Source organism: Pseudoalteromonas sp. R3, assembly GCF_004014715.1.
Taxonomy (GTDB): Bacteria; Pseudomonadota; Gammaproteobacteria; order Enterobacterales; family Alteromonadaceae; genus Pseudoalteromonas.
Genome location: NZ_CP034835.1, coordinates 288,357 through 749,729, shown reverse-complemented (window position 1 = coordinate 749,729; position 461,373 = coordinate 288,357). Strand labels below are relative to the sequence as shown.

The following is a 461,373-nucleotide window of genomic DNA, read 5'->3' as shown; positions in this document are numbered from 1 at the left end:
GCTAAAAAGTGGCCCGGTGCCGCTGAACGTACTAGAGCAGTTCGTGAACGAATGGGTTGCCAGCAAAAAAGCCTAATCACATGGCTCTGGCGATACCATCTTGAACGCGGTATTCGCCAGAATAATGTGTAAGCAAGCCCCGCCATGTGCGGGGCTTTGTATTTTAATCTCCCCGCCAAGCTTTTGAGTCACCAGGTTGTAGATAATACTCAGCCCCAGCCCTGTGCCACCCGAATGACGTTTTGAAGTAACAAAAGGCTCAAAAATCACTGGCAGCAGTTCCTTATCAATCCCCTGCCCGTCGTCTTTAAAATAGAAGTGCACATAGTCATTCACGATATGCGCCGAGACAATGATGGTAAGCTGTCTGTCTGGATGTTTACCATGCAAAATACTGTTGTTCAGACTATATCCGATGATCTGATTAAACACATTGGGGTAACTGCTGAGGATCAGATTATCCGGTATTTCGACTTCAATTTTGTATTCCTCCTCAGGCAGTTCGCTGCGATAGCAATCAAACACCCCTTCCACAAGGGTTTTCAGGTCAAACTCCATTTCCGTATCGTAATGCTGCTGTGCCGATACCTTTTTAAAGTCGTCGATGAGCGAGGCAGTGCGGTGCAAGTTGTTTTCGAGCAAGAATAGCGCCGATTCAGCCTCCCCGATAAGATTAGTCAGCGTGGTTTTCTTCAGCTGGCCACTGTCTAAATCGCGGCGCATATTCTCGACCTGTGCTTTAAGATGAGACTGACTGGTAATAGCGATCCCCAATGGAGTGTTTAGTTCATGAGCAAAGCCACTGACCATATTGCTCAGGCTGGCCATTTTGGCCTCTTCAATTAGCCGCTGCTGGGCCGCGCTGAGCCGGGCCATCAGGGTCTCAATAAAATCGAGTAGTTCATCAAGATGGTGCCCTATCTGCGCAATTTCATCTTCACTTTTGAGGTTTACCCGTAAAGAAAAGTCTTCATGTTTAGCAACCCTGACAAGCACTCTGCCAATGGCCATGACCTGCTCGGATACCCGACTGTTCAGATAGTACAACAGCAGCAGACTAAAACCGCTACTGAGTACGATTGATAGCAAGCTGATCAGGATCAGCTGTTGCTGCTCCTCCTGATACGCACTGAAAAGCTGTTTAGCCACAATTGTAAAATGGCCGCGTATTGCCAGTTTCAGCTCACCCAACTCACCACGTACGCCCTGGTTATGATCCAGCCCCTGTTTTTGCAGCACATTGGTGTATACGACAAAGCCATTCTGATAATGCTCCAGCGTCAACAGAAATGCCTCTGCACGATCGGGAAACTGTGTCCGGATGCGATTTTTGGCTTGCAGGATAAGATCGCCATGCAGATTGAGATAGTTTCTGTCGAGCCGGAGCAAAAAGTCTTTTTCCCGTCGTCTCAACTCCAAAAGCAAGATCTCCAGTTGCGGGTCTTGTGCCTCTTTGGCAAGCGCCTGCAAGGCATGCGCTTTACTACGGAACTCACCATACACACCATCGTCTTTATCATAGCCCAGCAGCGCCTGCATAGAGGCCAGCTGCTCGTACAACTCGGCGAACTGGTTAACCTGCTCATCGAGCTTAAACAGCAACTCAAGATGTTGATGATCAGTCATCAGTAAAGCGACCAGCTCATTGAAGCTATCCCGATACGCATAACGATAATCATCAATAGAGAGCAACGAAGCTTTCTGCCTTTCAATCACAAACCGCTCTTCTTGATCTAACAACCGCTGGATCTGGGTTTGTAATTTAAATAAATGATCGTTGAGTTGCTTGCTATGATCCAGCTCCCGGTAAAGAAACCAGCTCACCGTCGCAATGATCAACGCCGCACCAATGGCGGCCACTTTGAATAACAAAAGTGACTGTTTTAACTGCACAAATAAGTTCCTGACTTGCCCCTATCCCTCCTAAGCTTAGACAACATAATCGGGTTCGGCGAGCATTACCAGACTTTGCATCATTCGCTCACGGTAAAAAATACTCTCCTTTATAAAGCACCGCTCGCTATGGTTATCCCTAGCCTGATTTTCATTTAATCCAATGCGGTCTAGACTTAATAGCATAAGTTCATTCAGACCTGATGCAGTTGGGTTGCAGTTACTTAGAGTGAAGGCATGAGCAGCTTAGGTAAACCCAATAGTCCGTTATCCCCTGGCAGGCGCACTTTTTTGCGCCAAAGTACCGCCTTACTGCCTCTGCTGGGAACACAGTTGCAAGCAAAGCAACCAGACTGCACCGGAGCACGTTACCGTCTAGTCTTTGCCTCCCCCTACAATACCGAGTTATGGCTGTCTTCTCCTCATATGCACCAGCAGCTGAAACACAATATTGAAGACTTTTCTAATGGTAAGATCTGTGTGGAGATCCGCGATAAAGGCCAGCTAGGTGTTGGCCATGAGCTGGCTGTACAGGTTTCCAGAGGTGCCATTCAGGGTGCGCTGCTGAGTGTCTCTAACCTGTCACCTATTGTGCCTAAGCTCGATATTCTCAATATTCCCTTTTGGGCTGCACAGTCTCAGTCTTACCTGAATCTCATCACCTCAAAATTATGGCAGCAACAGGTCACTGATCAGATCCGTGCTCGGGGCGAGGTCGCGATCTTGCTCTATCATCTGCCAGGTGCCAGAACCCTGACCTCCACACGTCATTACGGCAAATTGCTGAAAACGCCCAGCGACATCATTGATGTGATTTTTCGTGTGCCCGCCAGTCAGGTACTCAGACAGTTTTACCAACTCTGTGGCACCACTCCTGTTCAGGTGGCCTGGAAAAAAGCAGCTATGCTTGCTGCTCGTAAACGCTTCGATGCTCTGGACCCGTCGGTAACCGGGTTATATAACGGCCCAAACGGATTAAACCGCCACATTGGGGCTGTATCTTTGATCAACTCAGTGCAGGACGGTTGGGTATCCGTGATTAACCAGCAGTGGCTTAAAGCACTGCCAAGAAAACTACGCATCGCCGTTTGGGAGGGGGCAGAGAAAACCTTTACTCAGCATCTGCCGATGGCCCGCCAAACAGCGCTTTACTGCCAAAGAGGCTTGCTCAGAAATGGCGCGACCATTTATTACCCCAGTGCCGATGAGATGGCCGCCTGGCAGGAGATTGGTGGTTATCAGCGCCGCGAATGGCACGCCACTAAGGTAGCACTGCTTGGGAAAGTCAGTGCCTTTGATGCCTTTGTGGCCGCCACACAGGTCAATAATGGCCTGACTTTCCCAACCTAATCTCGTTAGCGAGCCTGCTGTATTTGCGCGTTAAAGCGTTGCAGCGCAGGCTTTTTCATCAGGCTGTAGCACACTGGTAATACCAATAGCGCTAATACCAGTGCACTGACCATGCCGCCTACCATAGGAGCTGCAATCCTGCTCATAATCTCGGAACCAGTACCCGCACCATACAGAATAGGCAGCAGGCCAATGATGATAGTCGCGACTGTCATCATCACCGGGCGAACTCGCAGTGCGGCACCATGCAGTAAGGCGTCAATGTATTGCGACTCACTCACAGGCAATTGGCGGGTGTTAGCCTCATCTTGCAAGTCTTTAAATGCCTGCTCCAGATATACCAGCATGATCACCCCAATCTCAACTGCGACTCCGGCCAATGCAATAAAGCCGACTCCAACCGCAACGGAGAAGTTAAAGCCTTGCAGATACATCAACCACAGGCCTCCCACGGTGGCCATAGGCAAAGTCAGCAGGATCAGCGCTACTTCGCCAAAGCGACGGAAGTTGAGATACAGCAGTAACATGATGATCGCCAAAGTCAACGGCAGCACGTAGCTGAGCTTTTCTTGTGCCCGGATCATATACTCGTACTGTCCGGCCCAGTTTAAAGAGTATCCGGCAGGTAAATCCAGTTCCTCGGCCACCACATTACGCGCCTGCTCAACATAACTGCCCAGGTCAACACCATCTATATCAACAAAGGTCCAGCCATTGATGCGGGCATTCTCACTTTTGATCCCCGGCGCACCACTTTCCACGTACACCTCGGCCACATCCCCAAGTGCAATTCGCTGTCCCCCGGGCGTCACTATTGGCAAGCGCGCCAATTGTTCAGGCGAGCTACGATAATCCTGCGGATAACGTAAATTGACTGGATAACGCTCCTGTCCTTCCACGGTTTGGGTGACGTTCATACCGCCAATCGCGGTGGCCACCACCTGCTGTACGTCAGCAATGTTCAGCCCGAAACGACTGGCCTGCTCGCGGCGAATATCCACCTTAATATAGCGCCCACCAGCGACCCGTTCAGAATATACTGACGCAGTACCAGGCACCTTGTTGAGAATGGTTTCGAGGCGCTGGCCAAGCGATTCAATGACCGTCAGATCCGGGCCCGCAATCTTAACCCCTACCGGCGTTTTGATACCCGTGGCGAGCATGTCAATACGGGTTTTGATAGGCATCACCCAGGCATTGCTAACACCTGGTAACTTCACCAGACGGTCCAGCTCGGCTTTGAGCTTATCCGTGGTCATACCTTCACGCCATTCACTGCGGGGCTTAAGCTGAATAAAGGTTTCAATCATGGTCAGCGGCGCGGGATCGGTGGCCGACTCGGCACGCCCGACTTTACCAAACACATTTTCTACTTCTGGGACGGTCTTAATCAGCTTGTCTGTTTGCTGTAATAACTCACGCGCTTTACCGATGGATATCCCCGGATAGGTGGTGGGCATATACATAAGGTCGCCTTCATCCAGTGGTGGAATAAATTCGCTGCCGATTTTATTCAGCGGATAAAAGCCCACGACAGTCAGAGCGACCGCTGCCACCAGTGTAGTTTTAGGAAACCGCATCACCTGGCGTAGCACTGGCAAATAGGCGGCGATCAACAAGCGATTAAGCGGGTTCTTGCGCTCAGGCGTGACTTTGCCACGGATAAAATAACCCATCAGCACAGGAACCAGGGTAATTGCCAGTCCGGCAGCCGCCGCCATGGCATAGGTTTTAGTGTATGCCAATGGCGCAAACATACGCCCCTCTTGCGCTTCGAGGATAAACACCGGTAGAAAGGACACTGTGATGATCAGCAGACTGAAGAACAAGGCAGGCCCGACTTCCGTGGCCGCTTTTGCCACCACCTGCCAGCGATTGTCGTCGGTCAGCGGCGTCTTCTCCATGTGTTTGTGGAGATTTTCTATCATCACAATCGCCCCGTCGGTCATCGCACCAATGGCAATGGCAATCCCACCAAGCGACATGATGTTAGCGTTTATTCCCTGAAAATACATGACAATAAAGGCCACCAGGATCCCCAGTGGCAAGGTTATCACCGCCACCAGCGAAGAGCGCAGATGGAATAAGAAGGCGGCACAGATCACGGCCACCACCAGCAGCTCTTCAAGTAGTTTTTGCCAGAGGTTATCAACCGCCCGTTCGATCAACTGGCTGCGATCATACACAGTGACTACCTCAACACCTTCGGGTAGGGATGCCTTTAGTTCATCCAGTCGGGTCTTCACTCCGGCAATAGTCTGCTGTGCATTTTCACCAAAACGCATTACCACCACGCCACCGACTACTTCACCTTCGCCATTAAGCTCGGCGATGCCGCGTCGCATTTGCGGACCTATCGTGATCTGGGCGACATCACCTATGGTCAGTGCGGTGCCCTGTTCATTGAGACCCAGCGGGATTTGGGCAATGTCGGTTACCGAACGAATATACCCAGTGGCAGTTACCATATACTCGGCTTCTGCCATCTCGATGACTGACGCGCCAGTTTCCTGGTTACCTCGTTGCAGCGCCTGCTGAATATGACTTAAAGGCAGACCATAGGCACGCAGTTTATCCGGGTCAATCTGCACCTGATATTGCTTCACCATGCCACCTACTGACGCCACTTCAGATACTCCTGGCACCGTCTGTAACTCGTATTTTAAGAACCAGTCCTGAAGGCTGCGTAACTGGCTGATATCATGCTTGCCCGAGCGATCAGTAAGGGCATAAATATACACCCAGCCCACCCCCGTAGCGTCTGGTCCAAGTTGCGGCTTGGCAGTCGCAGGCAGTAAGTTTGCCGCCTGGCTGAGGTACTCTAGTACCCGGCTGCGCGCCAGTAGAGGTCTGTGTCGTCATCAAAGATCACATATACATAAGAATCGCCATAAAAGGAGTACCCACGCACTGTGGTTGCACCCGGAACCGACAACATCGCGGTCGTAAGTGGAAAGGTGACCTGATCCTGTACCACCTGCGGTGACTGCCCCGGATAGCTGGTTTTGACTATGACTTGTACATCCGACAAGTCAGGAATGGCATCGACCGGCGTTTGTTTTAAGGCAAACATGCCGCCTGCCACCAGCATCAGTGTGCTCAGCAGGACCAACACGCGATTGTGCAAAGACCAGGTTATGATTGCTGCTATCATGATGATACTCCTGGCTTAATGATGCGCATGTTCAGACATAGCTGAGGCTGGCTCGCCGTGCTGCATCTGGGTCACAACAAAGTCATCCCTCACCTCAAAGGTAAAGGTTACCTGGTCACCCACATTAAACGCACTCAGGTCAATATCCTCGGCTATCACAAAATCCATGGTGGCCGCCGCACGGCCCCACTTTTCAATCGCGCCGCGATGGATAGTGGCAATGCGAGACGCTGCATCTATTGCCTTGATGTGGCCGTCAACAGTCGCTGTTGGTATGGTCGGTTCAGCCATAATATGGATAGTCGTGATTTCATACCCGGCATCCGTTTTCGTCACCTCAAAATGCAGCGACTGACCGGTTTTAAGCCCACTGCGGTCCAGTTTATCGGCAAGTTGAAAGTCCATGGTCATGTCGGGCCACTCCCATTCGGGCACGGCATCATGGGTAATGTTAATCACATCCGATTGCGCCTCATAGTGGCTCACGGTACCGGCCACCCAGACCTTAGCCGGCTTTGCATCCGCACTCATACGCTTAAAGTCAGAGCTTTTACTGGACTCTGAGTCAATCAGAAAATGGGCCGAAGTAACGACCCGGTCGTCTTTGTTCAGTCCATCGAGGATCTCGGTGCTTTGCAGCCCTACCCGACCCAAAGTGACTGCCACAGATTTAAAGCGCCCGTCGCCCAGCGCCACAACAACCCTGTCCTGCTTACCGGTGCGGATCACCGCCTCGCTCGGCACCTGCATGGCTTGCTCTTTGCTGCCCGCCTGAATTTGTACCTGAGCAAACATATTGGGCTTAAGTTGCCCTGCTGAATTGTCAAACTTGAGCCTGACTCGCAAGGTCCGGGTGGTTTCGTTGAGGGTTGGATAGACGTAGTCTACGCTCCCCTGCCAGCGCGCATCAGGCAGATAATCCAACGTCATAGTGACAGGCTGACCGGCTTTGACCAAAGCGGTATCGCGTTCGAATACTTCAGCCTCCACCCAGACCTGATCCAGCTGGGCGATGCTCATCAGAGTGTTACCCGGATTAACATAAAACCCTTCACGGATCTTCAGCTCAGCTATCACGCCGCTTTGGCGAGCATAGAAGGTGATGGTCTGACGCACCTGACGCTGCGCCTCTAAACTGGCGATAAAATCGGCCGACAATTGCAGCGCCATTAACCGCTCGCGTGCCGCTTTGATCAGGGTGGCATTGTTACGATTTAACGCGATTAAGAATTCTTCCTGCGCATTCACCAGCTGCGGCGAATAGAGCGAATACAAAGGCTGCCCCTGCTCCACCGGCTCACCGGCCGCTTTAATGTACAAGGTTTCAACCCAGCCATCGACGCGCGGGTGAATGTGCACCAGCTTGTCTTCATCATATTGCACGTAACCCACCGTCGAAATCGTGCTGTGCATGGTCCACTTCAACTTCTGCAGTTCTAACGCCCAGGTTATTCACCACTTCAGGAGAAATGGTGACAGCCCCTGCCACCTGTTCTTCACTCTCAGCATAGACAGGTACCAGATCCATCCCCATGGGCGATTTACCGGGCTTATCGCGGCGATAATTACTGTCCATTGGTGCAACCCAGTAGAGCGGTTTGTCGCTTTCAGCCTCAGTTTCCGCCGTATGGGATGAAGTAGCGGTGAGCGTCATCAGGGCATAGCTCAGCGCACCACCTGACAAAGCAGCTAGCAATAGTTTTAGCGTATTATTCATGAGTCACTCCTGGCTGATAAGTGGTGAGGTAGTAGTTCAGTCTGGCGACGGTTTTAAGGGCATCTACGTCAATTTGTTTGGCAGCCACCCTAGCATTGAGTTCAGCAATGCGAGCTCGTACGACCTCTGCAAAATCGCCGTTATCATTGGTGTAGGCGGTAAGCGCAGCTTCTGCCTGTTCGTGTGTTTGTTGCAGCAACTGCTCCCGATACAGGGTCTGTCGCTCAAAAAGACGCCTCAGCTGGCTCGCCTCTTTTTCAACCTGTCCGGACAACTCACGCAGCAGTAACAGCTTATCGGTTTTGATGGCTTCGCGATTTGACTGAGCCGAACTTAGCCACTGGTCCTGACGATTATCCGTAAACAGAGGCACATCCACAGTCACCCCCAGCGAAAAGAAGTCGGCGCGGCTGGTACCATCAGGCATATCACTGCGATATCCATAGCTGGCATTGACCCCCCACTGCGGCTTATATTGCTGACGCGCAATCGCAACTCCCTTGCCGGCGGCTTCTATACGCACATCCTGCGCCAACACCACAGGATGGCTGGTGAGCTGCGCAAGTAGTCGCTCTGCATCTGGCTTGCCTTGTACAAAAATTGCGGGACAGCTACCTGAAGCTGAGGCAACGCCTCTGGCAGTTTAATATCAGACCAGGCAGTATTTATCTGAGCGCCCCGTAACCAGGCCAGCAGCTGTGCACGCGCAGATTCCCGTTTTGGTATTCGACACTGAGACGGTCATCGAGCTGTACCAGCTCCAGTTGCGCACGGATCACATCCTGCTGGCGAGTGCGTCCGACCACATTGGCATAACTGGCTTTACTGACATCAACCAGTTGTTCAAACAGGGCTTTGTCCTGCTCTATCAGAGCAATAGTACGCTCGGCCAGATAGGTATCGAGCCATAGCTGACTGACTTGTGCACGGACTTGCGCAACCCGGTCAGCACGTAGCAATGGATACTCTTCACTGGCAATATGCAGCTGCTCACGTTTAAGCGCCAACTCATCGCCACGACCAAACTGCTGACTTACGCCCACCTTAAGCTGTGTCATTGCCTCACGGTCGAGCTGCCAGCCATCCACCGGCAAATTCATCATAGACAAGGACACTTTTGGGTCGGGTAACGTACCGGCAGCAAGACCTTGCGCATAGGCAGCTTGCTGCTGATGATGGCGTTTTTGCAATAAAGGGTCCTGAGCCGTTGCTTGCTCTATGGCCTTTTGTAAAGGCAACTCAGCAGATGCCTGCACAGGACTGACTGCCATAAGCATTGCCCCTAACAGCGCACATCGCGCTGTTGACGTAATTAAAAAGTGCATCAAAACTGCTCCTTATAGGTATTGATTTGAGCATAAACCTGGTGGCTGCCATCTTTCATCAGTAGTAAAATCTGATATGGCGTAAAGCGCTCATCGACTTCCATACCTGGCGAGCCAAGCGGCATAGCTGGCACACTCAGCCCAATGGCATTTGTGTCAGGATTGGCCAGAAATTGCTGAATAAACTTAGCCGGGACATGCCCTTCAAATACCCAGCCGTCATGACTGAGCGCGGTATGACAAGAGCGATAACGCGGTGCAATACCGTGACGTGATTTAAGCGCACTTAACGACGCCAGCTCCCGGCCCTGCGCAGCAACGCCTTGCGCCAAAAGGTGCGATAGCCACTTTTTGCAGCAGCCGCAGGTTGGCGTTTTATAGACAGTTAAAGTTTGTAGCGGGCCCGGCTGAGCCTGGCTGCTCAGGCTCAGTAGCGAGAACAAACAGGCGCTCAGAAATAGACCATATTTATTGGTAGTAAAAGACACAATTTGCCTCCGTCTTCTTCTGCCTGTCCATTCAAATAAAGAAAGCAGGTCAGAATCATGTAAACATCACACTGCAACGTGCAGTGAAATCATCATAAGAAGTTGGATTGACAGGTCAGGCGCCAAATTTCAGACGCACTTCACCTGGGTCAGGCAAATATGGGTGGGCGGTACAGAGAGTTTGCCACAGAGATAGGTAGCTGGTCGCCCAGCCCTAAAGCAGCAGAGTACCCAAGCTGAGTAAATAAGCTGAATTCAGCAACTGTCAGCAGCTGTGCACTACCGCAAGCGTGAGTTGGACACACACAGTCACTGTCATCATCACAGCAGTCCATTTGCTGCTGCGTGTGGCTCATCATAGTGTGGTCATGCTTGGATTGGACAGAGGAATCCGTTGCTTCAACCGTCGCCGTATCATGCTGATACTGCATCGTGGTGTGCATGTCGTGACCCTGCATATGTGCTTCACACGCCATTACAGCATTCGCCATGCCTTGTACAATAAAGGCAAGCAAAGCGGCTATCATCAGTAATGTGGCGGTGATTTTGCTCATAGGGTCCTCAGATTATCGCTATGAATTCTCACATAAACGACAAAAAAGAAAAGCATTGGCATAACATCCGCTTTAAATTGCCTATACTCTCAGTGTTGTGACTTCAATGGTAGTGGGCTTGTGTGGGTAGTAAAACACTTTTTTTATCTGGTATTACTCGTGCAGTTCAGCCCTTATGTCGTTGCACAAACCACCCAGCAGGCAAAGCCAGAATTGCAAATAACCTTGCCGGTACGGCAGGTCAAATTACAGAAGTACCTGAGCGAACTACTCCATGTGTCACTTTATGAACTGGGCTACAACCTGACTCTCACCATGACACCTAATCCCTTATACAAGCGTGAATCACGATTGCTACATAGTGGCAAGATCACGATGATCATGCGCCTGGCGACACCACAACGTGATGCCACTTTTCATAAAATAGCAGTGCCGCTTACTCAGGGTCTGATAGGCAAACGGCTGTTACTTATTCATCAGCGCAATCAGCCACGTTTTGACACTGTGGCATCGCTGGACGCCTTACGAGATAGCAAACTGGTCGGTGTCTTTGCGCCAGGCTGGTACGACGTCCAAATCTGGCAAGCAAACCACCTGCCCTATGTTGAAATTGCCAGTGACCATACCACCATTTTACGAATGCTCACAGACGGTAACCGAGGCTTTGATTACTTTTCTCGGGGCTCAACGAAATAGATGACTATACCCTGGGCAATGGTCTGATCATAGAGCCTCACTTAGTATTGAGTTACCCACTGGACTTTCATTTTTACCTGCATCCCGATAACAAAGCCCATATCTCTATTCTCACACGCGCATTGGAACAGGCACGCGATAGCGGCTTGCAAGCACAGTTACTGCGCAAACACTTTGGCTACCTGCAACAGCGCCACAGACTATCGCAACGACGTGTAATCTCCCTCACGTTACCACCGGCGCCCGCTCAATCAGTACCTCTGCCGTTACCATCACATTGAGCCTGTGCAACGCTGCGGACAGTATCATGGTTAGTCGTGTAAACTACACCTAACTCATTGAATAAATTATTTGCGTTATCTCAGGGTAATTCTTGAAGAGCTAAGCTAAAATAGCGATAAATTTTATCTGGAGTATCTTTTCAATGAGCATTCATGTAATCAAACACCCCCTTGTACAGCATAAACTTGGCCTGATGCGTGAGCATGGGATCAGCACTAAGAGCTTTCGCGAGTTATGTCAGGAAGTGGGTACCCTGCTGACCTATGAAGCAACAAAGGACATTCCATTAGAAGATATCACCATCAAGGGCTGGCAAGGTGATGACCTGACAGTTCAACACATCAAAGGTAAGAAAATCACCGTTGTACCAATCCTGCGCGCCGGTCTGGGCATGATGGAAGGCGTTATGCAGTTAATCCCAAGCGCTAAGGTGAGTGTGGTCGGCCTGCAACGTAACGAAGAAACGCTCGAACCTGTGCCTTATTTTGAGAAGCTGGTTGGTAATATTGAAGAGCGCATGAGCCTGGTGATCGACCCAATGCTGGCCACTGGCGGCTCTATGATCGCGACCATCGACATGCTAAAGAAAGCCGGCTGTAAAGAAATCAAAATCATTGTGCTGGTTGCAGCACCTGAAGGAGTAGACAAAACTCTGGAGGCCCACCCGGATGTAGAAATTTTCACCGCTTCACTGGACAGTCACCTGAATGAAAAAGGCTACATAGTGCCTGGCCTGGGTGATGCTGGTGATAAAATCTTTGGCACGGTGTAGGACACGCTGAATGTCCAACACATCAATGACTTCTTTCACATCGCTTAAAACCATTGTCAGCGGTGCCCAGATGCTGTTTGTCGCCTTTGGTGCGCTGGTACTGGTGCCACTACTGACCGGTCTGGACCCCAATGTGGCGCTGTTTACCGCAGGCCTGGGCACTTTGGTTTTTCAGTTTGTGACGCGCGGCCAGGTGCCGGTTTTTCTGGCCTCTTCCTTTGCTTTTATCGCGCCCATCATCGCCAGCGTGCAGGTATGGGGGATCCCCGCGACTATGGGTGGGCTCATGGCTGCCGGGTTTGCCTATATTTTACTGAGCTTGCTGGTACGCTTTAAAGGGGCTGATATTCTTCATAAGATTTTACCCCCTGTCGTCGTAGGTCCCGTAATCATGGTGATCGGCCTCGCGCTGGCACCCGTCGCCGTTAATATGGCCATGGGTAAAAGTGGTGATGGCAGCATTCAGCTGGTTGCCTATGAACAGGCTTTAGTCATTTCTTTATTGTCACTCATTGTTACCTTAGTGGTTGCCGTCACAGCCAAAGGGATTTTTCGTCTCATCCCGATTCTGGCAGGGATTATCACCGGCTATGCCTTGTCGCTGTTTTACGGCATAGTGCAGTTTGATGCTGTGACCAATGCCAGCTGGCTAGCCGTCCCTGCGTTTGTCTGGCCGGAGTTTTACTGGTCTGCCATTTTGTTTATGGTACCCGTAGCAATTGCGCCGGCCATTGAACACATTGGCGATATGATGGCTATCAGTAACGTAACCGGTAAAGACTACCTGGAAAAACCCGGCCTGCACCGCACTTTGCTCGGAGATGGTCTGGCAACTTCAACAGCCTCTTTGTTTGGCGGTCCACCCAATACCACCTATTCAGAAGTCACCGGGGCTGTGATGCTTACGCGCAACTTCAACCCTCAGGTGATGACCTGGACCGCTGTCATTGCGATTGTACTGGCATTTGTTGGCAAAATGGGGGCAGGGTTACAGACCATTCCCACTCCTGTTATGGGCGGTATCATGACCCTGTTGTTTGGCTCCATTGCTGTGGTTGGCTTAAATACTCTGGTTAAGTCAGAGACTGACCTCAGTGCACCACGTAACCTGAGTATCATCGCGCTGATCCTGGTGTTCGGTATTGGCGGTATGCAGCTTGGCAGCACCGAGTTTAGCCTACAAGGAGTGAGCCTGTGTGCCATTTTAGGCATAGTGCTTAACTTACTGCTACCCAATCCCAAGCAAGAGTCTTAACTAAGTGAATAATAATGCTCAGTATATTGCAATAAAATACAGTGCTGAGCATTTTAAAATCCAGAAATAAAATAAATGGCCCCAAAGGCCCACAAGCTGCCAACGTCACTGCAGCTTAGTGTAATGATAAAGAGATATGTTGTGCAAAACACATATCTCTTAAATTCTCGCTACACAACATAAAAACAGAAAACCACTTCACTTATTTGTGAACTCCCCATATAGAAAACTGGCCTAAAAAGTTAATAGTTATCACAGCATTATCAATTTTACAGGCACACCTTTCTCACAAACACTTTATATAGATTTGAGATTTAGTATGCGAAAACAGGCCAAAAAGACTGCCAATAAAGGGCGAAAAGTAAGTTTTGAAGAAAAGCTCGAAAAAATGGTAAACGAATATCGCCAGGAAAAAGAGAGCCTTGCATCATTAAATGAAGGTACATCCGAGTATCAAAGTCAGCTTGATAAATGTAACAAACTTTTTGCTAACGTAGAGCGTTTTCTTAACCGCAATCGCTAACCTGATTTTTTAAAGAGGCTTAACCTTGCATAGTCAATTAAGCCCCACTTAAAAAAGACCTGCCCCATACCAACCAAATACTAACCAAATGACTTGCGAACTCGCTCATCGAACTCCATTTCATGATCCCGAAACGATTTAAGTAGCTTATAACTCAAAGGCAGGCGCCTGTGTGGACGCAAGTTTTTCACCTTGCGATAGCTCGCATGCTTTGACAGATCAATGACCCCCATGGACCAACGCGCAAAATTACGCTTGGTAATATCATTCACAATCAGCGCAGCGACACCTGTATGCCTCGAATCCTGCTGGATTTTTTTATACAAGCGCTCAACATGATCTCTCTCGCCTTCAATCACTTGCATAAAATGATGACCGTCGTACAGCAGCATACCGGAAATACCCATGAGTTGATTGGTACTTTTACAGTAACGGTTTAACTCTATCAGCTGCTCGTCCGACAAAGGCGCAGTAACAGTACTGACATAAATAAGCTCAACTAAAGCCATCACAACCCCCTTGTTCTGTCTGATGATAAGCATAGTTGAACGCGGTTATTGCGCAAAACAAATCAATCAAATTCAAGAGGGCGTGGAATTACTTATTTTGCACCCAGAGCGTAAACACAATTATCACTGGCAGGATCCCCAGGTTATGCCATCTTCACTACATTGTTTTGTGTAAGTGCCATCGCTTTGATACGTGGTTTTAAGCCAGTCTGTGTCCGCAAATCGCTCTGTCACTACCCGGTACTCGCCGCTATCATCCGTCATCCGCTTGTACCAGCCAAAAGCTGGCAGGGTCAGTGTCTTTTCTAATTCATAGCCACTGGCAACAAAGTAGTCAGCCAACTCTTGCGGTACCAGCACTGAGTGCTTATTTGCCAGAGAATGCCAATCACTCAGTCCCTCAAGCATCCCGTCTCGCTGTTCAATCTGAGTGTATTTTTTTACCAGCTCTGTGCCGTATGTGATCGACAGCAAACGTTCAGCCCGCGCACTAAAGTCCTGTTGCCAGTCGCAGCTTTGCACTTCATTGTCGCGTTTGCGTTCCATAGAATTTGATAACTCATAATTAGTGCCATCCAGTGAAACTGAAACCGCCTCTTTGTAGACACATTTACCAAAATCACTGCCATTTTCTTTGATTAGATCCACTTCCTCGCTATATCGGCCAAGCGTTCCCCAAGGCTGATGAGAGGTATTGCGCAGATATTCCACAAATACCACACTCTGCAGCGAATCATCCATCTGAGCCCTTTCATTGAAAAACGTGTTGTTATCTTTGCCAAATATAACAATGTCGCGATACCAGAGCTGGTTGCTACCTGGCTCTGCCAGAGGCGTTTTTTGATAGTGAACGACTCGGATCTCATGCGCATCCGGGTATTGCTCAGCTAATTCAAGGCGCTTTTTCAGACTTGCCTGGAGCCCGAATACAATTCGCTCTGCTAGCTGCTTTGCCTGTTCGTCCTGATTCGCAATGTAATCACTGAACAGCTGTTGTTCAGAAATGTTGTAATGTGCAATTACTTCGCCTGTGGTTTGACGTAAGATACTCAGCAGCTCGCTTAACAATCTGGGCTCCTGTTGCAACTGTGCGCAACTTTTTCCTTTGAAAGTCTCAGACTCACTCAGTGACTGCCACAATAGCGTTGTCAGTGGCGTGACATGCGCCGCTATGCGATCATCTTCAATGGCCTCCAGAGAGGGAGGTAATATCAGTTGATAGGCCTTGGTTACTTCGCCCAAATCCTCATCAACTGCACCTACAGGCACATCAACGTAAGTGGGCACATACACACTACATTGTCTTTGCGCCGCTGAGAGTTCGAGCAAATAGCTTCCCTGATCTGTCGAGCGCGCGCTGGGCTCATCAACATCATGCAAGCCGTTGTTATTCAGATCCAGCCAAACCTTGGCTCCTGACACATAGCCATCAATCACCCGTCCACGCTGGCTATACTTATTCTCATCACCCGCAACCTGATTGGCATCATCCGAACCGGTATCAGAGTTATTCTGTGTATTATTATTGCTTTGCGATGACGTACTCTTATCCGCCACATCGCTAGAAACAGACTGGTTAAGGTGGTTATCTGAGCCACCTCCACACCCAAAGAGGGTGCCGATACATAAGGCCAGTAAACTGAGTGAGCTAAGTTGTTTTTTATTCATAATTGTTGCTTCCTTCGTACTGCTTAGCCTGATACGCGGAACACTCGATTAAACATCGCATCAGGATTGATGATGGCGCAAATTGTACCTTGCCAGCGGCCTTACTCTGTATCTGAAATCAGACATATTTAGGTAATTTCCAGCCATTTACTTGAAAACTGGCAGTTTGTTTTTGTCTGCTCGCGGGCTATGATAGCCCACTTAAGCTCGGATAAAACGTCCCTCACAGAAAATATAACAAACAATAACAAAGACTTGAAAAATGAGATTCGCCTTACAATCCACTTTACTTCGACTCATTACTCTTCTATTAATGTTGCAACTTAGTTTTTGCGTACTAGCAACCACCTACACGACATTAACCGTGGCAGATGGTTTACCAAGCAACCGTATATTTGATATTGAGCGGGATCATAAAGGCTTTGTCTGGTTTGCTACCGACAAGGGACTGGCGCGTTACGATGGCGCTTCCATTGAGGTTTTTTCGCATGACCACACTCCGACGCTCAGCAACTCATTGTGGATCAGAGATATCCTGATTGATGCACAAGATAACCTCTGGATTGCTGGCAAACAGGGGCTCGAAGTGCGTGGGCCAAACTCAGAATACTTTCGCGCCCTTAGCATCACAGGACGCACTGAACCACTGAACATCTATGCCCTGTTCCAGGCTAAAGACAATCGACTCTGGGCAGGCGCTGCCGATGGCCTGTACATGGTGAGCAAAGACGCACTACTCCCAGTCAAGACTCATATAAACAACGTGGTGCAGCGCTTTAAGATCCTCTCGATTGCAAAGGCATCAGAGCAAGCACTGATGCTCGCAACCACACGCGGCTTGTATTTATTTGATCCGACCAGTGGCGAGGCTACCCCCGTCACTTTGCCACCCCCAGAGTCCGTTATAGCCGATAAACTCTGGACTGTCGAAGACGGTCAGGTCTGGGTGGCCATGCATGGGCTTGGCCTGGGTGTGTATAATCAGATCCAGAATAAGGTTGAGCTCACCTATCGGGATCCCAATGAGTTCGATACGGTTGGTTATGTTTTTGACTTATATAAAGAGAAAGGAAAAATACACGCCGCGTCTTTGAATACTGGACTACTCTCTCTTATTGATGGAGTAACGACTCACTTACAGTCATATCCTCCCCTTTTATCTTTATACAAAGACAACAGCCTGCGCATTTATGGCACCTTTAACGAAGGCGTGATTATTGAATCTGTTAATCACAGTGCTGTCAGCAACTTTGGGTTTTCTCACCCCAGCGAAACAGGCAAATATGAAATTAATCAACTGACACAGTTCAAGGGTTACCTCTGGCTTGCAGATCAACTTGCAGGCCTGTGTCAGTACACATTAAGCGGTCAGTTTATACGTTGTATGTCCTCGGAAAGTCACTCTGCCCAGGCAATGACACCGGCACAAGACGGGCGCCTGTGGGCCGCTATGTATCACGAACTACTGGTGGTGACCCCTGAAAATGCCCAGGTCAATGCCCGCTATAATCTGGCAGACCACAATATTCCAGAAGCAATCAACACTCTGGTGCAATCCGACGATGGGGCACTGTGGCTGGCACACAGCTTTGATGGCCTGAGTCGATTTGATCCGGATACCCAGGCTATCACCCACTTCACCAGCAAAAATAGCCCGCTACTGAGCAACCAGCTTCACCACTTGGCAAAACAACAAGACAGGCTCTGGCTGGCAACCGATTTGGGGTTGCAGATGTATTCACTCAGCTCTGAACAGTTTAAAGCCATTCCGGGCTCTGCCAGTCAGCCTTTTACAGCAACATATTCAGTCACGCCGGCACCCGATGGTAGGATTTGGGTGCAAACCGACCGCGGCTTGCGTCTTTATCATTCTGAGCAGCAACGCTGGCAGGACTTACCCGAACCACTAAATCGACTGAAAGCAACCAGTGTCGCTTTTGACGATAAACACACAGTGTGGATTTCAACGGGACAGGGAGTGTGGCATTGGCAAAATAACTCTGCTGCAGTGGCATTTTATAACCATGGCGACGGGTTGTTCAGGAAGGGCTACCTGGAAGGCACTGCAACCCACTCTGACGGATACATTTGGTTCGCATCCACAGAAGGAATAACGCGCCTGAATCCGGATAAACTAAAGCGGGTAGACCCACGCCCTCAGATCAGCGTCCTGACAATCACGGCGCCTCATGGAGAACAGCAACACTATTACAATACCCGCTCTGTGCCAGCCATTGACCCTCAGCATGCAAGCCTGCGTCTGCGTCTGGCCAATGGCGATCTGATCAATAACATCAAACAAAAGTTTCGCTATCAGCTGTCTGGCGTGGCTGATACCTGGGTCGAACTGGGTAATGAGCATACCTTGATGATCCCACGCTTGCCCTGGGGAGATTATACCCTGCGACTAAAAGCCACCGACAATCAGGGTAATTGGTCTGAACAAGTCTCTGAATTACATTTTACAGTACGCACACCTTGGTATGCTTCAACACTGGCAAAGACCAGCTATGTTCTGCTAACAACTTTGCTGATTTATTGCGCCTATCGCATCAGAGTCTCTGCACTGAAGCGTCGGCAACAACAACTGCAAGATACAATTCGTGCCCACACGCATACAATGCAAATGCAAAACAGCCAACTTGAGGCCGCACAAACTCAACGCACAGCCCTGCTCAAAACCTTATCTCATGAACTGATGACACCCGTTACTTTAATTCAGGGCCCGGCAGAGCAATTGCGCAATAGTACCGATGAACACCAGAGAACCCAGATGGCCAATCTGGTGATCAGTAACACCAAACGACTCAAAGTGCTCATCGAACACCTCATGTTCATTTCATCGAACAACTCACAGGCAGAGCCTGTCACACAAGATAAATGGCAAGCTGAGGATATCTCTGCGTTGCTGCAAGAGCAGCTCAGCGCTTTCACGCCTTTATTAACCGACAGGTCTCTTAGCTGCAATACACAAATAGAACCTGGGTTAATGGTGAGCGCACCGCCAGATCAACTGCAGCAGCTTATCAGTAACCTGCTCAGTAATGCTATTAAATACAGTTATGAGGGCGGCGAAATCCGCCTTTCTCTGGAAACGGATCATTTAACGCAGCATATGATGCTCAGTGTATCGGATCAGGGGATTGGCATCGCACCAGAGCATCATGAGCGTATTTTTCAACCCGAGTACCGAACCAAGGCGGGTCATGAATTTAGCTCTGGGCTGGGGTTGGGTCTGAGCCGGGTCAAAGACATAGTCGATCAGCTCAGTGGTCAGATCCAGCTTGAGTCTGCACCTGGTAAAGGCACTTGTTTTACCGTGAGCTTGCCCCTTACCAAAGCACATACTCAGACTCACGCAAGCGTTGAAGCCGCCCCCCTGCAGGTGCCGCCAGATAAGGCTCAATGTATTTTGTTAATCGATGACACGCCCGATATGCTTGAGTTTTTACGTACTGTACTGGCTCCTGACTACCAGGTGCTCACAGCCAGTGATGGTGAAGCGGGATTAGCATTGGCTCGTACCCACTTACCGGATATGGTCATCTCAGATGTCATGATGCCAGTCATGGACGGCTTTGCGCTCACACAAGCGCTAAAATCCGACCCTTTAACCGCTCATATTCCGTTGATGTTAGTCACTGCGAACCTGAATGAAGAGAAACACCTTAAAGGACTTACACTACAAGCGGATGATTACCTCACTAAACCCTTTAATCTGGACGCATTTAAATTAAAAATACGCAATACCTTCAAACTGATAGAAGCAACGCAAGCTCAGTTGCAAGCGCAACTTATGCCTGCCACTAAGCGCCTGATACAAGCACCTGAAACCCCGAAGCAACAGTTTGCCAATAACCCCGCCACGCTCGCATTTTTAGATAAACTGGAATCTGTGCTGGCGACTCTGTTCAGTGATCCAACACTAACCGTCTCTATGGTCGCCAGCGAAATGGCCCTGAGCGAGCGTCAGCTGCATCGTAAATTAACGTCCGTGACGTCTATCGGTGCTAACGAATATCTGCGTCAATACCGCTTGTATCAGGCTCTGCCACAGTTACTTGCCGGGCACAACATAGCTCAAACCGCTGAACACTGTGGCTTTAATTCACCTTCATATTTCAGTGCCTGCTTTAAAAAGCAATTTGGTATGACGGCGAAGCAATATGCAAAGTCGCAGTCCGGTAAAGCGGATAACCAGTCGGGTAATTTGACCGAGTTTTAGCCCAATGGAAACGCCAGCATCTTGCCATTTATACAAAACAACCAAGGTTCAGGTTAGCGGACCTTAGAAACTCAGGGAGGGTGAGTGCGAGCCATTTGCAACGGCTCGCACCCAAGAGATAATTCAATGAGAGGTGTTAAATTAAAAACTCTTGATGAATTTATCTGCCAGCACAAAGTACTGGTTTAAGTGCTTTTGTGTTTCTTCTTTACGGTTTCTTTCTGAATTAATGTGGATATCTTCAACCACAACGGCAATGTCTTCAGCCAGCTTTTTCTTGTCACCAATCAGGTTAAGCGTGAAAAACTCAACACTTTTCTCAAGTGTGTAAGTGATAACATGGATATCCTGAAGCTCGGCCGCATCCAGGTCTCTTTTGCTTCTAATCTCTGAGGTTTTTTCAATAAAAATCTTTCTCGCATCCTCAACCGACGTTACATCCGCGACCTTAAGGTGCTGAATGGACTTTTCATCTGCATGGGCTGAAAAAGCAACCACAGCGGTCATAAGCAATACAATTAACGTTTTCATTTAATCTCTCTAGCGTTGAAATATAAGGGTCTACAAAGCGGCTTTGATTGACTTGGGCTAAAACACTCCCCAACCGACAAAAACGAGAATGGCTCACTCCCCCGCCTTATTGTCATGTTGATATTGTACCTCGGCACCTAAATTAATGTCTAAGACCATCAACAATCCCGGCACGAAACACGCCGCATTTAGGGAGATATGATGTAAATAGTGCACCAGGCAATTCAAAGATTACTTTGCTCTATCAGAATTAGACGTTTGTCACGAGCAAAAATTTTGCTGTGTACTGTATTTTCGTCGTTTCCCTTCGGGCAACACACTCGTTTCAATGCGTAAGCGCTCATTAAATCGCTATCTACAACATACAAAAAGTATTCGAATTAACTGCTAACCGTACAAAGACAAACAAACTATTTAATACATTAAAAATAAAAACTTAGTAATTACTTCACACTGAAAAACTAGGCTATGGCTCGTCACACACGCATGGACTCACAGCAAAATATGCAGAGTAGTTCAGAGCAATGTTGATGACTCCATTTTGTCAAATATAGCCAGGAGGGCCAAAGCTATTACTGAATAGAAAGCAAACAAAGCCCCTTTTTCGTAAGCCACGTAAGGGTATAAATAAGCTCCAATTAACCGACTCAATAAAAACGATTTCACTACAAACATACTTAATTATAAGGTTAACTATAAAAATGTTTTCAACAATAAAATACCTTTTCTTTGGTGCTGCGGCTATCCCCACTATCGCGGGGGCAACAACAGCATCATTAACTGAAACCTCATCAGCTCCGCTCAACTCTGCTGCCAATATTGCCATGTTTCAACCTGAGTATCAGGTAGAAGGAGACATGGTTTTTGACAGTGTAATGCAACAGCAAACATTCTCATCGACCCGCTATACAAATACGCCTGGCTTAGATAATGCTGTTGGCTGGCCAAAGGAAATCGTCCCATTTCAGCTAATAGGTGTTACCCGGGGCAGCCAGCACGAAAAAGACATTTTAAAAGCAATAGAAACCCTAGAGCGAGCTTCTCGTGTCAACTTCATTCAGAAAACATCAAGCCATACTGACTACCTAAATATTTATGGCTATGCATTAAACGAAGAAAGTGAGAAAGCCAAAATCTGCTCTGCAAACATAGGGTTTGGCAATGGAGGCAGACGCCAAGCATGGATCCCAAGCTACTGTGGTATTGATGTGGCCATCCATGAACTACTACATATACTAGGGTATCGGCATGAGCATCAGCGTACAGATCGTGATTATCATCAGCGAGGGACAGAGCGCTTCTCTTTGACCGTGAACGAAGAATTCGTTCCCTGTGCGCTGCGAAGCGCATTTGAGACTTCATCGCTGGTTTCACGTACGCAACCATACGACTATCAATCCATTATGCACTATCACAATAGCGATAGAACAGGCTGCACCTCTGACGCTTCAGGTAAGGTATTTCGTTATAAAAACCTGGATACAGGTGAAACGATTGAGCAACTGGGCGGAACTCGTTTATCGCAAGGGGACTTAAAGTCATTACGCCATGGCTATGGCCGCCATCGCTCACAAACACCAACCTTGAATGGCCCAAAACACAAAGAACTCTCACACCTCAGTTTTCCACTTATCTGGAAACAGGTACATAATTATCCTGATTTCTTTCGGATTAATGAAACATCAGAAGAGTTTACCGATATCAATGGAAACGGTCGTTTAGATTTAGGAGAACGAAAATACTACCACGTAGATGCATCCGAGTACTGGCAAGATTGGTTTGCTCTGGATTTTGGTAGCGATGCACCGGCAAGAAAGAATGGCTACCGCTATCATTTCACCGTAGAAGCCTGCTGGAATGGGAGCATGTGCTCTAACGAATCCGCAGAGCAAACATTCTCAGTATTGCAATACACCCGTATACCAGAGCCTTACATTGATGATGGCATCCCTGGAGACTCAAAATTCACCGTTCGCTGGAAAAAAGAAGCACAAGTGCAATATGTCGAAGTGTATCGTGATAATAGCTATCTGGGAAAATTTACAGGTGAGTCATTCACAGAAAGTCTGTCTTCCGGTGTCTACACCTACGATATAAAGGCATGTAACGCACGCGGATGTAGCGATGAGGAAACCATTGTACACAGACACACAGTGTCCGGAGAAAGTAAACCATCTGAGGCGCCTGTGATCCTCAGCCCTGCCTGGGCAGAGTTTAATGATGAAACTGAGTTTGAGTTTAGGCTAGTAAATCGGGCAACTGCATACAAATACCAGGTATCTGGGCATGGGGTATCTTATTCAGGCACTGTTAGTTACTCATATGGCAATTATGCGGGCAGAGTAGCGCAGTTTTACACTAGGTGGGTCGAAAGTGGGGATTATCAGGTTTCAATTACCCGTGTAACAGCAACGGATGCGGACCGACGGCAACCAAAACAGTACATGTAAATCTGGACTTTTAATACCCTTTTGCTCTTTACTCACAGCGGCTTTGTTCAGACGCTGTGAGTTCTGATCAAGTCAGACTTCACACCATAAAATATCAAAACTGAGGCATAAAAAAACCCAGCTAATAAGCTGGGTTATAAAAAGTGGGTCCAGTGGGCGGACTCTTAACTGACATCAGCGCCACGCCCGGCGTGCGGCTCAAGTCCGACTCCACTTTACTTCAAGATGATTACTTGAATTTCAGACATAAAAAAACCCAGCTAAAAAGCTGGGTTATAAAAAGTGGTACCAGTGGGCGGACTTGAACCGCCACGCCCGAAGGCAACGGATTTTGAATCCGTCATGTCTACCAATTCCATCACACTGGCATAATTTTTCTTTTATCTTCTAACTGAGAGAAAATAAAGAAAAACCACTTTGAGCTTAGGCTTTTTTTTATATGCCCTCGTCTCTATGCCCAGCATTATACAAATTGGAGGGAGGGTAGCAAGCGTTTTTTACAAAACGTCGTTCAAGTGCTTGGTAAATGAACAACTGCTGAAAACTAGTCGGGTTTTTTAGTGTTAGATTAAAAATCAGGTAGAATAAGCCATATTTCGACTTTAATGAGTGAACTACATGGCTTCGTTTCCCCGTGCGGGCTTAACCCGTCGTCTTGCATCTCTGATCTACGATGGTCTGGTCGTGATTGCATTTGCAATGCTATCAATGGTGGTTTTTTTATTGGTGATTGAAGGCTTTATCTCGGCAGGCTGGCTCTCACAAGGCAGCCATGAAGACGTTTCAGCACTGATCCAGGCTTCTCCTCTGTTGTCATTTTTCCGTGGTTTTGTGTTGATTGCCGTCTCAGTACTGTTTTTTGCTTACTTTTGGACTAAGAGCGGCCAGACCATAGGCATGCGCGCCTGGCGACTGAAAGTGCAAACCCCAGATGGCGAGTTGCTCAGCTGGCCAAGAGCCAGTGCAAGGGCATTGTGTGCACTGCTGGGACTGGGAAATCTGCTGGTTCTGGTCGATTTTAAACATAAACGTGCACTACAAGACATGATCTGTGGCACCGAAGTCGTGGTGTTAAGTAAAGAAGAAAATAAACGTATTTACGATAGCCTGGACTAGCCTGCTTCGCTCAAAATAGCGACAAAAAAGCCTGACTCAGTCAGGCTTTTTTGTGTTCATACCAATTTGCTAACCGCGCTGTCGGTTTAACAAGTAAAATGCCGTTGCGGTAAACAACACGCTGGGCATCACCGCCCCCACCACAGGAGGGATCTCGTAAACCATCACGATTGGACCAAAAATCTCATTGCTCAAATGGAAGATGAGTCCGGTGATCACCCCCATGATAATACGTGCGCCCATGCTCACCGAGCGTAGTGGTCCAAAAATAAAGGACAGTGCAACCAGCAGCATCACAGCAATAGTCAGCGGCTGCATAACTTTGCGCCACAGCGCCAGTTCATAGTTACTGGTATCCTGCTCATTTTGCTCCAGATACTGTAAATACGACCACAGACCAGAAAACGATAATGCATCTGGCTCGACCGAAGCCACATCCAGTCGGTCCAGTGTCAGCTGAGATGCATAAACGAGCGTTTGTGCGTACTCTGTACGGATCTGCTCTTGCTCGATGAGCACTTCTTCAACGGCTCGTAACTGCCAGCCCTCGTCCGTTGCTGTACCCGACTTAGCCCGAGTGATTTTCAGCAGGTTCAGGTCATCATCGAAATGATAAATATTGATATTTTGCAGGTTGCCGGACTTCTCGATATTAGCAATATTGATAAAATTACTGCCATCTTTGGCCCATACGCCCTGCTGCGCTTCAAATACCTCACCGCCATTAATCGCCTGATTACGCAATTGCTTAGCGGTTTGCTCAGCCTGTGGTGCGCCCCACTCGCCCAGCGCCATCATACACAGCGCCAGCACTATGGCCGACTTCATCACTGAGCCGATGATCTGCAACCGCGACATACCCGCCGCCTGCATTACCACCAGTTCACTACTTGAGGCCAACGCGCCCAACCCGGTCAGGCCACCAATCAAGGCTGCCATCGGGAAAAACACCACAATATCACTGGGCATGCTGTACAAAGTGAACAACAAGGCGTCCATCACTTCGTAGGTACCACGACCAACTGAACGCAATTGCTCAATAAATTTGATTAAGGTATTGATGCCCACAAACACCAGCAGCGCAAAGCCTGTGGTTTGCAAAATGCTGCGTCCAAGATACCAGTCCAGCGTTTTCATCATTGTTGTGGCTCCCGTTTTAACAGCATGGAGCGCACCCAAACGCCAAAAGGCCGGCCTTTAGCAATCAAGTAAGCACCTATAAACAACACACATAAGTGGATCCACCACAGTCCTACCGAGGTCGGTACTTTGCCTTCAGCCACCAGGTATTTACCCGCATTGAGCATAATAAAATAGCCAAGATAAATACAAATAGCTGGCACCAGTTTGGCAAACTTGCCCTGTCTGGGGTTCACCACACTGAGCGGTACCGCCAATAAGGTCAGCAAAATAATCGAGATGGGTACAGATAATCTCAGCTGAAACTGAGCGATGGCCTCTGGCGTCCCCATTTGCAACAAACTGGACGAGGGTAAGTCTTCGAGTTTACGGCGCCGCTGTTCTATTTCCTGTTCGCGGATCTGCACCTGATAGCTGCTAAATTCGGTTTTGTTCAGGGCCTGACTAAAGCCGTCGGTTTCGAACCGCTTACCATCACTAAGCACCAATTGCTGTTCACCGGTGCCTTCTTCCACTACCCGGCCACTTTGAGCAAATACAATCCGCGCCGCCTGATTTGATTCACGATCCGGCAGCTGGGCTACAAACACACGATTCAGCTCTTTGCCCTGATCACTGGTGTTGTGTACAAACACCACGGCTTTCTCGTTACCCGTTTGCTGAAACCGTCCGGCCCGGATCTGGCTGAGCCCTGATTCAGCATTGGCTTGCTCACGTAACTGATTTTCTTTTTCACCTGCCCAGGGTGCGACATATAAACTCAACGCGGCCGCCATCAGCGCAATGACAACGCTCGATATCAGAGTCACCCGCACGACATACCACTCACTAACGCCGCAGGCTTTAAGCACTGTCATTTCACTGTCGGCATACACCCGGCTGTAGGCGAGGATAATACCCAAAAATAAGCTCAATGGCAGGATATACACCGCCAGCTTAGGTAAGTTTAAAGCGAGGAAAGACATCACAAGTTTTCCCGGTATGCTGCCACCTGAGGCCTCAGCCAGGATCCGGACAAACTTCTGCGAGATGAAGATGGTCATAAGGGTCATAAAAACGGCGACCTGAGATTTTAATATCTCAGCAGTCAGATATCGAAAAATAAGCAATGTCCGCCCCTATAAAACGTCTCATTTCACTGGAATAGTAGGAAATTTTGAGTAAACTGGTTATTTTAATCACTTTATTATATGCCATCGGATCCAAATATCCTACTAAAGCAACAGGCTAAAGCGCCAAATGCACGCGTCAATTAGCCGTTTTTTAGTTCAGCCTTCAGAAATGGAGTCGCTGAGGCATAAAAAGTTCAAAAAAGACAGCACATTGACTCAGGAGTCGCAATGGAATTCAGCGTAAAAAGTGGTAGCCCAGAAAAACAACGCAGTGCGTGTATTGTTGTCGGCGTATACGAACCACGCCGCCTTTCACCCGTCGGGGAGCAGCTGGATAAAATCAGCGAAGGGTATATTTCTAACCTGCTGCGCCGTGGAGACCTAGAAGGTAAACCCGGCCAGGTGCTTTTACTTCACCATGTACCAAACGTATTGAGTGAACGTGTGCTACTTGTTGGCTGTGGTAAAGAGCGTGAGCTGGACGACAAACAATACAAACAGATCATCGCCAAGACCATCAGCACCTTAAACGACACAGGTTCAATGGAAGCCGTCTGCTTCCTGACTGAACAACACGTTAAAGGGCGTGATACATACTGGAAAGTTCGCCAGGCAGTCGAAACCACTCAGGATAGCCTTTACACCTTTAACCAGCTGAAAAGTAAAAAGAGCGAAGCGCGCCGCCCGCTACGTAAAATCGTCTTTAACGTACCAACACGTCGCGAACTGCCTATTGGCGAAAGCGCCATAGAGCATGGCCTTGCCATCGCAGCCGGTGCTACTTTATGTAAAGACGTGGCAAACATGCCACCAAACATCTGCAACCCTCGCTATTTAGGTGAGCAGGCACAGGCATTAGCCGATGAGTTCGACAACGTCACGGTTAACCTGGTTGGCGAGAAAGAAATGGAAGAGCTGGGTATGCACTCATATCTGGCTGTTGGTCGCGGTAGTGACAATGAATCTGTCATGTCGGTGATCCACTACAATGGCGCTCCGCAAAAGCAAGCGCCTATCGTCTTTGTTGGCAAAGGTCTGACATTTGATTCCGGTGGTATTTCCCTCAAGCCAGGCGAAGGCATGGATGAAATGAAATACGATATGGGTGGTGCCGCGGGCGTACTGGGTCTGATGCGTGCCGTGGTGCAAATGCAACTGCCACTCAACGTCATCGGCGTACTGGCTGGCTGTGAAAACATGCCAAGCAGCAACGCTTATCGTCCGGGTGACATCCTGACCACTATGTCTGGTCAGACGGTTGAAGTACTCAATACCGATGCCGAGGGCCGACTGGTACTGTGTGATGCACTGACCTATGTAGAAGCGTTTGAACCAGAAGTCGTGGTTGATGTGGCGACCCTGACCGGTGCCTGCATTATTGCATTGGGCCACCATGCAACGGGTTTGTTGTCGAACCACAACCCATTGGCGCATGACTTGTTAAAAGCCTCAGAGCAAAGTGGCGACCGCGCATGGCAGCTGCCTTTGTGGGATGATTATCAGGATCAACTGAAAAGTCCGTTTGCCGACTTCACGAACCTGGGTGGACGCCCGGCGGGTACTATCACCGCAGCCTGCTTCCTGTCTAAGTTCACTAAGAAGTACAACTGGGCACACCTGGATATCGCAGGTACAGCCTGGCGTAGTGGTGCTAACAAAGGCGCAACCGGCCGTCCGGTGCCTATGCTAATGCAATACCTGCTTAACCGCGTGGACGTCACTGAGCAACCTCAGGACTAATTGATGGTGTGACATCCCATGTCACCCCTCCACGTTGATTGATGATAGCCGCATTCTGTGTCAGAATGCGGCTTTATTTTGAACGCCGTGTCATATGCAGACTTACCCACTATGACAGGGCGTTTCGCTAGCTAGAAAACCACATGTCATGACCATCAACGCACGCTTTTTTGTATTAAAGCAAGACAATGAGCCGGGCAAACCAGTACCGGCTCATTTTGATCTCGCCGCACGCAGCGCCGCTAAGCTGTATCGCGCCGGACAACGTGTCTTTATTTACGTAGACAGCGTTGAAGATGCCCATGCGGTTGACGAGCACTTGTGGTGTTTTGAGGCCGACAGTTTTGTGCCTCATAATCTGCAAGGCGAAGGCCCCAAAGGGGGCGCACCGGTCGAGATCGGCCAAATGCCACCCGTTGGCAGACGCACTATTTTAATTAATCTGGCACAGCAGCTGCCGGATTTTGTGCGCCGATTCGACAAGATCTATGATTTTGTGCCGGTTGAAAGCAATGCCAAACACGCGGCACGCCAGCGGTTCATGCAACTGCGTCAGCTCGGCGCTGAAATTTCAACCAAAGAAATTGACAACTAAAGTATTTTTAAGGTTCTGTGTAATGGATAAAACCTATAATCCGCAAGATATCGAACAGTCTTTGTACCAAGGCTGGGAAGAGAATGGCTACTTTAAGCCATCAGGTCAGGGCGATGCCTATTCGATCATGATCCCGCCACCGAATGTCACGGGTAGCCTGCACATGGGCCACGCTTTCCAGGACACCATCATGGACACCCTGATCCGCTACCAGCGCATGCAGGGCAAAAATACTTTATGGCAGGTGGGAACGGACCATGCTGGTATCGCAACTCAAATGGTGGTTGAGCGTAAACTGGCAGCCGAAGAAGGCAAAACCCGTCATGATTTGGGCCGCGATGAATTCATCGACCGCATCTGGCAGTGGAAAAACGAGTCAGGTGGCACCATCACAAAACAGCTACGTCGCCTTGGCGCGTCAGTAGACTGGGATCGTGAGCGCTTTACCATGGACGACGGCCTGTCAGAAGCGGTGAAAGAAGTGTTTGTTCGTCTGTATAAAGATGACCTGATCTACCGCGGTAAGCGCCTGGTGAACTGGGATCCGAAACTGCACACTGCGATTTCTGATCTGGAAGTAGAAAACAAAGACAAGCAGGGCCACATGTGGAACCTGCGTTATCCGCTGGCCGATGGTGTTAAAACCAAAGACGGCAAAGACTATATAGTTGTTGCAACAACGCGTCCGGAAACCATGCTCGGTGACACGGGTGTGGCAGTCAACCCGGATGATGAGCGTTATCAGGACCTGATCGGCAAAGAGATCTTACTGCCAATCGTCAACCGTCGTATCCCAATCGTTGCCGACGAACACGCAGACATGGAAAAAGGCACTGGTTGTGTGAAGATCACACCAGCGCACGACTTCAACGATAACGAAGTTGGTAAGCGTCATCAGCTGCCTATGATCAACGTCTTTAACAAAGATGCGGCAATCTTAAGCGAAGGCGAAACCTTCACTTTTGATGGCAAGCCACTGGAGCTGGATGCACCATTGCCTGAGCGCTTCCATGGCCTGGACCGTTTCGAAGCCCGTAAACTGATCGTTGACGAGTTTGAGCAAGCCGGCCTGCTGGAAAAAATCGATGACCACAGCCTGACCGTGCCTTACGGCGACCGCTCTGGTGTAGTCATCGAACCGCTGCTGACTGACCAATGGTATGTGCGCGTTGCACCACTGGCTGAGCCGGCAATCAAAGCAGTAGAAGACGGTGACATTCAGTTTGTGCCTAAACAGTACGAAAACATGTACTTCTCCTGGATGCGTGATATTCAGGACTGGTGTATTTCTCGTCAGCTGTGGTGGGGACACCGTATTCCGGCCTGGTACGACAACGAAGGTAATGTGTACGTTGGCCGCGACGAAGCCGAAGTGCGCCGCGACAACAACCTGGCGGATGACGTGGCTCTGAGCCAGGACGATGACGTACTGGACACTTGGTTCTCTTCTGCCCTGTGGACTTTCTCCACGCAAGGCTGGCCAGAGAACACCGACGACCTGAAAATGTTCCACCCGTCAGACACGCTGGTAACCGGTTTCGACATCATTTTCTTCTGGGTTGCCCGTATGATCATGATGACACTGCATTTTGTGAAAGATGACCAAGGCAAACCTCAGGTACCATTCAAAACCGTTTACGTGACCGGTCTGATCCGCGACGAAAATGGCGACAAGATGTCAAAATCCAAAGGTAACGTGCTGGATCCACTGGACATGATCGATGGTATCGATCTGGAAAGCCTGGTTCAGAAGCGTACCGGCAACATGATGCAGCCACAGCTGGCCGCAAAGATTGAAAAGAACACCCGCAAGACCTTTGCTGACGGTATTGAAGCACACGGCACAGACGCGCTGCGCTTTACTCTGGCAGCGATGGCCTCAACCGGTCGTGATATCAACTGGGACATGAACCGCCTGGAAGGTTACCGTAACTTCTGTAACAAGCTGTGGAACGCCAGCCGTTACGTGCTGATGAACACCGAAGAGCAGGATTGTGGCTTCAACGGTGGCGAGATGCAGGTGTCTCTTGCTGATCGCTGGATTTTGGGCCAGTTCCAGAACACAGTAAAAACCTTCAGTGAGCACCTGGACAACTACCGCTTTGACCTGGCGGCAAACACCATTTATGAGTTCACCTGGAACCAATTCTGTGACTGGTATCTGGAGCTGACAAAGCCAATTCTGTTCAAGGGTAACGAAGCACAACAACGCGGTACACGTCATACCCTGATCACTGTGCTCGAAGGCCTGCTGCGAGTAATGCACCCACTGATGCCTTACATCACAGAAACCATCTGGCAGCGTGTTGCACCACTGGCCGGTATCGAAGCCAATACCATTATGTTACAGAGCTTCCCACAGTTTGATGCATCGCAGGTAGACACGCAGGCGATGGAAGATCTGGAGTGGGTTAAGCAATTCATTCTGGCTATTCGTAACATCCGTGGTGAAATGGACATTAGCCCAAGCAAACCTCTGGGTGTGTTACTGGCCAATGTATCTGAGCAGGACCAGCGTCGTCTTGACGACAACCAGGCATTTTTGAGCTCACTGGCTAAACTGGAAGACATCAAGGTACTAGCAAGCAAAGACGATGCGCCGGCATCGGCAACAGCCTTTATCGGCGACCTGGAGATCATGATCCCAATGGCGGGTCTGATTGACGTCGAAGCTGAAATGGCCCGTATCGCCAAGCAGCTGGAAAAAGCAGAGAAAGGTCTGGCACAGGTCGAGAAAAAGCTGGCGAACGAAAAGTTCGTCAACAACGCACCTGCTGCGGTACTCGACAAAGAAAAAGCCAAACTGGCCGAGTACAGCGATGCAAAAGCTAAGCTGCTTGAGCAAAAAGCGAAAATCGAGAGCCTGTAATGGTTTAGCCTGAGTCGGTTACCTGGCTCTGGGTTAAATATGAAAAAAGAAGCCGCTTAGCGGCTTCTTTTTTAACTCTTTGTAATGACCATAATATTATCACTCTTTCTCAGGCACTCAGAACCGTGCCAGAACTTGATATAAGCTGTTCATATCTATAGGCTTGCCAACGTGTGCCACAAAGCCTTGTGCCAGGTAGCCTTTCACATCCTCCGTCATCACATTCGCCGTCAGTGCAATGACCGGAATACCTGGGTTACGAGCGTGTATCTGTCGCTGAGCTTCATTGCCATCCATTTCAGGCATATGAATATCCATTAGTATTAAATCAAACTCGGTGCATATTGCCGCCTCAACCGCCAGCTTGCCATTTTCAACAATCGTGAGTGTTGCCTGTGTACCTTTTAAAAATGCCTTAATGAGCATTTGATTAATCTTGTTGTCCTCTGCAACTAGAATGTGGCGACCTTTCATATCTGGTGGCGACAGTGACTCGCTTTGTTGCGCGTTTGATTTGAGAGCAGTTTGTGCCAATGGCAATACAACTTTGATTTGGGTCCCCTTTCCCGCCTGGCTGGTTAGCTCCAACGCACCATTCATTAACTTCACGAGGCTCAAAGTAATGGACATACCTAAACCTGTACCACCATATTTTCGTGTCGTTGAACTGTCAGCCTGAGAGAAACGTTCAAAAATTCGCTGCTGAGCTTCCGGGCTCATCCCGATACCTGAATCAATTACATCTATACACAACGCCTGCTGCCGATTGTGCTCTATACAGCTGACAATGACTTTAACACAGCCCTGATCCGTAAATTTCACAGCATTCGAAACAAGATTCAGCAATACTTGCTTGACCCTGACCAGATCGCCCAGCCAGCCGTCTGCAAAAGACTCATCAATGGTCACTAGAAGATCAATACCTTTTCGGCTCACCAAACTATCCAGGTCATATTTCACTGAATCCAGCACATCAAGCAAAGAAAAAGGCACCTGCTCCAGTGTTAACTGGTTCGATTCGATCTTAGAGTAATCCAAAATATCATTAATAATGGTCAACAAGCTCTGAGCCGAAAAAGCGGCGTTATCCAAAATAACTTTTAAATCAGGTTCCAGTTTGGCTTGGTGCAGAAGCTGCAGCCCACCCAGTATGGCGTTCATCGGCGTGCGGATCTCATGGCTCATATTGGCAAGAAAATCACTTTTAGCCTTAACAGCATTCTCCGCTGCTTGTTTGGCTTTTGCCATAGTTTTCATGGCGTTCACTTTTTCAGTGATATCGTAATTAACGCCTATAACTTTGACAGCCTGATTTTGCTCATTTCGGATCACCTCAGCTGTCGCTTTCATTGTTCTAATCTGCCCATCTGGGTGGACCACTCTAAACTCAGTATCATAGTAACCAGTGCCTGCGATGGCCGACTCAAGCAAAGTTTTAGCTGACGTAATATCATCAGGGTGAACACTATTCTCCCAGGCTTCATAAGCGCCTGAGAATGCCTCTTCTGATATACCGTACAACTTATACATCCAGTCATCCCATACCAAAGCATTGCTCAGCAAGTCCCACTCCCAAACACCTATCCCGGCCGAGTCATTCGCCAACTGCATTCTGAATGCACTGACGTCCGCTTTCTCTTTGGCTGCACGTAACTGCTCTTCAACTTCTTTTTGCTTTGAGATGTCCTGAACAATAGACCAGATAAAGTCATGACCGCTCGCATCAGTGATCAGAACACCCGATAACAACACAGGATAGGTATGTCCGAGTTTATGGATATATTCCTTTTGATATGGCCCATAACTCCCCGAGTCAGCCATATCAGCGAGTTGTTTCGCCTCCTGTTCGGCATATTTTTTGGGAGTCAGTTGCCAGTAATCCATCTGATTCAATTCATCAACACTGTAGCCCGTAAAGCGACTGAATTCTGCATTGATATAATCGAACCGCCCATCTTCGAGATAGTTGATGGCAATACCAACCGGCGCGAGGTTTACAAACTCTGCAAACTTCTGCCTTTCTTGTTCCAGCAGCACCTTCACCTTGTCGCTGCTATCTTGAAGCGCATGCTCTCGCGCTTTTATGTCAGAAATATCAGAGACAAATGCCAGCAAAAAAGCGTTACCGCCTTGTTCAATCAAGTGACCGCGCACTCTGACAGGAAAATATGTCCCTGTTTTATGCTGATGCTGGGTTTCAAAATCAATATGCTTGTTTTTCTGAAGCTGTTGCCAAAACGCAGGCCATCGCTGCTGGGAAAAACAAGGGTCCCAGTGCCACAACCTCATCCCTATCAGCTCTTCTCTGCTATAGCCCAACTTTTTACATGCCGCCTTATTCACATAGAGAATTCTAGAGTCAGACGTCACCCAAAACACTTCATCAGCGGCATATTCCATAGACACTTTAAGAAAGCTGAGCAGCTCGGCCTCATTCATCGACGCAGGAAACGCTGTTAAGTCTGCTTCACTATATGTCGCTCCATCAACGCCATTTATATCCGATAAGTTGGTCATACTGAAATCAAGAAAGAATTTATGTTAAAAATGTAGGCGAAATTGAGCGAATTAGAAAGTTTGCATTTTTGAGCATGAGTTAGAACACACACCTAGCCGTTCAGGTAAAAGTCTTTCATAAATCAGCCAAATAGCCGCATTTTTAGAACTTACTTCCTTGTAACGCCCAAAACCATTAACTGCACATTAAACATGGCAACCTTGCATTTTCAAATGTGACAATATAGGGTACATGAAAACAGGGACAAATCATCAACAAGAAGAATCCAAACTCATGATCAAAACGAAACTCACTATACTGGCTGCATGTATCGCGGCCTCGCACAGTGTGGCCGTCTCGGCTGCCGACTATCCACTGATGCCGGGCGATCCGCTGGTATCTCACCAGTGGCATTTACAAAATACCGGACAGGCTGCGTTTTCAGAGCGCGGCGGTAAGGCAGGCGAAGATATGAACCTGTCTCTGACCCATGCGCTGGGTATTCTGGGCACCGGCGTTACTACTGCCGTTATTGACGGAGCCGTGGAGCTGACTCATCCGGACTTGCGCGATAATGTGCGCCCGGGGTCATGGAACTTTACCACTGATACACCCGATCTGGTGCCCAGCGGCCCCACAGATCGCCATGGTACAGCCGTTGCCGGTATTATCGCGGCAAGTGCATTTAATGGCGTTGGCGGCAGAGGTATTGCCCCGCGTGCTGGACTTGTGGGCTTTAACCTGATCTCATCAGGTAATTACAACACCGCCAACTGGCTACAGTCTCACGGCATGTACTCAGATGGGTATAGCAAACACTCTTTTGATTTTCCGAGAGTTTTTAACCAAAGTTATGGCCGTACACTGTCCTCTCCCGTCAGCTTTGACTATGACAAAGAACCCTGGCTTAAAACCTATGAAGATGCACAGGAAGAAATTACGCGTACGACACATGGCGGCCGCGGTGCACTCTTCGTCAAATCGGCAGGAAACGGCTATGCCAGACAAACCTTTAAGGACCCCAATTTAGGTTCCGGCTACTTACGTTTCGACAATGACAACCATGGTTTACCGCTGCAAAATGTCAACCTGGAGCGAATGGATACCTCGTTCTGGAACCTGGTTGTATCGGCTTATAATGCCGATGGTCAGCTCTCTTCCTATTCAACCGTAGGCTCTGCCGTGTTCGTGTCTGCCACAGGCGGACAGTATGGTGTTTATTCTCCGGCGATGATCACCACCGATCTGAGTGGGTGTGACGCGGGCTATAACCCGGCATATGGCCGCAACAATCTGCATGGCGGTCATCCACTGGATCCGACCTGTGATTATGGCGCACGTTTTAACGGTACTTCTTCTGCCGCACCCAGTGCAGCCGGTGCCATCGCCCTGATCATGTCGGCCAATCCGGCGCTAACATGGCAAGATGTACGCCATATCCTGGCCACGACGGCACGCAAAATTGATGCTGATAACCCGGGTGTCTCGCTGGCTTTTGATAATGCACAAGGTACTACCGTCAGTTATCAGGCTATTGATGCCTGGCAGACCAATGCTGCTGGCTATACCTTCCATAATTATTACGGCTTTGGTGCCGTGGATGTAGACGCGGCGGTCAATATGGCGCGATTCTACAACCAGACTCTGGGGCACTTTACTCAGACCGAGCGCTTTGTGATTAGCGCTAACGCTGAGATCCCAGACGGTGATGTGAACGGTGTACAAAGCACTTACCAGTCCACAGAAGCGATGACAGTTGACGCTGTTCAGGTGCGCGTCAATATCGACCACACCAGCACCCGAGATCTCGCGATTGAGTTGATCTCTCCTGCTGGTACTCGCAGCGTCATCATGACACCACGCACCGGTACAATTCTGGGTAAAAGTGGTATGGACAACACGCAAATGCTGACCCACCACTTCTATGGGGAACAGGCACAAGGTGACTGGACCTTACGCGTTATTGATACAGCAGCTGAGGATGAATACTATATTTTTGATCCCCGTGCTGCAGGCGCACCTAATGTTAATATGGTGCACAGAAACAACCTTGAAAATGGCCTGCTGAAATCGTGGGACATTCGTTTCATCGGTCGTAAATAAGGAGTACTGACATGAAAAAACAACTAATCGCGACCGTGCTACTCGCCTGCGGTATATCCACTGCCAGCGCGTCCACCACAGATGTTTATGAGGCACAGCCACTGAGTTCTGCACTGAGTCACAGCGTTACACTGAACGGTAAACATTACCTCACCACCAGCGAGACATTACTGAGCGGTGCCACCATCACAGATGCCAAGTCTGGTTCGATCTATATTCTAACAGGTGAGGTAGTAGCGCAGCTGGAGCCACTGATTGATGCCCGGGAGTTTGCCGCAGCACACAAGCTGAAGCTGGTTTATGTCAGAGCCAACCGTGCTATCTTCGCTGCCGACGCCAACACTGAGCTGCGTGAATTTAAAGCCTATATTGCAAGCCTGGCGGGGGTCACCAGCACACAATTCGGCATTGAAATCGAAGGGTTAGAATCAGAATAACCCAGTCGCGATATCCAGCACAGGCGCTGGATATCGCCCTTCAAAGACGCCTAATAAATCAGGCCCCCTTAATCAACTCACAGAGATTCGATACGCCAGAGGCTACGACCATATCAGTACAGCGCATAGCCCGTTTATTTAATTTTTTGTTCACCCAGCCAGTTGATACGATAAAGGTCTCGTCGTCTGTCCAGATAGTTTCTGACAGACCCCTCATGACGCAGTTCATGCAACTTCTCCAGATCTAAGTCGACAATCAAGGTCATTTCTGTGTTCGGGGTGGTTTCAGCCATGGTCGCATCGTGAGGAAACGCAAAATCAGATGGAGAAAATACCGCTGACTGAGCATACTGAATATCGGCCCCATCCACCTTGGGCAGGTTCCCCACACTGCCCGCCGTCACCACATAGCATTCGTTTTCAATGGCACGGGCTTGCGCGCAACAACGTACCCGTAAATAGGCATTTTTAGTATCTGTCCAGAAAGGCACAAACAGGATCTGCATCCCCTGCTCTGACAGCAGGCGCGCCAGCTCAGGAAACTCCACATCGTAGCAGATCAGAATACCAATCTTGCCAAAGTCGGTATCAAACACACTCAGGCTATCGCCACCTTGCATGATCCAGGCACTTTTTTCATACGGGGTCGGGTGAATTTTAGTTTGCGACTCTATGGTACCGTCGCGCCGGCAAAAATAAGACACATTGTAGAGTGCTTTGTCTTCTATCACCGGAATTGACCCTGCGATAATATTAATGTTGTAGCTGACCGCCAGATGGGAGATGGCTTCCACTACTTCATTGGAAAATGCCGCCAGTGCTTTGATGGAGTCCAGCGAGTTCTCGTGCGCCTCTATGCCCATCAATGGCGCATTAAACAACTCAGGCAGCAATGCCAGATCGCACTGATAATCGGCCAGTGCATCAATAAAGAACTCCACATGCTGGGTCAACTCAGCAACGGAATTAAGCGGACGCATCTGCCATTGTACACAGCCTACCCGGGCGGATTTTTTGACCGCGCCAAACAAAGGGGATTCATGGCGCTCGTAGTACAGGTTGGTCCATTCCAGCAAGGTTGCATACCCTTTGGACTCTTTGTCTTCCGGCAGGTATTTATTGAGTACGCGCTTTACTTCAAAGTCGTTAGACAGCTGAAAGCTGAGTATGGGGTCATAGATTTCTTTTTTCTTTACCAGCTCAATATACTTTTGTGGCGACATCTCGCTGGCATGGTGTTGATAGTTAGGAATGCGTCCGCCGGCCACAATCGATTTAAGATTTAGGTTTTGGCATAGTTCTTTTCTGGCCTCGTACAAACGACGTCCCAGACGCATGCCCTGATAGTCAGGGTGCACAAAGACTTCGGCACCATAAAGCACATCTCCCTGCGGGTCATGTGTTGTGAGATAGGCGTCACCGGTTATTTCATCATAGGTATGGTGGTCGCCAAACTTGTCATAATCCACAATCAAGGAGAATGCTGCGGCGACCACTTTACCATGGTCTTCAATACAGATCTGACCTTCGGGAAAGCTGCTGAGCTGAGCCTTGAACTGCTTCTCTGACGGGGCGCCTCCCAGATCAGGGTAAACAATACCCATCACCTCTTTAAGATCTGCATAATCCTCCACCTCCAGGCTGCGCAGATTGAGTTTATGTTCAAAGTTATCAGTTAAGTTACTGTCGCTCATTATTACTCCTGCTTGCTTTCAACTTTTTTTGTAAGACACTCACCCTGATAAAGATAGTCGCTGCTAAACCGGCTCACAAACTGACACACACCAAGTCACCCAGTGTATGCCCTGACGATCACTCGGCGTTTGCCAGCCAACGCATCACATTGAGCAGAAAACCTTCGTTGTGCTCAGCCCCTTCTGAAGCCAGCCCATATTTTTGCCCTGATTGTGTATCCACTTGCGAGGAAAACATCATGCCTTCAGCAAATACAGCGACCCGCCCTTTACCAAACTCAAGCACCGCGCCCTGGCTCCAGCCATCCACAGACATACGTGGCGTGTCCGCCGTGATCTGAAAAGGTACCTGAGGGTTAACCGACATAGCTTGCGGGCCAAGCGTAAGCAGTGAAATCGCGCCTTCTGGCGCTTTGAATGCCGAGCCACCAAACGAGCGAACCTGTTCGATTTGACCTGTCGATTGGTCTGTTGCTGCCGCTGAAGCTGCACCACCTACAGCGCCCGTCAGACCAAACCCTGTCATGGATGACGCACCTGGCAGCTTTCTCAGCGCAGGCACGACCGCTAAGGTAATTGCATGCTGTGCTAAGGTATTATCATGAGTTGTGAACTGTGCATTACCTACGTGACCATGGCTGAATTCAAATCCCAGTGCATGGGTCAGGTTTTCTATCACTTTAGGAAACGGCGTATGATCGGCCACTAAAAACAACGCGCCACCTTGCTTCACCCACTCTGTCACCACTGTGACTTCTTGCATGGTAAGGGCATTGCCAAAGGGGGGATTCCAGTCAGTCCGGTCTTTGTCCAGCGCATTGGCTATCACTAAAATATCAGCCTGATTCAGGTGCTCTGTATTGAACGTAACCTTGCTTGCTTTAACCGTATAGCCATCGCTTTGCAGTACCTGCGTAAAAGGCCGGAAACGGCCATTCATGGTTAAAAAGTTATGGTGGGCTTCATCGATAAAAACGACCGGACTATTGTCGGATAAAAAGCTGCGCTCGGTGTTTTGTGGGGTAAAGTCAGGGTCGGCTTGTTGTGCACTGTCGGAGCAGGCGCTCAGAGCCAGAGCAAATAAACTTGCCGTTAGCGTGTTAACTAACCAATTCATCTTGCTGTCCTTAATAGCAGATAACGCATGGCCAAGTTGTAGCAAAGATACCGGCAAGTTACCAGAAATAGACGAAAAGGTGAGCAGCTGCTCGCCGACATCAATACATCATGTCAGCGAGCAAAGAACAGATGTGTGAGTTATTGAATACCAATACTTTCACGAATTTTGATCATCTGCTCCTGCAAACTGTGTTGAATATCCCGTACCTGCTGATTTGAGCCGTTCACCTGTTGTTTCATCAGGGCCATCGCACTGCTGAAGTTATCTACCAGCGAACTTTGCTGCTGAGCCAGCTCCATGGCATGCTCGGCCACCTGGCTGGCTCCCTGAGCGCGCTCAGCAACCCCTTCAGAATTACTCTTCAGTTCCTGCGCATGTTCAGTTTGTTGCTGTGCTTCGTCTGCCAGTGCGCTGATCTGCGACGACACCTTACTTGAATTGTCACTGAGGATGTTCAGCTGTTCATTGATGTCTGACAACGAGTCCTGCGTTTGCTGAGCCAGCTTGCGCACTTCATCGGCCACCACTGCAAACCCTCGCCCGTGCTCCCCGGCACGCGCCGACTCAATGGCCGCATTCAGTGCCAGCAAGTTGGTTTGCTCTGCAATGGTGCGGATCATTTCAATCACTTTGCCCACATCAGCCACCCCGTTTAACAGCTCATTGAGACTGGACAAGCCCTGCTCCACTCGTTGCTGAGTACTGGAACTTGCGCTGAGCATTGACTCGGCATAGCTCACGCTCTGCTTCATCGCAGAGAAAGTTTCACTGGCGTTATCCGACACCTGCTGATTGATTTCACTGGCCTCTGAACCCAACGCTTTGATCTCGTCAAGCTGATGCTGATTCTGCTCCACCTGAGAGGAGGTGGTTTCTGCCAGCTCACTAATACTGGCCAGGTTGGTATTCATATCCTGCATAAAGTCATTGATCACCGCCAGCATTTGCTCCCGCTCCTGCGCTTCATCACGCTGACGTTCAATAAGCTGATTAAAGTAACTGGCTATTTCGCCAATTTCGGTATTAGCATTCTGACTGTCGATGTTTTTCAGCTCATTGCTTTCTATCAGGAAAGCAAAGCCATTACGGAGCTGGCGAAGTGGCGTCAGTACCTGACTAAACTGCACGATATATACAGCAATGGCCAATAACACCAGTAAACCAATGGCCACACCAAAAATCGTAAAGACGTTTTGCTTAAGCGTATTTTGCTCTGCCTGCAGGGCTTCTTCAGCACTCAGTACCAAGGCCGAAATCGCCTTAATATCCCCTCGCAGCTGAGCCATGCCCTGCTGGCGTTGTTCAGCCTGAGCCAAGGTATTTTCCAGGTCGCGACTGAAACGCTTGGGCCAGCTGTTCAACTCTGCTTTGATCTCCAGTGCTAAATCTTCTGCCTCAGCCCCCAGAAATAACTCGTCTTCGTCAATTTCACTCATTACCCCTAAGTTGGCCAGGCGGTCTATCTGCTGTGCCAAATCCTGAAGGCGACGCACGCTGTTTAACAGGTTTTGACGTGTTTGCTGCTCAAAGTGGATCACCAGCTGATAGGTGTAAATACTGAGGTTGGTGACTTCCCCATAATAATCTGATGCCAGCGCGTAATAGCGTGGCGCCAGCGGATGCTCCGAGGCTTTGGCCGTATAGCTCATTAAAGAGGATGCCGAACCCGACATTTGTCTGATGGCGTTGTCCAGCAGCGCCATTTCATTACCCGACAGCTTACCGAGGGCACGGTATTTACCATTAATGTCGCTATCAAGTGCATCAAGTTGATTCGTCATGTCAGAGGCAAGCACTGAAGGCAACGCTGTCAATTGACGCTGTTTGAGGTCTGCTATTTGTTCGCTGGCCTTGCTGAGCTCCTGGCTGTCACCTGTGCTCAGATAATCTTCGATCGTACCGGCAAGATCGATCAGTATGGTGTTTTTCAGCGTAACATAAGCGTTGTTTTGTTTGTCTAATTCACTAAAGACCTGACTAGCCCAGAACAAAGTGGCGGCCAGCACGATACTGGCCAGAGCCAGTAACACGGCAAGCAGCCGAGTAAAAGTAGAAACACGCATTAGATACTACAGCCATATTGATTCAAATTCGGGCGTAGACTATTAATGTTTTATGACAGTTTGATGTAGATTGCTCAGAAATCAATCAGCCAATTTTAAAAACATACTTTTGGCGTAGAAGAAGTAAATACCTTTTACAGGAACTTTACTTCATACAGATGACAAGCAGAGTTTTGGAGATTGGTATTACTTCATTGCCGCTTTAACATACACATCAAAGCGGTTCTTTTTGGTCTCGATCTGCATACTGGGTTTTTGCTCATTCAGAAATGGCGCATAGTCGGGTCGCTTGACCACCACACGTTTCGATGCCAGTGCATGAGCAAACGGTAGTAAGGCATCGGCATCGGCATCTCCGCCTACCAAAGACTGGAACACCCGCATTTCTTTTTTAACCTGCGCCGATTTCTCACGATGCGGAAACATAGGATCCAGATACACCACATCTGGCTGTAGCTCGCTCTGTGCCAGCAGATCGTGGCTGGAGCCAAACACCATACGCATATTTTGCTGCATCCAGCTGCCTATCTCAGCGTCCTGATAAGCGCGCTCCAGACCATCAAACAGCAATGCCGCCACAACCGGGTGGCGCTCGTGTAAAATCACTTCACAGCCCAGCGCTGCCAGCACAAAGGCATCTCGCCCTAGCCCCGCAGTGGCATCCAGTACCACAGGAGTTGCCCCTTTATTTAGCCCCACTGCCTTGGCGATGGCCTGCCCTTTACCGCCACCAAACTTACGACGATGTGCGCTCGCTCCCGTAACAAAGTCAACCCGGATACCACCCAGCTTAGGCTCATCAAGCTTTAATAGCTGCAATCCGGCCTCATCAAAGGTTAAACGAAAATTAGGATTGTCCTGCTGCCAGGTTTGCAAGGCAAACTGTTGTTCAATTCGCGCTAAATAAGGACGGTTTTCGGCAAAAGGGGTATGGATGATCAACAGCAGGCTCCGCAAATAGTAACGCAGGGATTATATCTGGATCATCACGGTTATGAAATCTCTGTCTTGCGCATGCTGAGCTGCGATTAAAACAGCTCGATATCTGTCTGTGCTGGCACGTCTTCTTCACCCCAGGGTTTAGCCATCTGGTTTAAACTCTGGATAAGTTCATGCCGAACTTCGGTGATTTCACCCAGTTTATAGCGAATAATCGAGAATTCATCATTAACCAGTGAAAAGTGCTCGTATAATTGTTTTATTTCAGCCTGCTTGCCATTTTCATGCTCATCGGCCACATACTCAGAAAACTCGGTCAGCTTGCTGTTAAATGCTGTAGCAACATCACCCAGTTGATCGCTCAGCGATTCAAACGCCAGGCCAATTTGCTCTACTTTGTTCAATGCCACCTCACTGACTTCCATATCCTTAATTTTGGCATTGGTAGCTTCGAGAATATGCGGCAATAGATCTTTGTAACGGCCATATAACCCTACGTCATCCATAGGCATATTCTTAATCAGCAGAGATACTTTGGGGTAGTTAATTATGGTGCGACGGCCAAAATCCACAAAGCGGTCGCCATCACGGTGTTTCTCCAGCAGCTCCTGCTCCAGTGGCTGAATGGCGCCTTCCTGAGAATAAAAAACTTCGCCCTCGTGATACCAGAACGCCACCGCAACCTGCAATTGCAGGGGTACAAAAAATTCAAAAAAGTACTCAGACAGAGTATTGAGGTCATGAGCATGATAGGACTGACCCACATAACGCATGATCCGACCCATATCGCCAGAATCCGACATTGCGATTTCGGCTGTGATCTGTGCTTTTTGCACATCCTGCTTAAGCTTGAGCGATTGGCGACGATACTCATCCAGCACCTTAATGCGCGCCAGCATTTCATCGCTGTCGAAAGGCTTAACAATGTAGTCGGCCCCGCCAGCATTGTAGCCGCGCATTCGCTCAGAAATGGCACTCTTAGACGACAAAAACATCACCGGAATATCACACAACTGAGGATTCGCTTTCAGCCGCTCACACACCTCAAAGCCCGAAGGGCCAGGCATTTCTATGTCGAGCAAAATAATATCCGGCTGCTGCTCCTGGGCCATTTTCAGCCCTTCTTCGCCACTGTATGCGTGGATAACTTTGCAGCTGTGCAATAAGGATTGTTCGACAATGTGATGTACCAGTTTATCGTCATCAATGGCCAGTACTAAATTGCTCATGCAGCGGTCCCTACAAGGTTGGTTCTCTAAAACAGCATAGCGCGAACTGTCTAATTTGCGAATGGAAAACACCACACAAGCGACTTATGTGGTGTTTTTAAGTCAGGTCTGGCGGCATGCGGGGAACAGATGTTCAAAAAGCCGCCAGAAAGACGGCTTATGCCGCTTTTTCGATGCCACTGTGACGCAGCAGTGCGTCGACACTGGGTTCACGGCCACGGAAACGCGTGAACAGCGTCATAGGATCTTCAGCTCCCCCTTTCTCAAGGATATGCTGCATAAAATCGGTACCTGTCTGACCGTTAAAGATCCCTTCTTCCTCAAAACGCGAGAACGCATCAGCCGATAGCACTTCAGCCCATTTATACGAGTAGTAACCTGCGCTGTAACCACCAGCAAAAATATGGCTAAAGCTGTGCGCGAAGCGATTGAATTCCGGCGCCTTGACGACCGCAGTCTTCTCTCTGACCGCATTCAAAGTGTGCTGGATCTGACATGGCTTAGCCGGGTCAAAGTCCGCATGGATATGGAAGTCAAACAAAGAGAACTCTATCTGACGCAACATCTGCATGGCTGACTGGAAGTTTTTCGCCGCCAGCAGCTTGTCCAGTAGTGCTTTTGGTAATGGCTCACCTGTCTCATAATGACCGGAAATAAACGCCAGTGCCTCTTCTTCGTAGCACCAGTTTTCCAGGAACTGACTTGGCAGCTCTACCGCATCCCAGGCTACCCCGTTGATACCCGCAACCGCTGATGCATCAACCTGAGTCAGCATATGGTGAATGCCATGGCCAAATTCATGGAATAAAGTGGTTACTTCGTTGTGAGTGAACAGTGCAGGTTTATCACCTACCGCTTTATTGAAGTTACACACAAGGTAGGCAACTGGCGTTTGTAACTCGCCACTGGCACGTACTTTACGGCCCATGCAGTCGTCCATCCAGGCGCCGCCACGTTTGTGCTCACGGGCATACAGGTCGAGATAGAAGTGACCACGCAGAGTGCCTTGTGCGTCGTGAATTGCAAAGAAGCGCACATCAGGGTGATAAGTATCAAAGTCCTGAATTTCAGTCACTTTAATACCGAACAAACGGTTCACGGTTTCGAACAAGCCGTTTAACACAGTATCTGCCGGGAAGTAAGGGCGCAGTATTTCGTCAGAAATAGCATATTTGGCCTGTTTCAGTTTCTCGCCATAATAGCCATAGTCCCAGGCAGCCAGCTCTGTGGCTCCGTACTCTTTTTCTGCAAATGCTTTTAACTCTGCCAGCTCATTTTCGGCCTGAGGCTTGGCATGTAACGCCAAATCGTTCAGGAAGGTAAATACCTGCTCAGGAGATTGTGCCATTTTAGTGGCCAGTGATTTATGCGCATAGCTGTCAAAACCCAGCAACTGAGCCAGTTCATGGCGCAGTGCCAGCTCTTCGCTCATCAACTCTGAGTTATCAAATTCTCTAGCATTCGGACCTTGATCAGACGCTCGGGTCACATAAGCACGGTACATCTCTTCACGCAGCTCACGATTATCGGCATACGTCATGACAGGCAGGTATGAAGGAATGTCCAGCGTGAACACCCAGCCTTCAAGTTCTTTGCTTTGCGCTGTATGTGCCGCCAGTGCCAATGCAGACTCAGGCAGACCTGATAACGCAGCTTCGTCGGTCACATGCTTAGTCCAGGCTTGTGTCGCATCCATCACATTATTGCCAAACTTAGACGACAACTCAGACAAACGCGCACTGATCTCGCCGTAACGCTTTTGTTGTTCTGGTGCCAATGCAATACCCGACAGCTTGAAGTCACGCAATGCGTTTTCTAAGGTTTTTTGCTGGGCTGTGCTCAGTGTGGCAAAGGAGTCTGATTCTTTGAGTGACTTGTATGCCTGATATAAGCCCTGATGTTGACCTACATAAGTACTGTATTCTGAGATCAAAGGCAGACAAGCATCGAATGCCTGACGTAATGCATCGTTATTGACCACTGAGTGCATATGCGAAACCGGTGACCACATGCGCGACAGCTTATCGTCGGCTTCTTCGAGTGGCAGCACCAGGTTTTCCCAGCTGTATGAATCGTTTTTCAGCACCTCGTCTATGGTGTCTCGGCAATGTGCGATGGCTTGTTTCAGTGCCTCCACAACGTGTTCTGGTTTAATTTTTGAAAACGGTGGCAAGCCTTCCATGCCAATTAACGGGTTAGTCATAACGCCTCTCTGTTGATCTTTGATTATCTTTTATATTTGGGTGTTTCTTTAAAAAAAACAAGGTACACCAGCCAATCCAGACAAATTAAATCGGGGTTTGTTCAGTCGGTGTTAGTTTGACCTGATGGACCTTACCTGTGTGCCATCGAAAAAAGCGATGACCCCTATCGGAAAAATTTATCCCACCGGACTTTGCCCCGGCTAATATAGTGTTAAGCTAGTGCCATTTATCAGCATTTATAGAGAATTAATCATGGCACAACATTTTGATTATATCGCCATTGGTGGCGGTAGCGGTGGTATTGCCTCAGCCAACCGCGCTGCAATGCGTGGCGCCAAAGTGGCACTCATCGAAGCTAAGCATATGGGCGGCACCTGTGTAAACGTAGGTTGCGTACCTAAGAAGGTGATGTGGCACGGTGCGCAGGTGGCCGAAGCCATTAAGCTGTACGCACCGGATTATGGCTTTGATGTAGAAGTCAAAGACTTCGACTGGAGCAAACTGGTTGAAAGCCGCGAAGCCTATATTGGCCGTATTCACCAGGGCTATAATAAGTACCTGGCCAGCAATGGCGTGACCGTGATCAACGGCTTTGCCAAATTCGTTGATAACAACACGGTAGAAGTTAACGGCGAGCACTACACCGCCGAGCATATCTGTATCGCCGTGGGTGGCCGCCCGTCGATTCCAAATATCCCGGGTGCGGAGCTGGGCATAGATTCTAATGATTTCTTTGAGCTCAAGGCACAGCCAAAGAGCGTGGCTGTGATTGGTGCAGGCTACATTGCCGTTGAACTGGCAGGCGTACTACACAGCCTGGGCACAGAAACACATCTGTTTGTACGTAAGCATGCCCCGCTGCGTAACTTTGACCCTATCCTGGTCGACACCCTGACCGAAGTCATGGACAAAGAAGGGCCAACACTACACACCCACAGCGTACCTAAATCACTGAGCAAAAACGACGACGGCAGCGTAACCCTGCACTTAGAAAACGGCGAGTCACACACGGTGGAGCATGTGATCTGGGCCATAGGTCGAGAGCCAGTGACGGATAAAATCAACCTGGCTGCCACCGATGTGGCCATCACAGAAGGCGGCTACGTTAAAGTTGACGAATATCAGAACACCTCGGTATCTGGCATTTATGCTTTGGGCGACATTATGGACGGCGGCATTGAGCTGACGCCTGTCGCGGTAAAAGCTGGCCGTATGCTGGCAGAGCGCCTGTTTAACCCGGATATGCCCAACGCCAAAATGGACTACAACCTGGTCCCGACCGTGGTCTTCAGCCACCCGCCCATCGGCACCATCGGCCTGACCGAACCAGAAGCCATTGAACAGTATGGTGAAGACAACATCAAGGTTTACACCTCGACCTTTGCAGCCATGTATACCGCAGTAACCCAGCACCGCCAGCCCTGCAAAATGAAACTGGTGTGTGCCGGTGAGGACGAAAAAATCGTTGGCCTGCACGGCATCGGCTTTGCCGTAGATGAAATGATCCAGGGCTTTGGCGTGGCCATGAAGATGGGCGCCACCAAAGCGGATTTTGATTCGGTAGTGGCGATTCACCCAACGGGGTCAGAAGAGTTTGTTACTATGAGATAAAGTTCATCGTAACCAAACGGCTTACATGGTCGTTAACCTAAGCACCGTTCGGCTCCCGAGTCGCCCTTGAATACCCTAAACATAGCTTAGGGTATTCGGTGCGTTTTTTAGAATGTAAAACGGACCGTCACTGAATGATGGCCACTTTCCTTCACTTTAACCAGCACTTTGGCACCATCAGGAATCACAACGTCAGCGGTCATTTTGTTATCACCCGCAGCCGTTAACGCCGCATCTGCTTTTTTACCATTGGCAAGTACAGTAATATCGCCTGTTACTTTAGCCGTTGGATAAGGTTTACCGTGATCACGAAGATACAAGCTTGCACCGGTTTCTCCGCGTACCAGCTCAAATACCATTTCATGTTCAACCTTTACCACACCGCCATGTAACGGTTTGGTGTCACCGTGCGCCTGTGAAAACGGTGCAAAAAACAGTGCGCTCAATGCAATGAAAGCAAGTGTTATCAATGTGTTTTTCATATTTTATTTCTCTCTTTGTGTTGATAGTAAAATGGTGCCCCGATGCGCCTTCACAAAGGGGCATTGGTTTATTAAATTAGCTCTTTTGAATTACTGTTGAGCCATTGCTCCGTTGGTCCTTTACCAAATTTCCAGTACAGCAAGGGGGTCAATAAGGTATCCAGCAGAGTCGAGCTCATCAGGCCGGAAAAAATAACAATGGCCACCGGATGCAGTATTTCCTTACCAGGCTGATCTGCTGCCCACAGTAACGGAATGAGTGCAAACGCCGTTACCATTGACGTCATCAGTACCGGAGACAATCGTTCTTTTGCGCCGCGTATTATCAGGGTTTTATCAAATGACTCCCCCTCAAAGCGGATTAGATTTAAGTAATGGCTGATTTTTAAAATACCATTGCGTGCTGCAATTCCAGTAAGCGTGATAAAACCAACAACGGAGGCCACCGATAGTGAGGTTTTGGTTAACCACATGGCGAACACCGCACCAATCAAGGCCATCGGCAAACTACACATGATGATGACTGCAAATACCATTGACTGATAACGTAAGTAGAGCACCAGAAAGATTAATGCGAATGACAAAACGCTAAGCACGATCAGTAAACGCATGGCTTGTTCCTGTGCTAAGAATTGCCCCTCCAGACTGATAAAACTATCATCGGGTAATTGATGTTCCGCCACTATCTCTCGAACAGAACTTAGCAACTGTTTTACATCAACATTTTCACTATTGGCGTAAAGCACTAAGCGACGGCGACCATTTTCCCTGAGCACCTGGTTAGGCCCGTCTTGTAATTGAATATCTGCAATATACGAGACCGGAATGGCTCCCGCCGGTGAATCAATCAAGGTATTGGCGATGGCACTGGGTGTGCGATCCGCATCCTCCAGCCTGAGCACCAGTTCGAAGCGCTTCACCCCATCAATGACATCCGTAACACTGGTGCCTTCGGTAAGCATATTCAACTGACGCAGTGCAGAGCCCGGTGTGAGGCCATATTTGGCCAGTTCGTCATATTTTAAACGCACACTCAGCTGCGGAATAAGTACTTGTTTTTCAATATTGACATCAACCAGGCCAGGCACACTTTCGAGCTTTTTACGCAGCCGCTCAGCACTGATCCGCAACCCTTCTAAATCATCACCAAAGAGTTTTATCGCGAGTTGAGCCCGAACACCTGACAACAGGTGATCAAGTCGATGCGAAATTGGCTGGCCAATGGCAACTTGTCCAGGCAATACAGATAGCTTGTCACGAATTTCAGCGAGGACTTCTTCGCGGCTGCGCGCTGATGGCACTAAATCAACATCCACTTCAGACGAGTGAACCCCTTCAGCATGTTCATCTAACTCAGCGCGACCCGTTCGCCTGCCAACCTGTGTGACTTCCGGCACAGACAACAGCAGAGACTCGGCTAAATGGCCCATTTTATTTGACTCGCTCAGCGATGTACCCGGCTCAAAAATAATGCCGAGCACCAGAGAGCCTTCGTTAAAGGCAGGTAAAAACGCGCGGGGAAATTGTGTGATACTGGCCGCTGAAATAACCGCGACAAGGCCTGTTACTGCTATCAATTGCTTTGACTTAGGCAACGCCCAGTCAATCCAAAGACTTTGTAAATGCTTAAGTTTAATAACCAGCCAGCTGTCACCCTGATGGATCACTTTGGCATTGGGCAGCAAGTAGTAGCACAGCACCGGCGTGACAGTCATAGACACTAATAACGAGCCGAGGATCGCCACGATATAGGCCAGGCCAAGCGGTGAAAACAACCGTCCCTCAATACCGGGTAACGCAAACAAAGGTAAAAACACCAGGATAACAATGGCGGTTGCGTAGACAATGCCCGAACGTACCTCAACACTGGCTTGCCAGACCACCTCAAATACTGACTTTGGCGAGTGCAATTGTGCATTTTGTTTTAAACGGCGCAGAATGTTCTCAACATCCACCACGGAGTCATCCACTAATTCGCCAATCGCAATCGCAAGCCCCCCCAGCGTCATCACGTTAATACTTTGACCTAGCCACTGGAAAATCAACACCGTGACAGCCAAGGAAAGCGGAATGGCAATCAGTGAAATAATGGTTGTTTTAACTGAGAGCAGGAACAAAAACAGCACAATTGTGACCATGATTGCGCCATCCCGCAGGGCTTCTGTGACGTTATCAATTGACGATTTGATAAAGTCGGCCTGACGAAACAAGACCTGCGGCTGCGCGATACCTTTTGGTAAACCCGTTTCTAATTCAGCCAGCGCCGCTTCAATTTGCGTTGTTAACTGAACCGTATCGGCATTAGGTTGTTTTTGCACATTGATCACCACCGCGGGCTTGCCATTAAAGCCACCATCACCGCGCTTTTCAGCTGCGGCATAACTCACCGATGCGACTTCGGATAGCAACACCGGACGCCCCTCGTGCCAGCCAACCGCAAGGCTTTTAAGATGGTTAACATCTAAGGTACGCCCCTGATGGCGAATTAGGTACTCTTGATTGTTCAAATCCACAAAGCCACCACCAAAATTAGCGGCAAAATCACTGACAGAGGCCTGAAGCGATTCTAAATTCACTTTGTGTTGACGCATACGCACCGTATCCGGCGAAACACGCAGCTGACGGACTTCACCACCAATCGGGATCACCTGCGAAACACCAGGAATAGCCAGTAAACGTGGTCGTAAAACAAAATCGGCATATTCTCTGGCAGCCATTGCATCGGTATCGCCCTGCTCATCAACAGGCAAGGCAATTAACATGACTTCACCCATAATGGATGATACCGGTCCCATCACCGAGGTTATGCCCGCAGGCAATTGCTCTGAGGCCAAATCCAGCCGCTCCGAGACCAGCTGGCGATTGCGGTAAATATCCGTATCCCACTCAAATTCAATGTAAACAATGGATAAACCAATGCCTGATGTTGAACGGATCCGCGTGACACCAGTCACACCATTGAGCAAATTCTCAAGTGGAAACGTCACCAGTTGCTCGACTTCTTCAGGTGCCATACCGCCTGCTTCAGTCAGTACGGTGACCACGGGCTTGTTCAGATTTGGAAAGACATCAACCGGCAGTTTTTGCCCTTGCAAAACGCCGTAAGCCATCATGACAAAGGCCAGCAAGAGCACAACCAAACGGTTTTTAAGGCTGCTTTTGACTAATAAATTAAACATCTTACCGCCTATCTCACCTGGTTGAGTAGTGATGCACCGTCAACCACAACGCGGTTATCTGCGCCTAAGCCTTCAGTGACTAACACAAGTCCAGGCTCAAGGTGTTGATAACGAATGAGCTGTGGCAAAAAGCGCTCTGCCGAGAGCTTAATCCACACTTGTGGCAAATTATTTTGACTCAGTACGACCGCATCAGCAGGGATCACAATGCCTTTGAGCTTTTCATCAATCGGCGCCTGTATGCTAATACTCTGATTAATAAACAAGTTAGTATTATCCTGGCCCTGTGACAGCTCAAAGTTGAGGTGCACTAAGCCGTTGACCAGCTCAGGTGAAAAACCAAGGTAATTGAGTGAAATATCAGGCTGCTCGACAACTTTCGCAGATGTTAGCTGCTGAGTTAACGCAAAATCACGGGTGCTGGCTTCAACTAAAAACTGCTCAGGGGCAATGATCTCAAATAACGCTTCGCCTGCTTCAACCCACTGCCCTCTGGAGACTGTGTGGTTAATGAGTACACCTGAGATAGGTGCAATCAGTACCTCTGGTTTTTCTAGGCCTTTTTGCAGTGCTTGCGCTTGCTGTTGTAAGCTTAACAGCTCCGTTTCCAGCTGCTCTAACGCTTGTTTCGAGGCTAAATCTCCCAGCTTTTTTAAGCGCTCCACATCGCGATTGGTTTGATCAATGCGGTTGCGAATAGCGATTAACTCGCTGGTTTGGCTTGCCAATTCGTATGCGGTGTCCTGGTAACGGATAAGCCCCAGCACATCCCCAGCTTGTACCTTTGCACCAGTTGGGTGGATACCCGTTTGCGGCGCGTCCAATCGGCCGTCACTGCTGGATTGAATTTTTGCGTACCCGTCAGGGTGAGGTTTAACAATGGCATCCAGGCGAACCTGTTTTTTCACTTCAGACTCACGCACAAACTGAGTGCGTACATTCAGTAATGCCTGGTGCTTCATCGGCATAATGACGGAGCCGTCAGCTTGTTTACCTAATGCGCCTTCAACCTTATTTGGTTTTTGATCGAGGTGCTCGCCATTGGGTCCATGGGCCCCGGGAGAAGCCAATACGCTGAGCGAACATAAGCTTAATGAGAACAATACAGCATGCTTAAACGTCATTATTTGCGCTCCTTTGAGATACGACCCAGACACAATCCGGCTACGAACACACCAATACACAATGCAATCATCAGCCATGGGAGGTCATGATGATGCTCATCGTGCTCAGAATCTGCGTGAGCGCCGGCACCTTCAACTGCCTGATGGTTTTCTAAATTCGCAACTAATAAATCACCACTGTGTTCAGTCAAAATGGTTAAAACAATTTCATGTAACCCAGGTTGTTTTAACTGAGAAAGCATTGCAGGCTGTGTAACTACATAAGCTTGTAATTGCTCAGAAAATTCGGCACTTGCACTTAAATTGCCAAGCTCCAGATCCACTGATGCATGCGCAACTGGGGTATTGGTTTTAAAGTCATGAAGGTAAATAACGAGTTCATTTTCAAACAGCTCACCTGCTAGTTCGAAAGTTTCTGTAAAGCTCTCAAACTTAGGATTTGTGGAACTCGCAACTTTCGCTCGCGTATCCAGGTGTTCACCATTCGGACCATGCGCCCCGGGTGATGCCATCGTGTTGGAAACCACAAATAACGATGCGATCAGCGCAGCGTAAATAACGTTCGCATTCAGCTGCACCATACGCAGCATATTCAATGTAAAAGACATAGTTAATCCAAAAAAAACAAAACACTTGCCAGCTGACACAAGTCACTGACAACGAAAAGTTAAGTTGGACTAAGCTCTGGGGGGAGGTGTGGTATGTTTTATAAAAGGAGGCGACCAATCAGCACTAATTGATGCAATCGGGCCTGTCGGTTTTACTTCAGATTTTGAGTAGGGTGAAACTTCAACGATACCCGTGGTACAACAATCAAGATCTTGGTTGATGTGCTTTACGGCTTCTTTTGAAAACGAGAGGCTGAACTCACCCTCATCATCATGGTCGTGGCTGTGTGGCTGACCAATTTCGTGCAACAAAGCATGCGCATCGCCCTGAGACTTATGCTCACCTTCATACGCTACGCTTCCGAATACCTGGGTACTCAGAATGCAAAGCATGATCAGAATGAGAGTCAATTTATGCATCAGGCGACTAAAGATTAACAGTTTGCCAAAATCCTACCACTGAAATAAATCGAGCTCAATTTTTAATTTTCTAAAATTCAACCGCCAACTATCCAGGGTTTTCTTTTACGTTGCAGTTGGCGCGGCTTCTTTTTGAGTGAACGAACTCGTTTTGCCAATTTTCACTTTTGAGCAGCTAGTAGTAGTACCGTACAGGCTTGGAAAACAATTTTCCAGACTAGATGGCATGTGGGATTCCAGATTTGGATGTACAGAGTAGATTATTACTGGGGAAAATACCCATCGTTATCAGTAAAGTAAAAGCGCTTTTAAACGAAGGGATAGCATTAACATCACATGACAGCCATGCATGAATGGAACGCAATGGTGCATTATGCACTTTTTCCTCTTAGCGTGATTCTGCCTCACTTGTTTTAACCAGATCACGGTACTGACTTGGCGTTTTACCAGTATACTTTTTAAACACCTGATTAAAGCTAGATTTTGAATTAAACCCACAATCGTAGGCAATACTAATTAACCTGTCACTTGTAGGCCTTTTTATCAGTTCCTCAATCACCGCATCCACCCTTAATTTGTTTATCAACTCATAGAAGCCACCTGAGGAATGCAGGGCCAACACGTCAGACAGCTGGTGTCTGCTTATATTCAGTTTTTCTGCAAGTTGAATTTGGCTGAAATCAGGTTGTAAATGGTGCTTGTTCGTCCTGAGCTCTTGCTCAACCAACACTAAAAGCCTTTTCTGTTGTGCTGATACTTCAGGTTTAATTTGCTCTGCGGAGTCTTTATCAGTATCAGTCATCTCCCTCTTTACGAGAGCACGAATAAAGCCAGCAGGCCTCCCATAGCAAATCAACAGATAACTTAAAGAAAAGATGCCTGCCACCGTAGACAAATAACTCAAAGCAATCAGCCAATCTGATTTTTCAAGTTCCATAATTACGGCTGTCACAGAAACGATAAACACACTCAACATCATCAGATAACAAATCATAGTGACACAAAGCAGCCAACACAGTTGGCGAAAAATACTGCTGTCGCGTTGTTTCAGCCAAAACATAAAAATTTGCCAACTACCATAGGCCAGATAAAGACAAAAGTGCCCTGCGGTTACCAGGGATATTATGGAAAACCGCTCAGTAAAGGGTCTGCTTGATACCGTTTGTAAGTTTACAGCTTGCTCAGTCAGGAAATCACTTTGCTCATACAGTGATACTGAAATGAAATACCCTACCCACACAAGAAAGGGTAATAGGTGGATCGCATCTTTTTTATCAAAGCGATACGCTGAATTTGTCATTGTCATTACAAACGCCATAAAAATGGGGCCCAACAACAAATAACTGTTTAATCGCTCCCACATAGTTATAAGCAGCATATCCGATTCAAAAAGACCACTGTCTACATAGAAGCCAACACACATGTTGATTGAAACAAGCAGTATAAAAGCAGCAAGCCATCTGCCCGGACCAGAAAACCTCAAGAGATACAAGGATTGAATGCAGGCTTGAATACAGCCTAAAGCAACGATATTACTAAAACTGAACATCAAGACTCCCTTGTATTCAAAAACACGTCCAACCTGGCCTCTTTGCACCTTTCAACAAGAAATTAAAAACAGATAAATCAAAAAGATAAAAATAAACAGTCCATACTGGCCAGTATCACCGAAAAGCGCTCGACTCGAGCTTAACATACAAAACCACACCAACAAATCAGAGGTTAAGTATGAAGTCAAAGGTAGAGTTATTATTAAATTACATTGTTATCGTAATCGCAGTGGCATATGGCGCTATAGTATTTATAAGCCTTAATTTTAAACTAACGCCAGAACAGATGAGCAACCCAGGTATGGTCATCGCATTTTTGATCTCCTGCACATTCAACATTGCAAGGGTAAAAGAACAAGCAACAAGCTTCAGAATTCACCTTACTTCTCTGTTCGCGAACATACTCACGTTTAGTTACGCAGCAGCGTTCGCGGTGCAAGATCCATGGGTAGCGAAAGTCGTCACGACTATTTTAATGGGAATAATATTGGCGTTTTCTTTATCTGGCACAATTCAGTGGAAAAAAGGCGCTGGCAGTCAAAAGGCATATAGTACTCAGCATTGAAGGACACAAGCACGGACAAGCAGAGGCTGATGTTAACCTCTGCTTGTTAAAGTTCACATCGCTTTTAAATAGCTGACTTATCAAAACCACCCGTAATAAAAACCCACTTATTCATTAAAAGGAAAGCCATGAATAAAACTTCAACAAGCGTTTCTATTGCAACAATACAAAACGGCGTCGCCCGCTCTGAAGGTAAACTCTCAGCAACAAAAGAAGCCTTGATTTTCGAGCCGTTGAATAAAAAGTTCGGATTAGGGCCGTACCATATTGAGCGAAGCGCCATATCAAAAATAGAGATGTGTTATGGTAAGGGCGCAGGTGTATTGCCTGTAACGACAGAGGCAATCAGAGTTACGCTGATAAACGGTCTTAGCTACGAGTTTATCATTGCTAATGCGAAAGAATGGCTGGCCTATTTAACCCCATAGTTCACTCTCTGCAAGCGCATGGGCACCATAAATCAATCACACAGCCAAAAACACCATTGTTAGTTTTAACTTTAGACCCATTGCTTTATTAAGGCATCGTTGTTGATCCCGGCAATTAGTCAGACGTCAGATTTCGGCTTCTGCTCAGAGCATAACCCACTCTAACGTCTGTTTGCTTTGAGTTTAATTACTGCGAAGACTTCACTTTCCCTTTCTCCGCAACAGAAATACGGTTTTCAATATGAAATGCGCTGTACTGGTTCAGGTCCTGTACGTAGACCGCACCGGACTCTTTGCCATTGGCGTCATGATGTGGGGTGGCTATCACAGCTTTACCGTCGGAGAGACCGACATTCCAGCCGAGTTGATCGCCTGGCTGCGCATTTTTTGCGACCACTTTGGATGAATAGTACCAGCCATCAGCGTGCTTTTTATAAACATATAACGCGCCGGTGTCTTTGCCTTGTGCGTCATGGTTCATCGCGCTGATAATCGCCGTATCACCACTGAGTGCCACACCGCGGCCAAAACGGTCATCGGCTGAGCCATCAGGCGAAGTGAGTTTTTGAGCCTCGGTCCAGCGTGTGCCTTTTCGCTCAAAAATATAAGCAGAGCCGGCATCTACCCCCAGATGTTCCACATCATCTCTGCGTGCGGAGATAAGCGCCGTATCACCGGAAATCGCAACCCTGACGCCGAAGATATCGGTTTTACCTGCATCAGCGGCCATCAGCTTGGCTTGTTGTTGCCACTGATTATCTTTGAGCACATACACGTATACGGCGCCGGCGTTTTCTGCGGTTTTATCATGTAAGTCAGCGCCAACTACAATGGTGTTACCGTCTATCGCGACGTCGATGCCAAATAAGTCGCCCGCAGCGCCATCGCTGGCGGTGATTTTGCTGTGATAGCGCCAGCTATCCACTGTGCGCTGAAAAATATAGGCCGCGCCCGCGTCATTCGCTTTTGTATCGTTGCGTGGTGCGCCGATGACCAGTGTCGTGTCTGTTAATGCCAGGCTCTGGCCAAAGGCATCTCCGGGTTTGGCATCGGGCGCGGTAAAAATCTGCGTCTGTGTCCATTTATCGGCATAGCGCTCAAAAGCAACCACAGCGCCGGCATCTTCGCCTTTATCATCGCGCCTCATGCCACCGAGCATGGCGGTGTGATTATTCAGAACCACCTTGCCACCCAGCGTGTCGTCAGCGAACAGGGGTGAGGCGATCAGCTTAGCCTGTTGCTGCCAGCCTTTATCACCGAGCACATACACATACCCGACACCACCATCTTTAATGCCATTCACATCAGCCTGGTGTGCGCCCACCAGCACCGTATTGCCGTCAATTGCCGCACCGTAGCCAAAATAATCTTGCGCCCTGCCATCATTGGCCAGCAACCTGTCTTGTGCAACGCTGTGACCAGCCAGTGCCGTCAGTATGGTACAAAGGCTCAGCTTTACCGTAGTTCTTACTGTCACGTTCCTTCCTTTTTCTTTTTATTGAGTCCTGCATAACTTGTCTGATTTTTTACTATTTTTCAATAGCCTGGACAGTGCTCCTTGAGACTTTTCCAAGCGCCGGCATGCGGATTCATCCTGTTATCCTAAGTTGTCAGCTCCATATTACATGCAAATTTGTCCGCTACCCTAAGGCAGGAACAACACAAAACTATAAAAACTAAGGATTTCACAATGAATACCAAGTTAAATGCGCTCTGTCTGGCGGTTTCGCTGAGCGTCTCGGGCCAGGCGATGGCGGCCTGTAGCGGGCTTGCCGGTGGTGCCTCGGCTTATCTGGACGGCGATACGCTGAAAGTTGCGGGGTCACGCCACAGCGAACAGTTCACCCTCAGTAAATCGGGCGATACCCTGACTGTGACCCGTAAAGTGGGTAGCAGTAGCAGCTGTGAAGTCTTCTTTATGAGCCAGATCAGTGCCCTTGAAGCGCGCCTGGGTTACGGTTCCGACTCGTTCAATGCCAGCAGTATTTCGGTGCCGCAAACCTTATACGGACAATATGGTAACGACACCCTGATCTCGGGCAATCAGAACGATCGCCTTTATGGTGGCCAGGGCAACGATACGCTCAAGGGCAACAGTGGTAACGACCAGCTGTTTGGTGAAGATGGCAGCGACACGCTTCACGGTGGCTGGGGTAACGACCAGCTCAAGGGCGGCAACCATCATGACAAACTGTTTGGTGACTACAACGACGACACCCTGTGGGGCGATGATGGCGGCGACTTGCTGATGGGTGGTCAGGGTACAGATGTACTTTATGGTGGCAACGACAACGATTATCTGGGCGGTGGCTGTCGTCTGGCCAATGCCAACAATGGTTATATTTATGAGCAGAGCAGTTGCAACAGCAATAAGGATGGCAACGATAAACTCTACGGCGGTGCGGGGCACGATGTGCTCAGCGGCGACAAAGGCAACGACACTTTGTATGGTGAAGATGGCAATGATTATCTGACCGGTAATGGTGGCCGTGAAGACCGCCTTCACGGGGCAATGGTAACGATGCCTTGTTCGAAAATGGTGAAAGCAACCCCAACGGGCTGCGCTGGCACAAAGCCTGGGGTAATAACGGCGATGATATCCTCTTTACCAATAGCGAAAACTCCAATCAGGAAGGCGGTAAAGACAATGATGTGATCATCACTTCTTCCAGTGGCTTTGAGGCCAAAATCCATGGTGGAAAAAGTGCCGACTACATCTGGAGTGCCGACGCTGCCCCTCAGGGCACCTGTGGTAAAGGCGATGATAAGGGCATGGTGTTTCTGAACAGCTGTGAAGGCACCACCTGGGTAAAAGACTATCAGGGTTTGCTGTCTAAGGTAGATAACAGAAGTAACTTTAATAACCCCTATTACGAGGCTGCCAACGCGGTAGTTGAAATGTCTGGTGAGTACTCTGGCTATAACAATGGCTGGCGCAGCCTGGGTGTGCGTCCTACGCCGCTATACGACATTGTATCCAGTGCCGTCTTTGGGCGCTGGCTGAACGACCAGTCTACTTTGCCATATTCTTACTATGAATGGCGGGTTGATTATAATGTCGGGAACTCCGGCATTTATGGCACTTATTTTAACTGTATGGAAAACAATGTGGCCTATATGTGCCGTCACATCATTCAGCAAACTGAGACCTGTTATAACAGCAGCGGTGACTCAATTAGCTGTAGTTAATTGCGCTTTGTTCTCACTGGCAGGGACGCCAGTCAGGAGCTTTTGCTCAGACATTCGTGTCAGGCATAGCCATATCTGTGTAAATAAGGTACAAAGGAAGTCTGTTGAGCCAAGGATTGTGATCCAATGAACACCCACCCCGGTTATTACCTGCTTCCTGCTTTGCTCAGCGGGTGCATGACCTCACCAACACAGGTTAATCAGCCAGACACCGAACGCTACACCGAGTCTTTTATTCGTACCCAGGTGGTGATGCCCAGTTACCAATTGATCTGGCATACTTGCAGAAATCACTTATCGACAGGAAACTGGCCAAACAGGACAGGCCAGACAGACAGCTCTGTTTTCAGCGAGTTAACGATCATTCGAACAACAGACAGAAAATTCCAGCAGTCCTTTCAGTTATCCGGTGTGAATACGCCAATTCAGTTCAGCCTTACCCGTGAAGGCCCGACACCTGAATCATACCAAATACTAATCCAGGCCAACTTTGACCAGGGAGACTATACGCACAGCGTAAATTTTGGTTGCAGCCATGATGGCCTGACGGAAGAAGCGTTAACGCGACTGACACAACATACAACCTCAGTCTTCAACTTATATCAAACGGCAAAAAGCGGATATGTTTTCCCGTCACAGAAGACTCAGCCGGTAACAGATGACATGATCAGAGCAGCACTGTGCACCTTGCTGACGCTGACACCTGAACAATGCCGAGCTTAGCCTCGAAAGAAAATGAATGTAATAACTTATAAACCCGGAGGTTGTTTATGACTGTTCTGCTTTACCTCGCAGCTGCGCTGTTAATTTTGGTTTCACTGGCTCACTCCTACCTTGGTGAGCGCTTTATCCTCATTCGGCTGTTTAAGCGCGATAACCTGCCACAGCTGTTTGGCAGTAGTGACTTTACCATTCGCACGCTACGCTTTGCCTGGCACCTGACCTCCATCGCCTGGCTGGGGTTTGCCGCACTGTTGATTGCACTGGCATCACCCGGATTTACCGCAGCTACGCTTGCGCAAATCACTGCGGTGACATTCGCACTTCACAGCTTGCTGGCGCTGGTTTTATCAAGAGGTAAGCACTGGTCATGGCTATTGTTTGCAGTGGTAAGTCTGCTCACCTTAAGTGTGAAATAAACGGCCCAAATTTACAGTGCTGCTTGCTGTCATTTATCAGATATAAAAAAGCGCGTTAAGCTACCTTAACGCGCTTTGGCTTGCTTTTGCTCTCAATGATTTAGTTCAATTCGCCAGCTTTACACTCTCTCCATTCGCTCAGAATGCCGTCGCTGGCTGCACGCCAGGTTTCATATACGTACGTAATTTCGGGTATTTCTTTAATATTGAAAGAGAAGTGGAACCCTTCCGCTCTGTCTTCAGTACGAACACAAGGAACCGCAGGTATGATGGTACGAAAGTCCAGTTCACCCCCTTTTGGAATTACTGTGCCTTCTCTCAGTCCCTCAAAGTAAGGAGTCAAACTGGCAAGACCACCATTGATGTGACTGACCTTGACGTTTTCAATCGTGTAATCGCTGTCAACTGCAGTCAAAGACCACTGTACAGCGCCTTCTGTCAAGTGAGGTTTGGAGCTGGCGTAAAAGTCACTCGCGTAAGGCGGTTTATACTCATACGGTAGCGGGTACCATAAGCTTTCATTGTCTTCGTTCAGACTGCGCAAACGAACACCTTTGGCATCTTCCATCGCATCGACATTCACGACAAAGTCATAGTCTTCAGCATCATCTATCAGGTCAGTAGCAGAATATCGAAATACATAAGTACCTGGTTTAGTGAAGACTTGACCACGACTGTCAGGACAATCAGCTTCGTCCGGATAGCTGGTAAACTTACCACCAGAAGCAGGCGTGCTGATCAGTTCTTCATGGGTATACACTTCGTCACCGTCGGCATCAACCACAACCGGACGATGCAGCAAAGACATACATGGTAAGATCTGATAATAATCTTCACCAGCACTTAACCGGCTCCAGCTGCGCGCCCATACCACAGTTCTGATCTCTGGCACTGAATTCGATACTTTCGCAAAACCACTGTCCTGTGCATACGATTTAGCTCGCAGACCTCGGTCATCTTCAACAATTAAGCGGGCAGTATAGGACCCTGGCACATCGGTCTTCACCTTAGCACGTCGATACTCCTGCGATTCAGGTTCAATCACAGGTTCAATGACCGCATTGCTGCCATCTGGTTTATCAATCAACTCCCAGTGAAAAGTCATCGGATCGTCATTTGGGTCTTTGCTGGAAGCATCGAAGACCAAATCGTTACCAACAATCACAGACTTTGCCTGAGCGTCAACACTACGTGTAGAAGGTTGGCCATTCACATTGCCAATCCTGGCCACCATTTTGGCTTCCTGTGTCACCTCATTAACACCATCAGATACTGTCATACGGACGATGTAATCGCCCACCACATCGAGCTTTTGGATCTTTTTACCCAGCGGCTTCCAAGACCCGATATCGACCAGTTCTGCAGTGCTTCCCTGAGGTTTTGTGATCAGCTGAGCATCCACAATTTGCATGTCATCATTTTCAGGGTCGTAACCGACAAAGTTAAACTCAGCTCTCAGACCCAGCTCTTGTTCACCTATGCTGTACGATGGGAAGTAACCCGTCGCCTGTACCTCACCCACAGGAGCGGCATTGGTTTGTGCATTAGGGTTCGCTTCAACCGTTACTTTCACTTCAGTGAGCTCACTCTTGCGGTCACCATCAAACACAAACAAGGTCATGGTGTATTCCCCCGCAGCAAGCGGTGTAAAGCTCACAACACTGGTTTTATCACCTGTCAGTTCAGGTACAGGGGCGTTGCTCGGTTCAACCGCCCTTGATGGCCATTGCCAACGATATTGTAACGCCTTACCTTCCGGGTCGTAGCTTTCATGTGCGTCCAGCACCACGGTCTGACCCAGCGTGACAGTCACATCTTCTACCTTAGCCACAGGTGCCACATTTGCGGCTTCAACGCTTACAACTATGTCAACCGGCTCACTTTTGTTGTCACCCAGGCTAACCACCAGCTGCATTTTATAGTCACCGATAACATCCAGCTCAATTGACGCCACATCGTTATTTGCTTTGTTTAGCTGACCCGCGCTATCTGCCGGCTTTTCGAGTAGTTTCCAGGTATAGGTTAGCTCACCTGCTGAACCTGTTGGCAAGATACTGTTACTGGCATCCAGGTCCAACGAATAAGTGCCCAGAGGAACCCGGTAGTGCGTTTTTGGCACGACCGCAACCGGCTTTTTACTGGTTGCCTTAAACTGTATTCGGGTCACTTCACTGCTAACCTCACCATCGCTGACTACCAGCGTAATCACATAATCACCCGGCAGATCCGCTTCAAACTCAGTATTCACGCCGTCTTTGCTGCTTAAAGTCGCCTTACTAAAGGCCGGTAACGTGGTAATTTTCCAGTCATAGGTTAAGGTACTATTTTCAGCACCAGAGCTCTGTGCGCCGCTTAATTGTACTTTGACGCTGCCGTCCTCAACAGAGAAGGTGTTATCAAGCGTCGATGCTGTCGTGATCGCTGCAACCGGCTTAACCAGGTTTGCACCTGAACCAGCATTGCCGGAAGTCTGCGTTGACGGCGTTGTTGTTTGCGTGTCATCAGAGCTGCCACCACAGGCAGTCAAGGTAACAGATACCCCTAATGCAGCCAGTATACTGAGTGCGCGATTCATATGTGTCTCCATTGTCAGGATAAAAGAGGTTAAAACTCGAGGGTTAAGCTGAGTTTTGCAGTTCTGCCAGGAGCTGGTACTAAGCCGAGACTCAAAGCATCGAGGTAATAACGATCCGTGATGTTGTCTATGGTCAGGTCCACTGCGACCATGTCGTTAAACTTGTAGCGAGAATAAAAATCAATCAGGCGATAGCTGTGCCACAGCACGGGCTGATTAAAGCCAGTTGGTGCGTTATATCTAGGAATTGAGTTTCGTTTACCCATTAAAGTACCACGCACTCCCACCTCCAGTTTTTTCTCCATCAGTCTCAGACCTAGGTGCATGCTGGCGTGCCAATTTGGCGGGATCATGTTGTTGATATAGCTTTGTGGCAGACCCCAATCGTTACAGTAGTAGCGCACGTAACTACCGACATTACACACTTCAATTTTGCTGTAGCGGGTTCCGTTCAATTCAACCAGCCAGGCGCTGGCATCGTAACTGAGGTTCATCTCCATGCCGTTGAGCGTCAGGCTGTCAATATTGCGCAAGCGGAAAAAGTCTAACCCTCCCTGAGTTTGCTCCCAGGCGTTTGGCTGGGTTCTCGTCAGGTAGTCGTCGACATGGTTATTAAACACAGCCAGCTTAGCGCCAATCTGATGCCCCCATTTGAATGCTTGCTCATTGAAATAGTTAATCCCGAGCTCGCGGTTCAGTGCACGTTCTGGCTTAACAGGAATATCCAGAGTCGGACTCACAGACCACCCGGAGGTATTCTCAAATAAGCTTGGCATGCGCAGCGCTTTGGCATGACGCACATAAAGCTGGGTATGTTCAGCAACCCCCCAGGTAACGGTGAACATGGGCGCACCGCCTGAATGCTCGTTACGATAAAACACAGCCATACACCCATCGCTGCCATCACTCTCACAGGCAGGATCGTTGGTGCTCAATGGTAAAGGATTGTTATCTTTTGACTTAAAACGGGTATAACGCAGGCCAGCTTCAAAAGTCCAAGCCTGCCAGGGCTGCCAGATCACGTTGGTGAATGCGCTGTATTCATCCCGCCAGCCACTTCTTGAGCCTGCATAAAATCCGCTGTCTGCTGGTGTGTCTGTATCCATATCTTCCCATTGCCCGGCAAGGCCGTAGGACCACTTCAACTCACCTTTTGGATAAAAACGCATGGTATTAGAGACGTCCGCTCCCCAACGTTGATAGGCATCAGTGCGCGCCGTGTTTGATTCGAGCTCAATCGACCCCACGCCCGGCGTATTCAGATCCGTTACCGTATCTGTGTGCCACAGGTTTGCCTCCAGATCGATGCCATCCAGCTCCACTGGCTGCCAGCCATACGAGATGGTATAGGTCTGATTCAGAACTTCACTATCCAGCCACTGACGAGCCTGGCCGAATGAGCGTATCTGAGAAGGCATCATTTCACCGTACTGACTGTCGTAGCGAATGTAACTCAGTTCAAGGCTTTGGTCGTGTGGCAAGGCCAGAGTCGTACTAAGCAACCATGAAGTACTGGCAAAATTAGTATTGGGAATGCGCTCACCCGCTCGAAAACGTGATGCACCTTCCATTGCTACTTCGGTTTCGGTGTACCAGGCCAGCTTTTGAGGCTCGCTGTAGTGCAGTCTGGGTGACGGCCCGTTTGTACCTGCGTAGTAATTACCCTGTTTGCGATGTGCATAAGCCATCAGCACATCGCCCCAATCAAAACGCTGTGCGCCAGCCAGGCTCATGGCATAACTCGAAAAGTCAAACAGAGATGGACGATCCATACCTGCTTGCGGCGCAAAGTGCTCGGGCATCAGGTAGCGCTCTTCACAATACTCAGGAAAGCGGCAATCAGACCGATAAGCATTGCGTGGCAGATAGTAACCGGCATAAGTGCCTGGCTCCGGGGCTTCGGTGCTGTTACCTACACCACTCAGGCGCACCCGATAACCACTTAACTTTCCCTCAGCTACAATGTCCTCTGCTCTGAGAGTTTTAACGTTTACAACACCACCTGTAGCCCCGGTGCCTGACGCACTCATAGTCGGGCCTTTGTTGATCTGCATGTTACCAATCAGATCTGGGTCAATATAGCTGCGACTTGAAACGCCTGAATATCCTCGATATACAGTTGTTTCCTGACGGCTACCATCGATCACAACCGGCACCCGACCTTGCCCTTGCATACCGCGAATATTGATATCCAGGCCACCCGAGTTACGGTTTTCACTAACTAAAACACCGGATACCCCCTGAAAAATATCCCCGACACTGGTGCCGCGAAAACGCTCAATGTTTTCTTTGGTCACCACATTGACAGATGCTGAGCTTTGAAAAGTTTTGGCTTTAGCACTGTCACTGTGTGTTTCGACCTGGATGGTATCAAGAGTCACAACGCCCTCGGTGGATTTGGGCTGGATTATCCAGGCCCCCATACCAACAGGGATGGCCTGTAAATTAGTATTGCTCAGCAAAGTCAGTAACATGGTCTGGCTATCAAACTGACCTGAAATCGCTGGTACAGTAATCCCTGCAACCAGCTGCTCTTCAAATGATAAGGTCACCCTGGCCTGGCGCGAATATATGTTCAGCACATCACCCAGCTTACCGGCGGGCAGACGAAACTCGACCGTTTGTGGCAATAGATTGGTTTCGTTTGCAAAAGCGGGCAGGCAAGCGCAGCTCAGGGCCGCGACCAACATAGTTGGAATAAAAGGTAAGGACGTGCGGTTGTGCATTAAACTAGGTTCCGTAATTTGTTTTTCATATACTGAGCCGAGCAGCGGCCGCAAACCCGTAAAAGAAAATGAAATTTATTCTCATTTTCTTAATTGAGTCTGAAATCAACTGAGGAAAGGGGCTCTAAACACTTGCTGTTAAAGAAAGCTGAACCCAGAAACGGGTACGGTATTGAAGCTCTGCGCCTAAGGTGCGAGCGAGTGTTTTCAGGATAAGATCATGGTCATTCAACTGAAAAACCCCGGATACCGGGTGATTTGCCAGTCTTGGATCACTACGCAATATCCCTGTACGGTAACGACCCAGCTCGCTAAGTAATTGCTGTAAAGGGATGTCTCGGACTGATAAAAAGCCGTTGACCCAGGCGCTGTAATCAAACATCTCTGCGACAAGCTGTTCAGAGTCATACTGGCTAAACAGCACAACTTCACCGGCTTTAACGCGCCGTGCATACCCACTGTGGGCTGCAATCCATACCTCTCCCTCATCGACCTGAATGACAGCAGCATCAGAGCCCTCACGCAGATTGAATTGCGCCCTCACTGTGCTCAACACACCATGACTTGAATGTACCTCGAACGGTCGCTTATCTTTTGCTGCGCTAACATGGACTTCTCCGCGCGGTACTTCGACACGACGACTATCGTGGCGGTATTCAATGCTGACACTACTGTGCTGATTGAGCCATAGCTGGCTGTTGTCGGTCAGCGCCACATGTGCTTTTTCTCCACGGGTAGAGTGATCTGTGTAAATTGGATCGAGTAAGCCTTGCTCATAGCTTAACCAGCTGGCACTAGCCAGCGCCAAGGCAGAGCCGCCCAGCGTTTTTATGGCTTGCCTGCGCCCTCTTAGCTTTACTTCACTATCGGTATTAAGAATGGTTTGTTTAACCAGCTCGGTAGACGAACCAGCCACTTTGCTAAACGTGGCATCAAGCATACAGAGCCTTTGCCATGCCTGCTCGTGTTCTGGTTCAGCTTGTCGCCACTGCTCACATGCGTGCAGTACATCATCGTCCTGAGCACGTGATTCCAAGCGCACTCGCCAGGCAATTGCCTCACGGACCACTTGTTCAGAAATGGTTAAAGATGTTTGTGATGATTCAAGCATAACGCCTACTCAGTCCAGGCCATACATGTTGACATAGCAAGCCATCATTGCCTTAGCCACATACTTTTCAGCTGAAGACAAGCTCACTTCCAGTTGAGCTGCCACTTCTTTATACGCCATGCCTTCCAGACGGACCATCAAAAAAGCCAGCTTTTCTTTTGGCTTGAGACCATTCAATAATCGGTCTACCTGCTCTAGTAACTCCAGTGTTTCCCACTTCTGTTCGGCTGAGGGCGTTTGCGCCTCAGGCATGCTTGCCAGCATGGTCAGATAGTTTTTTTCCAGGATCTCACGGCGCACTTTGTCGATCACCAGATTATCGGCAATTTTTGCAAGCCAGGCCTTAGTACTTTTTATGTTTTCCAGTTTCTCTGGACGACCCAGTAATTTTACAAAGGTATCCTGCGCGACATCCTGGGCATCCCCCAGTTTTGGGTACGGCGCGAAACCCACTTTACCAGCCACGCATAATGCGCCTGGTATAAGCTATCAAGACTGTTTGAGGTGTTACTGGACAAAGCGTTTTCTCTCGGTCTATGTTCTGGAAAGCGCAAAAGTGTAAATGATATTCAATCTCATTTAAAGGGTAAATTTTGATAAATTATTCTGATATTTTTTTTCGTTTTTATTTTACGGGTTTGCCGTTTTTAACCGTCTACCATAAGTAGAAACGATAAATTTATCGCCAGCTATGGAACAGCACTTTTCATATAAAAGATTTAATATTTTGATTTTATTAACCAATATTCTAGTTATTCAGCAATAATCAGGAGCTGTCCATGTCTCTTCGCCCGCTACAAGGTTTTATGTTCATCCTTTTTACCTGTGCGTTTTTACCAGGTTTTGCGCTGGCAAATAGTACAAACAGCGCCTTTTCCGGCCATGATTTATCCCCCTGGGGCATGTATATGGCGGCCGACATTATTGTTAAAAGTGTAATGATATTACTGATACTAGCGTCAATAGCGACTTGGGGGATTTGGCTGCTCAAAACGCTGCAACTTAACAAAGCCAAAAGCCATGCGAGTAAGTTATTGACCAAACTAGTCGACAGTCAGAGCTTCAAATCAGCAGATAAAGCCACAGGGCACATAGAACACGAAGTCATGTTACTGATGGCGGCTACCAAACACGAGCTGGAGCTGTCTGGTGAAGGAGTGGTGTCAGACCATGGCCTCAAAGAACGGATCATGGCACGACTCGAACGCGTACAGACAACGCTTTCTAGTAATATGAATCAGGGGACGGGTGTACTGGCAACGGTGGGTTCTGTTGCACCTTTCGTCGGGTTATTTGGCACGGTTTGGGGGATCATGAACAGCTTTATCGGTATCGCAGAAACTCAAACAACCAGCCTGGCAGTTGTCGCTCCTGGCATTGCTGAGGCTCTGCTGGCCACGGCAATTGGACTGGTTGCTGCTATCCCGGCAGTGGTGATTTACAATCACTTTTCGCGCGCCATTGCCCATTATGGTGCTCAAACCGCCGATATTGTTACCGCAGTGATGGTGCTCATCAGCCGGGATCTGGACAGAACACACCCAGAAGCCAGAATGATGTCTGACACGCTTAATATAAACACGCAGGATCAGCAGACTACCCTCAAGGCAGCAAGCTGATGGCTTTTTCGAGCACAAATAAAAACCCGGCAGTGCCCGGTGAACAGCACGAAATCAATGTAACACCGTTTATTGACGTGATGCTGGTACTGCTGATCATCTTTATGGTCGCGGCACCATTAGCAACGGTCAATGTGCCTGTTAACCTACCCGCTGTTAATGGCGAGCCAACACCACAGGAAGACAAACCGATATATCTTACGCTCCAAAAAGACTTGTCCCTGACGCTGGGTGAAGAGACCCCAGTTCCCCGCCAATCTTTGGCCGAAACGCTGCAGAACCAGGGCGTTGATATCAGTAAGGGAATTTTATTGCGTGCTGATACCGCTGTTCCTTATGGCGACTTTATCGCACTGATGAATCAACTGGCAGAGGCTGGTTACAGCAAAATCGCCCTGGTGGGTGAAGAGCAGGTAGAGCAAAACCTATGAGTCTGCTCGCAGGTCCCTGTCATATCCAGCATGTTCAACAACGCAGAAAGTGGGTGTATGCCATTGTAGCTGCATTGATATTGCATCTGTTTATTGCATTGGCGCTATTGTGGCACCCGCCCAGTAAACTTACCCCGCCTCCTGCTGCAAGCCCAACCACCTTTGAGATCAGCATAGTGTCGGCATCAACTCAAGTGCAAAACCAAGACGTGCAGGGCCCTCAACAGGAAAAGTCCAAAGCTGCCCAGCCGAAACACACAGAGCCCCAACCGAGAGTTCAACCCCAGCAGGAGACACAGGTCAAACCCATAGAGTCAGTTGAGTCTCCAGTCAAAGTGGCAAAGCAGCAGGAAAAACCAAAAGAGCAGAAGCAGCCAGATATCAAACAAGCACCAAAGCCGCCAAAAAAAGAACGGTTGCAAGCTAAAAAGGAACCAGAACCAATAAAACCGGAGACTCAGCGCGATACTCAATTCAGCCAGAACAGCACTAAAAGCAGTCCGGTCAGCGCACAAGCCCAGGCCAGCCAGAACACGTCGACTAAACAGCAAGGTGCGCAAAACAATAGCCATATACAGGCCGAAATGCAGTGGCGGGGCCAAGTACAGGCCCACCTGGAGCGCAAGAAACGTTACCCTCGCAGTGCCAAAATTCGCGCTCAGCAGGGTGCGCCCTGGGTCAAATTCAGTATCGACAGACAAGGGAATGTACTCAGTGTCAGCCTATATCGTGCCAGTGGCATCGCCGCCCTGGATGATGAAGCTGTCGCGTTGGTCAACAGAGCTGCACCTTTGCCAGTACCGCCGGGCAGTGTTGAGGGCAATCCTATCACAATGGCCGTTCCCATCGCCTTTTTCATTAAGAGGTAACAAACCGTTTTACCCGAGCATCGTAATGCCTCAGATAGCCCTTGATACTCTTTTTACACTGCGTATTGAGGGTTTTGCGAACTCATTCGTTCTCTATAGTAAGACCCCTTTTTGTTGAGTGATGAAATGAGTAACTTAAGAGCAGAAAATTACCCCGAATGAGCAAGCTGAGAGCATCCACGTCTGCTGTGCATGATCAGCTTGATAAAAAGATCATGGACCGGTCTCCGTTTGCCAGCAAAGAACATTATGGCCTGTTCTTACGCTATCAATATCATCTGATGAACTATGTAGCGTCTTTATATCAGGGTGACCAGCTCGCTTCGATGATTAACAATTTGAAATCACGAGACCGTACCGAGCACTTGCTTGCCGACTTTAAGGATTTGGATATGATCCAGCCTAATCAAGCAATGAGTAATGCTCAGTTCAGCGCTTCCTTGCATGAAAGCCTGGGCTGGCTCTATGTTGTTGAAGGTTCAAAGTTGGGTGCCGCAGTATTGGCTAAAGAGGCTGAAAAGCTGGGCTTGAATAGTGAATTTGGCGCGCGCTTTCTGGCCGGTTCCGGTGCAGGCAGAGGGTCACACTGGCGTCAATTTATGCAAGATATTGAGGCGCTGACCCTGGATGAGCAGCAAGAACAAGAGATGCTGAACGGCGCTCAGGCAGCCTTTAAATTTGCTAACCAGCTCGTAGAGTTGAGCTATAACCAAGCACCAAACCTGACAGCCGATGTTGCTTAAACTAAAACAAACTGCCGCTAAGTACAGCTATATGCTCGGTGGCTATGTGGCACTGTTACTGGCGTTTATCGGCGCCATTTTACCTGTCATGCCAACCACAGTGTTCCTGATAATCGCACTGTGGTGCTTCACCCGCTCATCAGATTCTTTAGAAGCCTGGCTACTTAATCACCCTAAATTTGGTTGTATTTTGCGTGACTGGCGCACATGTCAGGTAATACCCAAAAAGGCTAAATATTTCGCCACGTTCAGCATGATTGGCAGCTTGGTTTTGACGGGATACCTGTATAACTTCAGCTGGCTACAGGCGGGCTTATTTATGGTGTTTGCTTTTATATGCAATTACTTGTTTTCCAAACCCAGTTCCGTGACAGAGATGGTGCATACCAGGAGACACAAATACATTAACCTTGCACTGACCATCATCTCGGTTTGTCTCCTTACTCTGTGGCAAGGATATTTCGTGCAGCCGTAAATCCAGAACTGCACCACAATATCTCTTTTACAGCTAAAAATAGTGCCAAACCCAAGTGCCGTGGTGCACCTAATACGGTGTGCCCCCTGTTACATTTGCCCGACCCCACTCACAACCAAATATAATACTATTTCACTACCAAACAAAAGAAATAAACAATTACTACAAGTACGTTTGTAAGCAAATCTTCATTCACTATGAGCAAATTCTGTATCATTTTGACTTAAAATAATATTCACTATAATTTGTTGCTTACACGCAATGCCAATTTAAGTACAATTAGCGGGCATTTAATTGTAAAGAAAAACAAAATAAAAGGACGCTTAACTGTGCATTCACCGGTAAAGGAATCCACCCCTTTGTCTGAGCAATCGCGCTTGCTGTCAAGCAATCAGGCTTTTCTTACAGACCGATTGCCCGAAGCATTATGTCTGCAAGTAAACTCATTCGCTCCGGCTGATATTCAGCAGCTTACCCACGACTTTTACGGCGCAGATGCACAGACAGGCTGTCGCGCTCAGGTTGGCGTATTTTTACAACATCCTCAGCATCTGAGTGTACATTTCCAGAGCGACCCAAAGTCGGCCAATGCACACCAGCAAGCCATAAACCAGCTCAATGAACATGCGACTAAACTAAGATGGCGACCAAACTCCAAACCACAGCGCGGCACATTAATTATATTAGGAAGTGGCGCGGGCTATCACATTAGTGAGCTGCTTCAGCGTATCAATTACAGCGATGTAATAGTGATTGAGCCACATGCTGAGCAATGGGCGATGACCTGTATGCACAGTGACCTGCAAACATTAGAGCGCCTTTGTAAGCTACGTCACGGCACCTTGTCAGTGCTAAGTTGCAACGAATTTACGCACTTCGAACAAGCCTTCAAACAACTTATAAAACAACATGGTACACAACTGGTTGCTGATATCAGCGTATTCAGGCATTACACACATCCCTTGTTTGACCAAATTCTGGCTGAGTTTAAAGCCTGGCGTAACAGTGCGCTAAGCATGTGGGGCTTTGTTGAAGACGAACTGATGGGGCTCAGGCACACCCAGAATAATAGCCAAAAGCACCGTATCGCAAGCCACAGTGAGGCGCTGTCAGATGTCGCAAAAGTGCCCGTGGTTGTGATTGGTAATGGCCCTTCATTGGACCGAGACATTGCTTACTTAAAGTCGATGCGTAATCGGGTACTGGTTGCATCGTGCGGTACGGCCTTAAACGCGCTGCTGCACAACGATATCGTGCCCGATCTACAAATCGAGATGGAACGCACCGCGGCGACCTATTACCTAAAAAAGGAGCAATTGACAGACCCCAGGCTAAAAGACGTTGTGTTGATAGGGCTCAATACACTCTACCCACCCTTTGTTGAACAGTTTAAATACCGTATCTTGTTTGCAAAAGGCCATGACCTCGGTGCCCACGCACTGACCAGTCAGGAGCCCGGGTTAACCCCGCTCTTTCACTGTAATCCCACAGTGACTAATATGGCTACGGCTGCGTTATGTCGGCTTGGATTTCAGCACCTTATTTTACTTGGCTGTGATTATGGTTACGAAACAGCTCAGCAGCATCATAGTCAGCACTCGGGGTATTTTAACCCGGATAGCGCACTTTCTCAGGCCAGCTTTGCAGCAGAATTCAGTGTACGGGGCAACTTCTGTGACAGCGTTTACACAACACGGATTTATAATGAATCCAGGCTGGCGCAGGAAGCACTTATTCGCTCTCAGCCTCACCTGCGCGTCGACAATGCCAGCCATGGTGCGCTCATTGAGGGGGCCCGAACTATTCGGCTTGCCGATATCCGCCTCGCGGATCAGGCACTTGACGCTGTGCGCACAAACATCAAGACTTACGCCGCAGATCACACCCCCAGCGGCATTGATATCGCTTCATTATTACACCCTGGCATTGAAATCACACAGCAATTGCGCAAAGCGCTGCTCCGTGCCAGTTCAGTTCGGGAGGTGCAAAATACCCTGGTGAACACATTGAGATACCTGACCCACAAGCCCGAGCTAATGCTGAGCCACATTATCCTCAGCGGGTCCATCAAATACCTCAATAGTCAGATAGCAAGCCATATCAACCATCTGCCACCAACAACACATCAGGATTACTTCACTGAGCTGAAACCCTGTTTAGATACATTCTGTGCGTCTGTTTTAAAAAAATTGTCCCTTTGGCAATAACCTCCAAAAATCATAAGGATAGAAAATGAAATTTAATATTATGACTGTGCTGCCAGTTGCACTTGCAGCAACCACTGCAGGTAAATCCATCGCCAATACCGTAGATGCCATCATTGATGGTCAGCAAGCCCCTTATCACGAAACGGGTTTTGAACAGCAAGCGTTTGATGACACTCTGATGGCCAGCGATTCATTTGCAGCGAATGACTCTTTTGGTGCAAACGATTCATTTGGTGCGAATGATTCTTTCGGTGCAAACGACTCATTCGGCGGAAGCGACTCATTTGGTGCGGGTGATTCTTCTGGTTCAGGCACTCGCCCTGATGACTTTACGCCATTCCCTACTAACGACACAAACCCGATGAGTGGTGATTTTATCCACCTGGGTGTGCTTTACATGGAAATCAAACGTGACCCATTGGGCGACTTCGAGGAGTACCTGCGAGTTTGTGTGAAATCAAGCAGACACATGATAATCGGTGCTAACTCCGCGTTCGACGCTAACCAGTATTCGCGCAGATACATTATGAAAGGCCACTATGGCAAAGACGCACAGGGTGAAAAGTTCCAGGCGTTAAAACTGAACCTGAATGATTACCAGAGCAATAAACAAGAACGTATCAGACTGTTGAAAACAGATGCCAGTGCAGGCGAGTATGAGTTCTACGGTACTACTTCACTCAGAAAACAATATCAGGGTGAGATCCGTGCCTACTATAAAGGAGATAGCGCATACTTTAGTGAGTACTGTGCAGACTCCTTAGGTTACGACTACTAAACAACCCTGAGGCATTTTTCTGAGCCCGGGCGTTTCTGCCCGGGCTTGTTGTTAAGCTCTTTTGCCACACTCTCTTACAGCGCTTTCATCACCGTCAATCTATTCAACACCCAAAATATGATATAATATAACAACTCATTTTATACACTAAGCTGCTCGTTCGCTGGCTCTGTGTAAACAAACGCGTCAATCATCAAGGTGAGGAAACCATGAGAAATCTGTCTGAAAGGCTGGACAAATATGCCATAGGCTTGTCTGCAATGTGCGTCATTCATTGCTTATTCGTCCCCCTGCTGGTTGCCCTGCTTCCGGCGTTTGGCGCGACCTTTTTTTCAGATGAAGCATTTCATCGCTGGTTACTTGTCGGTGTGCTGGTGACCAGTAGTAGCGCGTTATTTTTAGGGTGTAAAAAACACAATCAATGGCGTATTTTAGGTTACGGCAGCGCAGGCGTAGGCGTGTTATTCTTCGCCGCGTTTTTTGCTCATGACTTAATGGCGGAAGAAGGGGAAAAATTGCTGACTATTATGGGCAGCGTGTTGCTGGTGATCAGCCATTATAAAAACTTCAACTTGTGTCAGACCGGGCGTTGTCATTAACCGATAACCGCGCCCAAGTAGCGCGGTAAAACGATAAAAGCTCAGTCAGATTATCGTCGAAACGTCCCCGTTTCAGCGTAAGAAATTTAACCTGCCAGACTGGTATCGATCCGTAACGGTAAAATACAGTAGCCTTGCTTGATGATCTGTGCCTGCACTTCGGGGGTTGCTATTTCACTGTGGCAAAACTGGCATCTCCCCTGTTTAATTGCCTCTTTCTCGATACCCAAAGAGGACAAATAGGCATTGGCATATCGCTCAACATGGGGCACATTTTGGTCATTGACCAGTACATCAAAGTGCAAGTATTCGCCGCTTTGGGTATGGACATGAGTATCATAAACATGAATATTCATCGCGCACTCCTACTGGCTTCTGCCAGGCAAACTTAAATCGCCTGAAGCTACATCAAATACTTTACTCACACACAATAATGGCGCGTGAACCTGTTGGTTGACCCGCAGCCCGGCTGTTACACCATCGAATGAAAAGTTGCTGGCAAAGCCAATCGACGCAAGCGGCACCCGAACCAGTACTTCGCTTTGCTGGATAGAAAAATCAAATCCGGGACTATCAATAAAGATAGGTAAATTAGGCCAGGTTGCTGGTAACTTAGGCGTGCTACCGGGTGCTATGTCCTTTACTTTCAATGCCCCAGTACCACATGCTTTATCTTCTACCAGCACCACCCAGTGGCTATGCCAGTTGTCACCATCATTGGTTTTATTGCCATCACCGTCTTCATCGTACAAAGGTGTATCGTCGAAATCAGGATGGATCGTTAGCGCCAGTGCCAAAATGCCCTGATCGGCTTCAAAGCCCACCGCGGCACTATTCAGTGATGTTGGCCAGACATAACTATACACTTGAGCACCTGCCAGAGCCCCTTGCTTTTGCGGTTTCACCTTACCAGCTTCACCGTTCACCACTTGCTGAAAAACCAGGTGTGCTCCGTCGGTCACCACCTTGGCATGCACAATATCGAAGCTGGCTAAGGTTGTATCCGTAACAGATGCAACAATGTGTCCCTGGTGCTGCTGATGAGCCGCAGCGCTTTGCATTAACCCACATGCCAGTAAAGCACTCACTAGGTGTGATGATGTCTTCATAACGTTTCTCCTTTGAAACATAGTTTTGACTCGAAACTATATTCATTAAATCACCACCACTTTCACCTTGTCAAATAAGTTTTGACTCGATACTATTAGATTATGAACGAAGAACTCTATAACTTAATCGAGCGGCTGGCTAATTTGCTGCGCCATGAGACCCGTCAAACAGGCTTGGCGATGGGGTTGCAGCCAGTACAACAGGAAGCCCTGTACTACCTGTCTATTTGTAATCGTTACTCAGATACTTTGCTGGCGGTCACTGACTACCTGGGCTTGACCAAAGGTACTGTGTCACAGACACTAAAAGTACTTGAAACCAAAGGGTTGATAGAGAAAGTCAAAGATTCTGAGGACAAGCGTATAACCCATCTGAAAGTCACTGAGGCTGGGCGAACATTTTTAACCCAAACCTGTCCGCCGCAACAGTTTTCAGAGGTGGCCTGCAAACTGTCTGCGCAAGCACAAGGCACCTTGCAAGAAGCACTCACAGAAATGCTTCACCAGTACCAACAGCGCAGTGGGCGCAATGGTTTCGGAGTGTGTCGTCAGTGTAAATACAATCAGTCTTCACAAGGCAGGTTTGTCTGTGGGCTCACGAAGGAGTCACTGTCTGTGCAGGATACCAAGCAGATATGCAGAGAATTTACTCAGTGATCCCGTGCTAAGCCGAGCTGATCCGGCGTACTCAGGTTCAGCACACCGAAAAATACACAGCCCGCTTAATCAGTCAATAAAGTCCAGCGTGAGCAACAGGCGCGTTTCACCCGCAGCGGGCGACGGAGAACGATGTACCAGAGCTCCCTCTTCATTACCGAGCCAGCCTGATCCTTTCAACAGGGCAACATCGCCGGTGTTGAGTTGTTGAATATCCGACTGACAAGTGTAAATTCCGGACTCATGGTCCTGTTTGCCTTTACTGCCCAAACCCAGTTTGCTGCGATCCACCTTATTGTGTGGTAACCACTGAGAGGCAACACCACCCAATGTACTCACCAGCCGACAAGGAATATGATCAACATGGAACTTAGGACACATGGCTTTATTGAGTACCGTGAGCCTGAGTCCGGCACGTTTGAGTTCAAACAAGGTGCAAAACATATCCACCAGCATTGCCAGATGTTCACTCAGCGCTGGCTTATCAACAAGCAGAGCAGACGCCGCGTGTAACCCGTCTATTGTCTGCTCAGGTGTCGCCGCAATCGACAGCTGCAACTCGCTAGTAGCATTCAGTAAATCCGTCACTTCTGAATTAAGCGCCTGAGTCAGTGCACATTGCCAGACGCTCAGGTTAATTTCTTCGCGATAAATATCCGTCAGAATACTTGGCTCAGAGGATATCGCGGCATACCGATTGGCTGGGATTTCTGGATTTTCACTGGTGGCTAAAGCACGGGTCATCATGTTCTCCTACATCTGTATCTGGTTGTACGGCTTTCAGGATAAAAGTTACAGTATAACATATCAAATATTTACAAACAGAGTAAGGACTGCCTGATGGCAGCCCTTTTGTCACAGGCTTTATGGAGCGACGTTTAGTCCACGGCGTTTCAGAAGCGCTTCGGTGGTCGGCTCTGCGCCACGGAAAGCTTTGTAAGATTCCATCAGGTCGCGAGAATTCCCCACTTCGAGAATGTGCTTGCGGTAGTGGCTGCCAATCTTGCGATTGAGCCCGCCCTGAGACTGCACATAAGCATAGGCATCGGCCGCCAGGATCTCACTCCACATGTAGGCGTAGTAACCTGCGGAGTAGCCACCTCCCATTGAGTGAGCAAAGTAAGCGGATTTATATCTGGGTGGCGCATAGTCGATGTTCACGCCATGCTTAGTCAATGCGGCTCGCTCGAACTCAACCAGATCTTGCAAAGGCGCATCCGCCGCCAGCGCATGCCATTCCATATCCAACAAAGCTGCGGCAACATATTCCAGTGTATCAAAGCCCATATTGAAGCTACGGCTGGCAATCACTTTGTTCAGTAATGCCTGCGGAATCGCTTCTTTGGTTTGGTAATGCTTCGCATAGTTTTGGATAACTTCCGGATGAATAGCCCAGTCTTCTTCAAACGTTGACGGGAACTCCACAAAGTCACGAGATACAGACGTCCCCGCTAAGCTCGGATAAGTCACCTGAGACAGCATGCCGTGCAATCCATGGCCCAATTCATGGAACATAGTAGTTGCTTCAGAGTAACTCAGTAATGTTGGCTGGCCATCAGGCGCTTTTTCGATGTTCATCACATTGATCACAACCGGGCGCTGATTATCCAGGCCTGATTGTTGTACAAACGAACTCATCCAGGCGCCACCACGCTTACCATCACGGGCAAAGTAGTCAGCCATAAAAAGTGCCAGGCTGGTACCATCGGCATCAAAGACTTCATAGGCTCTCACATCCGGGTGGTAAACCGGAATATCGTTACGTGGCTTGAAGGTTACGCCATACAGGCGCTCCATTGTATAGAACAGGCCATCTTTCAGTACCTGATTGAATTCAAAATAGGCTTTCACCTCTGACTCATCCAGATCGAACTTATCCTGACGAACCTTATCGGCATAGTACAACCAGTCCCAGGCCTGTAGTTCAAAGTCGCCGCCCGTGGCGCGGATTTTGTCTTTAATAGCCTGAGCCTCTGCATCGACATTCTTCAACAACGCAGGCACCATACTGGCAAACATGTCATACACTGCGGTGGGTGTTTTGGCCATTTGCTCATCCAGGCCATAATGTGCCCAGCTCTCATAACCTAGTAGCGCCGCCTTTTTTGCTCTGAGCTGTGCCAGCTGTGCGACAATTTCGCGGTTGTTGTTGTCACCTTTTAAGCCACGATAAGCGGATGCGCGCCATACCTGCTCACGCAACTGACGGTCTTCGAGCTTGGCCAGAATAGGCTGACGCGTGGTATTGGTAATTTTGATCAGATACTGTCCCGGATGCCCGGCTTGTTCAGCCGCTTGTGCCAGCTGCGCGATATGGGCATCTGTCAGGCCAGCCAGTTTCGCTTTGTCCTGAACCAACACAACATTGCTTTTCGACAGTGCCAGCAGGTGCTGCGAGAACTGCGTGGTTAATGACGACAAAGCCGCATTAATCTCACGGATCTCTTTTTGTTGCGCGTCCGTCAGCTTGGCACCCGCTCTGACAAATTGCTTGTAATAGACTTCTGTCAGGCGCTTTTCTTCCGCGCTGAGGTCAAGCACATTCAGCTGTCCGTAAACCTGGGCTACGCGCTCATACAAGGCTTTATTCAGGTAAATGTTGTCGTAGTGACCGGCCAGTTTGGGAGCCAGTTCAGACTGTAGCGCCCGGCGCTCTGCATTAGAATCGGTGCCAGACAGGTTAAAGAATACAGCCTGGGTCCGCTTTAGTAATTCACCACTTCGCTCCAGCGCAACAATGGTATTACTAAAGCTGGCAGGGTCTGTTTGGCTGATAATTGCATTCACTTCAGCTATTTGCTCAGCCATGCCCTGCTCAAATGCCGGCGCGAAATGCGCGTCGCTGACGGTATTAAAATCCGGTGATTGATATTGCAATGTGCTCGATACCAGTAGTGGGTTGCCTTCAGTTACCGTCGCAGAGGCTGCGCCTTTTTGCAAGCCTGAAGTACGATCCCCGCCCGTGCAGGCCGTTACAAGTAAGGCGGAACTTACCGCCAATGCTAGCAACTTTTTCATCATTGTTTCTCTCATCTGTAAAATAGGATGGATATGTTATAATATAACAAAACAATCAACAATCTTTGTTGCGCTGAATACCCGCAGATGTGAGTCGGGTTATCGGAGGCAGTACAGGCGATTTAACCCCAGCCTGTTTCGAGGTGGAAAAGGAACAGCCTTAAGTTTTTGTTTATCTGTATAATTAATCAGGATACCAATGGCACGCTTAATAAAACACGCCACCTTAGTGAATGAAGGTAAGCTTTACGTTTCTGATCTCAGAATTGAAAACCAGTATATTGCAGAAATTGGCCCGGACTTATCGGCTAGGTCTGGTGAAGACGTCATCGATGCCCAAGGCATGTGGTTGATGCCCGGCATGATAGATGACCAGGTCCATTTCAGAGAGCCGGGCCTTACCCATAAAGGCTCCATTGCCAGCGAGTCGGCAGCCGCCGTCGCCGGTGGGATCACCAGTTTCATGGAAATGCCCAATGTCTCCCCTTCCACGACTACCCGCCAGGCTCTCGCTGACAAACAAGTAATCGCACGTCAGAACTCTGTCGCAAACTATGCATTTTACCTGGGCGCTACGCCCGATAACTTAGATGAAATCAAGGCCATTGACCCACACCAGGTGTGCGGGGTTAAAGTCTTTATGGGTGCCTCGACCGGCGATTTACTGGTCGAGCACCCTACTGCTTTGGATGCGATTTTCAGAGAGTGCCCTACGCTTATCGCTACGCATTGTGAACAGGGCTCTGTGGTCCAACAAAATGCCGCACAGGCATTACGTTTTAACCGTTAAGTGAGACTCATAAACCATGATGCAACTTCCCGATATTGCGAGCCATTTTGCGCCAGACAGCCAGAGCCCGCTAAAGTGGGTTGGGATGGAAAAAATTGCCCTACCCATGCAGGTGCGCTGCGATCAGACCAGCGTCAACATCAACACGCTTATGGACGTTTTTGTCAGCCTGGATACAGGCGCAAAAGGCATACATATGTCACGCCTTTACCTGCTTGCCAACGAAGCACTGGCGGGAATTGAACTCACTTTCGCACAGCTCGATAAGGTACTCAAAGAGATAGTCGCGTCTCAACAAGGTCTCAGTCAGTCTGCCAAGTTAGTCATTAAGTTTGAGCTGCCATTGAACAGACCGGCTCTGAAAAGTAGTTACAGCGGATACAATGCCTACCCGATAGAGCTGCACTGTGAGCACCATGAGGGCAAAACACACTGCAAGCTTATCAGTACGATTACCTACAGCAGTACCTGCCCATGTTCAGCGGCTTTGTCTCGTCAGTTACTGAGTGAGACAGTGGCACAGCAGTTTGCCACACAGGACAACATAGACAAGGCCCAGCTGCTGGAATGGCTTAAAGGACCGCACGGCTCTGTTGCAACACCGCACAGCCAGCGCTCTTATGCCTATATTGAAGCCGCACTGGCAGGCGACCACTTACCGGATCTGGCGCACTGGCTTGCGCTGTTTGAAGAAACCCTGGCTACGCCAGTACAAACTGCGGTTAAACGCGAAGATGAGCAGGCATTTGCAGCTTTAAATGCAAAAAACCTGATGTTTTGTGAGGACGCGGCAAGGCGTATTAAAGCAACGCTGGAGTCTATTTCAGAAGTTGCTGATTATCAGTTTAAAGTAGAGCATCAGGAAAGTTTGCATGCTCATAACGCCGTCGTATACGACCGCAAATCATAAGGAAAACAGCACATCCACATAGCATAGTGCGCGGATGTACTGTAAGGGTTAGAGACGGGTAAAGCTCATTTCCCAATTAGTTTCCCAGCTCTGGCCACCATCTTTAGAAAAAGCCTGTGCCCAGGTTGGTTGCTCAGGGTTAGTCGCATCCCAGATAAAGCGCACTTTAATGGCTTCACCGTTATATTCCTCGTCCGCATAAAAACGCCCGATGCCATCGTTAAACTCGCCAACCACCGGGGTATCCATCCTGCCCGGGTTACGTCCATCCAGCCACCAGATTGACCACTGCCTGGTACTTTTGTTATATGAACGGATCGCCTTTGCCCGCACAGACCCCTCAGGAAAATGCAGGTGGTTGTCTTCCACATTACCAAACCCGCCCAGCGTATTGAGTGTTGATGACTCCCCATTGAACTCTATCCACTCATCACCTTCATTAAGTATGTCCTTCAGGCGGCGATGCTGTACCGACCACTGGCCAACCATAAAATCGAAGTCGCCGGGTGCGCCTGACGCGTTGGATTGAAGCATAGTAATCCCTTGTTTTATTGTCTAAATTGGCTGCTACTCTAGCATGACAACTGTATAAGTAAACAGTGCATTTATGACAAAATCTCGACAGTTTCAGACATGGTAATGACTGATTTTGGCTTGGCGCAAAATGCCCGTAAACGACCCATAAACCAGCTGAATACTTCGCTCTGACCGCTCAATTCGCATTCCCCCTCACAAATACTCTGCAACACCTGTTGTACATCCGTACTGGTCAGGGCAGCAATAGCTTGTGAGGTCACAAGATGTATGTGGCACACGGGTAACTGCGCCATGATTTTACTGTCCTCGCTGACCGTGCCCTGTAACAAGGTCAGCGTATGTTTACTGGCTGTTGTGCTGACCTTCAACTGTAAGTCAGGCACTTTGCCATGCTGCGTCTTTTGCCACCTTTGCAGATAGACTAAAAATTCAGCCCACCAATTATCCAGCGTCGTTGTCTCAACCGACCTTTTGGGCTCGGCCACCGATGCTCTGGTAAACGATGCTTCCACTTCTTGCACCGCGTCTTGTAACGCCGCCAAGGTCGCATCTACATCGTCTTTGGTGTGCGCTGCCGAGCAGATAAAACGCAACCGCCCGCGACCAGTTTCGACTATCGGATAAGTCACGGCTGAAGCCTGAATACCTTTTTCAAACAAACGCTGTACAATCGCATACAGTTTATCTTTATCACCAAAATGTGGGGTCACAATCGGTCCGTCTCCACTGCCCAAATCAAACCCGGCGGCACTAAATTGGGCCCGCATGTAACGGGCGGTGTCCCACAACCGTTCACGTAGTGAGTCATCCTGACTGATCCGCTGCAGTGCCGTAAGCGCCGCGGCGATATCTGCTGGGCTCACCGAAGCCTGAAAAATATAGGCTCTGGACGAGGCTTTTAACAGCTCAACATACTCAACACTGGTCGCAACGACGCCGCCCAGGCTGCCCAACGATTTGCTCAACGTGGTCATGATAAAATCAACCTCGTCGCTTACTCCCTGCTCAGCACAGATCCCGGCTCCCTGCTGGCCATAAAACCCAAAGGAGTGTGCCTCATCGACCAGTACCAAAGCCTGATAACGCTTTGCCATGCGGACGATCTCAGCCACAGGCGCGGCGCCCTCCCCCATACTATAAACGCCCTCAATAATGACCAACACGGTGCGATAGGGAGAGGTCTCAGACTCAAGTACAGAGGCCAGATCGTTAACATCATTGTGTTTAAAAGTACGTACTTTGGCACCACACAATCGTGCGCCATCAACGATGGAGGCGTGGCAGAGCTGATCGATCACCACCACATCGTTTTCACCCAGTAAGCCCGCGACGGCACCGACATTAGCGGTATAACCCGTTGGAAATAAACAAGCGGCGGGTTTGCCCACCAGGCTGGCAAACTGTTGTTCAAATGCCAGATGCAGATCCGTTAAACCAGACGCCGCCGCAGAGGTCCCCATGCCAGTGCCAAACTCTGTCACGGCCTGATGTGCAGCTTCAATGACCGCGGCATCGCGATTCAGTCCAAGATATAAGTTGGTGGTCCAGATAATCGCCTCTCGCGCCTCACTGTGCTGGGCATCAGCTACCGTACCACGCGTACCACTGCCGGTGCGCAGCACCTTACTATAGGGATTAGCGCGGTGCTTACTCACCATCTGAGTGGCAGCCTGAACTAGCTTGCTTTTATCCGCGGCCGACCACGACGCAGCCTTGGCCAAAGCAAAAGGAGGATGACTGGCACGCATTTGAAATTGTAACTCTTTAAGCGTATCGCGCAGTGGGCTCTGACGGGCAGTTAATGATTCTCCAGAGCCTAAACTCAGCAAATGCTGAGCCAGGCGCTGAGGCGTATTAAACTCATAAATTGCCTGCACGGAACAAGCGACATCAAATACATTGCTCAGCCGATTGCTTAGTTCCAGCGTCGTTAGTGAGTCCAGCCCGGCCTGCTCAAAGGTTTGCGACAGCACCGTATCAGCAGGGAGGCCGAGCAAAGTGCTCAGCTCATCACAGATCATCGCAACCACAGACTGTTCAGAATCGACTGTTTTGCTTGCTCCGCGTGGCTCTCGATCCGCTGATACATCAGGCAAACGACTACGATCCAGCTTGCCGTTGGGCAGATAAGGCAATGCATCAACAAAGCAAACATTGTTTGGAACCATATGGTTTGGCAGATGACGGGCCACAAAGGACAAAATCACATCCGGGCTGAGTGCCCCACCCTGCTGACAGACAACACAGGCTTGCAATCTGGCCTGTCTGCTTTCTCCCTCCAACACCTTAACAGCGGCTGCAGAGATACCCGGCATGGTACTCAGCACCGTTTCGATTTCTTCCAGCTCAATGCGAAAACCACGGATTTTGACCTGCTGATCCACCCGGGAAATAAAGCGTAACTCACCATGTTTGGTCCACTGACACACGTCACCGGTTTTATATAAACGCGACTCTTCAATGCTACTGTCTGGTGCAGGGATAACGAAACGCGCATCTGTGCGTGGTTTGTCAAACAGGTAACCCGCCGCCAGCTTGCCTCCCGCTAGGTAAAGCTCACCCGCTTCGCCTTCTGGTACCGGCTTTAGGTCTTTATCCAGCACATAAGCGCGGGTATTTGCCACAGGCTTGCCAATGGTGATTTTAGCCATATCCGGGTGTAGCTGTACAGCCGTCGAAAATACCGTGTCTTCGGTTGGACCATAGACATTGATCACTCGCAGGCCCGGCTGCTGACTATAGACCTGCTTAACCAATGCAGATTTGAGTACTTCACCACCAAAAATTAAGCAGCGAAGTGTATCAGGTAATGTATAGCCACTGAGTAAGGCCCGGATGGCTGAGGGCACAGCAATACAGGTTCTGACCTTATCTATGCTCTGTAAATCAGGTAATGCCAGAATGTTTTTTGCCAGCACCACCGTACCACCAAGCAAAAGCGTGCCGATGATCTCCATCACTGATGGGTCAAAACACACCGAAGTAGCGGCCAGCACACCGCTCAGCTCTTCCTCACAAAGCAACTCGCCCATGGCCGTGCACATCGCAAGCACATTGCTTTGTGTGACCGCGACCCCTTTTGGCTCGCCGGTCGACCCCGAGGTATAAATCACATAAGCCAGTGCTTGAGCGTCACACTCAGGGTCTGGCAGAGACAGCAACGCACCGTCTATGTCAGCCAGCAAAATGTGTGTGCTCACTCTTTGACACAACGCAGCCGACGCACTGCCATCCACAATCACCGCCGCAGCTTTACTGTGGGCCAGCATATAGTCAATGCGGGAACGCGGATAGGTTGGATCCAGCGGCACATAAGCGCAACCGGCTCTGAGCACGCCAAGCAAAGTGGCCACCAGCTCCCAGCTGCGCTCCATACACACGCCTACTAATGCACCGGGCACAATGCCACTGTTTGTCAGTTTAGCGGCAATCGCCTCTGCTCGGTGCAATAATGTCTGATAGCTTATTTCCTGTGTGCCATCAATCAGGGCGGTTTTGTCAGGATGGATTTGTACACGGGTGATAAATCGAGCCGCAATAGGTGACAGCTCGCTTTCCTTATTCTGAAGCTTGCTTTGCGAGTTTATCGCAGCAGCAGGTATTCGCTTGTTCATATCAATTTCCTTTGTTGTTATTGTTTAACTATGCAGATGGTCCAACAGGCATGAGCAAGTCTGTCTGGTCTGAAACGGATTTCTCGTATGGCAACAGGCACATACTCATCCGCTGTTATTCAATTAATTTCAACACAGAGATTACATTGATGAATAAAAAGAAACTAGCAGTCTGAACTGTCAGTTATAGCGGAAGATACAAAAGCAGAGTTGGAACAAAGTGAAAAAGTAAGCCGGCATGATGCCGGCTTACCGTTAAAGACTAAACAAGGCTGTCTTATAGATTACTGACTACGGACTATTCACCGCCACGGACAACAAGCGAAAGTCCACTATACTCGTCATAATCACGTGGCGCGGATACCCCTTGCTCAAGATAAACCCCCATAAACTCATGATAACGGGTTTGTGGTGTAAAACTATGAAGAAAGGCCTTATAAAACCTCTCTGGTACTCTAAAAATATTGGTATTCAACGCAGGTAAAAAACAAGCGTATTCTACGATGGATCTGAGTTCATGAAAGTTAGGGAATCGCCAATCACTATAACCCGCAACAGACAGTCCCTGAACTGCTTCGATATGACGAACAATCGAGGCGTTGAACACCTCTCCCTCACACTCACTGGTTTGCGCATTCCATGTTTGTCCAGTCAAGCAGCGATGCCACATTAGCCCCGTTGCAGTGTGTGTTACGGTGCCATCATCATGCACGATAAAGTCCCGATTTGGTGTGGTTTTTGGTATATCGTCGCGGCAATACGCTTGCACCCCAACGCTGCATAGGGTTAACAAACCAACGAAAAACATTGTTAACTTCATTTTATCTCCTTCCGTAAAGGGCACTGAGTGCCCTTATCCTGATGTTATTCTGCAAAGCGTACCAGTAACACTCTGGCATTTTCCGTTTTGCGCATTCTGTAGAATTTCTTCACCCGATAAGTAGTAGAGTGTCCGCCCTCTGTGGTGTACAAGGCAAACTGTGGATCTTGCGCCGATGTTTGCTCCGTCCAAATGTATAGCGGCAATCTATCATCAGGTTTCTGAGTGAGCAGATTCACGAAGCTCCACTCATTTCTTTCCGATTCAACTGAGATTTGGAAAATTGTGAGTAACTCTTTCGTGCTTGGCATACGCCAGTCTTTGGCTCCACACAGTCCAGCTGTATTCACGGCTTTCACGAACGATGGATAGTCACAGGCACTCCCTTTACACTCACCGCCATTTTCCACTCCCGGATATCCTCCATTGCTATTGAAGTCTGGGTTGTACCAGGAATAAGTGTGGTCCGTATAATGTAATGATTCAGTATCACTTTGTTTCACTTCCCACATCAGGCCGGTGTAGTTATCACGCAGACAAGCATACTCCTGCGCCCCGTTAGGTAACGGGTTACCTTCACTATCGATCTTGGTCAAGTCAAAGCCGGCCATACCGAAGCCAACTTTAGGGAGCTCTCCCGCTAACGCTTTAGCATCTCGACCAAAATGACCATCCTGATTGGCAATTTCATAGTTACCATAGCCCTTACACTTAAGCTGAGAGAGCGTTGAGTTACTGTATGTTGCGGCACAATACTGCTGACCGGTATCGTTCAGCTTACCTTTTCGGGCAATACTGCGTGCAGTCACTTCGTTACTCATCGCATTTTCACTACCCAAATGATTTGCGGTGACCATGACGTAATAATCCACGTAATTGGAGATAGCCACTTCCACACCGCTGCTCACATTTGCAACGCGTGTACCCGCACGCAAAGTGTCATAGTTTTGCGGCGTCAACCCAGGCTGTTTCGCATAGAACAAGGTATAGCTGTCAGCCCCTGCAACAGGCTGCCAGGTAATACGCGCTGTGCTATCGGATGTGTCGACTGCGATACTTGGTGATTCAAGGTTAAGCATAAACTCCACTGACAAGCTGCAAGCATGCTTTAGTGGCTCTGTCGTAAAGACATTGCCTGTCAACGTACCAGTGCATCCAGATACATTCTTAATAATGTAGCCCTGCTCAGGAGTTAACTGGAAAGTCGCACGCGCGTTGTAGTCCACAAAGAGGCTAGTCGGCGTAACCGAGCCGCCCGAGGTCGCACTTGCCGTGACTTCAAACTTAATCCCGTTGAACTTGGCCGTAATCTGACAACTACTGGTTATAGTACCGGTAGTGTACGTCTGACCATTCAGCTGACCATTACAACCCAGCACGGAATCAATTTCATAGCCTTCATTCGGCGTTACTTGCAAGGTTACCGTATCTCCATAGGCCGCAGTAAAGGACGCTGGAGAAATACTCCCGCCGGTTTCAGCAATCGCTGTTACCAGGAAGGTGTCTTTACTAAAGCTAGCAGACACATTACAGCTGGCAGTGATCTGAGCGGTTGTATAAGTATTGCCTGTGAGTTTACCGCCACAACCATTGACACCACTGATGCTGTAGCCTTCAACGGGTGTTAACGTGAAGCTTGCCGTATTGCCATGTTCAACACTTTGTTGAGCAGGAGAAATGCTGCCCCCGTCTGTTGCGCTCGCATTTACCGTGTAGCTGTATTTTTCAAACTCAGCAGTCACCGTACAATTCTCGATGAGTGCACCGGTTCTGTAGGTATTACCAGACAATGAACCGCGGCAACCTGAAATCGACTTGAGGAAGTACCCTTCGTCAATACTCACGGTTAACTCGGTGCTGGTATATTTATTAATCTCCTGGCTGGCTGGGCTCAGGCTGCCACCTTCGTTAGATACCCCGGTAACAATCAGTTTATTGGAAGCAAAACTGGCAACCACATTACATGATGCTGTAACCCGGTCAATGGTATAGAGGTTGTTCGTATAGCTACCACCACAACCTGTTACGGATGTAACTTTACGTCCTTCATCCGGATACACCCATACGCGCGCACCTTCGCCATATTTCACAGTCTGGGTTGCTGGTGTCACCCGACCTCCACTACCAGCTGAAGCTGAAACAACCAGTGTTTTAAGACTAAAGCTTGCAGATACCGTGCAGTTTGCAGTCACCGCGCCTGTGGTGTAAGTATTACCAGTTAGACGACCAGCACACCCAGTCACGGAGTCAATCTGATAACCCGCATCTGGCGTCACCGTCAATGTTACTGTGCCTCCAGCGGATACACTGCTGCTTGCTGGTGTAATCACACCACCGGTGCCTGCAATTGCCGAGACACTATATGTCGCTTGCTCAAAGGTTGCATGTACATTACAGCTAGAAAAGATAGGCGCAGTCGTGTAGGTATGACCATTGAGTACGCCATCACATCCGGTGACACTTGCGATCCGGTAGTTAGGCCCTGATGGTGTGACATCAAATTCAACTTGCTCACCATCAAACACAATTCTGTGAGTAGGGGAAATCACACCACCCGTGTTCGATGATGCCGTTACCGAGTGTTCCAATATAAGAGGGTAAAAATGCACCTCTATCTTACAGTTTTGTGTAACCGCTGCGGTAGTGACCATATTGCCACTGGTACTGACACCACAACCCTTTGACCAAAAAGCAATGTTAGGTTTAGGTGAAACAGTCACACTGGCACGCTCACCATGCATTACAAACTGTGACATTGGCGTTACAGTGCCCAATTCGGAGCCAAACACAGATACATCAATAATATATTGATTTGGGTGGAAGCTGGCCTTAACCGAACAGTCTGAATGCATTGGTCCCGTAGTATACTCATTACCACTCAAAGTACCGTTACAACCGGTTACACCTTCCGTCCAAAACCCTGCATCAGGTGTCACTGTAAAGATAGCACTTTGGCCCGACTCAACTTCCTGATGAGGAGGTGTAATGGTACCGCCCGATGATGCCTGGGCAGTTGCTACATACTTAGCTTTAGTGAAAGATGCAACGACTTCACAGTTACCATAAATAGGGGATGTCGTATAAGTTTGCCCACTTAAAGAGCCTTCGCAACCTACCACTTCGTTGATGAAGAAATCATTGTCAGGAGTCACTGTAAAGCTCGCCTGAGCACCATGATTTATACTTCTCGAAGCAGGAGAAATTGATCCGCCATTTAATGCCCTTGCTGACACAAGGTAAGCGATTGGCTGGAGTGTAACATCAATTTGGCATGACTCAGTGACTGGACCTGTTGTGTAAGTCAAATTATTCAGAGTACCGCCACACCCTATCACCGAAGCAATCTCATACCCAACATCTGGCGAGATTGTAAAACTAGGCCTCTCTCCGTAATTGACTTGCTGAGAACGAGGTGAAACCTGTCCATATGAAAAATCGGCGACAGACACTTCAAATTGTTCTTTAACAAAGCTGGCGTTGATCTGGCAGTTGTCAACAATGGGGGCCGTTGTATAGGTCGAGCCACTCAATGCACCACCGCATCCTGTCACGCTTTCAACTAAAAAGCCCGATTCAACAGATACTTCTACGCTAGCCACTGCGCCATAACTCAATAATTGGCTCGCCGGAGTGAGGCTACCACCTTCAGTGGCTTGAGTTGTTACTGAGTACTTATTTGCATCAAAATTAGCAACCACTTCACAGGCAGCCGTAATTGGCCCGGTCACATAAGTTGTTCCTACCTGAGCTCCTTCACAACCTGTGACTGATACAATGCTGTGACCTGCTGCTGGCTGTAGTTCAAAGGTCGCACTTTGACCGTGCTCAACGTCTTGCTGAGCAGGTGTTACAACGCCACCGTCACTGGCAATTGCAGTAACGGGATAGACAGTTCGCACAAACTTGGCACTGACCTGACACGCAGCCGTGATCGGTTTGGTGGTATACAGGTTACCAGTCAGTGAACCTTCACACCCTTCAACAGCATCAATCGAGAAGCCCTCATAAGGTGTTAAAGTAAAGGTCACGCTATCCGCGTAAGACACAGTTTGCTGTGCTGGGGTAATTTCCCCGCCTTCGGACGCCTGCGCTTCGACGGTAAACTGCTGAGCACTGAAGGCCACGGCCACTTCACAATTGGCCATCACAGGGGCGGTGGTGTAAACATTGCCATCGAGTATCCCCTCACATCCAGACACTGAAGCAATCTTCTGGCCAACATCCGGTGTCAGCGTCAAGCTTGCAGACTCGCCATGCAAGACAAATTGAGAAGCTGGAGACACCGAGCCACTGCCACTTACCTTGGTCGTTACAGCATAACTATTCTGATCAAAGTTGGCACTTACCTGACATGATTGTGTGATAGGCGCAGTCACAAACTGACCATCAATAAGCTGACCGCCACACCCCTGGATATCGACAGTGTTGTAACCTGGCTCAGTTGCAACCGCAAAGGTCGCTTGCTGGCCATGTGCAATACGCTGGCTGGCCGGAGATAATGCGCCACCCGTTGATGATACCGCGGTCACCTCATAATGATTTAAGCTAAAGCTTGCATGTACATTACAGGCACCGGTGACATTACTGACCGTATAGACGTCGTCAGACAATACGCCATTACACCCAGTCACCTCTACCAGGCTGTAACCCGTATCTGCGCTGACCTGGAAACTTACCGCTTTTCCATGTACAACTTGCTGTTGTGCAGGAGAAATACTGCCCCCCTTACTGGCTGTCGCGGATATTTCGTACTGTTTAGCAACAAACGAAGCACTCACGTGGCAGCTTTGTGTGATTTCAGCAGTAATGAATCTACTATCCGTCAACACACCGCCACAACCGGACACTGACTCCAGTGCAAAGCCTTCGTTTGCAGTTACACTAAACGAGACTTGCTGACCATGCGTTGCGGCCTGCTCGCTGGGTGAAATACTGCCACCTTCAGTAGCGCTGGCAGTTACCTGATATTGTGAAGCTTTAAAGCTTGCCTGAACATCACATGCTGCGGTTATCGCCCCGGTCGTATAGGTATTACCAGATAATGTACCGCCACAGCCTGTGACATTATCAACCAGGTAGCCGGCTTGTGGTAACAAATTGAACGAAGCCACATTGCCGTGCACAACTTGCTGAGTACCAGGGTCTATTTGACCACCAGCTCCTGCTACTGCATTCACCGTATACTCACGTTGTGCGAAATGCGCATTAACAGTACAGTTGGCTGTCACGGGGCCGGTGGTGTATTGATTGCCAGACAACTGACCACTACAGCCTTCGATGTTAGCAAGGTAGTAACCCGACTGCGGCGTTACAGCCAGTGTCGTTGTGCCATCATAGGCCACCTTCACAGTGTCTGGGGTGATAGAGCCACCACCCGTTACTTGAGTAGACACACTGAAATATTGCTGCGAAAACGAGGCGGCAACTTCACAATTTGCAGTCGCACCCGCAGTAGTAAAAATTTGTCCCTGCAGGGTTCCATCACACCCGCTAATGTTTTCCAGGTTATAACCATTTTGCACCTGCACTGTAAACTGAGCAGACTCACCATGTTGCACAGTCTGCTCGGCAGGCGTTATGCTTCCCCCTTCACCACCGCGAGACGTCATCAGGTACTGATTTAGTGCAAACTGCACATCCACCTGACAATCCGCAGTAATAATACCGGTGTTGTAAGTGTTCCCCGTTAATGTTCCGTCACATCCCACGGCTGATTCAATGTGATAACCAGTGCCTGGGTTCAGTAAAATGGCAGCTACATCACCGTTGTTAACTTGCGATGTCGTGAAACTACTTGTGCCACCTTCAGATGTATTAACCGTCACGGTATGCTGCTTTGGCATCGCTGGACCACCTGGATCCTGGATAAAACCATTATTCTCCAGTCAGCATCACCTAGTTGCCCATCGGTTAAGGTCAAGGTGACGACTTTTCTGTCTTCTGAGATCTGATACAAATCTCGAGGTAGCTCATACCAAGTATCGCCAGCCCCAGGCTGTGCCGGACCAAACTTATAGTACTTGATCCCTTCGGGCAGTGGCTTTTCGTAGACTATATCCAACTCTACGGTTGCGCCCAGCTCTGTGGTTAAGTCGATATCGTTTACAAGAAAGGGTAAGTCAATGTCTGCAGGAACTGGCGGTGCCCCTTCTTCACCCGGCTGAATGATCCCTTTACTGGTAGGGGAAATACCGGCATTGCCCTTAACATTCAGCTCAACTTGCTGATCTAATTTATCACTCTTAAGGGCAAGACTGAGCGGGTGAAACTCCACTTGGATTTCACACTCTGCTGTCGCAGCCGGAATACTATACTTATCATCTGATAGAGCCCCACCACAGCCATATGCTTTACCGACTTTGTAGCCTGTTGCAGCAGACAGTGTAAATGTCTGCTCAGTGCCCCAGTCCAGTACCGGTGATTCAGGGTAAATATTTCCCTCACCTGACTTGGAGGTGGTTATTTGAAAAGATTTCAAGGCAAAGACAGCGTCAATTTGGCAATCTTTTGAGACCTTGTCTGTTGTGTAAGTATTGTTTTTTAATGTACCACCACACCCGGTCATAGATTCAATCAAGTGACCTTGATTAGCTTTGACTGTAAATGTCGTACTGTTGCCTGATGCAAGACTTTTGCTCATCGGCGTAACCTGACCTGAACCAGTTACGTTGACTGAGAGAGATACATTTGTTTGAGTCGTTTTTCCACCTGATGTAGTGGGAGAAGTTCCGCCGCTGTTACCACCTTCACCGCCTCCACCTCCACATGCACTAAGTAGCAATGTAGAGGACAAAACGGCAGGAAGGAGTAACACGGAGGCTGAGCACTTTTTATTAAGCATTTAGCTTCCTTATTATTTCTTTCCGTAGAATTTCCAATCGGCGCTAATTTACCTGAATTGAGTTCAAATGTTAATGGAGCAATTGAAATTTAAAGGGTTAAACTATTGATTGGAAAAAAGTTACCCACAAAAAGAACAGCGAAAAACACAATAAAGTGAACTTTTGCTCTAGGCCGTAAAACGCATTAATTACAGCTTATATCACTCAGTGAACACCGCTTGTAGGCACTAAGCGGACTATTGTCTGCTTGTTTTTCGTAGCCAGCGGGGTATGGTGGAATGTCAGCTTTAACAGTGAATGGAATGAGGATATGAGTATTGTTTTAACCACCCAATGTCGTGATGATGTGGGATTAATTGCCAAAGTTACGGGGCTCTGTTTTGAGCATAACCTGAATATAGTCCGTAACAACGAATTTGTAGATAAAGCAGGTGAGCGCTTTTTTATGCGCACAGAACTGACAGGTGATGTCGGTGAACAGTTTTTGCCGCAACTACGCAGTGTGCTGCCAGAGGGTGCACAAGTACACTTACATGGTAATGAAAAAACCAAAGTGGTCCTGCTTGCCACCAAAGAAGCCCACTGTCTGGGTGGTATGCTGCTAAAGCAATACGAGAATGCCTTTAACGTTGAGATCCAGGCGGTGGTAGCCAACTATGATACCCTGAAGCCCTTGGTAGAGGGCTTTGGCGTGCCTTTCCATCTGGTTTCTCATCAGGGACTAACACGAGAGCAACATGACGATGCCATGGCTCAGGTCATTGAGCAATACCAGCCCGACTTTATCGGTCTGGCCAAATATATGCGGGTGCTCAGCCCACAGTTTGTTGCGCGTTTTAGCAATCAGATCATTAATATTCACCACTCTTTCCTGCCAGCGTTTATCGGAGCAAAGCCTTACCATCAGGCGTTTGAGCGCGGGGTAAAAATCATTGGTGCCACGGCACACTTCGTCAACGACGAATTAGATGAAGGTCCGATCATCATGCAGGATGTCACTCAGGTGAGTCATGCCGATAGCGCAGAGGCCATGGCTAAAATGGGTCGGGACATAGAAAAAGTGGTGTTCTGCAAAGCCATTCAATTAGCAGCGGAGCATAAGCTGTTTATCAATGGTAATAAAACCGTGGTGTTTGCCTAGCGCAATAACAAAAACGCCAGCATCTTTGCGCTGGCGTCTCACTTTAACAATGGCTGGCTAACTCTGGCTATCGAGGGGTTCCAGTTGCAGCTTAGCGGCAATCAATACCGCCTGAGTGCGGTTGTAGACCCCCAGCTTTCGGAATATCGCCGTAATGTGTGCCTTGACCGTCGCCTCTGAGATATTCAGTTCATAGGCGATTTGCTTGTTGAGCAGCCCTTCATGAAGATATTGCAACACCTTGTATTGTTGTGGTGTCAGTGATGCGATTTGCTGTGCCAGCTGTTTGTCTTCTCCGTCGAGCTCAGCAATCTGATCTTTAAGGCTGGCTGGTAACCAGACATCGCCCTCGAGCACCTGGTTAAGTGCCTCAACAATTTCCTTTGATGAAGAAGCCTTGGGAATAAAACCCATAGCACCATAGCCCATCACTTTAGAGATCACATTGAGGTCTTCACTGCCCGACACCACCACAATGGGCAAACTAGGATAATCCTCACGGATGCGGATCAGGCCGTATAAATCGCCATTGCCCGGCATATGTAAATCCAACAACAGCAGATCCAGCTCGTCCTGTTCGGATAATTGTTGCAATGTTTGCTCGAAGTTTTCAGATTCGAAAATCTCCAACCCATCAAACTGGTTTTGCAGCGCCCCTTTTAATGCTTCGCGAAACAAAGGGTGATCGTCCGCAATTAAAAACTGGTTCATGCTTGGCTCCTAAAAAATCGGCTGTCATGTCGACAGCCGATATAGTAGGTCAATATTTTGTCATAATTCAAGCGATTAACGCTCAATTAACGGTTTAGTCTGTTTTCGATCAATTCATCGACCACACTTGGGTCAGCCAATGTCGAGGTATCACCCAATTGCTGATATTCATTGGCAGCAATTTTACGCAAAATACGGCGCATGATTTTACCTGAACGCGTCTTCGGCAGACCGGGGGACCATTGGATCATATCTGGTGAGGCAATTGGGCTGAGCTCTTTGCGTACCCAGTTACGCACTTCTTTGGTCAGTTCTTCTGTGACTGCGACCCCCTCGTTTGGAGTAACATACACATAGATCCCCTGACCCTTAATATCGTGCGGATAACCCACCACGGCAGCTTCCGCTACAGCTTCATGGGCAACCAGTGCACTTTCAATTTCGGCGGTGCCCAAACGGTGTCCAGAGACATTCAGTACATCATCTACACGGCCCGTGATCCAGTAATAGCCATCTTCATCGCGACGACATCCATCACCGGTAAAGTACACCCCCGGATAGGCTGAGAAATAAGTTTGCTCAAAGCGCTCGTGGTCGCCATAAACAGTCCTCGCCTGAGAAGGCCAGCTATCCAGGATCACCAGATTGCCCTCTGTTGCGCCCTCAAGCGTATTGCCCTCAGCGTCAAACAGGGCCGGTGCAATACCAAAGAAAGGACGGGTCGCCGAGCCCGGTTTCATATCCGTCGCCCCCGGCAATGGTGTGATCATAATGCCACCGGTTTCGGTCTGCCACCAGGTGTCCACAATCGGGCACTGGCTGTTACCAATTTTCTCGTAATACCAGCTCCAGGCTTCCGGGTTAATTGGCTCACCCACCGATCCCATGATCCGCAAGCTAGTGCGTTTCGAGCTGGCAATTGGCTCATCGCCTTTGGCCATCAGTGCACGGATAGCGGTCGGCGCAGTATATAAAATGGTGACATTGTGTTTATCGACCACTTCACCGATGCGCCCGGAGCTTGGGTAAGTCGGCACCCCTTCAAAAATCACCTGAGTACAGCCATTCACCAGCGGCCCATAAGCCATGTAGCTGTGTCCAGTGATCCAACCCACATCGGCGGTACACCAGTAAACATCGTCGGCTTTGACATCAAAGACATACTCGTGCGTCATAGATGAATACACCAGATAACCCCCTGTGGTGTGTACGACCCCTTTTGGCTGGCCTGTTGAACCAGACGTGTAAAGGATGAACAAAGGATCTTCGGCATTCATCGGCTCTGGCTCACACTCACTGGTGACATCTGCCACCAGCTCATGCCACCAGACATCGTGCGCTTGCCATTCTACTTCGCCACCGGTGAGCTGATGCACAATCACATGTTCAATGCTGACGCCATCCTGACTGACTGCCTCATCGACATTGGCTTTCAGTGGCACACAGTTTCCGCCGCGACGCCCTTCATCGGACGTGATAACCACTTTCGCGCCTGAGTCTTTGATCCGGTCCGCAATGGCTGACGGCGAGAAGCCACCAAACACAACTGAGTGTACCGCTCCGATACGGGCACAGGCCTGCATGGCATAAATCGCCTGAGGTGTCATTGGCATGTAAATGGCTACGCGGTCACCTTTTTCTACCCCCAGCTTTTTCAGGCCATTGGCAAGCTGCGCTACCTCATCGTGCAACTGCTGAAAAGTAATGTGCTCACTTTGTGTTGGGTCATCACCTTCCCAGATCAGCGCAACTTTGTCTGCGTTGTCTTTGAGGTGGCGGTCAATACAGTTATAAGAGGCGTTGAGTACACCGTCTTCATACCATTTGATGCTGATATGACCTTTATCAAAGGAGGTGTTCTTTACTTTGTTGTAGGGGGTAAACCAGTCAAGGCGTTTTCCGTGCTCGGCCCAGAATGCCTGAGGATCGTCAATGGATTGTTGGTATAGTTTTGTATATTGATCGTTATCTACCAGCGCTGCGCTCCTGATGGCTTCAGGAACCGGATAAATGCTCTGTGACATAGTCATCTCCATGTTGATTTTGGCCAGACGGCGATGCACCAAGGATCGCCCACTCTTTTTATATTAAGTATTAGACCTTAGTTGTACTTGCACCCATATTGCAAACATAGTAGATAAGTTAGTCCGTCCTCAAGGTCTGCTTCCAGCAACAAGTGCCGCAATGCGCATGACTTCGCCATCTACATCCCACCTTAGTCGTATAGACCAAAGGTTAATTGAGTAAAAAGCCGCCATCAACAACATTGAAAGGTAAGAGGCACATTCGCTGATCTCCGCCGGGGTATGTCTGCGCAACCCGGAGCAATGCAAACAGGAATTCAACTATGACAACAGCAAAAAAAAATCATTTAACGCTCAGCGCTCTGGCTGTGCAAAGTGCACTGCTAAGCGGCCTGTTCGTTTCCAGTGTCAACGCAGCAGAACTGGGTAGCACAGAAGTAAAATATGGTGGGTACATAAAACTGGATGCCATCTGGAGCGACTTTTCTGATGGCAGCTTGCCTTCTCAGCACATTGGCAGAGATTTCTATATCCCCGGTACAACACCGGTCAGTGGTGGCGAGCCCAAAGATGCGGTTTTTGACATGCATGCTCGCCAGTCTCGATTTAACTTTGCAACGGATACTAAGCTGGATGACGGCAGCAGTATTCAAACCAAAATCGAGCTGGACTTTATCGCTTCTACGGGCGGTAACGAACGGGTGACGAACTCCTACTCCCCTCGGATCCGCCAAGCCTATGTGACCTATAAAGGCTGGCTGTTTGGTCAGGCCTGGTCCAACTTCCAGAACGTCGGTGCACTACCTGAAACGCTGGACTTTGTCGGACCGGCAGACGGCACAGTGTTCGTACGCCAGGCCATGGCTAAGTACACAATTGGTAACTGGTCTTTCTCGGCAGAAAACCCGGAAAGCACCATCACCTCGGAAGGCGGAGCCCGTGTTGTTACCGATGATGCCAGTATGCCCGACTTTACCGCCCGTTATACCTATAAAGCGGACTGGGGTCATCTGGTGGTCGCCGCGTTAGGCCGTGAGCTGACCTATAAAGTTGCGACGGCTGATGAAAGCGAAACCTCTTTCGGTATCAGTGCGTCCGGTCGGGTCAACTTTGGTAAGAATAACCTTAAATTTATGCTGACTCAGGGTCAGGGGTTAGGTCGTTATGTGGGTCTCAATGCGGCACATGGTGCAGTCTATGATGGCAAAGACCTACATGCGATTGATTCGACGTCAGGCTTTGTTGCCTACCAGCATTACTGGAATCCACAATGGCGCTCTACCTTCCTTTATTCGTTCTTCTCAGCAGACAATGACAAAGATCTCTTAGGCGTCACCGTAGATCCTACAGAGTCTACCACCAGCTATAGCGCAAACATTCTTTACTCACCCGTGAAGAAACTCACTTTTGGCGCAGAATATAAGGTCGCAACCCGAGAAACCGAAAGCGGTGCTAAAGGGGATCTGGACCGACTGCAATTCTCCGTGAAATATGTTTTTTAAACTCCCGTAGCAAAAAGCCCGCAGCAGCGGGCTTTTTATTTTGTTTGTGCCTTGTCGAGCGAGCTTATAAGGTCGCTTTACGCTCGTTGTAATACTCAATCAGCTTATCGACGGCTTCCTGACAATATTCACGCACGCCTGCAACCACCATATGCTTCTCACCCTGGCCAACTTGCTCATCACCATGGAACAGGTTGAATCGCAGTACAATTTTTCCGCGCTTGCCTTCAAAGGTAAACTCAGGCTCTGCTGGCTGAAGTGAAACTTCTTCAATATCCAGTCTGTCCAGGTGGATGGACATAGATTCATAGATCACCATGGGACGAGCCGGGTTAATCATCACATCCTGCTTTGCCATCAGTGGAATAATCACATGAGGAAAGGTGGTGCCAGAGAACTCGACGTAGTTTCTGATCAGGCTAGAGGTCAAACTTTCGCATTGCTTGCGCTCACCATCTCGCTTTACAGACAGCATGACCTTATCCTCTGAGGTGATATCAAAGGCATCGCTCAGTGGTGGAAATTGCAGGCGACTGGTTTCATCCACCATGCCGACAAAGTCAAAGTGCATATTCTCACTTACACCGTAGCGTTCAAGCACTAACGAGAACAGCAAGTCACCCGGTACACAGAATTTCTTAGCATCGACATCGTGCAAAGGGTTAAAGTCATCCGCCACCTGTTTAGCAAACTGGCTGGCCTGCTCGCGGCTAATCGCCACGCTATCCATTTCTTGCTGGTAATAAGGAGTTAGCATAATTCACTTCTGTATTGCTTTAAAACCGCGCTATGTTAGCAGAATTATGACTCTGAGAGGTCATATCTGTTTAACTTTCCTGAAAAGGACGCTTTAAGTTATTAAAAGTTTAGCCTTTGCAGTAACTTAACTAAATTAAAATAAAGCCATCAGTGGCTCATAGCCCCATGTGAACAACAACCCTGCGCTCAGCACGACAAAAATCACATAGGCGATCAGACCACTGCGCATAGCAGGAGCAGATGATACAGGCTCTGCTGTTTTGCCCGTCAGTAATGGCTTAACCAGGTTTTTACCTTTTAGTCGATAAACCACAATCGCACTAATGTGGATCGCAATGGCAATCAATAAAATATCGATATTGGAATGATGAATATCTCCGGCAAGTTCGGCCCAGCTATACGGGACATATGCCACCAACGGTCCTTCGACCAGAATATCATCCGTAGTAAACAAACCAGAAATGAGCTGCACACTGATTAAGACAAAGAAAGCAAGTACCATCAGGCTGCCAGCCGGGTTATGGCCAACGTAAGACGCCGACGATTTTAACGAAGCCAAAATTGCTTTAGGAGAATGGAATAAACTACTGAGTTTTGCAGTCTGACTGCCGATGATGCCCCAGATAAGACGCGTCGCCATCAGCGCCAGTAACAGATAGCCAGTTACAAAGTGCACTTCCAGCCAGCCTTCCTCGCCGCTGAAATACAGCACAGCGATACCAATGACCAGTAACCAGTGAAAGCCACGTATGAATCCATCCCAAACTTTAGTTGCCATTTTATTACCCCGAGTGATTTTGATTTTAACCTTCGCAGGGTATCACAGGCAGGTAAAATACGTGAAGACAGGGCGGTGATTTGCGCTCACCGCCCCAAACAGTGAGACTAGCCTTACAGACACGCCGCCAGAATAGCGCGTGATTTAGCCAAATCAACCTGTTGATGCTCACCCAGGGCAGTCATACCATGGCGTTCAAGCTGCGCCACGATTTTATCTGCCGCATCAGCGCCTACACCGTAATCACTGAGACGGGTTTTCATGCCCAAAGACTGGAAGAAGGCTTCGGTTTTCTCAATGGCCAGGTCAATGGCCTGTGCTTCATCGCTGATATCCAGCCCCATAACGCGCTCGGCGTATTGCAGCAGCTTGCCGCGCTTGGCATCGCGCTGCTCGTGCATCATACGTGGTAGCACAACCGCCAGCGTCTGCGCGTGATCTAAGCCGTAAACCGCAGTCAGCTCATGGCCAATCATATGCGTACCCCAGTCCTGTGGTACACCAGAACCAATCAGGCCATTCAGTGCCATGGTTGCTGACCACATCACATTGGCACGGACTTTATAATCCACTTGCTCAGAGAACAACTTAGGTCCCTCTTCCATTAAAGTCAGCAACAGGCCTTCGGCAAACCGGTCTTGTACTTTTGCATCAATGGGGTAAGTCAGGTATTGCTCCATGACGTGAACAAACGGATCGACCACACCATTGATAAGCTGGCGCTCAGGCAATGAAGCCATGACCTGAGGATCCAATACCGCAAACTTGGGCTGCACCTTAGGCGAAGCAAACGGCAATTTATCGTTGGTTTCCTTATTGGATACCACACTGAAGCTGTTCGATTCAGATCCTGTTGCCGGCAGGGTTAACACCACACCCAAGTCCAGTGCAGACTTTATTTCAGCACCTTTGGCAAGAATATCCCATGGCTCACCGTCAAATTCAGCGGCCGCAGCAATGAACTTGCTGCCATCAATGACCGAGCCACCACCCACAGCCAGCAAATAGGTGTAGCCTTCCTGACGGATCAACTCTACCGCCTGCATACAGGTTTGATAACTGGGGTTAGGTTCAATACCGCTAAACTCTCCCCAGCTATGATTAGCCAATGCATCGCTCACCTGCTGGTAAATCCCATTGCTTTTAATACTGCCGCCACCGTAGATAACCAATACTTTCGCATCGGCTGGAATACTGTCTGACATCGCCCCTATCTGGCCTTCCCCAAATAGAATTTGCGTCGGATTATGAAAACTGAAATTCAACATGCTCTGTTCCTGTTAATATGTGACTCGATATGAAACGACCCTCAGTCTAGCTTGCCCGCCTGTGATGATCATTAGTTAACAGGCAAATTAATTTTGCCATACAGCAACAATACAAATATTATATTGCCATTAATTGCACTGGAGAGATAAAAATGTGGCAGGGTCTGGATATCTTTCTCGCCGTTGTAGAACATGGTAGCTTCAGCAAAGCCGCGCTGGCGCTGGATGTATCAACCTCTCATGTCAGCCGTCAGATCCAGCAGCTGGAACAACGGCTGGGCACCTTACTACTGCAACGTACAACTCGCAGTATTAATCTCACCGATGCAGGCAAGCACTATGCTGCCAAGCTGAAACTGATCCAACAGGAGCTCAGTGAAGCCAACGACCAGCTGCTCGGTGGTCAGCAGATCCCTAAAGGACACATACGTATTACCGGTGCCGGGGATTTTGTGGCCAACAGCGTCGCCCCTGTGATCGCTGAGTTTTGCCTGCAATACCCGGAAGTCACCGTTGATATTGATTTTAATAACCGTAATGTCGACCTGGTTGAGGATGGCTTCGACCTGGCCATTCGTTTTGGCCGAATGCGCGACTCCAGTCTCATTGCCCGTAAACTAACGCCCAGGCCCATGACTTTGGTTGCCAGCCCTGACTATCTCAATCGACATCCAGCACCCACACATCCCCAGCAGCTGAGTCAACACAACTGCCTGCTGGCTGCCAATAACCGCTGGCGCTTTGCCATCGGCGATAACATTGAAGAAGTCAAAGTCAGCGGGAACTGGCGGACCAATCACCCGCACGCACTGTTACAAGCCTGCCTGCAAGGTCTTGGCATTTCACACCTGGCGCGCGATATTGTTGAACCGCATCTTGCTTCGGGCGCGCTGTTCACCCTGCTGGACGAGTTTCAGGTCACAGATAACGCCTCCTGGCTGGTTTACCCTCGTAAAGATTTGATGCCGTATCGGGTGCGCTTACTCATTGATTTTCTGTTAGATCGCTTTAATACATCGATTGACTAAGGAAAACCCGACAGGATAAAACTTGATCTCTTCACGGTGTTATACTAAATTAAATCGCACACGATATAATCACAAGAGATTTAAAATGACCAAACTATACGAGTTCAGTGCTAATACATTGCAAGGACAGCCCTTTGAATTTAGCAGCCTGCAGGGCAAGGTCGTGCTGGTTGTGAATACCGCCAGTCAGTGCGGGCTTACACCTCAGTACGAAGGACTTCAGGCACTGCATGAGCAATATGCAGACCAAGGCCTGACCATTATAGGCTTTCCCTGTAACCAGTTTGGTCAACAGGAGCCTGGCAGTGCTACTGAGATACAACAGGGCTGTCTGATAAACTACGGGGTTGATTTTCAGATGATGGAGAAAATTGAGGTCAATGGAGACAATGCCCATCCATTGTATGACTACCTGAAAGACGCCCTGCCCGGTTTGTTCGGTAACAAAATCAAGTGGAACTTCACCAAGTTTTTGCTGGGTAAAGACGGTCAGCCATTGGCACGCTATGCGCCGACCACAAAACCTGAGAAAATAAGCAAAGATATTGAAAAAGCATTAAGTGCATAAGATGAAAGAACAGCCGACGCAATTGCGTCTGGACAACCAACTATGTTTTAGCTTATATGCCGCATCACGTCAGGTCACACGGCTCTATCAACCCTTGTTGAAAGCCCATGGCCTCACCTATCCGCAATACATAGTCCTGATGATCCTGTGGCAACAGGACGGGTTATTAGTAGGAGAGATAGGCAAGCGAGCACAGCTGAACAGTAACACGCTCACCCCATTGCTCAAACGACTGGCACAACAGGAGTTGGTGACACGGGTGCGCTCTGAACGTGATGAACGCCAGTGTCATATTTATCTGACCGATGCAGGTAAAGCACTAGAGGCCGCCTGTAGCTGTATTCCCCAGCAGATGCTGGCACAGACCAATATGCCAGTGGCAGATTTGCAACAGCTTAAGGCACTGCTGGATACCTTTTTAAGTAGCCAGCTCAGCGATAATTAGGCAATAAAAAAGGCTGAAACTGAGTTCAGCCTTTTCTACCATGTACATCATTAAACCCCGACATTATGGGGTTAATATGAGGCAGGACCTCATTACCCGATGCTAGGGTATTCGCGGTATGCTTTCTCAAGCTTCTTAGCTTGTTTCTTAGACACACCCAGGTGGTTCAGTGCCACACGTAAACGCGCACGCGACAAGTCTGAACCAAGAATTTCCATAGCATCAACAACAGAAGTTGACGAAGTTTTGCCAGTAATGGCAACGAAGATTGGTTCCAGGAAGTCTTTGATCTTCAGCTCGTGGAAAGTCGCCACCGATTTAGCTACCGCGAAGACTTCACTCTTGTTCCACTGACGTAGCTTATCCAGCTCCCAGATGAAAAATTGCAGTGCCTGACGTACCGTTTCTTCCTCCGCCTTACCAGCTGTCAGTAGTGCAGGATCATACTCAGGGATTCCACCCACAAAGTGACCGGCAAGGCCTACCAGATCTGACAAAGTGTTAATACGTGTCTTGGCTTCAGGCAACACGCGCGCCAGCATCTGACCATTCAGTTTCCAGTCAACGAAGCGCTCAATGAGTTGCTCGTCACTTAGATCTTCACGGATCCACAGACCATTCAACCAGCTTAGCTTATCGATATCAAACACAGGTCCACCCAGAGATACACGCTTCATGTCGAAGTGTTCAATCATTTCGGCCAGAGTAAACTTCTCACGCTCATCCGGCATAGACCAGCCCATACGGCCCAGGTAATTCAGTACCGCTTCCGGCAGGTAACCCATTTCTTTGTAGTAGTTAATAGAAGTTGGGTTCTTGCGCTTTGATAGTTTTGACTTATCTGGGTTACGTAATAACGGCAAGTGACCCAGTACCGGCGCCTGCCAGCCAAAATCTTCGTACAGCTTCAACAGTTTAGGCGCTGAGTTAATCCACTCTTCACCACGGAAGATATGGCTGATCTGCATGTGGTGATCGTCAACGACGTTGGCCAGGAAATAGGTCGGGAACCCGTCTGCCTTGAGCAGCACCTGCATATCGACATTTTCCCACGGGATCTCAATCTCACCGCGCAGGTAGTCATTAAACTTAAAGCTGCCTTCTTCGGGGATCATCATACGGATCACATACGGCTTACCCGCATCCAAATTCGCCTGAATTTCTTCCTGACTCAGCTTAAGTCCGCGACCGTCGTACTTAGGACGTAACCCTTCTGCCATTTGCTGCTCACGCATTTCGTCCAACTCTTGTGCCGTTGCGAAGCAGTAGAATGCCTTGCCTTCTTCAACCAGTTGATGAGCATATTTTTTATATAAATCGCTGCGCTCAGACTGGCGATAAGGGCCAAACTCACCGCCAACATCCGGTCCGTGATCCCACTCAAGACCCAACCAGTGCAGGCTGTCCATAATAGCCTGCTCAGATTCAGGCGTGCTTCGTTGCTGATCGGTATCTTCGATACGCAGCACAAATTCACCGCCTTGCTGCTTAGCAAAACAGTAGTTGAATAACGCAATATAGGCTGTGCCTAGATGGGGATCACCCGTCGGTGACGGGGCAACACGCGTGCGGATAGTCATGTTTTTTCTCTTAATTTGTGTCTAATGAGGTCATGGGGCTAATGCTAGCATAGCCCCTTGAGCGGGCAAACTATTGCAACACAGTTTGCCAGGTGTGGTGATTAAGCTGCTTGTTCAAGCTTTTGTAAATACGCCACAATATCGTTCGATTCATACAGCCAGGTCACCTGGTTTTGCTCTTCAATTCGAAGGCAAGGCACCTTAATTTTACCGCCCTGCTCTTGCAGCTCCTGACGGTATACCTGATTGTTCATGGCATCACGGGTTTCCAGCTTCAGCCCTTCTCGCTTAGCAGCACGGCGTACCTTGACGCAAAATGGGCAACCCTTAAACTGATACAACTTTAATTTGGCGGTTTGCGCATCCAACTTAGCCTGAGCATCTGCCGGGCGTTTTTTACTGCGCGGGGTAAAGATAAAATCAAACAGTAAGATCAGACTGCCAAGCGCCATACGGATTAATTTCATAGTTAGACTCCAGGATTCTCGTGGCGCGTAGAATACCACAAACTTCCCAGATAATTGGTACATATTGGCTTAAAAAAGTTCGATATCCGAGCTTGCAATCTGCTCCGATTCAAGCCCCAGAGCACCGGAAAAGACAACTTTATTCCGGCCATTCTGCTTTGCATGATAAAGCGCCTTGTCTGCCTGATTGACTAATTCAGATACTTGCATCACGTCGGTTATTTCAGTGAAGCCTCCACTTAGCGTGACAGTCTTTACCTGAGGAAACGTAGCCTGACCTACTACATCACGCACCCTGTCCAACAATAACAGCGCTTCTGTATCTGTATGCGCCTGAAACAAAATAGCAAACTCCTCACCACCGTAGCGAAATACATAGTCTTCCGCGCGGAAATTGTCTTTGAGATACTGCGCAGTCAGCAAGATCACCTCATCTCCAATGACATGACCGAAGGAATCATTCACACGCTTAAAATGATCGATATCAAACAGCGCCAGATACCAATTGCGCGCATTATGTTCTGCTCGTGGTTGCAAAAATCCCTGACCGGATGCTATCTGGAGCACTCTTTCGTCAAAAGTTTGCCTGTTAAGTAACTGAGATAAAGGGTCAATTCTGGCCAGTGCTAACGTATGCCACTGATGAAAAAACACATTCATCAGGTGTGCTGTCAGGTTACAGTTGGCCGGGGTGAGCGACTCATAGACCCAAAGTAAGCCAATGATCTGATCGTCAAGTCGCAAAGGCATGCAGGTGTAAGATTTGCTGATCAACACCGGCTTACCTCTGCACAACTGGGTTTTTTCCAACATATCTTCTAATGCCAGTGCCTGCTCCACATGTTGCTGATAAACCAGCTTCAGGGACTCTTTGCGTGACAGGCTCGGGCGAATAAAAAAACTCAGTGCTGAATCTGGCAGTAAAGATGCCAGAATGTCACAAAACTGCTGATACAACGCCCGCTCTTCTTTAAGCTGTAATAAGCTGATGGTGTATTCGTGTCCGCAAATGGATGTAGTCACATGGTTGCCCAATGATCAGATTCACCCTAAAGATTAGCGTTTATTTACCAGCTTTCAATAATCCCTTGCAAACATGCCTGCGCAATGAATCCCATGCAATTGACGCAGGCGGAGGGTGAAGTCTTAAACTGAACCGGCGTACACATCCAATAACACCAAGTCATCACGATGAACAACGACGTTGGACGCTGGGTATCCCAGTGTTAACGGGATTTCACTGCTGTGTAAGCGTTTAATTTGATCCATTTCCTTGTGATCAAATGCCACTAACCCTTTTGCAACCAGCTGACTATCCAGGTCTCGTATTTCTATCACATCGCCACGAGAAAACTCACCTCCGATAGCAACTATCCCTTTAGCCAATAAGCTCGCCCCCTGGTGACTAATGGCCGCGACAGCGCCGGGGTCGCATTGTACATACCCGGTTGATTTTGGACCTGAAAGCAGCCATTTTTTACGCCCCTCCAGGGGCGCATCAAAGCGCACAAAGGTGGTACTTTCCGCAGAGCCTGCCATGACTTGCTCAATCACCTGCGGCTCGGCACCTTTAGCAATTATGGTCTCGATACCGGCACGTTGCGCAGTGCGCGCAGCTTCGAGCTTTGTATACATGCCACCAGTGCCCAGTTTACTACCCGCGCCTCCTGCTAATGCCATTAAAGACTCGTCGATAAACTCGACTTCCGAGATCAGTGTGGCTGTAGGATTGCTGCGAGGATCGGCGGTGAACAAACCTGGTTGATCCGTCAATAGCATGAGCTTGTCAGCGTTGGCCAGAATAGCGACTAGTGCTGACAAATTGTCATTGTCACCGACCTTGATTTCGGACGTAGCGACGGCATCATTTTCATTCACAATGGGGATCACCTGATGTTTTAGCAACTGGGTGATAGTATCCCGGGCATTGAGGTAGCGCTCGCGATCTTCAACATCTGCACGGGTTAGCAACAGCTGGGCCACCGGCTGATCATACAAAGCAAACAACGACTGCCACAGATGGATAAGCTGGCCCTGCCCAATGGCGGCCAACATCTGTTTCTCGGCAATCGAAACACCCACGCTGTGCGCGACAACATCTCTGCCGGCAGCCACTGCACCACTGGACACCAACACGGGTGAATACCCTTGCTTTTTAAGTGCCATACACTGAGTGACGATATCGACCATGCGCGGCTTATTCAGCTTATCTGTACCAGCTGTTAATACACTGGTACCCAGCTTGATCACTATTACCTTACTTCTTTTCATTCCTCATTCCTTCACTGTACAAATGACAGGCATTGAGCACTGTTATAACACGAAGGTGAACGCAAAAAAATCGGTGACCATAAAAAGCGCTGGATCAAAGAAAGGCCCACTATCGCTTGCGTTGTAGGACCAACTCGTTTAAAAAGCCAGTGATATTAAGTAATGAATGGGGCTGATACCATGAGCAAACCAAATAAAGAACTGAAAATGCTACCTTTACTCTTTGTAAGTATCGCACTGTGTATTGGTGGGCACTTTATTTTGCAGCCCAACTACCAGGATAGCCACATCGCAGAATATGCCTTAGCGGCCCTGCCTTTTCTGATGTTTGCCATCGTCATTATCGCCATAAAAATCGCCATAAAAGCAGATAAAGAGGACTGAGTAACGGCGCTTTGACGATCACAGTTTATGATAGCCAAACCACTGTGGGGCAAGTGATTGCGACTGACCACTGGGCGTCAGACGAACATAGTGATGGCCATCAATGAGATCTAACATCATGCAGTCATCTACCTCATACAAATCATCTTTATGACGCAGCTCCACCTGAGGCAGCAAAGTGTCTAAAGCGCGTGCCTTGGCTGCCTGTGCTGTAGGTGCAACAAACAACCCAAATGCATGCTGCTCAGCCAAAGAGTCGCGCTGATATCCACCCAGATTAACGAAGTAAAGATTAGGCTGTTGTTCGGGCGGTTCGCTGACCAAATCCACCTGATACCCATCGATATGCTGCAGGGTCACATAGCTGTCCATATGCACTTTATCTTTATCCCCCACCCATTGCTGTTTCAGGGCGCTAAAGGTGTCTTCGATACGCTCACCAACGACAAATCGTATGTCGTGCATTTCAATGTGGCAGCCACTCAACCGCCCGCCCAGGTACACCATAAATAACTGCATTTCTGACCCTAATAAGTGTATTTGATACCATTTTATAGTAACACAGCCACTTTTTGGTCTCAGTTCGATGTCTTTTTAAAGGAAAATGCGGTATTGGTGGATAAACGAATAAAATAACACAAGGAAAACCCTGTCATGATCCGGTTAATTTACCTGACACTGATCTTGTTCAGTGGGATCAGCATGGCTCAGTTCACACTGATACACAATGTCAACGGCTACACACCGACCCGAGAGGGAGAGGTTAATACTTTTTCCACCCTGGTTATCAAAGATGGTAAAGTCGTCAGAACAGGCGACAAACAGCTAGCCGACCAATACCCAAAAGCCCGTAAATTTAATGGTCAGGGCATGACTTTACTGCCCGGTCTGATTGACGCACATGGTCATGTTATTGGACTGGGGAATAATCTGTCCCGTCTTGATATTCGTGACGCTGATTCAGTCGAAGAAGTCGGCAAGTTGCTAGCTGCTTTCAGTAAAGAAAATCCTAAGGGGTGGATCCTGGGACGAGGCTGGGATCAAACTCGCTGGACACCCAGTACATTTCCGACAGCTGAGGATCTGGATAGATTTGTAAAAGACAGGCCTGTCGTACTCACTCGTGTTGATGGACATGCAATCTGGGTAAATAGTCAAGCCATGGCGCTGGCTGGGATTAACGCCCAGAGTCAGTCTCCCGCTGGCGGAGAGATTATTCGCCACGCATCAGGGAACCCAACAGGCATATTTATCGACAAAGCTGAAAGCCTGGTCAGAAAATACATTCCACCAACCTCATCTGCGCACCTAAGCCAGTCTCTGAACAAAGCCGGTGCGCATTTACTCAGCCTGGGAATTACCAGCGCACATGATGCAGGCATAGATAAACAAACCTGGAAGCTGTACCAAAGCCGTGCAGAAACCCAAACGTTGCCGCTGCGCATCTATGCTATGCTCAGCGCAGCTGATCCACAGCTGGATAGCATGCTGCAAGCTGGTATCTATAAAGATAAGCGCGATATGCTGTCTATTCGCAGTGTCAAAATCTATGCAGACGGAGCCTTAGGTAGCCGCGGCGCTGCGCTGCTTAAAGAATACAAAGATCGCCAGGGATACCGGGGACTGATGCTCGAGCAACCTCAACACCTCGAGCAACTTATTTCACAGGCTGTCAGGCATGGCTTCAGTGCACATACTCATGCAATAGGTGACCGCGCCAACCGTCTGGTGTTGGATAGTTACGAGAAAGTCTTTAAAACAACCGGAGGGAAACTGCTAAGGAATCGGATCGAGCATGCCCAGCTCATTGAACCGGGCGATATTCCCCGCTTTAAAACACTGAATATCATTCCGTCAATGCAGCCTATTCATGCAACATCGGATATGCACATGGCTGAGCAGAGGCTCACCGACGAACAATTACAAGGTGCCTATGCGTGGCAAACTTTCTTACAGCAAGGCAGCAAAGTGGCGGCAGGATCCGACTTTCCCGTCGAACTGGCTAACCCATTCCATGGCCTGCATGCAGCCGTTACCCGTATGAATGCCCAGCAGTCCCCTCAACAAGGTTGGCGCAATCATGAACGGCTAACACGCAAACAGGCTTTGCAAGCATTCACCCTCGATGCAGCTTACGCAGCGTTTCAGGAATTCAAATTAGGCAGTCTGGAGCAAGGAAAATGGGCTGATTTTATCTTACTGGATAAAGATTACTTCAAAGTACCAGAGAAGGAAATAAGGGATATTCAGGTTATGCAAACCTGGATTGCAGGCCAGTTAAGGTATTCGAAAGACTAATCGATGAGTGTAAAACTACACAGAGCGGCGCGTGTATCGCGCTCGCTCTTTATGACTGGGGATTGCTATCAGCCTTGTGTAGCTTAGCCAGGTGATAAATATTCACCAGTGCCAACAAGCCATTAGTCAAGGCAACGGGCCAGGCCGTTATCATGACCCCATATATGGTAAAACATATACACCCTGCGAGGTTGAACCAACGTAATTTAACCACATTGGACATCATTAGAGAAATGACTAAAAAAGCAGACGCAACATAACCTAAAAGTTCCCAAGTCATTTGTTCTCTCCTCGCAAGTGAGTTAGCATTATTCAGTGTAGACGCCAAGGCTCAGAATGCTGGATAATGATATCAGCTTGGCTGGCATCGACCTGCGTTAATAGCAAATGCGATTGCCATCAACACAGGCTACACGAATAAAAAGGCTAACTCACGAAACCCCACAGAAATTAGGACCTGAAATAAGCTCTAACACGGGAACGGGGGTGAAAAGCATTTAGCCTCTCAATCGGGTGAGTTAGCGTGAAACCGATAAGTGTCATGCTATCTTCATAACAAATTAATAAATAGGACAATTGTCCGAAGAGCCATCCAGATGTTTCAATATCATTTTTCAACCACTTTGGTGGAGCAACTGCTCAGTTTTGCAGGCAACAGTTTTCAGCACACAAAAAAAGAAGTGTTAATCCACCAGGATGAGCCCCTCACAAAGCTGATCCTGGTGAGAAGTGGTACTGTGTCTTTCAGTTATGATGTTGGGAATGGTCGGCGCTTGTTGCTTGGCCAGCTGGACTGCAACAATACTTTGATAGGTGAAATTGAAGCTTTAAATAACCAGCCGTGTATATACACAGTCACTTGTCTTAATGATGTCCAATATAATTTGATTGAACTTAAGCATTGGCGACAACTATTACTTTCTCAGCCAGAATTAAGCCTGTATACAGCACAAACCATTGCAGCAAAGTTCACTGAGAACCAAAAAATAAACCTGGATAAATTGTTGCTGCCATTGAGCTACAATATTGCGAAAGATTGTTTGCTCAGAGCCGAAAACAATCATCCAGCACTGTTACGTGCCTATTCAACCGTTAGTGCTGAAGCTGAACGTTTTGCCACAACCGAACGCGCATATCGCCGAGTGGTCACTGAGCTTGTTGAAAAAGGGTTAATAGTAAGAACATCAGACGGCTTGAAGCCCGTTGATTTGACTAAATTGCAAGCGTTTATAGATGCATTTGCACAAATTTAATCGTTCATTATTCTTCGGAAAAATGGATTATTAACACATATGACGTGATAACCTAAAAGTACATCAGTAGGTTATTATTTTATGTGAAATTTTGGATAAAGTTCGAGCAGTTCACTTGACGAAAAATTAATGTCGGCTTATCCTCTAAACACTAATTTGCGCGCGGGGCAAGGCTATCTTACATCTGCACAGCATTAGTGACTACTCTCAGTTTACTTGGATTTAAAGGAAAAGGTAAAAATCATGGGAAACAAACAATTCAAACTAACTAAACTTGCCCTGGCATTGGGTGTTACAGTTAGTTTAGCAGGCTGCTTTAGCGACAACGACAACAACGTTGATATTAAGCCGCCACCGGAAGACAAAACAGTTGCAGTTCTACCTGGCGACCTAGTTGTTGACAAGAAAGCAGGTTCATTCTCAATCGTAGTAACAGACTCTGCAGGCCAGCCGCTAAGTGATGATGTTAGCGCGACAATTAAGTTCACTAGCAGCAATGCAGCGAGCATTCTGAACACAGCGGGCGGCGCACTGACAGAAGAAGATAAAGCAGCAACAGGCGGTTCATTTGCGTTTACCGTAGATGCAATTCCTGCCGACGGTCTGTCTTTTGATTTCGTGATCACAGCTGATGGTTTCCTTTCTAATTCTGGTACAGTTGAGCTGTCAAGCGATGACGTCGATGTTGCTGATCAGGTTCGTCTGACAGCTCGCTCTCTTGAGCAAGCAGAAAATGCAGCACCTATCATTGCGACTACAAGCACGCTTGCTGAAGTTGCAGGTGAAGGCGTAACAACGTCATACACAGCTGCAGGCGGTCTGGCACTTGAAGGTGCAGACAGCATTACCCTGACCAAAGATCTTGACGCAGCTAAGAACACTAACAAAGCAGCCGGTGGTGTATCGGTTACTTTGAATAACGGTACTAAGTTCCGTGACAAAGACAACAAAGAGCTTGAATCAGTTCCAACTCTGACCGTTGCTTACTTCGGTAACGAAGCGACTCGTTCAACGTCTGAAGCTGACACTGCTGCTACACAAGAATCTTCTCTTGATGCTTTCCCTGGTGGCCTTGGTCTGACAGTAGCTGAAAACGAAACAACTAATCGTGAAGGTTCATTCGCAACGGGTGGTTTTGTTGCAATCGAGCTGGTTGACGAAAACGGCACTAAAGTTGACAACTTCGCTGGTGGTGACATCAAAGTTGCAATGAAGATTGACAAAAACACGTCAAACACCTGTCCTATGACTTTTGACGGCGATGCATCTGATGCAGCGGCGGTTAAAGCAGCAGCAGAAGCTGACGGCACCGGCATGTTTAAAAACGGTGTATGTACTCAAGCGGTAGCACCACGTCAAATTGCAGTGAATGATATCTTCCCTGTATGGAGCTACGACGAAGACGCGGGTAAGTGGTCTTTCGAAAGCTATGGTGTCGTTAAAGCAGATGCAAATGCAGAAGCAACAACACATAACGTTGCTGTTTCAGTTAACCACCTGTCTTACTGGAACCTGGATTTCTTCACTTACATCATCGGTGCTGATAAGTGTAATAATCGTCGTTTAAGCTTTGACATCAAAGATTCAAACGGCGATAACAGCGAAGTATATGCTGATGTACTGGTTGAAGCTAACAGCTACCGTCTATTGATTGGCGCATACAACCGTACCGACCTTGCAAAAGGTACTTTCAGAAACCCACCTTCATTCCCAGTTAAACTGAAAATGATGAAAGACGGTGAGAACATTCTGGATGGTGCTACTCTGAAAGATGGTACAACTATTGACCTAGATGATAATGGTGCAGCATCAGGCGTACAATTCACTGACTTGTGTGACCTAGATGGTGGTACTCTGCAGCTGACTACAGCGCCTGCAGCTAACATTGTTAAGCCACTAACACCTCAGTTTGTGTGTGCAAGCAATACTGCAGACGAGCAGCCTACTCCAATCACTACACCAACAATTGCTCAGCTGTTCCGTGGTGGTCGCTTTGTTAAGACCTTCTACCCTTCAGGTCAGTTTGAAGTAAGCCTTGAAAATGGCGATTCGGCAGCTTACACAGTTCGTTATAAGAACCCGAACAACAACACTTGGTTCACTCAGGCCATTGAAGCTAACACAACTGCTGCAACGCTTGATATCCCGGTTGCTTGTACTGTTCAGAACCTAACTGGTACTGGCGGTAGCTAATTACTAGAGTAAACTGAATTAAAGCCGCGTTTACGCGGCTTTTTTATTGTCTCGGCTTTCATACCTTATCTGCTCAAGCTTATTCGGTTTAAACCAATTGGCATGACACGAACGGTTTTAAAAATTTCCTGTTTAAAGCCCCTGTTTTTAATAATTTCGCAAGCCTTACCCTCAATGGCCTTACCTAAAGTGAGTACAGCCTCATGCATGCCATATGTTTTTCAGCGGCGACTGGTGCTGTACAATGTGCTTTGACATGTCAGCGCACCAAGACGATAGGCACTAAATGTGAATATTAAAACAACCTTGAGAAGAAGCACTCTATGATAAAAGTTGCTTAGATGATCATTTAAGGCGAATGGGCATGTATATCAAAAAGACTTACAAATAACTGCTCAGAAGTGACGGTTTAACTGTCTTACCAATAACGCTGTACAGCGTTCAGACAGACAAAGAGCATAGCCGAAAGGAAAGTCAAACAACCAGCATAGTTGATACTGGCAAAAGGAGCACCCATATGAACTGCTGAGTGCTCCGCTACGCTAGTAGTCTTTATAGCTCCAGATCTTGCGCGTCAGCCAGACCTTGATCTTCACCTTCTTCTGGCTTAATGGTTGCCTGAAGTAGTAGCATTTCACGTAACTTGCCTTCGATTTCATCAGCAATTGCCGTGTTTTCTTTAAGGAACTTAATCGAGTTCGCTTTACCCTGGCCGATCTTATTACCATTATAACTAAACCAGGCGCCAGCTTTATCAACCAACTTGTGCTTCACGCCCAAGTCAATCAGTTCACCCTGCTTAGAAGTACCTTCACCATACATGATGATAAATTCTGCTTGTTTAAATGGTGGAGCAACTTTGTTCTTAACAACCTTAACTCGGGTTTCATTACCGATGACTTCGTCGCCTTCTTTCACAGAACCAATACGACGAATGTCCAAACGTACTGAAGCGTAGAATTTTAGTGCGTTACCACCAGTTGTAGTCTCAGGGTTACCGAACATCACACCGATCTTCATACGAATTTGGTTGATGAAGATACACAGAGTATTTGAACGCTTGATATTAGCAGTCAGTTTACGTAAAGCCTGAGACATCAGACGCGCCTGCAAACCTACGTGGGTATCACCCATTTCACCTTCAATTTCAGCTTTAGGGGTCAATGCTGCAACAGAGTCAACCACAACTACGTCTACCGCACCTGAGCGTACCAGCATGTCACAGATCTCAAGAGCTTGTTCACCCGTGTCAGGCTGAGACACAAGCAGATCGTTTACATTAACGCCCAGCTTTTCTGCATAAACCGGATCCAATGCATGCTCGGCATCCACGAAGGCACATGTTTTACCTTGCTTTTGCGCTTCTGCAATAGCTTGCAGCGTCAGGGTAGTTTTACCTGATGACTCAGGACCATAAATTTCTACAATACGACCAGTTGGCAAGCCGCCGATACCCAAAGCAATATCCAGTCCCAATGAGCCTGTTGAAACAGCTTCAATGTCCAGCGCCTGACTGTCGCCTAGTTTCATAATAGAGCCTTTACCAAACTGTCTCTCGATCTGAGACAATGCAGCGTCGAGCGCTTTTTGTTTGTTATCGTTCATTTGCTTCTCCAATCTAGCGTATTGTCGACAAGTATACTGTATAGAATTACAGTATCAAGCACATTTTAAGCATTTAGCAGAGAAATAATTTTTCTTATTGAAAAATCAATAGCTTGCACTCTAACATCAGCCCTACTACCGCTAAAATCGCCCCGCTCACACAGTACTTTTCCCTGTAAATAGAAGCCAAACCATACAGTACCCACAGGTTTTTCTGGTGACCCACCGCCAGGTCCCGCAATACCGGATACTGCAATCGCTATATCTGCTTGTGCTGCATCGGCCGCCCCCTGAGCCATCTCATAAACCGTTTGCTCGCTGACTGCGCCAAACTCTTCCAGAGTTTTCCTTGCAACCCCCAACAATTCGGTTTTAGCATCGTTGCTGTAAGTAACAAAGCAACGCTCTATATAAGCTGATGACCCGGGTGTATCCGTCAACGCATAGCTAATGCCACCACCGGTACATGATTCTGCGGTAGTGATTGTCATCTCGTTATTCGTTAGAATAGCGCCCAATTGTGCCGCCAACCCGGCTATCTCAGTATGAAGCTCCATACTAAATTCCTTTAGGTATAAGTAATGTCGTTAGATCTTTATTCCGAACATACTATAAAACAACAAACCCCTATGATGCAGCAGTATCTTAGGATCAAAGCACAACACCCAGATATTCTGCTGTTTTATCGTATGGGTGATTTCTACGAGCTATTCTTTGACGATGCCATCCGTGCAGCTCAGCTGCTCGACATTTCTCAGACTCATCGAGGAAAAGCAGGCGGTGCCCCCATTCCAATGGCCGGTGTGCCTTATCATGCGGTCGAAAATTACCTGGCCCGATTAGTTCAGATGGGCGAGTCTGTCGCGATCTGCGAACAGGTAGGCGATCCCGCAACCAGTAAAGGCCCTGTCGAACGTAAAGTTGTGCGCATTGTCACCCCGGGTACTGTGACCGATGAGGCGCTACTGCAAGAGCGCCAGGACAACCTGTTAGCAGCCTTATGGCAAGACAAACAACAGTATGGCGTCGCTTACTTAGACATCAACTCCGGGCGTTTCAACATTGTTGAGCTGGCCACCGACGAAGCCCTGACTTCTACGCTGCAAAGATTGCAGCCGGCGGAGCTGCTCTACCCTGAATCGTTCAGTAACTTGCTGGTCCTTGAGCAGGTCAAGGGTGCCAGACGCCGTCCGGATTGGGAGTTTGATCTGGATACGGCCACCCATTTGCTATGTCAGCAATTTGGCACACAGGACCTGATAGGGTTTGGTGTCGCAGACGCCAAGGCCGGATTAGTCGCTGCGGGTTGTGTCATGCAATATGTTAAGGACACTCAGCGCACAGCACTACCGCATATTCGGGCCATCACGCTGGAGAAAAACGAACATGCGGTGATTCTCGATGCCGCCACGCGTAAAAACCTTGAGCTGACCGTTAACCTGTCTGGCAGCATTGAAAACACGCTGGCACAGGTGCTGGATAAAACCGCAACCCCGATGGGCTCGCGATTGCTAAAACGCCGTATTCATACGCCAGTGCGTAATCGTGACGAGCTTAATGCCAGGCTCAATGCCATAGCCAGCTTGATTGAATCCCAGCTCAATATTGAGGTCTACGACGCGCTGCGCCAAATTGGCGATATTGAACGAGTAGTTGCCCGCCTGGCACTGTGTAATGCCCGGCCAAGAGACTTAACGCGACTGCGTAATGCATTGCAGGCACTGCCCCCATTGCATCACTTGCTGGGAGAAAGCAGCGATCCCAGATTGCAGCAGATCCGCGCACATTCTCCGACTTTGCCAAAACTTCAGGATTTGTTAGAGCGTGCGATTATAGATAATCCACCCGTACTGATCCGCGATGGCGGCGTGATTGCCCCCGGTTACAATAGTGAGCTGGATGAGTGGCGCGCACTTAGTGAAGGAGCCACGGATGTACTGGATCAGCTCGAAGAACGTGAACGAGAGCGCACCGGGATCAGCACACTGAAAATTGGCTACAACAAAGTACATGGGTTTTATATTGAGATCAGCAAAGCCAACTCACACCTGGCGCCGCCCGAGTATATTCGCCGCCAGACACTGAAAAACAACGAGCGCTATATCATTCCTGAACTCAAGGAGCATGAAGACAAAGTACTGGGCAGTCAGAGCAAAGCGCTGGCACTTGAAAAACAACTGTATGAAGAGCTGTTTACTTTGATTGCGCCTTATATCGAGCAGCTACAAACCATGGCGGCAGCGCTGGCCGATTTAGACGTGCTCAATACCTTGGCGGAGCGGGCGCAAACGCTGGATTACTGTAAGCCTGAGCTTAGCAATGGCGATGAGATCCACATAGAAGCAGGCCGTCATCCGGTCGTGGAGCAGGTCAGTAAAGAACCCTTTATTGCTAACCCGGTTCACCTTAATGCGGATCGTAAGATGTTGATCATCACAGGTCCAAATATGGGCGGTAAATCGACATACATGCGTCAAACAGCTCTAATTGTCCTGATGGCACATATCGGCAGTTATGTCCCAGCCAGTGCAGCCCAAATAGGTAAAGTTGACCGCATTTTTACCCGTATTGGCGCCAGTGACGATCTGGCTTCAGGGCGCTCAACCTTTATGGTAGAAATGACAGAAACGGCCACTATACTGAACAATGCAACGGCTGAGTCTCTGGTCTTAATGGATGAAATTGGCCGGGGTACCAGTACCTACGATGGTCTCTCATTGGCCTATGCAACGGCTGACTATCTGGCGGGTAAGATAGCCGCCAAAACACTGTTCGCCACCCATTATTTCGAACTGACGGAACTGGCCGAACAGCAATCAGGTTTGGTCAATGTGCACTTAGATGCCGTTGAGCACAACGACACCATAGCGTTTAAACATACAGTTATGGAAGGCGCAGCCAGCAAAAGCTTTGGGCTACAAGTGGCTGGACTGGCAGGGGTGCCTAAAGCCGTGCTGGCTATGGCAAAGCGCAAACTGACCTTGCTGGAACAACACCAGAGTGTAGTAGAAAACCCGCAAGCGGCGACATCCGCTCAGGTACAGCAAAGCCTGCCTTTGGTCAATGAACCATCTGAAGTAGAAAAAATGCTTGAGAAAATTGACCCGGACGAGCTGTCTCCCCGTGCCGCCCATGAGCTGCTTTATCAGCTCAAAGCACTGCTTTAGTCATGAAAAGCGGCTCACGAGCCGCTTTTCATTGTGCCTATACTCAGAAGCTATGATTATACTGAACACCCACAACCGTCGCATGGCCTTTTGATTTAAAGCCCCACTCGCTGCCCAGCGAATCTTTCTCTACAAAGGTCTGCGTTTTACCGCGCAGAATACTCAAACCCAAATCTATACTGGCTGCGTCACTCAGTTGATATTCGGCACCGAAAGAGTACCAGGTTCGATCCGTATCCGGGATTGAGATAGACATATGTAACTCATTGGCAGGTGAGCTGTCATAAGCCAAACCAGCTCTTAACTTCAGAGACTCATTCCACTGATAGTCACCCCCAACAGAGAAGCGCAATGAATTATCAAACAACTCTTGTTTGTTGAACACGGGTTTACCTGCTACTTGAGCCTCTAGTTCCTGGAAGCTGTTCCAGCCTGTCCACAACACGCTGTAGTGCAACGTCATTGGCTCAGTCAGTTTATGCGTACCCGAGATTTCTGCCATTGCCGGCAATGTCAGCTCAAGTGTTCCAGCCAGCGCAACGCCATTGGTGCCACCAAGTGCTGCCGGGATTTGGTTGCTGAAATGACCATCAAAGATAATATCTGTTTCACTGCGATAATGAAAACCTAAACGGTTGTCAGCATCAATTTGATAGCTCAGACCCAGGTTCCAGCCATAGCCACTGTCATCGCCTTCAAGATTAACGACCTCTGTACTGGCTGGGGCTTGCAATGTGTTTGCACCGAGGTGGCGGATCACTTTAGCATCAGCATAAACGTGATTCAGGCCTACAGCCAGCGTCCAATGTGAGTCAATCTCGTAGGCCACAGACACACCGGTATTGATGGTGACAATCTCGGTATCACCGGCCAGCTGACCAGCCACATAGTCTTCATCGAACTCGGTTGCCAGACCAAACTGCGAATAAACCCCCGCACCAACAGACCATTGCTCATTCAGACGAGCCGTCATAAATACAGCAGGCACCACTGCGCTGGGGGCTATACTGTCGTTATCCAGCTGGCTGGCTGGTAACCCATTGTTTGTTGATGTGCCTTGCAAGCTTACATCTGGCTTAACATACATCGCTGCAGCACTCACCTGTACCCCATCAAACTGACTCATCAATGCCGGGTTACGTGCAACGACAGACGCATCATCTGCCGCACTGGCTTCGCCGGCATAAGCACGGCCTAGTCCGGAAACGTTTTGCTCTGCAAGCTGAAATGCCGCCGCCAACGACTGTGAAGACGCCGCCATCAAACCTGTCGCAATCAATGCGCGCAATACTGTATTCATTCTCAACCTCAATGTTATTCAACACGAATAAAAAATTGCCCACACAGTACATAAAAGAAGAGAAAAAATCCGCAACTTAAATACTTTTAGCTACTCAATTGAGTAAAATTGGAACATTTGAAGCATTTTATTAATACATCCGATCAGAGTTAGGCTAATCACTCTAACCCCTTGGTTACAGATTCAAATGATATTAATTCTCATTACTATTGAAATAAAAGGCAGGTTTAGCATATACTCTTAGCCATATTTACAGCTCTGAGGGTTCAGGGCATTGGTAGGGAGATTAGGTCGATGCTGGCAGTTTTGATGATCGGTGCACTGACATTCTGTGGCCTTAGCGTCTACAGTCTGTGTAAAGCAAACTATTGTGCTTGCCAACGGGCAGGACAATGTGACAACCCGCTCAACCATTACTGGTTGGCAGCAATACTCAGCGCCTTGCTTGCCTTAATGTTTAGTTGCCTGGCCCTGCACACTGAAAAAGGGACTCTGGTGTGGATCCTGATGATGGCCAGCTGCCTTGCCGGAGCTTTGTTATCTGCGCAATGGCAAAAGCGAAAACTTAAACAAGCAGATGATCTTTTAACAGACGGGATAAATTGATTTGATAATCTAAAGGCCGAACGGTAGAGGCGATCTTGATTTTATCTTGCTCGTTTAAATCAATGTCTTTGGCCGTAATATGGTGCATATGCTTGGTATTGTAAAAGACCCTGACTTTGGGCGCGGTCGGTGCACCTCGATTACCTTCCAACACAAGCGCCAGACGCTCATTACTGAGCTTAACAATCGTGCCGACCGGATGTACACCTATACACTTGATAAAGTGTTGCACCAGTACAGGATCAAACTGTGCCTTGTTAGCCAGCAAATAGCGCAATGCCACCAGGGGCTCGTCGCCATCACGATGAGGGCGTTCAGCGGTCATCCCCTCATACACATCCACGATAGCCATTATGCGCGCAGCTTTGCTGATCTGCATACCTTGCAAGCGGCGAGGGTAACCACTCCCATCCAGTCTCTCATGGTGACTGACAATCATATCGAGCATCAATGGGGTTATTCCTGGCGCGTCACGAGTAAGCCCGAGAGATTGCGCAACATGGCGCTGCATGGTTTTCATTTCCAGCTTGTTTAGCGGACCATTCTTATCGATGATCCCCTGGGGAATCTTAGTGTGTCCTACGTCGTGTAGCATGGCACCAATGGCCATTTGTTCAATCACCTTCTTGCCAAGGCCCAGATACTTTGCAAAGACGGTGACCAAAATGGCACAGTTGATCATATGACGCCAGTTAAATCCCTCTTTGTCTTTGATCCGGGTGAGAATTGCCATGGCATTGGTATTTCTCAGCACAGATCCGACAATTTCCTGACTGATATCGTTGATCAGTGTCATATCAACCTGCATACCGGCAGTTAAATTACCATACAGCATTTGCAATTGCTTATTGTGCTGCTCAAACTGCCTGGCTGCATTGGCAAACTCGTCTTCCAGGCTAATTTCTTTATCTTTAGTGGGTTGTGCTTTTGCTGCCTTGGCAGGTTTGTCTTGTGCCTGCTTCTCGTTTGGCTTAGCCTCAGACGTATCAGGTTTTACTTCAGGGGCCTGATATTTTTCAGGTACTGGAATATCACTTTGAGCAAAATCGATATTCAACTCAACAACCCCGTTGGCGGCAAGACGAGCAATGATAGCTTCATCCCGAACCATACCCCGAGATTTGATTTTAACTTCAGCGCCTGACTTTTGCTTGTGAACGCTGTCCACAAACATGCCGGGTTTTAACTCTTCAATAGGGAGGGTAACTCGCATATCGCTCGCATGATGCCTGACGGCAGTGTAAATTGCACTAATATGCATAGGCCAGACTAAATTGTCTAGTAAATGGTGTGAGTTTAAGAAAAAAGAATGAGTGTTTATTAATTATTGTGCAGTCAGAGGCTAAACAGCGCTCTGACCTATTGTTGTGTTGCTGAGTTACTCCTGGAAATAGGTGCCCCAGCCATCGTATTCAACGCCACAGTGCGTAGCAATTTCAACCAGCTTAGTTACATCTTCCATAATCACTTCAGCGTCCAGTTCAGCTTCAACAACTACATCAAAGCCCCAGATCTTGCTACCATCTTCCAGCTCAAGCTCCGCCGGATCTTCAACATCGTAGCCAAGCTTAAACGCAGCCAGTGCCGCCTGTTCCAGCTTCTCGAACTCTTCGCTGACAAAATGATGTTCTACCTCGTACAAGGTATCCGGGTTAGACCCGTCCTCTAACAACGAATCAACGATGTCTTCACTGATCTCTTGCCAATTTTCCACTTGCTGCTCTCACTTTTTCGTCTAAATGTGCAATATGTTCCGCCATTTTAGCATGGATCTGTTTGGCATGCTCACGTGCAGGAATGTCTTTATCCAAAGCGATGGGTGCCAAAATACTGATGTATACCGTACCATTATCCCAGCGATTGAGTTTGATCTGCCCTGCCGTATTGTTCATACAAACCGGTACAACTGGCACATCCGCACTCAAAGCTGTATGAAACGCCCCTGTTTTAAATGGTAATAACCCTCTGCCATAACTGCGTGTCCCTTCCGGGAACATCCACAATGACATGCCGCGTTGTTTAATTTTAGCAATCGACTTATCCAGAGTATCAACCGCCTTTTTACGATTCGCCCTGTCGATCAGGATATTACCGGACAACCAGTACAACTGGCCAAAAAATGGTACCCATTTCAGGCTTTTCTTACCCATACTGACTGTGTTATGCGGCACCACAGCAGGCAAAGTGAACAGGTCATAATTATTTTGGTGGTTGGCAATGTACATCGCAGGACCCAGATCTTTCGCGCCCGGGTCTATCGAGATCTCAAGCTTAACCCCTATCACACGCGACATCTTACCAAACCAGGAGGCAATCACATGCACGTTATTGGCATGAAAAGGACGGATCAGACTCAACGTCAGGCCAGCCAGACAACTGAGGATGATAAACAGCGCCATTGCCAGAATTCGAACTACAGCTAACAAAATAGAGACTCCTATTATCAAGTCGGCGCATTATAATCAAATAGGCGTACACTTGTAAGCTCAATTTTATTACAGTCATAAAAAATGCCGCTCTGTTGAGCGGCACTCTAAAACTTTCTTATATAACTTAAATAATTAGCTCATTGCTGCCTGCAGTTTTTTCATTGCAGATTTTTCAAGCTGACGTACTCGCTCCGCTGACACCTGGTATTTATCCGCCAAGTCTTGTAGCGTTGCCTTATCTTCCGACAACCAGCGTGCGGCAACGATGTCCTGAGAGCGCTCATCCAGCGTCTTCATGGCAGCAATAAGACGGTTCTGAGACTGCTCCTGCCACTGCTCTTCTTCAATCACCTCTGCCACATCACTGCTGGCATCCGTCAAGTACTGGACCGGTGAGAAGCTGCTGCTCGGTGCGTTGTCGTCATCGTCTGACGTCAGGTCAAAGCCCATGTCCTGACCACTCATGCGCGACTCCATTTCACGCACTTCTTTCTCGCTCACACCCAGCTCATTAGCAACTGTGGTGATCTCTTCCTGGTTAAACCAACCCAGGCGCTTTTTATTTTTGCGCAGGTTGAAGAATAATTTACGTTGCGCCTTTGTCGTCGCAACCTTAACAATGCGCCAGTTCTTTAATACATATTCGTGGATTTCAGCCTTTATCCAGTGTACTGCAAACGACACCAGACGCACACCCACTGTCGGATTGAAGCGCTTTACCGCCTTCATCAGACCGATGTTACCTTCCTGAATTAAGTCTGCCTGCGGCAAGCCATAACCGGAATAGCTTTTGGCAATATGCGCAACAAATCGTAAGTGAGAGATAATGAGCTGCTTGGCTGCGTGCAAGTCCCCATCCTCATGTAGGCGGGTTGCCAGCGCTTTCTCCTGCTCAGCATCCAGCATTGGGATAGAACTTACCGATTGTAGGTAGCCTTCTATACTCGCGCTTTGTTGCCCAGCGGTCAGTGCCATCGCATAAATGTCTTTACTCATTTTTCACCTCAGTGATAATTCGTTTTGCCAATTTTAGCACTCTTTACCTTAGAGTGCTAAATGCAATCTACTACTTTTCACCCACAAAGATCAAGCCTTTTATTATTACACTTTAATTAACAATTAAGACTTTGATTTATAATGATTATTTTTACAGGTAAAAAGTAACTTTTGCTAAGCCTGTGTTCAGATAAGCCAGAAAGCGGTATTCAGGAGTGCTAATTAAGAAGGCAAAGGTGCTAAAAGTGTCAGGAAGAGTGCTAAGTCTAAGCTCAAATTAGCACTCGCTTATCTAATCAGGTGCCCTGCCTAAGTGCTAAACCTTATCTGGTTCAATGTCCTTTATATACTTCTGTACCGATAAAAAGGATCCGACAAAGCCAAGGGCAACAGCCAGCAGCAACAAACACAACAATTCGCTTCCCGATAAGCCCTGTAATACGAAGTTACTCTGGTAAACTCCTACAACCATAGCAACTGCAGACTCAAGCCACCACAACATCAGCATGACACAGATAAACGCAATCAGGCCGCCAATAATGCCATACCAGATCCCAGTCCACAAAAATGGCGTGTGAATGAAAGTGTTCGTTGCACCGACGAGTTTTAGTACCTGGATCTCTTCTTTTTTATCCATAATAGACAGGCGAATTGTGTTACCTATGATAAGCACAACGGCCGTAAGCAACAGTAGTCCAATCGTGATCACGCTTTCTTTGAGCAGGCTGAGCAAAGCATTGAGGCGTTCGAGCCATTCAATATCCAGTTTACCAAACTCAATTTCTCTTTCCTGCTCAAGTTTGTTTAGCAAAGCATTGGCAGCCTGCGCACTGCGATGGCGTACCGTCGGTGTCACGAGTACCACACTCGGCAATGGGTTTTCTTCAAGATAATCCAGAGCCTGGCCGAATCCGGATATGGATTTAAACTCTTCCAGCGCCTTATCTTTACCGATGAAACTCACCGTTTCAATTTCAGGATACAGCGCTAATCGTTTAACCAGAGTTTGCGTCGCCTGCTCACTCACTGTTTCTTTGACGAACAAAGAAATCTCTGCGGCTTCTTGAAAACCGCTACTGACTTTCTGAACATTCTTAACCACCACGTAAAGTGTGGTTGGCAGCGTCAGACTCAGCCCTAACACCAAAATAGTCATCATCGATGCCATGGGTGTTCGCCACATCTCACCTAAACTGTGCACGCCCTGGCGCAGTATAGTAATAATGAAGAAGTAGCACTTCAGGATCACTGATTTGCTTTGCTTGTCGTTTTGCGAACCGCGGCCTTTGAACAATAAACTCATAGCGTGTCTCCCGGCAACGAAGACCCTAATAAAGGATCCTGAATCAAGCGGCCGTGATCCAGGGTCAGGCTGCGATATTTCATCCGTGCGATCAACCCCAGATCATGGGTAGCGATCATCACTGAGGTGCCATGGCGATTGAAGTCCTCAAACAATTTGAGAATTTCCATCGACAATTCAGGGTCAAGGTTACCGGTCGGCTCATCTGCCAGTAATAGAGGTGGCGAATTCACAATCGCCCGGGCAATGCCCACTCGTTGCTGCTCACCGCCGGATAAAGTGCTCGGCTGACACTTTACCTTATCCAGCAGACCAACCTTATCCAGCGCCGCATGGACGCGTTTAGTCATATGTTTGTGATGTGTGCCTTCTATCACCAAAGGCAGTGCGACATTGTCGAATACGTTATAGCGTTCCAGCAGGCGATGGTTCTGGAATATGATGCCTATATCGCGACGAATATAGGGCACCTGACTATTTTTGATTTGATTCAAATCGACGCCATTGATAGCCACCCGCCCTGCTGACGGGCGCTCCATCAGGCTGATCAACTTAAGCAGGGTACTCTTACCTGCACCACTGTGACCGGTCAGAAATGCCAGCTCACCTTTAGTGAGTTCAAAACTGACCTTTTCCAGCGCCCGGTGACCTCCGGGGTAAGTTTTACTGACTTGCTCAAACTTGATCATTGCCTGCCCTGCTTTCGTTATACTGCTTCCGGTTTACCTGACCCCGACAAGCAGGATCAGAACAGCACCTGTGTATTAACCTTAATTATCCTGACTAAAAAGTGCTTCGATAAAGTCATCGCTCTTGAAGGTTCGCAGATCATCAATGCTTTCGCCCACACCAATGTAGCGAATAGGCACCTTAAACTGATCAGCAACCGCAAAGATCACCCCGCCCTTTGCAGTACCATCCAGCTTAGTCAGCGTGATACCGGTCAGACCCACGGCCTGATCAAATAGTTTCACCTGACTAATCGCATTCTGGCCGGTACCCGCATCTATGGTTAGCATCACTTCATGAGGCGCATCCGGATCTAGCTTCTTCATGACGCGTGCTATTTTTTCCAGTTCCTGCATCAGGTTATCTTTATTTTGCAGCCGACCTGCTGTATCCGCAATCAAGACGTCCACATCACGAGCTTGTGCCGCCTGGAAGGCATCAAATACCACCGAAGCACTATCCGCACCAGTATGCTGAGCAATCACGGGAATATCGTTGCGCTCACCCCATACTTGCAGCTGCTCAACCGCCGCAGCCCTGAACGTATCACCCGCAGCCAGCATGACTGATTTACCCTGGGCCTGGAACTGTTTAGCCATTTTACCGATTGTGGTGGTCTTACCTACACCGTTAACACCTACCATCAAGATTACAAACGGCTTTTTATTGGCCGGGATCTCAAGTGGCTTTTCAGCATCTTTCAGAATGTCTGCCATTTCCTGTTTCATCAGGTCGTAAAGGGCATCACCGTCTTTCAGCTGTTTGCGATCTGCCGCATCGGTCAGGTTGTCGATCAGCTTCATGGTGGTATCAACACCTATGTCCGCCGTCAGTAACTGTGTTTCAAGGTCTTCGAATAACTCATCGTCGATCTTCTTACCACGGAAAATATTGGCAAAACCGGAGCCGATGTTGGTCTTGGTTTTTAACAAGCCTTGCTTCAGGCGTGCAAAGAACCCTTTCTTTTTAGGCTTCTCTTGTTCCTGAGCCTGACGCTCAGCTTCCTCACGTTCTGCCTGCTCTTTCGCCAGACGTTCGGCTTCTTCACGTTCCGCCTGCTCTTTGGCTAAGCGCTCAGCTTCTTCACGCTCTGCCTGCTCTTTCGCCAGACGCTCGGCTTCTTCACGTTCCGCCTGCTCTTTCGCCAGACGCTCAGCTTCCTCACGTTCCGCCTGCTCTTTGGCTAAGCGCTCGGCTTCTTCACGCTCTGCCTGCTCTTTGGCTAAACGTTCGGCTTCTTCACGCTCCGCCTGCTCTTTGGCTAAACGCGCAGCTTCTTCACGCTCCGCCTGCTCTTTCGCTAAGCGCTCGGCTTCTTCACGCTCTGCCTGCTCTTTGGCTAAACGTTCGGCTTCTTCACGCTCCGCCTGCTCTTTGGCTAAACGCGCAGCTTCTTCACGCTCCGCCTGCTCTTTCGCTAAACGCTCGGCTTCTTCACGCTCTGCCTGCTCTTTCGCCAGACGCGCAGCTTCTTCACGCTCTGCCTGCTCTTTGGCTAAGCGCTCGGCTTCTTCACGCTCTGCCTGCTCTTTGGCTAAACGCGCAGCCTCTTCACGCTCTGCCTGCTCTTTCGCCAGACGCTCGGCTGCTTCACGTTCCGCCTGCTCTTTGGCTAAGCGCTCGGCTTCTTCACGTTCCGCCTGCTCTTTGGCTAAGCGCTCTGCTTCTTCACGTTCTGCCTGCTCTTTCGCCAGACGCTCGGCTTCTTCACGCTCTGCCTGCTCTTTCGCCAGACGCGCAGCTTCTTCACGTTCCGCCTGCTCTTTCGCCAGACGCTCGGCTTCTTCACGTTCCGCCTGCTCTTTCGCCAGACGCGCAGCTGCTTCACGTTCCGCCTGCTCTTTCGCCAGACGCGCAGCTGCTTCACGCTCCGCCTGCTCTTTCGCCAGACGCTCGGCTGCTTCACGTTCCGCCTGCTCTTTCGCTAAACGTTCGGCTTCTTCACGCTCCGCGTGCTCTTTCGCTAAACGCTCGGCTTCTTCACGCTCCGCCTGCTCTTTGGCTAAGCGCTCAGCTTCTTCACGTTCTGCCTGCTCTTTCGCTAAACGCTCGGCTTCTTCACGCTCCGCCTGTTCCTCGGCTAAGCGAGCGGCTTCTCGTTCAGCTTCTTGCTGTTTTTTGTCTGACTTTCCGAACCCTAACCAGGATAGAATTTTGCTCTTTTTACCCATAACTCGCTAAATACCGTTTTCGTGTGCAATCAAATTAGTGAGAACTTATTGGCGCAGATAATCCATGCGCATGAGCGCTCTGGAGGAAGACCTGACAGGCCATGAACATGGCTGATAACAAGCTCTTTCATTACTGGGGCGACAGTGTACCATGTTCCAATAGGATGAAAAATCACAGCTTAATGATATCTGCCTGATTACGGTATAACACAGCAATAAACCTTGCTATAGACCTGCCCCGATGCGGTATACTGAGCGTTATCTTTTGCACGCAGTTGGTAAAAAATGAGAAAGCAACAACCTAAAAAGCCAGTGTCAGGGCATATCCGTGTGATCAGTGGTCGATTTCGGGGTCGTAAATTGCCGGTCAAAGACGTAGAGGGACTCAGACCAACCACCGACAGAGTCAAAGAAACTCTGTTCAACTGGCTGATGCAGGATGTCAGAGATGCCAAAGTATTAGATTGCTTTGCGGGTTCCGGTAGCCTGGGGTTTGAGGCTTTGTCACGATTTGCTCACAGTGCCACCTTTTTAGAATTCGACAAACAGGTTGCCCAACAGTTACAACAAAATATTGTCACTCTCAAGCTGGACAATGCCCAAGTTGAGCACGGCGACGCCTTAGCTAAACTGGCCTCTCAGGCCCCACATGCTTATGATCTGGTTTTTGTTGACCCGCCTTTTCGGCGCGATATGGTGCAAACTAGTTGTAATTTACTTGAAGCCAATCACTGGTTAAGTGAAGATGCTCTGATTTATGTTGAGTTTGAACGCGAAAGTACACCCTCATTCCCTGAAAACTGGACCGTTTTAAAGGAAAAGTTGGCGGGTCAGGTTTGCTGTCGACTCTTCCAGCGCACTTAATCGCTCAGCAATAACAAGGCTAAATAGTTGAAATAATAGGCAGTTTAGTGTAAATGCTCGTACCCAATCTCGCGTCGGGCTTTGAGCATGACAGCTGCAGCAATTTTAACTATAATTTGATCTTTACATGCGGTGATGCTTCGGCTTACAATACCGCACCATTTTTGAACCAATTGACCGTTTTTTGGTCGGTTAGAGCAAAGCTCACTAATTAGGTAGGTGAATTTTTAATGCCAGTAATTAAAGTAAGAGAGAACGAACCGTTTGACGTAGCACTTCGTCGTTTCAAGCGTTCATGTGAAAAAGCAGGTATCCTTTCAGAAGTTCGTCGTCGCGAGCACTATGAAAAGCCAACAGCTGAGCGTAAGCGCAAAAAAGCTGCTGCAGTTAAGCGTCACATGAAAAAGCTTTCTCGCGAAAACGCACGTCGCGTTAAATTATACTAATCACTGCGAGTCTTGCATATGAGCCTGTTAGCTACGTTAAAAGACGCGCAAAAAGCAGCAATGAAAGCCAAGGACAAACTTCGTCTTACCGCTATTCGTGCTGTTCTCGCTGAAGTTAAGCAACGAGAAATCGACAACCAAACGACACTGGACGACGCAGGTATTACCTCCGTTTTAGTGAAGCTGGTAAAGCAACGCCGCGATTCTTATACTCAGTATAAAGACGCTGGCCGCGAAGACTTAGCCGACGTAGAAGCTGGTGAGATCACTGTGCTGGAATCCTTCTTACCTCAACCTTTGAGCGAAGAAGAGATAGCAACACTGATCGACTCTGCAATCGCCGATACCGGCGCCGCTGGCATGCAGGACATGGGCAAAGTGATGGGCGTGATTAAAGCAAAAGCTGAAGGTCGCGCTGATATGGGCAAAGTTTCAGGTTTAATTAAGCAGAAGCTTAGCGCATAAGCCCCGCATCAAGTATGATTATGAGTAAACCGAGCCTAGCGCTCGGTTTCTTCGTCTAAGCGATAGGGTAAAAATGGCAGGAAAAATTCCAAGACAATTTATCGACGACTTGTTGGCCAGAACCGACATCGTTGAGTTAATCGATAACCGTATCGGTCTGAAAAAAGCCGGCAAAGATTATCAGGCCTGTTGCCCTTTTCATAACGAGAAGTCTCCCTCTTTCACTGTCTCTCGTGACAAACAGTTCTATCACTGTTTTGGCTGCGGTGCCAACGGCAACGCTATTTCATTTTTAATGGAATACGACAAGCTGGAGTTTGTCGATGCTATTGAAGAACTGGCCGGGCAATTCAGCCTGGAGATCCCCAGAGAGCAAGGTCTGAGTGGGCCACAGCGTAGCTTCGAAGAAAAAAAGTCCGACTACGATCTGATGCAACAAACTGCACGCTTTTATCAGCAGCAACTTAATCAGCATCAGAAATCCACAGAGGTTAAAGCCTATATTTCTGGGCGTGGCTTATCTCAGCAAACCGTCGATAAGTTTCAAATGGGTTTTGCACCGCCCGAGTGGGATCAGCTTATCCGCACGCTGGCACGTAACCCAGCCCAACGTCAGCAGCTGGTTGAATTGAAACTTGCGACAGAAAAGTCACCGGGCCGTCAGTTTGATTTTTTCCGCGACCGGCTGATGTTCCCATCCGTGATAAACGCGGCCGAGTGATTGCCTTTGGCGGTCGTGTTATGGGGCAAGATCAGGGACCAAAGTATCTCAACTCACCGGAAACACGAATTTTCCATAAAAGCTTTGAGTTATATGGCTTTTACGAAGCAAAGCAGGCTCATCGCCAGCTGGCACAAGTGTTGATTGTCGAAGGTTATATGGATGTCGTCGCCCTGTCAGAATATGGCATCGACTATGCCGTGGCGGCATTGGGCACAGCAACAACTGCTGAACACATGCAAACCTTATTTCGCAATACCGATCAGGTGATCTGCTGTTACGATGGTGATCGTGCTGGTAAAGATGCTGCCTGGCGGGCACTAGAGCATGCCCTGCCAAACCTGAAAGATGGCAAGTCACTGCGCTTTGTGTTTCTCCCGGATGGCGAAGACCCGGATTCCTTAGTACAAAAAGAAGGCAAAGACGCCTTTGAGCAGCGCCTGGCAGACGCTGAAGATTACAGCAAAGTACTATTCGCACGTTTGTCAGAGCAATGTGATTTGACCACGGATGCCGGCAAAGCCAAACTACTCAGTGAAGCCCTGCCATTGGTTGAAAAAGTGCCTAGTGAGTATTATCAGGAATCTTTATTGACCACCCTGGCACGCTTGATCGGTCGTACTCGCGAGCAGCTTAGTGCCAAACTGGCAACGCCGCGTAAACAACATGCCATAGAGCGCAAATTTAAGGTTACGCCAATGCGTCGAGCCATTGGTCTGTTATTGCAGCATCCGAACCTGGCATCTGTCGTTGAGCACTTACCTGAACTGGCGGAGCTACCCTTACCCGGTATGCGTTTGTTCCTGACTTTACAAGCAACCTGTTTATCGCGACCCGATTACACCACCGCGCATATTCTTGAAGCATTCAGGGATACACCTGAATATTCAGCACTCAATAAACTGGCAACCTGGCAGCACAATATAGATGAAGAAAAGCTGGTTGATGAATTTAAAAATACTTTTCAGTTTATTGAAGATCAGTGTTTAAATTTGCGCCTTGAGACCTTATTAATAAAAGACAAAACCGAAGGCTTAAACAGCGATGAACGACTGGAATGCGCGCTTTTGACCCAAGCGTTAGGTGCGCGAAGAACTGGTCAAAAATAATTTTTGCTGTTATAATGTTCTATTCACTGCGTCAACCAAAATAGTGTGGTTTTTAGCTGGCGCCCGTTGTAACAACTTTATCAGAGTGGAAGCAATAATCTCTATGGATCAATCTCCTCAGTCACAACTCAAACTTCTGATTCAGAAAGGTAAAGAGCAAGGTTACTTAACTTTTGCAGAAGTTAACGATCATCTTCCACAAGACATCATCGACTCGGATCAAGTAGAAGATATCATTAGCATGATCAATGATATGGGTATTCAGGTAGCAGAATCTGCCCCTGATGCCGATGAACTGATGATGCAGGAAACCACGACCGACGAGGATGCAGCCGAAGCAGCGGCTGCCGCATTGGCAACGGTAGAAAAAGAAATCGGCAGAACCACAGACCCAGTGCGCATGTACATGCGCGAAATGGGCACGGTTGAGCTGCTGACGCGCGAGGGCGAAATCCAAATCGCTAAGCGAATTGAAGAGGGGATTAACCAGGTACAGATCTCTGTTGCCGAATATCCCGAAGCAATTACCTACCTGCTTGAGCAATGGGACAAATACGAAGCCGAAGAGATGCGCTTAAGCGATATCGTTTCAGGTTTCTTTGACTCGTTAGAAGACGATGAAGCTCCGATTTCAGCAACTCACATCGGTTCAGAGCTAAGCGAAGAAGACTTAGATGATGAAGATGATGATGGTGATGAAGACGACGAGGATTCAGAAGACGCAGACACAGGACCAGATCCTGAAATTGCACGCGAGCACTTCGAAGAATTAAGAACCCTATACAACAACGCACGTAAGTGTTTTGAAGTAAAAGGTCGTGCACACCCGGATTCTCAAGCAGCTATCGCCGAGATTGGCGAGCTTTTCCGTAAGTTTAAACTGGTACCAAAACAGTTTGACCGCATGGTAAATAACATGCGCGACATGATGGATCGCGTTCGTGTACAAGAACGCATTATCATGAAGCAAGCTGTTCAGATTGCAAAACTGCCGAAGAAAACCTTCATCAAGCACTTTGCCAATAATGAAACAGACATGGCCTGGGTTGATGCGGAAATTGCCGCAGGCGACAAACACTCAGCTAAGCTGGCAGAAGTCAAGCCAGAGATCGAGCGCTGTGTGAACAAGTTAACTGCGATTGAAGAAAGCACTGGCCTGAGCATTGAACGTATTAAAGACATCAACCGACGCATGAGCATTGGTGAGGCCAAAGCCCGCCGTGCGAAGAAAGAAATGGTTGAAGCTAACTTACGTCTGGTTATCTCGATTGCCAAGAAATATACCAACCGTGGCCTACAATTTTTGGATCTGATCCAAGAAGGTAATATAGGTCTGATGAAAGCGGTTGATAAGTTCGAATACCGCCGTGGTTACAAGTTCTCGACTTATGCAACCTGGTGGATCCGTCAGGCAATTACCCGCTCGATTGCGGATCAGGCACGTACTATCCGTATTCCGGTACACATGATTGAGACGATCAACAAGTTGAATCGTATCTCTCGTCAGATGCTACAGGAGATGGGTCGTGAGCCAAGTCCGGAAGAGCTGGCAGAGCGTATGATGATGCCAGAAGACAAAATCCGTAAAGTGCTGAAAATTGCCAAAGAGCCTATCTCTATGGAAACACCGATCGGTGATGATGAAGATTCGCATCTGGGTGATTTCATTGAAGACACAACGATTGAGTCGCCGGTGGATTCAGCCACAATGGAGAGCTTACGTGGAGCAACCAATGAAGTACTTGCTGGCCTGACGGCACGTGAGGCTAAGGTACTGCGTATGCGTTTTGGTATCGACATGAATACCGACCATACTCTGGAAGAAGTAGGTAAGCAGTTTGACGTGACACGTGAACGTATCCGTCAGATTGAAGCTAAGGCTTTGCGTAAGCTTCGCCACCCTTCACGCTCTGACTTACTTAAGAGCTTCCTGGATGTAAAAGGCTAATCGCTCATTCAGAATCATTAAAGGCCGCATTTGCGGCCTTTTTAGTTTACTCTGGGGTCGATAGACCCAATTTATAAATAGGTAAGAACTATGGCTTGGATCCAGATCCGCATTGATGCCGATAAAACCAGTGCCGACCATTACAGCGATCTGTTGATGGAAATCGGCTGCCCATCTGTCACCTATATTGACGGACAAGATAACCCCATATATGAACCTAAGCCAGGTGAAGTCCTGTTATGGCCACAGACCATAGTCATTGGTTTGTTCGAAGCGAATCATGATATGCAAGCTGTGGTCGATTATTTAAAAACAGCCAGTGATCAGCCGCTCAAATATAAGCTGGAGCAGCTTGAAGACAAAGACTGGGAACGAGAGTGGATGGATAACTTCCATCCTATTAAATTTGGTGAGCGTTTGTGGATCTGCCCGAGCTGGCGCGATGTGCCAGATCCGGATGCTGTCAATGTGCTACTCGACCCAGGGCTCGCCTTCGGCACAGGTACCCATGCCACCACGGCATTATGTCTAAAGTGGCTGGAGCAACAGGACCTCAGTGGCAAAACCGTGGTCGACTTTGGCTGTGGCTCTGGGATCCTGGGGATCGCAGCGATCAAACTGGGCGCAGAGCGAGTGATAGGTATCGACATCGATCCACAGGCTTTGGTTGCCAGCCGGGACAATGCTGCACGTAATGGCGTAGCCGATCAGCTGGAAGTGTATTTACCTGAGAACCAACCTGAATTTTCTGCCGATATCGTAGTGGCAAATATTCTGGCACAACCACTCAGAGAGCTTCATGAAGTGATCCTTGGATTCCTCAAACCAGACGGTGAAATTGCCATGTCAGGTATTTTGGAAGAGCAGGCGCAATCGGTTGCTGATGTCTATGCCCCGTTTCTTACACTCGATACCATTGCTCAGGAAGGCGAGTGGACCCGAGTGAGCGGAAAAAAAGGTTAGTGCCCTATCACGCGTAAAGCCCTTAGTTAACAGGCTTTACGCATTTTTTACAGCGTTCTCTTCACCTCGCCAAAATGAAAGCGGTTAATTTTAAAGCAATTCTGACCTTCAGTCAGTTTGTTATAAAAAGTCAACCCGTCAAGCTCAAAAAAAAAGCACTTATGTTCAATTTATAGCCTTTGATTTTTGCAAAAAAAACCGTAAACTTAGCGCCCCTTGAAAAGAGGCGGATTGAACTGCAGTGCGTATTGGTCCTTACCAACTTGAAAACAACTTAATGGTCGCGCCAATGGCGGGGATCACCGACAGGCCTTTCAGACAATTATGTCGGCGCTTAGGTGCTGGACTGGCGGTGTCAGAAATGTTGTCTTCAAACCCTAAGGTTTGGAAAACCGATAAGTCGATGAACCGCATGGATCATAGTGGTGAGTCGGGTATCCGTTCTGTGCAAATTGCCGGGGCAGATCCCGAGTTGATGGCACAGGCCGCACAGTTCAATGTCAGTAATGGCGCGCAGATCATAGATATCAATATGGGCTGCCCCGCTAAGAAAGTGAATAAAAAGCTGGCAGGCTCAGCACTATTGCAATATCCGGAACTGGTGGAAGAGATAGTTCAGGCTGTGGTCAACGCAGTGGATGTCCCGGTCACCCTGAAAATTCGCACAGGATGGGATCCGGAAAATCGCAATGGTATCGAGATTGCCCGCATTGCCGAGCGTAATGGCATCGCTTCTTTAGCCGTACATGGACGCACACGTGCATGTATGTATAAAGGCGAAGCCGAGTATGCCACGATCAAAGCGATCAAGGCGGCGGTTGGCATTCCTGTTGTGGCCAATGGAGATATAGATTCTCCACAAAAAGCCAAACAGGTGCTGGAATTTACGGGCGCAGATGCCATCATGATTGGTCGAGCAGCCCAAGGTCGTCCCTGGATTTTCCGGGAGATAGACCATTACTTGCGTACTGGAGAAACGCTTGCAGCCCCGGAATTATCCGAGGTTCGCAGTATTTTGATGGAGCACTTAGTGAACCTTCATCAATTCTACGGTATGCCGATGGGTGTACGCATCGCACGCAAACATGTGTCCTGGTATTTGCAGGCCCATGACCAAGAAGGTCAATTTAGGCGAGTATTCAATGCTCTTGACGACGCCAATGCACAGGTCGAGACATTAGAACACTATTTTGAAACACTAGCAGCTAACTAAGAAAGAGACATAAAGATGTTCGAACAAAATGTGACTTCTCCATTTATCACTAACGCTCATGTTCAGTCACAAGAGAAACCGCAACCACTTCGCGATGCAGTGAAAAAAGCTGTACACCACTACCTGAAACAGCTTAACGGTCAGGACGTACAAGACGTTTATGAGTTGGTTCTTTCTGAGCTTGAAGCACCACTACTTGAAGAAGTAATGACTTACACACGTGGTAACCAAACTCGTGCTGCCATCTTACTGGGTATCAACCGTGGTACACTACGTAAGAAACTGAAAAAGTACGGCATGAACTAATCCGTTCCTGTCGGAATTGAAAAAGCACCTCCGGGTGCTTTTTTTATTTACCCTACTCTCTGACAGATTATTGCCACAAACAAAACACTTACCTGCAATTAAAGACTGACAGCGAAAAGCAACTCTGTTTTTCTCAATCTCACTCACGCATTTTCAATCGTTTTCTGAGCCAAGTTAGGCTAAAATACAGCACTTCTAAGCTAGCCCTTAACTTATCATTGAGGAAACCTGAACCATCATGGATATACATCGTCCAATTCGTCGCGCGCTGCTGAGCGTGTCAGACAAAACCGGTATCGTTGAATTTGCCCGCGCGCTGAGCGAGCAAGGCGTTGAACTCTTATCAACAGGCGGCACCTGTAAACTCATCGCCGAAAACGGCATTCCTGTTACTGAAGTATCTGACCACACCGGTCACCCGGAGATCATGGACGGCCGGGTCAAAACCCTACACCCGAAAATCCACGGTGGTATTTTGGCACGTCGCGGCCAGGACGAAGGCGTGATGGCAGAAAACAACATCTCAGCCATTGATATGGTGGTAGTCAACTTATACCCCTTTGCACAAACCGTTGCAAAAGCTGACTGCTCACTGGAAGATGCGATTGAGAACATCGACATCGGCGGCCCGACTATGGTTCGTGCCGCAGCGAAAAACCATAAAGACGTCACCATTGTTGTGAATGCTTCTGATTATGATCGCGTTATCAACGAGATGAAAGCGAACAATGGCTCAACTGAGTACAAGACGCGCTTTGACCTTGCGATTGCAGCTTATGAACACACAGCTCAGTATGACGGCATGATCGCCAATTACTTCGGTAAAATGGTCCCAGACTATACCGAAGAGGCAGCCGAAGACACTAAGTTTCCACGCACTATCAATATGCAGTTCACCAAGAAGCAGGATATGCGCTACGGTGAAAACTCGCATCAGGACGCAGCCTTCTACGTTGAAAACGACATTGAAGAAGCATCTGTGGCAACCGCAAAACAGATTCAGGGTAAAGCACTGTCTTACAACAACATCGCTGATACCGATGCTGCCCTTGAGTGTGTGAAGAGTTTCTCAGAGCCAGCCTGTGTGATCGTTAAGCACGCTAACCCCTGTGGCGTGGCAGAAGATAAAGACATTATCAGTGCCTATGATCGTGCCTTCAAAACCGATCCAACGTCTGCATTTGGTGGCATTATTGCCTTCAACCGTGAACTGGATGCTGATACGGCAGAAGCCATTATCTCACGTCAGTTCGTTGAGGTGATCATTGCGCCTAAAATCTCTGATGCGGCGGCACAAATTGTGGCAGCGAAAAAGAACGTGCGTTTGCTGGAGTGTGGTGAGTGGCAAACTGCAACAACGGGTGTCGATATAAAACGCGTTAATGGTGGTGTACTGATTCAAGACCGCGACCAGGGTATGGTTCAGGCGAGCGATTTAAAAGTCGTGTCTAAGCGCCAGCCAACCGAGCAAGAGCTGAAAGATCTGATGTTCTGCTGGAAAGTCGCCAAGTTCGTTAAGTCCAATGCAATCGTTTATGCACGCGATGGCATGACCATAGGTGTGGGTGCAGGCCAGATGAGCCGTGTGTACTCAGCGAAAATCGCGGGTATTAAAGCCGCAGATGAAAATCTGGAAGTCAAAGGCTCTGTCATGGCCTCTGATGCCTTTTTCCCATTCCGCGATGGCATCGATGCTGCCGCCGAAGCCGGGATCACTGCGGTGATCCAGCCTGGCGGCTCAATGCGCGATGAAGAAGTCATTGCCGCAGCCGACGAAGCGGGCATGGCGATGGTCTTCACCGGTATGCGTCACTTCCGTCACTAATCGATGAGCGCGAAACCTTCACCGTTTCGCGCTTTTTGTTTGCGCTAATTTCCAGTATTGTGAATCACAGACAATCACAATAATGACAGTGAAGGAACTGACAATGAAATTTGCCATTAAATCTATCATCGCAGCAGGTATTCTGACCGCCCTGAGCGGCTGTAACAGCACAACTGACAGCGGCGCATCCAGCGAGATCACCTCTGCCGTTGCAAGCGCAGAACGCAAAGCGGATAACCGCACTCGTGACCAGTATCGTAATCCGGAGCAAACACTGGCGTTTTTTGGCCTTCAGCCAAACATGACCGTGGTTGAAATCGCTCCTGGCGGTGGCTGGTATAGCGAAATTCTGGCACCCGTTGTTAAAGGTCAGGGGACGCTCTATGCGGCACATTTCCCGGCGAACAGTGAAGGCTACTTCAAGCGCTCACTGGATGGCTTTAAACAAAAAGTGGCAGAAGATACACGCTTCAGTGAAGTCAAAATTACCGAGTTTGCACCAGGTACGCACACCAATATTGCGCCTGCGGGCAGCGCCGATATGGTTCTGACTTTCCGTAACGTGCACAACTGGTATATGCGTCAGGGCGACGAAGGTGTGCTGTCGGCATTTCAGTCATTTAACAAAGCACTGAAGCCAGGTGGCATTCTGGGTGTGGTAGAACACCGCTTACCTGAACACCGTGATGATAAAGATCAGAAACGTTCTGGTTATATGAAGCAAAGCTATGTCATCGACCTCGCTAAACAAGCTGGATTCGAATTAGTTGCAAGCAGTGAAATCAACGCCAACCCGTTGGACAGTGCCAACCACCCGAAAGGCGTGTGGACTTTACCGCCACGTTTAGCTTTGGGTGACGAAAAGGCCGAGCAGTACAAGGCCATCGGGGAAAGCGACCGAATGACCCTGAAATTCAAAAAGCTTTAATAGGAATCAATTGCCATGAATATACTCGTCATTGGCAGCGGTGGCCGTGAACACGCTCTGGCGTTCAAGGCTGCACAAAACCCATCTGTAAAAACTGTCTTTGTTGCCCCTGGCAACGCAGGCACGGCGCTTGAGCCAAAACTGCAAAATGTCGCCATTGGTGTGGAAGACATCGATGCACTATTGGCTTTTGCCAAAGAGAATAAGGTCGAGCTGACCATTGTTGGCCCTGAAGCCCCACTGGTGATCGGCGTAGTAGACCGCTTCCGTGAAGCTGGCCTGGCTATTTTCGGTCCGACGCAGGGCGCAGCTCAGCTGGAAGGCTCGAAGTCATTTACTAAGGACTTTTTAGCACGTCATCAGATCCCGACAGCGGCCTATCAGACCTTTGAAGAGATCGAACCTGCTCTGGCCTATGTCAAAGCACAGGGCGCCCCCATTGTAGTCAAAGCAGATGGCCTGGCTGCCGGTAAAGGCGTGATTGTGGCAATGACCGAAGCTGAAGCTGAAGATGCTATTCGCGATATGCTGGCGGGTAATGCATTTGGTGAAGCTGGTAGCCGCGTGGTGATTGAGGAATTCCTCGAAGGTGAGGAAGCCTCGTTCATCGTGATGGTCGATGGTAAAAACGTTTTGCCATTCGCCACCAGTCAGGACCACAAGCGCGCTTATAATGGCGACGAAGGTCCTAACACAGGTGGGATGGGAGCTTACTCACCAGCGCCGGTTGTGACAGCCCAAATCCACCAGCGCATTATGGATGAGGTGATCACACCAACCGTTGAAGGCATGGCGGCAGAAGGCCACCCTTATACTGGCTTCCTGTATGCAGGCCTGATGATTGCAGCAGACGGTACACCTAAAGTCATTGAGTACAACTGTCGTTTTGGTGATCCTGAAACGCAACCTATCATGCTGCGTTTGCAATCGGATTTGGTCACACTGATTGAAGCGGCTAACCGTCAGGAGCTGGATCAGACTGAGATTCAGTTTGATCCTCGCGCTGCTGTCGGCGTTGTACTGGCAGCAAAGGGCTACCCAGGTAGCTATCCGAAAGGCGATGCTATCTCTGGTCTGCGTGTTACTTATTCGGAAGGTGAAAAAGTCTTCCATGCAGGTACGAAACAAGATGGTGACGCTGTGGTTACCGCGGGCGGACGTGTCTTGTGTGCCACTGCTTTAGGACACACAGTGACAGAAGCGCAAAAACGCGCGTATGCACTGGTACAGGAGATTAACTGGGACGGTGTTGAGTACCGAACCGATATCGCCTACCGCGCCATTGCCCGCGAGCAATAAGTTAAAAAACGCCAAACCGGGTCACTGACCCGGTTTTTTATTTTCCCGCCTTTGTTCACCTCTAGGTCGCGCTTTGTTAGGATAGCCGATTTCAACCATCTTTAGGGGCGTAAAGATGCAAGGTACTCTACGTAAGATGCAGGCGCAATTGAATTGTGCATCAGCACCAACCATAAACTATCAGTTACCTGTGGGCGACGACCTGTTGCCATTGAACGACCTGATTGGCAAGCGTCTGACGCTCACCTTCAGCGGCAATATTTTCTGCTGTAACTGTGGCAAGAAAACCAAGAAAAGCTACTCACAGGGACACTGTTTTGTGTGCATGAAAAAGCTGGCCAGCTGCGACATGTGCATCATGAAGCCTGAAACCTGCCACTACGATCAGGGCACTTGCCGCGAACCTGAGTGGGGTGAAACCCACTGTATGATCCCCCACTACGTTTATCTGGCAAATACGTCCGGCCTTAAAGTCGGTATCACTCGTCATACCCAGATCCCAACCCGCTGGATCGATCAGGGTGCCACACAGGCTGTACCTATCTTCAAAGTACAGACCCGCCTGCAATCTGGCTTAGTGGAAGTGGCATTGGCGGAATTTATTGCCGATAAAACCAACTGGCGCAACATGCTTAAGGGCATAAATCCTGAGCTGGATCTCAAAGCCTCAGCAGCAGAGCTGATCCCTCAGATCCAGACTAAGCTGGACGAACTGGCCGAACTGTTTGGCGCCACGGCCATTGAGCGGCTGGATGAAGAAGTGGTAGATCTGAACTTCCCGGTTACCAGTTACCCTAGTAAAATCAGCTCCTTTAACTTTGATAAAGAGCCGGTTGTCAGCGGTACCTTACAAGGTATTAAAGGTCAGTACCTAATCTTTGACACAGGTGTGATCAATATCCGTAAGTTCACTTCATACGAAGTCTCGGTAAGCCTGGACTAAATTATACGCGGCTATTTAACGGCCGCTTACCAGACGTTGCGGTGGCGCAAGCTCGCTTATGCCCCGCTCTGAGCGATAAAAGTTAAGCCATTCTGACTGTGGCAACGGGCGACAGTAGTGATATCCCTGCATGGTATGGCACCCCAGCTTTTGCAAAAACTTCTGCTGCACCGATTTTTCAACCCCTTCCGCCACTACATGTAAGTTCAGTGCTTTAGCCATCGCGACAATCGCCGTAACAATCTCGCTATTCCCATATTCATCGGGAATTTTGGCAATAAAACTGGCATCAATTTTCAGTATATCGATCGGTAGTTTGGTCAAATAGCTCAGCGCCGAATAGCCGGTGCCAAAATCATCCAATGCAATCGAGACTCCCAGAGTTTTGAGCTTCTTCAGCATGACCTTGGCATCATGTAGATTACTGACAAAGCTGGTTTCGGTCAGTTCTAACTCCACATAACGACCATCCAGGTTATGTTGCTCCAGTGCTTTGGCCATGGTCATCACCAAGTCGCCCTGGCTGAGATGACTGGCGGAGATATTAATTGCAATGCGGCGTATATCTAGTCCTTCATTCAACCATAGCGCCATTTGCCGGCAAGCTTGGTTAATCACCCATTGATCCAGCTTGACAATTAAACCCAGCTCTTCGGCCAGCGGAATAAACTGAGCAGGCGAAATAGTGCCCAGGTTTGGATCCTGCCAACGCAGCAGGCATTCCACACTCATGATCCGACCACTGGTCAGGCAGCGCAGTGGCTGATAATGTAGCTCAAACTCCCCACCTTCCAGTGCACTTTGAAAACGGCTTAACATCGACAATCGTTCCAGCGAACGCGCATTCATTGACGCTTTGTATAATTGAAACGAATTGCGCCCCAGCTCTTTGGAGCGATACATTGCTACGTCCGCATGTTTGAGCAGACTCTCACTGTCAAGGCCGTCTTCGGGGTAGATTGCCGCACCCAAAGAGGCCGTGGCAGTGACGTTAAGCTCTCCAAGTGCAAAGGGCACACTGAGCTCACTTAGGATCTGATCAGCAAAATTAACAACATCTTCCATGTGCTCTACTTCGGTAAGCAACACCACGAATTCATCACCACCGAGGCGAGCGAGTGTATCTCCTTGTTTCAGGATGGCTTTGATCCGCTCACTCACCTGGCTGAGCAGCTTATCTCCGGCGCTGTGGCCTAGCGTGTCATTGACTTCTTTAAAGCGATCCAGATCGATGAACATCACGCTGAGTTTATGTTTATCACGCTGTGCTGAGGCCAGTGCCATCGACAGTCTGTCGTAAAACAAACGCCGATTAGGTAGTCCGGTCAGTTCATCAAAATAGGCCAGCCGGGCAATTTTTTCTTCGGCATTTTTACGCTCAGTAATGTCACTGAAAATGGCCGCATAAAGGACATCATCGCTGTAGGGTTCATTGATCTCAATAATAGTCAGCCATTCTACATAGACTTCACCACTTTTACGTTTATTGCAGATCTCCCCCTGCCAGACGCCCTTATTTCGCAACTCCTTCCACATACGCTCATAGTACTCCTGACCATGTACTCCGGAGCTGAGAATACTGGGGTTTTTACCCAGTACTTCATAGTCCTGATACCCAGTTAGCGCGCTAAACGCCGGGTTGATCTGGATGATCTCACCGTTGGCGCGGGTGATCATAATACCATCGAGCGATGCATCGATAATGCGATTCGCCAGATAGAGGTTTTTCTCCGACTTTTGCAATGCCAAGTCACGCTGAGCCAGCACTTTTCCAATTCACTGCAGTAGGCCGTTTCTATTTCTGTCAGCACATTTTTCAGTGCCAGTAAGCCCATCACCTTGTTGGACCCTGGCTCACGGATCACCAGGTGACGAATCGAACGTGCGGTCATCAGACGATAAGCATCAAACAAGCTGTCTTTGGGTGTCATGGATTCCATGGGATAACTGGCCAGTTCCCAGCAAGGCATACGCCAGTCCTGATTGAGGATCACATAGGCCACATCCCGTTGCGTAATAATGCCGTATTCAGCCAGGGACTGATGATAAACCAAAACGGCGGTGGTCTTGTCCCGGCGCATCGCATGAATGGCTTCAGAAATACACGCTTGTGCATCCAAGGTGCTGATCTGTGACTCAAAATGATCTTCTATGGGACGAAAGTGCAAATAGTGGTCCAGCCCCTGATTGCGTACAATGTCAGACAGAGAAACCACACCCAACGGCCGGTTATGGGCATCCTTTACCAGTAAATGGCGGATCCCCAGTTGATGAAACTTGATGGTCGCTTCACTCAGCGTTTGACTGATCAGGATATCATGAACCGGAGAGTTCATGATATTGCCGATGGCGGTCTGTGCCAGCCCACTGTGTTCGAAATCCAGGCTGACACAGTCTGACTCCGTCCAAATTCCGACGATTTTATCGTCCTGCGTAATAAATATTGAACTGACCCGCCGCTCTCTCATCAGACTCAGCGCATCATACAGACGCGTGGTGTAGTCACAACACAGCAGGTTATTTGAGTAAACATCTTTAATTTGCAGTTGACGTGTATCGCCCATCATAAGCACAGCCTCGCTTTCAGCCAATCTAATCGAGTATAATGGAGAGAATTTAAACAACCTTGACCAAGAACAAATAATGACAATAAAGTCTTACCCGTTCCTATTATGGTTAGACCAAAGTCTAGCCTATGTCAGCAATGAAAATGAATTGACGGAAATGTGCCATTATTCGGGCCCTGACGAGGGGATCTGTATCTATCGTAATGGCCAGTATATGACGCGTTCCGGGAGACAATAGCGCCCTTGTCGGCCGATGCACTCACCCGATTAGTGCAACAAACTTTAGTACAGGAAGGCCAGTGTTGCGTCTCTAAACTCAGTGAATGCAGCGTTGAAGATGCCTTTAAACTGTTAGAGAATATTCGTTAACAGGACAGACCTCAGGCTTCTGCCAGTGCCCGAACATGACACTCAACACTGCGCCCCAGCGATGACAGATCATAGCCGCCTTCAAGGTAGGAAATGATCCCCAGACATGACTGGGCTTTGGCAAAGGCAATCACTTGTTCGGTAAACCAGATATAGTCCTGCTCGACAAAACTCAGGCCCCCATATCATCCTCAAGGTGGCCATCAAACCCGGCACTGATGAAAATCAGTTGGGGTGAAAACGTCTTGAGTCTGGGCAGCCATTGCTGCTCAACCAGCGCCCGAAAGTCACGCCCGTCGCTGCCAGCTGGCAGCGGTGAATTTAACACTGAGTCAGTATTTTCAATCGCAGTATTCGGATAGAACGGATATTGAAACAAAGAGCAGAACAATACCTGAGGATCGTCCCGAACTATATCCTGCGTACCGTTGCCATGGTGCACATCGATGTCCAGCACCGCAATGCGCTCTACTCCTTGTTGCTTTGCATATGCCACCGCAATGGCCAGATTATTGAATACACAGAACCCCGACGAACTATGTTGGTTGGCATGATGACCAGGTGGTCGAACGGCGCAAAATGCCGCATCCAGTTTACCCGCTAACACCTCATCGACGGCCAGGATGCCCGCTCCCACAGCCCGCTCGATGGCTTTCATTGAATCCGGACATAACCAGGTATCGCCATCGAGCTCTGCCAAACCTGACTCTGGTAATGCCTCATATACCCGAGAGATATGTGCCTGATCATGTACTCGAGCAATATCTTCTAATGTCGCCTTGGGGGCTGTTTTATATTCAATAGCCACATCCAATCCGGAGGCCAGAATACGATCTGAAATGGCATCCAGACGCTCAGGACATTCCGGATGGTCCGCAATCATTTTATGTTTGCGGCAAAGTGGGTGAGTGATCAACGCCGTACGCATAGCAAAGCCAGTCCTTCGTGGAGTAATAACCTAAGTGTATCAGAGCCGACTTGAGCAGGCCCTGATACTTTGGTGTAAACTGCCTGCTTACTGTTCTGGCAGCGACTTAACTGTAAGCTGCAAATTATGGAAATCAAAACTGAAATCTGTGATATCCGGGTTTACCCAGGACATGCTTGCCGCTTCAATCTGCTGCGATGGAGACAAGGTGAAGTGAATATAGGCATCCGCCTCCAGCATAGGTTGTTGCCACTGCACAACGAAGGTATTACCCGTATGATGTACCAACTTTCCTTTGAGCATCGCGGTGTGAGTAAAGTCGATATGCAACTGACCTTCCAGCTCTTCAATAATGACATCGCCATACCAGGGACTGCTCAGGGTACCTGTATACACCTGATTGGCCAATGCCGGTTGAGGATTGTCAACTTTCACGACGCCCGCCTCACGATAGGTTTCCTCACGTTTTGCGTAATAACGCTCTGCGGTTTCTTTCACCCAGTCTCGTTCTGGCAAGCCGAGTGCGTCTTCAAATACCTCATTAATGATGGCGGTCAGAGCTGGGTAAACCTGCTGATTTGATAACACCACCACGCCCAGCTCTTTGCCCGGTATCATTGCCACCTGGGAGACCATTCCCAGGATCCCACCGCCATGGCCCACTTTTTTATGACCAAAATAATCTTCAATGGCCCAACCCAATCCATAGCCTCTGAATTGTTGCTGGTAATATTTTTTACCCTCTTTACTGGGCGCACGCATAATATGAGGCAACCACATCTGGGTTTGCTGTTCACTACTAAACAAGCGTTTACCCTCTGGTATTTGTCCTTGTGATAACTGGGTCAGTAGCCAGCGGCTCATGTCATTTGCGCTGGAGGCAATGGCACCAGCGCCACGGAAGTCTTCCAGATAATCGATAAAGAATGGCGTAAGTTGGTTCTCCCAGTAAATACTACCCGTGGCCCAGTTGGTGTTTTGCGCCGGTATCCTAGAAAACCCGGCTTTGGAGGTATTCATGCCCAGAGGCTTAAACATACGTTGTTCAACAAATGTACGCCAATCCTGACCAGTCACCCGATGTACCACCTCGCCCGCTACGACAAACATCAGGTTATTGTAGGCATATTCACTGCGAAAACTGCTGTTTACCGGTAAATGTGCAATCCCTTCAAGGAGGTCTGACATAGTTTTGTCGGTGTCCGGCCAAATCATCAAATCGCCAGCCCCTTTTCCCAACCCACTGCGATGGCTCAGTAAATCACGGATCGTCATTTCACGCGTTGCATAGGGATCGGCCAAACGAAACTCGGGGATATGTTTAATAACTCTGTCATCCCAGCTCAGCTTGCCTTCATCCACCAGCATAGCCAACGCCGCAGCAGTAAAAGCTTTACTATTAGAGGCAATGCCGAACAAGGTATTCGCGTCTACTTTATCTGGGTATGCAACATGGCGCACCCCAAATCCCTTAGCCAGTACCACTTCTGAGCGCTCAACCACAGCCAGTGCGATACCCGGAATATGAAATGTCTCCATCGCTTCGACGACCGCTCGTTCCACCTCTGCGACATTGACTTTAGGTGTGACCTGCCCGGCCAATACTGGCGTATGCATAACAGTCAGCAGCGCTGCGGCGATAAGACCTCTGCCAAATTGGTACTTCATTTTTATTTTTCTTCCTTATTGATAAATAGACAACTCCCGCTGGGCCCTGTGATAGTCCAAATCCAGGATACAAGGCTGTCTGGATAACAGCTGCTGATATGATGCGGGAAACTGATGATATTGGACGCCCCGAAGCACATGTTCCAGATACCAGGAAAACGGCAACAGGTCGTTGTGAAATTGTTGAGTAAGGTAGCAATGCGCGGTGGTCTGAGTGCCACATTGACGGACCACATCAACGCACTGACGCGCATAGCCCTCTCCTTCTATGCTATCAAGCAGCGCAACTTCTTGTTCAGTCAACGCATACAGCACACCATGGACACAAGCGTTACCGCTGTTATCCGGTTCAATAGAGCACTTTGCAGAGCCGTCCTGCCCCCGATGACGAAAACCCAGTGTATAACCAGGTAACCAGGCTGTGCCAACTAACCTGGCTTGGGGCAAACGCGCTTGCAGGCGCGCAGGTGTTAAGTTTGAACCAAAAGCAAAATTCAGTATTTCTCTTGCTGACATATGAACTCCCGGCGTTAAATAACCAATCTCAGTGCCAGCAAAAGTAAAACCACCCCGATTGCACGATCAAACCAGTGTCCGGCACGCTGAAAAAAGCGACGGACCGCGGCTTTACTCAACACTAGCGACAGTGATGAAAACCATAACCAGGTTGCAACAGCCATATATAATCCGTAGAAAAGTTGTACGGATTGTGGCGTGTCGGGATCTATCACTAGGGTAAACAAGGAGAGAAAAAACAAGGTAGCTTTTGGGTTCAAGGCGTTAACCAAAAATCCGCGGCGAAGTGCCGAAAAAGCACTTTCCTGCACCAGCTGCGCGGCATCATTTTGCTGAGAAGCCGGCGCAGCAGTTGCCCGCAATGCCTGAACTCCCATATATGCCAAGTATGCGCCAGCAAGATATTTGAAGACATTAAATAATTCGGGTGACTGAGATAGCAACAATGCAACACCCAGCAAGCAATAGGTGACATGCACCAAGATCCCAAGACCAACACCCGCACTGGTCATCAGTGCATTGCGCCGACCAAAGCTGATGCTCTGTTTCAATACTACCGCAAAATCCGGTCCGGGACTGGCCACCGCAAAAAAATGGGCCAGCGCAATCAGAATAAACTCATCCAGGTAAGGCGACACGGCTGCGCTCCTCAAGTGCCAGTAAAACCGGATCGGGTGACGATTTTATGATCCCCTTTAACTGTTTCTGGGCTTTCTTATAAAGACTTCTTAAATGTGGCTTCAGGTGTTTAGCCCCATTATATTCTGGTTTAAAATAACACACGAGCGCGTGCACAAATATGGTTTCGGCTTCACTGAGCGCAGCCTGACGATTCGCATAAGCGTTGTAACAAGAACCACACCCGCCTCTGAAATGATAAGCGCTGTTACTCAGCATGACTCCAAATCCCATATAAATAGCCAGTACATCCGCAGCGACAGGTAAATGTGCCTCACCACCTGGCGGTAACTTGCCAACCCTGTGGATTAAGATCATAGCTAAAGTACCTGCCAGGCTTGCAACCATATCCTGAGGCTGATTAATCTGGTTAGGGTTATATGACATTGCAATAGGCATTGCCGGTGGCTCAGACACGCAAACCTGCTCACCACGAAGCCCGCCCGTTAAGCTAAACTGAGGAAAAGCTTGCTGCATCGGCATTTGCTGAGGGGCTAGCAAAGTAACAGGCCAATTTTGCATTCCGGCATAGTCCCGCACCCGATTAAACACGGTCTGCGCCATCTGCTCAACACTGCTAACCTGATCAGGGAAATCCTTCACGGTAGGCTCTACAATCCGCGTATGAGCAAGAAAAAAGTCTACATCAAAGTGTTCAACCGCCCAACCGAACAAAGTAATCAACTGTAGAGCCTGAGCCTCTTCCAGCAACGGTTTAGATTTAAATATCGCCCGCATAATATCCTGTTATCCATATACATGCCTGTCAGTTCAGAAACGCTATGCGCACCATGAATCACTTGGCATCGTAAGAAAAGATTCTTATTATATTGCCATATTAGCGATAAATACCTTGTGATACCATGCCCCACCTGATCATTGAACACTCTGCCAACTTAGATATTCCTGCCACCCAACTTGTTGAAGCTGTCCATCGAGGCGCTGAAGCCACTCGGTTGTTTGACCCTGCATCAATAAAAACACGGGCAATTGCCTACAGTGATTACCAACTTGGCGGTGAACGTCAGGGCTTTATTCATGTTCAGGCCCATATTATTTCAGGAAGAACTCTGGCACAAAAACAGCTGCTGAGTGATGCGTTACTCAGTGCCCTGCGCTCACTCACACAAGATCCGCAGATAAACCTGAGTGTACACCCCTATGATCTAAATCCAGAGATCTACCGCAAGAACTAACCTATAATGTAGCGTTCCTGAGCTGGTCTCAGCTCACCCGCAGCAACAGGCGGGCCGCATTTAAATTAACAGAGCAACTACTATGAAATTCCCCTGTCGTTTAGATAAGTTTGTCAGTCACACCAGTGAGCTGCCGCGCAGTAAAGTCAAAATTGGGATCAAAAAAGGCCTGGCCGTTGTCAACGGTGAAAAGATCAGCAAAGCCGATCATACGATCCAACAAAGTGACAAGGTCGAATGGGAGGGAGCGCAGCTGGTTTTTCTGGGTAAGCGTTACTATATGCTGAACAAACCGACCGGTTACGTGTGTGCCAATCAGGACGAGCTACATCCAACCGTTTTCGAGCTTTTGCATGAGCCTAACTTAAAAGATTTTCATGTTGCAGGCAGACTGGACCTGGATACTACAGGGCTCGTTTTGCTCACCAATGACGGCGACTGGTCGCATCAAATCACCTCACCAAAAAAGCAAAAATACAAAACTTACCTGGTGGAGACACAAGAGCCACTCACAGAAGATGCACTAGAACAATTGCGCCAGGGCGTCGCACTGCACAACGAAAAAAATCTCACCCAGCCAGCTATAGCGGAGCAGCTGGATAAGTATGCGCTACGCTTATCTATCTGTGAGGGGAAATATCATCAGGTAAAACGCATGCTGGCGGCGGTGGGTAACAAGGTTATTGAGCTACACCGTGAAAACGTTGCTGGTATCGAACTGGACACACAACTTGCGCCCGGAGAGTACCGCTTACTCAACGATGACGAGATTAACATAATTAATGCAAAGTAAAACGCTGTCATGCCCCACAATGAGGAAAAATCATCTAAAAACTAGCGAAGACTGACGCTTTTCAGCTTTCCACAACTCGGAATTCGTGTTAAATCATAAAGTCAGGTTCTGCTACAGGGGCATCACGTGTTTTCATCACTTACGTTAAGAACAAAAATCATTTTATTTGCAGCCTCAATCTTTGTCGCGCTCATTTTAGTGGCGATCGTAGGGCTGCAATCCCTCAGGCATGCAAGCGAAACGGATAATATTGCCCGCATCAACCAGCTGATGAAAAGCACTGCAAACATAGTGCAGCAGTTCGAAGGGTTTGTACGCAGCGGCGCACTAACAGAAGAGCAAGCCAAAACGCTGGCATCGCAAATCCTGAGGGAAAATAAATACCACGATTCTGAATATGTCTATGTGGTAGACAATGAGCTTAATTTTATCGCTGCCCCCACGACCCTCATTTACACGACACCAGTTTTAACGATTTCAAGGACGCCAGTGGTAACAGTATTGGTCGTATGGTGGAGCGGCTGGTTGGCTCACAAACCAATCGTATTATTACCTATAACTGGACCTCTGAGCGTAACGGTACCATCGCCGCTATGACCTCCGTAGTGCAAAAGACACCTTTATTTGGGTGGTATGTTGGCACCGGGATCAGCTATCAGGAAGTCGACGAGCGCTATTGGGATACCGCCAGCTGGCTTGCCTCTCTGTCGCTGTTGATAGCCATTGCACTCACTTTTGCTTTAACGCGGTTTGGTCTGTCACTGTCCAATAAGCTGGGCGCCGAACTGGACGATGTACTCGACATTGTTCAGGAAGTGTCTCGTGGTAACCTGACTTCGAAGATCCGCAGCGATGACGCCAAACCTGACAGTATTCTGGCTGGTATGGAATATATGCAAGAGGGACTAAAAGGCGTGGTTGGCGGACTTAAGTCGGTCAGTGATTCACTCAATGAACAAAGCCACAATGGCGAAAAGCGCTCAACCGAATTGGAATCCCTGACCCGCAGTCTGAGTGAAGAGACCCAAATGGTCGCGTCGGCCATCACCGAACTCACCGCTTCTGCACAAACCGTTGTAGAACATGCCGAGCAGGCAGCTTATTCTGTACAGCAGGCAGAAGGTCAGGGGCAAAGTGCTGACAAACTGACCACCAAAGCATCAGAGGCCATTGCATTGCTGGAGCAGCAAATTGACAGTGCAGGTAATAATATCCAGGTGCTTGATGAAGAAGTGAAGAACATTGCGAATGTACTGAGCGTGATCCAAAGCATTGCAGAGCAAACCAACTTACTGGCACTCAATGCAGCTATTGAAGCTGCACGTGCGGGTGAGCAAGGTCGCGGCTTCGCGGTTGTTGCTGACGAAGTGAGGCAACTGGCTCAAAGGACACAAAGCAGCACAGAAGAAATTCATACCATGATCGGCAACCTTCAGTCAGCGACACAAGAAGCAAAGGCGTCCGTCACGCTCAGTATTGCCACCAGTGAAAAAACAGTCACAATGTCTAGCGAAGCAAGTGAGGCGCTCAAACGTGTTGCCGAATCGCTCAGCGCAATATCCCAAATGAGCTTTCAAATAGCACAGGCTGCCAAAGAACAACTTGCAGCTGGGGAAGACACTGCCCACAGAGTCGTCACCATATCTGACACTGCCAGTCAGACAGCCAAAGTATCGCACCACGCGCATCAGGCAACCGACAGTATCACGGCATTGACGCACCAGCTGGAAAAAGAAATGGCAAAATTCAAAGTTTAACTGAACTAGTTAATATTCAGATTTTCAAGAAGAAAAAGTGAAAAAAACAACGTGATTAACAAAAAATTAAACTTACATGAAAAATTTCATTTCACTTTTCCGGACTAGGTGGTAAATTTATTAACCAGAGCTTAATAGACCTTATGTTGTGCTATATGAAATAAATCATATATGATAGGTCTTAAAGCATACCCTATTCATCTGAATTACGTTTGCAAAGCCAATACGTGATCTCCCGATGAATGAGCAAAGGCGGAAGCTGTGCCTATACTCAATAAGCTGACTAGCCAGTTATTGTAGTCGTTTTGGTTAGGCAAACAACAATGACATAAGGAACATCAATATGAAAACTCTTTCATTCACTGATTGCCAAAAAGTCGCTGCCGGTTCCAGTGTGTTACACCCTGTTAGACCCGATGCCCAACAATATACCTTCAAATCTGAAACAACACGTACTTCGACATGACAAAGGATCTATCGATTAAAGACCTGCTACTACCATACGTTGTTATGGTAGTAGTCATTTTTATCATGCAGGATGCCACTTATGTATTCATCCTCTCTTGTATTGCAATCATCTCTCTGGTTTTTTTGATTGGACTGCGGATAAAAGATATAAATATTTGCGTACTCGCAATGATGAACTTGTCATCCATTCTGATTGAAAATCTGCTGTTTTCGACCGGTCTGATTAGTTCATATTCCGACGAAGAAAATCGCCTATTGCAGAACAGTATTATATTCGGCCTCTCCATGGTTAGAGAGTTATTGATTTTAGTACTCCTTACTTACCGTGTAGAAATCACCAAATGGCTTTTTCCGAAGCACCAGATACGTGCCACATTTGCTGACAGTATGATGCCCTGGCTCTACTTAATAGGCGCAGCCATCAGTTTCTTCGCGCTAATAGAAAACTATTTCCGAAACGCTAAAGGGTATGACATCACTTTCTTCTTCTATGCCTTTGAAATTACTGGCTACCTAATATTTTCGACCATTTGTGCGATGTTGGTTGCGCTAACAGTGCTCTCGTACAAAGAAGCCTATGAATTGAAAGTACCAACGATTAAAAGACGGGGTTAGTATTCTTAAGGCAAGCCAGTATGGTTCGACGTCCGGTTTGTCTTAAGAAAACATTCTGAGGTTTGATAGCAAGCCTCCTCAATACACATTTTCTAACAGCTATGATCGCATTCAGTCGCTGTGAAAAAATGGATTATCAAGGTAAATAGGGCGTGCCGTGCTCAAAAAGGACAGATCGAAATAGCGTGCTAATAGTTCTTTATATTGGCCACTTTCTTTAAGACGCGATAAACCCAGCGCCAGTTTATTTGCCAGCTCAGGCTTTTGCTTGTTCACAAAAAAGTAGAAATGTGCCGGGTAAGATAAGTAAAACTGCGGCAGCTTTATCAGGTCTTCAGAGGCTTGTGCCGCCAACTCGGAGTCGACCTCTATCACTGAACGAGGAAAATAGTCGGCCCTCTGAGTGGCAATTAAATCGAACATAGCCTGATAGTTTACAATTGGCCTGACTTTTAATCCATTGGCCGCCAGTATCTTAGTATCTGGCCAGTCATGACCTTGCACCGCCACCAATTTCGCCAGCTCAGTTTTGTCTTTCATCGTCTGAAATCGCGCTAACTGTGCCCGATTAACCAGCAGCGCCCGTTTCCCAATCAAGCCGTCAAAGAGCGGAAACTTGACCGCGATGGCCAGTTTTTCCCGTGCCGGACTGGACATACTCCAGTGTAAATCAACTTCCCCTTTGCTCAATGCCAAGAGCGTTCTTTGCTGGTGAGGATGGACCTTGACGTGGTGAATATCCACAGGGTATTCAGCCGCTTTTAAAGATAGGTCGAGCAATTCGTAGAGGAACAAATCGCGGTCATAGAGCGGTCGCATTTCTTTCGCAACATATATCGTTGACTTAGCTTCTGCAACCGCCCCAAGCAGGAATAGCATCAGATAAACATACCATTTTACCATACACCACCTAGCTCACATTGAATTGTCCGCCCTGAAAACGAGTATCTCAGGCGCTAATGTTGTTGACTCTCAAATTACACCTTAGCGTACTTAACTGCAACAATACTCAAGTGAAGTTGGTATTATACGCTGCTGACCGCGTCTAAACGTACCACGGGAGCACTGGGTTTACGGCGATTGCAGACGAACAAATAACTATTACGATATCGCTTGGCCTCTTTCTTAGCATCTGTTGCCAGTGCTGCAACCTGATGGCTGTTGCTACAAGATTCTACGTCCGGCGAAACCAGTCCGATCGATAAAGTCAGCAAAGGAACAAATTGCTTCTGCCCTTCCCGATTACTGGCCCAGTAACCACCAGCTGCCACATGTTCTGGGGTAAAAAAAAGCCTTCGACTGAGCTTCAAAACGCTGAATTATCTCATGGCACAAAGTTTCTGCATCGTCCTTATCGAATACCACCATAAAGTCATCGCCACCTATGTGGCCCACAAAGCAATGACTGTGCTTGCATACGGCAACCGTCACCTCGGCCAGCAACTTGATCACACTGTCGCCACTGGCATAGCCATACAGGTCATTAAACTGCTTAAAGTGGTTAAGGTCTATATAGGCCAGCGAAAATCCGTGCATAGCACGCAGACGCTGTTCAATGGCCTCATTAATAGCCACATTGCCTGGCAACATGGTGAGCGGGTTAGCATGTTGTGCATGGCGAATTTTCTCGTCGGTGATGTGCTTGAGAATATCACGCAGTGGTGCCAGCCCCAGATAGCGACCTTCCCGGGTAATGATTATATGTCGCCGAATATCGAATTCATGTTCAGTAATAAGCTGACTAACGCTATCGAGTTGTTCCTGCTCATCGACGATCAGGGGCTGTTTATCCATTAGCTCTGTCACCGGTTTTTTATCGAACAAGGCATGGCCATAGGGCGCAGCAAAAACTTCGGTGAGTTGATCGCGGTGCAGTAAGCCAACCGGCTCTCTGGCGTCATTGACCACAGTCAGGCTCATCAGTCGTTTATCGCGTTCAAAGTGTCTGTGGGCATCCAGGCATTGTGTACAGGTGTGAATGGCTGCCACATCTTTGGCCAGCCAGCCTATAGCAATAGACTGCTCAAATGGATTGTCCTGATTGCTAGTATGACGATGCTGAGTCAAATTGATCATCTCGCGGTGCGGACGTTCACTGGGCTTAGCCAGCAGATATCCCTGAGCATTCACTATCCCCAGTTGCTCCAGCAAAGCGAGCTCTTCCATGCGCTCTATCCCTTCAGCAATGACCGCTGTATTGGTTGCTTTGGCCAGTTCAATGATAGATTTCAGAAATTCACGTTTGACAATGCTCTGGTCGCAATAATCAATAAAGTAGCGATCCACTTTAACAAAATCAGGACACAATTCAGACCATTGCTTCAGCCCGGAATAGCCCGCGCCCAAATCATCGATGGCAATGGTGAACCCCAGTTGGCGGTAATGAGCGATGGTTTTTAACAGTAAGAAACCGTCATCCACCTTGTCCTGCTCAGTGACCTCGATCACAATGCGGTTGGCTGCCAGCCCAGCCTGCTCAACCAGATGCAAGGTTTCACCTTTGGGGTGACGTGGATCCAGCAGTGCTTTTGGACTGACGTTGAGAAACAGCTTACCGGGTAATTGCAGCGCCATAAATTGCGTAATCGCTCTTTGACGACATAGCAGCTCCAGCTCTGATAGTCGGTCATAGCGACTGGCTGCCGCAAACAAGCTGTCGGGTTGCTCCAGCGCAGACCCCCGCTTGCCACGACTGAGCGCTTCAAAGCCCAGCACCTGCTCCTTCGCCAAGTCATAGATTGGCTGGAATGCCGTATAAACGGCTTTATTTGCGATGATTTCATCCAAAAGGATCTGCGTTGAGTCCACTGCTCGATGACCAAGATGAGGTTTGATTGATAATCGAGCAAATTATCAATTTTACATGACAGTTATATGTCAAAAGGATAATTGTACCTAATTTGATGTTGAATCATTTGCAATTGCCTGTTCGTCCACTGCTGCTTCAAAACGCTTGATTGCCTGTTTAACCTGCTCAGCATGTGCCATGGCTTCAACCATTTCCAACTCAGCTTCCAGATATACTTCGTCATCACCTAAGCCATCTTTAACTATGATTAATACCCTGGCAGGATGCAGCATCAGTTCTTTGCCATGATAACAAACCGGGTCAGGCAACTCAGGTAGTTTATTACCATCATGATAACCTTGTTCCAGCTCATCTAGTGACAAGCCGCTCAGTGACTCCCTGATTGTCTGCACAGCGTTAAAGTAGGACTGACACTGCGGATATGCGAGATTAAATGCGTCAAGTACCAGGCTGCCCTGTTGTATCAGATTGTCAGCTTGGGTACGAACCAAACTGGCATCACTTTGAATACGAATGTCCTTAAGCAGTTCGCTGGCGAGTAACTGGTAGGTTTCGATCTCATTATCAGACTCTGCTGATGGAGCAGTCTGGGCATTAACCATCTGCTCTGACGGTTCTGAGCAGCCGAACAAAGCCAGGCCCAGTAATACGGTAGATAATTCCTTACGCATTATATTCCCTCCGGTGATGACAAAAAAGCCGCGATACAATCGCGGCTTTCTATTACATTGCTGGTTGATTATGGCATGGCATCCAGATCGGCGCCTTCTTTTTCCACCTCAACCGGGATCAGGTCTTCTTTGCTGACACCCATAGTAACGGCTACCGAGCTGGCCACGTAGACCGACGAGTAAGTACCAATGAATACACCAAATAGCAGTGCAGTCGCAAAACCATGGATAGTCTGGCCGCCCCAAACAAAGAGTGCAATTAGTACCAAAATAGTAGTGATTGATGTCACTAAGGTACGGTTCAGTGTCTGAGTCAGTGAGATATCAATGATCTCAAGCGTATCGTCGATACGAACCTTACGGAAGTTTTCACGGATCCGGTCAGATACAACTATGGTATCGTTGAGTGAGTAACCAATTACGGCCAGGATAGCGGCCAGAATAGTCAGGTCAAACTCTAAACCCAGTAGTGAGAACAAACCCATAGTCAGGATCACGTCGTGGAACAAAGCCGCGACGGCACCAACGGCAAAACGCCACTCAAAGCGAAACGCAACATAGATAAGGATACACAGCAGGGCAGTCAGCATTGCCAGACCCCCCTGCTCTTTGAGGTCTTCACCCACACTTGGACCGACAAACTCAATACGGCGCATTTCAACATTGCTGTCGACCTGCTTCAATGCATCGACCAGCTGATTACCCAGGATCTCTGCTTTTACGTCATCACGAGGGGCAAGGCGCACCAACACGTCCTGGCTTGAACCAAACAAGGTGACAGACGCATCAGGGAAACCACTTTCTGCCAATGTGCTTCGTACTTTAGGCAAGTCAGCAGGCTGAGAAAAACCCACTTCAACCGCGGTACCACCGGTGAAATCCAGACCCATATTCATACCCTTGTAAGCCAGGCTGAAAATAGATGCCAGGATCAGTAGCGCAGAAAACGCCATAGACACTTTGCGCGCCGCCATAAAGCGGATAGTGTCTTTGATTTTTAATAACTGCATCTTCGTCTCCTAGATTGAAAGCGAGTTAATACGCTTGCCACCGATGACCGCATTAATCACCGCACGAGTACCGACGATAGCTGTAAACATCGACGTTAAAATACCAATAGCTAACGTCACAGCGAAGCCTGCGATCGGACCTGTACCTACAGAGAATAGGATCACAGCGGCGATCAGTGTGGTAATGTTGGCGTCGAAAATGGTGCTGAAGGCACTGTCATAACCATGGTGAACCGCTTGCTGAGGACTGCGCCCTTCCGCTAACTCTTCACGAATACGCTCGAAGATCAGTACATTGGCATCGACCGCCATACCTACTGTTAATACAATACCGGCAATACCTGGTAAGGTCAGTGTCGCACCTGGGATCATCGACATAACACCCACAATCATCACCAGGTTGGCCGCCAGTGCCAAATTGGCAACCAGGCCAAAGCCTTTGTAGTACATCAACATAAATGCCAGTACAAACGCAAAGCCAAGCACAACTGCGGTCATACCTGCCTGAATGTTTTCCTGACCCAAGCTAGGACCAACCGTACGTTCTTCCACAATTTGAATAGGTGCAACCAGTGCACCGGCACGTAGCAGCAGGCTCAGATTGTGTGCTTCAGCTGGCGTATTAATCCCGGTGATCTGGAATGAACTGTTCAGACGTGCCTGAATGGTAGCCACGTTGATCACTTCTTCCACTTTAATTGGCGGCAGGGCCTTACCATTTTTGTCGACTTTACCCGACGGCTTGTACTCTATGAATACCGTTGCCATCGGCTTACCAATCGCACGCTTGGTAAAGGCACTCATTTTCGCCCCCCCTTTAGAGTCAAGGTTGATGCTTACTTTAGGGCGCTGATATTCGTCCAGACCTGACTGAGCTCCTGTGATGTGCGAGCCTTCCAGTACCACACGCTTTTTCACAACAACCGGATAGCCAGCCTGGTGCATGATCACTTCTGAACCCGGAGGTACTCGACCTTGCGCCGCAGCACGCGCATCGGCGTTTTGATCCACTTCGCGGAATTCAAGCGTGGCCGTAGCTCCTAAGATCTCTTTCGCACGCGCAGTATCCTGTACACCAGGTAGCTGAACAATAATTCGCTCTGCACCTTGCCGTTGTACATTCGGCTCTGCCACGCCCAGCTGGTTGATACGATTACGAATGATGGTCTCATTTTGTTTGATGGCGTAGTCGCGTAGCTCTTTAATCTTTGGCTCACTCAGCGTTGAGAAGAACGCCAGACCATTACTGCTGTCGTTGATAAACAGGTTACCCGGGTAACGATTTTTCAGGAACCGCTCAGCCGCATCTCTGTCTTCTTCAGAGCGCATAACTACCTGAATACGGTCACTATTGGCAACACGACGAATTGAACGATAACGTAGTTTTTCTTCTCTTAGATCGCTCTTGTAGTCCTGCTCCATCTGTTCGAATGCTTTGTCCATGGCCGTGGCCATGTCAACTTCCATCGTAAAGTGAACGCCCCCGCTCAAATCCAGACCCAACTTCATTGGGTTGGCACCCAAGTTCTTCAGCCAGTCAGGTTGGGCAGGTGACATGTTGATGGCAGAGATATAATCATCACTGAGGGTATTACGCAGCAAATCCTGCGCCTTAAGCTGATCTTCCACATTAGTGAAACGGATCAGCACCTGGCCATCTTCCAGAGCACTCGATTTTACGGTGAGGTTGTTGTCTTTAAGTGTTTCATTTACTTGGTCAAGCACACTGAGATCGGCATTGGTACCTTTAGTACCAGAAACCTGTATGGCCGGATCACGACCATACAGGTTTGGTGTAGCGTATAAGATACCTACGGCCAATACAGCGAGTACAAGTAAATATTTCCACATTGGATACTTGTTTAACACTGGATCATCCTTATTGCTGGTTTATAGCGATTTCATTGTGCCTTTTGGTAGCACAGCTGAAACCGCTGATTTTTGTACCGTTACCTCAGCCTGATCATTCAGAGCAATAACGATAAAATCTTTGTCTTCTGCAACCTTAGTGATTTTACCGACCAGACCACCCTGAGTCAGTACTTCATCACCTTTAGTCAGCGCACCCATTAAGTCTTTGTGCTCTTTCACACGCTTAGCTTGTGGACGGTAGATCAGGAAATAAAATACCAGACCGAAAATACCTAGCATGATCAACATGCTCCACTCACCACCGGCTGGTGCTGCGGCTGCCGTGCTGGCATGCGCGCTAGACATAAATAAGCTCATAGCTCTTCCTCATTTAATTTTTATTGCAAACTGTTATTCGGTATCAGCCAACGGCGGAACCGGTCTGTCACGTCGGGCATAAAAATCAGCCACGAACTGATCAAATGTGCCGGCTGCAATCGCCTCACGCATGCCTTCCATCAGGCGCTGATAGTAGCGCAGGTTGTGGATAGTATTAAGGCGTGCGCCCAGGATCTCGTTGCACTTGTCGAGATGATGCAAGTAAGCACGAGAGTAGTTTTGCAAGTGTGGCAATCACACTCTGGGTCCAGTGGACCAGTATCGGTTTTATGAACCGCGTTGCGGATCTTGATCACGCCGCCGGTAATAAACAGGTGACCATTTCGCGCGTTACGGGTTGGCATCACACAGTCAAACATGTCGATACCACGACGTACGGCTTCTACTAAGTCTTCCGGCTTGCCCACGCCCATCAGATAACGCGGTTTTTGCTCCGGCATTTTATAGGCACAGTGATCAAGAATGTTGATCATGTCTTCTTTGGGCTCACCCACTGACAGGCCACCCAGCGCATAGCCATCAAAACCTATGTCTTCCAGTCCTGCCTGAGATTCGGCACGCAGCTCGGGGTACATACCGCCCTGAATAATACCAAACAGTGCAGACGGGTTATCGCCATGAGCTTCTTTAGAACGCTTTGCCCAGCGCAATGACAGCTCCATTGAATCACGCGCTTCTTTTTCCGTTGCCGGATAAGGCGTACATTCGTCAAAAATCATCACAATGTCAGAACCCAGATCACGCTGGACTTCCATTGCTTTTTCAGGAGAAAGCATGATCCGCTCACCATTGACTGGGGACTGGAACAACACACCCTCTTCACTGATCTTACGCATCGCACCCAGGCTAAATACCTGGAAACCACCTGAATCAGTGAGAATAGGCTTGTCCCAGTTCATAAAGTCATGCAGATCACCGTGCTGCTTGATGATCTCTGTACCAGGGCGCAACATCAAGTGGAAAGTGTTACCAAGACAGATATGCGCACCAGTGTCTTTTAATTCATCCGGCGTCATACCTTTTACTGTGCCATAAGTGCCTACCGGCATAAATGCGGGTGTTTCAACAACGCCCCGGTCAAAGATAAGACGGCCGCGGCGCGCTTTACCCTGTGTACAATCTAATTCAAATTTCATACTTACCTCTGGTCGGAAAAACAGTCCAACTTATTCCAGGCCGGGCACCACACCCGACAACTTTGAAAACCGCCAGATTCTACCATAACGGCATTAATATTGGGGCTAAAATAGCACTTTAAAGCGCAAGGCCACAGAATTCACGGTTTAAAACAGAAAAACCCAGCCGTTCGGCTGGGTTTACAAGGCTTATGCATTGTCCTGTTTAGTCAGGAACATGGCATCACCATAGCTGAAGAAGCGATATTGCTCAGCAATCGCCGTCTCATAAGCATGCATAATATGTGACTGACCCGCAAACGCACTGACCAGCATGATCAGCGTCGACTCGGGCAAGTGAAAATTGGTGACCATGGCGTCCACCACCTGGAACTGATAGCCCGGGTAAATAAAGATGTCTGTATCGCCATAAAAAGGTTTCAGCTCCTGCGGGTGCGCTTTGGCAGCCGACTCCAGCGAGCGTACCGACGTTGTGCCAATCGCAATAACCCGACCACCGCGATGACGTGCTGCCGCAATGGCATCAACGACATCCTGAGGCACTTCGATATACTCTGAGTGCATATGGTGGTCGTTGACGTTCTCAACTCTTACCGGCTGAAAAGTACCCGCACCGACATGTAAAGTGACAAACGCCATCTCAACGCCCTTATCTTTCAATTGTGCCATAAGCTCGTCATCAAAATGCAGGCCAGCGGTGGGCGCAGCGACGGCACCTGGCTTTTCACCATACACGGTCTGATAGCGCTCTTTGTCTTCCTCGTCATCAGGGCGATCAATATAAGGAGGTAAAGGCATATGACCGATTTCGTCCAGGATAGACAATACCGATGAATCACCATGGAACTTAAGCTCAAACAGTTCACCGTGGCGGGCCACCATAGTGGCTGTCGCTTTGCCTTCAAGCAGGATCTCGGTGCCTTCTTTCGGTGATTTACTGGCACGCACATGAGCCAGCACACTGTGCTCATCCAATACCCGTTCAACCAATACTTCCAGCTTACCACCGGTGGCCTTTTGACCAAACATACGCGCCGGGATCACTTTGGTATTATTGAAAATTATGAGATCTTCCGGATTGATCAGATCGACAATATCCTTAAACACTTTATGCTGTAATTCACCCGTGTTGCCATCGAGCGTTAACAAACGACTGCTGGAGCGTTCTTTTTTAGGGTGGCGAGCGATCAGCTCATCAGGGAGTTCAAAACTAAAGTCAGCAACGCGCATAGAAGACCTCAAATTAATGCAAATAGGCGCCAAGTCTAGTGATCCGCCTACGCTAAATCAAGTGTTGAGGTAAAACTATGTAACGCTTGTCAGTGCCCCAAAATAGCTTTAATCTAGTCGCTATTGTACGAAATTTCGCAGCTAAAACGTGCCATACAGCAAACGACCCAGCCCCGGGTCTTCTAAGGTACATACCGCGAGACACTTCATCGACAGAAAGGGCATAAACTTGTTTACTTATTTCATGGGTTTAAGGCAGTAACACCATGGCGAAGCAACTTACATTATTGCTGGTCAATGCGGATCAACAAGAGCGACAGCTGATCGTCAAAACGCTGTCCTCACTGAATGTCTTTGACATTGTTGAGCACAATGACACACAGGCAGCGCTGGGCGTATTAAAACGCCAGGCTGTTGATTTGATCATTACCGGGCTTAATGTTGGCAAGATTGATGGCTGGCGATTCTCGCGTATGGTACGCTCCGGGCTGTTAAAAACGCCTAAAAATACGCCAATTGTACTGACGCCGCCCACCTACTGTGAACGTATTGCCGAAACCACCGCCCGTAGTTACAGCATAGATGCTGTACTGCCTCTGGAACGCCAGGATGTACTGCCTCAGGTATTGGCGAATGTATTATCGACGCACTTAGAAAAAAGCAGTCGCTTAAACTTATTGTTGCTCGAACCAGACCAAACCCGTGCCGATGAGATCTGCCAGCATTTATCGCTGAATTTCACCACCACACATGTTACCACCACTAATGGGGCACTGTCGCAGTTCCTGCAAAGTGAATTTGCCATTGTGCTGTTGGATGCGACGGCAACACACAGTGATGCCGGCAAAGAGCTGGTGGCAAATATTCTGCAGCATAAACCCAGTCAGGCTATTGTGACTATCATAGACAACCGCGATGCTGACTATGCCGAACAGCTTTTGCTGCTGGGCGTCACCGACTTTGTGCGTGCTCCCTATGATTTGTCCTTACTGAGTAAAGTATGCGACCACGCCGCGCGCCGCGAAGACTTTATGGTGAGCTATGCTGAGTTTGCAGAAAAAGTAGAGCAACTGAGCCGTAGCGAGCGACGCTATAAAGATCTGTTCTCGGCGCATCAGCGCATTTTGCTACACCTCAATACGGTAGTAATGGAGCTGGATACAGCGGGTGTTATCCGCTTTTTAAACCCTGCGTGGGAACAGCTGGTAGGCCACAAATTAAAAGCCAGTCTGCACACCAGCATGTTCGACTATGTGCTGGCAGAGCACCGTGACAAACTGGCATCGGTGCTGACAAAAGTACAGCAAGGCGAACAGCAGTCAGCGCTACTTGAACTGCAGGTAATGCAAAGTAATCAATGCCCTATATGGGTTGAGTGTCGCTTTCAGCTAATCAAGAACGTCACCAGTACTGCGACTATTACTGCAACCATAGACAATATTCATGAGCGTAAACAAGCCGAGTTGCAGCTGCGCCACCTTGCACTGCATGACACCCTGACAGGGCTGCATAACCGCTACTATTTTGATCAGCAATTGAATGTCCTCTGCGAGCAGGCCAAACATGATGTGCACCTAGAACATGCGCTGATCTATATAGATCTGGATCACTTTAAAATCATCAATGACAGTAAAGGTCACCAGCAAGGTGACATTGTCCTCAAAGAGGTGGCACAGCTATTTGGTGAGCACATCGCCGATGAGCATTTGATTTTCCGCATAGGTGGCGATGAGTTCGCGATTTTGCTGAAGCATACACCGCTGCTGGATGCACATATGCTGGCTGAAAGTGTCTGTAGTGCCATTGAGCATCATCAGTTCCATTCAGAGGAAGCGAGCTATACCATCAGCTGCTCTATTGGTTTAACGCAGGTTACACAGCAGAACAGTGATCCGAGTGAGTGCCTAAAGCAGGCCGATATTGCGCTGTATATTGCCAAGAATCTGGGCCGTAATCTGGTCCACTGTTACAGTAAAGAAGATGCCCAGAACAGTACTCTGCAAACTGGGTTAGAATGGGGACACAATGTCCGACAGGCACTGCAAAACAACCATATTGAGCTGCACTATCAGCCTATCTGGGACTTTAAACGCAATCAGGTAGCTTATTTCGAAGCTCTGTTACGGTTACGTGTTGACGATAACCTGGTTTATCCGAATCAATTCATCCCGGCACTGGAATTACTCAATGATACCTATCTGATGGATCAATGTGTGATCAGAGAGTGTATTCGCGCCATTGCCTGTCACCGTGAGTTACACCAGGTCTCGGTCAACCTGTCGGCTCAATCCTTCCTTGATGAGCGTTTACTCCCTCATATTCAGTCCTGCCTGGCGGAGTTTCAGGTGGCCGCCAGTGCCATCATTTTTGAGATCACCGAGTCAGCAAGCATCAATAACCTTAGCGCGACTCAGGCTATGATTGCCAAGCTCAACGAGCTCGGCTGTCACTTTTCTATCGATGACTTTGGTACCGGATTCAGTACTTTCAGTTACTTAAAACAGTTGCCAGCCCAACACGTTAAAATTGATGGCTCATTTGTACGTGACATGCTCAATGACCCAATCGATCTGGCGCTGGTAAAAGCGGTGAATGACATCAGTCACTCGCTGGATAAGCGTTCTGTGGCTGAGTATGTGGAGAGCAAAGAGATTTTTGATGCACTCAAAGAGATAGGGATTGATTACGGTCAGGGCTACTATATTTCACGCCCACTACCGGTTGAACAACTCAGTGCCGTACTGAAAACTATTTTGTCTGAGAAAACAGCCTGCTAGTATTTTTGTACAAAATTCGACTAAAAATTAGCTGCCTGTTGGGTAATTCTCATCTATAATTAAGCGTACATTTTGACGTGTCACTTTAAATACATGAAACACAGGTATTTACAAGACATTCAACGGATTTGGACACGTCTGGCTATGGAAATGGAGGAATTGCAATGGTACAGCTGTCTATTATATTGTTGCTCATATACGTTGTTATCGCCGTACAATGTTACCGAAGCGCAAGCCACAAAGGCTACCCAAAACTGTTTTTTACCTTACTCGGCTTAGTCCCTTACTTTAACCTGGTGGTATGGGTATATCTGCTATTTTTACCAGACCTGAAATCTAACCGCCAGTTGGGATCACTGGAGTCTTAAGCTTAAAGTGCTCTAATACACTGACATAAAGGGCTTTCGCCCTTTATGGTTTTATTGTGTAACACCTTTGTTGTCATTACAGTGTTGCGCAACAAATTCACCGGCTTTATCACTGAATAAGCGGAAATCTCTGATCCGTCCGGTGGTTTTGCGCCACAGCAGACCTATTTCACGATACGCATCAGGCTGCGGCGCAGTGGCGACCATAGGTTTCCCCTCCAGAATGCCGGCATTTAGCGCCATCTGTGGTAAAAAGGTCACGCCATTTTGGTATTCCACCATACTCAGCAAGGTATGCAAATTGGCGGCTTCAAAAGGATTGATACACGCACTGCGGTTAAGGTGACAGGCACTGAGCGCATGATCTGTCATACAGTGTTCCCGCTCCAGCAAAAACACGCTTTGTTCAGGCAACACGTTAAAATCATCCAGCTGTTCGGGTACCTGATACTCCTGATGACGTACCAATGAAAAATGATCACGGGCAATCACCTGGGTATGAAACTTTTCGGTTCTGTAGGGCAGAGCCAGCATACCCATATCAATGTGACCCTGCTCCAGTTTATCGAGCAAACGGTCACTGGTGTCTTCCACCAGTACCAGCTGTAACTCAGGAAAAGCGTCTTTGCAAAAGCGGTATAAGGGTGCCGCAATAAAACTGGCGATAGTTGGAATGATCCCCAACACCAGCTTACCGGATAAGGGATGTTTAAAGCTCTTAGTCAGCTCTACCACGCTAATGGTATCACCTATGATGCGCTTAGCACGCTCAACGACCTCTTCGCCCACGTCAGTAAACATCAGACTGCGGTTTTCACGCTCAATCAGCTGGCACCCCAGGGTTTCTTCCAGGTTCTGAATGGCGCTGCTCAGCGTTGACTGGCCAATATAACAAGCTTCCGCAGCGCGGCCAAAATGCTGGTGCTGATGCACCGCAATTAAATACTGTAACTGTTTAATGCTTGGTAAGTTATTCACTTTTTATACCCACAAATAAAAAGACCCCAACACCAAAGGCATTGAGATCTTTTCAAGCTAAAAGTCTGTCCTTTCTGTTAAACGCCGAACGCGCTTCTCAGAATGTAGAATATAACAATAGCAAGGGCAGCGCCAACTGGCAACGTGATTACCCACGAAACCACAATGTTTCTGATCACACCCATGTTCAGCGCAGCAATACCGCGAGCCATACCTACACCCAATACCGCACCAACCAAGGTTTGTGTGGTTGAGATTGGCAAACCCGTACCTGAAGCAATAACAACCGTTGAAGCGGCTGCCAGCTCAGCGGCAAAACCACGGCTTGGTGTCAGGTGAGTGATGCCTTCACCGATAGTCTTGATTACTTTTTTACCCAAGACAGCCAGACCTACGACGATCCCTAAACCACCCAGAGGCAGGATCCACCATGCCAGCGCCGCTTTCTTAGCAATTTCACCATTGTGCTCAACGATGTTTACAACCGCAGCCAGAGGGCCAATCGCGTTAGCAACATCATTTGAACCATGCGCGAACGCCATACAACAAGCTGTCAGTACCATCAGAATAGCAAACACTTTTTCAACGTTATTAAAGTGCATTTGCTTGTCCGCATTCGGGTCTATCTTCAGGCGATTGATGGCCATTTTACCAATCAAACCAACCAGTACAGCAATACCGATGGCCAGCGCATACCCTTCAAAAGTCCCCAAATTAACACCGATGTGCTTGAGGCCTTTTTTGATAGTAACCAAAGACATCACAAAACCAGCCAGACCCATATAGACAGGCACGAAACGCTTGGCATTTTCTAATGGCTTATCAGTGTCAAAGATCAGCTTTTGCGCACTCATAAAGATAAGGTAAGCAATAAAGCCTGAAATCGCAGGGGTCACAATCCAGCTACCGACGATACCAGCCACTTTACCCCACTGGATAGCTTCGCTGCCCACAGCGACCAAAGCAAAGCCTATGATGGCACCAATGATTGAGTGCGTAGTAGACACAGGCCAGCCAAGCATAGATGCTAATAATAACCAGGTACCTGCGGCGAATAGCGCCGAGATCATCCCCAGTACCATGAGTTCTGGAATATCCATAAATGGCGTGGCATCAATGATCCCTTTACGGATCGTTGACGTTACCTCACCACCGGCCAGGTAAGCACCGGCAAATTCAAAAATCATCGCGATGATGATCGCCTGTTTGATGGTCAGCGCTTTAGAGCCAACCGATGTGCCCATCGCATTGGCTACGTCGTTCGCGCCAATGCCATAGGCCATAAAGAAACCAACTGCGGCCGCAATTATAATCAATAGCGTGCCATAGGATGCAATGATATCCATTGAAAAACCTTTAATTCTTAACTAATTGTGTGAAGGCAGATGGTGTACGCTTAGCGCGCCAGCATCAGCTCCAGTCGTGAACCTACGCGCTCAGCAATGTCAGCCAACTCGCCGACCCACTCAATGATCTTGTATAAGAACATCACATCAATCGGGTTAAGTTCACTTTCAATATTGCGTAAACCTTTACGAATACGGATTTGCATCTCATCGGTATCTTCCTCGATGGCATCCAGTTCAACGAGCATTTTTTCGACCAGTGCAACTTCGCGACCACGGAAACCAGTTTCCAGTAGTTCATCGAATTCGTTAATGGCTTCTGAGGCTTGTTTGGTCGCATCAACACAGCGTGTCAAATACGCCAAAAAGTCGGTTTGAATTGATTCAGGGATCTCCAGTTCACGACCAATCACGCGTCCCGCGATGTCTTTGGCTTTATTGGCGATCTTGTCTTGGTGGGTAATGAGTTCCAGTAAGTCGGTACGTTCTACCGGCATAAACAGACCACGTGGCAAGTGCAGGCGCACTTCACGCTTTAATGTATCTGCTTCTCTTTCCAGGTTACGGATCTGCACTCGAAGCGCATCGGCCTCGGTCCACTCCCCTTTGAAGGCATGGTTAAAGAACGGGATCAAGGTTTCACTGGCTTGATGGACGATCTTAATGTGCTCTTCAATTGGCTTAATAGGAGACTTTGCGAATACTCCTAAAAATGCATTACTAGGCATAACTGACCCTTAAATCATATTAATATGCATGTGCAGGGCGCAATTTTACAGCATTAAGCCAGATTGTGAACGCTTTTTCGTGTGAAGTTCTGATTAACGGCACAAGCATGTTTAACAAGCATAATGGCTATCAAGATAATATCACTGCCGTTTGTTCGCTTAACCCCTAGATAAACATAGAAAAAATAATCAGATAAAAGCAATAATGATTGAGTAGTTTTGCACCGTGCCGGGAAGTTTGGTCAGAACCGATTCGAACGAAGCGAGCATATAGCTCGCTCAATTCTGTACCAAAAGCTCGTTTAAGCCTTATTTACAACTCGATAAAACAATCACCATAACACGTTTTTTCTGATGGCGGTGGAAGCGAATTATAAAGTTTACCTCCCGCTACTTGAGGCGTCATTTTGTTGTTTAGTGCGTTGCTGTCTTTCGTCAGTTGTTTAATATTTTTTTGTTCAGAGCTAGTTTCATAGTTCATTCCTTCTATTGATTACTTTTCGCTCAAAAACAGTTATAAATAAAAAAACCTGCCGTGTCTACTATTGGTACTTTTTTCTTTGAGTACTACAGTGATTTTTCGATATCTTCCTGAGAAGTATGGCGAATATCTTTGCCATTAACGAAATAAATCACATATTCTGCAATATTCTGACAGCGGTCACCGATGCGCTCCAGTGAACGAACCGACCAGATCAGGTCCATAATCTTAGGAATAGAACGCGGGTCTTCCATCATATAGGTCATGATCTGACGCGTTAATGCTTCATATTCACGGTCAACTTTGGCATCTTCTTTGTGGACTTCAAATGCACGCTGGGCGTCCATTCTGGCAAATGCATCCAGTACATCGTGTAGCATCTGAGAAACCAGACGACCCATATTTTCAACATTGACCAGTAAGTCTTGTTGGTCTTTGGTGAAAGAATCCAGCGCCACTTTTGCAATGCGTTCTGCTTCATCACCGATACGTTCCAGATCGGCAATGGTTTTTGCAATGGCAACAACCAATCGCAAGTCACTGGCTGCCGGCTGACGCTTAGCAATAATACGAGTACATTCTTCGTCAATGCTCACTTCCATGGCATTAACCTGATAGTCGTTCTCACTGACTTTGCGAGCCTTGCTTTCATCACAATGGCTCACCGCATCCAGCGCCAGATTTAACTGTTGTTCAACCAGTCCGCCCATACTCAACACATGGTTGCGAACGTTTTCCAGCTCTTCATTAAAGCGGCCAGAGATATGCTTATTAATATTATGTTCCATAGTCAGTTCCTAATTTGTTTCAACACGGCATGGGCGCCTCCTTGTGGAGACGCTGGCTCAGCGCTTTGCTGAGCCCGACAAATTAACCGTAACGACCCGTAATGTAGTCTTCGGTTTTCTTCTTGGTTGGTGTTGTAAACAGAGTATTAGTATCTGAATATTCGATCAGCTCACCCATATACATAAAGGCTGTTTGATCGGATACCCGCGCCGCCTGCTGCATGTTGTGAGTTACGATCACCACGGTGTACTTTTCTTTCAGGTCATTGATCAACTCTTCAATAACCAAAGTCGAGATGGGGTCAAGTGCCGAGGTTGGCTCATCCAGCAATAATACCTCTGGCTCAATCGCAATTGAACGTGCAATAACCAGACGCTGCTGCTGACCACCCGACAAACCAAACGCACTGTCGTGTAAGCGGTCTTTCACTTCATCCCATAAAGCAGCACCACGCAGTGAACGCTCAACCACTTCATCCAGCTTACGTTTGTCTTTTACACCCTGTAAGCGTAGACCGTAAACTACATTCTCGTAAATAGATTTAGGGAATGGGTTTGGACGCTGGAATACCATGCCGACATTACGACGCAACGCCGCGACATCAACGCTTTTATCATAAATGTTGGTGCCGTTTAGATTGATCTCACCTTCAATACGACAGGTATCTACCAAATCGTTCATGCGATTGATACAACGTAATAGCGTTGATTTACCACAACCAGACGGACCGATGAATGCCGTTACCTGACCACGCGGGATCAACATGTTAATGTCGCTCAGAGCCTGCTTGTCACCATAGTAAAGGTCAAGGTTTTTGATCTCTAACGCGGTTAGTTCCGGGCTCAAGTTTTCCAGATCCAACTTCTTGCTGGTATCTGCATTATTTACCTGTGGCGCTACTGTAATCATAAATGTTTACCTATTTAAATACTTTACTATTAGTGCTCTAAAGCTCTGAATTTTTCACGTAGGTGGTTACGGATCCCAATTGCAGTGATGTTCAGTGCAATGATCACCGTCACCAGTAAGAAGGCAGTCGCATAAACCAAAGGACGTGCCGCTTCTACGTTCGGGCTCTGGAAGCCCACATCATAGATATGGAAACCCAGGTGCATAAACTTCCGGTCAAGGTGAATATACGGGAAGTTTCCATCCAGCGGCAAGGTCGGTGCCATTTTCACCACCCCCACCAGCATCAGTGGTGCAACTTCACCCGCAGCTCGGGCAACTGCCAGGATCAGACCTGTCATAATTGCCGGACTGGCCATTGGAATGATAATTCGCCATAAGGTCTCAGCTTTGGTCGCGCCCAGTGCCAGTGAGCCATGGCGCACTGTACTTGGAATACGTGATAAGCCTTCTTCAGTCGAAACAATCACAACTGGTAGTGTCAGGATTGCCAGCGTCAATGCTGACCAGATCACACCTGGCGTACCAAATACCGGGCTTGGTGACGCTTCCGGGTAAAACAACGCATCGATAGAGCCACCCAGCATGTATACGAAGAAACCTAAGCCAAATACGCCGTATACGATAGAAGGAACACCTGCCAGGTTTATCACCGCGATACGGATCATCTTAGTCACCGCATTTTTAGCCGCATACTCATGCAGGTAAATCGCGGCAACCACGCCAAATGGCGTCACAATCACAGCCATCAGCATCACCATAAACACAGTACCAAAGATGGCCGGGAATACCCCGCCCTCGGTATTCGCTTCACGCGGGTCATCACTGATAAACTTGCCAATCTGCGACATATAATGGCCCACTTTTGCAAAGAAGCCCATGTCGTTCGGGAACCAAAAGTCTAAAACCTGATATAAAGGTAGCGTAACTTCTTCACCACGCATGTCGCGCACAACCACTTCGTCGCGTTTGGCACCATTGCGCAGTTCAAACAGCGTTTTCTCTAATACCTTGTATTCTTCGCGCAGGGCAGCGCGCTGCGCTTCCAGATCAGCGATGATTTCAGGGGTCAGTTCATCATCCAGCTGATAAGCACGCTCTTTAAGACGCAAACGCTCCAGCTCATAGTTAATGTGACCAATCTCACCGTTTTGCAGATCAAGCGCTTCTTCGTTCAGATCAACAGCACGCTCAACCATCTCTTCCAACGCTTCTACCGGATTGTCTGTCACTACCTGACCGTCGCGAATAACGCGCTCAACATAGCCATAAAAGTTACCATTTTTAGTCCGCTCAAAGACCGCTATCTGCGCAGGTGTTGACTGGCTCTGGATATCGGTAGACAAAATCCAGCGGAAATCCAGTTCAACATACTCACGGTTACCGGTTTTTACCAGCAAGCGTTCTATGTACTCGCCAGGATGGTTAGAAAAATCCAGGCCAGTTGCTTCCAGTCGCGACTTAGGCACCAGCTCACGGTCGTAGATTTCACCAATCACGGTTTGCTTTTGAACAGAACCCTGCAAGTGCATCTCAACCACTTCGGAAGGCCAGAAAAAGCTCAGGCCCTTCCACGCTATCATTGCAAGCAGACCCAGTACTGAGATCAAACTGATGCTGACCGCACCGCCTGTCATCCAGATCCACGGAGATCCTGACTTAAACCACTGTCTTACCATGTCATCTCACTCCAGTTACATTGAGCTGTATTTTTCACGTAGCTGCTGACGTACAAACTCAGCCATCGTGTTAAATACGAAAGTAAAAATAAACAATACAAAAGCCGCAAGGAACAGGATCCGGTAATGCGAGCTGCCTACTTCAGATTCAGGCATTTCTACCGCGATGTTCGCCGCCAAGGTACGCATCCCCTGGAAGATACTCCAGTCCATAATCGGTGTATTACCCGTTGCCATCAGTACAATCATGGTTTCACCCACAGCACGGCCCAGACCCATCATTACCGCCGAAAAGATACCCGGGCTGGCTGTCAGTAGCACAACACGCACCAGTGTTTGCCATTGCGTTGCCCCCAATGCCAGTGACCCGTTTGACAGGTGTCTGGGTACACTGAATACTGCGTCTTCGGCAATTGAGAAAATCGTTGGAATAACCGCAAAGCCCATCGCAATGCCCACGACCAAAGAGTTACGCTGGTCGAAAGTCAGGCCCAGTTCATTAGTCAGATACTGACGTACGTTACCACCGAACATCCATCCTTCAATCACATCGCTCATAGCAAAAGACACCCAGCCAACCAGCAATACCACAGGGATCAGCAAGATTGAATGCCAGCCATCCGGAACAAGGTGACGAATGGCTTTAGGCAGCTTGGTCCAGCCCAGTGCTGTGCCCAAAATAGCCAGTGGCAATAGCAGCAACAGTGCGACAATCGCAGGTAAGTGGCTTTCGATCAGCGGCGCTAACCACAGACCTGCCAGGAAACCCAAAATAACAGTAGGCAGTGCTTCCATGATTTCAACCGTTGGCTTCACCACACGACGTAACTCGCTCGACATAAAGTAAGCGGTGTAAATGGCCGCTGAAAGCGCAATCGGTACCGCAAACAGCATGGCATAGAAAGCGGCTTTAATCGTACCAAATGAAATTGGCACCAATGAGAATTTAGATTCGAAGTCATCACTGGCTGACGTTGACTGCCAGGTGTATGCCGGCTCTGGATAGCCTTCATACCACACTTCCTGCCATAGCGCAGACCAGGTTACTTCCGGGTGCTCGTTATGCAATTCAAACACACTGACCTGATTGCCAGTCAGCAATAAAGCAGCATTCGCACGAGGCGAGATTGCGAAAGCATCAATGGCCTGTTCAGCCACTTTTCCACGCCATAACTCAGCTTCACTGGTGGTGTAGTACACGCCCAGCTCACCCTTTTCAGTGGTAGTAAAGAAAGTACGACGATAGAACTCACTGTGCACTTTCATGTGCTTGCTCTTATCACTATCGAAAGCACGAATTTTGGCAAATTCACGGCCAGCATCAGTGTTTACTTCAAACCACTGTGACACTTCACCATTGTCATTGGCCAGCATCAGAGAGTTAGCTCCGGCCAGCAAGGCCATGCTGACCAGATTGGCATTTTCTTCGTTGGCCGCTAACAGCTGAAACTGAGTAACATCATCCGCAAAGCGGGTATCAAAAATATAAATCTGATTCGCAGAGCGCACAAAAGTACGGGTGGTATCCGGTGATATCAATAAGTCGTCAATGCGACCATCAATGGGCAGTTCAGTACGTGTTACCTGCCATTCCAGTTCGCCCGTAAACATGTTTTCTTCGGCCACGTATGACGCGAAAATCACCCGTTTATCGGCAGTCAATGCAACCACAGCCGTTTTGTCTTCATAATGACTAAAGGCAAACTTTTTCAGTGCCTGTTGCTGCTCATCGACCAACAACTGCTGACCTGCAAGTGGGTAACCCAGGCGAGGTTTCATCACACGCTGGTTACCCGGAAAAGTGACCACAAAGTTGGGCTTGAGGATCTGTACCTGACCATTGTCAAGACCGTACGCATACTGACCTAAAAATGGCGCGCTTTTCGCGAAGCTGGTGATTTGACCATCCAGCTTAGTTTGTAGGGTGCTAACAAGTTTACCTGCACCCTCGCCTTTCACCTGATAAAAATCTACCTGACCGGTGTTATCCAGCAGATACGCAATCTCTGTTTGCTCTTCTACACCGAGCGCGAAGTAGCGTTTCTCGGCAGACAACGCAATATCAACCCGTTTTTCGACCTTAGCAGATTCAAAAATAGGCTGTACAACGTAAAGCAAATAGAAGAATATCAATAGCAAAGCGACCAATACCATTACCCCACCTGAGGTAATGCCAAATTGGGCAAAGCGGTCCTTAAATAGACGGCTTCTATCCGTTTTAAAGGATGGTTTTTGCGGATTGGAAGTCATCAAAATACCCTTTCATAATCAAACTGCGGCGCATTATATTTCATCAAGATGACAGTTGTGTTACATCCAGCCCCAAGTCTGCTCGCTTTGTGGAATTGCTCTTCATTAGTTACGCTCATTGCTTATTCATTCCTGCTGAATTCTGAATCAAAAGAGGGCATGTTAGTTCCCAACTTTACACCACAGTGCTCAGATTGCTGACAAAAAATGCGGTCAATGCCCGTAAATACAACGCCCTAATGACAAACAGGCTGTGCAGGCAGGTGCAAAAATTTCGTTTTGTCCAGGGAACTTAACACCGGGAGTAAGGCTCGAATTACAGTAAGCGATATCATTTTTGCATTTTTTTACATTGTATCCATTATCGGAAGTAGACAAATAAGTATCATTTACTAGGCTTATAGAGCGATTATTCGCTTTCATTCAGGGCTTAGATACCAAGCCACCAATAATAAGAGACATGTGATATGAAGCAGTTAGTACTAACACTTATAGGCAAGGACCAACCAGGTCTCGTTGAAAGAGTTTCCTCAACAATTCTTAACCATCACGGCAACTGGCTAACCAGTAATTTAAGTCACCTTGCCGGACAATTTGCAGGGATAGTACAGGTTGAGGTAGCAGAGGAGCACTTACAAGAGCTGCAAAACGCCGTACTTGATATATCTGGGCTAGAGGTACGTATCGCCAATGGCGAACAAGACCAGAGCACAGAACCAGAAACCTTGAACTTAGTAATAACGGGTAATGATCGCCCTGGTATTGTCCAGGAGCTGGCAACAGTGATCCGCCACAAAGGCGCTAACATTACCCACCTAAACTCCAAACAGCAGAGTGCGCCCAATTGGGGAGTCCCGATTTTTAGTGCATTTGCTACCGTTAGTTTGCCCGCTGGTATGATCAAAGACAACGTTATCGAAGCCCTTGAAGCCATCACCAGCGATCTGATCGTGGATGTCGAACAGTCCTGATCACACTGACCGGTAAGGTTGCAAGTCACCTTACCGGGTATTTCACCAACCAGTTACCTTTGAACACATACTTTGATATCAAACAAGCCAGATCAGGGAGATTGGTCTACACTTTGTTGATAATTCGGTGACATGACAGCGCATGTCATATAAGTGTCACACTACAGACATATTCTACCCGCAGCTTTAATTACCATGGAAAGAAAGATGCAAGCATTATCTAACGATCCCATTACCATCAGCTATTTTGCCAAAGAGCTGAGCTGGCTGTCCTTTAACGAGCGTGTCCTTCAGGAAGCCAAAGATAAAAGTAACCCAATCATTGAGCGGATCCGATTTTTAGGCATATTTTCCAATAATTTAGATGAATTCTTCCGGGTTCGTGTTGCCGATGTAAAACGTCGCATCTTATTAAGTAACCTGCCCGACACCGACTTTGACGAAGACGAAGCCCTGCTTAACCAGATGAACAAGAAAGTGCTGGAGCTGGGCAAGAAGTTCTCGCACATTTACGATCAGATCCTGGTGGACTTGAATGAGCACAACATTCATATAAAAAAGCCGGCTGAGCTGTCGGACTTTCACCAACAGTGGCTGGCCAAATACTTTCAGGATCAGGTGCTACAGCACATGTGCCCTATTTTACTGAGCGAAAGTAAAGACTACTCAGATCACATCAACGATGCCCTGACCTACCTGTTTGTTGAAATGCGTGGCGACAAGCAACATCATGCGCTACTGGAACTACCAACCGATCGCCTGGAGCGTTTTATTCTGCTGCCACCGGAAAAAACCCGGCGCCACAAAACCATTGTGATGCTCGACGAAGTGGTACGTTTTTACCTCCACGAAGTGTTCAGAAACTTCCTCAGCTTTGACAGCATCGAAGGGTATGAAATCAAACTTACCCGGGATGCCGAGTACAACCTCGATGACGAAATTGAAGAAGGTCTGCTGGATAAAATGTCAAAGGGCCTTAAACAGCGCTTATATGCCGAGCCAGTGCGACTGACTTACGACGAGGCGATGCCAGAAGAAATTCTTAAAGTCATGAAAAAGCGCCTTGGAGTAACCAGTCAGGATGCCTTGATCCCCGGTGGTCCTTACCGTAATTTCCGCGATTTTATTGGCTTTCCGAATGTAGGCCGTGGCTATCTGGAAAACAAACCCCTGCCACCGCTACAGAGTGAGGCGTTTAACGCCTATTCCAGCATTTTCAGGGCTATTTCTAAGCGGGACATTCTGCTTTACTACCCTTACCACACCTTTAACCACATGCTGGAATATGTACGCCAGGCAGCGTTTGACCCCAGAGTCACCCAGATCAAGGTCAATATTTATCGCGTCGCGTCACGCTCCCGACTGATGGCTTCGCTGATCAATGCCGCCAAAAATGGCAAGAAAGTCACCGTAATGGTCGAACTCAAAGCCCGTTTTGATGAACAAAACAACATTGAGTGGGCAAAAATGCTCAGCGATTACGGTATCAAGGTTATGGTTGGGATCCCGGCACTGAAAGTGCACAGCAAACTGTGTGTAGTCCATCGCCGGGAAAAAGGCCAAATCGTGAAATATGCTCACATTGGTACCGGTAACTTCCATGAAAAAACCGCCCGTATTTATACCGACTTCAGCTTGTTCACTAAACATCCGGAGATCTGTGATGAATGTGATGATGTGTTTAAATTCATTGAAAGCAGCTACAGGCCGTTTAACTTTAAGCACCTGATGATTTCGCCAATCAATGCACGAGAAAAAATTCTCGCTTTGATTGATCAGGAAAGTCAAAATGCCCAGGCTGGCAAAACGGCTAAAATCACTGTCAAGGTTAACAATCTGGTAGACAAAGAGCTGATTGATGCCTTGTATAATGCTTCTATGGCAGGCGTAAAGATCCGTATGATCATCCGAGGCATGTGTGCTCTGGTACCAGGCCTGCAACGCTTTAGTGAAAACATCAAAGTGATCAGTGTCGTCGACCGCTTTTTGGAACACCCCAGAGTCATGGTATTCGAAAACGACGGCAACCCTCAGGTCTATATCTCCTCTGCGGACTGGATGACCCGCAATCTGGATCACAGGGTTGAAGTTGGCACCCCGATATACGACGAGTCGCTCAAACAGTTGATCATCGATATTCTTGAACTGCAATTTAAAGACAGAGCAAAAGCACGGATCATTGACAGTGAACAGAAGAATCTCTATGTTCGTCGCGGTAATAAGAAGAAGATCCGCTCCCAGATAGCCATCTATGACCATCTGAAAAAGTGGGAAAGCAACCAATCCAATACATAAGGGCAGCTCTATGACCACATACCCTTCCATCGCGGCCGTTGATTTAGGCTCGAATAGTTTTCATTTAGTCGTCGCGAGGGAGGTCGATGGTCGCCTGCAATTGCTGCACAAAGAAAAGCAGCGTGTGTTTCTGGCTGCTGGTTTAGACGAGCAGTTTAACCTGAGCGAAGAAGCCATTGAGCGCGCGCTGCATGTGCTGCAACAGTTTGCAGCCACGTTACAGGATTTCGATAAGCACAGTGTACAGGTTGTTGCTACTTATACACTGCGTAACTGTCGCAATATTCGCTACTTTCTGGCCAAAGCGAAACAAGTTTTTCCTTTTAAGATCAATGTAATTTCCGGACAAGAAGAGGCTCGTCTCATCTATCAGGGTGTGGCAAACCATATCCATAGCGATGATAACCGCCTGGTGATCGATATCGGTGGTGGCAGTACCGAACTGATCATTGGCAAACATCTGGATCACAAATTACTCACCAGCCGCAATATTGGCTGCGTGACGCTCAGTAACAGTCATTTTAAGGATCTTAAACTAACGGCCAAACGCTTTGCCAAAGCCGAAATAAAAGCAGAGCAGAACATCGAAGCCATTTCCGCCAGCTACCGTAAGGCCGGCTGGCAAACCTGCATCGGCACGTCGGGCACCATTAAAACCTTATGTGCCATCGCTCAGGAACTATTTAACCAGGATACCCTGACCCTCACCGTGCTGGAGCAGATCAGACAACGTCTGATTGAAGCCGACTCCCTGAGTGCGCTAAATCTTAAAGCGCTGCCCGAAGAACGGTATGCCAGTATTGCAGGCGGACTGGCTATTCTGATCGCAGTATTCAGGCAACTCAACATCGATGAGCTGAGTTATTGCGATAATTCATTGCGCGAAGGCTTGTTGCAGGAAATGGCGCAAAATGATGAGTTTGATATTCGGGCCCGCACCATCAGCGCGGTCAGTGATCATTATGCCGTTGATAAGCAACATGCGGAGCATATCTGCGACACCCTTAACCAGATGTATACCATGGTGAAAGAGCACTGGGCGCTCAATGAAATCGACCTGCAGATGCTACGCTGGGCCGCGCGACTACACGAAGTGGGGCTGGCAATAAACTCATCGGGGATCCACAAGCACAGTGCCTACATAGTATTAAATGCACAGCTACCGGGGTTTACCCAGGATCAGCAACAGCTGCTGGGCACGCTGATCCGCTTTCATCGCAAAAAAATCAAACGCGCAGAGCTGTCAGCTTTGGTGGAAGCCGACCTGACACACTTTGCTCGCCTGTTAACTTTACTGCGTCTGGCCATTCTGGTGCATCAGAAACGACAAATCGATCAGGTTGCTAAGTTCACAATAGAAGCGCTGGATAACAGCCTGCTGCTGACGTTCGAGCCTGACTGGCTGGCTCAGCACTCTCTGTTTGTAGCCGATCTACAACAAGAACAGGCATACTGGAAAACGCTGAATATGACGCTTATGTTCCCTGCAATGAGTTAAACTCAATTTCACTTTATACTGTTGCTACTCGGCAGGAACAAACATAACGATAACAGTGTTAAAACTTTTTCCGCTGAAACAATAAGCACTCAGGCCCGAAAACGGGCCTAGGCGACTTCTTCTTTTACAACGGCGTAAATTTCATCGGCATAGACACGACTGTCCAGTGCCAGTGAGAAGAGCAGTTCTATACTGGATGCCGGACGAATGGCATTGAGGATAAGTTCGGCTTCCTGAATGTTATTACGTTCAACTTCAATCGCCAGACGCAGCGCCCCGCCGATCAACCCTTTGTAGCTTAACAGCGCGCTGCTCAGGTCAGGATCCAATGAAAATTCATCGACAATAACGGAAAGCTCTACATCCAGCACGGCATCAAGGACTGACATCAGGCCAATCAGATAACCCTGCTGCGCCATTTCATCACCACCTGGGAGCAGGAATTGCTCGAGAAATTTCGCGCGTGCCAGACCTAGCTTTGTCAGCTCGCTGGGTTTGTCTGCGCCCAGTTCACTTAACGCCAGCACTTTTACAAACTGACGAATAGCATCTTCACCAAGGTAAACAACAGCCTGAGCGATGGAGCGGATCTCAATTTTATCTTCACCCGCTTTAGCATTGGCAAGCTTAAGCACCCGCGCCGTCAGACTGAGATCTTTGGCGATCCTTTGCTGAATTTCTTTAAAACACAAAGACTGTTTGGCAGTACAACGTAATAAGTCCAGAACCACCAGTTTCGACGGCTCGACATTGCCATGATTAAGCATTTCCGGTACCGCGAAGAAAAAGCCCTGAAAGTAATCTGCCCCGGCACTTTTGATAAAGCTGTAGTGCTCCATGGTTTCAATCCGCTCGACAATCACTTTTGCATCAGGAAAGCGTCGTTTGAGCTTTTTCAGCATCATGGTGGTTTTAATCACCGGGTCAAGCACTTCTATTTTAATGTAATCCATCAGCGGCAGTAACACTTCCCAGCGCTCATCACCATCGTAGTCATCAAGCGCAAAGCGATATCCCAATTTTTTTAGCTTAGTCACAGTGGCGACCAGCTCTGACAAATTCGTTGAGCGTTCGACAATTTCGATTACCAACCCTTGTGGGCGGAGTAATTTGGGAAGTTCTTGCAGTAAAGTTTCATCTGACAGATTGATAAAGGCAGGCGCACCGGCAGCCAGCCGTTCAACACCAATAAAGAGCAGAGAATTAAAAAACAACCTGCCTGTCGCCTGGCCGTCACTGACCCCGATAGGAAAGGCGTTATTGTGTGAGTCCCGATACAACAATTCATAGGCAGCCACGCTCTGTTCACGATTGAATATGGCCTGGCGTGCTATATATTGCACCGCGTCTTTTTTTGACTTGGCAATATGACCGCTCATTAACATCCTTAACTCTTGTACTTTAAAGGCTTCCGTTGTCCCAGCATATGAAAACTCAGGCCCTTGAGCAATCTATTTTCTCACCACTATGGTAACGACAAAGTCACCCTGGGTGGTTGCCGAGACTGTCACTCTTTTACTATTATAGGTCTTATGAGTGTTACACTTATTTCGTCTTTTTGCATCCTGCTTTTTCTTATCCCGTTGCTTTTTAGCAGTCAGGGGATTGCAGCTTCGCCTGAGCAGCAAAGCGTGGCTCAAGTGCGACATACCCTAAAATACAGTATTAGTGGCTCTGGCGCTTTTTATCCCTATTTTACTAACGACCCGCATCACCCTGGCATCTTGCCCGACTTAGTGGAGCGCATACTGACTCAGGCATCTTTGCAAGGCGAGAATATTGTCCTGCCTGCAAAGCGTACCAACCGCTATCTCGCTGCCGGAAAGATCGACTTCGACCTTATCAGCCCCGCCTGGCTAAACTCAACCCAGCGCACCGATCCACGATTTGTTTTTTCACAACCAATTCTGCCGATCCGCGAGTTCATCGTAACACAAACACCCACGGAGCCTCTCACCAATTTGTCGGGTCAAATGGTCGGTACAGTTCGAGGTTACTATTATCATGACGATGATGTTTTTACCCGAGTAGATTTTGAATCCGAGCGTGCGCTGTTAAAAGCGCTGAGTAAAGGACGGGTAGAGCTGGCCATCATTGGCGATTTGCCCGCAAGATACTGGTCAGAACAGGACAAGATAGATTTGCACTTCAACCAGTTGCATTCACAAGGCTTACTTCATATCCGCCTTCGAGCCGAGCATGGCCACCTGCTGCCCCAGCTCAACCAGGCGATTCTGACACTTCAGAAAACGGGTCAAATCGCCCGGATAGAAACCTACTATCTGGAACATACTTTCGCAGGTGAGAATGCGAGCGAATAGGCTGACTCAAAATCAGTTTACTCGGCCACCAACTGTTCACTGCGGAAAAACCCGGAGTCTGAGGATAAACACTTAACCAGTTCAGGTAAGACTTCATCCATGGTCGCTTTGAGTGTCCAGGGCGGATTGATAACTATCATGCCGGATGCCGTCATGCCGCGCTCTTCGGTATCTGCCTCAGTAGCCAATTCGAACAACTGGATGTTTCTCACACCGGACTCAATCAGGGTCTGTTCCATCTGATCGATCCGTGCGCGGTCCACAACCGGATACCAAATCATATAGGTGCCCGATGCAAAACGTTTGTGTGCCTTAATAATAGAGCGGGCCGCAACCTCGTAATCAGACTTAATTTCATACGGCGGATCCATAAGTACACAAGCGCGACGTGATTGTGGCGGCACCAGTCCCATCAGTCCCTTAAATCCGTCTTCCCCTTTCACCCGCAAAGAGCGCTTATGCCCTGTGTTTTTTTCCAGTAGCTTGAGATCCTGTGGGTGCAATTCAAAAAACCAGCCTTTATCCTGCTTACGCAGAAACTGCTCAGCCACTTTGGGTGAACCGGGATAATAGGCGAGCGTGTCGCGGTTCAGTGATTTAACCAGTTCAACATAGTCTTGAATGGCGCCCACCTGGCCACAGTAGTGCCATAATTTCGCAATACCCAGCAGATACTCTTGTGTCTTTTGCGCATCTTTGGCTGCCAATTCGAACAATCCGGCACCAGAGTGCGTATCGATATAATCAAAAGGCTTATCTTTACGTGTCATATATTCCAGCACTTGAGCCAGTACCAAATGTTTTATGACATCGGCAGGGTTACCTGCATGAAATGAATGTCGATAACTGAGCATTATCCGCTCCTAATTGAGGTGGGCATTGTCCATTCCTTTGGCACTCAAAGCCGCGCTTTTTAAGCGCTCCGGCTGAACCATAAATGAACAAAATTGTTAGTATTGGGTATTATCGCTTAAAACGAGACAAAAATCAGCATAACCTGCCCTAATCACTAGCTTTGCAGCGCACTTTGCTTTACATTTGCATGACATAATCACAGTGATAATGAGCGCATTTAAAATGAAAGAAATTCTCCCTCAACTCGAGCAACTGATTGATCAACTTATTGCACAAAACAATACTCTGACTGAGCAGGTCAACACACTCAAAGAGCAAAACAGCAAATTAATTGATGAAAATGAGACGCTTCAGCTTGAAGTACTGGAAAGCGAAGAAAAGCAAAAAGAAACCAGCTCAACACTGAGTGGGTTGTTAGAAAAACTGCAGAGTGCTAGTCAGGCAGGCTAATGTCAGAATCGCCCGAACAGGTCACCGTCACCCTGCTGGGAAAAAGTCACCAGTTTTCCTGCACGCCAGGACAACAACAAGCACTGATTGATGCCGTCGACCTGCTTAATGGACGGGTCGACGAAATGCGTCAGCGCAATACGGTGCGCAGCGATCACAACGCCTTGTTGCTCGCTGCACTACATCTGTGTCATGAATTGCTGGCATTGCAAAATGATACCCAGCAAGCAGAGCAAACGCTACAGCAGCTGACTCAACGTATCAGTACTCAGATGGAACGTGCTTAAGTGCTTCGCCTGCTCTGTGTATTCTTCACCACACTGATGCTGGCGCCAACAACGTTTGCTGCCAACTGGCATACGGTTTCTTCTCAGATAACCCTGATAGAGCCACAAGCAAAAGCCCGCTTTATCTTACCGAATATGGCGCTTATACAGGGAAAAGCCTGTAGCGCCTTGATAGACAGCCACGGAGACTTTGTGGCGCTGGAACAGGTGATTAATCAACTCAAAGAACGCCTGAACACTCCGCTGTGTCATTTAATCGCCACTACCAGCGAAACCCACCAGCTCACCGGGCTGGCGCTATTAAAACAAGCCTTTCCGAATGCCAGCGTACACCTGCCAAAAGCGCCACAGCTCACAGATCATACGCTACGAGAAGCACTGGATACACAGCTCGATAACTTTGCCAAAAGCATTGAACTCAGTGAGCAAAGGCTGAGGAAGTTATCTGCTGAGCAACAAGCTGCATGGCCACAACGACTGGCGCTGGCCAAACAACGGCTGGCCCGCTGGCAGACGTTGCAAAGTATAGCTGTCACGAACGAGACTACAGCGCCATCTGATTTGGAGCTGGGCGGAGTCACGTTAAAAATCAGCCAGTTTCACGGTCAAAGCGGCTACGATCTGAGCGTATTCAGTGTGCAACATGGCGCTTTATTCGCAGGACAGAGCGTAAACCTGCTGCCCTATGTCCGCAACACAAGTTGGCATTCTGCTCTGTATGCCTTGCAGCACGACCCTCAGCTCGACTGGATCTTGCCTGCGTTTGGTAAGCCCTACAAAGCTGAGCAACTAAGTGTACCAATCACGTTTTTAACGCTGGCGCAGCAACAGGCAGCGCAAGAAGATGCCCGCCTCCCCACAACACTGACTAGCCTTTATCAAGGTTTGCCCTACAACCAGATACAATTGACCCGGCACTTCTCTCAAGCTGTCAAAGTGCTTGCCCGCAAGAAGACTTTGAATAAATAATCGCCAGCAAGTATAGTGGACCTTATGAGAGATTCAGGCCGTTTTTTCTATGTCTTGGTGGCGCGTACTTAATTCGTTACGCTGCAGTGTCATCGTCTTGTGTTCTATGGTGCTGGCAGCATGTCTCAGCTCCCCGGAACGTCATGCTACCCCTGCGGATATCAGCCTCGCGCTGAACTTTCCCAGCGAGGAATTGCCAGCCCCCGAAGCTGAGCAACCAGACACCACCGCGCCTTTGCCTGTGATCACTGAACAGCCGCAACAGTATCAGGAGCTCTGGCAATATATCGCTGCCAACCTCCGCTTTGATATTACACCTAACGCCCGCCTGCAAAAGCGAGTCCAGTGGTATCTGTCACAGCCCAACTACTTGTTGAGCGTGAACGAACGGGCCGCCCCTTACCTCTATCACATAGTGAAAAAAGTGGAACAACGAAAGCTGCCGATGGAATTGGCACTGCTGCCTTTCGTGGAAAGTGATTTTCGGCCCACTGCGCGCTCCTCTCAAGGTGCCGTCGGAGTGTGGCAACTAGTTGATGCAACCGCCTACCATTTTGGCCTGCAGAGTAATGACTGGTATGACGGCCGTCAGGATGTACTGGCCGCAACCGACGCCGCGCTCGATTATTTGCACTATCTGCGACAGAGATTTAATGGCAACTGGTTACATGCACTGGCAGCCTATAACTCTGGTGAAGGGCGAGTCAAAGCTGCAATCAAGTACAACCTGAAGAACAAGCGCAGCAGTCATTTCTGGCATCTGAAACTACCCAAAGAAACCGCCGACTATGTGCCGAAACTACTGGCACTGAGCTACCTGCTGCAACATCCAGAAACAGGCCTGCAACGCCCCAGTTTGCCAAATGAAGCTCAAACGACCGTGTTAGATGTGGGACAAGCGTTTAACTTTGGTATCTTGGCTGCGTTACTCGACATTGATAAGCAGCAATTACATCAGCTCAACCCTGGGTATTTACGCCATCAGAGTCCGGCTGACGGACCATTTAAAGTACTGTTACCTATGGTTCAACAGCAATTGTTCGCCACCGACTTCTACCGCCGTCAATTCAGCACACACTATCAGGTAAAGCTCAATGATACCCTGTACGGTATTGCCAGACGACATAACACCAGCGTTGCGCAGTTAAAACAGCTCAACAATAAAACCCGAGACCTGATTCGGGTTGGCGAAACACTGCTGATCCACCGCGCTCATGCCAAAGATGACCTCACTGTAGATTATGAGATCAGCCCCTATTTACAGCAACAACGGCCAGCTAAAGTCGCAACCTATGAAAAGCACCATGTGATCCAGGATGGTGATTCTCTTTGGGCCCTCAGCCGCCAATATCAGGTACCGATGAAAGATTTACTCGACTGGAATCAACTCACAACACAAAGCCTGCTGTCTCCGGGCGATACGCTGATCCTTCACTTGCCAGTAGAAGCGCCTATAACACCTCAGCCTAACGTAGGTACAGGGAGCGGCAAAGATTATCTCGATGAACTAAAAACACTGGTCAAGCCGAAAAGCGATCCGTAGAATGCCTGACACTACAACACTACGAAAATGAAGAGATTACTATGCAGATCGCAAAAAATACTGTGGTTGAGTTCCACTACACCCTGAGCGAAGCCGGTGAGCAGCTGGAAACCAGCACCAATCAGGACGCACTGGTATACTTGCACGGTGCAGAAGGCATGTTGCCTGGCCTGGAAGCGGGGTTAGAGGGCAAAGCGGCTGGCGATAAAGTGACCCTGACGCTGGAGCCAAAAGACGCCTATGGCGAATATCAGGAAGGTCTGACTCAGCGTATCCCGATTAAGCACCTGCAAGGTCTGGGTAACAATAAAGTCTGGAAACCCGGCATGACGGCTATCGTTGAGTCTAACCAGGGTCGCCACCAGGTACAGCTCATTAAAGTGGGCCGTTTCAACGCAGATTGCGATCTTAACCATCCTTTTGCAGGTAAAACGTTGACCTTTGACATCGAGATCCTGTCTGTGCGCGAAGCCACAGCGGATGAGGTGGCTCATGGCCATGTGCACGCTGAAGGCGGCTGCGGTCACAATCATTAAGGAAAACACATGCAAAAAGTTGCCATTGTAACCGGTGGCAGCGTCGGCATTGGTAAAGCCATTGCCGAACGTCTGCTAAATCAGGGCTATCAGGTGTTCAATTTGGACATTCAAACTGCATCACATGGAGAATATCGCCACTGTGACGTCAGTAATGTAAGCGCAGTGCACGATACCATCGCAGACATCATTGCCACCACAGGGCGTGTGGATGCACTGGTGTCCAACGCAGGTAAACACCTCAGCGCCACCATAGAAGATACCGATGAACACACTCTGGATCAGCTTTTTGCCCTCAATGTGAAAGGGGCCTACAGTGCCATTCAGGCTGTATTGCCGACCATGAAAGCACAAAATGACGGCAGTATTGTTCTGATCTCCTCTGATCAGGCTTTAGTAGGCAAGCCTAACTCGTTTGCTTATAACCTGACCAAGGCTGCACTGGCCTCAATGGCCAAGACCACAGCACTGGATTATGCGGGCTATAATATTCGCGCAAATGCGGTGTGCCCGGGCACCATAGAGACACCTCTGTTTCATCAGGCTATCGATCGCTACTGTGAAAAAAGCGGTGCCGATAAGCAGACCATTGTCGCTGAAGAAGCGGCGCTCCAGCCTCTGGGCCGCCTTGGCCAGGCAGATGAGGTGGCAGCACTGGTCGCATTTTTACTGAGTCCCGATGCCAGCTTTATTACCGGCAGTTTGCAAACCATAGACGGCGGATATACAGCACGATGAATAAAATTATTGACCCGCACCTTCACTTTTTCTCACTCCAGCAGGGTCAATATCATTGGCTGAAACATAACCCGCCCGGCTGGCCTAATCTCGACCTGATCAGGCAGGACCACCTGCCCGATGCGCTTTTCAGTCTGAGCGATTTTTCTCTAGAAGGGTGTGTCCATATTGAAGCTGGGTTTGACAATGAGCAACCACGGCGCGAGCTGGACTGGCTGGCACAGCTACTACCAGCCACGCGCTATAAAGCAGTTAGTTATGCACAAATCGACGCCTCTGCGGCACAGTTTCGTCGTCAACTGGATGCACTAAAACATCCCAGCCTGGTTGCCATACGCGACATCACTGAAGGTCAGGATGCAGCACGCCTGCTCACTCCCCAGGTTGCCGATAATCTTGCCTTGCTGAGTGAAAAAGGATTGCACTTTGAGGCCCAGTTTGAGCTCACTCAGCATAATGTGGTAACACACCTGTGCAACATTGCGCGCCAGGTGCCCAATTTACGTATTATGCTTAATCATAGCGGACTGGTGGGTGAAGCAGACAACTGGCTGGAAAATGCGGCCTTGCTGGCTGCACTCCCTCATTGCGCCATCAAGTTTTCAGGGCATGAGTTACTAGCAAGCCCCTTACCGTTACAGACCCAACTAACCAGCTTGCTGAACCTATTTGGCACTGAGCGAGTCATGTTTGCCTCTAACCACCCGGTGTGCCTGATCCGACATGATTACCATAGTGTCTGGCAACAATATTTGGCTTTGTGTCAGCAAGACAATGCACTCTGGCACCGGCTCAGCTACGCCAATGCCAAAAATTGGTATGGGTTTAACGGATCTTAACCAGATCGTATTCGGCCAGACTCGGAACTATGCTCTGCAACCGGGTCTCTGTTTTATCTAAGGCGTTAAGACATTCACAGTATTCATCTGCCTTTTCTTCCAATTGATAGGCCTTCTTCTTAAGTGACTTGTCGATTTCACTGGAAATAATTTCCATGCGCTGGCCCATGTCACTAAAGCGATCTTCAATATTGCCTTCTCTGGCTTTAAACGCGTCCCCGACAGACACCAGTATCGCTCCCAAAGATCCATGTACAGCGGAATGGATCCGCTCGCTGATTTCCTTGGTAAAAAAGTCATCAATTTTAGAGAGTGACTGCGGCGCAATAAAATAGAAGTCTTCACCACGCTTAAACTTGTCCATCAATGCTCGCTCAACATATTGAAGCTGGGTTTTCAGCACTTCCGGGTCGTTGTCAGACATGCCCTCTACAACCTGCTCTATGGCGCTCAGGCCGAGATTAACCCCATCAGTTGCCAGGTTAACGAGCTCAGGAACAGTGTCACGGATCCCAAGCGCATATTCATTCAGCAACAGCGTGTCCTGATCGCTAAGCTGGATCCACTTTCCTTTGATCAGCAGCTGATTATCATTGTTGATCTGCACCCGGGTCTGATTTTTATCGACGATACGAATGACCGAATCTGTGATGATTAAACCATGGCCCAGTTCAACATCACATTTACCCGCTGCCTCAGACAGCGTCGGCATTAGCCATAAAGCGGATATGATTAAGAGTTGTAAAATACGTACACAGAACACGTGCTACCTCCACCTTAAGATAGTGTGAGCGTAGCAAATTTAGTGAGGCCAACCCACCCGTTTGCGGCGGGACTGGCCAATTTTTGCGCCTAATGGCACCAAATGTGCCTCAATGGTGTCTGGGGCTACTCACAAAATGCGTAACGAACCAGTCTGACATAAGCTGTAGAGTTCTTACTAAACACATTACTCACTTTGCCATCACCAAAAGAGAACAGCCAGGCGTTGGCTGGCGTGCCCTCAACCGTTGTACTGGACCAATAGTTTTTCTCCAGGGTTGCGAGAAAGACTTCCTCGTTAATGGCGGGTTTGACACAGCGATGTTCAACAATACTGGCCAACTCCTTCACATTAGGTAAGTGCCAGTCGCTGTAACCGGCAAACTCTTGTGCATCGGCTGTTTGTAGTGCCTGTTGCCAGCTCAGCTCTTGTGCAACATTGTCGCAGCTGCCATTTTCACTATTGTAAATCTGACCGAATGAACAGCGCTGCCACATCAGGTTAGTTTGCTTATCGCAGACAGTACCATCATCTTTTATTTCAAACTGTTCCTTTGGCGTGGTATCTGGCACCAAAGATGCAGACGCACAAATTTGTGACGCATACGTACTGTAGCTAAAGCTGGCAGCAACAAATGCGGTTAAGATTAATGCTCTCATTAGTCTTCCTCCCCGTAGCGACGTACCAGTCTGACATAAGCCGTTTGCGATTTATTGCGTGTCACATCGTTACCTGTTTTCATGTCAATGACCAAGGCCCGAACCAGGTTTGCATCTTTGCCGTCGGTCCCGTCCACACTCGTTTGAGTGGTCCAGTAGTACTGGTGTCCCAACAATGCCTGATCCGGTACATGGGGGAAATAAGTGGGATCAAGCAAATAATCGCCACTGCTGTTGTGATCAAGTAGATTCGCCAGTTCCATATAGGTCGGCAGTCGCCAGTTATTACCACCACAGAAGCTGGCTTCGTTGACCGCATCGATTAGGGCTTGTACGCCGCAATAATCATCCTGTGGACAAGTCGAATTAGGTGCGCCTGGTGTGACATTCGCTTTGCCCGCAAGAAACCAGGTGTAGTGATTTTGTGCGTTGCGCACGCTGGTATTGGGTAAGATTCCCGCAGTCGCTTCTTTGACCTCCCAGATTAACCCAGTGACATTGTCCAGTACACAAGCGAAGTTCTCATCACTGCTGGGCAGTGGTTCAAACTCTTCGCTAAACTTTGTAAAGTCAAAAGCCTGGTTGCCCTGACCACTTTTAGGAATAAACTGCACCACCGCATCCCGTCCAAGCTCAGCGTCTTGTCCCGGAAAATCGCTACTACCACAGCTTATCTGGGTTGTGTTGTTGTAGCATAAAGTAGTGCCGGTATCATTGAGTTTGCCAAGCGGCTTAGGCAAGATCTCTACGTTTACTGTGTCTGTACCGGTACGCTGCGCGCTGTCGGTCAGCGTTACTTTAAAGTCTATCGAGGTGGCCTGATTACCACTTTTTAGCGGCGCCATAAAGGTAGTTTTGCATGCTCGCTCATCTGCCAGCGTGACGGCACTGCCATTACTTACCTGCTCCCACATACAGGAAAACTGACCATCAACCGTAACACTGCTGCTGGCATCCAGGGTTACCGTGTCCAGCTCCTGAACTTGTTGATCGCTACCGGCGTTGGCCAGTACCAATTGATCATTGGCCAACAATGAGAGTCGCTTCTTGGTTGTGCCAGTTCCCCCTTCGTCGTCAGTCACTGTGAGCTGCCACTCGACCGCACTCGCAGAGGCCAGCAAAGGGTGTACAAAACTCAAAGTAGCCTGATCGGTGCGCTCAGTTGTAATGGTGCTGGGCCCGCTCAGCATCTTCCACTGATAAGCCACAATACTGCCATTTTCATCTCGGTCACTGGAGTCCACGCCCGACAGGGTGATAGTATCGGCGTATTTGGAAGTCCCGCTTTCTGGCGCGGTTTGCGTTATTTTAGCCTGCGGAAATAAATTCACAGACACGACATTGACTATCAAAGTATCACGGGCCGAGGTGCCATCGGGAGCCGTATAACTGACTTCAAGTTCAACGGGGCTGTTTCCCTTAACATCCGGTGCGGTCACTGTCAGCTCCTCACCTTCTTGCGGAAAGCCCTCAATTTCGGGGCCTGAAATCACCTGCCAGCTAAACACCCCACCGGAAGGAGAGCCCAGCGCTTTGAGTGTAAATTCGATTTTTTCATTGACGGTGATATCTGAACCCGCGTTCACACTGACGCTGATTTTCGGACTTTCATCACCACCGGAGCCGCCACCGCATGCGCTTAACACACTCGCAAACCCCAGAGCCAATACTGACTTCTTCAGCATGGTAACTCCCTAAAACGTGACTGATTCATTGCACAGCATGCCAATGCTGCCAACGGACGATTGTACCTAAACCAGGGGATGGTGCACTGCAGGCAAGACCATGCCCTGCTCTGCATGCAAGTGTGGTGTACGTTGAAAAGCTTAGAGGTAACTATCCTGGTGGATCCGAACAAACAACTTAGTGCCTATTTTGCTGTAATCTACCTTATACTCGCGCCCGTCGAGCGCCTGAATAAACAACAGTCTCTTTACTTCACCAAACACATCCACGCTGGCCACGTGAACTACCTCTAAGTAACGCTCTTTGGCTTCGCGACGGTTTCTTGGCAGTTCTTCTTTAAACGGCACTAAACCAGTCGGAGTCACCTTGATCTTTGGGTGATTTTCTCCATTCACGACAACTAAATCGAGCTTTTTCTCTTTATGGATAATGGTGTTGCGACCACTTTTAATAAAAGCTTTCTCAAAGCTCATGTATTTATCCTGTTACTTCATTGCTGAGGTAGCCAACTCACTATGCAAGTTTTTGACCACCTCTTCGGGTGATAACTTCCAACGATTCATGACAGTGGCAAATTGCCAGATATCCCTGTCGAGTACGTTAGCAGGCAACATCAAGTCGTAGCCTGTCAGCGTTTTAAAGTTCTGCATCCGATTTGCGAACATCGCCATTAATCCAGAATATGCTTGTCCACTTGGGGAGGTGTAATTCGCCTCTTCGATCAGCCATTCTGATGGGCAATTGCCATTACTGCAATGTATTTTAACAGCTTGTAAAAAAATATTCCGCTGTTCTATCAGTAATTTTCCAGCCAACCTGGGTGTCAGGTCGGATAAAAATACATCAATATCCTTTAGTTTAATACCTACAACATTTAACTCAAGCGTTTCAACTCCTTGAGTGACACTTGGCACACCGCTTGAGTGGAAATTATGATGCTCAAGCAAGAATTCACCAAACTTATGATAATAGACAAGCCGCTGCGGACTCATTTCGATACTATAATAAGGCTGCTGACTTTTTAAAAAGCCAAGCATAATCGCAACTATCGCGGCGCTTGCCAGTGCAATTTCAAGCAAACTGATTGGCGTTGCCCTTAAGGTGACGAAGAGCATGATAATAACCAGCGCTATTGCACCAACCAGCATAAACTCAATGCTTTGGCGGTTCGCCAGCGCACGTAATCTGACGGGTTCAACCATAATTATAAAACCACAAATAAAAACCGTACATAATGATCCCCCAGAACACCATTTTACGTATTTTCAAACACCTTGGGCATGGCTTAGATTTTTTCATAACGCCTTAATTTTGGGTACAAAATTCCACATAGTGTGAGCCAGTTTGCTCGCTTTTCGTTTAACGCACAAATATACAGGACGTTCGACAATATGCTCTATTTGGAATTTTTGTACACTAAAGCCCCGCAGTCAACGAGAATCAATTATGCGCGCCAGTCAATCGGGTAAAGCCCTCTTTCCTTTTATAATTTTAGTGCTTATTGCACTTTGCGGCTATCTCTATTTGCCTGCCAGCAATGGTAAAAGCAAATCATTTTCCGGTGCACCGACTCAGGTTGCCGCGGTGGCGGTCGATCAACAAAGCCGGGACATTACCCTCAACGCGATCGGTTCAGCGCGCGCAAACCAAGCTCTGAACATCACCAGCGCACAAAGCGATTATATCAGTGCGTTATACTTCGATGATGGTGACAGAGTGAAACAAGGTGATAAGCTCGCACAGCTGCAAGATTTGAAAGAGCAGTTGGCAGTGCAAGAGCTGGAGGTCAATCTTAAAGAGGAACACCGTCAGCTGAAGCGTTTAACTGAATTGTCAAAAACTCAGTCCGCTGCTCGTTCACAGCTGGACAGTCAGCATGCGGTTGTCGATGCACTGGAAATTCAGTTACAAACGGCTCGGACAAAGCTTGCTGAGATGGCCATATACGCACCCTTTGACGGTGTATTGGGTCAACGTCTGGTATCTGTAGGCAGCTTCGTCAGCAACAACAGTGTACTAACCACACTGGACGATATCAGCATCATCAAAGTCGACTTCCAGGTGCCTGAGAAATACCTTGCTCAGCTGCAACTTAACATGCGCGCAGAAGTGTCCAGCGATGCCTACCCTGATAGCACCTTTGAAGGCATCATTACACACATCGACCCACGCATTGATGATGCAACCCGCAGTATCCGAGTGACCGCCAGCTTCGATAACCCAAAAGACCTACTCAGACCCGGTATGCTGTTGCACGTCTCACTTTTTTTGGGTGAGTTAAACGCCCTGATGGTACCGGAAAAAAGCCTGATCCCGAGACAAGATAAACATTTCGTCTTCACCATCAATGAAGGCAAGGCAAAACAACAGCAGGTTAATGTCCTGTCTCGCTTCCGGGGCTGGGTAGCTGTTGATGGATTGTCTGCTGGTCAGCAGGTTATCACCGAAGGCACCACCAAGATTCGTAATGGCAGTACCGTTGTGGTTAAGGGTAAAGCGTGCGGATCACAGATACAGCCGTAAAACGGCCGGTTTTTGCCATCGTTATTAACTTGTTGCTGCTGACCTTCGGTTTAGTTGCTTTCACTATGTTGCCACTGCGCGAGTACCCAGACATCGAAACACCAATTGTCAGTGTCAGTACCGATTATACCGGTGCTTCAGCAGAGGTCGTAGAAACTAAGATCACTCAGGTGCTGGAAAACCGCATCTCGGGTATTGAAGGGATCAAAAGCATCACCTCTTCCAGTCGTAATGGCCGTTCAAACATCACCATTGAATTCAACATAGATCGCAATATCGATGCTGCAGCCAATGATGTAAGGGAGCGTGTATCCCGTGCGCTGGACCGTTTGCCCGAGCAGGTTCGTCCACCCGAGGTTTCCAAGTCTAACAGTGATGAAAGCCCCATAGCCTGGTTCGTGCTTAACAGCGAAACCATGGATACGCTGCAACTGTCCGACTATGCCCAGCGCTTTATTGTCGACAGACTAGCTGTTGTGGATGGAGTTTCTAATGTCCGCATTGGCGGAGAGCGCAAATATGCCATGAAGATCTGGCTGGATCGCCGTGCAATGGCTGCTCGAGATATTACCGCCAGCGACATAGAGCGAGTGTTGCGAAACGAGAATGTTGAACTGCCAGCCGGTGAAATCGAATCTATTGACAGAGACTTTGCGGTACGTATTGCCCGAAGCTACAAAACCCAGGAAGACTTTAATAACCTGGTGATTAAACGCGGCGCTCAGGGTTACCTGGTGCGCCTTGGCGAAGTCGCCGATGTCCGCCTGGAAGCTGCAGATGTTGAAAGTACTTTCCGCGGTAATGGCAAAAACATGATTGGTCTGGGCATTGTCAAACAAGCCAAGGCCAACACCCTGGATGTAGTCGACAACGCCCGTAAAGAGCTGGAAAAAATCAAGCGTAACCTGCCTGAAGGCACCACCATTCAGGACAGCTATGACTCGTCGGTGTTTATTCGCGAGTCAATCGTAGAAGTATATCGCACCCTGGGCATTGCCATGGGCCTAGTAGTACTGGTGATTTTCATCTTCCTTGGCAACATTCGCGCTACGCTGATCCCGGCAATCACGGTACCGATTGCACTGATAGCCACCTTTACCTTTTTATTCGCCATGGGGTACTCCATTAACCTGCTGACCCTGCTGGCTCTGGTGCTTGCCATCGGACTGGTTGTAGATGACGCGATTGTGATGCTGGAAAACATCCACCGTCGTATCGAGCTGGGTGAGCCCAGGCTGCTTGCTGCTTATCGCGGTGCACGAGAAGTAGGTTTTGCTATTATCGCCACCACCTTAGTGCTGGTTGCGGTTTTCGTCCCTCTGGTGTTTATGGAGGGGCGCATCGGTGCCTTATTTACCGAGTTTGCCCTGGCAGTCAGTGCGGCAGTGATTTTCTCCAGCGTTACGGCACTTACCCTCTCGCCCGCATTGTGCTCTAAAGTACTCAAAGCCAGCAATAAAGAGAGTAAGTTTTCTCAGTGGATGGACAGCCAATTTGGTCGTCTGGAGTCTGCCTACCGTAATGTGATCAGCGATAACATCACGCGACGTTACAGCTTGATGTTGACGCTCGCATTAGCTGGCTTTGCAAGCTACGCCTTGTTCCAGCAAATCCCGTCAGAACTGACCCCCAAAGAAGACCGGGGAACTTTTTTCATCATGATGAATGGCCCGGAAGGTGCCAGTTATGAAAATAATGCCGCCAATATGGCCGAGATTGAACAACGTCTGCTGCCATATGTCGAAAAAGAAGAACTAAGCCGAGTGTTGGTACGCGTGCCTGGCTGGGGAGGCCGAGGTGGTGTCGCTATTGTCGGTATGCCTGACTGGGACGAGCGTAAACGCTCAACCTGGGAGGTGATGGGTGAGATCAGTGGCCAGATGCGTGAAGTCACCGATGTTCGAGCCTTTGCCATTATGCGTCGGGGCATAGGTGGAGGGGGTCAGTCCCGCCCTATAGAGTTCGTTCTGCAAGGTAATGACTACGACGAGCTGGTAGACTGGCGTGATCGTATTCTCAACCGTGCCCGCACCAATCAAGGCCTAGTCAGACTCGACCACGACTATAAAGAAACCTTTCCACAGTTTTTGATCAGCATCGACAAACTCAAGGCCGCCGATCTGGGAGTCTCCGTCAGTGACATTGGCCGCACACTTGAAACTATGCTGGGCCAGCGTCGTGTAACGACCTTTATTGACCGCGGCGAAGAGTACGACGTGATCCTCAAAGGCACCAAAGCAGACTTTAGTGCACCACACGACATCGCCGACATTTATGTCACTTCTCGCAGCGATCAACTGGTGCCGCTGGACAGCCTGATCACCATTCGCGAAGAAGCCACGGCGTCACGGTTAAATCGCTATAATCGAATGCGCTCCATTACCATTACTGCAAACCTGGCACCAGGTTATACACTGGAACAGGCGCTGGATTTCCTGAACCAGGTTGCAGCGGAAGAAAATGACATTGACGGGGCCGTCGACTACAAAGGCGAATCTCAGCTGTTTTATGAAGGCGCGTCGGCCATGACCTACGTCTTTATTTTGGCTCTGACCGTGACTTTCCTGGTACTGGCAGCGCAATTTGAAAGCTTTGTTCACCCGCTGGTGATCATGCTGACAGTCCCCCTTGGCCTGGTCGGTGCGATGTTTGGCCTGTACGCCACCGACAGCTCACTGAACATCTACAGCCAAATCGGAATAGTGATGCTGATTGGACTCAGTGCTAAAAATGGTATTCTGATCGTTGAGTTTGCCAACCAACTCAGAGACAAAGGTGTGGCATTCGAACAAGCCATTATCGATGCTGCGGTACAACGACTCAGACCCATAATTATGACCTCATTGACTACTGTGATGAGTGCCATTCCGCTGGTACTGGCTTCGGGCCCGGGCTCTGAAAGCCGTATGGTGATCGGGGTGGTGGTGTTTGCGGGGGTGAGCGTTGCGACCATCTTGACGCTGTTTGTGATCCCCTGTGCGTACAGTATGCTGGCGCGTCGCACTCAGTCACCTCAGGCAACCAGCGACAAGCTGCTAGAGCAGCATGACGCCCACCCGCAAACACAACAGGAACGGGAGATTTAATGATGAGCCAGCAAATTGCCACCTTTGGTGGCGGCTGTTTTTGGTGTATTGATGCCGCCTTTCGCAGAGTCCGGGGTGTCACGCAAGTGGCCTCTGGTTATGCCGGCGGTCATACCGACAACCCGACTTATGAACAGATCTGTACCGGTCAAAGCGGCCATGCCGAAGTGGTTCAGCTGACCTTTGATCCCCAGCAGGTAGACTTTTCAGTGCTGCTGGAGATGTTCTTTGCACTGCATGATCCTACCCAGCTGAATCGTCAGGGCAATGACATAGGTACTCAATACCGCAGCGTGGTGTTTTATCATAGTGAAGAGCAGCGAACGTTAACTCGGCGCTATATTGATGCGTTAGCGCCCTCACTGAGCGCGCCCATAGTGACCGAAGTGTCAGCCCAAACGCACTTCTACCCTGCTGAGCAGTATCATCAGGATTATTATACCAATAACCCTAATCAGGGTTACTGTAGCGTGATGATAGCGCCTAAATTAGCTGCATTCACAGAGAAGTTTGCCAAATATCTGGACGAATGAAATCCGCCCTTAAGATCAAAAAAGGAGGCTGATGCCTCCTTTTTACTGACGTTTAGAAAGTCACGCGCGCACCTACATAAACCTGACGGCCTGGCGGCTGATAAGGCAACAAGGTTCCCTCTGGCGTTTTACTGACAACCGAGTTGAAATAGGCTTTATCGGTCAGATTTTCCAGTCTCAGAGTCAGAGCAATCGGCTCCAGCAACTGATAATTCGCACTCAGGTTAAAGACAGTGTAAGACGGTAACTCCGTATCGAAGAAACTGATAGACGGGCGTTTATCACGATATTGCATCGCCAGTCTCACATCCAGCTTGTCCCATTGCTTAGACACCACATAATTGAACGCTTTGCTTGGGCGACGTGGCAAATCCGCACGCTTTTCTTTGTCTTTGGCATCCAGCAATGTCAGGTTTGCAGCATGCTCCAGGCCTAAAGCCGAGAACTGAGCACTCAGCTCAACCCCTTTCATCTGCGCACGCCCCACATTGGCAGGAACATACTTACTGGTCTGTGGATCAAACTCATTGCTGATCAGGTTGTCGATACGATTATCGAAAATAGCGACATCATAGCGCACAGTAGCCGTATCTACCGTTACGCCGAGCTCGTTATAGGTCCCTTCTTCGGGTTTAATTTCGGTATTTGGCAAGTACCAGGGGCTGTCTTTAACAAAGGCATTGGTCAGGCTTGGTGCACGAAATGCCGTACCATGATTAACCCGAAACGTGACGATGTCCGATGCTCTGAAACCCAGGTCTGCGGTATACGTATTTGCGCGACCATGATGCTCATAATCATCGCTGCGTACTACAGCGTTTAGCAACCAGCGACTTTGATCGTAAAACGCAGCTGCAAACACTGCCGTGTTATCACGCTCAGCAATCGAGAACTGAGCGCTCGATGAAGACAAGTCTTCATTGAGGCGGCTCACGCCCCCCATCACCTGAAGAGACTGCGTCATTTTATAACGGGCGCGGTACTCAATTTCATCTCGTTTGGTGCTGTAAATGTCATTTGGCGGTGGTGGTGTACCGTCTTTAGGCAATACAGACAGGAACTGCGTATTCTCTTCCTGTGCCAGACTAACAGACGCTTCCTGGCTCAACACATCCGATTGTTTCTGCCACACAAGTTTAGTGGTGTAATTATCAAACTCGTAAGCATCGTTGCCATAGGAGGAATCATAGTCTGCCTCCCCTTCGCTGCGCTGTGCATGCAAAGCAAGCTGCCCATACTGAGCCAGATCATAATTCAGTTTTACACCCATATTGGTGTTGTCATAGCCGTCACGATCATGCTCTTTGGTCCGAGGAAGTGCCGGATCTTTGGCCGTCACGTCATAACCATCTGTGGTTTCATAACCAAAATGATAGTTTACCGTCAGTTTATCTGCCTCAAACTGACCAGCCAGCTGAGCCCGCCATAGTTACGACTGCCAGAGGTCAGCGCCAGCTGATGTCCTTTCTGTTCCCGGGTAATAATGTTGATCACCCCTGCAACTGCATCTGAGCCATGAATAGCAGCACGCGCCCCTTTAAGGACTTCCACACGTTCAATACTGTTAACCGGAATATTGGTAAAAGACACATCACCCGAGTTTGCGTCACTAATACGTACACCATCAACCAACACTAAAGTGTATTTAGTCGCCGCACCGCGCACAAACACACTGGCTTTTTGGCCGTAACCACCACTGCGTACAACATCGATACCTGCGAGGTTGTTCAGCAATGTCGGCAGGTCACGTACGTTAGCTCGTTCGATTTCAGCACGCTCAACCACTGTCACAGATGTCAGCGTATCTACACTGGCTTGCTCGAACTTGTTCGCCGTAATCGTAATATGTTCAATGTCTTGTGCGCAAAGCGCAGAAAAAGGTAACACAGCCAGCAGAGCTGTGGTTAAAGCAGATTTTTTAAACATGAGTTCCCCTGATCCACGCCCACCGCGTGAACTACAACTATTGAGTGTGTTTCAGGGCCGGTTTCCGGACTTACCTGTAACAGCAGGAAGGACTGTCATAGGTTCACCGTTGCGGGGGCAGTGCTGGACTATTACCGACTCCATAGGCAGTCACCAGCTTCCCGATTATTCAGATCTTTGAGAGACTCCAGGCTCCTGATCTGACACCCTGAAAAGTTGGCGCTATTGTCGGAGATTTGAGAACAAAAATCAATGGACGTCTAGCATGCTAAAACACAGGTAATATTTAGCATGCCAGATGTAAGAAGGTAAGCTGAGAGGTTAATCTCGGAAGTTTTTAAACTGGAAAGGCTGACCCAGCTCAGCGCCGCGGATCAGCTGCATGGTTTCCTGCAGATCGTCACGCTTCTTGCCAGTAACACGCACGGTTTCACCCTGAATAGACGCCTGTACCTTAATCTTAGAATCTTTGATGGCCTTAACCACTTTCTTCGCCATGTCTTTGTCGATCCCCTGTTTAAGCATCACTTTACGTGACACATACTTACCCGACTTTTCAACGTCTTTCAGCTCAAAGCTGGCCACGTCCAGACCACGCTTTGCGGCTTTGCCTACCAGCATGTCAAATAATTGCATTACTTGCTGCTCAGATTCACTTTTTAACGTGATCACTTCGTCTTTCAGCTCAAACGACGCTTCTACACCACGAAAGTCAAAACGCGTGCTCAGTTCACGATCCGCGTTATCAACTGTGTTTCTCGCTTCAGTCATATCAATTTCAGACACAATGTCAAAAGAAGGCATATCTAGCTCCTGGATAATGTTTTTCCGGATTATAGCAACCCAAAGGCTGCGACGCGACTACACTCTCATCGCTCGTTTTCATATTTGGAACTGACAGTCTCTGCTTCATCCTATTTTCAGATTTCGGTGATATACTGGCCTTTTAATCCCTGATGATTTGGAAGTATTTGTGGCACGCCGACTTTATCAATGCCTGTTGTTACTCTCTCTGGCTGTATGCACTTTTCTATTCGCTAAAGAAATTCAGGCCAATCAAATTGTGAAATTCGCTCACGCGGATAAGGTTGCACATTTTGGCGTGTTTTTTGTCTTGGCTTTTTTCTCTCATCATGCATTCAGGTTTCGGATCTGGTTTCACCTTATGCTCCTGACATTCTACGGGGCGGGAATTGAATTGATGCAGGATTCTTTGCCATACCGACAAGCTTCATGGGGGGATTTTATCGCTGACATTGCAGGTGCCTTAAGCTACTTCTTTATTTACTGGGTTTACTGCCGTAAAACCGGAAAACGCTATGCCTGAATTATTCATTGTTGGCAAAGGGGCGGTCGGTTTACTACTGGCTGAGCGACTGGCACAAACCTACTCTGTCACACTGATCACAAGGTCGCCAACACAGACCGTTTTTGCTCAACATGCCGAATGCACTCGTCCTCTTGAGGTCAAGTGCCTGAGCTGGCAGGAACTGGCAAAGCAGGGTATCCGCATAGATTTATGCATCGTTCCCGTTAAATCGTATCAACTAAGCGCGGCATTTGCTGCGCTCAGGCCGCACCTGAGCCCGGGGGCCAATGTTATTTTCAGCCATAACGGGATACAGGCACTTGAGCCAGTTACCGCTGAGCTATCTGTTCAACAGGGGCTCTTTTTTCTGTCCACCAGTATGGGAGGCTGGAAACCCGACGCCAACACCGTCGCGTTCACCGGCCCGGGTTTAAGTGTCTTTGGCCCCTGTAACACGGCGGCTCAACAGCGAGCTTCATCGCTGTTTGACACTTTGATAAGCCCTCACCTTGTTCCTGCACAATTGTCCGACGATATTGCGCGACTACGCTGGCAGAAGCTGTGCGTTAACCTGGCTATTAATCCTCTCAGTGCTCTTAGCGGACTGAAAAATGGTCGCCTGCGCGCCCCCTGTTATGCGTCGAAAGTTTTGGGAGTACTGAGTGAGGCATGTACCGTTGCCAACCATGTTGGTGTACCTCTTAAACTACATGAAGAGCTACATCGGGCATATCAGGTTATGACGCTTACCGCCGACAACTTTTCGTCTATGGCTCAGGACGTAAAACATCAAAGACGTACGGAGATAGATGCGATGTGTGGTTACATTGTTGAACTGGCAAATCAATATGGATTATCCGTGCCACACAATATGAATTTATTAGCCAGCGTGCGAGCGTTACACCCGGTGGAAAATACAGCAGGAATTGGCTGAGCATCAGTGCTTTGCTCAGCCAGGGTAGAGATCAGGGCTGTACTATGGACGATAAACTCTGACGTTAGCAAAGCCGTTTTCATGTAGGATCAAGGCTTGTAACTGACTCATCACACCTTTACTGCAGTACAGGTAGTAGTCTTTGTCTTGTGGTAAATCACCAAACTTGGTGGCAAGACGGAAAAATGGCAAATGGATCACTTCAATACCATCCAATTCTAATGGATCGGCATCTTCTTCTTCCGGTGAGCGAATATCAACCACAACAGCGCCTTCCGGTAACTCGCTGACATTCTCCGCTTCTTTAACTTCTTCTTTCGCTTCTGCTTCAATCTCACGAATGTCTTTCACAACGGCATTTTCTACCACAGTGTCCAGCACATCAAAGTCAAACTTACTTTCTTCGGCCTCGATTTTTTCCAACTTGGCCTTAACCGTCGGCTTTTTCGAAATCACGCCACAGTACTCAGGCATGGACTCCGCCATTTCACAAGTGCCAATCTGGCGCGCAATACGAATAATCTCTTCTTTATCATATTGGATCAGAGGACGTAAGATCAGTGTCTCGGTGACGCGGTCAATGACGTTGAGGTTTGCCAGTGTCTGGCTGGACACCTGACCAATACACTCACCGGTTACCAAAGCCTGAATACCAAATCGCTCTGCCACAGCAGAACCTGCGCGCATCATCATACGCTTCAGCACCACACCCATCTGGCTACTTTCAATGTTTTCCAGGATCTCGGCGACCACAGGTTCAAAGTCAACGGTAATAAAGCGTACTTTATGGGTTGAGCTGTATTGTTTCCACAAATAGTGGCTGACCTGCTTTACACCTATCTCGTGCGCAGCGCCACCTAAGTTAAAGAACAGAAAGTGGGTTCTCGCACCTTTGCGGATCATCTGGTAGCTGGCCACACCAGAGTCAAAGCCACCCGACATCAAAGACAATACATCTTCCTGAGTTGGCAGTGGGAAACCACCCATGCCCAGGTGTTTAGTCGTTACGATATAGGCTCGGTCGCCTTTTACCTCAATCTTAACCGTCACATCGGGTTTGCGTAGCTGTACGCGAGCTCCCGGTACATGCTGGTTCAGACCACCGCCGACATATCTTTCTACATCACCGGAGGTAAAGTCATGATTGCCCTGGCGCTTAACGCGCACACAAAAAGTCTTGTTTTCGATCTGCGGGCCAACCAGAGGTAAGGCTTTTTGATAAATGTCGTCCAGGGTTTCAAAAGTGGTTTCCTGTACTTCCAGAAACTGAACAATACCTGGGATGCGGCCAAGGCCACTGATGAAGGCTTTGCGAATTGCAGGATCTTCACTGTGCGTCACTACCGTAATATTGTCCCAGTTATTTTTACCGTCACTTTTTCATCAAAGCGGCATAGCACCAGTTTGATGTTACGCTCGAGTACCATAGTAAAACGTTTGCGAACCGATTTACTTTTGATCACGATTTCGGGGTGCAGTTTGACGATAAATTTAAACATAGAAGTCACTCTTGGTTTGGACATGAATGCGCAATTGGCGCGCCGACAACGGGCGCGCGATTATAGCAGACTTATTAAAGACTAGGAAATATACAGAGGATAACCAGCTTTTTCTGGTGTGTGGGCTCAGGCAATACTGGGCAATGCGGCGTCTGCCATTGCCTGGTAGTGCTGTTGTAGTTGTTCGATTTTGTCCCGGCTGAGCGCAGTGGCATAAGGTTTAAACAACATTAATACCTTCACAATGCCATTATAGATATCCTGTTGTTCTAACACGCCAGTCATTCTGCGCGCTTTAACATAGGGCGTCCAAAAGCTCACCACCATTTTTAGCATATGTGCTAACTCATTGGCATCGTCGTCACTGATGGCAATCACATCCACCTCGCGCAAACCAAGAACGACCGCTTTCACTTGCTCGAATAGCCGTGCCTGAAAGGCGATATAGTCTTTTTTCAGCACATCATCGCGCGCCAAGATATCATTCAGGTTGTCATAGAAAAAATGATAACGCCACATCAGTTCAAACAGCGAATCCAGATACTGAGTCAGTTGCTCAACCGGTTCATCGTGGGCTGCTAACGGCTTAAAATGGGTACTCAGGTGCTCACTGTATAGGGCAAAAATATTGCGAATAATGTCTTCTTTGTTTTTAAAGTGGTAATACAGATTACCGGGACTGATCCCCATGTTAGAAGCGATGTGATTAGTAGTGATTGTTCGCTCGCCATGTAAGTTAAATAAGGCGATGCTGGTACGAATAATTTTTTCCTTGGTGTTCATATTCGGTTCTCTGATAACACGTAATTAATGAGGCAATAATGACCGTTCGGTTATAACGCACAGTGAAAATAGCACTAAATGGGAATAACATTAAATTTTCATTTTGAAATCAGACCAGTGATATTGTGCTGCAAGCTTGATAATATAGGCCAAATTTGAATTGTTATGACCTAAACATGCAAGTAACCGCTTTATACCCGGGCACCTTTGATCCACTCACCAATGGACATGCCGATTTAATCAAACGCGCGGCCAAAATGTTCGATACTGTCATTTTAGCCATCGCACACAACCCCAACAAAAAACCCTGCTTTAGTTTGGAAGAACGCGTTGCTTTGGCCAAAGAGGTCCTGGCGGCACATAACAACGTTAAAGTGATTGGCTTCACCGGATTGCTGGTAGATCTGGCTAAACAACAACAAGCCAATGTGTTGATCCGTGGGATCCGGGCTGTTTCAGATTTTGATTATGAGTTTCAGCTGGCTAATATGAATCGCCGTTTGTTCCCTGAACTGGAAAGCGTATTTCTGACCCCATCGGAGAAAAACTCGTTTATCTCCTCCACTTTAGTCAAAGAAGTAGCCTTACATCATGGTGATGTCAGTGAATTTGTCAGCCCACTGGTGGCTAAAGCCCTTGAGGAAAAATTACACGGATGAAATTCAACTATTTAATACTCAGTGGCCTTGCACTGGCTTCAGCACAAGCGGTATCTTCCCCCTGGATTGATGCGCAGCAGAGCCACCTCAAACACTCCATCGACCTGCTGGTAAGCGCTGGCATTATTCAACGACCAGTCAATCAATATCCACTGATGTGGAATGGTCTGGTAGATGACCTCTCCGGTGTAGACAGCGAACAATTGCCTGCGGACGCACAGTTTGCGCTACAACACCTAAATCATGCAATGCGCATGGCTAAACAAAGCCAAAGCTCAGGTTTTTTGACCCACTATGGCGATGAGCAGTCAATGCCAGCCGGGTTTGGACAACAAACACGTGCGCGTAGTGGTGTAAGCAGTTATGGCCAAATCAAGGGGAACAATGTAAGCGCGCGAGTTCAGGTGAACTATGCGGACAATGCGCTCGATGGCAAGCAATTTAACCATCATGGCAGCCATCTGGCTGTGTTACTGGGAGACTGGGCATTTAGTGCCGAACGGCTCGATTACTGGTGGGGCCCGGGCAATGAAAACGCGCTACTACTGTCTAACAATGCCACGCCCATGAAAGCACTGCGTATCAGCAGAGCAAATACCAATTACAGTGGACCAAGCTTTTTTTCCTTTGTCGGACCCTGGCAGATCACAGCCATTGCTGCCAAACAACGACCTAGCTTGGCCGTGGATGAAGAAAGAGATTTCTGGGGGATGCGCGTGTCAGCTTACCCATTGCCGGGGCTTGAAATTGCGTATGCAACCACCGCAAGTGATTTTGTCTACCAGACAACCCCTGGTGATGAATCTGAAAACCAGCAGCGTCTGAGCAGTGTGGATTTCAAATACTCTTCGCGCGTGGCTGGCCTGCCTGCGGCCGTATATGGCGAGGTAAGCGGAGACAATGACAGAGGTGCTTTGCCTGAACATCGCTTGTTTACCTTAGGTGCAGAAGCGTTCTGGGGTACACAAGAATACCGCATTAAATCTTACCTTGAGTACAGCGATACTGAGATCGATTGCCAGCCACAGCAAGCCAGCTTTCAGTGTCATTTTGCTACTGCGGGTAAAGGGAGTGATTATTTTGAGCGAGGCCGCTGGCTTGGCGCTCACATAGGTCCTCAGGCCAAATCTGTCAGTCTGGGCGCTGATTATTATGGCTTAGGTGGCTATGGTGGCTATGCCAAACTGAAGCGGCTTGAATTTAACGCGCTTGATGTAGACAGAGATTTACTGCAAGTGGGTTATCAACAGGGACTGTTTAATGGTTTATTGAAAGTCGACTTAGCATACTGGCGGGATAAAGGTGCAACTGATTCAAACAACGAAACATCCGCCTCAGTGAGTTGGGAATACCGATTCTGATTAAAATAAAGCGCCCAACCAGGCGCTTTAGCTAAACAGTGGGTTCAGGCCACAAACTGGCAGGGAATACGCGCAGGTTCCGCTACCTGCAACATAAATTCCATCGCTACTTCATCACAGTTGTTTTTACGTAAGCACAGCTCACAGTCTTTCATCACTTTTTCAGGAAGACTTTCCTTATTACATCCACTAAAGCCCTGCTTATCGAAAAAGCCGGGAACTCGAGTCAATACGATAACCCGCTTCAGTGCCAGGCGTTTGGCTTTATCCAGTAAATGCGATACCAGCAACTGCCCCTGGCCTTTCACCTGCACCGAGGGGTCGACCCCGAGTGAACGGATCTCGGCCAGACCCGTGTCATAAATGTACAGTGATGCACAGCCAGTCACCTTGCCATTCACCTCAGTTACAGCAAACTCATTGATACTGTGGATCATATCGCTTTTGGCTCGGGGCAGGTTTTCACCTACCTTAGCCCAGTATTGGATCAGTCCGGCAATGGCTTCTACATCGTTTAACGTGGCATCACGAACCGTGATTTGCTGTTTTTTTTTCACTGCACTGATGGCCGCTGACACTTGCTGTAAAGAGGTTCCCCCTTTGGCGCTGCGTGCCGCAATACAAGCATCCAGTTGCAATACCGGGTAGACATCCTGGTCGATCTGCGCACACACAGACTGAAATTGAGCCAGACTCAGATCTTCGAGGTTTTTACCCTCGCTCAACGCCAGTTGTACCAACTGACCAACAATATGGTGCCCTTCACGGAACGGGATCCCTTTTGCCACAAGGTAATCTGCCAGCTCAGTAGCATTTGCATGTCCGCCCTGCGCTGCCTGTTTGGTTTTTTCGCCATTGACCTTAACGCTTTCGATACAGGACTGTGCCATATGCAACGCTGCCAGCCAGGTTGGCATGGCATCGAATACGCCTTCTTTGTCTTCCTGCATATCTTTGTTGTAGGCCAGCGGCAGTGCTTTTAATGTCATCATCATGGCGCTGAAAGCCCCAAACACACGGCCGGTTTTACCCCGGATCAACTCCAGGGCATCGGGGTTTTTCTTTTGCGGCATTAAAGAGGAGCCGGATGTCACATTATCTCCCAGCTCAATAAAGCCGGCCTCGCCAGAGTTATAAAAAATCATATCCTCGGCAAGACGTGACAAATGCAACATGGAAATAGACGCACAGCTGAGTAACTCCAGCACAAAATCTCTGTCAGATACCGCATCCAGGCTATTGCGCGTGGCACAGCTAAACTTCAGCTCAGCAGCCAGCTGCTCCCTGTCGATATCATAGGCGGTACCTGCCAGTGCACCGCTGCCAAGCGGGCATTCATTTAAGCGTGTTACCGCATCCTGCAAACGTGATGTATCGCGCTCCAGCATTTCTACATAGGCCATACACCAGTGACTAAATAGCACTGGCTGTGCCCGTTGCAAGTGGGTGTAACCGGGTAAAATCGTGCCAAGTTCTCGCTGGGCTAAAGCAACAAAAGCCGCTTTTAACATATCCAGCGCTTCAAGGATTTTGTAAGCACTGTCACGACACCATAAACGAAAGTCGGTGGCTACCTGATCATTACGGCTACGACCTGTGTGCAGCTTTTTGCCCAGATCGCCGACTTTATCAATCAGACGCGCCTCAACATAAGAATGAATGTCTTCATACCCTGCCGTGGCAATGGCATCCGGATCCGCACTGGCCTCGTCTAGTAACGCTTGCAAAGCGGCAACCAGTTGAGCGTGTTCATCTTCATTGAGGACTTGCACCTGTTTGAGCGCGCCCGCCCAGGCAATCGAACCGACAATATCCTGCTCAGCCAGTTGGTAGTCAAACGGCAAGGAATCATTAAATTGTTTGAAGGCCGCATCCGGCCCAGACGAAAAGCGTCCACCCCACAGTGCCATGTTACTTTACTCCTCTGATCACCGTTATTTAACTGACTTTTGTTTGTTCAGTGCTGCAATGCGACTCGACAACGAGAACAAACGGATAAAGCCTTCGGCATGAGACTGATCATACACATCGTCCTCTCCGAAAGTCGCAAAATCTTCGCTGTACAAGCTGTTTACCGAGCGTTTTTGCACCGCGCTGACCTGACCTTTATACAGCTTCAGGACCACCTCCCCCGTAGCCACCTGAGCCAGTGACTGGGCCGCGGCCAGTAACGAATCTTTCAACGGCGTGAACCAACGTCCGTCATATACTAAGTGGGCAAACTCACTGGCCACAGTTTCTTTCCATTTACGACTGGCTTTGTCCAGAACCAACTCATCAATGGCCTGAAGCGCCGCCACCATAACAGTGCCTCCCGGGGTTTCGTAACAGCCCCGCGACTTCATCCCCACCAAACGGTTTTCAACAATATCAATGCGACCTACACCATGTTTGGCAGCAATTTCGTTGAGCGTCAGCAGGCAATGATAAGGGCTGAGGTTTTGGCCATTCACCGCCACTACCTGACCGGACTCAATCTGTACACTGACCAGTTCCGCTTCATTGGGCGCCTGCTCAGGTGATACCGTCCAGGTCCAAACCTGATCGCTGGGCTGATTCCAGGGATCTTCCAGTTCGCCACCTTCGTGAGAGATATGCCAGGCGTTAGCATCACGGCTATAGATTTTGGTTGCGGATGCTGCACACGGGATATTGCGCTCGGCAAGATAGTCCAGCAAGGATTCCCGACTCGACAACGACCACTCACGCCATGGCGCGATCACCTCAAGATCAGGCGCAAGTGCGGCAAAGCAAGATTCAAAACGCACCTGATCATTGCCTTTTCCGGTACAACCGTGAGACAGCGCATCCGCACCTACTTTGCGAGCGACCTCAACCTGTGCTTTGGCGATAATTGGCCGCGCCATGGAAGTGCCCAACAAATAAGTCCCTTCGTATACCGCACCGCTTTGCAAAGTCGGGTATATGTACTCACTGACCAGCTCGGCTTTCAGATCGACGATGTGGCATTCACTGGCGCCGGATGCAAGCGCTTTTTCTTCTACCCCCTGAAGCTCTTCATCCCCTTGCCCGACATCGGCCACAAACGCAACAACTTCACAGCCGTAATTTTCTTTTAACCAGGGCACAATAGCCGACGTATCCAGACCACCAGAGTATGCCAGAACGACTTTTTTGATATTTTTCATGATATTTTTACCTTAATACTTAAATCTTGTTAGCTCAGACGAGCTGCTTGTTCATAAGCGCCAGTAACAGGGCATTTTGTGCGTGCATACGGTTTTCTGCCTGTTGCAGGATCCGCGCTTTAGGGCCGTCCATCACCTCTGAGGTGATCTCATAGCCCCGGTGCGCAGGCTGGCAATGCAGCACTGTGCTGGCCCCGGTTTGCTCGAGTAGTGTTTGATTAAGCTGATACGGCATAAAGGTGGTTTTTGCCTGCTCCAGTGAAGTATCGCTGCCCATAGACACCCAAGTGTCTGTGTACAAAGCATTCGCACCGGCTGCGGCTTCAATACGGTCACTGATCAGCACAGATGCACCATTCACTGCGGCGATTTGCTCTGCCTGTTTTACTATTTGCGCATCAGGCGAATGCCCTTTAGGACACACAGCGACAAAATCTGCTCCCAGCGTTGCTGCCAGCAGCAATAAAGATTGGCACACATTGTTTCCCTCACCCAGATAAGCCAGTTTGATCTGACTAACATCGCCAAATACTTCCTGCAAAGTCAGAAAGTCTGCAAGCGCCTGACATGGGTGATAGAGGTCACACAGGCTGTTCACCACCGGAATATCAGAATGCTCCGCCAGCACCTCCAGGGTATGATGGGAAGAAACACGCGCTACCAATGCATCGGCCCAGGTGGCAATGTTCAGCGCAAAATCCTGCACGGATTCACGACTGCCCATTGCGCCGTTTTGCTGATCCAGATAGACCGCATGGCCACCGAGCTTGTTGATACCAATGTCGAACGACAAGCGGGTTCTGAGGCTGGGTTTTTCGAATAAAGTGACCACAGATTTGCCCGCCAAAGCATGTGCAAATTCCTGTGGCTGCTGTTTGATATCACTTGCCAGGGCAAGGAGTTTCAGAGCCTGGCTTTTATCAAATTCCAGACCGGTAATAAAGTGAGTCGACATAAGGCTTCCTAAGGTAAAATGTGAGTACCGACGTGCTGCCCGGCTATCAGGGCAACCAAGTTGTCTGGCTTTTGCCAGCTGGAGATGTACACCCCACGTCGTAAATGTCGGGCAGCGTGAAGACTGGTCTTAACTTTGACCTCCATCCCGCCCACAATCACCTTCTGTGCTATCAGTTGTTCTATCTGCTCACTATTTAGCTGCGCCAGTGGTTGGCCAGCACCGTCCAGGACCGCTTCAACATCGGTCATAAAGATCAGTTCGCCGCCCAGCTGATGTGCCAGCGCAGCCGCCGCTTCATCCGCGTTGACATTAAACAGCGCACCATCTGCGCCTATGCCAATTGAACTCACCAGCGGCAATCTGCCGGTTGCCAGCAGATCGGGGACCAAGCTTTCATGATGCGGCTCACAACTACCAACTTGTCCCAGCGCCTTAAGCTTTTGCGAAGCCATCAGGCCCGCTTCATATAAGCTGATCCCAACGGGGTTTAAACCCGCCGTGATTGCCTGAGCCATTAACTGCTTGTTTGCACACCCCGCAAGCGCACCAACAATATACGGCATTTGCTCTTTAGGGCTGATCCGTAACCCCTGATGCTTGGCAGTGGCAAACCCGGCATCACTCAACCAGCTGTCTACCAAAGCACCACCACCGTGGACCACCACAAAGTCGTGCGTGCTGTCTTGTTGCGCTAATAAATAAAGTGCTTTGAATAAGTCATGGGCGGCGTGCTCTGAGTTAAGCACTGCACCACCCAGTTTAATCACCCAAATTTTTTTATCTGTCATAAGTTACCCCATCAACCCTTGTTCATGCGGATACTGACTGGCCAGATTCATACACTGCAGTGCCTGTCCTGCCGCGCCTTTCAATAGATTATCTATGGCCACTGTGACAATCAGTTGCTGCCCCTGTTGCTGCCAGCCGATATCAACATACGCACGGTTGGCAACTCCTTTGATTGAAGGCATGTTTGCACCTTTGAGGCGGATCAACGGCTCGTCTGCCAGCACCTGATAGGCTTGTGCAACCTGATGCTCTGAAACGCCCGGCTTGAGTGAGACATAGATGGTTTCCAGAATACCCCGAGGGAAATTCCCCAAATGCGGCGTAAACAACACAGGGTGCTCGAGATAACGCTCAATTTCCGGAGTATGACGATGGTTAAACAGACCATAGGGTGCCAAAGATACCTCACAAAAATGGGTAGTGAGGCTGGCTTTACGGCCCGCACCGGTCACACCTGATACAGCATTGATGATAATGGTGCTGTCACTGAGCAAGTCAGCCTGTTTAAGCGGTTTAAGTGCGTTCAGAGCGGCAGTTGGATAACAACCTGGTACCGCCACCAGCTGAGCTTCGCTCAGTGATCCGCCATACCACTCCACCAGACCGTAACGCGCTTTGTCCAGCCATTGTGAGTAAGGGTGGCTGAAGCCATAGTATTGTTCATAATCCGTGCTGCTTTTGAGGCGGTAAGCACCTGACAAATCGAATACTTTCTTGCCCATTTTAAGGAAGGTCTGAGCCAGCTCTACGCTGACTTTATGGTCAGTACAAAGGCAGACATAGTCGACATCGCTGTCGGCTATGTCTGCAAACGTCTCATCCGTCAAAGGGAGCAGGGAGACATCTAGTAAACCTGTGTGTTCAGGATATAGCTCACTCAGATATTTCCCTTTATCCAGACTATGTGCTGACACATAACAGCCACTCAGTTTCAAACCCGGGTGGCGGGCCACCAAACTGGCCAGCTCTGCGCCGCTATATCCGCTGGCGCCAACAATTGCTACGTTAAACATCGATAACTCTTATAAATTAGTAAACAAAAAAACCATATATCTGCTATTGATGATGTTATCGTCGCATTGTTGCATCCTCTATATTTATGCTAAAAAAATGAATTGATATTCACCTTACATACATATAGATTTTTATGCAACAGGTTTGAATAAATATTTTTAGGATACTGCAATGTCATTACCCGACTTTAAAACTATGTACCGCGAGCTGATTGCCCGGCCCTCTATCAGTGCCCTCGATCAGACGCTCAACCAAAGCAATAGAGCGGTCATTGAACTGCTCGCTCAATGGTGTGAACAACTGGGTTTCAGTATTGAAATCGCAGAGCTACACAGTGCACCTGGCAAGTTCAACTTACTCGCCAGAAAGTGTCCGCCGGGCCTGACAGACCAAGCAGGAGGCCTGATGCTAGCCGGACACACAGACACCGTGCCCTTTGATGACAGTCGCTGGAACTTTGATCCCTTTACCCTCAGCGAACAGGATAATCGTCTGTATGGCTTAGGAAGCATTGATATGAAAGGATTTTTTGCCTTTGTATTGAAAGCACTGGAAGATCTTCAAGCTATACCACAAAGCGCCCCGATCATGATCCTGGCCACCGCAGATGAGGAGATCACCATGGCCGGTGCACAAGAGGTCGCACGCCACAGCAACCTTAAGCCAACCCGTTGTATCATTGGAGAGCCGACCGATATGGTCCCTGTGTACACCCACAAGGGACATATGTCTTCGGCGATTCGCGTCACGGGTCGCTCGGGGCACAGTTCCGATCCAGATCGTGGCTTAAATGCCATCGAGATAATGCAGCAGGTGATGACCAATCTGTTACAGTTAAAAGAAGATTTAAAGAATAAATATTCACTTGAGGATTTTGCAATTCCTTACCCGACCTTGAATTTAGGTCATATTCACGGAGGCGACAACGCCAACCGAATTTGTGGCTGCTGTGAGCTGCATATTGACCTGCGCCCCCTGCCCGGACTCAGCATCGCAGAGCTCCAGGCCTTGTTACTTCAAGCCGTAGCCCCGATCAATGCGCGTTACCCCGACAGCGTATCTGTGATTGACTTGCACGATCCCATTCCTGCCTTCCATGGCACACGGGATTGCTCCTTGGTAAAACTGGCTGAAAAAATTTCAGGTCAGCAGGCCGTAGCCGTGAATTATTGTACAGAAGCACCGTTTTTACAGCAGCTAGGTTGCGAGACAATTGTAATGGGACCCGGCTCGATTGCGCAGGCACATCAACCAGATGAATACTTGGCAATGGAGAAAATCAAACCCAGTCAGCAGATCCTGACGGAGCTGATCAGGCAGCAATGTTTTGCCTGATCAGCTTAGCGCAGTGTAATAACATGTAATTGAAAGACCCCTTCTCAACGACTATACCTGAACAGATGTAACACATAGTCGGTATCAGCTTGCCTGCATGCGACCCGTCAATCGTATCTCTGAGCAGGCTTTTACCTGTTAAAGATGTGCCGTTGCTTTATGGCTGCGGTGCATTCTGGCCGTTCGGGGCCATCGACTGTCAGCATAGGACGCCGCAATATCTGTCTACTGGCAAGGAAGGGGCAAAAGATGTGCAAACCACTCTGTCATAGTAATTACCATGGCATCTGTCGTGATCTAAGCCGCTATTCACACAGCAAGCTGAACACTGTTTGCTGCGCTGTTTTCCTTCCTCTGATGTGTGCCGCTCGTACATTTCTCTTATCACTTAATCAGGGGCAAACTTATGTACAGACTGACCGATTTTTATCGCCTCAGTGCCACTCTGACTGGCTACGATCTGGTCGAGTTACAAGGCACGGGCGTGGGTCCCACTTATTGTAAGACACTCAGTCAATGGGTTCGTCAGGACGTTATACAGGAACTCTATCACCGAGCAGAGGAGATTGGCTCGCTTGAGTGTGAATCTAATCAGGCGCAATTTTACGACCGTATCTGGAACTGCGCCAAACTGGGCCCGGTTGCCAAAAACATCATCAAGATGTGGTACCTCTCCATCTGGTATCAGCTGCCTGCCGACTGGAATGCCCTGTATGGGGTTGATGATTTCAGCGCCGACAAAAAGCCCGTTGAAGACTATGTGATCTCCAGCAATGCCTATATCCAAGGCCTGGTCTGGAATGCCCTGGGCAGCCACCCCATGGGCGCAAAGCAACCTGGGTACGGCACCTGGGCCTTTCCCGGCCAATCAGCGAAACCATTTAACCTGGATTAGGAAATCAGCATGACACATCATCATAAAGAATACGACGTAGTCATCGTCGGGGCCGGTATTGCAGGCGCCATTATGGCTAAACAGCTGGGTGAGCAAGGCAAAAAAGTCCTGATCCTGGAAGCTGGCACGGGGACTGACGGACGTTTCTTCGATCAGGGCAAAGAGAAAGGCTATGAGTCATACATGGAGCGTTTTTTCACGGCCATGGCCAAGATCCCTAACGCGCCCTATCCCAACAACCCCAATGCCCCGCAACCTTTGGTCACTGATATTCAAAAGCCACCGCTTGATAAGCCCGTCAGTGATCATGGCTATTTTGTCCAGTATGGTCCGGATCCGTTTGCCAGTACCTACACCCGCAGTGAAGGCGGCACCACCTTGCACTGGTTGGGCACCTGCCTGCGTATGCTGCCCGAAGACTTTGAGCTGAAAACACGCTTTGGTCGCGGCCGGGACTGGCCGATCAGCTATCAGGATTTACAACCCTGGTACGAAATCGCTGAACAACATATTGGGGTCTCGGCCAATGCCGATGTGCAGACCTATCAGCAGATTGATAACCCCAGCGTACAACTGCCGTTTGAAGAAAACTACGATTATCCGATGGAGCAAATTCCGCAGAGCTTTTTGGATCAGTATCTCGCCAAAGGACTTCAGGGTATGCAAGTTGAAATTGACAGCCAGCCCTACCCCATTGATGTGGTTGCCACACCTCAGGGGCGCAACGGCATGCCTCGGGGTGATTATCGCCCTGTAGGCGCAGTGGGCAACCCGGATCTTGGTCAGCGCTGCGCGGGTAATTCTAACTGTGTGCCTATCTGCCCTATTCAGGCCAAATACTCAGCCCTGAAAACGCTGGAGCAAGCGAAAAACACGGGTAACGTGACCATAGAGACTCAGGCGGTGGCCTACAACCTGGAGGTGGACCATAAAACACAGAACATCTCTAAGGTCCACTACAAACGCTACCACTCTACCAAATCCGCAGCGTATGACGATAAAAAGGTCAAAGGCAAAGTTGTGGTACTGGCCGCCCATGCCGTTGAAAACGCCAAGCTATTGCTGGCCTCTAATGTGGCGAACTCCAGTGATCAGGTTGGTCGTAACCTGATGGACCACCCAACTATGCTGACCTGGGGCCTGATGCCCTGCAAAATCGGCGCATTTCGGGGCCCTGGTTCAACCTCCGGGATCCCCTCTCTTCGAGGCGGGGCATTTCGCGCAGAGCAAGCCGCGTTTCGTATTGAGATAGGCAACTGGGGCTGGAGCTGGCCAGAAGGTGCGCCGATTGCGACCGTGCCAGAGCTTATCGATGAGCAAAACTTATTTGGCCCGGCCCTGCGTCACAAAATCGCCGAAGAGTACCCGCGCATGTTCCGCTTTGGCTTTTTGGTGGAGCAGCTTCCCGACCCCAATAATCGCGTCACCATAGACGATCAATACCGGGACCAGCTGGGCAACTATCGACCGGTGATCCATTACAAAGTCACCGACTATACCCGTGCTGGTATGGCACAGGCTAAGGAAGTATCAGATGCTATTTTCCAACGCCTGGGTGTGGAGCCTTTTACCAAATACAAAGCCAACGATCCGGGCTATGTGCAGTATCAAGGCAAAGGCTATGTCTACAATGGCGCCGGGCACCTGGTCGGCACGCACCTGATGGGCGATGATCCTAAAACCTCAGTGGTAAACCGTGAACAACGCAGTTGGGATCACCCCAACCTCTACCTGGTTGGCTGCGGTAATATGCCCACCATTGCGACCAGTAATCCGACTTTGACCATGGCAGCACTGACCTTCTGGGCTGCTGACAACGTGTTAAACGCACTCGACCAGTATTAATGAGGGACCTGCCATGTATCACAAACTGCAAAAACGTCCGATAGAAACGCTCGAACAGCTGCACTACGACCTGCAACTGGCCATTGAACTGGAGTTCTCAACATTACCAGTCTACCTCACCGCCTTGTATTCCATTGAGGAAGGCACCAACCAATGTGCCTATACAGTGATCCGCTCGGTCGTTATGGAGGAGATGTTTCATCTGACCAATGCTGCGAATCTGCTGATTGCCACCGGAGGTAGCCCGGCGATTAACAGTCCGGAATTCCTACCCACATTTCCGACTAAGCTACCTGACGGCGAAACCTGGTTTGAGGCAGATCTGCAAAAGTTCAGCCCTGAGGCACTGCAAAACTTCCTCAAAATTGAAATGCCCGCCGCACTGGCAAAAGAAGGGGATATCACCATAGGCGAGTTCTATGTCGGTATTGAAAACGGCTTGCAAACTCTGCATAACCGCTATGGCCCCGCGCTGTTTCCCGCAGACTGCCACGACAAGCAAATTGCGCATAAGTATTATTATGGCGGTGGCGGAGAGATCACCCCAGTGACAGACTTGGCCTCCGCCAACTTTGCCCTCAATGCCATCATAGCGCAGGGAGAAGGGGTACCAGATGACTGCTGGGACCCGGATCAGCCCTTCCCCCTGGGTGATACCACTGGCATAAACAGCGGCGACCACCAGTTATTTATGCAACCCAGAGAGCTGTCGCACTACTACCGATTTAATGAACTGCTGCTGGGTTATCGCTATGTCCAGGGCGACACGCCTAACTCAGGGCCGACCGGTCCGGCTATTCCGATTGATTATCATCAGGTTTATAACGTGGTGAAAAACCCACAACCTGAACACTACCAGCCGTATCCCACCATTGCCCGGCTGGACACTGAGTTTAACCTGACCCTGAGCCTGCTGCTGGATCAGCTTCATCTGGCCTTTAATGGTCAGCCTGACTTACTGGTTGCCGCCGTTGGCACTATGTTCGGGCTCAAGGAAAAGGCCCAAAGCATGATGCGGGTACCACTACCGGATCATAGCGGACGTCACGCTACGCCCACCTGGCGCTATATAGCCAGCAAAGACCGTCCGGGAGGATGCTGATATGGCCACAAGACGCTTCGATCATATTATTGTGATCATGTTTGAAAACCAGTATCGCGGCTATGTGATGAATAATCCCTACATGCGCAACCTCGCTGCTCAGGGGATTGAGCTGACCAACAGTTTTGGCGTAATGCACCCGTCGCAGACCAACTATATTGCGTCTCTGGCAGGCGAGCTGTGCAATGTAACCGACGATGAAGTGCCGCCACGTTTGCCCCAGCGCACCCTGGTCGATCTGATTGAAGACTCAGCTCAAAACCTGGACTGGCGTGCCTATATGGAAAGCTATGTGGCGGGCTGGACGCCCTGGAAAGCAACCAATTTCACGCCCGTAAACAGTTATCCTTATGTGCTTAAGCACGACCCTTTTTCATCGTTCTCCCGCATTCTCGACAGCGAAACTCGTTGGCAAAAAATTGGTAATGAAGCACAGTTTTATCAGGACCTGCTCAACGATACCCTGCCTGAGTTTGCCTGGTTTACCCCCAATATGTGGCACGACGGGCATTATTTACTTGGCAGCAAAGACAATGATCTCAAGGGTGAGCGCGCGCCGATACTGGTAGATCAGCAGGCAGACTGGCTGAAGTCGTTTTTTGAGTCGATTAACTTCCCCGGCCCCAACAGTAAATTGCCCGACAATACCCTGGTCGTCGTCACCTATGACGAGGCCGATTTTGAATCGGATTATGATACCAGCCAGAAGTACAAGTATTACTACGACGGGCCCAACCAGATTTATACGGTATTACTGGGCGATACCCTGACGCCGTCGCAGCAGCACGAAGGTTACAATCATTATTCCTTGCTGCGCACCATAGAGGAAAACTTCTCGCTCGGCAGCCTGGGTAAAAACGACGAGCACGCCAACTATTTCCGCTTTTTGTGGGATGAGGCACTGCACTGGCACCCCGCAGCTTGTGTGCCCCACATTGAGCATGCCAGTGAGCTGCAAACCGCCAGCCTCGGTGACTTGCTTTATCTGTTTTACACTCGGGACGACAGACCCGGCCACCTGTATTGCTCCAGCTTTGATGGTCATGCCTGGTCCGAACCCTTACTGGCGCGGGAGGACTGTAAAGATCAGTTACAATTGAGTGCGCAGGACGATACCCTGGTGCTGGGCTATCGCGACCAGGACCTGCGAATCACGTTACAAACGCTGAGGGCTAACCAGGGCTGGCAACCTCTGGCAGCACCCAGCGATGACAGTGTATCTGCCCTTGCACTTCAGGTATTACCGCAAAGTCAGGATCTGCTTTTGGTGTATCGCGACCAGCAAGGCACTATGCTGGCACAACGCTATGCCCGGCAACAGTGGCAAAGCCAGCCACAAACGCTGGTGTGCAAGCCTGAAGGAACATTTACTCTGGCCTCACTGGGTAGTAATACTTTATTGATTTACCGTGAAAGCAGCACCCATGCACTGGCCTGCCTGAGCTACAACAGTGCCGAGTTTAATGTCACCGATGTCAGTAACAGCGCTTATGCCGGTCCTCAGGACAATGCCGTAAGCCATCAGTGGTCGGCTAATGGATTCGGTATTGGCCATTTTTCGCAGGCACCCAGTAAACTCACGCCCGACGAGCCGGAACCACAGGAGCACAGTTACCAAAGTGAGGGACAGCTGGCCGCTGCCACACTCGATGGTGTGCTGCACTTGTTCCACAACGCCCCCAACAGTCAGCAACTGCTGAGCGCCAATTTCTCTATTCCCGGCGTACTCACCAGCCAGTTGCCCGTCTCTTATGATCCAGCCAAAGCAGATACCACCAGCAATGGCTATGGCACCATGGCCGAGGCGGGCTGGAGTGAACAGCAGCCGCTCAACAATGCTCACAGGCAACCGGACACACCACTGTGCGCCGCGCGCTATCGCGATCAGTTGTGGTGCTTTTATCAAAGCAGCCAAGACCAGCAACTGCGAGCACATGTGGCAACTTATCGGTCGGCACAAAAACACACAAATGGGGAATGAGACTGACACACGCCATTGCGTGTACACCATGAATCACTAAGTACAGACGAAGGCGACCATGGATCCCGTCGCCTTCGAGCAGTCACTGTAGGGATCAGCCTATGGCACACGGGGTAAGGCCCCGATTTGCCTGTAGCAATTAATGAGGAGACCACCATGACTGATGTAACGCCCCCAGATCTTTCTAAACCTTTGCTGATTGACCCGGCACAGGAAAACCCACCCGCCCCGACGACTGAACTTGGCCCGCTGCAATACCTGATAGGCACCTGGACCAATCAGCCACTGGGCAACTCTGGCATGGGTGGCACAGACAAGCCATTTTCTTACTGCCTGATGCCGCTGCCTCAGGAAGCCAGCTATATTCTGAAAAACTTTTCTTATTATGAGGAACTGACCTTTTCAGCCATTCACGGCACGGCGCCTAACCGGGGTGGCTTAGGTACTCAGGTTGCCAATACCCTGTTTTACGAGCAACGCGTCTACTTTGCCGATGGCCCGGCTAAAGATCAGCTGGTGCACGCCGAAAATGGGTCATTACTGTTTCTGAGCGACCAAAAGCAGCTACTTGGCCCTTATGGCAATGGTGAAAAGCCCGGCCTGGGCACTGAAACGCTGCCTAACAGTGTACCGCCTACACAAGCCTATGACTTTATTAAGCAAATGTCGGTACCACATGGTAACTCCATTCTCGCCAGCGGCCATTTCCAGTCGGGCACGGGCGTACCTACCATTCCTATGCTGAGCAAGAGCGACGTGCTCCCTATGGGTCTGCCCCATGATGTCAGCACCGACCAGTACAGCACCAAAAGTGTCGGTAATTTGAATCCGGACTTTACCCTGAACCCCAATCAGCCGCTGAACAATGCACTGGAAGTATCACCGCCTAAGAAGTTTATTCTGCTGGAAGTGGATACCGCCCACTCAGGCATTCCGGTCACCAACATTGGCTTTGAACAGCAACATGCCAAAGTCAGCCGTTACGCCATCAGCTACTGGCTGGAATCACTCGATGGCAGTGATAACTTTACCCAGTTGCAGTACTCGCAAAATATCACCATGGAGATCCCCATTCAGGGGCAGACCGTCACCTTCCCGCATATCACCACCAATACCTTAGTCAAAAAAGTCTAAACTGAGCGGGCATAAAAAAACCGGAGTGACGTCAGTCCGGTTTTTCTTTTAAACAAGCTTAGATGGGCGAACCCGGTGGCATCGGCAAGGCTTTAAAGCCCTGTGGCCACTTGCCGCTTTTCAGATACTGTGCCACCTGATCAGCCAGATAGGTTTCAAACGCATCCGCTTTACTGGCGCCACCAAACAAAGAGTCGTTGCTATATTGCTCCACCAGCTGGTTAAGATAAAAACGCGACTGAGCCTGAACTTCTGGTGCCAACTTGTCGCTGCTGCTAAGCGTTGCCAGGTGATAAGCCGTTAGAAACTGCACTCGCTGCGCAAGCTTAGTTGCCATACCCGGCTGTGCTTTGGGCTGGAAAACATGCTGATAAACCGTGTTCAGCAGGTCGTCACTACTGAGGTTGCCACGATTACGCGCCCCCTGTTGTGCCAGGCGATTCAGTCGCTCTGGGTTCAGCAATAAGCTCAAAGTATGCTGCGCCGCCACTTCCGGCAACGCCATGGCATCCAGCGTCAAACCCGTGCGACCTTTCACGCTCTCCCGGGTCTTATACTCGCCATAGGCTTTGGGTGGAATAAGTGCTAATACCGACTCTGGGATCATCAACTGTTCAGGTGCCAGAGTATCCAGTAATGCGGCCAATGCCGCCTGCTGCTTGGCTTTGCCAACTACCTGTGCCCCTTTTGGCGTGTGTGCCCCCCGTACTTCGTAGTCATAGTCTATACCGCCAATCAGTTTTACCGCTGATTCAACCTGATAACGATGGAATAAATACAACGGCACCAGCTTTTCTTCCAGCTGAGACAAAGCCTCACCTGTTTTGATGTTATTCAGGCCAAAACGGGCCAGCGCCTTTTGACGAATATCCAGCACCCGGGTCAGCTCAGCAGCCGGATCGTTACCGTTATCCCACAGGTGGGCAGTCGGGTGGGCGCCACCTTTCGGGCGGGCATCGGCATCCGAGATAAACTCCAGCCCCTTGCTCTTATTCTCAGCAAGAATGGCGGCCAGTGCCTGAGCTTCGTCACTCGCTGTGAAATCGCTGTAACCATATTTGATCACCTGAGTATCCCATTCACCCATGCCGGTGGCATAGCCTTTGCTGATGTCCAGTTCGCCCTGATCGTTCATACCTACCAGCGGGTGCGGATAATCCATCACAGAGGCGCGCTCTTTTACCGACGCCGAGAAGTTATGAGCAATCCCCAGGGTATGACCAATTTCGTGGGCACTAAGCTGACGAATGCGATCCAGCGCCATGGCATGCAAACGCTCCGTCACCTCATCGCCTTTAACAAATGGCGCGGCCAGGGCTTCGGCAATCAGAATATCCTGGCGTACCCGCAATGAGCCCAGGGTGACGTGACCTTTGATGATCTCACCGGTGCGCGGGTCTATCACCGATGCACCATATGACCAGCCGCGGGTAGCACGATGCACCCACTGGATCACGTTGTAACGAATATCCATGGGGTCAGCATTTTCCGGCAGCACTTTAACCTGGAAAGCATTTTTGTACCCCGCCGCGGCAAAAGCCTGATCCCACCAGCGCGCGCCATCGAGCAACGCGGTTTTCACCGGCTCCGGTACGCCCGGATCCAGGTAATACACAATCGGCTCAACCGGCTCAGATACTTTTGCCGTCGGGTCTTTTTTGTTTAAACGGTGGCGCGGGATATAACGTACATACATAGACTCGCTCAGCGGCGCCGAGTAGTCCTTATGCTCTATGCTCCAGTAACCCGACTGCGGATGAAATGCACGTGGCTGATAGTTATCATCCGGCAGTTCAATCAGCGAGTGGTGCTGGTGGACAGTGACCGCATACGGGTTCGCCGTAGCCTGCTTCACATACTCACCGGGCTTGCTGCCCTTAAAGGTCAGCACCGCTTCCAGCTCGGTATTTTTCATAAAGGCTTTGGAGCGCGGCATATAGGTCGCGCTGCGGCTGGCATCCAGGCTGTAACTGCCCTGCTTGCGCGCCGCCAGGGTACGAGATACGCCATGCACGTCCGATAATAAGTAAGGGGTGTAGTCAATCAGCACGCTGTCGTTATCTTCTGCCACCACCTTAAAGCCGTTTAAAATGCTCGAGGCAAACGCCTCTTTCACGCTTTGCTGCTCTGCCGGATTGTCGGCACTGGCACGAAAATAGGTATTCAGAGCACGCAGCATCACCTTGTCACCAAAGCGCTCGAACTGCACCAGGTAAGTACTGCCCAGCTGACCACGGTCTAATCCAATGTCGTTAGAGCCGACGCCATACGGCAAGCTGTGCTGCAACAAAAATGGCTGTGATAGCTTGTCTACATCCAGATAAATCTTGCCACTGGATGGGTCGCTGTAAAACGCATAGAACCCGGGAAAATGGTTGAAGTTGTCAGTAAATTCATCAATAGACTTAATTGCGGCGTGCGCTTGGGGTATCATAGCCAATAGCAAAGCCGAGAACATGTGAGGTGCAAAGCGTGTTTTTCGCATTTTCTTATCTTTGTTGTTTGAGGTTAGATGACTGGTACCCCTTTTGTATATTAAATCGTATACAAAATACAGTTATTTAGGACAAAATTCAGCGCTGTTTGTGGCCTGCTCTCTCACTCTGTCAGGGCTGCAACATAACCGTTATCAGGACTAAAATTTATGCGTAGACTTCCACCGGTGTTAATTGAAGACGGCTGTTCCCGTGAACTGGTTTCACTGATCAGAACCATTCTGGCTGCCTGTAAAGAAATCTCTTTCCGCGTCGGTCAGGGCGCGCTGTCAGGCGTGCTGGGTTCAACGCTGGATGAAAACATTCAGGGCGAAACTCAGAAGAAACTCGACGTACTGTCTAACCAGCTACTTAAAGACATTCTGCTGGAGTCTGGCTATGTAAAAGCCATTGCCTCGGAAGAAGAAGAAGGCACGGTAGCAGGTAGCCCGGATGCTAAGTTTATTGTGGCGTTCGACCCGCTGGATGGCTCGTCCAATACTGATATCAATTCGCTGGTAGGCACCATCTTTTCTATTATGGAAGCTCCGGAAGACGCCGACCCAGCCGATCCTGCTATCTTTATGCAGCCAGGTCATAAGCAGATTGCCGCAGGCTACGTACTATACGGCCCGTGCACCACGCTGGCACTGACCACAGGTAAAGGCACCCGTATCTTCACGTTGGACAAAACCCACGGCAGTTTCCTGCTGACCGAAGAATTTGCCAAAGTACCGGAAGACACCAAAGAGTTTGCCATCAACGCCTCCAATCAGCGTCACTGGCAACCGGCCATGCAAAACTACATCAATGACCTGCTGGCAGGTGACACCGGCCCGCGCGGTAAAAACTTCAACATGCGTTGGATTGCTGCCATGGTGGGTGACGTACACCGCGTGCTATGCCGCGGCGGCCTGTTTACCTATCCGGCCGACACCAAAAACCCGGAAAAGCCATACAAGCTGCGCCTGATGTACGAAGCCAACCCGATGGCCATGCTGGTAGAGCAAGCCGGCGGCCTGGCCCACACCGGTGAGCAACGCATTCTGGATATCGACCCGGAACATATCCACCAGCGCGTAGCGGTGATCTTAGGCTCGAAAAACGAAGTCGAAGCGTGTCTTGGGTATCATAAGTAACACCCTTATCTAACTGCACGCTATATACGCCATGGTAAGTTCGCCATGGCGTTTTTATCTCCCTCTTTTTTCTCCTTATAACCTTCTTTTGCAACTGGCAGAAGTGGCTAATCACCACAGCGCTTCACGAGATGGCAGCCCCAGCCAGATTCGTTGTAACCTGGCACCACACAGATCAAAAAAGCCATGGCTGCTTACGCAGGCCATGGCTTGTCCTTAATCAAATTGCGTCATTACTGACAATTGGCAACTTCTTTCCATGGGCCTAGTGAGGCTGGGTTGTTACCCTGCGTCCACCATTTAGCTTCATAGGTTTTGCCTTCAAAGGTCACCTGATCGCCCGCCGTATAGACGTCAGCTGCATTCCATGGTGCCGGGCAGGCATTGCCTGGTTCAAAGGTGACCTGCACGCTGTGTGCCGCAGCTAGTGCCGGGAAGGTGTAGCTTGACTGCGCTGTCACGCTCACGCCATCGACTTTCAGTGTGGCAACGCGATAGCCGCTGTCTGGTACAAAGGTCAGCGTAAAGTCGGTGTTGCCTTTGGCACTGATCACGCCGTTTGCATCCGGGGTTGGTGAAATGCTACCACCGGTGCCCACCACGGTGGCCGTGATGTCATAGAATACCGGTACATCAATCGTCGCATCGGTAAAGTTACCTGAGACAAAATCGAAGTTGGCCGCGCTGAGGCTATTCACATCGGTGTTTTTCAGAACCAGACGTTTCTGATCGCCTTTTGAGGCCGTTTCGTCCAGCGTGATCACCGTATCCGCCCCTTCCTGCGTCAGGATAAGCATGGAGAAGCTGTAGTTGAACAGCGGCATGCTGATCACGGTTTTGGCCGGGTCAAAACTGTTCACAGTCAGCGCCATGTTCCAGCCCCAGTTTTGGCTGTTCAGAGGTACGATAAAGCCCAGGCGGTCATAACCACCGGTCACGTTATCAAACATCTCAGGCGTCAGATCAGCAATCGTAAGACCTACCAGCTCAACCGAGCTGTAAATACCACCATCTTTAGCCTGTACGCCGACGACCAACGCCGTATCTGTTTCATACGCTTTCAGGTGCTTAAAGCCAATACCTGCAGTACCACGGATCTTATCCAGCTGCGGATTAAAGCCGGTCACAGTTTGCTTGCCTGACCAGGCAATTTCATAAATGTCAGACTGGGCAATCACCGCTTCGGTATTGACGTTCACAGCCGCAGCCGACACGCCTTCGAGTACCACACGCTGACCGGCAAACGCTAATTCAACACCTGCAGGTACATCTGACACAGACAGGTTACTCAGTGGTGCAGCTGTTTGCCAGTCACGCAGGATGATGCGATCTTCGCCAACAGTAAAGTCACGTACTGTGGTCACTGAACCGCTTTGCTCGTGCAGCTCAATGACATCGGCACCACCACCGGGCAGCACTAAATCGTTACCCCAGCCCGCAGACAGCTTCTCATCGTATTTTGACCCTTCAATCACGTCATCCGCTGGCGTATCGAAGATAGTATTGTAACCACCAAACTTGTGTACATACTTAGTGATACAGGTACCCAGTTCATCACAGGTGATCTCATCCTTGGTCAGCAATCGTGCTGTACCCCAGGCGCCACGTAAGTGAGCCGCAGCCAATAAACCCGACATGGTCGCCTGTACTGTAATTGGATCACCATTGTCGTCTTTGCCCGGCCAGCTCTTCGCCAGCGCCTGCTCCCAGGTCATGTTGGCATCGGTCAGCAACTGCGTCATCACGCCATAGTTAAACCGCATGGCATCGCGCATCACCAGTTCCTGATTATCCGGGATCAGTAGATCAGCAAACGAGTTGACACCATTCTTACCGACAAAGGTACCTTCCCAGCGGTTTACATCTGTCGCTTGGATCTGGTTACCACCGGAGCCGACAATCTCAACCAGGGCCTCGGTTTTACAGCCAATCCAGGTACTGTCTTCCACAAACACGTAGAAGCTGTCGTACTCTTTGCCATCAATCGTCACCACTTTCGGGCTATAGTAACCCGCATCAATCAGAACGGCTTCACCCAACTGATAACCCACAAACCCCCAGGCATTCATGGAGTTATATTGCATGGTTTTAAACATCTCAGCGCTATACGGGGTTTGTGAGTTATAGATCCCGTCAATACCCAACTTAGTGAAGAACTGATTGATGGTGGTATCTTCAGGGATCATGCTCCCGGTAGAGCAGTCTCGCACCATACGACCCGGTGCAGAGACTTTGGCATACTTGTAAACTGGGTTATTGAGATTCTCCAGGTAAAAGTCTGCCAGAGCAGGGTTAATACCCGACTCGAAGTTTCTTAAGCTGTCCAAAAAATCCTGTACGCCCGTTCCCGCTGACGCGGAACAACTTAAGATCACGGCGGCTGCACATCCTGTCATTTTCAATTTCATTAGGTGTTTCCTCATTATTTTTTTAATCGAAACAAACCCAGTAACATCAACCCGATTAGAGCAACAATTTTAATGAACAACCGCGACCCAACCCAAGCCGCCTACCAATAAATCCGCATTAATTATCTATTGCGGGCTAATATCACTGAGGCAGTGAGCAAGCCTGTCTTGCTTAATGTGCAAAATAGGCATTTCTATTTGCTCAACTAATATACAAGCTAGCGCTCACCAAATAATAAGTCAAATGTTTTTACAAAATTTATTGCAATAAGATTTCAGCTATAAAATCAATCATAAACAGGCGAGAAATAAGGCAAGCCGGGCAAACTTGCCTTAACCGAGTAGAAGTGCGGGTATACAAAACCTGTCCGGCAAAGAAACCGGAAATATCAGGTTTGCACCCTTATCCGCGCACCTGTGCAGTCTTCCTTGCCAGGTTACGCGCGGATCAGCCAGTTAAAACCAAACTGACCTAAGGGAAGCGGGCACCTCCCTTATTCAAACACCGGACAGCTTAGGTTGCTATCCGGAAACTGAGGGTTAGAAGCGCACGCTTGCCCCCACAAAGTAACGCGTACCAAACTCATCCACAGCGTGTACTATGTTACCGGCGGTGGGTTGTCTGAGTACCAGAGCTTCGTTAAACAAGTTAATGGCTTCAAGCGACACATCGATATTCTCTGTCACATGCCACACCACTGATGCGTCGACCTGATCGTAGGCGTCATTCAGGCTGTCCAGTCCACTGCCGTTGTACTGACGGACCCAGTTATCACGATAGTTATAGGCCAGGCGCACACTGAACAGTTCATTCTCGTAGAAACCTGAAAGGTTGTAGGAGTTTTGTGATACCTCTTCAATCGGCACTTCTTTACCGGTTGAGTCGGTGCGACTGCTGTCGGTGTAAGTGTAGTTTGCCTGTACCCCAAAACCATTCTCAAAGTCGTGTTGATACTGTAATTCAATACCACGAACATCGGCGGTTCCAACGTTTCGCGAACGTGTTACCAGACAGCCTGCACCACATCCGGGATAATCCTCTGCAACCGTTGTTTGCTCAATATAGTCACTGATATTCTTCACAAACAAGGTGGCACCGAGTAAAGACGATGGGTTAAAGTACCACTCAACGCCCATGTCGTATTGATCCGACTTATAAGGATCCAGATCCGGACTACCGACATTGGCTGTTTTAAAGCTCTCAGAAATGATGTCTGCCACTTTCATATCATCATAGTCAGGACGAGACACCGTTGAACCGGCGGCAAAACGGAAGATCATGTCTTCACTGAGATCCACAGCCAGGTTCAGGCTAGGCAGGTAGTTGGTATAGGTTTTATCCACTTCCCCTTTAACGCCATTGATTTCGCCTTTAGAAAGAATGTCAGTTTCCACCACCCGCAGGCCTAAGTTACCGCGGAAACCCTCTCCCGAGAAATTGGCTTTAACATACGCAGCAGCAATGTCTTCTTCAATGGAGAAAGCATCTTTAACCGTCACCGTGCCCGGCGCATTGTTGCGGGCGTAATCCCAAAGTCCACGCGTTCCAATAGGGAAAGCCGACAAACTACCAGCACGCCCTTCGGCACTGTGCAGGCCAGAGACAAAGCCACCGTTGAAGTCACCAAGCGTCAGTCGCTCGCCGCCTGCACGGATTGTATCAACACTCAAGTCCTGGTTGTTTTCCTGATATGAGAAGACCTGTTCTTGGAATTTCACTCCGGCTTGAATAGACGTCATTACCGGCGAGTCCAGTTCAAAGGTAAAGTCGGCCTGGAAATAGTCAATTTCATGATCACGCTCGTAGTTGATATACGTGTACTCATGGAACAGCTCAAAATTCTCATGACTGCTCATATAATCGGAATTTACCGGGATTAACTCCAGCGGACCACTGACATCGTACGAGAAACCTGAGTTAGCACGTTCTGAGATATCACCCCACCAGGTACTTGTCTGGCCAATTCGGCCTTCTGCGGTGGATTTACCAAGGACGAAATCCGCAGACCAGGCTTCAGCCTGATAGTTGGCCGTAAAGTTCACCACATCCGATTCCATTTTCGGGGTACGCAACACCGTGTTGTTGAACAAAGGCGCGTTGCCCGGACCAGATGCGGTGACGGTTGCCCCGGTAACAATCCCCTGTTCATTGACTCTGACAGAATCCCCTTGCAATGTGCCATAACCCATAATGGTGAATAATGCAGAGTTAATATGGTTATTTTCCAGTTCAAACAGGTTGTAATCCAGGCTCAGGGTCAGCGCTTCGCTTGGTGCGTACTGTACGCTGATCTGACTACTGCTGCGCTCTCTGTCTTCATCAAACAAAATTGAGGCTGCACAACAAGAGGTTTTCCTCATCACGCCATTGCTGTCTTCCAGTTCAGTTGCACCAGGAGGCCCGAATGTCGATAAAGTTTCACGGTATACTTTTGACTCTTCATTTGAGTAAGCAACTAAAATACCGAAGTTTTCTTGCTCATTTTTCCAGCTTGCCAGGCCTGAGTAAGCAGGAGACCAGTCTTCAGCATTGCTATGGTAGGCATTTTCTACCGACGCAAAAACAGTGCCTGAGTCCATATCGAGCGGCTTGCGCGTCTTCAGGTTGACCGTTCCCCCCATCGCCCCTTCGTTGATATCAGATTCAACAGATTTGTAGACATCCATGCCCGAGATCTGCTCTGCAGCTAACATTTCAAAGTTAAAGCTGCGGTTCATACCACCCAGGTCAAACCAGCCTACGCTGGCAACATTCTGACCATTCAAAAGCACCATGCTGTGTTCCGGTGCTGTACCACGAACCGTTACGCCGCTCACTTCACCAAAGGTTCTGACCACAGTCACACCAGGGATCCGCTGCATTGCATCACCGATATTTTTATCCGGAAACTTACCTATGTCTTCGGCCGAAATTGAGTCAACAACAGAGTTTGCAAAGCGCTTAGTATTGAGCGCCTCGGTCAGACTGCGTCGGATCCCTCTGACTTCTATTGTTTCAATTTCCTTATTTGCGCCTTCCTGCTGTTCAGCCACTGCACCAAACGACATACCAGATAATGCTGTCGCTACACAAACCGCCAGATAACTAGATTTCAGATAACTGGTATTTACCTTTGAGCCCTGATTTTTCATGCTCTTCTCCCCTTTGCCTTTTTCCCAAGCCGTTCATTCCCAGTGAGTCGACGGGCTTGTATTATTATCAAACTGTCATTTTTATTAGTAAAATTGATATACTAAGTATTTATTAAATCATTTTGACTAATTGTCAAGCACTTATTATTTCGTTTTACTGATCTTTTTAAAGCAGCTCAGCCATCGCCCGGGCACTGACGGCTCGGCTCGAGTACGCACAAACATAAGTCGATAAATCAGTATATTGCGCCACTTCATAATCAGATCGCATGGCAATCACAATGACGTTCTCAGACCATTTTTGCAGTGCCTGTTTCACACGCTGCTGTTGCGCAGCCACGTCAAAACTCTCCCCGGGTAGCGGGTAGTCTTCTGTGATAATCACCAAAGGCTCAACCATTGGTTCAGTCGGTGCCTGTAGTGCGGCCAGCAGCTGGTCGTACTGCCAGAGCCGGTACTCACGCCCTCGCTCTGCTAATGTTTCTAGAATCACATCTCGTGCTGAATTTGGATCGTTCGGACCTATTCCCCGGCTATTCACTATGCTGTCATAGCCTTTGGGATCTGCGGCAAATGCCAGAGTAAACGGGCGGCCAGCCAGCGGCCATTGCTGATGGCGATTGCGAACGACCCGAATGGCAGCCTCAGCCGCTTCGCGGGCAAGTTGATTGGCTCCTTCCAGTACACTGGCGGCCGGTTTAGATGACGCTGCAAAATGTTGATACTTGAATGTCAGTACTTGCTGTAAACGCGCATCGATGACAGATTCAGGCAGGCTACCTTGCTTCACAGCAGCAATGACGCCATCCATGGTTTGCGCCTGAATGGCTTTGTATGGTGTGGTGCTGTTCTCGTAGTGCTCTTCACTTAGCATCACCAGATTGGCGCCAGCTTGCAACGCCTGAATGGCCGCTTCTTCCGGAGCATAGTTTTTGCGCATCGACCACATATTCATGCTGTCAGTAATGATCAGACCTTCAAAGCCTAATTGCTGGCGTAACACCCCCTGCAGAATGGTCGATGATAAGGTTGCAGGATGGTCAGCATCAATTTGCGGATAGCTGATATGACTGGTCATGATCAGGGGGACACCCGATTCAATGGCGGCCTTAAAAGGTAACAGATCTTCGCGCATCAACTGCTGCAATGACTTATCCACTACAGGCAAAGTCTGATGCGAATCGCTGTGAGTATCTCCGTGTCCCGGAAAATGCTTGGCACAACTCAAACTGCCGCTACGTTCGACACCGCGCACGGCGGCTGCAACATGACGAGCAACATGGTGACTCTGCTCGCCAAAGGCGCGCAGCCCGATGATGGGGTTGTCGGGATCCGCATTCACATCCGCACAGGGCGAAAGCAGCGTGTTGTATCCTACTTCCTGCATTTGCTCCGCAAAGACCTGATACATATCTGCGGTAAGTGCCGTGTTATCTGCCTTGCCCAGGCCCAGGTTGCCAGGACCCAGATCGGTATACCGGGTAAGGATCCCCCAGGCGCCTTCCTGATCGACAGCCAGTAACAAAGGTGCATCGCAGGCTCTCAGTGAGGCCTCATGTTGTAAGTCTTGCGCCAACTGCGCAGCACTTGTGGGGTTAGCTGCATTGTCGTCGGTAATATAAAACCCGCCGACATGACGCTCCTTGACCAGCGTCTTTGCATAATCCCGGTCCTCTCCGGCAAATGCCAGTACAAACAACTGGCCGACTTTTTCTTCGATAGAAAGTGTGTCGATCAGCTGTGCTACTTTCTTTTCAATATCCATACTGCCCTCTGATTTTCGGCAAAACAAAGCCCTCAGCGCCATGGCGCCGATTTACAAAATGTTCAGATAAAGGAGTGCCCGTCAGACACCCCGAGGTTGATATCAATCCATGTTATACATGCATCAATTTTTCAGTGCGCACCAAGCGACTGTCACTGCAATTCAATTGATAAAGGACTGATAAAACTTAAGCCGCAGATTTAGCGCCAGTGATCAGCCCGACCAGATCTTCTTTGGTTACATCACTGACAGACACATCCGCCACCGACTGACCCTGATAAAGCACCACTGCACGGTCACAGGTTTCTACAACATGTTGCATGTTGTGGCTGATCAGCAACACCGCCACCCCCTGCGAGCTAATCACATTGATCAGCTCATTGACCTGGGCACTTTGCTCAACACCCAGTGCGGCGGTTGGCTCATCCATTATCACAATGTCAGCTCCCCAATTAACAGCACGGGCAATGGCTACAGCCTGACGCTGACCACCTGACAAACGGTGGATCTGTTCCTGATAACTTGGAATACGGCTGTTCAGTCGGTTCAGGGCTTTTTTCGCCCGTTTCTCCATCGCTTTTTTGTCCAGCCAGCCCAGTCGACGCAGGATCGGATTTTTGTGCAGGATCTCGCGATTTAGAAACAGATTCTCTGTAATATCGAACTCGGGCACCATGGCCAGGTCCTGAAACACCGTTTCAATTCCGGCTTCTCGTGCAGCCAGAGGAGAGTCGATATGTACCGGCTGACCATTGACCAGGATCGCGCCTTCATCCGGTGGATGGATCCCGGAGATACAACGGACCAGAGTCGATTTACCCGCACCATTATCACCCAACAAGCCCACCACTTCGCCTTTATTAATAGTAAAGCTCACCCCTTTCAGAGCATGTACTCCGCCAAAACGCTTATGCACGTCTCTGACTTCGAGGGCGATTTGATCCAATGCACTTCTAACCATTTTTCAACTCCTTGACACCAATTGCCACTGCCACAATCAGGATCGCGCCGCGGGCTATCATTTGCTCATTTGTGGAAAACCCTGACAAGATCAGGCCATTGTTGATCATACCCATCAACCAGGAACCCAGAATGGCACCGATAATACAGGCCCGGCCACCAAACAGGCTGGTCCCGCCAATCGCCACCGCGGCGATAACAGTCAGCAGGTCCGCCTCACCTAACGTGTAACGGGCACCATGCAGGCGACCGGCATACAAAAGCCCAGCCAATGCAGCGGCCATGGAGGAGATAACCAGAGCATAAATACGCACCTGAGTAACCTTAATCCCCATCGCCAGTGCCGCTTTAGGGCTACCCCCTACTGCAAGTAAGTGTTTACCAAAGGCTAATTTGGTGAGCACCACATAGCCCAGTGCGGCAATCACCAGGGTCCAGATAAATAAAGACGGAATACCAAACAACTCACCTGCACCAAAAAACGCGGTAAAGGTTTGATCTATGATTGGCACAGACTCCAGATTGGTCAGCTGGCGCGATAAGCCCGTGATCACCCCCATGGTGCCTAAGGTGATCAACAAGGAAGATACCTGCAACCGCTCAATCAGCAAGCCATTGATCAGGCCAACAATCAGGCCCACACTGAGGGCCCCTAAGACCGCAAGCGGAATACCCACATGTTGCAATAACAAGGCGCCAACCAAGGCAGATAAGGCCACAACAGAGCCTATCGACAAGTCGATATGACCCACCGCCAGTGCAAAGGTCAAACCCACTGCCATCACAGTGATGGGTGCAGTCTGACGAACAATGTTCATAAAGTTGGTCAGGCTAAAAAAGCCCGTATCATGCAGTGCGACTGCAAAAATCAGCATCACAGCAAGGAATATATAGTAGATAAAAAACTCTCGTTTCACTGCCAGCAACTTTAGCTGCTGCAAAGGTAGTTGATTAACGCTCATGGTATTCCTTATTGTTTTAACGCTAAATTCAGGAGTCTGGGCAGAGGCGACTGAAATGCGCGCTGCCAGATCTCAGCAATATTGTCTCGCTTAACCGTATCAAACGGCACCAAAGTAAAGTGCGGTGCGGGTAAACCCAGTGTTGAAGCAGCCCCCAGTCTGGCCATAGTCTGGCCGATATCAAATGGGCGGTCCGAAATGGTGCCGTACACATTGCCATTCATGGCCATATCCAGCAGATTATTGACTCCTAAGTCGTGGGTGATCACTTTAATATCACGTCGACCCAAAGAGCGCAGTGCTTCGACAACACCTTCAGCGGCGGCGTCCCAGGAAACATAAATCGCCTCCAGCTCAGGATGTTGTAACACCATGGCCGCAGCCACATTGCTGGTCTCATGCTCTTTGATGAAGCCCTTTTCGATGATCACGTTGAGCTCAGGGTAGGCTTTGAGCCCTTTACGGTAGGCATTATCACGGTTGTTGGTGATAAAGTAGCTGGCATCATGATAGATCATGCCCACCTTACCTTTGCTATCCAGCGCACTGGCCGTGAGATCGGCTGCCGCCTTACCCATGCCAAACATGTCGTCAGTCACAATACCGACAAAATCTTTGCCCTGTTCAAATCCGGGGATGGGATTACTGAGCAGCACGAGTTTGGCACCCCGCTCTATGGCTTTCGCGTAGCTTTGTTTAGTACTCACGCCATCCACGCTCAGTGACAAAATGATATCGGGATTTAAAGCCGCAATATTTTCCAAATCCGCCACTTGTTTGGCGGGATCAAACTGGGCATCGGTTGCTGCAACCACTTTAATACCCAGCTTTTCAAATTCGGCACGAGCACCGCGTGATACAGCAGCAACCCAGGGACTGGCACCATGCCATACCAATGCGGCAGTCAAATCTTTTGATTTAATAGCCTGACTCTGCTGTTCAGTCAGGTGAATATCACTGGACTTTGCCGCTTTGCTCCAGTCGATGCTTTGCGCTGCCCAGCCCATCGATGTTGCGCACAGTGCAGCAGCGGCAAACATCCCGCTTAACCACGTCCGGCTACGATGGCCCTTTATCTGAGTTCCTGTAGACATAGGTAGATCCTGCTGTTGATTATTAAAATTCGCACTCGCGAACATCCTAACTGCCTTTTTAATACTGGCATTTAGGATCTGTTTTGTTGTATTTATAGTCATATTCAGCCAACAAACCGCTTATGTCAAATAGTTTGACTAATTATTTTTTATTCGGTTTAGCATCATGATCGAGTAAGATGATCGGCTTAGTTCAGGGATAATGTGTTGTATAAGCAGGTACATACGACGCATTAACAGGGGTTGTACGATGTTTAGAACCCCGTAATCAGATTCAAATAGTAAGGCGAACACATTGAAAGGCTCCAACGCAAAACAAAATAAATCGATAAATTTGCGTCTTGTACTCGCTCAGATTGTCACGCAGGGGCCGATCTCCCGCGTAGAGATTGCCCGCAATACACAATTGACCAAACAAACCATTACCAATATGGTCGAAGAATTACTGAGCGTTCAGCTTGTCGAAGAAACCGGCATAAAGAAATCCGAAGGGGCAGGCAAACCCTCTAAAATGCTGGTTCTGAATAAGAAGGCGGCGTATACCCTGGCCGTACGGATTGTCGATAATGAACTGGAAGTTGGCTTGTTTTACCTCAACGGAGAACTGCTAAACCGGCTGCATACCCAACTAGACACAAACGATACACCACTCGACAAAGTCAAATACCTGATTGATACCCTGCTGACGGTGGCCAACCTGACCGTGTCTCAGGTGCTTGGCTGCGGACTGTCGGTACAACTGAGTCATCTTAAAGGCGTCGAGATCTTTGCTCACAATCGACAACTACAACAACAGCTTGCCGATACACTGACAGTTCCGGTGGCGCTCGAAACCACCGCATCCGCCTGCGCCAGCTTTCAGATGCTGTTTGGCGAAGCCCGGCTGCTCGATAGCTTTGTGTACGTACATTTAGGTAACCAAGTTGAATCTGCTGTGGTGTACGACCGTCGGATATTGCTCGGCCAGAATGGCCTGACAGGCGCCTTAGGAGACTTGTTTGTAACACCCGAAACCGATGACGATACCGCAGAGTTAGGCCGACTGAATGACTTTGCCTCACTCACGGCATTGAAACAGCATCTGGGGCGCACGGGCTGCTCCACCGAAGAGCTGCACCACCAGCTACAGGAACACCCGGTGATCGACCGCTGGCTTGAGCAAGCCGCTGAGCCAATGCGGATCGCCATTCACAGCATAGAGTCGTTATTAAATACTCAGACTATTATTTTAGGGGGAGACATTAATGACTGGCTGCTGGATAAACTGACGTCAGAACTGCGCCCGTTTATCCCATCTATCGCGCAGTTTGGTGAGCGCCAGGTAGTACGCCTGGTCAAAACCCCTGATGTTGCAAACATTGCGCTTAAAGGCGTTGCGACCCTGCCACTACACAGCGCACTCAGCGCCAAGAATATGCAAACCTTATACTTTCCGGCCCTGTGCCCGCCCAGTGAGCTTCAGGAGCTGGTTTACTAGCGCTCAAGGGGCAAGTGTCGCAACCGGTACACTCGAGTCTTGCCCCCATTCACTCCAGGACGCATCATAAACAGACAAAGGATAAAACCCACATTCATCGGCAATCATAGCCAGAATACAGGCGGTGATCCCGGAGCCACAACTGAACTGCAAGGCCTGGTTGGTGACACCCGCGTCGCTCAGCAGCGCTCTTAACTGCGCTTTGGGCTTTAACAAGCCACTGTCATCGAGTACGCTGGCATAATGCACATTGGCACTACCCGGAATATGCCCGCTGCGCATCCCCTCTCTGGGTTCACTTTCCTGACCGCTAAATCTTGCCGGGCTGCGGGCATCCAGCAATAAAACACTGGGGTCGTCTATTGCTGCCAATACCGCTTGTTTATCTATAAAATAACCCGCCTTAGGCTGCGCAATAAAATCTCCAGGCTGTGGGCTCTGCGCATAGTGTGGCGCCACGGGTAAACCTAGTTCCAGCCATTTGACCAGACCCCCATCCAACACATAAACCTGCTCAAATCCCATGGCCTTAAACATCCACCAGGTACGAGCTGCACTAAACAAACCAAAGTTATCGTAAACAATTACAGTATCCCGCTGGTTTATCCCTAACAGCCTTGCCTCTTGTTGAAACTGCTCGGCACTGCACATAGTGCTGGGAAACCTGCCATTGGGGTCACTAAACGTCTGGCTGATGTTAAATCGTTGCGCGCCAGCGATGATCCCTCAGGCTGATAGACGCCCTGTGTACCCACTTTCAGCATACCGCAATCGAGTATCACAACATGTTCCAGATTCTTCAGTAACCAGTGACAGCTTTTGATGTTTTTCATTTTTTAACTTTTTGTTTAAAATTGCAGGACTAGGGTGATTTTGTTCATTAGCTTTGGTTATACTAGGTTGGATTAGTGCCCATAACAAGAAAATCCATGTCTAAAAAAGTCATAGAGCCTAGCAACATCAGAGGCCCCATCTTAGTGATACTGCCCCGCTTTATTGGCGACGCCATCAATTCGCTACCCGCGATAGAGTTGCTTAATGACGTGTATCCGGGAAAAAAGATTTACTTACTTATTCGTCCATATATGCGCGAAGTACTTCAAAGGGCTGAAGGATATGACTTTGAACTGATAGAAGATGCACGGTATCACTCAAGTGAACGCGCTGGTCTGTACAGCTTTGCCAAAACACTCAGAGTTTTGCGATTTTCTATGGCAGTGTTGTTACGCGGTTCTTTCAAAGATGCAGCATTAACCAAATTGGCTGGGATCCGTAATGTCATTGGGTATGCACAGAATGGTCGCAGGCCTTTGCTCTCTCACCCACTAAAACTCAATGAATGTCACCACTATATTTTTCGCTACTGTCGTCTGGTGAATGACGCACATGGAAAACCGCTGGATAGCTTTTCTTTACCTCGCCTTAAAGCAAACAAAGTTGAGCTGACGCATGACGCTCCCCAGGCAACCGCTGTGTATATTGGTGGCAAGAACAAAGCCACACGTCACTACCCGGTTCACCTTGCAGCAAATGCACTTGCGAAAATTGCGACTCAGACATCGACCCATTTGTATTTGTTGGGCGACAGCAGTGAATATAGTGATACCGAGGAGTTACAGCAGCTGCTTGCTGCGCAAAATATTGCAGCAACTAATCTTGCCGGTAAAACTTCACTGGGCGAGCTGGTCGATATCATCGCAGCCATGGACGCAATGATCACAATAGATTCAGGTCCTATGCATATTGCAGCCGCATGCAATGTACCAACGCTGGCATTAGTGGGACTCGGGACTTCCCCCTTTTCATTAGTGGCGCCTTTGACCAGCCAGTGTCAGGCTGTCACCAGCCACTCTACGAGCCTTGATGAAGCTGAAATTATTTGCGCGATCAAACCGGAATACCTTGCCGAACGCTACCTGAATCTGTTCAAATAAGCAGTTGACACTAAAATGGCACCGTCCGAGTAATTTCGTAGTAAACACAATGATGCAACCTCCTATTTTTATTATCAATATGGATGGCTGCGAAGACAGATGGCAGGCAACCTACACTCGTTTAAAAGAGGTAGGATTGAATGCAACTCGTTTTCCTGCTACCAATGGTAAGCAACTCTCAGAACCTGAAGTCACAAAATGGTACGACCCAGCCGCTAATTTTAAGCGTTATCATCGGCATTTAACCCCCGGTGAAATAGGCTGTTATATCAGCCATTACCGGGTATGTGAAAAAGTCGTTAATGAAAAACTGCCCTATGCATTGGTGCTGGAAGATGACCTGCATATTGAAGATAGCCTGGCACCGCTGCTGGCCCTGGTCCCTGACCTGAACAACTGGGATATGATCAAGCTTTCCGATAATCGGGCTAATCCATTTATTGATACGCTAAAACTGAGTGACCAATTTACCCTGGGCAACTATAAAAAAGTGCCTAATGGGACCCAGGGCTATCTTATTAGCCTGGCTGGTGCCAAGAAGTTGCTGAGTCGTAAACCTTTCTACCGGCCTGTGGACGTCGACTTACAATTTCACAGTGAGACTGGACTACAAGTTACAGGTATCAAACCTTACCCTGTGTCAGAAGATGTTAATTTCGAAAGCGAAATTGCCACCATGAATAAAGGGCAGCATTCTGGCAGAAGTACGTTTACTCGAAATGCTAAACACCGAATTAGATTATTTTTGCAAAGACAATTTCGCTCAGCAACATTGAAGGATATCTCTGATATCTGTTGAGTAACGACCGGCTTTAGCATCTAGTCATGTCTCTCCCATTAGGCAAGTCCCCTCGCTAGGATACTGGCGTTAAGTTTATAAGCTTTGAAACCTTAGTTACAGCATCTTACTCTGGCTACTTACTAAACATGTATCGCAAATCAGACTTCGATACGGATATAAATACGACTATGAACTGACGGAGTGTAATAACTTATTTGCACTTCGTTATCTGCACTATTTTAGCCCTATGTCATTCTAGGGAACGCTATATTGGGATGTTCAGTTACGACATTGCCAAAATGCGCATTTTCATATCTAATAGCAACCTTATGCAAAGCACTGATACAATGCAGCAGCATTCACATCAATATCAGGATCAGGGGAAAACACTTGAAAAAAGCAATATTTACATTGGCCATAGGTAATAACCCTATGTACCGTGCTGCACTCAAAAGCTTCGAAATATATGCTAAAAGAGTAGGTGCCGATCTAATCATTTCAGACTCGTTGCGCTACCCATCAAAATAGATAACCCACGATATAACGCCAGTCCGGCCTGGACTGAGAAGTTAAGAATTGGTGCACTCCTGGAGGAATATGACAGGGTGCTATACGTTGATGCCGACGTGTTAATCACCCCTCATGCAAGGGATGTTTTTGAGCTTTACCCTGATACGAGTAAAGCGTACTGGTTTAACGAAGGGGTAAAACAAGAGCGAGCGCCTGATATTGAGATGATCCAACAAGAACTCGGCAAGGTTAACTGGCCACTGCAAGACAATCGCCCTGTCTACTACAACGCCGGAATCATTCTTACTTCAAAACAGTGCGAACTTTTCAAAAAAACTGAGTTAGACGACTTGCAGCAGATTTGCAATAAAATCACTCATTATGATCAGAGCTACTTTAATTATACTTTGCATAAACATAGCATTTCTCACGAATCGCTAGATAAATCGTTTAATCGCATGGATATGTTTGGCCATGAAGACTATCTGAAAGCAGATTTCATTCATTATGCAGGCAAAGGCTACGCAAAAAATAACCGCCGTCGGGATGTACAGTTTATCCGGGACTTCGCTCAGCTATACAGTGATGCAGTAGATGAGATTGAAATTAAAGCACTAAAGGAGCATGCGTGGACACTTTATTTGGAAAAGATCCACAAAAAATACCCCCTACCAGACTTCTTTTTGACTCAACTTTGCAAATGGTTTGTACCTAGATAAAAGATAGTAAGTTTGCTGGTGTCGATTAGATTTGCTCGGGAAGTTCGGCTAGCTCAGCCTCAATGGCTGAAACAAGCAGCTGTTGGACACCTTACTTCAATACTTGCTCTAGCGGGTTCTCTGGTGTGGTGAGTGGAACTACGTTATTACCTTTGTTCATTGCGATGTTTCTCATACACCAGAAATAACCATATCCCTCAATTGTAAGAGAAAGTAAAATAACCTATGAAATATTTAATAAAATAAAAAGCCAAACTTCACGCCTGAGAAAAAAAATGTAACACTCCAGACCTCAAAAGAAACTATAAGGATTCATAGTTATGAAACACGTTCTTACGCAAGCCATTGCTTTGGCTATTTCTTTTAGCGCATTCCAATCAGATGCAGCCATCTTTGGCAGCTATATAAAAACTAGCAAAGCTCAATACTACAATGACTATACTGACATTCATTGGTCGAAGCCGATCGTTCTTAAGGACTTTGATTACCCGAATCAAAAGTGGCCCGTTTTTACCAGCTCTGAATATGGTGAATTATACCCACGAAGACCGCCTAGTACCTTGTATGATGGTCCAGGTATATGTATCGACGCAACTTCAAGAAAAGTTCCTGGGGTTATAAAAGACGGTTACTGTCATGTTGAGTGGGACGGAAGAAACTGGAAAAATAGCGACTACTATTATTTGTCTAGAAACTATGACTATGAATGGCGAAAAATTAACAAAGGGTATCAACTCAGAGGTGATGAAGTTACCGCAGGCGGCTGGGATAAAGGGGCATACGTCTATCATTGTGTAGCAGAAGGGTATCACTGGGAAGGGCACCAAAGATATCGCCTTATAGGTAAATATGTACCAAACCTAAACAAGTGCTTTGTTACTATCAGCGATAGGGACAGAAGTTTTGTTGAGCTGGGACAAACTGTTCCTGATGTTTGGGACTGGAGGGCCAAGCAGACTTACGTTTGGATTCTGGTAGGACGTAAAAAGTCTTCGGGAGGCGGTGTAGTTACTCCACCTGATGGCTGTGGGAACCCAGGAGAAATTTGTCCTTAACTTGAATCCAAAGGGCTCTTCAGAACTATTAACATATCACTTGATAGACTTTAGAGCCTTGTCACCTCGCTACGCAGTTACCAGCCTTGCTAGGTTCTGCGTAGTGTGGGCACAAAAACTATTGTCATTAGCACGAGCCAATCTTTGTAGCCAAAAATAGCTCAACAATTCCTAGAATGACCTGAACAACAAACACATAAACAGATCATGAGATTACTTTCATAAATCGATAGAGGTGTAATTGCAACATGACCAGAACCTGAGACAATAGACCGTAATCTCATTGGCAGATAAGTAAAACAGTTCAAATACAAACTGCTCTTTCAATCATTTACCCACAGAACAATAATGCCGAATATTTACATATTCGGCATTCGTGCGTATACCAAAAGCGAGAGCTTCCATAACACCGCATTCTAGGTATAGTAACTCACAATCGCACTTTAGATCTTGGTTGTACACGTAGCCGTAGCTGTCACACTGTGCTGCTGGGATTTGCCGCTTAGTATCCAATATCCGCCATTTTGTACAACCTGTACAGCTTCACCTGAACCTTTAAATTTGCCTGAGATTTTTGTCAGGTAACAAACATGTGTTTTCGCAGATGCTAGGATTTTTTGCGATTCCCCTTGGTTCCATGTATATGACTTCAGGTCAGGATAACTGCGCGCAACACACCCTGCTTGCGCTTCAACACTGTGTTGATTAGATGTACCTCCAAGGTACGTACCATAACTATAGTTTTTTATGCCTATTGACTCGGCCCATCCCTCGAACTTACCACTCATACCAGTCAAAAAGCACACATTATTACGGTCACCAAGGTAAATATCACTTTGACCCTGAGACCAGGTGTCATATTGAACATCATAATTACCTTTGGGGTTAGTAACACAAGTAGCTATTGCCGCGACATTATCCTGATTTGATTTACCACCGAGATAATAAGTAGCACCAACTTCCTTTACCCAAACTGCCTCACCCCAGCCCTCAAACTTACCCTGCACCTTTGATAGAAAGCAAATTCGATCTCTTGAAGAGCCAAGGCTAACTTGGCCTTCACCTTGTTTCCAGTGGTGTACACGGTATTGATAATCTGCTGCATGTGCTGCTGCACCTGAAAATAGAGAAGCCGCAATCAGTCCGAGTTTGATGGATATACATTTCATTTTACATTCCTTTTCAAAATTGAATATTAGTGTCCCCTTGCAGAGACATGTAAATGATACACAACAAATATAGAAATTAAATGAAAATTTAAAGTAAAAAACCGTATCGTTAAACTAGGCAAGTACACAAGGTTAGACCAGTTAATTAGATGATTAAAGTGCTCACCTTGCAATCATGTTACACTCAAAAACTGTTGAGTTTAGGGTTCAAATCTTTATCACCTCACTACGCAGTGGTGCCAGCCTTGCCAGGATCTGGTTTTGCGTAGTGTGGTCAATGCCCGCTTCGGTCATGGCGTTAATCAATAGCTCAACCACTCGGTTAAAGTCGGCTTCAGTGATCTGCATACCGGTATGGATCTGTACCATTGAATCCCCCTGATAATCGCAGGGGCCGTCGAGGGTATCGCACAGGTGAGTAATAAACCCCTGGCGAAAGTGACTTACATTGGCCTTGGCAAAGTAAGGCAGAATGACTTTATCTCGCCCTATTTCCTGAATAAATAGATCAACCAGTCTCTCCAGACCAGCCTCGCCACCAATTTGTTGATACAGAGTCGGCCGAGCACCGGACTGGCAGCCTCCCAGCCAGATGCAAGCTAGCAAGACTATCAGGCTGGCTACAAGGTTGCGGGTCATGTGCTGTGCTTTATTATTCACCCTTATCCCTTAAAAGTATCCGGTGATCGAAACATACCAACCGGTTTGGTCCGGCTGACCGGCAATGCTGCCCAAATCCAGCCAGGCCGCGGTGATATTGACCTGCTTATTGATAAACCAGGCGACAAACACATCCTGCCACTGTTGCTCACCGAGTCCCAGGTTGTCGGGTTTTTCACGGTATTCATAACCCAAAGCCAGGTTCTGGCTAAGAAAAATGGCCGTACTGGCTTCAAGGTATAAGCGGTCACTCCCCTGCTGGCCACCATAGCCCAGCAGACCCAGCTGATTAGCCTCGGTATGACGCGCCGTGATATTCCAAAATGCATTAAAGCCGCCAAACGCCCCCAGATGTAGCTTGCTGGCAGCCAGATAAATATCGGTGCCGCTGTCATCTTCCGCGCCCAGTAAAGCTCCAACCGCATCGTCTTTTAACGACTTGTGTTGCAGACCCAGGCTCAACTGGGGCCAGGTACTGTAAACAATATCCCCATACAGGCGCACTTTAACGCCGCTGACCGACTGCTCTATATCGGTATTGAGTGCCGGTACGGCAAAGGTTTGCTCGGCATAACTGAGCTCAACTCGGTCAAACAGGTTGGCCTGAATACCACACACATCAAGGCGATAATCATCAACGCTGGCGCGGCTGCAAAATCCCCCCAGACTCCACTGCTCTTCGCTGGCATAACCAGCAAGTTGCGCCCAGGGCACTATGCCACCACCAGCGCTTCCTTCTACCTGAGAAACACCCGGTGTAGCCAGTAACTTACCTGAGCCCGCGATGCAGTGTGTGCTCATGCATAGCACACAACTTGCGAGCATACACAGCCCTGGATCAGCCCGCTTCATGATATTGGCCAAGCCATTGCGTCAGTAGATCCGCTTTTAATGGCTTGCTCAGGTAATAACCCTGCGCGTAATCACAGCCCATTTCTTTAAGCAGCTCCAAAGAGGCTTTGTCTTCCACGCCTTCGGCCACCACAGAAAAGCCCAGCTGATGGCCGAGACTAATAGTGGAGCGCACAATACATTGATCCTGATGGGTTTCAGCAAGTTTCAGAATAAACACTTTATCCAGCTTAAGTTCATCAATAGGCAGCATTTTTAAGCGACCCAGTGAGGTTTGCCCGACCCCGTAATCGTCCAGAGATATATGTACGCCAATCTCTTTGAGTACTTTAAGCGCCGCAATGCCTTTTTCTTCATTCTCTATCATGTCCCGCTCAGTAAGCTCTATGGTGATCAACGAAGGGGATATCTGATAGCGGTCTAGCATGGCTTCCAGGTGTGGCACAAAGTCGGGATCGGCAATGTCCTGAGCCGACACATTGATGGCCGCTTTCATGGTGATCCCTTGTTCAACCCAATTGGCTACCTGAGCCACCACCGTTTTGAGTACCCACTGAGTCAGTTCAACAATCAAGCCGGACTGCTCTGCCAAATCAATAAAGAATTCGGGCGACACCCACTCGCCATTGCGCCGCTGCCAGCGGATCAGTGACTCAACCTTATCCACCTGCTGACTGTGCATATTCAGTTTAGGCTGATAGGTCATAAACAGCTGGCCATCATCGCTTTGCAACGCGGCTTTTAGTTCATCAATGATCAACAGGCGTTCCAGATAGGCTTCGTCTTCGCCAGTCTGATAGAAATAGACCGAGTTATTGCCCTGCTGCGCGGCATTATCAGCTGCAATCAGTGCCCGTCGCACCAGATCTTCCGGATCGTTGGCCTGCTCCGGGTAATGCACTACCCCGACGCTAAAACGCAGGTTGATCTCCAGTTTTTGCACCTGATAAGGCTGGTTAAGCGCACTCAAAAAGCCCGCTACACAGCCCTCCATGGAGCTGTCTTCTTTGGCTGCCAGCACAGTTAAAAACTCATCGCCTCCCAGACGGGCGTTGAGTCCTTCAAAGCTGGCACCTATCTGTTCAATACGTTGTGCGACGGCCTGAATACAGCTATCACCAACGCGCGGTCCCAGTTTATCGTTAATGTGCCTGAGGCCTTTAATATCCACAACCAGCAGATAATAAACACGACCATCTTGCAACAACCGAGTGAGTTTCTCCATAGCCGCTGCGCGGTTATAAAAACGCGTCAGGCCATCATGACTGGCCTGATAGCGAATTTGCTTTTCCCGCGCCTGAATATCATCACCCATTTCATGAAAGGCATCCACCAGCTGGCAGATCTCTTTGGTAGGCCGAGACTCGTGTACAGTCGCTTCATAATCTCCCAGGGCAAAGCGGCGCGCCATCACAGTTAACTGCTGCAAGGGAGTTGCCAGATTGCGGGCCAAAAAGCCACTGGCCACAAAGCCAAACAGCATAGTCACACACGACGACAAGATGATAGTCAGCACCAGCTGATCAAACTCCTGATAGTCTTTGGTCATATCAGCACTCAATACCAGGCTCACCGGCGAAGAGCTGAGCGCTGGCAACGCCACTTCGGCATTGATATAAACCGGAAACTCACTCAACCATCGGGTAATTTTTTGCTCGTGTAAATACGCAAACAGATCCTGAGACTCCGGTAAACTCAAAGAACTGGCCTTGATCTGTTCACCATGGCCGATAAAACTCATTTCCATGCCAGTCAATTCGCGTAGCTGTCCTGCGACCTCTGTATCTACCGCAAACCCAACAATGGCGAAGGCAATGGTTCTTGGCGCCTTTACCGGAAGAATAATGGCTTGATACAACTGTTTGTCGAGGCTCACAAAGGCCGATTGTTCAGTATGATTGAGAAGCTCTCTGAGCAGCGGACGCAAATCTTCGGCCAGCTCGATTTCTGCCTGATTGGCAGAGATCAACTGCCCTCTGACATCCAGTAACAGCATCAAGTCAGCGTCAATGCGCTGGCTGTGATTAAACAGTACACTTTCTATGGTGGGTGCATCCCGGGTTGCAACGGCCTGTTTAAAGCCAAAATCCTGTGTCAGCACAGTTGCAGCGGTGACCAGTAAGCGCTCTTTTGCACTCAGATACTGCTGATAGACATTTTGTGCTACCTGAATATCCTGCTGCACTTTGCGCTCATTAAACTGGCTGGTCGACCACCAAAAGCTGGCCAAACTGGCTACGGCTGTTAGCAGCACTAACCCGACGCACAGCGCGATAATGCGATTTTTAAAACTAGTGCCCATGATGCTCCTTAAACATCTCCGAGAATGTGTTTCTGGGTGCCGGAGTCTGTGTCTCTACAATAACAGACCCGGATTGTTGTAATTCTGTCACCGTCACTATCCTGCGAGTGTCGATATCCGTTGTTTGCAGTGCGTGCCAGATGGCAATTTGCTGGGCGTATGCTGGTATTTGCACTGTCCCCTGCTGATTAGTAGTAAGCACATCTTTTGATTTAGAAACATAGATATAGCCCACCATTGAATCGTGAATATTACATCCTAAAACAACGACACCAGATTGTTCAAATCGTATCGGCTGAATGGGGGTGCCGGCATACAATTTGAGTTCAAACCGTTTAGCATCAGAGAAGGAATAAACATGATGGCGAATATCATCGCTGTTTGGGAAGCTTACTGCCTGACCTTGTATTATGGTGAGCATTCGAGGCTGAAACTGCTTATCAATCTGATCCATCACCGCCACTTGCTGCACAGAGCCTGCACTCAGAGGCGCAATCACCTCGACCACCACATCGGGCAACGGGCTCCCATGCTGGTCGCGCAATTGAAGGGTGTATCCGTTATCGGACCCGTTACCGGACCCATCACCATTACCGGCACCAAATGCTGAGCCGGTCACAGCGATCGCGATCAAGGTCAGTAAAGTCCTACCGAATGTGGCCCACGCACAGCCCGCAGCTCGCCTGATCATGTTCAGACGCCCTGGTGCTGTCCTTACCGGGTTATGCCCGCTGACGTTCATTAATATTTGCCTGAGCCACTTGCATACTCTTAAGTAAAAGTGACGCTGAAAAGAAAAGCAAGGACTAACACGAATTCGCCTTCAGATAAGGTCAAAATACTAAGGAAAATCAGCGCTAAGGGTTTGTTTTTAAAAAGAGGCTTAAGAGAGCTTGGTACGTCAAAATAGAAAAAGCGGCACCAAGCCGCTTTTTCAAAAGAGTATTAGCCGATTCAGGCGTCGATCAGGCCATACTCTTTATCCAGCACCGCAATCACTTCGTCACGCGGGTTCTGAGGAATGGTTAACTGCTGGCCGACAATTTTGCTGGCAATGCCGACATAAGTGTCGGACACAGACATCATTACCTGCTCTGGCAACTTGTAGCTGGCAGCCAGTTGTTCACGCTCAGTCATGCGGTCTTTGTTCAGCAGAACATCGCTGTCGGGCACATTGTTGATCAACAGCTGGCGGAAGCCCTCTTTTGAATTCTCTACAATGTTACCGTCACGGTAGGCCGGGCCATCCCAGATCCGTGATGAGTCTGGTGTCCCTACTTCATCAATGTAGATCAGGCGCTCTGTGCCATCTTTGTCTTCCACATAACCAAATTCAAATTTGGTATCGACAAAAATCTGGTCCAGCTGGGCCAACTCTTTAGAGATTAGCGCAAAGCCTTCGGTCAATAGCTGTTCATAACGCGCTACATCGGCTTCAGACTTAAAGTTGAAGGCATCCAGATTATCTGTGATATTGCGACGAGTGATGTTCACGTCGTCCACTTCCGGTACATCTGCTAAACCACGAATGATCCCTTTGGTTGATGGGGTGATCAAGACCTCATCCAGCTTCTGATGCGCATTCAGGCCTTCTGGCAGATTGATCCCGCAGAACTCGCGTACGCCTTTGCTGTAATCGCGCCACATGCTGCCAGTGATGTACTGACGGGCAATGGCTTCGACGCGCACTGTGCTGGCTTTACGCACGATCCACACGTATGGATGAGGTATATCCACGATGTGATTACCGGCCAGTCCGGCCTCATCAAACAATTTGAACCAATGGGCGGCCACACTGTTTAGTGCGATACCTTTACCCGGCACACCATTGAGGCCATTTTCGCCTTGCCAAATGCAGTCGAAGGCTGAGATGCGATCCGAGATCACCATGATCGCCAACTCAGTTCCTGCTGGAACATCATAGCCTTTTTCTTTGATTAAACGGGCGCTGTCCTGGTCGGTTAACCAATAAACTGAACGTACTTTACCACTGTGCACAGCACCTTTGGTGCGAATGGGTAGATCGTCATTGACGTCTAGAACTTTGTAGCTACTCATTGTATCTCCATAGAGAACGGCTGCGTCTTGCTAAAGGACGCAAAATACAGAGGGGGTTAGAGCGGTGTATGATAGTCGAGCAGCCGCTAAATCACAATTGCTTTACCGCACTGATCGGCGATATGCCGCAGGCAGGTTTAGCTTCGGGCACAAGTATTTTATGATGCGGGCGTGATCCGCCATTGATGTGAGACTATGTTAGAAATTAACGACCTGATTTTTCGCTGGCCCGGAGCAGCCGATGCCACGCTTCATATACCTAAACTTGAAGTCGCCGCTGGTGAGCGGGTGTTTTTACATGGCCCAAGTGGCAGCGGAAAATCCACTTTACTGGGGCTGCTCAGCGGTATAAACAAACCCGAATCTGGACATATTCAATTACTGGATACTGACCTGGCAAACCTCAGCGATGCCGCCAGAGACAAATTCAGAGCCGATCACATCGGCACCATATTCCAGAATTTCAATTTGTTGCCCTATCTCAGCCCAATTGAAAACGTGATGCTGGGGTGCAATTTTTCTAAACTCCGCACTCAGCGCGTCAGTGCTTCTGGTAACACACTGACCCAGCAGGCCCAACAGTTACTGCAAGCGCTCGGGCTGAGCCCGGAAATCATGTTGCGTTCAGTGTCACAGCTCAGTATTGGCCAGCAACAGCGAGTCGCTGCTGCCCGAGCGTTTATCGGTCAGCCGGAACTGATCATCGCCGATGAACCGACCTCGGCACTGGATGCCGACAATCGTAATACCTTTATTGAGCTGCTGTTCCAGCAAGCCAGCCAGTATGGCGCAACTATCTTATTTGTCAGCCATGACTACAGCCTGGCGCCTTTATTTGACAGACAATTGAGCCTGGTTGAAATAAACGAGGTGAATCAATGAGGTTAATCACGTTAGCAACCAAAAGTATGCTCAATCGCAAGGCCAGTGTGCTGCTGACCTTGCTTACCATAGCCATCAGTGTGATGCTGCTACTGACTATTGAGCGAGTACGCCAGGAGGCCAAGAGCAGTTTCAGCAACACCGTATCGGGTACCGATCTGATCGTCGGCGCACGCAGTGGAGACATTCAGCTTCTGCTTTCCAGCGTATTTCGCATCGGTCATGCCAACAACAGTGTCAGCTGGGAGAGCTATCAGGATATCCGCGCTCAGCGTGGCGTACGCTGGACCATACCTATGAGCTTGGGTGACAGTCACAAAGGACATGCCGTACTCGGCACCGACAGTGCGTACTTTGAACATTTTAGATATGGTAAAAAACAAACGCTGGCTTTTCAATCTGGTCGAGCTTTTGTTAACGCTCAAGAGGTGGTACTGGGTAGTGAGGTTGCCAGCAAAATGCATTATCAGCTTGGCCAGCAAATTGTGATCTCACACGGCATGGGCAATACCAGTTTCCACCATCACGATGATAATCCGATGACCATAGTGGGGATCCTGGCGCCTACCGGCACACCCGTCGACAAAACCGTACACGTGCCACTGGCAGCCATCGAAGCCATGCACAGTCAACCTAAACCGGCTTCCCGCATAATAGGTAAGCCAAAACAACCGACAGCACACGCTCATGACCATACCGACAAGCATGATCACAAGCATGCAGATGGGCATGAGCATAATGATAGCCACGACCACGGTCATGAGCAGCCCGATACCGTCAATGTCGCCGTGCCGGCCCCCGAGCATTTACATGGCGACCTGATCGGCGAGCCAAAACAGATCACTGCATTTCTGATGGGGCTGGATTCACCGCTCTATACCTTGCAGATCCGTCGAAACATCAATAATTACAAAGCGGAGCCACTGCTGGCCATTATGCCCGGTGTCACACTACGTGAGCTGTGGCGTATGTTAGGCCTGGTAGAGAAGATCCTGTTACTGTTCTCAGGCGTGGTGGTGTTGATCAGCCTGCTGGGTATGCTCACTACGTTACTGGCGACCCTCAACCAGCGTCGCCGTGAGCTGGCCATTTTGCGCTCTGTGGGCGCGCGGCCACGGCATATTTTTACACTCATGAGCAGCGAGGCCATCTTGATCACAGCCGCCGGTTGCGCAATGGGCATTGCCCTGTTTTACGCGCTGATCGCCCTGGCGCAGGGCACACTGCAAAGTCAGTTTGGGATCAGCCTGAGTATTTCACTGCTCAGTCACTATGAACTCATGTTGATCGGCGTTATCATGGCGGCCGGCACTTTGATGGGCATCTTGCCTGCAACCCGGGCCTATTTCTATTCGCTCAGCGATGGCATGAGCATTAAGCTATAAGAGGTTTTGAATGACACCAATACGCACTTTTTTCTGGCTATGCACTGCGCTATTGCTTATTTCAGTACAAGTTCAGGCTGGACCCCCGAAAGAAATTTTCTGGGAAGATCTGATCCCTCAGGGCCATATTCAGATAAGTAATCAGGATGCTGCAGCGAGCCACGATGGCGATCAGCAAAACTGGGTACAGCCAGATCTGGATGCGCCCGTGGTCAAAAGCCTGGATGGCAAACAAGTGAGCTTACCCGGGTTTGTGGTACCGCTGGAAGGCGACAGTGAAGTGATCACCGAATTCCTGCTGGTGCCCTACTTTGGCGCCTGTATTCACGTACCGCCGCCGCCACCTAATCAGATTGTCCATGTTAAAATCAAGAACGGTGTGCCCATCGACAGCCTGTATGATGCCATTACCGTGACTGGCACTATGAAAGTTGCAACCTGGAAAGGTGACCTGGCACAAACCGGATACCAAATGGACGCGGTTGGTGTCGCACCATTTGAGCTGTAAGCCCGGGGTTATTAATCAGAAAGTGGCTCAGAACTGAGCCACTGACAACCTATCCAACCAGCCTTTAGCAAAGGCAACTTCTGAAGTGATAAGTATCACACTTGGCGGCTATGGTGTTACAGGTATCGCGCTCGGTATAGTACACGCCCCCGGCAACCTGGGGAGTTTCCGCTCCAACCAAAGAACGCACCTGACTACCTAACTGTTTAATCGACTTTTTATTTAATTGTAATTTCATCGTGTATTTCCTTATTGTTGTTTGTAGTGTGTGCTCATAGGCACTTAACCACAATTACATACATTTAATCCAGATGCAAAACTAGCCCTGTGCCAACTGTTGGCAGAGTATGCGCATCAACGCGGGATCGTCCTGCATCAGTGACTTAAGCTTATCAAGGGGGAACCACATCACTTCACACGGCGTTTCTGCCAGATAATCCAGCGTCGATGTGCCTGTCAGCAAGGCCGTAACACCCAGAGCTTCACCAGGTCCCCGAACAACAGCCTGACTGGCACCAACTTCTCGTACGCTACCCCGATATATGACCCCTAGTTTATTCAGCGGTTTTCCCTGCCTGATCAAAGTCTGCCCGGCATCATAAATGCCCCGCTCCTGACAGCTGCTTATCTGCTCCCGGGTGGTGTGTGTTACACCACGCAGCCAGGGGATCTGCTGATCCAACTGCGCCGCCTCGGTCTGGCGAAATATAGACACTTTTTGCAATGCTGCCATGCGTTTCTCAACACTTTCCAATAAACGACTGGCTTCTGGTTTATCGAGCACAGCCAGCTTTAGTTGCTCATTAATCACCGCACGCTCACGGTTAAGCAGCAGCCGGGTAGCCGCCTGAGATTGCAGCGCCTGAACAATATCCGGAAACGTCTCCTGAAGATCATTAATGCGTGCTATGGTCTGAGCAATATTGTCTTCAACCTGCTGACGTACCTGCGCCGCTATCTGTGTATTGGGCGATAAAGTATCAATATGGCTTTCCAGTGCTTCCTGCGCCTGAATGAAACCCCGTGCCACATCGTAACCCACCACCAGACGCTCAAAATACAGCCTCAGCAATGCGCGCTCTAGCCAGGCACTACCACGTAATCGTTCAAGCCAGCCCGGCACTTGCCAGGTCGCAAACAGAGTATCTCGCTGACCAATGCAGGGCTCACCATCCAGCGCCAGCTCGACAGCTTCAACCAGCAAGTTGGTCGCTCGCTTACCTAAGGTCCCTTGCTCAAACTGCGTCCAGTAGTGCTTTCGTTCAGTCTCCAGCAGGCGACGTAAAAAAGCGGTATTGAGATCGTCTTTATCTATTGGTGTTGCGGCGTCTGACTGTGCCATCGCGCCCAGCTTGACCTGTGCTTTCACCTGTTGCCAGTCGGCACCCTTTAAAAACGGGCTGTCCATCATGTTTGGCAGCATGGTTTGCAACGTATTGGCGACCTGCTGATTGGCTTTGTCCACCGTAGCCTGTTTAGCCGGAGGCAGACTGTCGAGACGCAAAAACTTCAGCAACATACCCATAGTGCCGCCGTTGATTAAAATCGTTAGTACCACAATTCCGGCACATAAAAATAACATGCGATCGCTTACCTCCTTAGGGATCGCCTCGCTGGCAGCCACGGTCAAGGCAAGCGCTAATGAGACTGCACCACGCAGGCCGCCCCAGCATAGTACGCTGGCTTTTTCAAAGGTGATGCCAACACCTATTCGGCTTAACAAAGGTGTAAATACTGTGATGGAGATCGCGCGGATCAGCATGATCCCCACATACAAGATACCCAGTGTCTGCCATGCCTGGAGGTCATCCAGTGGCACCCGAATGGCCACCAGGATCCCCACCAGGAGGAAAATACAGGTGTTGGCAATATGTGCCATCATTTCCCAGAAATGATGTAAAAATCCGGCAACCTCCGGGCTTATCCGGGTCCGTCCGACACTAGCCAGTACCAGCGCCAGCGTCACCACTGCCACCACCCCGGATACATGGAACGACTCGGAAATGAAAAACGCCGAATAAGCCGCGGCTATGGTCAGAGTGATTTCTATCATAGGATCGTTAAATACCCGGTCGATCCACATAATACATAAGCCACCCAACACCAGGCCTATCGCCAGCCCTACCAAGACCACTCCGGCAAACTGGCCAACCGCTTGCCAGGGCGAGGCCATCATGGCCCCTTCTCCCCCACTGCTGGCCAGCACCCAGACATAAAACAAGCTGAAAAACACAATGGCGGTCCCATCATTAAGCAAAGACTCGCCCTCAATCAGGGTTTCAAGGCGTTTGCGCGAGCTCACTTCTTTCAGTAAAGCCACCACAGCGACTGGATCGGTGGCACTGATCAGGGCACCAAACATCAGACACATAGCCCAGCTCCACTGCCAGTGTTCAGGCACGCCTAAATGCAATAACTCAGCAGTCAGCCAGATGGCCAGCATCAGACCTGGCACCGCCAGAATGGCGATTTGCGTAAACATGCGCCGGAATAAATGCACTTCCATGGCAAAAGCGCTTTCAAAGATCAGGGTAGGTAAAAACAGGAAAAGAAACAGGTGCGGATCGATGTCGGCCACCAGCGTCAGGGTATCGCCCACCATCTGCATCTCGCCGTCAAACACCTCTCCGCGCTGCGCCAGGCCAATACAGATCCCAATCACCAGTAAAGCTACAGTGTAAGGGATCTGGGTGTTTTTCAGGGCGTGGCGGGTCAGTGCACCAATAAACAGGGCCAGAATCAAAAATACCAGGACCAGAATGCCAGATTCAAACTGCATACCAGCCACCTTTAATCACCGCGCTCACAATGGTGTAAGCTTAGTTCACCCAGGCTGGCCCTGTTAGTTTAAGAGCAAAAAACTCAGCGCTCGGTTTTGCCCGGATAATAGATGGTTACCGGCTGCGAGTAATTCGGCACATCATCATAGCTAAACACCGCGTAATACTTAGCAATATCCGGCGTGCCGAAGTTATCGAGCGTATAATTGTCTCGACCACCGTACAACTTCACCCCATCAAAGGGCGAGCGCGGCGGATGAAAACGGTTACGCACCACAAAGAAGCCGACCAGATCCTCGTCTTCTTCATTGTCCCAGGTCAGCTTAACTACACCGTTTTCGACCTGAGTTTGCAGGTTATGGGGCGCAGCCACCGGATGTTTACGGCGCTCGATATAATCGATTTTCAGCTGTGCCGGTTGCTGATCCTGACAGTTGGTCCAGTTTACCAGCGCATCGGTGGCCTGCGACTCAGCAGTGGCACGGATAATAAAGTAAAATGGCGTCTGTGCCTGATGCAGACGCTCCAGCTCCTGCAAGCTGTAGCTATCGAAAATAAAGTGATGTTCGGCGCGTTCCCTGAGCTGCTCATTGCTCACCTCATAGCCGATATACTCAATTTTCTGACGCTGTTTAACATGCTGGTAGTCCACATCTCTGAGCTCAACCAACTCTATGGTAAAACGCACATCCCGCGCAGAAGCAATGGAATTACAACAACGCACGGTGAGGCAGGCATTGGTAAATACAGTCCGGTCAACGGGCAAATCCACATTCAGATCAAACGCCATTTGTCCGTAAACAATATCGCCTTCGGCATCGAACCCCGACGCCAGCTTATCGGCCACCACTTTGTCTTTGTAAATGGTATTACAGGACAGCGGGCTCAGAGCAAGTTGCTGCTCAGGTAACTGATACACCAGCTCGAGATTGGGCCGATAGTGCAGACCACTGCCAAACGAACCGTAGCCAATATCGAATTGCATCACCTGAGAGTCTTTGCCCAGAGGCAATTTCTTGGGTCCCTGTAAGCGCAGTAGCAACCGCTTTTGCTTAAGCAGCTTGGCCAGCAGGCTGCGTTCAACGCCGTTAAACGACCATTTTAGCCAGATCCCCTGAGTGAGCTTGTCGGATTCTATGGTTTGCCCCAGCGTATGCAAAGGCTTAGCGTCGGCAATGCTGCTGTAATCATAAATGTCCTCAACCTGATCCGCATCGAGAATCGCCACCGACCACTCGCCATATTTTTCAATTTTGGCGGCCACCCGGTTCATCGGATAGATAAAGAACTGGGCGCTTAAGATCTGTGAGCCTTCCACAATACTGCTGAGATCAAACTGCACTACGCCCATGCTTACCCCCCGCTTTTTATCGACGCCGATAAACATGGAGTTATAGCCAAAGTGCTCTTTGTTTTTGGCCTGATTGTTCTGCGATAAATAACCCACGGTTTCGCGGGAAGGGAACAGAGTTCGGGCGCTTTCGGTCCGGCCCAGGCGGGTTTTCAGGCGCAATTCCGGGCTGAACGGGGATTTAATTTTGGTGACTTTATCGACGGCGCGAATGTTATAAAAATAACTGTGTCCGCTTTGCAGCTGGCTATCAGTAAAGCCCTGTGTTTTGGTAATAGCCACCAGAGTTTCTTCGCCGCAGGGGTTTTTGTTGTGCTGACTGCGATAGACCTCAAAGTAGATGTCATCGCGGTCTTCATACTGCCACTCCAGCTCGACACTGTCATGAGCTACGGACTTAATGGTAAAGCCTTCAACTCGCTTAGGCGCCAGCGGCGAGTAATTAATCGCTTCACTCAGTGCATATTGTACGGCGGGAATATTCTCGGCGACACTCTCGGACATGTTTTTCATGTAATCCGGAATATTACGTGTACCCACCTCCACCACTGTCGCAATGATGCCTTTGCGATAGTAATACTCGCGGCCACTGCCGTGAATTAGCTGAGCCGGCGGCTTGCCACGGTGGATCCCGTATTGGCGTCCCGTGACCTTTTTGATCTCATGGTTCATGTTAGCGCATAACACATTGAGATCCGTGCCTTCGATCTCCACTTCATGATTAAACTTATGGGCCGGGAAAAACACATTGCCCTGAGAGTGGTAATCCAGCGCAATGCGAATATTGTCGTGACTTTCCACAAAATCACGGATAGCGCAGGTTTCGGGTTCTGAAAACGCATGGGGGCCGCCATAGGTATTAGAACCCGTATTTTGGTTGCGCATAAACTTGGCATCAAAGTTACGGTTCAGATCCACCCCGAAGGTACCATCGCCATTGTTACGCCGATTTTTGCGCCAGAAAGAGAAATGATTACGGGAATATTCAAACCCATCAGGGTTGAGACACGGTACCATGTACAAGGTATTGCGCGTCAACGCATGTTGTAGCTTAGGGTTGAAACGATAATTATCAATTACATACTGAACAAATTTCACCGCCAGTTCATTGCCGATCCATTCCCGCGCATGGATGGATCCGGTATACAGTAATGCCGGTTTATCATCAGCGTAAGTGACATCCAGGGAAATAGTTACTAGCATGATCGGTCGGCCTTCCCAGGTTTCGCCTATACTTTGTAAACGGATCAAGTGGGGGTGTGCGCTCATGGCGCTTTGCAGGAACTCTATGGTGTCCTGATAGGACGCATATTGGATTTTCATAGCGGTTGCTCAGTTGCATAAAAAGACATGCCATAACCCGGATCAGACTAGCTGATCCGGTACAGCCAGAAAGCACTAATGTGTGGTCAGCCCGGCGGGCATCACCTGTTGCCAGTGAGCAACAATCTTTTCCAGTTTCTTATCCTTTAGATTCTTCACGACACATAACTGCTGTGGTTCAGTATTCAGGGCTTCAACCACACCATGTGCACCAAAGGTCGTCATGATCTCATCGATCATCTTGTCACCTATCCCTTTTACCTGAGCCAGGATCTCCCGGATCTGGGCATCATCGAACACCGGAGCCGGATAACTGTTTAGCTCCAGACCCGCCTGTTCATCGCTGCCCGGAATAGGTTGCAGGGCTTTGGCCTGTGCCGATTTGGCCTGTAACACAAAGTTGTCCTGTAAATTCCAGATCTCACTAGGCCATTCTTCGATACGCTGATATTGAGTATCCAGAATTGGAAAGTGTTGTTCATCCATGCCATAAAAGGTTTCGCCACAATCCTGGCTTGGTGTATAGCTCGAAAACCCAATGTGACGCATAGTACGCAACAGGCGAGAGTCGATTTTGCCCAGCTCTTCCCAGTTATATAGTGGAATAGTTGGCTTACGGAAATGACCATCCGATAGTAACCACATCAGATACTGACCAATCCAGTCTCGAATATAAGGAAACGCCGCAAATGCCGTGGCGCATTCCAGGATCCGCAGCTTGCCATCCTTACCCAATGCAATATCGCACGCCCAGTATTCGGCATTCGCCGCTTTCGAAGCTGCAGTGGCCAGCTTAAGCACTGATTTTGGCACTGCCTGATAATCCATGCTGCCACCTTGGCTGGTATTGGTCAGCCATTCGCCTTCCGGTGGACGACGCCAGAAAGCACATACCGGCTTGTGACCCACCAGCATGACACGTATATCTGCTTCCATAGGCACAAAGTCCTGTACATAAGCCGGGTAGTACTTTTTCTCTGTCAACAGTGCCATCGCTTCATCATAATTATCCACTTTATGTACAAAGTAGCCGCCGTAATTTGACGGACCATACGAGCGCTTGATGATCTTTGGATAGCTGGCCTGACTGAGATAACGCTTCGCTTTTACAGGGACATAGAAGATTTCGGTATGCGGCGCCGGCAACTTATACTTACGGCAAAAATGAGTCACATTTTCTTTTGACTTGTTTGAAAACTGACTGTCCAGCGAGGGTAAAAAGCGCACATGCGGCAACGCACGGGCAATTTCCCGAAATGTCTCATACGCTGTCGCAGGAATATTACCGATCAACACATCGATTTTCTTTTGCTTCACTTCGGCAATAAAACGCGCTTTGTCGTTGCCCCAGTGATATACCACAGTTTCGATTTTATCTGGCCAACCTTTAAAGTTGGATTTGTCGAAAAAGCGTAAGACATAATCCAGATACAGAAGTCCAATCTTTGGGAGTTTGGGTTTTGCAGTCATTGCTCGGGCCACCTTGGCAAAATTAATGGGTTAATAAAATAGGTCTGTAGCATGGCCATCAGGCCACTTTGTGCGTATGCAGGGCGCTTTTTTGGGTCGCTGTGCGCTCGATCAGCTCCACCATGGCATCTATCTTGGCCTGGTTAAAATTGATCCCCAATGCTTCTTGTTCAGGTGTCGCAAACGCAGGAATGGTGTTCACTTCCAGCACCACATACTCTTCACGTTCGCGATCGTAGATTAGATCAACACCGGCAATCTCCAGCCCCAAGGTGTTGGCGGCTCGGATCGCCAGTTCAACAACCTGATCGTCAGGCTCCCGGACAAACACAGAGCCGCCACTGGTGATATTGGTTTTCCAGTCATCCTTTGGCGCTTTACGGCCATAGCAACCGACAAACTTGCCATCCACCACATCAATGCGGTAATCGGTGTTGTCGTAGTCAATAAAGCGCTCAACATAGAAGTAACGCAAGTCGGTACGGCTCAAAAACGGCAGCAGCATGTCCAGCGCCTGCTCACTGTCAATTTTGACAATACCAACACCACCCCAGCCATCGGTGGGCTTGTAGATCAGCTTGCCACCAAAATCTCGTAGTGCCTGCTTCAGGCCATCCATGTCGTTTTTATGACACAGCCGATAATCCGCGGTGCAGATCCCCTGGCTGTTGAGTAAGTGAGAAGTGCGGAATTTGTCTTCTGCCAGCGCAAACGCCTCGTAGTTATTCAGTGTTGGAATAGCCTGGCTCAATGCTTGATAGAGATACACCTGAAACTGAGTTTGCTGGCCTGCGTTGTAACTCAAAAACGCATCCAGCTGCTCCATAACTACGCCATTACAGCTGATCTGGCCATCTTTTGCCCGGGCATCACGCAGGTTGAGCCCAGTGCTGGTTTGGATCCCGCGTTCGGCCAACGCGTGAACCAGGCGCTGCTCAATCTCGCGCCCTCCACCATTTTCGTACATCCAGATGCCAACGTGCGGCGCCGCGACAGAGCGTGTCATAAAGTATCTCCTTGGTCCTTGAACAGGTGCATAAAATTTGGTCAGGAACGCTATTTTACAGGGCACTGTGTGACAGATTTTTGATCGTTTTTCTGTACCTATCGGGATCCAAAAACTGTTCATAATTCCGTCACCTGACTGTCATCGAAAATCGCCACGATGGGCCAAAATTACCGCAAGGACCTGTTATGGATAGTCTGGACTTTAATGAACTCGCGTCTTTAATTCGTTGTAATTCTTACAGTAAACATAAAGCCGGTGTTGATGCACACGGTGAGCAAATGATTGAACTGGCTGCGCCACTGGGGTATACGCTCACCCGCTATCAGCGAGAGCATATTGGTGATCATTTATTATTGCGAGCGCCACGAGGCGCAGGTAAAAAGATCCTCTTGTTGGGTCATCTGGATACCGTCTATCCACCCGATACTTTCGTCGAATTCAGTCAGGATGATGATTGTGTTTATGGTCCGGGTGTGTGTGATATGAAAGGCGGTAACTGGGTCGCACTGAACGCACTGCGTCAGCTCAAACACACCTATGGCAAACTCCATAACATTGACTGGCTGCTAGTCAGCGATGAGGAAATTGGCAGCGACGACAGCCAAGCACTGACGACAAAAATTGCCAAACAGTATGATGCCTGCCTGGTGTTCGAAGCGGCAGGAAAAAACCACGAGCTGGTGGTGGCTCGCAAAGGCATTGCAACCTATACCATTACCATTACCGGTAAAGCAGCGCATGCCGGTAACCATTACAGGGATGGTATTGACGCGAATTTTGCACTGGCAAACATGCTGATGGAGATGTCGGCCCTGACCGATCTCAAACGTGGCAGCACCGTCAATGTGGGCAAAATCCAGGGAGGCATTGGTGCCAACACCATTTCTCCATCGGCCACTATGGTGGTAGAGGCTCGTTTTACTAAAGCCTCTGAGCAACAGCGTCTACTTGAGGGCATAGAAAATATCTGCCTGGCCATTGAAGTCACGGGTGTATCGGTTAAGTTAGAAGGCGGTTTGCAACGGGGTGTGATGGCACCAACGGATAAACAATCAGCCTTGTTAAGTGAGATCAATGAGATCCTGGGTTATGACCTGCCTGTAGAGCATCGTGGTGGGGTATCTGATGCCAATACAGCAGCAGCTACGGGGACGCCGACTTTGGATGGCTTTGGACCCTATGGTGATGGGGATCACACCATTCATGAACGCGCGATCAAATCCAGTTTTGCACTGCGTATTGAGCAGGTCACTCAAATACTGGCAAGCCTGTGTTATCAGACCCAGCCAGAAGCTGAATTAAGCAGTGACAGTTAGCGCTGACACTGGGGGCAATAAACCGTGCTACGCTGACCCAGGCGGATCTCCTTTAGTTCGGTCTCACAACTGACACAAGGTTCGCCTTTGCGCCCATAGACCAGTAACTCCTGCGCAAAGTAGCCTGGCTTACCGTCGCTTTGCGCAAAATCCTTAAGGGTTGTCCCGCCTTGTTTGATGGCACTCGCCAGCGTTTCTTTGATAATGGGTGTCAGCCTCTGATAACGCTGCAATGATACTTTACCCGCTTCACGCTTCGGATGGATCCCCGCTTTAAATAAGGACTCATTGGCGTAAATATTACCGACACCCACGACTACATGATTGTCCATAATAAACTGTTTAATAGCGACCTTTTTGCCCCGACTGGCAGCATATAAGTGTTCAGCCGTAAACGCCTCTGTCAGTGGTTCCGGGCCCAGCTTTGCAAATACGCTGTGCTCCTCAGTGACTCCTTGCCACAGGCAGGCACCAAAACGGCGGGGATCATTCAGACGCAATGCCAGCCCATTGGCAAAATGAAATTCAATGTGATCGTGCTTTTTTAATGGCGTATCCTGCGCTACAACACGCAGGTTGCCCGACATGCCCAGGTGTAAAATAGCCGTGCCCAGCGGACTTTCCAGCAGTAAATATTTGGCCCGTCGTTTTACGGCACTAATGACCTGCCCTTCTAACAGGCTGACCTGCTCAGGGACTGGCCAACGAAGCAGGCGCTGATGCACCACAACTTTAGTGACAGCTTGGTTCAGAATATGGGGTTCAATGCCTAAGCGGCTCACTTCTACTTCAGGTAATTCTGGCATTACTTCAACTCTATAGGGGCAAATAATTGTTGTGCCTGGGTTTTGCTCAGGCTGAACCAACGTTGTGATTGTCTGGCAAAGAGATAATAGCGCTGCTGCTGCTGGTACAGCTGGTAGCTGACAGGTAGTTCACTGCCCGCCAGCCAGAACTGAGCCACGCTAACTGCTGCACTGGCTGACAATCCCGGGCTGTCAGTCAATACCAACTCACTTTCCTGCCACTGGGTAACTAACGCGTCCAATGTAGCGGGTTGTGCCTGCCAGGTAGCCTCAGCATCGGCACTGAGCCGCCATGATGTGCCAATACGTTCTATCTTGTAACCCGGAAAGCCTAATGCCAGCACAAAACTCTGCTGCTCAAAAAGCGGCATGCTGCCCATTTCCTCGACCGATGGATTCATTTTCTGATGAATTCCGTTGAGAAAAAAGATCATGATCAACATGGAGAAAATCACCACATTGTTCCAGGCTTTACGACTCAAACGCATAATTGCTCCACTGCTCTACCCGAGGTCTGACGGGTTCATTGTGACCCCGGATTTTATCCCTCACGTCGCACTAAGTACACTCAGATCCGAAAGAAGCCAATATTTTTACCCAACACACCGGACATTTCTGTCAGTTTACTGGTGGCCTGTTTATTGTCGTTCAGCGCGCTCATTGCATCCTGGGCAGCCAGTGTGATCTCTTCCATGTTCGAAGCCACTTCATTGATAGCCGAGGCCTGTTGCTGAGCAACGCTGGCCACCTCTCCCACCTGAGACAAGGAGTTTTGTGCCTGCGTATCTATTTGCTCCAGTAGCTCGGTCGCTTCAAACGTCAGCGTACGGCCATGTTCTACCTGAGGTTGGGTTTTTTCCATCGCTGCCACCGTGGCAGAGGTTTCACTTTGTACCTCACGGATCATGGTTTCGATCTGATCTGTGGCTTCAAAGGTTCTACGCGCCAGCTGGCGCACTTCGTCAGCCACCACCGCGAAGCCACGGCCAGATTCACCAGCCCGTGCGGCTTCAATAGCGGCGTTCAGTGCCAGCAGGTTGGTCTGCTCAGAGATGCCACTGATCACATTGGCAATGCCGCCGATCTGCTTGGTCTGCTCAGCCAGTTTCTGGATTTGTGACACTGTGCCATCCACCGTCTGTGCAATGGTATCCATCGCCTCAGCGGTATTACGGATTGCCTGGCGTCCCTGATCAGCGAAAGTGACCGTTTGTGTTGAGTTTTCTTCTGTTTGCTTGGCGATATCACTCACCCGCATCATATTTTCTCGCAAAGAATCGAGCATATTTGCAGTTTTAGTGGTGGCCTCCGCCTGATGCTGTGCAGCATCATAGATCTCACCAGAAGCTCCGGAAACTGTCGAAGCCTGAACAGACAGCTGTTCAGACACTTCTTTAATACTGGTCACAATGCGAGTTAATTCACCGGACATCCGACAGACAGAATCTAACATGCTACCTGGATAGTCGGTCTGGATCTGCCCTGTCAGATCGCCACCTGAAATGCGTGTCACAGCAGCGGCAGCATCCTGTGGTTCGCCTCCCAAAGAGCGCTGAAAACTGCGCTCAATAGCCCACCCCACCAGCACACTAATGGCAACAGCGATTACGGTAAACCACAACATTAGCTGTGAAAACCCACCAGCCGCCTCTCTGGCAGCTGGTGTTAGAGCTTGATTTTGCTGTTCCTGATAATCAATGAACTCATTGATCACATTGAGCCAGGTAATAAATGCCGGACGAGCCTCGTCCAGCACCAGCGCATCAACGCTCTGACCGGCTTTTTTATTGCTGAGTATGGTGCGGATCAGCGGTAGCGTACTGGATTCAATCCGCTCTATCCGAGCCAGGATCTCGCGCTCCCGGGCACTAAAGTGTGCACCTGAGTTAACCATCTGAGTCATCTTAGCATCTGAGTCCTGATAAAAGCGGGCAAGCTGATCGATTTCCCGTTCATACTCAGCCACCTCGGATGCGCTTCTGGCGATCGCCACGTCACGAATGGCAATCGCTCTGTCATGTACACTGCCCCGAAAATTAATGGCGTAGCGTTGTTTGACCGAATTGACGTCGGTGATCTCTGTTAATGTATTGTCGATAAACGCCACCCGATTGCTGCCAATAATGGTCATTACCACCAGCAGCGCCAGCGCAATACCAAACCCCACTACGAGCCGGCTTTTCACCGACAACCCCATTAACCACTGCACCATATTGTGCCTCCATGATAGCAACATACTGAAAGTTCTAAGTTAGTCGTAGGATATTACGCTGTAAAGCAGATAAAACGAATTAGTGTAAGTTAAAAAATAACAAGTTGCTCTAGCTACTCCGGTGAACAGCTACACTGATATGCAAACCGCGCCAGAATAACTCTGCGCTCAGTCCTAAACTGAATATAAACAGAACGGCTGACACAGTTTTAGCTTTCAGCCGAAGAAAAAATTTTGTCTTTTAAGTGATCCTTAAAAGAGTGAGTTTCGTTATACATGATGAAGGGTTCGCAGTACGGTGTACTAAACAATCCCCTTCGCGACGGCACTGATAAACGCGCACATTAAGTGCGCGTTTTCTCTTTCCGGACCCTCACTCTTATTTCAGGTCTTTTGACCCTTCACACAGTTCGCCCTGAAGTACTTTTGAACTGGCACAAAATGATTTCAACTGGTCGACGAAAATCTGTACCATTGCCGGCGGTTTTCGGGTATTTGCCCACAGGGCATATACCGGGCGCATGTGCTGCCATTCACCAAGGTAGTGAAATGGCTGATCCAGCTGCGCGACTTCTGTCATAGGTAAAATGGCCGCCCCTAACCCGGATGAAACCATTTGCCTTGCCAGGGTGATATCTCCCACGTATGAAACCTGATCAAAACGCGCCAATAGTGAGCGCCAGGATGCAGAGTCCGGAATTTGCTCTGCTTTAAAGGGCATAAATAAAGTGCTTATCTCACCTGCCAGCGCTGATACCACACATTTAACCCCAATCTGGCCTACCCGGGTATGAAAACAACTGGAGTCTTGTAATGTACCCACCCGGATGATCACGTCAAATCGTTTCTGACTCAACAGCACATTGGTGTTATCTGGCTCAATATGGAGTGTCAGATCTGGGTAAGCCCGCTGAAAAGACTCAACCACTGAATACAGAGGGCCATTGATCAGGTTCTGCGGGCACAATAAATGAAACGCTCTGACCTGCGGATTGAGCAACTCAGTGCATTGCGCGTCCAGTGCTAACAGTTGTGTTGAAACCTTATCATAAACCGTATGTCCGTGGGAGGTGAGCAGCACGCCCCGAGCGGAGCGGATCATCAAGCTGTAACCTAGCCTGGCCTCTAAGGTCCCGAGGCGTTTCGACAATGTCGGAGCGCTAAGTGCTAGCGCCTCTGCTGCTTTGGCAAAACTACCACGCCGAGCAACTTCGACAAAGAGCAAGAGATCATCAAGCATAGCGATTTCCTTAATCTTAACTTTCTATTTCTGATATTCCGCTTTTTTCGACGGCGGATATGATGGATGAGTAACCAAGGAGCCAAGATGCAAAAACTGATATTCACGACCCTATTTTCATTTTGCCTGTCCGCAGTGGTATCAGGCTGGGTCACATACTTAAATCTGGGAATTGACGCAGAATTTATCTCGCACTGGCTAAGCGCATTTTTACACGCCTGGCCTGTGGCACTGATCACGGCATACCTGCTAAGCGGCCCTGTTCTAACACTCACACATTGTATTCTGGAGGTCTTCAATGACAAAAGACAACGCACATAACAACCAGTCCCAACACGATGACGCTATCAATTTGGTCGCCTATATTAATCCAAAATCAGATTACTACCAAGATTGCAAAGCCGCGATTGAGGCAATCATCGAACCGACCCGATGTGAACCTGGCTGCCAGCGTTTTGAGCTTTATGAAAACAAGGATAAGTCACAACTCACTCTTATAGAGCGGTTTTCACGGCGTCATGACTTTGATTTCCACCATGCTCAGCCCTACACCCAGAAAGTGTATCAACTTTATGAGCAAGCTCTGGCAACCCCCGCAGAACTTCACTTTATGACTCAGCTTGACGCGTAGAACACACAAAAATGCCCGCAACATGCGGGCATCTTACTCAGTTTATTGTACTAATGAACAATCAGCGCTTAGTGCATTCGACAGGCAGCATAGGCAGGGTGTGTCCAGCAAATATCAACACTAGCCTGGTTACCCGCTCCCACAATTGCTTTTGTCTGAGTTTTGTCCAAACCATGGTCCTGAAGAGTTTTTACTGCTTTTTTATTTAATTTCAGTTTCATAATCTTTCCTTAGTCAAAATATGAATGCCTTAAGTGGCCAATCAGGTTTAACACAGAACATCTCTGATTGGTACAAAAAAAGTACAAAAACATACCTACTCAGGCTAGTCTTGAACTGGTCTCAGTCGCTCAATCACCTGTGCATCTACCCAATAGATATCCCCTTCTGCGGCTTCAACATCGCGGTTAAAGAATAAATACTTGCCATCGGGCGTTACACTGGCTGACGCTTCCCTGCCAGCGGTATTCACTTGACTCCCTAAGTTAATGGCCGCCCCCCAGCTGCCATCTTTTTGTCGAAAACTAACGTACAGATCGCTGTCACCATACCCCTCTTTCCGCTGACCATCCCAGATAATATAAGAGTCATCAGGCGCTATAAACGGGTGCGCATTATACTGGCCAGTATTGACTTCCGGACCCAACGCGACAGGAGGCTGTCGCTGACCATTGACCACCTCAGAAACTCGGATCACATCTCCACTTTTGTAGTCATCAAGAATATAAGTGCCTTTGCTGGACGAAGTCAGACGCATAATTCCCCAATCATTGCGGTTAAACATCGAACCTAAAACCTGCAACGATCCCCAACCACAGGCTGTACGCTCCATATAGTATTTTCCAAGATGCATAGTTTTTCCGTCCGGAGCCAGGAACGGGCGCCCTACCCTTGGGCCAACCACCTGCTCATGCCATTGATTATGCTGCTGAACATAGGACATTAAAGTCCAGTTACCCGTATCATTATCTCTGCGGGTGAAATAAAACTCCGTCATATCGGGTGAGAAGAAGGCATTGTAATCCCTGTGCTTGGTAGAGACTGCCCCCGGAGCAAATACTTGTGGCACAACCCCCGGTGTTTTTTGCCCCAGATAGGGCCCCGTTAACGTGTCGGATGTCTGATTGGCCAAACTGGCAGGACTCATTATTAAGAGTGAGAAGGATATAGTGAACATTGAGGTAGATTTCATTGCTAAACTCCCGGACTAAATCGTGTTGTTTTTTGGCACTGGCATACAGGAAGCTTAACGAACGAGCCATCCATTACATGATGTTTTACTGATGTCTTTATGAATAATAAAAAAGCATAAAAATCAGATTGATATCAGTATGTATATTGATAAAAATCATAAAAAAAGCCACCCTTCAAAGGTGGCTTGATGAAAGTCACGCTCAGCACTTAATGTGCCAAGGTAAAGTGTCAGCAACATCAGACTTGCTGGTTAGCTGCGCGTACCATTTTTTTTCTGCGCCACCAGGTTGCGCCACCAATCATGACAAGCAAGGTACTGAGCATACCGCTACTTCCACCCGGCTTGGCTTCATTGTTACCCTCACCCGAGTCACTGTTTAAGCCATCACCAGCTCCATCGCCTGAGCCATCGCCTGAGCCATCACCTGAGCCATCACCTGAGCCATCGCCTGAGCCATCACCTGAACCATCGTCGGACGCTTCAACATCAAACTCTAACTCAAGCTGTTGATTTAGCTGACCGTCACTGACTTCAATCTTCACCTTGTACTCACCCGGTTGGGAGAACTGCCCGCTCAAAGTCCCCCATGGCGTCAATTCAAAGCCTTGAGGTAACTCAGCCGCACTAAACTGATAGTCATCCCCGTTCAAGTCAACCACCAGCTCGACCAGCTCTAAGGTTATAGACTCGTCCTGCTGGACAGTGAGCGCTTCTGGCTCTTGACGCCATTGTGGCGCCTGATTTGGTACGTCCAGCGCAATACGATACACACCGCGACCATATGTGAATGCATAGAGGTAATTGGTGTGCTCAATGCGCCTCAATACCATGCGGTATACAGCCACATTGGGCAGCCCGTGAATGAAAGGTTGCCAGCGCTTGCCGCCATTATCCGTGTAATACACACCATAATCGGTGCCGATAAACAGGGTATCCGGATCTTCTTTGAGCTCAACCAGGGTATGTACTGGTAAATCAGGAAACGCGCCTTCCCCTTCACCATCGAGTGCACGCCAGCGGTCCCCTTCGTCTTCACTCTTCCAGATGTGCTTTTCACCAAATGTGGATGTAACCGCATACATGTGTTTGGAATTGTGCAGACTATAGTGTAATTCACGCACATAGGCGGTGTCAGAGAAACTGATATCTTGTCCTATGGTGGTGCTGTCTGAGCTCAACGCATTAGTCAGGCGTTTCAATACCCCATCCGTTTGTGCATACACGACTGTGTTGCTGTCTCCCGGTTTAACCGCCAGCGCGGTAATTCCCCGACGATACTCCTCTGTAAACCGTTCAGATGCACGTTCAAACTGACCATCCGATAATTCATCCAAACGCCACAGGCTTTGCCCACCTAGCCAAATACGTTGGGGATAATTCGGGTCTACCGCATACGGCGCGATAAATAGAGCGCTTTCATAGTCTGCTTTTTGTAAATAGTGGTTTTCTCCGTTCTCACGCAGGAATACGGTGCCATTTTGACTGGACATCAGTGTGCGCTCTTCATCAATAAAAAACGCATAACCGCCATCACCAGGTCCAACATCTTGCCAACCCATATCAGCCGTATATATCCAGCTACCGTTGTCCTGAGCACCACCGACTAAGCGGCTCCCATCCTTCGACACATCACCATGATAAAACTGGGTAACATTGTAGCCTGGGTTCAAAGAGCGCCAGGATATCTCCGCAGCCTCTTGCGCACAGGCGCTCACACCGGACGCAAAGGGGTTACCAGTCTGGGCAATACCGCCGTCATTAACGTTATATAGTCGAGTTTCGTTGACACCATCGTAATTGGGGTGAAAGTAAAGGCCATGGTGATCCACGTGGGGAAGGTCCGCGCCACGATAATAAAACGACATCTGCTGCCAACTCTGACCACCATCTTCAGAGCGCATCAACTCTACTGCACCAACCCAGATAACATTTGCATCTGTGGGGTCTACAGTCAGCGTATTATCAAACCAGCCCTGGCCATAAATGAAACTCCGCTGTGGATCGTCACAATTCAACGTATTTGGGTTAGAGAGCACATATCGGCCCAGTATATCTTCGTGCTGCGGACCAGTGACCAGCGTCCAGTTTTCACCTCCATCCACTGACTTATACAAGCCCTGTAACGCATGAGGTATATCTCCCCGAGCGTTAAACGCAGCCAGTGCGTAAACCGTGTTTGGGTCAGACGGTGCAAAGGCCAAAGTCGTCCGCCCCTGATTGGGCTCAGCAATTACCGCCTGCCAGCTCTGACCTGAGTCCTGACTCAAATAAACTGCACCGCCCTCGCCAAAATTACCACAACTTGCCAGGATGTGATCCTGTTCATCACTTAAGGGCTTACAGCAAGCTCCAGACACCCCCCCACTACCTCGCTCTGATCCAGTGCCTGTTGCCAGCGCTCACCTTTGTCATCAGACAGCCAAATCCCGGTGTTTGTCACCGCATACAAGCGACCTTTGGCTCCAAAATGAAGCTTGTTCACATACTGGAAATTTGCATTATTGTTGGTGCTCTCCAGCTGATACCAGGTCTGCCCCCCATCCTCGGATGTCATGATGCCATCACCGGCAAAGCCAATGCTGTTTGTAAATCCGCGGCCGACATAAACGCCTTCACCGCTGCCCGCAAACAGGCGGTTATTATCGGAGGGATCAAAGACCAATGTGCCTATTGCCATACTGGGCAGATCATTGGCAACCGGTTGCCAGCTTTCTCCGCCATCCACAGACTTCCATATTCCTCCAGAAATCCCGGCAGTAAATAAGATGTCGGGGTTTTGCGGATGAAATACCAGGGTCCGGGTTCGACCACCAACCATATCTGGCCCCAGGTTTTGCCACTGGGTGTCTGAGTGTTCCAGTGCTCGGTGTGCCTGGACCTGCTTGAAAGCCTGCTCATATCGCGCCTGTATATCGATCTGACGCGCGGGATTAACGCGGATCAGGCTCTGCATCGACTTATCAGGTTCACGAATATTTTTCTCGTGTACTTTTACTGTGGGGGTTATATCGTGAATGGTGGGTTGATGATTTGCGTAAATGACCGCTGCAGCAATCGCCGATAAGGCGACGCCACCCAACCAGCGGGCATGTGTTTTATGACGCATATTCACTCCTTTTTAATTGTTTTTGTCCTGTACTGACGACCTGAATAGCCGCTCATTTGTCACCTTATCAGATACGTAACAAGTCTGTATACCAGATAAACAACCTCGTTGTGGTCTTGACACGCCTACCTAGACACCCAGCCTTCTTGATCCAAAGCAAGCTTTCCATATCAAATGTAAAATAAAAGTTCAAATTGATTCACAAAAAGTAAACAACACATTCGTGACGCACTTTGCGTCACAGACACACTAATTAAAAAGGACAATTTTATGAAAAATTTGCGAAACGCTGTATTGGGCGGGTTTTGCCTAACCTTTCGAGCACTTCAATAGATTTCAGATACAGCTCACTGGACTCTTTGCTGTGCCCACCCATGGCGGACGATAGTTGATAGGTATGACGCATATCGTTCAGTAAATCGTGCTTCTTGAGCGGATCTTCATTCATAGCAGTCGGTGCGCCTATCACCATCATTTCACCCGTGCCGATAAAGCCGCCATCAAACAGCTCTCGTGACAGACTGCGCATTTCACTTGCCGACATATTGTGTACATCATAGTTGGCTGCAAGTTCTTGCCACTTGTTTTGTGCCTGCCTGGCTTTGTCACTGAGCGTGACAGTATCACTTGCTGTTTTGGTTGTCTCAGCGGTTTGCTCATCGGCCGTGTAAGTTGCGCGTGTCGCGTAGACCTGGCTGGCTGCGCTGGCGCCAGCGCTTGCATTAATTGCGTTCATTGATGATATCCTTCCATTGGTGGAGATTAAGGCGGGTCATCTCTCAACGGCAAACTAAGCAGGCCCGCTATTTACATTTTGTTAATGCAATTAAGGTGCCAAGAAAACCATCCATTTTACCTAGCTAATTTTGTTTACGTACCGACTTTTTTCACAGCTCACGATGCTGATACTGAAAAACAGATTCCAGCGGCTCGCCAAATACCTGAGCAATTTTAAACGCAACCTCCAGTGACGGAGAGTATTTGGCCGCCTCAATTGCCATGATGGTTTGCCGGGTCACACCAACGCGCTCTGCCAGTTCCTTTTGGGTCATCTCACCCGCCATAAACCTCAGGGTTCTGATTTGGTTTTTGATAGTGCACTCAGCCATAAGGTGTCACCATACGATTTCTGATCAGCTGAGTTGCGTAGTTAACCAGTTCCGCCAGCAAAAAGGCGCCAACCATGATGTGTAACGTGAAAAACGGCAACGGCGCACGCTCGGCAATACCCATACCGTTTTGCTCAAAAGCATATTGACCAATCGCAAAACAGACCCCGGCCTGAAGCGTCCATAACGCATATTTATTACCCACCAGCGACACCTGTTTTTCTCGTTCATCCATAGGCTGATCGACTTCACCATCACTGACCAGCTCCAGCAATAGCTGACTGACAATAGACAAAGCAATCGAAACACCCACAACTTTGATAAGCAGTTGAGATATCCAGACACCACTGGCCAGCTGCTCGGCACTGGCTGCCATTAAACTGGACGCATAAAAATAAACCACGGCGCCCGTCACCAATAAATCCAGAGCCAGGGTTAGATCCCGAAAACTCAGCGAGTCGAGCAATGCCTTAAGCACCTTTAATTTTTCATTGCTTGTCATGACTACCATCCTTAACTAAAAGTAAAAAATATTTGACCTTATACTGGTCAAAACTCCAACCAATGTCAAATATCTTTTACTTCAGGTTATAAATGCACGACACAGTAGCCCCTGATGGGCGTCATCGCTCACGCAGCGTTAAACATTCAAAGCCTCAGTCAACGGATCTGAGATCGTCAATAATTTTTGCATCAACCCAGAACAAGTCGGACTGTGCCTCGCCTGCTTCTCCTTTAGGCTTAACCATTCTGTTGAAAAATAAGTATTTACCATCTGGCGTCACCTGAGGTCCTCCTTCTTCAGCGGCCGTATTAACTCGCGCCCCCAAATTAATCGCTTCACCCCATGAGCCATCAGGCTGACGGAAACTGATATAAAGATCGGAGCTGCCAAACCCCTGCTCCCGTTCACCGTCCCACATAACATAAGACTCGTCGGGCGCGATAAACGGATGGGCATTCCACTTACCGGTATTAATTGCCTTACTGAATGCTTTTGGCGTCTGCCACTCACCCTTGCCCCATTTCGAGTATCTCAGCAGACCATTGCCGTCGCGGGTAAATTCATCAAACACTATGGTACCTTTTAGCGACATTTTAAGGCCCATCACAGGGATATCATCAAATGCGGGGCCGAGCTTTTTCATTTCAGACCACCCGCCTGAGGTGCGCGTTTTATATTCTTTACCGTAAAATACCATTTGACCATCCGGGCTGTAATATGGCGCTCTACCGGTGTGATTGGTCTCGACTTTTTGCCAACCCTCAGCGACTCTTTTAAATGTCACAGACGTCGTTTCGCGCTGCCCTTTGCTCACCCGCCACCGGGACACATAAAGCACTTCTTTATCAGGCGCGAAATGCACTGCATCTCCCCACTCAGGTGTCGACACTATTCCAGGGGCAAACACTTTTGGCACAAGCCCGGGTGGATTTTGGCCTAAATAAGGACCCTTCAACTCGGGCTGTACACCTTGAGCATGACTGTTATTGCACAGCAGCAAACCCAAAACTGACAAAAGTAGCTTAAATTGTTGAGGCTTCATTCTATATTCTCCAGATAAATGGGTAGATATCAGCCCTGACATTATCAATAACAGGGTAAAAAACTGGGCCTGACTGTGACTTATCGCTGACTTTATCCTTTTCAGAATTAAAACCAAATTTATCATAACCTTACATCGACACAGTGTGACACTCCATAAGCAAGTTAAGAAGTGTTCAAATGCCCGTAGCAGGCGCAATCAAGCAGAACATGGGCGACTGAGGGCAAACAAGAATCGTGATGTCAGAGGTTTTTTAATCTACGCTTTATGTACAGTAGCTAGGGGTAACTCTGTTATGAATGCGTCTATTTTCGTGCAAATTGCGGCCTATCGGGATCCTGAATTACTGGCCACCATAAGGAGCGCCATCGATAATGCGAGCAACCCACAGCGACTTGTTTTCGGTGTCTGCTGGCAGTATATCCCCGGGCTGGATGAATACTTGTTGTTTCCCACTGAACTTGATGCAGATATCAGACTGGTTGCGGTGCCTGTCGAGCAGGCGCAAGGCGTGTGCTGGGCGCGCCATGTGGCGCAAAATTTATATCGTGACGAAGATTTTGTGCTCTCCATAGACAGCCACACCCGATTCGTTGCTGACTGGGACAGGCTCATGATAGAAGAGTTAGCACTTTGCCCGAGTAACAAACCCGTGCTAACCACCTATCCAGCCCCTTTTCAGGCGCAGACATCCCTCGCAGATACGCCCATTGCCCGATTAAAAGTGGGGCCGGTCTTGGATGGCAGTGTCCGTTTCGAGCCTTTTTTTGACACTGACGCAACACCACATAAAGAACCCATTGCCAGCCACTTGTGTGCCTGCGGTTTTTACTTCGCACAAGGTCAGCTCAATCACGACTTACCGATCGATCCCATCATGTACTTTAATCAGGAAGAATTTACTCATTCTCTGAAACTCTGGACCTTAGGATACGATTGCTTTATTCCGTCTCAGCACTTGGTATTACACCAGTACGGCAAAGAAAAACCGGTGTTCGATCAGCATGTACACTGGAATGACGACGCTAAATGGGTAGCGCTGAATACCCGCGCGCAGATCCGCCTGCGTGCATTGATTGAACACACGTTTGACCCGGCCCATGACAGCTTTCCTGTCCAGAACTTCCCGCTGGGCAAGGCCCGGACAGCCTCGCAATACCTGTCTTTGCTGGCACTCGAATACCGGGATGGCGAGCTTTACCCCCAGACCAAAGATACCCAGGTAACGCGTTAGAGGAACACTATGTTATTACCTAAGATTTCCTGCTTTTGCTGTACCTTTGGCCGCCCACACTTACTGGAAGAGGCCATTGAATCGTTTCTGCGCCAGGATTATGCAGGCGAAAAAGAGCTGATTGTACTCAATGACTTCAGCGGGCACCGTTTACTGTTCGAACACCCGAAAGTGACTGTCATCAACCTGCCGACCCGCGTTGTTCCTCTGGGTAAAAAGTTCAATCTGGCTGCCAGTTACTGCACAGGTGACATCTTAATGCCCTGGGAGGACGATGACATTTATCTGCCCTGGCGGCTCAGCGTAAGTGCCGCGCAGATCCGTGATGGTGTTTTCCACACCCGCCAGGCTTGGCTGGAAAACAGCGACCATGAACTTGAATATTCTGAAAACCTCTACCAGTGTAACCTGGCGATTGACCGTACTGTATGGCAGCAAATTGGCGGCTATTTAGAACATGATGTCAGTGCGATTGATTTAGCGCTGTTTCGTTCGCTGGGTGGCGAAAAACACACTCAAACATTGCCCCAGAAAGATATATTTTATGTCTATCGCTGGCAGTCATCCGGCGCTTTTCATGCTTCTGAAGTTGGCGGCAACTGCGCCAGTATCAGCGATCATGCCGGCTATATTGTTAATCAGTTGGCCGTCTCGGGGCAAATACCGCTGGGAGATGTACAGCTTAAACCGCGCTGGCAAAGAGATTATGTTGCACTCAGTCGGTGTGCCAGTATTCCAACCCGCTCACCAGCGCCACAGTATGTGCCCGAGGCGCAGCCAAACACGTGCCCTGTCACACAGGGTTTCCAGATTGATGAACAGGTGTTTATTAACAGCCCACTTCACGACACCTGGTTTTTACTCGACCCCTTAGCAAGCACCATCTGGCAAGGGCTGCAAACAAACCAATCACTATCCGACATCGCGCTCACGTTGCATCGTCAGTATGGGACCGATGTGGCCCATGCCAAAGCCGACATACACGCTATCACTGCAAACTTCAGCCAGGAAGGCTTACTACGCGACTGGCGCGACCCCCTCTGGCTTGAATACGAAGGCCAGGTAATTGTGGTGATAATTGAGCAGGATACGCTACGCAATGATATTAAACGTATCTTTGCACAACTACAGTCCGAGTGGCCTGTTAACTGGGATCATCTTATAGAGATCCGTGAAGAGCGGGAGTTTTATAGTGTGTATCTTGATAAGCAACAGGATGCCGAATTACTCTATGCAGATCAGGCCCTTTACCGTGTAATCGAGTTACTGCAAACACTCAGAGGATCAATAACCCGCCATGATACCTATCTCAGCGGCTTATTACTGAGGGTAAAGACGCAAATAATTGCCATTTGCAGCCAGGAATCCAGTCTCTGCTCACACAGTTTAGAAACACTGAGCTCGCCGCAAGTTGAGGTCCTCAGTCATGGGCGCTTTAAAATAACCAGCGATAAAAGCGTACGGGCGGTTAGTACTCCCCACATTTGTAACGCACAACAGAGTAAAACGCGTCACACTCGACCCATTACCAGTACCTATTTTAATGACCAGTTGCATCATATTTATGAGTCCATCGCCTGTGATGAACAGACTGACTACCAGGTTGATCAACTTATTATTGCTACTCCTTCTTTGTCATCAACCAGGCTCTCTACCATACAGGCTTTATCAATAATACTCACCGAAGGCATACTCCGGACATCCCATTTAAGCCAAGCTCAAACAACGCACCTGGTCAGCTGGTTAACCTCAGCCCACCCGCTTGCCATTACGCCCGATGATCTGGCGCTCAGCACGCTGCCGCTGTGTCTGGAAACAGCGCAAACCGATCCCTCTGAACTTTCTCATTTTCAAATCCCACAGTTTAAGCGCTTTGACAAACAACGCACTCGACTGGCTTTGCCCAGCGTTTTACCGACAAATCAACAAAGAGCAGACAACAGACAGCGGTATGCCCAGGTTAACATCAACCCCTCTATTGACTTAATTGAATGGGTAAGCCAAAGGCTCCAGGCCGGTGAAAGCAAGGCACAGGTATACAGAGATCTGATTGAATCTGGCTACTCTATGGAAATGGCCGAAAAAGCCATGTATGGGTTTAAACCTAAGGTAAAGACAGAACAAATAGAAGATGCCAGCCTGCGTGAAAGCACACCCACCAAACCGAGCCTTTATTTTGCCTTTGCCAACATCGCCATCACACAAAACCCCGCCAGCATCCGCATTGCAGATGTACGCGCACAAATCTACCGTCTTGAGGGCGCCTTTTCTGAGCAGGAATGCCAATCTTTAATAACCAGTTTAGAAGGCCACTTTCAGCCCTCAACTGTGGTTGACCAGCAGGGAGACAGTAACCAGGGTTATCGCACCTCCTGCACCGCCTGTCTGGAGCAGATAAGCGAGCAGGAAAATGACAGAATAAAAGGCAAAATCAGTGCCCTGATGGGCATTGATAGCGCGTATCTGGAATCTTTACAGATCCAACGCTACGGCACCGGGCAAGAGTACAAAGTTCACTGTGATTTCTTTCATGAGTCATCCCCCAGCTACCAAAAATGCATCGACAGTGTCGGCCAGCGGACCTGGACGTGCGTTGTCTATTTAAACGATAACTTTACAGGTGGAAACACGCATTTTACCCAGCTGGATATTACGGTCATGCCCCGCACCGGCATGGCCCTGTGCTGGAACAACTTGTCGCCACTGGGGAAACCTAACCAATACACCTACCACTGCGGCCAGCCGGTTGAGTCGGGATTCAAATACATTATCAGTGCCTGGTTCAGAGAAAAACCATTTACTAAAACGCAATAATAAGAAAGCACCATTACAGTGAACAGTGCTTTGCTTTGTCATGTTATACCGGTGGAGGTGGTGCCCCGCCAAAGGTTGTGGGCGGCGGAGGTGGCGGTATGTTGCCAAATGTTGTTGGCGGTGGTGGGGGCATAGCTGTAGGTGCAGGCGGTGGTGGTGGCGTCACCACAGGCTGATCAGTCACATTAGGGTCTGTATCATCCAGGTCGGTATCGTTATCAACATACCCGTCCACGTAGTCTACGCAGCTCTGAATACTGACATCAGCATTACCAAAACCATCATAATCACTGTCCTGATACAGTGTGTAGGGTAAAAAATCCCCATGGTTCTGAATATGCTTATTTACCGCTTTCATTGATACCGTGATCACGTGTACATCGTAGCGACTGTGGTGACACACATCGATTTTTTCGCCTTTGGCGGCGACTTGCATCGATGTTGCCATAAGCACGGCCACTGCAACACGTGTTAGGTTAGAATTCATGAGTACCTCCCGGGTAATTGGGTACTCATACAGTATGGTCAATAATCCGACAAGTTCAATGCAAAAAGCTGAATAATATTCTTCGTAGTCGATTTACTTAGTCGCCTCCCGATAACGGTTTGCTCTGTACACCCGCTATGAACAGCTATAGTTAAATGTATCACCCATTCACCGAGCGATTTTTATGGCTGAAACACGTGTCTTAATTACAGGAGGTGCCGGATTTATTGCCCACCACCTGGTGCTGGAAATCCTGCGGCGAACAGACTGGCACATCACTACACTGGACAGGCTCGACTACAGCGGCAACCTCAACCGGCTTCAGGACGCATTGAGCGAACTTCCTCCGGCTGTGACACAGCGGGTAAAAATTGTGTTTCACGACTTAAAAGCGGCATTAAACCCGCAAATTGTTCAGGAAATTGGCCAGGTAGACTATGTTTTTCATCTGGCTGCGGGGTCTCATGTAGACAGAAGCATTGCCTACCCGATGAGCTTTGTGCTGGATAACGTCGTGGGCACCTGTAATATTCTGGACTTTGCCCGTACCCAGGATAGTCTAAAACGGTTTTTTTATTTCAGTACAGACGAAGTATTTGGTCCGGCCCCCGCCGATGTACGCTACAAAGAAAATGACCGCTACAACAGCACCAATCCATACTCAGCAACCAAAGCCGGGGGCGAAGAGCTCGCCGTCGCCTACCACAACACGTATAAAGTACCCGTGGTGATCACCCATACCATGAATGTGTTTGGACAGCGACAGCACCCGGAGAAGTTTATTCCGCAAAGCATCAGAAAAATACAGCAAGGAGACACCGTCACGATCCACAGCGACAAGACCTGTACCATCCCGGGATCGCGCTTTTATATTCATGCACAGGATGTTGCCGATGCCCTGCTGTTTCTGGTTGATACCAACTGGTCAGAGGCAACCGACTATGAGCAAGCCCTTTGCCCAAAATTCAATATCGTTGGCGCCAGGGAGTTAAATAACTTAGAACTGGCGCAGATCATTGCACAAGTGCAAAACAAACCCTTGCATTATGAATTGGTAGACTTTCATTCCTCACGGCCGGGGCATGACTTGAGGTATGCCCTTTGCGGCGAAAAAATGAAACAATTGGGCTGGTCACCTAAGGTGGACCTGCTTGATCGTCTGGAGCAAGTGGTGCATTGGACCTTGCTAAACCCCAGGTGGTGCTAACACTTCGCAAAGTCAGAAGCCATTATATTGGTAATTCAACGCCGATGTTATATTCTGCTGTTATTAATTTATCCACCCCCAGACACTTCATAAGGTTTGAAGTGATGGGCGAACCGGACGAACAATAACAATAATAACAAAGTAGCGCTACTCTGGTTGAGTGGCAGTGAAAGCGCCAAGTGCACTAGGGATGTTATGACACAGCAATACTGGGTTGGTGAGTTTTTTGTAGACTTATCGCGTAACCAAATTACCGTCAAAGAAGAAGTAAAAACCTTAGCGCCCAAAGCGCTGTCAGTGCTTACCATACTCGCTCAGCATCAGGGCCAGGTACTCAGTCAGGACACTCTGCTGGATCAAGTCTGGCAAGATACCATTGTCTCGCCAAATACCTTGCAGCGCTGTATTGCTCAGCTAAGGAAAGCATTAGGTGATGATGGTAAAGAGCAGCATATCATCAAGACCCATGCTAAGCAGGGCTATAGTCTGGAATGTGAAGTACGCTGGCATACCCAGCCGCAAAGCGTAACACCTGCACAACAAGAAACGGTCACGCAACCACCTCCAAGCCACGCACCAGCCCCCGCTCAGATACGCTCCCGCTCGCAATTCGGATTTGCCCTGTTTGCGGCAGCATTCTTTATTGTTGGTCTTGCTGCTTCGGTATTATTTGAGCCAAGTTCAGGCGAACAGCTGACGATCAGCGAATTTCGACCTCTGACAGCCACCGACAATCGCGAAGTGGCTGGGGTTTACTCACCCGACGGCGAATATATTGTGTTTCACCGTTACTCCACAGAACTATGTCGTAACAATATCTGGGCAAAACGTATAGACACCCAGCAGGAATTTCGCCTGACGGATAATCTGGATATCAACGGACAGCATCAGTTTTCACCCGATGGCAAAACGCTGGCATTCGTGCAAACCTCAACCTGTGCTCAACCCGTAACCCAAAAGTTCTGTTATCACCTGATGACACTGGATTTCGATAAAGCACTGCAAACACCTCAAGCCCCAACTCGTGTGCTGGAATGTAAAAACTCACAGATAAGAGAGCCACAATGGCTCGACAGCGAACATATTGCACTACTGCAAAAAACCGACGAACGCTGGAAGCTGATCCGCTACTCAATGACAGATAACACCAGCGCCCCCCTGTATGAGGTCAGTGATGGCGACATCGTCAGCTATGATTATTCCCGTAAAGAAGGCCTGCTGGCGGTTGTACGTCTTGGTGAGGGTGAACACTATTATCTTGATATGCTGAGGCCCGATGGTGAGCAGGTATCCAGTCACCGAATTCACTATCCAAATACCATTGCCCGGTTCAGGCCCATCTATCCCAATTTTTCGCCCTATGAAAACCAGCTGGCCTTCAGTACCGGACGGCAGTTATATACCCTCACTTATCAGGGGCAGATCAGTCCGGTGACCCTGCCAGTTGACGAACCTATGGGCTCCCCGGTGTTTCATCCAGGTGGTAACCGTATGCTGGTGATCAAAGGACAATATGACAGTGATATTCTCACTATACCTTTTGGTGATGATGCCTCGCTGCAAACGTCGCGAGCGACAATCCTCGAGCGCTCCACCAAAGAAGAAAGTAATGCGATATTTCAGCCGGGCGGCGACCTGCTCGCCTTTAACTCAGCACGCTCCGGACAAATGCAGATCTGGCTCAGCGATGGGCAAGTGCCCCGTCAGCTCAGTAACTTCCCGATGGATACCTTTTTATACGAAACCCATTGGTCAGCCGATGGCACTGAGCTTTTAACCAACGCAGACAAAGCGCTGGTGAAGTTCTCGCTGGATGGCACAGCGCACGCCATTACCCTGGCGCACCCGGTAGAGCAATTGTTTTACTGGCACAGCGGCGCTCAGACGGCACTTGCCCAGCTCAAAATAAATGGTGTGCTCACGTTTGCAGAGCTGAACCTGACAAACTCAGCCATACGAGTTCTGAACGACCGCGAGGTCACCTGGGCACTCAAAACCGCTGACGGTAGCCTGATTTACACCGATCATATGGATCGCTTCTGGCGATCTGGTCCGGTTGAAGACGAACTGATCCAGCCTCTTTTGGATCAGGGCAGCGAGCGGCGCTTTACCGCTTTTGGCAATACTCTTTATGGGATCAATGAAAACGCACAATTGTGGTCATACGATCTGCACAGCGGTGATTTAGAGATCTTAACCACAGTGGAAAATGAGATTGTCCGTATTTCAGCCGTCAACGACAAGCAGATCTTGTTGATCAAACAGCTCACATCCCGCAAAGAAGTGGTCGAGTTGCTGCTGGCGGACTAAACTACAACTCAAAAGGGCAGTCCATCACCTGCCCTTTAAACAACGCGCTTTTTAAGGCTCTGCCAGCTGTCGCTGTTCCTGTTCGCTCAGCGAACGCTGATAGTTACTGTGGCTCAGGCCCAGCCACTGCGGTAACGTTACGCTGACAAAAATGGAAGACCAGGTCCCTACAGCAACCCCAATGAATAAAGCACTCGCAAACCCCTGTAAACTGACCCCACCGAGCCACCAAAGTGAAGCTATGGTTGTCAGTGTCGTCAGCGAGGTAATGGCTGTTCTGCCCACAGTGCTGCCCAACGCCGCATTAATGGTGTTGCTCACGGAGCTATCCGGACGGGCGCGCACCAACTCACGGACTTTGTCACCTATGACAATCGAATCATTCAATGAGTAACCAATGATGGCCAGCAAGGCAGCCAATACCGTCAGGTCAAATTCCATTCCGGTCGCAGCGAAAAAGCCCAGAGTGATAAGCACGTCATGTAGCAGGGCCAGACTTGCCGATACAGCCAGTCGCCATTCAAATCGTATTACCAGATACAGGCCCACTGCCAACAGGCTAACGAGCAAAGCCAGCCCGCCCTGCTCGATGAGCTCAGCACCAATCTGCGCACCCACATAGCGGCTGTCGAGGATTTCCATCCCCAGTTCGTCGGGTAACTGAGTGTGCCAGCCGAGCGGTGTCGGGCTGTTATTGTACGGTGGCTGAAATAATTGCCAGTGAAGCGCCCCTTGCTCAGATAATCGAAACTCCCCGGAAACATAAGGAGTCAGCTGGTGGCGTAACTCACGGATGGAGATATCCTGAGTGAGCTGGAACTCACTGACATAGCCACCAGTAAAATCCTGTCCGAGCTCAAGTCCATGCTGGTTGATGAGTACAGCACTGAGTATCATCGCAATCAGACTCAGCAGTAAGCCTGAGGTTCGAAGTGTTTGCCATAGATCGCGCATATCAGGCTCCTTTTACCGGCTTGGTCCGATAGAACCACTGAGACAGTTGCCCGGAGACCACCACACCGCAGAACATACTGGTCATAATCCCCAGTGCCAGGGTGATGGCAAACCCCTTAACCGGGCCATAGCCAATGGACATTAATACCAATGCAGTAATCATGGTGGTCAGATTGGCATCTATGATGCTACTTTGCGCCTGCTTGTAACCGCGTTGCAGTGCCGAGCGCATGCTGCTTCCCTGGCGCTTTTCTTCTTTGACCCGCTCAAAGATAATCACATTGGTATCGACCGCCATACCTATCGTCAGGACCAGACCTGCAATCCCCGGCAAGGTTAGCACTATGCCGGGTAACAAAGACATCAGACCGACTAAACACACCAGATTTGCCACCAGCGCCACGCAGGCAATAACGCCCAGTTTGCGATACCACAGCAGCATAAAACCCATCGTCAGTGACAGGCCCAGTGCCAGTGCCGCAAAGCCGCTGCTGATGTTCTGCTCACCCAAACTCGGTCCTATGGTGCGCTCGGTTACTATGGTCAAGGGCGCGTCTAAGGAGCCTGCCCGCAGTAACAGTGCCAGATCCTGCGCTTTTTGCCACGACCCTAAATTGGTTATACTGAAGCGCTGTCCCAGTACCTGCTGGATGGTAGCCACGGAGATCACCTGACTGCTTTCGCGGATCTCTCCCCGGCTGTCGGCAATGTACTCACTGTACATGGTCGCCATAGGCTGACCCACATGAGTGCGGGAAAAACGCAGCATTTTATCGCCCCCCCGGGATGATAAAAATAACTGCACCAGAGGTTTTCCATATTCGTCCCGGCCAGCCTGCGCCGAGTCGATATCGGCCCCGGTAAAGATGGCTCGTGGATCTAACCCCACCATGCCGTGTTCAGCTTTAACGCGCTTGCCACCGAATTCCTGCAAGGCGTGAAAAGACAGCTGTGCCGTGGCACCGATGATCCGCTTTGCCGCCGCCGGGTCCTGCACTCCCGGCAATTCAATGCGAATATAATTCGCGCCCTGACGCTGTGTGACTGCTTCAGTAATACCCAGCTCTTCAATCCGAGAGCGCAGCGTCGTCAGCGCCTGGGTCATGGTTTGTTTTTCAAATGCTGCTTTGCCAGCCTCATCGTAGCTGAGTGTTGCCCGCAATAAATGACCGTGTTTATGTGTCTGGACGCTCAGGTGTTGAAACTGGGCCAGCAATGCCGTCTGTAACTGCTGCAATGCCGCCGCCCCCTGAGGGAGCGCCACCAACTCAAGACCTGCAACCGAACTGCGTTCAATACGCACGCCTTTTAATTTATCGCGGATGCGCTGAGACTTAGCCTCCAGCGCAATATTTTCCATGCGCTTTTCCAGTGCTTTGTCGGTATCGACTTTCAACACGAACAGCACCCCACCATTTAAATCCAGGCCCAGCTTAATGGGTGATAACCCCAGCCGTTGCAACCAATACGGCGCAGTGGCTTGTTCAACCACTTTTACAGACGCCTGATCCCGCAACGCCTCGGCCAGTACCTCTTGCGCTGCAGCGGAGGCAGTCTGTGACGTCAACGTCACCAACGTTGGCTCACCCGAACCTATCTGTGCAACGTTAAAGCCGTGGCTTTGTAGCAATTGCACAAGCGTGTCGGGACTGGGCAAGGTCTGCGCTTGTGGCAGCGCACTGATACTGAGTTGGGTTTTGTTTTGATATAAATTGGGCATGGCACACAGACCCAATACAAGGATCACCGCCACCACCAACAGCCGTTTGAACCGCGCCGGCCAGGCCGTATCCGCTGCGTTCGTTCTTCTATTCATAATTTGACTCACTTAACGGTGAGCCGCCTCATTTGGCCGCTCACACTTTTGCTATTTACCTGATAAAACGTGTTGTAATCCGACCGAACCTTGCGGTCGGTTTGTGTGGTGAGATCAGGCGTTCAGCTGATAAGTCAGTCTTGCTCGATAGGTTAAGTTTGCGGGCTGACAGTCATTGATCAGCCCCGTGCGAGCACGAGTCGCACATTGATGCCAGGGTCGTGTCAAAGGTTGATGAATATATTGCTGGCTCACCCGATACAAGTCGGGGTCAGCAAAGACATAGAGTAGATCATAATCCGGCTGCTGGTCCGGATGCAGAAAGTAACTGGGATGCGTTAAACGGTTCTGTGACGGCAGTTGCGCGGGATAGCTTGCCGGTTGTGAATGCGACACCTCAGTACCGGGTGCAGGCAAATGCTTTATCAGTGCAGTGTCGGTGGCTTTATGCCAGAGATCATTAGCGTCGGGCGCTGTGTGTGGCTCGGCACTCTCTGCCTGTGACAACACAACCACAGAAACGGGTTGAGTTTGCCAATCAGCGGCCACGGCATCACGACTACCCATATTCAGTAGCGTACATAACAGCAAAAACGGCACTAAACACCGCAGCACTTTGGCAAATGTCTCATAACTCATGTGGTGAAGATATAGTCGGCAAGGTGGTTTTTCAATAGCCATCACAAAAAATGGCCTCGATATCGGGCATGTACATAGCGGTAAAAGCCAGCATGCACCATTCGATTGCCCCCTGTACTTTTGCACGCATTGTGTACAAAAATACCCCTACCAACGACCCTAGTAAATCATAGCCTTTCGCGTAACGGTCTCATAAATATTATCGAAACAAAAAAGCCGCGACACTTTTTGCTATCGCGGCTTCAAACTTTTTATACGCTATTGAGCTTATTCAAAATCAACGGTAACAATCTGCTTCTGGCTTTGACCGTTATCACTACTGTAAATGTAATAACTAAATGAGTCGCTTGCACCATTTGCACTGCCATTTGGTGTATAAATAAATTCACCTGAGTATTCGCCGATGGCTACGTCGCCGAAGGCAGGCGCATCTGCTAATCCGAATGTGACTCCAGTACCGCCTGGCAGCTTGCCAGAAAAAGTAGCATACTCAGTCGTTGTAAACTTAATATCAAGGCTGTTATCTACTTCAACCGCGCCATGTATCGTTCCGTGAAACTCATCTTTTGCTAAGTTCTTCGCGCTGTCTTGTTCGAAGTCATAGTATAAAAATAGCGCTTGTTCACACCCAGCTCCCATTTCGACAGTGCAATCAGCAACTTCAGTATCAGTCAATGCACGAGTCCAAACAGCGACATCATCAATGTGTCCTTGGAAGGCACTGGTTGATGTATCGCCTGAACTGTATGCACCAATACGAAGCGGCAATGTATTGTTCATGTTTTTCTGGTTGCCTAAGTTAATCCGCTTTACTCTAACACCGTCAACAAACAGTATTAAATCTTTATTTTCCCAATTAGCAAGCGCTGCAACGTCATACCATCGACCTGTTTTAAGGTCTGTACCATGACCTGTGTAAACTATTGATCGCGCACCATCATTGGTGGTGTGGTAGTTAAATTGCAAACGATTATGTTGATTCACTAAGAATTGCCAACCTTTATGAACATCATTGTTAGACGCTTTTTTGGCAGCAATAAGGCGATGTACTCCCTTAGTGCCCGGCTCGATATAGATCTTAGCTTTAATTGTGAAGCTCTCATCACCAAAGTTTAAAGACAGATCTTCATAGGGCACATTTACATAGTCGCCATTACCATCAAATGTTAAATAAGTATTATGTTTTTCGAACGTTGGCGTGTTAACAAGTGTCATAGTGCTTGCGCCTGTTAAGTCTGCAATTTCGCTGTTTACTTCATTGTCGAAGCTATAATAAGACACCAAACTTGACTCATTTAATGACGCACTTAAATTGCGCTGTGCAACAATAGAATCTTGCGATTTCGCATAGTTCCACACGCGGATCTCATCAATATTGGCATCTAACTTTTTGCTCACGCCGTCGTTGCCAGAACCCCACACAAAGTAAACATTGCTATCTTGTGCAGCATCCACTTCAGAGATGATTAGCTCACCGTCTAAGTAAACAGACAACTGTTGTGTCGGCTGGTCATAACTCACAGCATAGTGCTGCCACTGACCAACAGTGATTGTCTCAGTTGACTTAAACGTGGTGTTTGTTGCTTTCACACGTAAGCGACCATCCGAGAATATTCTCACCGCAGCTTTTGAAGAATTTGCGTCTTCTGAAAAAGTGAATAAATTAGAGTTATCGTCTGGGTTCAACGAGTTTACTTTTACCCACGCTTCTATCGTGTATGAACTGTTTGGATTAAAGCCTGAATCCATAGTTTGAATCATGCTCTGATCTGTACCGTTCAACACAATTGATTGACCAAAACCACCCAAAATAGACATATCTTGATGGAACGGGCTTTCAACATACGTCCACTCAGAGCATTCAGGGGCACCGAATAACGTGCCATCATGTGGTGTTACACAAAACGCAACATAGCTATCAATGTCTTCAAGCGATAAGGTATATGATTGAGATAAGCCACCAGCAATAACTTGCGCATCACCGTTGCTGCCTGTCGCAGAGCGATACCATTGGTAATTTGTTGCCTCTTCGATATCACTTTCATTATCAGTATAAGTGTAAGATGCCGTTAAAGTAGATTTACCTATAAACTCACCTGCTACTGTTACATCAGATGCCACTGGCGCATTATTGCCATATGACAATACCGGTTCACCACATGCTGCACTGTTACTACATAAATCAAATGATAATTGGGTCGTGAATGAGTTTTGCGCGATAGTGATTTCCGTAGGTCCACCAAAGTCTGTGTCGCCAGCCGTAACCACTTTCTCGCTGTCGTACAGTGGTCCATAAGACCCCTTTTCAAACATCAAACCTTGGTTACCCTTGGTGTAGATATTGTCAGCTGTACATACCGCTTCTTGCACGTTGTATTCAAACTCAAGTAATTTAAATGGCATTCTAAAGAATGCACTCATCTTACTGTTATTAACAAAGTTCGATGCAGCATTGACGGTTAACGTTGCGTCAATCATGCCGTCATTGTTAACGTCATGAGTTAACTCTGGTGTAAAGGTGATATCTTGTTCTGGGTCGAAATAAATCTCAGTGCCATCTTCTAGAACTAGAATCGCAGAAGATTCAATGTTCAACTCAAAGTCTTGTTTTAAATCAAGCGCTGCACTTAAGAAAGTATCAAGCGTGCTGAATTTGTAACGACGGTATAAATCGTCACCAGCTGGTGCAAAATAGTCGTCAACACATTGTTCCGACGTACCTTCCATTGCCTCCATGCCTGCTGCTGCATGCCACTTGGTCCAGTTAGAACCCCAGTAGATCTCTTCCGATACCCAGTCCTTTAAGTCGTGACCGGCTAAGAAACGCAACTTATCGACGTCTAAGTCAATTGCTTTTTCAATTGCTTTTCTGACATTTGAAGATAACTCAGCTAATGAATCACGGGTTAAGTTTTTAATAAATAGAGCGATATTCTCATCAGATACATTCGCAGGAATGTATGAAATGATCGTAGCTGTCGGATCAGAAACATCCGTGCTGATAATTTCAACGCCATCCGTTAAACCTATGTGAGCGTATACAGCGTCGATAACTTCCACACCATTTACCACACTCGTACCAAAGCTAATGTCGTCACTTCTGGCTTTTGCGTTTTCTGTTGCGACAGCAACGGATAACTCGTAAAAGTAGCTTTCTGTTAAAGACGTAATTTCTTCATCGGTAAGATCACGAGTTAAATCGTAAACTTCAACACCATCTTCCAACTCGTAACAATCGGCACGATTAAGCGCGTTAGCACAGTTTTCACCATAAACACCAAACGATTCTGAACCGACGATTTTTTCATAAGATGCGTAATCAATTTTGGTTTGACCATTTAGCTTTTCAAATAGCGCAGATTCATACTTGATTAAATAGTCTTCAAAAATTAACTCAGCAGAAATTTGCACACCAGGAGACGACGCCATGAAATTTGCATTTTCACCAACGGTAAACTTGGTTGCTAAATTAACCGGCTGACCTGCAGCTATTTCATCTGGGAATCGTAAGTCCATCTCAAGAGGAATGTCAGCTTCGACCCAACCGCCGAATAAGTTCATGCCGCCCACATAATGGATTTTACCGTGTGATTCAATTCTAATAATTGCAGGATCATCTGGTAGATTTTCTTCTGGCACAGTCCAAGTATGCTTCGTTTCTGTTGACGCCCACTCAGGCGCACTCATGCCAAGCAAATCTAAAACCGTGTTTTCACCCCAGTAACTACCTTCACCACTGACATCACCTTCTAAGGTAATCTCCATTGAATCCATATCTAATACGTCAACAGTAACTTGTGCAGTATCAGTAGTATTGTATTGGTCATACACAATCACTTGTAATGTGTAAGTAGCGGTATTTTCAAAATCTAAACGAGAGATGGTCGGGTTAATGCTTAATACACCCGTTTGTGCATCTAATAGGAGATCACCGTCTTCATTACCGCTCAAGATTTGGAACGTAACGAAGTCACCAACATCATTTGCATCGGCTGCAAGTATGCCAATTCCTGTACCGCTGGCAGCAATTTCACTGACAGTAAACGTTTGGTCTTCAATCGTTGGGGCATTATTGACCGTAACTGTTAAACCATCTTGCACTAACATAGTCGCTGAGCCAGACGTAAATACTTTATAAGTTACATTATCGATAACTTGTGTTGTTTCAGAGTCAACCCATTGGTTATTTGCTGCACCAACATAGTCATCGTTGTCACCTAAAATACGTAAGTTTGAGTTACTGCTCACGCTCTTATTAAGCGTAATTGAGTTAGCACCTGAACCACGGATATCAAATACTTCAACGTTGCGAACACGAGAAGCTTGTGTTACAAGGTCCAGATTAATACCTGAGCCATCAAAGATGAGCGTATCAGAATTACCGCCACCGTCGATACGTGTGAAGGTGTTATCAGAAATATAAATGGTATCTTCACCAGGGCCAGCATAAACCGCGTCAGTGCCACCGTTAGTACGAATGACGTCATCACCTGTACCAGTTGCGATATTATCTGCGGACGCTGTACCTGTGATTGTGTCGTTACCGTCAGTCCCCCAAAGTGTTACTAACCTGCCATCACCATTTAGTACGTAAACTGCGCCAGTGTTGTTTAGGTTGTTTTTATTTGCTGAAGGCGTACCAAATTGAATGTCTTTGATGCCGTCGCCATTAATGTCACCAGCACTTGCAATGAATTGCCCAAGTTGCTCGCCACCATTACCTTCAGAGTAAAAGCCTTGTTGGGTTTCAATGATCTCACTAAGATAAACAGGCTCTGTACCTGCACGGCCATAAACGGCGTATACGCGACCCTTGTTGTCCTCTGCAAACGGGTCACCGATGATGATGTCATCAAAGCCGTCGCCATTTAAGTCACCTGCACCACCGATTGAACCTAAAATAACTTGTAAGTCACTGTGGTCGATATTTGACGCATCATTGTGAATCACAAAACCACCATTGCCATTGGCAATATCCGCTAGGTTGATTTCATCAGCAACGTCAACACCACCAAATAAGATGTATGCTCGAGGGTGATTAATACCAGAGCAACACCCTGTGTCTGTCAACAATAACGCGATATCGTCAACACCATCGGCGTTTACGTCACCTACATGAGAAGTAGTAAATGAAGGAAGTGCATCAAGAGTTGCATCGCCAAAATCGAAACCATAATTGCCGCTGCCTTCAGGCGTGATCTTAATGCCGTGTTCGTCTTTGTAAATATTGTTATATTTAATGGCTTCCCCACCGATACGGCCGTAAACCACATAGCTTGTACCAGCTGTATCAACGTATAGACCATTGCTTACGATGAAGTCAGTTAAACCGTCACTGTTAAAGTCACCCGTTGGTAATACTTGTGCGCCGTAATGCCAATCACTGAATAACTTTCTGTTAGGACGAGTAATCGCAAAACCCTGTGTATTGTAGTCTGTTGCAACGTTGACTAACTGAACAACGTTTTTATCTTTTTTACCGTAGACAACATACGCTAAATTGGGATCAGCGGCGCCGTCTTCTAATAAATTTCTTAATGCAAAAGAACCTGTGCCCGCTAAGAAACGAGTGACTGTTTCACCGATAACGATATCACCCAGGCCGTCACCGTTCACATCACCAACCACTAAAGAGCCGCCAGAGTAGTCTTGAGTGTAAGCACCGTGAATAGCAAAACCTTTGTCGCTACTGCCATCGTTTAAGAATTGCAATGCAACATGGGTAGTATCGTCTTTACCAAAGACAACATAGGTAGAACCTGAATTGTCACCATTAGTACCGGCGTATGGTGCACCAACCACAACATCTGATAATCCGTCGCCGTTAATATCAACACCACCAGCTACTGCAAAACCTGCGTTATCGCCAGCTTCCGCACCAAGAATACCAAAACCGCGATTACCGTCTTGAACTTCAGTCAGCGTCGGGAAGGTGCCCGTTGCATCACTAAATAGTACGTATGCTGCACCAATATCTTCAATAAGAATATTGCCTTCATCATCACGCCAGTCCATTTGAGGTACACCTACGATGATATCGTCAAAACCATCACCGTTAACGTCACCAGCAGGCGCAACTGCCCAACCAGTCCAATCAGCTGCATCTAAACCATCAATGGATTGCGCGTTATAATTTAATGAATCATTGATGTCGTTCACATTAATTGTCACTAAGGTGTCGTACTGGTTTCCCGCACCATCTGTAACGCGAACTGTTAATGAATACTGGTTGTTACCAAGTTCATAATCTAATTGCGTTTGGTCAGCAACTTTAATTTCACCTTTAACCGGATCAACTGAGAATACACCCGCGTCATTACCAGACACGATTGAATAGGTGTAATGTTCTAGTGGGATATCCCAACGACCAGCTTCGAAGATTTGATAATGCAGCTCAAACTCACCAAAACGGTTTGGTAAAAGGTTTTCATTATCTGCATGCAGATAACCTTCTAGCATCATAGGTGCAACGAAATTTAAGCGTACGGCTGCATCGAAAATCTCTTTGTCTTTGCCAACGGCTTGTACAAAAACAACTGGGTTGTTATACGCCTTTGAGAAAGTAATTGAGAATGGATTTTCGATGTCAGTATCATCAACCGTGATAACACCTGTTTCACCAACAACAGCCATCGTCTCAGTAAACAATAAACCTGTACCTTGTAATGCAAAAACGTTTACGTTTTCCGCAGCATGTGAAGCATCATCAAGATTATCAATATGAACTTTTACTTTATTTGCAGACAATTCATCAACTGCCACGCCACTTTGCGAAGTGCCGTTGTACGTCGATAAAGAAGTTAAAATATTCGGAGTGTCTGTCATCGGCACACTAAACGCGTGACCGTAGGTATTGTGTGTTACCGAAGTGCCAGTGCTTGACACGTCGATAGGCTTGTCGTTCCAAAAAGCTGAAATAGGCTCAGCAAATGCAATCCAACCTAGCGTTTCACCTTCGCCAGTGTCGAGGAAGCTTTGGATAACGCTAGTGCCTTTTTTGTCTAACTCTGATTCTAATACCGCTTCAAAACCAAGGGCTGTTACATTGTCTAGACGATGACGCATTAACAAGCGGTTATTGTTCTTGCTTGTTACGCCAGAATAAGAATAAGTACTTACTTCGTACTCTACCTGATAGTCACTGTTTGACTGGATTTGACCAAATACGATTGGTGCTTGTGTAAAGGTTGAAGCAAATGAAATAGGTTCAAACGCTTCACCGTTTGTTATCCAGTTTTTGATATCAGTTGTGCCAACCTCTAAGCGCACCGTTTTATCCGATACGCCATCAAGAAAACGAACAGTACCAATGGTTGTGTTCGTTTTAGTATTTTCATCAACCTCTATTGTCAATGGGGCCAGAGTTGTCTGAGCAAAGCTAGGGAAACTAGTCCCCACAGTCAGCAATGCCAGGTACAGTTTGTTCCGCATAATAGTATTCATACCCCTCTATCTAGTCGGCAAATACAGCTTAAGATATGAATTTATCTCACAAAAATGAGATTTAAATATGGATACAATGAGGAAGTGTAGACATTTCTCATTAGCTCTTTGCGCCCTGAACATGTCTAAAAACCCAAATTAACTACTATAAAACGATGAGATATATACAAGCACATTTGTCATGTAACGTTTTGCGTAGCTAAGGCGTGAAAATACGAGATAGGCTTTAAAAGTAGGTTAGTAAACGCTTGCATGCACAAGCGTTTGCTAATGTAAAAAGGGTGAGTCAGCCTGTAAGCCGGGTTCTGTTCTCTCCCGAAGGAGATCGATAATCATTCGTCTAGGCTTGGGATCGCTCCCAAGCTCGAGCAACCTACCCGGTTCCGATGCGGGCCACACCATAAGGAACCCTATTTGGTCTTGCTCCGGGTGGAGTTTACCTTGCAACCAACTGTTACCAGTGGCCCGGTGCGCTCTTACCGCACCCTTTCACCCTTACCGGTTCCGAAGAACTTAGGCGGTCTTCTCTCTGCTGCACTTGTCGTAGGCTCACGCCCCCCAGCCGTTAGCTGGCACCCTGCCCAATGGAGCCCGGACTTTCCTCCCCCTGATCATTTTCGTCACAGGCAGCGATTATCCGGCTGACTCAGGCGGGCGATTATACGCACCTTTAGCGTAAAACGCAGCATTAATTTGCGTTTATTCCCCTTCACGCTCGGCGATGATGGCTTTATACAGGGCGTTTTTCTTCAATCCGAAGTACTCAGCAGCAATACCACAGGCTTTTTTCAGCGGCATTTCTCCTTCAAGCAGACCTATCAGCTGTTTCGCTTCAGGCGTCATTTCGCTGCTGACCTGGGTTTTGCCCGGCAGCATCAGTACCAGCTCGCCCCGCTGACGCTCAGGTTCGTTTTCAAGAAACGCGATCAGCTCACTGACAGGCCCACTGAAAAAGGTTTCATAGGTTTTGGTCAGCTCTTTGGCGAACACTACCTGCTGCTGCTCACCCAGTGCTGTTTGCAAGTCAGCCAGGCTAGCCATAATACGGTGGGTGCTTTCGTACATAATGCTGGTGATGCCGGACTCATGCGCCTCTTTAAAAAAGCTCTGACGGGCCTGACTTTTAGCAGGTGTAAAACCGATAAACTGAAAGCGGTCGGTGGGTAACCCTGAGCAGCTTACCGCGGCAATTGCGGCACAGGCGCCCGGCACAGGTGTGACCTGAGCACCCGCTTCACGACATAAGTTCACCACCGCATAGCCTGGGTCGCTAATAAGCGGCGTGCCGGCATCGGATACCAGTGCGATGTCCATGCCCTGCTCCAGCCAGGTTAGGATCTGCTGCGCCTTTTGTTTTTCGTTGTGGTCATGCAACGCAAAGGTTTTTGCTTTTATGCTGAAGTGGCTCAATAATTTACCTGTGTGACGAGTGTCTTCGGCAGCGACCAAGTCGACCTCTGCCAGCACTTTCAGCGCACGTTCACTGATGTCTTCTAAATTGCCTATGGGTGTGGCAACGATATACAGGGTGCCAATTTTGTCTGAGATTTCGGCATTTGTCATTGAGCTCTCCAGGGTCAGTCAGTAAGATATCCACAAACAAAAGGTATGAGTAAAGGTTTGCGAGTGCGACTGAAAAATATAAGTCTAGTGATTGCGGTATTGTCGGGGTTATCGGCCTGCGGCACAACCCCTAAAACGGCATCAACACCAGACCAACAGACATTAGCGACAATCACCACTGCACCGGCCGAACAACTGGATGCTCAGGGGTTGTTTGATAAAGCCAGTCGTAAACAAGGCGCAAGTAAAATTCAGTTGCTGTATCTGGCAAGACAGGCTGCCATTGACGAGCAAAACTGGCCCATTCTGGAAAAAGCCTGTAGTGAACTCGAAAGCAAGGCCAGCGTCGATCATGTACAAAACAAGCTTTATACCGCATTGGCCCGACAGCAACAGCAAAAATACAGCAGTGCGCTGGCCTTATTGCAAACCTTAGAAAGCAAATTGAAACTGCCTGAACATCAGGCCTGGCATCAGTATTTAATGGGCAGCGTGTACGCCGCTCAACAGCTACCCAAAAAAGCGCTGGTGCATTACTTCAACAGTGCAGATCTGGCCAACAAACATCAGTTAAACATTGCTGGTCTGAATCAGGATATCTGGCAGGCACTACAACAGCTGTCTTCATACGCGCTAGAAAGATTTGACCGCGGAACGGTCGTACAACAAGGCTGGGTTAAACTGGCCAAATATCATCAAATCTATCTGGGCTCGACGGTGCAGCTCCATCAGGCGCTGAATAACTGGCAACGTCGCTATACCAATCACCCGGGTAGCGAGATTATTCCGACTGAAGTGAAAGCCACACTGGACCTGGCTCCATACGAAGTCACTCGGCTCGCTGTTTTATTACCTGCCTCGGGAAACAGTGAGCGCCTTGGCAGAGCCCTGAAGAATGGTTTTTTAGCCGCCATGGACAATAACCGTGTTGAAGAAATCTTCTTTATTGATGAAACGCTGGATGTGGCACAAATAGACAGGGAACTGCAACAGAGCCAGGCCGATTTCGTGATTGGCCCGTTACTGAAAAGTAATGTTGAGAGGCTCACAGCCAGTACCTATTTGACTACAACACCGGCCCTGTTCCTTAATACGCTTGATGCTGAAACACAGCCAGACAACCCCAACCACTATTACTTTGCTCTGGATCCAGAACACGAAGTAGAACAAGCAATGGTGCACTTTCTGGCCAAAGGCTATCAAAAACCGATGCTGCTGGCACCCGACACAGCGTCTGGTAAACGCTTGATCAATCATTTTGAGACACAATGGCAAAGATACAGTGAGACCCAGCCTGAAGTCGGATTTTACTCGGACAGTGAAAACATGGCACAAGTGGTTCGCCAGCTACTCGAAGTTGACAGCTCAAAGCAACGGATTGCGACGATCAAACGCATGTTCAGGCGCGAACTGGAAAGCGAAACGCGCTCGCGTCGAGATATAGATGCCATCTACATCCTGGGTGATGCCATCGAAACCCGTTTGCTTAAGCCATACTTAGACGTAAATGTCAGTACCTTTGCCGATCGCATCCCCCTGTATGCCAGCTCACGTAGCTATAGCAAACAGATAGACAAAACAGATAAAGGGGATCTCGACGGGTTATTCTTCACTGAAGTCCCGTGGATGTTGCCAGGCGCGGTGAAGTCGCAAAGCTTACGCGAACAACATACTCAGTTGTGGCCTGAACAATCGGACATTGAACAACGCCTGTTCGCCATGGCCTATGATGCGCTCAATTTGATCCCAGAAGTTAAACAGCTGAGCAAAATCCCAGGTAAAGAGTTTGACGGTCTGACCGGCTCACTCACTATCAAAGAGGCAAACCGGATTAGTCGTCAATTGAGCTGGGCGCAATATCACAAGAAACAGATCAGGCTGGTCAGTCTGGATCAGAGGGCACCGACTCCGCTGTTTATGAAACAGCTGTATGACGACTACCAGGCACAGCAATAAGTTATGTTTGGCAACCTATTCAATCACAGCCGAGAAAAAGGCCAACACTATGAAAGGGTTGCTGAAACTTTCTTAAATAAGCAAGGTCTTAAGAGCATAACTCGCAATTACCTCTGCCGATATGGCGAAATCGACCTGATCATGAAAGACGGTGATACCTGGGTCTTTATTGAGGTAAAATTTCGCCGAGGTGGTGGTTTTGGTGGTGCGCTGCAGGCTTTGAGTCAAAGTAAGTTACAAAAATTACGTCGCAGTATATATAATTACCTGCAACAATCTGCGTTGCACAATGTCCCTTTGCGAATAGACTTTGTAGCAATTCAAGGCGATAACAACCCAGATATCCAATGGATTAGAAATATTACTTAGTATGCAAGAATCAATAAAAGAGATCTTTACCGAAAGCATTCAGGCACAAATTGCCGCAGGTGAAGCGCTGCCTGAAGTATTAGAGTCAACGGCTTATGCCATTGCACAATGCCTGATCAACGGCAATAAACTGATCTGTTGTGGTGTGCCAAGTTGCCACATGATTGCCGATCACTTTAGTAACCTGCTGATCAATTACTTTGAAACTGAACGTCCTTGCCTGCCAGCACTCACGCTGAGCCAGACACAAATCAACCTCAGCAACACAGAAGAAAGCCAGGGCTATGACTATTTTGCTCGTCAGGTTCGTGCCATTTCTAATCAAAATGACCTGCTTTTTGTGGTTGCTATCGATGGGCACGAAAAAAGCGTGATCAGCGCCGTGGAAGCAGCCTTGACGAATGATCTGAATGTCATCGCCTTGATTGGGGATGATGGTGGCGAACTGACTGGTCTGCTCGGCCCAAATGATGTAGAGATACGTGTACCGAGCAAACGGGCCAGCCGCATTCTGGAAACTCACTTGTTTACCGTACACTGTCTGAGCCAGTTAATCGACAATATTCTCTTTCCACAGGACGCATAAAAGATGTTAAAACGACCTGCACTGATACTTTGCTCAGTTCTGCTGATCCAGGGCTGTGCCGCCGCAGTGGTTGCGGGAACGGCTGGCGCCGTGACTTCGGCCAATGACAGACGGACACTGGGTTCACAAATTGATGATAACAATATCGAAATTAAAGGAACACTGGCGCTAAAGCGCATTCCAGCCCTGGCAAACCACGCCAATATCAGCTTGGTGAGTGTCAACGGCCATGTGCTGATGGTGGGCCAGGTGAGCACCACAGAAATGAAACAGCAGGCACACAATACCCTGCAGAGCGTTCAGGGCATTAAACGCATATACAACCAGCTAAGGATCGGTAGCAATATAGGTATTACCACACAAACTAACGACAGCTGGCTGACTACTAAAGTCAAAACCAAATTGATTGCCGATGACCACATAGATGGTGGCAATATTAAGGTGGTGACAGAGAACAGTGAGGTATTTTTGATGGGCCTGGTTAATCAGGATGAAGCAAATCGCGCTGTTGAAATCGCACGCAATGTTCATGGCGTACTAAAAGTTGTTAAAGCCTTCGAAATCTTATAATAGGCATAAAAAAACCTGCCAGCGGGCAGGTTTTTTTGTTGTTTGACGTGCTACTTAATCACTCTCAAATGCGAGGGCTTTTTCGTCTTTTCAGACGTTTCTTTCTCTGTTGAAGGGGCTTCAACAGGATCCTCAGTCATCGCTTCGTGAGTCTGAGCATGTTCTTCTGAAACCTCGTCATCTTGTGGCAGATCCGGTTCGGAGAAGATCGTACCTTCACCATTCTCACGCGCATAGATGGCCAGTACTGCGCTAATCGGTACATATACCTGCATGGGCTGGCCAGAGAAACGCGCATTGAAGCTCAGTGCATCGTTGTCCATTAAAAAGTTAGCAGCTGCTGAAGGGCTCACATTCAGCACAATCTGCCCCTGCTGAACAAACTGACGTGGCACTTCAACCGCCGGATACTCAGCATCGACCACAATATGCGGTGTACACTGGTTATCGACAATCCAGTCATAGAAAGCACGTAATAGGTAGGGGCGATTTGAAGTCATTAGCTGCGGATCTCTCGCTCAGCTTCGGTCAATGAAGCCTGGAATGAATCGCGCTCAAACAAACGCAGCATGTATTCCTTCAGCTCTTTTGCACCTGCACCTGACAAGTCAATGCCAAGCTGGGGTAAACGCCACAACAGTGGAGCGAGGTAGCAATCAACCAGACTGAACTCTTCACTCATGAAGTAAGGCGCTTCACTGAAGATAGGTGCAATCGCAAGTAACGCTTCTGTCAGCTCTTTACGCGCCTGCTCAGCATCAGCTCCGCCTTGTGCAATTTTATCTGCCAGACTGTACCAGTCAGTTTCAATACGGTGCATCATCAGGCGACTGCGACCACGCATAACAGGGTAGACAGGCATTAATGGAGGATGAGGGAAACGCTCATCTAAGTATTCCATTATGATATTTGCCTGATACAGACCTAACTCTCTGTCGATCAGAGTGGGAACTGTACCATAAGGGTTAATCTCATGTAGTGCCTCTGGCAAGTTGTCCTTTTCGGCCAGATGAATATCGACACTTACCCCTTTCTCGGCCAATACGATACGAACCTGATGGCTGTACATACAGTTTGCACCGGAGAAAAGAGTCATAACAGGGCGCTTATTGGCAGCAACGGCCATGCCTACCTCCATAAATTAATGACAAAGTAATAACATCACTTTAATACCAATTTTATGTAATAAAATCGATAAAAACAGCAATAGGGGCTTAAGCCCCTATTGCATCAATTGCTGGTAAGTGTCCAGATTAATGGACATCTCTCCAGTATTCTTTCTTCAGCAGGAATGCCAGAATGAAGAAGATAACCAGGAAGCCAAGTACTTTAATACCCATCGCTTCTGATTGAAGGCGTGAAGGCTCACCAACATAAGCAAGGAAGTTAGTCAGGTCACGAACCGCCTGATCATACTCATCCGCGCTTAGCTCACCTGAGCCATCAGTTGTGATGCTTTTCACTTTCTGAACTTTTACGCCGTGCTCTTCTACTTCTTCAAACTCTGCAGTAGGCACACCTTGCAACTCCTGCAGAACGTGTGGCATACCAACCAGCGGGAACACTGAGTTATTTACACCAAACGGACGGCTTTCGTCAACGTAGAACGACTTCAGGTAAGTGTATACCCAGTCAGCACCACGTACACGTGCAACCAAAGTCAGATCTGGTGGCGCAGCACCAAACCATTTTGCAGCGTCATCAGTGTCCATTGCGTTAAGAATGTGACCACCAACTTTTGAGTCATCAAAAATCAGGGTTTCTTTACCAATCTCAACTGGGATACCGATGTCACGGAACGTACGCTCATAACGCTGATACTGCATCTGGTGACAACCCAGACAGTAGTTCATGAACAACTTAGCACCGCGTTGCAAAGACGCATTATCAGTCAGGTCATGGTTTGCTTCCAGTAAAGGAACCGACGGACCTGCTGCCATTGCAAAGGTAGGCAGCAATGCGAATAAACCAATCAGTAGCTTTTTCATCATTTCGTCAACCTCGTAGGCAATGGCTTAGTCGTTTCATTCTTCGAGTAGATAAACAGCAATACGAAGAACATGAAGTAGGTTACGGTACAAATCTGTGACAAGATTGTTGAAGTCACAGTTTGTGGTGTTGCACCAGCCCAACCCAGAATGAAGAAGGTAACAACGAACTGAGCAATGTTCAGCTTGTGGATACCACTACGGTAGCGGATTGAACGAACCTTACCACGGTCTAACCAAGGCAGCAGTGCCAGCATCACGATAGACACGCCCATCGCAATAACACCCATCAACTTGTCTGGGATTGCACGCAAGATGGCGTAGAAAGGTGTGAAGTACCAAACCGGGAAAATGTGCTCAGGTGTTTTCAGCGGGTTAGCCGCTTCAAAGTTAGGCGCTTCTAAGAAGAAACCGTTCATTTCAGGCATAAAGAATACCACCCAACAGAACAGGATTAAGAAGCCAGCTACACCCAGAATGTCTTTAACGGTGTAATACGGGTGGAAAGGGATCGCATCAACGATGTCTTTCTTACTCGTGTAGTACTCATGGAACTTAAATTTAGGCTTGTCTTCTTCAGCAACAGTGCCTTTCTTACGTTTGATGTCGATACCGTCTGGGTTGTTTGAACCCACTTCGTGTAGCGCAACAATGTGCAGGAATACCAGAATAACCAGTACCAGAGGCAATGCAATTACGTGCAATGCAAAGAAACGGTTCAGGGTTGCTCCAGAGATTACGTAGTCACCACGGATCCACAGCGTCAGGTCATCACCAATCACCGGAATAGCACCAAACAGTGAAATGATTACCTGCGCACCCCAGAATGACATCTGACCCCAAGGAAGTAAGTAGCCCATGAAAGCTTCAGCCATCAGTGCCAGGAAGATCAGCATACCGAATACCCACAGCAGTTCACGCGGCTTCTGATAAGAGCCATAGATCATGCCACGGAACATGTGCAAATAAACCACGATGAAGAATGCCGACGCACCGGTCGAATGCAAATAACGAAGTAACCAACCGTACTCTACATCACGCATGATGTATTCAATTGAAGCAAATGCGCCTTCGCCTGAAGGAACATAGTTCATTGTCAGCCAGATACCAGTCAGGATCTGGTTAACCAATACCAAAATGGCAAGCGAGCCAAACAGGTACCAGAAGTTAAAGTTTTTAGGTGCTGGGTATTGCGCGATATGCATATTCCAGACACGCGTCATAGGAATACGATCGTCAATCCAGTTCATCACAGCGCCGATTGCGCCTGGTTTATCAACCTTCGCAGTCATTATGCAACCCCTTCTTCTTCACCTACCAAAATGGTAGTGTCGTCAATAAAGGTATAAGGCGGGATCTCCAGGTTCAACGGAGCTGGTACAGCCTGGAATACCCGGCCGGCCATATCGAACTTAGAACCGTGACAAGGACAGAAGAAACCGTGTTCAGTACCTTCAACCTTTTCACCAAAACCACCATTGAGGAATGACGGAGAACAACCTAAGTGAGTACAAATACCGACTGCGACAAAAATCTCAGGACGCTTAGAACGGTGAGAGTTTTTGGCAGAGTCGAGCTGTTGTGGCTCTTCTGAGTTAGGATCACGAAGGTTACCTTCGTGTTTTTTCATTTCATCCAACATCGCAGGCGTACGATAAACAACCCATACAGGTTTGCCTCGCCACTCAACACGAATCAATTGTCCAGGCTCAAGCTTGCTGATGTCTACTTCTACAGGCGCACCTGCAGATTTAGCTCGCTCACTCGGATTCCAAGACGCAATAAAAGGAACAGCAGCTCCAACCGCACCAACGCCACCTACGACAGAGGTAGCGATAGTTAAGAAGCGACGTCGGCTGTTGTCTACAGGCGCATTGCTCATCCACTTATCTCCACTATGATTCTCAACACTTGCTATATTGAGAACATCAGTTACAGCAGGTTAATTTTAAGAAACTACAAAATAGACGCGATCATAAATAAATCCCTTGATTAAAACAAGGTTATTCCAGCACCATGCCCGAATAAACCCACGAATATTAGGGGATTGGTTACTTCGAGCATGAAGCCGATTTACTATGGTAAAACGTCATACGCGACCTTTCACTGACTAAGATCAAGCTCTGCTGGTGAGCTATCAAAATTTAACCAGTGTTTTCGCGACTCATTACTTGCCCCGCAATTGTAGCAAAAAAATGCGCCGAGATATCGTCCGAACTCGACTAATTATTATAATTATTGAACTTTTTTGACCATAAAGCAGGTCGAGAGAATGTATGTTGCAAACTCAAAGAAAAGAGACAGCAAAAAACACCGAGATTTGAGTCGCCTGAAAACAAAAAACCCAGCACGAGGCTGGGTTTTTGCAATTCTGAAACGTAATAAATTAACGTTTTGAGAACTGAGTCTTCTTACGTGCTTTCTTAAGACCAACTTTCTTACGCTCAACTTGACGAGCGTCGCGAGTAACAAAGCCAGCTTTACGTAGAGAAGGACGTAGTGACTCGTCAAACTCCATTAGCGCACGAGTGATACCGTGACGGATAGCACCAGCTTGACCAGTTGAACCACCACCTGCAACAGTGATGTATAGGTCAAACTTTTCTGTCATTTCAACTAGCTCTAGAGGCTGACGAACAACCATGCGAGAAGTTTCACGACCGAAGTACTCTTCGATAGAACGCTGATTAATTACGATGTTGCCAGTGCCTGGGCGTAGGAATACGCGAGCACTTGAACTTTTACGACGACCTGTACCGTAGTATTGATTTGCCATGAGTAGTGCTCCTTAAATGTCTAGAACCTGAGGCTGTTGAGCCGCGTGGTTATGCTCGTTACCAGCGTAAACTTTTAGTTTACGGAACATTTCACGACCTAGAGGACCGCGAGGTAACATGCCTTTAACTGCTTTTTCGATGATCATTTCAGGCTTTTTAGCTTGAAGTTTTTCGAAGTTTACAGATTTAAGGCCACCTGGGTAACCAGAGTGTGCATAGTACATTTTGTCCTGAGCTTTGTTACCAGTTACAGTAACTTTCTCAGCATTGATAACGATGATGTAATCACCAGTATCAACATGTGGAGTGTACTCAGCTTTATGCTTACCGCGTAGGCGAGAAGCGATTTCAGTAGCAATGCGACCTAAAGTTTTACCTTCAGCGTCAACTACGTACCAGTCACGTTTTACAGTTTCTGGTTTAGCAACAAACGTTTTCATTATAAAAATCCAAAGTTTTCAGTTAAAACCACAGGTAGTCCGAATGACTACCGCTCTACTTTTTGGTGCTTTAACCCCTTCGAGTTTAAGACTTTTTTGCCGCTCAAGTCAGTGGCTAAGCCGACGAGGGCAATAGTAACGCAACGTGGCAGGCCGCGGATTATAGCAAGGGTTTTGCCACGATGCTAGGGGATGGCTGTTTTTTCCACAAAAAACATGCCATTCTCTGAAATATGTAAGAAACGGAAAGGTTCAGGCGTTATGCCAGGTGCTCTCGGGCGAGGTATTCCAGCGACTGCATTTCCTGCAAGCGACTGATACACCGCTTAAACTCAAAATTCAGCGTGCCGTCTGTATACAGTTCTGTGATGGGCGCCTCTGCGGAAATGATCAAAGTCACGTTACGCTCATAAAATTCATCCACCAGAGCAATAAAGCGCCGTGCCGCGTCATCATTATTTTGTCCCATCTGTTTTACATCCGATAAGATCACTGTGTTATACAGGCGGCTGATCTCCATGTAATCTACCTGAGAGCGAGCGGTTTCACACAAGGCACTAAAGTCGAACATAACAATACAGTCAGACACTTTACGGGTCTGGATCAGGCGACCTTCAATCTCGATTGGTTCATTTAGTTTGCCTGGCTCAGGTGACAGCTTATCAAAGTACTCAAACAGGTTGTCGTCGGCTTCTTTGCCCAAGGGGCTGTGAAAGATTTCGGCCTGCTCCAGGGTCCGTAAACGATAGTCGATCCCCGAATCCACATTGACCACGTCGGTATTTTCATTTACCAGAGCTATCGCGGGTAAAAAGCGTGCACGTTGTAGACCATTACGATACAACTCATCAGGGATGATATTGGACGTTGCAACCAGCACAATACCACGCTCAAATAAGGCTTCCATCAAACCGCCCAGCAACATGGCGTCGGTAATATCCTGAACAAAGAACTCATCGAAACAGATGATATCGGTCTCAGCTTTAAAAATATCCGCCACCACTTCAAGCGGGTTTTTTACTTCTTTGAGTTTTTTCAGTTCATCATGCACGCGATGCATAAAACGGTGGAAATGCACCCGCATTTTTCGTTCAGTTGGTAGTGCTTCATAAAAAGTATCTACCAGATAGGTTTTGCCACGACCTACCCCCCCCCAGAAATACAACCCTTTGACTTTAGGCTGTTGTGTCTTTTTCAAACCAAATAGGCTGCCAAACAGGCTTTTTTTGACCGGCTGCTGATTGGCCAGATCATCATACAATCTTTGCAGGTGCCTGACGGCATTTTCCTGCGCGCTGTCATAGTGAAAATCATCACGCTGTAAGTCTTGTTGGTACTTTTCCCAGGGCGTCATCATCTTTTTTAGTGTCGAAAAGCAGTTTTATTTGCCCGCTATATTAACACGCATCGAAACTCAGCGTATATTTAAGCTATCGAAGTCGATTATTTTTTGCATTCGGTGCGACACCTCACGCACCATTAACAGGAGTACTTTATGACGACAATCGCCTGGTTCGGGATCCTTGTAATAGTCGCAATCGCTGCCTTTTTCGCAGGCACCTTGTTGACTAAAAAACGCTTCAAGCATGATGAACTGGAACAAAAAGCACAGGAAGCACAGCATGCATTAGAGCAGTATCGTCAGGATGTAACAGATCATCTGGCAGACAGCAAAAAGCTAATGGCCAAGCTGGAAGAAAACTACAGCCTGCTCAACCGTCACTTTGAGCAAGGGAAACAACTCCTTAGCCAGGAAAAAGCACTGAAAAATGAGCCTTTTTTCTCGAAGGAAACCACTGAACAGTTACACGCCTCATTACACATGCGAGACGAGAAACGCCGCGCCAGTGAACAAACTCATGATACTCCACCAAGTGACTATGTAGAAGGAGAAAGCGGCCTGTTCAAAGGAGAAGGGTCACAAAGTGAGCAATTAAAAGCCTCTTGATGAACTTTTTTTTGACCCCATAGTCTGTAGAAATAGCAATTGAATAATGGATGATGCGTTTACGCGCATCATCCAACGGACTAACGCTGTTTCCAGGAGAATTCCAAGACTATGAAACTGAAATTATCATTAATTACCGCAGCGCTACTTTCTTCAAGCTTATTCTTATTACCCGAAACCAGCCACGCACGCCTGCCTGTAGCCGTCGATGGCCAGCAGCTGCCTACCCTTGCTCCCATGTTAGAAAAGGTCACCCCTGGGGTGGTCAGTATTCAGGTATCTGGTGCAAAAGAAGTACGTCGACGCGTTGACCCATTTGATTTCTTTTTCGGTAACCCGGCCCCGCGCGCTCAAAAGCGTCCTTTTAGTGGCTTAGGCTCAGGCGTTATCATTGATGCAGACGAAGGCTATGTCGTTACCAATAACCACGTCATCGATGAAGCCGACAATATTATTGTAACGCTTAAAGATGGCCGCGAATTCAAAGCAGAACTGGTCGGTACTGACAAAGAGTCGGACATTGCTCTGTTACAAATCGAAGGTGAAGATCTCACTGCCGTGAAGCTGGCTGATTCCGACAAGCTTCGAGTCGGCGACTTTTCCGTTGCCATTGGTAACCCATTTGGCCTGAGCCACACGGTAACCTCAGGTATTGTCAGCGCATTGGGTCGCAGTGGCCTCAATATTGAAGGGTATGAAGATTTTATCCAGACCGATGCCGCGATCAATCAGGGGAACTCCGGTGGTGCACTGGTTAACCTGCGTGGTGAACTAATCGGGATCAATACTGCCATATTGGGTGCCTCGGGCGGAAATGTCGGTATCGGCTTTGCCATTCCTTCTAATATGATGAAGAACCTGGTTGATCAGATCATTGAGTATGGTCAGGTACGTCGAGGCTCACTCGGGATCCGGGGTCGAACGCTTGATGCTGGCCTGGCGAAAGCCCAGGGATTCGACGTTAAACAAGGCGCCTTTGTACAAGAGGTCGTCAAAGATTCAGCGGCAGATGAAGCTGGCATTAAGGCCAACGATGTCATCGTTGCGCTCAATGGCGATAAAATTGAAAGCTTCGAAGAACTGCGCGGTAAGATTGCGACCCTTGGTGAAGGGAAGAAAGTAAAAATTGAAGTCTATCGCGACGGTGATACCCGCACACTCAATGTTGAACTGAAAGGTGCGAGTGAGCAACGTGCAGAGGCAGATCGCATTCACCCCAGCCTGCAAGGTGCTGTACTTGAAAGTGGTGAACGCAATGGTAATCAGGGGATTGTGGTAGTGTCCGTTGAGGAGCGCTCTCCGGCTGCCAGAGTGGGACTTCAAGAGGGTGATGTGATTATGCAGGTCAACCGTCAGCGTGTTGTATCCGTGCGTGATATGAAACGTCTGATAGATGATATTCAGGGCAATATTGTTTTGGGTATTAAGCGAGGTCGCGACTCTGTATTCTACCTCATCCAGTAACCCACAGTACTTACAGCATTGTGTTTAAACGATAAACAATACAGCAGCACTCGCCGCTGTATTGTTTTTTCAGTCGCTATCATTGAGTTACTCGCCGTCATACGCATCAATCTTAGTGAGCCCGAAAAAGCGCCCTATTTATTTGTTCTGAGAAAAGATTTTCAACTTAGTCTACGACTGGTTTAACCCTCTGTCTGAGCATGTCTTAATGCAGATTACTGTTAATTATGCCATTATTACCTTCTACACTGATAACTAGATAAAAAATAGCCGTGTTTAAATTGTTCAAGCTTATTATCCCGCCAATCTTCATTGGTTTAGGTCTGGCATTGATTATCATCTGGCTCACGCCCGAGTTGCGTCAAAATGCCCTGCGCCTCAACCTCAACAGCCACTATACAGCGCAGCATATGAGCTTTGCGTCCGGCGTTAACCGCGCAGCACCTGCTGTGGTGTCAATTTTCTCAGAAAGCTTTAGTAACCAGCCGAGGTTTAAGCGGCAAAATACGGTTCAGGAACTCGGCTCAGGTGTGATCATGAGCAGAGAAGGCTATATCCTGACCAATTACCATGTCGTCAATAATGCCGATCAGATTATTGTTTTGCTGCCAGACGGGCGCTTATTCAATGAAGTACAATTGGTAGGATATGACACTATCACCGACCTGGCCCTGCTGAAAATTAAAGCTGAGCACCTTCCGGTGATCCCGGTTGATGATGCGTTTAACCCACAAGTTGGTGATGTGGTACTGGCTATTGGTAATCCTCTAAATCTGGGACAAACCATTACTCAGGGTATTATTAGTGCGACGGGAAAGCAGACTCTGACCGACAGTCAATACAATAGCCTGCTACAAATGGATGCGGCTGTAAATATGGGTAACTCTGGCGGCGCACTAGTCAACTCAAACGGCGATCTCGTCGGTATCACTTCCGCACAGTTCAGGGCCAGATACAATATCGATATTCAAGGTATTTCCTTCGCTGTGCCTTATTCTCTTGCTAAAGATGTAATGGCCAAACTTATCAAAGATGGCCGAGTGATCCGTGGCTACCTGGGTTTCCGAGGCACCCCTGTCGATAACACCGGACAGGAAGTCACTAATGTCTACACCACCATTGTCGGGTTAAGGATTAGCGACCTCGACCCCTTGGGTCCTGCCTGGCAGGCCGGTATGAAGGAAAATGACATAGTGACAAAAGTAGCGGGTGAGCCCGTTAAAAATCCACAACAAACTTTGCGTAAGATAGGCAATACGGCACCGGGCACTCAGTTAGAATTTGAAGTCTATCGAGGCGATCGCCACCTGACTTTCATGGTGGAAGTGGCTGAGCTGGAAACGCCGATTTATTAACTTGCTAAGAAGTTGAAGCAATAAAAAAGCGAGCTCAGCTCGCTTTTTTAACATTCATAATTTGGTTAATTATGGCGACGCTTGATCTTCGCGCCCAGCTTACTGAGCTTATCCTCAATACGCTGATAACCCCGGTCAACATGGTAAATACGATCAACCACCGTCTCACCAATGGCGACTATGCCGGTTAAAATCAGGCTGGCTGATGCCCGTAAGTCGGTTGCCATCACCTGCGCACCTGATAAAAATTCGGTCTCTCCACAATAAGCGGTATTGCCCTCAAGACGAATATTAGCCCCCATACGCTGCAGCTCAGGTACATGCATAAAACGATTTTCAAAAATCGTCTCAGTAATAGTCGCGCTACCATTAGCCACTACATTCAGTGCCGTAAACTGCGCCTGCATATCGGTTGGAAAGCCAGGGTGTGGCATTGTTTTAATATTCACCCCTTGCAGCGTGCGGCCTTGCATACTGACAAAAATGCTGTCTTCGGCCACCTCAACTAGCGCATTAGCATCACGCAATTTATCTAGCACAGGCTCAAGGCTATGATAATCTGTGTTTTTACACAAAACCTCTCCGCCACTCATCGCTGCGGCAACTAAAAAGGTGCCCGTTTCTATTCTGTCTGGGAGAATCTTGTGTTCACAACCTTGCAGGGCTTCCACCCCTTCTACTTCAATACGGCTGGACCCGGCACCGGATATTTTGGCTCCCATGGCAACCAGGCACTCTGCGAGATTGACGATTTCCGGCTCACGCGCCGCATTTTCCAGCACCGTTTTCCCTTGTGCCAGCGTTGCCGCCATCAAGAGGTTTTCAGTTGCACCTACCGAGACTGTTTCCATGAAGATTTCAGCTCCATGCAACCGTTTCCCTTGTGCAATATCGGCATTGATATAGCCATTTTCAACACGAATGGTTGCGCCCATTTTCTCCAGCCCGGAAATATGCAAATCCACAGGGCGTGCGCCGATAGCGCAGCCACCGGGTAGCGATACCTGTGCTTTACCAAAACGAGCAAGTAAGGGGCCCAGCGCCAGTACTGATGCACGCATCTGCTTAACCAGCTCGTAAGGTGCCAGTACTTTATCAACCTTGGCACCATCAATCTCTAGCAACTGACCACGCCAATTGACCTCAGCACCTAAGGTGCGCAGTAAGGCTTCTGTAGTCCCTATATCCCTGAGTCTTGGTACATTACTGAATGTGCTTTTTCCATCGGCAAGGAGTGCCGCAAACAGAATTGGCAGGGCTGCGTTTTTAGCCCCGGAAATAGTGACTTCACCGTTTAAAGTGGTGCCACCTTGGATAACAAACTGATCCATTGTGGCTCCAGATTATTGAGGTAAGATAAATTTGCGCTCGCGTTGCCACTCTGTGGGCGTAAAAGCTTTGATGCTAACGGCGTGGATTGTTCCGTCTTTGATCACTTCCATCAGGGGGGCGTAGACCATCTGTTCGCGCTTAACCCGGCGCAGATCTTCAAAACAACCGCCAACCGCGATCACTTCGTAATGGCTGCCTTCTGATTTAACTTTGACTTCGTCAAGTTCCAGCGCTTCTTGTAGTAAAGCTTCGACTTGGTTTGTTTCCATTGGACTCACTCAAATAGGTTGCTGACCTGACCTAATGCCATTAGGTTTTGTAGCTGATCAGGTACGTTTTTTAACTCAAGACGTACGTCTTGCTGCTTTAATTTGCCTAAAGAGTGAATTAACCAAGCTAAGCCCGCGGTGTCAACCCTGGATACCTCAGAAAGGTCAAAATACAGGACTGACTGCGCATTTTCTAGCAACTGGTTAAGAAGCGATTCATTTGTGAGGCTATCTCGGGTTAATTCCCCGACGACCGCCACTGTATCAGCGGCGGGTTTGGTAAATTGCAAATTAGGCATTGCCGTCATCACCTCGAAACTGCACAGGCAGCTTGCTTTTCTTGTCCAGTAACTCAATTACATGCTCAATACCTTGCTGACGCAATATACCGTGCAGCTCAGATTGTTTGGCATCCAATAGACTGATCCCTTCAGCCATCATGTCAAAGGCACGCCACTGGCCATTGCTATCGCGGCGCACTTTAAAATCGATTTTAATATCTGGCTTGCCAGCTTCAACGATCTTAGTTTTCACAATGGCAATTTTGTCATCTTCAGCATCACGAGCTGGTTCAAACTCGACTTTCTGATCTGTATATTGAGTGAACACACCTGCGTACGTTGCCACAAGATAAGACTTAAACACATCAATAAAAGTACGGATATGTTCTATCGCCTGGCGCTTCTCTTCCTTATCTTCGATATTGCGGACTTTCTGAATATGACTACCCAATACACGATAGGCGGCATATTTGTAATCGATATACGGTAACAGCTCCTCTTCAACGATCACCCGAAGATGCTCTTTGCTCTGCTCAATTTTAGCCTGATCTTTGGTCACACGCTTAAATGTATTATCTGCAACCTGTTGCACCATAGTATAAGGGTTAGTCATGTCTACTTCGCTGGCAGACACGGTACTGGCCAGTACAATAAGAAAAACGCTTACGATGAATCCCAAAACTTTCGCCATCATGGTCATTACTCACTACTTTGATTGAACAGGAATTGGCCGATCAGTTCTTCCAGAACTAATGCTGACTTGGTGTCGGTGATCATGTCACCATCTTTAAGAGCAGCGCTTTCAACGCCAAACAATTCACCCAGATCGAGCTCATCGTTACTTACCACTTCTTCACCTAAACAGCTCTGCTTGGCGGATTTAGAGGCAATCACTGGGGAAATACCCAGGTATTGCTCGCCTAATATACCTGAGGTGAGAATGGAGACCGACGTAGTATCTGAGAATTGACACTCATAGTGTCTGTCAATGCTCATGCTTACGACAGGCACAAACTCTTGTGGATGGATACTGATCCCATCAACGCGACCAATTACCACCCCACCCACTTTGATAGGTGCGCGTGTTTTAAGTGATCCGATGTTGTCAAACTTGGCCTGTAGTGTGTAGGTTTCACTATTGCCGCTGATCCCTGCATTCGCAACTTTGAGCGCTAGCATAACAAAGGCGGCCACACCCAAGGCAACGAACAGGCCGACAAGTATTTCAATTTTCCGTGTATTCATGTTTCTACAAACCCTTAACTTGAAAACATCACTGCTGTCAGAACAAAGTCGAAGCCCAGAACAGCAAGAGAAGAATGAACCACCGTTTCTGTGGTGGCTTTACTGATCCCCTCGGATGTTGGGATACAGTCATATCCTTTGTATAGCGCAATCCAGGTCACGATCAGCGCAAATACAAAACTTTTAATCAAACCATTGACAATATCCTGCTCAAACGAGACCTGAGATTGCATAATGGACCAGAAACTACCTGAATCAACACCCAGCCAATCGACGCCAACTAAGTGCGCGCCAAGAATCGCAATGGCGGAGAAAATCAAAGCGAGCAGCGGCATGCTGATGAAACCTGCCCAAAAACGCGGTGAAATCACCCGTTTTAATGGATCAATTGCCATCATTTCAAGACTGGATAGCTGTTCTGTCGCTTTCATCAGGCCTATTTCAGCGGTCAATGCACTGCCCGCCCGACCTGCAAACAGTAATGCTGTTACCACAGGCCCCAGTTCTCGTAATAAGCTCAGCGCGACAAGCGGCCCCAGGCTGTCTTCAGCCCCGTAATCAACCAGTACTGTGTACCCTTGTAAAGCCAGTACCATGCCAATAAACAGACCGGAAACCATAATAATAAGTAACGACTGATGGCCAACCATATAGAGCTGGCGTACCAACAAAGGTCCGCCTTTTCTGATATTGGGCATACTACACAGCGCCCCAATCAGCATTCTGGTCGCCCGGCCTAATGAGGCAAATCGACTCAGCGTCTTATGGCCTAATTTCTGCAAAAAATCCATTAACGGCTTCCCCCTGCAAGTAGCTCATCTTCATAAGGCGCTGCATCAAAGTGGAATGGTACAGGCCCATCAGAATGGCCTTGCAAGAATTGTTGTACCAAAGGTGATTCATGGGCCAACATCTGCTCAGGTGTACCACTACCAATAACACCTTGCTCGGCAATGATCACTACATGGTCGGCAATACTTAGTACCTCGGTTACATCGTGCGTTACTATCAAGGAAGATAATCCCAATACTTCATTCAGCGATTTAATCAGGCGCACTAAGACCCCCATTGAAATCGGGTCTTGCCCTGCAAACGGCTCGTCATACATGATCAGTTCCGGGTCAAGCGCGATGGCTCTTGCCAACGCTGCACGGCGCGCCATACCACCTGATAACTCAGAGGGCATAAGATCCCGAGCGCCACGCAGACCTACAGCCTGCAGCTTCATCAGCACCACCAGACGGATCAGCTCTTCACTTAGTTTGGTATGCTCGCGCAGCGGGAACGCAATGTTGTCGAATACTGACATATCCGTGAATAAGGCCCCACTTTGGAACAACATGCTCATTCGCTTACGAGCCTGATACAAAGCCTGACGGGACATAGAAGGAATACTGTCACCAGAGAAAAGAATCTCACCGCTATCCGGCTTGAGCTGACCTCCGATCAGCCGCAACATGGTGGTTTTACCGATACCACTGGGCCCCATGATGGCCGTAATCTTCCCTTTGGGAACGGAGAAACTCATATTTTTGTAGATTGTCCTTTCACCACGAGAAAAGGTCAAATCCCTGACTTCAACTATTGACTGCGTCAAGTCGCTCTCCACATCATACTTTTTCAATTGTGGAATAATACGTTGTTTTGCCGTGAGATGGAAAACCCTTAATGGTAAAATTTTGTAATTCATTCGCCACAATTCTTGTGCGAAATTGACACTATTATATGTATTTGCATAGCCTAAAGCCGATGACTTTATTTATACATTTGGTAAGCTATTTGATACTATCAGCGCCATTGAATTTAGTAACTTGGCTTAGACTTCATGGTTTTATCGTTTGTCATTCTCATTCTTGGATTCATTGCCCTGGTTTGGAGTGCTGATCGTTTTGTTTATGGCGCAGCGGCTTTAGCCAAAAACCTCGGGGTACCAACGTTAATTGTGGGTTTGACTATCGTTGCAATGGGCTCTTCGGCGCCCGAGATGATGGTAGCAGCGCAGGCGGCGCTTGCTGATAAAACAGACACCGCCGTTGGTAATGCAGTAGGCTCCAACATTGCCAATATTCTAATGGTGCTCGGGATTACCGCGTTGTTGCGCCCGCTCGGTGTTAGTTCAGGGATACTAAAACGAGAAATGCCATTGCTGGTGCTCGTCTCTCTGGCCGCCTGGCTGATAATCAGCAATAACTATTTCAGCGCAACAGAAGGCTGGCTGCTGCTAGGCGGCTTTTTTGCCTTCATTGGTGGCCTCATTTATATTTCCAAAAACAGTAAAGGAGATCAGGAAGACCCATTGGTCTCGGAGGCCTGTGATGAAGTGCCTGACGACGTACCAATGAGTAAAGCACTATTTTGGTTAGTCGTCGGTATGGTGCTACTACCGATCAGTGCCGACTACCTGGTTGATTCCGCTGTAGACATCGCAAAATACTTCGGGATGAGTGATTTGCTGATTGGCCTGACAATTATTGCCATTGGCACTAGTCTGCCCGAACTTGCTGCATGTGTTGCAGGCGTACTTAAAAATGAAGACGATCTGGCGTTAGGTAATATTATCGGCTCGAACATTTTCAATATCCTGGCGGTCCTATCTATCGCTGGCATATTAAATCCAGCCGAATTGGACAGTAACATTGCTAACCGGGACATATATGTCATGCTGGCCGCAACAGCTGCATTGGTACTGATGAGCCTGAGCCTGAAAGGTCGCCGACAGATCAATCGTATTGAAGGTGGTTTGCTCTTGAGCGCTTTCGCCGGTTATATGTACTTCATTATTTAAGGAAGCAGCATGAACACCCACAATTTTATTGGCTCTGCCAAACAAGTCCTGGAGATAGAAAAGCAGGCTATTGAAGAAATTACCCAGTATATTGACACCCAGTTTGCCGCGGCTTGTGAACTCATGTTGCAGTGTCGTGGTCGTATAATTGTCGTTGGTATGGGCAAGTCTGGTCATATTGGTAATAAAATTGCTGCAACACTGGCCAGCACAGGTACACCTGCGTTTTTTGTTCACCCAGGTGAAGCAAGCCATGGTGATTTGGGGATGATCACGGCAGATGACGTTGTGCTACTGATCTCTAATTCTGGGGAAACCCATGAAGTGCTGGCCATTGTGCCTGTGATTAAACGCATTGGCGCACAGATCATCAGTATGACAGGCAGCGCTGAGTCAAGTATGGCCAAGCTGGCAGATATTCACCTGTGTATTAAAGTATCAAAGGAAGCCTGCCCGCTGGGGCTAGCGCCGACAGCTAGTACCACTGCAACTCTGGTAATGGGAGATGCATTGGCGGTGGCATTACTGGAAGCTCGGGGTTTTACAGCAGACGATTTTGCTCTGTCTCACCCCGGTGGCAGCTTGGGAAAACGTCTGCTGCTAACACTCGCAGATGTGATGCACTCTGGCAAAGCGGTCCCTATTGTGGCCCAAGGCTGCACTATAACTGACGCTTTATTTGAAATGTCAGGTAAAGGTCTGGGTATGACAACCATTGTCGATGATAAAGGTCAGCTTAGGGGCTTGTTCACAGATGGGGACTTACGTCGTATTATTGAACAACGGCTTGATTTGCATAACACTTTAATCGAGTCCGTGATGACGAGGCACTGTACAACAGTGAGACAGGATATGTTGGCAGCAGAAGCACTACATATCATGGAGAAAAAACGCATCAATGGTCTCATCGTTATTGATGAGCAAGGCTGCCCAATCGGCGCGTTAAATATGCAAGACTTACTGCGAGCAGGAGTATTATAAATGCTGTTTTCTGACCTATACCAGCCCATTGACGATGCAGTTGTTCGTAAAGCGCAGGCAATTAAACTCCTGATCTGTGATATCGATGGTGTATTTTCTGATGGCCGTATTTATCTGGGCAATCAAGGTGAGGAGCTTAAAGCCTTCAATACTAAAGATGGCTTTGGGATCAAAGCACTGATCAACGGTGGCGTTGAAGTTGCCGTGATCACTGGCCGTCATTCACAGATAGTTAAGCAACGTATGACTAGCCTCAACGTAAAATACATCTATCAGGGGATGGAGGATAAGTTGCAAGGTTACGCCGAGTTGAAAGATAAGTTGCAACTTGCAGACCATGAGGTTGCTTACATTGGCGATGATGCCCCAGATTTACCCGTGATGCTAAAGGTCGGCCTGTCTGTTGCAGTGAATGATGCACACCCCATGGTACTCCGCCAGGCTGACTATACCACCTTGTTGCCCGGCGGCTATGGTGCAGTGCGTGAACTGACTGATTTGCTGTTGCTGTGTCAGAATAAGCCCTTAGGATATGAAGGCAGCAGTGTATGACCGTACTTCGTGTCCTATTACTCTTTGCATTCAGTCTGACCATGCTTTGGCTGTGGTATCCTTATTTAACGCAATCGGGTCAAACAGCACCGCAATCAGAAGAAGTATTGGCCAAACCTGACTACGTCGCGCTCGATCTTAAGCAGACCAATTATGCCGAGAATGGCCAGCTTAGCTACCAAATCACCGCGGACAGAATGGAGCTTTATCAGGAACTCGGCTTCAGCCACTTTACTGCGCCCATCTTTACACTTCACAATGATCAGCAAAACTGGCAACTAAAAGCCAATGAAGCCACTTTGTATGGCAACAACACGCTGATCCTAGAGGGCAAGGTACAAGCCACAAACCTCACTGACAATGCGATGATTAAGCATATCAACGCCGATCATGTACAGGTCGATATAAATGAAAAGCACATGCGCTCTGAACATCCGGTTGAAATTACCGGGCCCAACTTAACGATTTCAGGTAAAGGCCTGGTGGCCGATCTCAATACCGAAATCATTGAACTCATCAACCACACTAAAACGATTTATTATGAGCAATAAATTAACTTATTCCCTGTTCCTTCTGTGCACCTTAAGTGCTTTTCATCCAAGCGCTTATGCCGAAGATACGGTAGCCGACCAGGTCATTATCAGCTCGGGAACTCAGCTGGCCCAATTGCAAACCAACATTGGCGTATTTGAAGAGAATGTTGAAATCATCCATGGTGACCGAACAATTTTGGCAGATCGTCTCGAGGTCCATCGCAGAGAAGAGCTGGGTAAAAACAAGCAGCTGCTGGTTGCTACAGGTAGCCCGGCGGTGTTTCAAGAGCGCCAGGCAGATGGCTCACTACTAAAAGCAACCGCCAAAGAAGTACGTTATGATGTGGCAAACCGTATGCTGACCATCAAAGGCGGAGCAGAAATAAGTCAGGCGGGTCAGAAAATCAGCGCACAAACCATAGTCTATGATATGGAGAAAAAGCTGATCAGCGCGCAACGGGGCGATCAAGAGAAAAATCGTGTAAGAACCATTCTTTTACCCGAAAAAGAGAGCAGTAAAAATTCACAAAAGAAGGGTAATCCGTGAGCAAGTTAACAGCCACAGCACTGGCCAAGAGCTACAAAGGCAGACAAGTTGTCAAAAACGTCGAATTGAGCGTTGAAGCTGGCAGCATTGTTGGCCTCCTTGGCCCTAATGGTGCAGGTAAAACCACGACCTTTTACATGATCGTCGGCCTGGTGCCCAGTGACAAAGGCAGCATTCACATTGATGATCAAGATATTACCTTGCTGCCTATGCACAGCCGGGCAAGGTTAGGCATTGGTTACCTGCCTCAAGAGTCCTCTATTTTTCGCAAACTGACCGTCTATCAGAATCTGATGGCCATTTTGGAAACCCGTAAGGAGCTCAATAAAGAGCAGCGGGAAGTCATCCTCAACGAGTTATTAGATGAATTTAATATCCAGCATATTCGGGATAGCCAGGGCATGGCCTTGTCGGGTGGTGAACGTCGCCGGGTAGAAATTGCACGTGCCCTTGCGGCAGATCCAAAATTTATCTTATTGGATGAGCCTTTCGCTGGCGTTGATCCCATTTCGGTGTTAGATATAAAGAAAATTATAGAACACTTAAAAAACCGCGGCATAGGCGTGCTGATCACCGACCACAATGTACGTGAAACGCTGGACGTCTGTGAGAAAGCTTATATAGTGTCACATGGTGAACTGATAGCAGCAGGCACCCCGGAGCATGTTCTGGCCGATCAAACCGTGCGGGATGTCTACCTAGGTGAGCAATTCAGGCTATAGTTATAAGATTAGAAGTAAATAACAAAAAGGATTGTTAGAGATACATGAGGCAATCGCTACAGCTGCGCATGGGGCAGCAACTGACAATGACACCACAGCTGCAACAGGCTATTCGTCTGTTACAGTTGAGTACGCTAGATCTCCAACAAGAAATCCAAGAAGCGCTTGATAGCAATCCTTTGTTGGAAGTGGAAGAAGGTGAGTCTGAATCACACGATAATGAAACACAGTCCAAATCGGATACTGAGTTAGAACAACATGCGACCAATGATAATGACAGCTTTGAGGACTCGGCTGTCAGTGACTACGAACAAGACAGCGATGCTGCATTAAACAAAGACACTGTGAGTGACGATCTGGCAATGGACGTCACCTGGGATGAGTACATCAGTGCCGCCCCGGCAAGCAGCTCAGGCCCTATGCCTGAAGATGAAACCATCTATCAGGGTAAAACCACAGAGACGCTGCAAGAATACATGATGTGGCAACTAGAGCTCACCCCCTTTAGTCCAACTGACAGGGCCATCGCCCTGGCAATAGTCGAAGCCGTTGACGATGCAGGTCTGCTGACTATCAGCTGCGAAGACATTGTTGAGAGCATGAATCAGGATAATGATGAAGAACTGATAGAATTGGATGAAGTCGAAGCAGTACTAAAACGTGTTCAATTATTTGATCCCGTCGGTATTGCTGCGCGCAGCTTGCAAGAGTGTCTGTGTATCCAGCTCAATCAGTTTGACTCTGCCACTCCCTGGCTCTCTCAAACCAAAGAAATTCTGACAGAACATATCGATCTACTCGCAAGTCGTGACTACCGAACTTTGATGAAAAAGACTAAGCTCAAAGAAGCTGAGCTTAAAGAAGTCATGACCCTGATCCACAGTCTTAATCCAAAACCTGCCGCCAGCATAGTGCAAGAAGAGGCCGACTATGTAATCCCGGATGTTTCGGTCAAAAAGGTGAAAGGTCGCTGGGTTGTTGAACTAAACCCGGACTCTATGCCGAAGATCAGAGTAAACGATCACTACGCTGCAATGTCCCGTTCAGTAAAGTCGAGCACTGACAGCCAGTTTATCCGCTCGCACTTGCAAGAGGCAAAATGGTTTATTAAAAGTCTCGAAAGCCGCAATGAAACTTTATTGAAAGTTACCAATTGCATTGTGCAACAACAACAGGCATTCTTTGAACATGGCCCCGAGGCAATGAAGCCGATGGTACTCAATGATGTGGCCGAAATGGTCGACATGCATGAGTCCACGATTTCACGTGTAACAACGCAAAAGTATATGCACACGCCACGCGGTATTTATGAGTTGAAGTATTTCTTCTCAAGCCATGTCAGCACTGAAAACGGAGGAGAATGCTCTTCGACAGCAATCAGAGCATTGATCAAAAAGCTAATTGCCGCAGAAAACACAGCTAAGCCATTAAGTGACAGCAAAATTGCGGATGTATTGGCAGATCAAGGGATCAAAGTGGCTAGACGTACAATTGCCAAATACCGAGAGTCTTTGGCTATCCCACCGTCGAATCAGCGTAAAAGCTTGATTTAGACGTAACTACAGAAGGAAAATGCTTATGCAACTAAATTTAACTGGTCGACATGTAGAAATCACCGATTCGTTAAGAGACTATGTAACAAACAAGTTTGCGAAGCTAGAAAGGCACTTTGATCACATCAATAACGTGCATGTAATCCTAGATGTCGAAAAGCTCATTCAAAAAGCAGAAGCCACATTACATGTGAACGGGGGGGAGATCTTCGCCTCAACCGAGCACCGGGATATGTATGCCGCAATAGACGGACTTATCGATAAGCTTGATCGCCAAGTGATTAAGCACAAAGAGAAGCTAACTCGACACTAATCATGAAACTAAGCTCATTGATTTCACAGGACTGCAGCAAAGCTGCGGTCCTTTTTAATAGCAAAAAACGCATCTTAGAATACATCAGCGAGTTGGCTCACAGCCAGCTGCCTGATAGCAATGCCCATGACATCCTGGATGCCCTACTCAGTAGAGAAAAACTTGGCAGCACAGGAATAGGCAAAGGGATTGCATTACCCCACGGTCGCCTTTCAGGGATCGATAAAGTAGTCGCTATGCTCCTCGTGAATCAACAAGGCATTGCCTTTGATGCCATCGACAATCAACCCGTCGACATTTTTGTGGCACTCATCGTACCGGAAGGAGAAAATCAACAACATTTGCAGACCTTGGCAACAATCGCTGATAAACTTAAAAACAAGGTGTTTTGTAAACGTATCAGGCAAGCTCACGATGATCAGGAGTTATTCTCGATAATTGAAGAGTTTGACAACTAACGGAGAGTGTTTGTGCAGCTAATTATTGTCAGTGGTCGTTCTGGCTCGGGAAAGTCGGTCGCCCTTCGCGTACTGGAGGACTTGGGTTACTACTGCGCCGATAATATCCCTGTCAACCTGCTGCCCGCTTTAGTGCGCAGTGTGTCAGACAGCTATGATAAAATTGCCGTAAGCGTGGACGTACGTAACCTGCCAAAAGATCAGCAAGAACTCGACGACATTTTGGAATATTTACCCGGATTTGCGGAACCTAATATTTTTTATCTGGACAGTGAAGACCAAATCCTGATCCGTCGCTTTTCTGAAACACGTCGCCTACACCCGCTATCACTGGCGGATCTGTCACTGGACAAAGCAATAAAAAAAGAAAAAGAGCTGCTTGACCCGCTTATCCGTCGCGCCAACATTACCATTGATACCACAGATATGAGCATTCACCAGTTGGCAGAGCGGATCCGGGAAAAAATCCTGGGTAAAAAAGACAAACAATTAATTATCACCTTTGAATCTTTTGGCTTTAAACATGGTATTCCAAAAGAAGCTGATTACGTATTTGATGCTCGTTTTCTACCTAACCCTCACTGGGAACCTGAACTTAAGCCTTTGACTGGACTAGACAAACCCGTTATTGATTATTTGGCCAGTCACAGTCTGGTGCAAAAGTTTACCTGGCAAATACAAACCTTTGTGCAAACCTGGTTACCGCATCTGGAGCGCAATAACCGCAGCTACCTGACCATTTCAATTGGCTGTACTGGTGGTCAACACCGCTCTGTTTATCTGGCTCAAACGTTAGGTGAGCGCTTTGCACGAACACATAGCAATGTAAAGATCCATCATCGCGAACAAGAAAAATGACACAACGCTTTGAAGATACCTTTTTAATCCAAAACAAACTTGGCCTGCACGCCCGTGCAGCCAGTGTTTTGGCAGAGCTTTCTGCTCAATTCGACGCCAATATCATGCTCTTTCAGGGAGAAAAAGAGGCTGAAGGAGACAGCGTATTAGCGCTGCTATTGCTAGAAAGTAGTCAGGGTAAAGAAATCAAGGTCGTGTGTGAAGGGCCAGATGCCGAACAAGCTTTGAGAGCAATTGGAAACCTGATCGACGATAAATTTAACGAGTCCGAATAACCCTCTCCCCCAGCTTACTACAGGCACCACCTGTGACTTAGCAACCATCAGCACCACTTTATACTGCTTTTTTAGTTATACTAATTGATATTAAAACAGCTATAATTATCATAAGCCTATAATCAATGCGCTTTACATTCATGACAAGCTTAATTGTCGACTATCCAATCTGGGACGCCTATGCCTGAAGTTTTTGAACAAGACTACACACTGGAGCTATTACAGCAAGTTACCAATGCCCTCAACAGTGGTCAGTTTGTTCAAGTCAGGCGCACATTAGCCGAAATTCCGCCCTGCGACACCGCATTACTCCTGGAGTCCTCTCCGCATAAAGTCAGAACCCTACTTTGGCAGTTGGTTGACCCGGATATTCAGGGTGACGTATTAGAAGAACTGTCAGAAGACGTACGACTCAGCATCATCGCCAAGATGGAACCTGAGCTCATTGCTGCGGCAACCGAGGACATGGACGATGACGATCTTGGTGAAGTCCTGAGAAGCCTGCCTGATCCTGTTTATCAGGATGTTATCGGCGCTATGGACTCGCAAGACAGAGCTCGCGCAACACAGGCACTTTCTTATGTGGAGCACTCCGCCGGCGCCCTGATGAACACAGATACGGTGACTATTCGCCCGGATGTGTCATTGGACGTTGTCTTGCGTTACTTGCGCCTTAAAGGTGACCTCCCTGCTGGTACTGATGATCTGTACGTTGTTGACAAAGACAATTGCTTTTTGGGTTCCCTGTCTATCAGTGTGTTACTCACCAGTCAGCCAGATAAGCTCGTCAAGGAACTCATGAACGATGAGCGTGAGACTATCCCTATTTCCATGGATGAAAGTGACGTAGCTCAGCTGTTCGAACGTCACAACTGGATCTCTGCCCCGGTAGTCGACGATAACGCACACTTGTTGGGGCGTATCACCATTGATGATATCGTTGATGTTATTCGTGAAGATGCTGAACATAGCCTGATGAGTATGGCGGGCCTTGACGATGAGGAAGATACCTTTGCACCAGTCTGGAAAAGTAGCCGGCGCCGTTCAATCTGGCTAGGGATCAACTTGCTTACAGCGCTGATGGCCGCTTTTGTTGCCAGCTTTTTTGAAGGCACCCTAGATATTTTGCCAATCCTGGCTGTCTTAAATGGCATAGTTCCAAGTATGGGTGGGGTTGCCGGTAGTCAAACTCTTACCCTGGTTATTCGTGGTATTGCACTTGGGCACGTGAACGCCACTAACCAGCGCTTTTTACTAGGTAAAGAGCTTGCCATTGGCGCCTTGAATGGATTGCTCTGGTCACTGCTCATTGCAGGTGTAATTGCACTGTGGCAATGGGATTTTGTACTAGGTGGTGTGATCGCTTTTGCAATGTTTATGAACCTGGTCGCCGCAGGTATTGCCGGTGCCAGCATACCCTTGATCCTGAAGAGGATGAACATAGATCCTGCTCTGGCAGGCAGCGTGGTGCTCACTACAGTGACCGACATTGTAGGTATTTTCGCCTTCCTGGGCACCGCAACCTGGCTGCTGGTTTAAGCAGCCAGAGCTCTGGTATGAATGTTACTGACCAGCAATTTGCATGCTTTCAATTAGCACTGAGCCAGTTTGTACTGCACCTCGGGTTTCAATGTCTCCGCCAATGGCTTTGACAGACTTGAACATGTCTTTAAGATTACCGGCAATGGTGATCTCACTAACCGGATATTGGATCTCTCCATTTTCTACCCAAAAACCCGCTGCACCACGCGAATAATCGCCTGTGACCGTGTTTACGCCCTGCCCCATCAGCTCTGTCACTAACAAACCGCGCCCCATTGTGCGTAGCAAAGCCGCCAGATCAGGTTCCGTTGCTTGTACCAACCAGTTGTGTATCCCGCCGGCATGGCCTGTGCTGCGCATACCTAAGCGTCTAGCGGCATAGCTGGGTAACAGATATGTTTCCAGCACACCACCACTGATAATATCACGTGCTGTTGTTTTGACACCTTCAGCATCAAACGGGCTAGACGCTAAAGCCTGTAACATGTGTGGTTGTTCCTTGATGGAAACACAGGGGTCAAACACCTCAGCTCCCAAACTATCCAACAAGAAACTCGACTTACGATATAAAGCGCCACCACCAATTGCCGATACCAAATGACCAAACAGGCTGTTAGCAATGTCCGCACGAAACACCACAGGCACCCGCATGGTAGCCAGTTTGCGGCTATTTAGCTTGGCCAGTGTTGACTCAGCCGCTTCCACCCCCACGGCTTTGGCATCTCGCAGTTGTGTATGCAAACGTGAAATTGAGTAGGCGTTGTCGCGTTGCATAACGCCATTTTCTTCACCTATCACCATAGTACTTAAAGTATGTCGGGTACGCGGGAAACCAGCCAAAAATCCGTGGCTATTACCATAGACGCGCAAGCCCTGATGACTGGCCACACTGGCACCATCAGAGTTGACAATACGAGGATCGAAATTCAATGCAGCCTGCTCTGCTTCAAGGCATCGCTTTACGCCTTCTTCAGGGGTCAGAGTCCAGGGGTGAAACAAATCCAATTCAGGCACTTTTGTTGGCATTAGATCCGCATCGGCCACACCATTACACGGGTCGTCAGAGGTAAACTTAGCGATTTCGACCGCTTTTTCCACCACAGAACGCAAGGCGTTAGGACCCAAATCGGCAGTCGATGCCGAGCCTTTGTGCTGACCCACATACACGCTCAGCCCCAGTCCGCCATCTTGATTAAATTCTATCGTTTCAACTTCACCCATACGAGTGCTGACAGACAAACCCGAAGTCCGGCTCATCGACGCCTCAGCGGAGGTCGCGCCGAGTTGCTTTGCGTAGTCAAGGACATCGGACACTGCCTGTTTTACTTCATCAATCTGCGTCCAAATGGGATCTTGCTGCTGGCTCATGTTTTTCTTCCACAAATCATAGTTCTCCCTTAATCCTAACACAGCCGGCGCCATTACGCTGTGACTCGCTCAAAGATTCTGGTGGCCTTACGTGCATAATGCATTATGCGTACACAACATGCAGTTGCTATTGCAAACGTTACTGCTTTTCTTACTTCTGGTATAATCTGTTCATTGATAACTTAAGTAAGTGCGACACCATGGCCAAAAAACCGACTCAAGAGCCAGAAGAAGAGATCATTTATGTCTCGAAAAGCGAGCTAAAACGCGATGCACAACAGTACCATCAGCTAGGTGTTGATATCGCGCAGTTAGGTAAGAAACAAAGAGAAAAGATCCCACTCAACCCTGAACTGGTTGCAGCTATGGATCTAGCCGATAAGCTGCGTGGTAAACATGACGCTTACCGCCGCCATCTGAACTTCATCGCTAAACAATTGCGTACCACCAGCAATGTAGATGAATTACAACAAAGCCTGGACCTGATATTAAACAGGAACAACCAGGCCGATGTATTACTCAATCAGGTCGAAAAGCTCAGAGACGAACTGATCGCCAAAGGCGACGACAAGATCAACGCCCTGCTTGATGAACATCCAACGTTGGAGCGTCAAAAACTGAGACAGTTGGTACGTCAAGCGAAAAAAGAACAACAGGCGGAAAAACCGGGGAAAGGCTACAAAGAGCTGTTTCAGTTGCTTAAAGAATTGATTTTGCCATAACAATGGCGATGTGTACCCGCAGTGTTACGCACATTGTTATACTGCGGGTGATTTTCTTAGGCGGTACCACCGACGGTGAGTTCGTCGATTTTCAGACTGGGCTGACCCACTCCAACAGGCACACTCTGGCCGCTTTTACCGCAGACACCAACACCCGTATCTAACTCCAGATCATTACCTAGCATAGAAATTTTTTGCATTACATCCGGACCATTACCAATTAGCGTGGCACCTTTAATCGGCCGCGTTACTTTACCGTCTTCGATCAAATAGGCCTCCGACGCGGAAAACACGAACTTACCAGATGTAATGTCTACCTGACCACCGCCGAAGTTAGGGGCGAAGATCCCCTTCTTGACCGACGCTATAATCTCACTTTGACTATGTTCTCCTGGCAGCATGTAGGTGTTGGTCATTCTTGGCATTGGCAAATGCGCGTAAGATTCACGTCTGGCATTACCAGTCGGCGCCACCCCCATCAACCTGGCATTGAGCTTATCCTGCATATAACCTTTCAGCACGCCCTTTTCGATCAAGACGTTATAACCGGCCGGTGTCCCTTCATCGTCAATGTTCAATGAACCTCGCCGATCATTCATCGTACCATCGTCTACCACTGTGCACAGGCTGGAAGCGACTTGCTCGCCTACACGGCCGCTAAATGCGGACGCCCCTTTGCGGTTAAAGTCGCCTTCAAGGCCATGACCAACAGCTTCATGCAATAGAACACCTGGCCAGCCAGCACCTAATACCACAGGCATAGTACCTGCTGGTGCATCAACCGCCTCCAGGTTAATCCGAGCCTGGTGAACTGCTTTCGAGACATACTCTTGCCACCGCGGTTTACCATCAACCAACTCGCGGAAATAGTTGTAGTCCAGACGCGCGCCGCCGCCCGCACTGCCCCGTTCACGACGACCATTTTTAGCCAGTAATACAGAGCAGTTTAAACGAACCAGAGGGCGTATATCCGTTGCAAAGGTGCCATCACTGGCTGCAACCAACACTTCCTCGTAGACGGCAGACATTGAGCTAACCACCTGCTCAGCCTCAGGGGCCAATTCACGGATAGCAGCTTCTACTTCACGTAACAAAGCGACTTTTTCAGAGTCACTCATACTCAGCAGCGGCTGAGTTGCCTCAAATTGGGTCGCAGCTTTGACATCACTGAACACCTGCACCTGTTTGTCTTCACCTTGCTGTGCAATGCTTCTGGCCGCCATTGCTGCCTGATTCAATGCTTCGATATTAATGGCATCAGAGTAACTAAAACCGGTTTTTTCACCACTAACTGCACGCACTCCAACACCGCGTTCTATATTGTAACTGCCCTCTTTGATGGAGCCATCTTCCAGCACCCAGGTTTCATGATAGCTAGACTGAAAATACAGGTCAGCATAATCCACCTTATGCTGATGAATATATGCCAGCGTCTGCTGCAGCTGCTCCCGAGTTAAGTCACTGTCAGCCAGTAAATGTTGTTCAACGTGCTCGCTACCAAAATTACTCATAAAAATCGCTCTTAAATCGGTTATGTGCCGCTACCGGCATTTTCTGTCGGATGGCATGCAGTTCTGCCAGGTCAACTTGTGCGTGAATAATGCCCACTTGGGTTGACGCTTCAGCCAAACAGGTACCCCAGGGAGACACAATCAGGCTATGGCCATAGGTTTGTCGACCATTCTCGTGATGTCCCACCTGAGCCGCAGCCACCACATAACATTGTGTTTCTATTGCCCGCGCCCGTAACAAAGTATGCCAGTGCGCGTCTCCAGTTACCGTTGTGAATGCACTGGGTACCAGTATTACCTCAGCCCCTTGTTCACGCATCACTTGATAAAGACCGGGAAAACGCACGTCATAGCAGACACTTAATCCCAAACGGCCAAAAGGGCTTGCCACTGTGGTTACGTGTTCGCCAGCGCGGGTCAGAGTAGATTCCCGATATTGACCCGCATTATCTGCAACATCTGCATCAAACAGATGGATCTTATTATAGCGTGCAACTTCCTTCCCTTCATTGTTAAACAGCAAGCTGGCAGCATAGTAGCGACCTTCACCATCTTTAATAGCAATAGTGCCGGCAGCTAACCAAATATCAAAGTCCCGACAAAGCTGTTGAATTTGTCCGATCCAATTGAGACTTTCCTCAGCTTGTACCAGCGTCTGTTGTGGCGTTTCACAAAACGCCAACCATGATTCGGGCAAACACACCAGCGCAGGCTGCATTAAGGTCTGTGTCTCAAGTAGTTCCCGCAACTGCTTCAGGTTGTGCGCAGGGTGTGTCCCTGAGCACATTTGTACTGTATAGATATGACTGATACTCACGGCTTTTCCTCTTTAACCGTTGAAGGCTCAGTTGCTGTTTTGACTGCTGCGCCAGAACCGACTTCCGGTGTACTCTGTTTTCCTAGTTGCTCAGTTTGTTCCCCTTCTTGTTGAGACTGTGCTGGTCCCTCAGGGTTGTCAGGTTTGGCACTCGGAGGTTTAGGTAATTCAACTTCCCGGCTCTTACGGTCCAGTTCCGTGACAACAGGTTCTGTCATAGTACCTGTCACTTTGAATTTGATCTCTGAAATCACTCGCGCAGAGTGGATCACCTTGTCAATTGCTAACGCGGCAAGGCCCGTCACAGGGTTGACCATCCAACCAACAATAACGGGTAAACTCGACGTAACCTGAGGGGCCACGGCCAACTCATAATCAATGGCCTGGCTATTGAGATCGGCATAGCCCTTGGCTGACAGATCAGCAGGCACCCCATCCAATTGAGTGTCTTCAGTATAGACAACCCCTTTACTCAGTTGGAAAGTCCCATCAATTCGGTTGTAGAAAAACCCTTTAGCAAACACGTCACGAAAGTCTAGCTTGAGCTTGCGCACCAGTGAATCCAGACTGAGTAGAGAAAACACTCGTGCACCATGATCACTTATCTCCGCCAAATGCCCCTCGCCCAGTTGCCATTTAACTTCTCCCTCTAAACTGGCAACATCAAACTCGTAGGGAGGTTCAGCCCAGTTCAATGCAAACTCAATATCCGCACTGGAATCCTGAACGCTAGAGGTGATATCAAATTCTTCCATAAGCTGGCCAAAATCGTCACTGGTAAGAGTTCCGTTAAAGTAGGTTCGACCATCGCGCCAACCACCACTGCCTGTTAGCAAGTGGTCGCCCTTATCGACGCTCAGCTGATTGATCAATAATTCTTCACCATTGCCTGCTAATACCAGCTTGACCTTATCGAGCTGATACTGAGTAATTTTGCAGTCATCACAGTTAAATTCAATGGCAGGTATGCTTGCTAACCACTGATGTGGATCTTCAGTGTCACCCTCCTTGGGCGTATCCTCAGCCATGACAGCGTTTTCTTCTCTTGCAATCGGGTTCAAACGCAGATAATCCGCCTGGATCTGAATAGGCTGTGCCGAATTATTATTCGGGATCTGTACTTGTGCACGCAGCTCTTTACCGTTCAATCTAGCCTGTAACCCTTGAGTATCTGGAGTTAAGCTTAATTCGAAGTCACTGACGGCAAGCTCAACTGCATTCAACTGCGCAATTTGGGCACGTAACTCACCAAAGGCGGGTAAAATTCCCGGCTCAGCGGACGTTTGCTCAACCTGCGCAATGATGCGTTCAATAAACGGCAACCAGGGTGCCAAAGTAAGCTGAGGCTGGGTAATTGTGATATTAAAGCCGGGTTTACTTAATGCACTATTAACATTGGCAAGAACCAGCTGAGCACGTTCAATCTGGCCACTATTGTTGTCCAAAATACCATCAAAATAGAGTTGTTCCCCCAGCGCCACGCTGATTAGGTTAGAAATATCATCGCCACGCACCTGCGCTTGTAATTGCATACGCTCATTGGCCAGCTTACCAACCGGCATGGGTAAATCTACTGTGACGCCCTGCAAGTCTGATGTAAAGTTTGCTTCGTAGCTGAATCCTTGCTCCGTAAAATCGAGCATCACACGCCCAGCGAGTAGCGCTTGTCCATCGACAAACCCATCCATTAAACCTTGTGTCAGCGGCATCAGCTTGCCACTGTCTGCATTCAGTCTAGTCTCAATTGCTAAACGGTAACGACTGCTGTCTCCTTGTCCGGATAAACTAAAGAGCAAAGGCATACCGCGCCACAATGCGCGCGTATTGTCCAATTCAATATTGTCATCAATGAAATTTAGCGTACCACTCAACTTATCGAGTGCCATACCCGGCTGCTGCAAATAGAGTGTATTATCATTAAATTCGACGGACCCCAATACATTCACATCCAGCGAAGCCAAATCAATTAGCAGGTCAACATTGCCCGTTACATTTCCCTGGACCTGAGCAACCTGAAGAATATCAGCAAGAGGGTCTGCGATGGGGGTTGCACTAAAGAATGCGGCCAATGTGCTGGCCTCTGTGGTATGGGCAATATTCACTGTCAGCAGATCCGTTTGTTCAAGATCAGCCAAACTGACAACAACCCCAGTGCTCAACTCCTGATTTAATAATGTGCCTCGATTCACGGTGATATCCATCCGCTCATCCGCAAAGTGCAAGGTCACATCACCATCGTGCAAAGCCGCCCAGTCTGGTGCAAAAGCGAATTTAGCTTTATCAATACGCGCTAGCACCTCAAAACGACCCTGATGGTCGCGATAGGGAAATTGGTTTAACGGTCCGGACAGCAACACCTGAGTATGCCTCAGTCGTCCTCCCTGGATCCCATTATTCAAATAGTCGACCAGGTTTTCATTCATCAGTTGTAGCGGAAAATATCGTCCTGCGATGCTGGCATCACCACCGAACACATCGGCATAGAGATCAAGCTCTGGCTCCTCTAGCAAACGCAAGTGCATCTCCAGAGCCACGCTCAAATCATCGTTACTAAGCCACAAGTTATCCGATAAAACGTGCCACTGCTGCGCCTCATCGAGGTAAAAGTGAATATCACCATTGAGCTCGTTGACTGTTATTGGAGCGATAAACTGCTCTTCTACCTGCAATGTTTGATTCTGAGCACTGATTGTCACCACGCCACGATCGGGCATCAGTGTCAGTTCAGCATTCAATCCGGAAAAGCCAGGGATCCCACCATCTTGCAACCAGCCAATATCCTGCAGGGCCAACCACATCGACATAGGTTTATCGTCTTCAAGTGACAGTTTGGCCGCAGTGACCTGGCCAAATGGAGAAAGTGTTTTTACTTGCTTTGCCCAGTCAAAGTGTGTCAGCGACACAAGCTGAGCAACAAAAGTCAGATCCAGTTGCTGCCCCCACAAAGTGCGCTCATTCTCGCTAAATTGCCCCTGAATGCTTAACGGCGCAAGGCTTTGCTTATCCCGTGATAGCTGTAACTCGGAGCTGCTCAGCGCCCACCCACCTTGCGCTGGCTGCAAGTAGAGAGACCCACCTTGCACTGCCAGTTGCTTGTCGACTTGTTCCTGCTGCCAACTAATATGGCTAGGTAACCAATCCACTAAGACATCTTTAAGTTGCCCTTGCTCCAACTGCGCCCAAAGCTGCATATTAACACTGGAGTTGACCTCGCCGTATTGAGGGTCAAGGTAGGCCTGTAGCCAACTCATTACTTCAACCTGTTGCGCGTCGATAAAGATATCGCCCGCCATGGCTTTAAGTTGCTGACCATGGAAACGAAAGCGCGCGTTGAGTTGCCCCTTAGCGAGTCCGGGCAACGAGATTTGCCCCTCTCCATGATGCATGTCTGCACTATTTTGCCAGATCAGATCTGGCACCAGTAAAGTATGCGAAGTGTCATCACTGAGCAGTAAAGTCACCTGGCTATTCTGAACCGCAAAGTGCCCAGTGTCGCCCAGAAAGAGCTCTTCAATCAACGCATGTTGCTCGAACTCTCCGCTGCCCCCCTCCATACCGGTCGTCATCGCATCAATATCTAGCGTGGCATCAAATCCATCAAGCACAAAATAATTGGAAACCAGTCGCCACTGTCGAACGGATTCAACCAGATTGAGCTGCAGGCTGGTTTGTGCAATATGTAAAGAAATAGGCGAGAGGAGGTTGTCTTCAAAACTGACATCACGTAACACCAACGCAGGCCCGTTACCCTGCCAGCTGGCACTGATGCTACCAATATTTAACTCGACCCCGAGTTGCTGATAGAGCAATGACTCTATGTCGTTTTTATACTCATTGGCGTAAGGCAAACTATATTTGACCACCGATACCAGGACGGCAAGCAGCACCAATGTGACAGCAAACACCTGCCACATCTTTCGCACACAAAAAAAACAAACCGTCTTAACTTGCATCATGCTACTACATCATGACGACATCAAACTGCTCCTGGCTATACAGGCTCTCAGTCTGAATGTTGACTTGCTTACCGATAAACAATTCCAGTTCTGCCAGATTGTGATATTCGTCATTGACCAGGGCTTCGCTGACTGCCGGTGATGCGTAGACCATGAATTTATCGGCGTCATAAGCACGGTTTACACGCACAATTTCGCGTAAAATTTCGTAGCAAACGGTTTCGACGGTCTTGAGTGAGCCACGACCTGAGCAGGCCGGACATACATCACACAGAATGTGCTCAAGGCTTTCTCGCGTGCGCTTTCGGGTCATTTCAACCAAACCCAGCGCAGACAAACCATTGATGTTGGCTTTAGCTCGATCTTTTGCCAATGCCGTTTCCAGTGAATGCAAAACCCGACGCTTGTGCTCGTCCGAGATCATATCGATGAAGTCAATAATGATAATGCCACCCAGGTTACGCAGCCTAAGCTGCCTGGCAATGGCTGAAGTCGCCTCAACGTTAGTATTAAAAATGGTCTCTTCAAGATTACGATGACCAACGAACGCACCTGTGTTCACATCAACCGTAGTCATGGCTTCCGTTTGATCAAAGATCAGGTACCCTCCCGATTTCAACTCCACCTTACGATGCAATGCTTTTTGAATTTCTATCTCAACATCAAATAAGTCAAAGATCGGACGCTCTCCCGGATAGTATTCGAGCGTTTGTGACAACTGAGGGACAAACTCTTCTGTGAAGTCTTTTAGCTGCTGGTAGGTCAGTTTAGAGTCGACACGAATACGCTCCATATCTTCCCCCACATAGTCCCTGAGTGTGCGAAATGCAAGTGTCAGATCCTCATGGAGAATACTGGCTTTGCTGGTTTTTCTACGCCGTTTAATGATTTTTTGCCACAGCTTCTTCAGAAACTCAGCATCATGCTGTAGCTCAGCTTCAGCCGCCCCTTCTGCCGCGGTGCGAACTATAAAACCACCATTTTCATCATTATATTGAGCGACAATTTTTTTCAACCGGCTGCGCTCTTCTTCAGTTTCGATGCGCTGGCTGACACCCACATGAGTCGCATCCGGCATAAACACCAGGTAACGAGACGGAATGGTAATGTCTGTGGTCAGGCGGGCACCTTTAGTGCCAATGGGATCTTTCACCACTTGCACCATAATAAACTGGCCCTGTTTTACCAGCTCACGAATATCTTGTACTTTCTTAATTGGTTGATCGTCAACCCCCTCTTCAATCGAGGCGCTGTTAACAATATCGGATGCATGCAAAAAAGCTGCTTTTTCAAGGCCTATGTCGACAAAAGCGGCTTGCATCCCAGGCAGAACCCGGCTGATTTTACCCAGATAGATATTACCTACAATACCGAGATTACCAACTCGCTCTACTTGCACCTCTTGTAAAACACCATTTTCAATGAGTGCAACCCGGCTTTCGCTGGGAGTCACATTGATCAATAACTCACTACTCATCTACACCCGCCATAAATGCTTTAATCAGTTCATCCGTCTCGTATAAAGGTAAGCCGACAACGGCGAAATAGCTACCTGATAACTGAGTAACAAAACGCCCTCCTAACCCTTGAATGCCATAGCCTCCCGCTTTATCCTGCGGTTCCCCACTTTGCCAGTATTGCTCAATTTCCTGTTCACTCAAGGGTTTAAATGTAACATCTGTTATCACAGTTCGGCTTAGAACCCGATCTATACCGGCAACGGCAATTGCAGTCATGACTTGATGCGTTTTACCAGACAACGCCTGCATCATGGTCATAAAGTCATATTTATCCTTGGGCTTACCCAGTGCCTGTTGCCCAAGAACGACAATGGTATCACTGCCCAGTACAGGCGCATCCTGATAGCCCATAGAAACCCCACTGCTGGCCTTCAAGCGCGCCAGACGTTCAACATAAACCAAAGGTGTCTCACCGGGGAATTGACTTTCGTCTGCATCTACAGAAAATTGCGAGAAAGAATAGCCGAGCTGAGTCAACAATTCGCGCCTGCGTGGCGATGCTGACGCCAAATAAAGTGTTGGTGTCATTAACGGATCCTAAAATGCCTGCGATACTTTCGTAATAACAGGAAAACCCAAGGCCAGCACAACATGCCAATTAAGGCCGGCCATAAATATCTCGGGTTGAAATAAATGTCTAACAGGAAGTGATTCAGCCAAAACTGCAGTAAATGATACAAAGCTAAAAACAAACCGATAAGCACTGCCTGCTGCCAGATTGAGAAGTTCCTAATCTTTTGAAAATTGCTGGTCGTGATATACAAACAAATAGAATAAGTCAGTGAATTCACCCCCAACGGAGAGCCCGTTGCCAGATCCATAACTAACCCGGTACACCATGCCCAACCAATGTTGACACGATGCGGTAAGGCGATAGACCAGTACATTAATACCAGTAAGACCCAGTCGGGCCTAAATGGTTCAAAGGATATAGGCAACGGCATCAGGGCCATAATTAAAGCAATAAACAGGCTAAGTGCTACCAGGGCATAACTTCGGTTCATACTCACAGCTCCCCTTTAGCCATTTTACCCAAAATCACGAGCAAACGAATACGATCCAGCTGTGCAACAGGCTCTGCATAGACTTTAGAAAAAGGGAGTCCCTCGTCGCGATCTATCTCGGTCACCACGGCAACTGGGTAGCCTTCTGGAAACGTACCACCCAGTCCAGAAGTCACCAGGATATCTCCCAAACGAATATCCAGGCTGTGTGGTACATGCTGTAGTTGCACCAGATTGATTTTTCCTGTGCCTTCCACCACAGTACGTACGTCATTGCGCAGGATCCGTACAGGGGTAGCATGAGTCGTGTCTGTCATGAGCAATACGCGGGACGTAGTACTGCCGACCTGAGTAAGCTGTCCAACAATCCCCATCTCATCAATCACTGGCTGACCTTCCAATACGCCATCGATCGCGCCACGGTTGACCACAACCTGATGGCTGTATCGGCTCGATCGTACCGATAAAACTTCCGCAATCAAGCGCTCTCTTTGCTGTCGAGAAGATGCGCCGAGTAAGGCACGCAGCTGCTGATTTTCACGTAACAGAAATTGATACTGCTGAAGTTGCTCGCTTTGTAATAGCTGTTTTTTACGTAGTGCTTCGTTTTCCTGAAACAACCGGTCTCGGGTATCCAGGCTTTTGGCACCCAGGCTAAAAACTTCATAGGGAACATTCGCCACATAAAGCAACGGGCTTACCAGTGTATTAAGGCTGGTTCTCACTAAGGTACCGCCCGAAGTATAGCGATCCCCCAGGATCAGCAGTACGCTAAGCACAACTGCGACCGTAAGTCGCAGTTGCAAAGAAATAGTACGTCCAAAAAGCAGGTTCATCAGTCGTAACTAAATACGTCACCACCGTGCATATCTATCATTTCAAGGGCCTTACCACCACCACGAGCTACGCAGGTTAAAGGATCTTCAGCTACCACGACTGGGATCCCGGTTTCTTCCATAAGTAGGCGGTCCAGATCTTTGAGCAATGCGCCACCACCGGTCAGCACCATACCATGCGCAGAGATATCCGACGCCAGCTCAGGCGGAGACTGCTCCAGAGCGACCATTACCGCACTCACAATTCCCATCAGCGGCTCTTGTAAGGCTTCCAAAATTTCATGAGAGTTCAGTGTAAACGAGCGAGGCACGCCTTCCGCTAAGTTACGACCACGTACTTCAATTTCAACTGGCGTTTCGCTCTTAAAGGCTGAGCCAATCTCATGCTTAATGTGCTCGGCGGTGGCCTCACCAATCAGGCTACCAAAGTTACGGCGCACATAATTGATGATTGCTTCATCGAACTTGTCGCCACCAATACGAACAGACGATGAGTAGACCACACCATTCAGTGAGATGATTGCTACTTCTGTGGTTCCCCCACCGATATCAACTACCATGGAACCTGTTGCTTCTGAAACAGGTAAGCCTGCGCCAATTGCCGCCGCCATTGGCTCTTCGATAAGGTAAACCTCTCTGGCTCCCGCACCCATGGCAGACTCACGAATGGCACGTTTCTCAACCTGCGTTGCGCCACATGGGACACAGATCAGCACACGAGGGCTCGGACGCATAAAATTATTATTGTGCACTTGCTTGATGAAGTGCTGCAGCATCTTTTCCGTCACATAGAAGTCGGCGATGACACCATCTTTCATAGGTCGAATGGCTTTGATATTACCTGGCGTACGACCCAGCATTTGCTTTGCGGCAGTACCCACAGAAGCAACGCTCTTCGGTCCACCCGCACGTTCCTGACGGATCGCAACAACTGAAGGCTCGTTCAACACGATCCCTTCTTCTTTCACGTAAATCAGGGTATTTGCCGTACCTAAGTCGATCGACAGGTCATTTGAAAATAGTCCACGTAGTTTTTTAAACATGAGGCTGGGTAACCTTTAAGAATTCTTTTTGCAAACCATACAGTGGCTTACGCCACTGCGTTGAAATATTTCTCTGTGTGTCAAAGACACAGTCGCAAAGACATGAATAAGGCCGCCTCATTGGCGTGCCTAAACTGCCTTAACGCTCTCTTACTAATCTAAATCCGATATAATTGGCCCGAAAGTCGGGGGCCAGCGCCAACCGTGTAGATACCCGAGCGAGACTCGGTGCGAAGTTCCAAGCACCTCCACGTACCGTCACATCATCTTGCGACGCACGCTTCTGCGTCCACTCCCAGACATTACCTACTGTGTCATATAGCCCATAAGCGTTTGCTGCAAACTGACCTACGGGTGCCGGGCTTTTATTTGACCATTCACTGCCACACCAGCCACAGTTTGCCTGATTGCGACCAATTTCATTACCCCAAGGGTACTCTGAGGTAGTATCACCCCGAGCTGCATATTCCCATTCAACTTCGTTAGGTAAACGGTACTGCATGCCCTGATCACCTGACAGCCAATTGGCGTAGGCTTTAGCATCTTCATAAGATACACAGACAACCGGGAAATCGTCAGCTTGCTGGTATCCTGGCGCTCTCCAGTTGTAATCTATTTCCCAGACCGGCTCGCCATTTTTATAGTGGGCACAGCCCTTGCCCTTCTCAGCCTCAGTAACATACTGAGAACTATCGATAAAACGACGGAATTCGGAAACGGTGACTTCCTTACTTTGCATCACATAAGAATGGCTTAGCACCTTCTCTACGACTGGGCGTTCATTTGCCAGACCATTTCCTGTCAGATCACCCATTTTAAAGCTACCAGCAGGAATGATCACCGTTTCATTAACAATTCTGTCTGGGTTAACCACTTTAACGGGTTGTGGTGCGGCGACTTGTTGTGCTGGCTGAGTTTGCTCGCTTTTTGGTGTCGGTGCAGCAATCGACTCAGGCTTTTTTACCAGCCGGGCGTTTAAGGTCCTGGCTCGTCGCAAATTGAGATTGGCCTTGTAAGGCTCATAGCCCAGTTTGCGTACTTCGATGTCATGCATACCGGCTGGCAGATTGACCACCAGCTTGGTCGAACCATAACTGACACCGTTGATAAAGACTTCGTCGTCATACACATTGGAACGCAAAGTCAATTCGACATCACGATTCTTTGGCGGCTGAGGTGCTATCTCCGTGGTAATATCGGCAGAAGCGGGCATTCTCGCAACGCTGACCACCGGTTTGCTCTGAGATAAGTCATTTGAAAAAGTCAGCTGTTCATCACTGTATGTTGTTGGATAATTGGCTTGATACCCTAACGCCAGTGGTGAACCATATTCACTGCAGTAACGGTTATCCAAGTTCAGTAAGCTACACAGGCGACTGTTATTTACATCACCACGCATGGTCACACTCAGGTTAACACTGTAATTGCCCTGACCACTGAACGCACTGCCAACCACATGACTGCTAACAACCTGTACCTGCGCACCTGCCAGGTGACGCTTAGGTTCAACCACTCGTTGCTCCGTCAGGTTTGCAAAAATTTGATCAATAAAATGCTTAGTCGCTTTTTGCAGACCCAATTGCTGACCACGTTGTTCACATGCAGCAAGCGTTTCAGTGCGCTTACAATTAATTGTATGGTCCACTTCTAACGTGCCTTCACGACTGAACTCGTTACGCAGGCGTTCAATTCGAGCAGTGCTAAGCTGGTCATTCAAACTGGCTATGGTGTTAACTAAGGTGTGTTTGGTAACGCGAATTTGCTCAATATCTTTACGGTGTGATGCAATCGCCGCCAACTGCATTACGATGTCTTCTTTATTCTGTTTATGCTCTGCAACTGCCTGCTGATACCTGCTCTGTGCCGCTGATATATCCAGAGAAGGATCATCAATTAAGCGCCGATAAATATCATTCATTGCATCAAGCGCCTGGTTCTTTTCTTTATCCAGCTCCGCAGAACGTTGTCGCAATAGATCGAGCTGAGCCTGCAAGCGAGTTTCTTCACTCAAGTGCTTATCGAGTACTTGAGTATAGTTATCTAATTCAGCTTGCTTTTCAGTACGCTCAGATTCAATGGCAGTTACAGTTGCAGTATCTTGCGCCGACACACTTAAAGATAAAAGGGTCGCAGAGACAAAAAGAGATAAAGGAGCAATTTGCATAAATTCCATTCCCAACAGCGGCAGTTGTTTGGTCTTTGTTATTTTTTATAATTTAGCGCTTAATGCTATGTACTTAAGAACTAAAACACAAGCCTAGCACAATTAATATCTGAGTTTACAACTATTAGCCACTTCCTTACCAGTGTTCTACTAAGATTTTCATGAAATAATAACGGCTATCCGACACTAAATAACACAGACTGAACCAGAGATGGACAAGCTTGATTTTCCTGAGTCTCCGTTACAACAGATCACTGCACCCGAACTCGACACGGCAGGCGTTTCGCTACACATCAAACGTGACGATCTCCTTCACCCAACTATTCAGGGCAACAAATGGCGTAAGCTCAAATATAACCTCAAAGCAATGGCTGTGGAAAACAAACGAGCTCTGGTTACTTTTTCCGGTCCCTTTTCAAATCACCTGTATGCCACTGCAATGGCCTGCAAACAATTTAACATTCAGGGACATGCCGTGATCCGTGGTCCGCAGCTAGACTTAAACAATCCCACAATTCGCATGGCAAGCGCCTGTGGAATGACCTTGCATGCGGTCTCTCGAAAGGAGTATCGGCTACGTAACGAGCCTGAGTATCTGGCACAATTAGAACAGCAATTTCCCGACACTTTTGTCATTCCCGAAGGCGGTAGCAACCACTTTGCCCTTGCCGGTTGTAAAGAGCTAGCGCAGAGCCTGCCTGACAGCGATTATGTGTGTTGTGCCGTGGGTAGCGGTGGTACGTTGGCAGGCATGCTGGAAGGGCTGGCACCTGACTGTCAGTTACTGGGAATAGCAGTGCTAAAAGGGGCGCAATATTTACGCGATGACATCCAGAGGTTAAATCCGCAAGCTTCCGGGCGTACCAACTGGCAGCTGCTTTGCGATCACCATGAAGGTGGATATGGCAAGTTTTCAGCACCGTTGTGGCAGTTTTGCCAACGTATGCGTCGGGATCATGCATTGCCACTGGAGCCCATATACACAGGTAAATTAATGTTTGCGCTTTGGCAGCTGGTAGCACAAGGATATTTTCCTCGTGGCAGCCGGATCATTGCTATCCACAGTGGCGGATTACAAGGCTTAGATGGCTTGCGTTATCGTGGGCTTATCTGACCTCGCAGCTGCTCATAAACTGTGTTCATTACAAGCTCTGCTCGAGCTGTAATAAAGGAGCACTGAAATAATAGCCCTGAGCCCCATCAACCCCCAGGTTGGTAATACACTCAAATTCCTCTTTGGTTTCTACACCAACCGCATAAACCGGTATACCAAGCGATTTAGCCTGAGCCACAACCTGGCGCACAACACTACGTCGCTTGGCTGAATGATGCACTTCATGGATCAGCTCAAAAGCCAGTTTGAGCGCCGTTATATTGCCAAACTCGCGCAGCGACTCTATTTTCACGGGTGCATTCACATGATCCAAAACAAACCGGCACCCCAACTCAGACAAGCGAGCAAACTCTTGGGCACAATATGCTTCATATTGATAGAAATCTTGTAAGGTGAGTTCAAACGCAATGTCCTTTGCCCGATCCGATACTATCACTTGCTCACTTAACCACGCGACAAAGTCTCTATTACTCCAATTAAGCACATGTAAATTCACGCTAACAGAAAAGCCTGCTGGCTCTTTAGACAACGCTTTTAATGCGTGACAAACCATGGTTTTATCCAGCATCATCAAGTGATCTGCCTGATGAATTTTGTGAATAAACTGCCCGGCAGACATGAGCCCTAGTGAACGATGACGTACACGTAATAGTGCTTCACTTTGGATCACATCTTGTTGGGCAAAGCCAAATAAAGGCTGAAAGAACAACATGAAGCGCCCGGCTTTTATATCATCAATGATCTCACTTTCTGCACGGCGCAAACTGGTACTCAAGGTATGATTTAATGGCATAATATGAACGTGCTGCCAGACATTGCTCTGCGCTATGCTCAGTGCCGAACGAACAACCTGATAAACCATTGCCTGATCAGCTCCTTTAGCGTAAAAACACACCCCACACTTCACTGCACTGCGTGACAGATCAGGGCGAAAAGACAGCAAAGCCTGATAGATTACTTCGTGGATCCGCCGGGCCAGAGTATCCACGTCTACTTTATCAACCGGTGCCAGCGTCATCACCAAAGCGCCTGATGACAAGTACTTACAAGAGCATCGCTCGTACTTAGAGAAACAGCGTGCCAGTGTGACATTAAAGTGGTTTTGTGGATCTAAATCGTCAGGCAAGGCCAAACGCCACTTAACCATTGCGAACACAGATACTTTGCGACTTTCTTCTACAGCTTGTGCTCTCGTTATCGAGGTAGGTGTTAATTCTGAGGTAATGGCCCTAGCCTGAGAGGATGACAATTCAGAGCGAGAGAGACCCCCCATCCATCTGGAGAGCAGATACCCCGCTCCCAGAATCAGTAAGTTCATAAACAAAACAACGGGTAAACAGTCTTCTAGTATCGGAGCGGGTGACAGAGCCAGCGTTTGCTCAGCAAACTGGAAAGTCACACTTTCAGTCGCCCACAGCCAAACGGGTGCGGCCTGGTCTTCACTAATAAAGCCGTAGTGGCGGATCAAGGTAGAAAACTCGCCAACCTGTTGCGCCGAAGAGGATACGTCTAACTGCGTCAGGTGGCTTTGTAGCTGCCCGGCTTGTTGCACTACCTGTGCATGTGTGAATTGCCATAGCGCGCCATTAACCAACAACCAGACAACCCCAATCACCGCGCGCATTCCCCACCCGGTAAATATCTCTTTGTCTGCTTTAACTAGTCGACGCATGCTACTACACAAGCCAATAAACCCTGTATCAAGTTTTGTTCAAGACAGACTAAAACTCAAGTTGCCTGAGGCAGATTCCTCCGCAGGCGGGTGAGCGCGCTCAGACCTGGGTAATAATGCTGGCGATTTTATCTCTCAAGCAGAGCTTCAAATCCTTACTCCAGCTTACTAACTCCCACATATCCCATTCGTGCTATCTCTCAGCTTTTTACACAAACCTAAGTTATCGCTTCAGTTCCCATGAGATCATAAATAAAACTACATTGTAGTAATAATACCTTGCAGTAAATTCCTATTTTGTAGTAAAAATAAGGGAAATTAATTTTAAAGACTTCCTGTTATGTCTGAAAAAGATAAATTCTTAGGTGAATTCGAACAAATGACTATGCTTGCGTTACTTCATCTCGAAAATGACGCGTATGGTGCAGCGATTAGACAACTATTGGCAGAACAAGTGAATCGCAATGTCGCCATTGGCGCACTTTATTCGACACTAGAGCGATTGGAGCGTAAAGGAATGGTGGAATCGCAGCTAGGCGAAGCCACAGCTCAGCGAGGTGGTCGAGCAAAACGTTATTTCAAAGTGACTGCGCAAGGCCATAATGCACTTAAGCGTGCCAGACAGGCTATGGATACATTATGGCACGGACTATCTATTCGCCATTCTTTATCTCAGGAGGTGTAGCAATGAGCCTCTACTCAGACAACAAATCAGATGTCAAACCGCCAGCACTGGCAAATAAAATTCTCACTATATTGCTTCCTCATCGACTGGTAGAAAGTGTTCTGGGCGACCTTGAAGAAGAATTTAACTTACGAGCGAAACAAAGTATCAAACATGCTAATCAATGGTATTGGCAGCAAACTCTTGAAACGAGCATGATTTATCTACAGAAAAAACTGGCTTCTGTCGATGTGTTGGGGCGATTGAATTTTTACTTGCCTCTTATCATGTTCGTTGTGACTGCGGGTTTAATTGTGTTGCTGTCCATATTGAACGATCCTGCTTTCATTTCTGAAACATTTTGGGATGAGCTGCTACAAGGAAAAATTCATACGGCGCTCTTTAGTGCACATTTTTGGCACAATTTCTGGGACATTTTAGCGCTGGCTGAATGGGGCATGTTTATACATTTCGAGTCTTTGCTCATCTCGTTCTTCAGTATCGCAATGATGCTCTATTTATATAAACAACAACAAGCTTCCATCATTGAACTCGCTGTATGTGGTTATTCACTCGCTTTCATTCCTTACTTATGGAGCATCATGCATATCGCACATCATAGCTTTGAAGCAAGGCAAATAGGGCCCATTGTTGCGACCGGTATTCTTTGCCTGCTGTATCAGCTACCACCTGTCAGCTACATTATCCATCGCAAATTACAGCAGATAAAAACAGAACGCTTTGAATTTAATAAATAAAATAGAACTATAAGGAAAGGTTATGGCTCGCGTAAAATACAAACTGCTACTGCCTTTTATTGTCTGTAGCTTTGCAAGCATGGGTAATCAAGCATCTTTAACACCAGTAAATAAAATGGCGCCAACGGCCAGCGATGAGGAAGCAATGATACGACACTGGAGGCAACCCGAAATAAACCGTGAGTTTTGGGATATTTCTGTACTACCACAGGCTTTCATTGATGTTAAACCAGCTTCGAGAAGCGATGGCTTAGCGGTTGGGGAGTTGGGCATTGATGGCGGCAGAAAAGCCAATATCCTTGCACTGGCTGACGAACTTGCCAAAAAACAGCACGGTAATTTTGACAGCCTTTTAATTCACCATAAGGGCAAACTGTTGTTTGAGTCATATTACCTCAGAGGCCGCGTAGATTTATCCCATCCTCAATCATCAGTAACTAAAGCTTATACAGGCATGTTGCTTGGCCGTGCCATTCAATTGGGTTACCTCAGCATGGATGATTTGGATAAGCCCGTGGCAGGCTTTCTGGACAAGCTGGACGCTTCAAAGTTTGTTGACGGCGCAAGTCATATTACCTTGCACCAGGCTTTAACCATGACAACCGGACTTCGGATCAGCGATGCAACCCGCAAGTCTATGATGGAGAACTCGCCATTAGTCAAAGGTCAAAAAGAAATTCAATTTCTTTTCGAAAACAGTGCCCCCATAACATCCGAATCGAAAAGCTTTTATTACGATATTGGCCCTCAGCTTATTATGCAGGTAATCGAGGCGGTTATACCTGGTAATATTGAAAAATTCATTGAGAAAGAGCTATTGGGACAATTAGACATTTCAAATTTTCATTGGAAAACGGCACCGAGTGGATTACCCGAGTCGATATGGAGATCGAGCTTAACATCAAGAGACATGATAAAAATGGGCATACTCGCAGCAAATAGGGGCAAATGGAAAGGTAATCAGATAATTGATAAAGATTTTATGACCAGATCTACAAGTAGACTTATCACAACGGGAGATGATGAAATTTTCGGTGATGGCAAAGACGTTTCTAATCAGGGATATGGCTATTATTGGTGGAGTTCAGATCTTCAGTACAAGGATAAGAAATATGCGAGTGTCTCTGCCCAAGGTGGGGGAGGAATATACATCATTTTGATAGAAGAATTAGACTTAATTATTGCAATCACTGCGCATCACGTTGACCACGCAACACAGCAAATTGTAGCTGAACGGATCTTGCCTGCATTTGTTAATTAGCGTCTCAGATGACTGCTTATTGCTCGGGGAGGTTTGGACCGTCGGCGATCAGCAGACACATTCAAATTAAAGTGCATACCCATTCGTACTAATCTTACAGCTCATTTTCCAATAAACTAAAAAAGCCGCTCAACTGCGGCTTTTCAGAGTATTTTCCAACACTAATATATTTGTCTTTGATTAGAACGGAATATCGTCATCAAAGTCGATGGGCGGCTCCATTGGGTTGCTAGCGCTGCCGCTTGCATTGCCACCGGCGTTACCACCTGCATTACCTTGCTGAGGAGCAAAGCCACCTTGTGCAGGCGCATTATGCTGTGGTTGCTGACCCATAGACTGACCACCAAAGCCGCCGCCTTGTTGTTGGTTTTGCTGAGGCTGTTGTGCTTGCTGAGGTGCAAAACCGCCCTGCTGCTGTTGCCCGTACTGAGACTGGCCACCCTGGTTGCCATAATTAGACTGGTTAGACTGACCATAGCTTTGGCCACCTTGCTGACCACCCTGGTACTGACCACCACCTTGTTCACCACGGCCGCCCAGCATTTGCATCTGGCCACCCATATCAACAACGATCTCTGTCGTATAGCGCTCCTGACCACCTTGATCAGTCCATTTACGAGTCTGCAGACGACCTTCGATATAGACTTGTGAGCCCTTGCGTAAGTATTCGCCCGCTACTTCTGCCAGCTTACCGAATAGCACTACACGGTGCCATTCAGTGCGCTCTTGCATCTGACCTGTGTTTTTATCTTTCCAACTGTCGGTCGTTGCAATGCTGATGTTCGCTACGCCGTTTCCGTTAGGCATATAACGTACTTCAGGATCTTGGCCTAAATTACCAACCAAAATAACTTTGTTTACACCGCGTGCCATGGCACCCTCTCCTCACACTATTGCAAGCTAGCGCAAGCCCAGGGCTTGCTTTGCTTGGTTTAAATCAAATTCTTTATCGTTTACTTTCAAGTAGGTACGATTTTCTTCACTGACAACGGTTGCTTCGATAACCCCAGGTAACGCGACCAGCTGATCGGCCAAAGCATCGGCTCGCTCTGGCTCATCCACGTCAGTTACAAAACTGAGTGTTTTACTTCGCACCGGGATTTGCATACGCCACGCAATAAATAGCCATATTACCCCAATTGCCGCAGCCGCAGCAAACACAGTTTGAGGATTAAACTGCTGAGCCAGATAACCCCCATCACACCACCTGCAAATGCGCCAAAAAATTGCGAAGAGGAAAAGACGCCCATTGCTGAACCTTTTTGGGTCGCCGGGGCAATGCGCGAAACCAAAGCTGGCATCGTCGCCTCAAGAAAGTTAAACGCAATGAAATACACTGTCATCGCTACCGCTATCCCTATCAGGGAGTTTGCCGCGGGGATTAAAGCCAGCGTGCTCAGCACCAGTAAGGCTATCGACGCCAGAAATACCTGTTTCTCTTTTTGCTTACGAATGGCCACTATCATCAGCGGCGCCATCAATACGAACGCAAGCAATAAAACGGGGATATACAATTGCCAATGATCCTGCGCAGCCAAACCATCAGCAATGAGCTGACCCGGCAGCGCGACAAATAACGTCGTCAAGGTTAAGTGTAGCAGTAACACGCCAAGATCCAGCCTAATCAGCTGCGGATGACGCACTAACTGGCGAATATCTGCCATGCTGGCTACCGTGTCTCCTTTGGGCGCCCGGTTTACTGCACTTGGCACGATAAACATCACTATCCCGATCCCCAGTACAGCCAGTGCCGCAGTCAGCCAGAAAATTCCCGCTATGCCAAATGCAGCAGCAACCATAGGACCCAACAACATCGCCACGGCAAAGCTCATACCGATACACATACCAATGACAGCCATGACTTTGGGTCGCTGTTCATCTCGGCTTAGATCAGAAGCCAGCGCCAGCAGAGCACTTGCAATGGCACCCATCCCCTGTAAGGCGCGCCCTGCTGTCACCCAATAAATCGAGTCAGCCAGTGCCGCTATCACAGAGCCAATAGCAAACATAATTAAGCCAGCAACAATAATCGGTTTGCGGCCAAATTTATCAGACAACCACCCCATGGGAATTTGCAGTAACGCCTGTGTCAGTCCGTAAGCACCGATTGCCAGACCAATCCACAGTGGCGATACATCAGTGAGTGACTGACCGTAAATGGCCAACACGGGCATGAGCATAAACAGCCCAAGCATCCGAAAGGCAAAGACACTGGCCAGTGAAATAGCAGCACGTTTTTCAAGAGAGTTAAGTGATTGTTTCGACATGACACTTATTTGGCTAAGACAAAAACAGGCGCTAGTCTAGCAAAAAAGTAACCAAGTGTTGACGACCAGATCAGATTTTAGTGAGAAAAACCGGTGTTTAGTCTAATCCGTACTTGGACAGGATCTGCTTTAGACGGCCTGAATGTTGCAGCCGCTGAAACGCAGCCGTCAACTGCTGTATATCCTTGGCCGACACTGACCGTTTGCTCAAGGCATAATAAACCGGCTCGCGGTTTACAACCAGCGGACTTACCGTGATCTGAGCGAAATCAGGGTTGTGTTGCGACTGATACAAAACATTAAACTTTTCTTCCAAAAACCCAGCGATCCTGCCGTGTTTCAGCAAACTCAGCTTGCGCTGGTTATCCGCCACATAAATAAAGCGTTGTGACTCAGCTTTCGCCTGCTCTCGTAGCAGCAACTCGTTAAACACAGGACCGTAAAATGCTTCTCGCTGAATAGCAACAGGCACAGGGAGCGTAAACAGATCAGACAATTGGTGTAGCGAATAAGGTCGCTGCTGGCTCATGGCAAAGACAATTGTTTCCATTCTTTGCGGGCCGATAAAATAAGCAAATAGCTCCCGTTCAGGCGTGCGGCTGACACTCAGTACCATATCGAGCTCGCCTTCTGCCAGCATTTTCAGTGCTCTACCCCAGGGCACATTAATAAACTGATAGCCGCAACCAGCCTCATCCAGCAGCGCCCTGGCAAAGTCCACATCCAGGCCATGCCACTTTGATGTACTATCTAAACGCGATTGTGCGGCATAGTTTTCAAACCGGACAACAAGCTCACACCCCGCAACAAGCGGCGTAAACAGTGCACATATAAAAGCTAACCAGTACAAATGTGATCCCCAGTTTTGAGGTTTCTCGTAAGTTTAGTCAAGATAGCTTAATTTTACAGACAGGATAGGGTACCCTTGGAGTCTGATAAAAACACTGTAAGTTTGTACAGCAAATAAGGCCACCATGGATAAAATAGAAGTTAGAGGCGCACGCACGCACAACCTCAAAGACATCTCTCTTACAATACCGCGCGACAAGCTCATTGTGATCACCGGCCTTTCTGGGTCAGGTAAGTCATCGCTGGCATTCGACACCTTATATGCAGAAGGGCAGCGCCGCTATGTGGAGTCACTCTCTGCTTATGCCAGACAATTCCTGTCGCTGATGGAAAAGCCTGACGTTGATCACATCGAAGGGCTCTCACCGGCGATTTCCATTGAGCAGAAGTCGACTTCTCATAATCCGCGCTCAACGGTCGGGACCATCACTGAAATTTATGATTATTTGCGCTTATTGTTTGCCCGTGTTGGTGAGCCTCGCTGTCCGACGCATGACCTGCCTCTCAAAGCCCAAACCATCAGTCAGATGGTAGATACGGTACTGGCCCACCCCGAAGGCAGTAAGCTTATGCTGCTCGCCCCTGTGGTGAAAAACCGTAAAGGGGAGCACGTTAAGCTCCTTGAACAGCTGGCAAGTCAGGGGTTTATCCGTGCCCGTATCGACGGCGAAGTATGCGACTTATCCGATCCACCAACACTAGAATTACACAAAAAGCATACCATTGAGGTGGTGGTTGACCGTTTTAAAGTGAAGGAAGGCCTGGAACAGAGGCTTGCGGAGTCTTTTGAAACCGCGCTAGAGCTGGCTGATGGTATAGCCGTGGTCGCCGCGATGGATGACAGTCTCGAAGAAGAGTTGATATTTTCAGCCAACTTTGCCTGCCCAACATGTGGCTATGCCATGACCGAGCTTGAGCCTCGCCTATTCTCGTTCAACAACCCGGCCGGTGCATGTCAAAGCTGTGACGGCCTTGGCGTAAGACAGTTCTTTGACCCAAGCAGAGTCGTACAAAATCCGGAGCTGAGCCTGTCCGGCGGGGCCATTAAAGGATGGGATAAGCGTAGTTTTTATTATTACCAAATGCTTAGTTCAGTAGCTGAACATTATGGCTTTGATCTGGAAGTACCGTTTCAGGATTTACCAAAAGACGCGCAAAAAGTGGTACTTGAAGGCTCCGGACGTACCAAGATTGCCTTTAATTATCGTAATGACAGAGGTGACTTGATCACCCGGAATCATGAGTTCGAAGGCGTGTTAAATAATATGAATCGCCGCTACCGGGAAACCGAGTCGGCCTCAGTTCGCGAAGAGCTGGCTAAGTATCAGACCAGCCAGGCATGTCCAAAATGCGAAGGTTCTCGGCTCAGAGAAGAAGCGCGCCATGTATTCATTGGTGCCACTAATTTGCCAACCGTTACCACTATGAGTATTGGCGAAGCATGCGACTTTTTCGGTGACCTGACCCTCAGTGGCCAAAAAGCGAAGATCGCAGAAAAGGTGCTAAAAGAGATCCGTGATCGCCTGTCCTTTTTGATTAATGTCGGCCTGAACTATCTGTCACTAGAGCGTAGTGCTGATACCCTTTCCGGGGAGAGGCCCAAAGGATCCGTTTAGCCAGTCAGATTGGCGCCGGCCTTGTTGGAGTCATGTATGTACTGGACGAGCCATCTATCGGTCTGCATCAGCGCGATAACGATCGCCTGCTTAGCACACTGACACATCTGCGCGATCTCGGTAACACGGTGATTGTTGTTGAACATGATGAAGACGCAATCCGCGCAGCGGATCATATTATCGATATCGGCCCGGGTGCCGGTGTTCATGGTGGATATGTGGTAGCACAAGGCAGTCGCGAGGACATTATGGCTAACTCCGAATCGCTGACTGGCCAGTATCTTAGTGGTAAGCAAGCAATTGCCATCCCTGCACAACGCCACCAGCCCGGCGATCAATGGCTGGCACTCAATGGTGCAAGTGGAAATAACCTGAAGGACGTCAATCTGAAGATCCCATTTGGTCTTATGACTTGTGTCACCGGTGTATCAGGATCAGGAAAGTCCACGCTCATTAACGATACACTGTTCAAACTTGCTCACAGGGAGCTCAATGGCGCTACGGTTGCTGAACCATCACCTTACCAGTCAATTGAGGGCCTGGAGCATTTTGATAAGGTGATCGACATAGATCAGAGCCCGATAGGTCGTACACCGCGCTCAAATCCGGCTACCTACACTGGGATCTTTACAGCGATCCGTGAATTGTTCGCTGGCACTCAGGAAGCACGCTCAAGGGGCTACAAAGTCGGCCGTTTTAGTTTCAATGTGAAAGGTGGCCGCTGTGAAGCCTGTCAGGGTGATGGTGTGATCAAGGTTGAAATGCACTTCCTGCCCGACGTGTATGTCCCCTGTGACGTCTGTACAGGCAAGCGATACAACCGTGAAACCTTAGAGGTCCTGTACAAAGGCAAAAATATCCATGAAGTCCTGGAAATGACCGTAGAAGATGCCCGTGAGTTTTTCGACAAGATCCCGGCTATTAAACGCAAACTGCAGACTCTGATGGACGTTGGTTTGTCATACATTCGACTCGGGCAGGCTGCAACTACCTTGTCCGGAGGCGAGGCCCAGCGGGTCAAATTGGCTCGTGAGCTGTCTAAGCGAGACACAGGTAAAACCTTGTATATCCTGGATGAACCTACCACAGGACTACACTTCCATGATATTCAGCAGCTGTTGGTTGTGCTACATCGTCTGCGTGATCATGGTAATACTGTGGTGGTCATTGAGCATAACCTGGATGTCATTAAGACCGCCGATTGGATCGTCGATTTAGGCCCTGAAGGTGGCGCAGGCGGTGGCCAAATCCTGACTGCCGGAACGCCGGAAGACGTAGCACAATGCCCTGCCTCACACACTGGTCGATACCTTAAGCCTATGTTATAACGGACTGAGCAAGGGGGAGCGACCTCCCCCACTCACTTTACTCGTCAGGGATTGGAACAAAAATAATGAAACTGGCTCTCCCAAACGCGCTACAACCCGCATTAAGTCCGCTTATCAAAATCCAAAAAAGATGGTTAGTATTCTGGCACGCACTTAATGTAGCGCAACGCTGCTACTTTTCAGCAACTACGCTGTGCCTGATTGCAATTTTCAACGAACTGCCTGAAGACAACTCACTGTACATGGCCGCTTCTGTATTAGCATTGATAGCCATGACCAAAGAATTCTGGCCCAGGTTTATTCATCTTTGGGAAAGCCTGCCTGGCAAAGCCGTGATCTTATTGTTCTACGCGTTTATTGCCAACTATGCGCTGGCCCAGGCAGCTGGTATGGTCAATGACATTACCGGGGTAAATGCCGATCACCTGCCCTATTCGCATAATTTTAGCATGTTGCTGTCGGTACCAACCTGGTTTGTCACTACCAGCATCTTACTGCTGATCCTGTTACAACTCATCCAGCCTGTTTATTTGTTTGTGCTGATGTTGTTAAGACCCTTTGGGTTGCATAAATGGTGGCACAGCCCCGACTACCAATACCCGGTAACCACTGGGTTGGTGCGCTTTTTCTTTGGACTGTTTTTGCTCTATCAGATGGCCGTATTTATTTCCTCTACTGGCATGTCGCGTGGTGTGAATAGCTTTTTACGACATATTATTGAAGGCTTTACTGGCCAGTCAATCCAGGTCAACATTGCTATGCAAGAAGGTTCCGACAACACGGCTGTAGGAACCAGTATTGATGCTGTAGCTGGCTCTGCTGTGGATGACACAGCCCAAGCCAAACTCGCAGAGAAACAGGCTGAACTACAAGAGCTCCAGGTACAATTATCAGCGTTTGAAAAAAACGCCGATAAATATGAGCGCCATTTACAAAATGTGCTGACATATTTTATCTATGAGTATGAATCGGATAGCCGCTCACGATGTGAAATTACTCCGGGTACCCGTATTATTGAGTTAAACGACTATGAACTGCTGGAGATCACTAAAATTGAAGGTGAACCTACCCGTTATGAATTTGTGGTGAAACCGTGTATCTCCGCAGCTATTGGGCATCAGTTTCGGGTTATATCAGATAGCCAGTAGCTGATATGAATTGGTGGTGCCCCCCAGCTTCTCGGTAGCTATTGGGCATCAGTTCAGGGTAACGTCAGACCACGAATCATTGAGTTAAATGACGCGTAAAATCTAAAGCGCGTAGGCTGCCAGCTCAGCTTTTTCTCTATCATTCAGCGCCTGAGAGGTTTTGTTAGCAAAATCATAACGTACCATCACGGTGCGCCCTTCTGCACAGCACTCCCCGTGCTGCCAGGCCTGCTGAAGGATCACAAAAGAGCTGTTACCTACCTTCTCGATGGCGGTTTTAACTTCAACTTGTTGCCCGTAAAACAGCTCACCTTTAAAGGTTACCTCCACTTTGGCAACAATCAGCTTCCATTGATGTGGATTAAGGTCAGGTGTAAAAATTTTGAAAATAGGGGTGCGCGCCGCTTCAAACCATACCGGGAGTGCGGTATTGTTGATGTGTCCGAGCACGTCTGTTTCACTAAAACGTGGCATAAGAGTTTCTGACAGCATAATAATTCTAACCAATTTTGGATATCAACATGACTGATTTTATTCGCATTTATGAAAATGCACTGAGTCCCGAGTTCTGCCAGCAGTTTATTCAGACTTTTGATAACAGCCCCCATCTGGCTCAGGGTACAACCTCGGGCGGTATCGATCTCAGTAAGAAAATCAGTCAGGATCTGTATTTAAATCAATACCCGGATTATGCTCAGCAATTAACACACATTCAACAAACCACGTCAAAATACCTGTTCGATTACATTGAAGAACACTTTTTCATGATGATAGGTGCATTCGGGTTGAGTGTCTTCCACCCCAAAACTGGCCAGCCAGTCAATTTAACCGTCGATAACTTTGAGGAAGTGGGTAAGCCTCAATTACCCATTTTAACCCAGCAATTGTTTCGTTTAGGGTCAATTCAGGCTCAGCGTTACCCGACCAATGAGGGTGGTTATCCATATTGGCACAGCGAAGTTTATCCGCAATTACAACATAACGAAGCGCTGCACCGCGTACTCTTGTTTATGTTTTACCTCAATGACGTAGAAGAAGGCGGCGAAACCGAATTTCACTATCAAAATAAGATGATTAAACCAAAACAAGGCTCTATGGTTATTGCCCCGGCCTACTTCACACATACGCATCGGGGTAACATGCCGCGCTCTAATGATAAGTATATTCTTACATCCTGGGTGCTATTTAACCGAGCAGAGCAGCTTTATGGTGCGCCGCCTCAACAAGCGACAAGCTAACGGCGACGACGGATAAACTCTTGCCAATCAAGAAGTAAGGCTTCGAAATCTTCGAAGCCACAACCAGCACTCAGACCATACTCTTCCAGTGACAACGCGTCATCACTGAAGGCGGATAGCGCGTCCGACTGCTCATGGTACAAATCGTGGGCTTCAAAGAGCGCTTCCTGGTGTGTGACGGTCAATCGTACTTCCCGCCCTTCAAGACAAAGCTCATCCCGACTGGTTTTTACCGCTTCAAGTTGTGCAACAAATGTTGGCACTTCTTCATGGGCAAGTTCGTCATTCAACCAACGGCCAACCAACTCATGTTCTGCTGACATTTTGACACGAAACCCGGCAATCGGATCGCGAATAAACTGATACTCCATACTCACTTCAAGTTATGATTAAACACCTAAGTAAGTATACCCTAACTACACAACAGTGCATTGTCTAGCTCAGATAAACCCGTATAATACGCGCTTCACTCTGGACCATAGCCGTTCGCAACTGGCGAGTAACCCGTGACTTTCATTGATATTCTGTTTCCGCTGATTTTTGTCGTCACCTGTGGGTTTATCTGTGCCCGCACCCAGTTTATTTCATCAGCCCAACTGGATGGGATCCGAGTCTATATTTTTAATCTGGCGATCCCCGTGCTGCTCTTTTTAAGTATGTTTCGAGCAGAACTGTCAGATATTGCATCAGCCAGGCTGTTACTGGCATTTTACTTACCCGTCGTTGCCATCTATGTACTCATCGTTGGCATCATGGGATCCCACCGAAAATGGGCTGTCAAAGAAGCTGCTCTCGGTGCTCTCAATAGTACTTACTCTAATACAGTAGTTGTGGGGCTTCCTGTGATCCTGGCGGCACTAGGTGAGCAGGCCGCGGCGATGGTCTTTATGATCATCCCTTTACACAGCGCAGTCCTGTTTTCCCTCACCTTTATGCTCGCGCGTGAAAAAGAAACCCGTGGTATGACATGGTTAAAACCGCTCTTTCTGAACCCTGTTGTACTGAGTATCAGCCTTGGAATGATAGCCAACCTGCTGCAATTCCCTATCCCAATATTACTGCTCAGTGGCATGGACTGGTTTGCAAAACCGGCCATTGCTGGCGCCTTGTTCGTACTGGGTGCCAGCCTGGTTCAATATGGGTTTCGCCCGGTGTGGTTTCCTGCGCTGATACTCAGTGCAATCAAGCTGTTAGTATTACCATTATGTGTTTACCTGACAGCCACACTGCTCATGTTGGAACCACTACAGCGCCAGGTCGTCACTTTGATGAGCGCAGCACCACTTGGTATTAACGCTTACCTGGTCGCACGTCAGTTATCGGTGCAACAGGCCGTGAGTGCAGGTAGTGTAGTGTTATCTACGCTGTTAAGTGTCGCCTCACTGAGCCTGTGGCTGGCCATTTTATCAGTCTGAAGAACGGTATTTAGCGGCATCAATGATCGACCATAATTGCACGATTGCCGCCAACACCGCAGGCACCACCAGCCACCATAGCGCATATCCGCCAACACAGATGACCGCAAAGATCAGAGCTGCCAGTAAACGTCCCTGCACCAATTGACCTAAGCCCGGAAAAAACACATTACATATCGCGGCAATTACATTGCCTCCTGAACCCTGTCCTGCCATAAAGACCTCTCTTTTTTAGTTTTAGCTGCGCAGTTGAATAGTGACGCGCAGACAATTCAAACGTATGATTTATCTGTTACACGTTCTGTGCCAGAATTATAAACACTTAATAATCAATAAAATATAAAAAATCCGCGACTCACTCAGCTGTTAATATAGCTTAATTGACTAACTTTTAGTGAATTAAATCACTAAACCAGGAAGCTGTTTGTCGCGCACATTCAATGGGAATTTGTCATGCTAAACCGTATAACACAGCCACTCAGCCGACTGGTCGAGCGCTATTTACCCGACCCCTATATTTTTGTCTGCCTGCTGACTCTGCTGGTGCTCATCCTTGCCTGCATGCTCACTCCTACCACAGCGGCAGAAGCACTCTCCATTTGGGGACAGGGGTTCTGGAACTTGCTGCAATTTGCCATGCAGATGTTACTGATCTTAGTCTGTGGCTACATGTTAGCCAGTACTCGCCCTTGTGTCATGGCTTTAAACAAACTGGCAACCTTCGCTCGAACTCCTGCTCAGGCCATTATGCTGGTCACTGTTGTTGCCATGCTGGCCAGTTGGCTAAACTGGGGCTTTGGCCTGGTGGTGGGTGCTTTGTTCGCCAAAGCGCTCGCTCGTCAGGTTGCTGTAGATTATAGACTTCTGATTGCCAGTGCGTACTCTGGATTTATTGTCTGGCACGGCGGGCTGGCCGGCTCAGTGCCTCTTACTATCGCTACCCCAGGGCACTTTGCTGAAGCACAGATTGGTATTCTGAGCACAGCTCAAACCCTGTTTGCACCATTTAATCTGCTTATTTTAAGTGTACTTTTTGTGGTCATGCCGTTACTTAATCGTTTAATGCTGCCGCCAACCGAAGCGCAGATCATCGTCAATCCTGAAAAACTAGTACAACCAGAGCCACAGAGCCCCCCGGCTTCACCAACCCCAGCTGAGAGACTGGAGCATAGTACACTGGTTGGTACCCTGATAGGATTATTGGGATGTGGCTATCTGCTGCATTATTTTTTCGTCGCCGGCGGCACGCTTAACCTCAACAGTGTTATTGCGCTGTTTTTGTTTTTGGCCATCTTGCTGCATCGTACACCTGCCAACGTACTAAATAGCTTACAGGAAGCTATCAAGGGGGGCGCGGGTATTGTGATCCAGTTTCCCTTTTATGCGGGGATCATGGCCGTGATGGTCAAAACAGGGTTAGCACAACAGATTTCAAGTGGCTTTGTTGAGATCAGTACCAGCACAACTTTACCATTGTGGAGCTTTCTCAGCGCCGGCTTGGTCAATATTTTCGTGCCTTCTGGTGGTGGGCAATGGGCTGTTCAAGCACCCATTGTGCTCCCCGCAGCACAAGAACTGGGAGCTGACATTGCACGTGTTGCGATGGCTGTAGCCTGGGGAGATGCCTGGACCAATCTGATACAGCCTTTTTGGGCACTTCCCGTGCTGGCCATTGCAGGTTTAAAAGCAAAGGATATTATGGGGTTTTGTCTGATCCAGCTGCTGGTCAGTGGGGTTGTCATTGCACTTCTGTTGACCCTGGCTTAACCTCGAAGATATGCCGGTCACAACGCTGACCGGCAAGCGATTAATTTGACAGCACTTTGATAGGTAAACTCAGTAACACACTGTCAGCGTCTGCGAAATGCCACATGACAGCAATTAAACCGCCAGAGACCATCAGGTAGAGCGCCGTTGATACAATCTGCCCATATCGATCCAGGGGGATTAAATGCGCCTGATGACGACTTCGCCATTCCAGCAAAATATCTATCGTACCAATCACCAAAAAGAACACCAGCAACATCAGACCAAAGGTATAGCTGATCACCACGCCCAGCAGGATCCCGGCCAGACAAACAAGTAACCCGGCCCAGGAGCGCATAGAGAAACTGATACTTTTCAGTACATGCCCCCCATCCAGAGGCACAATCGGTAGCATATTGAATAAGTTTAACAACGCACTCAGCACAGCGACGCCTGCGAATATTTCCAGCCCGCTAATATAGTACAGTACAACCGCCGCCAAAGAGGCTAGTAAACCAAAAGCAGGGCCCATCAGTGAAATAATCACATTCTGCCAACGCGTAGTAAGTTTGTCTTCACTTACAGCCAATCCACCAACAAATGGGATTAGATATATTCCTTTTGTTTTTAATCCGAAGTAACGCATTGCGCGGATATGGCCGTATTCATGAATGACCAGGCACGCCAAAAGCATGACAGCAAATTGCCAGGAAAAGAGCCAGGCATAACCAGCTAAGGATGCGCCAGCTAATGCAGCCTTAATTACATTGGCACTTTTCAATAGTTTAAAACCCAAAGCGGCAAGGCCTAACCAGCTACCTTTGTTATCACGTTGTTGAACAGGCACTTCGAGCCATTGCCAAGGCTCGTTATCAACGGCAATTGCCAGCAGTCCCTCGGGCAAGCGGCTTGGATCCAAGCGTAGTTGATGACCATCGACTGCAACTGAGTACTGCTGATCGTCTGTTGGCTCGTGTGCCAGGCGTTGTTGATCCTGATATACCTGGAGGATCTCCTGACGATTCACTAATACAGACACCTGATAGCCTGCTAATGGAAATTCAATGCGGGTCATGATGACTCGTAAATAAATATACAGTGTGCCCATTATACGCATTTTTTATACGTAAGTACCTAGCTCTTCTGAACCCGCTATCGGCCTGAGTAACGCTATATTTTCATGAATTAGAGCGTCTGTCATGTGCGTTCTATAACCAATGTACTAGACTTAGAATTGGGTTCCATACTAAGGATAGCGTTATGCAACATCAGGCTAAGCACGTTCTCGTCGTAGATGACTCTCAGGCCATTTTGGTCGTGATGAAAGCCATTTTGGCAGAGCTGGAGGTAGACTATGTTACGACCGTCTCCAGTGCGCCTCAAGCTCTGGAGCTGGTGAGACAAACGCCACTGCAATATGACGCCGTTTTTACGGATCTCAACATGCCTGATATGGACGGTATGGAGCTCATTCGCAAGTTGGGCGAGCTCAGGTACCCAGGTGGGATCGTCATAATCTCTGAGATGGAAACCCGGGTCATGGATCTCGCCGCTAATCTTGCGCGGCAACACAACACGCATCTGATTGGTAACATTGCCAAACCTGTCCAGCTCAATGATGTCGACAGGCTACTGAAAAAACTGGATAGCTTTATTGGTGCAGATGATCCAGAAGATCCATGTGTGACAGAAGAGCAACTCCTGTATGCCATCAGCAATAATGAAATCACGCCGTTTTACCAACCTAAAGTGCACCGCGGTAGTAAAAAGATTAAAAGTGTTGAGGTACTGGCCCGTATCGTATCACATCAGCACGGTGAAACACTGTTACCTCATCGCTTTATCGGCGTTGCTCAGGATCTGGACTTGATCAACCTGGTCACCTTTCAGCTATTTGAAAAAGCGACCAAAGAGTTCCAGAAACTCAGAGCTGAACTCAACTACCCTTTCAAGCTCGCTTTTAACCTCTCACCTGTGCAGCTCAATGATAGCGGGTGTCCCGACAAACTTGCCCTGATCCTGGAACTCAATCGTCTTGAGCCCAAAGAGGTGATCATTGAAATCACTGAGAACCAACCTATTGTCAGTAACCTGCAACTCGAAACCATTAACCGGCTCAGGTTACGTGGATTCGACTTGTCACTTGATGATTTTGGCACAGGGTTTACCAATTTACAGCAGCTAAAAAACCTGCCATTTACTGAAATCAAACTGGACCGTTCACTCATTACCTATATTGAGTCTGATCGTTTCTCTCAGGTGTTGGTTGATAGCCTGATTGACATTGCGCAAAACCAGCAAATGGACATTGTGGCGGAGGGCATAGAGAGAATTGAAGAATTGCAGTATCTGGAAAAATACAAATATAGCCTGCTGATGCAGGGATACCTGATCAGCCGTCCTAAAGCATTACCCGAGTTCATACGCTGGATCCACTCCTGGCAGAGAATGATCAATTCAAATCCATAAAGTGTTGAGAAGTTAACCTCACTTCAGGATGAGAAGCGCAAAGTCTATGTTATAGTATACGTCCAATTTACCCACAATAGGCGCAAACTATGAAGTTAAGATCGGCTGCTTTGCTGCTGTTGTCTGCCCTGAGTACCTCACTGAGTGCTGCTCCAATCGACAAGCAAGATATTCAATTTATAGGCCCACTGGGTCAGGCCAGTACAATTAAGCCCTACAATACCGCACATCAAAAAACCATCATTGCAAACCTGATCCCCAGTTTATCGGGTTCCGAAAAAGCCTTATCTATGTTGGGTATTGACGCCGAATGGCGGTCGCTTTCAGAGGTCAAAGCGTTGACCATGGGTGGTCTGCAAGCGATGAAAATGGAGTTTTCTGTCAGCCGCTTTGTACAGGGTGAGTTGGTATTGAATGGCATAGAGAAGGCACATATTTTTGTCAATGGTGAGCTCCACTCTGACAAAATGACCTCTTCACTCAACTTACCGACCGGTGACCACCAGGTCATTATCGTTGTTGAGCAAGCTGACGACTGGAAAAAAGTGGCTGTAGAATTCAACGGTAAAACCGACCATGATACGCTCTTGTTTACCGATAAACCCACCCGCGCATTATCCGCCAAACAACTCTTTGACGCCCCGGTTCTCAGCGCCATTTCCTTTGCGCCTGATGCAAAACATTATGTGACAACACAAAAGCACTACCAGAGTAATCGTGGCAACCAGGCACTGACCAGCACAACTGTTTACAATGAAGACGATAAAGTGGTGTTCACACTCGACGGGATCAATGCCAGCTCATTAGCCTGGCGACAGGATGGCGAGCAAGTGGTTTATAGCCACAATGGCCAGCTAATGCTCTTGGAACTTGCTACTTTAAAGTCCCGTGTTATTGCTGAAGATCTTACCGGTGCAAGCGGGTTTGCCTACTTTAACGATACAAGCTTGATATTTAGCTGGTCTAAATCCCCTGAGGATGACAAGGCACTTGTGAAGCATTATCAAGGCCTGGAAGACCGCTGGTCATATGCCCGTACCAACACGCAAATCTATTTGCTTGATATCGCTACCGGTATGATACAGGCGGTCACTGAAGGTAAACACAGTCATACTCTCGAAGACCATGATGGAAGAAGCAATCACATTCTAACCAGTCGTGTTTTGCAAGACTATTCAGCACCGCCACACATGCTTTCAGAACTGGTTGAGTACGACCTCTCTCAAGGCTCTAATAAGGTGCTTGGTCAGTACCGTAACATCAACAGTGCCAAATACGGTGCGAAAGGTATCTACGTTATTGCGGGCCCTGACTTTAAAAATGGGCTTGGCAGAACAATCGACAAAGATCGCTTATCGAACAACTATGATGGCCAGTTATATTGGTTAGACAAACAAGGGACTCAGGCTAAAGCGCTCAGTAAGCAGTTTGATCCCGCCGTCGGCTCCATCGAGGTTTTAAACAATGGTGACGTGATCGCCAAAGTCACTGATGAAGACCGCCAGCAGCTCTACCTCTATGATGTCAGCAAAGACAGGTACACGCGATTAAAAACCGGTTTAGACGTGGTTGAACACTTCAGCATAGCAGATAGCCGCAAACCGACACTGCTGGTGACAGGCACACAAGCTTCTGCACCTCAACAACTCAAGCAGATCAACATATATAAGAACCGTGCTCGAACCTTGTGGGATTCTGCTCCACTGGCATATACAAATAGCGAGATTGCAAAGCTGGAAGAGTTTAACTTCACCAATAGCCAGGGCACTGAGATCAAAGGCCGAGTTTATCTGCCTCATAATTTGGACAAGTCAAAGCAATATCCGGCATTGATCTATTACTATGGCGGTACTTCACCCGTTTCAAGAGCGTTCACTGGTCGATATCCATTTAATTTGTGGGCAGCCAATGGCTACGTGGTTTATGTTCTGCAACCCACAGGAGCAACCGGATTTGGTCAAGAATTCTCCGCGCAGCATGTTAATGCCTGGGGTGAACAAACGGCTGATGACATAATCAAAGGTACCAAGGCTTTTCTTACTGAGTATCCGTTTGTCGACAAGAATCGCCTGGGCAACTTAGGCGCCTCCTACGGCGGCTTCATGACTATGTTGCTAACCACCAAGACAGACATGTTCAGTGCCTCTATTTCACATGCAGGTATCTCCAACATTACCTCATATTGGGGTCAGGGTTGGTGGGGCTACCTTTATTCAGGCGAAGCGTCAAAACACAGCTTCCCATGGAATAACCCGAAACTGTACTCTCAACACAGCCCAGTCTTTCATGCCGACAAAGTAAAGACACCTTTATTGTTGCTACATGGCGATGCTGATGTAAACGTGCCAGTGGGTGAAAGTCACACCATGTATACCGCGTTAAAACTGCTTGGTCAGGATGTAGAACTGATTGAAATAAAGGGAGCGGATCACCAGATATTCGCCCGCGACCGTCGCTTTCAGTGGTGGGATACTATGCTGGCTTACTTTGATAAACACCTGAAAGAGCAACCTCAGTGGTGGTTGCATCTATATGGAAAATAACAACCGAGGCAGCACTTAGGTGCTGCCTTTTTTTATAAAACCCATTCAACTGTATGATTTCTCATAAATACCACATTTTTATTCACTTCCATGCCTCATACTAAAGTTTTATTTAAGTTGTTTTTTATTTGAAAATAATCAACTTACCCTTCTCAGCCCAGTTTTCTCAGTGCTAATATATAGGTGATTTATTGATAAAGTTATGGTGCTATGAACATTAACGTGCTTCTGGTGGAAGATGATGACCTACTGGCAAAAAGGATTTCAAACCATTTTGCTGATACTGAATTTCAGCTCACGCTGGATAATACCGGTGCACAGGCATTGCAACTCGTTCAAAGCAAAATCAATGAGGGTACGCCATTTGATATGGCCATTGTAGATGTTGTATTACCCGCGACAGACGGCCTTAATCTCGCCAAAGAGCTCAATACATTTACTGATATTGGCGTAATCATGCTCTCCAGCCGAGACACGCAAGCAGACCGTATCGCGGGCTTGGCTCAGGGCGCAGACGACTATGTTTGTAAACCGGTTGATCTACTAGAACTTGAACTGCGCATGCGTGCCCTCTACAAACGTATTGCAGGCACTAAAGCCGAAGATGAATCTGAGGAGTTTATTGAGTATGCAGACTTCAAGTTGCACCCGGATAACCGTACGCTCATCAACCCTCAAGGCGAAGAAGCCCGACTTACTGAAGCAGAGCACAAAGTACTTATTTGCCTGATCGCGAATGCGGGTAAGGCTACCTCACGGGCTAAAATTTCAGAAGATATAGGCCAACCAGACTGGAGTCCCAGTGACAGAACCGTGGATGTGCTCATTGGTCGGCTTCGTAAAAAGCTAGGTGACGAAAAAGAACAAAAGCGGATAGTCACTGTGCGCGGCAAAGGCTATATGCTGTCAACTTAACCCTCCTCAGCTGTAAGTCAATTGTCCCAATAGTCGCTCAAATGCTCGATAGCTGAGTGCTTCTTTCAAGTCAGGTACTGTAATATCTCTGCGTTGTGCCAAATCCGCAACCGTTCTGGCAACCTTGATAATACGATGATAGGACCGCGGAGATAGGTTGAGCTTCTCTGTGGCCCTGGCAAGCAGCTGAGCAACATCTGGGGCAAGTGCACAGTGTTGTTCTATTTCCCGCGTCGAGAGTCTGGCATTGGCTTTATTCTGTCGTTTCAGGGCAATTTCAAATGCAGCCTCTACCCTACAGCGGATCACTTCACTTGGTACTTCTTGCCTTGTTGATTGCAGCTCCTGCGTACTTAAGCGGGGCAATTCAATTTGCAAATCGATACGGTCAACGAAAGGGCCTGATATCTTACTCAGGTATCTCAACACCTGATCAGGTGAAGCTCTTTTATCTGTGTGACAACCCGTGGGGCTCGGATTAAGTGCGGCTATCAACTGAAATGAAGCAGGAAAGTCGACCTGTTGTGCAGCACGTGAAATCGTTACTACCCCCGTTTCCATTGGCTCTCTCAATGAGTCCAGTACCTTTCGCTCGTACTCTGGTAGTTCATCCAAAAACAGAATTCCATTGTGTGCTAAAGATATTTCTCCGGGCTTGGGATTTGAAGATCCCCCAACTAAAGCAACAGCTGAACAAGTATGGTGGGGCGCACGAAAAGGCCTGTTACGCCAATTGTGATGATCCAACTGCTTGCCAGTCAAAGAGTAAACCGCCGCAGTTTGCAGCGCTTGCTCTACATTCATTTTTGGCATAATACCCGGCATTCTCTGGGCCAACATAGACTTGCCCGTACCTGGAGGGCCAAGAAATAAAATATTGTGTCCGCCAGCAGCCGCAATTTCGAGCGCCCGCTTCGCCATTGGTTGTCCTTTAACATCACTCATATCCATAAAGCACAAGTTTGGGCTGTCAGAAGGTGTTGCCGTAGTATAATCAATTAGAGGTAATTGAGCCTGACCACTTAGGTCTAACCAAAGCCTTTGGAGTGTATCAGCAGCGACGCAGTGCTCATACTCTACCAGCTGAGCCATAGCGACATTTGGTTCTGGGATGTAGCACTTGTGCCGCTCATTTTTTGCAGCCATCACAACGGGAATAATTGCAGTAACAGGTCTAATTTCACCATTAAGTGCTAATTCACCGTAAAACTCGCAACCTTGCGTTGTTTGCTCATTGAGCTGCCCCGATGCCACTAAAATACCGATGGCAATCGCCAGATCGTACCGTCCCCCCTGTTTTGGCAGATCGGCCGGGGCCAGATTTACAGTGATACGTTGCTCAGGAAATACAAATCGCGAATTATGTAATGCGGAACGCACGCGCTCTTTTGATTCTTTAACCGATGTTTCGGGCAAACCTACAATATTAAAACTCGGTAGCCCATTGCTAAGGTGTACTTCGACTGTTACAACAGGAGATTCAATACCAACCTGAGCTCGTGTGAGTATTCTCGCTAATGACATTCCTTGTCCTTTGTTTAATCTTTGTAGTTAAAGACATGCAATACAATGTGCCAACGCATGGCTGCCAGACGGGCAAACAGCGTAGTGGCCATTGCAAGCAGCATGACAACCTCTGTCGATAAATTAAAGTCTATGAGTTGAGTATAAACGATCCCACCCAAAATACAGGTAATAGCGTACAGTTCTCCCTTGAGCAAGAGCGGGATTTCTCTCGCCAGTACGTCTCTGATCACGCCACCAAAACAGCCTGTCAAAACGCCCATGATCACAGCCGTCGTGTCGGGCATACCAATATTCAAGGCTTTCTGAACCCCCATTACGGCAAAGAACGCCAGCCCGAATGCGTCCGCTATTTGCAGATATTGAGTGGGGATCTGCTTTTGCCTGTTGAGTGTCCAGATACTGACCGCAACGGCAGAGAAAATGGCGATGAAGTAGCTTGAATCATGCAGCCAGAAAACGGGCACATCGAGGATCACGTCCCGTATGGTCCCTCCTCCGATACCTGTAACTGTTGCGAGCACCACGACACCAAAGCCATCCATATGCTTACTATACGCAATCAAAGTACCCGATATAGCAAATACCATGACACCCAATAAATCAAACCAGTGATAAAGTTCAGACATTGTTTTAGCGTTATTTCATTAGATGTTTGGATACTAGCTCAGTTTCGGCTAATAAAATAGTAGTGTAAGGTACAATGACGGCGAGCAACGCGAGTACACTTACTGACTTTGCGCAAGGGTGAATTGAGACCGAAGCACCGCTTCGCAGCTCACTGAGATGAGCGCAAGGACCCATATGGATGTGGGGAAGTAGAATAATGCAGGAGCAATTATCGAGACGCGCGATGGGACCCAGCTTCATGGATGAATAGACAACGCTATTCTATCTACAGCTTCTTTAAATTACTCCAAACGCAAAAAAGCCCGACTCTTTCGAATCGGGCTTTTTTTATTAGGAGCTTGGCAATGTCCTACTTTCACATGGGAAACCCCACACTATCATCGGCGCTATTTCGTTTCACTACTGAGTTCGGCATGGAGTCAGGTGGTTCCAAAACGCTATGGTTACCAAGCATAAACTGTTGTGCAAGACGTCTCTCAACATCTCACTAAAATCTGGAAAAGCGTATTAAATTCTTTCGTCTACTTTAATTCTTAACTTCTAACAAACAAAACCACTTTGGCGTTGTATGGTTAAGCCTCACGGGTAATTAGTACGAGTTAGCTCAATGGCTCACACCACTTCCACATCTCGCCTATCAACGTTGTAGTCTTCAACGGCCCTTTAGTTAACTCTAAGTTAAAGTGAGAACTCATCTCGAGGCTCGCTTCCCGCTTAGATGCTTTCAGCGGTTATCGATTCCGAACGTAGCTACCGGGCAATGCCATTGGCATGACAACCCGAACACCAGCGGTTCGTCCACTCCGGTCCTCTCGTACTAGGAGCAGCCCCTCTCAATTCTCAAACGCCCACGGCAGATAGGGACCGAACTGTCTCACGACGTTCTAAACCCAGCTCGCGTACCACTTTAAATGGCGAACAGCCATACCCTTGGGACCGACTTCAGCCCCAGGATGTGATGAGCCGACATCGAGGTGCCAAACACCGCCGTCGATATGAACTCTTGGGCGGTATCAGCCTGTTATCCCCGGAGTACCTTTTATCCGTTGAGCGATGGCCCTTCCATTCAGAACCACCGGATCACTATGACCTACTTTCGTACCTGCTCGACGTGTCTGTCTCGCAGTTAAGCTGGCTTCTACCATTACACTAACCGTACGATGTCCGACCGTACTTAGCCAACCTTCGTGCTCCTCCGTTACTCTTTGGGAGGAGACCGCCCCAGTCAAACTACCCACCAGGCACTGTCCTCAACCCCGATTAGGGGCCTAAGTTAGAACATCAACACTACAAGGGTGGTATTTCAAGGTCGGCTCCACGTGCACTAGCGTGCGCGCTTCAAAGCCTCCCACCTATCCTACACATGTAGGGTCAATGTTCAGTGCCAAGCTGTAGTAAAGGTTCACGGGGTCTTTCCGTCTAGCCGCGGGTACACAGCATCTTCACTGCGATTTCAATTTCACTGAGTCTCGGGTGGAGACAGCGTGGCCATGGTTACACCATTCGTGCAGGTCGGAACTTACCCGACAAGGAATTTCGCTACCTTAGGACCGTTATAGTTACGGCCGCCGTTTACCGGGGCTTCGATCAAGAGCTTCGTCCGAAGACTAACCCCATCAATTAACCTTCCGGCACCGGGCAGGTGTCACACCGTATACGTCATCTTACGATTTTGCACAGTGCTGTGTTTTTAATAAACAGTCCCAGCCACCTGGTCACTGCGGCTCTCGTCTGCTTACGGAGCAAGTCCTTCACAAACAAGAGCGTACCTTCTCCCGAAGTTACGGTACAATTTTGCCTAGTTCCTTCACCCGAGTTCTCTCAAGCGCCTTAGTATTCTCTACCTGACCACCTGTGTCGGTTTAGGGTACGATTCGATATAAACTGAAGCTTAGAGGCTTTTCCTGGAAGTAGGGCATCAACAACTTCACCACCGTGGTGGCTCGTCTCGACTCTCAGCCTTAGCGACCCGGATTTTCCTAAGTCACCAGCCTACAGCCTTTCACATGGACAACCAACGCCATGCTTGCCTAGCCTGCTCCGTCCCCCCATCGCATTTATACCAAGTACGGGAATATTAACCCGTTTCCCATCGACTACGCTCTTCAGCCTCGCCTTAGGGGTCGACTCACCCTACCCTGATTAACATGGGATAGGAACCCTTGGTCTTCCGGCGTGCGGGTTTTTCACCCGCATTATCGTTACTCATGTCAGCATTCGCACTTCTGATACGTCCAGCAAACCTTACAGTTCACCTTCAGCCGCTTACAGAACGCTCCCCTACCCCGCGAACTAAGTTCGCAGCCGTAGCTTCGGTGGTATGTTTAGCCCCGTTACATCTTCCGCGCAGGCCGACTCGACTAGTGAGCTATTACGCTTTCTTTAAAGGATGGCTGCTTCTAAGCCAACCTCCTAGCTGTTTTAGCCTTCCCACATCGTTTCCCACTTAACATACACTTTGGGACCTTAGCTGACGGTCTGGGTTGTTTCCCTCTCCACGATGGACGTTAGCACCCACCGTGTGTCTCCCGGATAGTACTTTACGGTATTCGGAGTTTGCAAAGGGTTGGTAAGTCGGGATGACCCCCTAGCCTTAACAGTGCTCTACCCCCGTAAGTATTCGTCCGAGGCTCTACCTAAATAGATTTCGGGGAGAACCAGCTATCTCCCGGTTTGATTAGCCTTTCACTCCTAGCCACAGGTCATCCCCTAACTTTTCAACGTTAGTGGGTTCGGTCCTCCAGTCAGTGTTACCTGACCTTCAACCTGCCCATGGCTAGATCACCGGGTTTCGGGTCTATACCCTGCAACTTAAGCGCCCAGTTAAGACTCGCTTTCGCTACGGCTCCCCTAAATGGTTAACCTTGCTACAGAATATAAGTCGCTGACCCATTATACAAAAGGTACGCAGTCACCCTCGAAGGGCTCCTACTGCTTGTACGTACACGGTTTCAGGTTCTATTTCACTCCCCTCACAGGGGTTCTTTTCGCCTTTCCCTCACGGTACTGGTTCACTATCGGTCAGTTGGGAGTATTTAGCCTTGGAGGATGGTCCCCCCATATTCAGTCAAAGTTTCACGTGCTCCGACCTACTCGATTTCACTTTAAATAAGTTGTCGTGTACGGGACTGTCACCCTGTATCGTCATACTTTCCAGAATGTTCCACTAACTACATTAAAGCTTAAGGGCTAATCCGATTTCGCTCGCCGCTACTTTCGGAATCTCGGTTGATTTCTTTTCCTACGGGTACTTAGATGTTTCAGTTCTCCGCGTTCGCCTCGTTAACCTATGTATTCAGCTAACGATGACCCAAAGGGCCGGGTTTCCCCATTCGGAAATCCTAGTCTCAAGCGCCTCTTACTGGCTTGACTAGGCTTATCGCAAGTTAGTACGTCCTTCATCGCCTCCAACTGCCAAGGCATCCACCGTGTACGCTTAGTCACTTAACCATACAACCCAAAATAGTTTTGAATTGTACTGCTAAAGACAGTTTTAACTTCGCCAGAAGTTAAGTAATACTAAAGTAGACGCTAATTAATCAAAGAATTGATTAATCGGCATTTTTCTTTCGAAAACTCTATAGAACAACAATTTTCATTGTCATTCCGAGAATTTAATATCAGCTTTCCAAATTTTTAAAGAGCAATATCACTCAGCAAGTAAACTCACCAAGCAACAATCATCTGTGTGGACACTTCGAACAAATCAGTTCTAAGTCGATAAGGAGGTGATCCAGCCCCAGGTTCCCCTAGGGCTACCTTGTTACGACTTCACCCCAGTCATGAATCACTCCGTGGTGAACGCCCTCCCGAAGGTTAAGCTATCCACTTCTGGAGCAACCCACTCCCATGGTGTGACGGGCGGTGTGTACAAGGCCCGGGAACGTATTCACCGCGGCATTCTGATCCGCGATTACTAGCGATTCCGACTTCATGGAGTCGAGTTGCAGACTCCAATCCGGACTACGACATACTTTAAGTGATTCGCTTACTATCGCTAGTTCGCAGCACTCTGTATATGCCATTGTAGCACGTGTGTAGCCCTACACGTAAGGGCCATGATGACTTGACGTCGTCCCCACCTTCCTCCGGTTTATCACCGGCAGTCTCCTTAGAGTTCCCGACCGAATCGCTGGCAACTAAGGATAAGGGTTGCGCTCGTTGCGGGACTTAACCCAACATCTCACAACACGAGCTGACGACAGCCATGCAGCACCTGTATCAGAGCTCCCGAAGGCACCAAACCATCTCTGGTAAGTTCTCTGTATGTCAAGTGTAGGTAAGGTTCTTCGCGTTGCATCGAATTAAACCACATGCTCCACCGCTTGTGCGGGCCCCCGTCAATTCATTTGAGTTTTAACCTTGCGGCCGTACTCCCCAGGCGGTCTACTTAATGCGTTAGCTTTGGAAAAGTTGTCCGAAGACCCCAGCTCCTAGTAGACATCGTTTACGGCGTGGACTACCAGGGTATCTAATCCTGTTTGCTCCCCACGCTTTCGTACATGAGCGTCAGTGTTGACCCAGGTGGCTGCCTTCGCCATCGGTATTCCTTCAGATCTCTACGCATTTCACCGCTACACCTGAAATTCTACCACCCTCTATCACACTCTAGTTGACCAGTTCGAAATGCAGTTCCCAGGTTAAGCCCGGGGCTTTCACATCTCGCTTAATCAACCGCCTGCGTACGCTTTACGCCCAGTAATTCCGATTAACGCTCGCACCCTCCGTATTACCGCGGCTGCTGGCACGGAGTTAGCCGGTGCTTCTTCTGTCAGTAACGTCACAGCTAGCAGGTATTAACTACTAACCTTTCCTCCTGACTGAAAGTGCTTTACAACCCGAAGGCCTTCTTCACACACGCGGCATGGCTGCATCAGGCTTGCGCCCATTGTGCAATATTCCCCACTGCTGCCTCCCGTAGGAGTCTGGACCGTGTCTCAGTTCCAGTGTGGCTGATCATCCTCTCAAACCAGCTAGGGATCGTCGCCTTGGTGAGCCGTTACCTCACCAACTAGCTAATCCCACTTGGGCCAATCTAAAGGCGAGAGCCGAAGCCCCCTTTGGTCCGTAGACATTATGCGGTATTAGCCATCGTTTCCAATGGTTGTCCCCCACCTAAAGGCATGTTCCCAAGCATTACTCACCCGTCCGCCGCTCGTCATCTTCTAGCAAGCTAGAAATGTTACCGCTCGACTTGCATGTGTTAGGCCTGCCGCCAGCGTTCAATCTGAGCCATGATCAAACTCTTCAATTAAAAGTTTTTTGAAACCGAAGTTTCGTGCTCATTGAATTCTGATTTTGATACCTGTCGGTATCGAATTGACTGTGCTGAATAAACTATGTTTATTCCGTTGGTCACTCAGCTCAATTGAGACTCTAAATTTGTTTGCGTCATTCAGTAAACTGAAATTCGCTGTTAGAACTCAATCTGCACGAGTGCCCACACAGATGATTGCTTCATATTTTTAAAGAACATAATCCGGTTACCCGGTGTAACTAACCTTAGTTAGTCACCGCAGCCTTGCTGCGAAGTGGAGCGCCATATTAACCGCTTCACTTTTAAAGTCAACTAGAAAATTTAATTTTTCTTAATTAAGCTTTCCGTTTGGCTTTCCCTTCACTTGGCTTGTTGCTTTTCAGCGTTGTGCCCCGTGTCGGTGGATGCGCATTATAGGGAAATCGAAAAACGATGCAACCCCTTTTTTCATTTTTTTGGATCTTTTTGATCATTTATCTTTAAACCCTCAATACCGACGGTAAATCCATCAAGAAGGTGCAATCTTTTCAACAGGTTCTATATTTAATTATTGCGATATTTGATTAAGTCGTTAATATAGCAACCTTTCTTGTTAAATTAATGTGTATTCAACGTTTTTTGGTAGATCCTTATGAATATTCTCGATCGTAAGACACTGTTTACTGTACTTCTCCTGGCAATACTGAGTTATGCGCTTGGCCACTTTGTGCTCGTAAACAGTCAAATTGATCCCGCCTTACTACTGGCGCTGGGCATCGTAATCGGAGGTGTAGCATCGGCTTTTGCTTCCTCAACAGGAAATACAGGTAGTGACAGTAGTAACTCCGTGGAGACAACCACATTATATGTCGGCAACTTACCTTACAGAGCAAATGAGCAAGTCGTCCGGGATTTGTTCGAAGAAAAGGGACGTGTTTTTTCGGTCCGTTTGCTTAAAGATAAGAACACAGGTAAACGTCGCGGTTTTGGATTTGTCGAAATGCCGGAGCCTGATGCCCTCAAAGCTATCAACGAACTCAATGAATCTGAGTTTCAGCAACGTACGTTAAAAGTCAGAGAGGCGAAACAAAAACAAGAATCGCTGACTACTAACGATCAGGACTGATCTTTATTTTTATAACAGCTCGTTGTACACACTAACAGGGGTGGTGCCAATCTGGTTACCACCCCTTTTTATTGCCGAGTTTATTTGCCGCCCTTTGATCCGAGCATATTGAAAAACGTCCACCAAACGGATGCTCTCAATTATTCATGATCGAGATTGATCAATCTGATTTCAGGCCGTTCAACCGGGATTGCCAGTTGTGCTGTTGCATACCAGTTTATTGTCCCCTTTTTTATTCCCAACCACTGGGTCTGGACTTTATCTTCCTTAACAGTACTATCCTGTGCAAGTAATGTAGACACCCGCCTCGCAATCGCTGCACCTGAGTCAACAAGAGTAACCGACTCTGAAATAAACTCACTCAGGGGTTTCGCAATAATAGGAAAGTGCGTGCAACCAAGTACCAGATGATCTAATTCAGGCGAGAGTTTAAGTAGGTTGATCTCAGCGATAAGTTGTTTACGGTCAATATCACCGGACCAGTAAAACTGCTCGGCCAGTTCAACCAACTTAGTCGACTGATAAAGGTCAACCCGGCATTCATTCGCGAATTGCAGGATTAGTTGTTGAGTATAAACGTTCCGGGAGGTTGCGGGTGTCGCCAGTAAGCCAATGTGCTTTGCGCGACTGGCTAACGCAGCAGGCTTAATCGCAGGTACTACTCCAACAATCGGGATAGAGGTTAATTGGCGCGTCGACTCCAATGCATAAGTAGAGGCGGTATTACACGCAATCACTATGATATCGACAGGACGCTGCTCACGGTCAATCCACTTGATGAGCGCAGCCAAACGCTGCTGGATCGTCTGCTGGGACTGCAAGCCATAAGGCAGCAGCTGATTATCCATCACATAACTGTAGTCGGCATGAGGCAAAGCGTTACGAATGTGCGTAAGTACACTGGTTCCGCCAATACCAGAATCAAAGACAAGAATATGTGGCACATACGCTCCTTATTTGCAGTTCGCGCGCAGTGTGCCACGGTCAGGGTTTAAAATAAATACTAGCGTCATTTCCTGGGCAAGTAGGATTTGAGCGATCTACTAAACTTGTTGATCTTGCTTATCCGCCTGACGGGATTCTAATGCACTAAAGAACCCTTGAGCATAATCAAGAAACTCATTCAGACGTGCCTGACCTTCGTTTATCCAGGCCATGATATCCGGCAACTGAGCTTCTATGCCCAGTCCTTTCGCTTCATCATGGATCCCTTCAAGACGTTGATCCAGCGGCTGCAGTGCTTTTTCCAAATCTTTCATTGGATTACTCTGTTGATACTGGGCAATCGCAGCAGAAGTTTTGGTCTGGCGCAGATCCATAGTGAAATTGACGATTTGCTCACTGTTAATTCCCAGTTCCTGCACTTTGGCAAACGCATCATCATAGTCACCGGCGAAAAAGGTATCGCTGACATCGCGGATGTCTTTCATCATGTCATTAATCGCGGCCTGCTCATCTTCGTTGAGGTCGCCATTCACACTGATGGAAAAATTAAGCTCATGACTGCTTTGCTCACCATACGCAAACCCTTCGCCATCGCCATTACGTGCATAGCTTGCCGCTTTCGACTGACTCATCGCATCACTGAACGAAATCACCACCTCATCCCCTTCAGCAGTAGTAAAGGCATACTCGGCTTGATTAGATAAACTGGCAAACTGTGCAGCACTCACAGATACCTGCTGTGGTTTAGGATCAAACAGCTCTTTTTCAAACTCATCTAACCCTTTAAAAATCCCTTCGCGGGACTTTTCTATCCCTTCCTCGATTTCATCATTAAACAGGCCTGTGCCTTTTAAATCTTCAGACGCTTCATCAATTCCCATCTGCACGCCCTTACGTGCTTGATCAAGCATACTTTTGAGTGTGTCGTCGTCTTCTCCGGCTGCTTTGGCTTTTTTCACTGCCCCCTGGACAAACCCCAGCACATTTTTGACAATTTCTTCAAAATCAAACAGGGGCTTGTCTTTTTCTTCTTTTTTCTCAATGCCCAGTGCTTGTGCGAGTTTATCATCAAGGATCTTGGCTGCTGCCTGAGATTTGTTTCCGTGGTAACTATCCGTATTAATTGACATATTAGGGATAAGCGATTTGGCTTTACCCGCATTATGCTGCATCGCCGGATTCAACAGCTGATTCAACTGTCCGATTTTCATGTCTGCTCTCCGCTTTACTTGATAGTTGGTTATCGGCCAAAACGCCTTAAGCTTAAGTCTATTGTACAATAAAAGAGCAAAATATTTTGCTCTTTGCTGGACAAATCGAAAGTGCATCCTAAAATAGCGCCTCTTTGCATTAACTATGGTGGTTTTAATATGGCGGTGATCACGATTGACACTTCGACCTACGAGCAACAGTTGACAGAAAAACAACAGCGGATCAGTGCGCAATTTGCCCGCTTCGATGCGCCACAACTGGAAGTGTACGACTCCCCAAAAAGCCACTATCGCCAGCGTTGCGAATTCCGCGTCTGGCATGATGGAGACGATCTGTTCCACATCATGTTCGATCAACAGACCAAAGAAAAGATCCGAGTCGATCAGTTCGATCCGGCGCGCCTTTGGTCAATGAAATGATGCAGGTAATGATGGATAAGCTGCGCCACAACGAGATCCTGCGCCGTAAACTATTCCAGATTGATTATCTGACAACGCTCAGTGGCGAAGTGCTGATCAGCCTGCTTTATCACAAAGCGCTGGACAATGCCTGGCAAGAGGCTATGCAGGCTTTACGTAATGAGCTACAACAAAGCTATAAAGTCGACTTTATCGGTCGTGCCAGAAAACAAAAAGTGGTGTTTGGCGATGACTTTGTGACAGAGCAGCTTACAGTCAATGGCAAACATTACACCTACCAGCAGGTTGAAAATAGCTTTACTCAGCCCAACGCGGCAGTGAATGAAAAAATGTTGGCCTGGGCACAAGATCTTTGCGCTCCGCTGCAAAACGATCTTCTCGAACTTTACTGTGGTAATGGCAACTTCTCTATCGCACTGGCAGGTCAGTTTAACCGAGTATTAGCCACAGAGATCTCTAAATCATCGGTTCATTCTGCACAATACAATATTGCAGCCAATAAGGTGGATAACCTGGATATCATTCGTATGTCGAGCGAGGAATTTACGGCAGCCATGAAGGGTGAAAAACAGTTCTCCCGCCTCAAAGGCATAGACCTGCAAAGTTACAACTGCCAGACCATTTTAGTCGATCCACCTCGCGCAGGCATGGATGAGCTCACCTGTAACTTGGTCAGCCAATACGACAACATCATTTATATTTCCTGTAACCCGGATACGCTGGAACGCGATCTGGAATTACTATGCGACACGCACCAGATCTCACGCATCGCCATTTTCGATCAGTTCCCCTATACCCACCATGTGGAGTCGGGCGTCTTTCTGACCAGAAAATAAAGTGAATTTGAGGCATAAAAAAACCCGCGTTCATCGCGGGTTTTTTTCATCTTAAAGATTAGGATTTTTTCGCCAGATAGTTGATCAGAGCAGCAATGTCGTCCGGTGAAGTCACGCCAGATTCACGCGACAAGATCAGCTTGTATTTGCCGTTGACGATAAAAGTCGGTACACCCGTCAGCGCGCCTTTGTCTTGCATCTGCTCTTGTGAGCGCTTCATTTTCTTCGCTTTAGTGCGTACAGAGAAGCTCTTGTACAGTTTATCAAACTTCTCTGCAGACACGCCCTGAGCTACAAACAAGTCTTTAATGTCAGCAACCTCGTTGAACTTACCACGCTTGCCGTGCAAATGGGCAAACATCGCCGCAACGATCTTATCTTTTTGCGGTAATACAGACGCCGTCGCCAACGCATTGCTCATCATCTGCTGGATCTCAGGGTCACGTACACCGACAAAGTCAACGTGGCTTTTTTTGAATTTCACGTCGCCGTCGAGTTTTGGTTTGAACTCACCAATTAAGGATTCAAAGTTGTTACAGGCCGGACAATAAAACGAGAAGTACTCAGTTACTTCAGGCTTTTTGGTGCCCCGCTCTGCGACAACCTCATAATGCTTACCTTCTTGGAAATTGGCAGCGCTTGCCATCAAAGGTAATAATAGCGCCAATGCTGCGGCGCAAATTGATTTAAACATGGTCTGCTCCCATTATTTTTCTAGTAAGTGTTTAACCAGCTCATCCAGCTCAGCCTGACTGCTCAGCTCTCTCAGGTTAATTTTGTATTTGTCATTCACAACGAAAGTCGGCACTCCTGTCAGTGCACCAGCTTTGCTGAACGTCTCTTGCTTTTCAACCATGGCTTTTTCCGCGCTAATAACTGGCATACTGGCCATAGCTGCATCAAACTGCTCGCCACTGATACCATTGGCTTCCAGCAGCTTTTTGATGTCTTTTAGGTCTTTAAGCTGTACCTGCTGCACGTGAATGGTATTGAAGATCTGATCGCTCACCTGCTGTGCTTTACCATGGTGTTTAGCAATGATGTAGGCATAGCTCAGGTAACTTTGCACTTCAGGCGACAGCCCACCCAAGAAATTAACGTGGCTTTTTTCGAATACAGCACCCGCTGGCAGGCTTTTTTCTAGTGCTTTAGCTACCGGTTCAAACTGAAAGCAGTGCGGACAGTAAAAGGAAAAGAATTCTGTGACCTTGGCCGACTCACTCTTTGTCGTTGTTAATGTCTGGTAGTGTTTGCCATCCGTGAAGTCGGCAGCCATTGCCAGCACAGGCATACACAACGCAATTAGCGCAACCTTAATCGATTTTAACATTACTATTCTCTCTAAATTTTTATGGATAAAGACTGATCGCCGCTTCATCCAGTGCGGCAAGTTGTTCTTTTAACGCCAGGATCTGCTGTTCCCAGTATTTGTCTGTTGCAAACCACGAAAAGTTCCGGGGAAACGCCGGATCATGCCAACGTTTGGCCAGCCACCCCATGTAATGCACCATACGCATTGCTCTTAGCGGCTCAATTAACGCCAGTTCGCTCGTATCGAACGAGGCAAATTCTTCGTAGCCGGATAACAGGGTATCAAGCTGCATGACCTGATTCTGCCTGTCACCACTTAGCATCATCCAGAGATCCTGAACGGCGGGCCCCTGACGACAATCGTCAAGGTCCACAATCATCAACTGTTCCTGAGACCATAGAATATTGCCAGCATGACAATCACCATGCAAACGGATCTGCTGGAATGGTGTGAATTTTTCTTCTGCTTTGTTAATTACCTGATCAAGCACCGTGGTAAACGCCAGCCGCAATGTTTCAGGCAAACACTCAGACGCCAAAATGTCCTTGCGTGGTTGATGCAGGTAACCGGCAACATTAATCGCGGGGCGGTGCACAAACTCACTTTGCTGTGCAACGCTGTGTAAACGACCAATGTAGCGCCCTAACATTTCCAGGTGATCCAGGTTATCCATTTCGAACTGGCGACCACCGACACTCGGAAATAAACAAAATCGATAGCCCTGATGCTCAAACAAACTTTGTCCGTCAACACGCAGCGGAGCGACAACGGGCACTTCGGCTTCTTGCAGAGCCAGTGTGAAATCGTGCTCTTCCTGGATCTGTTCTGACTGCCAACGCTCGGGCCGATAAAACTTGGCAACATAACGACGGTTATCATCAGCACGAAACTGATAAACCCGATTCTCATAGCTGTTGAGTGGCAGCAATCCGGATTCGGGATAGATACCTACACTTTCAACAGCATCGAGGATCAGATCGGGCGTTAAGTTCTGAAAACTGAAATCAGTCATAATTTTTACCTTTCACAGCCTTTCACCTCAATAGCGGTGGGCCAAGTAACAAAAAAGCGGGCTAACCCGCTTTTTATGAAGTAAATGAGTTACCCCATTGTACCCTATCTACGCTAACGACCCTTAAAAAAGTTCGTTGGCTGTGCGATGTACTCTTCAGGTTCGTCTTTCACTGTAATGACAAATTCAAATTCCGTCACCGGCAGCGTCAAATCGTACGGGTCGATCACAACCGATAAAGGCTGGTCGACGGTTGAGCCCGCCGCGATTTGAATTTCCTGTTTACCAATGATAGTGAAGTCAGACAAACCGCGAATGCTGATCAGGAAAGTCTGAGGCACCTGTGCCTTGTTGATCATTTTCAGCGTGTAGGTATTTTCCACCAGGCCCTCTACATTGACGCGGTAAAGTTGATTTCTGTCTCTGATGATATCCAGATCGAGTGTCTTACGCATCGCTACGTTAGCAACCAAAGCACCGCTTAATACAATCAATATCAGTAAGTAACCGATCAATTTCCCGCGTACTGCTTTGGTTTTGTCGCTGCCACTTTCCAGGTTACGCTCAGTTGTATACGAGATAAGGCCTTTTGGATAGTTCATTTTATCCATCACACCATCACACGCATCAATACAGGCACCGCAGTTTATGCACTCGTATTGCAGTCCATTGCGGATGTCGATACCGGTCGGGCACACCTGCACACATAACTTACAGTCGATACAGTCCCCTAGCCCCAGCGCTTTGGGATCTTCCTTACGGCCACGCGGACCGCGACTTTCACCACGCTCGGTGTCATAACTCACCGTAAACGTGTCTTTGTCAAACATAGCGGACTGAAAGCGTGAATAAGGACAAATATGCAGACACATAATCTCACGCATCCAGCCAGCATTGCCATAAGTACACAAAGTGAAAACCACCACGCTCAATGCTGCATATCCGGAGGCCGAGAACATTAGCAGATCGGGGAGTAAGTCACGGATAGGCGTGAAATACCCCACAAACGAAATAGCCGTATACAAGGAAAACAGCATCCAACTTAAATGCTTAGCTGATTTACGCCAGAATTTATCAAAGTCCATAGGCCGCTGATCAAGCTTTTTACGCTGATTGGCAGTGCCCTCTAACTTTTCTTCAAACCAGATAAATATAAAGGTCCAGACCGTTTGCGGACAGGTATAGCCGCACCACACCCTGCCATAGAAAGTAGTCACCAAAAACAAGGCGAATGCCGCAATCATCAGAATAAAAGCCAAAATGGTTAAATCCTGAGGCCACAACGTCAGACCAAAAATGTTGAACTTTTGCTCAAAAATATCGAACAGCACCGCCTGCTCGCCGTTGAAATTGATCCAGGGTAACAGCATGAAAGCCAGCATGCCGATAAAACCAATCTGCTTCCTGAGTTTCTGATGTAACCCGGTGACTGCCCTGACATAAATGCGGTTGCGTGGGTTAAACCTGTCTGGTTGTAAATCGTCGGGTTTATGGATTTTGACATCGACGGGGATATTCTTGACCTTAATTTGTTTGTCCATCACAGCTCCTTACGCGCCAGGGACAGGTACTTGCTACAGTGACCTCTATTTTATATGTGTAGTATATCAATCTGGATTAGATCTTGCTCATTTTAAAGGGAAAAGCCGACATAAAACAGCATTGCAACTAAACTAAGTAATAAAAAATTCCTAGCACTAAACTTGCTTTTATTTCCCTCATTTTATTACACTGGCGACATCTTTTAGCTGTTTAGATCAAAGTAGTTGCAGTTATGAAAAAGTACCTGATTTTAGTTGTGGTGATCCTAGCACTGTTCACCATAGACCACCCGAGCATCAAAGAGCCACGCGAGCAAATGATCCAGTATGGTGTAGACCTGCTTGGGGATACCAGCAAAGCCCAGTACAGTATGGCTGCGAAACTGGCCCGCCAGCAGATCAATAAAGAGCTGACTTTGACAGAGTCTGAGCAGTCTTACATCATGTCTGCATTGTCAACCAATGAGAAAATGAAGGTGTTTCACCTGAAGTTTTGTGAAGGCAATGAGCTGAATATGTATTTCTATGGTCCGAAGCTTCTGACTGTGTGTGAAATTGCTGCTGGTTCCTTGAAACAGGCGGGTTTGTAATGGACTTTTCTCAACTCAATAAAGCCAGGGCTAAGTCTTTTAATGACCAAAAGGCCCTGCTGAAGAAATTAAGCAAAGGTCAGACAGTATTATGTACTGACTGCAATCAGCCTGTTTTACTCGACCTGACCGGTGCTGAAGGAACTAAAGGCAGTGCCCATTGCGCTAAAGGCTGCACCAACATTGCACTTGATTTGATGTAACAGAGTTACTCGTTATACAGGCCGCTGGCCAGAGCGACTTGCTCTATCAGTGCGGCATACCCTTGCGCAAAGTCGTTAGCAAGGCTAAGTTGCTCAGCACAAAAGGCAGCCATATCATGCCCCCCTTGCTGACAAAACTGTGCAACTTGCTGCTCTTGCAGACTGAAAAAAGCCAGCTGCTCAGTGGCCATTTGCAACGCCTGGAGTAGCTCTTGTGGTATACCTGAGGCACTCATCAGGCGTTCGTAGTAATGCTGGCTGGCCAGTAAAAATCCCTGACTCCACTGCTGCTTTTCAGCCCACAGAGACTGTGCCTGCACAGGCAGAGAAAACTGGCCAGAAAAAACCTGCTCGCTAATATGGTGATGTAATGCTAAAAAAGCGAACACAGTATGCTCTTCTAACGCCTCATCATTCAGACTCACCTCACTCAGCCATTGCTCAGGCTCTATCCCATCAGGACCACAAATAAGCGCAAACAGATAGCCTTCAACGCCACGCAGGCTCAAAGCTCCGGGGCGTTGCTCAAGATACTCGCTGAGCGCAGCCTGATGCTGCGCTTCGTAACTAAAGGTCATCATAGTTTATAAGCTTACCGGGTAACGTCCTTCGCTATCCGGACGCCCTAAGAATTTAACGGCATCGTGTACTTCTTTAGGTAAAGACGCCTCGGGTTTGATGTTGCCCGCGACACGGAACTGCATATTGGCGGCCAGGGTCGCATCAGCACGCAGTCCAAGGCGGTTTTCCGGGTCAACTGTCACCGCGATATCACCAGACTTACAGGTCAATGCACCACTCATATCACCGATACTAAACCAGCCTGTCAGACCTTTGATATCAATATTCGGGCTACTGATCTCACCATTAAGTGCTTCACAATAAGGCTGCCCGCTACGGTACTCATCAATACTCAGGATCACACGACCTTTCGCTTCCACAGGCAGCGGCAGTGTCACCTGTTGCATGGCCTGCTCAACACTGAAGCGCAGTATCGCGTTATCCAGTTTTGCCGACTTATCCAGCAGTGACATCGAGAAATTACTATTGCCGGAGATTTCTTCTAATGTTCTGGGTGAACCAAAGCGCACTTTCCCCTGCAGCTGGCCAGTTAGTAATCCCCAACCATTAAGCTGCCAGGTGACATCATTGAGCTGAACATTTTCATAGCGTACTTCGCTGATCCGTCCTTCCCACACAGAGCCAGACACGGCACCAACAGACAGCGCTCGTGGCAGCGCACCTTGTGACAATTGTAAAGCGACACTGGCAGGCATAGTAATTGCGACAAACACGCTAAACGCCAGCAAAAAAACCAGTACCAGACTGATGATCTTTTTCATACTTATTTCTCTAATACCAGACGACTAACTCGAACATATCCGGGGGCATCTTCTTTGCCCAAATCCAGATTAGCCACTTTAACACCATGCTGATTGGTCAGCTCGTCCAGCCAGGCAATCAGCTGGTTAAACTCTACGTTATCGATATTTACACGTAGTGAGTTATCACTGGGTTGCATTTTGCTAATAGCAATTTTATATCGACCGCGAGTACGGTTGACCAGCTGAGTCAAGTTAACATTGCCCACTGAGGCGCGACTTGAGCTCTGGCTCTTCAATTGCGTCACACTTTTACTTACCCAGGAAACCAAGGCCTGCTGCTTATCGACTTCTTTTTCTGCTTTTTCAACCGCATTGTTCAGCGGACGAATTATGCCCATTACCAATACAAATACGCAGAACACAACCCCAGCAACAATTAGCAACTTTTGCTCCTGCTCTTTGAGGGACTGCCAATAATTGATCACTTGCTGTTTCATGCTGCACCTCGAATGCGGATCTCACCGATCACGTAATCGCCATCATTATTCAGTGCGCCTTGCTGCACTGTCATACCACGCTGCTCAAGGATACTCTTTACCTGACCAAACACCTGGAAGCCATTTGCTTTGGCACGGATCCTTAATTCATTACGACGTTGATCATAGCGTAAGGTCTCAGGTTCAAAGTCTTTCACCTCGTCAAAAACCGTCACAAAGTGGTTTGTCAACTCAAGAAACCCGCCCTGCTGCTCACCAGATAAACTGTTCAGCTCGTTCTGTATTTGTTTCTTTAACAGGTGTGGACGTACGACCTTATTCGGGAATGCTTGCTTGTAACTCGCAACAGCCTGAGCACTGAGTTCATCGGCCTGATTCTGTAGCAAGAACAGCTGAGTCGATTTGACTGCAATGAAACACACTAATGCGACCGAGGCCGCAATCAAGCCACTGCGCCAGTCACGCCACCATTGAGGCTGCTTCTTCTTCGCGGCAAATTTACCCTGACGTAGATTAAAAGCCTCATGCTCCAGCTGCTTGGCAAACAGTGCAAGGGGTAAGTCATACTCACTTTCCATTGCTTCTAATGTCTTTTCAGACTCCAGCGCCTCTCCTGGGCTAAAATGCTGAATACGCTCAGCAGGCAATAAGCTCAAGTAACCTGCTAGCCAGTCCGGTTCGACACCGCTCACCTGCCATTCAGCCGTGCGGAACAACCACTGCGTGCCCAGTTCAATGGCACTAATGGCATTTTCTGGTGGTACAGGCAGTAACAGCGCATCAGGTATCAAACGCTGAACACTGATATCAAAATCGTCAAATAATGCCATCCAGGCTGCCAACCAGGCCTTGTCACACAAAGCAACATCTATGGTGTGCTGCTCATCACGCTGACCTGCTTTACCAACTGCAATAAAGGCCTTATCAATGTCACAGGCTATTTGCTCTTCCAGCATAAACGGCAGAGCCTGTTCCAGCTTACGATTCCATTTTGCCGGTAAATCAATTGTTTTTAACTGCACGCTAGAGGCTGGCAGCAACACTGCAACCGAGCGGCTTTGTGCTTTTTCGCTTAGCTCACCGAGCAGTCCGGCATGCTCCAGCTCACCGCTGGCAATGATCTGTGCATCTTGCACCGACCAGACCAACCAATGAACAGGCTCTTGTTGTGAGTGACCCACACGGATCATCAATTTTTCTGACACTAAACGCCTCCAAATTTACGCGCTAGGATGCTCGCCCGACCCTCTTTTATTTCGATTATTGAGGTCAGGCGAAACAAACGCTCATCGAACTGAGCCTTTGCTCGTAACTTAAAATAATTGCTTGAGATAGTAAAAATTTTCTCGTTCTTTTGCTTATCTGAAGCGCCTTGATTTGCGGCTTCAGCGTAAAACTCCTGAATAGAGTCAAAGCCTTTTTCCGGTCGGGCAGAAATAATCGCCTCCGCGCCAGATTGACTTAACCCTTCCATCAACGCACTCAATAACAACGCTTGCTCAGGCTGTATCGTATTGACGTTAATAGCCAGCTCAGTGTTACCAGGAATCACACACACATAAGGTAATAGCTTTTCCATCACTAGCGGGTTAAACCCTTTGATGATCCTCAGCTCACTGACCGACGCAAACAAATTATTCGCTGTCAGATATGGGGTTCTGAGAGACATATATTCATCTTCTTCTGCGCCTGAGCGGAACGTGATGCTGTCATCGTCCAGCCAGTCATACACACTGTCAGCCATCGCTTCTTCGCTTTCTTCACTGGGCAGATCCTCAATGTTCTTCAACAGTTCAAGCAGCGCTTTGTGTGCTGGGTTCGTCTCGTTCCGTGACCCCGTATTCTTCGCTTTGGTCCGTAATGCATTGAGGTTTAAGCATGCCTGTAAGTCAGTGATCTGGCCGCTCAAGGTGCCGTGGTCGACCGGATAAGGCACTTCTTCCAGTGCCCAGGGCTGGCCAAGGTGCACTTTATCTGGCTCATCTTTTCGACTGTCCAGTAAGACTTTCTTCACCAACTCTTCTGCTCCGTAGCTATACCATTTTGCCTGTTGGTGAGTTTGCAGATTGGTCGCTTTTTGCACCTGGACCATCAGGTTCATGGTCATTTCTGTCGCAATCGTCGCGGCCAGGGCCACGATGAATAGAACGATGACTAACGCTGCACCACGTTGAGATCTCACGCTAGCCCCTCCTTTGTCCATCATCATCATTCTGATCGCCGCTATTACTATTATTCCCGTTGCGATTATCATCATCGCTGCTGGCCTGTTTAACCTTTCCGTCGCCCGGAGTTAAGAAAATACGCCGGATAGGCTCAGCATCTTTTTGTTGCACTGTGACGGCGACCGCCAAAGGCAGGGCTTTAATATCCCAGTTATTTTGCCACTTTTGCTTTTCGTCAAGGAATTCAAACTTGAGTTCCTCAACATTTTCAAGGATCACCTGGCTACGAGGTTCTGTACCGTCCAGCTGATCAACATAAATTCGGTAAATACGCTCAAGGTTGTCATCTACAACCCGATATCCGACGGCCTGTAGCTCAGAGCGAGGCAGAAGACTGATCGGATTCGTCCAGCCGTCCCGAACAAAGGCAATACCATCGTACTGGCTGTTTAAATTGTAACGACCATGGAGAATGTAAGTTGGGCTGAAATCTCCAGCTTCATTACGCACCTCTCGCTTGGTCATCTGGTTGAAATCCTGATCCATCAAACGAAACATCGTCTGTAATGACTCCAGTTCAGCCACGGTTTCCTCTGATGCCTCTTTCGCTCTGAGTGTGGTATCGAGGATCTGATGTGTAGCCGTCACGACCATAGCAAGAATAGCTAACGCCAGTAACACTTCTATCAGGGTGAAACCACCTTGCCGGACAGGGATATGCATCTGCATTACCGCTTCCCTTTCTTGTAGATAAAGGTGGTCAGGTCATACACCGAATGTTCACGTTTTTCATCAGAAAAGACTTCAATTGTGACTTTGACAAAAGTCGGATCTGCTGTTGCAAGAGTGGACTGAGACCAATACCAGGTTACTCCGCCCATTTCCTCGTCGCCCTTAAGGCCATTTCTGACTGCCCCTTCTTTGGCGCCAGCACGCATCATTACCAGACGATTTTCCGCAACCCAGGATGCATAAGCCTGCTGCTCCAGCGTACCAATATGATTGATATGCTCACCCGTTGCCTGCATCGCGGCGATACCGGCTACAGCACAGATACTGAGCGCAACCATCACTTCAAGAAGTGTAAATCCGACTTGTTTTGTTCTTGCAATCAGGCCGTTCATGAGTCTTCCGGCTCCTTGCGTAAATTCACCGGCGCCATAAACTCACCTTCAACAAAGTATACAGGCTCACTTTGTTCCTCGAGCTCCAGGCTGAGCTGAAATGCACTCACCTCTCCCGACGAGAGTAGCAATACCTGAGGTATTTTTAATTTCTTAAGTTCCAGCAAACTTTCTTCGTCACCGGAGCCCATCAGCTCGCGCCAGTTGGCCTGCTCCAGCATATTGTCTTGTGCCCAGGCGAGATCTTCTGTGGTAAGTTCAATCTTGTACTCATCCGGATAGTCTATAGCCTGATAAAGTTCTTCCGCATCAAAAGTGGCCCACTTTTCACCGTCAAACACCAGAAACTCAAGCTTTTTCTTGTCCAGATGAAAGCCCAGCTCAATTTGGTTGAGAATGGCAAATTCAGAGGCCATGTTAATCACACTGTGCAGTCGCAGCGCTTCGCGCTCCAGTTCTTCTTCCATATCGTCAGATAAAGTGTAAGTGACCAGATTGACTGAAAAGCCAATGATCACCAACACCATCAGTATTTCGATAAGGCTGAAACCGGCCTGCCGGCCGAGTTTTGGCGAGCGTGCTTGTTGCACACTCGGCTGAACATCTACTGCTGTGCGCATAAGAATTAACGGTCTTCTTCGCTGTCCCAGTTACCCAGGTCGTCATCAGTACCTACTTCGCCATCAGGTCCCATAGAGAAGATGTCGATCTTACCCATCTCACCCGGGCTAACCAACTGATAAGGGTTACCCCATGGATCTTCAGGCAATTTTGAAATGAAGCCGCCCTCTGGGAAACGTTTAGGCACAGGGTCAATGGTGGTTTGTGTAACCAGCGCTTCCAGACCTTGCTCTGTAGTTGGGTATTTTTTGTTTTTAAGCTTATACATTTTCATTGCGTCTTCAATCTGACGAATGTCCAGCATCGCTTTTTCTTTTGCTGCTTCTTCTTGCTGACCCATGATGTTAGGTGCCACGATTGACATGATCATCCCGATGATCACCAGAACCACCATGACTTCTAATAATGAGAAACCGGATTGTTTATTCACGTTATTTACCTCAATGCTGTTAGCGCATGGCAAAAAGCCAAGACGCAGATGTTATTTATGCAATTAATTTGACTACAGACCAATTGCTTTGTTCATCGCCATGATTGGCTGTAGGATAGCCATTACGATAAACAGCACGATAACGGCCATGCTTGCAATCATGGCGGGTTCGAGCAGTTTTAACGAAACGCTGACCATACTTTCGAATTCCCTGTCCTGGTTGTTGGCTGCACGCTCAAGCATTTGTTCCAATTCACCGGACTTTTCACCACTTGCAATCATATGAAGCATCATGGGCGGAAATAGCTTTGTTTGTGCCAGTGCAGCCCGCAGACTCGCACCTTCACTCACATGGGTTGCCGCTTCAGTGACAGCGGCTTTGATTTTTTCATTTTCCAGTACCTGACCAGAGATTTTCATACCCTCTAACAATGGCACTGAACTCGAGGACAAAATACTTAAAGTGCGGGCAAAACGAGCTGTATTGATCCCCCGGCTGATTTTGCCAATGCCGGGAAGCTGCAATAGCTTGGCATCATACCAAAAACGAACCTTGGGCCTTTTCAGTGCTTGTTTGCTCAAAAATACACTACCAAATATCACCACCAGTGAAATCATCCAATACGCCTGCACAAAATTACTGGCGGCCATTACCCACTCAGTAGTCCAGGGCAGTACCTGTTTGGATTTCTCGAAGGTTTTAAGGATTTTCGGTACTACGGTTCCCAACAGAACCGAGACTATTGCAATGGCAAAGATCACCAGAATGGTTGGATACACCATCGCCTGAGTGATCTGGCTACGCATGTGCTGTCGCTGTTCGGTGTAATCAGCAAGACGATTAAGTACTTGGTCCAAATGACCAGACTTTTCGCCCGCCGCGACCATAGCACGATAAAGATTATCAAAGACATGCGGAAACTCAGACATACCATCGGCCAGCGTGTAACCTTCCACCACCTTGGAACGCACAGCCATCAGCATCCGCTTAAGTCGTGGCTTTTCACATTGCTCAGCAACGGCCATTACCGCCGCTTCTACTGGGAGAGAGGACTGTATCAGGGTTGCGAGCTGGCGCGTGATCAGGGCGATATCAGATACCGAAGGCTTGTAACCTCGCGTTAAGGTAAAGCCGCCTGAGCTGGCCGACTTTTCCTTTTCCGCAGCCGGAGACACCTCCAGCGGCATCATGGCTTTTTCGCGCAACATCTGGCGGACCTGTTTGGCGGTGTCCGCCTCCAGAATGCCTTTTTTCTCTTTTCCTTTGCCGTCTAAAGCACGATACTCAAACGCAGCCATTAGCCTTCCTCACGGGTGACCCGCATCACCTCTTCCAGCGTCGTTTGGCCTTTTAGTACCCGCGCACACCCATCCTGACGAATACTCGGACTGAAAGTACGAATGTACTTTTCTACCGACTGCTCACCTTTACCGTTGTGGATCAGCTCACGAATGTGCTCGTCTACTATCAGTAGTTCATGAATACCGGTTCGACCCTTGTAGCCATTGAAATTACATTCTTCACACCCTACTGCACGATAAATGGTGGTTTGCGACCCTTTCTCAACACCTAATAGTTCACACTCGCGATCGTCCGCCAGATGGGCTTCTTTACAATTCGGGCATAAGGTTCGTACCAGTCGTTGTGACAGTACACCTAACAGTGATGAAGACAACAGGAAAGGTTCAACACCCATATCTTCCATCCGGGTAATCGCACCCGAGGCCGTGTTCGTGTGCAGCGTTGACATTACTAAGTGACCAGTCAGAGATGCCTGAACACCGATTTGTGCAGTTTCCAGATCCCGGATTTCACCCACCATCACCACATCGGGATCCTGACGCAAAATAGCGCGCAGACCACGGGCAAAGGTCATATCTACTTTCGGGTTAACCTGAGTCTGACCAATCCCCGGAATTTCATATTCAATAGGGTCTTCGACGGTCAGTATGTTGCGATCTCTGGAGTTGATCTGCGTCATACCTGCGTACAAAGTGGTACTTTTACCGGAACCCGTTGGGCCGGTAACCAGAATAATACCGTGTGGCTTGGCGATAATCTCAGCAAACAGTTCACGGTTGCGCTCGGTCATACCCAAATCTTCCAGATTCAGACGCGCATTGTTCTTATCTAACAGACGCAATACAACTCGTTCGCCAAAACTTGAAGGCATAGTCGATACCCGTACATCAACGGCACGACCGGCAATCCTCAGGCTGATCCGGCCATCTTGCGGTACCCGTTTTTCGGCGATGTCGAGCTTAGCCATTACTTTGATACGTGATACCAGCAATGAAGACAACTTGCGATTCGGCTTGAGAACTTCTTTCAGCACGCCATCCACCCTGAAGCGGATCACCAGCTCCTGTTCGAAAGTTTCGATGTGAATATCCGAAGCGCCTTCTTTGATCGCTTCACTGAGCATGGCATTGATCAATTTAATGATCGGTGCATCATCATCGGCTGCCAGCAGATCTTCCGTTTGCGGCATTTCTTCAGCCAATGAGAACAAATCAACTTCGTTTCCGATGTCTTCCATCATTTGCTGAGTTTCAGAGCTGTCGCGCTGATAAGACGCTTCAAGTAGCAGCTCGAACTTATCGTCGTCCAGCTGCTCCAGGGTAAAGCCAGCCTGGGCAATTCGACGCACTTCGAGCAGCGCATCCAGCGAGGGCTGGCCCTTGTAGTAAACTTTCAATCCATCTGGCTGCTGACTCAGCAACAGGCTCTGACGTCTGGCATAGGCAAAGGGCAGACGCACATGTGATGCCGCTTCTGGTTCCATTGCCTCGTCCAGCGCAAGCGCCGTCTCGTCATGGCCGTCAATCAGTTCCTGTACTGCCTCAGTCATTGTTCTTCTCGTTTTGCTCGTTCAGAAACTCTTCATACGTTGGCGGTAGTACCATCGCATCGTCCCACTGTGGCAGAATTGGCGCATCCTGCAGCGGCATCAAATCAATACCATCTTCACGCTGCTTAGTCTGCTCACCACGGATAAACTTGTACTTAGCATGGCTCAGCTCGTTCATGCTGCGGCTGTCACGAACAATCGTAGGGCGAATGAATACCAACAGGTTACGCTTACGTTTGGTTGTGTTTGTTGACTTGAACAAATGTCCCAGGAATGGAATATCACCTAACAGTGGTACTTTAGAAACACTTTCCTGAACATCTTCATCAATCAGGCCACCCAGGATGACCATACCGCCGTCATCAGCAATTACTGTCGTATTGATAGCGCGTTTGTTAACTGAGATATCAACTGCTGTTGCACCACTGACGCTGGAAACCTCCTGCTCAATAGTCAGCTGTACCGCGGTGCCATCATTGATCTGTGGTGTGACTTTCAGTTTCACCCCCACTTCCTGACGGTCAACCGTCTGGAATGGATTCGAGTTATTCTCACTGGCAGTTGAGCCCGTAATGATAGGTACTTCCTGGCCGACAATCATGGATGCTTCTTCATTGTCCATGGTTGTAATAGAAGGTGTTGCAAGGATATTTGAGTTGGTATCGGTTGAAACGGCCTGGATGATTGCGCCCCAGTCGTTTTTCACCACGCCCATTGCCAGACCATTGATGCCGCCCAGCAAGGAACCCAGCGGTCCTAGGTCACCCTCTTGAGTTTCATCATATGAAGTAGATTTACCTGATTCCGTCCCTATTACGTTCTTAGTAATAGTCTTATCACGAGCCTGCTCAGCAGCCACAGCAAGCGCACCAACCGGCACGGTGGTACCATTATTAAACTGCAACATGCCGCCTTTTTCGGTGATCCACTGCAGACCGAAGTTGATACCATCCCCTTCCTGTACTTCTACCACGATGGCTTCAACAAGAACCTGAGCACGACGGACATCAAGCTTTTCAATGACACTGGCCAGTGAACGCATGGTATCCGGCTGTGCGGTGATAACCAGTGAGTTAGAGTCTTCGTGTGCTTCGATGCTCGTCTCATTTTGACTGCTACGAGAGCGAGTTTTACTACCGCCCTGCGCTTCTTCTTGCAGGGTTTTACTCACCCCTTGCAGCACTTTAACCAGCTCTTCAGCCTTCGCATAATCAAGATAGAACACCTGCGTATTGCCCTGGTTTTCCAGCTCTTCATCCAGACGTTTAATTAATTCAATCGCGCGGGTACGGGCTTGCACCTCACCACTGACTACAACACTGTTAGTACGGTTGTCTGAAACAATCTTAGGGATCAAAAACTCAGGGACCTGGTTTTTACCGCCGTCTTTATAAATTTTTTCGACGACCTGTACCACGTCATCGGCCGTCGCATGCTTCAGGCGTACGATATCAACTCGCTGGTCACCCGCCTGGTCAACCGATTTAATAATATTCACCAAGCGGTTTACCGAGGCTGCATGGCCTGTCAACATCATGACGTTAGCAGAGTTAAAGTTGGTTACGTGACCACCATCTTTTTGGTCACTGAACTGACGAATGAGCGGGCCGAGTTCCTGTACACTGACGTTTTTAACTTCCACAACCCGGGTGATCATCACATCCCCATTGTTGCTGGTACCGTCACCGACTAAAGGCACGTTGGCTTTTTTACCATCGGAGCTGCGCACGACTTTCAGCACCCCAGTTTCCATCTCGACAACTGCATAGCCGTATACTTCAAGTACATTGAGGAAAAACTGATAGTACAATGCTTCATCCATCAACTCATAGCTGCGGACATTGATGTTGCCCCGGACATTCGGGTCTATGATAATGGTCTTGTTGAGGTTTTTACTGATGATATTAATGAATTCGTTAATATCAGTGCCTTTAAAGTTGGCCGCATACTCAACCGCAGAAACAGACAAGGACAATCCAGCCGCAAATAACAGAGCTGCATACTTAGCTAACCCTTTTTTGATTTTTGTGAGGTGTAGCTTTCTACCCATGATTTTTATAACTCCAAAATTATAGTCTTTACAGGCTAAATTGCACATCGACAGTCTGGCCGTCACGTTCAATCGTGATATTGGCATCAGTACTATTTCTCAGCTCATTCATCGCTGACATAGCCTGTTTCATATCCGTGAGTTGGAAGCCATTAATAGCAATGGCGAGATCGTTATTTTTAAGCCCCATCTTCTTAAATAGTTCAGGGTCTTTGCCCGGACGTAAGCGATAGCCAACCAGCTGGCCATTACGTCGCTCAGGCGAAATACGAATGTAGTCGAACAATTTGCCCGGCTCAGCCAGCAACTCATCACGGCGCTGTTTTAGCTCTTCACGGGCTTTGTCACTGATCTGTTTTGGCTGGTTACGGTTAGCAGTACGGCGGGACTGTACCGGTGTGGCAACCTGGCGACTAAACTCAATACCGTCCAGCATCAGAGTTTCGAACCGACCACTGACATCAAGTATGACTCGATCAGGCAGCACCTGAGCCAGTTTTGCACGCGTTCCTTTAACGGGATCCTGCACCACATAGGTTTCCTGCCGACCCTGAGATTCAATAATCGCCAGGCCCGCGGCATCATTCTGGCTAACCGCAACGATACCTGTCAGGCGCACATTCAGTTGCGTTTCAGGCGCATCAGAAATCACCGGCTTGGGCGCTTCAACAACGGGCTTTTCGTTTGCCTTGCCAAAAATATTATGGCCAAGGATGGTTTGGCTGCTTACCGCTGCAGAAGTTTGCGCGTACATCTGCGACTGGGTGGGCAAAGGTTGAGTTTGAGGAACTGGCCAGATCAGCCAAAATAACTTAGCAAAAAGAAATGCGATATACACAACAGCCAAATACACCACCAAGCGGCTAAGCTTCGCATGGGGTAAGTCATGTATTAATTTTTGCAACTGTTGTAGCTGTAATTCCATATGTCATATTCTTATTCTGTTGAGCGCCTCAGTGTACCGCCTCGAATTCGATTCAACAAGCACGCGTATATGAAACTTTAAAGTAAATAGGTACAACTTAGAATACCTAACTGAACACAGTATTAACAGCGATTGTGGCTGAGATGTAACCACATCAGAGCGTGTCCAGATGCTTTTTTTGCCTCATCAAATGTGTTAAATTTCACCGATTAAATTAGCTTTGGGCATTAGTTAACGAATTGTGACAAAAGTCAATCAAGAAAACAACCTAAGCGAAGTGAAAGTACGCCTGGACAAATGGCTCTGGGCGGCACGCTTTTATAAAACCCGCACCATAGCCCGAGAGATGATCCAGGGTGGCAAGGTACACTACAACGGCCAGCGCTGTAAACCCAGCCGAACGGTTGATGTTGGTGCGGTGATAAAATTGGCACAGGGCTTCGATGAGAAGGAGATCACCGTGCTGAAGTTAATGGAAAAGCGCCAGAGTGCGCCCATCGCTCAGACACTCTATGAAGAGTCCGAAGCCAGCCTTGAAAAACGGGCGCAAAACGCCATAGCGCGCAAAAACAACAGTTTTTTTGCACCGCGCCCCGAGCATAAACCAGATAAAAAGCAGCGTCGCGAACTGCTCAAACTGAAATCTAGCTAGGATCTGAATTGATGCAACAAGATTTACTTCATCGATATATTTTCGATCAACTCGATGTACGTGGCGAACTCGTACAAATTGAACACACCTTTAATGACATTATCAGTGGCCATGACTACCCTAAGGAAGTACAAACCCTGCTGGGCGAGCTATTACTTGCGTCCAGCCTGTTGACTGCCACATTAAAGTTTGAAGGCGACATCACTGTGCAATTGCAAGGTGATGGACCGGTCAAATACGCCGCCATCAACGGCGATCACAAGCAAAATATGCGTGGTATTGCCCGTCTGCAAGGTGAAGTAGCAGGTAGCAGCGTTCAGGATCTGATGGGCAAAGGCTATATGGTGATCACCATTACTCCTGATAAGGGCGAGCGCTATCAGGGCGTTGTACCGCTGAGTGGCGAGACCCTGGCTGCCTGCCTGGAAGACTATTTTGTTCAGTCTGAACAATTAAAGACTCGTTTGTGGTTTGCCACTGATGTCAGTGGCGAGCGCGCTAAAGCGGCCGGACTATTTTTACAGGTGCTGCCGGTAGACAAAGCCAAATCTGAAGAAGACTTCGTCCATCTGGAAGCACTCAGCAACACCATTAAAGATGAGGAATTACTTACGCTTGACGCGCAAACAGTTCTGACACGCTTATATCACGAAGATAACCCACAGTTGTTCGAGCCACAGGAAATTAATTTTGTCTGTGGCTGCAGCCGCGATAAAACCATCAGCGCTTTGGTTAACATTGGTCGTGATGCATTACTTGATGATGTTAAAAAGCAGGGCGAGATCAATATCAGCTGCCATTACTGTCTGAAAAATTACCGATTTGAGGAGCAAGATATTAAGGCAATTTTTAATTAGCCAGGCTACTTTTATCAAATTGGAGACAAGCCGCCATTTTGGCGGCTTTTTTGTCGCTAAAAATTGATACCGGTGTCATTTTAAGGTCACATTTCATGACACCGGTATCATTGAAATTATTCGATTTTTTTGACAAATTTATGGCGTTTTACCCTGTTTCAGGGCTCGAATATCTGAATTTCATCTGTTACTATGATTTCAGCTTTTGGTGAAACTTCTCCAGAGCTATCCCGTTCAATTCTCACATTTAGGTATAAACATGACTTCAAGCGCTACTCGTTTTGTCGATTTAACTGCAGCTGAACTTGTCGAACACGCCATCCGCCGTGGTGAAGGGACTTTGGCCGCAAATGGAGCTTTTGTAGCAAAAACTGGCCGCCGCACAGGGCGTTCACCTAACGACCGTTTTATCGTTAAAGAGCCAAGCACAGAAAATGACATCCAATGGGGTAACGTTAACCGCCCATTCGATGCAGACAAATTCAACGCGCTGTGGGCCCGTGTAGAAGCACACGTGAACAGCAACGACCACTTCGTCTCTCACCTTGAAGTGGGTTCAGATCCTGAACACTATTTACCCGTTGTTGTAACAACAGAAACAGCCTGGCACCATATTTTTGCCAAGAACATGTTTATCGAGCCTGAAAAATACAATGCAGCTGATTTACCCCAATGGCAGGTGATGAATGTACCTTCTTTCGTTTGCGACCCTGAGCGCGACGGAACAAACAGCGACGGTACAGTGATCATCAACTTTGCAGAGCGCAAAGTGCTTATCGCAGGTATGCATTACGCCGGTGAAATGAAAAAGTCTATGTTCTCTGTACAAAACTTCCTGTTACCAGCGAAGGGCGTACTACCTATGCACTGTAGTGCAAACGTAGGCGAAGCAGGCGACACCACATTATTCTTCGGTTTGTCTGGCACAGGTAAAACAACTTTGTCGGCAGATCCTAAACGCTTCCTGATCGGTGATGATGAACACGGCTGGGCACCTGGCAGTGTTTTCAACATTGAAGGCGGTTGTTATGCAAAATGTATCGACCTGTCGCAAAAGAACGAGCCGGTTATCTGGAACGCAATCAAGTTTGGTACCATTCTTGAAAACGTAGTTTTGGATGAACAGCGTGTTCCTGATTTTAATGACACTAGCCTGACACAAAACACTCGCGCAGCTTACCCGCTTGAGCACGTTGAAAAACGTAAAGTAGAGAACCGTGCAGGTGAGCCTCGCGCAGTGGTTTTCCTGACTTGTGACGTGAGCGGCGTACTGCCACCGGTATCTATTCTGTCTGAAGAAGCCGCAGCTTACCACTTCCTGAGTGGTTACACTGCAAAAGTGGGTTCAACAGAAATTGGCTCAACCTCAGACATCGAGTCAACCTTCTCAACGTGTTTCGGCGCACCTTTCTTCCCGCGTCCGGCAGGCGTTTACGCAGAGCTTCTGATGAAGCGCGTGCGTGAATTCAACTCAAAAGTTTACCTGGTTAACACCGGCTGGACTGGCGGTCCTTACGGCATTGGTAAGCGTTTCGATATCCCAACTACACGTGCTGTGATTGACGCTATCGTTAACGACACACTTGAAGGCGTAGAAACACAGCATATTGAGGCGTTAAACCTGGACGTACCGGTTGCAGTACCAGGCGTAGACAGCAAGCTGCTTAACCCAGTCAACACTTGGGAAGATAAAGCGAAATATGCTGAGTATGCATCTAAGCTGGCTGCAGACTTCGAAGCCAACTTCGCAAATATGATGTCTCTGAAGCCATCAAATCAGCTGGTCCTCGCGGCTAAGCAGACTTAGATTCAGATTCCTTTATCAAAAGCGCCCCTCGTTGGGCGTTTTTTTATACCTGAATTTAGTATCGAACTGAAATCGAGCGCAGCCTGACTAAAACAGATTTTTAAGCTGTTTCCAGGCTGTGGCGAGAAGCTGCCTTAAGGTCACCGGGATCACGGTAAGTAATGCCACCCCTTCATCAAAGTTAGGATTCATTGCACAGTAATGGGCTATTTCTGCTTTGTCACTGGCTTTAAACTGAGCGACTTCCACAGCCGAATAACGTGTTTTTCGCCCTACCAGTTTGAGACACAGTAACCCATTCACGTCACACTCAAGCCCAGTCGGATTTAACGCCTGATACAACCGAGACTCCGTCGATGAGCCTGTTGTGGTTGGGTAAACAGTGGCAATGTTTTTTGCCATGGCGCGGAACATGGCAGGGCTAAGCATGGTATCTGCATATAACAAGGTGCGCCAGGGCCGGCGCATATAAGCCTTGGTTACCTCAAGAATAGAAAAGAAAAAGTATTGTTCTTACCCCGAAACTGCGGTAAAAACCCGGCCGATGCGCCAATCACGCAAAATGCTTGATGGCTGTCATCAAAGGTTAGCAAACAGTATCCAGCCAGTTCCCCAGCCTCACTGTAATAGAGTCTCAGCCGCCGATGAATTGGCCCCGCTTGCTCAAAGTAGTAAGCAAAGTACTCGTCAGGTTCTATCCCTTCAAAGCACTGCGCAATGATACTAAGCAGCTGAGCTTTGGTTGCTGCCCCCAGACAGCCAGGCAAATACGATAAGTCGCGCTTATTCACTGGGTTTTTGCTGCTCAGGTACACTATTCATGGAGCCGAATTTTTTCGCCACCGGTAGCATAACTTCAGCGCTCAGGCCGCCTTCTTTACGGTTACGCAGCCGGACTTTTCCACCATGAGTGGATACTATTCGCTTAATGATAGCAAGGCCTAAACCACTTCCCTCACTACCACGAGCCTGATCTCCTTGCTTAAATGGCTCAAAGAGGGATTCTAACTGTTCTTCGGGGATCCCAGGCCCCCTGTCCTTAACCTTGATAAAGACCGCTTTGTGACGAGCGCTGAATTCAGTCATCACCTCTATCTTATCCTCAGAATAACGGATGGCATTCTCAATCATATTGGTTACCACGCGCTTCAGTGCAACATGGTTCATCATTACAGCAGGGATATTTGCCGTCGTCGTCAGAACGATTTCTCTTTGATGCTGTTGTTCAGCATGCACCACCTCTTCAACAACCGCATTGACATCATCCAATACCATTTCTGCGCCGTTATGATGCCTCAGGTACTCAATAAACTGATCGATGATGGCATTCATGTCTTCAATATCGTCGATTATTCCTTCTTTTAAATAGGCTTCCTCATCCGACATCATTTCCGTCGCTAAACGAATACGCGTTAGTGGCGTTCTTAAATCATGGGATACCCCCGCCATCAATAAACGTCGATCGTTCTCAAGTTCTGCGATCCCTTTGGACATTTTATTGAAGGCACTCGTTACTTCGATAACTTCTGTGGAGCCATGTTCAACCAGGCGGGTAGAAAAATCACCGACTCCAACCCGACTGGCCGCAATCTGCAAGGCCTTAAGTGGCCGATTCAGGTGCCGAGCGAACAACCAGCCTCCGAGTACGCTTAAAAAGCCGATACTGGAGAGATAAAATACGAGAAATTCCATTTTAGTTTCAGAGAAACCAGTAAGTGGCACCCGAACCCAGTAACCCGGTGCCTGAGGCGCTTCTACCCAATACACAACGGGATCACCCTGGCTGATCCGCACCCGGGCAGACCCATTGAGCTGCTCAGACATACTGCGTGATAGCAGAGTATATTCCTTTGCCTCTCCAAGCCCATTGCGGTATGCCTCGCGCTGCGACATGACCTCAATGCCTGTGATCTCAAAAAATTTTTCCGATAAAGCAGAGTCAACCTCAACGCCTTCTTCCCAATCAATGAACACCGTTTTGACCTGCTTGGCAAGCATCAGGTTAACCTGCTCAAAAGTCGGTTTAAACACGTACAGAGTCACCGTAATGTAGGAAACAATTTGATTGATCAGCAGCAGCGCACCGACAAAAAATACCGTCTGTCCAAATGCACTGCGAGGCAGGATACTCATTTACTTCTCGCCGTCCGGGACAAAAACATAACCCAGGCCCCAGACTGTCTGAATATAACGGGGGTTAGAGGCATCTTCTTCAATCATTCTGCGCAAGCGCGAAACCTGAACGTCAATGCTGCGCTCCAGTGCGCTGTAATCTCTGCCACGGGCCAGATTCATCAGCTTGTCACGACTCAGCGGCTCTCTGGGATGGCTCACCAGCGCTTTTAACACAGCAAATTCGCCGCTGGTCAGAGCAATAGTTTCGTCACCTTTTTGCATTTCCCGAGTTGCCAGGTTGAGTTTGAACGCACCGAATTCGACTTCATTTTCTTCGACCGCAGGCGCTCCCGGTACTTCTTTAGCACGGCGACGTAACACCGCCTTGATCCGTGCTAATAACTCACGCGGATTAAATGGCTTAGGCAAGTAATCGTCTGCTCCCAGCTCCAGACCAATGATCCGGTCAACTTCATCACCCTTTGCCGTCAACATGACAATGGGAATTTCATTTTCTTTTTGCCTGAGACGACGACAGATAGATAAACCGTCTTCCCCTGGTAACATGAGATCCAACACCATCAGATGAAAGTTTTCGCGTTCCAGCAACCTGTCCATTTGCTCAGAATTGGCGGCACTGCGAACGATAAAGCCCTGCTCAACCAGATATCGTTCCAGCAGGCTGCGTAAACGCATATCGTCGTCAACGACTAACACTTTAGTGGTTTCATTCCCCATTGGCATTCTTCTTGTTTCTTCTCTAGTTGATCCTAAATATAATTGAAATTAAAGCGCTTAGACACCATAAACACAGAATAAGATTGTTACCGAACGTTACAAGTGTACACCCTGTTTGGCATTGCAAATTGCCCGTTTCGTGACATTGGTATGCATCCGGATCCGGAGTACACTAAACACTTGTAGTCGTTTCACCTAAGTATGCACAAGATGAAAACCAACCTAATTACACCTGAAGGCTATCGAAAGCTTCAGCAGGAACACGATCACCTTTGGTTTGAAAAACGCCCGGAAGTGACCAAGATAGTTAACTGGGCAGCAAGTTTAGGCGATCGCTCAGAAAACGCCGACTATACTTTTAACAAGCGTTTGCTACGTCAAATAGACCGCCGCGTCCGCTATCTGCGTAAGCGCCTGCCAGATTTAAAAATTGTAGAGTACTCGCCACAGCAACAAGGTAAGGTATATTTTGGTGCCTGGGTCGAAATCGAGAATGACGATGGTGAGGTTAAACGCTTTCGTATTGTAGGACCGGATGAAATCTACGAGCGGAATGATTACATCTCTATCGATTCTCCCATGGCAAGAGCACTACTCGGGAAGTCCGTTGATGAGGAATACAGTGTAAAAACCCACAAGGGGAGATGCTTTGGTACGTCAATAAGATCGATTACACGGCCTGACCACATCCGTTCCAGATATGATATGATGACCGCAAATGCTGGCCAAGAAACAGAGTTAGCCAATTGAACTATATAAGGATTTTGCATGAGCAATATCTCAGCCCGTTTAGCTGCTGAGCTAAACGCATCACAACAGCAAGTGGATGCTGCTACCGCGCTACTGGATGAAGGTGCGACCGTTCCGTTTATTGCCCGTTATCGTAAAGAAGTAACCGGTGGCTTGGATGATACTCAGCTGCGCTTACTCGAACAGCGCCTGGGTTATCTGCGGGAGTTAGAAGAACGTCGGGCTTTCATCATTAAGACCATTGATGAGCAGGGCAAGCTCACTGAGCAGCTAGCGGCAGAACTTAAGCAGGTACAAAGCAAAACCGAACTGGAAGATTTATACTTACCCTACAAACCAAAACGCCGTACCAAGGGCCAGATTGCCATTGAAGCTGGGCTTGAGCCACTGGCGGATTTACTGTTCAATGATCCTGATCAGACACCTGAATTGGCGGCCGAAGCCTATATCAATGTCGACAAAGGCATTGAGGACAGTAAAGCCGCACTGGATGGTGCCAAGTTCATCCTGATGGAGCGCTTTGCAGAGGATGCAAAATTACTCAGCAAGTTCAGAAACCAATTAAAACAGCATGGCTACTTACAAAGTCGTGTTGTTGCGGGACAAGAAGACGCTGGCAGTAAATATCGTGACTACTTTGAACACGATGAAAAACTGTCTGGGGTCCCGTCTCATCGTGCGCTCGCAATGCTCAGAGCACGTAACGAAGGGATTCTGCAGTTGTCTATCAACCCGGAACCACAAGCAGAAGACCCCCAACAATATTGTGCCCAAATGATAGCGGATCACTACGGTCTGGATGTGTCGGGCCGCGCGGCAAGTAGCTGGTTAATGACTGTTGTGCAGTGGGCCTGGAAAATCAAACTGGCCACGCATCTTGAGAATGAAATGCTGGGTGCTACCCGTGAATATGCTGAGCAAGGCGCCATTGATGTCTTTGCCAAGAACCTCAAAGATCTACTGATGGCGGCCCCTGCAGGGCCTCGTGTGACAATGGGGATCGACCCAGGTCTCAGAACCGGATGTAAAATTGCCATTGTCGACAAGACGGGTAAGTTGCTGGCAACCACTACAATTTACCCACATGCACCACAAAATCATTGGGATAAATCTCTGCGCACACTGGAACAACAATGTCGTCAGCACAAAGTGGAACTGATTGCCATAGGCAATGGCACGGCCTCTCGTGAGACAGACAAACTAGCTGCCGAGCTGCTGAAAGCCGCCAGTGAACTGAAGCTCACTAAAGTCATGGTCAGTGAAGCAGGCGCATCGGTCTACTCTGCTTCGGAGTTTGCCGCCAATGAATTTCCGGATCTGGATGTCTCGTTACGTGGTGCCGTGTCGATCGCTCGCCGATTACAGGACCCACTTGCTGAACTGGTTAAAATTGAGCCGAAGTCGATTGGTGTGGGCCAGTATCAACACGATGTATCACAAAGTCAGCTGGGCCAGACGCTAACGACCGTTGTAGAAGACTGCGTAAACTCGGTTGGTGTCGATGTCAACACAGCCTCAGTGCCTCTGTTAACGCGTGTGTCAGGGTTAAATAAAACGTTAGCCACCAATATCGTTAAATTTCGGGATACCAATGGCTCATTTAGCAACCGAAAACAGCTGAAACAGGTAGAGCGTCTGGGGCCAAAAGCATTTGAACAGGCTGCGGGTTTCTTACGTATTGCCAATGGTGATGATCCTCTGGATGCCTCAGCGGTTCACCCTGAGGCCTACCCTGTGGTGAAAAAAATCTGCGGTAGCAAGTCACTGGATGTCACCGCACTGATAGGTAACAGTGATGTGCTGGGCAAACTGGATCCTGCCGATTATGTCGATGACAAATTTGGTGTGCCAACCATCACTGATATTCTGGGCGAACTGGACAAGCCAGGTCGCGATCCTCGTCCCGAGTTTAAAACGGCTCAGTTCAAAGCAGGGGTAGAGACCATTTCTGACCTAAAGGTTGGCATGACCCTTGAAGGCGTCGTCTCTAATGTTGCTAACTTTGGTGCCTTTGTCGATGTTGGCGTACATCAGGATGGACTCGTTCATATTTCAGCACTGACGGACAAGTTTATCTCAGATCCACGAGAAGTGGTTAAGGCGGGTGACATTGTTAAAGTTAAAGTCATCGAAGTAGACGTAGCCCGTAAACGGATCAGCTTTACCATGCGACTAAACGATGAGATCCCGGCAAGTGCAGGACAAAAACAGAGTAAGCCCGCCGCGCAAAAACCCGGAGGCAAGTCTCAACGACCAGCACAGCGAAAAGACACTCGACGTGACAATCGTCGCGACAACGGCAACGCAGCAATGGGCAATGCCTTTGCTGAAGCCTTTGCCAAGCTGAAAAAGTAATTGCTGACACACACAACGACACAGGCCCGCATAAGCGGGCCTGTGTCGTTAAGCTGATTAGGCTTATTTGCTATTTAAATTACCACCGACAGCTGAGACGCTTCTTTGGGCTTGGCAACATGACCATAAAAACCTTCTATTCTCAGTGCCCGTGACGCTATTTCAGGATCCCTGTCGATAGGCAGTGCTACCGCGAATGGATCTACCTCTTCTTCCAATCGCGCGGATTCAGGTTGCTGCTCGCTTAACTCATCTTCATTCAGACGACGAGTTTGATATCCCACAACGCGATTGTTGTTTTCATCCGCTTCTTCACCACTGATAGATTGTTTGGCAAGGTCAGCCTGAGCCTGTGCAATTTTGGCCGTTGCATCAGCTGCGATAGCTCTGTCTGCACCCGAAGGCTCTGCCGGCGCTAACGCTGCTGCACGAACCGTTTGCATTTTGTCTATGGTTTCACGCGGATCCCCGGTGGGTGCTACGTCAATCATCACTTCACCACCGACAGCATAATTGTTGCCGTCCGGACCGCGTTGATATTCATAGCTGGGCGACCCTGCATACTGACCACCCACTCTGGCATGTGCTTCTTCGTGCAGACGCACTTCCCGATCCCGGTCTTTTAGCTCTTGTAGCTGAGCTTGCTCTGCTTCCAGTTCCGCCTGTTCACGATCGCTTAGCTCCTGCGGGTCTTGCTGCTCCTGTTGATTGCCCTGCTCACCTTGTTCCCCCTCCTGACGCTCTTCAATCGTCTTACCATCTTTAAGCTGACCTGTACTATCGTACAGGCCGGAATCATCGGCAGAAAAAGTTTTTTGTTTTTCACCGTCAGATAGCGGCTTGTTTTCAGTAAACGCAGGGGAGACCGGCGCAGGTTTTGGAATAACCTCGCGGAGTTGATTGTCACGTTGCGCCGTCTCAGTGTAGACGTTCGCCGTGTTTAGGTTCATCGCCGGGGGTGGCGTTACTATATTCATTACACTTTAATATCAATCAAAGTACCCAATACTTCGTCAGCTGTACGAATAGTCTGCGCGTTCGCTTTGGCATTAAATTCCGCTACCTTTAGGTCGACCACGGCTTCATCTAATCTGGGGGGTTGTCCCACAGGTGCAGTGACGCCTTCACTACTGGATGCGCCCTGCAGTTGCCGTTGCTGTGCAACCTGCTGCTCACTTTGCTGGTCCAGTGTTGCCTTATTGATATCGGCTGCGGCTTGCTCGGCACTTTGACGGGCAAACTCAAAACCCTGAACACCTGCATTGAGGATATCATTGACTGCCATATCTCGCCCTAAAGTTAGAAAATCTCAACCTAATTATTGCTCAATTTATAGACGAAATAAAGTAAAGGCGGCAAAAATTTGCCGCTTTTTCCATTGTGGAAAACTAAAGAATTGATTTTAAATGAGTAACAAACTCATCTTTATGGGAAATAAACGGTGCATGTGATGCTTTGGGAAAGGTAAACGCCTTGAACTGCGGATTGAGTGTGGCCATTCGCTCAATCACATCGCTCGGTACCAGTGCATCGAGGCGACCAAACAGCCCGAATACAGGCTGACTGAGTGCAGCAAAATCAGCGCGGTAATCACAGTTTTGTAATGCATCCAGCCCAAGGCTGAGTGCTTTGGGATGCGCAGCTGGTAGCTGACCTAACAGCTGACGCAATTGTTTAATGTCATCCCGGGCATGTTCGCTGCCCATAGCCTGAATCGCAAGAAATCGCTCGATGGTTTTGGCGCTGTCATCTGCCAGTGCTTGTTTAAACCCTGCCAGCACTTTCGGTTTAATTCCAGGCCAGTCAGGCTGCTCCACAAAGCAAGGATTAGATGCCACCAGCACAAGTTTGGCAACTTTTTCCGGATATCGATGCGCCAGATTAAGGGCCACAAGTCCACCCAGAGACCAGCCAACCAGCACTGAGTCATTGCCCAATTGAGCTGCAATGTCATCTGCAACCTCATCTAAGGTGGAGATGTGTTCAGGAAATGCCGCGCCACCAAAGCCTGGTAAATTGATCGCACGAACGGGCAAAGCCTGCGTCTGCTGAAGCTGTTCAACACTCAGCTGCCATACTTGTTTATTCATTCCCCAGCCGTGCAGTAGGACAATTTCGCTTTGCATTAACTCACTTCCTCAACCAAACTTGTCGCTATGATAGCGATTCAAGGATGGAAAGCAATGTCATTATCCCGTGTAATCACACAGACTCTGTTCCCCTGCCAGTGTGCTTGTTGCCGCAACCCAACTGACACCACAGGCCTGTGCCCGTCATGTCTGGAAGCCCTGCCACTTTTCTCTCCCGCGGAGGGGAATCTGTTATTACGCCCTGATATACAAGCACAATTCAACTTGCCCGACTGTGATGGACTGATAGCCTGTGGCTGGTATCGTGGTGCCCTAAAACGTTGGTTGTGTGATTTAAAACTGCATCAGAGGAATCATGCAGCCTGCTTGCTGCGCCAGGTCATCACGCACCAGTGGCAGTGTTACTGTGAGGAGCAACTGATTGAGGCTGATGCCGCTATTATTATCCCTTTGCCTAAACACCGCTTGGTCAATCGTGGCTTTAATCAGGTGATGCAGACCTGGGGCCGAGTACTTGAAACCCAGCTATCTATTCTACCCGTTTTATCGAAACGCATAACCCGAGCCCAGCAATCGCTAAATCGCAGGGCTCGATTGCACAACCAGCGTCAGGCTTTTACCTTATCAGAAACGCTGGCTGGCAGGCGTATTTTGTTGGTTGACGATGTGATCACTACAGGGGCAACGTTAAATGCTGCCGCCCAGCTCTGTCGTCACGCTGGCGCTGAACAGATCTGGGCATGTGCTACGTGCCTGACACCGGCCTAATGAAGCGCGTGTGCGAAAAAGAGCGCATTATTAAACAATCTGCTGCTGCCATACCAGAAACCGCGAAAAACAGGGTTGTCTGTCATCGCGATGACCACTCCATTTCCATAGCTGTCAGCGACCAGAGCTGCTGATTTTGCGATTTGTGAGACATTTCGCTCATCGGCATAACCCGCCAGTAACGGCTGCTGTTGATACACAGCTACGTCCAGGAACGGGGCTTCATTGGACTCAATAACCCAGGTGCTATTTTTGAATACTGGTAAGGTGTTGTTCTCAAAACCAAAGGCCAGTGGATGGGACACATCTAATTCAGTCCCAAAAATGGCACCTGCAATACGTTGTTGTGCGGCCAGTTGCTCTTTATCTTCAAAGCGCAGCCTCTTAGTATCAAACGCCGCGCGCATTTCTTTGCTACCGATGGCTTTGGCATTGAGCAATTGATGCTCTATCAGCCACTGCGCTCCGCGCTTATGACCCCAGATCACACCACCTTTTTGAACCCAGCTGATAATGGCAGCTTGTGCTTTTTTGCTCAGCGCTGAATAGCGTCCATCAGCCAGCACAATGTGGCTATAACGACTCAGATCAACCCGCTCAAGGCGATTTAACTCTATGATACTTGGCGCAATCCCTACATGCCTGTCGAGGTGGTACCAGACTTCACCCACTTCATACTGACTGGTGCCCTGCCCTCCTACCAATAATACTTCAGGCTTGCGTAGCGGCATCATTCGACGAGAACCTAAATCGATACCCTGAGGCGTCAGACCCGAGCTGATGGCTGTAAGTGGGATACCGAGTTCCATTGCCTGTTTTATCAGCACGTGCTGCCAGTCATCCTGGTTTTGCAGTCCCGCAGGGATCACTATCGTGCCGGCATCAAAATGCTGCTCTTTGTTTTCCAATCTGGCAGTGAATGACTGCAATGCAACACGCGCTTCCAGCCCTTGTGTCAATAGCTGGTTGAGTAACTTGGGTGCCAGATAATGCTGCCATGAGAAAGCATAAGCGTACGCTTTGCCAGGCAGGGGCTCTGGTTCACTCAAGGCAGCCGGCTGCCACTGGGTGTCACTGACATTCAGACCCCAGCTGCTGGTGACCTGTGCAAAGTCCAGATCGTACGCATGTGGCAAGGTCCATCCCGATACATCGTAAAATGTATTGTCTTTAAAATGCGTTTGCTCACTGAACATAGCCAGAATGAGGCGGACCTGAGGCTGCGCCAGTGGGATGTAAAGATCCCCAGCTTTAAACAGTTGCGCTTTAATCTTCAAGGGTTTTTCCAGTCGATACGCCTTCACCTGGTGCTGGCTCAGTAGCTCAACAAACTGCTTTAATCGATAAGGATCTTTACCGGCGGACACCACATACCCCTGAAAGTCTTGTTGTTTAGCTTCTTTGAGGGCACTTGAATAAAAGTGCTGCTGGTAATCAAGTAGTGCCTGACGGTTCGCAGCCGCTCCCTGAATTGTTGAAAATGAAGTGATAAGCTGATTCTTGATCGTCTCTGGAAAGGTCAGCAAACCGTTAATGGTCTCTTGTGCATGACCACGGCTACTGGCCTGCTCAAACAGAATGCCCACTGATCCATTGATATCTGGATAGGTTGACCCTTTGCCATAGTAAAAGTCGTCAAAACTTTCCTGAGTAAAATATAGCTGACCGGTCTGGTCCAGTGCATCTGCATGAAACTGACCAATGGCCGCAGTTAAACTTTGGTTGCGCTCGGGTGTCAGTGGATGCGTGCGCGATGGGATCCCAGGCTGGAAAAAGTAGCTTGAATTAGGACCCATTTCGTGAAAATCAGCTAAAACATTAGGCTTCCACTCATGAAATGCTGCGATCCGTGCCTGAGATTCTGGGTGCTGCAACAACAGCCAGTCCCGGTTTAAGTCAAACCAATAGTGATTGGTTCTGCCTGAGGGCCAGCCTTCAACATGCTCTCTGTGTTGAGGATCGCTTGACAGTACCTGACCGCGGTGACTGTTGGCCCAGTTAGCAAATCGTGCCAACCCGTCTGGGTTCAGTGACGGGTCTAGCAATATCACGGTATCGCGCAACAAGGCATCTATTTTCTCCCCCTGAGCAGCCGCCAGGTAGTAAGCCACCAGCATGGCCGTGTTACTGCCCGATGGCTCATTGCCATGAACACTATAACCAAGCCAGACTATGGCCGGCGCCTCTTTGCGAGGCTGTGGCTGTTCAAACGCGCTCAAATGTGCTTTTTTTACCGCCTCTATGTCTCTAAGCCTGCTTTCATTGGTAATGGTCAGCAATACCAGTGGCCGATGTTCATGGCTGTGACCTATGGTCTTTATTGTTACCCGCGGGCTTGTCTCTGCCAACTTGCTTAAGTAGTGTACCAATTGCTCCGGACGCACATGCCACTCTCCGACTTCATACCCCAGCACCTCATGTGGTTTTGGAACGAGTGGATCAAATTGTTGTGTGTCATCAAAATAAAAACTCAGTGGCTTAGCGCTGAGTTGCAAACTCAACACACACAGCACGATTAACAGTCGATACATAGTTACTCCATCTACTCCGGCAATTATTAACCAGCCAGTACGCTAGCAATGAGGCTCAAGTTGCTGCAAATTTTTACGCCCAACACTAGCTACAACAAGATGAGGGGAGTATCATAGGGATTAACCGAGTAATTTAGTCAAGTATAGCGTAGATTATGATCACAATTTCAGAGACAGCTCAGTCACACTTTGCCAAGCTATTGGCCGATCAAGCCGATGGTACAAACATTCGCGTATTCGTCGTAAACCCAGGTACAGCTCAGGCTGAATGTGGCGTTTCATATTGTCCAGCCGATGCCGTTGAAGACAGCGATATCCGCTTACCATTCAATGGATTTGATGCTGTTGTCGACGCAGAAAGTGCCCCCTTCCTTGAAGAAGCAGAGATCGACTTTGTCACTGATAAAATGGGCAGCCAACTGACCCTTAAAGCGCCTAACGCGAAAGCGAAAAAGCTTAGCAACAATGCGTCACTGGAAGAACGTGTCGAGCATATGCTGGTGACTGAGGTAAACCCTCAACTGGCCAATCACGGTGGCCAGGTCAGCCTGGTTGAAATCACAGCTGAGGGCATTGCCGTATTACAATTCGGTGGTGGTTGTAACGGCTGCTCTATGATCGATGTCACACTCAAAGAAGGTATCGAAAAAGAAATGATCGCCAAGTTCGAGGAAATCACCGGCGTCCGTGATATCACCGAGCACTCACGGGGCGATCACTCCTACTATTAAATCCGTATGCGGCATTTAATATATCGCTTAGGGTCGCACCCTAAGCGTAGCCTGCGATTCTTCCTCTCTGGGCTGGCCTTATTTGTTCTGAGTATGGTGCTCATTGCCTTAGGCTATTTTTATCAGCCCTGGCTGCAACTGCCTGGAATGATAGTTCTGGTACCCGCACTGGGTGTTGCCGGTTATGGTTATCTGGGTATTTTCGCTAATCGTTTTTCTCAGGTGCTATCGGCACGAGAATCTGCTAAAGCAGCAGCCAAAAAGGCCTTTGAGGAATAATACAGATCCCTCATTCATTAATCTAATTCAGTAACTGCTGCCTGACACTCAGCTGTCGATATTTCAGTATCAGAGTCAGCCCCCTCAACCCCATAAAACAACTCATCGCAAACCATAAGCCATGATTCCCCCAATGCTGAGCAAGCCAGAACGGTACAAAGAACCCCAGCACAGCAGACAATAACATACTGTTGCGCATTTCTTTTGCGCGGGTCAAACCTACGAAAACACCATCAAACAAAAAACAGCTTGTTGCAATCAATGGAAGCACTATCAACCAGGGCAAATATACTTGCGCAGTATCGATAACAGCAGGAATATCAGTCAATAAACCAATCACAAACGAACCAAAAAGCGTAAATATTCCAGTATACAACAATGCAAAGCAACCAGCCCAGATACAACTGATCCGAACCCAGCGCCTTAACATAAACAGATCTCGGGCACCTTTTGCCTGCCCGACTTTCGCCTCGACCGCATAGGCAATGCCATCCATCGCAAAACTCACCAGCATCAGGAAGTTCAGCAACACCGCATTGGCAGCCAAAATATCTTCTCCCAATCTTGCTCCATAAAAGGTCATAAAGCTAAAACACAACTGCAGCATGAGTGAACGAATGAAAATATCACGATTCAGGTGCAGCAAACGCTGTACCTCTTCTCGGTTAGGAACTTTGAGCTGCCACTGCCAGCCAGCACCGTTCAGCACCTTGCGAAGCAGACAGCAAGACAATACCAGTGCCGAATAGTCCGCAATCACTGATGCCCAGGCGGCACCTGCAACGGCAAACTCCAACACCACCACAAACAATACATCCAGCACTATATTGACAATATTAGTAAACAGCACCACATAGAAAGGACCACGCCCGTATTGCATTCCCAACATAAACCCAAGCATCACCAGGTTTAACATGGCCGCTGGCGCACTATAAATTCTAATAGAGAAGTACACCTCAGCTTGCTCAAGCACCTGAGGCGATGCCCCGGACAACACAGCAATGAGTTCAAGCAACCACGGCGTACACACTATCAACAACAACGCAAATGCCAGAGCAAAGCTCATACTGGCCGAGAGTGATTGCAGCGCCCGACCTGAGTCTTGCTGACCATATGCCTGGGCAATCTCCCCCGTGGTACTCATACGCAGAAAACTAGCCAGCCAGAACAGCAAAGCAATACTGCCAGAACCCAGGGCTATCCCGGCAAGATAATATGCATCACTCAAATGACCAATCACTGCGGTGTCAACTAACCCTAACAGGGGCACCGAGATATTTGATAAAATCATCGGAGCAGCAATAGCAAGCAACTGAAAATGGTGGGAAGTATGCGCTCGATTAAGTGGTTTCATGTATTAGTTCTTATACTCGTTTTATTCAATACCCGAACAGGCCTGGCCGCGGTCATTCTACAATATCATCATGTCAGTGAAAAACTGCCGGCAGTGACCAGCGTCAGTGAAGCAACTTTTCGCCAGCACCTGAACTTTCTTAAATCGGAGCAGTTCTCAGTTATTGCGTTAGATGAACTAATTCAGCAGCTACAAGCGGGAAAAACCCTGCCGCCTAAAACAGTCGCCATCACCTTTGATGATGGCTACCTGAACAATATGGAAGCCGCCGCACCTGTACTTGAACAGTTTGGCTACCCTTATACAATTTTTGTTAATCCTAAGCTTATCGATGAAAAGAAAGGCTACGTCATGAGCTGGGAGCAGCTACGACAACTGTCAAAACGCGGCGCATTAATCGCCAACCACAGTGCGCAACATGACTATTTACACCTCAAAAAGGCAGGAGAAAGCCAGGCGCAATGGCGTAGCCGGATCCGCCAGGATTTGGTTTGGTCACAAGCCAGGATCAAAGAAGAAATAGGTCATGACTTACCTTATATCGCTTATCCCTACGGCGAGTTCGATCGTCCTTTACAAGAGCTAGTCGCGGAACTTGGCCTGGTTGGGATTGGGCAACATTCCGGTGCCGTGGGGCCAGACTCAGACTTTACCCGGCTGCCACGATTTCCTGCATCCGGCATTTATGCCAATTTAAACACCTTAAAAACCAAACTGTACTCGCTGGCCTTTTCACTTGCCAAAACTGACTATCAGGACTCGGTCACGGTTAATCGGACCCCATCAATCACACTGACTTTTAAAGAGATGGATTTCTACCAAAACCAGTTTGCTTGTTTCGTTTCAGGTTTAGGCAAAGCAGATTTAACTTGGCAGGGAACAAAGACAGTGACCATTACAACCACCAAACCTTTACCGAATGGCCGTTCGCGATACAATTGTACAGCACCGTCTAAACGCTTTAGCGGGCAGTTCTATTGGTACTCGCAGCCGTGGGTTATTACTGACGCTTCACAGCGTTAAGCAACTCCATTGTCACTTTAGACAAGGGAACTACTTTCTCAGCCGCCTGGAATTCAACGGCGGCTCGGGGCATGCCCCACACAACTGATGTGGCTTCATCCTGTGCCAGTGTTTTTGCCCCAGCCTCTTTGAGACGTAACAAGGCTGCCGCACCATCACTGCCCATACCGGTTAACAGGCCTGCACTTACTTGCTTTGCCCATGGCAACAGAGAATCGAACAACACATCAACAGAAGGCCGATGCCGATTAACTTTTTCACTCTGGCAGAGTTGGCATTGCAGACGCCCACCTTTTTGAACGATTTTAAGGTGCATATCTCCCGGTGCAATAAACACATTACCGGGCATAAGGACATCACCGTCCTCTGCTTCTTTCACATGCACATCACAACAACGGTCCATACGCAGCGCAAACGAAGTACTAAACACGGGAGGAATATGCTGTGCTATTACAACGGGGGACAATGTTTGGGTAAACGTACCAAAACTTCACGCAGCGCTTCGGTACCACCGGTAGATGCGCCTAATGCCAAAACAGCGCTGCTTTTAAACTGTGTATGCTGAGAGACCGGCACTTGACTGGCATCTTTTTCTGCACGAAAAGCGTAGAGGTTGGCCTGGCGAGCAATTCTTATTTTCTGATGTAGTTTCTCCGCGTAGGCATTAAGTTTTTCAGCGACATTTGAAGTTGGCTTGGCAATAAAATCGATCGCTCCCAATTCAAGCGCCTCCAGTGTCGCGGGGGACCCCTGTTGCGTTAAGGTCGACAGCATAATTACGGGCATAGGACGCAATCGCATAAGATTTTTAAGAAAGCTCAGCCCGTTCATTTTCGGCATTTCTATATCGAGCGTTAACACATCAGGGTTCAACTGCTTGATCATGTCTCGCGCCTGATAAGGGTCTTCTGCAGCTCCAACCACCTTAATATCATCTGCTGCCTCCAAAACCGCCGTTAATATAGCTCTGAGAGATGGGGAGTCGTCAACTATCAATACCTTAATCATGCATTCCCTCTAAAACAGCTCAATATCAGTTTGTTTGCCTTGCTCTTCAATATCATGCAGATATTTGACCTCGCGTTTTTCAATGGTGTCATTGTGCATCTGGCGTAGCTTTTTAACCTGAGCTTTGCCGGTTTGAGGGTGAAATACCACCTTTCTTGGCCATGGGCCGCCGACATCATGGGAAACTAGAGTGAGCTGCTCTTCCTCGACATAGGCCTGTGCAAATCGAATGTTGCCATTACCTATGTCAGTCATCGAGCTGATGATTTTCCCTCCACCAAACAATTTTATTTTCAGGTTTTCTCGCCTGGCACCATTTTTAATCACTTCGTTAATCAGGTATTCCATCGCCCAGTTCCCATAGCGACAATTAAGGTCGTCAGCATGGATTGAGGAGGAGCCTTTTACGCCAGGTAACATAAAGTGGTTCATTCCCCCAACACCTTGTCTCTCATCATAGATGCATGCTGCAATACAAGAGCCCAAGACAGTTGAAATCAGTTCGTCGCTTTTAGACACATAAAACTCTCCTGGCAGCACTTTTGCCACCACAGCCCCCCGACCAGAGTCCCAGAACCGTTTTACATGCTCAAAGCCACGTAATACTGGCTGAAACTGATTCATATCTGTGCTGCCTTTTGATACATAGTTTTCCCCAAGTTTTTAAACTCCAGATGCTCCTTGCCCATTGTCTCGGAATGGCCAATAAACAAATAGCCTTGCTCTGCCAGCAATTGGTAGAAGTTTTCAAACAATCTGTCCTTTGTTGCCTTGTCAAAATAAATCAGCACATTACGACAAAAAATCACATCGAAAGGACCTTTCATAGGCCAGGGCTCAAGCAAATTTAGGCGCTTAAAGTACACACTTGCCCGCAACTTATCTTTTACTCTGTACTGAGTTCCATCTGGGCTGCACATAAACCACTTTTTTAAGTGCTCATTGGTCAGGCCGGTCACAGAAGCACTGTTGTAGATACCCTCTTGCCCTTTGTGCAAAACATTGGAGTCCAGATCAGTTGCCAGTACCTTTACATCCCAGTCCGTTGGGAACGCATTGCTGATTGTCATAGCAATGCTGTATGCTTCTTCCCCAGTAGAGCAACCAGCAGACCATATCCTGACACGCCTGTCTGTTTTATGCCTCTCCTTTAGCTGAGGGATCACTTGTTGATGCAAAAAATCAAAGTGGTGTGACTCACGAAAAAAAGAGGTCAGGTTTGTCGTGATGGCATTTATAAAGTGGCTAAACTCAGCATCCGTATCTTCATTTAGGAATTCAAGGTAGGCAGAAAAAGAGCTTAATCCGTTCGCTCTCACCCTGCGTGCAAGCCGCGAGTACACCATATCACGCTTGTGAGGCCCAAGCACAATGCCACATGTTTCATAAACGCGTCGAGAGATGCTGCTGAAGTCCTCGTCGGTCATCAAAAATTCTTTCATATCTCTGCTCACTCATACGCAGTGAAGTCTCAACTCCCGTGGCCTGCTATGCCATATGCTATCTCTGTAAATTACTCCGGGTGACAAAGACCTGTTTCCAAGGCGGAGCTGCACCCGTTAAAGCATTGCAGCTCCGTAAAAGTTATAACGAACTCTCAGCGATTAAAACTCTTCCCACTCCTCAGAGTCGTCTGCAAAGCGATTGGCAGTTGGCTCCAGCGGCTGCCGTGCTGGACGATTTTGAGGAGCCGATAAGCCAATCGGTGTACGGGCCTGGCCATTGGTCGGTTGAGTTTGCTCAGGTATTGCTTGATGAGTAACAGGCGCTTCACCCACTTTGAAAAAATTCAACATATTACGCATATCATTGGCCTGCTCCGCCATAGACTCCCCAGCAGCGGACGCTTGCTCAACCAACGCCGCGTTTTGCTGTGTCATTTCATCCATTTGCGTGACCGCTTTATTAACCTGTTCAATCCCTGAACTCTGCTCTACCGACGCATCAGCTATATCGGAGATCATATTTGTCACTCGCCTGACTGACGCAACTATTTCTTTGAGCGTCTCACCCGATTCATTCACTAACAGCGTACCATCTTCAACCTTGCTAACACTGTCTCGGATCAAATCTTTGATTTCTTTTGCCGCACCCGCCGAACGCTGGGCCAAGTTGCGCACCTCGCCAGCGACTACAGCGAAGCCACGCCCCTGCTCACCAGCACGCGCAGCCTCAACTGCCGCGTTCAGGGCCAGCAGATTTGTCTGGAAGGCAATTTCGTCTATCACACTGATGATATCCGCAATCTTCTTACTCGCATCATTGATGGCAGACATGCTTTCAACCGCTCGATTAACCACTTCACCACCGCGAGTTGCCTTTTCACTGGTTTCTTCGGCCAGTTCATTTGCCACTTTGGCATTGTCAGCATTCTGACGAACTGTGCTCGTCATTTGCTCCATGCTTGAAGCTGTTTCTTCAAGGGAAGAAGCCTGCTCTTCTGTGCGCTGGCTTAAGTCAGCATTACCTTGTGATATTTCCTCTGCACCACTGGCTACTAACCCAGCAGAGGCACTGATCCGCTCTAACACATTGGTTAGCTTGTCAGCCGTACTGTTCGCGTCTTGCTTCAGCTTATCAAACGCGCCCTGATACTCCGCTTCAATTCGCTGTGTCAGATCTCCTCTAGCAAGGGCATCAAGCATGTTGCCGGTATCCGCTACCGCACAATCGACGCTTTCCAATAAGCCATTCAGGCCCTGTGTTAAGCGTAAATAGAAGCCCTGCTTGTCACCCTCCTCCAATCTGGCGGACAGATTACCTGCCCGAGCCGATTCAACGACGGTATTCACTTCCTGTTCAATGGCGACTTCAGCGGTTCTGTCTTCCCACTCTACGACGGTACCCGCACGTTCACCTGTGTCTGTAACGATCGGATTGGCAACCAATCCAAAAGTCCGCCCCCCCACTTTAATCTCTGTTTTATAGGGTTTAGACAAGGTTTCCAGTAGGCGTCTCTGATGCGCAGGATTGCGATGGAATACATCAATGTTTTGTCCGATTAGCTGACTACTGTCGAAATTAGGTAAATCCTTGCGCAGATCTGGCTCTGCGTTTCTCATCATCTCAAGTACAGCCTGATTCATATAAACTATCGTGTTATCTGAATCAGCTATCATGGTATTGGTTTGCACGTTATCAAGCGCTCGCCGCACACGTAAATTTTCACTGGCAGTCTGGCGCGCTTTTTTCTCTTCAGCCAGACGTTCTGTTTTATCTTCCCACTCCACCACAGTACCGATACGAGTTCCGTGTTGATCAAAAACAGGCGTGGCAATCAGGCCAAAGTTAAAGCCAGCAACAACAATATTTGTATTGTAGACATCTGACAGTTTGTTTAGTAAACCGCGCTGATGTTGAGGATTAGCATGGAATACATCAATGTTGGTGCCTATTAGCGTATCAGCATCAAAGTTAGGCAATACCGTGCGCAGTTGTTCTTGGTTTTTACTGAGCATCGCCAGCACAGACTCGTTCACATAAACAATATTGAGGTGCTCATCTGCCAGCATCACATTTGCCTGACATACATCCAGAGCTCTGGAAATGCGCGCATTTTTCTCAGCTAGGTTTCTATGCTTTTCTTCAGCCGCCAGCCACTCAGTTTGGTCTTTCCACTCCACCAGCGTCGCGATTCGCTGCCCGTCATCAAATACAGGTGTTGCAATTAAGTCGAAAGTCAGACCCGCAACTTTGATCTGGGTTTGATAGGTTTCTCGCAAATTGGCCAGAATATTACGTTGATGACTCGGGTTTTTATGGAAAGAATCAATGTTGGTGCCAATCAGGCTTGCAACATTAAACCCAGGTAGTTCAGCCTGTAATTGTCGTTCATTCGCGCTTAACATGGATTTGACTGAATCGTTTAAATACACAATATTCAGGTCTTTGTCCGCAACCATAATATTGGCTTGGCAACTCTTTAAAGCCAGCAACAGACCCTGTGTGTGATCAGATTGTTGTTGCGCTTCATGAGCCACATTTAGGGCTTGAAATAATTCTGGGAAGTCAGTGAGATCCATTGCGTGCAAAGCACTCTGGTCATCCATAGACACATGGGGCAAAACACGATACACGCAGCCGAGTTGAGCGCCTAACGCTGACAACGCCATTCTTAGATAACCCAACGCAATCACAACACCGAACACAGGCAGGGCTATCGAAAGCATCTTCATTTGTTCAGAACCTGTGCCCCCGAGCTGGAGCCCAAGTATGATACTGACAATCAAGATCGCCCCTGCAATTAAGATTTTATTATTTAAACTACTTTGAATACTCTGACTACTCATCTCAGCCCCCGTTGCTCTTAACACTGCTCTTATCGTGTAAATCGAGCACTTTCTTCAGATTTAGTAACACCACCATTTTTTCCCCAACATTGACTAACCCGTGCACGAACTGGGCGTTCTCAGAATCCTGGAAGTCAGGTACATCTTTCGCTTTCTCTTCGGAGATACTGTACACATCAGACACAGCATCAACGACAATCCCCATCAACTTGGTTTGCTCTTTTAGTTTCACCGAAACCACTATGACGACCGTTAGCGGACCATAGTCGATATGTGTAATACCAAAACGCTGCCGTAAATCGATAATAGGAACTATGGTGCCACGTAAGTTCATTGCTCCCTTCACATAAGGTGGTGAATTGGGGATCACGGTGACAGGCTCCCAGCCTCGAATTTCCTGGACAGCTAAAATATCAATGCCGTATTCTTCTTGATCCATCATGAATGTCAGAAACTGTTTTTCATCACTCTCGGTGTCCAGTACCAATTGTTGATTTAACTTTGTATGCTCTGTCATGCCGTGACCACCTCGTCCGCCTTCAGGTCAACAAGTAATTCAGAAGAGCCAGGCCGTCTTAGGCCGCTCAGCTTGATTAATCCACTAATATCTATGATCAAAGACACCGTTCCGTCACCCAAAATGGTTGCACCTGATATACCATCAACACGTTGGTAATTGGCCTCTAAACTTTTAATGACGACCTGTTGTTGCGCTAGCAAATCGTCAACTAGAATGCCAACCTTATAATTGTCATTTTCAACAACAACCAGTAAGGTTTTATCGAGCTCTTCTCTGGCCCCTCTATGATTGAAAATATCGTACAAACGCAGTATCGGGATATATTCGTCACGCAAACGCAACACCTGCAGCCCCTTGCCAACGTTGCTCACTTTGGCAATATCAATTTGTAACGACTCAACAATAGAGATTAAAGGGATAATATAAGTATGGTCAGCAACCTGTACGAGCTGACCGTCTAAAATTGCCAGAGTGAGAGGCAGACGAATTGTAAAAGTAGAACCAACTCCAGCTTCGGAGCTGACCTCAACAGATCCATTCAATGCCTGGATATTTTTACGAACGACATCCATTCCGACACCGCGCCCGGAGATTTCACTGACATTGTCCGCAGTGGAAAATCCCGGCATGAATATCAGCTCGTTAATTTCGTCAACTGTGAGCTCATCCATCTCCTGGATCAGCCCGTTTTGAATGGCTTTGTTGCGAATTTTCTCTGTATCCAGGCCTTTACCATCGTCCATTATTTCGATAACAATATTACCGCCTTGGTGAAATGCGTTTAGTGTGACGGTCCCAACGGGGTCTTTGCCTTGCGCGATACGTTGCTCTGGGGTCTCTAGCCCGTGATCCAGGGAATTACGCACCAAGTGGACCATAGGATCTGAGAGCTTTTCCATCACTGTTTTATCCAGCTCAGTTTGCTCCCCAATCAACTTAAGCTCCACTTGCTTATTCAATTTTTGTGAGATGTCTCGCACCAGCCTTGGAAAACGGCTAAAAACAAAGCTTATCGGCAGCATACGAATGCGCATCACATTTTCCTGAAGGTCACGCGTATTATGCGCCAGCTGTGCCAGACCTTCCTGTAATGCTGCGATACTGGACTCCGTTATTTCCTGCTCGCCGATCTGGCTTAGCATCGCCTGTGTGATGACCAGCTCACCCACCATATTAATCAGTGAATCGACTTTATCGATACCCACTCGAATGGAAGTCGTGCTGGGATCCGCATTTTTTCGGGCATCTTTAACTGGTGGTGGCTCTTTCTTTATTTCCTGAACAGGCTTTGTAAGGGCTGGGCTGTCAGCCTGCGGCTCGGGTTCACTAGGGGGATGTTGCGTATCGCTTTCAGAAAACTCACTGGCGGGTTCTTCGAACAAACCTCCACATTGAACTATGGTGATCTCGGCATCATCCTCAACCCATTCGAATATTTCCCGAATTGCCCTCTCTCCGCGCGTCGTCGTAAGAAAAAACCGCCAATACAAATAACAATCTTCAGGATTTAGTTGCTTAAATTTAGGCAGCTCATCATGCAATGCTTGCGTTTCTAATTCACCTAGCTCAGATAACTCTGAGATCATAAACAAGGGTTCATTACCCGTTTTGAACAGATAAGGTAGTGGCTTGAAATCGATCTGGAAGGTGATCGGGAGGCTTGTAGCTTCTTCAGGTACGCTGACTTCTTCAGTCTGACTGCTTGTGGCATTGTCGCCATTGAGAATGGCTTCAAAACGCAACTTTAATTCATTCGCATCCTCTTGCTCAGGCTCCTGCTGTGCTTGTAACGCCGTCAACATAGCACGCAAGCAGTCTACGGCCTTGAGCAGCAAGTTTACGTGCTCTGCGGTAAGCTGGCGTTCTCCATTGCGAATTTGATCAAGCAGCGTCTCAAGTACATGCGTGAAGTCAGAGACAGCCGTAAAGCCAAAGGTGCCACTGCCACCTTTAATAGAATGTGCAGCCCGAAATATGGTGTTGATGGTTTCCTGATCTTCTTTTCCTGGTTCGAGGTTTAGTAGCTCGGACTCCATCGCATCAAGCCCTTCAAAGCTTTCTTCAAAAAAAACGTCGAAAAACTGACTTAAGTCGATACTCATGGCGGCACCTCGTAAGGGTTAACGAATTACTTTTTTCAGTACAGCCAGTAGTTGTTCCGGATTAAATGGTTTCACTATCCATCCTGTCGCACCTGCTGCTTTACCTTCACTTTTTTTGTCCAACCCAGACTCTGTGGTCAGCATCAGAAGTGGCGTGAATTTATAGTCTGGCAGATTACGCAGCTCTCGTATTAATGTAATACCATCCATCACAGGCATATTCACATCTGAGATCACAGCATCAAACCCTTGTTGCTTAGCCAAACTGAGTGCTTCACTGCCATCCTTAGCTTCTACCACATCAAAGCCTGCTTTTTTCAATGTAAAGCCAACCATCTGACGCATCGAAGCAGAATCATCCACAGCTAAAATCTTTTTCATAATGACCTCTTAATTCGTACTACTGATAGATAAAAGTTCGGTTAACCCTAGTTTCTCAACAGATAAAGACAATGCAGCACTTTCGCCTACCCACATGATCTGCTGCTCAATATCCAGCAAATACTTTTGCAGCGCACACAACAGCTGAATTGAAGCTGTGTCCGCATGCTGTATTTCACTAATGTCTAAAGAAATGGCATGGCCAGCTTCGAGCTCAAGCAACAACTGTTGATGTAACTCTTCAACCTGGTTTATCACAAGTTCTGAGGGGAGTTTAATCATGTGCCTTGCACATTCCTTGCAAATCTTATTGATATGAATAGATTAGACCGTGACCGTGAAATTGCCATATTTATAACGGAAAAGAAATAATTAATTATTAAATTCAGTGACTTTACTCAGTTTAATGATACTTGGATACGATTACTTTAAAATCTTCTATGAGTTTCTCGGCATTGATAACAGGCACTTCTCCAGCCTTGAACTCTGGTTTAAATATAGCCTCCAACTGTGCCTTTGGATTAATCAATGCAATGGATGCACTATGATCAACATAATATTCAGGTTCATCACTGTTATTAATGGCATAGATCAAACCAATGTCACGAACAAATGGAAATAAAACGTTATGCGATGCAGAAGCTGCGACAAACCTGGGATTGAAATAGTCGATATACTGTTTGCGTTTTTCCTGAGTATCACGTTGTGGATCGACAGCAACAAACCAGACATTGACGGCCTGGACAGGCTCCAGCGTTGCAGCGATATTTGTGAGCTTAGCCAAGGTCATAGGGCATATATCCGGACAATGAGTATATCCAAGAAACAGCAAGCTCCATTGTCCGGTTAGCTGCTCAGCCGTCAACTCCTGACCATGTTGATCTTGCAGGACGAACGGCTTAAGTTTCCGCGGCTCTTCATAATGTACGGCAAATTCTGATACTTTCGGTGCTGGGTGACACCCACTTAACACGGCCAGCACTAAAACAAGAGGAAAAAGGGTTTTCATACCAGTGCTCTGTCTACGAATAATGAGACAAAGAGTAACAGTAAATACCAGATAGAAAAACGAAAAACTCCCATGGCCTGTTGCACAGTGTGATCCACATACAGGCGTACAACCAAAAATGTAAAAACCCCGTTGAGGATGCAGGCCGAAGCCAGATACACAAGCCCCACCATACCAATCAAATAAGGCAACACACATACCAGGGATAACAACAGCGTGTAGACGATCATGCATAGCTTAGTAAACTGTATCCCATGTGTGACGGGTAGCATGGGGATCCCCGCTCTTGCATAATCCGCTTTGCGAGCAATCGCCAGCGCCCAAAAATGAGGCGGCGTCCAGGCAAAAATAATCATAACCAACAGCCAGGGTTCAGCTGCCAGAGTCCCAGTCTCGCTAACCCAACCGAGCAATGGCGGTAACGCACCTGCAAGCCCACCAATCACAATATTTTGCGGTGTCATATGCTTGAGAAATACAGTATACACAACGGCATAACCAAGCAACGCCAGCAAAGTCAGTACCGCACACAACCAATTGCTAAACCACAACAGGCCTATGGTCCCTGTCGTTGCCAGGCTGGCAGCAAAGAGCAGCGCTTTAGATACAGAGAGTTGCTGCATGGCAAGAGGCCGATGTCGTGTTCGAGCCATTTTACTGTCTCTATTGCGGTCAACGACATGATTGATGGCCGCTGCCGACGCAGAGATCAGGCCAATTGATATTAAGCTCATTAATTGCTGGCCATAACTACGCCCTAAATCAGGTGCAAGAGCAAGACCCACCCAGGCTGTCAGCACCAGCATCAAAACCACCTTGGCTTTGGTAATCGCCAGGTAAGGCTTCATACCAGCAAAAAGATCAGGAAAAACAGACCCGAGTTGTTGTACGCTCATAGCCATACCTTACCCCCTGGATTGATAAAAAAGTAAATAGCACACCCGAACCAGTGACAGTAATAAAAGTGCAGCCATCACGTTATGGAACAGAGTCAACAACAGAGGGAACTGCCAATGCACAATTGCGCCACCCAAAAGAACCTGACACGATACCAAAATAGCCGGGAGCAAAATAACAGGCTTTACACTTAAATCTGGAATACGCACATAAAGCCTCCAGCAAAGAAACAAAATGGCGACTAGCGTTACCATGGCCCAGATCCGATGGACCAGATGTATGGAAAGACGGGTTTCAAAAGGTAGCACACCAAACTCATAGCTGGCAGAGGAATGTGGTAATTGAAACAAGCTATTCAGCGAGAACAACTCGCCATTTTCACACAATGGCAACCCACGGCAGTGCGGCGCAGCATAGTTTGCTGCCAGCCATCCACCCAGCGCGATTTGTATTATCAAAACTACGAGTACACAGAGCGCTATCACTTTCAGGCCTGATAAATGCGCAATAGTGACGGCAGGCGGCTTATTGGTTTTGAGCCAGAGCAGAGTCAACAGGCTGAGTATGGTAAACCCGCCAAGCAAGTGCCCCATTACGATCAATGGCTGTAAGTTCATAGTCACAGTCCACATACCCAGCAGCGCTTGAAACATAATTAATACAACAAGCACAGTAGACAAGCCTTTGATCCCTTTACTATAGCTAGGGTGACGCAGTGCTAAAATGAAAATCGCGGCAACGACTAACCCTAAACCACCGGCAAAATACCTGTGTACCATTTCAATCCAGGCCTTCTTCTGGTGTACTTCGCTATCGGGAAACTTTTGTTGTGCCGATTTAAGTTCATGTGCTTCATTAGGCACCGTCAAAAAACCATAACACCCTGGCCAGTCCGGACATCCCAGACCTGCATTACTGAGTCGAGTGTAGGCACCTAAAGATACAACCAGTGCTGCGAGCAACGCTGACATCATAACCAGCTTTTTAAATCCCTGCGTCATTGACCACCTCCAGAACTGCTTCGTTCATAAGACAAGAGTTTTTTTAGATCTTTAAGCAGGCCTTTGAGCAATACTCTATTTGCGGTTTGGTCCTGCTGTGGCAAATATTCCAGTACGACCAAACCACGCTTGTCGACCAAATAAAACGCCCCCGGTGACAATACTGGCGCTTCCGGTATTACACTGGCCACTTCGCTCTGACCTTCGCCCAGCAACAAGAGACCAACTTGCTGACGATGCTTTCCCAAAGCAACAACTAGCTGGTCCATTAACTCTGACTGACCCAGACATGCCTGATTACAATCTCCTGGTTGATTCAATGCAATAAACCAAGCTTTGTGCACTTGTTCTGGTACATTCAGTCTGATTTCCTGACCTAAAAACCGCCCCTGATTGGTCGTCGTGTCTGGTTGCCATCCTGACCTGAGTACGAGCCAGGCAGCAAGCAAAGGTATGATACAACACGCTAAAAATAATCCTGGAACCTTACTCATCATGCTTCCTTTTAAAGGCAAAATAGGGAATGATCATCGCCGCAACGGCCAGTAACAACCACTGTAATGCATAGGCCCTATGTTTTTCCGGTCCCATCACCACCGCCTCATAATGAGGTTGAATTGCCGTAGTAACGGGGCGAGAAACATACGCGAGCATGGGCGAAATAGAGCGCTGCGTCTGAGAAACAAAAAATGTTTGATCTAGATATTGGAGCAGTTGTGGCTGCGCTGCATTTAAATCGGGCTGAGTTGCCAGAGTAAATCCCGCCCACTTACCGATTTTGAACTCAACGTCGATTGTTTGTTGTAGAGCAGGTAGCTCAACTTCTGGTAATACCGTACGACTTTGTGTCGCAGGTACGAATCCCAGATTAACGACCAGCCATTCATCGCGGTATTCAGGGCGAAACAAAGCCACTACGTCATAGCCTGGTGATCCGTTGACAATCTGGTTGTCTAGCAGCCAGTAACGTGATTCGTCAAAGTATCCACGTATCCGAAACTGTTTTCCCTCGAGCGCCGCCTTGTTTTGCAGATCAGCAATCGCATTAAACTCACGTGGTGCCTGGTCGCTATGTCGCTTCTCAATCAGGTATGATTTCTGGGCTGCTCTTTGCCATTGCCACACAGAGAGGGCGAGGCATGTAGATACCACGACACTCACTGCCAAAATTGTGCAATATGCGCTAACCTTTGCTCTACTTATACTTATCTGCGTCATATGCCATGCTACTCAAGTTAATTATTATTGTTTTGCTTTTCAGCATCATTTATAACCTGTTTCGAGCTTTGATCATTATGCTCAAAGGGGATCAATCTGGTGAATCTATGTCTCGTCTCCTCGGTAAAAGGGTATTTTTTTCGGCAAGCGTGTTACTGCTTATTGTCATTGCGAAAGGGTTGGGCTGGCTCGACTTCAATCCAGCCCCGAACGCTATAACACATACACAAACACAAACAAGCACAGCCAAACCACATCCACAAAATGCCAGTACCACGCACCCGCCTGGAACGCAAAGTGATTATGTGCGCTGAAATGGCCTTTCATCACCCTTAACCACACCACAGCTAAAATAATGGCACCGAGCGTGACATGCATGCCGTGAAAGCCTGTGAGCATAAAGAAGGTGTTGCCGTAAATCCCTGCATCTAGTGTTAATCCCAGATCCTGATAAGCATGTATGTATTCCTCTACCTGAAGTACAAGGAACCCAAAGCCCAAAAGAATGGTCAGCCCCAAAAATACTTTTACTTTGTTTCTTTGGTCCTGCTCCATTGCACTGTGCGCAAAATGCAAAGTAACAGAAGAGACCAAAAGGATGATGGTGTTTATAAGTGGTAACCCCTGCCAGCCCATTGCCTGCGTCGTGTCTCCACTGGGTGTACTCAATAGCGGCCACATCGCCTCAAAGCTGGGCCACAGTATTTCGTGCGTCATAGCATTGTTACTTGCGCCACCAAGCCAGGGAACAGCAAACATTCGGGCATAAAATAAAGCACCAAAGAATGCAGCAAAAAACATCACTTCCGAAAAAATAAACCAGGCCATGCCCTGACGGAAAGAGCGGTCCATTTGCGCCGAATATAAGCCTCCTTGTGACTCATGAATGACGTGTCGAAACCACCCGGCCAGCATAAACAACAGCAGGCCAATTCCCGCATACAAGATGAACTGACCACCAGGACTTTCCATTACTGTTAACCCACCTCCTACGGCTACACCAAACAGCGCAATTGCCCCCACAATGGGCCACGGGCTTTGCTCTGGTACATAGTATTTTTCGTAACCACTAGCCATGACTTATTCCTCGTATTTGTTGATACACCGCGGCCTGTATGCTCTGAGCATAGTCTTCGCTTACCGTGCCATCTATGAGATTCATTGCCGGCTCGCCATGAGCGGCCGCTTTTCTGTCTGTGATGTCATAGAGCGTATATGCGAGTGTCAGCTCTGCAATGTCATTGGGCAGTTCAGTATCTACATAAAAGCGCAACGTAAACGACATTGTTTGGCGAGCTTGCATACTCTGCTGGTCAAAGCAAAAACAAGCGAGTTTATGCAGATACTTAGCTGCCATACCGGGCGAAACCGAAGGAATTGCCTGCATAATCCGAGCATCACTACTTAGATTTTCGGCTGTGAAGTTCACTTCGGTTAACGTGCCAGGTGTTACCGTTACCTGATAAGTCGCCGCTTTCACTTTGAAAGGTGCCTGCCCTTGGGTGTGGGTCGTGAAACTGACATCAACTCGTCTTGCCAAATCTTGCTCTTCGCTTGCTTCAGCTGCTGTCAGCTCTACTTTCCCATTCAAACCGGTTATATCGCAAAACACGTCGTAAAGCGGTACCAGTGCAAATGCAAATGCAAACATACCCAAAACCAACAGCACAAGTTTTCTAAGCAACGGGGTATGCATCACTTCACCTCAGGGGGGTACTGAAAGTGTGGTAAGGCGCTGGCGAGGCAACCTCCCACTCTAGCCCTTCTGCACCATCCCATACTTTAGCAGGCGCACGCTGACCACCTGCGATACACTTAAAGACCACAGCCACGAACAGTAGTTGTGACAAGCCAAATGCAAACCCCCGATACTGATCAAAGCATTAAAATCCGCAAACTGCAGAGCATAGTCGGGATCCGCCTTGGCATCCCTGCCAACCCGACAAAGTGCATAGGGAAAAAGAGGATATTTACACTGATAAGAGACAACCAAAAGTGCCATTTTGCCAACGTCTCGCTATACATATATCCGGTCCACTTGGGTAACCAATAATAAGCTGCAGCCATAATAGAGAAGACCGCGCCAGTCACCAGCACATAGTGGAAATGAGCGACCACAAAATAGGTATCATGATACTGAAAATCAGCAGGGGTAATCGCTAGCATCAATCCAGAGAAACCGCCAAGCGTAAACAATACGATAAATGCGATAGCAAACAACATGGGAACTTCAAAACTAATTGAGCCACGCCACATTGTGGCCACCCAATTGAAGACCTTTACACCCGTAGGCACAGAAATAAGCATGGTCGCATACATAAAGAAGAGCTCACCTGCCAACGGCATCCCTGTGGTAAACATGTGGTGTGCCCACACAATAAAAGACAACAATGCAATGGAGGAGGTCGCGTATACCATAGAAGCATAACCAAACAGCTTCTTTCTTGAAAAGGTGGGTACTATAGTCGAAATCACGCCAAAGGCCGGTAAAATCATAATGTATACTTCTGGGTGACCAAAGAACCAAAAGATGTGCTGAAACATCACAGGGTCACCTCCCCCTGCTGCATCAAAAAAGCTTGTGCCAAAATACTTATCTGTCAGCACCATAGTCACCGCACCAGCAAGCACAGGCATTACCGCAATCAACAGGAAAGCAGTAATCAGCCAAGTCCATACAAACAGTGGTAGCTTCATCCATGTCATACCCGGAGCGCGCATGTTGACTATAGTCACAATGACATTAATTGCCCCCATGATGGAACTAACACCCATAATATGAACAGCAAAGACAAATAATGCGGTGTTATCGTTACTATAAGTCGTGGAGAGTGGCGCATAGAATGTCCACCCGAATGCAGGGCCGCCGCCTTCCATAAACAACGATGCGAGCAGAATAAGAAAAGCAAAAGGTAATATCCAAAAGCTCCAGTTATTCATGCGTGGCAGTGCCATATCGGGTGCACCTATCATCATAGGTACCATCCAGTTTGCTAGGCCAGTAAAGGCAGGCATGACAGCACCAAACACCATGATCAAACCATGCACTGTGGTCATTTGATTAAAAAAGTGTGGATCAACAAGCTGCAAGCCTGGCTGAAACAATTCAGCCCGAATGACCATGGCCATACCGCCGCCGATTAAGAACATCAGTAAAGAAAAGAGTAAATACAAAGAGCCTATATCTTTATGGTTAGTCGTAAAAAGCCAACGCTTAATTCCGGTTGCTGGACCGTGGTGACCATAGTCGTGCTCTTGTTCAAGAGCAGCCTGCTGTGTACTCGAAGTCATTTGGCTTCCTCCTGTTTGTCATCAAGGTAGGCTTGTATTTGACTAGGCTGGATGACTTCCCCGGTATCATTCCCCCAGCTATTTCTTTTAAAAGTGATAACTCCCGCAACTTCTTTTAACGATAGTTGCTTCGCAAACGCTTGCATTGCTGTGCCAGGACGTCCTTCCATAATAATTTCAATGTGTGCCTGTAAATCCCCGGTTACCATGGCGCTCCCCTTTAATGCAGGAAACACACCTTGAAGACCGAGCCCAGTAGGTTGATGACATGCCGCACAATAGGCCATGTAAACACGCTCCCCTGTAGCCATAAGCTCTTCTTTACTGAGCGTTTGGTCAAGCAAGGCAGCCTCTTGCTGAGCAGCTAGTGCTCTTTGTGCTTTTTCATTGGCAAGCCACTCCTGAAACTCAGCTTCAGGTTTAGCTTCTACAACGACAGGCATAAAACCATGATCTTTACCGCACAACTCAGCACACTGCCCACGGTAGGTACCGGGCTCATTCACATTGGTCCAGGCTTCGTTAATAAACCCTGGGTTAGCGTCCTTTTTAACTGCAAAATCAGGTACCCACCAGGAGTGAATAACATCATCAGAGGTCAATAAAAAACGTACTTTTTTGCCTGTAGGAATGACCAGAGGTTTATCGACCTCCAGCAAATAATTTTCTGTTTTGCTCTGCAAATTATCAATCTGTGCTCTCGGCGTAGACATAAGAGAATAAAAGTCCACGTCATGGCCTAAATACTCATAGTGCCACTTCCATTGTGAGCCGGTTACTTTAATGGTTAGGTCGGCCTTATCGGTATCTTCCATCGCAATTAATGTTTTTGTTGCAGGCACCGCCATTGCAACCAGAATTAAAAACGGAATAGCTGTCCAGAGGATCTCGACTTTAGTGCTTTCGTGAAATTGTGCAGGTTCAGCACCTTTAGAGCGTCGATGATGGATCAGAGCCCAAAACATGACGGAAAAGACAATCAGTCCAATCACACAGCAGATCCAGAATATGGTCATATGTAATTGATATACCTGATTGCTAATGTCAGTAACGCCTGTGCGCATATTATAGTCACTTGCAAACGTGAACATACTGACAAGTAAACACATCGCAATTGTGATGAGTTTGGCTATTTTCATTAGACGTCTCCCTCGATTGCTTCAAGTGTGAGAAGCAACGGTTCTTATTATCGGATGACTGTCATTTCACTTGGGTTATCCCATGAGTACTACACGACCATTTAACAACTAGTCAAAATTTAACCGTTTAGCAAGTTTTTATCTGACGCAGATTTTGATTTCTATGGTAGGGAAATATCTGAAAAATAGCTGTTTGTTAGGATTCACTCATACGCTGCAGCACTTGGGATGGCTGAGTATAAGTGTTTACAAGACGTAAAATTCGCCCGACTTGATTGCGCCGGGCGATAGGAAATATTTAAATATCACTGCGGATGACGCCGACGGCCAGGCCTTCGACAGAGAAGTTCTGTTGCTCTAGATCCACTTCAATAGGAGAGAAATCTTCATTTTCAGCATGCAAGTATACTTTTTTACCTAGCTTCTCAAAGCGCTTAACTGTTACATCTTCCTCAACCCGAGCAACGACAACCTGTCCGTTATTCACAACCTGAGTACGGTGCACTGCCAATAAATCACCATCCATAATCCCAATGTTTTTCATACTCATACCATTGACTCTCAATAGGTAGTCTGCGGCAGGATGGAACATCGCAGGGTCGACTGAACAATGACTTTCAATGTGCTCTTGTGCAAGTATTGGCTCACCTGCGGCGACTCGACCAATTAAAGGCAAACCCAGTTGCTCAGGCTCGTCCTCAACTAAACGAATGCCTCGGCTTGCACCAGGAACCATTTCGATTACGCCTTTTTTAGCTAATGCTTTCAAGTGCTCTTCTGCAGCATTTGCACTGCGGAACCCAAGCGAATCCGCGATCTCTGCTCGAGTCGGCGGCATGCCAGTATCCTTAATGAAAACTTTTATAAGTTCAAAAACTTGTTCTTGTCGTTTTGTAAGTGGTCGCATATAACTGGTTTTCCATACAGTGCATTTACTGTGAGTATATACAGTTATCATTTTTTCGCAATGGTTAATCGTTGCTAACCAGTAAAGGAATTTCAGTCATACATTTAAACCTGTTGGTTATTAGATACAATCCTGTTCCTCATTCATTGTGCGCCGTCAATGATTCAGCTGCCAGCCTGAACGAACAGTGTTTTCAACAACTCCTTTGTCATCCCGCACGCGATGCGGGAACTGTTTAAACCAGCTTTTCAGTGCTGAGCAGGCTCGCTCGGGTGTATTTGCCGTACATTCGATGTGGCCTTCCAGTAGCAGCTCCATGCTCTCCCTGCTCTACGATAATTGCCAACAACTCAGTCGCCATCCCGCACGCAATGCGGACGCTGCTTAAACCAATTTTCGGTGTTGAGTAGTTTTATACCAATTTCACTTAATACCTGTTCTATTTGAAGGAGCAAATATGACGCTAACGGCGTTAAAAATTTCTCATTTAGAACAACTAAATAGCAAAATTTTTGCCTTGTTATCGACCCTATTTTCTCGCCTCAAAATAGAACACTTAATTAAACAAATTGGTATTATTTCGGTGTATTTGTCATACGTACGGCGTGGTCTGTTGGTAGATCCCGCATCAAGTGCAGGATGACGGTAATGTAGACCTGCTTGAATGAAGAAATGTCAGCGTTCTCAACATAAATATTTTTAAATCCAAACGCAAAAAAAAGCCCGACTTTTTCGAATCGGGCTTTAATGTACAGGGAGGTACGAATGTCGATGATATTCATGGATGAATGTCTTTCGTCGACCTCTAGATAGGAGCTTGGCAATGGTCCGGTTGGCGGCCAGAGGCCTTAGCGTTCAGTCGGTGGAAAGTGAAATTGTTCACTTTCCATAATCCGCCTTCACCCTACTTTCACATGGACGAAATGAGACCGAAGCAACGCTTCGCAGCTCACTGAGATGAGCGCAAGGACCCATATGGATGTGGTGAAGTAGAATAATGCAGGAGCAATTATCGAGATGCGCGATGGGACCCAGCTTCATGGATGAATAGACAACGCTATTCTATCTACAGCTTCATCGACACCTTTTTAAATCGCACATAGCAAAAAACCCGCTGCATTGCTGCAACGGGTTTGACGTACATGGAAGTACTAATGTCGATGATATTCATGGATGAATGTCTTTCATCGACCTACTTATAAGGCCCTGGCGATGTCCTACTTTCACATGGGAAAGACTCGCCGTCCGCCCCACACACTATCATCGGCCGGGGCCGACCCTTCGGCTATTTCGTTTCACTACTGAGTTCGGCATGGGCGGGGCTGGCCTTCCAGTCAGGTGGTTCCAAAATGCCTCCTACCACGCTAATTTTAATCATAAACGCAAAAAAGCCCAACTCTTTCGAATCGGGCTTTGATGTACAAGGAGGTACGAATGTCGATGATATTCATGGATGAATGTCTTTCGTCGACCTCTAATTAGGAGCTTGGCAATGTCCTACTTTCACATGGGAAACCCCACACTATCATCGGCGCTATTTCGTTTCACTACTGAGTTCGGCATGGAGTCAGGTGGTTCCAAAACGCTATGGTTACCAAGCATAAACTGTTGTGCAAGACGTTTATCAACATCTCACTAAAATCTGGAAAAGCGTATTAAATTCTGTCGTCTACTTTATTTCTTAACTTCTAACAAACAAAACCACTTTGGCGTTGTATGGTTAAGCCTCACGGGTAATTAGTACGAGTTAGCTCAATGGCTCACACCACTTCCACATCTCGCCTATCAACGTTGTAGTCTTCAACGGCCCTTCAGTTAACTCTAAGTTAAAGTGAGAACTCATCTCGAGGCTCGCTTCCCGCTTAGATGCTTTCAGCGGTTATCGATTCCGAACGTAGCTACCGGGCAATGCCATTGGCATGACAACCCGAACACCAGCGGTTCGTCCACTCCGGTCCTCTCGTACTAGGAGCAGCCCCTCTCAATTCTCAAACGCCCACGGCAGATAGGGACCGAACTGTCTCACGACGTTCTAAACCCAGCTCGCGTACCACTTTAAATGGCGAACAGCCATACCCTTGGGACCGACTTCAGCCCCAGGATGTGATGAGCCGACATCGAGGTGCCAAACACCGCCGTCGATATGAACTCTTGGGCGGTATCAGCCTGTTATCCCCGGAGTACCTTTTATCCGTTGAGCGATGGCCCTTCCATTCAGAACCACCGGATCACTATGACCTACTTTCGTACCTGCTCGACGTGTCTGTCTCGCAGTTAAGCTGGCTTCTACCATTACACTAACCGTACGATGTCCGACCGTACTTAGCCAACCTTCGTGCTCCTCCGTTACTCTTTGGGAGGAGACCGCCCCAGTCAAACTACCCACCAGGCACTGTCCTCAACCCCGATTAGGGGCCTAAGTTAGAACATCAACACTACAAGGGTGGTATTTCAAGGTCGGCTCCACAGAAACTAGCGTTCCTGCTTCAAAGCCTCCCACCTATCCTACACATGTAGGGTCAATGTTCAGTGCCAAGCTGTAGTAAAGGTTCACGGGGTCTTTCCGTCTAGCCGCGGGTACACAGCATCTTCACTGCGATTTCAATTTCACTGAGTCTCGGGTGGAGACAGCGTGGCCATGGTTACACCATTCGTGCAGGTCGGAACTTACCCGACAAGGAATTTCGCTACCTTAGGACCGTTATAGTTACGGCCGCCGTTTACCGGGGCTTCGATCAAGAGCTTCGCCTAAGCTAACCCCATCAATTAACCTTCCGGCACCGGGCAGGTGTCACACCGTATACGTCATCTTACGATTTTGCACAGTGCTGTGTTTTTAATAAACAGTCCCAGCCACCTGGTCACTGCGGCTCTCGTCTGCTTACGGAGCAAGTCCTTCACAAACAAGAGCGTACCTTCTCCCGAAGTTACGGTACAATTTTGCCTAGTTCCTTCACCCGAGTTCTCTCAAGCGCCTTAGTATTCTCTACCTGACCACCTGTGTCGGTTTAGGGTACGATTCGATATAAACTGAAGCTTAGAGGCTTTTCCTGGAAGTAGGGCATCAACAACTTCACCACCGTAGTGGCTCGTCTCGACTCTCAGCCTTAGCGACCCGGATTTTCCTAAGTCACCAGCCTACAGCCTTTCACATGGACAACCAACGCCATGCTTGCCTAGCCTGCTCCGTCCCCCCATCGCATTTATACCAAGTACGGGAATATTAACCCGTTTCCCATCGACTACGCTCTTCAGCCTCGCCTTAGGGGTCGACTCACCCTACCCTGATTAACATGGGATAGGAACCCTTGGTCTTCCGGCGTGCGGGTTTTTCACCCGCATTATCGTTACTCATGTCAGCATTCGCACTTCTGATATGTCCAGCATGCCTCCCGGCACACCTTCAGCCACTTACAGAACGCTCCCCTACCCCGCGAACTAAGTTCGCAGCCGTAGCTTCGGTGGTATGTTTAGCCCCGTTACATCTTCCGCGCAGGCCGACTCGACTAGTGAGCTATTACGCTTTCTTTAAAGGATGGCTGCTTCTAAGCCAACCTCCTAGCTGTTTTAGCCTTCCCACATCGTTTCCCACTTAACATACACTTTGGGACCTTAGCTGACGGTCTGGGTTGTTTCCCTCTCCACGATGGACGTTAGCACCCACCGTGTGTCTCCCGGATAGTACTTTACGGTATTCGGAGTTTGCAAAGGGTTGGTAAGTCGGGATGACCCCCTAGCCTTAACAGTGCTCTACCCCCGTAAGTATTCGTCCGAGGCTCTACCTAAATAGATTTCGGGGAGAACCAGCTATCTCCCGGTTTGATTAGCCTTTCACTCCTAGCCACAGGTCATCCCCTAACTTTTCAACGTTAGTGGGTTCGGTCCTCCAGTCAGTGTTACCTGACCTTCAACCTGCCCATGGCTAGATCACCGGGTTTCGGGTCTATACCCTGCAACTTAAGCGCCCAGTTAAGACTCGCTTTCGCTACGGCTCCCCTAAATGGTTAACCTTGCTACAGAATATAAGTCGCTGACCCATTATACAAAAGGTACGCAGTCACATAACAAGTATGCTCCTACTGCTTGTACGTACACGGTTTCAGGTTCTATTTCACTCCCCTCACAGGGGTTCTTTTCGCCTTTCCCTCACGGTACTGGTTCACTATCGGTCAGTTGGGAGTATTTAGCCTTGGAGGATGGTCCCCCCATATTCAGTCAAAGTTTCACGTGCTCCGACCTACTCGATTTCACTTTAAATAAGTTGTCGTGTACGGGACTGTCACCCTGTATCGTCATACTTTCCAGAATGTTCCACTAACTACATTAAAGCTTAAGGGCTAATCCGATTTCGCTCGCCGCTACTTTCGGAATCTCGGTTGATTTCTTTTCCTACGGGTACTTAGATGTTTCAGTTCTCCGCGTTCGCCTCGTTAACCTATGTATTCAGTTAACGATGACCCAAAGGGCCGGGTTTCCCCATTCGGAAATCCTAGTCTCAAGCGCCTCTTACTGGCTTGACTAGGCTTATCGCAAGTTAGTACGTCCTTCATCGCCTCCAACTGCCAAGGCATCCACCGTGTACGCTTAGTCACTTAACCATACAACCCGAAGTGGTTTATTACTTTGAGGTGTATGTGTCAAAGACAGTTTTAACTTCGCCAGAAGTTAAGTAATACTAAAGTAGACGCTAATTAATCCGTTCTTTATACAAAGAATTGATTAATCGGCATTTTTCTTTCGAAAACTCTATAGAACAACAATTTTCATTGTTATTCCGAGAATTTAATATCAGCTTTCCAAATTTTTAAAGAGCAATATCACTCGGCAAGTAAACTCACCAAGCAACAATCATCTGTGTGGACACTTCGAACAAATCAGTTCTAAGTCGATAAGGAGGTGATCCAGCCCCAGGTTCCCCTAGGGCTACCTTGTTACGACTTCACCCCAGTCATGAATCACTCCGTGGTGAACGCCCTCCCGAAGGTTAAGCTATCCACTTCTGGAGCAACCCACTCCCATGGTGTGACGGGCGGTGTGTACAAGGCCCGGGAACGTATTCACCGCGGCATTCTGATCCGCGATTACTAGCGATTCCGACTTCATGGAGTCGAGTTGCAGACTCCAATCCGGACTACGACATACTTTAAGTGATTCGCTTACTATCGCTAGTTCGCAGCACTCTGTATATGCCATTGTAGCACGTGTGTAGCCCTACACGTAAGGGCCATGATGACTTGACGTCGTCCCCACCTTCCTCCGGTTTATCACCGGCAGTCTCCTTAGAGTTCCCGACCGAATCGCTGGCAACTAAGGATAAGGGTTGCGCTCGTTGCGGGACTTAACCCAACATCTCACAACACGAGCTGACGACAGCCATGCAGCACCTGTATCAGAGTTCCCGAAGGCACCAAACCATCTCTGGTAAGTTCTCTGTATGTCAAGTGTAGGTAAGGTTCTTCGCGTTGCATCGAATTAAACCACATGCTCCACCGCTTGTGCGGGCCCCCGTCAATTCATTTGAGTTTTAACCTTGCGGCCGTACTCCCCAGGCGGTCTACTTAATGCGTTAGCTTTGGAAAAGTTGTCCGAAGACCCCAGCTCCTAGTAGACATCGTTTACGGCGTGGACTACCAGGGTATCTAATCCTGTTTGCTCCCCACGCTTTCGTACATGAGCGTCAGTGTTGACCCAGGTGGCTGCCTTCGCCATCGGTATTCCTTCAGATCTCTACGCATTTCACCGCTACACCTGAAATTCTACCACCCTCTATCACACTCTAGTTTGCCAGTTCGAAATGCAGTTCCCAGGTTAAGCCCGGGGCTTTCACATCTCGCTTAACAAACCGCCTGCGTACGCTTTACGCCCAGTAATTCCGATTAACGCTCGCACCCTCCGTATTACCGCGGCTGCTGGCACGGAGTTAGCCGGTGCTTCTTCTGTCAGTAACGTCACAGCTAGCAGGTATTAACTACTAACCTTTCCTCCTGACTGAAAGTGCTTTACAACCCGAAGGCCTTCTTCACACACGCGGCATGGCTGCATCAGGCTTGCGCCCATTGTGCAATATTCCCCACTGCTGCCTCCCGTAGGAGTCTGGACCGTGTCTCAGTTCCAGTGTGGCTGATCATCCTCTCAAACCAGCTAGGGATCGTCGCCTTGGTGAGCCGTTACCTCACCAACTAGCTAATCCCACTTGGGCCAATCTAAAGGCGAGAGCCGAAGCCCCCTTTGGTCCGTAGACATTATGCGGTATTAGCCATCGTTTCCAATGGTTGTCCCCCACCTAAAGGCATGTTCCCAAGCATTACTCACCCGTCCGCCGCTCGTCATCTTCTAGCAAGCTAGAAATGTTACCGCTCGACTTGCATGTGTTAGGCCTGCCGCCAGCGTTCAATCTGAGCCATGATCAAACTCTTCAATTAAAAGTTTTTTGAAACCGAAGTTTCGTGCTCATTGAATTCTGATTTTGATACCTGTCGGTATCGAATTGACTGTGCTGAATAAACTATGTTTATTCCGTTGGTCACTCAGCTCAATTGAGACTCTAAATTTGTTTGCGTCATCTAGCGATCTAGAATCTGCTGTTAGAACTCAATCTGTACGAGTGCCCACACAGATGATTGCTTCATATTTTTAAAGAACATAATCCGGTTACCCGGTGTAACTAACCTTAGTTAGTTACCGCAGCCTTGCTGCGAAGTGGAGCGCCATATTAACCGCTTCACTTTTAAAGTCAACTAGAAAATTTAATTTTTCTTAATTAAGCTTTCCGTTTGGCTTTCCCTTCACTTGGCTCGTTGCTTTTCAGCGTTGTGCCCCGTGTCGGTGGATGCGCATTATAGGGAAATCGAAACCCAGCGCAACCCCTTTTTTGAAGAAAAGTGAGAAAAACAGTGCGTTTGGACAAAATACAATCAAAGAGACGTTTTTTGATATGTTTTTGAGCAGATTTTCCCATTAAAGAAGGTGGAATGAGCCACTTTAGAAAAACTCCGTACTTATCTCTCATATTGCAAACATTAAAAAAGGCCACACTCTTTATTAGAGAACGGCCTTTTTCACAATGCTTATTGCATTAACTAAAGTCGATATTACTCAACGATAGTTGCAACTAGCACCTACATTACCCTGTGGAAGGCGCCACCTATCGTGCAAAGGATAATGACACAGTGCTTGCACTGACATTTCCTTTGCGCAAGGGCGACGAATGACCGAAGCACCGCTTCGCAGCATGAGGAGGTGAGCGCACGGATGCGCGATGGGCGTCGCTACATGGATGTACTTCCACACCGCATTTTCCATCGCCATACTTCAGGCATTAAAAAAGACCACGCTCTTTATTAGAGAATGGCCTTTTTCACAATGCTTATTGCATTAACTAAAGTCGATATTACTCAACGATAGTTGCAACTAGCACCTACATTACCCTGTGGAAGGCGCCACCTATCGTGCAAAGGATAATGACACAGTGCTTGCACTGACATTTCCTTTGCGCAAGGGCGACGAATGAACGAAGCACCGCTTCGCAGCATAAGGAGGTGAGCGCAAGGATGCGCGATGGGCGTGGCTACATGGATGTATTTCCACACTAAATTATCCATTCTCATACTTCAGGCATTAAAAAAGGCCGCACCTTTTACAAGGAAACGACCTTTTCACAGTGTTACTGCAATCTGTAGATTATTCTACGATTATAGCTACAAGCACCAACATTACCTTGTAGAGAATGCCGCCTTCACATGATGACTTTCACTCAGGCATTAAAAAAGGCCACCGAGGTGACCTTTTTTACAATGCTTATTGCATTAACTAAAGTCGATATTACTCAACGATAGTTGCAACAACACCAGCACCAACTGTACGGCCACCTTCACGGATCGCGAAACGTAGACCTTCGTCCATCGCGATTGGGCAGATCAGCTCAACAGTCATCTTGATGTTGTCACCAGGCATTACCATTTCAACGCCTTCTGGCAGCTCAACGTTACCAGTTACGTCAGTTGTACGGAAGTAGAACTGTGGACGGTAGCCTTTGAAGAATGGAGTGTGACGACCACCTTCATCTTTAGACAGTACGTATACTTCTGAAGTGAACTTAGTGTGCGGAGTGATTGAACCAGGCTTAGCAAGAACCTGACCACGCTCAACTTCGTCACGCTTAGTACCACGTAGAAGGGCACCGATGTTCTCACCTGCACGACCTTCGTCAAGCAGCTTACGGAACATTTCAACACCTGTACAAGTTGTCTTCGTAGTTTCTTTGATACCTACGATTTCAACTTCGTCGTTCACGTTGATGATACCAGCTTCAACACGGCCAGTTACAACTGTACCACGACCCTGGATTGAGAATACGTCTTCGATAGGCATGATGAACGGCTTATCGATGTCACGCTCTGGCTCTGGGATGTAAGAATCTAGTGCTTCTGCAAGCTCAACGATCTTGTCTTCCCACTCTTTCTCGCCTTCAAGCGCTTTAAGAGCAGAACCCTGGATTAGAGGCAGGTCATCACCTGGGAAGTCGTACTCAGAAAGAAGTTCACGAACTTCCATCTCTACTAGCTCTAGTAGCTCTTCGTCGTCAACCATGTCACATTTGTTCATGAATACGATGATGTAAGGTACACCAACCTGACGAGAAAGTAGGATGTGCTCACGTGTTTGAGGCATAGGACCGTCAGTTGCAGCAACTACCAGGATCGCGCCGTCCATCTGAGCAGCACCAGTGATCATGTTTTTAACGTAGTCAGCGTGTCCAGGACAGTCAACGTGCGCGTAGTGGCGAGTTGGAGTGTCATACTCAACGTGTGAAGTTGAGATTGTGATACCACGCTCACGCTCTTCTGGAGCGTTATCGATTGATGCGAAGTCTTTCGCTTCACCACCGTATACTTTTGCAAGTACGTTAGTGATTGCTGCAGTTAGGGTAGTTTTACCGTGGTCAACGTGGCCGATAGTACCAACGTTAACGTGCGGTTTCGAACGTTCAAACTTTTCTTTTGCCATTTTCAAAATTCCTATAAAGAAATTAAAGTCCAGCCCTAAGACCGGACCGAACTAAAATTACTTAACAGCGCGAGCTGCAATAATTGCGTCAGCAACGTTTTTCGCCGCTTCTGCGTACTTGGAAAATTCCATTGAGTACGAAGCTCGACCTTGTGTTGCAGAACGAAGATCGGTTGCATAACCAAACATTTCAGACAGCGGCACCTGAGCATTAACTTGCTTCAGACCACCAAACGAGTCTTCCATACCTTCGATTATGCCTCGACGACGGTTAAGGTCGCCAACGACATCACCCATGTTTGCTTCAGGGGTGGTGACTTCTACCTTCATAACAGGCTCAAGAATCACAGGCTGCGCATCTAGCGCGCCTTTCTTGAAGCCCATTGCGCCGGCAATCTTAAACGCCATCTCATTTGAGTCGACATCGTGGAACGAGCCGTCAAACAAGGTAGCTTTCACACCCAGCATAGGATAACCCGCAAGAACACCTTGCTTCATCTGCTCCTGGATGCCTTTGTCAACCGCAGGAATGTATTCCTTAGGAACCGTACCACCTACGATTTCGTTTACGAATTCGTAAATTGGTGCGTCTTCATCAGCAACATCCATAGGCTCGAGCTTCAACCAAACGTGACCATACTGGCCGCGTCCGCCTGACTGACGTACGAATTTACCTTCGGCTTCAACCGAACCGCGGATCGTTTCACGATAAGCCACTTGTGGCTTACCTACGTTACATTCAACACTGAATTCACGTTTCATGCGATCTACGATGATATCCAGGTGGAGTTCACCCATACCTGAAATAATGGTTTGGCCTGATTCTTCGTCGGTTTCAACTCTGAAAGACGGGTCTTCCGCCGCCAGTTTACCCAGCGCGATACCCATTTTTTCTTGGTCAGCAACGGTCTTAGGCTCTACTGCCACTGAAATCACAGGCTCAGGGAATTCCATACGCTCTAGTGTGATAACAGCATCATGGGCACAAAGCGTGTCACCTGTGGTAACGTCTTTGAGACCAATTGCAGCAGCAATGTCCCCGGCGCGAACTTCTTTGATCTCTTCACGCGAGTTAGAGTGCATCTGAACGATACGTCCAAAGCGCTCTTTTTTGCCTTTAACTGGGTTATAAACCGAGTCACCCTGACCTACTGTGCCGGAATAAACTCGGAAGAAGGTAAGCGTACCAACAAAAGGGTCTGTGGCGATCTTAAACGCCAGAGCAGAAAACGGTGCGCTGTCGTCCGCAGGACGCGTTGCTTCGCTTTCATCTTCCAGGATACCCTGGATCTCTTTAACCTCAGTTGGAGATGGCATGTATTCGACAACGGCATCAAGCACAGCCTGAACACCTTTGTTTTTGAACGCACTACCACAGGTCATTGGCACAATTTCATTGTTCAATGTACGCTGACGGATCGCGGCCTTAATTTCGGCCTCGTTCAGTTCACCTTCTTCAAGATATTTGTCCATTAGCTCTTCAGAAGCTTCTGCAGCAGATTCGAGTAGCTCTGCGCGCCACTCCTCTGCCAGCTCCTGAAGTTCTGCCGGGATCTCTTCATAGTTGAAAGTCATCCCCTGGTCTTCAGCATTCCAGTTGATGGCTTTCATCTTGATGAGATCAATAACACCTTTAAATTCATCTTCAGCACCAATTGGTAACTGAATTGGCACAGGCGTAGCGCCAAGACGCTTTTTCACCTGATCCACAACGGCGAGAAAATCTGCGCCGGTACGGTCCATTTTATTGACGAAAATCATGCGAGGTACTTCGTACTTGTTCGCCTGACGCCAAACGGTTTCCGTTTGTGGTTGTACACCTGATGAAGCACATAATACGACTACAGCGCCATCTAGTACACGTAATGAACGTTCTACTTCGATGGTGAAGTCTACGTGTCCCGGAGTATCGATGATGTTTATGCGATGCTCATCAAACTGAGCATCCATCCCTTTCCAGAAACACGTGGTCGCAGCAGAAGTAATGGTAATACCACGCTCCTGCTCCTGCTCCATCCAGTCCATAGTTGCGGCACCATCATGTACCTCACCGATTTTGTGAGACAGGCCCGTGTAATAAAGTACACGTTCCGTAGTGGTGGTTTTCCCCGCATCTACGTGAGCACAGATCCCGATATTACGGTAGCGCTCAATAGGAGTTGTACGTGCCATATTATCCTCTTAAAGGTCTCGGGCAGATTACCAACGGTAGTGAGCGAATGCTTTGTTCGCTTCAGCCATACGGTGAACGTCTTCACGTTTCTTAACCGCAGTGCCTTTGTTGTCAGCAGCGTCAAGCATCTCTTGAGCCAGACGAAGGCCCATTGATTTCTCGCCACGCTTACGTGCAGCTTCAACCAACCAACGCATACCTAGTGCGTTGCGACGAACTGGACGTACTTCAACTGGTACCTGGTACGTAGAACCACCAACACGGCGAGATTTAACCTCAACCTGTGGACGTACGTTATCAAGTGCAGACTCGAAGATTTCTAGGTGCGACTTGCCTGATTTTTCAGCAGCCACGTCTAGCGCACCATATACGATTTTTTCAGCAGTAGACTTCTTACCGTCAAGCATTACTACGTTAACGAATTTAGCAAGAAGCTCTGATCCGAACTTCGGATCTGGAAGAATTTTACGTTGACCTATTACGCGTCTTCTAGGCATTTTCTTTCTCCGGTATCTTCAGGTTCGTCTTACTACGACGAATTCCCAAAACAAAATATATAAATTAAAACTTAAGTGCTTGGCCTTACTAACGGAGAACCATTAGCCCTTAGGACGTTTTGCACCGTACTTAGAACGACCTTGTTTACGGTCATTTACGCCAGCACAGTCAAGCGCGCCACGTACTGTGTGGAAACGCACACCTGGTAAGTCTTTAACACGACCACCACGGATAAGGATAACACTGTGCTCTTGCAAGTTGTGGCCTTCACCACCAATGTAAGATGTTACTTCGAAGCCGTTCGTTAGACGAACACGCGCTACTTTACGTAGTGCAGAGTTTGGCTTCTTAGGTGTAGTTGTATATACACGAGTACATACACCACGCTTTTGAGGACAAGCTTTAAGAGCAGCTGAGTTGCTCTTAGTAACCTTGCTGCGACGTGGCTTACGTACTAGCTGGTTAATAGTTGCCATTAAATAGCTCCTGAATTAATAAAAATTACTACTGAAAAAATCAAATTTCGCCAATTTAAACGTTCTGTTATTCGAACGAATAAATGGGTGGCGGAATTTTAATGAGCAAAGTTTAACCTGTCAACCAAAACAACTAAAAAGGCAGCGTTAAAGCTGCCTTTTTATTGTAATTGACGCGTTTTTCGTCAATTTTAGTCTTGGCCGCCAAGCAAGTCTGCGTTTAGTGCGTCAGTCAGTGCCTGAGATGCTTCTTCAGCACTTACTGTCTGCTCTTCAACTGCAGCTTCATTTTGCTTACGACGGTTGATGCGATCTAAGTGGTAAGAGAAACCGGTACCCGCTGGGATCAGACGACCCACGATAACGTTTTCTTTCAGACCACGTAGCTCATCACTCTTACCATTTACTGCGGCTTCAGTCAGGACACGAGTTGTTTCCTGGAACGAGGCTGCAGAGATGAAAGATTCTGTTGCCAGTGAGGCTTTAGTAATACCCATCAGCTGAATTTCGAACTTAGCTGGGATCTTACCTTGTTTCTCTAGCTCACGGTTTGCGATGTTAACGCGCGCCACTTCGGCTTGCTCGCCCGCCAGGAACTCACTGTCACCACCATCGATGATGATACATTTACGTAGCATCTGGCGAATGATGGTTTCGATGTGCTTATCGTTAATCTTTACACCCTGTAGACGATATACTTCTTGTACTTCGTTTACGATGTAGTTAGATACGTCAGTCACACCACGTAGACGTAAGATGTCGTGCGGAGACTCAGGGCCATCGGCGATAACTTCACCTTTAGATACCTGCTCACCCTCGAACACGTTCAGCTGACGCCATTTCGGGATCATTTCTTCGTATGCATCGCCCTCTGCCGGCGTGATCACCAGGCGCTTCTTACCTTTGGTTTCTTTACCAAAGCTAACGGTACCTGTGATTTCTGCCAGGATTGCTGGATCTTTCGGCTTACGTGCTTCGAATAGGTCAGCAACTCGAGGTAGACCACCCGTGATATCACGAGTCTTCGAACCTTCCTGAGGAATACGCGCCAATACGTCACCCGGCTGAGCCGTAGCACCATCTGTGATTTCGATGGTAGTGAACGAAGGCAGACGAATTTCCTGCAGGCCACGCTCTTCATTTTCAATGATAAGCTTAGGCTCTTTCGCATTCACCTTAGCAAGGTCTTTAACTACCACACGCGTCAGACCAGTCAGTTCGTCTGTCTGTGCTTCAGTGTTAGAATCGTCGATGTCGCTGAACGATACTTTAGACTCATGCTCGATGATGATTGGGTGACTGTGCGGATCCCAGGTTGCGACAATGTCGTTACCTTTGACTTCTGCACCGTCATTCACTGACAATACGGCACCGTAAGGCACTTTATAGCGCTCTTTCTCACGGCCTTGTTCGTCAATAACCGTAATTTCAGTCGAACGTGAGGTGATCACTATCTTACCGTCGGTATTGATTACGAACTTCGCATTGTGCAGCTTCATGCTACCGTTGTTCTTCACCTGAACGCTGTTTTCTGCAGACGCTCGAGATGCCGCACCACCGATGTGGAAGGTACGCATCGTCAGCTGGGTACCCGGCTCACCGATTGACTGTGCCGCGATAACACCCACAGACTCACCCGCATTGATGATATGGCCACGCGCCAGGTCACGACCGTAACAGTTAGCACATACACCAAAATCGTTTTCACAGGTGATAACCGAGCGTACTTTCACTTCGTCCACTGAGTGCTCTTCTAGCAGGTCACACAGTTTTTCATCAAGCATCACGTTACGCTCAACCAGCACTTCTTCAGTGCCAGGGATAACCACGTCTTCTGCTACAACACGACCCAATACACGCTCGCGTAGTGGTTCTACAACGTCACCACCTTCAATCAGCGGCTTCATCACTGTACCTTCAAGGGTACCACAATCGCTTTCGTTGATGACCAAGTCTTGTGCCACGTCTACCAGACGACGAGTCAGATAACCCGAGTTCGCTGTCTTAAGTGCCGTATCGGCTAGACCTTTACGCGCACCGTGCGTCGAGATGAAGTACTGTAGTACGTTCAGACCTTCACGGAAGTTCGCCGTGATAGGTGTTTCGATGATTGAACCATCCGGACGTGCCATCAGACCACGCATACCGGCTAGCTGACGGATCTGAGCGGCACTACCACGTGCGCCCGAGTCAGCCATCATGAATACTGAGTTGAAAGAGTCTTGCTCTTCTTCTTCACCTTTTGCATTCACAACCGTGTCTTTCGACAAGTTCGCCATCATCTCACGTGACAAGTTTTCATTAACACGTGACCAGATATCGATAACTTTGTTGTATTTCTCACCCGCAGTTACAAGACCAGACTGGAATTGCTGGTTGATTTCTGTAACTTCGGCTTCTGCCGCTTCGATGATACCTGCTTTCGTAGGTGGGATTACCATATCGTTAATACCGATAGAAACACCCGACTTCATCGCGTAGTGGAAACCGGTGTACATCACCTGGTCAGCAAAGATAACGGTATCTTTCAGACCCAGACGACGATAACACTCGTTCAACAAACCAGAGATCTGCTTTTTACCCAACGTGCGGTTGATCAACTCAAACGGCAGGCCGGTTGGCAAGATCAAGGACAGGATGGCACGACCAACTGTGGTTTCAACCACTTCAGTTACGTCTTTACGCTCACCTGTTTCGCCATCAATATGGACTTCTTCAATGCGTACTTTAACGCGTGCATGGAGTTCAGCCGCACCAGTACGATAAGCTTTTTCAGCTTCTTTCGCATCTTTGAAGGCAATGCCTTCACCTTTTGCATTGATGCGGTCACGAGTCATATAGTACAGACCCAATACAACGTCCTGTGAAGGTACGATGATTGGTTCACCGTTCGCAGGAGACAGGATGTTGTTGGTCGACATCATCAGGGCACGTGCTTCAAGCTGTGCTTCCAGTGTCAACGGTACGTGTACCGCCATTTGGTCACCATCGAAGTCAGCGTTATACGCCGCACACACTAGCGGGTGCAGGTGGATTGCTTTACCTTCGATCAGAACCGGTTCAAACGCCTGGATACCTAGTCTGTGAAGTGTAGGTGCACGGTTCAGTAGAACTGGGTGCTCGCGGATAACTTCATCTAGTACGTCCCAAACCTCTGGTACTTCGCGCTCAACCATCTTCTTCGCAGCTTTGATGGTTGTCGCCATGCCGCGACGCTCTAGTTTGCCGTAGATAAATGGCTTGAATAGCTCAAGTGCCATCTTCTTAGGCAGACCACACTGGTGTAATTTCAGTGTTGGGCCTACTGTGATTACAGAACGGCCTGAGTAGTCTACACGTTTACCTAGTAGGTTTTGACGGAAACGACCTTGCTTACCTTTGATCATGTCTGCAAGCGACTTCAGAGGACGCTTGTTAGAACCTGTGATCGCACGGCCGCGACGACCGTTATCTAGCAGTGCATCTACCGCTTCTTGCAACATACGCTTTTCGTTGCGTACGATGATGTCCGGTGCCGCCAAATCAAGTAGACGCTTAAGACGGTTGTTACGGTTGATAACACGACGGTATAAATCGTTCAGATCAGACGTCGCGAAACGACCACCATCCAGTGGTACCAATGGACGTAGATCAGGTGGCAGAACTGGCAGTACGCTCATTACCATCCACTCAGGGTTGTTACCTGACTGGTGGAACGCTTCCATCAACTTAAGACGCTTAGTAATCTTCTTACGCTTGGTCTCAGAATTGATAGTTGGCAGCTCTTCACGCATTTCTGCGATCAGTTGACCCAGATCCAGGTCACGTAGCAGATCAAGCACCGCTTCGGCACCCATCTTAGCTTCGAACTCGTCACCGTGCTCTTCCAGAGCATCCAGGTACTCTTCTTCACCTAACAGCTGGCCACGCTCAAGCGTAGTCATGCCAGGTTCAGTTACAACGAATGACTCGAAGTAAAGTACACGCTCGATATCACGAAGCGTCATGTCCAGCATCAGGCCGATACGAGACGGCAATGATTTTAGGAACCAAATGTGTGCAACTGGGCTTGCCAGCTCAATGTGACCCATGCGGTCACGGCGTACTTTAGTCAGTGTAACTTCAACGCCACACTTTTCACAGATCACACCACGGTGCTTCAAGCGCTTGTACTTACCACACAAACACTCATAATCTTTTACTGGGCCGAAGATACGGGCACAGAATAAGCCGTCACGCTCAGGCTTGAAAGTACGGTAGTTAATTGTCTCAGGTTTCTTTACCTCACCGTAGGACCATGAACGCACCATGTCCGGCGAAGCAAGACCAATGCGAATTGCATCGAATTCTTCGGTCTTATTTTGTTGCTTCAGAAACTTAAGTAAGTCTTTCACCTTAGCTCTCCTGTCGGAGTTAATCTTGAGGGCAAGCCAGGCTTGCCCCTTCATTCTTTTCAGTCCGGTCTGGGCCGCTTAGGCGGCCCGGCGGATCAACTTTCTTCCAATTCGATGTTGATACCCAGCGAGCGGATCTCTTTCAACAATACGTTGAATGATTCCGGCATGCCCGGCTCCATCTTATGGTTGCCGTCTACGATGTTCTTATACATCTTAGTACGACCATTTACGTCATCCGACTTAACTGTCAGCATTTCCTGTAGCGTGTAGGCAGCACCGTATGCTTCAAGTGCCCATACCTCCATCTCACCGAAACGCTGACCACCGAACTGTGCCTTACCACCCAGCGGCTGCTGAGTAACCAGGCTGTAAGAACCGGTAGAACGTGCGTGCATCTTGTCATCAACAAGGTGGTTCAGTTTCAGCATATACATGTAGCCGACCGTTACCTGACGCTCAAATGCATCACCAGTACGACCATCATATAGCGTTACCTGACCACTTCGTGGGTAACCACCCAGCTCTAGCATGTCTTTGATTTCAGCTTCGCGAGCACCGTCAAACGCAGGTGTCGCGATTGGTAGACCGCCTTTGAGGTTGTGTGCCAAGCGACGGATCTCATCATCAGAGAAGTTCTCAATATCTACTTTCTGACGACAGTCACCAATTTCGTAAGCTTTCTTGATGAAGTCGCGCATTTCGTGCAGTTCACGTTGCTCTTTCATCATGTCTTCGATGCGCTCACCGATACCACGTGCAGCAAGACCCATGTGAGTTTCAAGGATCTGACCGATGTTCATCCGCGATGGTACACCCAGCGGGTTCAGAACGATGTCTACCGTACGACCTTTGTCATCGTAAGGCATGTCTTCAACAGGCACGATAGTAGAGATAACACCCTTGTTACCGTGACGACCCGCCATCTTATCACCCGGTTGGATGCGACGCTTAACAGCCAGGTAAACCTTAACGATCTTCAGTACACCCGGCGCCAGGTCATCACCTTGAGTGATCTTACGACGCTTGTTCTCGAACTTCTTATCGTATTCAGCTTTCAGCTCGTCGTACTGCGCTGCCAGTTGCTCCAGCTCAGCTTGCTGCTCTTCGTCAGCCAGGCTTTGCGTCAGTAACTTATCAGCGTTTAGATCAGCGATCTTGTCTTCGCTCAGACCAGCACGTACCAGCAGGTCACGCGCACGAGTCAGGATACCACCTTCAAGAATACGGAACTCTTCGTTGAAGTCTTTCTTCGCTTCGCGAAGCTGCATGTCTTCAACTTCCAGCGCACGCTTGTCTTTTTCTACACCATCACGGGTAAAGACCTGAACGTCGATAACGGTACCAGATACAGAGTTAGGTACACGTAGTGAGCTGTCTTTCACATCAGACGCTTTTTCACCGAAAATAGCACGCAGTAGCTTCTCTTCAGGCGTTAATTGAGTTTCACCTTTAGGCGTTACTTTACCAACCAGGATATCGCCGCCTTTCACTTCAGCACCGATGTATACAACACCTGATTCGTCCAGCTTACCTAGCGCAGACTCACCCACGTTCGGGATATCAGCAGTGATCTCTTCTGGACCAAGCTTAGTATCACGTGCAATACACTGTAGTTCCTGGATGTGGATCGTAGTTAGACGATCTTCCTGAACAACGCGCTCAGACAGTAGAATTGAATCCTCGAAGTTATAACCATTCCATGGCATGAATGCCACACGCAGGTTTTGACCAAGAGCCAGGTCGCCTAGGTCAGTCGAAGGACCATCCGCCAGAACATCACCACGTACGACCGGTTCACCAACCATACAAGTTGGTTTTTGGTTGATACAGGTGTTCTGGTTAGAGCGGGTGTATTTAGTCAGGTTATAGATGTCGATACCTGCTTCACCAGGTACGCGCTCTTCTTCGTTCACGTTAACAACGATACGGCTTGCATCTGCATACTTCACCACACCGCCACGCTTAGCAACAATGGTTACACCAGAGTCTTTTGCCAGCGTACGCTCGATACCTGTACCTACCAGCGGCTTATCTGCGCGCAGTGTTGGTACAGCCTGACGTTGCATGTTCGATCCCATCAATGCACGGTTCGCATCATCGTGTTCAAGGAATGGGATAAGTGCTGCTGCCACAGAGATAACCTGCTGTGGAGATACATCCATATACTGGATGCTGTCGCTTGGCATAAAGGTTGATTCGCCTTTATAACGACATGGGATCAGCTCTTCTGCAAATTGGTTTTCTTCAGTCAGGTTAGTGTTCGCCTGTGCGATTACGAACTGACCTTCTTCAATTGCAGACAGGTAATCAACGTCATCCGTTACTACACCGTCAACGACTTTACGATATGGTGTTTCAAGGAAACCATAATCGTTAGTACGTGCGTATGTAGACAATGAGTTGATCAGACCGATGTTTGGACCTTCAGGCGTTTCGATAGGACAAACACGACCGTAGTGAGTAACGTGTACGTCTCGAACCTCGAAGCCAGCACGTTCACGAGTCAGACCACCCGGACCAAGTGCAGAAATACGACGCTTGTGCGTTACTTCTGACAGCGGGTTGTTCTGGTCCATAAACTGAGACAGCTGTGAAGAACCAAAGAATTCTTTAACGGCAGCAGAAATAGGCTTCGCATTGATCAGGTCCTGAGGCATCACGTTGTCCAGATCACCTAAGCTCAGACGCTCACGTACAGCACGCTCTACACGTACCAGACCTACGCGGAACTGGTTTTCTGCCATTTCACCTACAGAACGGATACGACGGTTACCTAAGTGGTCGATATCGTCCACATCGCCTTTACCGTTACGGATGTCGATCAACACCTTCATCACGCTAACAATGTCTTCTTTGCTCAGCGTGCCAGGGCCTGTGTCAGTGTCATAACCAACACGGCTGTTGAACTTCATACGACCAACCGTTGACAAATCATAGCGCTCGTCAGAGAAGAACAGGTTGTCAAACAACGCTTCCGCTGCTTCTTTTGTTGGTGGCTCACCCGGGCGCATCATACGGTAGATTTCTACCAGCGCTTCAAGACGGTTTGATGTGCTGTCAATACGCACAGTTTCCGACATGTAAGCACCGCTATCTACATCGTTGATGTACAGGGTATCAATTTTAGTGTGACCTGCTTTCACAAGCTCGGCCATCAACTCCAGAGACAGCTCAGCATTTGCTTCTGCAATGATCTCACCAGTTGATTCATCAATGTAGTTTCTCGCAACCACACGACCAATGATGTACTCATGCGGTACTTCAAGCTGGTCAATGCCCTTTTTCTCGATTGTTTTTATATGACGGGCTGTGATACGACGACCCTGTTCAACCAGGACTTCACCGTCTGCATCTTTGATATCAAAAGCAGCGGTTTCACCACGTAGTCGAGATGGCACCAATTCCATCATCACTTTGCCGTTTGTCACTTCGAACGCAGTGGTTTCGAAGAACATGCCAAGAATTTCTTCAGTTGAGAACTCAAGAGCACGTAGAATGATTGACGCAGGCAGTTTACGACGACGGTCGATACGTACAAACAGGTTATCTTTTACATCGAATTCAAAGTCTAACCACGAACCACGGTAAGGGATCACGCGTGCGTTATATAGTACTTTACCCGACGAGTGTGATTTACCACGGTCGTTATCAAAGAATACACCAGGTGAACGGTGTAGCTGAGAAACGATAACACGTTCAGTACCATTGATAACAAAAGTACCTGTGTCAGTCATGAGCGGGATTTCGCCCATGTAAACTTCTTGCTCTTTAATGTCTTTGACTGTGCCTGGTGCATCTTTGTCCATTAGCACAAGACGAAGTTTTACGCGAAGTGGAGCAGAAAAAGTCACACCGCGAATTTGACATTCTTTTACATCGAATACTGGCTCTCCAATACGATAGCTAACGTATTGAAGCTCAGAATTGCCCGAGTAGCTTTTGATCGGGAACACAGAACGGAATGCCGCTTCCAGTCCGGTATCACCATCAGCGTCCGGTGTAATGAACTTTTTGAACGATTCCAACTGCGTTTGCAAAAGGAAAGGTATGTCCAAAACTTGTGGACGTTTACCAAAATCCTTACGGATACGTTTCTTTTCAGAATAAGAGTAAGCCATGGGGTTCCTCAGCTTGCTGATCTTTGACCCAACCTGTTCATGGAGAACAGACTTCATTGGCATCTAAGCCATGATAACAACATCTAATTGTCGTCCTATGAGTCACTCACTTTCAAAATACTACTAACAGATTGAAAAATAAGAAAAAACATAGGAATTTATTGCGCAACAGGAAAGCGTCGCTCTATAGCGCAAAAGGGCCGGTGATTAAATAATCACCAGCCCTTGCCTGATTGCTCAGGCAGCGAACCTAGCAAATGCCAGATTACTTGATCTCAACTTCAGCACCAGCTTCTTCAAGATCTTTCTTAAGTGCTTCAGCTTCTTCTTTAGAAACAGCTTCTTTGATTGGCGCAGGAGCAGACTCAACAAGAGCTTTTGCTTCTTTAAGGCCAAGACCAGTTGCACCACGTACAGCTTTGATAGCAGCAACTTTGTTACCGCCAGCGCCAGCTAGGATTACGTCGAACTCAGTCTTTTCTTCAGCAGCTTCAGCAGGACCAGCAGCAACAACAGCAGCAGCTGCAGTTACGCCGAATTTTTCTTCCATTGCTTCAACTAGTTCAACAACTTCCATTACTGACATTTCAGCAATCGCGTCAAGGATTTGGTCTTTAGTTACAGACATTTTAAGTTTCCTAATTAATCACGAACCATGGGGTTCTAAAAATTTATTTGTGAAAGTAAGAAGCGTGCTATTAAGCAGCTGCTTCAGCTTTCTGAACACGTACAGCTTCAATTGTTTTACACAATTTACCAGCTGACGCTTCTTTCATAGCGCTCATTAGGCGTGCAACAGCTTCGTCGTAAGTAGGCAGCTTAGCTAGCATGTCTACGTCTACAACATTGCCTTCAAATGCAGCCGCTTTCAGTTCGAACAACTCGTTCTTCTTCGCGAAATCAGCGAAGATACGAGCTGCAGCACCTGGGTGCTCTGAAGAGAAAGCGATTAGGCTTGGGCCCACTAGCGATTCGTTAAGGCACTCATAGTCAGTACCTTCTACAGCGCGCTTAGCTAGCGTGTTACGGACAACTTTCATCCATACGCCTGCTTCACGAGCTTCTTTACGAAGTGCAGTGATCGCATCTACTGTTACACCACGAGAATCTGCAACAACTGCAGACAGAGCACCTTTGGCAGCTTCGTTGACTTCAGCAACAATTGCTTTTTTGTCTTGAAGATTTAAAGCCATGGGTGTTACTCCTGGTTATGATGGGAACGTGTCCCAGTTCTACTTTACTCATTGTCTTTCGACTCAGAGCTGCTTTTTACGGCGAGAACCAGAAGATTAGGAAAAATCTAGCTGGGATTCACACCGTCTACGTAGGGAATTAAGTAACTCAGTTACACCTACGGTCTTGGACGGAAACGCAATTTATCGGATCATTGTAGACTATAAAGCCTGCAAAGTGCCGAAATTATGCGCTTCAACCCGAATTCTTTGCTTCGTTGAGAGTTAGACTCTCAATGAAATGGCGCAAAATTATAGTCTAATTTTTACGCCATGTAAACGCTTATCTCTAAATTAAGCCACTTGCGTGTTTAGAGTAGCTTGGTCTACAGCAACACCCGCGCCCATAGTCGTTGAGATGCTTACTTTCTTCACGTAAGTACCTTTAGCTTGTGAAGGCTTAGCCTTCTTAAGCGCAACGATAAGTGCTTCCAGGTTTTCCTGAAGCTGGTTAGCGTCGAAATCAACCTTACCGATAGTGGTGTGGATGATGCCGTTTTTGTCGTTACGGTAGCGAACCTGACCCGCTTTAGCGTTTTTAACTGCCTCTGCAACGTTAGGCGTTACAGTACCAGTCTTAGGGTTAGGCATAAGGCCACGTGGACCTAGGATTTGACCTAGTTGACCAACTACGCGCATTGCATCCGGAGAAGCAACAACTACGTCGAAGTTCATTTCGCCTTTCTTAACCTGCTCAGCAAGGTCTTCCATGCCTACCAGATCAGCACCAGCTTCTTTTGCTGCATCAGCGTTTGCACCTTGAGTGAATACTGCTACGCGTACTTCACGACCAGTACCGTGAGGTAGTACAGTTGCACCACGTACGTTTTGGTCAGATTTACGAGCATCGATACCCAGGTTTACAGCAACGTCTACGCTTTCAACGAACTTAGCAGTAGCCAGTTCTTTAAGAAGAGCAACAGCTTCGTTGATTTCGTATTCTTTAGTAACATCCACTTTTTCGCGGATAGTACGCATACGCTTAGTTAATTTAGCCATTCTCAATTACCCCTCTACGTTCAAGCCCATTGCACGTGCAGAACCTGCAATCGTGCGTACAGCTGCGTCCATATCAGCAGCAGTAAGATCCGGACGTTTAGTCTCAACGATCTCTTCAAGCTGAGCGCGAGTAACAGTACCCACTTTCTCAGTGTTAGGACGGCCAGAACCAGACTTGATACCAGCTGCTTTCTTAAGAAGGTAAGAAGCAGGTGGAGTTTTCATGTCGAAAGTGAAAGAACGGTCGTTGTAAACAGAAATGATTACAGGAACCGGTGCACCTTTCTCGATAGACTCTGTACGTGCGTTGAACGCTTTACAGAATTCCATGATGTTTACACCGTGTTGACCTAGTGCAGGACCTACTGGAGGACTAGGGTTAGCCATACCAGCAGCAACTTGTAGCTTGATTAAAGCTTCAACTTTTTTAGCCATGATAATACCTCGTTATGTGGGTCTTAGCCTTGTGCGCGCGAGGACGCGTACTCAGACGGCTTCCCAATTAAAAAAATCTGTCTTTTTGTGCGTCATCGTAATGACATACAAAAAGGCCGCTGATTATAGATTAACCAGCGGCCTTTGGCAATAACTTTTGCTGTTTTAAACAACAAAATTACTTATCTTGCTCAACCTGTCCAAACTCCAGGTCAACCGGTGTAGAACGACCGAAGATCAGTACCGATACTTTCAGACGACTCTTCTCGTAATCGACTTCTTCCACAACGCCATTAAAGTCAGCAAATGGACCATCAATAACACGTACCACTTCACCTGGCTCGAACAAGGTCGCTGGCTTAGGTGCTTCTGCATTTTCCTGCAGACGGTTAAGAATACGATCAGCTTCTTTTTTGCTGATTGGCGCTGGACGATCTGACGTACCACCCACAAAGCCCATCACACGTGGTGTACTGTTGACCAGGTGCCAGGATGCATCATCCATCACCATTTCAACTAACACGTAGCCTGGGAAGAATTTACGCTCAGACTTACGCTTTTGTCCGGCACGCATCTCCACAACTTCTTCAGTTGGGACTAGTACTTCACCGAAGTAGTCTTCCAGACCTTCGATTTTAATGTGCTCAATAATGGTTTGAGCAACGCGCTTTTCAAAACCTGAAAACGCCTGAATTACGTACCAACGTAATTTCTTTTCTTTGTTCTCATCCGACATGGGATCAGATCTCCAATCCAGTTAAAACGCTAGCCTATTAAAAGGTCAAGCCGGTTAAAAAACCAACGGCGCGGAACAGAATGCCGTCTAATCCCCACAGGATCAGTGCCATAACAACTGTCGCAGCCATCACGATAAAGGTCGTGTGTGTTGTTTCCTGACGCGTTGGCCAAACTACCTTGCGAACCTCAATTCTAGACTCTTTGGCGAAAGCGATAAAGGTGCGCCCTTTTTCAGTTGTCGCAGCAATACCCAATGCTGCACCAATCGCAACTACCACACCGATCGCGCGCGTCAACACTGAGATATCAGCGTACATGTAGTTACCAACAACTGCGCCAGTCAATAAAACGACTGCCAACAACCACTTTACCGTGTCCATCGAGCTAGACGGGTTTTCAACATTAGTGCTCATAATTTATTTTTACCTTAAATACAGACACAACAACCCTACATATGAGCAGGGTTAATCCATTTCAATCCAAATTTACAAATAAGCGGTGGTGGTAAAACCCATTATTTTAGATTTGGACTGATTATTAAGAGTGGCAGGGGCGGCAGGACTCGAACCCGCAACCATCGGTTTTGGAGACCGCTGTTCTACCAATTGGAACTACGCCCCTGCAAAGTGGATGCCCATTATACTGACGAACAAACTGAAAACAAGAGTAAAAGATGCGCAAAGCGGTATTTGTGCCAATTTCAGGCTGGTTCTGCTTCTACCAAGCGCTAAGAACTCGAAATTTCCCAGCTAAAACAAGCGCAGCGGATCACCATAGAAGAAATCACAAAGCAGCCATATTTGTTCGAAAGGATGTGTTAGGGGAACGGGTAAGTGTGGTAATTCTCTTTCAAAGTCGGCCCGGTGCCACATTGGGCTGGCATTTCGGATCAACAGCCAAACACGCTGAGAATGATAATGCTTCCCCGCCTTTTGTTTTAGTAAGCGACCGAGGCCTGTATTCAGTCGCTGTGTACTCGGCGCCTGGGCCATCACTGCCAATTCACGTTGCATGGTCAGTGACAACGGGCGACCAAGTACGGCCATCGCTTCCGTTTCACTGGCATACAGGTGGGCAACTTCGATGTCGAGTTGTGACTCACCCAGATAACAACTCACATCGGGTTTTGCGGGTTGATTGTGCCAGATATGACGCATGGGCGTGTGAGTGAGGCGCTCATAGCTGCGCATAAATAGCTTGGCCGCACCATGCTCCAGCTGTTGCTTCTCTCGCTCACTATCGCGCATTACAGCCTGGTCACGCTTCACCTTACCCTCCGTTAGTCTGAACAATCCAGTTGGTTATGTACATCCTGTAGCAAGCTCGATGCGCCAAACCGGAAATGTTCTGAACACAACCAGTCATTACCCATGATATCAACTGCGACTTGTAAGTAATCATTTGCTTGCTCAACACTTTTAACGCCGCCAGCGGCTTTAAAGCCAACCTTTTTACCCGACACTTGAATACGCTCAAGCATGATTTTTGTCGCTTCTAACGTCGCATTCACCGGCACTTTGCCGGTACTGGTTTTGATAAAGTCAGCCCCAGCCAGAATGGCAACATCACTGGCCTGAGCGATTTGCTGCACATTTTCCAGCACCCCAGATTCAATGATCACTTTAAGTTTTGCCTGTGCGCCACAGAGTTGCTTGCTGGAGCGCACATACTGCCAGGGCGTATCCGGGTCGCCCGCCTGGAGCTGCTGATAAGGCATGACCAGATCAATCTCATCGGCTCCGGCCTGCAACGCCTCTTTAGTCTGTGTCAGCACTTGCTGCAGCGACTGCTTACCGCTGGGGAAATTAGTGACAGTGGCGACCTTCACCTGTGACCAGCCTCGACGTGCCAGCTCCCTTTTGCATAACGCCACAAACTGCGGATACACACACACCGCAGCGGGTAATCCCAGTTCTGGTCGAATGCTGTCTAACAACGCAATGATACTGGCTTCGTTATCTTGTTCGTTTAACGACGTCAGATCCATTAATCCAAGCACCTCGCGTGCGACGGCTTGCATTTTCATATTCGTTTCCTTTTTACTGCCCAGGCCCTGAGGACATGGCTGCATGATATGAGTCGGACTTCAACGTTAGCTGCTTGCACCACTTGGCCACAGGACATTTGTCCGCTCCATTACCGAACAAGTTCACTTGATCACGCTCGCTTATCCAGCCAGCCGCCCGGGCTAAAGTTACGTCATTGTTCAGTGCTAGTAAGCACGCTTTAGGATAAATTGTCGAAATTATAACTCATAACCAATAGCTATAACTGTTCTCAGACACATGTATCCACGCTAAACCCTTGATATATATGAGGTAAGCCTGTTTCATGCGGTTTATATAACTTTTAGTTATAAAAACTGGGTTTAAGTTATTTTTTCCCTGCCAGTACGCGGGATATTCTGCCACTCTAGAAAAAGCCAGAGTTGGCTTATATCAAGTTTTACGATGTTTAAGGGGCAACAGCGTGCAGTACTTACCTATCTTTACCAAGTTGGACAACAAACCCGTGCTGGTCGTCGGCGGCGGTGAAGTTGCACTGAGGAAGATCCGCGCGCTGCTCAAAGCCCGCGCCGACGTAACCGTGCTGGCACCTGAATTTTGCGACGAGCTAACCCAGTTATCTGAGGAAGGCGAGCTTAATCTGAAAAACGCCTACTTCAGTGCCGACGCAGTTGACGGTATGGCACTGGTCATTGCTGCCACCGACAACGATGACGTTAACGCACAGGTGCGTGATGCTGCGGATGCTCGCAATATTTTCGTCAATGTAGTTGATGACCAGCCAAAGTGCAGTTTTATTTTTCCGTCTATCGTTGACCGTAACCCCATTACCATTGCGATTTCCAGTGCCGGTACAGCACCTGTATTGGCGCGCCGTTTAAGAGAAAAACTCGAAACCCTGATCCCACAACATATTGGCCCGTTAGCTGAACTGGTGGGCGGATTCAGAGACAAGGTAAAAGGCCGTTTTAAGCATTTTGCGGATCGCCGTCAATTCTGGGAGCGAGTATTCGACTCACATGTCGTCAGTAAAGTACAAAGCGGAGACACACAAGGTGCGCAACAGCAGCTGCATGACATGCTGGACGAGACCGCAGAGCCACAAGGCGAAGTCTATGTCGTAGGCGCAGGCCCGGGCGATCCGGAATTACTGACGCTCAAGGCACTGCAATTGATGCAACAAGCTGATGTAGTGGTGTATGACTACCTGGTGTCCGATGAAATTATGGAACTGGTCAGACGCGATGCCGACCTCATCTGTGTCGGTAAGCGTGCCGGACACCACAGTGTTAAACAGGAAGACACCAATCAGATGTTGGTTGAGCTGGCCCAACAAGGTAAAAAGGTATGCCGCATCAAAGGCGGTGACCCGTTCATTTACGGCCGGGGTGGCGAAGAAGTTCAGGTACTGGCCGCGGCAAACATCCGCTATCAAATTGTGCCAGGTATTACCGCTGCTGCGGGGTGCAGTGCCTATGCGGGTATACCGCTTACACACCGAGACCATGCTCAGGCTATTCAGTTTGTGACAGGACATTGTAAAAAAGAAGGGCAAGAACTGGACTGGCAATCGCTGGCCAAGCCCAACCAGACTTTGGCTATTTATATGGGGGTTATTAAATCGCCACATATACAGGCCCAACTGCTGGCCCATGGCCGCAGTGAACACACGCCTGTGGCCATCGTTGAAAATGGTACACGCAAATCACAGCGTGTTGTGACCACTGAACTTGGTCAACTGGCAGCGCAAATCGAAGCCAACAATATCCAGTCTCCAGCGCTGCTGATCATCGGCGAAGTAGCCGCTTTGCATCAGGAGCTGGCCTGGTTTGGTAAGACAGAACAAATTGCAAGTTACGCTCAGCCGCTCGCTAAGATCGCCTGACACATGAACCACTTTATTTTTCGTATTTAAGTAGGACGACGACAATGGCTTTAACTCACCTTCAGCAACTTGAGGCTGAAAGTATAAAGATTATTCGCGAAGTCGCTGCTGAGTTTGAAAACCCAGTGATGCTTTACTCTATCGGTAAAGACTCATCGGTACTCCTTCACTTAGCACGTAAAGCGTTTTTCCCGGCAAAGATCCCCTTCCCTCTGCTGCATGTAGACACGGACTGGAAATTCCGCGAGATGATTGAGTTTCGTGATCGTCTGGCCAAAGAATATAACTTTGACCTGATTGTGCACAAGAACCCGGAAGGGTTAGAGATGGGCGTTGGTCCATTCACCCACGGCTCAGCCAAACACACTGACATCATGAAAACCCAGGGCCTTAAACAGGCATTAAATAAGTACGGCTTCGATGCCGCATTTGGTGGTGCACGCCGTGATGAAGAAAAGTCTCGTGCCAAAGAGCGTGTCTATTCTTTCCGCGACAAACACCATCGCTGGGACCCAAAAAATCAGCGTCCCGAGCTGTGGAATACCTACAACGGTCAGGTGAATCCGGGCGAAAGTATTCGTGTATTCCCGCTGTCAAACTGGACTGAGCTGGATATTTGGCAATACATCTACCAGGAAAACATTGAGATCGTACCGCTATATCTAGCTGAGAAACGTCCTGTGGTTGAGCGTGATGGCACATTAATCATGGTCGACGACGAACGTATGCCTCTGGCGGAAGGGGAAGTGCCTGAGATGAAGTCGGTCCGTTTCCGTACGCTGGGCTGCTACCCGCTGACAGGTGCCGTTGAATCTGAGGCTAACACCCTGACCGGGATCATCGAAGAAATGTTGTTATCGACCTCTTCCGAGCGTGAAGGCCGGGTCATCGACCATGACTCATCCGGGTCAATGGAGAAGAAAAAACGTGAGGGGTATTTCTAATGTCTACCGCAAATGAAGTAAAAGAACTGGGGATTGAAACCTACTTGTCACGTCAGCAGGACAAGAGCCTGTTGCGCATGATGACCTGCGGCAGTGTAGACGACGGTAAATCCACCCTGATCGGTCGTTTGTTGCACGACAGCCACCAGATCTATGAAGATCAGTTAGCAGCGCTGCATAAAGACAACGAAAAAGTCGGTAATGCCGGTGAAGAGCTGGATCTTGCCTTGCTGGTTGATGGTTTGCAGGCAGAGCGTGAACAAGGTATCACCATCGACGTAGCCTATCGCTACTTCTCGACGGCCAAACGCAAGTTCATCATCGCTGACACCCCAGGACACGAGCAATACACCCGCAACATGGTTACCGGCGCTTCAACCAGCGATCTGGCGATTATTCTGGTAGATGCCCGCTATGGTGTGCAGATCCAGACCAAGCGCCACAGCTTTATCTGTGACTCGCTGGGTATCAAGCAATTTGTTGTGGCCATCAACAAAATGGACATCGTTGACTTTGATGAAGCCGTGTTCGAGAAAATCAAAGCCGATTACCTGAAGTTTGCAGAGCAGCTGGACGTCAATGACATCAAATTCGTGCCAATTTCGGCTCTGAAAGGTGACAACGTCGTTACCCGTTCTGAGCACACGCCTTACTACACTGATCAGCCACTGATGGCGCTGCTGGAAGATTCTCCGGCTGCTGAGCCAAACAGTGCATTTGAAGCCCGCTTCCCGGTGCAGTATGTAGTACGTCCTAATCTGGACTTCCGTGGCTTTCAGGGCACCTTGACGTCTGGTGCACTAAGTGTTGGTCAGGCGGTTAAGATTTTACCTTCGGGTAAAACCAGTACCATCAAAGAACTGGTCACCTTCGACGGTAACCTCGAACAAGCTGAGACCGGTCAGGCGCTGACCATCACCTTGAATGACGAAGTGGATGTCAGCCGTGGTGATGTGATTGTCCCGGCAGACTCATCCACTAAGGCAACCAACCTGATCCAGGCCAAGCTGGTGTGGATGCACGAAGCGCCTCTGGTGCTGGGCAAAACGTATAACTTTAAGCTAGGTGCGAAGAGTACGGCAGCCATCGTGAAACAAATTGACCACACCATTGACGTCAATACGCTAGAACATGGTGAGGCTGATAGCCTGCAGCTAAATGAAATTGCTATTGTTACGCTGGAGCTGACGGAAACCATTGCTGCCGATGTATATCGTGATAACCACGAAACGGGCGCCTTTATCCTGATTGATCGTCTGAGCAACCTGACCGTAGGCGCAGGCATGATCGATGCCATTCTGGATGAGCAAGTCAGTGAGAAGCAACAGTTCAGCGAATTTGAGCTGGAGTTGAATGCCCTGGTTCGCAAGCACTTCCCACACTGGCAAGCGCTTGATTTAAGTAAGCTGAAGTAACGGCCTTATGCCTGTTAACGGGAGTTATCTATGCTGCTAGAGCAGATCATCTTAACAGGCATCATGCTCGTGCTGGTCGCGTGTCTTTTTGGCACGCGACTTAATCCGGCCTGGTTATTTGTGGGCGCTATCAGCAGCGCCTATCTGGCCGGATTGATCGACCTTGAAACCATGCTGGTCAATTATGCAAACCCATCCTTGATCACTCTGGTTTTACTGGTTCTGGTGTCTATCGCCATTGAAAAAACCACTCTGGTGCAATATCTGGCCCGCTCGCTGGCCAACGGCTCGCTGGCGCGCTCGGTGATGAAGCTGGGGTTATCCACGGCCTTTTTGTCGTCTTTTACCAACAATACCGCCGTTGTTGCGTCTTTGATCAGTACCATTAAAGAAAGCAAAACCCACTCGCCTTCTAAGTTATTACTGCCACTGTCGTACACGGCGATTCTGGGTGGTACACTAACCCTGATCGGCACCTCGACCAATTTAATCGTCAATGGCTTTGCCATCGAAGCAGGTATGGCGCCACTGGGCTTTTTTGATTTTACCCTGGTTGGCATTGGCGCACTGAGTGTGGGCCTGGTTACCATTATCCTATTACTGAAGTTTTTGCCGGACCATGGCCGCAAAGAAGAAGAGGTTGTGCCGTTTTATCTGGAAGGGAAAGTGACGGCAGGCTCAAAACTGATTGGCCGTACGGTTGAAGAAAATGGCCTGCGCGATCTGCGCGATTTGTTCCTGGCAGAAATCATCCGCGGCGAGCGCCGCATTTGCGCCGTTACCCCACAACAGGAAATCCAGCAGGGTGATGTGCTGTTGTTTGTTGGCGATATCAAGTCTGTACCTTTATTACGTCGTTTCGACGGGTTACAGGTAGTACACGACAAGCACGAAAAAGACGCCGAGCACTTAGTGGAAGTGGTGATCAGTCAGTCGTCTAAATTTTTGGGCAAAACACTCAAAGAGATCCGCTTTCGCGAACAGTTTCATGCCGCGGTGATTGCCATTCGTCGTGGTCACGACCGACTGCCCGGCGGCCTGGGTCAGGTCAAGTTACAGGCGGGAGATTCTTTGATCCTTGCCCCTGGCGGAGATTTTTACCAGTTGCCCGACCTGAAACGCGAATTTGTTTATATCTCTGGCCTGGACTTGCAAACCCATTTAACGCAGCCACAATCGAATAAAGTGATGGCTGCCTTTGTTGCCGTGCTCGGCCTGGGTATCTTCGATATTGTGCCATTAGTCAAAGGCCTGATGGTTTTATTACTTGGACTGGTGCTGTTTGGCTCCATCAAAGTCAGCGAAATGAAACGTCGTTTTCCCATTGAGTTGCTTGCCATTGTCGGCAGTGCCATTGGCTTAGCTAAACTGATGATAGACACCGGCTTAGCCGGACAAATTTCCGATGCACTGTTCTATGTGCTGGGCGACTTTGGCCCGTATGGTGCCTTTATTGCTATTTTTGTCATGACCGTCGTGTTCACTGAATTGATCACCAATAATGCCGCGGCTGCGCTGTCATTCCCAGTAGCGTATGCACTGGCCATTGGCTTTGGTGTAAACCCGCTCCCCTTTGTGATGGCGGTCGCCTTTGGTGCATCGGCTAGTTTTATTTCCCCCTTTGGCTATCAGACAAATCTGATGGTATACAGTGCAGGCAATTATCGGATCAAAGATTATGTGACTGTGGGCCTGCCACTTTCAATTATTTACTCGATCACTGTGCTGACGCTGATCCCCTTGGTTTTCCCGTTTTAGTGGATAGGAATTATGGATACGAATATTGTCTGGCATAACTATGCCGTGAATAAAACACATCGCAGCGAACAAAAGGGCCATCGCCCGGTTATTCTGTGGTTTACCGGCTATTCTGGCTCGGGTAAAAGCACCGTGGCCAATGCACTGGAAAGTGCCCTGCAACAGCTCGGCGCGCACACTTACCTGCTCGATGGCGACAACGTACGTCATGGACTGTGTAAAGATCTCGGATTCAGCGATGCAGATCGGGTTGAGAACATTCGCCGTGTGGGTGAGCTGAGCAAACTCATGGTCGATGCTGGCCTGATCGTACTCACCGCCTTTATCTCACCATTCCAGGCCGAGCGCGATATGGTTCGCGACCTGGTTGAAGACGCCGAGTTTATTGAAGTTTATCTGGATACACCACTGGAGGTGTGTGAACAGCGGGACCCGAAAGGCCTGTATAAAAAGGCCCGCGCCGGCGAGATCAAACACTTTACCGGCATAGACTCAGACTATGAACCGCCAAAAAATCCGGAGATCCGTATAAATACCGGTGAAAATAGTCTGGACCAATCGGTGCAACAGCTGGTAGCGTATCTGCAACAGCGCGAGATAATTCATCTGTAGTACCAAGGAAATACCATGAACGACACCGACTTACTGGAGGAAATCGTCAATCTGGCCCGACGCGCCGGAGACAAGATCCTCACCATTTATGCCAAAGACTTTAACGTTGAATATAAAGACGATAAAAGCCCAGTCACCGACGCCGACTTAGCCGCCAATGAGGTGATCACGGCAGGCCTGCAAACGCTGACTCCGGATTTACCTATCCTCAGTGAGGAAAGCGCCGAAATAAGCTGGCAGGAACGCCAAACTTGGCAGCGCTACTGGCTGGTTGACCCCATCGACGGCACAAAAGAGTTTATTAAGAAAAACGGTGAGTTCACGGTCAACATTGCTCTGATTGAAAACGGTGAGCCGGTGATGGGCGTGGTCCATGCGCCCGCACTGAACGTCAGTTACTTCGCCGCCAACAGCATCGGCGCTTTCAAAGAATGCGGCGAGGCCCGAATTGAGCTAAAAGTCACCCGCAAAGACAATCAGGGCACCATCCAGGTGGTGGGCTCACGCTCTCACCCTTCGCCGGACCTGGCTGACTACCTCAAACAATTTGATGATGTGAACATGGTGCCAAAAGGCAGTTCACTGAAACTTTGTCTGGTGGCGGAAAGTGCTGCCGATGTGTATCCGCGCCTGGGCCCCACCAGTGAATGGGATACCGGTGCCGGACATGCAGTGGCGAAAATCGCCGGTGCAACCGTCACTCAGCTGGACGGCAGCCCCCTGCTGTACAATCAAAAAGAGTCTTATCTGAACCCTTACTTTGTGGTTTCACGACTCAACTAATCACAGTGCCTTATCCGGTCGGGTAAGGCTTCTCTCTTATGTCCGTCACCATAAGGAAATGTTATGTCACACGCACCCATTAATTTTGCCGAAAAACTGGCGCTGTTTTCAGAGCACTGGAGCCCAAAAGTCATTGCCGAAATGAACGACTATCAGTTCAAACTGGTAAAACTTCAGGGGGAATTTGTCTGGCACGATCACCCCGACACCGACGAAGTATTTATCGTATTATCCGGCGAGATGCACATTGCCTTTCGCGACCGCACAGAGCATCTGAAAGCAGGTGACATGCTGGTTGTGCCCAAGGGTGCAGAGCACAAACCTTATGCCGAGCAAGAGTGTCAGGTACTTATTGTCGAACCCAAAGGAGTCGTCAACACCGGAGATACCGACAGCTCCCTCACCGCACAAAACGATGTCTGGATCTAACTTACAGATGTAAAGTGGACGAACCGAATAAAGAAACAGGCTTAGCACACTAGTTTGGCTTTTTATTAAGCAATTGAATCAGATATGTGCGACTTTTTCCTCTTTTGCTAGTGACAAGCCTGTTAAAAATTTTTATACTGCCAGCGCTTTTTAGGTCTGTGCTAAAAAGCACGCACAATTTATTGAGCACTACAATTTAGAAATGGCCCTTTAGCTCAGTTGGGCGAAACAAGACCGAAGCAACGCTTCGCAGCTTGTTGAGGTGGAGGCAGGACGCCGACAGGACCTCGCTTCATGGATGAATTTATTGAGCACTACAATTTGAAAATGGCCCTATAGCTCAGTTGGGCGAAACAAGACCGAAGCATCGCTTCGCAGCTTGTTGAGGTGGAGGCAGGACGCCGACAGGACCTCGCTTCATGGATGAATTTATTGAGCACTACAATTTAGAAATGGCCCTATAGCTCAGTTGGTTAGAGCACCCGACTCATAATCGGTAGGTCCCTGGTTCAAGTCCAGGTGGGGCCACCATTTCTACCTTCTTTAGTACGTTTATGTATCAATTCTCGTCATCAAACCTGATGACTTTTATTATTCTCAGCTAGTTTACCTTAGAACCAAAAACCTTAGTGCCCTATTCTGGTTCCAAGTATTCTAACACCTCCGCATATCAAAGGATTTATTTCATGCCCAATCAAATGTTTACCGATGTCGAACTGCGTATTATGTCAATTCATGTTAAATCGCAGGGCTTCGTCGACAAGTTACTCAGCGAAAGTAAGTTTGAGATTAAGGTATTTAGTGCTGTGAGTGACGGGGTAGCAGATCATTCATTTAATATGGAGCTAAACGTAATGCCAGTCAGCGAAGGCGGCACCATTGGCTTTGGCCCTGCGGGTTACACCATTTATCGTAATCGTGCCGGACAGATCCCACGCTTCCTTGATGCCCATATTGCCGTCTTAGAAGGTGACAGTGATATTCGCAGCACGGCCAAGCTGATGGCTAAGGTTCGAAAAACCGCAGCATTTGGCGAACTCACCCGCAAAGTCGTGGCCGCGGCGACCAATCCTCTGTTTGCGGTCGGTATGAATGTAGCTGAAAGCCTGATGGATATTTCCATCGAAGTGCTGAAGGACAATAAAGACGACCTGTGGCTGCGTCGTTTCTTCAGCTTTAACTACAACATTGAAGGCTATGAGGGTGTTGCCGAGTTTGAGTCTGACGAAGTAAAGATCACGCTGCAACTCTTCACCGGATAACACCGAACAGATATGAGTTCACTTGGACAAAACACTTAAGACTGCCAGATCCTGGCTAACAATGTGTGTATTTGAGAATACAGATAATAATTGGCCTATATCAGCTACACTTAGTAAGAGGACTGTGACATAAGGTAAGCCATCGAGAATGACAGTAGAGGCTTCTGAACAACACAGATAGGTGTCACAACAAGCATAATAAGTGAGGCGTTCAGGTGACAAAACTGTACTCCATTGATCTCAAACTATGGTTAACTCTCGGTGCCTTTATGTTTGCCGCTTTACTGGCGTTAGGGTTAGTGCAGCTGCACCACCATACTCAGAAAGAAAGTTTATTATTGCTCAGCGAAGCCACCCTGAGAAAAGATCTGGCAATTCTCAACTCAACACTACATCATCATTTTGAAGCGCAAGAATTTGAAGAGATTCAGTCAACCCTAGATGCATTTTCACACGATCAGGGATACCAATTCTTAGCACTACTTGATGCACAGGGAAAGCTCTTATACAGCAGTGGTACTGAGCAAAAAAAGCAGGCCATGGCAACAGGCCCTGACAATTTTAGTGCGCTGGTGCAAGCCTCCCAGGCCATACCCGAGTTCACAATTGATTACACCAAAGCACATTACTTATTAACGGCATACGATGCATACCAGCAACCGGACAATACCCGAGAGACCGATACAATGCCGGCGCTGATTTACGCGCAATATTCTGTTGAGCCGCACGCGATTAGGTTACTGCACTACACCCATATGAAAACCATCGTAATCCTCACAATGGCTGTGCTGCTGACAGTGCTGGTATTGATTATTACCCGGCTTTTTATCCATCGTCCAGTTACCCAGTTGATGCAACTTAGTGACCATGTGAGCCGCTTTGACTTTAGTGATAAATTAGAAACCCAGGGAACAGGAGAATTTAAACGCCTTGCCGACAATTTAAACCACATGGCACGCAGCTTACAAAATGGCTGGCAGCAAACCCAGCAAGCCGAAGCTGAAGCGAAGCGTAAACACGCAATTTTAGAAGGTATCTTTAGCGCTTTACCAGATCTGTTTTTCATCGTCGATCAAGAAGGCACCATTTTAGAATATCACTGTGGTCAGAAAAGTGATTTATTTGTCTCTGATAGCGAATTCTTGGGTCGCACCATGCAAGACGTACTGCCAGCACAGACCGCCAGCTCATTCAATCGTGCAATACATAGCATTGATAAACCTGGACAACTTACCCAAATTGAGTATTCCCTGCCCTTTGAAGACGGCAGTCGCCATTTTGAAGCGCGTCTCAGTGCTCTGCCCAACTCGGACAATTTAGTTGTTGCTGTACGCAACATCACAGACAAAAAACGTCAGGAAGAAATCATCCTGCATCATGCTTTTTACGACACTCTCACAGACTTGCCTAATCGCTTTTTGGTGCTCGACCGCCTCCAGCAGCTGATCCACGATGCCAAACGAGACAAGTCAATGGTTGGCGTTGGCTTTATTGACCTGGATGACTTTAAAAAAGTGAATGACTCAATGGGACATGAAGTCGGTGATAAAGTCCTGATACACTCGGCAAAGCGACTACAATCGGCGTTGCGAGAAAAAGACACGGTGGCGCGCCTTGGTGGCGATGAGTTCATCATTCTGTTAGGCGACTTGAAAAGCAACGCTGATATTCACCCCATCGCTACCAAACTGGTTAAACTCTTTCATGCACCGTTTGATATTGACGGTCGTGCCTTCAATATCTCCCTGAGCCTGGGCATTGCCCTTTTTCCTCAGGACGCCGATACACCCAACGATTTGCTGCGAAAGGCAGACTCTGCCATGTATAATGCTAAGCAGCAGGGTCGCAATACCTATTGTTTATTCACTGAAAGCATGAGCAACTCACTGCAACGACGCCTGATGCTGGAAGAAAGCATGCAAGGCGCGCTTGAGCGCGGAGAATTCGAGGTCTATTATCAGCCACAACTGGATCTTCAGGCGCGTAAAGTGGTTGGGGCTGAAGCGCTGCTTCGCTGGCACAGTGATAAGCTCGGCCCGATTTCTCCGGCTGAGTTTATTCCCCTGGCAGAGCAAAATGGGTTTATTATCGACCTTGGTAAGTTTGTTCTAAACTCTGCAGCCAAAGCCTTACAGCAAATACATACGCAATTTAATGCGTCATTGCGACTCGCGGTTAATCTGTCACCCCGTCAGTTTAATGATCCCGAACTTCTCAGCCATGTTGAGCATTTGATAGAACACTGTGCCTTACAACCAGGTACACTTGAATTGGAGATCACCGAAGGTCTGCTATTAAGTGGTGACAGCACGATTAAGGCCACACTAGATAAACTTCAGCAAATGGGGGTTTTGATCTCAATGGATGACTTTGGCACAGGCTACTCATCGTTGAACTATCTGCGTCAGTATCCATTTGATGTGTTAAAAATTGACCAAAGCTTCATTGCCGATATGCACACAGGGAATGAGTCGGCCTATCTGGTAAAAAATATTATCACTATGGCACACGGCATGGGCCTGAAAGTGATTGCCGAAGGGATTGAAGATCATGAACAGCTCACACGACTGGTCGAGTTTAAGTGTAACATTGGTCAGGGCTACCTGATTGGACAGCCGATGCCTGAAGCCGCATTCCAGGACTGGCTTGAACACAACTTTACTCGCCCAGAGAATATAATGAATAAATCCCTGTCGATACAAGACTATTAAAAAGAATATGTTAGTATTGCATGGCAGTGTAAGGATTTAGAACATGAATATAGAACAACTGGTAAGTAAAGCTAAGCAAGTTTGTGATAATCGAGGGGCTCGTTTTACCCCTATCCGAGAAAAAGTTTTCCGCTTACTCGCTGCTAAACAAGGCGGTGTAGGCGCCTATGATCTGTTAGAAGAGCTCAAACTCACCGAGTCTGGCGCAAAACCAGCAACGGTATACCGTGCTTTGGATTTTCTCGCAGAATTAGGGTTTATTCATAAAATTGAAAGCACGAATGCATTTATGCTGTGCCATCACTTTGACTGTATTCACCCTGTGCAGTTATTGATCTGTGACTCTTGTGGTCACGTACAAGAGCTGCATTCCAATGCCATTTCACACGAGCTGAATAACCTGGCTGCAGAGCACGGCTTTCTTGTAAAAGCACAAACGATTGAAGCACACGGCCGTTGTGGAAAGTGTAATGAGTAGTGCAGCATAGCAAAAAGCCCACTACACTTAAATCAGCGTCCGTTAAAACGTAGGAACCTAGGGAAGAAACATATGAATGTAGAATTCATCAACCCTTTTTTATCGTCATTAATGAATGTACTGGCGACCATGGCACAAACAGAATTAACGCCTGGTAAGCCCAAGATTAAGAAAGATGAAGTAGCATGTGGCGATGTGTCAGGGTTGATTGGCATGGTAGGCCCACAAACCAAAGGCTCCTTTTCTATCAGTTTTGATGAAGGCCTGGCATTGACCATTATGGAACGAATGCTGGGTGAGCGCCCGGACAAAATCAATGAAGAGGTCACCGATATGGTCGGTGAGATCACCAATATGGTTACCGGTGGCGCAAAGAACCTGCTTGGTGAAAAAGGCTACGAATTTGATATGGCCACGCCTATTGTGGTCTCCGGACCCGGGCACACTATTACTCACAAATGCGATGGCCCGAAAATCATTATGCCCTTCACCTCAGCTGACGGGAATGCCAACATAGAGGTGAGCTTCGATAAGCTATGAGCTGGCATCAGACACATATCACACTCAGGCCGCGTCAACGCGGCTTTCATTTAATTGATGATGAAGTACTTACTCAGTTACCACAGCTTGGCTATTACAAAGTGGGATTACTGCATTTGTTTATTCAGCACACTTCAGCCAGTCTCACCATCAATGAAAATGCCGACCCCACCGTTCGCATGGACATGGAAAGTCACTTTAACCACTTTGTGCCCGAACGACAAAGTTACTATCGTCATGATTATGAAGGTGATGACGACATGCCAGCCCATATCAAATCCAGTACGCTGGGCTGTGACGTCACGATCCCGGTTAGTCATGGGCGCTTGCAATTGGGTACCTGGCAAGGGATTTACTTGGGAGAGCACAGAGACCATGCAAGTAGCCGCTCAATTGTCGCAACCTTGCATGGCCAGCTTTTGGAATAGACAGAAAGATTAGTCTGCTGGGGTGATGTAGTCATAACTCACCCTGGGTGTAACATTGCAGAGTAATTCATAGGGGATAGTCCCCGCACACGCGGCTACTTCTTCAACAGGCAAAGCCGGCCCCCACATTTCAACCTGATCACCGACTGCAACCCCATCTGGGTTAGTGCCTATGTCCACTGTGATCATGTCCATAGATACAGCACCAACAATGCCATAACGCCTCTCTCTGATCACTACCGGCGTCCCATTACGAGCATTACGTGGGTAGCCATCACCATACCCCATCGCTACTACGGCCAACTGAGTTTGTCGATTACTCTGCCAGCGGCCGCCATATCCTACTTTCTCGCCAGCAGCGATGGTCTTGATGGCGATCACCCGGGTTGTTAGCCGCATCACAGGCTTGAGCCCATGCTCAGTGCCAACCTGATTTAGCATGGGTGAAACCCCATACATCATTAGACCAGGACGGATCCAGTCACCGTGTGACTGAGGCCAGCCGATTACCCCGGCGGAGTTGGCCAAACACTTGGCTTCAGGTTTACCTTCTATCAGACGCTCAAACGCTTTAATCTGACATTGCGTTTGCGTACTATTTACATCATCAGCACAGGAAAAGTGCGTCATCAGTTTGATATTCGGGTCGACATTATCACAAGCTTTTAGCCGTTGATAAAAGGTTTCGAACTGTTCAGGCTCGATGCCAAGTCGGTGCATCCCTGTATCGACCTTCAGCCACACAGACAAACGAGCACCTAGCTGGCCGGTTTCAATGGCTCGTAGCTGGTTTTCATCATGAATAATGGTTTCAAAGTTATTGGCAATCAGAATAGGCAAATCAGCACAATGAAAAAAGCCTTCCAGCAAAACTATCGGCTTGGTCAAGCCACCGGCGCGCAGCGCCAGTGCTTCATCAATACGCGCTACCGCAAAGGCATCCGCGTCATTGAGTTGCTGGGCAATTTTGACCAGACCATGGCCATAGGCATTAGCCTTGAGCACAGCCATCACGCGGGCACCAGGTGCCAGAGCCTTGATCCGTTGTAAATTATAACTTAATGCCGCGAGGTTAATTTCG

The 461,373-nt window shown here is 48.2% G+C and carries 376 protein-coding genes, 3 tRNA genes, 6 rRNA genes, 1 other RNA gene, 17 pseudogenes and 1 riboswitch (2 of these 404 running past the window's edge); of the genes and pseudogenes, 160 read left to right on the top strand and 243 right to left on the bottom strand.

What is annotated here, in order from left to right:
• Window positions 1-76: the final stretch of a DUF885 domain-containing protein gene (locus tag ELR70_RS08170; protein WP_054014508.1), read on the top strand. The gene continues 1,763 nt to the left of window position 1, outside the view; the window shows 76 of its 1,839 coding nt (coding positions 1,764-1,839); the start codon falls outside the window, past its left edge; its stop codon occupies window positions 74-76.
• Here the strand turns inward: ELR70_RS08170 and ELR70_RS08165 are convergent.
• A complete protein-coding gene (locus ELR70_RS08165; RefSeq protein WP_054014507.1) occupies window positions 73-1,893 on the bottom strand; it encodes a HAMP domain-containing sensor histidine kinase in 1,821 nt (606 codons plus the stop codon). The genes ELR70_RS08170 and ELR70_RS08165 overlap by 4 nt on opposite strands.
• Before the next feature lie 291 nt (window positions 1,894-2,184).
• Between ELR70_RS08165 and dctP the strand changes: the two genes are divergently transcribed.
• Complete coding sequence (gene dctP, locus ELR70_RS08160) at window positions 2,185-3,243, top strand: TRAP transporter substrate-binding protein DctP (protein ID WP_164881436.1); 1,059 nt, start codon at window positions 2,185-2,187, stop codon at window positions 3,241-3,243.
• 5 nt (window positions 3,244-3,248) lie between these two features.
• Here dctP and ELR70_RS08155 read toward each other — a convergent pair.
• The 6 genes and pseudogenes from ELR70_RS08155 to ELR70_RS08130 form a co-directional block, all read right to left on the bottom strand.
• A pseudogene (locus ELR70_RS08155) lies at window positions 3,249-6,397 on the bottom strand (CusA/CzcA family heavy metal efflux RND transporter).
• Window positions 6,398-6,412: 15 nt separating this feature from the next.
• Window positions 6,413-8,114 (bottom strand): annotated as a pseudogene (locus ELR70_RS08150) (efflux RND transporter periplasmic adaptor subunit).
• Window positions 8,107-8,756 (bottom strand): annotated as a pseudogene (locus tag ELR70_RS08145) (TolC family protein); the annotation flags it as partial. The pseudogenes ELR70_RS08150 and ELR70_RS08145, both read right to left, overlap by 8 nt.
• A 23-nt stretch (window positions 8,757-8,779) precedes the next feature.
• Complete coding sequence (locus ELR70_RS08140) at window positions 8,780-9,439, bottom strand: TolC family protein (RefSeq protein WP_241566365.1); 660 nt, start codon at window positions 9,437-9,439, stop codon at window positions 8,780-8,782.
• Window positions 9,439-9,882, bottom strand: coding sequence for a DUF411 domain-containing protein (locus ELR70_RS08135; RefSeq protein ID WP_235577072.1), 444 nt, complete (start codon window positions 9,880-9,882; stop codon window positions 9,439-9,441). The genes ELR70_RS08140 and ELR70_RS08135 overlap by 1 nt, the downstream gene beginning before the upstream one ends.
• 194 nt (window positions 9,883-10,076) lie before the next feature.
• Window positions 10,077-10,481 carry a hypothetical protein gene (locus tag ELR70_RS08130; RefSeq protein WP_054014501.1) on the bottom strand — a complete coding sequence of 135 codons (405 nt, stop codon included), beginning with the start codon at window positions 10,479-10,481 and terminating at the stop codon, window positions 10,077-10,079.
• Between the two features lie 120 nt (window positions 10,482-10,601).
• Between ELR70_RS08130 and ELR70_RS08125 the strand changes: the two genes are divergently transcribed.
• The 4 genes from ELR70_RS08125 to ELR70_RS08110 all read left to right on the top strand — a co-directional run bounded on the left by ELR70_RS08125 (window position 10,602) and on the right by ELR70_RS08110 (window position 14,009).
• The gene (locus ELR70_RS08125; RefSeq protein ID WP_128064536.1) at window positions 10,602-11,177 is read left to right on the top strand and encodes a hypothetical protein; all 576 of its coding nucleotides are present in this window, start codon (window positions 10,602-10,604) and stop codon (window positions 11,175-11,177) included.
• 424 nt (window positions 11,178-11,601) lie between these two features.
• Window positions 11,602-12,231 (top strand): uracil phosphoribosyltransferase, encoded by a 630-nt coding sequence (upp, locus tag ELR70_RS08120; protein ID WP_054014499.1) that lies wholly within the window; start codon window positions 11,602-11,604, stop codon window positions 12,229-12,231.
• A 10-nt stretch (window positions 12,232-12,241) separates the two neighbouring features.
• Window positions 12,242-13,486, top strand: a complete 1,245-nt coding sequence (locus ELR70_RS08115) for a uracil-xanthine permease family protein (protein ID WP_054014498.1) — start codon at window positions 12,242-12,244, stop codon at window positions 13,484-13,486.
• A gap of 319 nt (window positions 13,487-13,805) precedes the next feature.
• Window positions 13,806-14,009: a hypothetical protein gene (locus ELR70_RS08110; RefSeq protein ID WP_054014497.1), complete on the top strand. Its 204-nt coding sequence runs from the start codon at window positions 13,806-13,808 to the stop codon at window positions 14,007-14,009.
• A gap of 80 nt (window positions 14,010-14,089) precedes the next feature.
• Here the strand turns inward: ELR70_RS08110 and ELR70_RS08105 are convergent, their stop codons facing one another.
• Window positions 14,090-14,518, bottom strand: a complete 429-nt coding sequence (locus tag ELR70_RS08105; RefSeq protein WP_054014496.1) for a BLUF domain-containing protein — start codon at window positions 14,516-14,518, stop codon at window positions 14,090-14,092.
• A 123-nt stretch (window positions 14,519-14,641) separates the two neighbouring features.
• The gene (locus tag ELR70_RS08100) at window positions 14,642-16,186 is read right to left on the bottom strand and encodes a hypothetical protein (RefSeq protein WP_054014495.1); all 1,545 of its coding nucleotides are present in this window, start codon (window positions 16,184-16,186) and stop codon (window positions 14,642-14,644) included.
• A gap of 364 nt (window positions 16,187-16,550) precedes the next feature.
• Between ELR70_RS08100 and ELR70_RS08095 the strand changes: the two genes are divergently transcribed.
• Complete coding sequence (locus ELR70_RS08095) at window positions 16,551-20,411, top strand: ATP-binding protein (protein ID WP_054014494.1); 3,861 nt, start codon at window positions 16,551-16,553, stop codon at window positions 20,409-20,411.
• Window positions 20,412-20,552: 141 nt separating this feature from the next.
• Here the strand turns inward: ELR70_RS08095 and ELR70_RS08090 are convergent, their stop codons facing one another.
• A complete protein-coding gene (locus ELR70_RS08090) occupies window positions 20,553-20,942 on the bottom strand; it encodes a DUF6746 family protein (protein ID WP_054014493.1) in 390 nt (129 codons plus the stop codon).
• A 701-nt stretch (window positions 20,943-21,643) separates the two neighbouring features.
• Here ELR70_RS08090 and ELR70_RS08085 point away from each other — a divergent pair.
• Window positions 21,644-23,392, top strand: coding sequence for a M12 family metallopeptidase (locus ELR70_RS08085; protein WP_128064535.1), 1,749 nt, complete (start codon window positions 21,644-21,646; stop codon window positions 23,390-23,392).
• A 283-nt stretch (window positions 23,393-23,675) separates the two neighbouring features.
• Here ELR70_RS08085 and ELR70_RS08080 read toward each other — a convergent pair.
• Window positions 23,676-23,760, bottom strand: a tRNA-Leu gene (locus tag ELR70_RS08080).
• Between the two features lie 250 nt (window positions 23,761-24,010).
• Between ELR70_RS08080 and ELR70_RS08075 the strand changes: the two genes are divergently transcribed.
• Window positions 24,011-24,508 (top strand): RDD family protein, encoded by a 498-nt coding sequence (locus tag ELR70_RS08075; protein WP_054014491.1) that lies wholly within the window; start codon window positions 24,011-24,013, stop codon window positions 24,506-24,508.
• A gap of 69 nt (window positions 24,509-24,577) precedes the next feature.
• Here the strand turns inward: ELR70_RS08075 and lptG are convergent, their stop codons facing one another.
• Entirely contained in the window at window positions 24,578-25,648 is a 1,071-nt protein-coding gene (lptG, locus tag ELR70_RS08070) for an LPS export ABC transporter permease LptG (RefSeq protein ID WP_054014490.1), read from the bottom strand.
• The gene (gene lptF / locus ELR70_RS08065; protein WP_054014489.1) at window positions 25,645-26,757 is read right to left on the bottom strand and encodes an LPS export ABC transporter permease LptF; all 1,113 of its coding nucleotides are present in this window, start codon (window positions 26,755-26,757) and stop codon (window positions 25,645-25,647) included. The genes lptG and lptF overlap by 4 nt, the downstream gene beginning before the upstream one ends.
• Window positions 26,758-26,988: 231 nt before the next feature.
• Here lptF and pepA point away from each other — a divergent pair, with 231 nt between their 5' ends.
• The 3 genes from pepA to ELR70_RS08050 all read left to right on the top strand — a co-directional run bounded on the left by pepA (window position 26,989) and on the right by ELR70_RS08050 (window position 31,964).
• Window positions 26,989-28,500, top strand: coding sequence for a leucyl aminopeptidase (gene pepA / locus ELR70_RS08060; protein WP_054014488.1), 1,512 nt, complete (start codon window positions 26,989-26,991; stop codon window positions 28,498-28,500).
• A gap of 148 nt (window positions 28,501-28,648) precedes the next feature.
• Window positions 28,649-29,095: a DNA polymerase III subunit chi gene (locus ELR70_RS08055; RefSeq protein WP_046004999.1), complete on the top strand. Its 447-nt coding sequence runs from the start codon at window positions 28,649-28,651 to the stop codon at window positions 29,093-29,095.
• A gap of 22 nt (window positions 29,096-29,117) precedes the next feature.
• A complete protein-coding gene (locus ELR70_RS08050; RefSeq protein ID WP_054014487.1) occupies window positions 29,118-31,964 on the top strand; it encodes a valine--tRNA ligase in 2,847 nt (948 codons plus the stop codon).
• A 117-nt stretch (window positions 31,965-32,081) separates the two neighbouring features.
• Here the strand turns inward: ELR70_RS08050 and ELR70_RS08045 are convergent, their stop codons facing one another.
• The gene (locus ELR70_RS08045) at window positions 32,082-34,481 is read right to left on the bottom strand and encodes a PAS domain-containing hybrid sensor histidine kinase/response regulator (protein ID WP_082353135.1); all 2,400 of its coding nucleotides are present in this window, start codon (window positions 34,479-34,481) and stop codon (window positions 32,082-32,084) included.
• A 274-nt stretch (window positions 34,482-34,755) separates the two neighbouring features.
• Here ELR70_RS08045 and ELR70_RS08040 point away from each other — a divergent pair, with 274 nt between their 5' ends.
• Together ELR70_RS08040 and ELR70_RS08035 are read left to right on the top strand one after the other, a co-directional pair.
• A complete protein-coding gene (locus ELR70_RS08040; RefSeq protein WP_054014648.1) occupies window positions 34,756-36,564 on the top strand; it encodes a S8 family peptidase in 1,809 nt (602 codons plus the stop codon).
• A gap of 11 nt (window positions 36,565-36,575) precedes the next feature.
• Entirely contained in the window at window positions 36,576-37,001 is a 426-nt protein-coding gene (locus ELR70_RS08035) for a hypothetical protein (protein ID WP_054014486.1), read from the top strand.
• Between the two features lie 134 nt (window positions 37,002-37,135).
• Here the strand turns inward: ELR70_RS08035 and ELR70_RS08030 are convergent, their stop codons facing one another.
• The 6 genes from ELR70_RS08030 to prlC all read right to left on the bottom strand — a co-directional run bounded on the left by ELR70_RS08030 (window position 37,136) and on the right by prlC (window position 46,249).
• Window positions 37,136-38,695 (bottom strand): bifunctional GNAT family N-acetyltransferase/carbon-nitrogen hydrolase family protein, encoded by a 1,560-nt coding sequence (locus ELR70_RS08030; protein ID WP_054014485.1) that lies wholly within the window; start codon window positions 38,693-38,695, stop codon window positions 37,136-37,138.
• A gap of 118 nt (window positions 38,696-38,813) precedes the next feature.
• Window positions 38,814-39,812, bottom strand: a complete 999-nt coding sequence (locus tag ELR70_RS08025; RefSeq protein WP_054014484.1) for a hypothetical protein — start codon at window positions 39,810-39,812, stop codon at window positions 38,814-38,816.
• 140 nt (window positions 39,813-39,952) lie between these two features.
• The gene (locus ELR70_RS08020) at window positions 39,953-41,878 is read right to left on the bottom strand and encodes a methyl-accepting chemotaxis protein (RefSeq protein ID WP_054014483.1); all 1,926 of its coding nucleotides are present in this window, start codon (window positions 41,876-41,878) and stop codon (window positions 39,953-39,955) included.
• A 186-nt stretch (window positions 41,879-42,064) separates the two neighbouring features.
• Complete coding sequence (locus ELR70_RS08015; RefSeq protein ID WP_054014482.1) at window positions 42,065-42,820, bottom strand: class I SAM-dependent methyltransferase; 756 nt, start codon at window positions 42,818-42,820, stop codon at window positions 42,065-42,067.
• An 86-nt stretch (window positions 42,821-42,906) separates the two neighbouring features.
• Window positions 42,907-44,046: a response regulator gene (locus tag ELR70_RS08010; protein ID WP_054014481.1), complete on the bottom strand. Its 1,140-nt coding sequence runs from the start codon at window positions 44,044-44,046 to the stop codon at window positions 42,907-42,909.
• Window positions 44,047-44,203: 157 nt separating this feature from the next.
• A complete protein-coding gene (prlC, locus tag ELR70_RS08005) occupies window positions 44,204-46,249 on the bottom strand; it encodes an oligopeptidase A (RefSeq protein WP_054014480.1) in 2,046 nt (681 codons plus the stop codon).
• 253 nt (window positions 46,250-46,502) lie between these two features.
• Between prlC and gorA the strand changes: the two genes are divergently transcribed.
• Entirely contained in the window at window positions 46,503-47,861 is a 1,359-nt protein-coding gene (gene gorA / locus ELR70_RS08000) for a glutathione-disulfide reductase (RefSeq protein ID WP_054014479.1), read from the top strand.
• A gap of 107 nt (window positions 47,862-47,968) precedes the next feature.
• On the opposite strand, the gene ELR70_RS07995 is transcribed toward gorA, so the two are convergent.
• The 6 genes from ELR70_RS07995 to ELR70_RS07970 all read right to left on the bottom strand — a co-directional run bounded on the left by ELR70_RS07995 (window position 47,969) and on the right by ELR70_RS07970 (window position 55,223).
• Window positions 47,969-48,343, bottom strand: a complete 375-nt coding sequence (locus ELR70_RS07995) for a hypothetical protein (protein ID WP_054014478.1) — start codon at window positions 48,341-48,343, stop codon at window positions 47,969-47,971.
• Between the two features lie 71 nt (window positions 48,344-48,414).
• On the bottom strand, window positions 48,415-51,522 hold the full coding sequence (locus tag ELR70_RS07990) for an efflux RND transporter permease subunit (protein ID WP_054014477.1): 3,108 nt from the start codon (window positions 51,520-51,522) through the stop codon (window positions 48,415-48,417).
• Window positions 51,523-51,530: 8 nt separating this feature from the next.
• Window positions 51,531-52,646 carry an efflux RND transporter periplasmic adaptor subunit gene (locus tag ELR70_RS07985; RefSeq protein WP_054014476.1) on the bottom strand — a complete coding sequence of 372 codons (1,116 nt, stop codon included), beginning with the start codon at window positions 52,644-52,646 and terminating at the stop codon, window positions 51,531-51,533.
• The gene (locus tag ELR70_RS07980; RefSeq protein ID WP_054014475.1) at window positions 52,646-53,254 is read right to left on the bottom strand and encodes a hypothetical protein; all 609 of its coding nucleotides are present in this window, start codon (window positions 53,252-53,254) and stop codon (window positions 52,646-52,648) included. Before ELR70_RS07980 ends, ELR70_RS07985 begins: the two co-directional genes overlap by 1 nt.
• Window positions 53,255-53,323: 69 nt before the next feature.
• Window positions 53,324-53,674 carry a hypothetical protein gene (locus ELR70_RS07975; protein ID WP_054014474.1) on the bottom strand — a complete coding sequence of 117 codons (351 nt, stop codon included), beginning with the start codon at window positions 53,672-53,674 and terminating at the stop codon, window positions 53,324-53,326.
• A 388-nt stretch (window positions 53,675-54,062) separates the two neighbouring features.
• Window positions 54,063-55,223, bottom strand: coding sequence for a helix-turn-helix domain-containing protein (locus tag ELR70_RS07970; RefSeq protein ID WP_054014473.1), 1,161 nt, complete (start codon window positions 55,221-55,223; stop codon window positions 54,063-54,065).
• A gap of 179 nt (window positions 55,224-55,402) precedes the next feature.
• Here ELR70_RS07970 and ELR70_RS07965 point away from each other — a divergent pair, with 179 nt between their 5' ends.
• Together ELR70_RS07965 and ELR70_RS07960 are read left to right on the top strand one after the other, a co-directional pair.
• The gene (locus ELR70_RS07965; protein ID WP_054014472.1) at window positions 55,403-55,789 is read left to right on the top strand and encodes a hypothetical protein; all 387 of its coding nucleotides are present in this window, start codon (window positions 55,403-55,405) and stop codon (window positions 55,787-55,789) included.
• Window positions 55,790-55,917: 128 nt separating this feature from the next.
• Window positions 55,918-56,217: a hypothetical protein gene (locus ELR70_RS07960; RefSeq protein ID WP_054014471.1), complete on the top strand. Its 300-nt coding sequence runs from the start codon at window positions 55,918-55,920 to the stop codon at window positions 56,215-56,217.
• 187 nt (window positions 56,218-56,404) lie between these two features.
• Here the strand turns inward: ELR70_RS07960 and ELR70_RS07955 are convergent, their stop codons facing one another.
• Complete coding sequence (locus tag ELR70_RS07955; protein WP_054014470.1) at window positions 56,405-57,694, bottom strand: FG-GAP repeat protein; 1,290 nt, start codon at window positions 57,692-57,694, stop codon at window positions 56,405-56,407.
• Between the two features lie 213 nt (window positions 57,695-57,907).
• Here ELR70_RS07955 and ELR70_RS25370 point away from each other — a divergent pair, with 213 nt between their 5' ends.
• The 4 genes from ELR70_RS25370 to ELR70_RS07940 all read left to right on the top strand — a co-directional run bounded on the left by ELR70_RS25370 (window position 57,908) and on the right by ELR70_RS07940 (window position 60,545).
• The gene (locus ELR70_RS25370; RefSeq protein WP_241566364.1) at window positions 57,908-58,873 is read left to right on the top strand and encodes a calcium-binding protein; all 966 of its coding nucleotides are present in this window, start codon (window positions 57,908-57,910) and stop codon (window positions 58,871-58,873) included.
• The gene (locus ELR70_RS25365; protein ID WP_241566363.1) at window positions 58,870-59,406 is read left to right on the top strand and encodes a hypothetical protein; all 537 of its coding nucleotides are present in this window, start codon (window positions 58,870-58,872) and stop codon (window positions 59,404-59,406) included. The genes ELR70_RS25370 and ELR70_RS25365 overlap by 4 nt, the downstream gene beginning before the upstream one ends.
• Window positions 59,407-59,532: 126 nt before the next feature.
• Window positions 59,533-60,129 carry a hypothetical protein gene (locus ELR70_RS07945; RefSeq protein ID WP_054014468.1) on the top strand — a complete coding sequence of 199 codons (597 nt, stop codon included), beginning with the start codon at window positions 59,533-59,535 and terminating at the stop codon, window positions 60,127-60,129.
• Window positions 60,130-60,176: 47 nt separating this feature from the next.
• Window positions 60,177-60,545, top strand: a complete 369-nt coding sequence (locus tag ELR70_RS07940; protein ID WP_054014467.1) for a hypothetical protein — start codon at window positions 60,177-60,179, stop codon at window positions 60,543-60,545.
• A 100-nt stretch (window positions 60,546-60,645) separates the two neighbouring features.
• Here the strand turns inward: ELR70_RS07940 and ELR70_RS07935 are convergent, their stop codons facing one another.
• From ELR70_RS07935 to ELR70_RS07920, 4 genes are all read right to left on the bottom strand, one after another.
• Window positions 60,646-63,120, bottom strand: coding sequence for an REJ domain-containing protein (locus tag ELR70_RS07935; protein WP_054014466.1), 2,475 nt, complete (start codon window positions 63,118-63,120; stop codon window positions 60,646-60,648).
• 29 nt (window positions 63,121-63,149) lie between these two features.
• Window positions 63,150-65,846 carry a TonB-dependent receptor gene (locus ELR70_RS07930; RefSeq protein ID WP_054014465.1) on the bottom strand — a complete coding sequence of 899 codons (2,697 nt, stop codon included), beginning with the start codon at window positions 65,844-65,846 and terminating at the stop codon, window positions 63,150-63,152.
• Between the two features lie 124 nt (window positions 65,847-65,970).
• Entirely contained in the window at window positions 65,971-66,957 is a 987-nt protein-coding gene (locus ELR70_RS07925; protein WP_054014464.1) for a FecR domain-containing protein, read from the bottom strand.
• 9 nt (window positions 66,958-66,966) lie between these two features.
• Window positions 66,967-67,422 carry a sigma-70 family RNA polymerase sigma factor gene (locus ELR70_RS07920; protein ID WP_164881435.1) on the bottom strand — a complete coding sequence of 152 codons (456 nt, stop codon included), beginning with the start codon at window positions 67,420-67,422 and terminating at the stop codon, window positions 66,967-66,969.
• A gap of 314 nt (window positions 67,423-67,736) precedes the next feature.
• On the opposite strand from ELR70_RS07920, the gene exbB reads away from it, so the two are divergent.
• From exbB to ELR70_RS07880, 8 genes are all read left to right on the top strand, one after another.
• Entirely contained in the window at window positions 67,737-68,576 is an 840-nt protein-coding gene (exbB, locus tag ELR70_RS07915) for a tonB-system energizer ExbB (protein WP_128064533.1), read from the top strand.
• Window positions 68,576-69,007 carry a biopolymer transporter ExbD gene (locus ELR70_RS07910; RefSeq protein WP_054014462.1) on the top strand — a complete coding sequence of 144 codons (432 nt, stop codon included), beginning with the start codon at window positions 68,576-68,578 and terminating at the stop codon, window positions 69,005-69,007. Before exbB ends, ELR70_RS07910 begins: the two co-directional genes overlap by 1 nt.
• On the top strand, window positions 69,004-69,876 hold the full coding sequence (locus tag ELR70_RS07905) for a TonB family protein (RefSeq protein ID WP_054014461.1): 873 nt from the start codon (window positions 69,004-69,006) through the stop codon (window positions 69,874-69,876). The genes ELR70_RS07910 and ELR70_RS07905 overlap by 4 nt, the downstream gene beginning before the upstream one ends.
• Before the next feature lie 158 nt (window positions 69,877-70,034).
• Window positions 70,035-70,619 (top strand): biliverdin-producing heme oxygenase, encoded by a 585-nt coding sequence (locus ELR70_RS07900; RefSeq protein WP_054014460.1) that lies wholly within the window; start codon window positions 70,035-70,037, stop codon window positions 70,617-70,619.
• Entirely contained in the window at window positions 70,609-71,094 is a 486-nt protein-coding gene (locus tag ELR70_RS07895) for a YbaN family protein (protein WP_082353133.1), read from the top strand. The genes ELR70_RS07900 and ELR70_RS07895 overlap by 11 nt, the downstream gene beginning before the upstream one ends.
• 329 nt (window positions 71,095-71,423) lie before the next feature.
• Window positions 71,424-73,301, top strand: coding sequence for a 6-hydroxymethylpterin diphosphokinase MptE-like protein (locus tag ELR70_RS07890; RefSeq protein WP_128064532.1), 1,878 nt, complete (start codon window positions 71,424-71,426; stop codon window positions 73,299-73,301).
• Window positions 73,302-73,326: 25 nt separating this feature from the next.
• Window positions 73,327-74,079: a hypothetical protein gene (locus ELR70_RS07885; protein WP_054014458.1), complete on the top strand. Its 753-nt coding sequence runs from the start codon at window positions 73,327-73,329 to the stop codon at window positions 74,077-74,079.
• Between the two features lie 209 nt (window positions 74,080-74,288).
• Window positions 74,289-74,678, top strand: coding sequence for a MerC domain-containing protein (locus ELR70_RS07880; protein ID WP_054014457.1), 390 nt, complete (start codon window positions 74,289-74,291; stop codon window positions 74,676-74,678).
• Between the two features lie 86 nt (window positions 74,679-74,764).
• Here the strand turns inward: ELR70_RS07880 and ELR70_RS07875 are convergent, their stop codons facing one another.
• On the bottom strand, window positions 74,765-75,034 hold the full coding sequence (locus ELR70_RS07875; RefSeq protein ID WP_054014456.1) for a DUF2024 family protein: 270 nt from the start codon (window positions 75,032-75,034) through the stop codon (window positions 74,765-74,767).
• A 9-nt stretch (window positions 75,035-75,043) separates the two neighbouring features.
• Window positions 75,044-75,787, bottom strand: coding sequence for a hypothetical protein (locus ELR70_RS07870; protein ID WP_054014455.1), 744 nt, complete (start codon window positions 75,785-75,787; stop codon window positions 75,044-75,046).
• Between the two features lie 102 nt (window positions 75,788-75,889).
• On the opposite strand from ELR70_RS07870, the gene ELR70_RS07865 reads away from it, so the two are divergent.
• On the top strand, window positions 75,890-76,444 hold the full coding sequence (locus tag ELR70_RS07865) for a MarR family winged helix-turn-helix transcriptional regulator (RefSeq protein WP_054014454.1): 555 nt from the start codon (window positions 75,890-75,892) through the stop codon (window positions 76,442-76,444).
• Window positions 76,445-76,513: 69 nt separating this feature from the next.
• Here ELR70_RS07865 and ELR70_RS07860 read toward each other — a convergent pair whose 3' ends face one another.
• Together ELR70_RS07860 and ELR70_RS07855 are read right to left on the bottom strand one after the other, a co-directional pair.
• Window positions 76,514-77,191 carry a DUF1826 domain-containing protein gene (locus tag ELR70_RS07860; protein ID WP_241566362.1) on the bottom strand — a complete coding sequence of 226 codons (678 nt, stop codon included), beginning with the start codon at window positions 77,189-77,191 and terminating at the stop codon, window positions 76,514-76,516.
• A 117-nt stretch (window positions 77,192-77,308) separates the two neighbouring features.
• Window positions 77,309-79,465, bottom strand: a complete 2,157-nt coding sequence (locus tag ELR70_RS07855; protein ID WP_054014452.1) for a M3 family metallopeptidase — start codon at window positions 79,463-79,465, stop codon at window positions 77,309-77,311.
• Window positions 79,466-79,661: 196 nt separating this feature from the next.
• On the opposite strand from ELR70_RS07855, the gene ELR70_RS07850 reads away from it, so the two are divergent.
• Both ELR70_RS07850 and folE2 read left to right on the top strand, forming a co-directional pair.
• Window positions 79,662-80,252, top strand: coding sequence for a hypothetical protein (locus ELR70_RS07850; RefSeq protein WP_235577068.1), 591 nt, complete (start codon window positions 79,662-79,664; stop codon window positions 80,250-80,252).
• Between the two features lie 16 nt (window positions 80,253-80,268).
• Window positions 80,269-81,162: a GTP cyclohydrolase FolE2 gene (folE2, locus tag ELR70_RS07845; protein ID WP_054014451.1), complete on the top strand. Its 894-nt coding sequence runs from the start codon at window positions 80,269-80,271 to the stop codon at window positions 81,160-81,162.
• A gap of 48 nt (window positions 81,163-81,210) precedes the next feature.
• On the opposite strand, the gene ELR70_RS07840 is transcribed toward folE2, so the two are convergent.
• The 5 genes from ELR70_RS07840 to ELR70_RS07820 form a co-directional block, all read right to left on the bottom strand.
• Entirely contained in the window at window positions 81,211-81,696 is a 486-nt protein-coding gene (locus ELR70_RS07840; RefSeq protein ID WP_054014450.1) for a hypothetical protein, read from the bottom strand.
• A gap of 71 nt (window positions 81,697-81,767) precedes the next feature.
• Complete coding sequence (locus ELR70_RS07835) at window positions 81,768-85,313, bottom strand: amino acid adenylation domain-containing protein (protein WP_082353132.1); 3,546 nt, start codon at window positions 85,311-85,313, stop codon at window positions 81,768-81,770.
• Between the two features lie 298 nt (window positions 85,314-85,611).
• A complete protein-coding gene (locus tag ELR70_RS07830; protein ID WP_054014449.1) occupies window positions 85,612-86,133 on the bottom strand; it encodes a DUF1566 domain-containing protein in 522 nt (173 codons plus the stop codon).
• Window positions 86,134-86,177: 44 nt separating this feature from the next.
• Complete coding sequence (locus ELR70_RS07825) at window positions 86,178-91,976, bottom strand: DUF1566 domain-containing protein (protein WP_128064531.1); 5,799 nt, start codon at window positions 91,974-91,976, stop codon at window positions 86,178-86,180.
• Window positions 91,955-92,974, bottom strand: a complete 1,020-nt coding sequence (locus tag ELR70_RS07820; protein ID WP_128064530.1) for a choice-of-anchor U domain-containing protein — start codon at window positions 92,972-92,974, stop codon at window positions 91,955-91,957. The genes ELR70_RS07825 and ELR70_RS07820 overlap by 22 nt, the downstream gene beginning before the upstream one ends.
• A 311-nt stretch (window positions 92,975-93,285) precedes the next feature.
• On the opposite strand from ELR70_RS07820, the gene purU reads away from it, so the two are divergent.
• Window positions 93,286-94,116 (top strand): formyltetrahydrofolate deformylase, encoded by an 831-nt coding sequence (gene purU / locus ELR70_RS07815; protein ID WP_054014447.1) that lies wholly within the window; start codon window positions 93,286-93,288, stop codon window positions 94,114-94,116.
• 57 nt (window positions 94,117-94,173) lie between these two features.
• Here the strand turns inward: purU and ELR70_RS07810 are convergent, their stop codons facing one another.
• Together ELR70_RS07810 and acs are read right to left on the bottom strand one after the other, a co-directional pair.
• On the bottom strand, window positions 94,174-94,827 hold the full coding sequence (locus tag ELR70_RS07810; protein WP_054014446.1) for a response regulator transcription factor: 654 nt from the start codon (window positions 94,825-94,827) through the stop codon (window positions 94,174-94,176).
• Between the two features lie 86 nt (window positions 94,828-94,913).
• Window positions 94,914-96,851, bottom strand: coding sequence for an acetate--CoA ligase (acs, locus tag ELR70_RS07805; protein WP_054014445.1), 1,938 nt, complete (start codon window positions 96,849-96,851; stop codon window positions 94,914-94,916).
• Window positions 96,852-97,174: 323 nt separating this feature from the next.
• On the opposite strand from acs, the gene ELR70_RS07800 reads away from it, so the two are divergent.
• Window positions 97,175-98,353, top strand: a complete 1,179-nt coding sequence (locus ELR70_RS07800) for a DcaP family trimeric outer membrane transporter (protein WP_054014444.1) — start codon at window positions 97,175-97,177, stop codon at window positions 98,351-98,353.
• A gap of 64 nt (window positions 98,354-98,417) precedes the next feature.
• Here ELR70_RS07800 and ELR70_RS07795 read toward each other — a convergent pair whose 3' ends face one another.
• The 3 genes from ELR70_RS07795 to ELR70_RS07785 all read right to left on the bottom strand — a co-directional run bounded on the left by ELR70_RS07795 (window position 98,418) and on the right by ELR70_RS07785 (window position 101,158).
• Window positions 98,418-99,110, bottom strand: coding sequence for a DUF3581 family protein (locus ELR70_RS07795; protein ID WP_054014443.1), 693 nt, complete (start codon window positions 99,108-99,110; stop codon window positions 98,418-98,420).
• A gap of 135 nt (window positions 99,111-99,245) precedes the next feature.
• Window positions 99,246-99,890: a cytochrome b/b6 domain-containing protein gene (locus ELR70_RS07790; RefSeq protein WP_054014442.1), complete on the bottom strand. Its 645-nt coding sequence runs from the start codon at window positions 99,888-99,890 to the stop codon at window positions 99,246-99,248.
• A gap of 113 nt (window positions 99,891-100,003) precedes the next feature.
• Window positions 100,004-101,158, bottom strand: a complete 1,155-nt coding sequence (locus ELR70_RS07785; RefSeq protein ID WP_054014441.1) for an iron-containing alcohol dehydrogenase — start codon at window positions 101,156-101,158, stop codon at window positions 100,004-100,006.
• A 152-nt stretch (window positions 101,159-101,310) separates the two neighbouring features.
• Between ELR70_RS07785 and ELR70_RS07780 the strand changes: the two genes are divergently transcribed.
• The 3 genes from ELR70_RS07780 (at window position 101,311) to ELR70_RS07770 (ending at window position 103,199) form a co-directional block, all read left to right on the top strand.
• On the top strand, window positions 101,311-102,186 hold the full coding sequence (locus ELR70_RS07780; RefSeq protein WP_054014440.1) for a LysR family transcriptional regulator: 876 nt from the start codon (window positions 101,311-101,313) through the stop codon (window positions 102,184-102,186).
• An 85-nt stretch (window positions 102,187-102,271) separates the two neighbouring features.
• Window positions 102,272-102,754: a glutathione peroxidase gene (locus tag ELR70_RS07775; RefSeq protein ID WP_054014439.1), complete on the top strand. Its 483-nt coding sequence runs from the start codon at window positions 102,272-102,274 to the stop codon at window positions 102,752-102,754.
• A gap of 1 nt (window position 102,755) precedes the next feature.
• Window positions 102,756-103,199 (top strand): MarR family transcriptional regulator, encoded by a 444-nt coding sequence (locus ELR70_RS07770; protein WP_054014438.1) that lies wholly within the window; start codon window positions 102,756-102,758, stop codon window positions 103,197-103,199.
• A 92-nt stretch (window positions 103,200-103,291) separates the two neighbouring features.
• Here the strand turns inward: ELR70_RS07770 and gltX are convergent, their stop codons facing one another.
• The 4 genes from gltX to proB form a co-directional block, all read right to left on the bottom strand.
• Window positions 103,292-104,779, bottom strand: a complete 1,488-nt coding sequence (gltX, locus tag ELR70_RS07765) for a glutamate--tRNA ligase (protein ID WP_054014437.1) — start codon at window positions 104,777-104,779, stop codon at window positions 103,292-103,294.
• Between the two features lie 101 nt (window positions 104,780-104,880).
• Window positions 104,881-105,246 carry a glutaredoxin domain-containing protein gene (locus tag ELR70_RS07760; RefSeq protein WP_054014436.1) on the bottom strand — a complete coding sequence of 122 codons (366 nt, stop codon included), beginning with the start codon at window positions 105,244-105,246 and terminating at the stop codon, window positions 104,881-104,883.
• A gap of 69 nt (window positions 105,247-105,315) precedes the next feature.
• Window positions 105,316-106,269 carry a GGDEF domain-containing protein gene (locus ELR70_RS07755; RefSeq protein WP_128064529.1) on the bottom strand — a complete coding sequence of 318 codons (954 nt, stop codon included), beginning with the start codon at window positions 106,267-106,269 and terminating at the stop codon, window positions 105,316-105,318.
• Window positions 106,270-106,392: 123 nt separating this feature from the next.
• On the bottom strand, window positions 106,393-107,517 hold the full coding sequence (proB, locus tag ELR70_RS07750; protein ID WP_054014434.1) for a glutamate 5-kinase: 1,125 nt from the start codon (window positions 107,515-107,517) through the stop codon (window positions 106,393-106,395).
• A 180-nt stretch (window positions 107,518-107,697) separates the two neighbouring features.
• Here proB and ELR70_RS07745 point away from each other — a divergent pair, with 180 nt between their 5' ends.
• Window positions 107,698-107,901, top strand: coding sequence for a hypothetical protein (locus ELR70_RS07745; RefSeq protein WP_054014645.1), 204 nt, complete (start codon window positions 107,698-107,700; stop codon window positions 107,899-107,901).
• Window positions 107,902-107,919: 18 nt separating this feature from the next.
• On the opposite strand, the gene ELR70_RS07740 is transcribed toward ELR70_RS07745, so the two are convergent.
• Window positions 107,920-108,420: a DUF1543 domain-containing protein gene (locus ELR70_RS07740; protein ID WP_054014433.1), complete on the bottom strand. Its 501-nt coding sequence runs from the start codon at window positions 108,418-108,420 to the stop codon at window positions 107,920-107,922.
• Between the two features lie 135 nt (window positions 108,421-108,555).
• Here ELR70_RS07740 and ELR70_RS07735 point away from each other — a divergent pair, with 135 nt between their 5' ends.
• On the top strand, window positions 108,556-110,199 hold the full coding sequence (locus ELR70_RS07735) for an amidohydrolase (RefSeq protein ID WP_054014432.1): 1,644 nt from the start codon (window positions 108,556-108,558) through the stop codon (window positions 110,197-110,199).
• Between the two features lie 49 nt (window positions 110,200-110,248).
• Here the strand turns inward: ELR70_RS07735 and ELR70_RS07730 are convergent, their stop codons facing one another.
• Entirely contained in the window at window positions 110,249-110,479 is a 231-nt protein-coding gene (locus ELR70_RS07730) for a YgjV family protein (protein WP_054014431.1), read from the bottom strand.
• A gap of 316 nt (window positions 110,480-110,795) precedes the next feature.
• Between ELR70_RS07730 and ELR70_RS07725 the strand changes: the two genes are divergently transcribed.
• Window positions 110,796-111,452, top strand: coding sequence for a cyclic nucleotide-binding domain-containing protein (locus ELR70_RS07725; RefSeq protein ID WP_054014430.1), 657 nt, complete (start codon window positions 110,796-110,798; stop codon window positions 111,450-111,452).
• A gap of 243 nt (window positions 111,453-111,695) precedes the next feature.
• The gene (locus ELR70_RS07720) at window positions 111,696-113,645 is read left to right on the top strand and encodes a hypothetical protein (protein ID WP_054014429.1); all 1,950 of its coding nucleotides are present in this window, start codon (window positions 111,696-111,698) and stop codon (window positions 113,643-113,645) included.
• A gap of 552 nt (window positions 113,646-114,197) precedes the next feature.
• On the opposite strand, the gene recA is transcribed toward ELR70_RS07720, so the two are convergent.
• Window positions 114,198-115,250 carry a recombinase RecA gene (recA, locus tag ELR70_RS07715; protein ID WP_054014428.1) on the bottom strand — a complete coding sequence of 351 codons (1,053 nt, stop codon included), beginning with the start codon at window positions 115,248-115,250 and terminating at the stop codon, window positions 114,198-114,200.
• 65 nt (window positions 115,251-115,315) lie between these two features.
• Entirely contained in the window at window positions 115,316-115,807 is a 492-nt protein-coding gene (locus ELR70_RS07710) for a nicotinamide-nucleotide amidohydrolase family protein (protein WP_054014427.1), read from the bottom strand.
• 24 nt (window positions 115,808-115,831) lie between these two features.
• On the opposite strand from ELR70_RS07710, the gene mutS reads away from it, so the two are divergent.
• Window positions 115,832-118,417 carry a DNA mismatch repair protein MutS gene (gene mutS, locus ELR70_RS07705; protein ID WP_054014426.1) on the top strand — a complete coding sequence of 862 codons (2,586 nt, stop codon included), beginning with the start codon at window positions 115,832-115,834 and terminating at the stop codon, window positions 118,415-118,417.
• A gap of 43 nt (window positions 118,418-118,460) precedes the next feature.
• Here the strand turns inward: mutS and ELR70_RS07700 are convergent, their stop codons facing one another.
• Complete coding sequence (locus tag ELR70_RS07700) at window positions 118,461-119,717, bottom strand: outer membrane protein transport protein (RefSeq protein ID WP_054014425.1); 1,257 nt, start codon at window positions 119,715-119,717, stop codon at window positions 118,461-118,463.
• A gap of 294 nt (window positions 119,718-120,011) precedes the next feature.
• Here ELR70_RS07700 and ELR70_RS07695 point away from each other — a divergent pair, with 294 nt between their 5' ends.
• Complete coding sequence (locus ELR70_RS07695; RefSeq protein ID WP_054014424.1) at window positions 120,012-120,323, top strand: hypothetical protein; 312 nt, start codon at window positions 120,012-120,014, stop codon at window positions 120,321-120,323.
• Here the strand turns inward: ELR70_RS07695 and ELR70_RS07690 are convergent.
• From ELR70_RS07690 to ftsY, 7 genes are all read right to left on the bottom strand, one after another.
• The gene (locus ELR70_RS07690) at window positions 120,283-121,536 is read right to left on the bottom strand and encodes an HD-GYP domain-containing protein (RefSeq protein WP_054014423.1); all 1,254 of its coding nucleotides are present in this window, start codon (window positions 121,534-121,536) and stop codon (window positions 120,283-120,285) included. The two genes, ELR70_RS07695 and ELR70_RS07690, sit on opposite strands and share 41 nt — an antisense overlap.
• A 165-nt stretch (window positions 121,537-121,701) precedes the next feature.
• Window positions 121,702-122,037 (bottom strand): ribonuclease E inhibitor RraB, encoded by a 336-nt coding sequence (gene rraB, locus ELR70_RS07685; RefSeq protein ID WP_054014422.1) that lies wholly within the window; start codon window positions 122,035-122,037, stop codon window positions 121,702-121,704.
• Window positions 122,012-122,749 carry a 1-acylglycerol-3-phosphate O-acyltransferase gene (locus ELR70_RS07680; protein WP_054014421.1) on the bottom strand — a complete coding sequence of 246 codons (738 nt, stop codon included), beginning with the start codon at window positions 122,747-122,749 and terminating at the stop codon, window positions 122,012-122,014. Before ELR70_RS07680 ends, rraB begins: the two co-directional genes overlap by 26 nt.
• 135 nt (window positions 122,750-122,884) lie before the next feature.
• Window positions 122,885-123,748: an RNA polymerase sigma factor RpoH gene (rpoH, locus tag ELR70_RS07675; protein WP_054014420.1), complete on the bottom strand. Its 864-nt coding sequence runs from the start codon at window positions 123,746-123,748 to the stop codon at window positions 122,885-122,887.
• Between the two features lie 316 nt (window positions 123,749-124,064).
• Window positions 124,065-125,051, bottom strand: a complete 987-nt coding sequence (gene ftsX / locus ELR70_RS07670) for a permease-like cell division protein FtsX (RefSeq protein WP_054014419.1) — start codon at window positions 125,049-125,051, stop codon at window positions 124,065-124,067.
• Entirely contained in the window at window positions 125,048-125,740 is a 693-nt protein-coding gene (ftsE, locus tag ELR70_RS07665; RefSeq protein ID WP_054014418.1) for a cell division ATP-binding protein FtsE, read from the bottom strand. Before ftsE ends, ftsX begins: the two co-directional genes overlap by 4 nt.
• A gap of 81 nt (window positions 125,741-125,821) precedes the next feature.
• Window positions 125,822-127,951, bottom strand: coding sequence for a signal recognition particle-docking protein FtsY (gene ftsY / locus ELR70_RS07660; protein WP_082353130.1), 2,130 nt, complete (start codon window positions 127,949-127,951; stop codon window positions 125,822-125,824).
• A gap of 285 nt (window positions 127,952-128,236) precedes the next feature.
• On the opposite strand from ftsY, the gene rsmD reads away from it, so the two are divergent.
• The 12 genes and pseudogenes from rsmD to ELR70_RS07600 all read left to right on the top strand — a co-directional run bounded on the left by rsmD (window position 128,237) and on the right by ELR70_RS07600 (window position 140,981).
• On the top strand, window positions 128,237-128,815 hold the full coding sequence (gene rsmD, locus ELR70_RS07655; protein WP_054014417.1) for a 16S rRNA (guanine(966)-N(2))-methyltransferase RsmD: 579 nt from the start codon (window positions 128,237-128,239) through the stop codon (window positions 128,813-128,815).
• A gap of 230 nt (window positions 128,816-129,045) precedes the next feature.
• Complete coding sequence (gene rpsU / locus ELR70_RS07650; protein ID WP_010362466.1) at window positions 129,046-129,261, top strand: 30S ribosomal protein S21; 216 nt, start codon at window positions 129,046-129,048, stop codon at window positions 129,259-129,261.
• A gap of 18 nt (window positions 129,262-129,279) precedes the next feature.
• A complete protein-coding gene (locus ELR70_RS07645; RefSeq protein ID WP_054014416.1) occupies window positions 129,280-129,726 on the top strand; it encodes a GatB/YqeY domain-containing protein in 447 nt (148 codons plus the stop codon).
• 73 nt (window positions 129,727-129,799) lie between these two features.
• Window positions 129,800-131,556 (top strand): annotated as a pseudogene (gene dnaG / locus ELR70_RS07640) (DNA primase).
• A 103-nt stretch (window positions 131,557-131,659) separates the two neighbouring features.
• Window positions 131,660-133,504 (top strand): RNA polymerase sigma factor RpoD, encoded by a 1,845-nt coding sequence (gene rpoD / locus ELR70_RS07635; RefSeq protein ID WP_054014414.1) that lies wholly within the window; start codon window positions 131,660-131,662, stop codon window positions 133,502-133,504.
• 90 nt (window positions 133,505-133,594) lie between these two features.
• Window positions 133,595-134,467 (top strand): 50S ribosomal protein L11 methyltransferase, encoded by an 873-nt coding sequence (prmA, locus tag ELR70_RS07630; protein WP_054014413.1) that lies wholly within the window; start codon window positions 133,595-133,597, stop codon window positions 134,465-134,467.
• Between the two features lie 241 nt (window positions 134,468-134,708).
• The gene (gene dusB, locus ELR70_RS07625; RefSeq protein ID WP_082353129.1) at window positions 134,709-135,680 is read left to right on the top strand and encodes a tRNA dihydrouridine synthase DusB; all 972 of its coding nucleotides are present in this window, start codon (window positions 134,709-134,711) and stop codon (window positions 135,678-135,680) included.
• Between the two features lie 15 nt (window positions 135,681-135,695).
• A complete protein-coding gene (gene fis, locus ELR70_RS07620; RefSeq protein WP_010374122.1) occupies window positions 135,696-135,986 on the top strand; it encodes a DNA-binding transcriptional regulator Fis in 291 nt (96 codons plus the stop codon).
• 238 nt (window positions 135,987-136,224) lie between these two features.
• Window positions 136,225-137,811, top strand: a complete 1,587-nt coding sequence (gene purH, locus ELR70_RS07615; protein WP_054014412.1) for a bifunctional phosphoribosylaminoimidazolecarboxamide formyltransferase/IMP cyclohydrolase — start codon at window positions 136,225-136,227, stop codon at window positions 137,809-137,811.
• A 103-nt stretch (window positions 137,812-137,914) separates the two neighbouring features.
• Window positions 137,915-138,739 (top strand): class I SAM-dependent methyltransferase, encoded by an 825-nt coding sequence (locus ELR70_RS07610; RefSeq protein WP_054014411.1) that lies wholly within the window; start codon window positions 137,915-137,917, stop codon window positions 138,737-138,739.
• Window positions 138,740-138,754: 15 nt separating this feature from the next.
• On the top strand, window positions 138,755-140,038 hold the full coding sequence (gene purD, locus ELR70_RS07605) for a phosphoribosylamine--glycine ligase (protein WP_054014410.1): 1,284 nt from the start codon (window positions 138,755-138,757) through the stop codon (window positions 140,036-140,038).
• Between the two features lie 115 nt (window positions 140,039-140,153).
• On the top strand, window positions 140,154-140,981 hold the full coding sequence (locus ELR70_RS07600; protein WP_054014409.1) for a DUF2797 domain-containing protein: 828 nt from the start codon (window positions 140,154-140,156) through the stop codon (window positions 140,979-140,981).
• A gap of 15 nt (window positions 140,982-140,996) precedes the next feature.
• On the opposite strand, the pseudogene ELR70_RS07595 reads toward ELR70_RS07600, so the two are convergent.
• The 6 genes and pseudogenes from ELR70_RS07595 to ELR70_RS07565 all read right to left on the bottom strand — a co-directional run bounded on the left by ELR70_RS07595 (window position 140,997) and on the right by ELR70_RS07565 (window position 148,445).
• A pseudogene (locus ELR70_RS07595) lies at window positions 140,997-143,548 on the bottom strand (EAL domain-containing protein).
• A 380-nt stretch (window positions 143,549-143,928) separates the two neighbouring features.
• Window positions 143,929-144,845, bottom strand: a pseudogene (locus tag ELR70_RS07585) (histone deacetylase family protein).
• Window positions 144,846-144,932: 87 nt separating this feature from the next.
• Window positions 144,933-146,513 carry a serine hydrolase gene (locus tag ELR70_RS07580; protein ID WP_082353128.1) on the bottom strand — a complete coding sequence of 527 codons (1,581 nt, stop codon included), beginning with the start codon at window positions 146,511-146,513 and terminating at the stop codon, window positions 144,933-144,935.
• Window positions 146,514-146,528: 15 nt separating this feature from the next.
• The gene (locus tag ELR70_RS07575) at window positions 146,529-147,029 is read right to left on the bottom strand and encodes a gamma-glutamylcyclotransferase family protein (protein WP_054014405.1); all 501 of its coding nucleotides are present in this window, start codon (window positions 147,027-147,029) and stop codon (window positions 146,529-146,531) included.
• A 14-nt stretch (window positions 147,030-147,043) separates the two neighbouring features.
• Entirely contained in the window at window positions 147,044-147,667 is a 624-nt protein-coding gene (locus tag ELR70_RS07570) for a LysE family transporter (RefSeq protein ID WP_054014404.1), read from the bottom strand.
• A complete protein-coding gene (locus ELR70_RS07565; RefSeq protein WP_054014403.1) occupies window positions 147,648-148,445 on the bottom strand; it encodes a hypothetical protein in 798 nt (265 codons plus the stop codon). Before ELR70_RS07565 ends, ELR70_RS07570 begins: the two co-directional genes overlap by 20 nt.
• 125 nt (window positions 148,446-148,570) lie before the next feature.
• On the opposite strand from ELR70_RS07565, the gene ELR70_RS07560 reads away from it, so the two are divergent.
• The 4 genes and pseudogenes from ELR70_RS07560 to ELR70_RS07545 all read left to right on the top strand — a co-directional run bounded on the left by ELR70_RS07560 (window position 148,571) and on the right by ELR70_RS07545 (window position 152,536).
• The gene (locus ELR70_RS07560) at window positions 148,571-148,903 is read left to right on the top strand and encodes a 5-carboxymethyl-2-hydroxymuconate isomerase (RefSeq protein ID WP_054014402.1); all 333 of its coding nucleotides are present in this window, start codon (window positions 148,571-148,573) and stop codon (window positions 148,901-148,903) included.
• 82 nt (window positions 148,904-148,985) lie between these two features.
• A complete protein-coding gene (locus ELR70_RS07555) occupies window positions 148,986-149,696 on the top strand; it encodes a pseudouridine synthase (protein ID WP_054014401.1) in 711 nt (236 codons plus the stop codon).
• Window positions 149,697-149,822: 126 nt separating this feature from the next.
• A pseudogene (locus tag ELR70_RS07550) lies at window positions 149,823-151,453 on the top strand (methyl-accepting chemotaxis protein).
• Window positions 151,454-151,915: 462 nt separating this feature from the next.
• A complete protein-coding gene (locus tag ELR70_RS07545) occupies window positions 151,916-152,536 on the top strand; it encodes a hypothetical protein (protein WP_082353127.1) in 621 nt (206 codons plus the stop codon).
• Between the two features lie 111 nt (window positions 152,537-152,647).
• On the opposite strand, the gene ELR70_RS07540 is transcribed toward ELR70_RS07545, so the two are convergent.
• The 8 genes and pseudogenes from ELR70_RS07540 to queA all read right to left on the bottom strand — a co-directional run bounded on the left by ELR70_RS07540 (window position 152,648) and on the right by queA (window position 161,642).
• Window positions 152,648-153,439 (bottom strand): transporter substrate-binding domain-containing protein, encoded by a 792-nt coding sequence (locus ELR70_RS07540; RefSeq protein ID WP_054014399.1) that lies wholly within the window; start codon window positions 153,437-153,439, stop codon window positions 152,648-152,650.
• A gap of 122 nt (window positions 153,440-153,561) precedes the next feature.
• Window positions 153,562-155,344 (bottom strand): annotated as a pseudogene (locus tag ELR70_RS07535) (bifunctional diguanylate cyclase/phosphodiesterase).
• An 87-nt stretch (window positions 155,345-155,431) separates the two neighbouring features.
• Window positions 155,432-156,016 carry a hypothetical protein gene (locus tag ELR70_RS07530; RefSeq protein WP_054014397.1) on the bottom strand — a complete coding sequence of 195 codons (585 nt, stop codon included), beginning with the start codon at window positions 156,014-156,016 and terminating at the stop codon, window positions 155,432-155,434.
• 68 nt (window positions 156,017-156,084) lie between these two features.
• Window positions 156,085-157,026 carry a protein translocase subunit SecF gene (gene secF, locus ELR70_RS07525; RefSeq protein ID WP_054014396.1) on the bottom strand — a complete coding sequence of 314 codons (942 nt, stop codon included), beginning with the start codon at window positions 157,024-157,026 and terminating at the stop codon, window positions 156,085-156,087.
• A gap of 9 nt (window positions 157,027-157,035) precedes the next feature.
• Window positions 157,036-158,895 carry a protein translocase subunit SecD gene (gene secD, locus ELR70_RS07520; RefSeq protein ID WP_054014395.1) on the bottom strand — a complete coding sequence of 620 codons (1,860 nt, stop codon included), beginning with the start codon at window positions 158,893-158,895 and terminating at the stop codon, window positions 157,036-157,038.
• 21 nt (window positions 158,896-158,916) lie between these two features.
• Window positions 158,917-159,255, bottom strand: a complete 339-nt coding sequence (gene yajC / locus ELR70_RS07515) for a preprotein translocase subunit YajC (RefSeq protein WP_054014394.1) — start codon at window positions 159,253-159,255, stop codon at window positions 158,917-158,919.
• A gap of 33 nt (window positions 159,256-159,288) precedes the next feature.
• Window positions 159,289-160,412, bottom strand: a pseudogene (gene tgt, locus ELR70_RS07510) (tRNA guanosine(34) transglycosylase Tgt).
• A gap of 189 nt (window positions 160,413-160,601) precedes the next feature.
• Window positions 160,602-161,642 (bottom strand): tRNA preQ1(34) S-adenosylmethionine ribosyltransferase-isomerase QueA, encoded by a 1,041-nt coding sequence (gene queA, locus ELR70_RS07505; protein WP_054014393.1) that lies wholly within the window; start codon window positions 161,640-161,642, stop codon window positions 160,602-160,604.
• A 266-nt stretch (window positions 161,643-161,908) separates the two neighbouring features.
• On the opposite strand from queA, the gene ELR70_RS07500 reads away from it, so the two are divergent.
• Window positions 161,909-164,419 carry an EAL domain-containing protein gene (locus tag ELR70_RS07500; RefSeq protein WP_054014392.1) on the top strand — a complete coding sequence of 837 codons (2,511 nt, stop codon included), beginning with the start codon at window positions 161,909-161,911 and terminating at the stop codon, window positions 164,417-164,419.
• A gap of 164 nt (window positions 164,420-164,583) precedes the next feature.
• Window positions 164,584-164,787, top strand: coding sequence for a hypothetical protein (locus ELR70_RS07495; RefSeq protein ID WP_054014391.1), 204 nt, complete (start codon window positions 164,584-164,586; stop codon window positions 164,785-164,787).
• Between the two features lie 51 nt (window positions 164,788-164,838).
• On the opposite strand, the gene ELR70_RS07490 is transcribed toward ELR70_RS07495, so the two are convergent.
• From ELR70_RS07490 to ELR70_RS07460, 7 genes are all read right to left on the bottom strand, one after another.
• Window positions 164,839-165,765, bottom strand: a complete 927-nt coding sequence (locus ELR70_RS07490; RefSeq protein ID WP_054014390.1) for a hydrogen peroxide-inducible genes activator — start codon at window positions 165,763-165,765, stop codon at window positions 164,839-164,841.
• A 77-nt stretch (window positions 165,766-165,842) separates the two neighbouring features.
• Window positions 165,843-167,111: an inorganic phosphate transporter gene (locus ELR70_RS07485; RefSeq protein ID WP_054014389.1), complete on the bottom strand. Its 1,269-nt coding sequence runs from the start codon at window positions 167,109-167,111 to the stop codon at window positions 165,843-165,845.
• 50 nt (window positions 167,112-167,161) lie between these two features.
• Window positions 167,162-167,839, bottom strand: coding sequence for a TIGR00153 family protein (locus tag ELR70_RS07480; RefSeq protein WP_054014388.1), 678 nt, complete (start codon window positions 167,837-167,839; stop codon window positions 167,162-167,164).
• A 567-nt stretch (window positions 167,840-168,406) separates the two neighbouring features.
• Window positions 168,407-169,108, bottom strand: a complete 702-nt coding sequence (gene phoU, locus ELR70_RS07475; protein ID WP_054014387.1) for a phosphate signaling complex protein PhoU — start codon at window positions 169,106-169,108, stop codon at window positions 168,407-168,409.
• A gap of 82 nt (window positions 169,109-169,190) precedes the next feature.
• Window positions 169,191-170,018 carry a phosphate ABC transporter ATP-binding protein PstB gene (gene pstB, locus ELR70_RS07470; protein WP_054014386.1) on the bottom strand — a complete coding sequence of 276 codons (828 nt, stop codon included), beginning with the start codon at window positions 170,016-170,018 and terminating at the stop codon, window positions 169,191-169,193.
• Window positions 170,019-170,047: 29 nt separating this feature from the next.
• Entirely contained in the window at window positions 170,048-171,697 is a 1,650-nt protein-coding gene (gene pstA, locus ELR70_RS07465; protein ID WP_054014385.1) for a phosphate ABC transporter permease PstA, read from the bottom strand.
• A gap of 15 nt (window positions 171,698-171,712) precedes the next feature.
• Window positions 171,713-173,947 (bottom strand): ABC transporter permease subunit, encoded by a 2,235-nt coding sequence (locus ELR70_RS07460; RefSeq protein WP_054014384.1) that lies wholly within the window; start codon window positions 173,945-173,947, stop codon window positions 171,713-171,715.
• A gap of 467 nt (window positions 173,948-174,414) precedes the next feature.
• Between ELR70_RS07460 and ELR70_RS07455 the strand changes: the two genes are divergently transcribed.
• From ELR70_RS07455 to ELR70_RS07445, 3 genes are all read left to right on the top strand, one after another.
• Window positions 174,415-174,918: an ACT domain-containing protein gene (locus ELR70_RS07455; protein ID WP_054014383.1), complete on the top strand. Its 504-nt coding sequence runs from the start codon at window positions 174,415-174,417 to the stop codon at window positions 174,916-174,918.
• A gap of 207 nt (window positions 174,919-175,125) precedes the next feature.
• The gene (gene ppk1 / locus ELR70_RS07450; protein ID WP_054014382.1) at window positions 175,126-177,213 is read left to right on the top strand and encodes a polyphosphate kinase 1; all 2,088 of its coding nucleotides are present in this window, start codon (window positions 175,126-175,128) and stop codon (window positions 177,211-177,213) included.
• A 10-nt stretch (window positions 177,214-177,223) separates the two neighbouring features.
• The gene (locus ELR70_RS07445; protein ID WP_054014381.1) at window positions 177,224-178,711 is read left to right on the top strand and encodes an exopolyphosphatase; all 1,488 of its coding nucleotides are present in this window, start codon (window positions 177,224-177,226) and stop codon (window positions 178,709-178,711) included.
• Between the two features lie 107 nt (window positions 178,712-178,818).
• On the opposite strand, the gene ELR70_RS07440 is transcribed toward ELR70_RS07445, so the two are convergent.
• On the bottom strand, window positions 178,819-180,096 hold the full coding sequence (locus ELR70_RS07440) for an HDOD domain-containing protein (RefSeq protein WP_054014380.1): 1,278 nt from the start codon (window positions 180,094-180,096) through the stop codon (window positions 178,819-178,821).
• Window positions 180,097-180,243: 147 nt separating this feature from the next.
• Between ELR70_RS07440 and ELR70_RS07435 the strand changes: the two genes are divergently transcribed.
• Window positions 180,244-181,032 (top strand): transporter substrate-binding domain-containing protein, encoded by a 789-nt coding sequence (locus ELR70_RS07435; RefSeq protein ID WP_082353126.1) that lies wholly within the window; start codon window positions 180,244-180,246, stop codon window positions 181,030-181,032.
• Window positions 181,033-181,049: 17 nt separating this feature from the next.
• Here the strand turns inward: ELR70_RS07435 and rlmJ are convergent, their stop codons facing one another.
• Window positions 181,050-181,886: a 23S rRNA (adenine(2030)-N(6))-methyltransferase RlmJ gene (gene rlmJ, locus ELR70_RS07430; protein WP_054014379.1), complete on the bottom strand. Its 837-nt coding sequence runs from the start codon at window positions 181,884-181,886 to the stop codon at window positions 181,050-181,052.
• A 223-nt stretch (window positions 181,887-182,109) separates the two neighbouring features.
• Between rlmJ and zapB the strand changes: the two genes are divergently transcribed.
• Genes zapB through ELR70_RS07395 form a run of 7 tightly spaced genes read left to right on the top strand, consistent with a single transcriptional unit; the run spans window position 182,110 to window position 187,249 of the window.
• Window positions 182,110-182,337, top strand: coding sequence for a cell division protein ZapB (gene zapB, locus ELR70_RS07425; RefSeq protein ID WP_046005422.1), 228 nt, complete (start codon window positions 182,110-182,112; stop codon window positions 182,335-182,337).
• Window positions 182,337-182,624 carry a cell division protein ZapA gene (locus ELR70_RS07420; protein ID WP_054014378.1) on the top strand — a complete coding sequence of 96 codons (288 nt, stop codon included), beginning with the start codon at window positions 182,337-182,339 and terminating at the stop codon, window positions 182,622-182,624. Before zapB ends, ELR70_RS07420 begins: the two co-directional genes overlap by 1 nt.
• Window positions 182,625-183,593: a hypothetical protein gene (locus ELR70_RS07415; protein ID WP_054014377.1), complete on the top strand. Its 969-nt coding sequence runs from the start codon at window positions 182,625-182,627 to the stop codon at window positions 183,591-183,593.
• A 49-nt stretch (window positions 183,594-183,642) separates the two neighbouring features.
• On the top strand, window positions 183,643-185,136 hold the full coding sequence (locus ELR70_RS07410; RefSeq protein ID WP_235577067.1) for a transglycosylase SLT domain-containing protein: 1,494 nt from the start codon (window positions 183,643-183,645) through the stop codon (window positions 185,134-185,136).
• Window positions 185,137-185,177: 41 nt separating this feature from the next.
• Entirely contained in the window at window positions 185,178-185,672 is a 495-nt protein-coding gene (locus ELR70_RS07405) for a peptidylprolyl isomerase (protein ID WP_054014375.1), read from the top strand.
• Between the two features lie 9 nt (window positions 185,673-185,681).
• Window positions 185,682-186,410, top strand: coding sequence for an SDR family oxidoreductase (locus ELR70_RS07400; RefSeq protein ID WP_054014374.1), 729 nt, complete (start codon window positions 185,682-185,684; stop codon window positions 186,408-186,410).
• On the top strand, window positions 186,407-187,249 hold the full coding sequence (locus tag ELR70_RS07395; RefSeq protein WP_054014373.1) for an amidohydrolase family protein: 843 nt from the start codon (window positions 186,407-186,409) through the stop codon (window positions 187,247-187,249). Before ELR70_RS07400 ends, ELR70_RS07395 begins: the two co-directional genes overlap by 4 nt.
• Here ELR70_RS07395 and ELR70_RS07390 read toward each other — a convergent pair.
• The 5 genes from ELR70_RS07390 to ELR70_RS07370 form a co-directional block, all read right to left on the bottom strand.
• Window positions 187,236-187,961, bottom strand: coding sequence for a YggN family protein (locus tag ELR70_RS07390; protein ID WP_054014372.1), 726 nt, complete (start codon window positions 187,959-187,961; stop codon window positions 187,236-187,238). The two genes, ELR70_RS07395 and ELR70_RS07390, sit on opposite strands and share 14 nt — an antisense overlap.
• A 176-nt stretch (window positions 187,962-188,137) precedes the next feature.
• Entirely contained in the window at window positions 188,138-188,671 is a 534-nt protein-coding gene (locus ELR70_RS07385) for a DUF1566 domain-containing protein (RefSeq protein ID WP_054014371.1), read from the bottom strand.
• Window positions 188,671-190,356 (bottom strand): DUF1566 domain-containing protein, encoded by a 1,686-nt coding sequence (locus tag ELR70_RS07380; protein ID WP_054014370.1) that lies wholly within the window; start codon window positions 190,354-190,356, stop codon window positions 188,671-188,673. The genes ELR70_RS07385 and ELR70_RS07380 overlap by 1 nt, the downstream gene beginning before the upstream one ends.
• Window positions 190,357-190,497: 141 nt before the next feature.
• Window positions 190,498-190,830, bottom strand: a complete 333-nt coding sequence (locus ELR70_RS07375; protein ID WP_054014369.1) for a hypothetical protein — start codon at window positions 190,828-190,830, stop codon at window positions 190,498-190,500.
• Window positions 190,831-190,842: 12 nt separating this feature from the next.
• Window positions 190,843-191,559: a DUF2982 domain-containing protein gene (locus tag ELR70_RS07370; protein WP_054014368.1), complete on the bottom strand. Its 717-nt coding sequence runs from the start codon at window positions 191,557-191,559 to the stop codon at window positions 190,843-190,845.
• A 244-nt stretch (window positions 191,560-191,803) separates the two neighbouring features.
• Here ELR70_RS07370 and ELR70_RS07365 point away from each other — a divergent pair, with 244 nt between their 5' ends.
• Genes ELR70_RS07365 through msrA form a run of 3 tightly spaced genes read left to right on the top strand, consistent with a single transcriptional unit; the run spans window position 191,804 to window position 196,499 of the window.
• Window positions 191,804-192,880, top strand: coding sequence for an efflux RND transporter periplasmic adaptor subunit (locus tag ELR70_RS07365; RefSeq protein ID WP_128064528.1), 1,077 nt, complete (start codon window positions 191,804-191,806; stop codon window positions 192,878-192,880).
• Window positions 192,856-195,966, top strand: a complete 3,111-nt coding sequence (locus ELR70_RS07360; protein WP_054014366.1) for an efflux RND transporter permease subunit — start codon at window positions 192,856-192,858, stop codon at window positions 195,964-195,966. The genes ELR70_RS07365 and ELR70_RS07360 overlap by 25 nt, the downstream gene beginning before the upstream one ends.
• Entirely contained in the window at window positions 195,966-196,499 is a 534-nt protein-coding gene (gene msrA, locus ELR70_RS07355; RefSeq protein ID WP_054014365.1) for a peptide-methionine (S)-S-oxide reductase MsrA, read from the top strand. Before ELR70_RS07360 ends, msrA begins: the two co-directional genes overlap by 1 nt.
• A gap of 52 nt (window positions 196,500-196,551) precedes the next feature.
• Here msrA and ELR70_RS07350 read toward each other — a convergent pair whose 3' ends face one another.
• From ELR70_RS07350 to ELR70_RS07345, 3 genes are all read right to left on the bottom strand, one after another.
• Entirely contained in the window at window positions 196,552-197,838 is a 1,287-nt protein-coding gene (locus ELR70_RS07350) for a TonB-dependent receptor (protein ID WP_241566361.1), read from the bottom strand.
• 44 nt (window positions 197,839-197,882) lie between these two features.
• Window positions 197,883-198,425, bottom strand: coding sequence for a TonB-dependent receptor plug domain-containing protein (locus ELR70_RS25360; protein WP_241566360.1), 543 nt, complete (start codon window positions 198,423-198,425; stop codon window positions 197,883-197,885).
• A gap of 37 nt (window positions 198,426-198,462) precedes the next feature.
• Window positions 198,463-198,651: riboswitch (cobalamin riboswitch) on the bottom strand.
• A gap of 95 nt (window positions 198,652-198,746) precedes the next feature.
• On the bottom strand, window positions 198,747-199,229 hold the full coding sequence (locus tag ELR70_RS07345) for a YajQ family cyclic di-GMP-binding protein (protein WP_054014363.1): 483 nt from the start codon (window positions 199,227-199,229) through the stop codon (window positions 198,747-198,749).
• Between the two features lie 169 nt (window positions 199,230-199,398).
• Between ELR70_RS07345 and ELR70_RS07340 the strand changes: the two genes are divergently transcribed.
• Window positions 199,399-199,752, top strand: coding sequence for a VanZ family protein (locus ELR70_RS07340; RefSeq protein WP_054014362.1), 354 nt, complete (start codon window positions 199,399-199,401; stop codon window positions 199,750-199,752).
• On the top strand, window positions 199,745-200,668 hold the full coding sequence (locus ELR70_RS07335) for a 2-dehydropantoate 2-reductase (protein ID WP_054014361.1): 924 nt from the start codon (window positions 199,745-199,747) through the stop codon (window positions 200,666-200,668). The genes ELR70_RS07340 and ELR70_RS07335 overlap by 8 nt, the downstream gene beginning before the upstream one ends.
• A gap of 42 nt (window positions 200,669-200,710) precedes the next feature.
• Here ELR70_RS07335 and thiI read toward each other — a convergent pair.
• Window positions 200,711-202,167, bottom strand: a pseudogene (thiI, locus tag ELR70_RS07330) (tRNA uracil 4-sulfurtransferase ThiI).
• Window positions 202,168-202,293: 126 nt separating this feature from the next.
• Complete coding sequence (locus ELR70_RS07325; RefSeq protein ID WP_054014359.1) at window positions 202,294-202,950, bottom strand: TetR/AcrR family transcriptional regulator; 657 nt, start codon at window positions 202,948-202,950, stop codon at window positions 202,294-202,296.
• Between the two features lie 176 nt (window positions 202,951-203,126).
• Between ELR70_RS07325 and coaD the strand changes: the two genes are divergently transcribed.
• Window positions 203,127-203,609, top strand: coding sequence for a pantetheine-phosphate adenylyltransferase (coaD, locus tag ELR70_RS07320; RefSeq protein ID WP_054014358.1), 483 nt, complete (start codon window positions 203,127-203,129; stop codon window positions 203,607-203,609).
• Window positions 203,606-204,970, top strand: coding sequence for a capsule assembly Wzi family protein (locus ELR70_RS07315; protein WP_054014357.1), 1,365 nt, complete (start codon window positions 203,606-203,608; stop codon window positions 204,968-204,970). Before coaD ends, ELR70_RS07315 begins: the two co-directional genes overlap by 4 nt.
• Window positions 204,971-205,014: 44 nt before the next feature.
• Here ELR70_RS07315 and argH read toward each other — a convergent pair whose 3' ends face one another.
• Genes argH through argC form a run of 5 tightly spaced genes read right to left on the bottom strand, consistent with a single transcriptional unit; the run spans window position 205,015 to window position 210,879 of the window.
• On the bottom strand, window positions 205,015-206,880 hold the full coding sequence (argH, locus tag ELR70_RS07310) for an argininosuccinate lyase (protein ID WP_054014356.1): 1,866 nt from the start codon (window positions 206,878-206,880) through the stop codon (window positions 205,015-205,017).
• A gap of 24 nt (window positions 206,881-206,904) precedes the next feature.
• A complete protein-coding gene (locus tag ELR70_RS07305) occupies window positions 206,905-208,119 on the bottom strand; it encodes an argininosuccinate synthase (RefSeq protein WP_054014355.1) in 1,215 nt (404 codons plus the stop codon).
• Window positions 208,120-208,153: 34 nt separating this feature from the next.
• A complete protein-coding gene (locus ELR70_RS07300; RefSeq protein WP_054014354.1) occupies window positions 208,154-209,074 on the bottom strand; it encodes an ornithine carbamoyltransferase in 921 nt (306 codons plus the stop codon).
• A gap of 8 nt (window positions 209,075-209,082) precedes the next feature.
• On the bottom strand, window positions 209,083-209,865 hold the full coding sequence (gene argB, locus ELR70_RS07295; protein ID WP_054014353.1) for an acetylglutamate kinase: 783 nt from the start codon (window positions 209,863-209,865) through the stop codon (window positions 209,083-209,085).
• Between the two features lie 3 nt (window positions 209,866-209,868).
• On the bottom strand, window positions 209,869-210,879 hold the full coding sequence (gene argC / locus ELR70_RS07290) for an N-acetyl-gamma-glutamyl-phosphate reductase (protein ID WP_054014352.1): 1,011 nt from the start codon (window positions 210,877-210,879) through the stop codon (window positions 209,869-209,871).
• Window positions 210,880-211,051: 172 nt separating this feature from the next.
• Between argC and argE the strand changes: the two genes are divergently transcribed.
• The 6 genes from argE to ELR70_RS07260 all read left to right on the top strand — a co-directional run bounded on the left by argE (window position 211,052) and on the right by ELR70_RS07260 (window position 219,172).
• On the top strand, window positions 211,052-212,215 hold the full coding sequence (gene argE, locus ELR70_RS07285; RefSeq protein WP_054014351.1) for an acetylornithine deacetylase: 1,164 nt from the start codon (window positions 211,052-211,054) through the stop codon (window positions 212,213-212,215).
• Between the two features lie 406 nt (window positions 212,216-212,621).
• Window positions 212,622-213,110, top strand: a complete 489-nt coding sequence (locus ELR70_RS07280) for a hypothetical protein (RefSeq protein ID WP_054014350.1) — start codon at window positions 212,622-212,624, stop codon at window positions 213,108-213,110.
• 9 nt (window positions 213,111-213,119) lie between these two features.
• Window positions 213,120-214,955, top strand: coding sequence for a GMC family oxidoreductase (locus ELR70_RS07275; RefSeq protein ID WP_054014349.1), 1,836 nt, complete (start codon window positions 213,120-213,122; stop codon window positions 214,953-214,955).
• A 13-nt stretch (window positions 214,956-214,968) separates the two neighbouring features.
• On the top strand, window positions 214,969-216,057 hold the full coding sequence (locus tag ELR70_RS07270; RefSeq protein ID WP_054014348.1) for a ferritin-like protein: 1,089 nt from the start codon (window positions 214,969-214,971) through the stop codon (window positions 216,055-216,057).
• Between the two features lies 1 nt (window position 216,058).
• Window positions 216,059-218,038 carry an alkaline phosphatase family protein gene (locus ELR70_RS07265; protein WP_054014347.1) on the top strand — a complete coding sequence of 660 codons (1,980 nt, stop codon included), beginning with the start codon at window positions 216,059-216,061 and terminating at the stop codon, window positions 218,036-218,038.
• A gap of 156 nt (window positions 218,039-218,194) precedes the next feature.
• Window positions 218,195-219,172, top strand: coding sequence for a heme-binding protein (locus tag ELR70_RS07260; RefSeq protein WP_054014346.1), 978 nt, complete (start codon window positions 218,195-218,197; stop codon window positions 219,170-219,172).
• A 58-nt stretch (window positions 219,173-219,230) separates the two neighbouring features.
• Here ELR70_RS07260 and ELR70_RS07255 read toward each other — a convergent pair whose 3' ends face one another.
• Window positions 219,231-221,657: a zinc-dependent metalloprotease gene (locus ELR70_RS07255; RefSeq protein WP_054014345.1), complete on the bottom strand. Its 2,427-nt coding sequence runs from the start codon at window positions 221,655-221,657 to the stop codon at window positions 219,231-219,233.
• A gap of 159 nt (window positions 221,658-221,816) precedes the next feature.
• Between ELR70_RS07255 and ELR70_RS07250 the strand changes: the two genes are divergently transcribed.
• Window positions 221,817-222,785 carry a class 1 fructose-bisphosphatase gene (locus ELR70_RS07250; RefSeq protein WP_054014344.1) on the top strand — a complete coding sequence of 323 codons (969 nt, stop codon included), beginning with the start codon at window positions 221,817-221,819 and terminating at the stop codon, window positions 222,783-222,785.
• Window positions 222,786-223,018: 233 nt separating this feature from the next.
• Here ELR70_RS07250 and ELR70_RS07245 read toward each other — a convergent pair whose 3' ends face one another.
• From ELR70_RS07245 to ELR70_RS07220, 6 genes are all read right to left on the bottom strand, one after another.
• On the bottom strand, window positions 223,019-225,193 hold the full coding sequence (locus ELR70_RS07245) for a carbohydrate-binding protein (protein ID WP_054014343.1): 2,175 nt from the start codon (window positions 225,191-225,193) through the stop codon (window positions 223,019-223,021).
• A 540-nt stretch (window positions 225,194-225,733) separates the two neighbouring features.
• On the bottom strand, window positions 225,734-228,325 hold the full coding sequence (locus tag ELR70_RS07240) for a TonB-dependent receptor (RefSeq protein WP_054014342.1): 2,592 nt from the start codon (window positions 228,323-228,325) through the stop codon (window positions 225,734-225,736).
• 166 nt (window positions 228,326-228,491) lie between these two features.
• Window positions 228,492-230,090: a glycoside hydrolase family 3 protein gene (locus tag ELR70_RS07235; protein ID WP_054014341.1), complete on the bottom strand. Its 1,599-nt coding sequence runs from the start codon at window positions 230,088-230,090 to the stop codon at window positions 228,492-228,494.
• Between the two features lie 187 nt (window positions 230,091-230,277).
• The gene (locus tag ELR70_RS07230) at window positions 230,278-231,051 is read right to left on the bottom strand and encodes an ATP-binding cassette domain-containing protein (RefSeq protein WP_046005382.1); all 774 of its coding nucleotides are present in this window, start codon (window positions 231,049-231,051) and stop codon (window positions 230,278-230,280) included.
• Entirely contained in the window at window positions 231,044-232,012 is a 969-nt protein-coding gene (locus ELR70_RS07225) for an ABC transporter permease (protein WP_046005381.1), read from the bottom strand. The genes ELR70_RS07230 and ELR70_RS07225 overlap by 8 nt, the downstream gene beginning before the upstream one ends.
• Window positions 232,013-232,020: 8 nt before the next feature.
• Window positions 232,021-233,106 (bottom strand): substrate-binding domain-containing protein, encoded by a 1,086-nt coding sequence (locus ELR70_RS07220; protein WP_235577066.1) that lies wholly within the window; start codon window positions 233,104-233,106, stop codon window positions 232,021-232,023.
• A gap of 295 nt (window positions 233,107-233,401) precedes the next feature.
• Between ELR70_RS07220 and ELR70_RS07215 the strand changes: the two genes are divergently transcribed.
• Window positions 233,402-234,583 (top strand): ROK family transcriptional regulator, encoded by a 1,182-nt coding sequence (locus ELR70_RS07215; protein ID WP_054014340.1) that lies wholly within the window; start codon window positions 233,402-233,404, stop codon window positions 234,581-234,583.
• A 3-nt stretch (window positions 234,584-234,586) separates the two neighbouring features.
• Here the strand turns inward: ELR70_RS07215 and ELR70_RS07210 are convergent, their stop codons facing one another.
• Entirely contained in the window at window positions 234,587-235,234 is a 648-nt protein-coding gene (locus tag ELR70_RS07210; RefSeq protein WP_241566359.1) for a sulfurtransferase, read from the bottom strand.
• A complete protein-coding gene (locus tag ELR70_RS25355; protein WP_241566358.1) occupies window positions 235,192-235,416 on the bottom strand; it encodes a hypothetical protein in 225 nt (74 codons plus the stop codon). The genes ELR70_RS07210 and ELR70_RS25355 overlap by 43 nt, the downstream gene beginning before the upstream one ends.
• Before the next feature lie 96 nt (window positions 235,417-235,512).
• Here ELR70_RS25355 and ELR70_RS07205 point away from each other — a divergent pair, with 96 nt between their 5' ends.
• From ELR70_RS07205 to ELR70_RS07190, 4 genes are all read left to right on the top strand, one after another.
• Window positions 235,513-236,517, top strand: a complete 1,005-nt coding sequence (locus ELR70_RS07205) for a glycosyltransferase family 9 protein (RefSeq protein WP_054014338.1) — start codon at window positions 235,513-235,515, stop codon at window positions 236,515-236,517.
• Between the two features lie 49 nt (window positions 236,518-236,566).
• Window positions 236,567-237,316 carry a glycosyltransferase family 25 protein gene (locus tag ELR70_RS07200; protein WP_235577065.1) on the top strand — a complete coding sequence of 250 codons (750 nt, stop codon included), beginning with the start codon at window positions 236,567-236,569 and terminating at the stop codon, window positions 237,314-237,316.
• A gap of 587 nt (window positions 237,317-237,903) precedes the next feature.
• Window positions 237,904-238,527: a glycosyltransferase family 8 protein gene (locus ELR70_RS07195; RefSeq protein ID WP_241566357.1), complete on the top strand. Its 624-nt coding sequence runs from the start codon at window positions 237,904-237,906 to the stop codon at window positions 238,525-238,527.
• 320 nt (window positions 238,528-238,847) lie between these two features.
• Complete coding sequence (locus ELR70_RS07190) at window positions 238,848-239,582, top strand: hypothetical protein (RefSeq protein WP_054014336.1); 735 nt, start codon at window positions 238,848-238,850, stop codon at window positions 239,580-239,582.
• Between the two features lie 443 nt (window positions 239,583-240,025).
• Here ELR70_RS07190 and ELR70_RS07185 read toward each other — a convergent pair whose 3' ends face one another.
• The 6 genes from ELR70_RS07185 to ELR70_RS07160 all read right to left on the bottom strand — a co-directional run bounded on the left by ELR70_RS07185 (window position 240,026) and on the right by ELR70_RS07160 (window position 246,623).
• The gene (locus ELR70_RS07185) at window positions 240,026-240,751 is read right to left on the bottom strand and encodes a hypothetical protein (RefSeq protein ID WP_054014335.1); all 726 of its coding nucleotides are present in this window, start codon (window positions 240,749-240,751) and stop codon (window positions 240,026-240,028) included.
• A gap of 207 nt (window positions 240,752-240,958) precedes the next feature.
• On the bottom strand, window positions 240,959-241,411 hold the full coding sequence (locus ELR70_RS07180) for a group 1 truncated hemoglobin (RefSeq protein WP_235577064.1): 453 nt from the start codon (window positions 241,409-241,411) through the stop codon (window positions 240,959-240,961).
• A 9-nt stretch (window positions 241,412-241,420) separates the two neighbouring features.
• The gene (locus tag ELR70_RS07175) at window positions 241,421-242,212 is read right to left on the bottom strand and encodes a DUF3034 family protein (protein WP_235577063.1); all 792 of its coding nucleotides are present in this window, start codon (window positions 242,210-242,212) and stop codon (window positions 241,421-241,423) included.
• A gap of 37 nt (window positions 242,213-242,249) precedes the next feature.
• Complete coding sequence (locus tag ELR70_RS07170; RefSeq protein ID WP_054014333.1) at window positions 242,250-244,565, bottom strand: EAL domain-containing protein; 2,316 nt, start codon at window positions 244,563-244,565, stop codon at window positions 242,250-242,252.
• Entirely contained in the window at window positions 244,555-245,307 is a 753-nt protein-coding gene (locus ELR70_RS07165) for a methylamine utilization protein (protein ID WP_235577062.1), read from the bottom strand. The genes ELR70_RS07170 and ELR70_RS07165 overlap by 11 nt, the downstream gene beginning before the upstream one ends.
• 212 nt (window positions 245,308-245,519) lie before the next feature.
• Window positions 245,520-246,623, bottom strand: coding sequence for a phosphoribosylaminoimidazolesuccinocarboxamide synthase (locus ELR70_RS07160; RefSeq protein WP_054014332.1), 1,104 nt, complete (start codon window positions 246,621-246,623; stop codon window positions 245,520-245,522).
• A 195-nt stretch (window positions 246,624-246,818) separates the two neighbouring features.
• Here ELR70_RS07160 and ELR70_RS07155 point away from each other — a divergent pair, with 195 nt between their 5' ends.
• Genes ELR70_RS07155 through ELR70_RS07145 form a run of 3 tightly spaced genes read left to right on the top strand, consistent with a single transcriptional unit; the run spans window position 246,819 to window position 249,398 of the window.
• Window positions 246,819-247,505, top strand: a complete 687-nt coding sequence (locus tag ELR70_RS07155; RefSeq protein ID WP_054014331.1) for an ABC transporter ATP-binding protein — start codon at window positions 246,819-246,821, stop codon at window positions 247,503-247,505.
• Window positions 247,502-248,890, top strand: coding sequence for an ABC transporter permease (locus ELR70_RS07150; RefSeq protein WP_054014330.1), 1,389 nt, complete (start codon window positions 247,502-247,504; stop codon window positions 248,888-248,890). Before ELR70_RS07155 ends, ELR70_RS07150 begins: the two co-directional genes overlap by 4 nt.
• Before the next feature lie 10 nt (window positions 248,891-248,900).
• Entirely contained in the window at window positions 248,901-249,398 is a 498-nt protein-coding gene (locus ELR70_RS07145) for a DUF3299 domain-containing protein (RefSeq protein ID WP_054014329.1), read from the top strand.
• A 64-nt stretch (window positions 249,399-249,462) separates the two neighbouring features.
• Here the strand turns inward: ELR70_RS07145 and ELR70_RS24805 are convergent, their stop codons facing one another.
• The 5 genes from ELR70_RS24805 to ELR70_RS07125 all read right to left on the bottom strand — a co-directional run bounded on the left by ELR70_RS24805 (window position 249,463) and on the right by ELR70_RS07125 (window position 257,328).
• Window positions 249,463-249,636 (bottom strand): hypothetical protein, encoded by a 174-nt coding sequence (locus ELR70_RS24805; RefSeq protein ID WP_160317357.1) that lies wholly within the window; start codon window positions 249,634-249,636, stop codon window positions 249,463-249,465.
• An 81-nt stretch (window positions 249,637-249,717) separates the two neighbouring features.
• Window positions 249,718-252,177, bottom strand: coding sequence for a cation:proton antiporter (locus tag ELR70_RS07140; RefSeq protein WP_054014328.1), 2,460 nt, complete (start codon window positions 252,175-252,177; stop codon window positions 249,718-249,720).
• An 83-nt stretch (window positions 252,178-252,260) separates the two neighbouring features.
• Entirely contained in the window at window positions 252,261-254,852 is a 2,592-nt protein-coding gene (locus ELR70_RS07135) for a M14 family zinc carboxypeptidase (RefSeq protein WP_054014327.1), read from the bottom strand.
• 75 nt (window positions 254,853-254,927) lie between these two features.
• Window positions 254,928-256,322: a 30S ribosomal protein S6 modification protein RimK gene (locus ELR70_RS07130; RefSeq protein ID WP_054014326.1), complete on the bottom strand. Its 1,395-nt coding sequence runs from the start codon at window positions 256,320-256,322 to the stop codon at window positions 254,928-254,930.
• Between the two features lie 58 nt (window positions 256,323-256,380).
• Window positions 256,381-257,328: an ATP-grasp domain-containing protein gene (locus ELR70_RS07125; protein WP_054014325.1), complete on the bottom strand. Its 948-nt coding sequence runs from the start codon at window positions 257,326-257,328 to the stop codon at window positions 256,381-256,383.
• Window positions 257,329-257,516: 188 nt separating this feature from the next.
• Here ELR70_RS07125 and ELR70_RS07120 point away from each other — a divergent pair, with 188 nt between their 5' ends.
• Window positions 257,517-258,647 carry a M20 family metallopeptidase gene (locus tag ELR70_RS07120; protein WP_054014324.1) on the top strand — a complete coding sequence of 377 codons (1,131 nt, stop codon included), beginning with the start codon at window positions 257,517-257,519 and terminating at the stop codon, window positions 258,645-258,647.
• Here the strand turns inward: ELR70_RS07120 and mutM are convergent.
• The 4 genes from mutM to ELR70_RS07100 form a co-directional block, all read right to left on the bottom strand.
• The gene (gene mutM / locus ELR70_RS07115; protein ID WP_054014323.1) at window positions 258,644-259,453 is read right to left on the bottom strand and encodes a bifunctional DNA-formamidopyrimidine glycosylase/DNA-(apurinic or apyrimidinic site) lyase; all 810 of its coding nucleotides are present in this window, start codon (window positions 259,451-259,453) and stop codon (window positions 258,644-258,646) included. The two genes, ELR70_RS07120 and mutM, sit on opposite strands and share 4 nt — an antisense overlap.
• Complete coding sequence (locus ELR70_RS07110; protein WP_082353125.1) at window positions 259,453-259,941, bottom strand: hypothetical protein; 489 nt, start codon at window positions 259,939-259,941, stop codon at window positions 259,453-259,455. Before ELR70_RS07110 ends, mutM begins: the two co-directional genes overlap by 1 nt.
• Before the next feature lie 80 nt (window positions 259,942-260,021).
• On the bottom strand, window positions 260,022-261,665 hold the full coding sequence (locus ELR70_RS07105) for a methyl-accepting chemotaxis protein (protein WP_082353124.1): 1,644 nt from the start codon (window positions 261,663-261,665) through the stop codon (window positions 260,022-260,024).
• Window positions 261,666-262,044: 379 nt separating this feature from the next.
• The gene (locus ELR70_RS07100; RefSeq protein WP_054014321.1) at window positions 262,045-262,905 is read right to left on the bottom strand and encodes a LysR family transcriptional regulator; all 861 of its coding nucleotides are present in this window, start codon (window positions 262,903-262,905) and stop codon (window positions 262,045-262,047) included.
• Window positions 262,906-262,992: 87 nt separating this feature from the next.
• Between ELR70_RS07100 and ELR70_RS07095 the strand changes: the two genes are divergently transcribed.
• Window positions 262,993-263,226 (top strand): DUF2798 domain-containing protein, encoded by a 234-nt coding sequence (locus tag ELR70_RS07095; protein ID WP_054014320.1) that lies wholly within the window; start codon window positions 262,993-262,995, stop codon window positions 263,224-263,226.
• Window positions 263,204-263,536, top strand: coding sequence for an antibiotic biosynthesis monooxygenase (locus tag ELR70_RS07090; protein ID WP_054014319.1), 333 nt, complete (start codon window positions 263,204-263,206; stop codon window positions 263,534-263,536). Before ELR70_RS07095 ends, ELR70_RS07090 begins: the two co-directional genes overlap by 23 nt.
• Window positions 263,537-263,604: 68 nt before the next feature.
• Here the strand turns inward: ELR70_RS07090 and ELR70_RS24800 are convergent, their stop codons facing one another.
• From ELR70_RS24800 to ELR70_RS07055, 8 genes are all read right to left on the bottom strand, one after another.
• Window positions 263,605-263,757 carry a hypothetical protein gene (locus tag ELR70_RS24800; RefSeq protein ID WP_160317356.1) on the bottom strand — a complete coding sequence of 51 codons (153 nt, stop codon included), beginning with the start codon at window positions 263,755-263,757 and terminating at the stop codon, window positions 263,605-263,607.
• A 104-nt stretch (window positions 263,758-263,861) separates the two neighbouring features.
• Complete coding sequence (locus ELR70_RS07085) at window positions 263,862-264,728, bottom strand: PD40 domain-containing protein (protein ID WP_054014318.1); 867 nt, start codon at window positions 264,726-264,728, stop codon at window positions 263,862-263,864.
• 239 nt (window positions 264,729-264,967) lie between these two features.
• Window positions 264,968-267,088 carry a hypothetical protein gene (locus ELR70_RS25065; RefSeq protein ID WP_128064527.1) on the bottom strand — a complete coding sequence of 707 codons (2,121 nt, stop codon included), beginning with the start codon at window positions 267,086-267,088 and terminating at the stop codon, window positions 264,968-264,970.
• Window positions 267,061-267,837 carry a hypothetical protein gene (locus ELR70_RS07075; protein WP_128064526.1) on the bottom strand — a complete coding sequence of 259 codons (777 nt, stop codon included), beginning with the start codon at window positions 267,835-267,837 and terminating at the stop codon, window positions 267,061-267,063. The genes ELR70_RS25065 and ELR70_RS07075 overlap by 28 nt, the downstream gene beginning before the upstream one ends.
• 268 nt (window positions 267,838-268,105) lie before the next feature.
• Window positions 268,106-268,573 carry a hypothetical protein gene (locus tag ELR70_RS07070; RefSeq protein WP_054014316.1) on the bottom strand — a complete coding sequence of 156 codons (468 nt, stop codon included), beginning with the start codon at window positions 268,571-268,573 and terminating at the stop codon, window positions 268,106-268,108.
• 151 nt (window positions 268,574-268,724) lie between these two features.
• Window positions 268,725-268,946 carry a helix-turn-helix transcriptional regulator gene (locus tag ELR70_RS07065; RefSeq protein ID WP_054014315.1) on the bottom strand — a complete coding sequence of 74 codons (222 nt, stop codon included), beginning with the start codon at window positions 268,944-268,946 and terminating at the stop codon, window positions 268,725-268,727.
• A complete protein-coding gene (locus ELR70_RS07060) occupies window positions 268,939-269,448 on the bottom strand; it encodes a hypothetical protein (RefSeq protein WP_054014314.1) in 510 nt (169 codons plus the stop codon). The genes ELR70_RS07065 and ELR70_RS07060 overlap by 8 nt, the downstream gene beginning before the upstream one ends.
• Before the next feature lie 154 nt (window positions 269,449-269,602).
• Window positions 269,603-270,493 carry a PD40 domain-containing protein gene (locus ELR70_RS07055; RefSeq protein WP_054014313.1) on the bottom strand — a complete coding sequence of 297 codons (891 nt, stop codon included), beginning with the start codon at window positions 270,491-270,493 and terminating at the stop codon, window positions 269,603-269,605.
• 295 nt (window positions 270,494-270,788) lie between these two features.
• On the opposite strand from ELR70_RS07055, the gene ELR70_RS07050 reads away from it, so the two are divergent.
• Together ELR70_RS07050 and ELR70_RS07045 are read left to right on the top strand one after the other, a co-directional pair.
• Window positions 270,789-271,727: a GlcNAc-transferase family protein gene (locus ELR70_RS07050; RefSeq protein WP_054014312.1), complete on the top strand. Its 939-nt coding sequence runs from the start codon at window positions 270,789-270,791 to the stop codon at window positions 271,725-271,727.
• 9 nt (window positions 271,728-271,736) lie between these two features.
• Window positions 271,737-274,541, top strand: coding sequence for a PqqD family peptide modification chaperone (locus tag ELR70_RS07045; protein WP_054014311.1), 2,805 nt, complete (start codon window positions 271,737-271,739; stop codon window positions 274,539-274,541).
• Between the two features lie 43 nt (window positions 274,542-274,584).
• On the opposite strand, the gene ELR70_RS07040 is transcribed toward ELR70_RS07045, so the two are convergent.
• A complete protein-coding gene (locus ELR70_RS07040; protein ID WP_054014310.1) occupies window positions 274,585-275,028 on the bottom strand; it encodes a hypothetical protein in 444 nt (147 codons plus the stop codon).
• Between the two features lie 184 nt (window positions 275,029-275,212).
• On the opposite strand from ELR70_RS07040, the gene ELR70_RS07035 reads away from it, so the two are divergent.
• Window positions 275,213-276,235: a GDP-mannose 4,6-dehydratase gene (locus ELR70_RS07035; RefSeq protein ID WP_054014309.1), complete on the top strand. Its 1,023-nt coding sequence runs from the start codon at window positions 275,213-275,215 to the stop codon at window positions 276,233-276,235.
• A gap of 195 nt (window positions 276,236-276,430) precedes the next feature.
• On the top strand, window positions 276,431-278,545 hold the full coding sequence (locus ELR70_RS07030) for a winged helix-turn-helix domain-containing protein (RefSeq protein ID WP_054014308.1): 2,115 nt from the start codon (window positions 276,431-276,433) through the stop codon (window positions 278,543-278,545).
• Window positions 278,546-278,596: 51 nt separating this feature from the next.
• Here ELR70_RS07030 and secF (ELR70_RS07025) read toward each other — a convergent pair whose 3' ends face one another.
• From secF (ELR70_RS07025) to rsmI, 6 genes are all read right to left on the bottom strand, one after another.
• The gene (gene secF / locus ELR70_RS07025; RefSeq protein WP_054014307.1) at window positions 278,597-279,499 is read right to left on the bottom strand and encodes a protein translocase subunit SecF; all 903 of its coding nucleotides are present in this window, start codon (window positions 279,497-279,499) and stop codon (window positions 278,597-278,599) included.
• 1 nt (window position 279,500) lies between these two features.
• Window positions 279,501-281,315: a protein translocase subunit SecD gene (gene secD, locus ELR70_RS07020; RefSeq protein ID WP_054014306.1), complete on the bottom strand. Its 1,815-nt coding sequence runs from the start codon at window positions 281,313-281,315 to the stop codon at window positions 279,501-279,503.
• 114 nt (window positions 281,316-281,429) lie between these two features.
• Window positions 281,430-281,954, bottom strand: a complete 525-nt coding sequence (locus tag ELR70_RS07015; RefSeq protein WP_054014305.1) for a hypothetical protein — start codon at window positions 281,952-281,954, stop codon at window positions 281,430-281,432.
• 267 nt (window positions 281,955-282,221) lie between these two features.
• The gene (locus ELR70_RS07010; protein WP_082353123.1) at window positions 282,222-289,397 is read right to left on the bottom strand and encodes a LamG-like jellyroll fold domain-containing protein; all 7,176 of its coding nucleotides are present in this window, start codon (window positions 289,395-289,397) and stop codon (window positions 282,222-282,224) included.
• Between the two features lie 278 nt (window positions 289,398-289,675).
• Window positions 289,676-290,046: RNase P RNA component class A (gene rnpB / locus ELR70_RS07005), an RNA gene on the bottom strand.
• Window positions 290,047-290,096: 50 nt separating this feature from the next.
• The gene (gene rsmI / locus ELR70_RS07000; RefSeq protein WP_054014303.1) at window positions 290,097-290,960 is read right to left on the bottom strand and encodes a 16S rRNA (cytidine(1402)-2'-O)-methyltransferase; all 864 of its coding nucleotides are present in this window, start codon (window positions 290,958-290,960) and stop codon (window positions 290,097-290,099) included.
• Window positions 290,961-291,023: 63 nt separating this feature from the next.
• Between rsmI and ELR70_RS06995 the strand changes: the two genes are divergently transcribed.
• From ELR70_RS06995 to dolP, 4 genes are read left to right on the top strand one after another with little or no spacing between them, the layout of a single operon-like run.
• The gene (locus tag ELR70_RS06995; RefSeq protein WP_054014634.1) at window positions 291,024-292,916 is read left to right on the top strand and encodes a penicillin-binding protein activator; all 1,893 of its coding nucleotides are present in this window, start codon (window positions 291,024-291,026) and stop codon (window positions 292,914-292,916) included.
• A gap of 3 nt (window positions 292,917-292,919) precedes the next feature.
• On the top strand, window positions 292,920-293,285 hold the full coding sequence (locus tag ELR70_RS06990) for a YraN family protein (RefSeq protein ID WP_054014302.1): 366 nt from the start codon (window positions 292,920-292,922) through the stop codon (window positions 293,283-293,285).
• A 1-nt stretch (window position 293,286) separates the two neighbouring features.
• Window positions 293,287-293,871, top strand: a complete 585-nt coding sequence (locus ELR70_RS06985) for an SIS domain-containing protein (RefSeq protein ID WP_054014301.1) — start codon at window positions 293,287-293,289, stop codon at window positions 293,869-293,871.
• A gap of 3 nt (window positions 293,872-293,874) precedes the next feature.
• Window positions 293,875-294,441 (top strand): division/outer membrane stress-associated lipid-binding lipoprotein, encoded by a 567-nt coding sequence (gene dolP / locus ELR70_RS06980; RefSeq protein WP_054014300.1) that lies wholly within the window; start codon window positions 293,875-293,877, stop codon window positions 294,439-294,441.
• 50 nt (window positions 294,442-294,491) lie between these two features.
• Here dolP and ELR70_RS06975 read toward each other — a convergent pair whose 3' ends face one another.
• The 8 genes from ELR70_RS06975 to zapE form a co-directional block, all read right to left on the bottom strand.
• Window positions 294,492-294,941 carry a ClpXP protease specificity-enhancing factor gene (locus ELR70_RS06975; protein ID WP_054014299.1) on the bottom strand — a complete coding sequence of 150 codons (450 nt, stop codon included), beginning with the start codon at window positions 294,939-294,941 and terminating at the stop codon, window positions 294,492-294,494.
• The gene (gene sspA, locus ELR70_RS06970; RefSeq protein WP_054014298.1) at window positions 294,941-295,567 is read right to left on the bottom strand and encodes a stringent starvation protein SspA; all 627 of its coding nucleotides are present in this window, start codon (window positions 295,565-295,567) and stop codon (window positions 294,941-294,943) included. The genes ELR70_RS06975 and sspA overlap by 1 nt, the downstream gene beginning before the upstream one ends.
• Window positions 295,568-295,694: 127 nt before the next feature.
• Window positions 295,695-296,432, bottom strand: coding sequence for a cytochrome c1 (locus ELR70_RS06965; RefSeq protein WP_054014297.1), 738 nt, complete (start codon window positions 296,430-296,432; stop codon window positions 295,695-295,697).
• The gene (locus ELR70_RS06960) at window positions 296,429-297,721 is read right to left on the bottom strand and encodes a cytochrome b N-terminal domain-containing protein (RefSeq protein WP_054014296.1); all 1,293 of its coding nucleotides are present in this window, start codon (window positions 297,719-297,721) and stop codon (window positions 296,429-296,431) included. Before ELR70_RS06960 ends, ELR70_RS06965 begins: the two co-directional genes overlap by 4 nt.
• A complete protein-coding gene (gene petA / locus ELR70_RS06955; RefSeq protein WP_054014295.1) occupies window positions 297,721-298,311 on the bottom strand; it encodes a ubiquinol-cytochrome c reductase iron-sulfur subunit in 591 nt (196 codons plus the stop codon). The genes ELR70_RS06960 and petA overlap by 1 nt, the downstream gene beginning before the upstream one ends.
• A gap of 504 nt (window positions 298,312-298,815) precedes the next feature.
• A complete protein-coding gene (rpsI, locus tag ELR70_RS06950; protein ID WP_010386602.1) occupies window positions 298,816-299,205 on the bottom strand; it encodes a 30S ribosomal protein S9 in 390 nt (129 codons plus the stop codon).
• Window positions 299,206-299,217: 12 nt separating this feature from the next.
• Window positions 299,218-299,646, bottom strand: coding sequence for a 50S ribosomal protein L13 (gene rplM, locus ELR70_RS06945; protein ID WP_010386604.1), 429 nt, complete (start codon window positions 299,644-299,646; stop codon window positions 299,218-299,220).
• A 259-nt stretch (window positions 299,647-299,905) separates the two neighbouring features.
• Entirely contained in the window at window positions 299,906-301,000 is a 1,095-nt protein-coding gene (gene zapE / locus ELR70_RS06940; protein ID WP_054014294.1) for a cell division protein ZapE, read from the bottom strand.
• Between the two features lie 141 nt (window positions 301,001-301,141).
• On the opposite strand from zapE, the gene ELR70_RS06935 reads away from it, so the two are divergent.
• The 3 genes from ELR70_RS06935 to ELR70_RS06925 all read left to right on the top strand — a co-directional run bounded on the left by ELR70_RS06935 (window position 301,142) and on the right by ELR70_RS06925 (window position 304,413).
• A complete protein-coding gene (locus ELR70_RS06935; protein WP_054014293.1) occupies window positions 301,142-301,594 on the top strand; it encodes a DUF1043 family protein in 453 nt (150 codons plus the stop codon).
• A 111-nt stretch (window positions 301,595-301,705) separates the two neighbouring features.
• Window positions 301,706-303,058 carry a DegQ family serine endoprotease gene (locus tag ELR70_RS06930; RefSeq protein WP_054014292.1) on the top strand — a complete coding sequence of 451 codons (1,353 nt, stop codon included), beginning with the start codon at window positions 301,706-301,708 and terminating at the stop codon, window positions 303,056-303,058.
• Between the two features lie 272 nt (window positions 303,059-303,330).
• On the top strand, window positions 303,331-304,413 hold the full coding sequence (locus ELR70_RS06925) for a trypsin-like peptidase domain-containing protein (protein WP_054014291.1): 1,083 nt from the start codon (window positions 303,331-303,333) through the stop codon (window positions 304,411-304,413).
• A 65-nt stretch (window positions 304,414-304,478) separates the two neighbouring features.
• On the opposite strand, the gene murA is transcribed toward ELR70_RS06925, so the two are convergent.
• Genes murA through ELR70_RS06890 form a run of 7 tightly spaced genes read right to left on the bottom strand, consistent with a single transcriptional unit; the run spans window position 304,479 to window position 309,137 of the window.
• Window positions 304,479-305,744: a UDP-N-acetylglucosamine 1-carboxyvinyltransferase gene (gene murA, locus ELR70_RS06920; RefSeq protein ID WP_054014290.1), complete on the bottom strand. Its 1,266-nt coding sequence runs from the start codon at window positions 305,742-305,744 to the stop codon at window positions 304,479-304,481.
• A 12-nt stretch (window positions 305,745-305,756) separates the two neighbouring features.
• Window positions 305,757-306,014, bottom strand: a complete 258-nt coding sequence (locus ELR70_RS06915) for a BolA family protein (RefSeq protein ID WP_010386610.1) — start codon at window positions 306,012-306,014, stop codon at window positions 305,757-305,759.
• Window positions 306,015-306,019: 5 nt separating this feature from the next.
• Window positions 306,020-306,313 carry an STAS domain-containing protein gene (locus tag ELR70_RS06910; protein ID WP_054014289.1) on the bottom strand — a complete coding sequence of 98 codons (294 nt, stop codon included), beginning with the start codon at window positions 306,311-306,313 and terminating at the stop codon, window positions 306,020-306,022.
• Window positions 306,306-306,989, bottom strand: coding sequence for an ABC transporter substrate-binding protein (locus ELR70_RS06905; RefSeq protein ID WP_082353145.1), 684 nt, complete (start codon window positions 306,987-306,989; stop codon window positions 306,306-306,308). Before ELR70_RS06905 ends, ELR70_RS06910 begins: the two co-directional genes overlap by 8 nt.
• 5 nt (window positions 306,990-306,994) lie before the next feature.
• Window positions 306,995-307,540, bottom strand: coding sequence for an outer membrane lipid asymmetry maintenance protein MlaD (gene mlaD / locus ELR70_RS06900; protein WP_054014288.1), 546 nt, complete (start codon window positions 307,538-307,540; stop codon window positions 306,995-306,997).
• Between the two features lie 14 nt (window positions 307,541-307,554).
• Window positions 307,555-308,331, bottom strand: coding sequence for a lipid asymmetry maintenance ABC transporter permease subunit MlaE (gene mlaE / locus ELR70_RS06895; protein ID WP_054014287.1), 777 nt, complete (start codon window positions 308,329-308,331; stop codon window positions 307,555-307,557).
• Window positions 308,331-309,137: an ATP-binding cassette domain-containing protein gene (locus ELR70_RS06890; RefSeq protein ID WP_082353144.1), complete on the bottom strand. Its 807-nt coding sequence runs from the start codon at window positions 309,135-309,137 to the stop codon at window positions 308,331-308,333. The genes mlaE and ELR70_RS06890 overlap by 1 nt, the downstream gene beginning before the upstream one ends.
• Before the next feature lie 228 nt (window positions 309,138-309,365).
• Here ELR70_RS06890 and ELR70_RS06885 point away from each other — a divergent pair, with 228 nt between their 5' ends.
• The 12 genes from ELR70_RS06885 (at window position 309,366) to mgtE (ending at window position 318,656) form a co-directional block, all read left to right on the top strand.
• Window positions 309,366-310,325 (top strand): calcium/sodium antiporter, encoded by a 960-nt coding sequence (locus ELR70_RS06885; RefSeq protein ID WP_054014286.1) that lies wholly within the window; start codon window positions 309,366-309,368, stop codon window positions 310,323-310,325.
• Between the two features lie 9 nt (window positions 310,326-310,334).
• Entirely contained in the window at window positions 310,335-311,306 is a 972-nt protein-coding gene (locus tag ELR70_RS06880; RefSeq protein ID WP_054014285.1) for a KpsF/GutQ family sugar-phosphate isomerase, read from the top strand.
• Window positions 311,307-311,858, top strand: a complete 552-nt coding sequence (kdsC, locus tag ELR70_RS06875) for a 3-deoxy-manno-octulosonate-8-phosphatase KdsC (RefSeq protein WP_054014284.1) — start codon at window positions 311,307-311,309, stop codon at window positions 311,856-311,858.
• A complete protein-coding gene (lptC, locus tag ELR70_RS06870; RefSeq protein ID WP_054014283.1) occupies window positions 311,855-312,409 on the top strand; it encodes an LPS export ABC transporter periplasmic protein LptC in 555 nt (184 codons plus the stop codon). The genes kdsC and lptC overlap by 4 nt, the downstream gene beginning before the upstream one ends.
• On the top strand, window positions 312,399-312,938 hold the full coding sequence (gene lptA, locus ELR70_RS06865; RefSeq protein WP_054014282.1) for a lipopolysaccharide transport periplasmic protein LptA: 540 nt from the start codon (window positions 312,399-312,401) through the stop codon (window positions 312,936-312,938). The genes lptC and lptA overlap by 11 nt, the downstream gene beginning before the upstream one ends.
• A complete protein-coding gene (gene lptB / locus ELR70_RS06860) occupies window positions 312,935-313,660 on the top strand; it encodes an LPS export ABC transporter ATP-binding protein (protein WP_046005318.1) in 726 nt (241 codons plus the stop codon). Before lptA ends, lptB begins: the two co-directional genes overlap by 4 nt.
• Before the next feature lie 44 nt (window positions 313,661-313,704).
• Window positions 313,705-315,213 carry an RNA polymerase factor sigma-54 gene (locus ELR70_RS06855; protein ID WP_054014281.1) on the top strand — a complete coding sequence of 503 codons (1,509 nt, stop codon included), beginning with the start codon at window positions 313,705-313,707 and terminating at the stop codon, window positions 315,211-315,213.
• 25 nt (window positions 315,214-315,238) lie between these two features.
• The gene (hpf, locus tag ELR70_RS06850) at window positions 315,239-315,526 is read left to right on the top strand and encodes a ribosome hibernation promoting factor (protein ID WP_010386630.1); all 288 of its coding nucleotides are present in this window, start codon (window positions 315,239-315,241) and stop codon (window positions 315,524-315,526) included.
• A 2-nt stretch (window positions 315,527-315,528) separates the two neighbouring features.
• Window positions 315,529-315,984, top strand: coding sequence for a PTS sugar transporter subunit IIA (locus ELR70_RS06845; protein ID WP_054014280.1), 456 nt, complete (start codon window positions 315,529-315,531; stop codon window positions 315,982-315,984).
• Between the two features lie 12 nt (window positions 315,985-315,996).
• Window positions 315,997-316,842 carry an RNase adapter RapZ gene (gene rapZ, locus ELR70_RS06840; RefSeq protein ID WP_046005315.1) on the top strand — a complete coding sequence of 282 codons (846 nt, stop codon included), beginning with the start codon at window positions 315,997-315,999 and terminating at the stop codon, window positions 316,840-316,842.
• A complete protein-coding gene (locus tag ELR70_RS06835; protein WP_054014279.1) occupies window positions 316,839-317,117 on the top strand; it encodes an HPr family phosphocarrier protein in 279 nt (92 codons plus the stop codon). Before rapZ ends, ELR70_RS06835 begins: the two co-directional genes overlap by 4 nt.
• 180 nt (window positions 317,118-317,297) lie before the next feature.
• Complete coding sequence (gene mgtE, locus ELR70_RS06830) at window positions 317,298-318,656, top strand: magnesium transporter (protein ID WP_054014278.1); 1,359 nt, start codon at window positions 317,298-317,300, stop codon at window positions 318,654-318,656.
• 24 nt (window positions 318,657-318,680) lie between these two features.
• Here the strand turns inward: mgtE and pmbA are convergent, their stop codons facing one another.
• Entirely contained in the window at window positions 318,681-320,027 is a 1,347-nt protein-coding gene (gene pmbA / locus ELR70_RS06825) for a metalloprotease PmbA (protein ID WP_054014277.1), read from the bottom strand.
• A gap of 200 nt (window positions 320,028-320,227) precedes the next feature.
• Between pmbA and yjgA the strand changes: the two genes are divergently transcribed.
• Entirely contained in the window at window positions 320,228-320,749 is a 522-nt protein-coding gene (gene yjgA, locus ELR70_RS06820) for a ribosome biogenesis factor YjgA (RefSeq protein ID WP_054014276.1), read from the top strand.
• A 56-nt stretch (window positions 320,750-320,805) separates the two neighbouring features.
• Here yjgA and tldD read toward each other — a convergent pair whose 3' ends face one another.
• The 9 genes from tldD to ELR70_RS06775 form a co-directional block, all read right to left on the bottom strand.
• Window positions 320,806-322,260 (bottom strand): metalloprotease TldD, encoded by a 1,455-nt coding sequence (gene tldD, locus ELR70_RS06815; protein ID WP_054014275.1) that lies wholly within the window; start codon window positions 322,258-322,260, stop codon window positions 320,806-320,808.
• Complete coding sequence (locus ELR70_RS06810) at window positions 322,253-323,077, bottom strand: carbon-nitrogen hydrolase family protein (protein WP_235577061.1); 825 nt, start codon at window positions 323,075-323,077, stop codon at window positions 322,253-322,255. Before ELR70_RS06810 ends, tldD begins: the two co-directional genes overlap by 8 nt.
• Window positions 323,074-326,991, bottom strand: coding sequence for a YhdP family protein (locus ELR70_RS06805; RefSeq protein WP_160317355.1), 3,918 nt, complete (start codon window positions 326,989-326,991; stop codon window positions 323,074-323,076). The genes ELR70_RS06810 and ELR70_RS06805 overlap by 4 nt, the downstream gene beginning before the upstream one ends.
• Before the next feature lie 46 nt (window positions 326,992-327,037).
• Window positions 327,038-328,510 (bottom strand): ribonuclease G, encoded by a 1,473-nt coding sequence (gene rng, locus ELR70_RS06800; RefSeq protein ID WP_054014273.1) that lies wholly within the window; start codon window positions 328,508-328,510, stop codon window positions 327,038-327,040.
• On the bottom strand, window positions 328,503-329,081 hold the full coding sequence (locus tag ELR70_RS06795; RefSeq protein ID WP_054014272.1) for a Maf family protein: 579 nt from the start codon (window positions 329,079-329,081) through the stop codon (window positions 328,503-328,505). Before ELR70_RS06795 ends, rng begins: the two co-directional genes overlap by 8 nt.
• On the bottom strand, window positions 329,081-329,557 hold the full coding sequence (gene mreD / locus ELR70_RS06790) for a rod shape-determining protein MreD (RefSeq protein ID WP_054014271.1): 477 nt from the start codon (window positions 329,555-329,557) through the stop codon (window positions 329,081-329,083). The genes ELR70_RS06795 and mreD overlap by 1 nt, the downstream gene beginning before the upstream one ends.
• A gap of 2 nt (window positions 329,558-329,559) precedes the next feature.
• Complete coding sequence (gene mreC / locus ELR70_RS06785; protein ID WP_054014270.1) at window positions 329,560-330,393, bottom strand: rod shape-determining protein MreC; 834 nt, start codon at window positions 330,391-330,393, stop codon at window positions 329,560-329,562.
• The gene (locus tag ELR70_RS06780; RefSeq protein WP_054014269.1) at window positions 330,393-331,436 is read right to left on the bottom strand and encodes a rod shape-determining protein; all 1,044 of its coding nucleotides are present in this window, start codon (window positions 331,434-331,436) and stop codon (window positions 330,393-330,395) included. Before ELR70_RS06780 ends, mreC begins: the two co-directional genes overlap by 1 nt.
• A gap of 139 nt (window positions 331,437-331,575) precedes the next feature.
• Complete coding sequence (locus tag ELR70_RS06775) at window positions 331,576-333,600, bottom strand: formylglycine-generating enzyme family protein (protein WP_054014268.1); 2,025 nt, start codon at window positions 333,598-333,600, stop codon at window positions 331,576-331,578.
• Window positions 333,601-333,811: 211 nt separating this feature from the next.
• Here ELR70_RS06775 and ELR70_RS06770 point away from each other — a divergent pair, with 211 nt between their 5' ends.
• The gene (locus tag ELR70_RS06770) at window positions 333,812-334,714 is read left to right on the top strand and encodes a pyridoxal-phosphate dependent enzyme (RefSeq protein WP_054014267.1); all 903 of its coding nucleotides are present in this window, start codon (window positions 333,812-333,814) and stop codon (window positions 334,712-334,714) included.
• A gap of 28 nt (window positions 334,715-334,742) precedes the next feature.
• Here the strand turns inward: ELR70_RS06770 and ELR70_RS06765 are convergent, their stop codons facing one another.
• Window positions 334,743-336,386 (bottom strand): EAL domain-containing protein, encoded by a 1,644-nt coding sequence (locus ELR70_RS06765; protein ID WP_082353122.1) that lies wholly within the window; start codon window positions 336,384-336,386, stop codon window positions 334,743-334,745.
• A 340-nt stretch (window positions 336,387-336,726) separates the two neighbouring features.
• On the opposite strand from ELR70_RS06765, the gene ELR70_RS06760 reads away from it, so the two are divergent.
• The 3 genes from ELR70_RS06760 to ELR70_RS06750 are packed head-to-tail and all read left to right on the top strand — an operon-like array spanning window position 336,727 to window position 339,069.
• On the top strand, window positions 336,727-337,071 hold the full coding sequence (locus tag ELR70_RS06760) for a helix-turn-helix transcriptional regulator (RefSeq protein ID WP_054014265.1): 345 nt from the start codon (window positions 336,727-336,729) through the stop codon (window positions 337,069-337,071).
• Window positions 337,072-337,073: 2 nt separating this feature from the next.
• The gene (locus ELR70_RS06755; RefSeq protein WP_054014264.1) at window positions 337,074-337,808 is read left to right on the top strand and encodes a permease prefix domain 2-containing transporter; all 735 of its coding nucleotides are present in this window, start codon (window positions 337,074-337,076) and stop codon (window positions 337,806-337,808) included.
• Window positions 337,809-337,830: 22 nt separating this feature from the next.
• Window positions 337,831-339,069 carry a serine hydrolase gene (locus ELR70_RS06750; protein WP_054014263.1) on the top strand — a complete coding sequence of 413 codons (1,239 nt, stop codon included), beginning with the start codon at window positions 337,831-337,833 and terminating at the stop codon, window positions 339,067-339,069.
• 180 nt (window positions 339,070-339,249) lie between these two features.
• On the opposite strand, the gene ssb is transcribed toward ELR70_RS06750, so the two are convergent.
• The 3 genes and pseudogenes from ssb to ELR70_RS06735 form a co-directional block, all read right to left on the bottom strand.
• Window positions 339,250-339,942, bottom strand: coding sequence for a single-stranded DNA-binding protein (gene ssb, locus ELR70_RS06745; RefSeq protein WP_054014262.1), 693 nt, complete (start codon window positions 339,940-339,942; stop codon window positions 339,250-339,252).
• Window positions 339,943-339,969: 27 nt separating this feature from the next.
• A pseudogene (locus tag ELR70_RS06740) lies at window positions 339,970-341,336 on the bottom strand (MFS transporter).
• Between the two features lie 97 nt (window positions 341,337-341,433).
• Window positions 341,434-342,186, bottom strand: coding sequence for a transporter substrate-binding domain-containing protein (locus tag ELR70_RS06735; RefSeq protein WP_054014260.1), 753 nt, complete (start codon window positions 342,184-342,186; stop codon window positions 341,434-341,436).
• A gap of 124 nt (window positions 342,187-342,310) precedes the next feature.
• Here ELR70_RS06735 and uvrA point away from each other — a divergent pair.
• Together uvrA and ELR70_RS06725 are read left to right on the top strand one after the other, a co-directional pair.
• A pseudogene (uvrA, locus tag ELR70_RS06730) lies at window positions 342,311-345,129 on the top strand (excinuclease ABC subunit UvrA).
• A 65-nt stretch (window positions 345,130-345,194) separates the two neighbouring features.
• The gene (locus ELR70_RS06725) at window positions 345,195-346,277 is read left to right on the top strand and encodes a hypothetical protein (RefSeq protein WP_054014258.1); all 1,083 of its coding nucleotides are present in this window, start codon (window positions 345,195-345,197) and stop codon (window positions 346,275-346,277) included.
• 102 nt (window positions 346,278-346,379) lie between these two features.
• Here the strand turns inward: ELR70_RS06725 and ELR70_RS06720 are convergent, their stop codons facing one another.
• Window positions 346,380-346,769: a thioesterase family protein gene (locus ELR70_RS06720; RefSeq protein WP_054014257.1), complete on the bottom strand. Its 390-nt coding sequence runs from the start codon at window positions 346,767-346,769 to the stop codon at window positions 346,380-346,382.
• 29 nt (window positions 346,770-346,798) lie between these two features.
• Between ELR70_RS06720 and ELR70_RS06715 the strand changes: the two genes are divergently transcribed.
• Window positions 346,799-347,515: a 2OG-Fe(II) oxygenase gene (locus ELR70_RS06715; RefSeq protein ID WP_054014256.1), complete on the top strand. Its 717-nt coding sequence runs from the start codon at window positions 346,799-346,801 to the stop codon at window positions 347,513-347,515.
• Here ELR70_RS06715 and ELR70_RS06710 read toward each other — a convergent pair.
• Complete coding sequence (locus ELR70_RS06710) at window positions 347,512-347,886, bottom strand: YacL family protein (RefSeq protein ID WP_054014255.1); 375 nt, start codon at window positions 347,884-347,886, stop codon at window positions 347,512-347,514. The two genes, ELR70_RS06715 and ELR70_RS06710, sit on opposite strands and share 4 nt — an antisense overlap.
• Before the next feature lie 135 nt (window positions 347,887-348,021).
• On the opposite strand from ELR70_RS06710, the gene ELR70_RS06705 reads away from it, so the two are divergent.
• The gene (locus ELR70_RS06705; RefSeq protein WP_054014254.1) at window positions 348,022-348,930 is read left to right on the top strand and encodes an AEC family transporter; all 909 of its coding nucleotides are present in this window, start codon (window positions 348,022-348,024) and stop codon (window positions 348,928-348,930) included.
• On the opposite strand, the gene ELR70_RS06700 is transcribed toward ELR70_RS06705, so the two are convergent.
• Window positions 348,922-349,146 carry a hypothetical protein gene (locus tag ELR70_RS06700; protein WP_054014253.1) on the bottom strand — a complete coding sequence of 75 codons (225 nt, stop codon included), beginning with the start codon at window positions 349,144-349,146 and terminating at the stop codon, window positions 348,922-348,924. The two genes, ELR70_RS06705 and ELR70_RS06700, sit on opposite strands and share 9 nt — an antisense overlap.
• A 237-nt stretch (window positions 349,147-349,383) precedes the next feature.
• On the opposite strand from ELR70_RS06700, the gene ELR70_RS06695 reads away from it, so the two are divergent.
• Complete coding sequence (locus tag ELR70_RS06695) at window positions 349,384-350,697, top strand: TIGR00366 family protein (protein WP_054014252.1); 1,314 nt, start codon at window positions 349,384-349,386, stop codon at window positions 350,695-350,697.
• A gap of 40 nt (window positions 350,698-350,737) precedes the next feature.
• On the opposite strand, the gene ELR70_RS06690 is transcribed toward ELR70_RS06695, so the two are convergent.
• Complete coding sequence (locus ELR70_RS06690) at window positions 350,738-351,751, bottom strand: site-2 protease family protein (protein WP_054014630.1); 1,014 nt, start codon at window positions 351,749-351,751, stop codon at window positions 350,738-350,740.
• A gap of 185 nt (window positions 351,752-351,936) precedes the next feature.
• Here ELR70_RS06690 and ELR70_RS06685 point away from each other — a divergent pair, with 185 nt between their 5' ends.
• The 3 genes from ELR70_RS06685 to ELR70_RS06675 all read left to right on the top strand — a co-directional run bounded on the left by ELR70_RS06685 (window position 351,937) and on the right by ELR70_RS06675 (window position 356,603).
• Window positions 351,937-353,145, top strand: a complete 1,209-nt coding sequence (locus tag ELR70_RS06685) for an EAL domain-containing response regulator (RefSeq protein ID WP_054014251.1) — start codon at window positions 351,937-351,939, stop codon at window positions 353,143-353,145.
• Between the two features lie 89 nt (window positions 353,146-353,234).
• Window positions 353,235-355,688, top strand: coding sequence for a prolyl oligopeptidase family serine peptidase (locus ELR70_RS06680; protein ID WP_054014250.1), 2,454 nt, complete (start codon window positions 353,235-353,237; stop codon window positions 355,686-355,688).
• Between the two features lie 210 nt (window positions 355,689-355,898).
• Entirely contained in the window at window positions 355,899-356,603 is a 705-nt protein-coding gene (locus tag ELR70_RS06675; RefSeq protein ID WP_054014249.1) for a response regulator transcription factor, read from the top strand.
• A gap of 6 nt (window positions 356,604-356,609) precedes the next feature.
• Here ELR70_RS06675 and ELR70_RS06670 read toward each other — a convergent pair whose 3' ends face one another.
• The 5 genes from ELR70_RS06670 to ELR70_RS06650 all read right to left on the bottom strand — a co-directional run bounded on the left by ELR70_RS06670 (window position 356,610) and on the right by ELR70_RS06650 (window position 364,011).
• Window positions 356,610-358,127, bottom strand: coding sequence for a YifB family Mg chelatase-like AAA ATPase (locus ELR70_RS06670; RefSeq protein ID WP_054014248.1), 1,518 nt, complete (start codon window positions 358,125-358,127; stop codon window positions 356,610-356,612).
• Window positions 358,128-358,141: 14 nt separating this feature from the next.
• Window positions 358,142-358,756 carry a trimeric intracellular cation channel family protein gene (locus ELR70_RS06665; RefSeq protein WP_054014247.1) on the bottom strand — a complete coding sequence of 205 codons (615 nt, stop codon included), beginning with the start codon at window positions 358,754-358,756 and terminating at the stop codon, window positions 358,142-358,144.
• A 337-nt stretch (window positions 358,757-359,093) separates the two neighbouring features.
• Window positions 359,094-359,208: ribosomal RNA gene (rrf, locus tag ELR70_RS06660) — 5S ribosomal RNA — on the bottom strand.
• Between the two features lie 117 nt (window positions 359,209-359,325).
• Window positions 359,326-362,207, bottom strand: a 23S ribosomal RNA gene (locus tag ELR70_RS06655).
• A 271-nt stretch (window positions 362,208-362,478) separates the two neighbouring features.
• Window positions 362,479-364,011 (bottom strand): 16S ribosomal RNA (locus tag ELR70_RS06650).
• Together the 16S, 23S and 5S rRNA genes form the textbook arrangement of a ribosomal RNA operon.
• A gap of 634 nt (window positions 364,012-364,645) precedes the next feature.
• On the opposite strand from ELR70_RS06650, the gene ELR70_RS06645 reads away from it, so the two are divergent.
• Window positions 364,646-365,119: an RNA-binding protein gene (locus ELR70_RS06645; protein WP_054017561.1), complete on the top strand. Its 474-nt coding sequence runs from the start codon at window positions 364,646-364,648 to the stop codon at window positions 365,117-365,119.
• A gap of 140 nt (window positions 365,120-365,259) precedes the next feature.
• Here the strand turns inward: ELR70_RS06645 and murI are convergent, their stop codons facing one another.
• Both murI and ELR70_RS06635 read right to left on the bottom strand, forming a co-directional pair.
• Window positions 365,260-366,063 carry a glutamate racemase gene (gene murI, locus ELR70_RS06640; protein WP_054017560.1) on the bottom strand — a complete coding sequence of 268 codons (804 nt, stop codon included), beginning with the start codon at window positions 366,061-366,063 and terminating at the stop codon, window positions 365,260-365,262.
• A 99-nt stretch (window positions 366,064-366,162) separates the two neighbouring features.
• Window positions 366,163-367,275 (bottom strand): DUF5610 domain-containing protein, encoded by a 1,113-nt coding sequence (locus ELR70_RS06635; RefSeq protein WP_054017559.1) that lies wholly within the window; start codon window positions 367,273-367,275, stop codon window positions 366,163-366,165.
• Window positions 367,276-367,434: 159 nt separating this feature from the next.
• Between ELR70_RS06635 and trmA the strand changes: the two are divergent.
• Window positions 367,435-368,531, top strand: a pseudogene (gene trmA, locus ELR70_RS06630) (tRNA (uridine(54)-C5)-methyltransferase TrmA).
• A gap of 58 nt (window positions 368,532-368,589) precedes the next feature.
• On the opposite strand, the gene ELR70_RS06625 reads toward trmA, so the two are convergent.
• The 4 genes from ELR70_RS06625 to ccoG form a co-directional block, all read right to left on the bottom strand.
• Window positions 368,590-369,225, bottom strand: a complete 636-nt coding sequence (locus ELR70_RS06625) for a thiol:disulfide interchange protein DsbA/DsbL (RefSeq protein ID WP_054017557.1) — start codon at window positions 369,223-369,225, stop codon at window positions 368,590-368,592.
• Window positions 369,226-369,237: 12 nt separating this feature from the next.
• Window positions 369,238-369,861: a thiol:disulfide interchange protein DsbA/DsbL gene (locus tag ELR70_RS06620; RefSeq protein ID WP_054017556.1), complete on the bottom strand. Its 624-nt coding sequence runs from the start codon at window positions 369,859-369,861 to the stop codon at window positions 369,238-369,240.
• Window positions 369,862-369,880: 19 nt separating this feature from the next.
• Window positions 369,881-370,855, bottom strand: coding sequence for a serine/threonine protein kinase (locus ELR70_RS06615; RefSeq protein ID WP_054017555.1), 975 nt, complete (start codon window positions 370,853-370,855; stop codon window positions 369,881-369,883).
• 113 nt (window positions 370,856-370,968) lie between these two features.
• Complete coding sequence (gene ccoG / locus ELR70_RS06610) at window positions 370,969-372,396, bottom strand: cytochrome c oxidase accessory protein CcoG (RefSeq protein WP_054017554.1); 1,428 nt, start codon at window positions 372,394-372,396, stop codon at window positions 370,969-370,971.
• A 233-nt stretch (window positions 372,397-372,629) separates the two neighbouring features.
• Here ccoG and ELR70_RS06605 point away from each other — a divergent pair, with 233 nt between their 5' ends.
• Both ELR70_RS06605 and ELR70_RS06600 read left to right on the top strand, forming a co-directional pair.
• Entirely contained in the window at window positions 372,630-372,986 is a 357-nt protein-coding gene (locus ELR70_RS06605; RefSeq protein ID WP_054017553.1) for a hypothetical protein, read from the top strand.
• Window positions 372,986-373,189 (top strand): hypothetical protein, encoded by a 204-nt coding sequence (locus ELR70_RS06600; RefSeq protein WP_054017552.1) that lies wholly within the window; start codon window positions 372,986-372,988, stop codon window positions 373,187-373,189. Before ELR70_RS06605 ends, ELR70_RS06600 begins: the two co-directional genes overlap by 1 nt.
• 5 nt (window positions 373,190-373,194) lie before the next feature.
• Here the strand turns inward: ELR70_RS06600 and ELR70_RS06595 are convergent, their stop codons facing one another.
• The 13 genes from ELR70_RS06595 to gspC all read right to left on the bottom strand — a co-directional run bounded on the left by ELR70_RS06595 (window position 373,195) and on the right by gspC (window position 385,178).
• Window positions 373,195-373,770: a UPF0149 family protein gene (locus ELR70_RS06595; RefSeq protein WP_054017551.1), complete on the bottom strand. Its 576-nt coding sequence runs from the start codon at window positions 373,768-373,770 to the stop codon at window positions 373,195-373,197.
• Between the two features lie 3 nt (window positions 373,771-373,773).
• Window positions 373,774-374,532, bottom strand: a complete 759-nt coding sequence (locus ELR70_RS06590; protein WP_054017550.1) for a type II secretion system protein N — start codon at window positions 374,530-374,532, stop codon at window positions 373,774-373,776.
• 2 nt (window positions 374,533-374,534) lie between these two features.
• On the bottom strand, window positions 374,535-375,011 hold the full coding sequence (locus tag ELR70_RS06585) for a type II secretion system protein M (RefSeq protein ID WP_054017549.1): 477 nt from the start codon (window positions 375,009-375,011) through the stop codon (window positions 374,535-374,537).
• Window positions 375,008-376,216 (bottom strand): type II secretion system protein GspL, encoded by a 1,209-nt coding sequence (gspL, locus tag ELR70_RS06580; protein ID WP_054017548.1) that lies wholly within the window; start codon window positions 376,214-376,216, stop codon window positions 375,008-375,010. Before gspL ends, ELR70_RS06585 begins: the two co-directional genes overlap by 4 nt.
• On the bottom strand, window positions 376,216-377,214 hold the full coding sequence (gene gspK, locus ELR70_RS06575; RefSeq protein WP_054017547.1) for a type II secretion system minor pseudopilin GspK: 999 nt from the start codon (window positions 377,212-377,214) through the stop codon (window positions 376,216-376,218). The genes gspL and gspK overlap by 1 nt, the downstream gene beginning before the upstream one ends.
• Complete coding sequence (gene gspJ, locus ELR70_RS06570; RefSeq protein ID WP_054017546.1) at window positions 377,195-377,905, bottom strand: type II secretion system minor pseudopilin GspJ; 711 nt, start codon at window positions 377,903-377,905, stop codon at window positions 377,195-377,197. The genes gspK and gspJ overlap by 20 nt, the downstream gene beginning before the upstream one ends.
• Window positions 377,905-378,300: a type II secretion system minor pseudopilin GspI gene (gene gspI, locus ELR70_RS06565; RefSeq protein ID WP_200908233.1), complete on the bottom strand. Its 396-nt coding sequence runs from the start codon at window positions 378,298-378,300 to the stop codon at window positions 377,905-377,907. Before gspI ends, gspJ begins: the two co-directional genes overlap by 1 nt.
• Entirely contained in the window at window positions 378,297-378,920 is a 624-nt protein-coding gene (locus ELR70_RS06560; protein ID WP_054017545.1) for a type II secretion system protein, read from the bottom strand. The genes gspI and ELR70_RS06560 overlap by 4 nt, the downstream gene beginning before the upstream one ends.
• 5 nt (window positions 378,921-378,925) lie before the next feature.
• Window positions 378,926-379,351, bottom strand: a complete 426-nt coding sequence (gspG, locus tag ELR70_RS06555; protein ID WP_054017544.1) for a type II secretion system major pseudopilin GspG — start codon at window positions 379,349-379,351, stop codon at window positions 378,926-378,928.
• Window positions 379,352-379,423: 72 nt separating this feature from the next.
• Window positions 379,424-380,650: a type II secretion system inner membrane protein GspF gene (gspF, locus tag ELR70_RS06550; protein WP_054017543.1), complete on the bottom strand. Its 1,227-nt coding sequence runs from the start codon at window positions 380,648-380,650 to the stop codon at window positions 379,424-379,426.
• Window positions 380,650-382,137, bottom strand: a complete 1,488-nt coding sequence (gspE, locus tag ELR70_RS06545) for a type II secretion system ATPase GspE (RefSeq protein WP_128064772.1) — start codon at window positions 382,135-382,137, stop codon at window positions 380,650-380,652. Before gspE ends, gspF begins: the two co-directional genes overlap by 1 nt.
• Window positions 382,138-382,195: 58 nt before the next feature.
• Window positions 382,196-384,253, bottom strand: a complete 2,058-nt coding sequence (gene gspD / locus ELR70_RS06540) for a type II secretion system secretin GspD (RefSeq protein ID WP_054017541.1) — start codon at window positions 384,251-384,253, stop codon at window positions 382,196-382,198.
• A 28-nt stretch (window positions 384,254-384,281) separates the two neighbouring features.
• Window positions 384,282-385,178, bottom strand: a complete 897-nt coding sequence (gspC, locus tag ELR70_RS06535) for a type II secretion system protein GspC (RefSeq protein ID WP_054017540.1) — start codon at window positions 385,176-385,178, stop codon at window positions 384,282-384,284.
• Window positions 385,179-385,419: 241 nt separating this feature from the next.
• Here gspC and hslR point away from each other — a divergent pair, with 241 nt between their 5' ends.
• The 3 genes and pseudogenes from hslR (at window position 385,420) to ELR70_RS06520 (ending at window position 388,484) form a co-directional block, all read left to right on the top strand.
• On the top strand, window positions 385,420-385,830 hold the full coding sequence (gene hslR / locus ELR70_RS06530) for a ribosome-associated heat shock protein Hsp15 (RefSeq protein ID WP_054017539.1): 411 nt from the start codon (window positions 385,420-385,422) through the stop codon (window positions 385,828-385,830).
• An 11-nt stretch (window positions 385,831-385,841) separates the two neighbouring features.
• Entirely contained in the window at window positions 385,842-386,687 is an 846-nt protein-coding gene (gene hslO, locus ELR70_RS06525) for an Hsp33 family molecular chaperone HslO (protein ID WP_054017538.1), read from the top strand.
• Between the two features lie 259 nt (window positions 386,688-386,946).
• Window positions 386,947-388,484 (top strand): annotated as a pseudogene (locus ELR70_RS06520) (phosphoenolpyruvate carboxykinase).
• 97 nt (window positions 388,485-388,581) lie between these two features.
• Here ELR70_RS06520 and ELR70_RS25350 read toward each other — a convergent pair.
• From ELR70_RS25350 to ompR, 4 genes are read right to left on the bottom strand one after another with little or no spacing between them, the layout of a single operon-like run.
• Window positions 388,582-388,962: a hypothetical protein gene (locus ELR70_RS25350; protein ID WP_241566356.1), complete on the bottom strand. Its 381-nt coding sequence runs from the start codon at window positions 388,960-388,962 to the stop codon at window positions 388,582-388,584.
• 11 nt (window positions 388,963-388,973) lie between these two features.
• Entirely contained in the window at window positions 388,974-389,285 is a 312-nt protein-coding gene (locus ELR70_RS25345; RefSeq protein WP_241566355.1) for a hypothetical protein, read from the bottom strand.
• Window positions 389,278-390,627 carry a two-component system sensor histidine kinase EnvZ gene (gene envZ / locus ELR70_RS06510; protein ID WP_054017536.1) on the bottom strand — a complete coding sequence of 450 codons (1,350 nt, stop codon included), beginning with the start codon at window positions 390,625-390,627 and terminating at the stop codon, window positions 389,278-389,280. Before envZ ends, ELR70_RS25345 begins: the two co-directional genes overlap by 8 nt.
• Complete coding sequence (gene ompR, locus ELR70_RS06505; RefSeq protein WP_054017535.1) at window positions 390,628-391,347, bottom strand: two-component system response regulator OmpR; 720 nt, start codon at window positions 391,345-391,347, stop codon at window positions 390,628-390,630.
• Between the two features lie 210 nt (window positions 391,348-391,557).
• On the opposite strand from ompR, the pseudogene greB reads away from it, so the two are divergent.
• Both greB and ELR70_RS06495 read left to right on the top strand, forming a co-directional pair.
• Window positions 391,558-392,030, top strand: a pseudogene (gene greB, locus ELR70_RS06500) (transcription elongation factor GreB).
• 85 nt (window positions 392,031-392,115) lie between these two features.
• Window positions 392,116-394,452, top strand: coding sequence for a Tex family protein (locus ELR70_RS06495; RefSeq protein ID WP_054017534.1), 2,337 nt, complete (start codon window positions 392,116-392,118; stop codon window positions 394,450-394,452).
• Window positions 394,453-394,526: 74 nt separating this feature from the next.
• On the opposite strand, the gene ELR70_RS06490 is transcribed toward ELR70_RS06495, so the two are convergent.
• The 3 genes from ELR70_RS06490 to bioH form a co-directional block, all read right to left on the bottom strand.
• The gene (locus ELR70_RS06490; RefSeq protein ID WP_054017533.1) at window positions 394,527-395,429 is read right to left on the bottom strand and encodes a putative metalloprotease CJM1_0395 family protein; all 903 of its coding nucleotides are present in this window, start codon (window positions 395,427-395,429) and stop codon (window positions 394,527-394,529) included.
• Complete coding sequence (locus ELR70_RS06485) at window positions 395,429-395,737, bottom strand: hypothetical protein (protein ID WP_054017532.1); 309 nt, start codon at window positions 395,735-395,737, stop codon at window positions 395,429-395,431. The genes ELR70_RS06490 and ELR70_RS06485 overlap by 1 nt, the downstream gene beginning before the upstream one ends.
• Window positions 395,738-395,840: 103 nt before the next feature.
• A complete protein-coding gene (bioH, locus tag ELR70_RS06480) occupies window positions 395,841-396,578 on the bottom strand; it encodes a pimeloyl-ACP methyl ester esterase BioH (RefSeq protein WP_054017531.1) in 738 nt (245 codons plus the stop codon).
• Window positions 396,579-396,635: 57 nt separating this feature from the next.
• Here bioH and ELR70_RS06475 point away from each other — a divergent pair, with 57 nt between their 5' ends.
• Entirely contained in the window at window positions 396,636-397,310 is a 675-nt protein-coding gene (locus ELR70_RS06475) for a phosphoribosyltransferase family protein (RefSeq protein WP_054017530.1), read from the top strand.
• On the opposite strand, the gene ELR70_RS06470 is transcribed toward ELR70_RS06475, so the two are convergent.
• Window positions 397,307-399,841 (bottom strand): M14 metallopeptidase family protein, encoded by a 2,535-nt coding sequence (locus tag ELR70_RS06470; RefSeq protein ID WP_054017529.1) that lies wholly within the window; start codon window positions 399,839-399,841, stop codon window positions 397,307-397,309. The two genes, ELR70_RS06475 and ELR70_RS06470, sit on opposite strands and share 4 nt — an antisense overlap.
• 155 nt (window positions 399,842-399,996) lie before the next feature.
• Here ELR70_RS06470 and nfuA point away from each other — a divergent pair, with 155 nt between their 5' ends.
• Together nfuA and ELR70_RS06460 are read left to right on the top strand one after the other, a co-directional pair.
• The gene (nfuA, locus tag ELR70_RS06465; RefSeq protein WP_046007063.1) at window positions 399,997-400,572 is read left to right on the top strand and encodes a Fe-S biogenesis protein NfuA; all 576 of its coding nucleotides are present in this window, start codon (window positions 399,997-399,999) and stop codon (window positions 400,570-400,572) included.
• Between the two features lie 6 nt (window positions 400,573-400,578).
• Window positions 400,579-400,851, top strand: a complete 273-nt coding sequence (locus ELR70_RS06460) for a hypothetical protein (RefSeq protein ID WP_054017528.1) — start codon at window positions 400,579-400,581, stop codon at window positions 400,849-400,851.
• 22 nt (window positions 400,852-400,873) lie between these two features.
• Here the strand turns inward: ELR70_RS06460 and dinF are convergent, their stop codons facing one another.
• Window positions 400,874-402,205, bottom strand: coding sequence for an MATE family efflux transporter DinF (gene dinF / locus ELR70_RS06455; RefSeq protein ID WP_082353387.1), 1,332 nt, complete (start codon window positions 402,203-402,205; stop codon window positions 400,874-400,876).
• On the opposite strand from dinF, the gene ELR70_RS06450 reads away from it, so the two are divergent.
• Window positions 402,182-403,228: a polysaccharide deacetylase family protein gene (locus ELR70_RS06450; RefSeq protein ID WP_128064525.1), complete on the top strand. Its 1,047-nt coding sequence runs from the start codon at window positions 402,182-402,184 to the stop codon at window positions 403,226-403,228. The genes dinF and ELR70_RS06450 overlap by 24 nt on opposite strands.
• Here ELR70_RS06450 and ELR70_RS06445 read toward each other — a convergent pair.
• From ELR70_RS06445 to ELR70_RS06385, 13 genes and pseudogenes are all read right to left on the bottom strand, one after another.
• Window positions 403,206-404,236: pseudogene (locus ELR70_RS06445) on the bottom strand (chemotaxis response regulator protein-glutamate methylesterase). The gene ELR70_RS06450 and the pseudogene ELR70_RS06445 overlap by 23 nt on opposite strands.
• Before the next feature lie 9 nt (window positions 404,237-404,245).
• Complete coding sequence (cheD, locus tag ELR70_RS06440; protein WP_054017524.1) at window positions 404,246-404,860, bottom strand: chemoreceptor glutamine deamidase CheD; 615 nt, start codon at window positions 404,858-404,860, stop codon at window positions 404,246-404,248.
• Window positions 404,857-405,678: a protein-glutamate O-methyltransferase CheR gene (locus tag ELR70_RS06435; RefSeq protein ID WP_054017523.1), complete on the bottom strand. Its 822-nt coding sequence runs from the start codon at window positions 405,676-405,678 to the stop codon at window positions 404,857-404,859. The genes cheD and ELR70_RS06435 overlap by 4 nt, the downstream gene beginning before the upstream one ends.
• Before the next feature lie 162 nt (window positions 405,679-405,840).
• The gene (locus tag ELR70_RS06430; protein WP_054017522.1) at window positions 405,841-408,525 is read right to left on the bottom strand and encodes a methyl-accepting chemotaxis protein; all 2,685 of its coding nucleotides are present in this window, start codon (window positions 408,523-408,525) and stop codon (window positions 405,841-405,843) included.
• A gap of 1 nt (window position 408,526) precedes the next feature.
• The gene (locus ELR70_RS06425) at window positions 408,527-409,042 is read right to left on the bottom strand and encodes a chemotaxis protein CheW (protein ID WP_054017521.1); all 516 of its coding nucleotides are present in this window, start codon (window positions 409,040-409,042) and stop codon (window positions 408,527-408,529) included.
• Window positions 409,039-411,147, bottom strand: coding sequence for a chemotaxis protein CheA (locus ELR70_RS06420; protein ID WP_054017520.1), 2,109 nt, complete (start codon window positions 411,145-411,147; stop codon window positions 409,039-409,041). Before ELR70_RS06420 ends, ELR70_RS06425 begins: the two co-directional genes overlap by 4 nt.
• An 18-nt stretch (window positions 411,148-411,165) precedes the next feature.
• Complete coding sequence (locus ELR70_RS06415) at window positions 411,166-411,528, bottom strand: response regulator (protein ID WP_054017519.1); 363 nt, start codon at window positions 411,526-411,528, stop codon at window positions 411,166-411,168.
• Between the two features lie 9 nt (window positions 411,529-411,537).
• Window positions 411,538-411,810, bottom strand: a complete 273-nt coding sequence (locus tag ELR70_RS06410) for an STAS domain-containing protein (protein ID WP_054017518.1) — start codon at window positions 411,808-411,810, stop codon at window positions 411,538-411,540.
• A gap of 121 nt (window positions 411,811-411,931) precedes the next feature.
• Window positions 411,932-412,537, bottom strand: coding sequence for an SCO family protein (locus ELR70_RS06405; protein ID WP_054017517.1), 606 nt, complete (start codon window positions 412,535-412,537; stop codon window positions 411,932-411,934).
• A complete protein-coding gene (gene cyoE / locus ELR70_RS06400; protein ID WP_054017516.1) occupies window positions 412,534-413,439 on the bottom strand; it encodes a heme o synthase in 906 nt (301 codons plus the stop codon). The genes ELR70_RS06405 and cyoE overlap by 4 nt, the downstream gene beginning before the upstream one ends.
• Before the next feature lie 3 nt (window positions 413,440-413,442).
• Window positions 413,443-414,435: a COX15/CtaA family protein gene (locus ELR70_RS06395; RefSeq protein WP_054017515.1), complete on the bottom strand. Its 993-nt coding sequence runs from the start codon at window positions 414,433-414,435 to the stop codon at window positions 413,443-413,445.
• A complete protein-coding gene (locus tag ELR70_RS06390) occupies window positions 414,432-414,929 on the bottom strand; it encodes a hypothetical protein (protein ID WP_054017514.1) in 498 nt (165 codons plus the stop codon). Before ELR70_RS06390 ends, ELR70_RS06395 begins: the two co-directional genes overlap by 4 nt.
• A complete protein-coding gene (locus tag ELR70_RS06385; RefSeq protein ID WP_160317428.1) occupies window positions 414,922-415,587 on the bottom strand; it encodes an SURF1 family protein in 666 nt (221 codons plus the stop codon). Before ELR70_RS06385 ends, ELR70_RS06390 begins: the two co-directional genes overlap by 8 nt.
• A gap of 71 nt (window positions 415,588-415,658) precedes the next feature.
• On the opposite strand from ELR70_RS06385, the gene ELR70_RS06380 reads away from it, so the two are divergent.
• Window positions 415,659-415,967, top strand: a complete 309-nt coding sequence (locus ELR70_RS06380) for a DUF2909 domain-containing protein (RefSeq protein ID WP_082353384.1) — start codon at window positions 415,659-415,661, stop codon at window positions 415,965-415,967.
• Here the strand turns inward: ELR70_RS06380 and ELR70_RS06375 are convergent.
• The 25 genes and pseudogenes from ELR70_RS06375 to deoC form a co-directional block, all read right to left on the bottom strand.
• Window positions 415,867-416,730 (bottom strand): cytochrome c oxidase subunit 3, encoded by an 864-nt coding sequence (locus ELR70_RS06375; RefSeq protein WP_054017512.1) that lies wholly within the window; start codon window positions 416,728-416,730, stop codon window positions 415,867-415,869. The two genes, ELR70_RS06380 and ELR70_RS06375, sit on opposite strands and share 101 nt — an antisense overlap.
• Window positions 416,723-417,352, bottom strand: a complete 630-nt coding sequence (locus tag ELR70_RS06370) for a cytochrome c oxidase assembly protein (RefSeq protein WP_082353383.1) — start codon at window positions 417,350-417,352, stop codon at window positions 416,723-416,725. The genes ELR70_RS06375 and ELR70_RS06370 overlap by 8 nt, the downstream gene beginning before the upstream one ends.
• A gap of 1 nt (window position 417,353) precedes the next feature.
• Window positions 417,354-418,944 (bottom strand): annotated as a pseudogene (gene ctaD / locus ELR70_RS06365) (cytochrome c oxidase subunit I).
• Window positions 418,941-420,053 (bottom strand): cytochrome c oxidase subunit II, encoded by a 1,113-nt coding sequence (coxB, locus tag ELR70_RS06360; RefSeq protein ID WP_235577155.1) that lies wholly within the window; start codon window positions 420,051-420,053, stop codon window positions 418,941-418,943. Before coxB ends, ctaD begins: the two are co-directional and overlap by 4 nt.
• A 328-nt stretch (window positions 420,054-420,381) precedes the next feature.
• A complete protein-coding gene (lexA, locus tag ELR70_RS06355; RefSeq protein WP_054017508.1) occupies window positions 420,382-420,990 on the bottom strand; it encodes a transcriptional repressor LexA in 609 nt (202 codons plus the stop codon).
• Between the two features lie 156 nt (window positions 420,991-421,146).
• Window positions 421,147-421,308 (bottom strand): hypothetical protein, encoded by a 162-nt coding sequence (locus tag ELR70_RS24790; RefSeq protein ID WP_160317427.1) that lies wholly within the window; start codon window positions 421,306-421,308, stop codon window positions 421,147-421,149.
• Between the two features lie 257 nt (window positions 421,309-421,565).
• Window positions 421,566-421,772 (bottom strand): hypothetical protein, encoded by a 207-nt coding sequence (locus tag ELR70_RS24785; protein WP_054017507.1) that lies wholly within the window; start codon window positions 421,770-421,772, stop codon window positions 421,566-421,568.
• 702 nt (window positions 421,773-422,474) lie between these two features.
• A 5S ribosomal RNA gene (gene rrf / locus ELR70_RS06345) occupies window positions 422,475-422,589 on the bottom strand.
• A gap of 117 nt (window positions 422,590-422,706) precedes the next feature.
• Window positions 422,707-425,588: ribosomal RNA gene (locus tag ELR70_RS06340) — 23S ribosomal RNA — on the bottom strand.
• A 291-nt stretch (window positions 425,589-425,879) separates the two neighbouring features.
• Window positions 425,880-427,412: ribosomal RNA gene (locus ELR70_RS06335) — 16S ribosomal RNA — on the bottom strand.
• A gap of 1,399 nt (window positions 427,413-428,811) precedes the next feature.
• Window positions 428,812-429,996, bottom strand: a complete 1,185-nt coding sequence (gene tuf, locus ELR70_RS06330) for an elongation factor Tu (RefSeq protein ID WP_054017727.1) — start codon at window positions 429,994-429,996, stop codon at window positions 428,812-428,814.
• A gap of 57 nt (window positions 429,997-430,053) precedes the next feature.
• Complete coding sequence (fusA, locus tag ELR70_RS06325; protein WP_054016908.1) at window positions 430,054-432,168, bottom strand: elongation factor G; 2,115 nt, start codon at window positions 432,166-432,168, stop codon at window positions 430,054-430,056.
• A gap of 27 nt (window positions 432,169-432,195) precedes the next feature.
• Complete coding sequence (gene rpsG, locus ELR70_RS06320) at window positions 432,196-432,666, bottom strand: 30S ribosomal protein S7 (protein ID WP_046003850.1); 471 nt, start codon at window positions 432,664-432,666, stop codon at window positions 432,196-432,198.
• A gap of 102 nt (window positions 432,667-432,768) precedes the next feature.
• On the bottom strand, window positions 432,769-433,143 hold the full coding sequence (gene rpsL / locus ELR70_RS06315; RefSeq protein ID WP_010387308.1) for a 30S ribosomal protein S12: 375 nt from the start codon (window positions 433,141-433,143) through the stop codon (window positions 432,769-432,771).
• Window positions 433,144-433,334: 191 nt separating this feature from the next.
• Complete coding sequence (rpoC, locus tag ELR70_RS06310) at window positions 433,335-437,516, bottom strand: DNA-directed RNA polymerase subunit beta' (RefSeq protein ID WP_054016909.1); 4,182 nt, start codon at window positions 437,514-437,516, stop codon at window positions 433,335-433,337.
• A gap of 95 nt (window positions 437,517-437,611) precedes the next feature.
• Entirely contained in the window at window positions 437,612-441,637 is a 4,026-nt protein-coding gene (gene rpoB, locus ELR70_RS06305; protein WP_054016910.1) for a DNA-directed RNA polymerase subunit beta, read from the bottom strand.
• 265 nt (window positions 441,638-441,902) lie between these two features.
• Window positions 441,903-442,265, bottom strand: a complete 363-nt coding sequence (rplL, locus tag ELR70_RS06300; RefSeq protein WP_023400585.1) for a 50S ribosomal protein L7/L12 — start codon at window positions 442,263-442,265, stop codon at window positions 441,903-441,905.
• Between the two features lie 70 nt (window positions 442,266-442,335).
• Window positions 442,336-442,830 carry a 50S ribosomal protein L10 gene (gene rplJ, locus ELR70_RS06295; RefSeq protein WP_010387318.1) on the bottom strand — a complete coding sequence of 165 codons (495 nt, stop codon included), beginning with the start codon at window positions 442,828-442,830 and terminating at the stop codon, window positions 442,336-442,338.
• A 333-nt stretch (window positions 442,831-443,163) separates the two neighbouring features.
• A complete protein-coding gene (gene rplA, locus ELR70_RS06290) occupies window positions 443,164-443,868 on the bottom strand; it encodes a 50S ribosomal protein L1 (protein ID WP_010387319.1) in 705 nt (234 codons plus the stop codon).
• Between the two features lie 6 nt (window positions 443,869-443,874).
• On the bottom strand, window positions 443,875-444,303 hold the full coding sequence (rplK, locus tag ELR70_RS06285; RefSeq protein ID WP_010387320.1) for a 50S ribosomal protein L11: 429 nt from the start codon (window positions 444,301-444,303) through the stop codon (window positions 443,875-443,877).
• Window positions 444,304-444,481: 178 nt separating this feature from the next.
• Window positions 444,482-445,039 (bottom strand): transcription termination/antitermination protein NusG, encoded by a 558-nt coding sequence (gene nusG / locus ELR70_RS06280; RefSeq protein ID WP_046003846.1) that lies wholly within the window; start codon window positions 445,037-445,039, stop codon window positions 444,482-444,484.
• Window positions 445,040-445,076: 37 nt separating this feature from the next.
• Window positions 445,077-445,454 carry a preprotein translocase subunit SecE gene (gene secE, locus ELR70_RS06275; RefSeq protein WP_054016911.1) on the bottom strand — a complete coding sequence of 126 codons (378 nt, stop codon included), beginning with the start codon at window positions 445,452-445,454 and terminating at the stop codon, window positions 445,077-445,079.
• A 131-nt stretch (window positions 445,455-445,585) separates the two neighbouring features.
• Window positions 445,586-445,662 (bottom strand) — tRNA-Trp (locus tag ELR70_RS06270).
• Between the two features lie 128 nt (window positions 445,663-445,790).
• Complete coding sequence (locus tag ELR70_RS06265; RefSeq protein ID WP_054017017.1) at window positions 445,791-446,288, bottom strand: hypothetical protein; 498 nt, start codon at window positions 446,286-446,288, stop codon at window positions 445,791-445,793.
• 32 nt (window positions 446,289-446,320) lie between these two features.
• Window positions 446,321-447,067: a deoxyribose-phosphate aldolase gene (deoC, locus tag ELR70_RS06260; protein ID WP_054016912.1), complete on the bottom strand. Its 747-nt coding sequence runs from the start codon at window positions 447,065-447,067 to the stop codon at window positions 446,321-446,323.
• A gap of 443 nt (window positions 447,068-447,510) precedes the next feature.
• On the opposite strand from deoC, the gene cysG reads away from it, so the two are divergent.
• The 13 genes from cysG (at window position 447,511) to ELR70_RS06195 (ending at window position 460,292) form a co-directional block, all read left to right on the top strand.
• Window positions 447,511-448,932 (top strand): siroheme synthase CysG, encoded by a 1,422-nt coding sequence (gene cysG, locus ELR70_RS06255; protein ID WP_054016913.1) that lies wholly within the window; start codon window positions 447,511-447,513, stop codon window positions 448,930-448,932.
• Window positions 448,929-449,876, top strand: coding sequence for a sulfate adenylyltransferase subunit CysD (cysD, locus tag ELR70_RS06250; RefSeq protein WP_268795174.1), 948 nt, complete (start codon window positions 448,929-448,931; stop codon window positions 449,874-449,876). The genes cysG and cysD overlap by 4 nt, the downstream gene beginning before the upstream one ends.
• Window positions 449,876-451,291: a sulfate adenylyltransferase subunit CysN gene (cysN, locus tag ELR70_RS06245; RefSeq protein WP_054016914.1), complete on the top strand. Its 1,416-nt coding sequence runs from the start codon at window positions 449,876-449,878 to the stop codon at window positions 451,289-451,291. Before cysD ends, cysN begins: the two co-directional genes overlap by 1 nt.
• Window positions 451,292-451,324: 33 nt before the next feature.
• Complete coding sequence (locus tag ELR70_RS06240; RefSeq protein WP_082353322.1) at window positions 451,325-453,049, top strand: SLC13 family permease; 1,725 nt, start codon at window positions 451,325-451,327, stop codon at window positions 453,047-453,049.
• A 12-nt stretch (window positions 453,050-453,061) separates the two neighbouring features.
• Window positions 453,062-453,661 carry an adenylyl-sulfate kinase gene (gene cysC / locus ELR70_RS06235; protein ID WP_054016916.1) on the top strand — a complete coding sequence of 200 codons (600 nt, stop codon included), beginning with the start codon at window positions 453,062-453,064 and terminating at the stop codon, window positions 453,659-453,661.
• A 15-nt stretch (window positions 453,662-453,676) separates the two neighbouring features.
• Window positions 453,677-454,444, top strand: coding sequence for a 3'(2'),5'-bisphosphate nucleotidase CysQ (gene cysQ / locus ELR70_RS06230; RefSeq protein WP_046003837.1), 768 nt, complete (start codon window positions 453,677-453,679; stop codon window positions 454,442-454,444).
• 63 nt (window positions 454,445-454,507) lie between these two features.
• A complete protein-coding gene (locus tag ELR70_RS06225; protein ID WP_054016917.1) occupies window positions 454,508-454,873 on the top strand; it encodes a cupin domain-containing protein in 366 nt (121 codons plus the stop codon).
• A 454-nt stretch (window positions 454,874-455,327) separates the two neighbouring features.
• Window positions 455,328-455,404 (top strand) — tRNA-Ile (locus tag ELR70_RS06220).
• A gap of 155 nt (window positions 455,405-455,559) precedes the next feature.
• Window positions 455,560-456,135, top strand: coding sequence for a hypothetical protein (locus ELR70_RS06215; protein WP_054016918.1), 576 nt, complete (start codon window positions 455,560-455,562; stop codon window positions 456,133-456,135).
• Window positions 456,136-456,350: 215 nt separating this feature from the next.
• Window positions 456,351-458,846, top strand: a complete 2,496-nt coding sequence (locus ELR70_RS06210; protein WP_054016919.1) for an EAL domain-containing protein — start codon at window positions 456,351-456,353, stop codon at window positions 458,844-458,846.
• A 43-nt stretch (window positions 458,847-458,889) separates the two neighbouring features.
• Window positions 458,890-459,324 carry a transcriptional repressor gene (locus ELR70_RS06205; protein WP_054016920.1) on the top strand — a complete coding sequence of 145 codons (435 nt, stop codon included), beginning with the start codon at window positions 458,890-458,892 and terminating at the stop codon, window positions 459,322-459,324.
• Between the two features lie 72 nt (window positions 459,325-459,396).
• Window positions 459,397-459,864 (top strand): chemotaxis protein CheX, encoded by a 468-nt coding sequence (locus tag ELR70_RS06200; protein ID WP_046004976.1) that lies wholly within the window; start codon window positions 459,397-459,399, stop codon window positions 459,862-459,864.
• Window positions 459,861-460,292: a secondary thiamine-phosphate synthase enzyme YjbQ gene (locus tag ELR70_RS06195; RefSeq protein ID WP_054016921.1), complete on the top strand. Its 432-nt coding sequence runs from the start codon at window positions 459,861-459,863 to the stop codon at window positions 460,290-460,292. Before ELR70_RS06200 ends, ELR70_RS06195 begins: the two co-directional genes overlap by 4 nt.
• Window positions 460,293-460,301: 9 nt before the next feature.
• Here ELR70_RS06195 and alr read toward each other — a convergent pair whose 3' ends face one another.
• Window positions 460,302-461,373, bottom strand: partial view of an alanine racemase gene (gene alr / locus ELR70_RS06190; protein ID WP_054016922.1) — the 3' portion only. It continues 17 nt past the right edge of the window; 1,072 of the gene's 1,089 nt are visible here — the last part of the coding sequence; its start codon lies beyond the right edge, outside the window; the stop codon is at window positions 460,302-460,304.

Coding starts and splice junctions, on each gene's coding strand:
- ELR70_RS08140 (WP_241566365.1), bottom strand. CDS start 9,439: ATGCACTTTTTAATTACGTCAACAGCGCGATGTGCGCTGTTAGGGGCA.
- ELR70_RS08130 (WP_054014501.1), bottom strand. CDS start 10,481: ATGAGCAAAATCACCGCCACATTACTGATGATAGCCGCTTTGCTTGCC.
- upp (WP_054014499.1), top strand. CDS start 11,602: ATGAGCATTCATGTAATCAAACACCCCCTTGTACAGCATAAACTTGGC.
- ELR70_RS08115 (WP_054014498.1), top strand. CDS start 12,242: ATGTCCAACACATCAATGACTTCTTTCACATCGCTTAAAACCATTGTC.
- ELR70_RS08110 (WP_054014497.1), top strand. CDS start 13,806: ATGCGAAAACAGGCCAAAAAGACTGCCAATAAAGGGCGAAAAGTAAGT.
- ELR70_RS08105 (WP_054014496.1), bottom strand. CDS start 14,518: ATGGCTTTAGTTGAGCTTATTTATGTCAGTACTGTTACTGCGCCTTTG.
- ELR70_RS08100 (WP_054014495.1), bottom strand. CDS start 16,186: ATGAATAAAAAACAACTTAGCTCACTCAGTTTACTGGCCTTATGTATC.
- ELR70_RS08090 (WP_054014493.1), bottom strand. CDS start 20,942: ATGAAAACGTTAATTGTATTGCTTATGACCGCTGTGGTTGCTTTTTCA.
- ELR70_RS08085 (WP_128064535.1), top strand. CDS start 21,644: ATGTTTTCAACAATAAAATACCTTTTCTTTGGTGCTGCGGCTATCCCC.
- ELR70_RS08075 (WP_054014491.1), top strand. CDS start 24,011: ATGGCTTCGTTTCCCCGTGCGGGCTTAACCCGTCGTCTTGCATCTCTG.
- lptG (WP_054014490.1), bottom strand. CDS start 25,648: ATGATGAAAACGCTGGACTGGTATCTTGGACGCAGCATTTTGCAAACC.
- pepA (WP_054014488.1), top strand. CDS start 26,989: ATGGAATTCAGCGTAAAAAGTGGTAGCCCAGAAAAACAACGCAGTGCG.
- ELR70_RS08055 (WP_046004999.1), top strand. CDS start 28,649: ATGACCATCAACGCACGCTTTTTTGTATTAAAGCAAGACAATGAGCCG.
- ELR70_RS08050 (WP_054014487.1), top strand. CDS start 29,118: ATGGATAAAACCTATAATCCGCAAGATATCGAACAGTCTTTGTACCAA.
- ELR70_RS08045 (WP_082353135.1), bottom strand. CDS start 34,481: ATGACCAACTTATCGGATATAAATGGCGTTGATGGAGCGACATATAGT.
- ELR70_RS08040 (WP_054014648.1), top strand. CDS start 34,756: ATGATCAAAACGAAACTCACTATACTGGCTGCATGTATCGCGGCCTCG.
- ELR70_RS08035 (WP_054014486.1), top strand. CDS start 36,576: ATGAAAAAACAACTAATCGCGACCGTGCTACTCGCCTGCGGTATATCC.
- ELR70_RS08030 (WP_054014485.1), bottom strand. CDS start 38,695: ATGAGCGACAGTAACTTAACTGATAACTTTGAACATAAACTCAATCTG.
- ELR70_RS08025 (WP_054014484.1), bottom strand. CDS start 39,812: ATGAATTGGTTAGTTAACACGCTAACGGCAAGTTTATTTGCTCTGGCT.
- ELR70_RS08020 (WP_054014483.1), bottom strand. CDS start 41,878: ATGCGTGTTTCTACTTTTACTCGGCTGCTTGCCGTGTTACTGGCTCTG.
- ELR70_RS08010 (WP_054014481.1), bottom strand. CDS start 44,046: ATGAGCAATTTAGTACTGGCCATTGATGACGATAAACTGGTACATCAC.
- prlC (WP_054014480.1), bottom strand. CDS start 46,249: ATGACTAACCCGTTAATTGGCATGGAAGGCTTGCCACCGTTTTCAAAA.
- gorA (WP_054014479.1), top strand. CDS start 46,503: ATGGCACAACATTTTGATTATATCGCCATTGGTGGCGGTAGCGGTGGT.
- ELR70_RS07995 (WP_054014478.1), bottom strand. CDS start 48,343: ATGAAAAACACATTGATAACACTTGCTTTCATTGCATTGAGCGCACTG.
- ELR70_RS07990 (WP_054014477.1), bottom strand. CDS start 51,522: ATGTTTAATTTATTAGTCAAAAGCAGCCTTAAAAACCGTTTGGTTGTG.
- ELR70_RS07985 (WP_054014476.1), bottom strand. CDS start 52,646: ATGACGTTTAAGCATGCTGTATTGTTCTCATTAAGCTTATGTTCGCTC.
- ELR70_RS07980 (WP_054014475.1), bottom strand. CDS start 53,254: ATGTCTTTTACATTGAATATGCTGCGTATGGTGCAGCTGAATGCGAAC.
- ELR70_RS07975 (WP_054014474.1), bottom strand. CDS start 53,674: ATGCATAAATTGACTCTCATTCTGATCATGCTTTGCATTCTGAGTACC.
- ELR70_RS07970 (WP_054014473.1), bottom strand. CDS start 55,223: ATGTTCAGTTTTAGTAATATCGTTGCTTTAGGCTGTATTCAAGCCTGC.
- ELR70_RS07965 (WP_054014472.1), top strand. CDS start 55,403: ATGAAGTCAAAGGTAGAGTTATTATTAAATTACATTGTTATCGTAATC.
- ELR70_RS07960 (WP_054014471.1), top strand. CDS start 55,918: ATGAATAAAACTTCAACAAGCGTTTCTATTGCAACAATACAAAACGGC.
- ELR70_RS25370 (WP_241566364.1), top strand. CDS start 57,908: ATGAATACCAAGTTAAATGCGCTCTGTCTGGCGGTTTCGCTGAGCGTC.
- ELR70_RS07945 (WP_054014468.1), top strand. CDS start 59,533: ATGAACACCCACCCCGGTTATTACCTGCTTCCTGCTTTGCTCAGCGGG.
- ELR70_RS07940 (WP_054014467.1), top strand. CDS start 60,177: ATGACTGTTCTGCTTTACCTCGCAGCTGCGCTGTTAATTTTGGTTTCA.
- ELR70_RS07935 (WP_054014466.1), bottom strand. CDS start 63,120: ATGAATCGCGCACTCAGTATACTGGCTGCATTAGGGGTATCTGTTACC.
- ELR70_RS07930 (WP_054014465.1), bottom strand. CDS start 65,846: ATGCACAACCGCACGTCCTTACCTTTTATTCCAACTATGTTGGTCGCG.
- ELR70_RS07925 (WP_054014464.1), bottom strand. CDS start 66,957: ATGCTTGAATCATCACAAACATCTTTAACCATTTCTGAACAAGTGGTC.
- exbB (WP_128064533.1), top strand. CDS start 67,737: ATGTCTCTTCGCCCGCTACAAGGTTTTATGTTCATCCTTTTTACCTGT.
- ELR70_RS07910 (WP_054014462.1), top strand. CDS start 68,576: ATGGCTTTTTCGAGCACAAATAAAAACCCGGCAGTGCCCGGTGAACAG.
- ELR70_RS07905 (WP_054014461.1), top strand. CDS start 69,004: ATGAGTCTGCTCGCAGGTCCCTGTCATATCCAGCATGTTCAACAACGC.
- ELR70_RS07900 (WP_054014460.1), top strand. CDS start 70,035: ATGAGCAAGCTGAGAGCATCCACGTCTGCTGTGCATGATCAGCTTGAT.
- ELR70_RS07895 (WP_082353133.1), top strand. CDS start 70,609: ATGTTGCTTAAACTAAAACAAACTGCCGCTAAGTACAGCTATATGCTC.
- ELR70_RS07885 (WP_054014458.1), top strand. CDS start 73,327: ATGAAATTTAATATTATGACTGTGCTGCCAGTTGCACTTGCAGCAACC.
- ELR70_RS07880 (WP_054014457.1), top strand. CDS start 74,289: ATGAGAAATCTGTCTGAAAGGCTGGACAAATATGCCATAGGCTTGTCT.
- ELR70_RS07875 (WP_054014456.1), bottom strand. CDS start 75,034: ATGAATATTCATGTTTATGATACTCATGTCCATACCCAAAGCGGCGAA.
- ELR70_RS07870 (WP_054014455.1), bottom strand. CDS start 75,787: ATGAAGACATCATCACACCTAGTGAGTGCTTTACTGGCATGTGGGTTA.
- ELR70_RS07865 (WP_054014454.1), top strand. CDS start 75,890: ATGAACGAAGAACTCTATAACTTAATCGAGCGGCTGGCTAATTTGCTG.
- ELR70_RS07860 (WP_241566362.1), bottom strand. CDS start 77,191: ATGATGACCCGTGCTTTAGCCACCAGTGAAAATCCAGAAATCCCAGCC.
- ELR70_RS07855 (WP_054014452.1), bottom strand. CDS start 79,465: ATGATGAAAAAGTTGCTAGCATTGGCGGTAAGTTCCGCCTTACTTGTA.
- ELR70_RS07850 (WP_235577068.1), top strand. CDS start 79,662: ATGGCACGCTTAATAAAACACGCCACCTTAGTGAATGAAGGTAAGCTT.
- folE2 (WP_054014451.1), top strand. CDS start 80,269: ATGATGCAACTTCCCGATATTGCGAGCCATTTTGCGCCAGACAGCCAG.
- ELR70_RS07840 (WP_054014450.1), bottom strand. CDS start 81,696: ATGCTTCAATCCAACGCGTCAGGCGCACCCGGCGACTTCGATTTTATG.
- ELR70_RS07835 (WP_082353132.1), bottom strand. CDS start 85,313: ATGAACAAGCGAATACCTGCTGCTGCGATAAACTCGCAAAGCAAGCTT.
- ELR70_RS07830 (WP_054014449.1), bottom strand. CDS start 86,133: ATGAAGTTAACAATGTTTTTCGTTGGTTTGTTAACCCTATGCAGCGTT.
- ELR70_RS07825 (WP_128064531.1), bottom strand. CDS start 91,976: ATGCCAAAGCAGCATACCGTGACGGTTAATACATCTGAAGGTGGCACA.
- ELR70_RS07820 (WP_128064530.1), bottom strand. CDS start 92,974: ATGCTTAATAAAAAGTGCTCAGCCTCCGTGTTACTCCTTCCTGCCGTT.
- purU (WP_054014447.1), top strand. CDS start 93,286: ATGAGTATTGTTTTAACCACCCAATGTCGTGATGATGTGGGATTAATT.
- ELR70_RS07810 (WP_054014446.1), bottom strand. CDS start 94,827: ATGAACCAGTTTTTAATTGCGGACGATCACCCTTTGTTTCGCGAAGCA.
- acs (WP_054014445.1), bottom strand. CDS start 96,851: ATGTCACAGAGCATTTATCCGGTTCCTGAAGCCATCAGGAGCGCAGCG.
- ELR70_RS07800 (WP_054014444.1), top strand. CDS start 97,175: ATGACAACAGCAAAAAAAAATCATTTAACGCTCAGCGCTCTGGCTGTG.
- ELR70_RS07795 (WP_054014443.1), bottom strand. CDS start 99,110: ATGCTAACTCCTTATTACCAGCAAGAAATGGATAGCGTGGCGATTAGC.
- ELR70_RS07790 (WP_054014442.1), bottom strand. CDS start 99,890: ATGGCAACTAAAGTTTGGGATGGATTCATACGTGGCTTTCACTGGTTA.
- ELR70_RS07785 (WP_054014441.1), bottom strand. CDS start 101,158: ATGTTGAATTTCAGTTTTCATAATCCGACGCAAATTCTATTTGGGGAA.
- ELR70_RS07780 (WP_054014440.1), top strand. CDS start 101,311: ATGTGGCAGGGTCTGGATATCTTTCTCGCCGTTGTAGAACATGGTAGC.
- ELR70_RS07775 (WP_054014439.1), top strand. CDS start 102,272: ATGACCAAACTATACGAGTTCAGTGCTAATACATTGCAAGGACAGCCC.
- ELR70_RS07770 (WP_054014438.1), top strand. CDS start 102,756: ATGAAAGAACAGCCGACGCAATTGCGTCTGGACAACCAACTATGTTTT.
- gltX (WP_054014437.1), bottom strand. CDS start 104,779: ATGACTATCCGCACGCGTGTTGCCCCGTCACCGACGGGTGATCCCCAT.
- ELR70_RS07760 (WP_054014436.1), bottom strand. CDS start 105,246: ATGAAATTAATCCGTATGGCGCTTGGCAGTCTGATCTTACTGTTTGAT.
- proB (WP_054014434.1), bottom strand. CDS start 107,517: ATGAAAAGAAGTAAGGTAATAGTGATCAAGCTGGGTACCAGTGTATTA.
- ELR70_RS07745 (WP_054014645.1), top strand. CDS start 107,698: ATGAGCAAACCAAATAAAGAACTGAAAATGCTACCTTTACTCTTTGTA.
- ELR70_RS07740 (WP_054014433.1), bottom strand. CDS start 108,420: ATGCAGTTATTTATGGTGTACCTGGGCGGGCGGTTGAGTGGCTGCCAC.
- ELR70_RS07735 (WP_054014432.1), top strand. CDS start 108,556: ATGATCCGGTTAATTTACCTGACACTGATCTTGTTCAGTGGGATCAGC.
- ELR70_RS07730 (WP_054014431.1), bottom strand. CDS start 110,479: ATGACTTGGGAACTTTTAGGTTATGTTGCGTCTGCTTTTTTAGTCATT.
- ELR70_RS07725 (WP_054014430.1), top strand. CDS start 110,796: ATGTTTCAATATCATTTTTCAACCACTTTGGTGGAGCAACTGCTCAGT.
- ELR70_RS07720 (WP_054014429.1), top strand. CDS start 111,696: ATGGGAAACAAACAATTCAAACTAACTAAACTTGCCCTGGCATTGGGT.
- recA (WP_054014428.1), bottom strand. CDS start 115,250: ATGAACGATAACAAACAAAAAGCGCTCGACGCTGCATTGTCTCAGATC.
- ELR70_RS07710 (WP_054014427.1), bottom strand. CDS start 115,807: ATGGAGCTTCATACTGAGATAGCCGGGTTGGCGGCACAATTGGGCGCT.
- mutS (WP_054014426.1), top strand. CDS start 115,832: ATGTCGTTAGATCTTTATTCCGAACATACTATAAAACAACAAACCCCT.
- ELR70_RS07700 (WP_054014425.1), bottom strand. CDS start 119,717: ATGAATACAGTATTGCGCGCATTGATTGCGACAGGTTTGATGGCGGCG.
- ELR70_RS07695 (WP_054014424.1), top strand. CDS start 120,012: ATGCTGGCAGTTTTGATGATCGGTGCACTGACATTCTGTGGCCTTAGC.
- ELR70_RS07690 (WP_054014423.1), bottom strand. CDS start 121,536: ATGCGAGTTACCCTCCCTATTGAAGAGTTAAAACCCGGCATGTTTGTG.
- rpoH (WP_054014420.1), bottom strand. CDS start 123,748: ATGAGTAAAGACATTTATGCGATGGCACTGACCGCTGGGCAACAAAGC.
- ftsX (WP_054014419.1), bottom strand. CDS start 125,051: ATGAGTTTATTGTTCAAAGGCCGCGGTTCGCAAAACGACAAGCAAAGC.
- ftsE (WP_054014418.1), bottom strand. CDS start 125,740: ATGATCAAGTTTGAGCAAGTCAGTAAAACTTACCCCGGAGGTCACCGG.
- ftsY (WP_082353130.1), bottom strand. CDS start 127,951: ATGGGTAAAAAGAGCAAAATTCTATCCTGGTTAGGGTTCGGAAAGTCA.
- rsmD (WP_054014417.1), top strand. CDS start 128,237: ATGAGAAAGCAACAACCTAAAAAGCCAGTGTCAGGGCATATCCGTGTG.
- rpsU (WP_010362466.1), top strand. CDS start 129,046: ATGCCAGTAATTAAAGTAAGAGAGAACGAACCGTTTGACGTAGCACTT.
- ELR70_RS07645 (WP_054014416.1), top strand. CDS start 129,280: ATGAGCCTGTTAGCTACGTTAAAAGACGCGCAAAAAGCAGCAATGAAA.
- rpoD (WP_054014414.1), top strand. CDS start 131,660: ATGGATCAATCTCCTCAGTCACAACTCAAACTTCTGATTCAGAAAGGT.
- prmA (WP_054014413.1), top strand. CDS start 133,595: ATGGCTTGGATCCAGATCCGCATTGATGCCGATAAAACCAGTGCCGAC.
- fis (WP_010374122.1), top strand. CDS start 135,696: ATGTTCGAACAAAATGTGACTTCTCCATTTATCACTAACGCTCATGTT.
- purH (WP_054014412.1), top strand. CDS start 136,225: ATGGATATACATCGTCCAATTCGTCGCGCGCTGCTGAGCGTGTCAGAC.
- ELR70_RS07610 (WP_054014411.1), top strand. CDS start 137,915: ATGAAATTTGCCATTAAATCTATCATCGCAGCAGGTATTCTGACCGCC.
- purD (WP_054014410.1), top strand. CDS start 138,755: ATGAATATACTCGTCATTGGCAGCGGTGGCCGTGAACACGCTCTGGCG.
- ELR70_RS07600 (WP_054014409.1), top strand. CDS start 140,154: ATGCAAGGTACTCTACGTAAGATGCAGGCGCAATTGAATTGTGCATCA.
- ELR70_RS07580 (WP_082353128.1), bottom strand. CDS start 146,513: ATGAAGTACCAATTTGGCAGAGGTCTTATCGCCGCAGCGCTGCTGACT.
- ELR70_RS07575 (WP_054014405.1), bottom strand. CDS start 147,029: ATGTCAGCAAGAGAAATACTGAATTTTGCTTTTGGTTCAAACTTAACA.
- ELR70_RS07565 (WP_054014403.1), bottom strand. CDS start 148,445: ATGCGGGCGATATTTAAATCTAAACCGTTGCTGGAAGAGGCTCAGGCT.
- ELR70_RS07560 (WP_054014402.1), top strand. CDS start 148,571: ATGCCCCACCTGATCATTGAACACTCTGCCAACTTAGATATTCCTGCC.
- ELR70_RS07555 (WP_054014401.1), top strand. CDS start 148,986: ATGAAATTCCCCTGTCGTTTAGATAAGTTTGTCAGTCACACCAGTGAG.
- ELR70_RS07545 (WP_082353127.1), top strand. CDS start 151,916: ATGACAAAGGATCTATCGATTAAAGACCTGCTACTACCATACGTTGTT.
- ELR70_RS07540 (WP_054014399.1), bottom strand. CDS start 153,439: ATGGTAAAATGGTATGTTTATCTGATGCTATTCCTGCTTGGGGCGGTT.
- ELR70_RS07530 (WP_054014397.1), bottom strand. CDS start 156,016: ATGCGTAAGGAATTATCTACCGTATTACTGGGCCTGGCTTTGTTCGGC.
- secF (WP_054014396.1), bottom strand. CDS start 157,026: ATGCAGTTATTAAAAATCAAAGACACTATCCGCTTTATGGCGGCGCGC.
- yajC (WP_054014394.1), bottom strand. CDS start 159,255: ATGAGCTTATTTATGTCTAGCGCGCATGCCAGCACGGCAGCCGCAGCA.
- queA (WP_054014393.1), bottom strand. CDS start 161,642: ATGCGCGTTGCTGACTTTAGTTTTGAACTCCCTGATGAGCTGATCGCT.
- ELR70_RS07500 (WP_054014392.1), top strand. CDS start 161,909: ATGGCGAAGCAACTTACATTATTGCTGGTCAATGCGGATCAACAAGAG.
- ELR70_RS07495 (WP_054014391.1), top strand. CDS start 164,584: ATGGTACAGCTGTCTATTATATTGTTGCTCATATACGTTGTTATCGCC.
- ELR70_RS07485 (WP_054014389.1), bottom strand. CDS start 167,111: ATGGATATCATTGCATCCTATGGCACGCTATTGATTATAATTGCGGCC.
- ELR70_RS07480 (WP_054014388.1), bottom strand. CDS start 167,839: ATGCCTAGTAATGCATTTTTAGGAGTATTCGCAAAGTCTCCTATTAAG.
- phoU (WP_054014387.1), bottom strand. CDS start 169,108: ATGGAACATAATATTAATAAGCATATCTCTGGCCGCTTTAATGAAGAG.
- pstB (WP_054014386.1), bottom strand. CDS start 170,018: ATGATTACAGTAGCGCCACAGGTAAATAATGCAGATACCAGCAAGAAG.
- pstA (WP_054014385.1), bottom strand. CDS start 171,697: ATGGTAAGACAGTGGTTTAAGTCAGGATCTCCGTGGATCTGGATGACA.
- ELR70_RS07460 (WP_054014384.1), bottom strand. CDS start 173,947: ATGACTTCCAATCCGCAAAAACCATCCTTTAAAACGGATAGAAGCCGT.
- ELR70_RS07455 (WP_054014383.1), top strand. CDS start 174,415: ATGAAGCAGTTAGTACTAACACTTATAGGCAAGGACCAACCAGGTCTC.
- ppk1 (WP_054014382.1), top strand. CDS start 175,126: ATGCAAGCATTATCTAACGATCCCATTACCATCAGCTATTTTGCCAAA.
- ELR70_RS07445 (WP_054014381.1), top strand. CDS start 177,224: ATGACCACATACCCTTCCATCGCGGCCGTTGATTTAGGCTCGAATAGT.
- ELR70_RS07440 (WP_054014380.1), bottom strand. CDS start 180,096: ATGTTAATGAGCGGTCATATTGCCAAGTCAAAAAAAGACGCGGTGCAA.
- ELR70_RS07435 (WP_082353126.1), top strand. CDS start 180,244: ATGAGTGTTACACTTATTTCGTCTTTTTGCATCCTGCTTTTTCTTATC.
- rlmJ (WP_054014379.1), bottom strand. CDS start 181,886: ATGCTCAGTTATCGACATTCATTTCATGCAGGTAACCCTGCCGATGTC.
- zapB (WP_046005422.1), top strand. CDS start 182,110: ATGAAAGAAATTCTCCCTCAACTCGAGCAACTGATTGATCAACTTATT.
- ELR70_RS07420 (WP_054014378.1), top strand. CDS start 182,337: ATGTCAGAATCGCCCGAACAGGTCACCGTCACCCTGCTGGGAAAAAGT.
- ELR70_RS07410 (WP_235577067.1), top strand. CDS start 183,643: ATGTCTTGGTGGCGCGTACTTAATTCGTTACGCTGCAGTGTCATCGTC.
- ELR70_RS07405 (WP_054014375.1), top strand. CDS start 185,178: ATGCAGATCGCAAAAAATACTGTGGTTGAGTTCCACTACACCCTGAGC.
- ELR70_RS07400 (WP_054014374.1), top strand. CDS start 185,682: ATGCAAAAAGTTGCCATTGTAACCGGTGGCAGCGTCGGCATTGGTAAA.
- ELR70_RS07395 (WP_054014373.1), top strand. CDS start 186,407: ATGAATAAAATTATTGACCCGCACCTTCACTTTTTCTCACTCCAGCAG.
- ELR70_RS07390 (WP_054014372.1), bottom strand. CDS start 187,961: ATGCCGACGCTGTCTGAGGCAGCGGGTAAATGTGATGTTGAACTGGGC.
- ELR70_RS07385 (WP_054014371.1), bottom strand. CDS start 188,671: ATGAGAGCATTAATCTTAACCGCATTTGTTGCTGCCAGCTTTAGCTAC.
- ELR70_RS07380 (WP_054014370.1), bottom strand. CDS start 190,356: ATGCTGAAGAAGTCAGTATTGGCTCTGGGGTTTGCGAGTGTGTTAAGC.
- ELR70_RS07375 (WP_054014369.1), bottom strand. CDS start 190,830: ATGAGCTTTGAGAAAGCTTTTATTAAAAGTGGTCGCAACACCATTATC.
- ELR70_RS07370 (WP_054014368.1), bottom strand. CDS start 191,559: ATGGTTGAACCCGTCAGATTACGTGCGCTGGCGAACCGCCAAAGCATT.
- ELR70_RS07365 (WP_128064528.1), top strand. CDS start 191,804: ATGCGCGCCAGTCAATCGGGTAAAGCCCTCTTTCCTTTTATAATTTTA.
- msrA (WP_054014365.1), top strand. CDS start 195,966: ATGATGAGCCAGCAAATTGCCACCTTTGGTGGCGGCTGTTTTTGGTGT.
- ELR70_RS25360 (WP_241566360.1), bottom strand. CDS start 198,425: ATGTTTAAAAAATCTGCTTTAACCACAGCTCTGCTGGCTGTGTTACCT.
- ELR70_RS07345 (WP_054014363.1), bottom strand. CDS start 199,229: ATGCCTTCTTTTGACATTGTGTCTGAAATTGATATGACTGAAGCGAGA.
- ELR70_RS07335 (WP_054014361.1), top strand. CDS start 199,745: ATGCCTGAATTATTCATTGTTGGCAAAGGGGCGGTCGGTTTACTACTG.
- ELR70_RS07325 (WP_054014359.1), bottom strand. CDS start 202,950: ATGAACACCAAGGAAAAAATTATTCGTACCAGCATCGCCTTATTTAAC.
- coaD (WP_054014358.1), top strand. CDS start 203,127: ATGCAAGTAACCGCTTTATACCCGGGCACCTTTGATCCACTCACCAAT.
- ELR70_RS07315 (WP_054014357.1), top strand. CDS start 203,606: ATGAAATTCAACTATTTAATACTCAGTGGCCTTGCACTGGCTTCAGCA.
- argH (WP_054014356.1), bottom strand. CDS start 206,880: ATGGCACTGTGGGGTGGACGCTTTTCGTCTGGGCCGGATGCGGCCTTC.
- ELR70_RS07305 (WP_054014355.1), bottom strand. CDS start 208,119: ATGAAAAATATCAAAAAAGTCGTTCTGGCATACTCTGGTGGTCTGGAT.
- ELR70_RS07300 (WP_054014354.1), bottom strand. CDS start 209,074: ATGTCGACTCACTTTATTACCGGTCTGGAATTTGATAAAAGCCAGGCT.
- argB (WP_054014353.1), bottom strand. CDS start 209,865: ATGACAGATAAAAAAATTTGGGTGATTAAACTGGGTGGTGCAGTGCTT.
- argC (WP_054014352.1), bottom strand. CDS start 210,879: ATGTTTAACGTAGCAATTGTTGGCGCCAGCGGATATAGCGGCGCAGAG.
- argE (WP_054014351.1), top strand. CDS start 211,052: ATGTCATTACCCGACTTTAAAACTATGTACCGCGAGCTGATTGCCCGG.
- ELR70_RS07280 (WP_054014350.1), top strand. CDS start 212,622: ATGTACAGACTGACCGATTTTTATCGCCTCAGTGCCACTCTGACTGGC.
- ELR70_RS07275 (WP_054014349.1), top strand. CDS start 213,120: ATGACACATCATCATAAAGAATACGACGTAGTCATCGTCGGGGCCGGT.
- ELR70_RS07270 (WP_054014348.1), top strand. CDS start 214,969: ATGTATCACAAACTGCAAAAACGTCCGATAGAAACGCTCGAACAGCTG.
- ELR70_RS07265 (WP_054014347.1), top strand. CDS start 216,059: ATGGCCACAAGACGCTTCGATCATATTATTGTGATCATGTTTGAAAAC.
- ELR70_RS07260 (WP_054014346.1), top strand. CDS start 218,195: ATGACTGATGTAACGCCCCCAGATCTTTCTAAACCTTTGCTGATTGAC.
- ELR70_RS07255 (WP_054014345.1), bottom strand. CDS start 221,657: ATGCGAAAAACACGCTTTGCACCTCACATGTTCTCGGCTTTGCTATTG.
- ELR70_RS07250 (WP_054014344.1), top strand. CDS start 221,817: ATGCGTAGACTTCCACCGGTGTTAATTGAAGACGGCTGTTCCCGTGAA.
- ELR70_RS07245 (WP_054014343.1), bottom strand. CDS start 225,193: ATGAAATTGAAAATGACAGGATGTGCAGCCGCCGTGATCTTAAGTTGT.
- ELR70_RS07240 (WP_054014342.1), bottom strand. CDS start 228,325: ATGAAAAATCAGGGCTCAAAGGTAAATACCAGTTATCTGAAATCTAGT.
- ELR70_RS07235 (WP_054014341.1), bottom strand. CDS start 230,090: ATGGATATTGAAAAGAAAGTAGCACAGCTGATCGACACACTTTCTATC.
- ELR70_RS07230 (WP_046005382.1), bottom strand. CDS start 231,051: ATGGTTAGAAGTGCATTGGATCAAATCGCCCTCGAAGTCAGAGACGTG.
- ELR70_RS07225 (WP_046005381.1), bottom strand. CDS start 232,012: ATGAGCGTTAATCAACTACCTTTGCAGCAGCTAAAGTTGCTGGCAGTG.
- ELR70_RS07220 (WP_235577066.1), bottom strand. CDS start 233,106: ATGTCTACAGGAACTCAGATAAAGGGCCATCGTAGCCGGACGTGGTTA.
- ELR70_RS07210 (WP_241566359.1), bottom strand. CDS start 235,234: ATGTGCAGTGCCGAGCAGTTTCAACAAGAGGCAAGGCTGTTAGGGATA.
- ELR70_RS25355 (WP_241566358.1), bottom strand. CDS start 235,416: ATGAAAAACATCAAAAGCTGTCACTGGTTACTGAAGAATCTGGAACAT.
- ELR70_RS07205 (WP_054014338.1), top strand. CDS start 235,513: ATGTCTAAAAAAGTCATAGAGCCTAGCAACATCAGAGGCCCCATCTTA.
- ELR70_RS07200 (WP_235577065.1), top strand. CDS start 236,567: ATGATGCAACCTCCTATTTTTATTATCAATATGGATGGCTGCGAAGAC.
- ELR70_RS07190 (WP_054014336.1), top strand. CDS start 238,848: ATGAAACACGTTCTTACGCAAGCCATTGCTTTGGCTATTTCTTTTAGC.
- ELR70_RS07185 (WP_054014335.1), bottom strand. CDS start 240,751: ATGAAATGTATATCCATCAAACTCGGACTGATTGCGGCTTCTCTATTT.
- ELR70_RS07175 (WP_235577063.1), bottom strand. CDS start 242,212: ATGAGCACACACTGCATCGCGGGCTCAGGTAAGTTACTGGCTACACCG.
- ELR70_RS07170 (WP_054014333.1), bottom strand. CDS start 244,565: ATGGGCACTAGTTTTAAAAATCGCATTATCGCGCTGTGCGTCGGGTTA.
- ELR70_RS07165 (WP_235577062.1), bottom strand. CDS start 245,307: ATGAACGTCAGCGGGCATAACCCGGTAAGGACAGCACCAGGGCGTCTG.
- ELR70_RS07160 (WP_054014332.1), bottom strand. CDS start 246,623: ATGAGTAGCTACAAAGTTCTAGACGTCAATGACGATCTACCCATTCGC.
- ELR70_RS07155 (WP_054014331.1), top strand. CDS start 246,819: ATGTTAGAAATTAACGACCTGATTTTTCGCTGGCCCGGAGCAGCCGAT.
- ELR70_RS07150 (WP_054014330.1), top strand. CDS start 247,502: ATGAGGTTAATCACGTTAGCAACCAAAAGTATGCTCAATCGCAAGGCC.
- ELR70_RS07145 (WP_054014329.1), top strand. CDS start 248,901: ATGACACCAATACGCACTTTTTTCTGGCTATGCACTGCGCTATTGCTT.
- ELR70_RS24805 (WP_160317357.1), bottom strand. CDS start 249,636: ATGAAATTACAATTAAATAAAAAGTCGATTAAACAGTTAGGTAGTCAG.
- ELR70_RS07140 (WP_054014328.1), bottom strand. CDS start 252,177: ATGCAGTTTGAATCTGGCATTCTGGTCCTGGTATTTTTGATTCTGGCC.
- ELR70_RS07135 (WP_054014327.1), bottom strand. CDS start 254,852: ATGAAAATCCAATATGCGTCCTATCAGGACACCATAGAGTTCCTGCAA.
- ELR70_RS07130 (WP_054014326.1), bottom strand. CDS start 256,322: ATGACTGCAAAACCCAAACTCCCAAAGATTGGACTTCTGTATCTGGAT.
- ELR70_RS07125 (WP_054014325.1), bottom strand. CDS start 257,328: ATGACACGCTCTGTCGCGGCGCCGCACGTTGGCATCTGGATGTACGAA.
- ELR70_RS07120 (WP_054014324.1), top strand. CDS start 257,517: ATGGATAGTCTGGACTTTAATGAACTCGCGTCTTTAATTCGTTGTAAT.
- mutM (WP_054014323.1), bottom strand. CDS start 259,453: ATGCCAGAATTACCTGAAGTAGAAGTGAGCCGCTTAGGCATTGAACCC.
- ELR70_RS07110 (WP_082353125.1), bottom strand. CDS start 259,941: ATGCGTTTGAGTCGTAAAGCCTGGAACAATGTGGTGATTTTCTCCATG.
- ELR70_RS07105 (WP_082353124.1), bottom strand. CDS start 261,665: ATGGTGCAGTGGTTAATGGGGTTGTCGGTGAAAAGCCGGCTCGTAGTG.
- ELR70_RS07100 (WP_054014321.1), bottom strand. CDS start 262,905: ATGCTTGATGATCTCTTGCTCTTTGTCGAAGTTGCTCGGCGTGGTAGT.
- ELR70_RS07095 (WP_054014320.1), top strand. CDS start 262,993: ATGCAAAAACTGATATTCACGACCCTATTTTCATTTTGCCTGTCCGCA.
- ELR70_RS07090 (WP_054014319.1), top strand. CDS start 263,204: ATGACAAAAGACAACGCACATAACAACCAGTCCCAACACGATGACGCT.
- ELR70_RS24800 (WP_160317356.1), bottom strand. CDS start 263,757: ATGAAACTGAAATTAAATAAAAAAGCAGTAAAAACTCTTCAGGACCAT.
- ELR70_RS07085 (WP_054014318.1), bottom strand. CDS start 264,728: ATGAAATCTACCTCAATGTTCACTATATCCTTCTCACTCTTAATAATG.
- ELR70_RS07075 (WP_128064526.1), bottom strand. CDS start 267,837: ATGCGTCATAAAACACATGCCCGCTGGTTGGGTGGCGTCGCCTTATCG.
- ELR70_RS07070 (WP_054014316.1), bottom strand. CDS start 268,573: ATGAACGCAATTAATGCAAGCGCTGGCGCCAGCGCAGCCAGCCAGGTC.
- ELR70_RS07065 (WP_054014315.1), bottom strand. CDS start 268,946: ATGGCTGAGTGCACTATCAAAAACCAAATCAGAACCCTGAGGTTTATG.
- ELR70_RS07060 (WP_054014314.1), bottom strand. CDS start 269,448: ATGACAAGCAATGAAAAATTAAAGGTGCTTAAGGCATTGCTCGACTCG.
- ELR70_RS07055 (WP_054014313.1), bottom strand. CDS start 270,493: ATGAAGCCTCAACAATTTAAGCTACTTTTGTCAGTTTTGGGTTTGCTG.
- ELR70_RS07050 (WP_054014312.1), top strand. CDS start 270,789: ATGAATGCGTCTATTTTCGTGCAAATTGCGGCCTATCGGGATCCTGAA.
- ELR70_RS07045 (WP_054014311.1), top strand. CDS start 271,737: ATGTTATTACCTAAGATTTCCTGCTTTTGCTGTACCTTTGGCCGCCCA.
- ELR70_RS07040 (WP_054014310.1), bottom strand. CDS start 275,028: ATGAATTCTAACCTAACACGTGTTGCAGTGGCCGTGCTTATGGCAACA.
- ELR70_RS07035 (WP_054014309.1), top strand. CDS start 275,213: ATGGCTGAAACACGTGTCTTAATTACAGGAGGTGCCGGATTTATTGCC.
- ELR70_RS07030 (WP_054014308.1), top strand. CDS start 276,431: ATGACACAGCAATACTGGGTTGGTGAGTTTTTTGTAGACTTATCGCGT.
- secF (WP_054014307.1), bottom strand. CDS start 279,499: ATGCGCGATCTATGGCAAACACTTCGAACCTCAGGCTTACTGCTGAGT.
- secD (WP_054014306.1), bottom strand. CDS start 281,315: ATGAATAGAAGAACGAACGCAGCGGATACGGCCTGGCCGGCGCGGTTC.
- ELR70_RS07015 (WP_054014305.1), bottom strand. CDS start 281,954: ATGAGTTATGAGACATTTGCCAAAGTGCTGCGGTGTTTAGTGCCGTTT.
- ELR70_RS07010 (WP_082353123.1), bottom strand. CDS start 289,397: ATGAATACTATTATGCGGAACAAACTGTACCTGGCATTGCTGACTGTG.
- rsmI (WP_054014303.1), bottom strand. CDS start 290,960: ATGACAAATGCCGAAATCTCAGACAAAATTGGCACCCTGTATATCGTT.
- ELR70_RS06990 (WP_054014302.1), top strand. CDS start 292,920: ATGTTTGGCAACCTATTCAATCACAGCCGAGAAAAAGGCCAACACTAT.
- ELR70_RS06985 (WP_054014301.1), top strand. CDS start 293,287: ATGCAAGAATCAATAAAAGAGATCTTTACCGAAAGCATTCAGGCACAA.
- dolP (WP_054014300.1), top strand. CDS start 293,875: ATGTTAAAACGACCTGCACTGATACTTTGCTCAGTTCTGCTGATCCAG.
- ELR70_RS06975 (WP_054014299.1), bottom strand. CDS start 294,941: ATGACTTCAAATCGCCCCTACCTATTACGTGCTTTCTATGACTGGATT.
- sspA (WP_054014298.1), bottom strand. CDS start 295,567: ATGGCCGTTGCTGCCAATAAGCGCCCTGTTATGACTCTTTTCTCCGGT.
- ELR70_RS06965 (WP_054014297.1), bottom strand. CDS start 296,432: ATGATGAAAAAGCTACTGATTGGTTTATTCGCATTGCTGCCTACCTTT.
- ELR70_RS06960 (WP_054014296.1), bottom strand. CDS start 297,721: ATGACTGCGAAGGTTGATAAACCAGGCGCAATCGGCGCTGTGATGAAC.
- petA (WP_054014295.1), bottom strand. CDS start 298,311: ATGAGCAATGCGCCTGTAGACAACAGCCGACGTCGCTTCTTAACTATC.
- rpsI (WP_010386602.1), bottom strand. CDS start 299,205: ATGGCAAATCAATACTACGGTACAGGTCGTCGTAAAAGTTCAAGTGCT.
- rplM (WP_010386604.1), bottom strand. CDS start 299,646: ATGAAAACGTTTGTTGCTAAACCAGAAACTGTAAAACGTGACTGGTAC.
- zapE (WP_054014294.1), bottom strand. CDS start 301,000: ATGACGCCCTGGGAAAAGTACCAACAAGACTTACAGCGTGATGATTTT.
- ELR70_RS06935 (WP_054014293.1), top strand. CDS start 301,142: ATGACGACAATCGCCTGGTTCGGGATCCTTGTAATAGTCGCAATCGCT.
- ELR70_RS06930 (WP_054014292.1), top strand. CDS start 301,706: ATGAAACTGAAATTATCATTAATTACCGCAGCGCTACTTTCTTCAAGC.
- murA (WP_054014290.1), bottom strand. CDS start 305,744: ATGGATCAGTTTGTTATCCAAGGTGGCACCACTTTAAACGGTGAAGTC.
- ELR70_RS06915 (WP_010386610.1), bottom strand. CDS start 306,014: ATGGAAACAAACCAAGTCGAAGCTTTACTACAAGAAGCGCTGGAACTT.
- ELR70_RS06910 (WP_054014289.1), bottom strand. CDS start 306,313: ATGCCTAATTTGCAATTTACCAAACCCGCCGCTGATACAGTGGCGGTC.
- ELR70_RS06905 (WP_082353145.1), bottom strand. CDS start 306,989: ATGATGGCGAAAGTTTTGGGATTCATCGTAAGCGTTTTTCTTATTGTA.
- mlaD (WP_054014288.1), bottom strand. CDS start 307,540: ATGAATACACGGAAAATTGAAATACTTGTCGGCCTGTTCGTTGCCTTG.
- mlaE (WP_054014287.1), bottom strand. CDS start 308,331: ATGGATTTTTTGCAGAAATTAGGCCATAAGACGCTGAGTCGATTTGCC.
- ELR70_RS06885 (WP_054014286.1), top strand. CDS start 309,366: ATGGTTTTATCGTTTGTCATTCTCATTCTTGGATTCATTGCCCTGGTT.
- ELR70_RS06880 (WP_054014285.1), top strand. CDS start 310,335: ATGAACACCCACAATTTTATTGGCTCTGCCAAACAAGTCCTGGAGATA.
- kdsC (WP_054014284.1), top strand. CDS start 311,307: ATGCTGTTTTCTGACCTATACCAGCCCATTGACGATGCAGTTGTTCGT.
- lptC (WP_054014283.1), top strand. CDS start 311,855: ATGACCGTACTTCGTGTCCTATTACTCTTTGCATTCAGTCTGACCATG.
- lptA (WP_054014282.1), top strand. CDS start 312,399: ATGAGCAATAAATTAACTTATTCCCTGTTCCTTCTGTGCACCTTAAGT.
- ELR70_RS06855 (WP_054014281.1), top strand. CDS start 313,705: ATGAGGCAATCGCTACAGCTGCGCATGGGGCAGCAACTGACAATGACA.
- hpf (WP_010386630.1), top strand. CDS start 315,239: ATGCAACTAAATTTAACTGGTCGACATGTAGAAATCACCGATTCGTTA.
- ELR70_RS06845 (WP_054014280.1), top strand. CDS start 315,529: ATGAAACTAAGCTCATTGATTTCACAGGACTGCAGCAAAGCTGCGGTC.
- ELR70_RS06835 (WP_054014279.1), top strand. CDS start 316,839: ATGACACAACGCTTTGAAGATACCTTTTTAATCCAAAACAAACTTGGC.
- mgtE (WP_054014278.1), top strand. CDS start 317,298: ATGCCTGAAGTTTTTGAACAAGACTACACACTGGAGCTATTACAGCAA.
- pmbA (WP_054014277.1), bottom strand. CDS start 320,027: ATGAGCCAGCAGCAAGATCCCATTTGGACGCAGATTGATGAAGTAAAA.
- yjgA (WP_054014276.1), top strand. CDS start 320,228: ATGGCCAAAAAACCGACTCAAGAGCCAGAAGAAGAGATCATTTATGTC.
- tldD (WP_054014275.1), bottom strand. CDS start 322,260: ATGAGTAATTTTGGTAGCGAGCACGTTGAACAACATTTACTGGCTGAC.
- ELR70_RS06805 (WP_160317355.1), bottom strand. CDS start 326,991: ATGTGGCAGGTGTTTGCTGTCACATTGGTGCTGCTTGCCGTCCTGGTA.
- rng (WP_054014273.1), bottom strand. CDS start 328,510: ATGAGTAGTGAGTTATTGATCAATGTGACTCCCAGCGAAAGCCGGGTT.
- ELR70_RS06795 (WP_054014272.1), bottom strand. CDS start 329,081: ATGACACCAACACTTTATTTGGCGTCAGCATCGCCACGCAGGCGCGAA.
- mreD (WP_054014271.1), bottom strand. CDS start 329,557: ATGAACCGAAGTTATGCCCTGGTAGCACTTAGCCTGTTTATTGCTTTA.
- mreC (WP_054014270.1), bottom strand. CDS start 330,393: ATGAACCTGCTTTTTGGACGTACTATTTCTTTGCAACTGCGACTTACG.
- ELR70_RS06780 (WP_054014269.1), bottom strand. CDS start 331,436: ATGTTTAAAAAACTACGTGGACTATTTTCAAATGACCTGTCGATCGAC.
- ELR70_RS06775 (WP_054014268.1), bottom strand. CDS start 333,600: ATGCAAATTGCTCCTTTATCTCTTTTTGTCTCTGCGACCCTTTTATCT.
- ELR70_RS06770 (WP_054014267.1), top strand. CDS start 333,812: ATGGACAAGCTTGATTTTCCTGAGTCTCCGTTACAACAGATCACTGCA.
- ELR70_RS06765 (WP_082353122.1), bottom strand. CDS start 336,386: ATGCGTCGACTAGTTAAAGCAGACAAAGAGATATTTACCGGGTGGGGA.
- ELR70_RS06760 (WP_054014265.1), top strand. CDS start 336,727: ATGTCTGAAAAAGATAAATTCTTAGGTGAATTCGAACAAATGACTATG.
- ELR70_RS06755 (WP_054014264.1), top strand. CDS start 337,074: ATGAGCCTCTACTCAGACAACAAATCAGATGTCAAACCGCCAGCACTG.
- ELR70_RS06750 (WP_054014263.1), top strand. CDS start 337,831: ATGGCTCGCGTAAAATACAAACTGCTACTGCCTTTTATTGTCTGTAGC.
- ssb (WP_054014262.1), bottom strand. CDS start 339,942: ATGGCACGCGGTGTAAACAAAGTTATTTTGGTTGGTAATTTAGGCCAA.
- ELR70_RS06725 (WP_054014258.1), top strand. CDS start 345,195: ATGAAACTGGCTCTCCCAAACGCGCTACAACCCGCATTAAGTCCGCTT.
- ELR70_RS06720 (WP_054014257.1), bottom strand. CDS start 346,769: ATGCTGTCAGAAACTCTTATGCCACGTTTTAGTGAAACAGACGTGCTC.
- ELR70_RS06715 (WP_054014256.1), top strand. CDS start 346,799: ATGACTGATTTTATTCGCATTTATGAAAATGCACTGAGTCCCGAGTTC.
- ELR70_RS06710 (WP_054014255.1), bottom strand. CDS start 347,886: ATGGAGTATCAGTTTATTCGCGATCCGATTGCCGGGTTTCGTGTCAAA.
- ELR70_RS06700 (WP_054014253.1), bottom strand. CDS start 349,146: ATGGCAGGACAGGGTTCAGGAGGCAATGTAATTGCCGCGATATGTAAT.
- ELR70_RS06695 (WP_054014252.1), top strand. CDS start 349,384: ATGCTAAACCGTATAACACAGCCACTCAGCCGACTGGTCGAGCGCTAT.
- ELR70_RS06690 (WP_054014630.1), bottom strand. CDS start 351,751: ATGACCCGCATTGAATTTCCATTAGCAGGCTATCAGGTGTCTGTATTA.
- ELR70_RS06685 (WP_054014251.1), top strand. CDS start 351,937: ATGCAACATCAGGCTAAGCACGTTCTCGTCGTAGATGACTCTCAGGCC.
- ELR70_RS06680 (WP_054014250.1), top strand. CDS start 353,235: ATGAAGTTAAGATCGGCTGCTTTGCTGCTGTTGTCTGCCCTGAGTACC.
- ELR70_RS06675 (WP_054014249.1), top strand. CDS start 355,899: ATGAACATTAACGTGCTTCTGGTGGAAGATGATGACCTACTGGCAAAA.
- ELR70_RS06670 (WP_054014248.1), bottom strand. CDS start 358,127: ATGTCATTAGCGAGAATACTCACACGAGCTCAGGTTGGTATTGAATCT.
- ELR70_RS06665 (WP_054014247.1), bottom strand. CDS start 358,756: ATGTCTGAACTTTATCACTGGTTTGATTTATTGGGTGTCATGGTATTT.
- ELR70_RS06645 (WP_054017561.1), top strand. CDS start 364,646: ATGAATATTCTCGATCGTAAGACACTGTTTACTGTACTTCTCCTGGCA.
- ELR70_RS06635 (WP_054017559.1), bottom strand. CDS start 367,275: ATGAAAATCGGACAGTTGAATCAGCTGTTGAATCCGGCGATGCAGCAT.
- ELR70_RS06625 (WP_054017557.1), bottom strand. CDS start 369,225: ATGTTTAAATCAATTTGCGCCGCAGCATTGGCGCTATTATTACCTTTG.
- ELR70_RS06620 (WP_054017556.1), bottom strand. CDS start 369,861: ATGTTAAAATCGATTAAGGTTGCGCTAATTGCGTTGTGTATGCCTGTG.
- ELR70_RS06615 (WP_054017555.1), bottom strand. CDS start 370,855: ATGACTGATTTCAGTTTTCAGAACTTAACGCCCGATCTGATCCTCGAT.
- ccoG (WP_054017554.1), bottom strand. CDS start 372,396: ATGGACAAACAAATTAAGGTCAAGAATATCCCCGTCGATGTCAAAATC.
- ELR70_RS06605 (WP_054017553.1), top strand. CDS start 372,630: ATGAAAAAGTACCTGATTTTAGTTGTGGTGATCCTAGCACTGTTCACC.
- ELR70_RS06600 (WP_054017552.1), top strand. CDS start 372,986: ATGGACTTTTCTCAACTCAATAAAGCCAGGGCTAAGTCTTTTAATGAC.
- ELR70_RS06595 (WP_054017551.1), bottom strand. CDS start 373,770: ATGATGACCTTTAGTTACGAAGCGCAGCATCAGGCTGCGCTCAGCGAG.
- ELR70_RS06590 (WP_054017550.1), bottom strand. CDS start 374,532: ATGAAAAAGATCATCAGTCTGGTACTGGTTTTTTTGCTGGCGTTTAGC.
- ELR70_RS06585 (WP_054017549.1), bottom strand. CDS start 375,011: ATGAAACAGCAAGTGATCAATTATTGGCAGTCCCTCAAAGAGCAGGAG.
- gspK (WP_054017547.1), bottom strand. CDS start 377,214: ATGGACAAAGGAGGGGCTAGCGTGAGATCTCAACGTGGTGCAGCGTTA.
- gspJ (WP_054017546.1), bottom strand. CDS start 377,905: ATGCAGATGCATATCCCTGTCCGGCAAGGTGGTTTCACCCTGATAGAA.
- gspI (WP_200908233.1), bottom strand. CDS start 378,300: ATGAACGGCCTGATTGCAAGAACAAAACAAGTCGGATTTACACTTCTT.
- ELR70_RS06560 (WP_054017545.1), bottom strand. CDS start 378,920: ATGCGCACAGCAGTAGATGTTCAGCCGAGTGTGCAACAAGCACGCTCG.
- gspF (WP_054017543.1), bottom strand. CDS start 380,650: ATGGCTGCGTTTGAGTATCGTGCTTTAGACGGCAAAGGAAAAGAGAAA.
- gspE (WP_128064772.1), bottom strand. CDS start 382,137: ATGGAACCAGAAGCGGCATCACATGTGCGTCTGCCCTTTGCCTATGCC.
- gspD (WP_054017541.1), bottom strand. CDS start 384,253: ATGGGTAGAAAGCTACACCTCACAAAAATCAAAAAAGGGTTAGCTAAG.
- gspC (WP_054017540.1), bottom strand. CDS start 385,178: ATGGAATTACAGCTACAACAGTTGCAAAAATTAATACATGACTTACCC.
- hslO (WP_054017538.1), top strand. CDS start 385,842: ATGCAACAAGATTTACTTCATCGATATATTTTCGATCAACTCGATGTA.
- ELR70_RS25350 (WP_241566356.1), bottom strand. CDS start 388,962: ATGCGCCGGCCCTGGCGCACCTTGTTATATGCAGATACCATGCTTAGC.
- envZ (WP_054017536.1), bottom strand. CDS start 390,627: ATGAGTATCCTGCCTCGCAGTGCATTTGGACAGACGGTATTTTTTGTC.
- ompR (WP_054017535.1), bottom strand. CDS start 391,347: ATGGGGAATGAAACCACTAAAGTGTTAGTCGTTGACGACGATATGCGT.
- ELR70_RS06495 (WP_054017534.1), top strand. CDS start 392,116: ATGAGCAATATCTCAGCCCGTTTAGCTGCTGAGCTAAACGCATCACAA.
- ELR70_RS06490 (WP_054017533.1), bottom strand. CDS start 395,429: ATGAATATAGTAACGCCACCCCCGGCGATGAACCTAAACACGGCGAAC.
- ELR70_RS06485 (WP_054017532.1), bottom strand. CDS start 395,737: ATGGCAGTCAATGATATCCTCAATGCAGGTGTTCAGGGTTTTGAGTTT.
- bioH (WP_054017531.1), bottom strand. CDS start 396,578: ATGCAAAGCGAAATTGTCCTACTGCACGGCTGGGGAATGAATAAACAA.
- ELR70_RS06475 (WP_054017530.1), top strand. CDS start 396,636: ATGTCATTATCCCGTGTAATCACACAGACTCTGTTCCCCTGCCAGTGT.
- ELR70_RS06470 (WP_054017529.1), bottom strand. CDS start 399,841: ATGTATCGACTGTTAATCGTGCTGTGTGTGTTGAGTTTGCAACTCAGC.
- nfuA (WP_046007063.1), top strand. CDS start 399,997: ATGATCACAATTTCAGAGACAGCTCAGTCACACTTTGCCAAGCTATTG.
- ELR70_RS06460 (WP_054017528.1), top strand. CDS start 400,579: ATGCGGCATTTAATATATCGCTTAGGGTCGCACCCTAAGCGTAGCCTG.
- ELR70_RS06450 (WP_128064525.1), top strand. CDS start 402,182: ATGCGCTCGATTAAGTGGTTTCATGTATTAGTTCTTATACTCGTTTTA.
- dinF (WP_082353387.1), bottom strand. CDS start 402,205: ATGAAACCACTTAATCGAGCGCATACTTCCCACCATTTTCAGTTGCTT.
- cheD (WP_054017524.1), bottom strand. CDS start 404,860: ATGAATCAGTTTCAGCCAGTATTACGTGGCTTTGAGCATGTAAAACGG.
- ELR70_RS06435 (WP_054017523.1), bottom strand. CDS start 405,678: ATGAAAGAATTTTTGATGACCGACGAGGACTTCAGCAGCATCTCTCGA.
- ELR70_RS06430 (WP_054017522.1), bottom strand. CDS start 408,525: ATGAGTAGTCAGAGTATTCAAAGTAGTTTAAATAATAAAATCTTAATT.
- ELR70_RS06425 (WP_054017521.1), bottom strand. CDS start 409,042: ATGACAGAGCATACAAAGTTAAATCAACAATTGGTACTGGACACCGAG.
- ELR70_RS06420 (WP_054017520.1), bottom strand. CDS start 411,147: ATGAGTATCGACTTAAGTCAGTTTTTCGACGTTTTTTTTGAAGAAAGC.
- ELR70_RS06415 (WP_054017519.1), bottom strand. CDS start 411,528: ATGAAAAAGATTTTAGCTGTGGATGATTCTGCTTCGATGCGTCAGATG.
- ELR70_RS06410 (WP_054017518.1), bottom strand. CDS start 411,810: ATGATTAAACTCCCCTCAGAACTTGTGATAAACCAGGTTGAAGAGTTA.
- ELR70_RS06405 (WP_054017517.1), bottom strand. CDS start 412,537: ATGAAAACCCTTTTTCCTCTTGTTTTAGTGCTGGCCGTGTTAAGTGGG.
- cyoE (WP_054017516.1), bottom strand. CDS start 413,439: ATGGCTATGAGCGTACAACAACTCGGGTCTGTTTTTCCTGATCTTTTT.
- ELR70_RS06395 (WP_054017515.1), bottom strand. CDS start 414,435: ATGACGCAGGGATTTAAAAAGCTGGTTATGATGTCAGCGTTGCTCGCA.
- ELR70_RS06390 (WP_054017514.1), bottom strand. CDS start 414,929: ATGAGTAAGGTTCCAGGATTATTTTTAGCGTGTTGTATCATACCTTTG.
- ELR70_RS06380 (WP_082353384.1), top strand. CDS start 415,659: ATGCTACTCAAGTTAATTATTATTGTTTTGCTTTTCAGCATCATTTAT.
- ELR70_RS06375 (WP_054017512.1), bottom strand. CDS start 416,730: ATGGCTAGTGGTTACGAAAAATACTATGTACCAGAGCAAAGCCCGTGG.
- coxB (WP_235577155.1), bottom strand. CDS start 420,053: ATGTGTTTACTTGTCAGTATGTTCACGTTTGCAAGTGACTATAATATG.
- lexA (WP_054017508.1), bottom strand. CDS start 420,990: ATGCGACCACTTACAAAACGACAAGAACAAGTTTTTGAACTTATAAAA.
- ELR70_RS24790 (WP_160317427.1), bottom strand. CDS start 421,308: ATGGAGCTGCTACTGGAAGGCCACATCGAATGTACGGCAAATACACCC.
- ELR70_RS24785 (WP_054017507.1), bottom strand. CDS start 421,772: ATGAATATCATCGACATTCGTACCTCCCTGTACATTAAAGCCCGATTC.
- tuf (WP_054017727.1), bottom strand. CDS start 429,996: ATGGCAAAAGAAAAGTTTGAACGTTCGAAACCGCACGTTAACGTTGGT.
- fusA (WP_054016908.1), bottom strand. CDS start 432,168: ATGGCACGTACAACTCCTATTGAGCGCTACCGTAATATCGGGATCTGT.
- rpsG (WP_046003850.1), bottom strand. CDS start 432,666: ATGCCTAGAAGACGCGTAATAGGTCAACGTAAAATTCTTCCAGATCCG.
- rpsL (WP_010387308.1), bottom strand. CDS start 433,143: ATGGCAACTATTAACCAGCTAGTACGTAAGCCACGTCGCAGCAAGGTT.
- rpoB (WP_054016910.1), bottom strand. CDS start 441,637: ATGGCTTACTCTTATTCTGAAAAGAAACGTATCCGTAAGGATTTTGGT.
- rplL (WP_023400585.1), bottom strand. CDS start 442,265: ATGTCTGTAACTAAAGACCAAATCCTTGACGCGATTGCTGAAATGTCA.
- rplJ (WP_010387318.1), bottom strand. CDS start 442,830: ATGGCTTTAAATCTTCAAGACAAAAAAGCAATTGTTGCTGAAGTCAAC.
- rplA (WP_010387319.1), bottom strand. CDS start 443,868: ATGGCTAAATTAACTAAGCGTATGCGTACTATCCGCGAAAAAGTGGAT.
- rplK (WP_010387320.1), bottom strand. CDS start 444,303: ATGGCTAAAAAAGTTGAAGCTTTAATCAAGCTACAAGTTGCTGCTGGT.
- nusG (WP_046003846.1), bottom strand. CDS start 445,039: ATGTCGGATGAGAACAAAGAAAAGAAATTACGTTGGTACGTAATTCAG.
- secE (WP_054016911.1), bottom strand. CDS start 445,454: ATGAGCACTAATGTTGAAAACCCGTCTAGCTCGATGGACACGGTAAAG.
- ELR70_RS06265 (WP_054017017.1), bottom strand. CDS start 446,288: ATGCGCGATAGTGAGCGAGAGAAGCAACAGCTGGAGCATGGTGCGGCC.
- deoC (WP_054016912.1), bottom strand. CDS start 447,067: ATGAAAATGCAAGCCGTCGCACGCGAGGTGCTTGGATTAATGGATCTG.
- cysN (WP_054016914.1), top strand. CDS start 449,876: ATGTCTACCGCAAATGAAGTAAAAGAACTGGGGATTGAAACCTACTTG.
- cysC (WP_054016916.1), top strand. CDS start 453,062: ATGGATACGAATATTGTCTGGCATAACTATGCCGTGAATAAAACACAT.
- cysQ (WP_046003837.1), top strand. CDS start 453,677: ATGAACGACACCGACTTACTGGAGGAAATCGTCAATCTGGCCCGACGC.
- ELR70_RS06225 (WP_054016917.1), top strand. CDS start 454,508: ATGTCACACGCACCCATTAATTTTGCCGAAAAACTGGCGCTGTTTTCA.
- ELR70_RS06215 (WP_054016918.1), top strand. CDS start 455,560: ATGCCCAATCAAATGTTTACCGATGTCGAACTGCGTATTATGTCAATT.
- ELR70_RS06205 (WP_054016920.1), top strand. CDS start 458,890: ATGAATATAGAACAACTGGTAAGTAAAGCTAAGCAAGTTTGTGATAAT.
- ELR70_RS06200 (WP_046004976.1), top strand. CDS start 459,397: ATGAATGTAGAATTCATCAACCCTTTTTTATCGTCATTAATGAATGTA.
- ELR70_RS06195 (WP_054016921.1), top strand. CDS start 459,861: ATGAGCTGGCATCAGACACATATCACACTCAGGCCGCGTCAACGCGGC.